The sequence below is a fragment of the Bradyrhizobium sp. USDA 10063 genome, assembly GCF_054063735.1.
Map to the genome: position 1 here is coordinate 5,680,166 of NZ_JBSSGP010000002.1, position 456,353 is coordinate 6,136,518.

The 456,353-nt window shown below is 64.1% G+C and carries 407 protein-coding genes, 4 tRNA genes, 12 pseudogenes and 1 riboswitch (2 of these 424 running past the window's edge); of the genes and pseudogenes, 209 read left to right on the forward strand and 214 right to left on the reverse strand.

All coding sequences use genetic code 11. The features are described 5' to 3' along the window. Positions 1-558, reverse strand: the 5' portion of a protein-coding gene (locus ACVJGD_RS29015; protein ID WP_456637441.1) for a Dph6-related ATP pyrophosphatase. It extends 111 nt beyond the left edge of the window; the window shows 558 of its 669 coding nt (coding positions 1-558); the start codon lies at positions 556-558; its stop codon lies beyond the left edge, outside the window. After that, positions 558-1,979 carry a flavin monoamine oxidase family protein gene (locus tag ACVJGD_RS29020; RefSeq protein WP_456637442.1) on the reverse strand — a complete coding sequence of 474 codons (1,422 nt, stop codon included), beginning with the start codon at positions 1,977-1,979 and terminating at the stop codon, positions 558-560. The genes ACVJGD_RS29015 and ACVJGD_RS29020 overlap by 1 nt, the downstream gene beginning before the upstream one ends. A 190-nt stretch (positions 1,980-2,169) precedes the next feature. Here ACVJGD_RS29020 and ACVJGD_RS29025 point away from each other — a divergent pair, with 190 nt between their 5' ends. Continuing rightward, positions 2,170-3,057 carry a YiiX/YebB-like N1pC/P60 family cysteine hydrolase gene (locus tag ACVJGD_RS29025; protein WP_456637443.1) on the forward strand — a complete coding sequence of 296 codons (888 nt, stop codon included), beginning with the start codon at positions 2,170-2,172 and terminating at the stop codon, positions 3,055-3,057. Between the two features lie 5 nt (positions 3,058-3,062). On the opposite strand, the gene ACVJGD_RS29030 is transcribed toward ACVJGD_RS29025, so the two are convergent. Further along, complete coding sequence (locus ACVJGD_RS29030) at positions 3,063-5,264, reverse strand: TonB-dependent receptor (protein ID WP_456637444.1); 2,202 nt, start codon at positions 5,262-5,264, stop codon at positions 3,063-3,065. A 144-nt stretch (positions 5,265-5,408) separates the two neighbouring features. Between ACVJGD_RS29030 and nikR the strand changes: the two genes are divergently transcribed. After that, positions 5,409-5,849, forward strand: a complete 441-nt coding sequence (gene nikR / locus ACVJGD_RS29035) for a nickel-responsive transcriptional regulator NikR (protein WP_456637445.1) — start codon at positions 5,409-5,411, stop codon at positions 5,847-5,849. Positions 5,850-5,927: 78 nt separating this feature from the next. After that, entirely contained in the window at positions 5,928-6,677 is a 750-nt protein-coding gene (locus ACVJGD_RS29040; RefSeq protein ID WP_456637446.1) for a sulfate transporter family protein, read from the forward strand. Between the two features lie 10 nt (positions 6,678-6,687). On the opposite strand, the gene ACVJGD_RS29045 is transcribed toward ACVJGD_RS29040, so the two are convergent. From ACVJGD_RS29045 to nth, 3 genes are all read right to left on the reverse strand, one after another. After that, positions 6,688-8,316 carry an MFS transporter gene (locus ACVJGD_RS29045; RefSeq protein ID WP_456637447.1) on the reverse strand — a complete coding sequence of 543 codons (1,629 nt, stop codon included), beginning with the start codon at positions 8,314-8,316 and terminating at the stop codon, positions 6,688-6,690. Next, the gene (locus ACVJGD_RS29050) at positions 8,303-9,466 is read right to left on the reverse strand and encodes an HlyD family secretion protein (RefSeq protein WP_456637448.1); all 1,164 of its coding nucleotides are present in this window, start codon (positions 9,464-9,466) and stop codon (positions 8,303-8,305) included. Before ACVJGD_RS29050 ends, ACVJGD_RS29045 begins: the two co-directional genes overlap by 14 nt. A gap of 72 nt (positions 9,467-9,538) precedes the next feature. Next, entirely contained in the window at positions 9,539-10,303 is a 765-nt protein-coding gene (gene nth, locus ACVJGD_RS29055) for an endonuclease III (RefSeq protein ID WP_456640407.1), read from the reverse strand. Between the two features lie 22 nt (positions 10,304-10,325). Between nth and ACVJGD_RS29060 the strand changes: the two genes are divergently transcribed. Both ACVJGD_RS29060 and ACVJGD_RS29065 read left to right on the forward strand, forming a co-directional pair. Next, the gene (locus tag ACVJGD_RS29060; protein WP_456637449.1) at positions 10,326-10,844 is read left to right on the forward strand and encodes a DUF2244 domain-containing protein; all 519 of its coding nucleotides are present in this window, start codon (positions 10,326-10,328) and stop codon (positions 10,842-10,844) included. Positions 10,845-10,898: 54 nt separating this feature from the next. Next, positions 10,899-11,795: a methylated-DNA--[protein]-cysteine S-methyltransferase gene (locus ACVJGD_RS29065; RefSeq protein WP_456637450.1), complete on the forward strand. Its 897-nt coding sequence runs from the start codon at positions 10,899-10,901 to the stop codon at positions 11,793-11,795. Positions 11,796-11,909: 114 nt separating this feature from the next. On the opposite strand, the gene ACVJGD_RS29070 is transcribed toward ACVJGD_RS29065, so the two are convergent. From ACVJGD_RS29070 to dnaK, 13 genes are all read right to left on the reverse strand, one after another. Beyond that, positions 11,910-12,533, reverse strand: coding sequence for a 2,3-bisphosphoglycerate-dependent phosphoglycerate mutase (locus tag ACVJGD_RS29070; RefSeq protein ID WP_456637451.1), 624 nt, complete (start codon positions 12,531-12,533; stop codon positions 11,910-11,912). A 68-nt stretch (positions 12,534-12,601) separates the two neighbouring features. Further along, entirely contained in the window at positions 12,602-13,417 is an 816-nt protein-coding gene (gene dapB, locus ACVJGD_RS29075; protein WP_456637452.1) for a 4-hydroxy-tetrahydrodipicolinate reductase, read from the reverse strand. A 149-nt stretch (positions 13,418-13,566) separates the two neighbouring features. After that, positions 13,567-14,580 carry a M23 family metallopeptidase gene (locus tag ACVJGD_RS29080; RefSeq protein ID WP_456637453.1) on the reverse strand — a complete coding sequence of 338 codons (1,014 nt, stop codon included), beginning with the start codon at positions 14,578-14,580 and terminating at the stop codon, positions 13,567-13,569. Between the two features lie 14 nt (positions 14,581-14,594). Beyond that, positions 14,595-15,809, reverse strand: a complete 1,215-nt coding sequence (locus ACVJGD_RS29085; protein ID WP_456637454.1) for a helix-turn-helix transcriptional regulator — start codon at positions 15,807-15,809, stop codon at positions 14,595-14,597. Between the two features lie 43 nt (positions 15,810-15,852). Beyond that, complete coding sequence (locus ACVJGD_RS29090) at positions 15,853-17,100, reverse strand: HlyD family type I secretion periplasmic adaptor subunit (protein WP_456637455.1); 1,248 nt, start codon at positions 17,098-17,100, stop codon at positions 15,853-15,855. A 113-nt stretch (positions 17,101-17,213) separates the two neighbouring features. After that, a complete protein-coding gene (locus ACVJGD_RS29095; protein ID WP_456637456.1) occupies positions 17,214-18,977 on the reverse strand; it encodes a type I secretion system permease/ATPase in 1,764 nt (587 codons plus the stop codon). A gap of 79 nt (positions 18,978-19,056) precedes the next feature. Continuing rightward, the gene (locus tag ACVJGD_RS29100) at positions 19,057-20,406 is read right to left on the reverse strand and encodes a calcium-binding protein (RefSeq protein ID WP_456637457.1); all 1,350 of its coding nucleotides are present in this window, start codon (positions 20,404-20,406) and stop codon (positions 19,057-19,059) included. Between the two features lie 340 nt (positions 20,407-20,746). Then, on the reverse strand, positions 20,747-21,043 hold the full coding sequence (locus ACVJGD_RS29105) for a DUF1330 domain-containing protein (protein ID WP_456637458.1): 297 nt from the start codon (positions 21,041-21,043) through the stop codon (positions 20,747-20,749). Between the two features lie 20 nt (positions 21,044-21,063). Further along, positions 21,064-21,774 (reverse strand): orotidine-5'-phosphate decarboxylase, encoded by a 711-nt coding sequence (gene pyrF / locus ACVJGD_RS29110; RefSeq protein WP_456637459.1) that lies wholly within the window; start codon positions 21,772-21,774, stop codon positions 21,064-21,066. 6 nt (positions 21,775-21,780) lie between these two features. Continuing rightward, positions 21,781-22,359 carry an NADPH-dependent FMN reductase gene (locus ACVJGD_RS29115; RefSeq protein ID WP_456637460.1) on the reverse strand — a complete coding sequence of 193 codons (579 nt, stop codon included), beginning with the start codon at positions 22,357-22,359 and terminating at the stop codon, positions 21,781-21,783. 130 nt (positions 22,360-22,489) lie between these two features. Beyond that, positions 22,490-23,092: a class I SAM-dependent methyltransferase gene (locus ACVJGD_RS29120; RefSeq protein ID WP_456637461.1), complete on the reverse strand. Its 603-nt coding sequence runs from the start codon at positions 23,090-23,092 to the stop codon at positions 22,490-22,492. A gap of 187 nt (positions 23,093-23,279) precedes the next feature. After that, the gene (gene dnaJ, locus ACVJGD_RS29125; protein WP_456637462.1) at positions 23,280-24,410 is read right to left on the reverse strand and encodes a molecular chaperone DnaJ; all 1,131 of its coding nucleotides are present in this window, start codon (positions 24,408-24,410) and stop codon (positions 23,280-23,282) included. Between the two features lie 142 nt (positions 24,411-24,552). Further along, a complete protein-coding gene (gene dnaK, locus ACVJGD_RS29130; protein WP_456637463.1) occupies positions 24,553-26,451 on the reverse strand; it encodes a molecular chaperone DnaK in 1,899 nt (632 codons plus the stop codon). Positions 26,452-26,874: 423 nt separating this feature from the next. On the opposite strand from dnaK, the gene ACVJGD_RS29135 reads away from it, so the two are divergent. Further along, positions 26,875-27,810 (forward strand): hypothetical protein, encoded by a 936-nt coding sequence (locus ACVJGD_RS29135; protein WP_456637464.1) that lies wholly within the window; start codon positions 26,875-26,877, stop codon positions 27,808-27,810. A gap of 70 nt (positions 27,811-27,880) precedes the next feature. Here ACVJGD_RS29135 and grpE read toward each other — a convergent pair whose 3' ends face one another. Both grpE and hrcA read right to left on the reverse strand, forming a co-directional pair. Continuing rightward, complete coding sequence (gene grpE, locus ACVJGD_RS29140; protein WP_456637465.1) at positions 27,881-28,489, reverse strand: nucleotide exchange factor GrpE; 609 nt, start codon at positions 28,487-28,489, stop codon at positions 27,881-27,883. A gap of 109 nt (positions 28,490-28,598) precedes the next feature. Continuing rightward, positions 28,599-29,687: a heat-inducible transcriptional repressor HrcA gene (hrcA, locus tag ACVJGD_RS29145; protein ID WP_456637466.1), complete on the reverse strand. Its 1,089-nt coding sequence runs from the start codon at positions 29,685-29,687 to the stop codon at positions 28,599-28,601. 155 nt (positions 29,688-29,842) lie between these two features. On the opposite strand from hrcA, the gene rph reads away from it, so the two are divergent. From rph to hemW, 3 genes are read left to right on the forward strand one after another with little or no spacing between them, the layout of a single operon-like run. Next, positions 29,843-30,556: a ribonuclease PH gene (gene rph / locus ACVJGD_RS29150; protein ID WP_225704027.1), complete on the forward strand. Its 714-nt coding sequence runs from the start codon at positions 29,843-29,845 to the stop codon at positions 30,554-30,556. Between the two features lie 10 nt (positions 30,557-30,566). Next, positions 30,567-31,196 (forward strand): RdgB/HAM1 family non-canonical purine NTP pyrophosphatase, encoded by a 630-nt coding sequence (gene rdgB, locus ACVJGD_RS29155; protein WP_456637467.1) that lies wholly within the window; start codon positions 30,567-30,569, stop codon positions 31,194-31,196. After that, on the forward strand, positions 31,192-32,346 hold the full coding sequence (hemW, locus tag ACVJGD_RS29160; RefSeq protein WP_456640408.1) for a radical SAM family heme chaperone HemW: 1,155 nt from the start codon (positions 31,192-31,194) through the stop codon (positions 32,344-32,346). Before rdgB ends, hemW begins: the two co-directional genes overlap by 5 nt. A 10-nt stretch (positions 32,347-32,356) precedes the next feature. On the opposite strand, the gene ACVJGD_RS29165 is transcribed toward hemW, so the two are convergent. Continuing rightward, a complete protein-coding gene (locus tag ACVJGD_RS29165; protein WP_456637468.1) occupies positions 32,357-33,574 on the reverse strand; it encodes a penicillin-binding protein activator in 1,218 nt (405 codons plus the stop codon). 293 nt (positions 33,575-33,867) lie between these two features. Here ACVJGD_RS29165 and rsmI point away from each other — a divergent pair, with 293 nt between their 5' ends. The 7 genes from rsmI (at position 33,868) to ACVJGD_RS29200 (ending at position 41,963) form a co-directional block, all read left to right on the forward strand. Then, entirely contained in the window at positions 33,868-34,803 is a 936-nt protein-coding gene (gene rsmI, locus ACVJGD_RS29170; protein WP_456637469.1) for a 16S rRNA (cytidine(1402)-2'-O)-methyltransferase, read from the forward strand. Next, on the forward strand, positions 34,803-35,213 hold the full coding sequence (locus tag ACVJGD_RS29175) for a YraN family protein (protein ID WP_456640409.1): 411 nt from the start codon (positions 34,803-34,805) through the stop codon (positions 35,211-35,213). Before rsmI ends, ACVJGD_RS29175 begins: the two co-directional genes overlap by 1 nt. 28 nt (positions 35,214-35,241) lie before the next feature. Continuing rightward, entirely contained in the window at positions 35,242-36,189 is a 948-nt protein-coding gene (gene gshB, locus ACVJGD_RS29180) for a glutathione synthase (protein WP_456637470.1), read from the forward strand. 154 nt (positions 36,190-36,343) lie between these two features. Further along, on the forward strand, positions 36,344-37,315 hold the full coding sequence (locus ACVJGD_RS29185) for an MBL fold metallo-hydrolase (protein ID WP_456637471.1): 972 nt from the start codon (positions 36,344-36,346) through the stop codon (positions 37,313-37,315). A gap of 113 nt (positions 37,316-37,428) precedes the next feature. Beyond that, complete coding sequence (locus tag ACVJGD_RS29190; protein ID WP_456637472.1) at positions 37,429-38,967, forward strand: YifB family Mg chelatase-like AAA ATPase; 1,539 nt, start codon at positions 37,429-37,431, stop codon at positions 38,965-38,967. Between the two features lie 130 nt (positions 38,968-39,097). Next, positions 39,098-39,565 (forward strand): hypothetical protein, encoded by a 468-nt coding sequence (locus ACVJGD_RS29195; protein WP_456637473.1) that lies wholly within the window; start codon positions 39,098-39,100, stop codon positions 39,563-39,565. A gap of 154 nt (positions 39,566-39,719) precedes the next feature. Continuing rightward, positions 39,720-41,963, forward strand: a complete 2,244-nt coding sequence (locus tag ACVJGD_RS29200) for a response regulator (RefSeq protein WP_456637474.1) — start codon at positions 39,720-39,722, stop codon at positions 41,961-41,963. Positions 41,964-42,095: 132 nt separating this feature from the next. Here the strand turns inward: ACVJGD_RS29200 and coaA are convergent, their stop codons facing one another. The 7 genes from coaA to hisB all read right to left on the reverse strand — a co-directional run bounded on the left by coaA (position 42,096) and on the right by hisB (position 46,772). Beyond that, the gene (gene coaA / locus ACVJGD_RS29205) at positions 42,096-43,052 is read right to left on the reverse strand and encodes a type I pantothenate kinase (RefSeq protein WP_456637475.1); all 957 of its coding nucleotides are present in this window, start codon (positions 43,050-43,052) and stop codon (positions 42,096-42,098) included. A gap of 9 nt (positions 43,053-43,061) precedes the next feature. Continuing rightward, entirely contained in the window at positions 43,062-43,385 is a 324-nt protein-coding gene (locus ACVJGD_RS29210; protein ID WP_456637476.1) for a phosphoribosyl-ATP diphosphatase, read from the reverse strand. Between the two features lie 73 nt (positions 43,386-43,458). After that, a complete protein-coding gene (gene hisF, locus ACVJGD_RS29215) occupies positions 43,459-44,235 on the reverse strand; it encodes an imidazole glycerol phosphate synthase subunit HisF (RefSeq protein ID WP_456637477.1) in 777 nt (258 codons plus the stop codon). An 8-nt stretch (positions 44,236-44,243) separates the two neighbouring features. Continuing rightward, positions 44,244-44,975, reverse strand: coding sequence for a 1-(5-phosphoribosyl)-5-[(5-phosphoribosylamino)methylideneamino]imidazole-4-carboxamide isomerase (hisA, locus tag ACVJGD_RS29220; protein WP_456637478.1), 732 nt, complete (start codon positions 44,973-44,975; stop codon positions 44,244-44,246). Beyond that, on the reverse strand, positions 44,972-45,622 hold the full coding sequence (gene hisH, locus ACVJGD_RS29225; protein WP_456637479.1) for an imidazole glycerol phosphate synthase subunit HisH: 651 nt from the start codon (positions 45,620-45,622) through the stop codon (positions 44,972-44,974). The genes hisA and hisH overlap by 4 nt, the downstream gene beginning before the upstream one ends. Then, positions 45,619-46,149: a DUF2628 domain-containing protein gene (locus ACVJGD_RS29230; RefSeq protein ID WP_456637480.1), complete on the reverse strand. Its 531-nt coding sequence runs from the start codon at positions 46,147-46,149 to the stop codon at positions 45,619-45,621. The genes hisH and ACVJGD_RS29230 overlap by 4 nt, the downstream gene beginning before the upstream one ends. 29 nt (positions 46,150-46,178) lie before the next feature. Then, on the reverse strand, positions 46,179-46,772 hold the full coding sequence (gene hisB / locus ACVJGD_RS29235; protein WP_456637481.1) for an imidazoleglycerol-phosphate dehydratase HisB: 594 nt from the start codon (positions 46,770-46,772) through the stop codon (positions 46,179-46,181). Between the two features lie 181 nt (positions 46,773-46,953). Here hisB and hslV point away from each other — a divergent pair, with 181 nt between their 5' ends. The 3 genes from hslV (at position 46,954) to hslU (ending at position 49,388) form a co-directional block, all read left to right on the forward strand. Continuing rightward, a complete protein-coding gene (hslV, locus tag ACVJGD_RS29240) occupies positions 46,954-47,511 on the forward strand; it encodes an ATP-dependent protease subunit HslV (RefSeq protein ID WP_454615860.1) in 558 nt (185 codons plus the stop codon). Positions 47,512-47,538: 27 nt separating this feature from the next. After that, a complete protein-coding gene (locus ACVJGD_RS29245; protein WP_456640410.1) occupies positions 47,539-47,997 on the forward strand; it encodes a GNAT family N-acetyltransferase in 459 nt (152 codons plus the stop codon). Positions 47,998-48,086: 89 nt separating this feature from the next. Then, complete coding sequence (gene hslU / locus ACVJGD_RS29250) at positions 48,087-49,388, forward strand: ATP-dependent protease ATPase subunit HslU (protein WP_456637482.1); 1,302 nt, start codon at positions 48,087-48,089, stop codon at positions 49,386-49,388. A gap of 85 nt (positions 49,389-49,473) precedes the next feature. Here the strand turns inward: hslU and ACVJGD_RS29255 are convergent, their stop codons facing one another. The 3 genes from ACVJGD_RS29255 to ACVJGD_RS29265 all read right to left on the reverse strand — a co-directional run bounded on the left by ACVJGD_RS29255 (position 49,474) and on the right by ACVJGD_RS29265 (position 52,245). Beyond that, entirely contained in the window at positions 49,474-50,058 is a 585-nt protein-coding gene (locus ACVJGD_RS29255; protein WP_456637483.1) for a Smr/MutS family protein, read from the reverse strand. Then, the gene (mltA, locus tag ACVJGD_RS29260; protein WP_456640411.1) at positions 50,055-51,392 is read right to left on the reverse strand and encodes a murein transglycosylase A; all 1,338 of its coding nucleotides are present in this window, start codon (positions 51,390-51,392) and stop codon (positions 50,055-50,057) included. Before mltA ends, ACVJGD_RS29255 begins: the two co-directional genes overlap by 4 nt. 154 nt (positions 51,393-51,546) lie before the next feature. After that, positions 51,547-52,245, reverse strand: coding sequence for a Tim44/TimA family putative adaptor protein (locus ACVJGD_RS29265; protein WP_456637484.1), 699 nt, complete (start codon positions 52,243-52,245; stop codon positions 51,547-51,549). Positions 52,246-52,664: 419 nt separating this feature from the next. On the opposite strand from ACVJGD_RS29265, the gene secB reads away from it, so the two are divergent. Beyond that, a complete protein-coding gene (gene secB / locus ACVJGD_RS29270) occupies positions 52,665-53,159 on the forward strand; it encodes a protein-export chaperone SecB (RefSeq protein ID WP_456637485.1) in 495 nt (164 codons plus the stop codon). 10 nt (positions 53,160-53,169) lie between these two features. On the opposite strand, the gene dnaQ is transcribed toward secB, so the two are convergent. From dnaQ to ACVJGD_RS29290, 4 genes are all read right to left on the reverse strand, one after another. Further along, positions 53,170-53,880: a DNA polymerase III subunit epsilon gene (dnaQ, locus tag ACVJGD_RS29275; RefSeq protein ID WP_456637486.1), complete on the reverse strand. Its 711-nt coding sequence runs from the start codon at positions 53,878-53,880 to the stop codon at positions 53,170-53,172. Between the two features lie 95 nt (positions 53,881-53,975). Continuing rightward, on the reverse strand, positions 53,976-54,575 hold the full coding sequence (gene coaE, locus ACVJGD_RS29280; protein WP_456637487.1) for a dephospho-CoA kinase: 600 nt from the start codon (positions 54,573-54,575) through the stop codon (positions 53,976-53,978). A 25-nt stretch (positions 54,576-54,600) separates the two neighbouring features. Then, entirely contained in the window at positions 54,601-55,209 is a 609-nt protein-coding gene (locus tag ACVJGD_RS29285; RefSeq protein WP_456637488.1) for a Maf family protein, read from the reverse strand. Between the two features lie 10 nt (positions 55,210-55,219). Then, positions 55,220-56,059, reverse strand: a complete 840-nt coding sequence (locus ACVJGD_RS29290; RefSeq protein WP_027581393.1) for a pyruvate, water dikinase regulatory protein — start codon at positions 56,057-56,059, stop codon at positions 55,220-55,222. Positions 56,060-56,506: 447 nt separating this feature from the next. Between ACVJGD_RS29290 and hemJ the strand changes: the two genes are divergently transcribed. The 7 genes from hemJ (at position 56,507) to ACVJGD_RS29325 (ending at position 64,936) form a co-directional block, all read left to right on the forward strand. After that, the gene (gene hemJ / locus ACVJGD_RS29295; protein WP_456637489.1) at positions 56,507-56,929 is read left to right on the forward strand and encodes a protoporphyrinogen oxidase HemJ; all 423 of its coding nucleotides are present in this window, start codon (positions 56,507-56,509) and stop codon (positions 56,927-56,929) included. Between the two features lie 260 nt (positions 56,930-57,189). Continuing rightward, on the forward strand, positions 57,190-58,455 hold the full coding sequence (gene rho, locus ACVJGD_RS29300; protein ID WP_027581395.1) for a transcription termination factor Rho: 1,266 nt from the start codon (positions 57,190-57,192) through the stop codon (positions 58,453-58,455). A 297-nt stretch (positions 58,456-58,752) separates the two neighbouring features. After that, a complete protein-coding gene (gene mnmE, locus ACVJGD_RS29305) occupies positions 58,753-60,084 on the forward strand; it encodes a tRNA uridine-5-carboxymethylaminomethyl(34) synthesis GTPase MnmE (protein ID WP_456637490.1) in 1,332 nt (443 codons plus the stop codon). Between the two features lie 194 nt (positions 60,085-60,278). Continuing rightward, on the forward strand, positions 60,279-62,162 hold the full coding sequence (mnmG, locus tag ACVJGD_RS29310; RefSeq protein WP_456637491.1) for a tRNA uridine-5-carboxymethylaminomethyl(34) synthesis enzyme MnmG: 1,884 nt from the start codon (positions 60,279-60,281) through the stop codon (positions 62,160-62,162). 205 nt (positions 62,163-62,367) lie between these two features. Next, positions 62,368-63,033, forward strand: coding sequence for a 16S rRNA (guanine(527)-N(7))-methyltransferase RsmG (gene rsmG, locus ACVJGD_RS29315; RefSeq protein WP_456637492.1), 666 nt, complete (start codon positions 62,368-62,370; stop codon positions 63,031-63,033). A gap of 31 nt (positions 63,034-63,064) precedes the next feature. Beyond that, positions 63,065-63,916 carry a ParA family protein gene (locus ACVJGD_RS29320; protein ID WP_456637493.1) on the forward strand — a complete coding sequence of 284 codons (852 nt, stop codon included), beginning with the start codon at positions 63,065-63,067 and terminating at the stop codon, positions 63,914-63,916. Between the two features lie 141 nt (positions 63,917-64,057). Next, the gene (locus ACVJGD_RS29325; protein ID WP_456637494.1) at positions 64,058-64,936 is read left to right on the forward strand and encodes a ParB/RepB/Spo0J family partition protein; all 879 of its coding nucleotides are present in this window, start codon (positions 64,058-64,060) and stop codon (positions 64,934-64,936) included. Between the two features lie 5 nt (positions 64,937-64,941). Here the strand turns inward: ACVJGD_RS29325 and holA are convergent, their stop codons facing one another. From holA to ACVJGD_RS29345, 4 genes are all read right to left on the reverse strand, one after another. Continuing rightward, on the reverse strand, positions 64,942-65,970 hold the full coding sequence (holA, locus tag ACVJGD_RS29330) for a DNA polymerase III subunit delta (protein WP_456637495.1): 1,029 nt from the start codon (positions 65,968-65,970) through the stop codon (positions 64,942-64,944). A gap of 6 nt (positions 65,971-65,976) precedes the next feature. Next, complete coding sequence (lptE, locus tag ACVJGD_RS29335) at positions 65,977-66,531, reverse strand: LPS assembly lipoprotein LptE (protein WP_456637496.1); 555 nt, start codon at positions 66,529-66,531, stop codon at positions 65,977-65,979. Then, the gene (gene leuS / locus ACVJGD_RS29340) at positions 66,518-69,142 is read right to left on the reverse strand and encodes a leucine--tRNA ligase (protein ID WP_456637497.1); all 2,625 of its coding nucleotides are present in this window, start codon (positions 69,140-69,142) and stop codon (positions 66,518-66,520) included. Before leuS ends, lptE begins: the two co-directional genes overlap by 14 nt. Positions 69,143-70,061: 919 nt before the next feature. After that, on the reverse strand, positions 70,062-71,759 hold the full coding sequence (locus ACVJGD_RS29345; protein ID WP_456637498.1) for a diguanylate cyclase domain-containing protein: 1,698 nt from the start codon (positions 71,757-71,759) through the stop codon (positions 70,062-70,064). Between the two features lie 110 nt (positions 71,760-71,869). Between ACVJGD_RS29345 and ACVJGD_RS29350 the strand changes: the two genes are divergently transcribed. Continuing rightward, on the forward strand, positions 71,870-72,559 hold the full coding sequence (locus ACVJGD_RS29350; protein ID WP_456637499.1) for a YggS family pyridoxal phosphate-dependent enzyme: 690 nt from the start codon (positions 71,870-71,872) through the stop codon (positions 72,557-72,559). Between the two features lie 62 nt (positions 72,560-72,621). Here ACVJGD_RS29350 and ACVJGD_RS29355 read toward each other — a convergent pair whose 3' ends face one another. Continuing rightward, positions 72,622-73,191: a L,D-transpeptidase family protein gene (locus ACVJGD_RS29355; RefSeq protein WP_456637500.1), complete on the reverse strand. Its 570-nt coding sequence runs from the start codon at positions 73,189-73,191 to the stop codon at positions 72,622-72,624. Between the two features lie 220 nt (positions 73,192-73,411). On the opposite strand from ACVJGD_RS29355, the gene ACVJGD_RS29360 reads away from it, so the two are divergent. Next, positions 73,412-74,098 carry a response regulator transcription factor gene (locus ACVJGD_RS29360; RefSeq protein ID WP_456637501.1) on the forward strand — a complete coding sequence of 229 codons (687 nt, stop codon included), beginning with the start codon at positions 73,412-73,414 and terminating at the stop codon, positions 74,096-74,098. A 41-nt stretch (positions 74,099-74,139) separates the two neighbouring features. Beyond that, a complete protein-coding gene (locus tag ACVJGD_RS29365) occupies positions 74,140-74,580 on the forward strand; it encodes a cyclic nucleotide-binding domain-containing protein (protein WP_456637502.1) in 441 nt (146 codons plus the stop codon). A gap of 327 nt (positions 74,581-74,907) precedes the next feature. Here the strand turns inward: ACVJGD_RS29365 and ACVJGD_RS29370 are convergent, their stop codons facing one another. The 6 genes from ACVJGD_RS29370 to ACVJGD_RS29395 all read right to left on the reverse strand — a co-directional run bounded on the left by ACVJGD_RS29370 (position 74,908) and on the right by ACVJGD_RS29395 (position 83,549). Continuing rightward, positions 74,908-76,245: an IS1182 family transposase gene (locus ACVJGD_RS29370; RefSeq protein ID WP_456633186.1), complete on the reverse strand. Its 1,338-nt coding sequence runs from the start codon at positions 76,243-76,245 to the stop codon at positions 74,908-74,910. Positions 76,246-76,394: 149 nt separating this feature from the next. Next, a complete protein-coding gene (locus ACVJGD_RS29375; RefSeq protein ID WP_456637503.1) occupies positions 76,395-77,210 on the reverse strand; it encodes an exodeoxyribonuclease III in 816 nt (271 codons plus the stop codon). A 470-nt stretch (positions 77,211-77,680) separates the two neighbouring features. Continuing rightward, positions 77,681-78,856: an IS110 family RNA-guided transposase gene (locus ACVJGD_RS29380; protein ID WP_456632918.1), complete on the reverse strand. Its 1,176-nt coding sequence runs from the start codon at positions 78,854-78,856 to the stop codon at positions 77,681-77,683. A gap of 81 nt (positions 78,857-78,937) precedes the next feature. Further along, positions 78,938-79,741: an outer membrane lipoprotein carrier protein LolA gene (locus ACVJGD_RS29385; RefSeq protein WP_456637504.1), complete on the reverse strand. Its 804-nt coding sequence runs from the start codon at positions 79,739-79,741 to the stop codon at positions 78,938-78,940. A 101-nt stretch (positions 79,742-79,842) separates the two neighbouring features. Further along, positions 79,843-82,302 carry a DNA translocase FtsK gene (locus tag ACVJGD_RS29390; protein ID WP_456637505.1) on the reverse strand — a complete coding sequence of 820 codons (2,460 nt, stop codon included), beginning with the start codon at positions 82,300-82,302 and terminating at the stop codon, positions 79,843-79,845. 20 nt (positions 82,303-82,322) lie between these two features. Beyond that, entirely contained in the window at positions 82,323-83,549 is a 1,227-nt protein-coding gene (locus ACVJGD_RS29395; RefSeq protein WP_456637506.1) for an aminotransferase class I/II-fold pyridoxal phosphate-dependent enzyme, read from the reverse strand. Between the two features lie 159 nt (positions 83,550-83,708). On the opposite strand from ACVJGD_RS29395, the gene ACVJGD_RS29400 reads away from it, so the two are divergent. Next, positions 83,709-83,939, forward strand: a complete 231-nt coding sequence (locus tag ACVJGD_RS29400) for an AbrB/MazE/SpoVT family DNA-binding domain-containing protein (protein ID WP_456637507.1) — start codon at positions 83,709-83,711, stop codon at positions 83,937-83,939. Between the two features lie 236 nt (positions 83,940-84,175). Here ACVJGD_RS29400 and ACVJGD_RS29405 read toward each other — a convergent pair whose 3' ends face one another. The 4 genes from ACVJGD_RS29405 to ACVJGD_RS29420 form a co-directional block, all read right to left on the reverse strand. Continuing rightward, on the reverse strand, positions 84,176-85,618 hold the full coding sequence (locus ACVJGD_RS29405) for an ammonium transporter (protein ID WP_456637508.1): 1,443 nt from the start codon (positions 85,616-85,618) through the stop codon (positions 84,176-84,178). Between the two features lie 38 nt (positions 85,619-85,656). Next, complete coding sequence (locus ACVJGD_RS29410) at positions 85,657-85,995, reverse strand: P-II family nitrogen regulator (RefSeq protein ID WP_028164751.1); 339 nt, start codon at positions 85,993-85,995, stop codon at positions 85,657-85,659. A gap of 307 nt (positions 85,996-86,302) precedes the next feature. Further along, on the reverse strand, positions 86,303-87,604 hold the full coding sequence (locus tag ACVJGD_RS29415) for an ammonium transporter (protein WP_456637509.1): 1,302 nt from the start codon (positions 87,602-87,604) through the stop codon (positions 86,303-86,305). Positions 87,605-87,673: 69 nt separating this feature from the next. Then, the gene (locus ACVJGD_RS29420; protein ID WP_028164749.1) at positions 87,674-88,012 is read right to left on the reverse strand and encodes a P-II family nitrogen regulator; all 339 of its coding nucleotides are present in this window, start codon (positions 88,010-88,012) and stop codon (positions 87,674-87,676) included. A 248-nt stretch (positions 88,013-88,260) separates the two neighbouring features. Between ACVJGD_RS29420 and ACVJGD_RS29425 the strand changes: the two genes are divergently transcribed. Then, positions 88,261-89,142: a DUF4339 domain-containing protein gene (locus tag ACVJGD_RS29425; protein WP_456637510.1), complete on the forward strand. Its 882-nt coding sequence runs from the start codon at positions 88,261-88,263 to the stop codon at positions 89,140-89,142. Between the two features lie 237 nt (positions 89,143-89,379). Here ACVJGD_RS29425 and tesB read toward each other — a convergent pair whose 3' ends face one another. After that, a complete protein-coding gene (gene tesB / locus ACVJGD_RS29430; RefSeq protein WP_456637511.1) occupies positions 89,380-90,240 on the reverse strand; it encodes an acyl-CoA thioesterase II in 861 nt (286 codons plus the stop codon). 209 nt (positions 90,241-90,449) lie between these two features. On the opposite strand from tesB, the gene ACVJGD_RS29435 reads away from it, so the two are divergent. After that, positions 90,450-91,670 carry a ubiquinone biosynthesis hydroxylase gene (locus ACVJGD_RS29435; RefSeq protein WP_456637512.1) on the forward strand — a complete coding sequence of 407 codons (1,221 nt, stop codon included), beginning with the start codon at positions 90,450-90,452 and terminating at the stop codon, positions 91,668-91,670. 84 nt (positions 91,671-91,754) lie between these two features. Here ACVJGD_RS29435 and ACVJGD_RS29440 read toward each other — a convergent pair whose 3' ends face one another. After that, the gene (locus ACVJGD_RS29440) at positions 91,755-91,952 is read right to left on the reverse strand and encodes a Trm112 family protein (RefSeq protein WP_454623761.1); all 198 of its coding nucleotides are present in this window, start codon (positions 91,950-91,952) and stop codon (positions 91,755-91,757) included. A gap of 41 nt (positions 91,953-91,993) precedes the next feature. Continuing rightward, positions 91,994-92,530, reverse strand: a complete 537-nt coding sequence (locus ACVJGD_RS29445; RefSeq protein ID WP_456637513.1) for a TetR/AcrR family transcriptional regulator — start codon at positions 92,528-92,530, stop codon at positions 91,994-91,996. Positions 92,531-92,608: 78 nt separating this feature from the next. Between ACVJGD_RS29445 and ACVJGD_RS29450 the strand changes: the two genes are divergently transcribed. Next, positions 92,609-92,959, forward strand: coding sequence for a hypothetical protein (locus tag ACVJGD_RS29450; RefSeq protein ID WP_456637514.1), 351 nt, complete (start codon positions 92,609-92,611; stop codon positions 92,957-92,959). A 153-nt stretch (positions 92,960-93,112) separates the two neighbouring features. Here ACVJGD_RS29450 and ACVJGD_RS29455 read toward each other — a convergent pair whose 3' ends face one another. Next, positions 93,113-93,787 carry an LON peptidase substrate-binding domain-containing protein gene (locus ACVJGD_RS29455; RefSeq protein WP_456637515.1) on the reverse strand — a complete coding sequence of 225 codons (675 nt, stop codon included), beginning with the start codon at positions 93,785-93,787 and terminating at the stop codon, positions 93,113-93,115. Positions 93,788-93,936: 149 nt separating this feature from the next. Then, positions 93,937-94,857 (reverse strand): thioredoxin, encoded by a 921-nt coding sequence (gene trxA, locus ACVJGD_RS29460; RefSeq protein ID WP_456637516.1) that lies wholly within the window; start codon positions 94,855-94,857, stop codon positions 93,937-93,939. Positions 94,858-95,276: 419 nt separating this feature from the next. On the opposite strand from trxA, the gene ACVJGD_RS29465 reads away from it, so the two are divergent. Then, a tRNA-Gly gene (locus ACVJGD_RS29465) sits at positions 95,277-95,351 on the forward strand. Between the two features lie 326 nt (positions 95,352-95,677). Here the strand turns inward: ACVJGD_RS29465 and ACVJGD_RS29470 are convergent. Continuing rightward, complete coding sequence (locus tag ACVJGD_RS29470; RefSeq protein ID WP_456637517.1) at positions 95,678-95,914, reverse strand: hypothetical protein; 237 nt, start codon at positions 95,912-95,914, stop codon at positions 95,678-95,680. A gap of 292 nt (positions 95,915-96,206) precedes the next feature. Between ACVJGD_RS29470 and ACVJGD_RS29475 the strand changes: the two are divergent. After that, positions 96,207-97,485, forward strand: a pseudogene (locus ACVJGD_RS29475) (PQQ-dependent sugar dehydrogenase). Positions 97,486-97,670: 185 nt separating this feature from the next. Continuing rightward, positions 97,671-98,261 (forward strand): c-type cytochrome, encoded by a 591-nt coding sequence (locus tag ACVJGD_RS29480; RefSeq protein WP_456637518.1) that lies wholly within the window; start codon positions 97,671-97,673, stop codon positions 98,259-98,261. 181 nt (positions 98,262-98,442) lie between these two features. On the opposite strand, the gene panE is transcribed toward ACVJGD_RS29480, so the two are convergent. The 3 genes from panE to ACVJGD_RS29495 form a co-directional block, all read right to left on the reverse strand. Continuing rightward, the gene (panE, locus tag ACVJGD_RS29485) at positions 98,443-99,366 is read right to left on the reverse strand and encodes a 2-dehydropantoate 2-reductase (RefSeq protein WP_456637519.1); all 924 of its coding nucleotides are present in this window, start codon (positions 99,364-99,366) and stop codon (positions 98,443-98,445) included. A 185-nt stretch (positions 99,367-99,551) separates the two neighbouring features. Then, entirely contained in the window at positions 99,552-100,901 is a 1,350-nt protein-coding gene (locus ACVJGD_RS29490) for an MATE family efflux transporter (protein ID WP_456637520.1), read from the reverse strand. A gap of 214 nt (positions 100,902-101,115) precedes the next feature. Then, positions 101,116-101,694, reverse strand: a complete 579-nt coding sequence (locus tag ACVJGD_RS29495; protein WP_456637521.1) for a DUF2239 family protein — start codon at positions 101,692-101,694, stop codon at positions 101,116-101,118. Positions 101,695-101,850: 156 nt separating this feature from the next. Between ACVJGD_RS29495 and ACVJGD_RS29500 the strand changes: the two genes are divergently transcribed. Beyond that, positions 101,851-102,516: a glutathione S-transferase gene (locus tag ACVJGD_RS29500; RefSeq protein WP_456637522.1), complete on the forward strand. Its 666-nt coding sequence runs from the start codon at positions 101,851-101,853 to the stop codon at positions 102,514-102,516. Positions 102,517-102,630: 114 nt separating this feature from the next. Here ACVJGD_RS29500 and ACVJGD_RS29505 read toward each other — a convergent pair whose 3' ends face one another. The 4 genes from ACVJGD_RS29505 to ggt form a co-directional block, all read right to left on the reverse strand. Then, on the reverse strand, positions 102,631-104,019 hold the full coding sequence (locus ACVJGD_RS29505; protein WP_456637523.1) for a serine hydrolase domain-containing protein: 1,389 nt from the start codon (positions 104,017-104,019) through the stop codon (positions 102,631-102,633). A 31-nt stretch (positions 104,020-104,050) separates the two neighbouring features. Beyond that, positions 104,051-104,947, reverse strand: coding sequence for an SDR family oxidoreductase (locus ACVJGD_RS29510; protein WP_456637524.1), 897 nt, complete (start codon positions 104,945-104,947; stop codon positions 104,051-104,053). A gap of 222 nt (positions 104,948-105,169) precedes the next feature. Then, positions 105,170-106,468: an MFS transporter gene (locus tag ACVJGD_RS29515; protein ID WP_456637525.1), complete on the reverse strand. Its 1,299-nt coding sequence runs from the start codon at positions 106,466-106,468 to the stop codon at positions 105,170-105,172. Between the two features lie 234 nt (positions 106,469-106,702). Further along, a complete protein-coding gene (gene ggt / locus ACVJGD_RS29520; RefSeq protein ID WP_456640412.1) occupies positions 106,703-108,385 on the reverse strand; it encodes a gamma-glutamyltransferase in 1,683 nt (560 codons plus the stop codon). 182 nt (positions 108,386-108,567) lie between these two features. Here ggt and ACVJGD_RS29525 point away from each other — a divergent pair, with 182 nt between their 5' ends. Then, the gene (locus ACVJGD_RS29525) at positions 108,568-109,953 is read left to right on the forward strand and encodes an MFS transporter (protein ID WP_456637526.1); all 1,386 of its coding nucleotides are present in this window, start codon (positions 108,568-108,570) and stop codon (positions 109,951-109,953) included. A 178-nt stretch (positions 109,954-110,131) separates the two neighbouring features. Here the strand turns inward: ACVJGD_RS29525 and purH are convergent, their stop codons facing one another. From purH to ACVJGD_RS29540, 3 genes are all read right to left on the reverse strand, one after another. Beyond that, positions 110,132-111,724, reverse strand: a complete 1,593-nt coding sequence (gene purH, locus ACVJGD_RS29530; RefSeq protein WP_456637527.1) for a bifunctional phosphoribosylaminoimidazolecarboxamide formyltransferase/IMP cyclohydrolase — start codon at positions 111,722-111,724, stop codon at positions 110,132-110,134. 23 nt (positions 111,725-111,747) lie between these two features. After that, positions 111,748-111,829: riboswitch (ZMP/ZTP riboswitch) on the reverse strand. 59 nt (positions 111,830-111,888) lie between these two features. Next, on the reverse strand, positions 111,889-113,643 hold the full coding sequence (locus ACVJGD_RS29535) for a heparinase II/III family protein (protein ID WP_456637528.1): 1,755 nt from the start codon (positions 113,641-113,643) through the stop codon (positions 111,889-111,891). 114 nt (positions 113,644-113,757) lie between these two features. Next, positions 113,758-115,104, reverse strand: coding sequence for an RsmB/NOP family class I SAM-dependent RNA methyltransferase (locus tag ACVJGD_RS29540; RefSeq protein ID WP_456637529.1), 1,347 nt, complete (start codon positions 115,102-115,104; stop codon positions 113,758-113,760). Positions 115,105-115,288: 184 nt separating this feature from the next. On the opposite strand from ACVJGD_RS29540, the gene ACVJGD_RS29545 reads away from it, so the two are divergent. Continuing rightward, complete coding sequence (locus tag ACVJGD_RS29545; protein ID WP_456637530.1) at positions 115,289-115,486, forward strand: DUF1674 domain-containing protein; 198 nt, start codon at positions 115,289-115,291, stop codon at positions 115,484-115,486. A gap of 176 nt (positions 115,487-115,662) precedes the next feature. Further along, on the forward strand, positions 115,663-116,172 hold the full coding sequence (locus ACVJGD_RS29550; protein WP_456640413.1) for a thermonuclease family protein: 510 nt from the start codon (positions 115,663-115,665) through the stop codon (positions 116,170-116,172). A gap of 213 nt (positions 116,173-116,385) precedes the next feature. On the opposite strand, the gene ACVJGD_RS29555 is transcribed toward ACVJGD_RS29550, so the two are convergent. The 3 genes from ACVJGD_RS29555 to acs form a co-directional block, all read right to left on the reverse strand. After that, positions 116,386-116,916, reverse strand: a complete 531-nt coding sequence (locus ACVJGD_RS29555) for a L,D-transpeptidase (protein WP_456637531.1) — start codon at positions 116,914-116,916, stop codon at positions 116,386-116,388. A gap of 287 nt (positions 116,917-117,203) precedes the next feature. Then, the gene (locus ACVJGD_RS29560; RefSeq protein ID WP_456637532.1) at positions 117,204-117,596 is read right to left on the reverse strand and encodes a Kazal-type serine protease inhibitor family protein; all 393 of its coding nucleotides are present in this window, start codon (positions 117,594-117,596) and stop codon (positions 117,204-117,206) included. 20 nt (positions 117,597-117,616) lie between these two features. Then, entirely contained in the window at positions 117,617-119,569 is a 1,953-nt protein-coding gene (gene acs, locus ACVJGD_RS29565) for an acetate--CoA ligase (RefSeq protein ID WP_456637533.1), read from the reverse strand. 362 nt (positions 119,570-119,931) lie between these two features. Between acs and ACVJGD_RS29570 the strand changes: the two genes are divergently transcribed. Beyond that, on the forward strand, positions 119,932-121,080 hold the full coding sequence (locus ACVJGD_RS29570; RefSeq protein ID WP_456637534.1) for a DNA topoisomerase IB: 1,149 nt from the start codon (positions 119,932-119,934) through the stop codon (positions 121,078-121,080). A gap of 420 nt (positions 121,081-121,500) precedes the next feature. Here ACVJGD_RS29570 and ACVJGD_RS29575 read toward each other — a convergent pair whose 3' ends face one another. From ACVJGD_RS29575 to tsaD, 4 genes are all read right to left on the reverse strand, one after another. After that, positions 121,501-122,676, reverse strand: coding sequence for an IS110 family RNA-guided transposase (locus ACVJGD_RS29575; protein ID WP_456632918.1), 1,176 nt, complete (start codon positions 122,674-122,676; stop codon positions 121,501-121,503). An 85-nt stretch (positions 122,677-122,761) separates the two neighbouring features. Beyond that, positions 122,762-123,175 carry an EVE domain-containing protein gene (locus tag ACVJGD_RS29580; RefSeq protein WP_456640414.1) on the reverse strand — a complete coding sequence of 138 codons (414 nt, stop codon included), beginning with the start codon at positions 123,173-123,175 and terminating at the stop codon, positions 122,762-122,764. Between the two features lie 2 nt (positions 123,176-123,177). Then, a complete protein-coding gene (locus ACVJGD_RS29585) occupies positions 123,178-124,158 on the reverse strand; it encodes an NAD(P)H-dependent glycerol-3-phosphate dehydrogenase (protein WP_456637535.1) in 981 nt (326 codons plus the stop codon). Between the two features lie 3 nt (positions 124,159-124,161). Then, the gene (tsaD, locus tag ACVJGD_RS29590) at positions 124,162-125,235 is read right to left on the reverse strand and encodes a tRNA (adenosine(37)-N6)-threonylcarbamoyltransferase complex transferase subunit TsaD (RefSeq protein ID WP_456640415.1); all 1,074 of its coding nucleotides are present in this window, start codon (positions 125,233-125,235) and stop codon (positions 124,162-124,164) included. A 127-nt stretch (positions 125,236-125,362) separates the two neighbouring features. Between tsaD and ACVJGD_RS29595 the strand changes: the two genes are divergently transcribed. The 4 genes from ACVJGD_RS29595 (at position 125,363) to ACVJGD_RS29610 (ending at position 129,495) form a co-directional block, all read left to right on the forward strand. Then, entirely contained in the window at positions 125,363-126,100 is a 738-nt protein-coding gene (locus tag ACVJGD_RS29595; protein WP_456637536.1) for a uroporphyrinogen-III synthase, read from the forward strand. A gap of 129 nt (positions 126,101-126,229) precedes the next feature. Beyond that, a complete protein-coding gene (locus ACVJGD_RS29600; RefSeq protein WP_456637537.1) occupies positions 126,230-127,486 on the forward strand; it encodes a COG4223 family protein in 1,257 nt (418 codons plus the stop codon). Positions 127,487-127,493: 7 nt separating this feature from the next. Next, positions 127,494-129,269, forward strand: a complete 1,776-nt coding sequence (locus tag ACVJGD_RS29605; protein WP_456637538.1) for a heme biosynthesis HemY N-terminal domain-containing protein — start codon at positions 127,494-127,496, stop codon at positions 129,267-129,269. Positions 129,270-129,419: 150 nt separating this feature from the next. After that, positions 129,420-129,495: transfer RNA gene (locus ACVJGD_RS29610), tRNA-Thr, on the forward strand. 200 nt (positions 129,496-129,695) lie between these two features. On the opposite strand, the gene ACVJGD_RS29615 is transcribed toward ACVJGD_RS29610, so the two are convergent. Further along, positions 129,696-130,739, reverse strand: a complete 1,044-nt coding sequence (locus tag ACVJGD_RS29615; protein ID WP_456637539.1) for a polysaccharide deacetylase family protein — start codon at positions 130,737-130,739, stop codon at positions 129,696-129,698. Positions 130,740-131,074: 335 nt separating this feature from the next. Here ACVJGD_RS29615 and ACVJGD_RS29620 point away from each other — a divergent pair, with 335 nt between their 5' ends. Then, entirely contained in the window at positions 131,075-131,287 is a 213-nt protein-coding gene (locus tag ACVJGD_RS29620; RefSeq protein ID WP_456637540.1) for a hypothetical protein, read from the forward strand. Between the two features lie 12 nt (positions 131,288-131,299). On the opposite strand, the gene ACVJGD_RS29625 is transcribed toward ACVJGD_RS29620, so the two are convergent. Then, entirely contained in the window at positions 131,300-132,991 is a 1,692-nt protein-coding gene (locus tag ACVJGD_RS29625) for an MFS transporter (RefSeq protein WP_456637541.1), read from the reverse strand. Positions 132,992-133,239: 248 nt separating this feature from the next. Between ACVJGD_RS29625 and ACVJGD_RS29630 the strand changes: the two genes are divergently transcribed. From ACVJGD_RS29630 to ACVJGD_RS29645, 4 genes are all read left to right on the forward strand, one after another. After that, positions 133,240-134,625: a cytochrome P450 gene (locus ACVJGD_RS29630; protein ID WP_456637542.1), complete on the forward strand. Its 1,386-nt coding sequence runs from the start codon at positions 133,240-133,242 to the stop codon at positions 134,623-134,625. Positions 134,626-134,671: 46 nt separating this feature from the next. Beyond that, on the forward strand, positions 134,672-136,081 hold the full coding sequence (locus tag ACVJGD_RS29635) for a DUF5939 domain-containing protein (protein ID WP_456637543.1): 1,410 nt from the start codon (positions 134,672-134,674) through the stop codon (positions 136,079-136,081). A 238-nt stretch (positions 136,082-136,319) separates the two neighbouring features. Then, entirely contained in the window at positions 136,320-136,823 is a 504-nt protein-coding gene (locus tag ACVJGD_RS29640; protein WP_456637544.1) for a tellurite resistance TerB family protein, read from the forward strand. A gap of 229 nt (positions 136,824-137,052) precedes the next feature. After that, positions 137,053-137,832, forward strand: coding sequence for an SDR family NAD(P)-dependent oxidoreductase (locus ACVJGD_RS29645; RefSeq protein WP_456637545.1), 780 nt, complete (start codon positions 137,053-137,055; stop codon positions 137,830-137,832). A gap of 229 nt (positions 137,833-138,061) precedes the next feature. Here the strand turns inward: ACVJGD_RS29645 and ACVJGD_RS29650 are convergent. Continuing rightward, positions 138,062-138,137 (reverse strand) — tRNA-Ala (locus ACVJGD_RS29650). Between the two features lie 180 nt (positions 138,138-138,317). On the opposite strand from ACVJGD_RS29650, the gene ACVJGD_RS29655 reads away from it, so the two are divergent. Genes ACVJGD_RS29655 through ACVJGD_RS29665 form a run of 3 tightly spaced genes read left to right on the forward strand, consistent with a single transcriptional unit; the run spans position 138,318 to position 139,840 of the window. Then, complete coding sequence (locus ACVJGD_RS29655; protein WP_456637546.1) at positions 138,318-138,608, forward strand: YggT family protein; 291 nt, start codon at positions 138,318-138,320, stop codon at positions 138,606-138,608. A gap of 25 nt (positions 138,609-138,633) precedes the next feature. After that, on the forward strand, positions 138,634-138,954 hold the full coding sequence (locus ACVJGD_RS29660; protein WP_456637547.1) for a DUF167 domain-containing protein: 321 nt from the start codon (positions 138,634-138,636) through the stop codon (positions 138,952-138,954). 1 nt (position 138,955) lies between these two features. Next, positions 138,956-139,840, forward strand: a complete 885-nt coding sequence (locus ACVJGD_RS29665; RefSeq protein ID WP_456637548.1) for a bifunctional methylenetetrahydrofolate dehydrogenase/methenyltetrahydrofolate cyclohydrolase — start codon at positions 138,956-138,958, stop codon at positions 139,838-139,840. Positions 139,841-139,997: 157 nt separating this feature from the next. Here the strand turns inward: ACVJGD_RS29665 and ACVJGD_RS29670 are convergent, their stop codons facing one another. From ACVJGD_RS29670 to ACVJGD_RS29680, 3 genes are all read right to left on the reverse strand, one after another. Next, positions 139,998-141,482 carry a M20 family peptidase gene (locus ACVJGD_RS29670; protein WP_456637549.1) on the reverse strand — a complete coding sequence of 495 codons (1,485 nt, stop codon included), beginning with the start codon at positions 141,480-141,482 and terminating at the stop codon, positions 139,998-140,000. 63 nt (positions 141,483-141,545) lie between these two features. Next, a complete protein-coding gene (gene ppa, locus ACVJGD_RS29675) occupies positions 141,546-142,073 on the reverse strand; it encodes an inorganic diphosphatase (protein ID WP_456637550.1) in 528 nt (175 codons plus the stop codon). Positions 142,074-142,241: 168 nt separating this feature from the next. Continuing rightward, positions 142,242-142,751, reverse strand: a complete 510-nt coding sequence (locus tag ACVJGD_RS29680) for an N-acetyltransferase family protein (protein ID WP_456637551.1) — start codon at positions 142,749-142,751, stop codon at positions 142,242-142,244. 289 nt (positions 142,752-143,040) lie between these two features. Between ACVJGD_RS29680 and ACVJGD_RS29685 the strand changes: the two genes are divergently transcribed. The 3 genes from ACVJGD_RS29685 to ACVJGD_RS29695 all read left to right on the forward strand — a co-directional run bounded on the left by ACVJGD_RS29685 (position 143,041) and on the right by ACVJGD_RS29695 (position 144,864). Next, the gene (locus ACVJGD_RS29685) at positions 143,041-143,925 is read left to right on the forward strand and encodes an alpha/beta hydrolase family protein (RefSeq protein ID WP_456637552.1); all 885 of its coding nucleotides are present in this window, start codon (positions 143,041-143,043) and stop codon (positions 143,923-143,925) included. Then, positions 143,922-144,389, forward strand: a complete 468-nt coding sequence (locus ACVJGD_RS29690; RefSeq protein ID WP_456637553.1) for a DUF2269 family protein — start codon at positions 143,922-143,924, stop codon at positions 144,387-144,389. Before ACVJGD_RS29685 ends, ACVJGD_RS29690 begins: the two co-directional genes overlap by 4 nt. Positions 144,390-144,456: 67 nt before the next feature. Continuing rightward, positions 144,457-144,864 carry a thiol-disulfide oxidoreductase DCC family protein gene (locus ACVJGD_RS29695; protein ID WP_456637554.1) on the forward strand — a complete coding sequence of 136 codons (408 nt, stop codon included), beginning with the start codon at positions 144,457-144,459 and terminating at the stop codon, positions 144,862-144,864. A gap of 99 nt (positions 144,865-144,963) precedes the next feature. Here the strand turns inward: ACVJGD_RS29695 and ACVJGD_RS29700 are convergent, their stop codons facing one another. From ACVJGD_RS29700 to ACVJGD_RS29710, 3 genes are all read right to left on the reverse strand, one after another. After that, positions 144,964-146,211: a flavin monoamine oxidase family protein gene (locus ACVJGD_RS29700; protein ID WP_456637555.1), complete on the reverse strand. Its 1,248-nt coding sequence runs from the start codon at positions 146,209-146,211 to the stop codon at positions 144,964-144,966. 166 nt (positions 146,212-146,377) lie between these two features. Then, on the reverse strand, positions 146,378-148,204 hold the full coding sequence (gene typA, locus ACVJGD_RS29705) for a translational GTPase TypA (protein WP_456637556.1): 1,827 nt from the start codon (positions 148,202-148,204) through the stop codon (positions 146,378-146,380). A 423-nt stretch (positions 148,205-148,627) separates the two neighbouring features. Next, on the reverse strand, positions 148,628-149,389 hold the full coding sequence (locus tag ACVJGD_RS29710; RefSeq protein WP_456637557.1) for a Crp/Fnr family transcriptional regulator: 762 nt from the start codon (positions 149,387-149,389) through the stop codon (positions 148,628-148,630). Positions 149,390-149,592: 203 nt separating this feature from the next. On the opposite strand from ACVJGD_RS29710, the gene ACVJGD_RS29715 reads away from it, so the two are divergent. Then, positions 149,593-149,961 (forward strand): response regulator, encoded by a 369-nt coding sequence (locus ACVJGD_RS29715; protein WP_456637558.1) that lies wholly within the window; start codon positions 149,593-149,595, stop codon positions 149,959-149,961. A gap of 152 nt (positions 149,962-150,113) precedes the next feature. On the opposite strand, the gene ACVJGD_RS29720 is transcribed toward ACVJGD_RS29715, so the two are convergent. Together ACVJGD_RS29720 and ACVJGD_RS29725 are read right to left on the reverse strand one after the other, a co-directional pair. After that, complete coding sequence (locus tag ACVJGD_RS29720; protein ID WP_456637559.1) at positions 150,114-151,661, reverse strand: alkaline phosphatase D family protein; 1,548 nt, start codon at positions 151,659-151,661, stop codon at positions 150,114-150,116. 526 nt (positions 151,662-152,187) lie between these two features. Next, positions 152,188-153,636 carry a TAXI family TRAP transporter solute-binding subunit gene (locus ACVJGD_RS29725; protein WP_456637560.1) on the reverse strand — a complete coding sequence of 483 codons (1,449 nt, stop codon included), beginning with the start codon at positions 153,634-153,636 and terminating at the stop codon, positions 152,188-152,190. Between the two features lie 173 nt (positions 153,637-153,809). On the opposite strand from ACVJGD_RS29725, the gene ACVJGD_RS29730 reads away from it, so the two are divergent. Both ACVJGD_RS29730 and ACVJGD_RS29735 read left to right on the forward strand, forming a co-directional pair. Next, a complete protein-coding gene (locus ACVJGD_RS29730; protein WP_456637561.1) occupies positions 153,810-154,109 on the forward strand; it encodes a 4a-hydroxytetrahydrobiopterin dehydratase in 300 nt (99 codons plus the stop codon). 99 nt (positions 154,110-154,208) lie between these two features. Next, entirely contained in the window at positions 154,209-154,598 is a 390-nt protein-coding gene (locus ACVJGD_RS29735; RefSeq protein WP_456637562.1) for a YkvA family protein, read from the forward strand. Here ACVJGD_RS29735 and ACVJGD_RS29740 read toward each other — a convergent pair. The 3 genes from ACVJGD_RS29740 to ACVJGD_RS29750 form a co-directional block, all read right to left on the reverse strand. Beyond that, positions 154,595-155,770 (reverse strand): TAXI family TRAP transporter solute-binding subunit, encoded by a 1,176-nt coding sequence (locus ACVJGD_RS29740; protein ID WP_456637563.1) that lies wholly within the window; start codon positions 155,768-155,770, stop codon positions 154,595-154,597. The genes ACVJGD_RS29735 and ACVJGD_RS29740 overlap by 4 nt on opposite strands. A gap of 18 nt (positions 155,771-155,788) precedes the next feature. Continuing rightward, on the reverse strand, positions 155,789-156,664 hold the full coding sequence (locus ACVJGD_RS29745; protein ID WP_456637564.1) for a hypothetical protein: 876 nt from the start codon (positions 156,662-156,664) through the stop codon (positions 155,789-155,791). A gap of 347 nt (positions 156,665-157,011) precedes the next feature. After that, on the reverse strand, positions 157,012-157,986 hold the full coding sequence (locus ACVJGD_RS29750) for an NADPH:quinone oxidoreductase family protein (RefSeq protein WP_456637565.1): 975 nt from the start codon (positions 157,984-157,986) through the stop codon (positions 157,012-157,014). Between the two features lie 89 nt (positions 157,987-158,075). Here ACVJGD_RS29750 and ACVJGD_RS29755 point away from each other — a divergent pair, with 89 nt between their 5' ends. From ACVJGD_RS29755 to ACVJGD_RS29790, 8 genes are all read left to right on the forward strand, one after another. After that, complete coding sequence (locus ACVJGD_RS29755) at positions 158,076-158,915, forward strand: SDR family oxidoreductase (RefSeq protein ID WP_456637566.1); 840 nt, start codon at positions 158,076-158,078, stop codon at positions 158,913-158,915. A 164-nt stretch (positions 158,916-159,079) separates the two neighbouring features. Next, entirely contained in the window at positions 159,080-159,661 is a 582-nt protein-coding gene (locus tag ACVJGD_RS29760) for an invasion associated locus B family protein (RefSeq protein WP_456640416.1), read from the forward strand. A 219-nt stretch (positions 159,662-159,880) separates the two neighbouring features. Further along, a complete protein-coding gene (rlmN, locus tag ACVJGD_RS29765; RefSeq protein WP_456637567.1) occupies positions 159,881-161,095 on the forward strand; it encodes a 23S rRNA (adenine(2503)-C(2))-methyltransferase RlmN in 1,215 nt (404 codons plus the stop codon). A gap of 121 nt (positions 161,096-161,216) precedes the next feature. After that, the gene (locus ACVJGD_RS29770) at positions 161,217-161,708 is read left to right on the forward strand and encodes a hypothetical protein (RefSeq protein WP_456637568.1); all 492 of its coding nucleotides are present in this window, start codon (positions 161,217-161,219) and stop codon (positions 161,706-161,708) included. A gap of 214 nt (positions 161,709-161,922) precedes the next feature. Then, positions 161,923-162,699, forward strand: coding sequence for a phosphatase PAP2 family protein (locus ACVJGD_RS29775; RefSeq protein WP_456637569.1), 777 nt, complete (start codon positions 161,923-161,925; stop codon positions 162,697-162,699). Positions 162,700-162,804: 105 nt separating this feature from the next. Further along, a complete protein-coding gene (gene argG / locus ACVJGD_RS29780; protein WP_456637570.1) occupies positions 162,805-164,142 on the forward strand; it encodes an argininosuccinate synthase in 1,338 nt (445 codons plus the stop codon). A 129-nt stretch (positions 164,143-164,271) separates the two neighbouring features. Beyond that, positions 164,272-164,583, forward strand: coding sequence for a hypothetical protein (locus ACVJGD_RS29785; RefSeq protein WP_456637571.1), 312 nt, complete (start codon positions 164,272-164,274; stop codon positions 164,581-164,583). 192 nt (positions 164,584-164,775) lie between these two features. After that, positions 164,776-165,711 (forward strand): homocysteine S-methyltransferase family protein, encoded by a 936-nt coding sequence (locus ACVJGD_RS29790; RefSeq protein ID WP_456637572.1) that lies wholly within the window; start codon positions 164,776-164,778, stop codon positions 165,709-165,711. A gap of 65 nt (positions 165,712-165,776) precedes the next feature. Here ACVJGD_RS29790 and ACVJGD_RS29795 read toward each other — a convergent pair whose 3' ends face one another. The 5 genes from ACVJGD_RS29795 to ACVJGD_RS29815 all read right to left on the reverse strand — a co-directional run bounded on the left by ACVJGD_RS29795 (position 165,777) and on the right by ACVJGD_RS29815 (position 172,069). Next, positions 165,777-167,852 (reverse strand): OmpA family protein, encoded by a 2,076-nt coding sequence (locus tag ACVJGD_RS29795; RefSeq protein WP_456637573.1) that lies wholly within the window; start codon positions 167,850-167,852, stop codon positions 165,777-165,779. Between the two features lie 151 nt (positions 167,853-168,003). Continuing rightward, complete coding sequence (locus tag ACVJGD_RS29800) at positions 168,004-168,285, reverse strand: hypothetical protein (RefSeq protein WP_456637574.1); 282 nt, start codon at positions 168,283-168,285, stop codon at positions 168,004-168,006. 130 nt (positions 168,286-168,415) lie between these two features. Next, positions 168,416-168,799, reverse strand: a complete 384-nt coding sequence (locus ACVJGD_RS29805) for a VOC family protein (protein ID WP_456637575.1) — start codon at positions 168,797-168,799, stop codon at positions 168,416-168,418. Beyond that, positions 168,799-169,752: a glutathione S-transferase family protein gene (locus ACVJGD_RS29810; protein WP_456637576.1), complete on the reverse strand. Its 954-nt coding sequence runs from the start codon at positions 169,750-169,752 to the stop codon at positions 168,799-168,801. The genes ACVJGD_RS29805 and ACVJGD_RS29810 overlap by 1 nt, the downstream gene beginning before the upstream one ends. Before the next feature lie 172 nt (positions 169,753-169,924). Next, positions 169,925-172,069, reverse strand: a complete 2,145-nt coding sequence (locus tag ACVJGD_RS29815) for a response regulator (protein WP_456637577.1) — start codon at positions 172,067-172,069, stop codon at positions 169,925-169,927. 228 nt (positions 172,070-172,297) lie between these two features. Between ACVJGD_RS29815 and ACVJGD_RS29820 the strand changes: the two genes are divergently transcribed. From ACVJGD_RS29820 to ACVJGD_RS29835, 4 genes are all read left to right on the forward strand, one after another. After that, positions 172,298-172,771: a nuclear transport factor 2 family protein gene (locus ACVJGD_RS29820; RefSeq protein WP_456637578.1), complete on the forward strand. Its 474-nt coding sequence runs from the start codon at positions 172,298-172,300 to the stop codon at positions 172,769-172,771. Positions 172,772-173,069: 298 nt separating this feature from the next. Beyond that, positions 173,070-173,348, forward strand: coding sequence for a hypothetical protein (locus tag ACVJGD_RS29825; protein WP_456637579.1), 279 nt, complete (start codon positions 173,070-173,072; stop codon positions 173,346-173,348). A 200-nt stretch (positions 173,349-173,548) separates the two neighbouring features. Beyond that, on the forward strand, positions 173,549-174,496 hold the full coding sequence (locus tag ACVJGD_RS29830; RefSeq protein ID WP_456637580.1) for a LysR family transcriptional regulator: 948 nt from the start codon (positions 173,549-173,551) through the stop codon (positions 174,494-174,496). A gap of 338 nt (positions 174,497-174,834) precedes the next feature. After that, positions 174,835-176,085 (forward strand): vanadium-dependent haloperoxidase, encoded by a 1,251-nt coding sequence (locus tag ACVJGD_RS29835; protein ID WP_456637581.1) that lies wholly within the window; start codon positions 174,835-174,837, stop codon positions 176,083-176,085. A gap of 50 nt (positions 176,086-176,135) precedes the next feature. On the opposite strand, the gene ACVJGD_RS29840 is transcribed toward ACVJGD_RS29835, so the two are convergent. From ACVJGD_RS29840 to ACVJGD_RS29860, 5 genes are all read right to left on the reverse strand, one after another. Next, complete coding sequence (locus tag ACVJGD_RS29840; RefSeq protein ID WP_456637582.1) at positions 176,136-176,918, reverse strand: succinate dehydrogenase iron-sulfur subunit; 783 nt, start codon at positions 176,916-176,918, stop codon at positions 176,136-176,138. Positions 176,919-176,939: 21 nt separating this feature from the next. Continuing rightward, the gene (sdhA, locus tag ACVJGD_RS29845; RefSeq protein WP_456637583.1) at positions 176,940-178,781 is read right to left on the reverse strand and encodes a succinate dehydrogenase flavoprotein subunit; all 1,842 of its coding nucleotides are present in this window, start codon (positions 178,779-178,781) and stop codon (positions 176,940-176,942) included. Between the two features lie 3 nt (positions 178,782-178,784). Then, positions 178,785-179,159, reverse strand: coding sequence for a succinate dehydrogenase, hydrophobic membrane anchor protein (sdhD, locus tag ACVJGD_RS29850; RefSeq protein WP_456640417.1), 375 nt, complete (start codon positions 179,157-179,159; stop codon positions 178,785-178,787). Positions 179,160-179,176: 17 nt separating this feature from the next. Next, positions 179,177-179,575 (reverse strand): succinate dehydrogenase, cytochrome b556 subunit, encoded by a 399-nt coding sequence (gene sdhC, locus ACVJGD_RS29855; protein ID WP_130581523.1) that lies wholly within the window; start codon positions 179,573-179,575, stop codon positions 179,177-179,179. Between the two features lie 209 nt (positions 179,576-179,784). Further along, positions 179,785-180,708 (reverse strand): LysR family transcriptional regulator, encoded by a 924-nt coding sequence (locus ACVJGD_RS29860; protein ID WP_456637584.1) that lies wholly within the window; start codon positions 180,706-180,708, stop codon positions 179,785-179,787. 112 nt (positions 180,709-180,820) lie between these two features. Between ACVJGD_RS29860 and ACVJGD_RS29865 the strand changes: the two genes are divergently transcribed. Continuing rightward, positions 180,821-181,681, forward strand: a complete 861-nt coding sequence (locus tag ACVJGD_RS29865) for a sulfite exporter TauE/SafE family protein (RefSeq protein ID WP_456640418.1) — start codon at positions 180,821-180,823, stop codon at positions 181,679-181,681. Between the two features lie 107 nt (positions 181,682-181,788). On the opposite strand, the gene ACVJGD_RS29870 is transcribed toward ACVJGD_RS29865, so the two are convergent. After that, positions 181,789-182,274: a DUF3658 domain-containing protein gene (locus ACVJGD_RS29870; RefSeq protein ID WP_456637585.1), complete on the reverse strand. Its 486-nt coding sequence runs from the start codon at positions 182,272-182,274 to the stop codon at positions 181,789-181,791. A 31-nt stretch (positions 182,275-182,305) separates the two neighbouring features. Beyond that, positions 182,306-183,835 carry a malonate--CoA ligase gene (locus ACVJGD_RS29875; protein ID WP_456637586.1) on the reverse strand — a complete coding sequence of 510 codons (1,530 nt, stop codon included), beginning with the start codon at positions 183,833-183,835 and terminating at the stop codon, positions 182,306-182,308. 89 nt (positions 183,836-183,924) lie between these two features. Between ACVJGD_RS29875 and ACVJGD_RS29880 the strand changes: the two genes are divergently transcribed. The 5 genes from ACVJGD_RS29880 (at position 183,925) to ACVJGD_RS29900 (ending at position 188,753) form a co-directional block, all read left to right on the forward strand. Next, on the forward strand, positions 183,925-184,686 hold the full coding sequence (locus ACVJGD_RS29880) for an SDR family oxidoreductase (RefSeq protein WP_456637587.1): 762 nt from the start codon (positions 183,925-183,927) through the stop codon (positions 184,684-184,686). Between the two features lie 86 nt (positions 184,687-184,772). Beyond that, entirely contained in the window at positions 184,773-185,948 is a 1,176-nt protein-coding gene (locus ACVJGD_RS29885; RefSeq protein WP_456632918.1) for an IS110 family RNA-guided transposase, read from the forward strand. A 644-nt stretch (positions 185,949-186,592) separates the two neighbouring features. Next, positions 186,593-187,147, forward strand: a complete 555-nt coding sequence (locus tag ACVJGD_RS29890) for a fasciclin domain-containing protein (RefSeq protein ID WP_456637588.1) — start codon at positions 186,593-186,595, stop codon at positions 187,145-187,147. 174 nt (positions 187,148-187,321) lie between these two features. Then, positions 187,322-187,951: a cytochrome b/b6 domain-containing protein gene (locus ACVJGD_RS29895; RefSeq protein ID WP_456637589.1), complete on the forward strand. Its 630-nt coding sequence runs from the start codon at positions 187,322-187,324 to the stop codon at positions 187,949-187,951. A gap of 16 nt (positions 187,952-187,967) precedes the next feature. Beyond that, on the forward strand, positions 187,968-188,753 hold the full coding sequence (locus ACVJGD_RS29900) for a molybdopterin-binding protein (RefSeq protein ID WP_456637590.1): 786 nt from the start codon (positions 187,968-187,970) through the stop codon (positions 188,751-188,753). An 887-nt stretch (positions 188,754-189,640) separates the two neighbouring features. Here the strand turns inward: ACVJGD_RS29900 and ACVJGD_RS29905 are convergent. Further along, positions 189,641-190,831, reverse strand: a complete 1,191-nt coding sequence (locus ACVJGD_RS29905) for a YbfB/YjiJ family MFS transporter (protein WP_456637591.1) — start codon at positions 190,829-190,831, stop codon at positions 189,641-189,643. A 136-nt stretch (positions 190,832-190,967) separates the two neighbouring features. Here ACVJGD_RS29905 and leuB point away from each other — a divergent pair, with 136 nt between their 5' ends. After that, positions 190,968-192,080, forward strand: coding sequence for a 3-isopropylmalate dehydrogenase (leuB, locus tag ACVJGD_RS29910; RefSeq protein ID WP_456637592.1), 1,113 nt, complete (start codon positions 190,968-190,970; stop codon positions 192,078-192,080). Between the two features lie 117 nt (positions 192,081-192,197). On the opposite strand, the gene ACVJGD_RS29915 is transcribed toward leuB, so the two are convergent. Next, on the reverse strand, positions 192,198-192,599 hold the full coding sequence (locus tag ACVJGD_RS29915) for a hypothetical protein (RefSeq protein WP_456637593.1): 402 nt from the start codon (positions 192,597-192,599) through the stop codon (positions 192,198-192,200). A gap of 363 nt (positions 192,600-192,962) precedes the next feature. Here ACVJGD_RS29915 and ACVJGD_RS29920 point away from each other — a divergent pair, with 363 nt between their 5' ends. Both ACVJGD_RS29920 and ACVJGD_RS29925 read left to right on the forward strand, forming a co-directional pair. Then, the gene (locus ACVJGD_RS29920) at positions 192,963-193,997 is read left to right on the forward strand and encodes an aspartate-semialdehyde dehydrogenase (RefSeq protein WP_456637594.1); all 1,035 of its coding nucleotides are present in this window, start codon (positions 192,963-192,965) and stop codon (positions 193,995-193,997) included. Between the two features lie 34 nt (positions 193,998-194,031). Next, complete coding sequence (locus ACVJGD_RS29925; protein WP_456637595.1) at positions 194,032-194,583, forward strand: TIGR00645 family protein; 552 nt, start codon at positions 194,032-194,034, stop codon at positions 194,581-194,583. Positions 194,584-194,624: 41 nt separating this feature from the next. On the opposite strand, the gene ACVJGD_RS29930 is transcribed toward ACVJGD_RS29925, so the two are convergent. After that, positions 194,625-195,287 (reverse strand): carbonic anhydrase, encoded by a 663-nt coding sequence (locus ACVJGD_RS29930; RefSeq protein ID WP_456637596.1) that lies wholly within the window; start codon positions 195,285-195,287, stop codon positions 194,625-194,627. A gap of 95 nt (positions 195,288-195,382) precedes the next feature. Here ACVJGD_RS29930 and ACVJGD_RS29935 point away from each other — a divergent pair, with 95 nt between their 5' ends. Continuing rightward, positions 195,383-196,261, forward strand: a complete 879-nt coding sequence (locus ACVJGD_RS29935; RefSeq protein ID WP_456637597.1) for an HpcH/HpaI aldolase/citrate lyase family protein — start codon at positions 195,383-195,385, stop codon at positions 196,259-196,261. A 130-nt stretch (positions 196,262-196,391) separates the two neighbouring features. On the opposite strand, the gene ACVJGD_RS29940 is transcribed toward ACVJGD_RS29935, so the two are convergent. The 3 genes from ACVJGD_RS29940 to ACVJGD_RS29950 form a co-directional block, all read right to left on the reverse strand. Continuing rightward, entirely contained in the window at positions 196,392-197,177 is a 786-nt protein-coding gene (locus ACVJGD_RS29940) for a hypothetical protein (RefSeq protein ID WP_456637598.1), read from the reverse strand. Positions 197,178-197,289: 112 nt separating this feature from the next. After that, on the reverse strand, positions 197,290-197,895 hold the full coding sequence (leuD, locus tag ACVJGD_RS29945; RefSeq protein ID WP_456637599.1) for a 3-isopropylmalate dehydratase small subunit: 606 nt from the start codon (positions 197,893-197,895) through the stop codon (positions 197,290-197,292). A gap of 81 nt (positions 197,896-197,976) precedes the next feature. After that, positions 197,977-198,375: a metallopeptidase family protein gene (locus ACVJGD_RS29950; RefSeq protein WP_456637600.1), complete on the reverse strand. Its 399-nt coding sequence runs from the start codon at positions 198,373-198,375 to the stop codon at positions 197,977-197,979. Positions 198,376-198,478: 103 nt separating this feature from the next. Between ACVJGD_RS29950 and ACVJGD_RS29955 the strand changes: the two genes are divergently transcribed. From ACVJGD_RS29955 to ACVJGD_RS29965, 3 genes are all read left to right on the forward strand, one after another. After that, complete coding sequence (locus ACVJGD_RS29955) at positions 198,479-198,805, forward strand: hypothetical protein (RefSeq protein WP_456637601.1); 327 nt, start codon at positions 198,479-198,481, stop codon at positions 198,803-198,805. Positions 198,806-198,970: 165 nt separating this feature from the next. Then, a complete protein-coding gene (locus tag ACVJGD_RS29960; RefSeq protein ID WP_456637602.1) occupies positions 198,971-199,237 on the forward strand; it encodes a hypothetical protein in 267 nt (88 codons plus the stop codon). A gap of 126 nt (positions 199,238-199,363) precedes the next feature. After that, positions 199,364-199,675: a hypothetical protein gene (locus tag ACVJGD_RS29965; protein WP_456637603.1), complete on the forward strand. Its 312-nt coding sequence runs from the start codon at positions 199,364-199,366 to the stop codon at positions 199,673-199,675. A gap of 217 nt (positions 199,676-199,892) precedes the next feature. Here the strand turns inward: ACVJGD_RS29965 and ACVJGD_RS29970 are convergent, their stop codons facing one another. The 7 genes and pseudogenes from ACVJGD_RS29970 to ffh form a co-directional block, all read right to left on the reverse strand. Beyond that, entirely contained in the window at positions 199,893-200,102 is a 210-nt protein-coding gene (locus ACVJGD_RS29970; protein WP_456637604.1) for a hypothetical protein, read from the reverse strand. 92 nt (positions 200,103-200,194) lie between these two features. Then, positions 200,195-201,601, reverse strand: coding sequence for a 3-isopropylmalate dehydratase large subunit (gene leuC / locus ACVJGD_RS29975; protein WP_456637605.1), 1,407 nt, complete (start codon positions 201,599-201,601; stop codon positions 200,195-200,197). A 484-nt stretch (positions 201,602-202,085) separates the two neighbouring features. Next, complete coding sequence (gene rplS / locus ACVJGD_RS29980; RefSeq protein ID WP_225118811.1) at positions 202,086-202,475, reverse strand: 50S ribosomal protein L19; 390 nt, start codon at positions 202,473-202,475, stop codon at positions 202,086-202,088. 107 nt (positions 202,476-202,582) lie between these two features. After that, positions 202,583-203,293: a tRNA (guanosine(37)-N1)-methyltransferase TrmD gene (trmD, locus tag ACVJGD_RS29985; protein ID WP_456637606.1), complete on the reverse strand. Its 711-nt coding sequence runs from the start codon at positions 203,291-203,293 to the stop codon at positions 202,583-202,585. A 72-nt stretch (positions 203,294-203,365) separates the two neighbouring features. After that, positions 203,366-203,893: a ribosome maturation factor RimM gene (gene rimM / locus ACVJGD_RS29990; RefSeq protein WP_456637607.1), complete on the reverse strand. Its 528-nt coding sequence runs from the start codon at positions 203,891-203,893 to the stop codon at positions 203,366-203,368. An 18-nt stretch (positions 203,894-203,911) separates the two neighbouring features. Beyond that, positions 203,912-204,244, reverse strand: a complete 333-nt coding sequence (gene rpsP, locus ACVJGD_RS29995) for a 30S ribosomal protein S16 (RefSeq protein WP_456637608.1) — start codon at positions 204,242-204,244, stop codon at positions 203,912-203,914. 176 nt (positions 204,245-204,420) lie between these two features. Further along, a pseudogene (gene ffh / locus ACVJGD_RS30000) lies at positions 204,421-205,969 on the reverse strand (signal recognition particle protein). A gap of 447 nt (positions 205,970-206,416) precedes the next feature. Between ffh and ACVJGD_RS30005 the strand changes: the two are divergent. Further along, positions 206,417-207,481, forward strand: a complete 1,065-nt coding sequence (locus ACVJGD_RS30005) for an MBL fold metallo-hydrolase (protein ID WP_456637609.1) — start codon at positions 206,417-206,419, stop codon at positions 207,479-207,481. Between the two features lie 176 nt (positions 207,482-207,657). Here the strand turns inward: ACVJGD_RS30005 and ACVJGD_RS30010 are convergent, their stop codons facing one another. Together ACVJGD_RS30010 and ACVJGD_RS30015 are read right to left on the reverse strand one after the other, a co-directional pair. Then, positions 207,658-208,368: an SIMPL domain-containing protein gene (locus ACVJGD_RS30010; RefSeq protein WP_456637610.1), complete on the reverse strand. Its 711-nt coding sequence runs from the start codon at positions 208,366-208,368 to the stop codon at positions 207,658-207,660. A 10-nt stretch (positions 208,369-208,378) separates the two neighbouring features. Continuing rightward, a complete protein-coding gene (locus ACVJGD_RS30015) occupies positions 208,379-209,092 on the reverse strand; it encodes a GyrI-like domain-containing protein (RefSeq protein WP_456637611.1) in 714 nt (237 codons plus the stop codon). Positions 209,093-209,397: 305 nt separating this feature from the next. On the opposite strand from ACVJGD_RS30015, the gene dapF reads away from it, so the two are divergent. Next, positions 209,398-210,270, forward strand: a complete 873-nt coding sequence (gene dapF, locus ACVJGD_RS30020) for a diaminopimelate epimerase (RefSeq protein ID WP_456637612.1) — start codon at positions 209,398-209,400, stop codon at positions 210,268-210,270. A 1-nt stretch (position 210,271) separates the two neighbouring features. Further along, positions 210,272-211,537, forward strand: coding sequence for a tRNA (N(6)-L-threonylcarbamoyladenosine(37)-C(2))-methylthiotransferase MtaB (gene mtaB, locus ACVJGD_RS30025; RefSeq protein WP_456637613.1), 1,266 nt, complete (start codon positions 210,272-210,274; stop codon positions 211,535-211,537). 127 nt (positions 211,538-211,664) lie between these two features. On the opposite strand, the gene ACVJGD_RS30030 is transcribed toward mtaB, so the two are convergent. After that, on the reverse strand, positions 211,665-212,366 hold the full coding sequence (locus ACVJGD_RS30030) for an RluA family pseudouridine synthase (protein ID WP_456637614.1): 702 nt from the start codon (positions 212,364-212,366) through the stop codon (positions 211,665-211,667). Positions 212,367-212,414: 48 nt separating this feature from the next. Here ACVJGD_RS30030 and ftsY point away from each other — a divergent pair, with 48 nt between their 5' ends. Continuing rightward, on the forward strand, positions 212,415-213,353 hold the full coding sequence (gene ftsY / locus ACVJGD_RS30035) for a signal recognition particle-docking protein FtsY (RefSeq protein ID WP_456637615.1): 939 nt from the start codon (positions 212,415-212,417) through the stop codon (positions 213,351-213,353). Then, the gene (locus ACVJGD_RS30040) at positions 213,353-213,955 is read left to right on the forward strand and encodes a septation protein A (RefSeq protein ID WP_456637616.1); all 603 of its coding nucleotides are present in this window, start codon (positions 213,353-213,355) and stop codon (positions 213,953-213,955) included. Before ftsY ends, ACVJGD_RS30040 begins: the two co-directional genes overlap by 1 nt. 127 nt (positions 213,956-214,082) lie before the next feature. Here ACVJGD_RS30040 and ACVJGD_RS30045 read toward each other — a convergent pair whose 3' ends face one another. The 5 genes from ACVJGD_RS30045 to ccmA all read right to left on the reverse strand — a co-directional run bounded on the left by ACVJGD_RS30045 (position 214,083) and on the right by ccmA (position 216,926). Further along, positions 214,083-214,676, reverse strand: a complete 594-nt coding sequence (locus ACVJGD_RS30045) for a DsbE family thiol:disulfide interchange protein (RefSeq protein ID WP_456637617.1) — start codon at positions 214,674-214,676, stop codon at positions 214,083-214,085. Continuing rightward, a complete protein-coding gene (gene ccmD / locus ACVJGD_RS30050; RefSeq protein WP_456637618.1) occupies positions 214,676-214,855 on the reverse strand; it encodes a heme exporter protein CcmD in 180 nt (59 codons plus the stop codon). Before ccmD ends, ACVJGD_RS30045 begins: the two co-directional genes overlap by 1 nt. Then, the gene (locus tag ACVJGD_RS30055) at positions 214,855-215,586 is read right to left on the reverse strand and encodes a heme ABC transporter permease (protein ID WP_456637619.1); all 732 of its coding nucleotides are present in this window, start codon (positions 215,584-215,586) and stop codon (positions 214,855-214,857) included. Before ACVJGD_RS30055 ends, ccmD begins: the two co-directional genes overlap by 1 nt. A gap of 72 nt (positions 215,587-215,658) precedes the next feature. Then, positions 215,659-216,327, reverse strand: coding sequence for a heme exporter protein CcmB (gene ccmB, locus ACVJGD_RS30060; protein ID WP_456637620.1), 669 nt, complete (start codon positions 216,325-216,327; stop codon positions 215,659-215,661). Continuing rightward, on the reverse strand, positions 216,324-216,926 hold the full coding sequence (ccmA, locus tag ACVJGD_RS30065; protein WP_456640419.1) for a heme ABC exporter ATP-binding protein CcmA: 603 nt from the start codon (positions 216,924-216,926) through the stop codon (positions 216,324-216,326). Before ccmA ends, ccmB begins: the two co-directional genes overlap by 4 nt. A gap of 293 nt (positions 216,927-217,219) precedes the next feature. On the opposite strand from ccmA, the gene acnA reads away from it, so the two are divergent. The 3 genes from acnA to ACVJGD_RS30080 all read left to right on the forward strand — a co-directional run bounded on the left by acnA (position 217,220) and on the right by ACVJGD_RS30080 (position 221,670). Continuing rightward, positions 217,220-219,940: an aconitate hydratase AcnA gene (gene acnA, locus ACVJGD_RS30070; RefSeq protein ID WP_456637621.1), complete on the forward strand. Its 2,721-nt coding sequence runs from the start codon at positions 217,220-217,222 to the stop codon at positions 219,938-219,940. Positions 219,941-220,104: 164 nt separating this feature from the next. Further along, positions 220,105-220,863, forward strand: coding sequence for a DUF1223 domain-containing protein (locus ACVJGD_RS30075; protein WP_456637622.1), 759 nt, complete (start codon positions 220,105-220,107; stop codon positions 220,861-220,863). Between the two features lie 435 nt (positions 220,864-221,298). Beyond that, positions 221,299-221,670 (forward strand): DUF2794 domain-containing protein, encoded by a 372-nt coding sequence (locus ACVJGD_RS30080; protein WP_456637623.1) that lies wholly within the window; start codon positions 221,299-221,301, stop codon positions 221,668-221,670. Positions 221,671-221,721: 51 nt separating this feature from the next. On the opposite strand, the gene ACVJGD_RS30085 is transcribed toward ACVJGD_RS30080, so the two are convergent. The 4 genes from ACVJGD_RS30085 to ACVJGD_RS30100 all read right to left on the reverse strand — a co-directional run bounded on the left by ACVJGD_RS30085 (position 221,722) and on the right by ACVJGD_RS30100 (position 226,791). After that, positions 221,722-222,267, reverse strand: a complete 546-nt coding sequence (locus ACVJGD_RS30085; protein WP_456637624.1) for an N-acetyltransferase family protein — start codon at positions 222,265-222,267, stop codon at positions 221,722-221,724. Positions 222,268-222,473: 206 nt separating this feature from the next. Then, positions 222,474-223,265 (reverse strand): Bax inhibitor-1/YccA family protein, encoded by a 792-nt coding sequence (locus ACVJGD_RS30090; protein WP_456637625.1) that lies wholly within the window; start codon positions 223,263-223,265, stop codon positions 222,474-222,476. 239 nt (positions 223,266-223,504) lie between these two features. After that, positions 223,505-226,075, reverse strand: coding sequence for an ABC transporter permease (locus tag ACVJGD_RS30095; RefSeq protein WP_456637626.1), 2,571 nt, complete (start codon positions 226,073-226,075; stop codon positions 223,505-223,507). Next, positions 226,072-226,791 carry an ABC transporter ATP-binding protein gene (locus ACVJGD_RS30100; RefSeq protein WP_456637627.1) on the reverse strand — a complete coding sequence of 240 codons (720 nt, stop codon included), beginning with the start codon at positions 226,789-226,791 and terminating at the stop codon, positions 226,072-226,074. The genes ACVJGD_RS30095 and ACVJGD_RS30100 overlap by 4 nt, the downstream gene beginning before the upstream one ends. A gap of 55 nt (positions 226,792-226,846) precedes the next feature. Here ACVJGD_RS30100 and ACVJGD_RS30105 point away from each other — a divergent pair, with 55 nt between their 5' ends. The 12 genes from ACVJGD_RS30105 to ACVJGD_RS30160 all read left to right on the forward strand — a co-directional run bounded on the left by ACVJGD_RS30105 (position 226,847) and on the right by ACVJGD_RS30160 (position 240,886). Then, entirely contained in the window at positions 226,847-227,494 is a 648-nt protein-coding gene (locus tag ACVJGD_RS30105; protein WP_456640420.1) for an arylesterase, read from the forward strand. A gap of 176 nt (positions 227,495-227,670) precedes the next feature. Continuing rightward, positions 227,671-228,207, forward strand: coding sequence for an RNA 2',3'-cyclic phosphodiesterase (thpR, locus tag ACVJGD_RS30110; RefSeq protein WP_456637628.1), 537 nt, complete (start codon positions 227,671-227,673; stop codon positions 228,205-228,207). Between the two features lie 142 nt (positions 228,208-228,349). Beyond that, complete coding sequence (gene zapE, locus ACVJGD_RS30115; RefSeq protein ID WP_456637629.1) at positions 228,350-229,537, forward strand: cell division protein ZapE; 1,188 nt, start codon at positions 228,350-228,352, stop codon at positions 229,535-229,537. Between the two features lie 200 nt (positions 229,538-229,737). Continuing rightward, on the forward strand, positions 229,738-230,706 hold the full coding sequence (mdh, locus tag ACVJGD_RS30120) for a malate dehydrogenase (protein WP_456637630.1): 969 nt from the start codon (positions 229,738-229,740) through the stop codon (positions 230,704-230,706). Between the two features lie 129 nt (positions 230,707-230,835). Beyond that, positions 230,836-232,032 (forward strand): ADP-forming succinate--CoA ligase subunit beta, encoded by a 1,197-nt coding sequence (sucC, locus tag ACVJGD_RS30125; protein ID WP_456637631.1) that lies wholly within the window; start codon positions 230,836-230,838, stop codon positions 232,030-232,032. 2 nt (positions 232,033-232,034) lie between these two features. Further along, the gene (locus ACVJGD_RS30130) at positions 232,035-232,514 is read left to right on the forward strand and encodes a DUF1579 family protein (protein WP_456637632.1); all 480 of its coding nucleotides are present in this window, start codon (positions 232,035-232,037) and stop codon (positions 232,512-232,514) included. Positions 232,515-232,607: 93 nt separating this feature from the next. After that, complete coding sequence (gene sucD, locus ACVJGD_RS30135) at positions 232,608-233,492, forward strand: succinate--CoA ligase subunit alpha (protein WP_225705289.1); 885 nt, start codon at positions 232,608-232,610, stop codon at positions 233,490-233,492. Positions 233,493-233,629: 137 nt separating this feature from the next. Further along, positions 233,630-236,587, forward strand: coding sequence for a 2-oxoglutarate dehydrogenase E1 component (locus tag ACVJGD_RS30140; protein ID WP_456637633.1), 2,958 nt, complete (start codon positions 233,630-233,632; stop codon positions 236,585-236,587). A gap of 174 nt (positions 236,588-236,761) precedes the next feature. Then, positions 236,762-238,027 carry a 2-oxoglutarate dehydrogenase complex dihydrolipoyllysine-residue succinyltransferase gene (gene odhB, locus ACVJGD_RS30145; protein ID WP_456637634.1) on the forward strand — a complete coding sequence of 422 codons (1,266 nt, stop codon included), beginning with the start codon at positions 236,762-236,764 and terminating at the stop codon, positions 238,025-238,027. A 71-nt stretch (positions 238,028-238,098) separates the two neighbouring features. Then, positions 238,099-238,845, forward strand: a complete 747-nt coding sequence (locus ACVJGD_RS30150) for an SDR family oxidoreductase (RefSeq protein WP_456637635.1) — start codon at positions 238,099-238,101, stop codon at positions 238,843-238,845. Positions 238,846-238,880: 35 nt separating this feature from the next. Continuing rightward, on the forward strand, positions 238,881-240,281 hold the full coding sequence (gene lpdA, locus ACVJGD_RS30155; RefSeq protein ID WP_456637636.1) for a dihydrolipoyl dehydrogenase: 1,401 nt from the start codon (positions 238,881-238,883) through the stop codon (positions 240,279-240,281). A 74-nt stretch (positions 240,282-240,355) separates the two neighbouring features. Beyond that, positions 240,356-240,886, forward strand: a complete 531-nt coding sequence (locus tag ACVJGD_RS30160) for a hypothetical protein (RefSeq protein ID WP_456637637.1) — start codon at positions 240,356-240,358, stop codon at positions 240,884-240,886. Positions 240,887-241,068: 182 nt separating this feature from the next. Here the strand turns inward: ACVJGD_RS30160 and ACVJGD_RS30165 are convergent, their stop codons facing one another. Beyond that, positions 241,069-241,659 carry a DUF4337 domain-containing protein gene (locus ACVJGD_RS30165; protein ID WP_456637638.1) on the reverse strand — a complete coding sequence of 197 codons (591 nt, stop codon included), beginning with the start codon at positions 241,657-241,659 and terminating at the stop codon, positions 241,069-241,071. 144 nt (positions 241,660-241,803) lie between these two features. Then, positions 241,804-242,775 (reverse strand): tyrosine recombinase XerC, encoded by a 972-nt coding sequence (locus ACVJGD_RS30170; RefSeq protein ID WP_456637639.1) that lies wholly within the window; start codon positions 242,773-242,775, stop codon positions 241,804-241,806. Between the two features lie 129 nt (positions 242,776-242,904). Here ACVJGD_RS30170 and ACVJGD_RS30175 point away from each other — a divergent pair, with 129 nt between their 5' ends. Continuing rightward, positions 242,905-245,112: a primosomal protein N' gene (locus tag ACVJGD_RS30175; RefSeq protein ID WP_456637640.1), complete on the forward strand. Its 2,208-nt coding sequence runs from the start codon at positions 242,905-242,907 to the stop codon at positions 245,110-245,112. 264 nt (positions 245,113-245,376) lie between these two features. Here the strand turns inward: ACVJGD_RS30175 and ACVJGD_RS30180 are convergent, their stop codons facing one another. Continuing rightward, positions 245,377-245,883 (reverse strand): septal ring lytic transglycosylase RlpA family protein, encoded by a 507-nt coding sequence (locus tag ACVJGD_RS30180; protein WP_456637641.1) that lies wholly within the window; start codon positions 245,881-245,883, stop codon positions 245,377-245,379. Between the two features lie 621 nt (positions 245,884-246,504). Between ACVJGD_RS30180 and ACVJGD_RS30185 the strand changes: the two genes are divergently transcribed. From ACVJGD_RS30185 to glgX, 7 genes are all read left to right on the forward strand, one after another. Continuing rightward, positions 246,505-247,065, forward strand: a complete 561-nt coding sequence (locus tag ACVJGD_RS30185; RefSeq protein ID WP_456637642.1) for a F0F1 ATP synthase subunit delta — start codon at positions 246,505-246,507, stop codon at positions 247,063-247,065. Beyond that, positions 247,065-248,594, forward strand: a complete 1,530-nt coding sequence (gene atpA, locus ACVJGD_RS30190; protein WP_456637643.1) for a F0F1 ATP synthase subunit alpha — start codon at positions 247,065-247,067, stop codon at positions 248,592-248,594. Before ACVJGD_RS30185 ends, atpA begins: the two co-directional genes overlap by 1 nt. A 150-nt stretch (positions 248,595-248,744) precedes the next feature. Beyond that, on the forward strand, positions 248,745-249,623 hold the full coding sequence (locus ACVJGD_RS30195) for a F0F1 ATP synthase subunit gamma (RefSeq protein ID WP_456637644.1): 879 nt from the start codon (positions 248,745-248,747) through the stop codon (positions 249,621-249,623). Positions 249,624-249,638: 15 nt separating this feature from the next. After that, the gene (locus tag ACVJGD_RS30200) at positions 249,639-250,040 is read left to right on the forward strand and encodes an organic hydroperoxide resistance protein (protein ID WP_456637645.1); all 402 of its coding nucleotides are present in this window, start codon (positions 249,639-249,641) and stop codon (positions 250,038-250,040) included. 26 nt (positions 250,041-250,066) lie between these two features. Continuing rightward, the gene (gene atpD, locus ACVJGD_RS30205) at positions 250,067-251,509 is read left to right on the forward strand and encodes a F0F1 ATP synthase subunit beta (protein ID WP_456637646.1); all 1,443 of its coding nucleotides are present in this window, start codon (positions 250,067-250,069) and stop codon (positions 251,507-251,509) included. 89 nt (positions 251,510-251,598) lie between these two features. After that, on the forward strand, positions 251,599-252,006 hold the full coding sequence (locus ACVJGD_RS30210) for a F0F1 ATP synthase subunit epsilon (RefSeq protein WP_456637647.1): 408 nt from the start codon (positions 251,599-251,601) through the stop codon (positions 252,004-252,006). Between the two features lie 449 nt (positions 252,007-252,455). Next, positions 252,456-254,690 carry a glycogen debranching protein GlgX gene (glgX, locus tag ACVJGD_RS30215; RefSeq protein ID WP_456637648.1) on the forward strand — a complete coding sequence of 745 codons (2,235 nt, stop codon included), beginning with the start codon at positions 252,456-252,458 and terminating at the stop codon, positions 254,688-254,690. Between the two features lie 51 nt (positions 254,691-254,741). Here the strand turns inward: glgX and ACVJGD_RS30220 are convergent, their stop codons facing one another. From ACVJGD_RS30220 to ACVJGD_RS30260, 9 genes and pseudogenes are all read right to left on the reverse strand, one after another. Next, positions 254,742-255,245: an RNA pyrophosphohydrolase gene (locus tag ACVJGD_RS30220; RefSeq protein ID WP_456637649.1), complete on the reverse strand. Its 504-nt coding sequence runs from the start codon at positions 255,243-255,245 to the stop codon at positions 254,742-254,744. Between the two features lie 2 nt (positions 255,246-255,247). Next, entirely contained in the window at positions 255,248-255,754 is a 507-nt protein-coding gene (locus tag ACVJGD_RS30225; protein WP_456637650.1) for an RNA pyrophosphohydrolase, read from the reverse strand. A 211-nt stretch (positions 255,755-255,965) separates the two neighbouring features. Further along, positions 255,966-257,163 (reverse strand): annotated as a pseudogene (locus tag ACVJGD_RS30230) (divergent polysaccharide deacetylase family protein). A gap of 197 nt (positions 257,164-257,360) precedes the next feature. Further along, positions 257,361-258,728 (reverse strand): S41 family peptidase, encoded by a 1,368-nt coding sequence (locus tag ACVJGD_RS30235; protein ID WP_456637651.1) that lies wholly within the window; start codon positions 258,726-258,728, stop codon positions 257,361-257,363. Beyond that, entirely contained in the window at positions 258,725-260,101 is a 1,377-nt protein-coding gene (locus tag ACVJGD_RS30240; RefSeq protein ID WP_456637652.1) for a murein hydrolase activator EnvC family protein, read from the reverse strand. Before ACVJGD_RS30240 ends, ACVJGD_RS30235 begins: the two co-directional genes overlap by 4 nt. A gap of 38 nt (positions 260,102-260,139) precedes the next feature. Next, positions 260,140-260,622 carry a 23S rRNA (pseudouridine(1915)-N(3))-methyltransferase RlmH gene (gene rlmH / locus ACVJGD_RS30245; RefSeq protein ID WP_456637653.1) on the reverse strand — a complete coding sequence of 161 codons (483 nt, stop codon included), beginning with the start codon at positions 260,620-260,622 and terminating at the stop codon, positions 260,140-260,142. A gap of 48 nt (positions 260,623-260,670) precedes the next feature. Continuing rightward, positions 260,671-261,021: a ribosome silencing factor gene (rsfS, locus tag ACVJGD_RS30250; RefSeq protein WP_028166267.1), complete on the reverse strand. Its 351-nt coding sequence runs from the start codon at positions 261,019-261,021 to the stop codon at positions 260,671-260,673. A gap of 225 nt (positions 261,022-261,246) precedes the next feature. Beyond that, on the reverse strand, positions 261,247-261,888 hold the full coding sequence (locus tag ACVJGD_RS30255) for a nicotinate-nucleotide adenylyltransferase (protein ID WP_456640421.1): 642 nt from the start codon (positions 261,886-261,888) through the stop codon (positions 261,247-261,249). Positions 261,889-261,907: 19 nt separating this feature from the next. Further along, a pseudogene (locus ACVJGD_RS30260) lies at positions 261,908-263,202 on the reverse strand (glutamate-5-semialdehyde dehydrogenase). 188 nt (positions 263,203-263,390) lie between these two features. On the opposite strand from ACVJGD_RS30260, the gene ACVJGD_RS30265 reads away from it, so the two are divergent. Then, entirely contained in the window at positions 263,391-263,669 is a 279-nt protein-coding gene (locus ACVJGD_RS30265) for a type II toxin-antitoxin system ParD family antitoxin (RefSeq protein WP_456637654.1), read from the forward strand. Continuing rightward, on the forward strand, positions 263,659-263,955 hold the full coding sequence (locus ACVJGD_RS30270; RefSeq protein WP_456637655.1) for a type II toxin-antitoxin system RelE/ParE family toxin: 297 nt from the start codon (positions 263,659-263,661) through the stop codon (positions 263,953-263,955). Before ACVJGD_RS30265 ends, ACVJGD_RS30270 begins: the two co-directional genes overlap by 11 nt. Before the next feature lie 3 nt (positions 263,956-263,958). Here ACVJGD_RS30270 and proB read toward each other — a convergent pair whose 3' ends face one another. From proB to ACVJGD_RS30285, 3 genes are all read right to left on the reverse strand, one after another. Continuing rightward, positions 263,959-265,101, reverse strand: coding sequence for a glutamate 5-kinase (gene proB / locus ACVJGD_RS30275; RefSeq protein WP_456637656.1), 1,143 nt, complete (start codon positions 265,099-265,101; stop codon positions 263,959-263,961). A 122-nt stretch (positions 265,102-265,223) separates the two neighbouring features. Further along, positions 265,224-266,279: a GTPase ObgE gene (obgE, locus tag ACVJGD_RS30280; RefSeq protein WP_456637657.1), complete on the reverse strand. Its 1,056-nt coding sequence runs from the start codon at positions 266,277-266,279 to the stop codon at positions 265,224-265,226. Between the two features lie 181 nt (positions 266,280-266,460). After that, complete coding sequence (locus tag ACVJGD_RS30285) at positions 266,461-269,265, reverse strand: [protein-PII] uridylyltransferase (protein ID WP_456637658.1); 2,805 nt, start codon at positions 269,263-269,265, stop codon at positions 266,461-266,463. 207 nt (positions 269,266-269,472) lie between these two features. Here ACVJGD_RS30285 and ACVJGD_RS30290 point away from each other — a divergent pair, with 207 nt between their 5' ends. From ACVJGD_RS30290 to ACVJGD_RS30315, 6 genes and pseudogenes are all read left to right on the forward strand, one after another. After that, positions 269,473-270,447, forward strand: a complete 975-nt coding sequence (locus ACVJGD_RS30290; RefSeq protein WP_456637659.1) for an aliphatic sulfonate ABC transporter substrate-binding protein — start codon at positions 269,473-269,475, stop codon at positions 270,445-270,447. A gap of 181 nt (positions 270,448-270,628) precedes the next feature. Then, positions 270,629-271,478 (forward strand): annotated as a pseudogene (locus ACVJGD_RS30295) (ABC transporter permease). After that, positions 271,478-272,263 carry an ABC transporter ATP-binding protein gene (locus ACVJGD_RS30300; protein ID WP_456637660.1) on the forward strand — a complete coding sequence of 262 codons (786 nt, stop codon included), beginning with the start codon at positions 271,478-271,480 and terminating at the stop codon, positions 272,261-272,263. Before ACVJGD_RS30295 ends, ACVJGD_RS30300 begins: the two are co-directional and overlap by 1 nt. A 54-nt stretch (positions 272,264-272,317) precedes the next feature. Next, positions 272,318-272,827, forward strand: a complete 510-nt coding sequence (locus ACVJGD_RS30305; RefSeq protein ID WP_456637661.1) for an OsmC family protein — start codon at positions 272,318-272,320, stop codon at positions 272,825-272,827. 555 nt (positions 272,828-273,382) lie between these two features. Next, positions 273,383-274,714 carry a group II intron reverse transcriptase/maturase gene (gene ltrA, locus ACVJGD_RS30310; protein ID WP_456637662.1) on the forward strand — a complete coding sequence of 444 codons (1,332 nt, stop codon included), beginning with the start codon at positions 273,383-273,385 and terminating at the stop codon, positions 274,712-274,714. A gap of 94 nt (positions 274,715-274,808) precedes the next feature. After that, complete coding sequence (locus ACVJGD_RS30315; RefSeq protein WP_456637663.1) at positions 274,809-275,606, forward strand: hypothetical protein; 798 nt, start codon at positions 274,809-274,811, stop codon at positions 275,604-275,606. 199 nt (positions 275,607-275,805) lie between these two features. Here ACVJGD_RS30315 and mutS read toward each other — a convergent pair whose 3' ends face one another. Continuing rightward, entirely contained in the window at positions 275,806-278,532 is a 2,727-nt protein-coding gene (gene mutS / locus ACVJGD_RS30320; protein WP_456637664.1) for a DNA mismatch repair protein MutS, read from the reverse strand. Between the two features lie 208 nt (positions 278,533-278,740). On the opposite strand from mutS, the gene pcaF reads away from it, so the two are divergent. The 3 genes from pcaF to pcaG all read left to right on the forward strand — a co-directional run bounded on the left by pcaF (position 278,741) and on the right by pcaG (position 281,465). Then, positions 278,741-279,949 (forward strand): 3-oxoadipyl-CoA thiolase, encoded by a 1,209-nt coding sequence (gene pcaF / locus ACVJGD_RS30325; protein WP_456637665.1) that lies wholly within the window; start codon positions 278,741-278,743, stop codon positions 279,947-279,949. Positions 279,950-280,158: 209 nt separating this feature from the next. Beyond that, a complete protein-coding gene (gene pcaH / locus ACVJGD_RS30330; protein WP_456637666.1) occupies positions 280,159-280,863 on the forward strand; it encodes a protocatechuate 3,4-dioxygenase subunit beta in 705 nt (234 codons plus the stop codon). Beyond that, complete coding sequence (gene pcaG, locus ACVJGD_RS30335; protein WP_456637667.1) at positions 280,860-281,465, forward strand: protocatechuate 3,4-dioxygenase subunit alpha; 606 nt, start codon at positions 280,860-280,862, stop codon at positions 281,463-281,465. Before pcaH ends, pcaG begins: the two co-directional genes overlap by 4 nt. A 301-nt stretch (positions 281,466-281,766) precedes the next feature. Here the strand turns inward: pcaG and ACVJGD_RS30340 are convergent, their stop codons facing one another. After that, a complete protein-coding gene (locus tag ACVJGD_RS30340; RefSeq protein WP_456637668.1) occupies positions 281,767-282,693 on the reverse strand; it encodes a LysR family transcriptional regulator in 927 nt (308 codons plus the stop codon). Positions 282,694-282,847: 154 nt separating this feature from the next. Here ACVJGD_RS30340 and ACVJGD_RS30345 point away from each other — a divergent pair, with 154 nt between their 5' ends. From ACVJGD_RS30345 to ACVJGD_RS30380, 8 genes and pseudogenes are all read left to right on the forward strand, one after another. Further along, on the forward strand, positions 282,848-283,885 hold the full coding sequence (locus ACVJGD_RS30345; RefSeq protein ID WP_456637669.1) for a class 1 fructose-bisphosphatase: 1,038 nt from the start codon (positions 282,848-282,850) through the stop codon (positions 283,883-283,885). Between the two features lie 11 nt (positions 283,886-283,896). Continuing rightward, complete coding sequence (locus tag ACVJGD_RS30350) at positions 283,897-284,772, forward strand: phosphoribulokinase (RefSeq protein WP_456637670.1); 876 nt, start codon at positions 283,897-283,899, stop codon at positions 284,770-284,772. Further along, positions 284,769-286,795 (forward strand): annotated as a pseudogene (gene tkt, locus ACVJGD_RS30355) (transketolase). The gene ACVJGD_RS30350 and the pseudogene tkt overlap by 4 nt, the downstream one beginning before the upstream one ends. A gap of 2 nt (positions 286,796-286,797) precedes the next feature. Then, positions 286,798-287,880, forward strand: a complete 1,083-nt coding sequence (fba, locus tag ACVJGD_RS30360) for a class II fructose-bisphosphate aldolase (RefSeq protein ID WP_456637671.1) — start codon at positions 286,798-286,800, stop codon at positions 287,878-287,880. Positions 287,881-287,912: 32 nt separating this feature from the next. Next, entirely contained in the window at positions 287,913-289,373 is a 1,461-nt protein-coding gene (locus ACVJGD_RS30365; RefSeq protein ID WP_456637672.1) for a form I ribulose bisphosphate carboxylase large subunit, read from the forward strand. 12 nt (positions 289,374-289,385) lie between these two features. Then, positions 289,386-289,811, forward strand: a complete 426-nt coding sequence (locus ACVJGD_RS30370; protein WP_456637673.1) for a ribulose bisphosphate carboxylase small subunit — start codon at positions 289,386-289,388, stop codon at positions 289,809-289,811. Positions 289,812-289,920: 109 nt separating this feature from the next. After that, on the forward strand, positions 289,921-290,844 hold the full coding sequence (cbbX, locus tag ACVJGD_RS30375) for a CbbX protein (protein ID WP_456637674.1): 924 nt from the start codon (positions 289,921-289,923) through the stop codon (positions 290,842-290,844). Further along, entirely contained in the window at positions 290,841-291,560 is a 720-nt protein-coding gene (locus ACVJGD_RS30380; protein ID WP_456637675.1) for an HAD family hydrolase, read from the forward strand. Before cbbX ends, ACVJGD_RS30380 begins: the two co-directional genes overlap by 4 nt. Positions 291,561-291,620: 60 nt before the next feature. Here the strand turns inward: ACVJGD_RS30380 and ACVJGD_RS30385 are convergent, their stop codons facing one another. The 4 genes from ACVJGD_RS30385 to ACVJGD_RS30400 form a co-directional block, all read right to left on the reverse strand. Next, positions 291,621-292,685, reverse strand: coding sequence for an SDR family oxidoreductase (locus ACVJGD_RS30385; protein ID WP_456637676.1), 1,065 nt, complete (start codon positions 292,683-292,685; stop codon positions 291,621-291,623). Positions 292,686-292,916: 231 nt separating this feature from the next. Continuing rightward, positions 292,917-294,482, reverse strand: a complete 1,566-nt coding sequence (locus ACVJGD_RS30390) for a DHA2 family efflux MFS transporter permease subunit (RefSeq protein ID WP_456637677.1) — start codon at positions 294,480-294,482, stop codon at positions 292,917-292,919. 225 nt (positions 294,483-294,707) lie between these two features. Continuing rightward, on the reverse strand, positions 294,708-295,868 hold the full coding sequence (locus tag ACVJGD_RS30395; RefSeq protein ID WP_456637678.1) for an HlyD family secretion protein: 1,161 nt from the start codon (positions 295,866-295,868) through the stop codon (positions 294,708-294,710). Next, a complete protein-coding gene (locus ACVJGD_RS30400; RefSeq protein WP_456637679.1) occupies positions 295,861-296,340 on the reverse strand; it encodes a MarR family winged helix-turn-helix transcriptional regulator in 480 nt (159 codons plus the stop codon). The genes ACVJGD_RS30395 and ACVJGD_RS30400 overlap by 8 nt, the downstream gene beginning before the upstream one ends. A gap of 152 nt (positions 296,341-296,492) precedes the next feature. Here ACVJGD_RS30400 and ACVJGD_RS30405 point away from each other — a divergent pair, with 152 nt between their 5' ends. Next, entirely contained in the window at positions 296,493-296,996 is a 504-nt protein-coding gene (locus tag ACVJGD_RS30405; protein WP_456640422.1) for a Fur family transcriptional regulator, read from the forward strand. 139 nt (positions 296,997-297,135) lie between these two features. Further along, entirely contained in the window at positions 297,136-298,011 is an 876-nt protein-coding gene (locus ACVJGD_RS30410; protein WP_456640423.1) for a DMT family transporter, read from the forward strand. A gap of 139 nt (positions 298,012-298,150) precedes the next feature. Here ACVJGD_RS30410 and ACVJGD_RS30415 read toward each other — a convergent pair whose 3' ends face one another. Beyond that, a complete protein-coding gene (locus ACVJGD_RS30415) occupies positions 298,151-299,026 on the reverse strand; it encodes a sulfurtransferase (protein ID WP_456637680.1) in 876 nt (291 codons plus the stop codon). Between the two features lie 267 nt (positions 299,027-299,293). Between ACVJGD_RS30415 and ispG the strand changes: the two genes are divergently transcribed. Together ispG and ACVJGD_RS30425 are read left to right on the forward strand one after the other, a co-directional pair. Continuing rightward, entirely contained in the window at positions 299,294-300,580 is a 1,287-nt protein-coding gene (gene ispG / locus ACVJGD_RS30420; RefSeq protein ID WP_456637681.1) for a flavodoxin-dependent (E)-4-hydroxy-3-methylbut-2-enyl-diphosphate synthase, read from the forward strand. A gap of 248 nt (positions 300,581-300,828) precedes the next feature. Continuing rightward, a complete protein-coding gene (locus ACVJGD_RS30425) occupies positions 300,829-301,725 on the forward strand; it encodes a TauD/TfdA dioxygenase family protein (RefSeq protein WP_456637682.1) in 897 nt (298 codons plus the stop codon). A 33-nt stretch (positions 301,726-301,758) separates the two neighbouring features. On the opposite strand, the gene ACVJGD_RS30430 is transcribed toward ACVJGD_RS30425, so the two are convergent. Continuing rightward, positions 301,759-302,034: a hypothetical protein gene (locus ACVJGD_RS30430; RefSeq protein WP_456637683.1), complete on the reverse strand. Its 276-nt coding sequence runs from the start codon at positions 302,032-302,034 to the stop codon at positions 301,759-301,761. A 181-nt stretch (positions 302,035-302,215) separates the two neighbouring features. On the opposite strand from ACVJGD_RS30430, the gene ACVJGD_RS30435 reads away from it, so the two are divergent. Both ACVJGD_RS30435 and ACVJGD_RS30440 read left to right on the forward strand, forming a co-directional pair. After that, a complete protein-coding gene (locus ACVJGD_RS30435) occupies positions 302,216-303,556 on the forward strand; it encodes a Rieske 2Fe-2S domain-containing protein (RefSeq protein ID WP_456637684.1) in 1,341 nt (446 codons plus the stop codon). 72 nt (positions 303,557-303,628) lie between these two features. Beyond that, positions 303,629-304,429, forward strand: coding sequence for an N-acetylmuramoyl-L-alanine amidase (locus tag ACVJGD_RS30440; RefSeq protein WP_456637685.1), 801 nt, complete (start codon positions 303,629-303,631; stop codon positions 304,427-304,429). 8 nt (positions 304,430-304,437) lie between these two features. Here ACVJGD_RS30440 and ACVJGD_RS30445 read toward each other — a convergent pair. Next, a pseudogene (locus tag ACVJGD_RS30445) lies at positions 304,438-306,047 on the reverse strand (Na+/H+ antiporter). Positions 306,048-306,153: 106 nt separating this feature from the next. Beyond that, a complete protein-coding gene (locus ACVJGD_RS30450; protein WP_454616073.1) occupies positions 306,154-306,528 on the reverse strand; it encodes a nuclear transport factor 2 family protein in 375 nt (124 codons plus the stop codon). Between the two features lie 270 nt (positions 306,529-306,798). Between ACVJGD_RS30450 and ACVJGD_RS30455 the strand changes: the two genes are divergently transcribed. Continuing rightward, positions 306,799-308,667 (forward strand): caspase family protein, encoded by a 1,869-nt coding sequence (locus tag ACVJGD_RS30455; RefSeq protein WP_456637686.1) that lies wholly within the window; start codon positions 306,799-306,801, stop codon positions 308,665-308,667. Here ACVJGD_RS30455 and ACVJGD_RS30460 read toward each other — a convergent pair. Next, positions 308,664-309,344 carry a DUF1345 domain-containing protein gene (locus ACVJGD_RS30460; protein ID WP_456637687.1) on the reverse strand — a complete coding sequence of 227 codons (681 nt, stop codon included), beginning with the start codon at positions 309,342-309,344 and terminating at the stop codon, positions 308,664-308,666. The two genes, ACVJGD_RS30455 and ACVJGD_RS30460, sit on opposite strands and share 4 nt — an antisense overlap. A gap of 346 nt (positions 309,345-309,690) precedes the next feature. After that, positions 309,691-310,611 carry a polyprenyl synthetase family protein gene (locus ACVJGD_RS30465; RefSeq protein ID WP_456637688.1) on the reverse strand — a complete coding sequence of 307 codons (921 nt, stop codon included), beginning with the start codon at positions 310,609-310,611 and terminating at the stop codon, positions 309,691-309,693. Between the two features lie 185 nt (positions 310,612-310,796). Here ACVJGD_RS30465 and mtgA point away from each other — a divergent pair, with 185 nt between their 5' ends. From mtgA to ACVJGD_RS30485, 4 genes are all read left to right on the forward strand, one after another. Next, on the forward strand, positions 310,797-311,468 hold the full coding sequence (mtgA, locus tag ACVJGD_RS30470) for a monofunctional biosynthetic peptidoglycan transglycosylase (protein ID WP_456637689.1): 672 nt from the start codon (positions 310,797-310,799) through the stop codon (positions 311,466-311,468). A 294-nt stretch (positions 311,469-311,762) separates the two neighbouring features. Beyond that, positions 311,763-312,281 (forward strand): hypothetical protein, encoded by a 519-nt coding sequence (locus ACVJGD_RS30475; RefSeq protein ID WP_456637690.1) that lies wholly within the window; start codon positions 311,763-311,765, stop codon positions 312,279-312,281. A 539-nt stretch (positions 312,282-312,820) separates the two neighbouring features. After that, on the forward strand, positions 312,821-313,003 hold the full coding sequence (rpmF, locus tag ACVJGD_RS30480) for a 50S ribosomal protein L32 (RefSeq protein WP_007598106.1): 183 nt from the start codon (positions 312,821-312,823) through the stop codon (positions 313,001-313,003). 170 nt (positions 313,004-313,173) lie between these two features. Beyond that, positions 313,174-313,809, forward strand: coding sequence for a hypothetical protein (locus ACVJGD_RS30485; RefSeq protein WP_456637691.1), 636 nt, complete (start codon positions 313,174-313,176; stop codon positions 313,807-313,809). A gap of 7 nt (positions 313,810-313,816) precedes the next feature. Here ACVJGD_RS30485 and ACVJGD_RS30490 read toward each other — a convergent pair whose 3' ends face one another. Then, positions 313,817-314,104, reverse strand: a complete 288-nt coding sequence (locus ACVJGD_RS30490) for a hypothetical protein (protein ID WP_456637692.1) — start codon at positions 314,102-314,104, stop codon at positions 313,817-313,819. A gap of 248 nt (positions 314,105-314,352) precedes the next feature. Here ACVJGD_RS30490 and ACVJGD_RS30495 point away from each other — a divergent pair, with 248 nt between their 5' ends. Beyond that, a complete protein-coding gene (locus tag ACVJGD_RS30495) occupies positions 314,353-316,041 on the forward strand; it encodes a putative bifunctional diguanylate cyclase/phosphodiesterase (protein WP_456637693.1) in 1,689 nt (562 codons plus the stop codon). Positions 316,042-316,279: 238 nt separating this feature from the next. Here the strand turns inward: ACVJGD_RS30495 and phaR are convergent, their stop codons facing one another. Beyond that, positions 316,280-316,888 (reverse strand): polyhydroxyalkanoate synthesis repressor PhaR, encoded by a 609-nt coding sequence (phaR, locus tag ACVJGD_RS30500; RefSeq protein ID WP_456637694.1) that lies wholly within the window; start codon positions 316,886-316,888, stop codon positions 316,280-316,282. Positions 316,889-317,223: 335 nt separating this feature from the next. Between phaR and ACVJGD_RS30505 the strand changes: the two genes are divergently transcribed. The 3 genes from ACVJGD_RS30505 to yddG all read left to right on the forward strand — a co-directional run bounded on the left by ACVJGD_RS30505 (position 317,224) and on the right by yddG (position 320,389). Next, positions 317,224-318,402 (forward strand): acetyl-CoA C-acetyltransferase, encoded by a 1,179-nt coding sequence (locus ACVJGD_RS30505; RefSeq protein ID WP_456637695.1) that lies wholly within the window; start codon positions 317,224-317,226, stop codon positions 318,400-318,402. Positions 318,403-318,595: 193 nt separating this feature from the next. Beyond that, entirely contained in the window at positions 318,596-319,321 is a 726-nt protein-coding gene (gene phbB / locus ACVJGD_RS30510; RefSeq protein WP_456637696.1) for an acetoacetyl-CoA reductase, read from the forward strand. A gap of 204 nt (positions 319,322-319,525) precedes the next feature. Beyond that, positions 319,526-320,389, forward strand: coding sequence for an aromatic amino acid exporter YddG (gene yddG, locus ACVJGD_RS30515; protein ID WP_456637697.1), 864 nt, complete (start codon positions 319,526-319,528; stop codon positions 320,387-320,389). 155 nt (positions 320,390-320,544) lie between these two features. Here yddG and ACVJGD_RS30520 read toward each other — a convergent pair whose 3' ends face one another. Together ACVJGD_RS30520 and gloB are read right to left on the reverse strand one after the other, a co-directional pair. Then, entirely contained in the window at positions 320,545-320,973 is a 429-nt protein-coding gene (locus tag ACVJGD_RS30520; protein ID WP_456637698.1) for a cupin domain-containing protein, read from the reverse strand. Continuing rightward, positions 320,973-321,740, reverse strand: a complete 768-nt coding sequence (gene gloB, locus ACVJGD_RS30525; RefSeq protein ID WP_456637699.1) for a hydroxyacylglutathione hydrolase — start codon at positions 321,738-321,740, stop codon at positions 320,973-320,975. Before gloB ends, ACVJGD_RS30520 begins: the two co-directional genes overlap by 1 nt. Positions 321,741-321,947: 207 nt before the next feature. Here gloB and ACVJGD_RS30530 point away from each other — a divergent pair, with 207 nt between their 5' ends. Continuing rightward, positions 321,948-322,676, forward strand: a complete 729-nt coding sequence (locus ACVJGD_RS30530) for a methyltransferase domain-containing protein (protein WP_454616085.1) — start codon at positions 321,948-321,950, stop codon at positions 322,674-322,676. Positions 322,677-322,882: 206 nt separating this feature from the next. On the opposite strand, the gene ACVJGD_RS30535 is transcribed toward ACVJGD_RS30530, so the two are convergent. The 5 genes from ACVJGD_RS30535 to ACVJGD_RS30555 all read right to left on the reverse strand — a co-directional run bounded on the left by ACVJGD_RS30535 (position 322,883) and on the right by ACVJGD_RS30555 (position 330,522). Next, positions 322,883-323,611, reverse strand: a complete 729-nt coding sequence (locus ACVJGD_RS30535) for a DUF4167 domain-containing protein (protein ID WP_456637700.1) — start codon at positions 323,609-323,611, stop codon at positions 322,883-322,885. Between the two features lie 460 nt (positions 323,612-324,071). Further along, positions 324,072-324,989 carry a peptide chain release factor N(5)-glutamine methyltransferase gene (gene prmC, locus ACVJGD_RS30540; RefSeq protein WP_456637701.1) on the reverse strand — a complete coding sequence of 306 codons (918 nt, stop codon included), beginning with the start codon at positions 324,987-324,989 and terminating at the stop codon, positions 324,072-324,074. Between the two features lie 133 nt (positions 324,990-325,122). Further along, entirely contained in the window at positions 325,123-326,202 is a 1,080-nt protein-coding gene (gene prfA, locus ACVJGD_RS30545) for a peptide chain release factor 1 (RefSeq protein ID WP_456637702.1), read from the reverse strand. Between the two features lie 54 nt (positions 326,203-326,256). Continuing rightward, on the reverse strand, positions 326,257-328,524 hold the full coding sequence (gene ptsP, locus ACVJGD_RS30550) for a phosphoenolpyruvate--protein phosphotransferase (protein ID WP_456637703.1): 2,268 nt from the start codon (positions 328,522-328,524) through the stop codon (positions 326,257-326,259). A gap of 744 nt (positions 328,525-329,268) precedes the next feature. Then, positions 329,269-330,522 carry an aspartate kinase gene (locus ACVJGD_RS30555; protein WP_456637704.1) on the reverse strand — a complete coding sequence of 418 codons (1,254 nt, stop codon included), beginning with the start codon at positions 330,520-330,522 and terminating at the stop codon, positions 329,269-329,271. A 170-nt stretch (positions 330,523-330,692) separates the two neighbouring features. On the opposite strand from ACVJGD_RS30555, the gene ACVJGD_RS30560 reads away from it, so the two are divergent. The 3 genes and pseudogenes from ACVJGD_RS30560 (at position 330,693) to ACVJGD_RS30570 (ending at position 333,048) form a co-directional block, all read left to right on the forward strand. Next, on the forward strand, positions 330,693-331,160 hold the full coding sequence (locus ACVJGD_RS30560) for a PH domain-containing protein (RefSeq protein ID WP_456637705.1): 468 nt from the start codon (positions 330,693-330,695) through the stop codon (positions 331,158-331,160). 13 nt (positions 331,161-331,173) lie between these two features. Continuing rightward, positions 331,174-331,923 (forward strand): bifunctional 2-polyprenyl-6-hydroxyphenol methylase/3-demethylubiquinol 3-O-methyltransferase UbiG, encoded by a 750-nt coding sequence (ubiG, locus tag ACVJGD_RS30565; RefSeq protein WP_456637706.1) that lies wholly within the window; start codon positions 331,174-331,176, stop codon positions 331,921-331,923. 224 nt (positions 331,924-332,147) lie between these two features. Next, positions 332,148-333,048 (forward strand): annotated as a pseudogene (locus ACVJGD_RS30570) (EamA family transporter). Between the two features lie 122 nt (positions 333,049-333,170). On the opposite strand, the gene ACVJGD_RS30575 reads toward ACVJGD_RS30570, so the two are convergent. Genes ACVJGD_RS30575 through ACVJGD_RS30590 form a run of 4 tightly spaced genes read right to left on the reverse strand, consistent with a single transcriptional unit; the run spans position 333,171 to position 335,633 of the window. Beyond that, positions 333,171-333,647, reverse strand: a complete 477-nt coding sequence (locus ACVJGD_RS30575) for a DUF1178 family protein (RefSeq protein ID WP_456637707.1) — start codon at positions 333,645-333,647, stop codon at positions 333,171-333,173. Beyond that, positions 333,644-334,522: a carbon-nitrogen hydrolase family protein gene (locus ACVJGD_RS30580; protein WP_456637708.1), complete on the reverse strand. Its 879-nt coding sequence runs from the start codon at positions 334,520-334,522 to the stop codon at positions 333,644-333,646. The genes ACVJGD_RS30575 and ACVJGD_RS30580 overlap by 4 nt, the downstream gene beginning before the upstream one ends. Continuing rightward, positions 334,522-334,794, reverse strand: a complete 273-nt coding sequence (grxC, locus tag ACVJGD_RS30585; RefSeq protein WP_456637709.1) for a glutaredoxin 3 — start codon at positions 334,792-334,794, stop codon at positions 334,522-334,524. The genes ACVJGD_RS30580 and grxC overlap by 1 nt, the downstream gene beginning before the upstream one ends. A gap of 29 nt (positions 334,795-334,823) precedes the next feature. Next, complete coding sequence (locus ACVJGD_RS30590) at positions 334,824-335,633, reverse strand: ComF family protein (protein ID WP_456637710.1); 810 nt, start codon at positions 335,631-335,633, stop codon at positions 334,824-334,826. Positions 335,634-335,710: 77 nt separating this feature from the next. On the opposite strand from ACVJGD_RS30590, the gene ACVJGD_RS30595 reads away from it, so the two are divergent. Beyond that, on the forward strand, positions 335,711-336,553 hold the full coding sequence (locus ACVJGD_RS30595; protein ID WP_456637711.1) for a methyltransferase domain-containing protein: 843 nt from the start codon (positions 335,711-335,713) through the stop codon (positions 336,551-336,553). Positions 336,554-336,660: 107 nt separating this feature from the next. Here the strand turns inward: ACVJGD_RS30595 and ACVJGD_RS30600 are convergent, their stop codons facing one another. From ACVJGD_RS30600 to ACVJGD_RS30610, 3 genes are all read right to left on the reverse strand, one after another. Next, positions 336,661-337,071 carry a (deoxy)nucleoside triphosphate pyrophosphohydrolase gene (locus ACVJGD_RS30600; RefSeq protein ID WP_456637712.1) on the reverse strand — a complete coding sequence of 137 codons (411 nt, stop codon included), beginning with the start codon at positions 337,069-337,071 and terminating at the stop codon, positions 336,661-336,663. Between the two features lie 237 nt (positions 337,072-337,308). Then, the gene (gene argJ, locus ACVJGD_RS30605; protein WP_456637713.1) at positions 337,309-338,568 is read right to left on the reverse strand and encodes a bifunctional glutamate N-acetyltransferase/amino-acid acetyltransferase ArgJ; all 1,260 of its coding nucleotides are present in this window, start codon (positions 338,566-338,568) and stop codon (positions 337,309-337,311) included. 233 nt (positions 338,569-338,801) lie between these two features. Then, positions 338,802-339,737 carry a peptidylprolyl isomerase gene (locus ACVJGD_RS30610; RefSeq protein WP_456637714.1) on the reverse strand — a complete coding sequence of 312 codons (936 nt, stop codon included), beginning with the start codon at positions 339,735-339,737 and terminating at the stop codon, positions 338,802-338,804. A 352-nt stretch (positions 339,738-340,089) separates the two neighbouring features. On the opposite strand from ACVJGD_RS30610, the gene secA reads away from it, so the two are divergent. Then, positions 340,090-342,927, forward strand: a complete 2,838-nt coding sequence (secA, locus tag ACVJGD_RS30615) for a preprotein translocase subunit SecA (RefSeq protein WP_456637715.1) — start codon at positions 340,090-340,092, stop codon at positions 342,925-342,927. 192 nt (positions 342,928-343,119) lie between these two features. Further along, the gene (locus ACVJGD_RS30620; protein WP_456637716.1) at positions 343,120-345,552 is read left to right on the forward strand and encodes a hypothetical protein; all 2,433 of its coding nucleotides are present in this window, start codon (positions 343,120-343,122) and stop codon (positions 345,550-345,552) included. A gap of 806 nt (positions 345,553-346,358) precedes the next feature. Here ACVJGD_RS30620 and ACVJGD_RS30625 read toward each other — a convergent pair. From ACVJGD_RS30625 to ACVJGD_RS30640, 4 genes are all read right to left on the reverse strand, one after another. Beyond that, entirely contained in the window at positions 346,359-347,864 is a 1,506-nt protein-coding gene (locus ACVJGD_RS30625; protein WP_456637717.1) for a L,D-transpeptidase family protein, read from the reverse strand. A 228-nt stretch (positions 347,865-348,092) separates the two neighbouring features. Continuing rightward, positions 348,093-349,055 carry an acetyl-CoA carboxylase carboxyltransferase subunit alpha gene (locus ACVJGD_RS30630; RefSeq protein WP_456637718.1) on the reverse strand — a complete coding sequence of 321 codons (963 nt, stop codon included), beginning with the start codon at positions 349,053-349,055 and terminating at the stop codon, positions 348,093-348,095. Between the two features lie 186 nt (positions 349,056-349,241). After that, positions 349,242-350,204, reverse strand: coding sequence for a site-specific tyrosine recombinase XerD (gene xerD, locus ACVJGD_RS30635; protein ID WP_456637719.1), 963 nt, complete (start codon positions 350,202-350,204; stop codon positions 349,242-349,244). 16 nt (positions 350,205-350,220) lie between these two features. Continuing rightward, the gene (locus tag ACVJGD_RS30640; protein WP_043160555.1) at positions 350,221-350,367 is read right to left on the reverse strand and encodes a hypothetical protein; all 147 of its coding nucleotides are present in this window, start codon (positions 350,365-350,367) and stop codon (positions 350,221-350,223) included. A 140-nt stretch (positions 350,368-350,507) separates the two neighbouring features. Here ACVJGD_RS30640 and ACVJGD_RS30645 point away from each other — a divergent pair, with 140 nt between their 5' ends. The 3 genes from ACVJGD_RS30645 to ACVJGD_RS30655 are packed head-to-tail and all read left to right on the forward strand — an operon-like array spanning position 350,508 to position 353,610. Beyond that, positions 350,508-351,137 (forward strand): shikimate kinase, encoded by a 630-nt coding sequence (locus tag ACVJGD_RS30645; RefSeq protein ID WP_456637720.1) that lies wholly within the window; start codon positions 350,508-350,510, stop codon positions 351,135-351,137. After that, complete coding sequence (gene aroB, locus ACVJGD_RS30650; protein ID WP_456637721.1) at positions 351,134-352,279, forward strand: 3-dehydroquinate synthase; 1,146 nt, start codon at positions 351,134-351,136, stop codon at positions 352,277-352,279. The genes ACVJGD_RS30645 and aroB overlap by 4 nt, the downstream gene beginning before the upstream one ends. Positions 352,280-352,302: 23 nt before the next feature. Further along, a complete protein-coding gene (locus tag ACVJGD_RS30655) occupies positions 352,303-353,610 on the forward strand; it encodes an HlyC/CorC family transporter (RefSeq protein ID WP_456637722.1) in 1,308 nt (435 codons plus the stop codon). Between the two features lie 56 nt (positions 353,611-353,666). Here ACVJGD_RS30655 and ACVJGD_RS30660 read toward each other — a convergent pair whose 3' ends face one another. Continuing rightward, complete coding sequence (locus ACVJGD_RS30660) at positions 353,667-354,113, reverse strand: hypothetical protein (protein ID WP_456637723.1); 447 nt, start codon at positions 354,111-354,113, stop codon at positions 353,667-353,669. 178 nt (positions 354,114-354,291) lie between these two features. Then, the gene (locus tag ACVJGD_RS30665; protein ID WP_456640424.1) at positions 354,292-354,567 is read right to left on the reverse strand and encodes a BolA family protein; all 276 of its coding nucleotides are present in this window, start codon (positions 354,565-354,567) and stop codon (positions 354,292-354,294) included. 109 nt (positions 354,568-354,676) lie between these two features. Between ACVJGD_RS30665 and ACVJGD_RS30670 the strand changes: the two genes are divergently transcribed. Further along, positions 354,677-355,327 (forward strand): J domain-containing protein, encoded by a 651-nt coding sequence (locus ACVJGD_RS30670; protein ID WP_456637724.1) that lies wholly within the window; start codon positions 354,677-354,679, stop codon positions 355,325-355,327. A 200-nt stretch (positions 355,328-355,527) separates the two neighbouring features. On the opposite strand, the gene ACVJGD_RS30675 is transcribed toward ACVJGD_RS30670, so the two are convergent. Both ACVJGD_RS30675 and ACVJGD_RS30680 read right to left on the reverse strand, forming a co-directional pair. Then, positions 355,528-356,568, reverse strand: coding sequence for a transposase (locus tag ACVJGD_RS30675; protein ID WP_456637725.1), 1,041 nt, complete (start codon positions 356,566-356,568; stop codon positions 355,528-355,530). Positions 356,569-356,834: 266 nt separating this feature from the next. Then, positions 356,835-357,929: a citrate synthase/methylcitrate synthase gene (locus ACVJGD_RS30680; protein WP_456637726.1), complete on the reverse strand. Its 1,095-nt coding sequence runs from the start codon at positions 357,927-357,929 to the stop codon at positions 356,835-356,837. Between the two features lie 72 nt (positions 357,930-358,001). On the opposite strand from ACVJGD_RS30680, the gene ACVJGD_RS30685 reads away from it, so the two are divergent. Next, a complete protein-coding gene (locus ACVJGD_RS30685) occupies positions 358,002-359,225 on the forward strand; it encodes a citrate synthase family protein (RefSeq protein ID WP_456637727.1) in 1,224 nt (407 codons plus the stop codon). Between the two features lie 2 nt (positions 359,226-359,227). On the opposite strand, the gene ACVJGD_RS30690 is transcribed toward ACVJGD_RS30685, so the two are convergent. After that, positions 359,228-359,893, reverse strand: coding sequence for a DedA family protein (locus ACVJGD_RS30690; protein ID WP_456637728.1), 666 nt, complete (start codon positions 359,891-359,893; stop codon positions 359,228-359,230). 293 nt (positions 359,894-360,186) lie between these two features. Between ACVJGD_RS30690 and cobS the strand changes: the two genes are divergently transcribed. From cobS to ACVJGD_RS30740, 10 genes are all read left to right on the forward strand, one after another. Further along, positions 360,187-361,185, forward strand: coding sequence for a cobaltochelatase subunit CobS (cobS, locus tag ACVJGD_RS30695; protein ID WP_130577697.1), 999 nt, complete (start codon positions 360,187-360,189; stop codon positions 361,183-361,185). A 182-nt stretch (positions 361,186-361,367) separates the two neighbouring features. Further along, the gene (gene cobT, locus ACVJGD_RS30700; protein WP_456637729.1) at positions 361,368-363,263 is read left to right on the forward strand and encodes a cobaltochelatase subunit CobT; all 1,896 of its coding nucleotides are present in this window, start codon (positions 361,368-361,370) and stop codon (positions 363,261-363,263) included. Between the two features lie 186 nt (positions 363,264-363,449). Then, positions 363,450-364,520, forward strand: coding sequence for an esterase-like activity of phytase family protein (locus ACVJGD_RS30705; protein WP_456637730.1), 1,071 nt, complete (start codon positions 363,450-363,452; stop codon positions 364,518-364,520). Between the two features lie 82 nt (positions 364,521-364,602). Then, positions 364,603-365,562 (forward strand): Bug family tripartite tricarboxylate transporter substrate binding protein, encoded by a 960-nt coding sequence (locus tag ACVJGD_RS30710; RefSeq protein WP_456637731.1) that lies wholly within the window; start codon positions 364,603-364,605, stop codon positions 365,560-365,562. Positions 365,563-365,632: 70 nt separating this feature from the next. Beyond that, the gene (locus ACVJGD_RS30715; protein WP_456637732.1) at positions 365,633-366,745 is read left to right on the forward strand and encodes an NADH:flavin oxidoreductase/NADH oxidase; all 1,113 of its coding nucleotides are present in this window, start codon (positions 365,633-365,635) and stop codon (positions 366,743-366,745) included. A gap of 148 nt (positions 366,746-366,893) precedes the next feature. Continuing rightward, positions 366,894-367,994, forward strand: a complete 1,101-nt coding sequence (locus tag ACVJGD_RS30720; protein WP_454616117.1) for an LLM class flavin-dependent oxidoreductase — start codon at positions 366,894-366,896, stop codon at positions 367,992-367,994. Positions 367,995-368,290: 296 nt separating this feature from the next. Continuing rightward, entirely contained in the window at positions 368,291-368,713 is a 423-nt protein-coding gene (locus ACVJGD_RS30725; protein WP_456637733.1) for a hypothetical protein, read from the forward strand. A gap of 197 nt (positions 368,714-368,910) precedes the next feature. After that, a complete protein-coding gene (locus tag ACVJGD_RS30730; protein WP_456637734.1) occupies positions 368,911-369,165 on the forward strand; it encodes a hypothetical protein in 255 nt (84 codons plus the stop codon). A gap of 295 nt (positions 369,166-369,460) precedes the next feature. After that, a complete protein-coding gene (locus tag ACVJGD_RS30735; protein WP_456637735.1) occupies positions 369,461-372,868 on the forward strand; it encodes an acyl-[ACP]--phospholipid O-acyltransferase in 3,408 nt (1,135 codons plus the stop codon). A gap of 54 nt (positions 372,869-372,922) precedes the next feature. Continuing rightward, positions 372,923-373,885 carry an alpha/beta hydrolase gene (locus tag ACVJGD_RS30740; RefSeq protein ID WP_456637736.1) on the forward strand — a complete coding sequence of 321 codons (963 nt, stop codon included), beginning with the start codon at positions 372,923-372,925 and terminating at the stop codon, positions 373,883-373,885. 2 nt (positions 373,886-373,887) lie between these two features. Here the strand turns inward: ACVJGD_RS30740 and ACVJGD_RS30745 are convergent, their stop codons facing one another. Next, positions 373,888-374,541, reverse strand: a complete 654-nt coding sequence (locus ACVJGD_RS30745; protein ID WP_456640425.1) for a winged helix-turn-helix transcriptional regulator — start codon at positions 374,539-374,541, stop codon at positions 373,888-373,890. Positions 374,542-374,799: 258 nt separating this feature from the next. On the opposite strand from ACVJGD_RS30745, the gene ACVJGD_RS30750 reads away from it, so the two are divergent. Both ACVJGD_RS30750 and ACVJGD_RS30755 read left to right on the forward strand, forming a co-directional pair. After that, positions 374,800-375,957, forward strand: coding sequence for an acyl-CoA dehydrogenase family protein (locus ACVJGD_RS30750; protein WP_456637737.1), 1,158 nt, complete (start codon positions 374,800-374,802; stop codon positions 375,955-375,957). Positions 375,958-377,858: 1,901 nt separating this feature from the next. Then, a complete protein-coding gene (locus ACVJGD_RS30755) occupies positions 377,859-378,827 on the forward strand; it encodes a helix-turn-helix domain-containing protein (protein WP_456637738.1) in 969 nt (322 codons plus the stop codon). A 287-nt stretch (positions 378,828-379,114) separates the two neighbouring features. On the opposite strand, the gene ACVJGD_RS30760 is transcribed toward ACVJGD_RS30755, so the two are convergent. The 5 genes from ACVJGD_RS30760 to rpmB all read right to left on the reverse strand — a co-directional run bounded on the left by ACVJGD_RS30760 (position 379,115) and on the right by rpmB (position 382,933). Next, positions 379,115-380,398 carry a DUF2235 domain-containing protein gene (locus ACVJGD_RS30760; RefSeq protein WP_456637739.1) on the reverse strand — a complete coding sequence of 428 codons (1,284 nt, stop codon included), beginning with the start codon at positions 380,396-380,398 and terminating at the stop codon, positions 379,115-379,117. 69 nt (positions 380,399-380,467) lie between these two features. Beyond that, entirely contained in the window at positions 380,468-380,794 is a 327-nt protein-coding gene (locus ACVJGD_RS30765; protein ID WP_456637740.1) for a transcriptional regulator, read from the reverse strand. Positions 380,795-380,830: 36 nt separating this feature from the next. Beyond that, positions 380,831-381,367, reverse strand: coding sequence for a hypothetical protein (locus ACVJGD_RS30770; protein ID WP_456637741.1), 537 nt, complete (start codon positions 381,365-381,367; stop codon positions 380,831-380,833). Positions 381,368-381,394: 27 nt separating this feature from the next. Then, a complete protein-coding gene (locus ACVJGD_RS30775; RefSeq protein WP_456637742.1) occupies positions 381,395-382,480 on the reverse strand; it encodes a Shedu immune nuclease family protein in 1,086 nt (361 codons plus the stop codon). A gap of 147 nt (positions 382,481-382,627) precedes the next feature. Next, positions 382,628-382,933 (reverse strand): 50S ribosomal protein L28, encoded by a 306-nt coding sequence (gene rpmB, locus ACVJGD_RS30780; protein WP_456637743.1) that lies wholly within the window; start codon positions 382,931-382,933, stop codon positions 382,628-382,630. 388 nt (positions 382,934-383,321) lie between these two features. On the opposite strand from rpmB, the gene ACVJGD_RS30785 reads away from it, so the two are divergent. The 5 genes from ACVJGD_RS30785 (at position 383,322) to ACVJGD_RS30805 (ending at position 389,928) form a co-directional block, all read left to right on the forward strand. Then, positions 383,322-384,143, forward strand: a complete 822-nt coding sequence (locus ACVJGD_RS30785; RefSeq protein WP_456640426.1) for a DUF3108 domain-containing protein — start codon at positions 383,322-383,324, stop codon at positions 384,141-384,143. A gap of 411 nt (positions 384,144-384,554) precedes the next feature. Beyond that, positions 384,555-387,971, forward strand: coding sequence for a helicase-related protein (locus ACVJGD_RS30790; protein WP_456637744.1), 3,417 nt, complete (start codon positions 384,555-384,557; stop codon positions 387,969-387,971). 6 nt (positions 387,972-387,977) lie between these two features. Next, positions 387,978-388,247 (forward strand): RNA-binding S4 domain-containing protein, encoded by a 270-nt coding sequence (locus ACVJGD_RS30795; protein WP_282530545.1) that lies wholly within the window; start codon positions 387,978-387,980, stop codon positions 388,245-388,247. Positions 388,248-388,398: 151 nt separating this feature from the next. Next, positions 388,399-388,737, forward strand: coding sequence for a ferredoxin FdxA (gene fdxA, locus ACVJGD_RS30800; RefSeq protein WP_456637745.1), 339 nt, complete (start codon positions 388,399-388,401; stop codon positions 388,735-388,737). A 405-nt stretch (positions 388,738-389,142) separates the two neighbouring features. Next, positions 389,143-389,928, forward strand: a complete 786-nt coding sequence (locus ACVJGD_RS30805) for a CarD family transcriptional regulator (protein WP_456637746.1) — start codon at positions 389,143-389,145, stop codon at positions 389,926-389,928. A 178-nt stretch (positions 389,929-390,106) separates the two neighbouring features. Here ACVJGD_RS30805 and ACVJGD_RS30810 read toward each other — a convergent pair whose 3' ends face one another. Further along, complete coding sequence (locus ACVJGD_RS30810; RefSeq protein ID WP_456637747.1) at positions 390,107-391,237, reverse strand: helix-turn-helix transcriptional regulator; 1,131 nt, start codon at positions 391,235-391,237, stop codon at positions 390,107-390,109. Between the two features lie 129 nt (positions 391,238-391,366). Between ACVJGD_RS30810 and ACVJGD_RS30815 the strand changes: the two genes are divergently transcribed. The 4 genes from ACVJGD_RS30815 to ACVJGD_RS30830 all read left to right on the forward strand — a co-directional run bounded on the left by ACVJGD_RS30815 (position 391,367) and on the right by ACVJGD_RS30830 (position 395,440). Further along, entirely contained in the window at positions 391,367-391,753 is a 387-nt protein-coding gene (locus tag ACVJGD_RS30815; protein WP_456637748.1) for a helix-turn-helix domain-containing protein, read from the forward strand. A gap of 224 nt (positions 391,754-391,977) precedes the next feature. Next, positions 391,978-392,625, forward strand: a complete 648-nt coding sequence (locus tag ACVJGD_RS30820; protein WP_456640427.1) for a hypothetical protein — start codon at positions 391,978-391,980, stop codon at positions 392,623-392,625. Positions 392,626-392,776: 151 nt separating this feature from the next. Further along, positions 392,777-394,204 carry a DUF1254 domain-containing protein gene (locus tag ACVJGD_RS30825; RefSeq protein WP_456637749.1) on the forward strand — a complete coding sequence of 476 codons (1,428 nt, stop codon included), beginning with the start codon at positions 392,777-392,779 and terminating at the stop codon, positions 394,202-394,204. Positions 394,205-394,438: 234 nt separating this feature from the next. Beyond that, a complete protein-coding gene (locus ACVJGD_RS30830; protein WP_456637750.1) occupies positions 394,439-395,440 on the forward strand; it encodes a SphA family protein in 1,002 nt (333 codons plus the stop codon). A gap of 373 nt (positions 395,441-395,813) precedes the next feature. Here the strand turns inward: ACVJGD_RS30830 and ACVJGD_RS30835 are convergent, their stop codons facing one another. Next, entirely contained in the window at positions 395,814-397,256 is a 1,443-nt protein-coding gene (locus tag ACVJGD_RS30835; RefSeq protein ID WP_456637751.1) for an FAD-binding oxidoreductase, read from the reverse strand. A 294-nt stretch (positions 397,257-397,550) separates the two neighbouring features. Between ACVJGD_RS30835 and ACVJGD_RS30840 the strand changes: the two are divergent. Continuing rightward, positions 397,551-397,733 (forward strand): annotated as a pseudogene (locus tag ACVJGD_RS30840) (GrpB family protein); the annotation flags it as partial. Between the two features lie 21 nt (positions 397,734-397,754). On the opposite strand, the gene ACVJGD_RS30845 reads toward ACVJGD_RS30840, so the two are convergent. Continuing rightward, a complete protein-coding gene (locus tag ACVJGD_RS30845) occupies positions 397,755-399,251 on the reverse strand; it encodes an FAD-dependent monooxygenase (protein WP_456637752.1) in 1,497 nt (498 codons plus the stop codon). Between the two features lie 272 nt (positions 399,252-399,523). On the opposite strand from ACVJGD_RS30845, the pseudogene ACVJGD_RS30850 reads away from it, so the two are divergent. Next, a pseudogene (locus ACVJGD_RS30850) lies at positions 399,524-399,703 on the forward strand (tripartite tricarboxylate transporter substrate binding protein); the annotation flags it as partial. 65 nt (positions 399,704-399,768) lie between these two features. On the opposite strand, the gene ACVJGD_RS30855 reads toward ACVJGD_RS30850, so the two are convergent. Then, complete coding sequence (locus ACVJGD_RS30855) at positions 399,769-401,994, reverse strand: alkaline phosphatase family protein (protein WP_456637753.1); 2,226 nt, start codon at positions 401,992-401,994, stop codon at positions 399,769-399,771. A 362-nt stretch (positions 401,995-402,356) separates the two neighbouring features. Here ACVJGD_RS30855 and ACVJGD_RS30860 point away from each other — a divergent pair, with 362 nt between their 5' ends. Further along, positions 402,357-402,875 (forward strand): RlpA-like double-psi beta-barrel domain-containing protein, encoded by a 519-nt coding sequence (locus tag ACVJGD_RS30860; RefSeq protein ID WP_456637754.1) that lies wholly within the window; start codon positions 402,357-402,359, stop codon positions 402,873-402,875. A 288-nt stretch (positions 402,876-403,163) separates the two neighbouring features. Here ACVJGD_RS30860 and ACVJGD_RS30865 read toward each other — a convergent pair whose 3' ends face one another. From ACVJGD_RS30865 to cyoA, 7 genes are read right to left on the reverse strand one after another with little or no spacing between them, the layout of a single operon-like run. Beyond that, positions 403,164-403,697 (reverse strand): response regulator transcription factor, encoded by a 534-nt coding sequence (locus ACVJGD_RS30865; protein WP_456637755.1) that lies wholly within the window; start codon positions 403,695-403,697, stop codon positions 403,164-403,166. Beyond that, the gene (locus ACVJGD_RS30870) at positions 403,687-405,039 is read right to left on the reverse strand and encodes an ATP-binding protein (RefSeq protein ID WP_456637756.1); all 1,353 of its coding nucleotides are present in this window, start codon (positions 405,037-405,039) and stop codon (positions 403,687-403,689) included. The genes ACVJGD_RS30865 and ACVJGD_RS30870 overlap by 11 nt, the downstream gene beginning before the upstream one ends. Positions 405,040-405,049: 10 nt before the next feature. Further along, positions 405,050-405,874 carry an SURF1 family protein gene (locus ACVJGD_RS30875; protein ID WP_456637757.1) on the reverse strand — a complete coding sequence of 275 codons (825 nt, stop codon included), beginning with the start codon at positions 405,872-405,874 and terminating at the stop codon, positions 405,050-405,052. Then, the gene (gene cyoD, locus ACVJGD_RS30880; RefSeq protein ID WP_456637758.1) at positions 405,871-406,254 is read right to left on the reverse strand and encodes a cytochrome o ubiquinol oxidase subunit IV; all 384 of its coding nucleotides are present in this window, start codon (positions 406,252-406,254) and stop codon (positions 405,871-405,873) included. Before cyoD ends, ACVJGD_RS30875 begins: the two co-directional genes overlap by 4 nt. Beyond that, on the reverse strand, positions 406,251-406,880 hold the full coding sequence (gene cyoC / locus ACVJGD_RS30885) for a cytochrome o ubiquinol oxidase subunit III (protein WP_456637759.1): 630 nt from the start codon (positions 406,878-406,880) through the stop codon (positions 406,251-406,253). Before cyoC ends, cyoD begins: the two co-directional genes overlap by 4 nt. Then, a complete protein-coding gene (gene cyoB, locus ACVJGD_RS30890; protein WP_456637760.1) occupies positions 406,877-408,886 on the reverse strand; it encodes a cytochrome o ubiquinol oxidase subunit I in 2,010 nt (669 codons plus the stop codon). The genes cyoC and cyoB overlap by 4 nt, the downstream gene beginning before the upstream one ends. A gap of 10 nt (positions 408,887-408,896) precedes the next feature. Then, positions 408,897-410,066: a ubiquinol oxidase subunit II gene (gene cyoA / locus ACVJGD_RS30895; protein ID WP_456637761.1), complete on the reverse strand. Its 1,170-nt coding sequence runs from the start codon at positions 410,064-410,066 to the stop codon at positions 408,897-408,899. A 183-nt stretch (positions 410,067-410,249) separates the two neighbouring features. Here cyoA and ACVJGD_RS30900 point away from each other — a divergent pair, with 183 nt between their 5' ends. Beyond that, positions 410,250-411,560, forward strand: coding sequence for an MFS transporter (locus ACVJGD_RS30900; protein ID WP_456640428.1), 1,311 nt, complete (start codon positions 410,250-410,252; stop codon positions 411,558-411,560). 227 nt (positions 411,561-411,787) lie between these two features. Here ACVJGD_RS30900 and ACVJGD_RS30905 read toward each other — a convergent pair whose 3' ends face one another. Further along, complete coding sequence (locus ACVJGD_RS30905) at positions 411,788-413,200, reverse strand: M48 family metalloprotease (RefSeq protein WP_456640429.1); 1,413 nt, start codon at positions 413,198-413,200, stop codon at positions 411,788-411,790. 253 nt (positions 413,201-413,453) lie between these two features. Then, positions 413,454-414,198 (reverse strand): annotated as a pseudogene (locus ACVJGD_RS30910) (thermonuclease family protein). A gap of 274 nt (positions 414,199-414,472) precedes the next feature. Here ACVJGD_RS30910 and ACVJGD_RS30915 point away from each other — a divergent pair. The 3 genes from ACVJGD_RS30915 to ACVJGD_RS30925 are packed head-to-tail and all read left to right on the forward strand — an operon-like array spanning position 414,473 to position 416,720. After that, on the forward strand, positions 414,473-414,991 hold the full coding sequence (locus ACVJGD_RS30915) for an Mpo1 family 2-hydroxy fatty acid dioxygenase (RefSeq protein ID WP_456637762.1): 519 nt from the start codon (positions 414,473-414,475) through the stop codon (positions 414,989-414,991). A 26-nt stretch (positions 414,992-415,017) separates the two neighbouring features. Next, positions 415,018-416,067 carry an NAD-dependent epimerase/dehydratase family protein gene (locus ACVJGD_RS30920; RefSeq protein ID WP_456637763.1) on the forward strand — a complete coding sequence of 350 codons (1,050 nt, stop codon included), beginning with the start codon at positions 415,018-415,020 and terminating at the stop codon, positions 416,065-416,067. 26 nt (positions 416,068-416,093) lie between these two features. Then, positions 416,094-416,720: a methyltransferase family protein gene (locus tag ACVJGD_RS30925; RefSeq protein WP_456637764.1), complete on the forward strand. Its 627-nt coding sequence runs from the start codon at positions 416,094-416,096 to the stop codon at positions 416,718-416,720. A gap of 19 nt (positions 416,721-416,739) precedes the next feature. On the opposite strand, the gene ACVJGD_RS30930 is transcribed toward ACVJGD_RS30925, so the two are convergent. Together ACVJGD_RS30930 and ACVJGD_RS30935 are read right to left on the reverse strand one after the other, a co-directional pair. Beyond that, positions 416,740-417,771 carry a LysM peptidoglycan-binding domain-containing protein gene (locus tag ACVJGD_RS30930; protein ID WP_456637765.1) on the reverse strand — a complete coding sequence of 344 codons (1,032 nt, stop codon included), beginning with the start codon at positions 417,769-417,771 and terminating at the stop codon, positions 416,740-416,742. Between the two features lie 144 nt (positions 417,772-417,915). Continuing rightward, positions 417,916-418,656: a hypothetical protein gene (locus tag ACVJGD_RS30935; RefSeq protein ID WP_456637766.1), complete on the reverse strand. Its 741-nt coding sequence runs from the start codon at positions 418,654-418,656 to the stop codon at positions 417,916-417,918. A 532-nt stretch (positions 418,657-419,188) separates the two neighbouring features. On the opposite strand from ACVJGD_RS30935, the gene ACVJGD_RS30940 reads away from it, so the two are divergent. The 3 genes from ACVJGD_RS30940 (at position 419,189) to ACVJGD_RS30950 (ending at position 422,091) form a co-directional block, all read left to right on the forward strand. Next, the gene (locus ACVJGD_RS30940; RefSeq protein WP_456637767.1) at positions 419,189-420,397 is read left to right on the forward strand and encodes an ABC transporter substrate-binding protein; all 1,209 of its coding nucleotides are present in this window, start codon (positions 419,189-419,191) and stop codon (positions 420,395-420,397) included. Positions 420,398-420,540: 143 nt separating this feature from the next. Further along, positions 420,541-421,335: an enoyl-CoA hydratase gene (locus tag ACVJGD_RS30945; protein WP_456637768.1), complete on the forward strand. Its 795-nt coding sequence runs from the start codon at positions 420,541-420,543 to the stop codon at positions 421,333-421,335. 3 nt (positions 421,336-421,338) lie between these two features. Then, positions 421,339-422,091 (forward strand): hypothetical protein, encoded by a 753-nt coding sequence (locus ACVJGD_RS30950; protein WP_456637769.1) that lies wholly within the window; start codon positions 421,339-421,341, stop codon positions 422,089-422,091. 94 nt (positions 422,092-422,185) lie between these two features. On the opposite strand, the gene ACVJGD_RS30955 is transcribed toward ACVJGD_RS30950, so the two are convergent. The 7 genes and pseudogenes from ACVJGD_RS30955 to ACVJGD_RS30985 form a co-directional block, all read right to left on the reverse strand. Then, positions 422,186-422,986 (reverse strand): enoyl-CoA hydratase/isomerase family protein, encoded by an 801-nt coding sequence (locus ACVJGD_RS30955; RefSeq protein ID WP_456637770.1) that lies wholly within the window; start codon positions 422,984-422,986, stop codon positions 422,186-422,188. 195 nt (positions 422,987-423,181) lie between these two features. Then, positions 423,182-424,343, reverse strand: a pseudogene (locus ACVJGD_RS30960) (acyl-CoA dehydrogenase family protein). Positions 424,344-424,359: 16 nt separating this feature from the next. Next, entirely contained in the window at positions 424,360-425,424 is a 1,065-nt protein-coding gene (locus ACVJGD_RS30965) for an acyl-CoA dehydrogenase family protein (RefSeq protein ID WP_456637771.1), read from the reverse strand. 249 nt (positions 425,425-425,673) lie between these two features. Further along, positions 425,674-426,591, reverse strand: a complete 918-nt coding sequence (locus ACVJGD_RS30970) for an IclR family transcriptional regulator (protein ID WP_456637772.1) — start codon at positions 426,589-426,591, stop codon at positions 425,674-425,676. Further along, positions 426,525-427,658 carry an NADH:flavin oxidoreductase/NADH oxidase gene (locus ACVJGD_RS30975; RefSeq protein WP_456637773.1) on the reverse strand — a complete coding sequence of 378 codons (1,134 nt, stop codon included), beginning with the start codon at positions 427,656-427,658 and terminating at the stop codon, positions 426,525-426,527. The genes ACVJGD_RS30970 and ACVJGD_RS30975 overlap by 67 nt, the downstream gene beginning before the upstream one ends. Before the next feature lie 51 nt (positions 427,659-427,709). Continuing rightward, positions 427,710-428,927, reverse strand: coding sequence for an ABC transporter substrate-binding protein (locus tag ACVJGD_RS30980; protein ID WP_456637774.1), 1,218 nt, complete (start codon positions 428,925-428,927; stop codon positions 427,710-427,712). A 22-nt stretch (positions 428,928-428,949) separates the two neighbouring features. Continuing rightward, complete coding sequence (locus ACVJGD_RS30985; protein ID WP_456637775.1) at positions 428,950-430,620, reverse strand: AMP-binding protein; 1,671 nt, start codon at positions 430,618-430,620, stop codon at positions 428,950-428,952. A 159-nt stretch (positions 430,621-430,779) separates the two neighbouring features. On the opposite strand from ACVJGD_RS30985, the gene ACVJGD_RS30990 reads away from it, so the two are divergent. Together ACVJGD_RS30990 and ACVJGD_RS30995 are read left to right on the forward strand one after the other, a co-directional pair. Further along, on the forward strand, positions 430,780-431,541 hold the full coding sequence (locus ACVJGD_RS30990) for an N-acyl homoserine lactonase family protein (protein WP_456637776.1): 762 nt from the start codon (positions 430,780-430,782) through the stop codon (positions 431,539-431,541). 92 nt (positions 431,542-431,633) lie between these two features. Next, on the forward strand, positions 431,634-432,416 hold the full coding sequence (locus tag ACVJGD_RS30995; RefSeq protein ID WP_456637777.1) for an SDR family NAD(P)-dependent oxidoreductase: 783 nt from the start codon (positions 431,634-431,636) through the stop codon (positions 432,414-432,416). Between the two features lie 130 nt (positions 432,417-432,546). Here ACVJGD_RS30995 and ACVJGD_RS31000 read toward each other — a convergent pair whose 3' ends face one another. Next, the gene (locus tag ACVJGD_RS31000; RefSeq protein WP_130583799.1) at positions 432,547-432,825 is read right to left on the reverse strand and encodes a GlsB/YeaQ/YmgE family stress response membrane protein; all 279 of its coding nucleotides are present in this window, start codon (positions 432,823-432,825) and stop codon (positions 432,547-432,549) included. A gap of 50 nt (positions 432,826-432,875) precedes the next feature. Next, positions 432,876-433,475 carry a YidB family protein gene (locus tag ACVJGD_RS31005; RefSeq protein WP_456637778.1) on the reverse strand — a complete coding sequence of 200 codons (600 nt, stop codon included), beginning with the start codon at positions 433,473-433,475 and terminating at the stop codon, positions 432,876-432,878. 144 nt (positions 433,476-433,619) lie between these two features. Between ACVJGD_RS31005 and ACVJGD_RS31010 the strand changes: the two genes are divergently transcribed. Genes ACVJGD_RS31010 through ACVJGD_RS31020 form a run of 3 tightly spaced genes read left to right on the forward strand, consistent with a single transcriptional unit; the run spans position 433,620 to position 435,348 of the window. Then, positions 433,620-434,624, forward strand: a complete 1,005-nt coding sequence (locus ACVJGD_RS31010) for a 2-dehydropantoate 2-reductase (RefSeq protein WP_456637779.1) — start codon at positions 433,620-433,622, stop codon at positions 434,622-434,624. Positions 434,625-434,684: 60 nt separating this feature from the next. Beyond that, positions 434,685-434,903 carry a hypothetical protein gene (locus ACVJGD_RS31015; protein WP_456637780.1) on the forward strand — a complete coding sequence of 73 codons (219 nt, stop codon included), beginning with the start codon at positions 434,685-434,687 and terminating at the stop codon, positions 434,901-434,903. Between the two features lie 25 nt (positions 434,904-434,928). After that, the gene (locus ACVJGD_RS31020) at positions 434,929-435,348 is read left to right on the forward strand and encodes a CAP domain-containing protein (RefSeq protein WP_456637781.1); all 420 of its coding nucleotides are present in this window, start codon (positions 434,929-434,931) and stop codon (positions 435,346-435,348) included. A gap of 33 nt (positions 435,349-435,381) precedes the next feature. On the opposite strand, the gene ACVJGD_RS31025 is transcribed toward ACVJGD_RS31020, so the two are convergent. From ACVJGD_RS31025 to ACVJGD_RS31035, 3 genes are all read right to left on the reverse strand, one after another. After that, on the reverse strand, positions 435,382-435,999 hold the full coding sequence (locus ACVJGD_RS31025) for a hypothetical protein (protein WP_456640430.1): 618 nt from the start codon (positions 435,997-435,999) through the stop codon (positions 435,382-435,384). 335 nt (positions 436,000-436,334) lie between these two features. Beyond that, entirely contained in the window at positions 436,335-438,089 is a 1,755-nt protein-coding gene (locus tag ACVJGD_RS31030) for a peroxidase family protein (protein WP_456637782.1), read from the reverse strand. Positions 438,090-438,338: 249 nt separating this feature from the next. Further along, the gene (locus ACVJGD_RS31035) at positions 438,339-439,688 is read right to left on the reverse strand and encodes a protoglobin domain-containing protein (RefSeq protein ID WP_456637783.1); all 1,350 of its coding nucleotides are present in this window, start codon (positions 439,686-439,688) and stop codon (positions 438,339-438,341) included. 309 nt (positions 439,689-439,997) lie between these two features. Here ACVJGD_RS31035 and ACVJGD_RS31040 point away from each other — a divergent pair. Then, positions 439,998-440,074, forward strand: a tRNA-Arg gene (locus tag ACVJGD_RS31040). A gap of 103 nt (positions 440,075-440,177) precedes the next feature. Here the strand turns inward: ACVJGD_RS31040 and ACVJGD_RS31045 are convergent. From ACVJGD_RS31045 to ACVJGD_RS31055, 3 genes are read right to left on the reverse strand one after another with little or no spacing between them, the layout of a single operon-like run. Then, the gene (locus tag ACVJGD_RS31045; RefSeq protein ID WP_456637784.1) at positions 440,178-440,501 is read right to left on the reverse strand and encodes a 2Fe-2S iron-sulfur cluster-binding protein; all 324 of its coding nucleotides are present in this window, start codon (positions 440,499-440,501) and stop codon (positions 440,178-440,180) included. An 11-nt stretch (positions 440,502-440,512) separates the two neighbouring features. Further along, entirely contained in the window at positions 440,513-441,727 is a 1,215-nt protein-coding gene (locus ACVJGD_RS31050; protein WP_456637785.1) for a cytochrome P450, read from the reverse strand. A gap of 27 nt (positions 441,728-441,754) precedes the next feature. Then, on the reverse strand, positions 441,755-442,903 hold the full coding sequence (locus ACVJGD_RS31055) for an ABC transporter substrate-binding protein (RefSeq protein ID WP_456637786.1): 1,149 nt from the start codon (positions 442,901-442,903) through the stop codon (positions 441,755-441,757). Positions 442,904-443,123: 220 nt separating this feature from the next. Here ACVJGD_RS31055 and ACVJGD_RS31060 point away from each other — a divergent pair, with 220 nt between their 5' ends. The 6 genes from ACVJGD_RS31060 to ACVJGD_RS31085 all read left to right on the forward strand — a co-directional run bounded on the left by ACVJGD_RS31060 (position 443,124) and on the right by ACVJGD_RS31085 (position 450,560). Then, positions 443,124-443,915, forward strand: a complete 792-nt coding sequence (locus tag ACVJGD_RS31060) for a helix-turn-helix transcriptional regulator (RefSeq protein WP_456637787.1) — start codon at positions 443,124-443,126, stop codon at positions 443,913-443,915. Between the two features lie 376 nt (positions 443,916-444,291). After that, entirely contained in the window at positions 444,292-445,458 is a 1,167-nt protein-coding gene (locus ACVJGD_RS31065) for a cytochrome P450 (protein ID WP_456637788.1), read from the forward strand. A gap of 254 nt (positions 445,459-445,712) precedes the next feature. Then, positions 445,713-445,925, forward strand: a complete 213-nt coding sequence (locus ACVJGD_RS31070; RefSeq protein ID WP_456637789.1) for a formate dehydrogenase — start codon at positions 445,713-445,715, stop codon at positions 445,923-445,925. An 11-nt stretch (positions 445,926-445,936) separates the two neighbouring features. Then, positions 445,937-448,891, forward strand: a complete 2,955-nt coding sequence (locus ACVJGD_RS31075) for a formate dehydrogenase subunit alpha (RefSeq protein WP_456637790.1) — start codon at positions 445,937-445,939, stop codon at positions 448,889-448,891. Positions 448,892-448,903: 12 nt separating this feature from the next. Further along, entirely contained in the window at positions 448,904-449,506 is a 603-nt protein-coding gene (fdh3B, locus tag ACVJGD_RS31080) for a formate dehydrogenase FDH3 subunit beta (RefSeq protein WP_456637791.1), read from the forward strand. Between the two features lie 55 nt (positions 449,507-449,561). Next, a complete protein-coding gene (locus ACVJGD_RS31085) occupies positions 449,562-450,560 on the forward strand; it encodes a formate dehydrogenase subunit gamma (protein ID WP_456637792.1) in 999 nt (332 codons plus the stop codon). Between the two features lie 13 nt (positions 450,561-450,573). On the opposite strand, the gene ACVJGD_RS31090 is transcribed toward ACVJGD_RS31085, so the two are convergent. After that, entirely contained in the window at positions 450,574-452,565 is a 1,992-nt protein-coding gene (locus tag ACVJGD_RS31090) for a 4Fe-4S binding protein (protein ID WP_456640431.1), read from the reverse strand. 171 nt (positions 452,566-452,736) lie between these two features. Here ACVJGD_RS31090 and ACVJGD_RS31095 point away from each other — a divergent pair, with 171 nt between their 5' ends. The 7 genes from ACVJGD_RS31095 to ACVJGD_RS31125 form a co-directional block, all read left to right on the forward strand. After that, positions 452,737-453,750 carry a DUF6352 family protein gene (locus ACVJGD_RS31095; RefSeq protein WP_456637793.1) on the forward strand — a complete coding sequence of 338 codons (1,014 nt, stop codon included), beginning with the start codon at positions 452,737-452,739 and terminating at the stop codon, positions 453,748-453,750. Then, positions 453,747-454,223: a DUF3305 domain-containing protein gene (locus tag ACVJGD_RS31100; protein ID WP_456637794.1), complete on the forward strand. Its 477-nt coding sequence runs from the start codon at positions 453,747-453,749 to the stop codon at positions 454,221-454,223. The genes ACVJGD_RS31095 and ACVJGD_RS31100 overlap by 4 nt, the downstream gene beginning before the upstream one ends. 20 nt (positions 454,224-454,243) lie before the next feature. After that, the gene (locus ACVJGD_RS31105; protein WP_456637795.1) at positions 454,244-454,888 is read left to right on the forward strand and encodes a DUF3306 domain-containing protein; all 645 of its coding nucleotides are present in this window, start codon (positions 454,244-454,246) and stop codon (positions 454,886-454,888) included. A 36-nt stretch (positions 454,889-454,924) separates the two neighbouring features. Continuing rightward, positions 454,925-455,536 carry a TorD/DmsD family molecular chaperone gene (locus ACVJGD_RS31110; RefSeq protein WP_456637796.1) on the forward strand — a complete coding sequence of 204 codons (612 nt, stop codon included), beginning with the start codon at positions 454,925-454,927 and terminating at the stop codon, positions 455,534-455,536. A 77-nt stretch (positions 455,537-455,613) separates the two neighbouring features. Then, a complete protein-coding gene (locus tag ACVJGD_RS31115; protein WP_282531786.1) occupies positions 455,614-455,739 on the forward strand; it encodes a hypothetical protein in 126 nt (41 codons plus the stop codon). 76 nt (positions 455,740-455,815) lie between these two features. Continuing rightward, the gene (locus tag ACVJGD_RS31120) at positions 455,816-455,947 is read left to right on the forward strand and encodes a hypothetical protein (protein WP_456637797.1); all 132 of its coding nucleotides are present in this window, start codon (positions 455,816-455,818) and stop codon (positions 455,945-455,947) included. Positions 455,948-455,989: 42 nt separating this feature from the next. Further along, a protein-coding gene (locus ACVJGD_RS31125) for a LysR family transcriptional regulator (RefSeq protein ID WP_456637798.1) crosses the window boundary here: on the forward strand, positions 455,990-456,353 show its beginning. 530 nt of this gene lie beyond the right edge of the window; the window shows 364 of its 894 coding nt (coding positions 1-364); its start codon is at positions 455,990-455,992; its stop codon lies off the right edge, out of view.

Here is a 456,353-nt window from a genome sequence, read left to right on the forward strand (position 1 = left end):
CTCGCCGTTCTCGCCGCATGGATCGACGCCATCAGGCAGATCCGCGAGAAGCTGCGCATCGAACCTGCGGCCGGCGAATTCCGCAGGCAACTTCTTCAGGTCAACGGCCGCAAGATAAGCCTCCAGCCCGCTCGCGATCATCGCGTTCGCCAACGTCGGCGTCGGCCGCTCCCACAGCGGGAAGATCGGGGTGATGCCGGTACCGGCCAGCTTCTGCTCGCGGTAGGCGCGGATATCGGTGAGGAAGAGATCGCCGAAGATCATGTGGGTGATGCCCTCAGCGACAGCCCGCGTGACCGCCTCACCCATACGCGCTTCATAGATTTCGTTGGGGCAGGGATATGGGATCGGCACGATCCGCTGTGGCAGCCCTGCTGCCTCGCATTGCGCGCGCAAAATCTGCTGCCGCACGCCGTGGACCGCGACGCGCTCGAAGGTCTCGCTGACCGTCGTCAGCGCGCCGACCACCTCGAACTCGCCTGCCTGCATCACTTCATGCAGTGCGAACGCGCTGTCCTTGCCGCTGGACCACGAAATCAACGCCTTCGGCCGTGGCATCAGTCGAACAGCCCTCGCGGCTGGGCCGATTGCGCCGGCGCCGTGCGCCTGCGCTGCTTCTGGGGTGGTGCCGCCGCCGGTGCAGCCGGCAACGCGCCGATCCGACGCAGCGCTCCTTCCGCGGCGCGCTCGCCGCTCTCCCAGGCGCCGTCGACCGTACCCCACAAGGTGTCGTGCGTGGCCTCGCCGGCGAAATACATGCAGCCGACCGGATCGATCAGCGCTCTCCGTGCGGCCTGCCCGCCGGGCGCCGCCACCGACATCGCCCCCAGTATATGGGGTGAAGCGTTCCAGCGCGTGGCGCTCGATTTCTTGATGCCGGCCACCGCATCGCTTCCGAACAGCTTCTTCAGCCATTCCACCGCGAATGCGACCATCGCCTGCTCACCCTCTGCCGACAGATCGCGACCGAACGAGCCCGCGACGTCGATCGTGCACAAGGATGAACCGGCGACATTGGCATAGAGCAGCGCGGTGCGCGTCGAATTGCTCTGCTCGATCAGGACATCGTCGCGCGCAAGGCCGAGCGGATTGCCGGGCAGCTCCAGCGCGATGCGGTCGTAGCTGCCGAGGCTGAGCTTTGCGACGGCATCGCCGATGCGCCTGGGAAGTTCGGAATCGAACTTGAGCTTGCCGGCCGCGAGCACATTGGTCGACACCGTGATGATGGCGGCGCGCGCCTGGATCTTGCCGGAGGGCGTATCCACGACGACGTCGCGGTTGCTCCAGGAGATGCGGTTGGCGGGCGTCGACAACGCCACCGGCAACTGCGCGCCGAGATTCGCGATCAGCGTGCCGAGCCCCTGCCGACAGGCGATCGCGCTGGTGCGGTCCTGCGCACGCGCCTTGTCGACGACCGAAACGTCCTTGAGGTCCTTGCCGGTGAAGCTGGCTCCGAGCACGAACTCCGTCGTGCCAGCCCAATCGCCAAGCTCTTTTGGCAGGACCGAGGCACAGGACACGTCGCTCCGGCGCGCGGCATCGTCGATCGCGCGATTGGCGCGCACCAGCGCGGCCAGGAATTCCTCGGTCTCGCCGGGACGGGCATTGCGGCGGCCGATCCGGATCTTCTCGCCCGATGGCGCCGGCATCAGTTCGAGCCCCGCGGTCCGCGCGAGCCGGACCATCGGATTGGTCTCGGGATTGTGCGCCCAGCGCGCGCCGCGGTCGAACGGCACTTCGAAGGTCGAACTGTCGGTCTGGCAACGGCCACCGACCTGGCTCGCCGCTTCCAGCACGATCACCTTGCGGCCCGCCGCCAATACTCGCCGCGCCGCAGCAATGCCGGCAGCGCCTGCGCCAATGACCACGACGTCGGCCTCGCGCGCCCGCACGGGGGCGGCCGCACCGCGACCGGCAAACAGCGGTACAGCGGCAATGCCTGCGGACGCCGACAGGAAATTGCGGCGGCTGATTGTCATGTCATGGTTTCCGCAGACTTGAAGCAAAAGGGAACGGTCCGCGAACCTTGCCGCAACTCATGCTGCGCAGCAACCATCATGGTGAATCAATCATGATTGATCGGCTGCGCCGATGAACCAAATTGCAACGGCTCACGACCATGATAAGGAACCAAAAAGCGGAAGGGCAAGCCGCGCGGGGGGAAGTTTCATGGGCGTCATGCTCGACACGGTCGGCAAGGTGATCGCGGGCTACCTGCAGAAGGAGATCCCGGGTTACGAGCCGTTCACTCCGAGCGATCCGGAACATCTGCGCGGCGTGGTCCAGCCTGGCGATGTCCTGCTGGTCGAAGGCAACAATCGCATTTCCGGCATCATCAAATACCTCACGCAGTCGACCTGGTCGCACGCCGCGCTCTATGTCGGACCGGTCGACGGCGCCTGCGAGGCGGATGGCGAGCCGCATGTGCTGATCGAGGCCAATATCGGCGAAGGCGTGACCTCTGCGCCGTTGTCGAAATATTTTCCCTATCATACCCGCCTCTGCCGCCCGGTCGGCCTGTCCCACGAGGACCGCGATACGGTGTGCCGCTACGCCATCAACCGGATCGGCTTTGGCTACGACACCAAGAACATCGTCGACCTCGCGCGCTACCTGTTCCCGCTGCCGGTGCCGCAGCGCTGGCGGCGGCGGATGATCGCTTTCGGCTCTGGCGATCCCACCAAGATCATCTGCTCGGCGCTGATCGCGCAGGCCTTCGATGCCGTGCGCTATCCGATCCTGCCCAAGATCACGCGCACCTCGAGCCGCAAGGCGCGGCGCGAGATCCTGCACATCCGGGATTCCTCGCTCTACATGCCGCGCGACTTCGACATCTCGCCCTATTTCGAAGTCGTCAAACCCACCATCGTGCACGGCTTCGACTACACCGCCCTGCACTGGGCCGACAAGCAGAAGCCGCTCGAGGAGGTGGCGGGCGAATTCAGTGTGTTTCAGGAAAAGTCGCCGCCGCTTGTTCCTGAAACGATTGACCAGGAAACGCCGCTTCCGGTGGCGCCTGAAGCTGCGGAAGTGAAGGCGCCGGAGCTCGCGGCTTAATTGCGCTAGAAGCGCGCCGCCAGTGTCAGGCGGACCGCGAGCGGTTCGGCCGGGTGGATGTGGCGGTCGGCGACGCCGTCGATCGGCTCGCCCGGCAGGCGCGACAGATAGTAGTACTCGATCTGGTTGGTGTTGGCATTGAAGAGATTGAGCACGTCAAGCTGCAGCCGCATGCCATTGTCGAACTGATAGCCGGCGCGGGCGTTGAAGATCAGCGAGGATTGCGAGCGCACGCTGTCATCCTCGATCAGCGGGCGCGGTCCAAAATAGCGCGCGGTCAGCGCGCCGAACCAGCCGGTCTCACGGCCGAATGTCACGGCGCTGCTAGCGATCCAGGCCGGCGCGCCCGGAATGAAATTGCCCGCGGGGTCGAAATCGGTGAAGCGGGCGCGGGTATAGGCGAGATCGAAATCGACCCGCATCCATGGCAAGGGCCTGTACTGGTTGGTCCACTCGACGCCGACGCGCCGGCTCGGACGGCTCGCCTCTGTGGTGCCGGCGTCGCCGACGAACAGGAGCTCGGAGTCGAAGTCGAGCACGAACACCGCAAGCGAGCTGGTCAGGCCTTCGATCGCCTTGGTGCGGATTCCGACCTCGGCGCCCTTGGAGCGGACCAGCAGCGGCACGCGATCGAGCGGCGTCACCTTGTCGGTGGGATCGACGGTGATCGTCGCGCCGCGGATGTCGTTCGAGTGCAGGCCATAGCCGGCATTGCCGTAGAACTCGGTCTTGTACCACGGGCCCAGCACGATGCCCGCTTTCGGGCTCGTCATCGCGGCCTGCGCATTGCCGGAGTTTTGCGGCGTGTCGCTGAAGACATGGCCGGCGAAGAAATCCTCGCGGATGCCGACCGTGGTGCGCAGCCAGTCGGTCCAGCGCGCGGTGGTGTCGGCCCACAGGCCGACATTGCCTTCCTGCACGCGGTCCTCGCGTACGGTCGATAGCTCCTGACGCTGGAAGGTCTTGAACAGGCCGACCTCGATGTCGTCGCCGCGGGTCTGCAGGCCGACACGGGTCTGCGTCTCGATCCCGGCAACGCGCGTGTCGAAGGCATGAGAGGCGTCGAAGCCATAGACGGTGCGGCGATCGAGCTGGCTGAACTGGTCGTTATTGACGGGATCGTCGAGGAAATAGGTGAAGTTGTTGAACAGCCGCAGCGACGAACGGATCACATAGGCATTCGCCCGGGTCTGGCCGTAGTCGCCGGATTGTGCCCAATTGCTGGAGAGGCTGAAGCGGCTGGAGACGCCGCCGTCGGTTGGGTCGAGCGAGCCGAAGCGATCGATCAGGCCCTGGTCGATCGCGCGTTGCGCCACCTGGTCGGTCGAGGTCCAGCCGTTGGAGTAGGCCATCGCCGACAACGTGAAGCCATCTGTCGCCGTACCCTGGCTGTAGCGCAGCACGCCGCTTACCTTGCGCACGTCGTCCGGCACGTCCCACGGGCCGTCATATTTGTTGGCCGCGATCGCGCCGAGCAGCGTGCCCTCGCCGACTGTCGTGGAGCCCGCCGCCAGCGCGCGCTGATAGCCGAAGCTGCCGAAGGTCACCTGCGCGAGGTTCTTCGGCAGCCGGTTGAGATAGTTGATGTCGACGCTGCCGGCAGAGGAGAAGTCGCCGGTGTCGGCGTAGTACGGACCTTTGCGGACGTTGATGGAGCTGATCAGTTCCGGGATCAGGAAGTTGATGTCGGCGTAGCCCTGGCCATGGCCATGGGTCGGCATGTTGACCGGCATGCCGTCGACTTTGATCGCAAGATCAGTGCCGTGGTCGAGATTGAAGCCACGCAGGAAATACTGGTTGGCTTTGCCCTCGCCGGAATGCTGGGTGACGATCAGGCCGGGCACCACTTCCAGGACCTCGCCGACACGCGATACTGGCAGCGCGTTGACCTCCTCGCCGCCGATGTGCACCTCGCTCGCGGCGGTCGGTAGAAGGTTGGCCACACCCACCTGCCCCGTACCCGGCGCGACGCCGTTCGCCGCCGATGCAGGCTGGTTCGACTGGGCTGCAGAAGTGCGGCGACCGCTTCGCGGGCGGTGAGCCTGCTCGGCCCGCTTGATCCGCTTAGGTGGCGCCGTTTCCGGCGACGGCACCGTGACCGGCGGAAGTTGATTGGTGGGCGCGACGGCGACAGTCTGCGCCTGTGCCGTAGATGTAACGATAGCAAGGGAGGCGGCAGGAAAAATCCACCAGACAAACTTACGCAACACCCCTGCTCCCGCATGGTAACCTGCTACAATCGACAGGCGACCGCACTAACTCGACTTCAACCCAGCGCGGGCCAGGCTACCAAACGAGTATGATGTTACAATAACAATATCATACTGGCGGGCACCGATCGGAAATTTCCAATGCAACGGATCACCATCACCATCGAGGACGATTTGCTCGGCGAGATCGATGCCGCGGCAGAAGCGCGCGGCTACCAGAACCGCTCGGAGATCATCCGAGATCTCGCCCGTGCGGGATTGCAGCAGAGCGCGGAGGACGCGGCGCCTTCGGGGCAATGCGTGGCCGCGCTGGTATATGTATACGACCATGCCGCGCGCGACCTTTCGAAGCGCCTGGTGCAGAACTTCCATGGCCACCACGACCTGTCGCTGGCGACGCTGCATGTCCATCTCGACGACGACAGTTGCATGGAGGTGACGGCGCTCAAGGGCGCCGCCGGCGAGGTCCGTCATCTCGCCGAGCACATCATCGCCGAGCGCGGCGTGCGCTATGGCCGGGTCGTGATGATCCCGACCGCACCGGACAAGAAGCCGCACAAGCATGGGCACCGGCACGGTTGAGGGGCGGCCGCCCGGCTCTTGCCGAAGCCACCGGCCATATCTAACTCTCGCAGGGGCTTTTTTGGAGCTAGACCCACCATGTTAGACGCCGCCGTCAAGGCGCTCACGCAAATCCTGTCGCCGCCGATGCGCTCGATCCTGTGGCGCTCGATCGGCGTGGCGCTGGTATTGGTGACTGTGCTTGCGATCGGATTGCAGCGGCTCTTGAGCTGGTTTGCCGACTATGGCGAGGTCTGGGCCGAGGGCCTGCTCGGCCCCAACTTCCACGCCACGCTCAACGTGCTCTCCTGGATCGTCTCGATCGCCGCGGGCCTCGGCGTGGTGCTCGGCGGCATTTTCCTGATGCCCGCGATCACCTCGCTGGTGGCGAGCCTCTTCGTCGACGAGGTCGCCGATCATGTCGAGCGTGAACATTATCCGGCCGAACAGCCCGGCGTTGCGCTGCCGTTCAACCTTGCCATGGCCGAGGGCGTCAAGACTGCGCTGCTGACGATCCTGGTCTACCTGATAGCGCTGCCGTTCGTGTTCCTCGCCGGTGCCGGCTTCCTGATTTTCTTCATCGCCACCGCCTGGCTGCTGGGCCGCGAATATTTCGAGCTCGCCGCGATGCGGTTCCGGCCGCCGGCGGAGGCCAAGGCGATACGCCGCGACAATGCCGCAACCGTGTTCACCGCCGGCCTGATCATCGCCGCCTTCGTGTCGATCCCGATCGTCAATCTGGCGACGCCGCTGTTCGGGATGGCCTTCATGGTCCACATGCACAAGCGCCTGTCGGGGCCGAGGCCCGAATTGCAGGAACCGCGACGGCAGGAAATGTCGATGCGCTAACAGTCGGCGGTCAGGCCACCGACATTCCGCACTTGCGCATCAGCATCTTGGCAAAGCCGAACGGTTCCGGCGTAAACGGTCCCGGCGGTGCGCGGGTGATCAGGGCGACGAAGAACAGCGCCGTCATCGCCAGCCAGAAGCACAGCCAGAAACCGTCGATATAAGCGAGCACATTGGCCTCGCGCTGCACCAACGCCGCCAACGTTCCCACCGCGCGCGCCTGGGCCAGACCGACACCATGGGCAGCGAATTGGTCGGCGAGTTGCTTGAGCATGCGCACGACATTGACGTCGCCATTGGCGACGTGTTGGCCGATATAGTTGGAATGGATCTGCTCGCGGACCCGCAGCCAGGTGCCCATCAGCGCCACGCCGATCTCGGCGCCGCCAAGTCGCATGATCTGGATATAGGCGGCAAACGCCGTGGCACGACTCGGGTCGGAATTGGACAACGCCATGATGATGATCGGCAGCAGCGTCAGCGACTGCCCGATCGCTTGCAGGAGGACGATGCCGGCAAAGTCCTCCCGCGCCCAGTCATGGGTCAATTGCGTGCCCCAGAGATTGGCGGCCGCAAACGCCGAGAATCCCAGGACGACCACGGTGCGCGGATCGAAATGCCTGAGCAGATAGATCGAGATCGGCACCAGCACGAACATCGGCAGCGCACCATAGGTCAAGAGCAGAACGCCGCTCTGCTCCGGCCGCATCAGCGCGATGGCGCCGAGGAAGTTCGGCACCAGCGATGAATTGGACAGGCTGGTGAGGGTGTAGAGCAGGATGACGACCAGCGAGAGCCCGATGTTGCGCGAGAACAGCACGTTCACATGCGCCCAAGGCTGCCGCACCATGGCCTCGTTGATCAGGAAGACGACGAACAGCGCGGCGCCGCCGAGCAGCAGCGCCATCACCGTGCCGGATTCGAGCCAGTCGAGCCGATTGCCCTGGTCGAGACCGGCATAGATCATCGAGACAGAGCTCCCGAGCAGGATCATGCCGCCCCAATCCGCATCGCGAAGCAGGTTCTTGTTGACGGATTCACTGGGCGTGCCGAGATAGACCATCAGGCCCATCAGGGGCGCGATGACGACTCCCTGCCAGTACAGCCATTGCCAGCCGAGATGGTCGACATAGAAGCCAGCCAGCGAGCTTGAGGTATCGAGCGCGAAGCCGACGCGGATCGAGTAGATCGATATCGCCGGAATCCACCAGCGGATCGGCAGATTCCGGAACACGATCATCAGCGTCGCCGGCACGAAGGTGCCGAGCAGCAGGCCATGCACGATGCTGAGCGCGATCAGCGTGGGGTAATGGTCGACGAATGGGATGATCAGCGACACCCCGGCATAGACGAGGCTCGGGATGCCCAACACGCGGCGCAGGCCGAACACCGTGGCGAGCCAGGCGACCGTTGGCGCGATGAAGATCTGCGAACCGATTCCCGCGGTCGAAAGCCAGGCGCCCTCGTCGAAACCGAGCGAGAAGGCGCCGCGCAGGTCCGGCAGGCCGACCGTGGTCAGGCGGCTGTCAACGTTGGAAAGGAACGAGCCGAGCAGCACCGCGGCCACCGCAAACAGCGGCTGCCGCGCGATGCCGCCCTGCGAGACCGGTCCATGGCCGGCGTCGTCATTTGCCGCCATTCGTCCCCGCATCTGAGGTGTTGATGCTGGTGACCACGGACATGCCGGGCAACAGGCGCGACAGCGACGGCTGGTTTTCGTCGAGCTGGATACGGACCGGGATACGCTGCACGACTTTGGTGAAATTGCCGGTGGCGTTATCCGGCGGCAATAGCGCGAATTGCGAGCCGCTTGCCGGCGCGATCCGCTCGACGCGGCCGCGCAGTTTCTCGCGCGGGAAACTGTCGACGGTGATCGCGACGGGTTGGCCCGGCCTCACCCGCGTGAGCTGGGTCTCCTTGTAGTTGGCGATCACATAGACGTTTGGCAGCGGCACCACATTGATCAGGTTGGTGCCGATATTGACGTAGTCGCCCGGCTGCACCTGCCGCTCACCGACAACGCCGTCGAACGGCGCCACGATCTTGGTGTAGCCGAGCTTGAGTTTCGCGGCGGCGAGCTGCGCCTTGGCGGCATCGAGATCGGCGGCGCGCTGCTTCTTGGTGCCCTGCAGCACTTCGAGCTGATGGCGCTGCGCAGCAACCACGGCGCGGCTCGCGCGCACATCGGCTTGCGCTTTTGCATATGCCGCAGTCGCCTGCTCGAGCCTCTGCCGCGTGCCCGCGTCGGTCTGCGACAGCGATTGCTGGCGCTCCTGCTCCTGACGCGCCTCGACCTCCAACGCGGCCGCAGATACTTGCGCGGCTTCGGCCTGCGCGATGGTCGCGTATTGCAATTCGACCTGGTTGTTCAGATTGTCGAGCGCGGCCTGCGCGGCGGCGACGCCGGCTTCAGCCTGCGCGACCTGAGCCTGGTAATCGGCGGGATCGATCTGCACCAGGAGATCGCCGGCCTTGACGTGCTGGAAATCCTTCACCGCCACGGTCAGCACTTCGCCGGCGACACGGCTGCTCAGCCGTGTCAGCTCGGCGCGGACATAGGCGTCGTTGGTGGTCTGGATCGTGGCGGCGCCGACCCATTCGTCCCAGCGCAGCGTCGCGAGCGCAATGAAGGCGAAGGCGGCGAGCACAGCAAATACCGGGATCGCGAGCCGCCCCCACGTGCTCGACGGCGCGGCCGATGGCTTGGGCGGCGGAGCCGTCGGGGCCGGAGCCGGTGACGGCGCAATCCTGTTCACGGGTGCCGGGGCGATTTGGTTCTGCTCACTCAAGTTACATTCCCCAGGTATTTCTTCTCACGCGACTGCCGAGACAGCGGCCGGGCCGACCGCCGCCATCCTCGCTCACACCGTCTTTTCCGGCCAGCGGCAAAGATCGTGGATCAGGCATACCTCGCAGCGCGGTTTCCGCGCGAGACAGGTGTAGCGGCCGTGCAGGATAAGCCAGTGATGTGCATGCAGCATGAACTCGGCCGGAATCACTTTCTGCAGTCCCAGCTCGACTTCGAGCGGCGTCTTGCCCGGCGCAAGCCCGGTGCGGTTGGCAACGCGGAACACATGGGTATCGACCGCCAGCGTATGTTCGCCATAGGCCATGTTGAGCACGACGTTCGCCGTCTTGCGGCCGGCGCCGGGCAGCGATTCGATTTCGGCGCGGGTGCGCGGCACCTGGCCGCCGAAATCCGCGATCAGCTTCTCCGATAGCGCGATGACGTTCTTGGCCTTGGTGCGATAGAGGCCAATCGTCCTGATGTAGTCGCGCAGCTTCTCCTCGCCGAGCGCGAGCATTTTCTGCGGCGTATCGGCGACGGCAAACAGCGCGCGCGTCGCCTTGTTGACGCCGGCATCGGTCGCCTGCGCCGAGAGCACGACGGCAACCAGCAGCGTATACGGGTTGAGATGCTCGAGCTCCCCCTTCGGCTCGGGATTGGCCTTGCGGAACCGATCGAATGCTTCGCGCACTTCGGCCGGGGTCCAGGGCTTCGGCGCTCTAAGGGATTTCTTTGCCGCGCGAGCGGGTGGCCGGGCCACCGGCTTCTTTGCCGGTTTTTTCGGCGCGGATCGAACGATGGGTTTCCTGGCGCGTTGAGCGCGGATGATTTTGGCCATGATCGGCATATACTGGTAGGCCATGACAGCAAGCAACGACTTTGACCCGACGCTTGAGCCGGAGCTGTTCGCGGCGCTGCTGACGCCGCACCGCTCGCTCAACCGCACCGGCTTCATCGTGCTGATGAGCATTGTGAGCGTGGTCAGCTTTGCGGCCGGCGCCGTATTCTTGTGGATGGGCGCCTGGCCGGTGTTCGGCTTCTTCGGCCTCGACGTGCTGGTCATCTACTGGGCCTTCCGCGTCAATTTCCGCACCGCCCTGGCCTGTGAAGAAATCACAGTGACGACGTCGGAATTGCGGGTGCGCCGGGTCAGCCATCGCGGCCATGTCGCCGAATGGGTGCTCAATCCGCTCTGGGTGCAGTTCGAGCAGCAGGTCGACGCTGAATTTGGCATCGAGCGGCTCTATTTGGTTTCCAGGGGACGCCGCGTCGACATCGGCAGTTTCTTGGGTCCGGACGAAAAAGCGAGCTTTGCCAAAGCCTTAGTTGCCGCACTGAATGCCGCCAAGCGTGGGCCGACCTATAATCCGATTCACTGAGCGTTATCGGAAAACGGGTGGTTGAACAGCCGCATGTGCCCTAAATCAGCCCCCATGATGACACTCGCCATCCATGACCAGCGCCTGGCCAGGCCGGGCCTGGAAAGCGCCGCGTTGCGTGACTACGATTCGGTACGGCGCGCGATCGCCTTCATCTCGGAGCGCTGGCGCGCGCAGCCGACTATCGAGGCGGTGGCGGATGCCGCCGGCGTGACGCCTGACGAACTGCACCACCTTTTCCGTCGCTGGGCAGGGCTCACGCCCAAGGCGTTCATGCAGGCGCTCACCCTCGACCATGCCAAGAGCCTGTTGCGCGATTCCGCAAGCGTGCTCGATGCCGCGCTCGATTCGGGGCTCTCGGGCCCCGGCCGGTTGCACGATCTCTTCGTCACCCATGAAGCGATGTCGCCGGGCGAATGGAAGAACGGCGGCGCCGGCATGACGCTGCACTACGGCTTCCACCCCTCGCCATTCGGAACCGCGATCGTGATCGCGACCGGCCGCGGTCTGGCCGGTCTCGCCTTCGCCGATACCGGAGACGAAGCGACGGCCTTTGCCGACCTGCGGCGGCGCTGGCCGAACGCGACCTATGTGGAGGACATCGAAGGCACGGCTCCGATTGCACAGCGCGTCTTCGATACGAAACTGTGGCGGCCGGACCAGCCGCTGCGCGTGGTCCTGATCGGCACCGATTTCGAGGTGCGGGTGTGGGAGACGCTGCTGAAGATCCCGATGGGGCGCGCGGTGTCCTATTCCGACATCGCCTGCAAGATCAACAGCCCGAAGGCCTCGCGTGCCGTCGGCGCCGCGGTCGGCCGCAACCCCGTGTCGTTCGTGGTGCCCTGCCATCGCGCGCTCGGCAAGAGCGGCGCGCTCACCGGCTATCACTGGGGCATCACCCGCAAACAGGCGATGCTCGGCTGGGAAGCCGGGCAGCTCGGATTGCAGTAGCGAGCGATTTCGTAGAGTGGGCAAAGCGCAGCGTGCCCACCATTCCGCGTAGAATCGTGGAAGCGTGGTGGGCACGCTGCGCTTTGCCCACCCTACAACTCTAAGATTCGCGGATCACGCCGCCAGGTCGAGTTTCGAGGCGACCGTGGAATCGGCGTTGAGGCGGTAGACGATCGGCGCGCCGGTCGCGAGCTCGCGCTTCAGGATCTGCTCGGGCGACAGTTTTTCCAGCACCATGATCAGCGCGCGCAGCGAATTGCCGTGGGCGGCGACCAGCGTGCGCTCGCCGCGCAGCACGCAGGGCAGGATCTCCTGCACGTAATAGGGCAGCGCGCGCGCCAGCGTATCCTTCAGGCTTTCGCCGCCGGGCGGCGACACGTCGTAGGAGCGGCGCCAGATAAGGACCTGTTCCTCGCCCCACTTCTTGCGCGCATCGTCCTTGTTGAGGCCGGAGAGATCGCCGTAGTCGCGTTCATTGAGCGCAAGGTTCTTGAGCGTCTTCAATCCGGTCTGGCCGATTTCCGCGAGCGCCAGGTCGAGCGTATGCTGCGCGCGCTTCAACACCGATGTGAAAGCGATGTCGAACGACAGTCCCTGCGCCTTCAACTTGCGGCCGGCTTCCTTCGCTTCGGCAATGCCCTGCTCGGTGAGATCGGGGTCTTTCCATCCGGTGAAGAGATTCTTCAGATTCCACTCACTCTGGCCATGGCGCACCAGCACAAGAAGACGATCGCTCATTCCAAATTCCGTTCTTGTTTGAGCATGATCATTTCGGAAAACCGGTTACGACTTTTCCGGGTCATGCATTAGAGATGGGAGAGCCCCAGCACATCCATCATGGAGTATAGCCCGGGCTTCTTGCCATGCGCCCATAGCGCCGCCTTGATCGCGCCATGCGCAAAGATCATGCGGTCCTCGGCCAGGTGCGACAGCGTGATGCGCTCATGCGGGCCAGCGAAGATCACGCTGTGGTCGCCGGGCACCGTGCCGCCGCGCAGCGACGCAAAGCCGATATCACCGGCGCGGCGCGCGCCGGTGTGGCCGTCACGGCCGCGTACCGAGTGCTTCTCGAGCGCAACGCCACGGCCGGCAGCCGCGGCTTCGCCGAGCAGGAGGGCGGTGCCGGAGGGCGCATCGACCTTTGCCTTGTGGTGCATCTCAACGATCTCGATGTCGAAGGAATCGTCGAGCGATTTCGCGACCTGTTTGACGACAGCCGCCAACAGATTGACGCCGAGGCTCATGTTTCCGGACTTCACCACGACGGCGCGGTTGGTGACGCTTCGGATCACTGCATCATCGGACGCCGACAGCCCGGTGGTGCCGATGACATGGATAAGGCCGCGCTCGACCGCGATCGCGACATTGGCGATCGTCGCCGCCGGCACGGTGAAATCCAGGATGCCGTCGGCATTGGCGGAGAGCGTCCAAAGATCAGCCGACAATTTGACGCCGTTGGCCGGCAGGCCCGCGAGCACGCCGGCGTCCTCCCCGAGGAGCTCGGAACCGGGCGCTTCCAGCGCGCCGGTCAGAACCGCGCCCGGCGTCTCCGAGATGGCGCGCGTCAAGGCGCGGCCCATCCGGCCGCCGGCCCCCGCAACGATTAAGCGCATATCGGCCATGGCTTATCCTCTCCACGCCCTATAGCGGGCGCAGGCCAATCCGGCAACCGAGTAGTGCCAAGTAAGTCCTGGCGAGACGCTCCGAAAGGCGCGCAACGGCCAGGGGCCCCATACCGAGGCGGGATCGCTCAAGCCGGCGGCCGGCGTGGCTACAGCCTCAGTTCCAACTGCTTTTGCAGGACGACCTGGCCGTCGCGTTCGACGGTATAGGTCGCCATGTAGGTGCCACGGTCCCAGCCGTTTGGCGGGCGCTTTCTGCCCGCAAACAGCATGTACTGCGCCTTGTTGCTCTGGAGGGGCACGGCTCGATTTTCGGCAAGGACTTGTCCTTGCGGGTCTTTGATGACCAGCCCTTGAGCGTCCCCCGCTTTCAGCCCGATGGCGCGGACGAAAGCGACAAGCGCGGGGGAATTTGCGGACACGGATTGCCCCTCCGCGCTCGCCTCCTCAATGAGTTCCATCGTCGGCGGACCACTCATGAAGCCGGCGTTCAGGACAGCTCGGTCCTGATAGGCAAGCTCTGCGCGGAGCGCGGTCTGCCAAAGAGACTCGCCGCCGCCACATGAGCCGGGAGCGGCACCATAGGCGAAGGGATCCACGATGGCTCCTTTGTACCGGACGGTGAAATGCAGATGAGGATATTCGGTCAGACCGGAGAGACCGATGCGGCCGAGCCGCTGCCCGCGGGCGACGTCATCGCCGGGCTTCACCGCCAGGCTGCCATTCGCCATATGGCAGTACTGGGTTTCCCAGCCGCTGGGATGTTCGATGACGACGCCGTTGCCGCATTCGACGTCGCGCACAGCCTCACGGGCTGGCTTGCCGGTAGCATCGGCCACGCCGTCGCGCATGCGAAGGACGCGGCCGCTTGCGGAAGCGAGCACGTCCACACCGGACTTTTGCGCCGCGAGTGAGGGTATACGGAAGTCCGTCCCGTTGTGCCCGTCGTATGTGAGCGTGCCGCATTTGTAATCGCGGCTCGACTGCGAAGGGTCGTCATCAACATAGTTCTGGATATAGCAGGACTGGCCAATCTCGCAGGCGACAGGCAGTCCCAGTTCGACGTTCTGCGCGCAAGTGGAGCCGGCAAAGCCGATCGCCGCCGCGATCGCTAAGACGAACCGTGGAAGGTTCCGGATTATGGTGAACGGCCCGGATATCATCTGACGGAAGCTTATCAGCTATCCAACGCGGGATCATTTCCTTTCGGCGGACATTCGGACAAAGCGTGGCTCGCCGTCTTCTCACGCTTACCCGCGCCGAAAGGAGATTGTGTAAGATGATAGAGCAAAAAGAACTCGGACTGTCGATTGATTCCCAATTTCAGCATGATGCGCTTGGTGTACGTTCTGACGGTTGCTTCGGTCAGACGCAGATCGGCGCCGATGTCGCGCGGACACTGAAATTGAAGGATCCGCGCGATAATTCGCTCTTCGGCCCAGTTCAATCCGAATGCGGCCGCGATGCGATGCGCGCCGAGCACTTCATCGAATTGCGGCACGATCACCAGAGCCTTCCGCGCGTCGCGATGCGTCGGCACGGCGCCGACCTTGGCAAAAGCAAACTGCTGGCGCTCGGTCGACAGAGGCACCGTTCGGTCGAACGAGACCTGCCCCGCGCGCGTCATCAATGCCTCGCGAACCGCGCGCCTCAAGCCGTCGGTTACCGAGCCGCTTGCGCCCACGAGCTTGCCGCCCTCCATCTTGAGAAGCTCGCCCTTCGCCAGCAGCGCGCGTCCGCCGCGATTGACCCCGCGAATATGCAAGCCCTCGTCGATGACGAGCGCAGGAAATGCCAGCTCTTCCAGCAGGACTTGAGCATCCACATCCGGGGTCAGCGATTGCCGCGCGCTCGAATTGACCGTTTCCCAGAGCGCCCGTACCGCACGCCCAAGGCAGGGAATTTCGGCTTGAACGAGCGCCGCCGATCGCCATCCCGCGACGAACACGACCGTGGTTCGCTCGCGAGAGGCGAACCGCCCGATCACCGAATGACTTTTCGATCCCGGCTCGGAGCCGATCAGTTTGCGCACGAATGCGGTGCGCGCATTGATCGGCTCGAGAAGCGCGCAATCCGCACCAGCACCTTTGCGCGCAATACGAGCCACTGTCGTCGTGCATGACGGATCGATCGTGGCATTTCCGACACGGACCTCTTCCAGTTGCGCCCCGGTCGAGGGAGACATGATTGCGACATAGCAACTGCCGCAATTAAGAAGTTCCGCGACAGCCTTGCCGAAATGTTCCATGATCCTGTGGTGAGGACTTGCCTCAAGAGGACTTGGCCCATGCAGTTCGATCGAAAGATCCTCGGCATCGAGAAGCGGTTGGGCTTCGGCGTGATCGGGGTGTCCTGTCTGCGTGAAAAGTGGTGCTTTGCTGATCTCATGCACGGGCGCCTCCCGCTATAGGTTTCAGCCGGCGCTACGCCAGCAACTAATTCTCCCTGAACGCGCGGCTGATACGCAGCGCCATTGGCTGCATTAGATACTCCGCAAAGGTTCTTTCTCCCGTCTCGACAAACACTTCGACGGGCATTCCAGGCAGCAAGGACGAAAGATAGGGAGCCGTCGGTGCATGAGCATCGAGCTCAACCTCGGCCAGATAGGTGTTGACGCCGGTCTTGGGATCCGTCAGGGCGTCCGCAGCAACCGCGATGACCTTGCCCTCGAGCATGGGTCTGCGCCGCATATTGAGGGCGTGAACCCTCACGCGCGCCGTCTGGCCGATATATACCTCTTCCCGGTCCGTTGGCTTCAATGTTGCCTCTATGACAAGGCGATCTTCCGTCGGGACAATTTCCAGCAGTATTTCACGAGGTCCAAGTACGGCATTGAGGTCTCTCGTGTTGAGACCGACGATTCTTCCGCTTTCCGGGGCACGCAATTCGGACCGTCTGTGTTGATCCCGCAACGCGGCGATTCGATGTCGAAGATCACCAATCTCCTCGCTGGTGGCATGCAACTGCTTTGCGACGTCCTGATCCTGATTGAACCCGAGTTGCCGGCGCTTATCCTCCAGTTCCGCAATCTTGCCCTGCATTTCCGCAATCGAAGCCAGGTTGCGGGCGATCTGGCCGGTGGTGTCGGCTTCGGCCCGCTTCAGGGCAAGGACACGAGGCTTTCGCGCAAGGCCCTTTGCCAACAGGTAGCTCGTATCCGCGATCTCCTCCTGCAGCAGCGAGAGTTGCTGCTCGAGACCTTTGGTGTTGCTTTGCAGGCCGCGAATGGAATCTGCCGATTGCGCGATCTGCTGCTCGATCACCTTGCGCTCGTTCTCGATCGCGGCCAGTCGCGCGGCAAATTCGCCGGCCTGGGTTTGCATGGCAATGCGCGCGGCGGCGCGGCTTGCGTTCTTTTGCAGCTCGTCCGGAAACTGGAGTGTGCGCGCACCGGCTTGCTCGGCCGTCAATCGTGCTTCCATCGCCAGATCAGCGAAGAGTTTTGTCTCCAGCGAACCGAGCGTTGCCTCGATCTGCGCGGTCTCGAGCCGGGCAATGACTTGCCCGGCTTCGACATGGTCATTCTCCCTGACGTAAATGGAATTGATGATCCCGCCCTCGAGATGCTGCACGGCTTTGCGCTTCGAATGAACCTTTATGAAACCGGGCGCCACGACGGCGCTGCGAAGCGGAACAGTCGTCGCCCATACGCCGAAGCCGCAGAACTGGAGCACGAGCAACACGCACCCCAATCCTATGATCCATCGGATACCGGACCGCGGTCGTTCTCTCGCGATCGGCGACCGAGCGCTGCTTGCCGTAGGCCGAATGGCGGCGGCCGTATGCCTGTCCTGGATCATCGCGCAGTCCCCCTTACTGGGAGCTTCTGGGGTGCCGCCTCGCGCCGGATCACGCGGCCCTCCGCGGCCGTCGTCGGCACGCGAAGGACATCGAACGGCGAGCCGAAGGCAAGTTGCTTGCCATCCCTCAACAGCAGAACTGCGTCCGCGATGGTGAGCAGGCGGGGCCGGTGCGTGACGATCACCAACGCCGCGCCGCGCGCTTTCGCCAGTTCGATCGCGGAGCACAGCGCTTGCTCGCCGTCCGGATCGAGGTTCGCATTTGGCTCGTCCAGCAGGATCAGCTTGCGATTGCCGAAGAATGCACGCGCAAGTCCGATGCGCTGGCGCTGGCCTCCGGAGAGCTTGTTGCCGTCGCGGCCGATCTCGGTCTGATAGCCGGCCGGGAGGGACAGGATCATGTCATGGGCTTGCGCGAGCAACGCCGCGGCGACGATGTCTTGATCGCGCGCATGCTCATCGAACCCGGCGATCGCTTCGGCGACCGTGCCACCCAGAAGCTGCACGTCCTGCGGAAGGTAGCCGATATATTGCCCGAGCTGATCGGGCTCCCAGTTGGGAAGGGCGGCGTGATCCAATCGGATCGTTCCGCCGCTCGGTCGCTCCAATCCCGCCATCAGGCGCAGCAATGTCGATTTCCCGGCCCCCGTCGGTCCGATCACGGCAACCATTTCTGAAGGGCGGCACTCGAATGTCACACCTGCCAGGACGGGCCGATCGGTCGCACCGATCCGGAACGTCACCCGCTCGACCTTGATCCTTCCGGACGGCGACGGAAGCAGGGTCTTTCTCGTTCGTGTGAGGACCGGAACCGCTGCCGCCTGGACCTGCTTCCATGCCTCATGGGCTGATGTCAGCGCACGCCATGCCGAGATCAACCCTTCCATCGGCTGCAGCGTCCGGGCGATCAGGATCGAACTCGCGATCAAGCTGCCGGAGAGCACCTCGTTATGAAGCACGAGCCACGCACCGGTGCCGATCGCGGTGATCTGCAAGATGGTTCTTACCATCCGGGCGGTTGCGGCAATGGTGTAGACGCGCTCGCTGGCGCGGACCACGGGCGACAGTGCCTCATCATTCAGATCCATGAACTCGTGGATGGCGCCGCGGGTCCAGCCCATGGCCCGCACCAGGTCGGAGTGCCGCACGATCCCGTCGAGGGCCGCCTGCGTCGCCAGTGCCGCTTGCGTCGCCTGCCCGATTTCCATCCGCGCAATCCGGTGGCTTGCGGCGCCCAGCACGAGCAGGATCGCGGTTCCGATCAGAGCTATCACGCCGTACCAGGGATGCAGGAAGAAGAGAATGAGGACGAAGCCTGGCAGGAACGGCGCATCGATCAGGGATCCGACCGGTCCGCCCGACAAGAAGCTTCGGAGCTCGCGAACCCTTACGAGCGCGTTCGTCCTGCCGTCGTTCTGCCCGGCGCCGCCCATGATCGTGCCTTCAAGGACGATCGGAGCGAGATGGCGTTCGAATTGAACGGCAAAGCGACTGAGCAGGCGGTTGCGGAGAGTCTCGAATGCGGCGCTGAAAATGAGTGCGGTGGCGGCAATGAGGCTGAGGCCAACCAGGGTCTCGACGCTGCCGCTGCTGAGCACCCGATCGAACACTTCGATCGAGTAAAAGGGCACAACAAGCAGCAGCATATTGATCGACACGCTGAAGGCGACGATCCAGACAAAAGTAGTCCGTCCCGGAATCGATCCGAGCAAAGATCGTTGGCCAGACGCTGGAATCTCACGATGGCAGCGCGAATACATGACCGGCCGAAATATCACTAAGAACTGCGTACTTCAGAATGTGACAGCGGGGCGGCTGGCCGCCCCGCTGAAACTAGCGTCATGTCACGGTGATAGCGTCGTATCCCGCGGCATCGTTGATGTCAGTGATCGATTCGAACGGCGTCGCTCCACCCGTGATACCGTCGAGCTGGATGGTGCCGAAGCCGAAGTCGAGCACGGTATTGGTTCCGTCGTCATCGACAACGATGGTCGTCGGATCGAAGTCGTCGGCCGCGTCGACATTGACGACATCACCGTCGCCGAAGCTCAGATCGGTGATTTCATCATCGCCGAAATCGGCACCCGTGCCGTCGCCGAAGTTGTGCGTATCGGTGCCGGCGCCGCCGGTCAGCAGATCATCGCCTTCGCCGCCGTCGAGGGTGTCGGCACCATTGCCGCCGTCCAGTTCGTCATCGCCTGCGGCGCCGTTCAGCGTATCGTTTCCGGCGCCACCAGCCAGCTCATCGGCACCGTCTCCGCCATCCAGCGTGTCGGCTGCATTGCCGCCATCGAGTATGTCATCGTCCTCATCGCCCGAAAGCGTGTCAGCGCCGTCGCCGCCGCTGAGTTCGTCGTCGCCGAGGCCACCGCTGACGTCGTCGATACCAGCGCCGCCGGCCAGGATGTCGTCGCCGTCGCCGCCGGACACTGTGTCGTCGCCATCACCGCCATCCGCGTTGTCGGCCCCGTCGCCGCCGTCGATTGTGTCGTTGCCCGCATCGCCGGCCAGCGTATCATTTCCGTCGCCGCCGTTGAGCTCGTCATCATCGTCGCCGCCACTCAGCGTATCGTCGCCGAGACCGCCGTTGAGCGTATCGGTTCCGGCGTCGCCGTTCAGCGTGTCATCGCCGAGGTTACCATTGAGCAGGTCGATGCCATCGCCACCGTTCAGGGTGTCGTCGCCGACGCCGCCACTCAGCGTATCGTCGCCGGCATCGCCGGAAAGCGTGTCGTCTCCCGCGGCGCCGGTGATCGTGTCATCGCCATCGCCACCCGCGACCGTGTCATTGCCGGCATTGCCGTTGAGGGTATCATTGCCCTCGCCGCCGTCGATGTCGTCGTCTCCCGCGCCGCCGCTTATGGTGTCGTCGCCAGCGTCTCCGGACAGCGTATCTAATCCTGCGCCGCCATTGATCTCGTCATTGCCTTCGCCACCCACGATGGTGTCGTCGCCGGCATTGCCGTTGAGGGTATCGTCGCCCTCGCCGCCGTCGATGTCGTCGTCTCCCGCGCCGCCGCTTACGGTGTCGTCCCCCTCCAATCCGGTGATCGTGTCGTTGCCTTGCAGACCGAAGATATCATCGGGGTCCGCTGTGCCGGGCAGTACATCGTCGTTTGGTGTTCCAATGATAAGCATGGTTTCCGCTCCTACACATAGACGCTTGCGGGTCGGCTTCCGGCCCGCCATGGACGTCTCGATTGCTGAGCCGGCTCACTGTCCATCACCGATCGATGTGGACGTCGACGTATGCAACCTTGGATGAAAGGAGGGCGGCGTCGCAATCCCCATTTGGATACAAAAGAAACGCAGGGTGCAGATGCGCACGTCGCATCATGACGTGCCAATTCGTCACGCTTGTTCCGGGCGGATGAAGACGAGGATGTGGTTACGCGTTAGCAGATGATCGCGTAAAACCTGTGAAACATGTCATTTGATATAGCGGCAGCTCAGACTTGCGATCACGGCTCAAGACATTCCTGTAACAATGCGGGAGCGCGTTCTCTCGCGAGAAATACCCGTTCAGAACTTATGGTGCGTCGTAGCCTTCGATGATGATGAGATCGGCGATCGAATGCGGCTGCCGAACCTTGATGTTGGCCTGATATTCCGGCGAGCGATAGCAGGCCAACGCCGTCTCATAATCGGGAAACTCGATCACGACGTTGCGGGAGCGGCTCTGGCCTTCGACTGCGGTGAACTTGCCCCCGCGCACGATGAACTTGCCGCCGAATTTCTGGAAGATGGCCGGGTTGGCCGCCATGTAGGGCTTGTAGGCCTCCTCGTTGTGAACGTCGACGCGTCCGATCCAATATCCCTTGGCCATCTCGCTTTCTCCTTTGTTAATTATCCCAGCGCCTGCGCGATCTCAGCCTGGATGGCCTCTGCGGCGGCCTTGGGGTCGGCAGCCTCCAGGATCGGCCGGCCCACCACCAGATAGTCCGCGCCGGCGGCGATCGCACGCGACGGCGTCATGATGCGCTTCTGATCGCCGCTTGCGGAACCGGCCGGGCGGATGCCGGGCGTCACCAGCTTCATCTGGTGCCCGACGATCTTGCGCAAGGAGGCCGCCTCCTCCGGCGAACTCACGAGCCCGTCGACGCCGAGCACCTGCGCCTGCTGCGCGCGCGCTTCGACGAGATCGGCAACGTTGAAGCGATAGCCTGCAGCGTGGAGATCGTTGTCGTCGTAGGAGGTCAGCACCGTGACTGCGAGGATCCTGAGGTTCGATCCCGCACGCGCTTGCACGGCGGCCTTCATGGTCTGCGGATAGGCGTGCACGGTGAGGAAGGTCGCGCCGAGCGTCGCGATGCTCTCGACGCCGCGCGCGACGGTGTTGCCGATGTCATGCAGCTTGAGATCGATGAAGACCTTCTTGCCGGCGCTTGCGAGCTCGCGCGCGAGTGGCATGCCGCCGGCATAGGCGAGCTGATAGCCGATCTTGTAGAAGTGCACGCTGTCGCCGAGCATTGCGATCATCGCTTCCGCCGCAGCGATGCTGGGCAAATCGAGCGCCACGATCAAGCGGTCATTCTGCGCGATATCGGCTGGCTGCATGTCACCTCACATCATGCGTTGAGAAAGGTCGATCAATTGCCGCACCATGGCCTGCATCGCCTCGATATCGCCGGGATGCTTCAAGTGATCCATATCGTCGTAGGCATGTTCGGCAAATGACAGCGCGAGCTGGTTCGGGATCACCGTGGCCTGGCAGGCGGACAGGATGAGGCGCAGCGCCGCCAGTGCGCGGCTGCCGCCGAGCCGGCCTCCGGAGGCGGCGGCGATGGCGAAGACACGATCGCGAAACACCTGGCCGCGAACCTCATGCGGATCCTGCACGCGGCTCACCCAGTCGATGGTGTTCTTGACCAGCGGCGGCACCGAGGAATTATATTCCGGCGTCACGATCAGGACGCCATGATGCGCGCCGATCATGCGCTTGAGATTGACCGCGTTCTTCGGCACGCCGGATTTCGCCTGCAGGTCGCCGTCATAGATCGGCAGCGGAAAATCGCCGAGCGAGATGCGGCTGACCTCGGCACCCGCCTGTGCGAACTCATGCGCCGCAACGGCCGCAAGCTTCGCGTTGAGCGAGCCTGATCGCAGCGACCCCGGGATCACAAGTATTTTCAGCGCAGACATTATTTTTGTATCGCGTTCGGCAGACCTGCCGCGCGATGCGCGGCGAGCATTTTCGTAGAAAATGCTCTTAGCCAATAAATCGCGCGTATTCTATGCGCAAAACCGGCGGCCACTTTTGCGGAATACGCGCCTATCGACCTTTGCGATACACCCAGACCCGGGCCGGCGGAAGGTTCATCCAGATCCGCTCGGAAGCTTCTGTGGATACGCCCGGCAGCGATTTCGGGATCGGCGGGACGACCGAATAGGTGAATTGGACGAAGGGAGCGCCCGGCGCCAGCGCCACGAAGGCGTCGCGGATCAGCCTCAAGCGGGTGATCATCGGTTTGGTGACCAGCGGCAAGCCGGAAACCATCGCAGCGGCCGGCGCGGTCAAGACGTCCCAGAGCGACTCGCGAAGCTTGTAGGCATCGCCATGCACGATCTTGGCCTGCGGGTAGCGCTCGCGCAGCAGCGCGCAGAAACCGGGATTGTATTCGACCAGCACGAGACGTTTCTGATCCACGCCATGCTCGATCAGCGCGTTGGTGATCGCGCCGGTCCCCGGGCCAAGTTCGACGACGGGACCTTCCGATCGGACATCGACATATTGCGCCATCGTGCGCGCCAGCAGTCGACTCGACGGCATCACCGCGCCAACGTGCAGCGGTTTTTCGATCCATGACCGGAGGAAGCGGACCTCGTCGTCGAGACGGGGCTTCTTCAACGGACGCACGGACGATTGCAAGGGCATGTCGCTACCAGGCGGGACCGCGCAAGCGGCTGTCAGAAAACGGTCATAAAGAGGTATAGGTCGAAACTGTCATGGTCAAGCAGATCGGCCGCGCGTCTGTTCCGCCAAACTGCAATGCGGCTCGGTGATAACACCATGCGCCGATTCGGATTTCAGCGCCGTCGCGCGCATCGCTTCTGCGGCCACGCTAGGTACCCGTCCGAGTGCCGAAGAAGTCCTTGACCTTGGAGAAGAACCCAACCGCCTCAGGTTGCGTCGCGCCGGAGGAGAGCTTTTCGAACTCCATCAGCAGTTCCTGCTGCTTCTTGGTCAGATTCTGGGGCGTTTCGACTACGACCTGGACATACATGTCGCCGGTCTGGCGCGAACGCAGCACGGGCATGCCCTTTGATGCAATGCGGAATCGACGGCCGGATTGCGTTCCCGCCGGTACCTTCACCTTGGTCTTACCCTTGTCGATGGTCGGCACCTCGAACTCGCCACCCAGGGCCGCTGTGACCATGGAGATCGGCACGCGGCAGTGCAGGTCAGCGCCATCGCGCTGGAAGAACGGATGCTGGGTCAGCGACAGGAAAATGTAGAGGTCGCCGGGCGGGCCGCCGCGGACGCCAGCTTCGCCCTCGCCCGCAAGGCGGATGCGGGTGCCGTCCTCGACGCCCTGGGGAATATTGACCGACAGCGTCCGGTCGCGCGTGACCCGGCCCGAGCCGGAGCAGGACGGACAGGCGTCTTCGATCATCTGACCGCGTCCCTGGCAGCCGGGACAGGTGCGCTCCAAGGTGAAGAAACCCTGGGCCTGGCGGATGCGGCCTGCGCCACCGCACATCGAGCAGGTCTTCGGCTTGGTGCCGGCCTTGGCGCCGGTGCCAGAGCAGGATTCGCAGGTGACGGAGACGGGAATCTCGATCTGCGCGGTCTTGCCGAGATACGCCTCCTCGAGCGTGATCTCCATGTTGTAGCGAAGATCGGCACCGCGCTCACGGCCACCGCCACGACGCTGCCCGGCCATGCCGAACAGGTCTTCGAAAATGTCGGAGAAGGAAGAGGCAAAGCCGGCGCCGAAGCCCGGACCGCCACCGCCCATGCCTTGCTCAAATGCGGCATGGCCGTAGCGATCATAGGCGGCGCGCTTGTCGTTGTCCTTCAGGACCTCGTAGGCTTCGTTGATTTCCTTGAACTTCACCTCGCTCGCGGCATCGCCGGGATTGCGGTCCGGATGCCATTTCATCGCGAGCTTGCGGAAAGCCGATTTCAGCTTGGTTTCGTCCGCGTTCCGCTCGACCTCGAGGGTCTCGTAATAGCAGCGCTTGGTAGACATCAGTCAGACCCGCCCGAATTCATCCTCATGCCGAACCATATGTTCGGCAAGATGCAGTGTTCGGCTTAACGAAAAATGACCCCCATCCATGGAGACGCTTGGCGCGCTCTTGGCATGGGGGTCATCATCCTACGCCCGTGTCTTAAGCAGACTTTTTGTTCTTGTCGTCGTCGACCTCGGTGAACTCCGCGTCGACGACATCATCCTTCGCAGCGTCCTTGGCGGCATCGCCTTCGGCCTGCTGCTTGTACATCGCTTCGCCGAGCTTCATCGAAGCCTGCGCGAGCGCGTTGGTCTTGGCCTTGATGGATTCGGCATCGTTGCCCTTCAGCGCTTCCTTCAGGTCGCTGACAGCGTCCTCGATGGAGCGGCGCTCGGTCTCGGCGATCTTCGAGCCATGCTCGGCGAGCGCCTTCTCGGTGGAATGCACCAGCGCGTCCGCATGGTTCTTGGCGTCGACCGCCTCACGCCGCTTCTTGTCCTCGGCCGCATTGGCTTCGGCGTCCTTGACCATCTTCTCGATGTCGGCTTCGGAGAGGCCGCCGGATGCCTGGATCCGGATCTGCTGCTCCTTGCCGGTCGCCTTGTCCTTGGCCGAGACGTTGACGATGCCGTTGGCGTCGATGTCGAAGGTCACCTCGATCTGCGGCATGCCGCGCGGGGCCGGCGGAATGCCCATCAGGTCGAACTGGCCGAGCATCTTGTTGTCGGCCGCCATTTCACGCTCGCCCTGGAAGACGCGGATGGTGACCGCGTTCTGGTTATCCTCGGCGGTCGAGAACACCTGGCTCTTCTTGGTCGGGATCGTGGTGTTGCGGTCGATGATGCGGGTGAACACGCCACCCAGCGTCTCAATGCCGAGCGACAGCGGGGTCACGTCGAGCAGCAGGACGTCCTTGACGTCGCCCTGCAGCACGCCGGCCTGGATCGCAGCACCGATGGCGACCACCTCGTCCGGGTTGACGCCCTTGTGCGGCTCCTTGCCGAAGAACTGTTTCACCACTTCCTGGATCTTGGGCATGCGGGTCATGCCGCCGACCAGCACCACTTCGCCGATCTCGCCGGCGGTCAGGCCGGCATCCTTCAGCGCCTTGCGGCAGGGCTCGATCGTCTTCTGCACGAGGTCGTCGACCAGCGCCTCGAACTTGGAGCGGGTCAGCTTCATCGTCAGATGCTTCGGCCCGGTCTGGTCGGCCGTGATGAAGGGCAGGTTGATCTCGGTCTGCGTCGTCGACGACAATTCGATCTTGGCCTTTTCGGCAGCCTCTTTCAGGCGCTGCAAGGCAAGCTTGTCGTTGCGCAGGTTGATGCCCTGCTCCTTCTGGAACTCGTCGGCCAGGTAATTCACCAGCCGCATGTCGAAGTCTTCACCGCCGAGGAAGGTGTCGCCGTTGGTCGACTTCACCTCGAACACGCCGTCGCCGATCTCGAGGATCGAGATATCGAAGGTGCCGCCGCCGAGGTCGTAGACCGCGATGGTGCCGGACTTCGTCTTGTCGAGACCGTAGGCGAGTGCGGCCGCGGTCGGCTCGTTGATGATGCGCAGCACTTCAAGGCCCGCAATCTTGCCGGCGTCCTTGGTGGCCTGGCGTTGCGCGTCGTTGAAGTAGGCGGGAACCGTGATGACGGCCTGATCGACCTTCTGGCCGAGATGGGCTTCCGCGGTCTCCTTCATCTTCTGCAGGATGAAGGCGGAGACCTGCGAGGGCGAATAGGTCTTGCCGTCGGCCTCGACCCAGGCGTCGCCGTTCGATGCCTTGACGATCTTGTAGGGGACAAGCTTCTTGTCCTTCTCGACCATCGGGTCGTCATAGCGGCGGCCGATCAGGCGCTTCACCGCAAAGAATGTCCGCTCAGGATTGGTCACCGCCTGGCGCTTGGCCGGCTGACCGACGAGGCGCTCGCCATCATCGGTGAAGGCGACGATCGACGGCGTCGTCCGCATGCCCTCGGAATTCTCGATGACCTTCGCGTTCTTGCCATCCATTACAGCAACGCACGAGTTCGTGGTGCCGAGGTCGATCCCTATGACCTTTCCCATGGTTCTGATTTCCTTCTGTCTAAGGCAGGTTGGCTGGGCCCTGGCGGCGCACCGAACCGAACCCCCACACGTTCAAATGCTCGCGATATTGCGACGATGAGCCTCATATAGGAGGGGGGGTTAGGCCTGCAAGGACTGGACGCAACCTTGAGGCCTGAAAAGACTGGCGTTTGAAAGATTGTGTCAGTCCGGGCAGGGACCGGCTTGGTCCCCCGGCTTGGTCCTGGGGTTCACATTAACGGATGGGCAAGAAAACTGCGACATTGCACCCCGCGCCATCAGGCGGCATGAAGCCGTCCGCCCCTGTCGCCGGGCCATCAAAACCGCTAAAAGCGGGCCGACTGAACGAGGCCCGACAGCTTGCGGCCCGCACGGGCCACGCCCATTGGACGGCTTCAATGCCAAACCCGGTAGATCCTTGACATGAACCCCTTTCGCCTCCTCGCCGCGGTCGCTCTATTCATTGCCGCCGCATCTCCCGCCTTTGCCGCGGACGTGGTCTTTCCGCCGGGCGCCAGGGTTGGGATGCAGCCGCTGGTGGGGCTCAATCGCGCAAAAGCTTTCACCGGCTTCGAGACCGAGGACCAGGGCGTCAAAGTGCTGGTGACCGACCTGCCGGCGGAGGCCTATGGCGAGGTCGCCAACGCCTTCAAGGCGAACCCGGGCGGCACCGGCGGGATCAAGCCGGAGAGCATCGAGACCACGGCCGGTCTTGCCTATTACACGGTCGAGAATGCCAAGGACGGCGCCAGCAATGTGCGGCGCTATTCGATGATCCTGCCCGGCCCGACGTTCTCCGGCTATATCGCCATGCAGGTCCCGGAGAATGCGGCCAGGATCTATACCGACGACGCCGTCCGCCAGATGTTCTCGACCGCCGCGATCCGGGACCAGGTTCCAGTCGACGAGCAGCTCGGGCTGATGCCGTTCAAGATAACCGAGCTGGCAAACTTCAAGAACATCCGAACACTGGCGCCCGGCGCTGCGTTGATCGTCGCCGATGGCGATGAGAAGAGCGGGTTCGAGGTGGCGCCCTTCATGATCATCGGCATCATCGGCTCGACCGCCGCCTCTCCCGATGACCGCGGTCGTTTTGCCCAGCAGATCGCGACCACGATCCCCGGTGTGCGCGATGGGCGGATCACGATGTCGGAGCCGATCCGCATCGATGGCCAGCCGGGCTACGAGACGCGGATCGATGCAGTCAGCGGCAAGGACAATACGCCGGTTACCATCGTGCAATGGCTGCGGTTCGGAGCGCAGACCTCGCTGCGCATCATCGGCTCCTCGCCGCGCAATCAATGGTCGACCGCATTCCCGCGCTTCCGCAGCGTGCGCGACGGGATTCAGCCGCGCTGACCTCAACCGATACCGGCCCTTGTCGGGGCCGGCATCAATCTCGTTCCGTCAGTCGATGCGTTGAGCGGTTTCAGTCTTGCTGTGCGGCCGAAGCTGGCGCAGCCTTTGCGCCGCCCTTGGAAACACCGACTAGCGCCGGACGCAGCACGCGATCGCCGATCGTGTAACCGGCCTGTACCACCTGCACCACCGTACCCGATGGCACGGAAGGATCGGGAACCTCGTACATCGCCTGCTGGAAGTTCGGATCGAACTTCTCGCCGGTGGGATCGAATTTCTTGACCCCATTCTTCTCCAGCGTGGCGTGCAGCGAACGCTCGGTCAGTTCGACGCCCTCGATCAGGGCCTTCAGACCGGGGTCGGCGGCCGCCTTGGCCTCGGCCGGGACGGCATCGAGGGCACGCTGCAGATTGTCGGCGATGTCGAGGATGTCGCGGGCAAAGCCGGTGATGCCATAGGCCCGCGCGTCCGCGATCTCGCGGCTGGTGCGCTTGCGCAGGTTTTCCATCTCGGCCAGCGTGCGCAACGTCCGGTCGCGCGCTTCGTTAAGCTCCTTGGTCAAGGCCTCCGCTGATCCCTGCTCGGGATCGTCGGGCATGACGTAGGGCTTCGAGACCACGGGCTCGCCGGTCTGCGCCGGGTTTTCGGCGTTGTCGTTCGGCCGGTTCGGATCGGTCATGGCTTGCCTTTTCGAAAAATCGCGTCTGGTCAACATTTAGGGATTGGCTGGCCGGGATATCGTGCTTTGGGCAACGAAAATCAAGCGCAACCAGCCCTGTTTCGGGGGTCTAGCCACCCAACATCCTGCTGACGAGGCGCGCGGCATAGTCCACAGTCGGGATCACCCGCGCATAATTCAGCCGGGTGGGCCCGATCACACCGAGTACGCCCACGATACGGCCCGCGCCGTCGCTATAGGGCGCAACGATGGTCGAGGAGCCCGACAGCGAGAACAGCTTGTTCTCCGACCCGATGAAGATCCGCACGCCATCGGCGCTTTCCGCGCGACCAAGAAGGTCGATCACGCCGCGTTTGGTCTCAAGATCGTCGAACAGCGACTTGATGCGCTCGAGATCCTCGAGCGCATGCAAATCCTCCAAGAGATTGGCGTGCCCGCGCACGATGAGCTGCCGGTCTTCATTGTCGCCACCCGACCAGCTCGCGAGCCCCGCCGAGATCACCTTCTGCGTCAGCAGATCGAGCTCGGCGCGACTTTGCGCCAGCGCGGTCTCGAGCTCGAGCCGCGCTTCGGCGAGCGTACGGCCGAGGATGCGCGCATTGAGGAAGTTGGTGGCCTCGATCAGTGCCGAGGATGGAACACCCGGCGGCAAGCTCAGCACCCGGTTCTCGACCTGGCCGTCTTCGCCGACCAGCACCACCAGCGCACGTTCCGGCTCCAGCCGCACGAACTCGATATGCTTCAGCCGCGTGTTGGATTTCGGCGTCAGCACCACGGCCGCTGCGCGGGTGAGGCCGGATAGCCGGATCAAGGCCTCGTCGAGCGCTGCCTCGACCGACTGCGCGCGACCGACAGTCGCCAGTTGGCTTTGGATCGATTGCCGTTCTGCCTCGGTGAGATGGCCGACCTGCATCAGCGCATCGACGAAAAAGCGCAGGCCCAGTTCGGTCGGCAACCGGCCGGCGGAAGTATGCGGCGCGTAGATCAGGCCGAGCTGTTCGAGATCGGACATCACATTGCGCACCGAGGCCGGCGACAGCGGCAGCGCAATCAAGCGCGAGATGTTGCGCGAGCCGACCGGCTCGCCGGTCGCCAGATAACTTTCGACGATTTGACGGAAAATGTCGCGCGACCGCTCGTTGAGCTGGGCAAGCCCGGCGTGCGGCGCGATCAAACCAACCGGTTCGTGTTGAACCACAATAACTCCCTCACAACTGCTTCTAATTTGACCATCCACATGCCCGGTGACAAGCGTGCATTACCACGCCGGAGGCGGCCAAAAGGCTTGCCGCTGCGCCTGCCCGCTCCTACAAGCACCGCCAGCCATATCGCTCGAATTCTCGGAGGATTCCCATGCGGCCAAGCCGCCGTGCACCGGACGAACTGCGCCCCGTTTCACTGGAACGCGGCGTGGTTAAATATGCCGAGGGTTCCTGCATGGTGAAATTCGGCGACACCCATGTACTGGTCACCGCGACCCTGGAAGACCGCCTGCCGCCGTGGCTGAAAGGCCAGGGCCGCGGCTGGGTCACCGCCGAATACGGCATGCTGCCCCGCGCCACGCTGGAACGGACCCGGCGCGAAGCCTCCGCTGGCAAGCAGGGCGGCCGCACGATCGAGATCCAGCGCCTGATCGGCCGTTCGCTCCGCGCCACCGTCGACCTGGAAGCGCTGGGCGAGCGCCAGATCACGGTCGATTGCGACGTGCTGCAGGCCGACGGCGGCACGCGCACCGCCTCGATCACCGGTGCCTGGGTCGCGCTTGCCGACTGCATCAACTGGATGAAGGCCCGCAACATGCTGAAAACCAACGTGTTGCGCGACCACGTCGCGGCCATCTCCTGCGGCATCTATAACGGCACGCCGGTGCTCGACCTCGACTATGCCGAGGATTCGGAAGCCGAGACCGACGCCAATTTCGTGATGACCGGCGACGGCCGCATCATCGAGGTGCAGGGCACCGCGGAAAAGACGCCGTTCTCGCAGGACGAGTTCCTGGCGCTGATGGCGCTGGCGCGCAAGGGCGTGGCGCGTCTGGTCGACTTGCAGAAAATGGCGGTGGCGTAGTCAATAGGCCATGCACCGCCGAATCACTGGAAAGCTCGTGATCGCGACCCACAATCCCGGCAAACTTGCCGAGATGCGCGAGTTGCTGGCACCGCACGGCGTGGAGGCGATCTCGGCGGGCGATCTCGGTCTTGGCGAGCCGGAGGAGACCGGCGACAATTTTCGCGCCAATGCCGCGATCAAGGCGATTGCGGCAGCCAAGGCCGCCGATCTACCGGCGTTTGCCGACGATTCCGGACTGGCGGTCGACGCGCTGGACGGCGCACCGGGCATCTATTCGGCGCGCTGGGCCGGCGACAACAAGGACTTCACCGCCGCCATGACGCGGATCGAACGCCTGTTGCAGGAACGCGGCGCGACCACGCCCGACCGCCGAGGAGCGCATTTCGTCTCCGCGCTTTGCGTCGCCTGGCCGGACGGCCATCTCGAAGAGGTCGAGGCGCGCGCCGATGGAACTTTGGTGTGGCCGCCGCGCGGCACCGCCGGTTTCGGTTATGATCCCATGTTCCTGCCGGATGGCTACGCCCGTACCTTCGGCGAGATGACGAGCGTCGAGAAGCACGGGCTGCCGCCGCTTGGGCTCGGCCTGTCGCACCGGGCCCGCGCCTTCGTCAAATTGGCGGAGATATGCCTTGATTGACCGGGAACAGGCAGCCTTCGGCGTCTACGTGCACTGGCCGTTCTGCCTGTCGAAATGCCCGTATTGCGATTTCAACAGCCATGTCAGGCATGCGCCGATCGATGAGGCGCGGTTTGCCCGCGCCTTTGCGCGCGAGATCGAGACGACCGCGGCGCGCATCCCCGGGCGTGAAGTGTCCTCGATCTTTCTCGGCGGAGGTACGCCGTCGTTGATGCAGCCGCAGACGGTCGGCGCGATCCTGGATGCGATCGGCAAACATTGGCGCGTCGCTTCCGATGTCGAGGTGACGCTGGAAGCCAATCCGACGAGCGTCGAAGCGACGCGCTTTCGCGGCTATCGCAGCGCCGGCGTCAACCGCGTATCGCTCGGCGTGCAGGCGCTCGACGATGCCTCGCTGAAGGCATTGGGGCGGCTGCACACCGCGCGCGAAGCACTCGATGCGGTCGCCGTCGCCCGCCAAGCGTTCGATCGCTATTCCTTCGACCTGATCTACGCCCGGCCGGATCAGACTCCTGCGATGTGGGCCGACGAGTTGAAGCATGCGATCGCGGAAGCAGCCGAGCATCTCTCGCTCTATCAGCTCACGATCGAGGAAGGCACGCCGTTCTTCGGCCTGCATGCCGCGGGCAAATTGCAGACGCCGGATGAGGCGGTCGCGCGCGCCCTTTACGACGTGACGCAGGAAGTCTGTGCGCGAGCAGGCTTGCCGGCCTACGAGATCTCCAATCACGCCCGCCCCGGCGCGGAGTGCCGGCACAACCTCGTCTATTGGCGCGGCGACGAATATGCCGGTATCGGCCCGGGCGCTCATGGCCGGCTCGACATCGACGGCCGGCGCCACGCCACCGCGACCGAGAAGCGGCCGGAAGCCTGGACGATGCGGGTCGAAACCAATGGCAGCGGCGTCGTGACCGACGACGTACTCAACAGCGAAGAGCGCGCCGACGAATTCCTGCTGATGGGACTTCGACTTGCCGAGGGCATCGACCCCAAGCGCTATGCGTCGCTCTCAGGCCGCGCACTCGACCCGCGCCGCATCGCGCTGCTGCGCGAGGAGGGCGCCATCATCGTCGACGCCGACGGACGGCTGCGCGTGACCAAGTCCGGTTTTCCGGTGCTCGATGCAGTGGTCGCGGACCTCGCGGCGTAGCCTGGACGAACTACGCCCCAAAACTCTTCGGTGATCCCGCGACCGCCTGGGCGCCGCCGGTGGCAACCTTCATCACCGCAAGTCCGCGCTCATTGGTGCCGTCGGCGCGGAAACGGAACAAGCCGTCAATGCCGGCAAAGCCGGAAGGATTGGTGAGTGTTTCCTGCGCGAAGCGCTGCGCGCCTTGCGTCCGCGCCAGCGCGGCCACCAGCGCGACGGCGTCATAGGCGAGCGTCGCGGTGCGCACGGGTTCAGAACCGTATTTGCTGCGGTAACGACCGGCGAAGGCGCGGAAGCCGGACGGGTCCGGCGCCGCAAACAGACCGCCCTGCAGCGCCTGGCTTGCGAACACGCGCGGATTGTCCCACAGGCCTGTCCCTAAGAGCTGGATGTTGCGCAGATTGGCGCCGGCCGCGGTCAGCGCGTCCGCCGTCGCCACCACCGACTCACCGTCATCTGCGAGCAACAGCGCGTCGGCCTGGCTGAGCGACTGCGCCACCGTACGCGCCGGCGTGGCGCGATCGGCGCCGTATTTTTCGAACGCGACGACGCGGCCCCTGCGGCCGGCCACCTGCTTGAACGCCGCCTCGACCACATTGCCATAGGCATTGTCCGGGACCAGCGCGGCGAAGGAGCGCTTTCCGATGCTCGCGGAATATTCGACAATCCGGTTGATATCGGACTCCGGCAGGAAGCTCAGGAGATAGACACCGCGTCCCGCGACGCTCGAATCGGTCGAGAAAGCGATCACCGAGATACCGCGACCCCGTGCGACCTGCGCGACCGCCGGCACCGATTGGGCGAACAGCGGGCCCAGGATGATCTCCGCACCATCGCTCACGGCCTGCTGCGCACCCTGGGAGGCACCCTGCGGACTGCCGCCATCGTCCTTGATCAGGAGCTGGATGTTCGGGTTCTGGAATTCCGCCAACGCGAGTTCAGCGGCGTTCTTCATCGACTGCCCGGCGAGGCCGGCATTGCCGGCGGCCGACAGCGGCAGGATCAGCCCTACTTTGACCTGCCCGTTGCCGATCGCCTGCGGCTGCTGTTGCGGACCGGCGGGTGCTTCCGGCTGCGACGAGCTCGAAAACTGGCTAAGGGTCTGCTGCACTCCCGAACAGGCGGCCAGCAAGGGCGCACCAAGCACCAGGCCAAGTGCTGTCCGGCGGGTCGCGGCGGAACCTTGCGAACCCGAGGATTGCGGTTTGCGACTATGCGGGCCCACCATCTCGTCTCTTTTCTTGACCGACCGCGCCCGGCCGGGTCTCCAACAGCCCAACAAATGGGGGATGGAATCAGGCATATTGTCGGCGAATAGTTAACCAAAACAAAGGGTTTATCGTCCCATGGCGCGTTGCTGCCTGTGGACCACGAACCCCTCACCGAGTGCGCAGCACAGTCGCCCCCGCTCTGCAAGACGCATGCATGCTGTGGCGCCGGCGCTGCTCTCCCCTTTCGTTTGAGCATGATCTTTCGGAAAACCGGTGTCCACTTTTCCGGATCATGCTCTAGATTGGCATTATGCGCGCAAAAGCCAGCTCAAGATACGGTGCAGACGCCGGGATAAGCGTCCCTAACAGGACATTTTCCGTCGCCGGCCATGTGCTGAACGCGCCAAGGCCGGTTCCCGGCCTCCATCTGGTCGCAACACCGATCGGAAATCTCGCCGACATCACCTTGCGCGCGCTGGAGACGCTCGCCGGGGTCGACCTGATCGCCTGCGAGGACACCCGCATCACCCGCCGTTTGACCGAACGCTATGTGATCGCCGCCGAGCTGGCCCCCTACCACGAGCACAATGCCGCCCAGGCGCGGCCAAAAATCCTGCAGCGGCTGGCCGAGGGTGCCGCGATCGCGCTGGTCTCGGACGCCGGTACGCCGCTGATTTCCGACCCTGGCTTCAAACTGGTGCGCGAGGCCTGCGCCGCCGGGCATCAGGTGATCGCAGTGCCCGGGGCATCGTCCGTGCTGACGGCGCTCTCGGTCGCGGCGCTGCCGACCGACCGCTTCTTCTTCGAAGGCTTCCTGCCTGCGAAGGAACAGGCCCGCCGCACGCGCCTCGTAGAGCTCGCCAGGATCGATTCGACGCTGGTGCTGTTCGAATCGGGCGGCCGCGTCCAGGAGACGCTTGCCGATCTTGCCGCAATTATGGGCGGACGCGATGCCGCGATCTGCCGCGAACTGACGAAACTGCACGAAGAGGTCAGGCGTGCCCCAATCGCTGAGCTGGCAGCGGCCAAGGATGCACTGGAGACGCGCGGCGAATTCGTGCTGGTGATCGGTCCGCCGCCGGCGGATGCGCAGGCGATGGGACAGGATCAGCTCGACGAGCTTTTGCGCACCTCGCTCCTGCGCGACAGCGTCAAGGATGCGGTTGCGCATGCGGTCGAGCTTTCCGGCCGGCCGCGCCGCGAGATCTATGCCCGCGCCCTCGAACTCGCGAAAGAAAGGCGATGATGGCGAAGAGTGATGGCTCGCCGCCGGAAGCGGTCGCAAAGCTGGCTTCGCCCGAGCGGGTCGCCGCGTTTCGCACCGGGCTGTCGGCCGAAGGCCGCGCCGCGGCGTACCTGATGGCCAAGGGTTATCGCATCCTCGCCAAGCGCTTCCGCACGCCCTATGGCGAGATCGACCTGGTGGTGCGCAAGCGCAACCTGCTCGCCTTCGTCGAGGTCAAGGCCCGCGCCAGCTTTGATGAGGCCGCCTATGCCGTCACGCCGCGCCAGCAGCAGCGCATCATTGCCGCGGCCCAGGCCTGGCTGATGGCGCATCCCGAACATGCGGAATTCGACATGCGTTTCGACGCCATGCTGATTGCGCCCAAGCGTTTGCCGCGCCATCTGTTGGCAGCATTCGACGCCAGCGCATGACTTCCTCGAGAGACCGGACTCAAAGACCATGAAATTGAACGTCGCCGTCCAGATGGATCCCATTGAGCGCATCAACATTCGCGGCGATTCGACCTTCGCGCTGCTGCTCGAAGCGCAGAAGCGTGGCCACGGCGTTTCCTATTACACGCCGGACAAGCTCTCGCTGCGCGGCGATGAGCTGGTGGCACCGGTGCAAATCCTCACCGTGCGCGACGAGGTCGGCGATCACTTCATCCTTGGCGAGCCCAAGCGCGAGCCGCTGACCAATTTCGACGTGATCCTGCTGCGGCAGGATCCGCCGTTCGATCTCGCCTATATCACCTCGACGCATTTTCTCGAACGCATCCACCCGAAGACCCTGGTCGTCAACGATCCCGCCAGCGTCCGCAATGCGCCGGAAAAGCTGTTCGTGATGAACTTTCCGCAGCTCATGCCGCCGACGTTGATCTCGCGCGACCTCGACGAGATCAACGCGTTCCGTGACGAGCACGGCGCCGTCGTCATGAAACCGTTGCACGGCCATGGCGGCGCCGCGGTGTTCCGCGTGATGCCCCAGGACATGAATTTCGGCTCGCTGTTCGACATGTTTTCGGTGACCTTCAAGGAGCCCTGGGTGATCCAGCGCTTCCTTCCCGAGGTCAAACATGGCGACAAGCGCATCATCCTGGTCGACGGCGAATTCGCCGGCGCCGTCAACCGCGTGCCGGCGGCGGACGACCTGCGCTCGAACATGGTGCGCGGCGGCGCGGCGCAGTCGACCGAGCTTTCCGACCGCGAGCGCGAGATCTGCACAACGCTCGGTCCGGCCTTGCGCGAGCACGGCCTGTTGTTCGTCGGCATCGACGTGATCGACGGCTACCTCACCGAGATCAACGTCACCTCGCCGACCGGCATCCGCGCGATTCAGCGGCTCGGTGGTCCGGACGTGGCGGCCAGAATCTGGGACGTCATCGAGGCGAAGCGCGCAAAATCTTAGAGCGCGTCTGCCTTCCTTCCGCTCTGAGACCTCTTGTCAGCTTGCGACTGCGGGCGCAGCATGGCTGTGCTCGCCCTCAGGTCGCGGGGCAAGACCTGCGCGGCGCGCGACGACTTACCAAAATACAAATCGAAAAAACCGTTGGAGGAAAAGCATGACAATCAACGTCTCGCGAAGGTCCCTGCTCGCGCTCGGCGCCGGCCTTGGAGCAAGCACGCTGCTGGGCGGCAGCGCGCTGGCACGCGCGCCGAAGCTCGGCACGCAAACGCCTTATTGGCACCGCTTCATTCTCGGCGATGCCGAAGTCACCGTCGTCTCCGACGGCCCGCTGCCGCTCGGCGATCCTTCCGGCACCTTCACTGGCGTGCCGAAGGAAGAAGTGAAAAAGATGCTGTCGGACAACTTCCTGTCACCCGACAATGTCGTGCTGGAGCAGAATTCGCCGATCGTGAACACCGGCGACAAGCTGATCCTGTTCGACACCGGCATGGGCACTTCGAAAGCGTTCGGCCCGACCACCGGCCGCCAGCAGAAGAGCATGGCGGAAGCCGGCATCAAGCCCGAGGACATCGACGCCGTTGTCTGCTCGCATGCGCATATCGACCATATCGGCGGCATCGTCGGCGCCACTGACAAGCCGCTGTTCCCGAACGCGCAGGTCTATATCGCCCAGAGCGACTTCGATTACTGGACCGACGAAGGCAAGATGGGCAGCCCGCTGAAGGACTTCGTCATTCACGCGCGCAAGAATCTGCTGCCGGTCAAGGATCGGCTGGTGTTCTTCAAGGACGGCCAGGAATTCCTGCCCGGCGTACAGGCGATCGCGGCGCCCGGCCACACCGTCGGCCACCACATCTTCATGGTGAGCTCGGCCGGCAAATCCTTCGCCTTCCTCGGCGATCTCTCGCACCACTCCGTGCTGCTGCTCGAGCGGCCGCGGATGGAATTCTCCTACGATACCGACCCGAAGCAGGCGGCAGCCTCGCGGGTGAAGCTGCTGGAGATGCTGGCGGCCAACAAGATCCCCGTGATGTCCTACCACTTCGCCTGGCCCGGCTACGGCCACGTCGCCAAGGTCGGCGACGGCTTCAAATATTATCCCGAGCCGATGCAGATGACGCTGTAAGCTTGCGTGGGCTCCGGGACGGCTGAGCGGCAGGTCCCCGGAGCCCTTGTTCCTGTAATGTTCTTGCGCTTGCCGTTGCCTTCAGCTACCCTCGGTTCCGGCAAGGGGGCAGCATGGTTCAACGCGTTTCCACCGTCGCTTTCGAGGGGATAGAGGCTCGCGCGGTCGACGTGCAGGTGCAGGTCGCACCGGGACTGCCGGCCTTTGCGATCGTGGGCCTGCCGGACAAGGCGGTGTCCGAGGCGCGCGAGCGGGTTCGCTCAGCGCTGATTGCCTCCGGCCTCGCTTTGCCGGCACGCCGGATCATCGTCAACCTGGCGCCGGCTGACCTGCCCAAGGAAGGCAGCCACTACGACCTGCCGATCGCGCTCGGGCTGATGGCGGCGATCGGGGCGATTCCTTCCGATGCGCTCAACGGCTTTACCGTGCTCGGCGAACTCGGGCTGGATGGCTCGATTGCACCGGTTGCGGGCGTATTGCCGGCGGCGATCGGCGCCAATTCGCGCGACGAGGGGCTGATCTGCCCCGCGGCCTGCGGCTCGGAAGCGGCATGGGCGAGCCCGGACATCCAGATCATCGCAGCACAGTCGCTGATCCAGATCGCCAATCATTTCAAGGGCACGCAGGTGCTGTCGCGCCCGCAGCCGAAAGTGCACGAGCAGAAGGAGACGCTGCTCGACCTCCGCGACATCAAGGGCCAGGAGAGCGCCAAACGGGCGCTGGAGATCGCGGCGGCCGGTGGGCATCATTTGTTGATGATGGGCTCGCCCGGCGCCGGCAAGTCGATGCTGGCGGCGCGGCTGCCCTCGATCCTGCCGCCACTGTCGCCGTCTGAACTTTTGGAAGTGTCGATGATTGCGTCGGTGGCAGGCGAAATCCGCGACGGCGCCTTGACCGCGCGGCGGCCGTTCCGCAGCCCGCATCATTCCGCCAGCATGGCCGCGCTCACCGGCGGCGGCATGCGCGCGAGGCCCGGCGAGATTTCGCTGGCGCATCAGGGCGTGCTCTTCCTCGACGAATTACCGGAATTCGATCCGCGCGTCTTGGATTCGCTGCGCCAGCCGCTGGAGACAGGCGAGGTTTCCATTTCGCGCGCCAACCACCGCGTCACCTATCCGGCGCGCTTCATGCTGGTCGCGGCAATGAACCCGTGCCGTTGCGGCCATGCCTACGAGCCCGGCTATGCCTGCAAGCGCGGACCCATCGACCGCTGCACCGCCGATTACCAGATGCGCATCTCCGGTCCGCTGATGGACCGCATCGATCTGCGGATCGAAGTGCCGGCAGTGACCGCCGCCGACCTGATCCTGCCGCCGCCTTCCGAAGGATCAGCGGAAGTGGCGTCGCGGGTCGCAGCGGCTCGCGACATCCAGCTTGCGCGCTATGCCGCCGCAGGCATGCCCAACGTCCGCACCAATGCCGAGGCGCCGGCATCGCTGCTCGAGACCATCGCGCAGCCGGACGCGCAGGGGCAGAAGCTGCTCCGCGACGCGGCCGAAACCATGCGGCTTACCGCGCGCGGCTATCATCGCGTGTTGCGCGTCGCGCGTACGCTCGCCGATCTCGACGGCGTGGAGAAGATCGGCCGGCTGCATCTCGCCGAAGCGCTGTCCTACCGCGCGCTCGCCGACGACATCAGGCGCGCGGCGTAGAGCGTTTTCGAGCGACGTGGATACCGGTTCGCGTGAAGAAAACGCGTCAACGCGAAAGTAACCAGTTCTCTTTACGCTCCGCCAACCATAAGCCCGCGCGTTTGCAGGCTTTGGTCGCGTGAGTGGTGTCATGTTGCGTTTGAAGATTCTGGCCTCGGTCGTGCCGCTGGCTGTGTTCGCACTCGTTGCCCGCGGTGAATTCCTGCCGGGGCCTCGCCCCTGCATCGAAGCGGGTGGCGCCACCGTGCAGATCGCATCGATCCCCTGGCTCGCCCAGCTCCATGTCAGCTTCACGGACGACCCGGCCGCTGCCACCGTGCGGGTCCAGATCTCCGACAGCGCGGAGGCCGCCGATTTCGCGGTCATCGATGATGTCGACGACGCCGAGCCCGGCGCCTGCGAGAGCAACGGCGTGCCGCAACTGGTCGCGATCTCGGCCAAATCAGCCGCAACCGATCCCGTGATCTATCTGTCGCAGGATGGTCCGGCCGATTATCGGATCTTCGTTCATTCGAAAAGCTTCTCAGTGCGCGATGCCGCGGCGCTGATCGTCGGGGCACATGGCGGACACCGTCGCCTGCAAGCTGCTTCGCTGTAGCGATACCCGTTAACGCTTCATCAACCCTGTTCGCATCGCGGGGCGGAACCCGACGCATTCTCAAGCACTTTGCAAGGTCGCCGACGCATCGTCGATCCAATATGCGAGGCGGCTCGAGCCGCCCGCCTTCAGGCAGGTGATCAGGGGATCGGCGATGACGTGGACCTATCGGCTGAAGCTCCGCCTGCTTCGGCTCGGGCGCCGTCACCCCTGGACCGTCTTCACCCTCCGCGCCTTCATCGTCTTCGCCGCGGTCTTCGGCAGCGGTTATGCATTCCTCGTTGGCGCTGTTCCGGACCGTGATCCGCGTGCCGTTGCTGTGGGCGTCAGCCTGCTGTTCGCACTCGCCTGCGTGGCGCTGGTCGTGCTGAGTGTACGGCTGCGGCTGATGCGCGGGAGGTTGCGCATGATCGCAGAGCACAACGAGGCGCTCGCCGACCGCAACTGGGAACTGCAGGAAGCCGAGCAACGCGCACGCAGCCTGTTCGAATCGCAAAGCGACCTGATCGTCCTGCGCGACAACGATGGCGTGATCACCTTCGTCAACGACGCCTATTGCGACCTCGCGGAAAAACCGCGCGGCGAACTGATCGGCAGCCATTTCGCATTCGAGGTGCTGGAACAGGGCAACACCGCGCTGGAGCCAAGCGGCACTCGAACGTACGACCAGAAGATCGCGAGGCCGTCCGGGCCGCGCTGGATTGCCTGGCGCGAGGGCCTCGTCCGGACCGATGCAGGACAGCCTGCGGAGATGCAAAGCGTCGGGCGCGACGTCACCGACCGCGCCGAGAGCGAGCGCGCCCTCGCCGAGGCGCGCGATCAGGCCGATGCCGCCAACCGCGCCAAGTCGCGCTTCCTCGCAATGGCAAGCCACGAGATCCGCACCCCGCTCAACGGCATCATCGGAATGAGCGGCCTCTTGATGGATACGCCATTGACGCCGGAGCAGATGACCTATGCCAAGGCGGTGAAGACCTCCGGCGAGGCGCTGCTGTCGCTGATCGAGGAGCTCCTGGATTATTCCAAGATCGAAGCCGGCAAGATCGATCTCGAGCCGCGCCCGTTCGCGCTCTCGAAACTGATCGAGGACATCACCGAGTTGCTGGCGCCACGAGCCGAAGCAAAAGGAATCGAGATCGCCGCCTATATCGATGAGCGGCTGCCGATGGAGGTGGTCGGAGGCGCGGCCCGGCTGCGCCAGGTGCTGCTCAACCTCGCCGGCAACGCGATCAAATTCACTGCAGCCGGCGGTGTCGCCCTGGTCGTCGAGCCCGGCATCCGGCCGAATGAAATCAGCTTCCTGGTCCGCGACACCGGCATCGGTATTGCGCCGGAAGCGCAGCAGCGCATCTTCCGCGAGTTCGAGCAGGCCGACGAGGGCATTGCGCGCAGCTATGGCGGCACCGGGCTTGGCCTCAGCATCAGCGACCGCATCATCAAGCGCATGGGCGGCCGCATCGCGCTTGCGAGCAGGCTTGGCGCGGGTTCGACCTTCGAAGTGTCGATCCCGCTCGCGGCTTCCGACAGCAACGGGCCACCGGTGTTCCGCCCGCCCGACCTTGCAGGCCAGTCCATCATGCTGGTCGCGCCGCAAGGCATCGAGGCCTCCCTGATCTCGCGCCGGCTGCAGCGCTGGGGCGCGCAGACCTGCATGGTGTCGGATGCCGCGGTGGCGGAGGCCTTGTTGCCCGAGCGTCCATGGCACGCCGTGCTGATCGACCATGCGCTGGGAGCGGCCGAGATCGGCCGCCTCGGCGAGGCGGCGCGGGAGCATGCGACGCAGCGGATCGTGATGTTCACGCCCGCGACCCGGCAGGAACTGCAGCCGTCGGCGGATTCGCCGTTCACCGGCTATCTGGTCAAGCCGCTGCGCGCCGTCTCGCTCGCCGCCCGTCTCACGGCCCCACCCGAAATCGTTTCGCCGAGCGTCGCCACAGATTCCGTCGTTGAGCAGATCGACGCCACTTCGACACTGGCCTCGCTCTCCGACAAGGAGCTATCGATCCTGGTCGCCGAAGACAACGAGATCAACGCGCTTCTGATGCGCTCGCTGCTGACGCGCCTCGGCCACCGCGTGGTGATCACCACCAATGGCGAAGAGGCGCTGGAATCCTGGCTATCGACGAAATCGATGGGGACGCCGTACGACCTCGTGCTGATGGACGTGCAGATGCCGCAGCTCAACGGCATCGAGACCACCAAACGCATCCGGCAATCCGAAGCCGGCCAGTCCGGACCGCGCACGCCGATCCTCGCGCTGACCGCCAACACCCTGGCGGAAGATCGCTCCGCCTGCTTCGAAGCGGGCATGGACGGCTTTCTGATCAAGCCGCTCGATCGCGAGAAACTGGAGGAGGCGCTGAAAGTGCTCGCGGCGTCGCGACATCTCGCAGCGTAGGACACACAGCTGTTGGCGCCGTCATTCCGGGGCGATGCGAAGCATCGAACCCGGAATCCATGTCTCCACCTGCGTATGCGGCCCGATGGATTCCGGGCTCGCGCTTTGCGCGCCCCGGAATGACGGGTGCAGCTATAATCGCCGCAGTGCGACTGTCTCCACCACGTGGTCCGCGCCCTTCTTCAGGATCAGCGTGGCGCGTGGGCGGGTCGGCAGGATGTTGTCCTCGAGATTGGCGCGGTTGGTGCGTTCCCAGATCGCGATCGCGGTGGCGGTCGCCTCTTCGTCCGACAGCACGGCGTAGCGGTGGAAATAGGAGCGGGGATCGTGGAACGCGGTATCGCGCAGCGCGAGGAAGCGCGTGACGTACCACTCGCGCAACACCGGCTCGTCCGCGTCGATATAGACAGAGAAATCGAAGAAGTCGGAGACGACGGGCACGGCCTTGCCGTCGCGCGGCAAGCGGCTGGTCTGCAGCACATTGACACCCTCGACGATCAGGATGTCGGGGCGGTCGATCTCGATGAACTGGTTGGGAACGATGTCGTAGGTTAAATGCGAATAAACAGGCGCGCGCACCGGACGCCGCCCGGCCTTGATGTCGCTCAGGAACGACAGCAGGAGCTGCTGGTCGTAGCTTTCCGGAAAGCCCTTCTTCTGCATCAATCCCAGGCGCTCGAGCACGGCATTGGGATAGAGGAAGCCGTCGGTGGTGACGAGGTCGACCTTGGGCCGTGGCGACCAGCGCGCCAGCAGCGCCTGCAGCACGCGCGCTGTGGTGGACTTGCCGACCGCGACCGAGCCCGCAACGCCGATGATGTAGGGCATCTTGCGGTCCTGGATGCCGAGGAACTGGCGCTGCGAGTAATACAGCCGCTGCGTGGCATCGACATAGATCGAGAGCAGCCGCGACAGCGGCAGATAAATGTCCTCGACTTCGTGAATGTCGAGCCGGTCGTGCATCGAGCGCAACCGCTCGAATTCGCCTGGTTCCAGTGTCATCGGTGTATCGTCGCGCAGCTTCGCCCATTGCTCGCGCGAAAAGATCCGATACGGATTATATTGCTGGTCGGGTGCCTGAATGTCCATGGCCGTGCCCTAATCGCGCTTGCGCGCCGCTTTCTCTTCCAATCCGGACATGGAGGTGCGCTGCGAAAGCGCCGCCTCGACGTCCTCGAGCTTCACGCCGCGGGCCTTGAGCAGCACCAGCAGGTGAAACACCAGATCGGCACTTTCGGCGATGAGATGATTGCGATTGTTCTCGACCGCGGCGATCACGGTCTCGACCGCTTCCTCGCCGAGCTTCTTGGCGCAATGCTCGGCGCCCTTGTCGAGCAGCTTCTTCGTATAGGACGCCTCTCCTCCCGACGCCGCGCGGGCATCGATGATGGCGGCCAGATCGTGGACCGTGAAACGCGACATACTCAAGCACCCAGACCGGCCTAAACCGGCAACACCCCCCGGGAGGGACTTAGCATTTTTGTGACAGGGAGTCCTAGGGATCAAGGCGCATCGGCAGGCCGGCACGCACCATGTGCTCCTTGGCTTGGCGGATGGTAAATTCGCCGAAATGGAATATCGACGCCGCCAGGACTGCGGTGGCGTGGCCCTTGCGGATGCCATCGACGAGATGGTCGAGATTGCCGACCCCGCCGGACGCGATGACCGGTACGGGGACACTGTCCGCGATCGCCTGCGTCAGCTCCAGGTCGAAGCCCTGCCTTGTGCCATCCCGATCCATCGACGTCAGCAGGATCTCGCCGGCGCCAAGCGAGACCACCTCCTGGGCATATTCGATCGCATCGATGCCGGTCGGCTTGCGTCCGCCATGGGTGAAGATTTCCCAGCGGTCGGAGCCGCCGGCACGAGTGACGCGCTTGGCGTCGATCGCGACCACGATGCACTGCTCGCCGAATTTTTCCGCGCCCTCCTTGACGAATTCACGGCGGCTGACCGCGGCGGAATTGATCGACACTTTATCAGCACCGGAACGCAGCAGCGTGCGGATGTCGTCGATGGTGCGGACGCCACCACCGACGGTGAGTGGCATGAAGCAGGCCTCGGCGGTCCGCCGTACCACGTCCAGCATGATGCCGCGGTTCTCATGGGTGGCCGTGATATCGAGGAAGCAAAGTTCGTCGGCGCCTGCGGCGTCATAGGCGATCGCTGCCTCCACGGGGTCGCCGGCGTCGCGCAGATCGACGAAATTGACGCCCTTGACGACGCGGCCGTCCTTGACGTCGAGACAGGGGATGACGCGGACCTTGAACATGTCGTCTCCTAAGCCGCGGCGCGGATCAGCTTCAGCGCGGCGGCGGGATCAAGCCGGCCGTCGTAGAGCGCGCGGCCGACGATGGCGCCGGCGAGCTTCCTGGCCCGTGGCTCGAGCAGCGCCTTGACATCGTCGATCGAGGCGAAGCCGCCGGATGCGATCACGGGAATCGAGATGCTTTCGGCGAGGGCGATCGTGGCATCGAGGTTGAGGCCCTTCAAGAGGCCATCGCGGGCGATATCGGTGAAGATGATCGCGGCAACGCCGGCGTCCTCGAACCGCTGCGCGATCTCGAGCGCCGTCACCTCCGACGTTTCGGCCCAGCCCTGAACCGCGACCTTGCCGTCACGCGCATCGAGGCCGACGGCAACGCGGCCGGGATACCTCTTTGCTGCTCCCTTGACGAGCTCGGGGTCACGCACCGCCGCGGTGCCGATGATGACGCGCGCGACGCCCTTCTCCAGCCAGGCTTCCACCGTCCTGAGATCGCGGATGCCGCCGCCAAGCTGCACCGGCATCGTGACCGCCTTCAGCATGGCTTCGACGGCCTGCGCATTCATCGGCTTGCCGGCGAAGGCGCCGTCGAGATCGACCACGTGGAGATATTCGAACCCCTGCGCCGCAAAGGCACGCGCCTGCGCCGCCGGATCGAGATTGAACACGGTGGCGCGCGCCATGTCGCCCTGCTCCAGGCGCACACACTGCCCGTTCTTCAGGTCAATGGCAGGAAAGAGGATCACGGCTTCCACTTCAGGAAATTCGAGATCAGCGCCAGCCCGAAGCGCTGGCTCTTCTCGGGGTGAAACTGCGTGCCGATCGCGGTGTCCTTGGCGACGACGGCTGTGACCGGCCCGCCGTAATCGGCGCGCGCCAGCACGTCCTGCTCATTGGCCGCGTTGAGGTGATAGGAATGCACGAAATAGGCATGGCGGCCGTCGGGCCCGAGCGGCAGGCGCTCCAGCACCGGGTGTTCGCGCAGCATTTCGAGCGTATTCCAGCCCATGTGCGGGATCTTCAGGTTCTCCTCGCGCGGCTGAATTTTCTCGACGTCACCCGCGACCCAGTTGAAGCCGTCGGTCGTGACGTGTTCCTTGCCGCGCGTCGCCATCAACTGCATGCCGACGCAGATGCCGAAGAACGGCCGCGCCTTGACCCGCACGGCTTCCGTCAACGCCTCGAGCATGCCGTCGAGCGCATCGACGCCCCTGCGGCAATCGGCGAAGGCGCCGACACCGGGCAGCACGATGCGGTCGGCGCGGAACACCGCGTCGGGATCGCGCGTCACCATGATCCTCTGCGGGTCTTCCATGCTGCGCGCGGCGCGCTCGAACGCTTTCGCCGCGGAGTGCAGATTGCCGGAGCCGTAATCGATGATGGCAACCGTCATCGCGATCCTCCCGGCTCTGGAAACAACCCGATAATGCCGCCCTGCGGCAGCGGCGGCGGCTTGGAGAATGGCTGGCCCGGAATGTTCCGCGTCGGCGGCGGACCGCCGCGGTCGACCGACCATTGGTCGTTGACGAGCCCACGATGCATTGCGGTCCAGCGATCGAAGAAGCGACGCTCGGCGGATTCCTCGTCATCGGCTACGACGATGTCGAGCTGGCGCCATCTGCGGCGCGACAATGTCCAGCGCTTCAGGCTTGCCGCCTCAAATCCCAAGAGCAGCGCCAGCACGACATTCACGGCGAGGATCGTGCCGCGGCTGATGCCGAGCTTGGCCAGGCCGTAATCAACCGCCGCGATCAGCACGATCCAGCCGATCAGCGCCAGCCACAGCCGGTGCCAGGCCAGCCAGATCACGCTCGCGACCGCCGCCCAGAAATGAAAGCCGTCGCGCACGAAGGTGAACCTGTCCGTCGCCGCAAGGTCGACATTGTTCCCTACCGGGGCGTGCACTGTGTAGACCGGCATCAAAACTCTCCGCCGCAAGAATGAAGAGCTCAGCCGCCGAGCTGGCCCTTCGTGGAGGGCACTTCGCCCGCGGCCTGCGGATCGATCGCGACAGCCGCGCGAAGCGCTCTCGCAAGACCCTTGAAACAGGATTCGGCGATATGATGGCTGTTCTCGCCATATAGGGTCTCGACGTGCAAAGTCACGCCGGCGTTCATCGCAAACGCATTGAACCATTCGCGCACCAGCTCGGTGTCGAACTCGCCGATCTTGTCGCGGGGAAAGGCGACCTTGAACACCAGCACCGGACGGCCCGAAATGTCGATCACCACACGCGACAGCGTTTCGTCCATCGGCATGTGGATCGAGGCATAGCGGGTGATGCCCGCCATGTTGCCGAGCGCCTGTTTCACGGCCTGTCCGAGCGCAATCCCGACGTCCTCGGTGGTGTGGTGGTGGTCGACATGGAGATCGCCCTCGGCCCTGACCGTGATATCGATGCGCGAATGCCGCGCCAGGAGGTCGAGCATATGGTCGAAGAAGCCGATCCCGGTCGAAACCTGGGACACGCCGGACCCGTCGAGGTTTACCGCCACCTCGACGTCGGTCTCCTTGGTCTTGCGCTTGATCGTCGCCGTGCGCATGAAAATTGAGCTTTCCCGTGCCGAAAACGGGCGTCTTTTAACAGGCCGATGACCCCTTCGCTACTGCGGGATGACGCCAAAAGCGGCCAAGTTGCGGCCATGGTGACCGAAAAGGGTTCAAATCATCCAATTGTAAGCCACTGGCCGACCGCCTAAATCTGGTCGGACGAAGAGGTACCCCATGCAAGCATCCCCAAACGAGCCGACCGTCTGGCACGGCACCACGATCGTAACCGTCCGCAAGGGCGGCAAGGTGGTGATCGGCGGCGACGGCCAGGTCTCGATCGGCCAGACCGTGATCAAAGCCAATGCCAAGAAAGTGCGCAGGATCGGCAAGGGCGACGTGATCGGCGGCTTTGCCGGCGCCACCGCCGATGCCTTCACACTGTTCGAGCGGCTGGAAAGCAAGCTCGAGCAATATCCGGGACAATTGACCCGGGCGGCCGTGGAGCTGGCCAAGGACTGGCGGACCGACCGCTATCTGCGGCGATTGGAGGCGATGATGATCGTCGCCGACAGGGACGTCTCCCTCGTCCTCACCGGAACCGGTGACGTGCTTGAGCCGGAGGCCGGCGTGATGGCGATCGGCTCGGGCGGCAACTACGCGCTGGCCGCGGCGCGCGCCCTGATCGACAGCGACAAGGATGCCGAGGCGATCGTGCGCCGCTCGCTCGATATCGCTGCCGACATCTGCGTCTACACCAACCGCAACGTGACGATCGAAACGCTGGGCGGCTGAACCTTGGAGCCCTATACCTTCCGCGAGATGGCGGTGGCCGACCTTGCGCTGATCAAGCGCTGGCTGACGCTGCCGCATGTCCGGGAATGGTGGGGCGATCCATCCGAGCAATACGCGCTGGTGAGTGGCGATCTCGACGAGCCGGCGATGGACCAGTTCATCGTGTCAGTCGATGGCAGCGATTTCGGCTACATCCAGTGTTACGAACTGACGGCCTGGAACGAAGGCTTCGGATCACATCCTGAAGGCACCCGCGGCATCGATCTCTTCATCGGCGAGCCCGACATGATCGGGCGCGGACATGGCTCGGCGTTGATCCGCCGCTTCATCATCGACCGGTTGGGGCAGGGCGCGCCACGCATCGTCACCGATCCCGATCCGAACAATGCCCGCGCCGTGCGCGCTTATGAGAAAGCGGGATTTGAGAAAGTCCGCATGATCGACACGCCCGACGGCCCCGCTCTGTTGATGGTCTGTGACGCATGACCGCAGGTTACGAACTCGACATGATTTCCGGCCTGCCGGCGATCCAACCTCAGCTTGCTCTCGCAGCCCTGAACCCCTAGCTAGGTGACATGACCGACTTCTCCCCCCGCGAAATCGTTTCCGAACTCGACCGTTTCATCGTCGGCCAGACCGACGCCAAGCGCGCGGTCTCCATCGCCTTGCGCAACCGCTGGCGGCGGCTGCAGCTTTCCGGTTCCCTGCGCGAGGAAGTGCTGCCGAAGAATATCCTGATGATCGGACCGACCGGCGTCGGCAAGACGGAAATCGCGCGGCGACTGGCAAAGCTTGCCGGCGCGCCGTTCCTCAAGGTCGAAGCCACCAAATTCACCGAGGTCGGCTATGTCGGCCGCGACGTCGAGCAGATCGTGCGCGATCTCGTCGAGGTTGCGATTGCGCTGATCCGCGAGCGCAAACGGAAAGACGTGCAGGCGCGTGCGCAGCTTGCCGCCGAGGAACGCGTGCTGGATGCCCTGGTCGGCCCGGCCTCGAGTCCGGCGACGCGCGAATCCTTCCGCAAGAAATTGCGTGCCGGAGAATTGAACGACAAGGAGATCGAGATCGAGACGCAGTCCTCCGGCGGCTTCCCGATGTTCGAGATCCCGGGCATGCCGGGCGCGCAGATGGGCGCCATTTCAATCGGCGACATCTTCGGCAAGATGGGTGGACGCACCAAGACCCGGCGCCTGACGGTCGCGGGCTCGCACGAAATCCTCGTCAACGAGGAATCCGACAAGCTGCTCGATACCGACCAGTTGGTGCAGGAAGCGATCAACGCGGTCGAGAACAACGGCATCGTGTTCCTCGACGAGATCGACAAGATCTGCGTGCGTGAGAATCGCGCCGGCGGCGACGTCTCGCGCGAAGGCGTGCAGCGCGACCTGTTGCCGCTGATCGAGGGCACGACGGTCTCGACCAAGCACGGCCCGGTGAAGACCGATCACATCCTGTTCATCGCCTCCGGCGCATTCCATATCGCAAAACCCTCCGACCTGTTGCCGGAATTGCAGGGCCGCCTGCCGATCCGCGTCGAACTGCAGGCGCTGACGCGGGACGACATGCGCCGCATCCTGACCGAGCCCGAGGCGTCCCTGATCAAGCAATATGTCGCGCTGATGCAAACCGAAGGCGTGAAACTGGATATCACCGACGCCGCCATCGACGAGCTCGCCGACGTCGCCGTTGCCGTCAACTCCACCGTCGAGAATATCGGCGCGCGGCGGCTGCAGACGGTGATGGAGCGGGTGCTGGACGAGATCTCCTTCACCGCCCCCGATCGCCACGGCGACACCATCACGGTCGATGCCGACTATGTACGCAAGCACGTCGGCGACCTCGCCAAGAATACCGATTTGAGCAGGTTCATTTTGTAAAGCGGCTCATTGTAGACCCTCATCCTGAGGAGCGCGGAACGCGCGGCTCGAAGGATGAGGGGAAGCACGGTCCATCGTGTCCGGACTAAATCCTCGCGCGCCGCACCCTCACGTAAAGTGCGCCCTCGCCGCCATGGCCGATATGGGCTTCCTCGAAACCGACGACGAGCGCGCGGAATTCCGGCAGGCTCAGCCATTGCGGCACCTGGCGGCGCAGCACGCCGCGTTCGGAATCGGCGCCGCCGGCTTTGCCCTTGCCGGTGATGACGAGCACGAAAGTCAGCCCGTCACTGTGCGCACGCTGCAGGAACGCAAACAGCATGCGATGCGCGCGCGTCTGCGTCATGCCATGCAGGTCCAGCCGGGCGTCGATCTCCTTCCTCCCACGCGACAGTTGTGCGCGCTCGCGGCGGCCGAGCGGCACCAGCGGTGGCGGCGTCTGCGGACGCGGCGCGGGGACGGATTTCACCGGGATCGGCTTTGCCGGCACAGCCGGTTTGGCGGCGGGCTTGGTCTCCGCCTCTGGCGCATGCGCTTTCGCAACGGGATGGCGTTTGCGCAGCGGCTTGACCTGCTTTGCGACGCTTTCCCACAGCGCCCGTTCCTCTTCGCTGAGCGCGCGCCGGCGCCGCGGCGGCACCGGATCTGCAATCGGAACGGGACGCTTCATCTGTAGGTGCGGTGATGGCGGTAATGCCGATGGCGCCGCGGCTCACTCTCCGCCTTGATGCCGGACCGCGGCTCCGGCAGCGGCACGGGCTTTGCGCTGGTCGCGGCGGACGTATCCGCAGGCTTTGCAGCGCTCTTGTCCTTTTGCGGATCAACTTGCGGAAACAGTTTCGCGATCTTTTCCGACGGCCGCTCGTCCGGCACCGGCATCTTGCGCCCGCGCGCGACGGGATCGAGGCTTCTCGGCACCAGCATCACGAAGCGCATATTGTGCCGCAGCCGGCCCGAAACCCTTCCGGCATCGACCCCGGCCCCGAAATAGAGATCTGCGCGGGCCGGGCCGACGATCGCCGAGCCGGTATCCTGCGCAATCATCAGGCGACGGAACGGCGTCTTCGATTGCTCTGACTCGATCGGCAATTCGCCCTCGATGAAGAACGGCGTGCCATAGACGTGAAGCGCCTTGTCGACGGCGATCGAGCGGCCCGGCGTCAGCGGCACGCCCTGCGCGCCGACCGCCTCGTCCTTGTCCGAGAGCTGCACCTCGCGGAAGAACACATAGGAGCGGTTCTGTCGCCGCAGTTCTTTTGCGCCATCAGGGTTCTGCGCCATCCACTCCCTGATCTTCTGCATCGACATCTGCTCTTTCGGAATGATGCCGCGGTCGATCAGGATGCGGCCGACCGGCGTGTAAGGGTAGCCATTGTGGGCATCATAGTTGATGCGCAATGTCGAGCCGTCCTCGAGGCGCACCCGCGCCGAGCCCTGGATCTGCGCGAACAATAGATCGGTCTGTTCCTTGAGCCAGCAGATTTCGAGACCGCGACCGGCGATCGCGCCGTCCTCGATCTCGGCACGATCATAGTAAGGCACCAGCTTGCGGCGGCCGATCTTGCGGAACACCTGGCCCTTGTTCGGCAGGCCGTTCGAGCTCTGCTTGGCGCCGCGGACGAACAGGTTCGAGGGCCGGCGGTAGACCGGCACGTTGTAAACATCGGTCTGGGTCCGCGACCCATCCAGCACCGGCTCGTAATAGCCGGTGACGAAACCCTCGCCCTCGCCGAGCCGCGAAATACGCAAGGGGAGGAAATGCTCCTCGAAGAACGCTTTCGCCTTGGCCTCGTCGGTCAGCTCCAGACCCTTGGCGAGGCGGCAGGGATCGCGCAACGAGGTGCCGAGTGCCTTCGATTCCGAAGGCAGCCCGCGCTCGGCGGCGATCGGCCGGCAGCTCGCGCGAAAGGCTTTGTAGGCCGCAAGGTGATCATCATCGCGCCAGCCCGGCATGTCGGTCCAGGCCAACGGTTCATACTGGCTGCCGCTGATCTGCAGCGGCAGCTCCAGGTGTGGATACGGGAGGTGGCGGATGTGCTGGACGGCCGAATGCCTGGTTGCCTTCGCGACATGCCTCGGGCGCGCTTCTAGCGCGGCGGTCGAGCATAGCAGAACGATCGCACAGCATGCGGCCGTGAGCTGCGCAAGGCGAAGCGGGTCAGTGGGCGCTTCCAGTACCAACCAGTTTCCAGTTCGGATCGCGCGACGCCGTATCGCGGGCGAATGTCCAGACATCGGTGATATCGGCGACCTTGTCCGGGTTGCCATCGACGATGGTACCGGACTTGTCGCGGGTGACGGAAATCATCTGCGACACGAACCGGACCGTGACCTGCGCCGAACGGTCGCGCGCTTCCGCGCCGACGATCTCGGCCTTGTCGATCGAGACGAAGCGGGTCTCGGTCTTCTGCTCGTGCCTCTCGCGATCCTTGATCGCGGCATCGAAGCTCTCATAGACCTCGCCCGACAACAGATCCCGCAGCGCACGGCGGTCGCCATTGGCAAAGGCCAGCACGATCATCTCATAGGCGCTCCGCGCACCCGAGATGAAATGGCGCGGATCGAAAGAGGAGTCCTGGGCGACAATGGCGTCCAGCCCCTGCGCCAGCGCCGTACCGGGTTCGGCAAGTCCCTTCCAGCGGTCGGAGGGCGGCGTCACGTCCTTGCTCGGCAGCGGAGGCGGCTGATCGATCACCGAGCCCGGCATCGGGACGACATTATTGTCCCGCTGCAGCACGTTCGGGGCCGCACGGTCATAGGGTGGCCGCTCGCTGCCGGTGCGCTGTCCGAGGACACTACGCAGGCGCAGGAAAATGAAGACGGCCAGCGCCAGGAAAATGATGGTGTAGATATCCACGTCGTGTTCGCTTTCTGATCTGCACCGGCAACGGTCCGCCCCCAGCGGGCGTTCCGCTCAGGGAACGGCGGAGATTACCTCGCCAATTTAGTCCGCAGCATGTAGGCACGAAATTCCGCTCGGCCAATGGCGCGTTTTGGCGCGGCTATTCTAGCGCGTTTTGGCGGCGAGGGGAAATCCGATGATGCCTGGAAATCACGCATCTTCAAATGTTTAGGGAGCAGATGGTGCCGCCTTTCAGCCGCGATTGACGATCTCGGCAGCAAATCGGCGAAGGTTTGGCCAATCAAGGGACTGTCGCCTTGTGGAGCGGTGTAGGGCTATGATAGCCACTCGCCCGGCACCAGCATTTCCAAAACCTTAACTGCGGCTTCGGACGTCAGACCGTCTCCGATCGCCAGTGCTCAGGAGAGCTTCCCATGACCAACGGCAACGGCGCACCCCCCGAGCAGGCCCCGCCCCAGCTCAACGTGCTGGCGCAATATACCAAGGACCTTTCGTTCGAGAACCCGAACGCGCCGGCCTCGCTCGGGCCGCAGCAGCAGCAACCGGCAATCAACATCCAGATCAATGTTTCGGCCAAGAACCTCTCCGAGAGCGAATATGAGGTGACTCTTTCGGTCGACGGCAAGGCCGAGAGTGCCGGCAAGGTGATGTTCAGCTTCGACCTGCAATATGCCGGCGTGTTCCGGATCCTGAACGTGCCGCAGGAGAATCTGCATCCGCTGGTGATGATCGAATGCCCGCGGCTGTTGTTCCCGTTCGCGCGCGAGATCATCGCCACCGCCGTGCGCGATGGCGGCTTCCCGCCCCTGATGCTGGATCCCGTCGATTTCGTCGGCCTGTACCGCCAGAACATGGAGCGGCAGGCGGCCGCACAAGGCGCCCCGGCGTCCGGCGCGAAACCAAGCTGAAGAAAATAATTTAGGCTGCGGCTTCGGCCGCCGTCGGCAGATATTCGTTCCAGATCGGCTTGTCGCCGAGCGTTGCGATGAAGGCGCGGTGCGCCTCGCGCTCCCCATCGGTCACCCGCGGCGCCAGCGGAATTTCGCGCTGCCGCCGCGGCATTTCGCCCTGGCCGACATGGGTGATCGCGACTTCCGAGGCCAGGATGAGCTGCGACTGCCGCGCCCCGATCAGGTCGATATAGACCTCCGCCAGGAGTTCGGCATCGAGCAGCGCGCCGTGCTTGGTGCGGCGGGAATTATCGATCGAATAACGCGAGCAGAGATCGTCGAGCCGGTTCGACACGCCCGGATGCTTCCGGCGTGCCAGCAGCAGGGTGTCGACCAGCCGGTCCTTGACGATCACCGGCCGCTTGATCCGTTCGAGTTCTGCATTGATGAAGCTGATGTCGAACGAGGCGTTGTGGATCACCAGTGGCGTATCGGCGATGAACGCCAGGAATTCGTCGACCACCTCGGAGAACAGCGGCTTGCCGGCCAAGAATTCGGTCGAGAGACCGTGAACCGCGAAAGCCTCCGCCGGCATGTCCCGCTCCGGGTTCATGTAGACGTGGTAGGTCTGGCCGGTCGGCATCCGGTTGAAGATCTCGATGCAGCCGATCTCGACCAGCCGGTCGCCGCGCAGCGGATCAAGGCCGGTGGTTTCGGTATCGAGAACGATTTCGCGCATGGACTTCCAAGACCAGAGAATACCAAATTTCTTTGTTTGAGCATGATCTTTTCGGAAAACCGGTTTCCACTTTTCCGGATCATGCTCAAGGCGAATCAGATTCGCCGCTTCGGCATCTTAACGACCTCAGCCAGAATGTCCTTGATTTGCGCGCGCACGGGATCAAGGCCGTGTGAGGTATCCACCACGAAATCCGCCCGCTTGCGTTTCTCGGCGTCGGGCACTTGTCGGGCCAGGATGGCATTGAATCTTTCGTCGTCCATCGTGCCTCGCGCCAGCACGCGCTCGCGCTGTATTTCCGGCGAGGTGGTCACAACGACGACCGCATCGACCCGCTTCTCGCCGCCCGTCTCGAACAAGAGCGGCACGTCGACGACCACAACGGGTGCGCCGGAGGCTTCCGCATCCTCGAAGAATTTCTGCCGGGAAGCGCCGAGCATCGGGTGAACGATCTGCTCCAACTGCTTCATGGCCGCGGGATCGTGCACCACGCGCGCGGAGAGTTTCGCACGATCGACCTTGCCGGCCACAGCGGTTCCGGGGAAGGCAGCTTCGATCGCCGGCGCTGCTTCGCCTTCGTAGAGCTTGTGCACGGTCGCGTCGGCGTCATAGACGGGGACGCCGGCTTCCGCGAACAGTTTCGCGGTGGTGGATTTCCCCATTCCGATCGAGCCCGTCAGTCCCAGGATCAGCATTTTTCAGTCATCACTCGGAAACGTGTCAGATTGCCAGCAGATTCTCGCGGCGCAGGAAGGCCAGCAACGACAATAGCGGCAGGCCGAGAATGGTGAAATGGTCGCCGTCGATGCGCTCGAACAGATGCACCCCGAGGCCCTCGAGCTGATAGGCACCAACGCTGGTGGTCACGGCCTCGCCGGCCTGGTCCAGATAGGCGTTGATTCCGTCCTCGCGAAGCGGGCGCATCGACATGCGCGCCACGCTGATGTCGGCGAACAGTATTTTGCCGTCCTGGGCGACGGCGACAGCAGAACACAATTCGTGCACCCGGCCCGCGAGCGCACGCAATTGTTCAGCCGCCTGGTCGCGCCCGGCGGGCTTGCTGAACAATCGATCGCCGAGCGCCAGGGTCTGGTCGGCGCCGACCACGAATCGTCCCGGCCGTTGCAAGGAAACAAACAAGGCCTTTTCGCGCGCCAGGAGTGAAGCGATATCCGCCGGTGCCGAAAGGCCTGAATTTTCCTGGATCACCCGTTCGTCGATTTCCGCCGGCATAGCCTCGAACTCGATCCCGGCATTGGCCAGCAGCATCTTTCGCGCACGGCTCTGGGAAGCGAGAATCAGCGGATTTTTTCCGCGCCAGATCGTCATAGCCAGCGAATCATTCGAGCGGCCGCTGCCGCTGGCGGTCGTTATAGAGCTTCATCACCGCTGCAGCGGTCTCCTCGATCGAGCGGCGCGTGACATCCAGCAGCGCCCAGTTGAATTTCGCGCTCAGGCGGCGCGCGAATGCAACTTCATCGGCGACCGCCTGCCTGTCGATATATTCGTCGTTGCCGGAAGCAGCGCCCATGCTCAAGAGCCGGTTTTGTCGGACCTGGATCAGGCGCTCCGGCGTTGCATGGAGGCTGACCACCAGCGGCTTCTTCAGGTGCTCCAGTTGATGCGGCAGCGGAATGCCAGGCACGAGGGGAACATTCGCGGTGCGGATGCCGCGATTGGCGAGATAGATCGACGTCGGCGTTTTCGAGGTGCGGGATACCCCGACCAGGACGACATCGGCCTCCTCGAGGCCTTCGACGTGCTGACCGTCGTCATGCATCATCGTGTAGTTCAGCGCATCGATGCGCTTGAAATATTCCGCGTTCAGCACGTGCTGCGCCCCGACCCGGCCCGAGGTGGACGCACCCAGATACGCCTCGAACAATTGCATCACCGGGCCAATGATCGACAGACTCGGAACATTGATCTCCCTGCATTTGGCTTCCAGCCGGCTGACGAGATCTTTCTCGAGCAGCGTGAACAGCACGATCCCGGGTGATTCCTCGATCTCATCGAGCACACGGTCGAGCTGTTTCTGGCTGCGCACCAGGGGATAGACGTGTTCGACCGGTGAGACATTGGCGTATTGCGCGGCCACCGCGCGCGCCACCGTGATCAGCGTCTCGCCGGTTGAGTCCGACACCAGATGCAGGTGAAAGTAATTGCCTGATGTGGGCACCAGAACCTCTGCCTATCCTGTGAATCCCTGTGGAGGTTGCCTACAACTATTCCGCCGAGATCGCCGCCTTAGGGATATCTAAACCTTTTCTTCACAGCGCCTCCTGCGAGGACAAGTCCGCCGTGCGGGTGGGATGATAGTGAGAATATGTGAATTTGTCTCTTGATAAGCTGGCCAAAGAAGGCCGCAAGCGCTTGAGGCGCTGAGCGATATCTCGTTGCGCGACGATCGGGGCGGAATTGTTGAGCGGTGTGAACAAGCGCTCGAGAACGGCGGGATCGCATTGCGTGAGTCAAATCCACGGTCACCTAGACTCAAACCTAAGATTCTAAAATTAATTGGTTTTAAGAGAGCGGTGCTTGCGGATATGTATCCGTAACCTCGCTGGCAGGCCTTCGTTGAGAACGGTGAGGCTGTCCGAGATGTTCCAGGAGCACAGCGAACGCGATGTATGAGTGGATCAAGGCGCTGCACATCATTGCGGTCATCTCCTGGATGGCCGGCATGCTCTATCTGCCGCGGCTGTTCGTCTATCATTGCGAGGCAGAGAAGGGCTCGAAGCAGTCCGAGACCTTCAAGGTAATGGAACGGCGCCTTCTCAGGGCGATCATCAATCCGGCCATGATCGTCACCTGGCTTGCCGGCCTTTATCTGGCCTGGGCTGGTCACTGGTTCAGCTCGGGCTGGCTGCACGGCAAGCTTCTGCTGGTGCTTGTGCTCTCCGGTGTCCACGGATTTTTTGCCCGTTGGATGAAGGATTTCGCCGCCGACCGGAATACCCGGAGCCAGAGATTCTATAGGATTATCAATGAGGTGCCGACCGTCTTGATGATCGGCATCGTGATTCTGGTGGTGGTCAAGCCGTTCTAGCCGGGCACTTTGCCCAGGAATCAGGCTTCAGTCCTTCTTGCGGAGCGCAAACCGATTTTCTATATTTGTCTCAATCCCACCCCACGCAGGCGGATGTGATCGCGTTCCGGTTCCCTCAACGGGCCGGCCGCCACATCAGGTTTGAAGCCTCACCGGCGCTTTCCTTGCTTAGACCTGCGGACCTTCATTTTTGCGTCCGCTTTTTCTCCAAGCCACCTCGCAAGACTCTTCTCAAAAAAATGCTCCACAGGACCACCCCCATGCGGGAAATCAAACTTCAAGACCTCAAGTCCAAGACGCCGGCCGAGCTTGTCTCGTTTGCCGAGGAAAATGGGGTCGAAAACGCCAGCACCATGCGCAAGCAGGAGCTGATGTTCGCCATCCTCAAACAGCTCGCGATCCAGGAAACCGACATTATCGGCGAAGGCGTCGTCGAGGTCTTGTCCGATGGTTTCGGCTTCCTCCGTTCGCCCGACGCCAATTATCTGCCGGGCCCTGACGACATCTACGTCTCGCCCTCGCAGATCCGCCGCTTCGGCTTGCGCACCGGCGATACGATCGAAGGCCACATCCGCAGCCCGAAAGAGGGCGAGCGCTATTTTGCGCTGCTGAAGGTCAATTCGCTCAATTTCGAGGACCCTGAGAAGTCCAAGCACAAGGTCAATTTCGACAACCTGACGCCGCTGTTTCCCAATCAGCGCTTTCGGATGGAAATCGACGACCCGACGCGAAAAGACCTTTCTGCAAGGGTGATCGACATCGTCGCGCCGATCGGCAAGGGCCAGCGCGCCTTGATCGTGGCGCCGCCGCGCACCGGCAAGACCGTGCTGATGCAGAACATCGCGCATTCGATCACGCATAATCATCCCGAATGCTATCTGATCGTGCTTCTGATCGACGAGCGTCCGGAAGAAGTCACCGACATGCAGCGCTCGGTGAAGGGTGAGGTGGTATCCTCGACCTTCGACGAGCCGGCCGTGCGTCACGTCCAGGTGGCCGAGATGGTGATCGAGAAGGCCAAGCGTCTGGTGGAGCATGGCCGCGACGTCGTGATCCTGCTCGACTCGATCACTCGCCTGGGCCGCGCCTACAACACCGTGGTTCCGTCATCCGGCAAGGTGCTGACCGGCGGTGTCGACGCCAACGCGCTGCAGCGGCCGAAGCGCTTCTTCGGTGCCGCCCGTAATATCGAGGAGGGCGGCTCGCTCACCATCATCGCCACCGCGCTCGTCGATACCGGCAGCCGCATGGACGAAGTGATCTTCGAAGAGTTCAAGGGTACCGGTAACTCGGAACTGATCCTTGACCGCAAGGTCTCGGACAAGCGGACCTTCCCGGCGATCGACATTTCCCGCTCCGGCACCCGCAAGGAAGAGCTGATCACCGATCCGCAGGTGCTGAAGAAGATGTACGTGCTGCGCCGGATCCTCAATCCGATGGGTACGATGGACGCCATCGACTTCCTGCTCGACAAGCTCCGAAACACCAAGAACAACTCCGAATTCTTCGATTCGATGAACACGTGAGCGGGGCCGAGAGGTCCGATGTTTATGTTGCGATGCAATATCGCCCATTTATGCTGCGGGAGAGCTGCAGCATGAATGGGCCCTTGTTCGTTCTGACGTGAACAGCTTAAGTATCTGATTGGTTGAGTATTTCCAGCGACGCGTGGATCCGGATGATGGGTTTTCGGCTGGATATCGCAGCAAATTGCTGCACGATTGCTGCGACAAAAGTCGGCGATGTTGCGGTGCAACATAGGTGCTGAGCGTTCGGTGCACTAATTCTGCATTGCCTTCCGGCCGGTTCGCTAACAAATAGCGATGCCGCGCGACCAGACCATCTTTGCGCTTTCCTCGGGGCGACCGCCGAGTGCGATCGCCATCGTCAGGATATCGGGGCCACAGGCCGGTTCGGCATTGGTGAGGTTGGCGGGCAAGATTCCGTTGGCGCGGATGGCGACCCGAGCATTGCTGCAGGATGTCGGCGGCCAGCCGATCGACGACGCGGTGGTGCTCTGGTTTCCCGCGCCCGCAAGTGCCACGGGCGAAGACGTCGCCGAATTTCATGTCCATGGTGGACGGGCGGTGCTTGGTGCGTTGTTCAACGCGCTGGCGGGAATTGACAACATTCGGCCCGCCGAGGCTGGCGAATTCACCCGCCGCGCTTTCGAGAACGGCAAGCTCGATCTGACCGAGGCCGAGGGCCTCGACGACCTCATTCACGCCGACACCGACCGGCAGCGCCGCCAGGCGCTGCGCCAGTTGAAGGGTCTGCTCGGCGATCGCGCCCGCAACTGGCGCGCGCAGATCATCGAGGCATCGGCGCTGATCGAGGCTGGTATCGATTTTTCTGACGAAGGCGATGTACCGGCGGAATTGATCGCGCCGGCGCTCAAGAAGGTTAGAGCGCTGCTGAGCGAAATTCAGCAAGTGCTGGCCGCCCAGGCGCAGAGCGAACGGCTCCGCGACGGCATCGTGGTCGCGATCGCAGGCCCCCCGAATGTCGGCAAGTCGACCCTGATCAACCAGCTTGCGCGGCGCGAGGTCGCGATTGTCTCACCACATGCCGGCACCACGCGCGACATCATCGAGGTACAGCTCGATCTCGACGGCTATCCCGTGACGGTGATCGACACCGCCGGCATCCGCGAGACCGACGATCCCGTCGAGCAGGAGGGAGTGCGCCGCGCCCGTGCGCGCGCCGATGAAGCCGATCTGGTATTGTGGCTCACCGACAGGATGAGCACGCCGATCCCACATGAGGGGTCGGCGTCGGTCTGGCTGGTGCGCAACAAGATTGATCTGGATGTTTCGACGCCGGAGCTATCGGGATCAGGATCGGCATCTGCCATCTTTAGGATCTCAGCTCGGAATGGGGATGGGATTCCGGAGCTGATCGCGTCCCTGGTCGACTTTGCCCATGATTATTTCGGATCCGGCGAGGGCGGTCTGATCACCCGGACACGTCAGCGCAAGCTGCTGGAGGAGACGGCCGGCTCGTTGCGGCGTGCGATCGATGTGGTCGGGACGGGCGAAGAGCTTGCCGCGGAGGAGCTGCGGGCGGCGGCCTATAGCCTTGGACGGCTTCTCGGTCGTGTGGATGTCGAGGACATTCTTGACGCGATCTTTCGAGAGTTCTGCATCGGAAAGTAGGCCGCTGGGTCAGTCGGCCTCTGAGTCAGTGAAAAGGCGGGTCGCTGTTTCACGTGAAACATCCGTCGCTGGTGTCTTCTGCGCGATGTGAAGCATCGGACAAGATCGCCACCTTGTTTCACGTGAAACAGCAGCGGATCAGATCGTCGAAACTTGTCTTTCGACTTTCATCGCTCCGCGCTAGAAGTTCGCGCATGTCTATCCAATCGCTTTCATTCGACGTCATCGTCATCGGAGGCGGCCATGCCGGCTGCGAGGCCGCCAGCGCGGCTGCCCGGATGGGCGCGAAGACGGCGCTGGTGACGCATCGTTTTTCGACCGTTGGCGCCATGTCGTGTAACCCCGCGATCGGAGGCCTAGGGAAGGGCCATCTGGTCCGCGAAGTTGACGCGCTGGACGGTCTGATGGGTCGGGTCGCCGACGCCGGCGGCATTCAGTTCCGGATGCTGAACCGCCGCAAAGGCCCTGCCGTCCGCGGGCCCCGCGCCCAGGCCGACCGTAAGCTCTACGCCGCTGCCATGCAGGCCGCGATCCTCGAGACGGCCAATCTGAGCGTGGTCGAGGGCGAGGCGGATGATCTCCTGACCAACAATGGGCGCATTAGTAGCGTCCGCCTGGGGGATGGACGGGTCCTGTCTGCCGGTGCTGTTGTGATCACGACCGGCACCTTCCTGCGCGGTTTGATCCATCTCGGCGAGAAAAACTGGCCGGCCGGCCGGGTCGGTGAGGCGCCGGCCATGGGGCTTTCAGCCTCGTTCGAGCGCCTGGGCTTTACCTTGGGCCGTTTGAAGACCGGGACGCCGCCACGCCTGGATGGCACCACGATCGACTGGCGGGCGGTCGAAATGCAGCCCGGAGATGATCCGCCTGAGCCGTTCTCTGCCATGACGGACCGGATCACGACGCCACAGATCCAGTGCGGGATCACCCGCACCACGCCCCAGACGCATGAGGTGATCCGGGCCAATGTACATCGTTCGCCGATGTATTCCGGTCAGATCAAGAGCACGGGGCCGCGCTATTGCCCGTCGATCGAGGACAAGATCGTCCGGTTCGGGGAGCGCGACGGCCACCAGATCTTTCTGGAGCCGGAAGGGCTCGACGACAACACCGTGTACCCCAACGGTATCTCGACCTCGCTCCCGGAGGAGGTCCAGCTTGCGATCCTCGCTTCCATTCCGGGCCTTGAGCGGGTCAAGATGGTCCGGCCGGGCTATGCGATCGAGTACGACCATGTCGATCCGCGCGAGCTCGAACCGACGCTCGAGACCAAACGTTTGCCGGGGTTGTTCCTGGCGGGCCAGATCAATGGCACAACCGGATATGAGGAAGCCGCAGGGCAGGGGATTGTCGCCGGCCTGAACGCGGCACTCTCTGCCGGTGGCGCCGATCCGATCGTTTTCGACCGCGCCGACGGCTATCTCGGCGTGATGATCGATGACCTCGTCACGCGTGGGATCACCGAGCCCTATCGGATGTTCACCTCGCGGGCTGAATACCGGCTCACGCTCCGGGCCGACAATGCCGATCAGCGACTCACGGACAAGGGAATTGCGTTGGGATGCGTCGGCGAAGCCCGCTCCAAGCGTCATGCCGCGAAGATGGCGGCGCTGAATGCCGCTAAGGCGCTGGCCAGGTCGCTTTCGATTACCCCCAACGAGGCAACGAGACACGGGCTTGCGCTGAACCGCGATGGCGTCCGCCGCTCGGCATTTGAGCTGCTGTCCTACCCCGAAGTGGAGTGGACGACGCTCCGCGGCATCTGGCCGGAGCTATCGGGCATTGACCCATCGATCGCCGTTCACCTGGAGATCGACGCAAAATACGACGTCTATCTCAAGCGTCAGATCGCCGACGTCGATGCTTTCCGCCGTGACGAGGGACTTATCTTGACCGGCGTGGACTACGACGACGTACCCGGCCTTTCCAACGAGGCGCGCGCCAAGCTGAGGGCTGCGCTGCCGCGGACCGTTGGTCAGGCAGGACGGATCGACGGGATGACTCCGGCGGCTCTAAGTATCCTGGCCGCCTATCTGCGCCGAGAGGCACGGAGGAAGACGGCGAGGGCGACCGCGTAAGCGTTTCACGTGAAACAAGCGAGGCCGCTGTCGGCGACGTAGGCAGAACCTTCCGCCATCGTCATTGCAAGCCGCCGGGTCGGCGGGTAGCGCCACCCGATGACAGGCTCCGCGGAGCATTCCATCTCTCCTCAGCGTGGGAGGCGCCATTGCTTCCCCGCGCTCGCGATGACAATTTGTTGCTCTCCGACTGGCATTCCGACTCATGGTCAAAGCATCGCTGAATAGGGCGTCGCTGGGCGCAGTTGCCGATAAGACGGCGGCGCTCGCACTCACCCCCGTTTCACGTGAAACGGAAGCCCGGCTCGACCGCTATGTCACGCTTCTCCTGGAATGGCAGGCCAAGACCAATCTCGTGGCGCCATCGACGCTTCCCGAACTCTGGACCCGCCACATCGCCGATTCGCTGCAACTGCTGACTCTCGCTCCAACAGCCAGAGTGTGGGTCGACCTCGGCTCCGGCGGCGGCTTCCCGGGAATCGTGCTCGCCTGCGCGCTCGCGGAAACGCCGGGCGCGACTGTCCATTTGGTTGAGAGGAACACCAAGAAGGCGGCCTTCCTTCGTGAGGCGGTGCGAGTGACCGGGGCGTCGGGAACGGTGCATCTGGCCGACATCGGGGATATTGTGGATAGAATCAGCGGACCCATCGATTGCGTGACCGCGCGGGCGCTGGCTCCGCTACATCAGCTCATCGGCTTTGCGGAACCGCTGATACGAAAGGGTGCAAAAGCGCTGTTTCTCAAGGGTCAAGATGTAGAGGCCGAATTGACCGAAGCCACTAAATATTGGACAATCAAGCCGCGACTCCATTCCAGCCGAACCGGCGGACACGGCTGGATTGTCGAGCTCGACACCATCGGGCGACGTTGAGCTTACCGCAGGGGATCAGCAGGGCAACGCTATGACCGTAATTGACGAGGTTTATCAAGAGGATAGGCCGCCAGCGCCGGCGGGCCATCCGCGCATCCTGTCGCTCGCCAACCAAAAAGGGGGTGTCGGCAAGACAACCACAGCGATCAATCTTGGGACGGCACTCGCGGCCATCGGCGAGCGGGTCCTGGTCGTCGATCTCGACCCGCAGGGCAACGCATCGACCGGGCTCGGCATCGACCGGCGCAACCGGAGCTGCTCGACCTATGATGTGCTGGTCGGCGAAGCGCCGCTGCGCGAGGCGGTCGTGGCGACCGCGGTGCCGCGGCTTCACATCGCCCCCTCCACCATGGATCTCTCCGGCCTCGAGCTCGAACTGGGGACCACGCCCGGCCGCGCCTTCCGCCTGCGCGACGCGATCGCCGGGCTCAACAACAACACTTCGCCGGACGCCGACTACACCTATGTGTTGATCGACTGCCCGCCGTCGCTCAACCTGCTGACCGTGAATGCGATGGCGGCGTCGGACGCGATCCTGGTGCCGCTGCAGTGCGAGTTCTTCGCGCTGGAAGGTTTGTCTCAGTTGCTGCAGACGGTGGAGCAGGTGCGCTCGACGCTCAATCCGAACCTGTCGATCCACGGCATCGTGCTGACCATGTTCGACTCCCGCAACAACCTGTCGAACCAGGTCGTCGCCGACGTCCGGCAGTTCATGGGAAGCAAGGTCTACAACACCATGATCCCGCGCAATGTGCGCATCTCCGAAGCGCCGTCCTACGGCAAGCCGGTGCTGGTCTACGATCTCAAATGCGTCGGCAGCGAAGCCTACTTGAAGCTCGCCACCGAAGTGATCCAGCGCGAACGCGAGTTGCGCGCGAATTGAGAATCGTAAGGTGGGCAAAGGCGTCTTCGCCGTGCCCACCATCTTCGAAGCCGCGTGGTGGGCACGCTTCGCTTTGCCCACCCTACGATCCACGATTTTGTTTCCGGAGTTTGCTACGTGAATCCAAGGGAGCTGGCGACAATGGCCGACGAAGCGCGTTCGCGACTGGGCCGCGGGCTTGCAAGTCTGATCGGAGACGTCGGCGGCGAGGCCGCGCATGTCGAGCGGCCGCGCACGCAGCGCAAGGTGCCGATCGAATTCCTCAAGGCCAATCCGCGTAATCCGCGCCGCAGCTTCGCCGACGCCGAGCTCGGTGAGCTTGCCGATTCGATCAAGCAGCGCGGCGTGATCCAGCCGATCGTGGTGCGGCCGGTCAAGGGCGCGCAGGATCGCTACGAGATCATCGCCGGCGAACGGCGCTGGCGCGCGTCCCAGCTCGCCGGCCTGCACGAGGTTCCGATCGTCCCGGTCGAGGTCAACGACAGCGACGCGCTCGAGATCATGATCATCGAGAACGTGCAGCGCGAAGACCTGAACCCGATGGAAGAGGCGCAGGGCTATCACGCGCTCGCCGACGAGTTCAAACGCAGCCAGGAAGAGATCGCCAAGATCGTCGGCAAGAGCCGCAGCCATGTCGCCAACATGATGCGGCTGACGAAGCTGCCCGCGGAGGTGCAGGCCTTTATCGCGAGCGGCGAACTGTCCGCAGGCCATGCGCGTGCCTTGATCGGCGTGCCCGATCCGCTCGGCGCCGCCAAGCGCATCGTCGCGGAAGGTCTCAACGTGCGCCAGGCCGAAGCGCTGGCGCATGACGAGGGCGTGCCGGTGCGCAAGCCGCAGAAGGCACGTGGCGGCGGCAGCAAGAAGGATCCTGACACGCTGGCGCTGGAGAAGCGCGTCTCCGATGCGCTGGGCCTCACCGTCAGCGTCAATCATCGCGACCCCGGCGGCACCGTGCAGATCAGCTACCGCAGTCTCGAGCAGCTCGACGAGGTGATGCGGCGGCTCGAGGGCGGTTAGCAAACTCAAGCGCGCCGCCTTGCATTCGCAGCGATCGAGAGCAGGGCGCGTTGCGCGATCACCGCAGCGAGTGAATTCTGCTTGCGCATGTCGAGGGCGGCGCTGCCGAGCTGCTCGATGATGCCGACCAGCCGTTGTGGGCTGAAATTGCGCAGCGCGATTTCGACCGCGCCTTTGCGCGAGAAATGCAGCCGCGGAAATCCGCCTTCCAGCACGGAGGAGACCGGCGCACCATCGGCAATCGCCAGCGCAGACTTATGCAGCCATGCGGCCTGCCGCTGTGCGGCCGAGATGATGACGCCGGGATAGGTGCCGGCCACCATCGCCTTGGCGAACTCGGTCTCCACCGCCGCGGCGTTGCCGGCAAACGCGCTGTCCACGATCGGATCGAGCTTCAGCTCGGATGCGTCGGAGACCACCGTCATCACATCCTCAAGCGTGACCTCGCCTCGGCCATGGGCGTAGAGCGTGAGCTTCCGCAACTCGTTGCGCGAGGCCTGGCGGTCGCCGCCGAGCAGTGACATCAGCACCGCGCGGGCATCTTGCGCGATGCGCAGGCCGGATGCCCGCAGTTCGTCGTCGATCAGCTTGGCGAGATCGCGCTCGGTATCGGGATAGCAGCCGATCGCCACCGCATTCTTGGCGCGCTCGCAGGCCTTGCGCAGCGGCGAGTCCGGCCTGATGTCGCCGGCCTCGATCACGATGCGGCAATCCTTCACCGGCGAATCCGCCAGCGTCTCGACGCCGCTGGCAAAATTGCGCGAGCCGGCGCGGACGCGGATCGCGCGCCGTCCGCCGAACAGCGGCACCGTCATCGCTTCATCCACCAATCGCGACGGCTCGGCGGCGAGGTCGTCGCCGTCGAGACGGACCAGCGAAAACGGATCGTTGGGGTCGTCGACCGCGGATGCCATCAGCGCATCGGCGCGCTCGCGCACCAGGCCGGCGTCGGGGCCGTACAGCAGGATGATCGGGCGGCCGGGATCGGGCCGGGCGAGGAAGGCGTCGATCTCTTTTCCGCGAAGCGCGACCAACGGCGATCAGGTCCCGGCGGTGAAGTACGACGCCAGCCGGGTATTGATGTTGTCCGCGATCTCCTGCGCGGCGCGGTCTTCGGCGTCGCGCAGGGCGCGCGTGCGGGTGAAGCGCTGGTAGGAGCCGGGCATGTCGTAGGACACGCGCGAGAAGGTCGATCCCGTCATTACCGACTTGTTGGAGGCGATCTCGACCAGATTATACTGCGCGTCGATGCCGAAATTCTCGCCGGTCGGCAGCGCGGTGGTCGGATCGACCATCAGCGAGGAGCGGCTGGTCGTGAAGCGGATCACCAATCGGTGGGTCGGCGGCATGCCGGTGGCGTTGCCATAGAGCTTGAACGCCAGCGCATTGCGGACCTCCACCCCGATGCGTGCCTCGCGGGATGCGTTCGGCTTGTCGGCGATCGGCGGGAGCTCGACGCCCATCAGCTTCTCGCGCAACGCCGGTGCGCCGTCGGTATGCTCGGCATACATCGGCTGGAAACAGCCGGCCGTCAGCGCGGCCAAGGCGGCCACCGCGACGAGCCGGAGCGCGATCCGGATCCTAGCCGACGACATTCACGATCCTCATGGGCACCACGATCACCTTGCGGACGGGCTTGCCACCCAAGGCGGCTTTTACCGCATCGAGCGCCAGAACGGCAGCCTCGATCTGAGGATTTTCGGCCGCCCGTGGCACGGTAACATCACCCCGTTTTTTGCCATTGACCTGCACGACCAGGGTCACGCTGTCTTCAACCAGCAAATCGCGTTCGATTTGCGGCCAGGACGCCTCCGAAATCAGCCCCTCCTGGCCCAAAACCTGCCAGCATTCCTCGGCCAGATGCGGCATCATGGGCGCGATCAGTTGAACCAGGATGACCGCGGCTTCCCTGATAGCCCAGGCGGCGTCGGGCGCGGGCTTGCCGCCCCTGGCCAGGGTCTCGGCCAGCGCGTTGGCGAATTCCCGGATGTGGGCAAGGCAGACATTGAAATGCAGCCGCTCGATCCCCGAGGACACCTTGTCCAGCGCGCCGTGGGCCGCCTTGCGCAAGGCAGTCGCCTCGGGCCCGAATGAGGCCGGCCGGGCCGCCGGCGCACCCTTTGCGACCGCAGCGGATTCATTCACCAGCCGCCACAGCCGCTGCACGAAGCGCGCCGCGCCCTGCACCCGCTCGTCGCTCCAGATCACGTCGCGGTCGGGCGGGGAGTCCGACAGCATGAACCAGCGCGCGACGTCGGCGCCATAGGTCGCGATGATGTCGTCGGGGTCGACGGTGTTCTTCTTCGACTTCGACATCTTCTCGATCGGGCCGATCGTGATCTCTTCGCCGGTGTCGATGGTCGTCGCGCGGCGGTCACTGCCGGTGACCTCGATCTTCACGTCCGCCGGCATCACATAGGTGCCGTCGGCCTTCTGGTAGGTCTCGTGCACCACCATGCCCTGCGTGAACATGCCGGCGAACGGCTCGTCCATCGCGATGTGGCCGGTTGCCTTCATCGCGCGGGTGAAGAAGCGGCTGTAGAGCAGATGCAGAATCGCGTGCTCGACGCCGCCGATATACTGGTCGACCGGCATCATCCGGTTGGCGACGGCAGGCGTCGTCGGCGATGTCTCGTTCCAGGGATCGGTGAAGCGCGCGAAGTACCAGGACGAATCCACGAAGGTGTCCATGGTGTCGGTTTCGCGTTGCGCCGGCCCGCCGCATTGCGGGCAGGTGACGTGCTTCCAGGTCGGATGATGGTCGAGCGCATTGCCCGGCTTGTCGAAGGTCGCATCGTCCGGCAGCGTCACCGGCAGCGCACTGTCCGGCACCGGCACCACGTCGCATTTCGGGCAGTGGATGATCGGGATCGGGCAGCCCCAATAGCGCTGGCGCGAAATGCCCCAGTCGCGCAGGCGAAAATTCACCTGGCGCTCGCCGACGGGCGCGTTGCCACGAAGTTCATTCTCCAAGCGCTTGGCGATCTCTTCCTTCGCCTGCTCGATGGTCATGCCGTCGAGGAAGCGCGAATTGATCATGCGGCCGTCACCGTCATAGGCGGTGTCCGTGATCACGAACGTCTTCGGATCCTGTCCTTCGGGACAGACAACAGGCGTGTTGCCGAGGCCGTATTTGTTGACGAAGTCGAGGTCGCGCTGGTCGTGCGCCGGGCAGCCGAAGATCGCGCCGGTGCCGTATTCCATCAGCACGAAATTCGCGACATAGACCGGCAATTTCCAGTTCGGATCGAACGGGTGAATCGCCTTGATGCCGGTGTCAAAGCCCTGCTTCTCGGCGGTGTCGATGATTTCCTGCGCGGTGCCGATCCGTTTCACTTCGGCGATGAACTCGGCAAGCTCCGGATTCTTCGCAGCCGCCGCCTGCGCGAGCGGATGGTCCGCCGAGATCGCCATGAACTTGGCGCCGAACAGGGTGTCCGGCCGCGTCGTGAAAATCTTCAATTCGCTTTCGCCGGCGGGCGTGGTCGCCGGATCCAGCGCGAAGCGGATCAAGAGGCCCTCGGAGCGGCCGATCCAGTTGCGCTGCATCAGCCGCACCTTGTCGGGCCAGCGATCCAGCCCGTCCAGTGCGTCCAGCAGCTCCTGCGCGTATTTCGTGATCTTGAAGACCCACTGGTTCATCTCGCGCTGTTCGACGACGGCGCCGGAGCGCCAGCCGCGGCCGTCGATCACCTGCTCGTTCGCGAGCACGGTCATGTCGACAGGGTCCCAGTTGACCTTGCGCTTCTCGCGCTCGACGAGGCCGGCGCGCAGGAAGTCCAGGAACATCTTCTGCTGATGCTTGTAGTAGCTGGGGTCGCAGGTCGCGAATTCTCTGCTCCAGTCGAGCGACAGGCCGATCGAGCGCAACTGCTTCTTCATCGCCGCGATGTTGTCGTAGGTCCAAGCTTTCGGCGCCACCTTGCGCTCGATCGCGGCATTCTCCGCTGGCAGGCCGAAGGCGTCCCAGCCCATCGGGTGCAGCACATTGAACCCCTTGGCGCGCATGTAGCGCGCCAGCACGTCGCCGAGCGTGTAGTTCCGGACATGGCCGATATGGATGCGCCCGGACGGATACGGGAACATCTCGAGCACATAGTATTTCGGCCGCGGATCGTCGTTTTTCGACGCAAAAATCGCCTTCTCGTCCCACTGGCGTTGCCAGCGCGGCTCGGATTCACGGGCGTTGTAACGTTCGGAGGTCATGGAGCAGGGCTCTTGGGGGCCTTTCGGCCGTTTAGAAGACGGCGGACTAGGCCATAGAATTGGCTGCGGGGTCAACGGGTTGAGGGCACGCCGCGCGGCAAGGGCAGATAGGTCATGTGCGCCGCTCTACACGTCATTCTCGGTGTCGTCCCGGGCTTGACCCGGGACCCATAGCCACAGGTGCTCGTGATACGAAAACTGGGGCCACTTGCTCGTGCCACAACTCAGATCGGTGGTTATGGGTCCCGGGTCAAGCCCGGGACGACGTGGGGAGAGGTTCGCATTCAAATGTCAAACAGCGGAGAGGATATGAGTCCGCATTCTCGCGGCGCAATGCGCCCGAGCTTTGCGTCACTTTCCACCCTCTCATTGAATAGAGGGCGCAGGGAAAGCCGGGTGCCGGTTGCACCCGTGGGCCCCGTGCAACAAAAAGCACGGGGGTAGGACCACAGGTCAACCGAAGCAACTCCGGCTTTCCCTGCGCAGTGGTTTACGGCTTACTTCGTGCTCTTCCCGGTGACCGGGCTTTCTTGCCACCGTCATCTCTTGCGTGAATTTGTTCACGCAAAAAACTTAGCGCCAGCGTCGGGGCGCCAGAACCACACGACTTCGCCGTCCACGGATAGCTGTGTTCGTCGTTCACAGCACCCGCGTCCACCGCATCTCACCGCAACGTTCGTGACGATCGCGACCCGCCCCTCATTCGCGCTGAGACGCGCGGAGTTAAATCACTGATTTGCCCGACGACGGAAGCGGAATGTTTTTTCCGCGAGGGCTGGACAGACTTTTGGTGATTTGCCCGTCGGGTTGTTATGTCGCACCCAAACTGGCCGCATCGTCATTGCGAGCGCAAGCGAAGCAATCCATAGCGCCGCGCGCAGAGGCGTGGATTGCTTCGCTTGCGCTCGCAATGACGAAACTAGCTCGCCATCGCCATTTCTGCCGCGCCCTTCGAGCCCTGCACCAGACCGTGCTCGACGACGGTGTTGCGGCCGAGATGTTTGGCGGCGTAGAGCGCCGCGTCGGCGGCTTCGATCAGGTCGCCGGGGCGGAGCGACGGGCTCGGCTTGGTGCAGGCGACACCGACGCTGGCGGTGACGATCTGGTGGCTTGAGGTCGCGTGCGGCAGGCGGAGATCCTGCACCGCGGCGCGCACGATCTCGCCGACCTCCTTTGCGCGCGCGGCACTGGTGTTCGGCAACAGCAGGCAGAATTCCTCGCCGCCGTAACGGCAGGCGAAGCCCAGCGTGTCGGCGGCGATGCCGGAGAGTGTCTCGCCGAGCCTGGTCAGGCAGGCGTCGCCTTCGGGATGGCCGTAGGTGTCGTTGTAGAGCTTGAAGTGATCGACATCGATCATCAGGAGCGACAGCTCGCCATCATATTGCTGCGCCTTCATCCACTCGAAATCGAGCCGGCTCTGAAAACCCCGGCGATTGGCGAGCCCCGAGAGCATGTCGATCGAGGCCATCACCGTCAGGCGGTCGTTGGTCGCAACGAGATCGCGTTCGCGCTGGCTGAGCTGCGCGGCCATCGCGTTGAACGCGCGGGCAAGCGGCACGAACTCCGCAGGCAGCTTGTTCTTCACGACGCGGGCGGACCAGTCGCCCTCGCCGAAGCGCTTGGCCATGCGGGTCATCACGTCGATCGGATGGATGATCAATTTCTCCGCGCCGACCAAGGCACCGAGCAGCACGAGCAGGCAGACGAAGCCGAGCTGCAGATAGGCGGTGCGGATATCGCCATCGATCGCCGCCGTCACCCTGGCCTCATCGATGCTGACGATCAGCCGCGAGCGCGTGCCGGGAATGCGCGCAAAGCTGATCGTGCGGTTGGTGCCATCCGCCGCGGTGAAGGAAATCGAGCCGGAGGACTCATCATAGCTGAGCGCCTTATCCGCGATCGCGGACATCAGCGGCACGGTGTCCAGGGCGCGGCCGATCATGCCTGCCTGGTCCTGGGGCGCCGCGAGAACCGTGCCGGTGCTGTCGACCAAGACAGAAGAAACGCCGGCTCGTCCGCCGAAATTGGTCATGATCTTGGACATCCAGTCCAGATTGATCGCGGCGAGAACCACGGAGTCGGTTTCACTGTTGATGGCGGCCACCGGGTAAGCGGCCATCACGACCGGCGTATTGGTGGGACGTGCCGCGATGAAATCGCTCAAGACAAATTCCCGGCGCGCCCTCGCTTCCGTCACATAGGGCCGGTCGCTGAGATCGATGCCGACATAGGCGTTGTTGGTCGAGCACTGGATATGGTCGTCGCTGCCGAGAAACATCAGGCTGCGGATCCAGGGCATGTTGGCAGGCACGCTGGCGCGCAGGATCTCGCAGCTCTTGCCGATGCCGCCGGCGGATGCGCGGATATAGGCGGCGGATTTCAGCACCGTCTCGACCGAGGAGATGACCTCGCGCTGGGCGTCGGCGCTGTGTGCTGCGAGGGCGGCGAATTCTTCCGCGGCATGCGCGAGCTGCTTGGCCCGCGAATCTTCCAGGGTGCGGACGCGGTCCAGCATCAGGGGCGCCACCAGCAACAGCGCAAGCAGCGCCAACCGCGCACGAATACCCAGAAGATTCTTGAGTTTGGCGCGTTGGCGGTTGAAATTAATTTTAGACATCAATCTCCCCTAGCCCCACTGGTGAAAGTAGAACGAAGGGTTCAAGAAGCCTTTCCCGGATTTGGTAAAATTCGAGGAAACCCCCGCAAGCCTACGCGTTGGTATATGACATGACACCGGAAAACCCAGCACCGCTAACCGCGCATTCACCAAACGGTCTCGCCGAGGTCGAGGAGGAAATCGCGCGCGCCTGCAAGGATGCACGTCGAGATCGTGCTTCGGTCACGTTGATTGCGGTCTCGAAAACATTCGGTGCGGACGCGATTTCGCCTGTCATCGCGGCCGGACAGCGCGTTTTCGGCGAGAATCGCGTGCAGGAGGCCAAGGCGAAGTGGCCTGCCTTGATGCAGGCCCATCCCGGCCTCGTGCTGCACCTGATCGGGCCGCTGCAATCCAACAAGGCGAAGGAGGCGGTGGCGCTGTTCGATGCCATCCATTCGGTGGACCGCCCCAGCATTTGCGAAGCGTTAGCCAAGGAAATCAAAAACCAGAACCGGCAGCCGCAATTGTTCGTCCAGATCAATACCGGCGAGGAGCCGCAGAAGGCGGGCATTTCCCCATCCGACGCCGATGCTTTCATCGCACGCTGCCGGGAGCACTACGGGCTGTCGATCTCAGGCCTGATGTGCATCCCGCCGGTCAACGACCCCCCTGCCCCGCACTTTGCGCTGACGGCCAAGATCGCCGCGCGCAATGGCCTGACAAATCTCTCGATGGGCATGAGCGCCGATTTCGTCACCGCGATCCAGATGGGCGCGACCCATGTGCGCGTGGGATCTGCGATTTTTGGGGCAAGGTGAGCTGCTAGACCCTCATCCTGAGACGCGCTGCGCGCTCCTCACCATGAGGGTTTGAGAATGTTCTACCCGATCACAATTCTCGTCTGCGGGCTCATCCGCCGCAGCAGCCGCAGCATCGCGGATTTGGTCATCGAGACGCAGCCGGCGGTCGGCGCGAAGTTTGGACGGGCGAGATGCAGGAACACCGCGCTGCCGCGGCCGGCGATGCGCGGGGTGGTGTTGTGGTCGATCTCGATGATGAAATCGTAGAGATGATCCTCGCGCGTCAGCCGGTCGCCGCTTTGCTCGCGGGTGAGCCGCACCGGCTGGTTGTAGTGACGGTCGCGCGGGTCCTCGCACCAGGCGTCCCCGGGCTGGATTGGCCGGGTGGGCAGGAGGCTGGTCGGCCGCGGGGAGCGGTCCGCTCGCCACCATAACTGCCGGGGGTGGAAGACGCCCCGGGGGGTTCCTCCGTCGCCCTCGCGCTTATTGGTGAGGATGCCGCCCCGGCCGAGCGCGACCGGCACCGCCCAGCCGTCGGCAGTCAGCCACCCCCGGCACGGGTTACCGGCGGCGGGCCGTATCAGGACCGAGCACAACGGCCGATCACGCGCGGTTGTCTCATAAGTGATTGAAAAACTGGAACTTCCCATGCGAATCGAAAACCGCTCGTCTTGCCTCCCCGGCCCCCATTGTTCTATCTCGCGGGATTACAGCACATTCATCCAATCGGCCGCTGATTTGGGATAGACTGTGATTGGCTTGTGAATCGGTAATGAACGACTACCTAAAAAGCGAGTCTCGCCATCAAGTCCCGGCCAAAGCGCTGTCCGCTTGTGTCCGCTGCTGCCTGCCTCCAAGAGGATCGTTCCTATGGCCAATGCCCGCAAGATTTTGATCGTGGATGATGACAACGACCTGCGCGACACGCTGGTCGAGCAACTTTCCCTTCACGAGGAATTCGAAGCCTCCGCAGTCGACACCGGCGCCAAGGGCGCCAGCGCCGCAAAAACCAATTCTCCCGATCTGGTTCTGATGGACGTGGGCCTTCCCGACACCGATGGCCGCGAGGTGGTGCGATCCTTGCGCAAGGGCGGCTTCAAGGCGCCGATCATCATGCTGACCGGGCATGACACCGATTCCGACACCATCCTGGGCCTCGAATCGGGCGCCAACGACTATGTGGCAAAGCCCTTCCGCTTCGCGGTGCTGCTGGCCCGGATCCGGGCCCAGCTCCGCCAGCACGAGGCCAGCGAGGACGCGGTATTCTCTGTCGGCCCCTACAGCTTCCGCCCCGGCTCGAAAATGCTGACCGCCGCCAATGCGCGGAAAGTGCGGCTGACCGAGAAGGAGACCGCGATCCTGCGTTTCCTCTACCGTGCCGGCCAGATGCCGGTGTCGCGCGAGACGCTGCTGCAGGAGGTCTGGGGCTACAATTCGGGCGTCACCACCCACACGCTGGAAACGCATATCTACCGGCTCCGGCAGAAGATCGAGAAAGACGCGGCCAATCCCGAGATCCTGGTGACGGAAGCCGGTGGCTACAAACTGGTGCCGTGATACGATTCGCGACCGAATCGTATCCCCGGTCACCTGGCTGAATGTCGATCGAAGATGATGTAGCGCTGCTCGAACGCGTCTCCACCTTGCGCCTGCTGGGGGACACTGCGCTGCGCATGCTCGCGATCGGCTCCGAACAGCGCAATTTCGAACGTGGCGATGTTCTCTTCCATGCCGGCGACGAGGCGGATGCGGGATATGTCGTCCAGCATGGCGCCTTCCGTGTCGAGGACGGCGGTGCCGAGATCATCGCCGGCCCCGGCGCACTGATCGGCGAGCTCGCGCTGATCGTGTCGATGAAGCGGCCGTCGACCGCGATCGCGCTGGAGCGCACCATCTGCATTCGAATTGCGCGCAGCCTGTTTCAGCGCGTGCTGGAAAGCGATCCTGCCGCGGCGCGGCGGCTGCGCGACGAATTCGCCACCCGCACCAGCCAGATCGCCAGCGATATTCTGGTGGCCGGTGGGAAGTTGAGCAAATAGCTCCTGTCGTCCCCCATGTAGCTGCTTCCCCCTCTTGGTGAGGAGGCGCGCAAGCGCCGTCTCGAGACGATGCTGCGCATCGCTCGGAGAACCATGAGGCCCCAGTGGCGCCCGTGGCCCATCCTTCGAGACGCGCGCAAGCGCGCGCTCCTCAGAGGGTGAGAATGATTCGCCTTGTCCGGAGAATTTTACATGTGATGGGCTGGAAGGCACAGACCGTAAAGCTTTTCGGTTGAGCCGGCGCCGAATGACCGCGATCTGACCTCCGGGCCGGTGCTGCGGCTGCTGCGGCGCTTTGTGGGCACCTGCTGGCGTGGACGCCTCTGTTCATGCCGCGACCTGCGCCTTGGCGTGCAAGGCGAGGAAGCGCATCATGTTGTGAGCGACGGCGAACCACAGCAGATGGAGGCGGGCCTTGATCTTGCCGCGCAGGGTTAGCTGGCGCAGTCCCATGCGGCGGGCATGGGCATTGATGCATTCGTGCTCGGCGCGCAGTCGGTAGAATGCCTTACCGTCCTTGCTCTGCATGCGTTCACGCCAATCCGCGACGCCAACACCGTCACCCTGCTTCGGCGCATAAGGGTCGGTGCCGTGCCTGGTTTGCCCCGCCGGGCACCACAGTTTGATATCTTTGGCGTGGGCCCACTCGATGTCGTCGTTCTTGGTGAAGCCGCCGTCGACCAGATAGTTGGAGGGGTCGTAGCCTTCAGCGTGCACCGTCTCGATCCCCGGTTGCGCCAGGCCGCGATCCGAGCCGCTGGTATCGATGTCGACCGCAACGATCACCTGGTGTTCCGGCGCCGAGATGATCTGCATGTTATAAGCCGGACGCCACCCACCATCGGCCATCTTCATCACCCGCGCGTCGGTATCGGTGGTCGAAGCGCGCGGCTCCTTCTGCTTGGCCACCTGGTTCTTGTTGGTCTTCTCGCGCCGCTCCCGCTCGACCTCCAGTTCCTTCATGCGCTGCTGCGCCGCCGCGATCCGCGCCTCGCGCTCGCGGGCGCCACGCGCCTTCGCCGCCCGCTGGCGACGATCGCCAGCCGCCGGATCCGTCTCGGCTTCAGCGCGCAGGCGCGCCACCCGCGTCTGCGCCGCGGTGAGCAGATCATCAAGCCGCGCGCGCCGGCGGAAGGAACTCGCCCCGGCACCCGCGCGCACCCGCAAGCCATCCTGCGCCAACGTGTCGAGCGACACCAGGCCAGCTTCCACCATGGATGCGACCCCCTGCGCCAGCAGCCGCTCCAGAACTGCCATATGCGCGATCCGGAAGTTCGACAGGCTGTGATAGTTCATCGACACCCCGCCGCATAACCAGCGATAGACCAGATGATCGCGGCACAGCCGATCCAGTTGGCGGGCGCTGCCCACCCCATCGACCGTGGCCCACAGCCAAAGCGCCAACATCAGTTCCGGTGCTGCTGGCGGATGTCCGGGCTGGCCCTCGCGCGCCTTGATCACCTCGTGCAACGCCGACAGATCCAGCCCCTCGACGAACGCCCAGACCGAGCGGACCGGATGATCCTCCGAGATCAGATCGTCCAATGCCGCCACCTGCATGCCGATCTGACTGCGTTCCGGCACCCGCAGCCGCAGCGCACCACGCCCTTCGGCCTGCGGTCTTTCCTGCTCAGGTAACCCCTCGAACAATTGCTCGTCAGCCATCGTCAGCCCCTGCCTCGCGCGCAATGCAAGCGAATCACAGCACCGCGGCTGTGGCAAATGCTCATTGCCTAAAGATTCTCACGCTCTCAGGATGAGGACGTCAGTTGTGGCTCCGCGTTATCCCTGAGTGCGTCCGGGACGACAGCCGGCTACACCTCCAGCGTGACCGTCACCGGCACGTGGTCCGATGGCCTCTCCCAGCTCCGGGCGTCGCGGGTGATGGTGAAATCCGTGACGCTGTCCTTCAGCGCGCGCGAGACCCAGATGTGGTCGAGCCGGCGGCCGCGGTCGCCGACGGTCCAGTCGGCGGCGCGATAGCTCCACCAGGTGTAGACCTTCTCCGACAATGGAATCCGCTCCCGCGCGACGTCGAACCATTCGCCATGCACCTGGGCTGCGAGCAGCTTCTCGGTTTCGATCGGTGTATGCGAGACGACCTTCAAGAGCTGCTTGTGCGACCAGACGTCATTCTCATGCGGGGCAACGTTGAGGTCGCCGACGAGGATGTGACGGTCCTCGCCGCGCGGATGCAAGGGCTCGCAGGCTTTCATCTCGTCGAGGAACTGCAGCTTGTGCTCGAATTTCGGATTGAGCGCGGGATCGGGAATATCGCCGCCGGCCGGCACATAGAAGTTATGCAGCACCAGCGGCCTTGAAAGCTGCGCCTTGTCGCCGAACTCGACCGAGATGTGGCGGGAATCGATCTTGTCGCAGAAGGTGCGAATGTCGGTTTTCTCGAACGGCACTTTCGAGATGATCGCGACGCCGTGATAGCCCTTCTGCCCGTTCAGCGCGACATGCTCATAGCCGAGCCGCTTGAACCGCTTCAGCGGAAAGGCGTCGTCGATGCATTTGGTCTCCTGCAGGCAGAGCACATCCGGCCGCGCCTGCTTGATGAACTTGGCGACGAGGTCGATGCGCAGGCGCACCGAGTTGATGTTCCAGGTTGTGAGGGAGAGACGCATGGGAACTGCGTCTTAGCATGGATTGCGGCTGGGGAATCGATTGTCCACAGGGGACGCGTAGGGTGGGCAAAGCGCAGCGTGCCCACCACTACCAACTCCGCTCGTGAGGGTGGGCACGCTGCGCTTTGCCCACCCTCATATGGGGCTTTGTGAGTCAAGGCTCTTGAACCGGTGCGGGTTGGGTTTTTGCAGTGAGAGGGCGGCGCGCGGAGCCATGCGTAGCGCAGCGCGACGACCGGGCCCCGGGCGAGGATTGGCTTCCGAAGATTTCTGCAGCTCACTGCATCACCTCATATCCGGTCGGATCGGCTGATCCGTACCCACATTCCGCATGCTTGCGGCGAGGAAGCCAAGAGGATGAGACCCATCTACAAAGCGGCCTGGTTGGGCCCCTGGGTGGCACGGTCATCATCCATCCTGTACGGGGCGCGCGGCGCGGAGCCGCCTCGCCCTGGTGGCGTGGTCCGGTGCTAGGCCTTCATCACGGCCTGCTCCGGAACAAGGCCGGTGGTGAGATAGCGCCACAGCGCCACGATCAGCTTGCGCGCCAGCGCGACGATGGCGATGCGCTTGGCGCGCTTGCCGGCGTTTTCGGTGCGGGTGCGGAACCAGCGGCTGAGCGCGCTGTCCGGCTGATGGCGCAGCCAGAGCCAGGCCAGTTCGATCGTCTTGTGGCGGGCGCGCCGGTTGCCGGCCTTGCTGATCCCCTGCTCGCGATCGATGCTGCCGCTTTGCCAGGGACTGGGCGCCAATCCGCAATAGCTGGCGACCTCGCGCCGGTTGCGGAAGTCCTTGTAGAACACCTCGTTCACCAGCGTCGCGGCAAACGCCGGGCCGAGCGCCTTGAGCTGCTGCAACTGATCCCGTCGCTTCGCCATCGGCGCCGGCGCCGCGGCGGCTTCCGCCGCGACTTCTGCCGCGACTTCTGTAGCGACTTGGGCCTGCTCCAGCGCCTTGAGCTGGTCGCGCACCAGCATCAGCCGGGCATGCTCGCGCTTCACTTCGGCCAGAAGCTGCGGCGGCAGCGGCTGCCCTTGCCAGTCCCGCTGCTGCTCCAGCCAGGCGAGCCAGGTCCGTCGTCGCAAGGTGCCGGCCGCCATGCCCAACAGGCGCAGCAGCGCCTTGATCCGGTTGGTGTGCCCCGTCTGCTCCTTCACCAGTCGTTCGCGTTCGCGGCTGGCGCGCCGGGCGTCCTCCTCGGCCACGCTCGGCACCCGGACGATCCGCACCACCCGCGGCTCGCCTCGCAAATGAGCCATCAAGGTGCGCAGCAGAAGCTCGCCATCGATCCGGTCTGTCTTCGCCCGCCGCGCCCGTTGCTCCACCGCGATGCTCGCCGGGTCGAAGATGAAGTTGGTGATCCCAGCCGCCGCGAGCAGCCGGTGCAGCCAGAAGCCGTCATAGCCAGCCTCGTAGCAGCTCACCACCCGCGGCGCCGCTCCAAGCTTCGCAGTCGCCCGGGCCTTGACCTGCTCGATCAGCGCCAGCAGCCCGGCGTGATCGCCGCCTTCCAGCTTGTGGCGCGATATCCGGTCCCGATCCGGACTGTGCAGCGTCACCAGCCACGTCTTCTGACTCAGTTCGATCGCAACGAAAATCGTGCCACAATGCCCGGCGGTGGGCGTGTTCTTGGTCAATGCTTGCATCAGACTCTCCGATGGTTCGAGTGTGGAAACCCAAACCTACCGGAAAGGGCGCGCTCACCGCCCCATGGAATCTACAGGCAACTATCCCGGCGGGGTCGCATAGTTGGTGAAATCGATCTTGAACAGGCCCGGATCGATCTTCTTGGTGGAATCGAGATTGTAGACCGCGACCGTGGTGTCGTAGCCCTGCGGGTCGGTGACGGTCCACTGCTTGAGCTGGCCGTCCTTGGCGCCGACCATCAGCATCAAGCGGCTGGTGCCGATCAGCGCCTGCTTCTCCTCGATCGTGATCGAGATGAAGACATCGTCGGCGGTGACGCTGACGACATTGGTGTCCTTCATCAAATCGATGCGGTCGGACAGGAGATAGCGCAGCGGCGTCTGCGACAGCGGATAGATATCCTGCGTCGCGAGCTTGCGATCGCGCACCGCGACCGAGGAGCCGTCGGCGACGATGTCGATCGGGCTGGGCGGCTCATATTCGAAGCGGACCTTGCCGGGCTTCTGGATGTAGAAATCGCCCTTGGTCTTGGAGCCGTCGGGACCGACCTGCACGAAGCTGCCGGAGAGCGTCTGCAGCGAGGAGAGATAGCTGCTGATCCTGGCGGCCTGCGCCTTCTGGTTGGCGTCGAACGTCGCGAATATGTTGGCGGGAACGTTGCGGCGCGGATCGGGGATCACAGGGGTCGGCGGCGTCTGCGTCGAACCTGTCGTCGTCGGGCCCTTCTGCTCCTGCGCGCTCATCTGCGTCCCGTCGCGGCCCTTCGGCGCGGGCTTCGGCACCGGCACGTTTTGCGCCGATGACGGCGCGGCGCCGGCGATCGACGTAGCGATCAGGATCGCCAATCCGGAATGGATGGCGCGATAAGCGTGGTATTTGGCCATTCGGTATTTCGGATTCTGATGCAACGCGTGTTCCGATGACTAGTTTATCGTGGGTAGTACCCTGCGGATATTGGCTTTTCCGTGAAATTATCGGGGCAGGATCACATGCTGCCCTCTTCCTCGATCAGGATCTCGCGCTTGCCGGCATGATTGGCCTGGCCGACAATGCCTTCGAGTTCCATCCGCTCCATCAGTGAGGCGGCACGGTTGTAGCCGATCTGCAGGCGGCGTTGAATATAGGACGTCGAGGCCTTGCGGTCGCGTTTGACGATCGCCACCGCCTGCGCATAGAGGTCGCCGCCGCCATCCCCACCCATGCCGGTGGCATCGAATACCGCGCCGTCCTCGTCGGTCGGCTCTTCGGCGGTAACGGCTTCCAGATATTCCGGCTGCCCCTGCGTCTTGAGATGGCGCACCACCTTCTCGACTTCCTCGTCGGAGGCGAACGGGCCGTGCACGCGGCTGATGCGGCCGCCGCCCGCCATGTAGAGCATGTCGCCCTGTCCCAGCAGTTGCTCGGCGCCCATCTCGCCCAGGATGGTGCGGCTGTCGATCTTCGAGGTGACCTGGAAGGCGATGCGGGTCGGGAAGTTGGCCTTGATGGTGCCGGTGATGACGTCGACCGACGGACGCTGGGTAGCGAGGATCACGTGCAGGCCCGCGGCGCGCGCCATCTGCGCAAGGCGCTGCACCGCGCCCTCGATGTCCTTGCCGGCGACCATCATCAGGTCGGCCATCTCGTCGACGATGATGACGATGTAGGGAAGCGGATCGAGATCGAGCTTCTCCTCCTCGTAGATCGCCTTGCCGGTCTCCTTGTCGAAGCCGGTGTGCACGGTGCGCGTCAGCTCTTCGCCCTTGCCCTTCGCTTCGACCAGACGCGCGTTGTAGCCGTCGATGTTGCGCACACCGAGCTTCGCCATCTTCTTGTAGCGCTCTTCCATCTCGCGCACGGCCCACTTGAGCGCGACCACCGCTTTCTTGGGATCGGTGACGACGGGCGTCAAAAGATGCGGGATGCCGTCATAGACGGAAAGTTCGAGCATCTTGGGATCGACCATGATCAGGCGGCACTGGTCGGGGCGCAGCCGATAGAGCAGGCTCAGGATCATGGTGTTGATCGCGACCGATTTGCCGGAGCCGGTGGTGCCGGCGATCAGCATGTGCGGCGTGCGCGCGAGGTCGATGATGACGGGATCGCCGCCGATGGTCTTGCCGAGACAGAGCGGCAGCTTTGCCACCGACTCCATCGCTTCCTTCGCGGTCAGGAGTTCGCGCAGGTAAACCTTTTCGCGATGCGCATTCGGCAATTCGACGCCGATGGCGTTGCGGCCGGCGACGACGGCGACGCGGGCCGACAGCGCGCTCATCGAGCGCGCGATGTCGTCGGCGAGGCCAATCACGCGCGACGACTTGATGCCAGGCGCGGGCTCGAGCTCGTACAGCGTCACCACCGGACCCGGATTGGCCTTGACGATCTCGCCGCGGACGCCGAAATCCTGCAGCACGCCTTCGAGCGCGCGCGAATTGGCTTCGAGCTCGGCCTTGCTGAGCGGCTGGCGATCGGCGGCCTTCGGCGCCGACAGCACGGAGACCGAGGGCAGCTCGAACTTGTCGGAGGACTTCTTCTTCGCGCGCGGCTCGGCCTTCTTGCGCGGCGCGCGAGCGACGGGCGCCTCGTCCTCTTCCTCCTCCGCGTCTTCCTCCTCTTCGACCTCCTCGTCGAATTCCTCGCTGGCCTCCGGGACCACGGACGGCGCGGCACGGCCGCCGAGACTGGGTTCCTGCCGTTCGAACGCGCCGGCGCCGCGCTGCGGCGCGCTCGAGACCAGCGAGCGATAGGCAGTGCCGAGCAGCCAGCCGAGCCGCGCCTTCGCGCTCATTACCGCGTGGAACAGCCAGCCGAGCGAGACCGAAGAGCGGTCTTCCTCGTCTTCCTCGACGAACGGCTCGTCATGATCCTCGATCGCCGTCAGCTCTTCTTCGCTCTCCTTCGCGCCCCAGCCGCTCGCGAACAAAAAGCTCGCGGTCATCGCGACGAACAGGATGCTGCCGAGCACCAGGCGATAGATCAGTCCGGCCGGACCGAACACCACCGCGGGCGCGCGCACCAGCGCATCGCCGACCACGCCGCCGAGCCCGGTCGGCAGCGGCCAGGCGCCATTATGTGGGAAACAACTCGCGAAACCCGCGGCGATCACGGTGGCGAGGATCCAGCATGCGAGCCGCAGCGCTTCGCGGTCGAAGGCGCGATGCGTCAGCATGCGCCAGCCCCACACCGCGATGGGCAGGATCAGCATGATGGCGCCAAGCCCCAGGATCTGCATCAACAGGTCGGCGCCGATCGCGCCGGAATAGCCGAGGATGTTGCGGATCGGGCGCGACGTGGCGTGGCTCAGGCTCGGGTCCTGCACCGACCACGTCATCAGCGCCGCGGCGGCAAAGCCGGCAAGCGTGATCAGGCACAGCCCGCCGAATTCTCGCACCCGCCGCTCCAAGGCTTCGCGGATCGGGACCGGCAGATGGCCGACCAGGGGAATGACACGTTCGATCGCTGGCATGCGCTTCCAAAGCCTTGCGATTAACTTAAGGTTTCGACCAGGCGGTGCAGCGCCTCGGCCGTTGATTCACTGTCGGAGACCAGCGCGAGCCGGATATAGCCCGCGCCGGGATTGGAGCCGTCGGCTTGCGGCCGCGCCAGATAGCTGCCCGGGATCACGCGCACGCCGGCATCGCGATAAAGTTTCACCGTTGCGGCCTCGTCGCCGCCTCGCTCGGAGACGTCGAGCCAGACGCAGAAGCCGCCAGCCGGACGCTGGTAGCCGTAGCGGCTGCCGAGGATCTGGTCGGCGAGATCGAACTTGATCCGGTAGAGTCTGCGGTTCTCCTCGACATGTGCCTCGTCGCTATAGGCGGCGACCGCGACATGCTGCAGCGGCACCGGCACCTGAGGTGCCGCGACATTGCGCAGTTCATGGAAGGCGGCGAGGAATTTCTTGTCGCCGGCGGCAAAGCCGACACGCATGCCCGGCAGGTTCGAGCGCTTCGAGAGCGACTGGAACACGATCACATTGCTGAAGTCCGCGCCGGCGCATTCCAGCGCGCTGCCCGGCGCTTCCCTGGTGTAGATCTCCGAATAGCATTCGTCGCTCAGGATGATGAACCCGAAACGGTCGGCGAGCGCTTTCAGTCGCATGAAATAATCGCGTGAAGCCACTGACCCTTGCGGGTTCGCGGGCGAGGCAATGTAGAACGCCACCGTGCGCGCCAGCAGCGCGTCATCGAGCGCGTCGAGATCGGGCAGGAATCCGTTGGCCGGCGTGGTCGGCAGATAGACTTGCTCGCAGCCTGAGGCACGGGCACCAGCGCCATAGGCCGGATAGAACGGGTTCGGCATCAATATCGCCGGCGTCCCATGGCGCGGGCCGACATAGCGGGCGGCGGCAATGGCGGCAAAGAACAGGCCCTCGCGGCTGCCGTTCAGCACCAGGACTTCGCTCTCGGGATCGACCGGCCGCGGCAGGTGGAACCGGCTTGACAGCCAGTTCGCCGCCGCGCGGCGGAACGGCTCGATGCCCCTGGCGAGCGGATAGCGGCCGAACTCGGGTGTGTGCTTAGCGAGTACCGGTCCGACAAAGGCCGGAACCGGGTGCTGCGGCTCCCCTAAGGACAGCGTAATCAATGGCTTGCCGGGCTGGTACGGCGCCAGCAGCTCGGCTGTGCGCGCAAACGGGGAACGTTCGGCCTGACCGGCCGGCATTACGCTGCCGGCGTCTTGCGCCACGCCGGAGGGAGCGGTCATTGCCATGTTCTAAACGCCAGCACTTTCAATGCGGTCGAGGGGAATCTAGCTCGACCGTAAACCGATCAAGCCACCATAGATACGGCGAGGTTAAGACGCGATTAACCATCGGTGTTCGTGGCGATTTTGCTATTCTCTGCCTGCGTGCAATTTTTCGAGGTCGCGATGTCTGACAAGGTTTCGGAAGATGGCCGGGTGACGGTTCCCAAATGGGTACGGGACCATTTGGGACTGGCCACCGGCACCGAGGTTGTGTTCCGTCCGGCTGACAATGGCAGCATCGTCATCGAGCGAGCCGACCAAACGCGGCCGCCCAATCGGTTTGCCAAAGTCATCGGAAGGGCAGGTCCGGGCCTGTCCACCGACGAACTTATGTCATTGCTTCGAGACGATTGATCGATGCGACGCTTGATGCGATCCGCTATCGCGTAGCCCTCACTGCGCCGGCAGTCGCTCGAAGGCCGGCATGCCCTCAGACACGTGACGGCTTGGCGCTTCTTCTTCGGTAGCCGCCCAAAAAGAAAGGGGCTCCAACTTGCGCTGGAGCCCCTCAACGGTCGGGGCATTGCCGGGTATGTGCCCGAACCGTAGTTCTGGGTGTGACCCCGGGAGAAGTCACACCCCGGGAGAACTCACATGTTGTAGGCGCGCTCCGTGTGCTCGGTGATGTCGAGGCCTTCACGCTCGGTCTCGACGTTGGCGCGCAGGCCGACGATCACGTCGACGACCTTGTAGATGATCGCCGAACCGACGCCCGACCACACCAGCGTGGTGCAGACGCCCCACACTTGCGCGGTCATCTGGGTGACGAAGTCGTAGTCGGCGATCTTGCCGGCGACGTAGTCCATGATGCCGGTTCCGCCGAGCGCCGGGTTCACCAGGATGCCGGTGCCGAGCGCGCCGACGATGCCGCCGATGCAGTGGACGCCGAACACGTCGAGCGAGTCGTCGTAACCCAGCGCATTCTTCACCACGGTGCAGAAGAACAGGCAGACCACGCCGACCACGAGGCCGAGCACGATCGCACCCATCGGACCGGAGAAGCCGCAAGCCGGCGTGACCGCAACGAGGCCCGCGACCGCGCCGGAGATGGCGCCGAGCACGGAGGGATGACCCTTGATGATCCATTCCGCAAACATCCAGGACAACGCCGCCGCCGCGGTCGCGACGAAGGAGTTGGTCATGGCGAGCGCGGCGCTACCGTTGGCCTCTAAGTTCGAACCGGCGTTGAAACCGAACCAGCCGACCCAGAGCAGCGAGGCGCCGACCATGGACATGGTCAGAGAGTGCGGAGCCATCAGCTCCTTGCCGTAGCCGGTGCGCTTGCCGATCAGCAGCGCGCCGACGAGACCGGCGATGCCGGCGTTGATGTGCACGACGGTGCCGCCGGCGAAGTCGATCGCGCCCTTCTTGAAGATCCAGCCGGCATCCGCGTTGATCTCGTCGAGCTTGGCCTGCGCTGCGGTTTTCGCCGCGCCGTCAGCCGCGGCCGCCAGCGCCTTCGCCGCATCGGTGATCGCGTCCGGGCCGGCCCAGTACCAGACCATGTGCGCGATCGGGAAGTAGATCAGCGTCACCCAGAGCGGGATGAACAGCGCAACCGCGGCGAACTTCATGCGCTCGGCAAAAGCGCCGACGATCAGCGCGGGCGTGATCGCCGCGAAGGTCATCTGGAAGCAGATATAGACCAGCTCCGAAATGTTGGCGTCGACGCTGAAGGTCGCGGCCTTGGAATCCGCGTTGATCCCCGCCAGGAAAGCCTTCGAGAACCCGCCGATGAAATCCGAACCGCCGGTGAAGGCGAGGCTGTAACCGTAGATCGCCCAGATCACGACGACGATGCAGACGCTGTAGAACACCTGCATCAGCACGGAGAGCATGTTCTTGGTGCGGACCAGGCCGCCATAGAACAGCGCCAGTCCCGGGATCGTCATCAACAGCACCAGCACCGTCGAGGTGAGCATCCAGGCGTTGTCGCCCTTGTTGACGGTCGGTTCGGCATAGGCAGCGGTCGCGGCGAACAGGCCGAATGCGAGTGCCGCCAATCCCGCGCCGTGGGGACGTTTGAACGTCATGTTATTCTACTCCTGAATTGTAAGGTTTGAGCGCGAAATCAGAGGGCCGCGGCGTCGGCCTCGCCGGTGCGGATGCGCACCGCGTGGTCGAGGTTGATGACGAAGATCTTGCCGTCGCCGATCTGCCCGGTCTTTGCCGCCGATGTGATGGCGTCGATGGTCTTGTCGACCTGGTCGGCCGCAACCGCGACCTCGATCTTGATCTTGGGCAGGAAGCTCACGGCGTACTCCGCGCCGCGATAGATCTCAGTGTGGCCCTTCTGACGCCCGTACCCCTTGACTTCCGTCACCGTGAGACCGTGAACGCCAATGGCGGTCAGGGCGTCGCGGACTTCTTCCAGCTTGAATGGCTTAATGATCGCCATAACAATTTTCATGTGTCCTATCCCCGCTTGGGCCCGGTGCAGACGAACCGGGTGTTTTTCGACTGAGATCCACCACGCGGAGAAAATTCACGACGCGGTCACAGCCGCCGGCGTTAGAATCAAATGCCGTGCCAGATCGACGGCGCTGCCTAACGGATTATGAATCCGCCCGTTTTCGCGCTTGACGCGAATTGGCCAGACCTGCGCTATTCCGCCGCGCTCAAAATGTAATCAATATCGCCTAATCCATAGGCATGCCAGAGTCTGGACATAATCCTGCCCAGCGGTGCGGCAGATCGGCGGTAATTAAGTAGCGGGGCTACTGCAATGCCTCGCCGTGCTGCGAGATATCCAGGCCCTCCAGCTCCGCCTGCAGCGACACGCGGAGCGGGACGAAGGCGCTGACCAGCTTCAGGAGCACGAAGGTCACGCCGCCGCACCAGATCAGGGTAACGGCGACGCCGGAGAGCTGGACCAGCAGCTGCTGTGGATGGCCCTCGATCAGGCCGGCGGTTCCGCCGATCGCGCTCACCGCGAAAACGCCGGCCAGCAGCGTCCCGGCCATGCCGCCGACGCCATGGACGCCGAACACGTCGAGCGAATCGTCATATTTGAAGCGGTGCTTCAGCCAGGTGCAGGCCCAGAAGCAGATGAGGCCCGCGATGATGCCGATGATGACCGCGTGCCACGGTTCGACGAAGCCCGAGGCCGGCGTGATCGTGCCCAACCCTGCGACCGCGCCCGAGATCATGCCGAGCACCGATGGCTTGCGGCGCGTCGCCCATTCGATCGCGCCCCAGGTCAGCGCGCCCGCGCAGGCCGAAAGATGCGTGGCGATGATCGCCATCACCGCGCGCGACCCCACCGTGAGAGCCGATCCGCCATTGAAGCCGAACCAGCCGACCCAGAGCAGCCCGGTGCCGATCACCGCGAGCGACAGGTCGAACGGCGACAGGTTCTCGCTGCCATAGCCATGGCGCCGCCCCATCACCTGTGCGGCGACAAGCCCGCTGATGCCGGCGGAAAGATGCACGACGAGCCCGCCCGCGAAGTCGAGCACGCCGACATTGGCGAGGAAGCCGCCGCCCCACACCCAATGTGCGAGCGGAACATAAGCAAAGATGAACCAGCCGATGGAGAAACAGAGATAGGCGGAGAAGCGCATGCGGTCGGCAACCGAGCCCGCCACCAGCGCCACGGTGATGATCGCAAAGGTCATCTGGTACAGCATGAACAGCGCTTCCGGGATCGTCTTCGCCGCCGGATTGACGCTGTCCATGGTCATCCCGGCGAGGAACCAGCGGTCGAGCGTGCCGATCCACGGTCCGTCGCCGACGAAGGCGAGCGAGTAGCCGAAAGTGGCCCAGAGGATCGAGACGATCGCGACGGCCGCGAGACTCTGCGCCATCGTCGCCAGCACGTTCTTCTTGCGCACCATGCCGGAATAGAACAGCGCAAGCCCCGGGATCGTCATCATCAGCACCAGCGCGGTGGCGACGATCATCCATGCGGTGTCGGCGGCGTTGATGGCTGGCGTCTCGGCACGCGCCGGCGTCGCCGACAACAGTATCGCAAGACCAAGTGGCGCGATCAGCCGCGCGGCACGAGATGATGCCCCCATGGTGTTCCCCAGCAGAAATCGTTTTGGTTGATACGACCAGCGCCGTTGTCGGTCGCGCTCGGAGAGAGCTTAGAGAGCGTCGCTGTCGGTCTCGCCGGTGCGGATCCGCAGTGCGTGATCGATCGGCGTGACGAAGATCTTGCCGTCGCCGATCTGGCCAGTGCGCGCCTTGGCGGTGATGACTTCGACCGCCTTGTCGGCGATGTCGGATGCGACTGCGATCTCTATGCGCAATTTGGGCAGGAAGTTCACGACATATTCCGCGCCGCGGTAGATCTCGGTGTGCCCCTTCTGCCGGCCATAGCCTTTCACCTCAGTCACGGTCATGCCGTGGACGCCGATCTCGGTCAGCGCCTGGCGCACCTCGTCCAGCTTGAAGGGTTTGATAATCGCGACGACAAGTTTCATGACTAGCGGCCCGCATTTTCTTAAGCGCGGCCGCCCTGTTCTCTGGGCGGCCTCCGATGCGGGCGCAATCTGGCATCTTTCTGAGCAAATGGCACAAAAAAGTTGCAGGTCTAGGGGGAAAACATTGGCAGCCCCGGCCCTCGTTCCCTGTACAGGGGACATGATCGTCCGTCACAATGCGGCTTTCCGGCTCCGCCAGCGTTCCCGCTGGCACGTCCTGCCAAAGATTGTGCTTCCAAGGAAACGCCATGGCCGATCGATCCTGGTTTTATGCATCCGAGGGCCAGCAAAGAGGCCCGTTTCCCGAGTCCCAGCTCCGCGATCTCATCGTCCGGGGCATCGTCGGGCCGGATACGCTGGTCTGGACCGAGGGAATGGCGGGCTGGCAGAAGGCGGGCGAGATTCCCGGGCTGATCTCGGATAGCTCCGGTCCGCCGGCGATGACGCCGGGCGGCGCGCCGGCAGTCAGCGCGGCCGGCTATACCGGCGGGGCGCTGTCGATCGATCCGCCGCTCTGGTCCTTCCTAGGTTGGATCCTGCTCTACGTGGTGGGCACGCTGCTCGTGATCCCGGCTCCCTGGGTCGCAACCAATTTCTATCGCTGGATCGTTCCCCGCATCCATGTGCCCGGACGGCCGAACCTCGCGTTCAACGGACAGGTCGGCGACATCTGGTACGTGTTCGTCGCGCTGGGGATCCTGAACTATGGCGGCGCCGTTGATGACTACCTTCAGCTCGCAGGCGCTCTGGCGCAGACATTCCTGTCATGGGTGGTCATACGCTGGGTCGTCAGCCATCTGAGCTCGAACGGTCAGCCGTTGCCGATCGCCTTCGATGGCAGCATCTGGGCCTTCGTCGGCTGGCAACTGCTGTTGTACATTTCGCTGTTCACCATCATCGGCTGGGCCTGGGTGAGCACCGCTTTCATGCGCTGGATCTGTCGCAATATCATCGGCACGCGTCGCGAGGTGATCTTCAAGGCGTCGGGATTGGAGCTGCTCTGGCGAACCATCGTGTTCGCGATCGGCTGCATCTTGCTGATTCCGATTCCCTGGGCCTTGCGCTGGTACACGCAATGGTACGTGTCGCAATTCGCGCTGATCGAGCGCAGCACGCTCGCGAATGCTTAGAGCAGCGATCCTGCTCTAGCTAGAGCACGATCCGATTGGGTTGAACTGCAGCCACGATGAAGCTGCGCCCCCTCTCCCCGCTTTGCGGGGGAGGGCCGGGGTGGGGGCTGTCTCCGCATTGGGATTCCCCAAGAGGAGAGAACCCTCACCCGGCGCTACGCGCCGACCTCTCCCGCAAGCGGGAGAGGTGAAGTCGCCTTCCGCGTGGACATGGCATCGCGCTCCAACCGTGCGCCGTTACTTTCTCTCGCGCACCGAACCTTCTTGTGCCACTGACGCCACCAGCGTGCCGTCGGGCTTGAAGATCAGGCCCCGCGTGAGGCCGCGGCCGCCTTGCGCGCTCGGGGAGTCCTGCGCGTAGAGCAGCCATTCGTCGGCGCGGAACGGGCGGTGAAACCACATCGCATGATCGAGGCTTGCCGGCATCATGCGCTTGTCGAACAGCGTGCGGCCGTAGCGCGCCATCACCGCATCGAGCAATGAGAAGTCGGATGCATAGGCGAGCGCGCACAGATGCAGCGCGGGGTCGTCGGGCAGCTTCGCCGCGGTGCGGATCCAGACATGGATGCGGCCCTCCTCGATCTTCTGGCCGAAATAGCGGCCGAGCTCGACCGGGCGCAGCTCGATCGGCCGATCGGATTCATAGTAGCGGCGGATGAACTCCGGCATCTCGCGGAACATCGGCTGCTTCGACACCTCCTCGGCGGTGAGCTTTTCCGGGGGCGGCACGTCCGGCATCTTCTCCTGGTGATCGAACGCGCCCTGCTCCTCGGCATGGAACGACACCATGATCGAGAAGATGGCGTTGCCGTGCTGGATCGCGGTGACGCGGCGGGTCGAATAGCTCTTGCCGTCGCGCAGCCGCTCGACCTGGTAGATGATCGGGACCTGCGGGTCGCCCGGCAGGATGAAATAGCAATGGATCGAATGCGGCAGGCGGCCCTCGACGGTGCGGCAGGCCGCGACCATGGCCTGGCCGATCACCTGCCCGCCGAACACCCGCTGCCAGCTCGTTTTCGGGCTGTTGCCGCGGAACAGATTCACCTCGAGCGGCTCGAGATCCAGGATGGAAAGCAGGTCAATCAGGCTTTTTGACATGAAAGCTTCCTCTTCCACCGTCATTCCGGGCGCGTCGCAGACGCGAACCCGGAATCTCGCGCCGAAAACCTCTGGATTTCCGGGTTCGCGCTGGCGCGCGCCCCGGAATGACGGTGCCATGTTAAGCACCTTGCTTGGTGCCACTGTTTCGCCCAGCCGTTATCAGGTAGCAAGCACAGTCTGAGGGCATGAGCGCGTAAGGGACTTGCATGTCGGCACAACGAGGCATTGTCATTTGCGGGGGCGCCTTTGCGGGTCTGGCGCTGGCCCTGGCGCTGCGCCAGGGGATGGGCGCCGAAATCCCCGTCATCGTGGCCGATCCGGCGCTCGGGCAGCGCCCGAGCCGCGATCCGCGGGCGACCGCGATCGTCGCGGCCTGCCGCCGGCTGTTCGAGGCGATCGGCATCTGGGGCGAGATTGCCGACACCACGCAGCCGATCCTCGACATGGTCGTCACCGATTCGCGGCTCGATGATGCCATCCGGCCAACGTTCCTGACCTTCGCCGGCGATGTCGAGCCCGGCGAGCCGTTTGCGCACATGGTCGAGAACCGGCTTCTGATCGACGCGCTGGTGGCGCACGCCGAAGCCGCAGGCATCGATTTGCGCGCGACGGCGGTCTCAAACTTCGAAGCCAATGCCGATCTCGTCAGCGTGACGCTCGCCGATGGCAGCGCGATCGAAGCGAGCCTGCTGGTGGCCGCCGATGGCGCGCGCTCGAAGCTGCGCGAACGCGCCGGCATCGTCACCCATGGCTGGGACTACGATCAGTCCGGCATCGTCGTCACGGTCGGTCACGAGCGCGATCACCAGGGCCGCGCCGAAGAGCATTTCCTGCCCGCGGGTCCGTTTGCGATCCTGCCGTTGAAGGGAAACCGCTCGTCGCTGGTGTGGACCGAGAACCGCAAGGAAGCGTCCCGCATCGTCGGCTTGAGCGAACAGGAATTCCATGACGAGCTGGAGCGGCGCTTCGGCCTGCATCTCGGCGAGGTCAAGGCGCTCGACAAGCCGCGCGCCTTCCCGCTCGGCTATTTCGTCGCGCGCTCCTTCATCGCCGAGCGGATGGCCCTGGTCGGCGACGCCGCGCATCTGATCCATCCCATCGCAGGGCAAGGGCTCAATATGGGCCTGAAGGATGTCGCGGCATTGGCGGAAGTGGTGGTCGATGCGGCGCGGCTCGGCATCGACCTTGGACAAGCAGACGTGCTCGAGCGCTATCAGCGCTGGCGCCGCTTCGACACCATGGCGATGGGGGTCGCGACCAATTCGCTGAACTTCCTGTTCTCCAACGAATCGACGCTGCTCAGGACCGTGCGCGACGTCGGGCTCGGCGTCGTCGACCGCCTGCCGCCGCTGAAGAGCATGTTCATCCGCCAGGCGGCGGGGTTGTCGGGGGAAGTGCCGCGGCTGTTGAAGGGCGAAGCGTTGTAGAGGGCGAATAGCGAATGGGGAGTGGCGAATGGGGAATTGAGAGCCTTCTATTCGCTATTCCCTACTCGCCACTCGCCTGCTCCATCACTCGATCTTGCGGGCCTCTTCCGGCAGCATGATCGGGATGCCGTCGCGGATCGGATAAGCGAGTTTTGCCGAGCGCGAGATCAGTTCCTGCCGTTCCGCATCGAATTCCAGCGGACCCTTGGTGATCGGACAGACCAGGATTTCCAGGAGCTTTGGATCGGCGGTGCTTTCGAGATGATCGGTCGGGGCGCTCATGACAGTCTTCCAGCTTGAGGACTATCCTCTATCACGTTCGACTAGCGCACCGCCATCCGCAAGAGTTCGGCGACGATCACCTGCTGCTTTGCCTTCGGTAGCGGCTGCTCGGTCAGCGCCTGGCCGAGGAACGCCCAATAGAGGATCTGGGCACGGGCGCGGGCCACCTCGTCGGTGAGACCCGCCCGTTTCAGGAGGCTCTCGACATAGCCGAGCCGCCGCTGGTCGATCGCCTGCACGGCGGCCCGTGCTGAAGCGTCGACGTTCGCCCAGCTTCGGACCGCGTTTTCCAGCGCCAGCTTTTCGGAAAACACCCGCCGCAGCAGTGCCGCCAGAGCGTCGGAACCTGCCGCCGTCGCTTCGACATCGACGATGATCCGCTCGGCGGCGATCTCGCGCCAATGTTTCAGGACGGCGGCGTGGTAGGCGGCGATATCGGCGAAGTGCCAGTAGAAGCTGCCGCGGGAGACGCCCATCTCCTTCGCCAGCGGCTCCGCCTTCAGCGCGGTGAAGCCGCGTTTTGCCAGTGCCTTCAGGCCCTGGTCGAGCCAGTCCTTTGCGGAGAGCTGATCGGTCATACTGGCTACCATACACCAGTGTATTGACAGCCGCCAATGCGCGGGCGATAACCATACACAACTGTATGGAGGTGAGCGATGCGCGATATCCTGCTGCAATGTTCCGGCCTCGCCGCGATCGCGGCGGCGCTGATCCACGGCTACCTCGGCGAGTTCAAGGTGTTTCCGAAAATGACGATCGAACCGGCGCGGCTTCGCACGCTGATCCGGCTGGTCTGGCAGGCCGGCACGGTGGCGTGGATCGGCGGCGGCGTGCTGTTGCTCGCCGCGCCCTGGATGGCCTCGGAGGCGGCGCGGCACTGGATCGTCGTCACGCTCGCCTGCGTGTTTGCGTTTGCCGCTTTCGCCAATGCGGTTGCGACGCGCGGCCGGCATTTCGGCTGGATGGCGCTGAGCGCCGTGGTGGCGATGGCGGTCGCGGGGTATTAACCAACCCCCAACGCTGTCATTCCGGGGCGCGCGCAGCGCGAGCCTGGAATCCATTTCTCCGCCAGCGCATGCGGCACGATGGATTCCGGGCTCAACGCTGCGCGTTGCCCCGGAATGACGGACGGGGAGAATGACGGGACGGGCGAGCGAGAATCACTGCAGCGGCGGATCGCCGCTGGTGCGCTTCTTGGCGAGATCCATCTCGGTCACCGCGATCAGGATTTCGGCGCGGGTCTTGAGGTCGGGCGCTTCCAGCATCGCCTGCTTTTCCGCCGGGCCATAGGGCGACATCATCGCGAGCGCGTTGACCAGCGCCTCGTTGGGCGCGGCTTCGATGCCGGCCCAGTCGACCTTGAGATTATTGGCCTTGAGGAAGTCTGTCAGCACAGCGAGCAGCGCTTCGCGGTCGACATCCTCCTCGCCCTTGCGTGCGACGAAATCTGCGGCGAAGGAGAAGAAATCGACCTTGCACTGGCGGTACGGGGTCAGCACGCTGAGCTCCTCGACCACCTTGAAGCGCGAGACCCCGGTGAGTTCGAGGATGTAGCGGCCGTCGCCGGATTCGGCGAGCTGGGTGATGCGGCCGACGCAGCCGACGCGAAACAGCACCGGCTTCTCCTCATTGTGCGAATGCGTCCCGTCGGGCTGGATCATGCCGATCAGCCGATGGCCGTCGCGGAAGGAGTCGTCGACCATCGCGAGATAGCGCGGCTCGAAGATGTTGAGCGGCATCTGGCCGCGCGGCAATAGCAGCGCGCCAGCAAGCGGAAAGACCGGGATCACCTCGGGAAGCTCGGCCGGGCCCCGATATTCGGCATTGATCGGCATCTGCGGCCCCGGTGTTATGCGCGCACTACTGGATTATGATCCGATTGAACGAAATCGGATCATAGCCCCATCTTTTTGTTTGAGCATGATCATTTCGGAAAACCGGTTTCCACTTTTCGCTACGCGGCCCTTCGGGTCCGGATCATGCTCTAGGAGAACAGGATCGTCGAGAGCCGCTTTCGTCCCTCGACGGTCGCTTCATCCGCCCCGCCCCACGCTTCGAAGAACTGGACGAGCTGCTTGCGTGCGCCGTCGTCGTTCCACTTGCGGTCGCGCCTGACGATCTCCAGGAGCTGGTTGGTCGCCTCGCCGCGCTCGCCCATCGCGTTCAGCGCGGTCGCAAGATCGAACCGCGCCTGATGATCGAGCGGGTTGGCGGCGACTTTCTGTTCCAATTCGGTGATCGGACCGACTGACTGCGCCTGTTCGGCGAGATCGATCGCGGCCTGCACCGCCTTCACGGCCGGGTCGTTGCGCTTGGACTCCGGCACCATGCCGAGCGTCTGCTTGGCCTGGTCGATCGCGCCGGTCGTGACGTAGCATTTGGCGAGACCGGCGAGCGCGGCGATATTAGTGGCGTCGATCCCGAGCACCTCGGCATAGATCTGCGCCGCGGCCGCGGCGTCGCCTTCGGCGAGCACGGCGTCGGCTTCCTTCAGGATATCGGCAATATTCGGCTCGCCCGCGGCCGGGACGCCCTTCGTCAGGCGCTCGATGAAGGCGTTGACCTGGCTCTCAGGGATCGCACCCATGAAGCCGTCGGCCGGCTGGCCGTTGACGAAGGCGATCACGGCCGGGATCGACTGGATGCCCATCTGACCGGGGATCGACGGATGCTCGTCGATGTTCATCTTGACCAGCTTGACCCGGCCCTTGGCGTTGCTCACCACCTTTTCCAGAATCGGGGTGAGCTGGCGGCAGGGTCCGCACCAGGGCGCCCAGAAATCGATCAGCACCGGTTGGCGCTTCGACTCCTCGATGACATCCTTGACGAACGTCTGGGTGGTCGTTTCCTTGATCAGATCGCCTGCCTGCGGCGCCGGACCGCCGCCCTGCTCAACTATCGTCACGATATCCTCGCCTGATGTCTCGAAAATTGGCGCCTGTTCTAGCACGGCCGGAACTGAACACCCGTCAGCTAAATGGCGGTTTGACGCCAAATTTCAATCGGCGAACGGCCTTCCCGTTCCGCCGCAGCGCCCGGCCCGCCTTCGGCAGCCGGCAAGTCGGGGTCGCGACGAAATGCGGCCGGAGTTTGCACAGGCCGCCCGAGCCGAATCGGCCCACGGCCTGGGGTCGGAAAAGCGGGTTCCGAGGCGAAAAACGCGCCGTGCCGCGAACAAATCGCCGCTGGCCGCGTCGCTTTTGGCCCTTTCCTCCCCATTTCCGATCAAATCAGGCGATTTCGCCACCTTCGGACCTGTTGCATTCACGGTCCGCTTTTGGCATAGCTCTGCCGTTGCCGGCGAGCGATCGCCGCCATCAGGACGCGGGTGTAGCTCAGTGGTAGAGCACGACCTTGCCAAGGTCGGGGTCGAGGGTTCGAGCCCCTTCGCCCGCTCCAAATTTTCCCGTCCCCGCCGAACTGACTTTCCATCGAAGACACCTCAGGTGCTTCGCGGCTCGTCCCGTGCGGCGTGATGGATGTGCAGGATTTCGATCGCCTGACCCGTATTTCGATAGAACACGCGGTAAGGATAGCGGATCAGGGGCACAGCCCGCACACCCGGCCGTCCCATGACTTCCTGAGCGCTATCGGGCCACGGGCGATGCGGGCAACGACCGACTGGAGCCTGCTCCGAAGACCGTCATAGGCTTGGGGATAGTGGGTGGCGGTGTACTCGAGAATTGCAGCAAGGTTTTCGCGGGCCTCGTTGGTGTAGACGACCTTCATGCCGGCTTGTGCTTATCGAACAATTCTTCGATCTGCTCGCTTGTGGCGAAGCGCCCTTCGCGCGCATCCTTGAGCCCACGGTCAATTCCCCGGAGCTCGGCCGGCGTGGCTGCGTAAGCGCGTCCGCTGATCTCCGCGTCGATTTCGCGGGCAATCTCGGCAAGCTCCGCCTGCGCGGTCTCGGGCCACTTCTCCGCGCGCTCTAAGATGTCCTGGAGGCTCTTCGTCGTCATCCCAAGAATATAGCATGCGACCTGCGCATCGGCGAGGGCCAGCGTCCACCCCGGTCGAATATAACGCGCTTGCAAGCGCTGCAGCGCAACGCGAGGCCGCCGGCAAGCTTCAATCAGCTTCTTTCAACTTGTCTTGACCTTGCGCGAATGCATGCGTTCATCGCCTGCACTTCTCTGGCGCAGGAGATGTGCTAACATTTTCCGGGTCTGGCCTATCTCTCGCAGGCCGCTACGATCGTCTCGTTAGAATCATAAAGAGCCAGCCGCCCGGCTGGATAAGGGGAGTAACGCGATGCAATCGGTTTTCAATCGTTCCATTCTTGCGCTTGCCGCCATCGCCCTCGTGGCGGGGACTGGCTTTGCCAATGCGCAACAGCAGCAGGACAAGGGCAGAGCGCTGAAGAAATATGAATCCGGCACCAAGGAATTCTGGACCCATCCACCGGATGACTGGTTCCTGGGCGACGAGACCGAAGCGCAAAAGGGCCTCGCGCCGCCATCGGGACCGCCGACCGGCGCATCCGACTCCGAGCTCGCGGCGCTGATCAAGAAGATCAAGCTGCCACAGGGCTTCAAGATCGAGGTCTATGCGTCGAACGTGCTCGCCGCGCGGCAGATGGCCTGGGGCGACAAGGGCACGCTGTTCGTCGGCTCGTTCGGGCTCGGCAATGTCTATGCGATCAAGGACAACAACGGCAAGAAAGAGGTGAAGACCATCCTCAAGGGGCTGAACATGCCCACCGGTCTCGCCTTCCGCGACGGCGCGCTCTACGTGATCGCTGTCGACAAGCTGATCCGCTACGACAATGCCGAAGCCAATCTCGACAATCTCGGCCAGGGCAAGGTGGTCTATGACGACATGCCCTCCTATGCCGCGCATGGCTGGAAATATATCGCTGTTGACAAGGACGGCTGGTTCTACATTCCGTTCGGACCGCCTTTCAACATCGGCATCCCCCCGACCAGCCTCTCGCAGATCCGCCGCGTCGATCCTAAGACCGGCAACGCTGAAATCTGGGCGCTCGGGTGTGCGCAACAGCGTCGGCGGCGATGTCGATCCGCGCACCGGCCGCTACTGGTTCACCGAGAACGCGCGCGACTGGGTCAGCGACGATCTGCCGAGCGACAAGCTCAACATGATCACCAAGATCGGCGAGCATTTCGGCTATCCCTATTGCCACCAGGGTGACATGCCCGATCCGAAATTCGCGATGGGGCACAAATGCTCGGAGTTCACGCCGCCCGTGCTCAACTTAGGGGCCCATGTCGCCCCGCTCGGCATGAAGTTCTACACCGGCAATCAATTCCCACCCGAGTACAAGAACAACATCCTGATCGCCGAGCATGGCTCGTGGAACAGGCACAAGTACCAGGGCGGGCGGATCGTGCGCGTGATCGTCGGTCCTGACGGCAAGAACGCCAAGCAGGAAGTGCTGGCGTCCGGCTGGATCGAAGGCGACCAGGGCTATCTCGGCCGCCCCGCCGACATCATCCTCGACAAGGACGGCTCGATCCTCGTCGCCGACGACTGGGCCGGTGCGATCTATCGCATCAGCTACAGCAAGAAGTGAGCCGATAACGAATGGAGGCTGCGGCAGCCTGACGGTGCCGCAGCCTCTTGTTTTTGAAATCTGTCGTTCCGGATTGCGCGCAGCGCAAGTCCGGAACCCATAACCACGGGCGGGGATTATGGATTCCGGGCTCGCGACGTCGTCGCGCCCCGGAATGACGACAGCGATGGAGTGGAGTCTGACTGATGCGCCGACTGTTCGTCTCGTACGTATTTGGTGGACTGGCACTCTTGACTGCGGCCGTCACTCCCGCCCGCGCGGCCGACGTCGCCGCCGGCAAGGAGAAGGCTGAGATGTGCGTCGCCTGCCATGGCGACAACGGCATTTCGCAGACCGAGAACATCCCCTCGCTTGCCGGCCAGCCGGATCAGTTCATCCAGTGGCAGCTCGTGTTCTTCCGCGCCGGCACCCGCAAGAACGAGCAGATGCAGCCGATCGTCGAGCAGCTCAACAATGACGACATCCGCAATCTCGGCGCCTATTTCTCCTCGCTGACGCCGCCGAAGGGCCCGAAGGACGACGATCCTGATCTGTCGGAGAAGGGCAAGCAGGCCGCCGCCGGCCGCCGCTGCGCGTCATGCCATACCGACAATTATGCCGGCACCAAGGCGGTGGCGCGCATCGCCGGCCAGCGCGAGGAATATCTCGTCAAGGCGCTGCACGACTACAAGTCCAGCGCGCGCTCCGGCGGCGGCATGGCCGCGATGGCCGATGTCGCCTATCCCCTGAGCGATGAAGAGATCACCGCCCTCGCGCACTATCTCGCGCATCTCTGATCTGCGCTCCGCTGTCGTCCGGGCTTGCGCGCCGCGGCGAAGCCTCTTGGCGAAGCCGGGACCCGGGACCATAACCACAGGCGCTGATGATGTGCTCCGCGGCAACAGCTTGCGCGCGCCACCACGCCTTCCTGTGTTTATGGGTCCCGTCTTTCGACGGGACGACGGCGAGGGGCGAGGTCTAGGTGCTAACCCGCTGCAATTCATACGCCTTGAGATGCGTATACGCCGTGCGCAGCTTCGGCACCGGAATCTTGGCGGCATCGGCGCGGGCGACGAGATCGCCGATCACATGATCGGCTTCGACCGGCAGGCCGGCCTTGATGTCGCGGAACATCGAGGCGGTCATCGGTGAACCTGCGGTGGTCAGCATGCCCTTGACGCGCTCGAAGTAGGGTCTACTCGGCGCATAGCCTTCGGCGGTTGCGACCTCGCTGCACTCGTCCAGCATACCAAGCAGGAAGTCCTTGCCGCCAGGCGCGGCCAGGATGTTGCCGACGGAGGTGCGCATCAGGCTGGTGGAAGCCGCGAGCGAGGCCAGGAAGAACCATTTCTCCCACATGTCCTGCATCACCTGGTCGCTGGCGGTTGCGCCATTGATGGCGGAAAACACCTCCGCGATCGCGCGCACGCGGTCCGACATCCTGCCGTCGCGCTCGCCGAAGGTCAGCGACTGCATCGGCTGAAGCTGCACCACCTCGCGCGCTTCATTCAGCGTCGCCGCAATGGCGCAGAGGCCGCCGAGCACGTGGCTAGCGCCGAATGTCTTGTCGAGCGCGCTCAGGTGCAGCATGCCGTTGAGCAGCGGGATGATGACGGTGTTCGGGCCGACCGCCGGCGCGAACGATTTGATGGCGTCCTCCAGGTCGAATGCCTTGCAGCTCAAGAGCACGACGTCGAATTTCTCGTTCAACCTGTCCGCCTGGACGGTCGGCGGGTTCTTCAGCGTCACGTCGCCGTTCGGGCTCTTGATCACGAGGCCTGCGGTCGCGAGTTCGGATGCGCGCCTGGGGCGGACCAGGAATGTAACATCGCGACCCGCCTGCAGCAGCCGGCCACCGAAATATCCGCCGATCGCACCGGCGCCGACGACGAGAACGCGCATGGGATGATTCCTTGTTGTTGCTTGAAAGTTGTTGCTTGAAAGCTGGACAGGCCAACGGTTTTGGCAAACAGGGAGGCGACCTCCCTGCCCTTCGGGTTTTCTCCTTGGCCCTATTGTGGCGCGATCCGCGCGGCGCGTCTACAATATGATGATCATCATCATACTGTGATGATCCGCCTTTCCAGTCAAATCAAACGCTGAACCGTCTGCTTCCGCCAGACCAGCATGTAATAGCCCATCTGCAGCAGGAACATGGTGCAGAAGGTGATCGGATAGGCGATCCATACCCCCTCGATGCCGATCAGGCGGCTGAGGATGACGGCGGACGGTATCTCGACCAGCGTGATCGCGAGGGCGGAGATCAGGAGCGGCATCCAGACCGTGCCGCCGGCGCGCATCGCCCCCGAAAACACCGTCGACATCCCGAACAGGACCGAGCTCCACAGCACGATGTGCAGCAGTCCCTGCGCGAGCTCGAGCACGGCGGGGTCGGTGATGAAAAATCCCATCAGCGTGCGGGAGAACAGATAACCGAGCGTGACCAGTCCGCCGGTCAGGATCACGTTCATCTTCAGTCCGGTGCCGACGATGGCGCCGACCTGGCCGGTATCGCCGCGGCCGATCGCCTGGGCGCCAAAGATCGAGACCGAGATCGCGATCGAGAGCGCGGGAAACTGCGTATAGCTCAAGATCTGGTTGACCGCGCCATAGGCCGCCGTGGCATTGGAGCCGAAGCCGTTCACCAGCCCGAGCAGCACGAGTTCGGCGAGCGACATCACCATCATGCCGAGCGCGGCGGGAATGCCAAGCCGCAACACGATCCGAAGCAGCGTGCCGTCCGGGCGCATCGCGCGCAGGAACGCGGCATCGAAAGCCAGCGCATGACGTCGCCGGCGGAGGTGGAGATTGAGCCACACCAGCGTCAGCAGGCTCGATACCGCCGAGGCCCAGGCGGCGCTGGCGACGCCGAGATGCGGCAGGCCGAGCCAGCCGCGGATCAGCGCCGGCGTGACCACGAGGCCGATGACGGTGGAAATCGCAAGCGCGACCAGCGGCGTGAGCGTGTCGCCGACGCCGCGTAGCATCGCCGTGGCCAGGATGAAGGCGAAGGTGAGCGGCATCGTGATCATCATGGTCCGCGCGTAGGACGTCGCGGCATCGAGGATATCCACTGGCGTGGCGAGCGCGACCAGGAGCTCACGCGTGAACAACAATCCGAACAGCGCGATTCCAAGCGACAGCAAGAGCGCGATCGTCAACGTCGTGCCAGCGACTGCCTTGACCTTGTCAGGTTCGCCGGCGCCAAAGGCCTGGCCGACCAGCACCGTCGCGCCCGAGCTCAGACCCATCGCGAAGGCGATCAGGAAGAACATCACCGGAAAGAACACCGAGACGGCGGCGAGCGCGTCGACCCCGATCATCTGTCCGAGATAGATGTTGTTGATGGTGCCGAACAGCGCCTGCAGGATGTTGCTCAGCATCATCGGCAGCAGGAAGGCGAGAAAGGTCCTCCAGAGCGGCGGCGGCTTGGACATGAGGCATTCCTGTTGAAGCGAATGGTAATTGTCTGAATCGGTCGAGCCGCGGCTTTCACGTCTCCCGCTTGCGGGGGAGGTCGGCGCGTAAGCGCCGGGTGGGGGCTCTCTCCACATAAAAGAACGATCCGACTCGCGGAGAAACCCCCACCCCGCCCTCCCCCGCAAGCGGGAGAGGGAGAGCACCTCCATCGTGGCTTAGCTCCACCACCCGCTAATCCGCGTGGTCGCTGTAGGCGAGCTTGACGACGTGGTCGCGAATGTCGGGCGGCCAGTCGGCGATCTCGCCGACAAAGCGGCGGCGGTCGTCGGCGAACAGCGCGCGCGAGGCCTCCTCGAATTTCGGCAGATTGCCTGCTATCGCCGACATGAAGTGATAGGCGGCATCGCGTGCGGCGCGCTGACGGTCGCGGTCGCCGCTTACGCGCCGGGCCTCGTCCACAAGCTTGCGCAGCGCGACCGAAGCGCCGCCTGGCTGCACGTTGAGCCATTCCCAATGGCGCGGCAGCAACGTCACTTCGCGCGCGACCACTCCGAGCTTGGGCCGGCCACGGCCGCGCGGCTCGCTCGGCAATTCCGGCGTTTCGCTTGGTGGTGCTGATGTCGGCAGCCTTGCCAGGATCTCATCGTCGCTGCCGCGAAGGTCGAGATCGACGGCGCGGCCGGTCCGGTCGCAGAAGATCGCGATCGGCTCGGCGGTTTGGCCAGCCCGCTTGACCGCCAGTGCGACCTCGGCCAGAGGTCCGGAGGCGAGGCGGTGTAAGCCTTCGAAGGCTGTAAATGTCTGATTCATTTGAGATATCCGACTGACTCGCGCCCGGATATTAATACCCGGGTATAATTCAGGTGTCAATATCACCCGGGTAAATAATTTGGCTCCTCGGCCTGATCGCGAATCCCGCGATTGCCTGATAGGGAACGCTTGGTTCTTTGCATTTCGGGGGACGCCGTGCTGACCGTTCATCACCTCAACAATTCGCGCTCGCAACGGGTCCTGTGGCTGCTGGAAGAGCTCGGCGTGCCCTATGAGATCGTGCGCTATCAGCGTGGGCCCGATATGCGCGCGCCGAAGGAGTTGCTGGCTGTGCATCCGCTCGGCAAGTCACCCGTCATCACCGACAACGGCAACACCATCGCCGAATCGGGCGCGATCGCCGAATACATCCTCGGCACTTACGGCAAGGGACGCCTGATCCCGCCGCCGGAGACGCCGGAGCGGCTGCGCTACACCTATTGGCTGCACTATGCCGAAGGCTCGGCGATGCCACCGCTGCTGCTGAAACTCCTGTTCACGATGATGCCGAAGCGCGCGCCCGCGCTGCTGCGGCCGCTGGTACGCAAGGTCTCCAACCAGGTGCTGACGGCGCTGGTCAATCCGCAGCTCAAGCAGCACATGGAATTCTGGGAAGCGGAGCTCGGCAAAAGCCAATGGTTCGCGGGCAACGAGTTCAGCGCGGCCGACATCCAGATGAGCTTTCCGCTGGAAGCCGCCTCCGCGCGCGCCGGGCTGGAGGAGGGCCACCCCAGATGCATGGCGTACCTCGAACGCATTCACGCCCGCCCCGCCTATGCCCGCGCGCTGGAGAGAGGCGGGCCGTATCAGGTGGGGCGGTAGGCGGCACGCCCACCACCGTCATTGCGAGCGAAGCGAAGCAATCCATGCTTCCACGCGCGGAGACATGGATTGCTTCGTCGCTTTCGCTCCTCGCAATGACGGGAATCGTGGCCGTCACCGCTCCACCGCCGCGATCACCTCTTTCACCAGCCGCGCCAATCCGCGCATGTCGCCGGTCGGATCGACGCTGTCGCCGAGGCGCACCACGACGAGATGCTGCGTCGGCATGATGACGATGCGCTGGCCGAGATCGCCCGAGGCAAAGAAGGCGTCGCGAGGAATCCCGAGCGCGATACGGGCCTTGGCATTTCGATGTTCGCTGCGGTTGGTCCAGAAGCCCGCACCATAATCGGTCGTCAGGGTCGCGGCGGCGGAAAAGTCCACCCAGTCTTCGTGCAACAGCCGCTTGCCGCCGACCACGCCGTCATTGAGATAGAGCAGCCCGAAACGCGCCCAGTCCCGCGCGCTCGCCAGCATGTAGGCGGTGCCCTGCAGTGTGCCGCTGCCGTCGAATTCCAGCGTGACGCTGCGCATGCCGAGCGGGTTGAACAATTCGCGCCAGGCGAAGGCGAGCGTCTGTTCGGGACCACCGACGGCATCGCGAATGATCCGCGCCAAGAGTTGCGTCGACGGGCTCGAATAGTGCCAGCGTGCGCCGGGCGGCGCGATCAGGGGAGCCTTCACCGCAAAGCCGGCCATGTCATCGCGCAGATAGACCATCTGGCTCGAGGGATCGAAGCCTGAATTGGTCTCGTCCAGCGCCAGCCCGCTGGTCATGCGCATGAGGTGCTCGACCTCGATCTCGCGACGCGGATCATTCCTGCCGCGCCATTCCGGAATCGGGGCCGGCATCGACGGCGTGACCAGGCCTTGTTGCGTCAGGATTCCGATCAACGCATTGATCACCGATTTGGTCATGGAAAAACCAACCAGCGGCGTGTCGACGCCGATGCCTTTTGCATAGCGCTCGGCGATCACCTTGCCGTTATGGACGATCACCACCGCCTTGGTGCGCCGGAACGGTGGCTCGGCCGGTTCCTCGAAGGCATGATCGAGTGCCGCTTGCAGCGCCGGGTCCGAGGGCTCGACAAGTTCGGGGCCTGCGATCTCTTCGAGCAATGGCGGCGCTTTTGTCACCTTCAGCGCGTCGATATCGCTCTTGAGCAGATAAGGCGCCTTCGGGCCGTGCAGCAGCACGCATCCGAACCCATCGTGAAAGGCGGCGCGGCTTGTCAGCCATCCCGCCGCCGACGCATCGACCGTCTTGCCCGTGCGATCGAGCGCAAAGCGGAGCACCGGACGCAGTCTGCGGATGCCGGCACGCTCGATCGTTTCCGAAAACACCGTTTCCGGATCGAGGCCGGAGACGAACACCTTGGAACAGACATTGTGTGCCACCAGACCGGTCGCGACACGGATGGCGCGGTCAGGCCGGAAATAGACGGCAACCGCCACCGCGGCGGCGAACGCAATTGCTGCCGCGATCCATTTCTGCCAGCCCACAAATTCCTCCGCGCTGAAGCTGCGGTGGTTTCTACCGTGACTTCTGCGCTCCGCCAACGGAGGGCAACGGCTGTACGGTGACGCCGGGCGGCGGCACGTCGTCGTCGGGGACGAAGAAATCCGACATCAGCGCGACCTTCGGGTCGACGCGGTAGCGCTCGAAATCGCGCACGCCGCTGTCATAGAGCACCCTGTCGTCGATGCAGAACTGCCCGGTGAATTCGCGCGCCGGCTTGGTCAGGATGACGTGGGCGGCATCGCCCATGATCTCGGGCGTGCGGCTCGCGCGCATCATGGCATCGCCGCCGAGGAGGTTGCCGACCGCGGCGGTGGCGATCGTCGTGCGCGGCCACAGCGCGTTGACGGCGACGCCGGCCGATCGCAATTCGCCTGACAGCCCCAGCACGCACATGCTCATCCCGTATTTCGCCATGGTGTAGGCGGTGGAGTGCTCGAACCATTTTGCCTTCATGTCTGGTGGCGGCGACAGCATCAGGATGTGCGGGTTTGCCGTCTTCCGCAGGTGCGGGATGCAATATTTCGACACCATGAAGGTGCCGCGCGTATTGATGCCCATCATGAGGTCGAACCGCTTCATGTCGGTGGCCTGCGAGTTGGTCAGGCTGATCGCGCTGGCATTGTTGACGCAGATGTCGATGCCGCCGAATTCGGCGACGGTCCTGTCGATCGCCTCGATCACCTGGGCTTCGTCCCTGATATCGCAGACAACAGGCAAAGCGTTGCCGCCGGCGGCGAGGATCTCGTCGGCGGCGGTGTAGATCGTGCCTTTCAGCTTCGGATGCGGCTCGGTGGTCTTGGCGGCGATTGCGACATTGGCGCCATCGCGTGCCGCCCGCAGTGCGATCGCAAGCCCGATGCCGCGGCTCGCACCCATGATGAACAGCGTCTTGCCCTTCAGCGACGTCATGGCAAACCTCCGGTCCTAGTGTGAGATACCATTTGGTTGGCTCGCTGTCGCCGCGAACTCAGTGCACCTCTCCCGCTTGCGGGGGAGGTCGGCGCGCAGCGCCAGGTGGGGCTCTCTCCACTTAGAGAGCGTCAATTGTGGAGATACCCCCACCTCAGCCCTCTCCCGCAAGCGGGAGAGGGAGCGCAGCTCCGTCGCGGCACAACTTGATCTCATCATGATTCAGCCATCTGCATGCAGCACACGTCCGCGCGTCTCCGGCAGCGCGTAGGCGGCCAGGAAGAATACAGCATAGGCGGCGACGGCGAAGATCGCGATCGCGTTGGCGAGCGAGGTCGTGGTCGAAAGCGCGCCGACGAGATACGGGAACAGCGCGCCGATGCCGCGGCCGAAATTATAGCAGAAACCCTGGCCGGAGCCGCGCAGCCGTGTCGGGTAGAGCTCGGTCAGGAACGCGCCCATGCCGGAGAAATAGCCCGACGCGAAGAAGCCGAGCGGAAAGCCCAGCACCCACAGCAACTCGTTGCTGATCTCCACTTGCGTATAGACCAGCACGACCGCGATGGCGCCGAGCGAGAAAGTCAGGAACAGGTTCCGACGGCCGATGCGATCGGCGAGCCAGGCGCCGACGAGATAACCGATGAAGGAGCCGATGATCAACGCGGCGAGATAGCCGGTCGAGGTGACGATCGAAAGGTGGCGCTCGGTGGTGAGGAAGCGAGGGACCCAGAAGGTGATGGCGTAGTAGCCGCCCTGGCAGCCTGTCGCCGCCAGCGACGCCAGGATGGTCGTCTTCAGGATCGGTCCGTGGAAGATCTCCCACAGCGACGGCCGGTCGCCCTCGGCCTGCTGCTTCACGCGCGTCGCCGCTGCGATCTCCGGCTCGGTGACATAGCGGCGCAGATAGAACACCAGGAGCGCCGGCAGCGCGCCGATCACGAACATCCAGCGCCACGCGATCTCAGCGGGCATGATCGAGAACAGCACCGCCTGCGCGAGCACTGCGAGACCCCAACCGACGGCCCAGCCCGATTGCACCGAGCCGACCGCGCGTCCGCGATATTGCGGCCGGATCGCTTCACCCATCAGCACTGCGCCCGCCGCCCATTCGCCGCCGAAGCCGAGGCCCAGAATTGCCCGCGCGATCAGGAGCTGGTCGAAGTTCTGCGCGATCGCGCAGATCAGCGAGAAGAACGAGAACCAGAGAATGGTGAGTTGCAGCGTCCTCACGCGACCGATGCGGTCGGCAAGGTAGCCGCCGAGCCAGCCACCGACGGCGGAAGAGAGCAGTGTCACCGTACCCGCAAGGCCCGCGGTGCCGGCATCAACCTTCCACAGCGTGATGATGGTGCCGATCACGAGCGGATAGATCATGAAATCCATGCCGTCGAGCGCCCAGCCCGAGGCGCAGGCCCAGAAGGTGCGCCGCTCCTGCAGATTCATGTCGCGATAGAAGGCGAGCAGGCTGGTGTCGTGGATTTCAGCGATTTCCATCGCCTTCGATGGATCCGATGTCGTCATGCGTGAGGTTCTCCGGGAGTTTCTTATTGGCCGCGCCTATCGCACGCGGCGGGTTCGCGGGAAAGGTAAATTTATCGCAATGGTTCCGCAAATGCGCGTCTATCGGGCTATACCGATCCTCCCGCTTTCCGCGTCATTGCGAGCGAAGCGAAGCAATCTATGCCGCCGCTTGTGGAGAGATGGATTGCTTCGCTTCGCTCGCAATGACGGGGAGAGAGCGTACGGCCCGGCTTGTCAATACCCCGCCGCCTCGGCGCCGCGGGTGCGGGGATCGGGGGCGCCGAGCGGACCGTTCGACGTCACCAGGATCGAGTTGGCGGAGGAATAGCCGAGCGGCTCGACGATCTTGTGGCCTTTGGCGCGGAGCTCGGCCAGCACGTCGTCGGAGAATCCCTTCTCGATCCGCACTTCATCCGGCAGCCATTGATGATGCACGCGCGGGGCGGCGACAGCGGCGGCGATGTTCATCTTGTAGTCGATGACATCGACGATCACCTGCGTCACGGCGGAGATGATGCGGCTGCCGCCGGGCGAGCCCGTCACCAGCACCGGCTTGCCGTTCCTCAGCACGATGGTCGGCGACATCGACGATAGCGGCCGTTTTCCCGGACCCGGCAGATTGGCCTCGAAGCCGACCAGGCCGAACGCGTTGGAAGCGCCGGGCGCAGCGGTGAAATCGTCGAGCTCGTTGTTGAGCAGCACGCCGGTGCCCTCGGCGACGAGGCCGACGCCATAGGGGAAGTTCAGCGTGTAGGTGTTGCTGACCGCATTGCCGCTCTCGTCGACCACGGAATAATGCGTGGTGTTGGAGCCTTCGCGCTGCGGCGGCATCGCGGCCGCCTCGGCCCACGGCGTGGCGCGCGTAAGGTCGATGGTGGCGCGCTGCCTGGCGGCATAATCCTTGGCGAGCAGGGCGACCGTCGGCGCGTTGATGAAGGCGGGATCGCCGAGATAGCGGGCGCGATCGGCATAGGCGCGCTTCATGGCTTCGATCATGACGTGGAGCGAAGCGGCAGAACCCTGCCTCATGTCGGACATCTGGAAACCCTCGAGGATGTTCAGGATCTCCAGCAGTACGATGCCGCCCGAGGACGGCAACGGCATCGAGATGATGTCATAGCCGCGATAGTTGCCGCGCACCGGCGTGCGGATCACGGGCTGATAGGATTTCAGATCATCCGGCGCCAGGATGCCGCCGGCGTCGCGCACGGCGTTGACCAGTTTTTCCGCGACCGGCCCCTCGTAGAAGCCGCGCGGGCCCTGTTCGGCGATCGCAGTGAGCGTGGTTGCGAGGTCGTTCTGGATCAGCGTGTCGCCTTCATGCAGCGGCGAACCATCCAAGCGGGAAAATGTCCTGGTCGAGTTCGGCCAGCGTGACATGCGGCGATACATATCCGGCAACGTGTCCGCGATGTCATCCGCAACGGGAAATCCGTCGCGCGCGAGATCGATCGCGGGTTTGATGATCTGCGCCAGTGTGAATTTCCCGGAGCCATATTTCTCGAGCGCCAGCGCGAGACCGGCGACGGTGCCAGGCACGCCGATGCCGAGCGCGGAATTGCGCGACTTGTCGGGATCGGGCTTGCCCTCGGCATTCAGGAAAATGTCGCGGGTAATGGCGCCAGGGGCGGTCTCGCGATAGTCGATCGCAATACCCTCAATGCGATCGGCCTGGTGGATCACCATGAAACCGCCGCCGCCAATATTACCGGCGCGCGGATAGGTGACCGCCATGGCAAAGCCGGTTGCGACCGCCGCATCCACGGCATTGCCGCCCTGTCGCAAGACGTCTGCGCCGACGCGGGCTGCGAGTTTTTCCTGCGCCACCACCATGCCATGTTCGGCGGCGACGCCGTGCACAGTGTCGGCGGCCGGTGGCGTGTAGAAGCGGCGCTGCTCCTGCGCGGCCGCCGGCATGATCGTGAAGACCACGAGCACGACGGCCGCGACAATTCTGCGCCAATCGTTTGGGGAAGCTGCCATCAATATTTCGCCGCGGTTGGAGCCGAAGTGAAGGGCTCGCGTAAGCGCCGCATGCTATAGGGATTTGAGGCCGACAGGCAAAGCGCCTGTTTGTGATTGGGCAGGACGATTTTCGCATGGACATGGCGATCAGCGGTGCAGGCAACGCGGAGTTGCCGAAGCAATATCCAAGTCGAGCCGCCGTCGTCAGTTGGATCTTTTTCGACTGGGCCGCGCAGCCCTATTTCACGCTGATCACGACCTTCGTCTTCGCGCCCTATTTTGCGGGCTTCGTCGCGCCCGATCCGGCGAGCGGCCAGGCGATGTGGGGCTTTGCCACCGCTGCCGCGGGGCTTGCGATCGCGCTGCTGTCGCCGGTGCTCGGCGCCATCGCGGACGCCAGCGGCCGCCGCAAGCCGTGGATCGCCGGTTTCGGCGCGCTGCTCGTGCTCGGTTCCTCGCTGATGTGGATCGGCCGGCCTGGCGACGCCAGCATCATCCTGCCGCTTCTGTTCGCTTATGCACTCGCCTCTGTCGGCGCGGAATTCGCCACCGTCTTCAACAATGCGATGATGCCGACCTTGGTGCCGCCGAACAGGATCGGGCGGCTCTCGGGAACGGGCTGGGCCACCGGCTATGTCGGCGGCGTGCTCAGCCTGTTCCTCGTGCTCGGCTTCCTCGCGGCGAGCCCCGATAGCGGGCGCACGCTGCTCGGTTTCAAGCCGCTGTTCGGGCTCGATCCCGCCTCGCATGCGGGCGACCGCATCACCGGACCGTTGACCGGCCTCTGGTTCATCCTGTTCGTGATGCCGCTGTTTCTGTTCACGCCGGACTATCCGGCAAAGCGGCCGGTGCGGCAGGCGCTGCGCGAGGGTTTGCGTGAGCTGAAGCAAACGCTCGGCGAACTGCCGAAGCGGAAATCGGTCGCGACCTTCCTGCTCGCCAACATGATCTATGCCGACGGCCTGGTGTCGCTGTTCGCGTTCGGCGGCATCTATGCTGCCGGCACCTTCGGCTGGCGCACGATCCAGATCGGCACGTTCGGCATCATCCTGGCGATTGCCGGCGTGTTCGGCGCCTGGCTCGGGGGCAAGCTCGACGATCTCCTGGGGCCGAAGCGCGTGATCGCCGGCAGCCTCGTGATCCTCCTGTTCGCGATCACGGCGATTCTTCTGGTCGACAAGGATTCGATTCTGTTCGTGCAGGTCGCGCCACCCGAGCCCGGCGGCGCGCTGTTTTCGGGCGCGGCCGAGCGCGCCTATCTCGTGCTCGGCTGTTTGATCGGCGCCGCCGGCGGGCCGCTGCAGGCAGCCTCGCGCACGCTGCTGATTCATCTCGCGCCGAAGGACCGCATCGCGCAGTATTTCGGATTGTTCGCGCTGACCGGCAAGGTGACGTCCTTCATCGGCCCGCTATTGATCGGCGCGATCACCGCGGCAACCGCGAGCCAGAAGGCCGGCATGGCGGTGCTGGTGCTGTTCTTCCTGGCGGGGCTGGCGCTGATCACGCGGGTGCGCGACTAAGCCCCGCTGTCGTCCCGGCCTTGAGCCGGGACCCATAACCACCGGCCTGAGTTGGTGAAGCGGCAACTGGCCTCAGCGCACAAAAGATACATCACGCGGTATGGGTCCCGGCTCAAGGCCGGGACGACAGTGTGTAGCGTGGATGGAGTGCAGCGTAATCCGGGCTACGCTTAACCGCTCAATGCCGGAAATGCCTGACGCCGGTGAACACCATGGCGATGCCGTGCTCGTCGGCGGCCTTGATCACTTCATCGTCGCGCACGGAGCCGCCGGGCTGGATCACCGCGGTGGCGCCGGCTTCGATGCAGGCGAGCATGCCGTCGGCGAAGGGGAAGAAGGCATCGGAGGCGACGACCGAACCCTTGGTCAGCGGCTCGGCGAGCTTCAACTCGGCGGCGGCGTCCTGCGCCTTGCGCGCGGCGATGCGGGCGGAATCGACCCGGCTCATCTGGCCGGCGCCGATGCCGACGGTGGCGAGATCCTTGGCGTAGATGATTGTGTTCGACTTCACGTGCTTTGCCACGCGGAAGGCGAATTTGAGATCGCGCAGCTCGGCATCCGACGGCGCGCGCCTGGTCACCACCTTCAGCGCCATGTCGTCGACCACGGCATTATCGCGGCTCTGCACCAACAGCCCGCCGGCGACGGTCTTGGCGGTGAGGCCAGCGGCCCGCGGATCGGGGAGGCCGCCGGCGAGCAGGAGACGGAGGTTCTTCTTCGCCGCGACGATCTTGATCGCTTCATCGGTCGCGTCGGGTGCGATGATGACTTCGGTGAAGATCTCGGTGATCGCGCGCGCAGCGTCCGCATCGAGCGTGCGGTTGACGGCGACGATACCGCCGAAGGCGGACGTCGAATCGCAGGCCAGCGCCTTGCGATAGGCGCTGACGAGATCGGCGCCTTCGGCGACGCCGCACGGATTGGCGTGCTTGACGATGACGCAGGCGGCGGTGCGCTTGGCGTCGAACTCGCCGATGCATTCATAGGCCGCGTCGGTGTCGTTGATGTTGTTGTAGGACAGTTCCTTGCCCTGTACCTGCCGCGCGGTGGCAACGCCGGGACGCTTCTCCGGCGTCGCGTAGAAGGCGGCGCTCTGGTGCGGGTTCTCGCCATAGCGCAGTTTCTGGATCAGCTTGCCGCCGAAGGCACGGAAGTCCGGCGCCTCGGTCTTCAGCTCCTTCGCGAACCAGTTCGAGATCGCCGCATCATAGGCCGCGGTGCGGGCATAGGCCTTCGCGGCGAGGCGACGGCGGAGCGCGAGCGTGGTCGCGCCCTTGTTGGCCGCGAGCTCGTCGAGCACCGCCTGATAATCCTGCGCCTCGACGATGACGGCGACGTCGTCGTGATTCTTCGCCGCGGCGCGGATCATCGCGGGGCCGCCGATGTCGATGTTCTCGATGCACTCCTCGAAGCCTGCGCCCTTCTCGACGGTCGCCTCGAATGGATAGAGATTGACCACGAGCAGGTCGATCGGCGCGATGCCGTGGGCCTGCATCGCCGCCGCGTGCTCCTTGTTGTCGCGGATCGCGAGCAGGCCGCCATGCACCTTGGGGTGTAGCGTCTTCACCCGGCCGTCCATCATTTCAGGGAAACCGGTCAGCTCGGAGACGTCTTTCACGTTCAGCCCGGCCGCAGCGATCGCCTTGGCAGTGCCGCCGGTGGAGACGAGCTCGACGCCATGGACGGCGAGCGCGCGGGCGAACTCGATCAGGCCGGTCTTGTCGGAAACGGAAAGGAGGGCGCGGGTGATGCGGCGGGTCGTGTCAGTCATGGGCAAGATCCTCTGTTAGGGAGTACCTATGCCCAGGCGCGCGGCAGATATATCCCGCGCTTCCCGATGGTGCTCCATCCAAGGTCGCCAGTCGCGCGAGCGAGTGGTCGTTAGCAGCTTTCGACGATCTTCACAACGGCCCAATAGATCTGAACAGCGCGCGTCTACAGCGGCAGTTCCGGCTCGCGGCGGGCGTTGCGGCGGGCAGTGGTCTGGGCTGCCGAGGTGGCTGAGCGGACGAAGCTCCAGCGGATGGTCGAGACCTGCCTTGCGTCCTGCCGGATCACGATCTGGGAGGTCCGGCGCGGGCCGTCATTGCCGGCGAGGAACACGCTGTCCTCGAGATCGACCTTGTCGTCGACGGCCTCGAAGGTCCAGACATCGCGGTTCGGCAGCACCAGCATCACGCCGCGGGCGTCGGAAAGCCGGCTCGCCTTCACCGAGGGGTGCAGGTGAAACCGCAAGGCATACTCGCTGTCGTGGCCCCGGATGCGGCCGCCGGGCGGTGGCGACAGCGTGTCCTCGCCGTCGAGCCTGGAGCCGTCATGGGCGGCCATCAGCACGCGGTGGTGGATGACGCCAAAGCGCGAGAGATAGCCGTCATGCGAGGTGGTCAGCACATCGCCATTGCTGACCGCCTCGCGATAGCTCTCGACATTGCTCGGACCGCTGGTGATCGGCGCGCCCTTGAGCAGGCGCTTCATCGCCGACATCTCGACGAACTGGCAGGACGAGGTGTCGTGATACGTCAATGTCGAATGCGCCGCCGTCGAGCGCGCGAACGGCCGCCAATTGTCGCGACCGGTGGTCGGCATGCCGCAATTGACCACGATCCGGCTCGGTCCGGATGAAAGCTCGAATGAGAGACATCCGGCATGGGCATCCTGGCTGACGCTGGGCGGTGGCGGCGGGCCGGTATCGACGATCACGGTCATGTTGCCGGCATCGAGCCGCTGATAGCCGGTATGCGGCATGCTCGCCATCGGCGAGCCGTGGGCGTCGTCATAGGCCAGCAGCGTCGCGACAAGGTCGGAGGGCGCGGTGCTCATGCCGTTGAACAGCGCGAAGCTGCCGTCGCCATGGCGGAAGAAGCGCAGCATCGGCATCATGCGGTCGATGGCGTTGAGCAGCGCCGGCGGCGGGGCGATGTTTCGGGCGGCGAAGGTCTGGCGCAGCGGCAGCATGTCGCTGAGCAATTCCACCAGTGCGCCGGGATTGCGCGAGATGTGGCCGCCATCGGGCAGGATCTGCCGCTGCAATTCGTCGGACAGCCGCCGCGTCGTCGTGCGGATGTAGCGGGCCTGGTTGGCGAGGCAGAGCGAGGCGTAGCACAGCGCGATCAGCACCTGCAGCCGCGGCACGCCATCGACGACATCGAACATGCCGTAGCGCAAATAGCGGATCTCGCGCCCCAGCCCGCGCAGATATTTCCGGTAGAATTTCCCGTCGGTATCGCTGAGCACCAGCGGCGCCTGCGACAACAGCGAGATGACGCGGCGCGCCCGCACGTCGGCGCGACGCTCCAGCGGCCGCCTGCGGGACGCGTTCGACATCCAGTCGTCGATCAGGGAACGCGCATTGGCCCGGGTCAGCGCGGTATCGGCGACGCGCAGATGGCGCAGCCAGCCGAAGCCGAGCAGGGCCGCTTCCCAATCGTCCGAGGGCGGTTCGAGATCGAAGATCGAGCGGCCGTGGCAGGTCACGATCTTGCCGGCAAACACAAAGCGGCCGGCATAGATTTCCGCGGCGCGGGTGGCGTCCGCCGTGCGCAGGTCGTGCGGGGCGATGATCAGGCGGTCGGTGCGGCCGGGCCACAATCGCGACAGCGCGACGGTTCCGCCGCTGGCGCGCGCGACCACGCTGCGCGCGAAGCGGCCAGCGATCAGCGTCGAGATGCGTCTGCGTTGGGCGACGGACACGCCTAACCTTTGAGGGGAGAAGGGATTCTGGCGAATCCTTTTAATCCGGAAACGCCGCCAAGACACCATCTTGAAACGGCGCGAATCAGGTGCGGGAACGAAAATCCAATGAAATCAGGATTTAACCAGCCGCGCGGCGTAGAATCCGTCCAATCCGCCCAGCCTGGCATCGGCATGGGGCAGATGGCAGGGCAGCGTGCGCAAGTCGCCGTCGGCAGTGACAAGCTCGGAGAGGCCGGCGACCTCGCTTGGGCTGATCGGCACGCGGCGCAGGCCTGATTCGCTACCCAGCAGCGCCGCGATGGGTTGCTCGCCCTCCTCCGGTTCCAGCGAGCAGGTGCAGTAGACCAGCGTTCCGCCTGACTTGAGCAGCGTGACCGCCTTTTGCAGCAGCCGCTTCTGCAGCGCGGCCAGCGTCGCGATCTCGGCCTCCTGCCGCAGCCAGGCCACATCCGGATGGCGGCGGATGGTGCCGGTCGAGGTGCAGGGCGCGTCGAGCAGGACGCCGTCGAAGCCGCCGCCATCACCCGGCCACTCCACGGCGTCGGCAACGATGCACTCGGCTTCGAGCCCAAGCCGCGCGAGGTTGTCGCGCAGCCGTGCCATCCGCGCCGGCGAGCGATCGACGGCGGTCACCTGCGCGCCGGCATAGGCGAGCTGCGCGGTCTTGCCGCCGGGCGCAGCGCAGAGATCGGCGATCCGCTTGCCCTTGATGTCACCGAACAGCCGCGCCGGAAGTGCCGCGGCGGCGTCTTGCACCCACCATTGCCCTTCGGGGAAGCCCGGCAGCATGGTCACCGAGCCGTGCAACAGCGTGCGCACGGTTCCCGTCGGCAATGTCTCGCCGTGCAGCCGGCTCGCCCATTGCGCGGGATCGGATTTCACCGTGAGGTCGAGCGAAGGCTCGTTGGCGATGGCAAGCGCCATTTCGCGCGCGGTGGCTTCGCCGTAATGGGCGGTCCAGCGCGCGAGCAGCCAATGCGGAAGATCCAGCGTCTGTGTCTTGACCTCGTCGACCAGCGCATGGCCCTCGCGCGCGCAGCGGCGCAGCACGGCATTGACGAGGCCCGCATATTTCGCGGCGCGCCGATCCGACTGCACGAGCCGCACCGACAGATCGACCGCGGCGTGATCGGGCACATCCATCCACAGGATCTGCGCGGCGCCGATCAGGAGCGCGCTCTGCGCGCGCGGCGCGTCGGTCGGGATGCCGCGGTCGAGCAGGCGCGACAAGAGATGGCCGAGGGTTCCGAGCCGGCGCAGGATCGTCGACACCAAGCGACGCATCAGCGCGCGATCGCGATCGGCAAGCGTCTTCAGGCCCGGATGAGCGCCGGTGCCGTCGAGCTGGTCGTCGAGCGTGCGATGCTTGTGCAGGACGCCGTCCAGAATATCGGCTGCGATCCGTCGCGCCGCGAGGCCGGGCACTTCGATCGACGCTGCAAATCTTGAAGGGGGCATGGAGCAGGAATATCTCAGTCGGGGAAAGCGGATAGCGCCTCGGCTCATGCCATCTTGGGGAAGGGAGGACAGCTCTGGCATGCGAATATGCCAAATGTAAGAATCGGTCTTCTAATTTCGTGATCGTGATGCCAAAGGTTTGCGGATGTCCGCGATATAAAATCTGTTGCAGGAAGGCCGTATCATGACCGAGCATGCGTCGCCGCCGGAACGCAAGCCGTTGACGCCGGCGGCGCAACGCGCGCTCGCCGAAGCCGAAGCGCGACGGAAGGCCGCGGAAGCAAGCGCCCGGCCGATGCAGAAGGAGGTTCAGGGACCGAAGGGACCGGAACCGACGCGCTACGGCGATTGGGAGAGCAAAGGCATCACGTCGGACTTCTGACTCGTCAATCTGTTGTCGGTTCATCCGACTCGATTTCGATTTGGAATGATCTCATTTCACTTTTCCGGATCATGCCCTAGCGTGGAGCAATGCTTTCCCGCGAGCGAATCACCCCATATCGGCCATCGTTTCGTCGCTCTCCATTTGGCCGTCGGTTTTCGGCTGCCTTGCCGTGGGTGTTCGTGGTCGGTATTGCGCTCGGCGCGATGCTGCCGATCCGGCAATGGGTGCCTTGGCAGCTCCCGCATTGGGTGAGTGGCCGCGTGCAGGATGTCGACGTGATCTGGCAGCGCGGCGGCACGCCAGATGTCCGCCGCACGGTCGACGTTATCAGGACGATCGACGGCGACACGTTCGAGGCGCGCGTGCATCTGGAGCAGGGACGCGATCTCATGACCCACGTCCGCTTGCGCGGCATCGATGCGCCGGAGTTGAAGGCCTCATGCCAGGAGGAATTGGAAAGGGCCGAGGCTGCGACCAATGCCTTGCGCAGCCTTCTCGGCCAGGGCGGCGTTGTGATCTACAATATCGGTCCGGACAAATATCAGGGACGCGTCGTCGCCGACGTCGCGACCAGGCGCACCGACAACGTGTCGGCGGCACTGCTGGCGGCAGGCCATGTGCGCAGCTACAATGGCGGCCACCGTTTTGGCTGGTGCGCGAGGAGCCGGCGCTTCTGGCAATGAAAAAAGCCGCGCAGCGGCGCGGCTCTTGTTTATTCGCGAGCTTCGATCAGCTTAGTGCAATCGCGATCAGGTTGACAGGCAGCCCCGGTGAAGCTGCGCTCCCTCTCCCGCAAGCGGGTGCCTCCGCATTGGGACTCCCCAAGTGGATAGAACCCTCACCCGGCGCTAAGCGCCGACCTCTCTCGCAAGCGGGAGAGGTGATCGAATCATGATCTAGTGCGTGACGACCACGGTGGCGCCGACGGGGACGCGGGAATAGAGGTCGGTGATGTCGTCGTTCAGCATGCGGATGCAGCCGTAGGAGACGAAGCCGCCGACCGAGCCCGGCACGTTGGTGCCGTGGATCGCGTATTCGCCGCCGGCGAGCGTCATCGCGGCAACGCCCATCGGATTCCTCGGCGAGCCACCGGGAATCACGTCGGGCATGGAAGGCTTGTCGCGCCTGACTTCGGCGGGCGGCGACCAGGCCGGGTAGCGGTACTTGCCGTCGATCTGCGTGGTGCCGGCCCATTGTTTGCCGGTCTTGCCGACGCCGACCGGGTAACGCATGGCGTGGCCCGAATCGAGAATGAGGTAGAGGCGCCGTTCGCCGGTCCTCACCACGATCGTGCCCGGAGAAAAATGGTCGCCGTGCATGTCCACGATCTCCGGCCGCGCCTCGGCGGTCGTCGGCATTAGTGCACTCACTCCAAATGCGCCCAGCCCAAAGGTGGCAGCCACGGCCACCGCGATCCTCATCGACATGAAGCTCTCCACTTCCAGCCCTTTGTCAGCGCCCCGAGATGTCAGGGCCCTCAGATATCGCGCCGCCGGTCAGGCACCGGCCTGCCGTTCGCACCCGGCATTGTTGACCGCGTGTGTTAACCGGCTGTCTTCTTATGTCTGTCGTGGGACGGCTTGCGTTGGGGGGAAGCGAAGAAAAACTGAAAATAAAGTAAATGACCTGCAAACAACGCTCGGCGGCAAACGTGTCGGCATCGCGGCAAAACGTCTGACGATCGCTTGAGAAGGTGTCGATCGCGGCCGCGCGGCTACTTGCTCGATTTTTTCTTCCTGGTCGCGGGCGGCTTCTCCGGCTTCGGCTCGGCGGCACCCGGCGCCTTCTTGCAAGGGCCGGTGTAATCGATCGCGACCTTGACGTGCCGCGCCTCGCACTCGTTCGGGTAGGTCTTGCCGTTGCACCCGCAGACCGGCCGGTGAATCCGGATGCAAAAGGCCGGGGCCTTCTCGCAAGTGCCCTTGGCCTCCTCGACGCCGCATTGTCCGACCTCCTTGCGGCAGAACAGCGCAGAGTTGCAGGTGATCTTCTCCGGCCCGCCGCAAGCTTCGTCGAGGTTCGCCGCGTGCAGGTCCGGCGCGCCGAGCATGAGGCCGGCCGCGGCGAGTAGCGCCGCGGCGGCCAGACGAACAAAGTGCAGCCCCATGAATTCCCCCTGCCGAAGTCTTAAACCGCAGCGCCCTTCTTGTTCTGCCGGTTCTTGACGAGATCATCGACCACGGCGGGATCGGCCAGCGTCGAGGTGTCGCCGAGGCTTGACGGCTCATCCTCGGCGATCTTGCGCAGGATGCGGCGCATGATCTTGCCGGAGCGGGTCTTGGGCAGGCCCGGCGCGAACTGGATCAGGTCGGGTGATGCGATCGGACCGATGTCCTTGCGGACCCAGGCGACCAATTCCTTGCGCAACTCCTCGGTCGGCTCCGTGCCCGCCATCAGCGTGACATAGGCGTAGATGCCCTGGCCCTTGATGTCATGGGGATAGCCCACCACGGCGGCTTCCGACACTGCCGCATGCGCCACCAGCGAGCTCTCGACCTCGGCGGTGCCCATGCGGTGGCCGGAGACGTTGATGACGTCGTCGACGCGACCGGTGATCCAGTAATAGCCGTCGGCATCGCGCCGGCAGCCGTCGCCGGTGAAATACTTGCCCTTGTAGGTCGAGAAATAGGTCTGCTCGAAACGGGCGTGGTCGCCATAGACGGTGCGCATCTGGCCGGGCCAGGACTTGATCAGGCAGAGGTTGCCGGTCGCCTCTCCCCCCAGCACCTTGCCGTCGGCATCTACGATCTCCGGCACCACGCCGAAGAATGGCCGCGTCGCCGAGCCCGGCTTGAGCTTGGTCGCGCCGGGCAGCGGAGTGATCAGGATGCCGCCGGTCTCGGTCTGCCACCAGGTGTCGACGATCGGGCAGCGGTTGTCGCCGACCACGCGGTAGTACCATTCCCAGGCTTCCGGATTGATGGGCTCGCCGACCGTGCCGAGCAGCCGCAGCGAGGCCCGCGAGGTCTTCTTCACCGGTTCGTCGCCGCCCTGCATCAGCGCGCGGATCGCGGTCGGCGCGGTGTAGAAGATGTTGACCTTGTGCTTGTCGATGACCTGCCAGAAGCGGGAATTGTCCGGATAGTTCGGCACGCCCTCGAACATCAGCGTGGTGGCGCCGTTGGCGAGCGGGCCGTAGAGGATGTAGGTGTGGCCGGTGACCCAGCCGACGTCGGCGGTGCACCAGTAGATGTCGCCGTCGTGATAGTCGAACACGTATTGATGCGTCATCGACGCGAACACGAGATAGCCGCCGGAGGTGTGCAGCACGCCCTTGGGCTGGCCGGTCGAGCCTGACGTATAGAGGATGAACAGCGGATCTTCCGCGTGCATCGGCTCGCACGGGCAGTCCGTCGTCACCATCTCGGCCGCCTCGTGGTACCAGAAGTCGCGGGTCGGGTTCATATCGACGGCAGCACCCGTGTGCTTGACCACGACGACCCAGTCGACGCCCTCAGTCTTGCCAAGGGCGACATCGACGTTGGCCTTCAGCGGCACCTTCCGGCCGCCGCGCAAACCTTCGTCGGCGGTGATGACCACCTTGGATTTGCAGTCGTTGATGCGCTGCGCGAGGCTGTCGGGCGAGAAGCCCGCGAACACCACTGAATGGATCGCACCGATCCGCGCGCAGGCCAGTATCGCATAGGCGGCCTCGGGGATCATCGGCAAATAGATGGTGACGCGGTCGCCCTTGCCGACGTTGCGGTTGCGCAGGATGTTGGCCATCCGGCAGACTTCGTCGTGCAGCTCGCGATAGGTGATGTGCCTGGACTTCGAGGGATCGTCGCCCTCCCAGATGATCGCGGTCTGGTCGCCGCGCGTCTCCAGATGGCGGTCGATGCAGTTCCAGGCGACGTTGAGCACGCCGTCCTCGAACCATTTGATCGAGATGTTGCCGGGCGCGAAGGAGACGTTCTCGACCTTGGTGTACGGCTTGATCCAGTCGATGCGCTTGCCGTGCTCGCCCCAGAAGCCGTTGGGGTCGGAAACCGAGCGCGCATACATCTCCCGGTACTTGGCGTCGTCGACATAGGCGCGTTTGGCCCAATCGGCTGAGACGTCATAAATCTTCTCGGACATTATATCCCCTCCACTCGACATCCGGCCCGCGTGATCCCGGTGTTGCGGGCCATCTTCATCGTTACGGCGATTATGCGTCGCCGGACAATACCCGGACAAGCGCCGGCGTCTTGGACCTTGGTCGGCTGCCTTGGCTCTACCTGACCGGAGCGATCAAAATCACGTTTTGGGCGAAGCCAAAATCAACGTTATCGCGCGAATGGCACCCATGAACGGTATTTAGAAACCGTCAATGACTGATTCGCGACTCGCAAAAAGCCAAGCAACCCCCTAAATGGCCTTCCCGGGGCTAAGGACCCTCCGGAACCAAGCCATAAAAATCGGCATTACCGACAAACAGTGGAGCCAAGGCGTCAACGGTCATGATGGATCAGCAGAATTTTGTGGCTACTCGGCCCGTTTCCGCCGATCCGACCCTGCCGCTGGCGAAAGCACTGGGCCAATGGCCGTCCAAGCTGCCGACCCCCAAGCAGAAGATCGTCGTCAAGACCTCGGTGAAGGAACTCGCCGAGGAGCTGGGCCTGAAGCTCGGCGACCAGGCTCTGCTTACCATCCGCCGTATCAAGCGCGGCAAGAGCTACTCCTTCGTTCGCGCCAACGGCTCGCACATCCGCGACGCACGCACCATCCGCCGCCTGCACGCGATGGCGGTGCCGCCGGCCTATCGCGAGGTGCGCTACTCCCACGATCCGAGTTCGCATTTGCAGGCGGTCGGCCGCGACGCCGCCGGACGGCTGCAGTACCGCTATCACGCCGACTGGGAGAAGGTGCGCGAGCATCGCAAGGCGCATCGGCTGGCAAAGCTGGTGGGGGCGCTGCCGAAGATCCGGCGCAACGTCTCGAAATTTCTGTCGGGCGACGAGCCGACGCGCGAATTCGCGCTGTCGGCGGTGATCGAATTGATCGCGCGCACGGCGATCCGCCCCGGCAACGAATCCTATGCGCGCCTCAACGGCACCCGCGGCGCCACCACGCTCTTGAAATCCAACGTCACGCTCGAGGACGACTGCCTGGTGCTGACCTTCAAGGCCAAGGGCGGCAAGGCCGTGCGCAAGGAATGCGACGCGGCCAAGCTGGTGCGTGCGATCGGCATCCTGCGTACCGTGCCGGGCAAGCGCATGTTCCAGTACCGCGACAGGTCCGGCATCGTACGCGCCGCGTCGACCACGGCGGTGAATGCGTTCCTGCGCGAGATCGCGGGCATCAAGATTTCGCTGAAGGATTTTCGCACGCTGATGGCCTCCGCCGTCGTGCTCGAATCGCTGTCGCGGATCACGCCGGCGTCGAGCGCCCGCGGCCGCAAGAAGCAGGTGCTGGAAGCGGTGCGCGCCGCGGCCGATGAACTCTCCAACACGCCGACGATCTGCCGCAAGAGCTATGTCCACGACACCATCGTCACGGCGTTCGAGGATGGCATCCTGGAGCGTTTTGCGGCGACGATGAAGGGCTATCGCACGCAAGCCAAACGCGAGCAGCTCTTGGCGCAGGTGGTGACCGCGGCGGCGGTTTAAAGATTCCGTAGGGTGGGCAAAGCGCAGCGTGCCCACCAGCACAAGCGGAGTACTTAATGGTGGGCACGCTTCGCTTTGCCCACCCTCATATGGGGCTTTGTGAGTCAAGGCTCTTGAACCGGTGCGGGTTGGGTTTTTGCAGTGAGAGGGCGGCGCGCGGAGCCATGCGTAGCGCAGCGCGACGACCGGGCCCCGGGCGAGGATTGGCTTCCGAAGATTTCTGCAGCTCACTGCATCACCTCATATCCGGTCGGATCGGCTGATCCGTACCCACATTCCGCATGCTTGCGGCGAGGAAGCCAAGAGGATGAGACCCATCTACAAAGCGGCCTGGTTGGGCCCCTGGGTGGCACGGTCATCATCCATCCTGTACGGGGCGCGCGGCGCGGAGCCGCCTCGCCCTGGTGGCGTGGTCCGGTGCTAGGCCTTCATCACGGCCTGCTCCGGAACAAGGCCGGTGGTGAGATAGCGCCACAGCGCCACGATCAGCTTGCGCGCCAGCGCGACGATGGCGATGCGCTTGGCGCGCTTGCCGGCGTTTTCGGTGCGGGTGCGGAACCAGCGGCTGAGCGCGCTGTCCGGCTGATGGCGCAGCCAGAGCCAGGCCAGTTCGATCGTCTTGTGGCGGGCGCGCCGGTTGCCGGCCTTGCTGATCCCCTGCTCGCGATCGATGCTGCCGCTTTGCCAGGGACTGGGCGCCAATCCGCAATAGCTGGCGACCTCGCGCCGGTTGCGGAAGTCCTTGTAGAACACCTCGTTCACCAGCGTCGCGGCAAACGCCGGGCCGAGCGCCTTGAGCTGCTGCAACTGATCCCGTCGCTTCGCCATCGGCGCCGGCGCCGCGGCGGCTTCCGCCGCGACTTCTGCCGCGACTTCTGTAGCGACTTGGGCCTGCTCCAGCGCCTTGAGCTGGTCGCGCACCAGCATCAGCCGGGCATGCTCGCGCTTCACTTCGGCCAGAAGCTGCGGCGGCAGCGGCTGCCCTTGCCAGTCCCGCTGCTGCTCCAGCCAGGCGAGCCAGGTCCGTCGTCGCAAGGTGCCGGCCGCCATGCCCAACAGGCGCAGCAGCGCCTTGATCCGGTTGGTGTGCCCCGTCTGCTCCTTCACCAGTCGTTCGCGTTCGCGGCTGGCGCGCCGGGCGTCCTCCTCGGCCACGCTCGGCACCCGGACGATCCGCACCACCCGCGGCTCGCCTCGCAAATGAGCCATCAAGGTGCGCAGCAGAAGCTCGCCATCGATCCGGTCTGTCTTCGCCCGCCGCGCCCGTTGCTCCACCGCGATGCTCGCCGGGTCGAAGATGAAGTTGGTGATCCCAGCCGCCGCGAGCAGCCGGTGCAGCCAGAAGCCGTCATAGCCAGCCTCGTAGCAGCTCACCACCCGCGGCGCCGCTCCAAGCTTCGCAGTCGCCCGGGCCTTGACCTGCTCGATCAGCGCCAGCAGCCCGGCGTGATCGCCGCCTTCCAGCTTGTGGCGCGATATCCGGTCCCGATCCGGACTGTGCAGCGTCACCAGCCACGTCTTCTGACTCAGTTCGATCGCAACGAAAATCGTGCCACAATGCCCGGCGGTGGGCGTGTTCTTGGTCAATGCTTGCATCAGACTCTCCGATGGTTCGAGTGTGGAAACCCAAACCTACCGGAAAGGGCGCGCTCACCGCCCCATGGAATCTACGCATTGCGGCTTACAGCCCGCCCATCTTGCAGACGATCTTCCACTCATCCGCGGTGACCGGCTGCACCGACAGGCGCGAATATTTCACCAGCGCCATGTCGGAGAGCTTTGGCTCAGCCTTGATCGCGGCGATCGTGACTGGCGTCTTGAGCGGCTTCTCCGCCTTGATGTCGACGCAGACGAATTTGCCGGTCTTGTCGGTCGGGTCGGGATAGGCCTCCTTGATGATCTCGGCGATGCCGACGATCTCCTTGCCCTCATTGGAGTGATAGAAGAAGGCCTTGTCGCCCTTCTTCATGTTTACGAGGTTCTGGCGCGCGGTGAAGTTGCGCACGCCGGTCCAGGCCTCGCCCTTGGCGCCCTTCGCCACCTGCTGGTCCCAGGACCAGCTCGACGGTTCGGATTTCACCAGCCAGTACGCCATCATCATCCCTCCGCCTTGAACGGCCGCGTCAAGAGGCCCTCGATCGCGGCATCGATCGTCAATTGCTTGCCAAGGATCGCTGCGACCGCATTTGATACCGGCATCTCGATATTTTGCGAAGCTGCAAGCTCGATCAGCACCGGCGCTGTGAATTCCCCTTCGGCAAGCTTGCCGGTCGCCGGCCGCTCGCCGCGGCCAAGCGCGATGCCGAGCGCGAAGTTGCGCGACTGCAGGCTGGAGCAGGACAGGATCAGGTCGCCGAGGCCGGACAGTCCCACCAATGTTTCGGCGCGGGCACCGCAGGCGCGACCGAGCCGCGCGAGCTCGCTGAAGCCGCGCGTGGTCAGTGCGGCAAGCGCCGACGCTCCGAGCTCGCGGCCAGCCACGATGCCGGCCGCGATCGCCAGCACGTTCTTGGCGGCGCCACCGATCTCGACGCCGCGAACATCCGTCGTATGGTAAGGCCGGAACGTTGGCGACCCCAGCGCCTGCACCAGCGAACCCGCAAGCGCTTCATCTTTCGTCGCCAGCGTCACCGCTGTTGGAAGCCCGCGCGCGACATCGTCGGCGAAGCTTGGTCCCGACAATATCGCCGGCGTCGCATCGGGCGCGGCTTCCGCTATTACGTCCGTCATGAACTTGTGGGTGCCGCGCTCGATGCCCTTGGCGCAGGCGATCACAGGCGTGGCCCGCGCAAGTTGCGGCGCCAGATGCATGACGGCTGCGCGCAGATGCTGTGCGGGCGTTGCGACCAGGATGAGGTCGGCGCGGGCAATCGCGGCGATGTCCGCGGTTACCTTGACGCTCGCATCCAGCAGCACGCCGGGAAGCCTTGGATTGGTGCGCGTCGCCTGGATCTGCGCAGCGTGCGCCGCGTCGCGCGCATAGAGCGTGACATCGCGACCGGCGCGCGCCGCGACAGCCGCGAGCGCCGTGCCCCACGCGCCCGCGCCGATCACGCCAACGGATTGATGCGCCGGCATCCGCTAAAATCCCGCGCGTGTGTTGGCGTAGCCCGCAGGCGCTTTCGCATTGGCGTCGAGCAGCCAGCGGGCGCGCGGCGGCGCGTCCATCGTGTCGGTGAGGCCGAGCGCCATCCGCTCGGCGCCGGCCCAGGCGATCATCGCGCCATTGTCGGTGCAGAGCGCGGGCGGCGGAATGATCAGCGTCGTCTGTGCATTGGCGGCGACGTCCTGCAGCGCGCCGCGGATCGCATGATTGGCGGCGACGCCGCCGGCCGCGACCAGCGCGCGCGGCGGACCGAACTGCTCCTGGAACAATTTCAGGCCGACGCTCAGCCGGTCCGCGGTCGATTCCAGCACCGCCGCCTGAAAACCGGCGCAGAGATCGCTGACATCCTGCGGCTCCAGCGGCGCCATTCGGCTCGCTTCGTTGCGCACGGCGGTCTTCAGACCCGAGAGCGAGAAATTGGCGTCGGGCCGACCGAGCATCGGCCGCGGAAACGCAAAGCGCGTGGCGTCGCCGCCTTCGGCCGCGCGCTCGACCTCCGGCCCGCCCGGATAGGGCAGCGACAGCATCTTTGCGACCTTGTCGAACGCCTCGCCCATGGCGTCATCGACGGTGGTGCCGAGCCGCACATATTGGCCGACGCCGACTACGGCGACGATCTGGGTATGGCCGCCGGAGGCCAGGAACAGGCAATAGGGAAACGCCAATGCACAAGTGAGCCGCGGCGTCAGCGCATGCGCTTCCAGATGGTTCACCGCGATCAGCGGCGTCTCGTGCACCATCGCAATCGCCTTTGCCGTGGTGAGGCCGACGATGACGCCGCCGATCAGGCCGGGGCCTGCGGCAGCGGCGACGGCGGACAATTGCGCATAGCCGACGTCAGCCTCTTTCATGGCGCGATCGACAATGCCGTCGAGCAGATCGACATGGGCGCGCGCGGCAATCTCCGGCACCACGCCGCCGAAGCGCGCGTGCTCTTCTGTCTGCGAGCGCACGATATTGGACAGGATCCGTCCGCTGCCGTCGCTCTGGCGCTCGACCACAGCGGCTGCGGTCTCATCGCAGGTGGTCTCTATACCCAACACCAGCATCGGCGTGTCGTTACTCAATCTCGGCCCTTGTGCTATCGCTACCTTCCGTCCGTCACTCGGTAGCATTGTGAGGTCACAGCGTGCAATCGTCGGTTCAGTCCCAAATGTCGCTCCTGAAAGCCTGAAGATGGCCGTTCTTGTCACGCGCCCGCAAGGAGATGGCGAGGCCACTGCCGACAGCCTGCGCAGCCGGGGGTTTGAGGTTTTGCTCGCGCCGATGCTGCGGTTCGAGGCGCTGCCGTTCCAGGAAGAAGATGCGGCGCGCTATGACGCCGTCATCGTCACCAGCGCCAATGCGCTGCGCGCCGTGGCGCCACAGCTCGCCGGCCATGCGCTGCTTCGCTTGCCGTTGTTTGCGGTCGGCGAGCATACCGCTGCCGCGGCGCGCGAGGCCGGATTTGGCGAGGTGGTCAGCGCCAACGGGGATGCCACCGCGCTCTACGAGCTCGTGCGGGCGCGCAGGAAGGCCAAGAAACTGAAAAAGTCCGCAACTCTGCTTTATTTCGCGGGCGCCGACCTTTCGCGCGATCTCGCCGGCGAACTGGGCGAAGCGGGCTTTATGGTCATCACCCGTACGACTTACCGGATGAGTCCGGTGGCAGGCCTGCCGCGGCCGGTGTGTGACGCTTTCATGGCCGGCGGTATTGAGGCTGTGCTGCATTATTCCCGCCGCAGCGCGCGGGCGTTTCTCGATGCCGCGCGGGCCGAAGGCCTCGAAATATCGGCCCTGGCGTCGCCGCACTGCTGCATTTCGGCCAGTGTTGCCGCTGTCCTGCGCGAGGCCGGAGCCACCCAGGTCGTCACCGCCGCCTCGCCGGACGAAAATGCCCTGTTCGAGGTCCTGACGCGTGCTTTACGGCCCTGATTGGCTTAAGAGAACCGGCTCTAGCTCGTTGTTCGAGCGTGATCTTTTCGGAAAACCGGTGCCCACTTTTCCGGAACACGCTCCAGTCTGCTAAATCTTGGCGTCCTAACTAGTTGAGGGAACCGCTGCATGGTCGATCAGAGGCCCGAAGACATCGAATCAGCGGCGGATTCCTCCGCCCGGCCGCGGCGTGCGCCGCCGACCATCGATCTCAAGGCAACCGAAGTGTCGAGCGAACCGCCCAAAACGGATTCCGCCGTAACGGATGACGAGCCGGCGCCCAGCGAGAATGCGAGCGTCGAAACCGCGGCCGCCGAGGCGGCGCCCGAGCCCGAGCCCGCGGTGGAGACGGCTGCAGCCGCGCCGGATCCGGAACCCGAGCCTGCTCCGTCCGAACCTCCGCCGCGCCCGATATCGCCCTGGGTGGTCGCACCTGTTTCGGGCGCTGTCGCAGCCGCATTGGTGATCGGCGTCGGCTGGTTGCTCGGCTGGCCCGCCGTGCAGCCGCCCGTGCCGCAGCTCAACGCCGGTGCCATCGACGAGCTCACGGGGCGCGTCGCAGGTCTGGAATCAAGGATAAGCAATCCGGCAGTGACCGCGCGGATCGATGAGGTGGAGAAATCCGTGAGCGCGCTGCGCGGCGAGCTCGCGGCGTCACGCGCACAATCGGACAAGCTGGCCGCCGCGATCGATCAGGCGAAGGCGATGCCACGTGATACGTCCGCGTCCGCGCCGGATCTTTCGGCGCTCAACGATCGCATCGCAAGGATCGAGAGCGCCGTGCGCATGCAAACGGCCGAGCTCGCCCAGCAAGGCAACAAGATCGCGGAAGTGGGCGCCGCCGACGCAAAGCTCGCCGACGATATGCCCCTGCGCCGCGTGGTTGCCGCAGCGCTGCTCGATGTCGCGCTCCGTCATGGCGATGCCTACGCGGCGCCGCTCGAGGCCGCCAAGCAGTTTGCGGAAAACCCCGACGCGCTCAAGCCGCTTGATGTGTTCGCGGCCTCCGGCGTCCCGAGCGCGGGCGCGCTCTGCCGCGAGCTGCTCGAGATCGTACCAAAGCTCGCGCCGCCTCCGCCTTCGGCCGCTGCCACCACCGGCGCCGGCATCGTCGATCGCCTGCAGGCCGGCGCGGCAAAGCTCGTGCGCATCGAGCGCACCGATGCGGCCGGTACCGATCGCGGCAGCGTGGTTGCGCGCATCACCCAGGCTGCACTGCGCAACGACCTTGGCGAGGCACAGCGTGAATTGATGACGCTGGCGCCCGCCGATCGCACGGCGGCGCAAGCGTGGCTCGAAAAAGTGCAGGCGCGCACTGCGGCGCTGGCGGCCTCGCGAACATTCGCAGACAATGCCATGGCTGGGCTCGCGAAGGCCGGACAGTAGGTTCTCCATGATCCGGATCATTCTGTTTCTGGTATTGATCGCGCTCGCCGCGGCGGGCGCGGCCTGGGTCGCCGACCAGACCGGCGACGTCGTGCTGTCCACTGGCGGCTGGCGCATCGCAACCACGCTGCCGGTATTCGCGCTGGCGCTCGGCATCATCATGGTCGCGGCCATCATCCTGTGGTCGATCCTGTTCGGGCTGTGGCGGATGCCGACGCGAATCCGGCGCGGCCGGCGCGAGCGCCGTCACGCCCGGGGCCGTCATGCGATCACCCAGGGGCTGCTCGCGATCGGCTATGGCGATTCCACGGCGGCGCGGGCGCATGCGGAAACCGCGCGGCGTCACGCCGGCAGCGATCCGCTTGCGCTTCTCCTCAACGCGCAATCGGCGCAGCTTGACGGCGATCGCGAGGGTGCACAGCGTGCGTTCCGCGCCATGGCCGAGCGCGAGGATACGCGGTTGCTCGGCCTGCGCGGCCTGTTCATCGAGGCGCAGCGTTCGGACGATGCGGTTGCCGCCGTCATGATCGCGGAAGAAGCGCTGAAGGTTTCGCCGTCCTCGCCATGGGCTTCGCAGGCCGTGCTCGGCTTCTGCTGCGCCAAGGGCGACTGGGCCGGTGCGCTTTCGATCCTCGACAACAACCAGACGTCCGGTCTGATCGACAAGGCGACCTATCGGCGGCAGCGCGGCGTGCTGCTCACGGCGCGGGCGCTCGAGCTCGAGACCGTCGACCGCGACCTGTCGCGCGAAAGCGTGATGGAGGCGATCAAGCTCGCGCCGACGCTGATCCCGGCCGCGGTGCTCGCCGCCAAATATGAGAGCGAGGCGCACCAGGTGCGGCGCGCGATGAAGATCGTGGAGACCGCGTGGCTGTCGCAGCCGCATCCCGATCTCGCCGATGCCTATGCGCATGTGAAGCTAGGGGACTCCGCGCGGCAGCGGCTGGTGCGGGTCGAGACGCTGGCGGCGAAGACATCAGGCCACATCGAAGGCGCGCTCGCGATCGCGCGCGCCGCGATCGACGCCGCCGAATTCGCCAAGGCGCGCGAGGCGCTTACACCCTTCATCGCCGCGCCGACGCAGCGCGTGGCGCTGCTGATGGCCGAGATCGAGCGCACCGAGCATGGCGACAGCGGCCGTGCCCGCGCCTGGACCTTGCGCGCGGTGCGCGCGCTGCACGATCTGGCCTGGACCGCGGACGGCTATGTCAGCGACCGCTGGCGGCCGGTTTCGCCGGTCACCGGCCGGCTCGATGCCTTCCAGTGGCAGACGCCGGTCGCGGCACTGCCGTCGGACAAGGGCCCGGCGATCGAATCCTCGCCGTTCGAGGAAGCCATGCTGGCGTCAAAGCGGATCGAGCTGCCGAAGGAAGCGCCGAGCGCGCCGCCGGCAAAACCGGTCGAGCCGGTGGCCGAGAAGCCGGTCGAGCCCATAAAACCGGTCGAAGCAGCACAGCCTGCTGCGCAGGACAATGCGCCGCCGGCTCCGGCCCCGGCGGAACCAGCCCCAGCGGCGCCGCCGGCGACGGCATCCGACCCGCCCGCGCCACAACCGTTACCTGCCGAATCATCGCCCGCGGCCGTCGCGCCGCTGTTCCGCGCCCGCCAGGACATCCCCAAAACGCCGCCGACGCCGATTCCGGCCGTCATTCCCATTGTTCGCGCCCCCGACGACCCCGGGATCGAGGAGGACGGCACCCGCGACGAATTTTCCGAACAAATCGGCCCCCCGAAGGCCCAGGCGGGCGGCTGGCGCGGGTTTCTGTCCCGGTGGGGGAGCTGAGACGCGGTCAAATGACCGCGTCAACCTTGCCAATCGGAGCCACGCCCGATATCAGTGCGCACGCGTGTGGAGCATGATCCGGAAAAGTGGAAACCGGTTTTCCGAAAAGATCATGCTTTAATATCAAGTGGCCAGTCGCCGAACGGGTCCGCCGCAATAGCTCAGTTGGTAGAGCACGTCATTCGTAATGACGGGGTCGGGGGTTCGAGTCCCTCTTGCGGCACCACCGCTCAAACCATTTTTCTTCAATAGGGTCAGCGCGAATCGTTCCGTACGGTGCTGATCTCATCCGTCATGCCCGGGCTCGTCCCGGGCATCCACGTCGTGGGTAAGACGAACCGTCGGTGACAATTCCGAACCCCTCAAAAACGTGGATGGCCGGGACAGGCCCGGCCATGACGACGAAAGGGAGCGTTCTTCGATCAGCTACTGCTGCGAAACGGTCTGCACGACGCTGGAGAGCGGGCGCGCGCTCACGGCCGGGACCTTCATGTCCTTGACCAAGAGGGCGTCGTATTCGGGCAGCGTTTCCAGCGGCTCCTTCGCCTTCATCTGAACCACCTTGTAGCCGCCGGCCTTCAGGCGGCGCAGCAGCGTCGGCAGTGCCTGAGCGGTGTGTTTCTGCAGGTCGTGCATCAGAATGATGCCCTTGCCCTGCTTGTCCAGCTTGGTCATGACGGTCTGGATGACCTGGTCGGGCGAGGTGGACTTGAAGTCGAGCGAATCGACGTCGACGGAGAACATCGCGATATTCCGGCTGGCCAGATGGGCGAGGGTCGCTTGCGTGTGGGCGAGCGCCGGGAAGCGGAAGAACGGCGAGGGCGCGGTGCCGATCGCCATCTTCACGGCGCTGAACCCCTTCTCGATCTCGTCCTTGGCCTGCTGCTCCGTCAGCTTCTTGCTGTCGAGATGCGCATGCGACCAGGTGTGCGAGCCGACCGTGTGGCCGGCGGCGGCAACCTGTTTCAGGATTTCCGGATGATAGGTGGTGTGCAGGCCGATCGGGAAGAACACCGCCTTGGTGCATTCGTCCGCAAGCGCCTTCAGCACCGCCGGCGTGGTCGGCCACGGGCCGTCGTCGAAGGTCAGCACGACCTCCTTGTCCGTCAGGAAGTCGAATTGCTTGTATTGCAGGAAGCCGAAGCCCGGTCCGCCCGTGGTGTCGATGACGACGGTGCGGCTGACGCCGAGTGCATCGGGATTGGCGCAGGTCGATTTTGCCTGCATCGGTGCGGGTGCGGGAGCAGGCGCCGGGGCGGCCGCCGCCTGTTTCGACACCGCGGCAGTGGTCTCGACATCGTCCTTGGCGGCCGATTTCGTGGCCGCTGCGGGCAGCGGATCCGCCGGCCGGGCGGCGACAGTTTGCGGAGGGGCCGCATCGGCCCGCGGCGAAGCAGTCCAGAACCACACTCCGGCGATCACGGCCGCCGAAACAACCACGGCCAGCATCAGGCCTATCGGATTACGCATCGCTACTCTCTTGAGGAAACTCGGGGCACACGCTCGTAACGAGCCATTAGTGCCAACGAGGTCTTAACGCGATCCCAACGCGCTTGCCTTTGGCGAAGAAAATTAGGCCGTTGTTCTGCGTGATGGTGGTCACAGTCGGCGCCCGCCCAAGCGCACGATCGCGAACGCAGCGGAGTTCGCGAGATGCTTGCGGCGATGCAGCGCAAGTGGTTTCGCTGGCTGCGACCTCCAGTCGGAACCAGGCTGCCCGCGCCGCCGTTTGAACCTTCTTCGGCGCGCGGAAACAACATAGAACGCCGTTGTCGCGCCCGTCGGTGGTATGAAGGTTTTCAGAAATGACCAGATTGCTGTTCGTCATTCCATTGGTTCTGGCGGCGTCCGCGGCCTCGGCGCAGCAGCAGGGGCGGGAAGCCTGTACACGTGACGCGTCGCGGTTCTGCCGGGCGTATCTCGACAAGGGCGATGATGCCGTGCTGGCCTGCCTGAAGGAGCACCGCGGCCGGCTCACCAGGACGTGCCAGCAGACGCTGACGACGCACGGGCAGTGACGGCAACAGAGACTACGTGCTGCTCCCGGCCGCCGTCGCGACGACAGGCAATACTTCGGTGGCTCCGGGGTCGGGCGTCTCGTCCTTCCAGCGCACCGAGCCGAAGGGACGCTCCAGCATGCGGCGCACCCGGATCGGTTCGGGGCCGAGATGGAAGGCTATCGCCTTCAGATGCAGTTCGCGCTCGGATTGGGTGGCGCGGTTGCGCTGGCGCAGGTAATCGAGCCAGGTCGGGCAGTGATAACGCTCGGTCCACAATTCGGGATCGGCGATGTCGCGCGCGATCGACCAGCCATAGGCGCCGTTGCGCTGCCGGCTGAGCTGCACCTCCAGCATCACATTGTGGAAGGCGCGGGCGTTCTCTTGCGCGACGCGGTACTCGATCTCGACCACCAGCGGGCCGCTGCGCGGGGTGAGCGACAGGCGGACCTCGGGATCGGCGAGCGCCTCGGTGGCGTCCTCGTTGCGGGCGCCGACCGGCGGCATCCTGAGCCATAGTCCGAGCAACGGCGACAACAGCATCAGGGTGGCGGAGACAAGGAGCGCGATCTCGACGCCGGCGCTATCGGTGAGGCGGCCCCAGCCCCAGCTTCCGATCGCGATCCCGCCGGCGATCGCGGCCTGGAACGCCGCCAGCGAGCGGCCGGCGACCCAGCGCGGCGCCGAGAGCTGCACGCCGATATTGAACAGCGCGATCGCCATCATCCAGACCGCGCCGGCGAGCACCAGCGCCGCCGCAGTCACCACCGGCTGCTTGCTGATTGCGACCGCAGCAATCGCCCCCGCCATCGAGATCGCGCAGACGCGTACCGCAGCCTCGCCGCTCATCCGTTTGCGCACCTCGCCGATATTCAGGGCGCCGAGCACCGCGCCCATGCCGAACGCTCCGAGCATGATGCCGTAGGTCTGCGCGCCGCCATGCAAGAGGTCGCGCGCCACCAGCGGCATCAGGGCGGAGACCGAGCCGCCGATGATGCCGGTGACCAGCGTGCGCGTCAGCACGATCTTGATCGACGGCGAATGGTTGATGTAGCGCACGCCGGAGACGATGGCGCGGTTGAGCCGCTCACGCGGCAGCCGCGACGGCTCACTGACGCGGTCCCAGAGGAACAGCACGATCAGGAGCGGCAGATAGAACAGGGCGTTGAGCGCAAAGGCGGCCACCGCGCCCGCGGTTGCGACCACGATGCCGCCGATCGCGGGCCCGAAGCTGCGGGCGATGTTGTAGCTGATGCCGTTGAGCGCCACCGCGGCCGGCAGCGTTTCGGGCGGCACCTGCTCGCTGACCGAGGACTGCCAGGCCGGGCCGAACAGCGCCATGCCGCTGCCGACGATGAAACAGAGCCCAAGCAGGATGTTCGGCGTCACCAGGTCGAGCCATGCCAGCGCCGTCAGCACGGTGGCGCCGACCAGCGCGATCACAAGCGACACCATCGCCACGATCCGGCGGTCGTGCATGTCGGCAATGGCGCCGGCCGGCATCGCGATCAGCATGATGGGCAGCATCAGGGCGGTCTGCACCAGCGCCACCTTGTCGGCCGAGGACGTCATCTGCGTCATGGCCCAGGCGGCGCCGACGCCCTGGATCAGGATTCCGAGGTTGGAAAGCAGGCTCGCCAGCCAGATACGCCGGAACACCGAATGCACAAGCGGCGCCATGATGCCGTCGGCGGCCAGGCTCGAGCGTCGCGGCGATGCTGTCATGGTGGTTCCGTAGTCCTCTGTTGGCTGTCTGATTCCGGCAGCGGAGTGATGCCCGTCAAACGCCTGAATTGTCCAGTCGTCATGCTGTCATTTCCCTACCGCAAAGACGCGGCTTGGCAGCTCGACGAGGGGGCAGCGAGGTAACAAATGAGCGTGTTCGGGCGAACTCTTCGGAAGGAAGCTGTTTTGCGCCTTCATCGCGCCCGGCGGGAAGCGTAGACTGCCGGATCGAGACTGGAGCAAGCACCATGAGCATAGCCGAAGTCTACGACCTGCCGGTCTCGCGGAAGCGGCTGGTCCCACCGGCTCCGCCGCGCGCGCCCGACGACATGTCCGCCTTCAGGCGCATGAGGGCTATCCGCGAAAGCCCGATCGCGAGCTGGGGCCAGCGCGCCTACGAGGAGGAGATCGTCCGCGGCCGCTTCTTCGGCCGCAGCAGCTTCATCCTCAATACATCAGATGCGATCAGACATGTGCTGGTCGACAATTGCGAGAATTATACGCGCACGCCGGCCGCCTTCCGGGTGTTGCGCCCGATGCTCGGCGAAGGTCTCCTGATCGCCGAAGGCCGCGCCTGGAAACACCAGCGCCGCACGCTCGCGCCGGCCTTCACGCCGCGTGCGATCACAACGCTGGTGCCGCACATGATCGCGGTGACCGACGAGACCATCGCAAAGCTCAAGGCCGCGAGCGACCGTCCGGTGGACCTTCGCCAGACCATGCAGCGGATGACGCTTGAGATCGCCGGCCGCACCATGTTCTCGTTCGGCATGGATCGCCATGGTGGCACTTTGCGCGATTTCGTCATGGACTATGGCGAGCGGCTGGCGCGGCCGCATTTCCTCGACATGCTGCTGCCGCTCGGCTGGCCGAGTCCGCAGGATTTCGCGCGCGCTCGCTTCCGCAAGCGCTGGACCGCGTTCGTGGCCATGCTGATGGCGGAGCGCCGCGCCGCCGGCAAGAAGAGCGATGCGCCGCCGCGCGATCTGTTCGACCTCATGGTCGCGGCGCGCGACCCCGAGACCGGACAGGCCTTCACCGACGCGCAGCTCGGCGACGAGATCGCGACCATGATCCTCGCCGGCCATGAGACGACGGCGACTGCCTTGTTCTGGGCGCTCTACCTGCTTTCGCTCGATCCTGCGACGCAGGAGGATCTTGCCGCTGAAGTGAAGGCGGTTGCCGCGGGCGGTGGGCTCGAGATCGAGCGGCTGAAGTTCACCCGCGCCGTCATCGAGGAGACCATGCGGCTCTATCCGCCGGCTTTCCTGATCGCGCGCGCCGCGGCGGGGGCGGATATGATCGCCGGCATGCCCGTGAGGAAGCGTGACGTGGTGCTGATCGCGCCGTGGCTGCTGCACCGGCATGAGAAGCTCTGGCACGATCCGGCGGCGTTCGTGCCGTCGCGTTTCATGACCGGCACGCCGCCCGATCGCTTTGCCTATCTGCCGTTCGGCGTCGGCGCGCGGGTCTGCATCGGCGCGCATTTCGCGCTGGTCGAGGCGACGCTGGCGCTGGGGAAACTGATCGGCGCCTTTCGCGTCTCGCTGGTCGACAAGCAGCCGGTGATGCCGGTCGGGGTGGTGACGACCCAGCCCGACCGCTCGCCGATGTTTGCGATCACGCCGCGGTAAACGGACCTTGCGTTTCGGCGCAGGTCGCCTCATCTAAGGTTTCGCCATGAGCGATACGCAGGCCCAGTTCGCAGTGTTGAAACAGACGGCCGATCCGGCCGTCGTCGATGAAATCGCGCGGCTGATTGCCGATGGCGATGATCGCGAACTCAACCGCATCAACGTGCTTGACTTCGCCGGGCGCACCGGGCTCGACCAGGAAAAGGTCATTTCCGGCTTCCTGCATGCCTCACGGCTCGGCCTGTTCGACATGAGCTGGAACGTGCTGTGTCCCGGATGCGGCGGGGTGCTCGATGCGCACTCGACGCTGAAATCGCTGCGTCACGACGATTATAATTGCGCGCTCTGCGCCGCCGGCTACGAGGCTTCCGTCGACGAAATGGTCGAGGTCGCCTTCACCGTCAGCCCGCGGGTCCGCCGCATCGGTGCCCACGATCCGAATTCGCTGCCGATCTGGGAGTACATGCGGCAGATGTTCTGGAGCTCGGGCATCGACCTCAACGAGGAATCGTTTTCGCGCCTGGTCAAGGAAACCACGCTCGAAGCGCTCGAAATGCCGGCCGGCGAGAAGGCGATCCTGTCGCTGAATCTGCCCAAGCAGTTCGTCATCGTGTTCGAGCCGGTGACGCATTCGGCGCACTTCCTCGACATTCAGGGCGAGCCGACCACCGATCGCCAGCAGCTTTCAATCGTCTACAACAAATTGCACGCGCCGACCGGCACGACGGTGCTGCGGCCAGGGCCGTTGCGGCTTGCGCTGGAAAATCAGGCCGGCGTCCGCGCATTGCCGTCGGTCTGGATTGCGGGCGACGCGCTGCACCAGATGCTGGGCAGGCGCAAGCCGATCCTTACGGCGAAGCGGATGCTGAGCAACCAGACGTTCCGCGACGTCTTCAAGGCCGACAATCTCAACGTCGACCAGCGATTGAAGATCACCTCGCTGACCTTCCTGTTCACGGATCTCAAGGGTTCGACCGCGCTTTACGAGCGGGTCGGCGATCTCGCCGCCTTCGATCTGGTGCGCGCGCATTTCCATGCGTTGCTCGATATCATCGCTTCCGAGCACGGCGCGGTCGTGAAGACCATCGGCGATGCCGTGATGGCGACCTTCATCAAGCCTGAACATGCGCTCGCGGCCGGCTTGCGCATGCGTGCGGCGATGAAGAAGCTCAACGACGAGCGCGGCAAGCAGGACCTGATCGTCAAGATCGGGATTCACGAAGGCCCTTGCCTCGCGGTGATGTTGAACGAGGGGCAGGATTATTTTGGCCAGACCGTCAATATCGCCGCACGTGTGCAGAGCCTGTCAACCCAGCAGGAAATCCACATCACCGCGCCGATCATCGATTCGCCGGAAGTGGTCTCCATCCTGGAGAAAGCGGAGATCCGGCCGATCCAGAAGGAAGCGGCGCTGCGCGGCATCGCCGACAAGATGGTGGTGTACGAGATACCTTGAGTCTTGTCGTCCCGGCCTTGAGCCGGGACCCATACCGCGGAATCTATCAGTAGAGCGATCTGCTCGACGCTTTCGCCAAGCAACCACTCCCTGTGGTTATGGGTCCCCGATTTCGCGGGGATGACAGTGGCGCCCAGATTGCCTAAACGTAATGCAGACCGCCGCACCGGCGCGATTGCGTGGACTGCACTTCCACGCCATATACGTCCCCATACACTGTCAATCGATAGAGGCGTTGATGCTCGACGGACTTCGCCAGTTCATTGCCGATATTGTGTCGCCCGATGCGCAAGCGGATCGTGCGTTCGATGACAATGATTATCGTCTTGCCGCCACCGCGCTGCTCGTGCACGTCGTCTCGATCGACGGCGAGCCCAGCGCGAACGAGAAGCGCAAACTGCACAGCCTGATCGAAAACCGCTTTGGTCTCGATCCCGGCACCGCGGACAAACTGATTGCTTCCGCCACGCGGATCGAAGGCGAGGCGGTCGATCTCTATCATTTCACCAGCGTCATCATGCGGCAGGTCAATGAGGACGGTCGCCTGCGCATCGTCGAGATGATGTGGGAACTGGTCTATGCCGACGGCCAGGTCAGCGAGTTCGAAGACAACGTGGTGTGGCGCGCGGCGGACCTCCTGGGTGTCTCCTCGCGCGACCGCATCGATCTCAAGCGCCGCGTGGCCGAGAAGCAGGCGAGCCTGCCGCGAGGGCCCTGGGGCGTTGCAGACGCGGCAATCTGACACGGCGTTCGCGGGCTGTTCGCTCCGCCGTGCAGATGACGAAACTTTAATGTATATCGTGCAGCCGGTCCGGTTTGCGCGATAAGCCACCAAAATGGTGCATTCCGGTCGCGAACGTGGCCGGCGCTGCATGCGGATATTCCCGCGGATGGCTTGCGTCCCACCACAAGCCTATGCTCTCGTCCGGCCGTTCGTAACAGGCCCCGTGGTTGATTAAGAGCATTCGATCGTGACCGAGCGTGTGACGCTGATTACTGGTGCATCGGCGGGTATAGGCACCGAGCTGGCGCGTGTTTTCGCATCCAACGGTCATCGTGTGGCGCTGGTGGCGCGCCGCGCCGATCGCCTCACCGCGCTCGCCAATGAAATCATCGCCAAGGGCGGCGCGGCGCCGATCGTGATTCCCTGCGATCTCGAGCAATCCGACGCCGGCGACAGGATCGCCGATGCGCTGGCCGCGGCCGGCGTCGAGGTCGAGTATATGGTCAACAATGCCGGCTTCGGCGTGTTCGGCTATGCGAACAAGCGCGACCGGGTCGACCAGCTCAACATCATCAACGTCAACATCCGCGCGCTGACCGACCTGTCGCTGCGATTTACCGATTCGGTGATCCGAAATCGCGGCGGCATCCTCAATGTCGGCTCGATCGCCGGCTTCCTGCCGGGGCCGGGCATGGCGGTCTATTACGCGTCCAAGGCCTATGTGCTGTCGTTCACGGAAGCGCTGCGCAAGGAGCTTGAGCCGCACGGCGTCCGTGTCACCCTGGTCTGCCCGGGGCCGGTGCCGACGGAATTCCAGGCCCGCGCCGGGTTCGCGCCGGGATTTGATTCCGCGATCCTCAACGTCTCGGCAGCGGAGGTCGCGCAGCAGGCCTATCGCGGCTTGATGGCAAACAAGCGCGCGGTGCTGCCCGGCGTCTTCATCAAAATGGTGCCGGTCCTGCTCCGGTTCTTCCCGCGTTCGTTCATCCTGGCGGCCGTTGGGGGCTTCCAGCTCCGGCGGCGATAGTCCGCTGTTAGCGCTGAGGCTGCGGCAGCTCTGAATCAGGTTCGGTGTGGTGAGACAGGCCCGCCTTCACCCTTCGGGCTCCGACGCGGCAGCCTTCGCCATGATAGGGCTTGCCGAGCCGTAGCTCGCGAGTTGAGGAAAGAGCCCGCCTTCACCCTTCGGGCTCCGACGCGGCAGCCTTCGCCACGATAGGGCTTGCCGAGCCGAAGCTAGCGAAGCCAGCGAAGGCTGGTGGAGCCAGGCGGGATCGAACCGCCGACCTCATCATTGCGAACGATGCGCTCTCCCAGCTGAGCTATGGCCCCGTCCAGACCGGTCCGTGCTGAGCAACTCGGCCGGCAATCGGCGCCATTTACCGTCCCGTCCGAGGGCAAGTCAAGAACAGTAAACGCCCGGTTTTTGGCGCGATCAGCCCGCAAGTTCCCTTGTTTGTGCAGGGGCGAACCGATATTTAGCTCCCTGTCCCACCCGCGAGCCCCCTTCACATGCGCGCCGTCCTCGACATCCTCATCATCGTCCTTGACCTCTATGTCTGGCTGTTGATCGCCGCCGCTATCCTGTCGTGGCTGGTCGCGTTCAATGTCGTAAACACGCGCAATCAGTTCGTCTCCGCAGTGGCCGAGTTCCTGTACCGGATCACGGAACCGGTGCTGGCGCCGATCCGGAACATCATGCCGAACCTGGGCGGGCTCGATATCTCGCCGATCATCGTGATCCTGCTGATCATGTTCATCGAGCGGGTGATCATGTACTACGTCTATCCCAACGTGATCTGAGCGCCCTTCGGCCGGTGACCGAACGGTGACCGAACCCTGGCGCACTTCCGCCGATGGCATCAGCGTTGCACTGCGCGTGACGCCCCGCGGCGGCCGCGACGACATCGACGGTATCGAGACGCTATCCGACGGCCGCAGCGTGCTGAAGGTCCGGGTCCGGGCCATCGCCGACGGCGGCGAGGCCAATCGGGCGGTAATGGGCCTGCTCGCCAAGGCGCTGGGCGTGCCCAAGAGGCGGGTGAAGATCCTCTCGGGCGCCACGTCGCGGCTGAAGCAGGTGGCGATCGAGGGCGATCCACGACAACTCGGCGAGACCTTGCGGCAGTTGACCAGAGCGAAGGATTGAGATGACGGCTCATATCATCGACGGAAAAGTCATTGCAGCCGACCTCCGCGCACGCGTTGCGGAGGAGGTTGCCCGCGTCAAGCGCGAGCGCGGACTTGTGCCGGGGCTGGCCGTGGTCCTGGTCGGCAATGATCCCGCGAGCGAAGTCTATGTCCGCAGCAAGCACACCCAGACGCAGGCCGCCGGCATGGCCTCGTTCGAGCACAAGCTGCCGGCCGACGTCGCAGAGGCCGATCTCTTGGCGCTGATCGGCAAGCTCAACCGCGACCCGGCGGTGCACGGCATCCTGGTGCAGCTGCCGCTGCCGAAATCCATTCACACCGAAACCATCATCAATGCCATTGATCCGGCCAAGGATGTCGACGGCCTGCATCCGAACAATGCCGGGCGGCTCGCCGGCGGCTTCACCGCGCTGTCGCCCTGCACGCCGCTCGGCTGCATCATCCTGACCAAGAGCGTCCATGCCTCGCTCGAAGGCATGAACGCGCTGGTGATCGGCCGCTCCAATCTGGTCGGCCGTCCGCTGGTGCAGTTGCTGTTGAACGAGAACGCGACGGTGACGATCGCGCATTCGCGCTCGCGCGACCTGCCGAAGCTCGCCCGAGGTGCCGACCTGCTCTATGCGGCGGTCGGCAGGCCCGAGATGGTGCGCGGCGACTGGATCAAGCCGGGCGCGACCGTGATCGATGTCGGCATCAACCGCATTCCGGTGCCCGGCGGCAAGCCGCGGCTGGTTGGCGACGTCGCCTATCAGGAGGCGCTCAACGTCGCCGGTGCGATCACGCCGGTGCCGGGCGGCGTCGGGCAGATGACGGTGGCGTGCCTGCTGGTGAACACGCTCCGCGCCGCCTGCGCGATCGCAAGGTTGCCGGCGCCGGGGGTTTAGGAACTCTCTGTCATTCCGGGGCGATGCCACCGGGTCCGCGCGAAGCGCGGCCCGATGACAGGCTCCGCATCGAGCCCGGAATCCATTTCACCCCTAGCGCTTGTGGCCCGATGGATTCCGGGCTCGCGCTGACGCGCGCCCCGGAATGACGGGTGCGTCATGACCCCGCGCTGTTCTCGATGAATCGCCGATAGAACCGGATCATGTCGGCATAGCCATCGATGCTGAGGCGTTCATTGGTGCCGTGGAAGCGCTTCAGGTCCTCGCTGTTGGCCCGCACCGGGGAGAAGCGGAAGATGTTGTCGGTGATCTCTGCATAATGCCGCGAATCGGTCGCGGCGATCATCAGGCCGGGCGCGACGATGACGTCGGGGTAGATCTCGCGAATGGTACGGTTGAGCGTCTGGTAGGACGCGCTGACTGTGCCGGTCACCGGTGGCGGATCGGTATTGCCGGGAAACGGTTTGATCGCGATGCGATCGTTGGCGACGGTGGAGCGGACGTGCTCGGTCACGCTCGCCTGGGTGTCGCCGGGAAGCAGGCGGAAGTTGACGGTGGCATCGGCATGGCCGGGCAGCACATTATCCTTGTCGCCGGCATTGAAGATGGTGAGCGCGGTAGTGGTGCGTACCATCGCTTCCGTCGGCCCGCTCTTCTCGAACTCGCGCAAGAGCAGCGGCTTGAACAGCCAGAGGTTCGACAGCACCACGCGGTTGAAGCCGCTCATCTCTGGGGCCAGCGTGTCGAACATCTCTGACACCGTGGCACGGATCTGCATCGGCAGGCGGTGATCCTCGAGCCTTGCGAGCGCCGCGCTCATCATGCCGATCGCGGTCTCGCGCGGCGGCATCGAGGAGTGGCCGGGCGTCGCCTGTGCCGAGAGCACCAGCGTGGCATAGCCTTTTTCTGCGACGCCGATCAGGGCAGCCGGCTTGGCAAGCCCTTTCATGATGCCGTCGGTGATCAACAGCCCCTCGTCGAGCACGAAGTCGAGCTTGATCCCGCGCGAGGCGAGCGTCGCGGCGATGACCTTGGCGCCGCGCGGGCCCGCGACCTCCTCATCGTGGCCGAAGGCGAAATAGATCGTCCGCTTCGGGTGGAAACCCGCTTTCGCCAGCGCGTCGGCGGCCTCCAGCATCGAATAGAGGTTGCCCTTGTCGTCCCAGGAGCCGCGGCCCCAGATGAAGCCGTCGGCGATCACGCCGTCATAGGGCGGCTGCTGCCAGTCCTTGTCGGTGCCGGGCGCGACCGGAACCACGTCCTGATGCGCGAGCAGGGCGATCGGCCGCGCCCGCGGATCGCTGCCTTCCCAGGTATAGAGCAGGCTCAGGCCGCCGATGATCTCGCGCTTGGCTGCGGCATGAAACGCCGGGAAGCTCTTCTCGATATGCGCCTGCATGCCGCGCAGCGCCTGGGCATGCTGCTCGGGCTTTTCAAAGCTCGAAATCGTCTTGAACCGGATCGCCTCGGCAAGCCGGGTGGCGGCGGCTTCGGCGTCAACGGCTGCGCGCGGGATGGCCTCGACCTGGAGCTGCCGCGAGCCGCGGCTGAAGACATTGAAGGCGACCGCGCCGGCAAGGACGACAGCCGCTGCAAGCAGGAGCAGCAGGGCCTTGCCGATGATCTTGATGAGCCGGCGCAATCGTCCCCCCTCGACACGCCGACGCCCCGGAAGCGCTGCGTCGCGCGTTCGGGGCGCGGCTATTTATTTCTTCGCGCGCGCGATCGCCTCGGTGATCAGCTTGCGCGCTTCATCGGCATCGCCCCAGCGCAGCACCTTCACCCATTTGTTTTTCTCGAGATCCTTGTAGTGCTCGAAGAAGTGCTGGATCTGGTCCAGCGTGATCTGGGGAAGGTCGCTGTAGTTCTTCACCTTGTCGTAGCGCTGGGTGAGCTTCGACGAGGGCACCGCGAGGATCTTCTCATCACCGCCGGCTTCATCCTCCATCAGCAGCACCCCGACCGGCCGCACGCTCATCACCGCGCCCGGCACGATGGCGCGGGTATTGACGATCAGCACGTCGCAGGGGTCGCCGTCGTCTGAAAGCGTATGCGGGATGAAGCCGTAATTGCCGGGATAGCGCATCGGCGTATAGAGGAAGCGGTCGACCACCAGCGTGCCGGCTTCCTTGTCCATTTCATACTTGATCGGCTCACCGCCGACCGGCACTTCGATGATGACGTTGACGTCATGCGGCGGATTCACTCCGATCGATACCGCATCAATACGCATAGAGAACTCCGTGATTGCCAGGGCAGGCGCGCCGGGCAGGAATAGTGATTGCTGCTGTCATACGCGGGCTGGGCCCGCCCATCCATCGAACTTTCGAGGAAAAATGATGGATTTTTGGGCTATTGGTTGACGCGCGCGCATAGCGCCGGCCCGAGGCCGCCCCCGACCTCAGTTGGTCCAGGCAAAAGCGACCTTGTCGAGCGATTTCGGCCCGAACCGCTCCGAAGAGCGCGCCACCATGCGGCCGCCAAGCGCGCGATAGAATTCCGTGGCCGGGTCGTTATCGGACAGCGCCCAGACCACCATGCTCTTCAGCCCGCTCTGCACGAGGTCGCGGCGGGCGGCATTGAACAGGCGGCGGCCGAAGCCGAGGCCCTGGAATTCCGGCCGCAGATAGAGCTCGTAGATCTCGCCTTCGAAGTGCAGGCTGCGGGCGCGGTTACGACCGTAATTGGCATAGCCCGCGATCTTGTCGCCGAACACCAGCACGCTGACGCGGCTGCCCTTGCGGATCGCACTGTCCCACCAGCAAGGACCGCGCCGGTTGATCAGCTTTTCCAGTTCGGCGCCGGGGATGATGCCCTGATAGGCCGAACGCCAGGCTTCGTCGTGCGTAGCCGCCACCGCGGCTGCATCCGCAACTTTGGCCGGCCGGACCTCTATCAGGGTTGTGCTCATGATCCAATCAAAGCAAGTCGGCGCGCCGCCTTCAAGCTCTATCGTTAATTATCGGTTAACCTGTGGACTTTTTGCATCAGTTTTTGAACGACTTGTATCGAAAGAGGACAATGCGATGCTTCGATCGGCCAGTTCGTGATGCTGGAGGCGGGCTGGCGTCACGCCGACGACATATGGTCAGCAAGCGTGTCGTGAAAAACTGCGCCGAGTGTTGATTCGCGCGATAGTCTTTCGGCGAATCCTGTTTGCCCAGCATGGTCGCGTCAGGCCGAGGATGCATTCACCTAAAGTGATTTTCGCGCTGCTTGTTGCCGCGGCGGTCGGCTCTGGGCCCGCGCTGGCGCAACCCATCTTGGGGCCGCGGGGCGAGGAGGGCGAGCCGGACCGGCGGCAGCAATGGCTGGTGCCGTCGCCCGATCCCGCGCGGCCGGCTCGCGCCTTGCTGTTTCGCCCGCCGGGCGCAGGGCCATTTCCGCTTGCCGTGATCGCGCACGCCACGACGCAGAATGTGCTGCGCCGGGCGCAGATGCCACAGCCCGAATACCGCGCGCTGGCGGCTTTTCTGGTCGCACGCGGCCTTGCCGTGCTGTTGCCGGAGCGGCTGGGCCACGGCGCGACAGGCGGAACATACCTGGAGGATCAGGGCGGCTGCGACGAGGCGGATTATTCACGCTCGGCTCGTGCCACCGCCGGGCAGATCGGGCTTGCGCTCGATTATCTGCACGACCAGCCGTTCATCCGGAAGGATCACGCCGTCGTCATCGGTCATTCCGCCGGCGGCTGGGGTGCGCTGGCGCTCGCCGCCGAGAAGCCGGAGGGCATTTCGGCGATCATCGCCTTTGCGCCCGGGCGCGGCGGCCGCGCCAATGACTTTCCGAATCAGGTCTGCGCGCCGCATACGCTCATGGCTTCCGCGGCAAAGTTCGGCCGAAGCGCGAAGGTGCCGGTGACTTGGCTCGTCGCCGCCAATGACAGCTATTTTCCGCCCGAGCTGTCGCGCCGGCTTGCCGATGCCTTTCGCAAAGCCGGCGGGCGGGCGGATTTTCATATCCTGCCGGCCTCTGGCGGAGAGGGTCATTGGCTGCCCGAAAGCGAGAATGGCGTTAAGCTTGCGGCGGCAGAACTCGATCGCGCGCTGAAAGCGCCGCGCGCCGCTGCGGCCAAAAAGCCATGACGCTCTATTTCTTTGTCAAGTATCTGCATGTGCTCGGCGCCATCGTCATCCTCGGCACCGGCACGGGCATCGCCTTCTTCATGCTGATGGCGCATCGCAGCGGCGACGCCGATTTCATCGCGCGCACGGCCGCGACCGTGGTGATCGCCGATGCGGTGTTCACGCTGACGGCGGTATTGCTGCAGCCGGCGACTGGCGGGCTGTTGATGCTGATGTCGTCGACCTCGCTTGCCGAAGGCTGGCTGCTCGCCTCGCTCGCGCTCTATGCCGTCGCGGGAGCCTTCTGGGTGCCCGTGATCTTCATGCAGATCGAGATGCGCGATCTCGCGAGGCTGGCCGCGGAGAAGGGCGAAAGGCTGCCGCCGCGCTATTTCGCGCTGTTCCGCGGCTGGTTTCTGTTCGGCATCCCCGGCTTCGGCTCGGTGATGCTGATTCTCTGGCTGATGATCGCAAAACCATCTTAGGGACCCTGGTGAAGACGGGAGCCGCGATCGTGCTGATGCTGGCGGTCTTGCTGATACTGGATAACCGATGACACCCTGGCCCGACGACGACGTGATCCTCTATGACGGCGTCTGCATCTTCTGCTCGCGCTGGGTGCGCTTTGTCATCGCGCGCGACGCGGACCGCCGCTTCCACTTCACGCCGATCCAATCGGACTATGGCACGCGGCTGGCCCATGCGTTCGGCATCGATCCCAATGACCCCGACACCAACGCCGTCGTGCACGGCGGCGTCGCGTATTTCAAATCCGACGCCGCGCTGACGGTGCTGAGCCGGTTACCCGGCTGGCGCTGGACGCGAGCGCTGTTCGCGGTGCCAAAGCCGCTGCGCGACGCCGTCTACAATCTCGTCGCCCGCAACCGCTATCGCATCTTCGGGAAGTACGAGACTTGCTTTGTGCCGGATGCGGATATGCGTTCGCGGGTGATGGAATGATGTTTCCCACCGTCATTGCGAGCGCAAGCGAAGCAATCCACGCCTCCGCAAGTGGTGAAATGGATTGCTTCGCTCCGCTCGCAATGACGAGTGAGCCCGCTATCGCTTCGCCAGCGATGCCAACACTTCCTCCGCCGCGCGCTCGCCTGAGTCGCGTGCGCCATGCGCGGTGGAGAAGAAGTTCGGCGAGGTCGCTTCGCCTGCGAAGAACAGCCGACCATCGACCGGCGCGGCGAGCACGGCGCGTTTGCCCGCACGTCCCGGGAGTGCGTGCGAATAGGCGCCGCGGGCGAACGGATCGTTCGCCCAGCGGGATTCTGTCAGCGGCTTCAGCTTGCGGCGGATGTCGTTGCCGAGGAAGCCCGCGATCTCGTCGATGCTGTGCGCGGCAAAGGCGCCGTCGCCGGCATCTTCCAGTTCTCTTGCAAACCGGCCGCCAAAAAAGCCTTCGATGCAGGGCTGGCCGAACGGGCGGATGTGATAGGTGCCCATTTCGGTGCGCATGGTGGCGCCGCGCAAATTGCCTTCCTTCGGAAAAGCTTCCGCATCGGCAAGCGCGAGCGTCACCTTGTCGTCGACGCCGAGCGGCAGTCCCCGCGCGGCGTCGACCTTTGCCGGCAGCGCCGGCGAGAAGCGGATCGCTTCATCCGCGATCAAATTGGTCGGCACTGTCACGATCACGCGATCGGCCGCAAGCGTGCCCAGCGACGTTTCGAGGCGCAGGCGTTTTCCGGAATGGTCGATCAGCGTGACATTGCAGTTGAGCGTGACGGGACATGAGGCACCGTACGCCGCGATCAGCGCGCCATAGCCGCGCCGCACGCGCCAATTGATGTTGGTGTCCTCGTAAGCCTCCATGTCCTGGATCGAGACCTGATCGAGCTCGCAGCCGTTCACATAGGTGGAGATCGCATCGATCATCGGGTTCCAGCGGTTGCCCGGCTCGAGATAGCGGTTGGCAGGCGCGTCCTCGCCGGTTTGCGCGGCTTCCCAGGCGCGCTCATAGAACTCGTCGAGCGAACGGATGAAATCATCGCGATCGGCTTGCGGGAACGCCTTGCCATAGGCGCGCTCGCGCCAGGGCGGCAAGGTCTTATCGATCTCGAAATTCAGTTGTCCCGCGATGGCAATGAAACTGTTCTTGTCCGCCGAATGCAGCCAGCCGCAGCCGACGTCGAACACCACATCGGGCGCGGCCTGGACCGTGTGCGCTCTTCCACCGAGGCGGTCGCGCGCTTCGAGCACGATCACCGACAGGCCGGACACCTTGAGCGCATTGGCAGCGCCAAGGCCGGCTGCGCCTGCGCCGATGATGGCGACGTCGACTGAGGAGGGGAGGGAACTCATGGCACGGCTCTAGCACGTTCCTGTGCATGCCTGAAGCCGCCCCGAGCATAGCCGTCATCACCCGCGTATGCGGGTGATCCAGTATTCCAGAGACATCAATGCTTAAGCCCAAAGGCCGCCGCGTACTGGATGCCCCGCATGCGCGGGGCATGACGAAAAGGTGAACTTAGGCCACCGCTTCCTTGGCCTTTTCGGCGCGCTTGCGGTCGTTCGGATCGAGGTGCTTCTTGCGCAGGCGGATCGACTTCGGCGTCACCTCGACCAGCTCGTCGTCCTCGATATAGGCCAGCGCCTTTTCCAGGGTCATGCGGATCGGCGGGGTCAGGCGCACCGCTTCATCTTTGGAGGTGGTGCGGATGTTGGTGAGCTGCTTGCCCTTCAGCACATTGATCTCGAGATCGTTGTCGCGGGTGTGCTCGCCGACGATCATGCCCTTGTAGACCTTCCAGCCCGGCTCGATCATCATCGGGCCGCGGTCTTCCAGCTTGAACATGGCGTAGGCGACGGCCTCGCCCTGGTCGTTTGAGATCAAGACGCCGTTACGACGGCCCTGGATCTCGCCCTTGTAGGGCGCATAGCCGTGGAACAGGCGGTTCATGATCGCAGTGCCGCGGGTATCGGTCAGCAGTTCGCCCTGATAGCCGATCAGGCCGCGGGTCGGCGCGTAGAACACGAGTCGCAAGCGGTTGCCGCCGGACGGGCGCATCTCGATCATCTCGGCCTTGCGCTCGCTCATCTTTTGCACGACGACGCCGGAATGCTCCTCGTCGACGTCGATCACGACCTCTTCGATCGGCTCAAGCGCTTGGCCGGTCGCCTCGTCCTTCTTGAACACGACGCGGGGACGCGACACTGAAAGCTCGAAGCCCTCGCGGCGCATGGTCTCGATCAGGATCGCGAGCTGCAGTTCGCCGCGGCCGGAGACTTCCATGGAATCCTTGTCGGATGCTTCGGTGACGCGGAGCGCCACATTGCCCTCCGCCTCGCGCAACAGGCGGTCGCGGATCATGCGGCTCGTCACCTTGTCGCCCTCGGTGCCGGCGAGCGGCGAGTTGTTGACGATGAAGGACATCGATACCGTCGGCGGATCGATCGGCTGCGCCGGCAGCGGCGTCTCGACGGTGGGATCGCAGAAGGTGTCGGCGACGGTGCCCTTGGTCAGGCCGGCAATGGCGACGATGTCGCCGGCTTCGGCCTCATCGAGCGGCGTGCGCTCAAGCCCGCGGAACGCCAGGATCTTTGTCACGCGCCCCTGCTCCACCAGCTTGCCTTCCGCGTTCAACACCTTCACCTGTTGGTTCGGCTTGAGGATGCCGGAAGAGATGCGTCCGGTGATGATGCGGCCGAGATAGGGGTTGGCCTCGAGGATGGTGCCGATCATGCGGAACGGGCCTTCCTCGACCTTGGGCGCCGCGACATGGCGCACGATCAGGTCGAACAGCGGCTGCATGCCCTGATCCTTCGGACCTTCCGGGCTCTCCGCCATCCAGCCCTGCTTGGCCGAGCCGTACAGGATCGGGAAATCGAGCTGCTCCTCGCTGGCATCGAGCGCCGCGAACAGATCGAACACCTCGTTGATCACTTCGGTGGGCCGCGCGTCGGGACGATCGACCTTGTTGATGACGACGATCGGCTTCAAGCCGACCTTGAGCGCCTTGGAAACCACGAACTTGGTCTGCGGCAGCGGGCCTTCGGCGGCGTCCACCAGCACCAGCGCGCCGTCAACCATGTTGAGGATGCGCTCGACCTCGCCACCGAAATCGGCGTGGCCGGGGGTGTCGACGATGTTGATGCGGATGTCTTTCCACTGCACCGAGGCGGCCTTGGCCAGGATGGTGATGCCGCGTTCGCGCTCGAGGTCGTTGGAGTCCATGGCGCGTTCGGCGACCTTCTGGTTCTCGCGGAACGTGCCGGATTGCTGCAGCAGGCGGTCCACCAGGGTGGTCTTGCCGTGGTCGACGTGGGCGATGATGGCGACGTTACGAAGATTCATGGCTCTGCTTTTCGGTCATGCACGGGTCTTGAGCGATCTCGCCGGAAAGCCGGGATCGATCCTTGGCAAATACGGCCCCTCCGGGTCCGGATCACACTCAAGCCTTTGAAATCTCGCGGGGCGCGGTTCGCCTCAAAAAGCAAGCCCGGCCGAAGGGGACCGGGCAAAGCTTGCGCGTTTGCGGCGCAATATAGTCAGAAACGGCCAAAAAACAATGCGTTGTTTGCCGGGTGCCGGCCGTTTTTGGGGCTTAGCAAGGCTCCCCTTCACCTCTCCCGCGTGCGGGGGAGGTCGGCGCGCAAGCGCCGGGTGGGGGCTCTCTCCGCGTACAAGAACAGTGCGATTCGCGGAGATACCCCCACCCCAGCCCTCCCCCGCAAGCGGGAGAGGGAGTGCAGTCTCCACCGCAGGTGCAGGTCAGGCCTATCCGGGCTCTTTTTCTTCGCTCGGATAGACCCCGCGGAGCACCTCCTCAAAGTGATCCTTGACGGCCTCGTTGCACAGGCAGGAGCGGAGGCGCAGGCCATCCAGGTTGCGGACCAGAATCGCGCCGCGGCGCGTCTCCAGGATGCTCTCGGCCTTGAAGGACTGGATCACGCGGCTGGCATAGCTGCGGCCCACCCCAAGCAGAGTGGCGAGCTGCTCATGCGTGAGCGGCACGGCGCAGTCGCCATTGGTACGCTCCATGGCCGAGATGATCCATTTGGCGGTGCGCTGCTCGATCGAGTGGATGGCATTGCAGGCGGTCGACTGGAAGATTTGCGCCAGCATGCAGTCGGCATAGCGCGCGAAGACGTTGCGGATCGAAGGCGATTTCAGCTTGGCCGCTTCCAGCCTGCCGACCGGCATCCGCACGAACGGTCCGCCGAATTTGACGACGATGCGGGTATAGGCGGGAAGAAATCCCTGGCTGACGATGCCGCCGACAGCGCCTTCGCGGCCGACCAGGATGGTCTCGACGTCGCGACCGTCCTCGTTGGTCACGAGGTAGGAGACGAGGCCCGGCCCGCACGGAAAATATACGGTCTCGACATCGTCGCCGGGGCTGTAAAGCAGGGCGTTGGCATCGGCCTCGGCGCGCGTGAGGTGCGGCGAGATCAGCCCATAATCGGCGTCGCTCAGACGGCGCAACAGGTTGTTGAAGGGCCGGTCGGCGCTGGCCGGTTGGCCGCGTTGTTGAAGCATCGGGTCTCCCCCTCTCCAACCGCGACGATAGTCAACCCGTTCCCGATTTTATGTTCACAAGTGAACAGACGCCGGAACCACAGTGTGATGCTTTCGACGTGGGAACCGCCGGTGCGCTTCACGTGAGGCGCCGGCAGCGTGCCGACTGCCGGCTCATGGCCGGCCCATCAGATCAATGCTTCAAGACAGGATATGGCGCGCACATGGAACCCGCCTTCAACGGCATGCCCTCCGACGTGTTGATCGTCGAGGATGACCCGATCATCGCCCTCGATTTCGAGGACACGATCCTCGGCCTCGGGGTGACGACGGTGCGGACAGCGACCAGCGTGGCGAAAGCGCTTCAGATCATCGCCCACCGCCAACCCGACTTCGCGCTGCTGGATGTCGTGCTGGCGCGCGAGAACACCTTTGCGCTCGCGGAAAAACTGGACTCGCTGCAAATCCCCTATGTCTTCGTCACCGGCTACGGCGCCGACGTGCAGCTTCCCGCCGCGCTGGCCGGCAAGCCGCGCCTGGTCAAGCCGTGCTCAAGCGAAGCGCTGGAAGCAGCGCTAAGAAAGCGGGTTTAAATGGCAGACCCTCATGGTGAGGAGCGCCGCTTGGCGCGTCTCCGGACGATGCTTCGCATCGCCGGGAGAACCATGAGGCCCGCGGCCCATCCCTCGAGACGCCGCTTCGCGGCTCCTCGGGATGAGGAGAGGCCGGCGGCCAGCGCTGCTGTTTACACCGGCTTCGGGTCGAGCATGGTCGACCACAGCGCGACGTCGGCGCGGTCGCGCAAGGTCACCGTCATCTGCCCGGTCGCGCCGTCGATCTTGACGTGGCCGAAGAACTGCATGCCTGCGGATGGCGGCAGGTTCTGCTTGTCGGCGCCGGGCGCCTTGATGAACTTCACCTCGGGTCCGAACGTGTTGTCGAGCTCGTTGGGGCCGAAAGTGCCGGCATGCAGCGGGCCGGAGACGAATTCCCAGAACGGGTCGAATTCCTGGAATTGGGCCTTGTTCGGATTGTAGTAATGCGCAGCGGCGTAATGCACGTCGGCCGTCAGCCACACGGTGTTGACGATGCCCGCGGTCTTGATGAAGCGCAGGATCTCGGCGATCTCGAGCTCGCGGCCGCGCGGCGGGCCGTCTCCTTGCGCGAACGCTTCGGAGCCCTTGCTGTTGGCCGCATCGTCATAGACGATGAGGCTGAGCGGCATGTCGGAGGCGATCACCTTCCAGGTCGCGCGCGAATTGAGCAGCGCGCGCTTCAGCCAGGCGAGCTGGTCCGGGCCGAGGAAATAGGCTTCTGGGCCGTAGCTGGTCTGCTGGTTGGCGCCGTTGGGGCCGCGATAGCTGCGCTCATCCAGCATGAACACGTCCAGATGGGGTCCGTAGCTGAGCGTGCGGTAGACGCGGCCCGGCTCATTGAGGCTTTCGCGCATCGGATACATCTCATGGAAGGCGCGCGCGGCACGGGCTGCGAGCACGTTGACGTCGCGCTCCTTGTAGGCGGCGGGAAGCTGTTTCGACAGCGACCAGTTGTTGGTGACCTCGTGGTCGTCCCACTGCACGAAGATCGGCACCTCCGCATTGAAGCCGCGCACATGCTCGTCGAGCATGTTGTACTTGTGCGCGGCGCGGTATTCGTCGAGCGTCTCGGCGACCTTGGCCTTTTCGGGAATGGTGACATTCTTCCACAGCTTGCCGTCGGCGAGCTTCACTTCGGACGGAATGACGCCATCGGCATAGATGGTGTCGCCGGAATGCAGCAGGAAATCCGGCTTGTATTTGCGCATGGTGGCGAAGGTGAACATGCCGCCATCGTCAGGATTGATGCCCCAGCCCTGGCCGGCGACGTCGCCGCCCCAGACAAAGCTGACATCGCGCCGGTCGGCGGGCGCGGTGCGGAAGCGGCCGACCACGGGCTCGCCGATGACGTTGACATGGGCGAGGTCGCGGAAGCGGACGCGATAGAAGATGTCCTGGCCGGAGGGCAGGTTTTCCAACAGCATCTTGGCGGTGAAATCGCTTTCGGGCAGCGCCGCAATCGGCGGCAGCGCGCGCGCGTCCTTGAAGGATTCGGCGGTGGCGACCTCGACCATCATCTGCGACGGCCGGTCGGCGCGCGCCCAGACCACGCCGCCGTCCAGGCCGACATCGCCGGACTGCACGCCATGGGTGACCGCCGGCCGGTCGGCGGCGCGGGAAAGATAGGGCATCGCGACGATGCCGGCGCCGGCCGCGGCTGAAGAGAGGAATTTTCGGCGGGAAATCCTGAACGTCATTTGCGAGCCTCCGTCGGTCCGGCGCCAGATGCGCCGAAATGTCGCAACAGACCTAGAAGGATTCTATGACGAAGCGATTACGCCGGCGATCATTGCAATCACAATCCCATCCGACGAATTGGATCATGCTTTCGATGTGATCTGGACGAATTGCATCCGCGGTGCACACTGCGCCCCCTCTCCCGCTTGCGGGCAGGGCTATCGCATATGAAATAGAACTTGGTGGGCGGTCCCTTCGCGGCCCATCCTCGAGACGCACGCTTGGGCGTGCTCCTCAGGATGAGGTCTGATTTCGCGGCGGGATCTTAGACCCTCATGGTGAGGAGCGCCGCTTGCGGCGCGTCTCGAACCATGAGGCCCGCCTCGTTCACAGCCACCAAACAGCCATATGCGATAGCCCTGCGCTTGCGGGGGAGGGTTGGGGTGGGGGTGTCTCCGCATTGGGATTCCCCAGGAGGAGAGAGAGCCCTCGCCCGCTGCGCCGGGGGCGCAGCGACCTCTCCCGCAAGCGGGAGAGGTGAAGTACTCAGGCTGTACCCGCCGCGCGGAATTGCGCGCTGGCGCGCTGCAGGTTTTGCGGCATGCTGATCAACAGCAGCTTGCGGTCGGTGACCGCGTTGTGGAATTGCTCGATCGCGATGTTGAAGGCGGTCAGCGTGCCATCCTCGATCGTGCCGTGCTCGTAGCATGCGAGCGCATCGCGCAGGATGTTGTCGGCTTCCGCCTGCATCTGGTCGAGCTCGTCCATCGAATCGCAATGGCGCGCGGCGGCGATCATGTCGAGCAGCCGGTCGCGTTGCGATGTGTTGACGCTGCGTTCGTCCTTCTTCAGGTAGCCGGCAAACCAGGCGCCGGCCGAGCCCATCGCGGACGCCAGCATCAGCGCCCACCAGATGTAATCGCTATAGCGGTCGAGGAAGGTCTTCTCGTCGCCATCGACGAAAGCCGCGGCGCCCGGATGCACGGGAATCGTGGCGTCCTTGTCGGTGTCCGGCGTCTCGATCCTGGCAGCCGGCGGGAAATCGTTCTTCAGCGACTGCCGGATCGAGAAAAGCTGCCGGGTGAAGAGGGCGATGGTGGATTCGGAAATGCCCCTGCGCGCCACGATATGGTGCGAGAAGCTGATGGTCTTGACCTCGTCCTCCGGCCGGTCGGCGGCACCGAGCGAGCCGGCGGGGATTTGTGAGGCCTCGTAGGCGGGATGGTTCTGCGCGATCGCTTCCGCCGCGTCGATGGCGAGGAAGGTCGGCGTGCCGCCGTCGCGGGTCGAGGCCGCGATCGCGTCGGTCGTGATCTTGCTGTTGACGGGGCCGGCGGCGAGATAGGCGTCCGCTTTCTGGCTCTTGATCGCCTCGGCCGTCTCGTTGGCGGGGAATTGGATGATCTCCACTTTGGCGGGGTCGACGCCATATTGCTGCAGGATCACCTTCAAGAGGTTGACGTTGGCAGGCGTGCGGCCGACGACGCCGACGCGGTGGCCGGCAAGCTGCGCGATCTTGGTGATTTTCGGCGCGGCCTTCTTGCCCCTCGCTCTGCCCTGCGGCGGCACCCAGATCGCCACGACATTCTTGCGTAGCGTCGCCACCGCTTGAGCATTCTTAGGGACGTCCAGATCACCGCGGATAATGGCAAGGTCGGCCTTGCCGTCGCCGAGCGCCTCGGCGCTGGCGACCGCGCCGTCGGTCTGCATCAGACGCAGCCGGATTTGGCCGTTGCCCTGGTTGAAGGCCTGGGTCAGCGCCTGGACGACCTTGAGGTCGTCGCTGTTGGCAGGGCCGACCGCGATCCTGAGATTCACCGGCCGCATCGCGAAGTAATAGCCGGCGGCCAGTGCGCCGATGATGGCAAGCACGCCGGCGATCATCACCAAGCTCAGCCGTCGTCGCGCCGAACGCGGCGGAGGCGAAGCTGGAGCGGCGACGAAGTCGGGCCCGGTCATCGATCGCGCAAACAACCCTTTGAGGTTCCGGTTCATCCTGCCGACGCGTTTAGCGTTCGCATTGTAACAAAATTTCGGCGGTGGCGAGGTTACAATCCCGTCATGGTTAGCAGCGGCGATAGGACGCGCTTTCAGATCCGAATTTCCGCCCGGATCCGGTTCGTGGGCGCCCGTGTTAGGGTAGGGGCGAGTGAGATGGGAGATTTGCCATGGCAGAGCGGTTGTCGGCAGACGCGCGGAAATCGGCGCTGAAGGAACTGTCCGGCTGGTCCGAGGTACCCGGACGCGAGGCGATCGCCAAGACCTTCACGTTCAGGGATTTCAACGAGGCCTTCGGCTTCATGACCCGTGTCGCGCTGGTCGCGGAGAAGCGCGACCATCACCCGGAATGGAAGAACGTCTACAAGACGGTCGAGGTGGTGCTTGCGACCCATGACGCCGGCGGCGTCACGACGCGCGACATCGAACTGGCCAAGGCGATGGAGAAGATCGCCAGGCAGGCTGGCTGAGAGACCCTTCGATCTTGCGGGCCGGGATTTGGGTCCCCAATTCCTGGTCGAGGGATCGCGGAGCCGCGCGGCGGCCGCGATCTGAGGGAGCTTCTTCCGATGGCATCATCCGAACACACTGTCGGTTTCGAGCCGGCCGATCGGCTGGCGCAGGACCGCGAAAGCGTGCGACGGCGTTTCTGGATCAAGCTGAAGCGGGTGATGGCGAAACTGCCTTTCGCCGAGGACCTGCTGGCGGCCTATTATTGCGCGTTCGACAAGGAGACGCCGCGCCATGTGCAGGCGTCGCTGCTTGGCGCCATCGCCTATTTCATCCTGCCGTTCGACTTTATGCCGGACGTGATGCCGATTCTCGGCTTCACCGATGATGCCGCGATTCTCGCGACTGCGATCCGCATGGTCGCAAGCCACATCACGCCGGAGCACCGCGAAGCCGCCCGCGCCGCGCTGAAGCGCGGCGCCGAGACGGCCGAGGAGGCGAAGAGCTAGCGCTTTTCGCCCGTGCGCACCTGCGCGCGGGCGTTGTTCTCTGCTTCCCATGCCTGGAACTGCTTGAACAGCGCTTCCTTGTCGGCGTCCGTCTGCAGCTTGGCTGCGGCCGGCGATTGCTTCAGGAACTCATCGAAGCGACTGCGCGTCACGGCTTCGACGCTGTGCTTCTCGAGCCATAGCTTGGCCGCCGGCAGCCGATTCCAGTCGGGTAGTGGCGCGGCCAGCGAGACCTCCTTCCATTTCGGATGAAACGGCGGCTTCTGGAAGGTCGGAAATTTCGTGAAGAACGCGTCCACGAACAGCGCCAGCTTGCGTGAGCGTTCCGTGTTCGGCGCCCAGTTATAGGCCGCGAGCACGGCGGGAACGGCGATGGTGTCGACGCGCTCCTGATCCGCAATCAGGTTCGGATAATCCTTCGAGGTCAGTGTCGCCGGCAGATAGTCGGTCTGCAGCGGCTTGGCATAGTCGACGGTGACGATGTGGAAGCGGCCGTCATTGTTGAAGGTGCTGACCGATTTGTAGGGCTTGCCCCCGGTCACGATCACGGCGTCGATTTCACCGGCCTTCAATTTCTCCATCGCGATGCGCTGCTCGATATAGACGAACTTCGCCTTCATGCCGAGCCGCTCGAACACCGTGAGTGCCGTTACGAAGGTGCCGCCGTTGGGCAGGTCGACGCTGATGATCCTGCCTTCGAGATCCTTCAGGCTCTTGATCGTCTTCGGCGCGACGACATGCATCTCTTCGTTGTAGAGCTTGGTCACATAGCTGAACTGCTTCTTGATGTCCTTCGCAAAGCCCTTCCTTTCGAGATAGTCGAGCGTGTCGGCGCGGACGATGCCGAGATCGACGCCTTGCAGGAACAGGATGTCGGCGACGCTCTGCACCGAACCGCGCCCGACGATCGGGAGTACGCGCAACTTGTTGCCGTCGTCGAGCACGGAAGCGAGGTCGGCGCCGAACTGGACGTAGGTGCCGCCGATCGTGCCCGAGATCAGCGTCACCGTATTGGCGTTCAGGCTCTGCTTGGTGGCGACCGAGCCGAACTGGAAAATGGCCCTGAGGCTGTCGCTGACCTTGGCCGGGTCATATTCGGTTTCCTCGGCCCGCGCTGCCGGGCCGCAGATTATCGTCAGGGCGAATAACGCCACTCCAAACAAGCGTCGCATGTGTTTCCTCGAACTGGTTCAGTCTTGCATTTGCGTGAGACGCTGCTGGGCGTGCTGCGAGCCAAGCTCGGCCGCCCGGCGGTACCAGATCCGCGCCTGAGCCGGATCGGGCGTGATCGCGCGCGCATCCTTCGTTCCCAACACCAGGGGATCGTAGGTCCGCGCCAGCAGCAGCGCCGCATCGGCCTCCTGCGCATCGGCGGCGCGCTCAAGCAGCAGCCGTGCGGCGGCGATATCGCCGATCGCAAGCAGGCCGTTGGCCCGCTTCATCAGGGCGCTGAGCTCGTCGGGACTGACCCGTCTTGCCTGCGGGACCGGCGCCGGCGGCGCAGCAGGCGGTGCCGCTTGTGCGGCCGACGGTGCGGGTGGAGCGGCAGTTGGCGCTGGTGGAGCGGCAGATGGCGGTGTTACCGGCCGGACTGCAACCTGGCCGACCTTGATCGCCTCCTGATAGGCGGCCGCGATTTGCTCGCGCGACGGAAGTTCCGCCTTGCTCGGCGGCGGCGTGGGCTCGCTGACGGGTTGCGGGAGGCCCGCCATCACCGTTCGGGCCTGCACCTGCGAGGTGCCGAGCAGCCACGTCTTGGCGGTCACCATGATGTCGCGTGTGACATCAAGGGAAACCACCATGACAGCCACCGCCGCAGCGGCAGCGATCAGAAGACCGCTCGTGAGCAACGAGCGGCCGAGGGAATGTTCAAGTGAACTTCGTCGGTACTTCGCACCGCTGTCCTCCTCGAGAGGATATGAAAGGAACAGCGGGGCGGGTTCGTCTCTGTCGATATCGGTCTCTGCTCGATACGACCGCTGGTAGCGATACTCCGCCAGTTCAGGGTCGTCGAAATCTTCGTCATGCGCCTCACTCGGCGTGACGCGTGCTGAAACATCCACCATCTTGACGCTTCCCGTTACACAATACGCAACGATTGGGCATCTCTGGTTGTCTGTTGTCTTTTTGTGCCCCAGTGCCCGTTACCGGGAACTTACGCACTGCGATTGAGCCTAAAAAACGGCCCCGATCAGCGCGAATTGGGATTTATTTTGGTTCGATTAGGGCAAAAATGCCCAATTCACTGGATTAAAATTGGACATTTTGGGAATAAGTTCCGCGTCCGGAACTGACTCGCTCAATTGATTCACATAGGTAAGCGAATCCGAGTCACTTAGGTAAATGCCGCGTCGCTCCGTAAGCGAAGCGTGGCACCTGCACGGCGCCACAACTCACGCGTGTGTTGCCTTTTTCACGGATGCAGGATCACCTTGCCCATCGCCTTGCGGCCGGCGAGCACCTTCAGCGCTTCCGCCGTTTGCGACAGCGGGAAGGTACGGTCGACATGCGAGGAGATCTTTCCTTCGGCGGTCCACTGCACGAGCTTCTGGAGGTTCTTGCGGTTCTTGTCGGGGTTGAGCCGCGTCCATGCGCCCCAGAACACGCCGCGGATGTCGCAGCCTTTGAGCAGCGCGAGGTTGAGCGGCATCTTCGGAATGTCGCCGGCGGCAAAGCCGATCACCAGGAAGCGGCCTTCCCACGCGATGGCGCGCAGCGCGGCCTCGGCATAAGTCCCGCCGACGGGATCAAAGATGATGTCGACACCCTTGCCACCGGTCAGCGCCTTCAGGCCTTCTTTCAGATCTTCCTTGGCGTAGTTGAGCGTCAGCTCGGCGCCATGCTGCTTGGCGAATTCAAGCTTCTCGTCCGACGAAGCGCAGGCGATCACCTTCAGGCCCATCAGCTTGCCGAGCTCGCAGGCCGCGAGCCCCGTGCCGCCGGCGGCGCCCAGCACGGCCAGCGTCTCGCCCGGTTTCGGGCTCGCGCGATCTTCCAGCGCGTGCAGCGCGGTGCCGTAGATGATGATGATCCCGGCGGCGCGATCGAAATCGAGATTGTCGGGAATCTTCACGATCGAATTCGCCGGCAGCGCGATCTTCTCGCGCGCGCCATTGTGGCCGCAGGAGGCAACCACGCGATCGCCGACCTTGAGATCGGTCACCCCTGCACCGACGCTCTCGATCACACCGGCGACTTCCGCTGCCGGCGAGAACGGGAACGGCGGCTTGATCTGGTACTTGCCCTGGATCATCAGGATGTCGAAGAAGTTCAAAGCCGCGGCCTTGATCGCGATCACTGCTTCGCCCGGTCCGGCCACGGGATCGGGCACATCCGCGAGCACGAGATCGTCGGGTTGGCAGTATTCCCTGCAGAGAATGGCTTTCATGGACACACCTGATTTTCGGACGCAGAAAGGTTGCTCGCTTCATGCCGGATTTGAAGCCGGGCGACAATACAATGCGGAGGGATCAAACAATGTTTGAAAAGAGCCTGCTGGCCCACAAGCGCATCCTCGTCACCGGCGGTGGTTCCGGGCTCGGCGCGGCGATGGGGCGACGCTTCGCCGAGCTCGGCGCCGACCTGATCATCTGTGGCCGCAGGACGGAATTACTGCAGCAGACGGCAGCGAGCTTGCGCAACGATCTCGGCGCCAGGGTCACGGCGATCACATGCGACATCCGCGACGGCACGGCGGTGGATGCGATGATGGACACGATCTGGCGCGAGGCGCCGATCGATGTGCTCGTCAACAACGCGGCGGCGACCTTCATCGCGCAGACCGAGCATCTCTCATTCCGCGCCGCGGACGCGATCCTGGCGCCGACGCTGCACGGCACGATGTATTGCACGCTGGCCGCCGGCAAGCGCTGGATCGAGGGCGGGCACAAGGGCGTCATCCTCTCGATCCTCTCGACCTCGACGATCACCGGGCGCGCCTTCACCGTGCCGTCGGCGATGGCGAAGTCGGCGGTGCTGGCGATGACCAAGAGCCTCGCGGTGGAATGGGGTCCGAAGGGCATCCGCACCGTCGCGATCGCGCCGGGCGCATTCCCGACGCCGGGCGCGACCGGCCAGCTCCGCCCCGAAGGACGCAAGGAGAGCTGGGCCCACCGCAACCCGCTGGGCCGTCCGGGCGAACACGGCGAGCTCGCCAACCTCGCGAGTTTCCTGATCTCCGACCAGGCCGGCTATATCAATGGCGAGATGGTGGTGCAGGACGGCGGCGCGCATTTGCGCAGTTCCGGGGCCGAGGACCTCCTGCAATGGAGCGACGCGCAGTGGGAACAGCAGCGCGCCTCCCGCGCCAAAGGTTGATGCGGCGGAACCGCGCGCCGTTCCTCTAACTACCTTCCCAAAAAGGCCTTTTCCGGCTATTGCATCGCGCCGGGACCGACGCGGGTTGGGCCATCTTCCAGTCACAATGATAGGGGAACCAGTTGTCCGTGCGGCAAATACTGACATCGCTGGTTGCAAGCGCCCTGCTTTGCGGGTCGACCTCTTTCGCCTTGGCGCAGGGGCAGGGTGGTTCCCCCAAGACGACCACGAAGGGCGCGGCGAAGCCTGCGGCCCCGGCCAAGCCGGAGGCCGCCGCTGCGGCTGCCGCCGGTGGCGCGGAGCCGACGTTGATCGGCCAGTACGGTACCTGGGGCGCCTACACGGCGACCCCGAACGGCAAGAAGGTCTGCTTTGCGCTGGCGAAGCCGTCGTCGTCGAAGACCAATCCGCCGAATCGCCCGCGCGATCCGGCCTACGCCTTTGTCTCGACCCGTCCTGCGGAAAAGGTCGTCAACGAAGTCTCGATCATGATCGGCTACACGCTGAAGCCGGGCTCGGAATCGACGCTCGAGGTCGGCGGCGGGTCGTATGCGATGTACACCCAGGGCGACGGGCTCTGGATCAAGAACGCCGCGGAAGAAGAGCGCATGGTCGACGCCATGCGCAAGGCCGCAGACCTGACCGTGAAAGGCGTCTCGGCCAAGGGCACCGAGACCACGGACACGTTTTCGCTGAAAGGCCTGTCGCAGGCACTCGACCGGCTGGCGCAGGACTGCAGGCGCTAGAGCGTCATGGCGCTTGGTTGAACGGCCGGTCCGCGAACTCATTCCACCTCTCCCGCTTGCGGGGGAGGTCGGCGCGAAGCGCCGGGTGGGGGCTCTCTCCACACGAAGAGTCTCGCGCGGAGACACCCCCCATCCCAGCCCTCCCCCGCAAGCGGGAGAGGGCGCGCACCGGCATTTCACGCCTTTCCAGCGCCTGCTGGAAAGCCTATTTGATGTTCCATGACCGATACCCGCACCAGCCAGAGCGATCGCGCAAGCACCGCGCTCGTGGAGAAAGTTCCGCTCGAGACCTATGTGCCGCCGGCCAAGCCGTCGCTGATCGGGCTGTCGCGCGCGGAGATCGCCGAGCGGCTTGGCGAGATCGGCGTCCCGGCCTCGCAACGCAAGATGCGCACCCAGCAGCTCTGGCATTGGATCTATTTCCGCGGCGCCGAGAGCTTTGCCGAGATGACCAATGTCTCGAAGGAGATGCGCAGCGAGCTGGAGAAGCATTTTACCGTCGACCGGCCCGAAGTGGTCGCCGAGCAGATCTCCAACGACGGTACCCGTAAGTGGCTGTTGCGGCTGCCGAGCGGCAACGCGCTGGAGAAGCCGCATGAAGTCGAATGCGTCTATATCCCCGAGACCGACCGCGGCACGCTCTGCGTCTCCTCGCAGGTCGGCTGTACGCTGAATTGCGCCTTCTGCCACACCGGCACGCAGCGCCTGGTGCGCAATCTTACCGCCGGCGAGATCGTCGGCCAGGTGATGGTGGCGCGCGATCGCTTGAATGATTGGGCCGACCGCGAGAACGGCAGCCGCCTCGTCACCAACGTCGTGATGATGGGCATGGGCGAGCCGCTCTACAATTTCGACGCGGTGCGCGATGCGCTGTTGATCGTCGCCGACAATGAAGGCATCGGCATTTCACGCCGCCGCATCACGCTGTCGACCTCGGGCGTGGTGCCGAACATCATCCGCACCGGCGAGGAGATCGGCGTCATGCTCGCGATCTCGCTGCATGCCGTGCGCGACGAGTTGCGCAATGAGTTGGTGCCGCTCAACCGCAAATATCCGATTGAGCAGTTGCTGCAGGCCTGCCGCGATTATCCCGGCGCGTCCAATGCGCGGCGCATCACCTTCGAATATGTGATGCTGAAGGGCGTCAACGATTCGCTCGACGACGCCAAGCTGCTCGTGAAGCTGCTCAAGGGCATTCCGGCCAAGATCAACCTGATCCCGTTCAATCCGTGGCCGGGTACGCGTTACGAATGTTCCGACTGGGAGCAGATCGAGAAATTCTCCGAATACATCTTCAATGCGGGCTATTCCTCGCCGGTGCGCACCCCGCGCGGCCGCGACATCCTTGCCGCCTGCGGCCAGTTGAAATCGGAGACGGAAAAACTCTCCGCCCGCGAGCGCCAGGCGCTGCGCGCGATGGCGATGACGGATTGAGTGGATGGCGCGGCGTACGATCTACCCGTCATTGCGAGCGAAAGCGAAGCAATCCATTCCTCCGCTTGCCGAGGCATGGATTGCTTCGTCGCTTCGCTCCTCGCAATGACGGTGCACTAGCATGGCGCTGATCGGCCGCGTCTTCCTGATCCTGTTCGCCTTCCTTGCCGCCTGCCTGGTGGCGGGAATGATCATCGTCGTGGCGGTGCTTTATCCCGAGCTCAGCGATATTGGCACGGGACAGATCGATCAGAACGCGATCAACATCGTGCTCGGCTTCGGCTTCATCTTCATTTCCGGATTCGCGCTGCTGCCGGCGCTGATCGTGGTGCTGATCACGGAAGCCTTCAATGTCCGGAGCGCGCTGACCTATGCGATCGGCGGCGCGATCGTCGGGGCCGCCTGCTATCTCGGCCTGGTGCCGTTCGACCCGGATACGTTCCAGTTCCAGGGCATCGTGCATCGGCATCTCGAGATCATGACCGGCGCCGGCATCGTCGCGGGTCTCGTGTACTGGCTGATCGCCGGCCGCAGCGCCGGCGCCTGGCGCGAGCCGCCGCGCAAATTGCCGCCGCCCCCGCCATTGCCGTCACAGTCCCGGCCGGAGCCGTGAGATCAGTCCCGTCATTCCAATGATGGGCTCAGACGATCCGTTGTCGTCCCCCGCGAAGGCGGGGACCCATAATCACAGGGAGTGGTTGCTTGGCGCAAGCGTCGAGCAGATCGCACAATCGATAGATTCCGCGGTATGGGTCCCGGGCTCAAGGCCGGGACGACGGTTGAATTTCGGGTTTCCACATCTCGCCGCCTCGGCTAAACCGCGCGCCATGAACCGGACCGGACTTTTCATCGCGCTGGGGCTTGCGGCCGTGATCGGGCTGTTGTTCGGGATCTTTCCCGAGCTCGACCTGAAGCTCGCCGCGCTGTTCTACGACGCCGCGCAAAAAACCTTTCCGCTGAAGCTGAACGCCGTCGCATCGTTTGCGCGCGATGCAGCGATGTGGATCGCATGGGGCTTCGCGCTGCCCGCGATCGGGGCCTTCATCGTCAAGCTGATCCGGCCCGACCGGCCGATGCTGATCTCCGGTCGCGCCGCGACGTTCCTCCTGGTGACGATGCTGCTCTCCGCGGGCATCCTCACCAACCTCACCTTCAAGACCTATTGGGGCCGGCCGCGGCCGGTGGTGGTGACCGAGTTCGCCGGCGACAAGGGCTTCGTCCCGTGGTGGGATCCACGCGGCACCTGCGTGCGCAACTGCTCGTTCTTCTCCGGCGAGGGCGCAACCGCGTTCTGGACCTACGCACCGGCGGCGCTGGCGCCGCCGCAATGGCGCGCCCTGGCATTCGGGGCGGCGACCGTGTTCGGCATCGCCACCAGCGCGCTGCGGATGGCCTTTGGCGGACACTTCTTCACCGATGTCGCCATTGCCGGCATCGTGACCTACCTGGTGATCTGGCTCGCCTATGCCTTGATCTACCGTTGGGCCGCGACCCGCCTGACGGATGCGCAGGTCGACGCGGCGCTAACGCGGCTGGCCTGGCCCGGCTACCAGCTGAGGCAGCGCTGGCGTGGTCGCGAAGTGGGTCCCGTGCCGTCGGCATGAGCGATTTCACAAAGGCGGGTCGCCATTAATCGCGTGCCCATCGGGGCGAAATTTGATATTCGCGCAACTTAACAGCAAACGACTTTACGACCGATTGGACGCGCCATGAGTACGATCTTGAAAAGCCTGCCCAAGGGGGAAAAAGTCGGGATCGCTTTCTCGGGCGGTCTCGACACCAGCGCAGCGCTGTTGTGGATGAAGCAGAAAGGCGCCCGCGTTTTTGCCTACACGGCCAATCTCGGCCAACCCGATGAGGCGGACTATAGCGAGATTCCGCGCAAGGCGATGGAGTTCGGCGCGGAGAAGGCCCGGCTCGTGGATTGCCGCACGCAACTGGTCCACGAAGGCATTGCCGCCATCCAATCGGGCGCTTTCCACATCTCGACCGGCGGCATCACATACTTCAACACAACGCCGCTTGGTCGCGCCGTGACCGGCACGATGCTGGTTTCGGCCATGAAGGAGGACGGCGTCAACATCTGGGGAGACGGCTCCACCTTCAAAGGCAACGATATCGAGCGGTTCTATCGCTACGGCCTGCTGACCAATCCGAACCTGAAGATCTACAAGCCCTGGCTCGACCAGCAGTTCATCGACGAGCTGGGCGGCCGCGCGGAAATGTCGGCGTTCATGGCCGCGCAAGGCTTCGCCTACAAGATGAGCGCCGAAAAGGCGTATTCGACCGACAGCAATCTCCTCGGCGCGACCCACGAGGCCAAGGATCTCGAGAGCCTGCAAAGCGGCATCAAGATCGTCAATCCGATCATGGGCGTGCCGTTCTGGCGCGACGACTGCATCGTCAAGCCAGAACAGGTCACCGTGCGTTTTGAGGAAGGCCAGCCCGTCGCGCTGAATGGCCAGACCTTCCCCGATCCCGTCGCGCTGTTCCTCGAGGCCAACGCCATCGGCGGCCGACATGGTCTTGGCATGAGCGACCAGATCGAGAACCGGATCATCGAGGCGAAGAGCCGCGGCATCTACGAGGCGCCCGGCATGGCGCTGCTGCACATCGCCTTTGAGCGCCTGGTCACCGGCATCCACAACGAAGATACCATCGAGCAATACCGGATCAACGGCCTGCGCCTTGGCCGGTTGCTCTATCAGGGGCGGTGGTTCGATTCCCAGGCCCTCATGCTGCGCGAAACCGCCCAGCGTTGGGTGGCGCGCGCAATCACCGGTGAGGTGACGCTCGAGCTGCGCCGTGGCAACGACTACTCGATCTTGAACACCGAGAGCCCGAACCTGACCTATCAGCCGGAGCGGCTGAGCATGGAGAAGGTGGAGGATGCGGCGTTCTCGCCGGCGGACCGCATCGGCCAGCTCACGATGCGCAACCTCGACATCGCCGATACCCGCACCAAGCTGGATCTCTACGCAGAGACAGGCTTGTTGTCGCTCGGCGAAGGCTCCGACATTCTCCGGCTCGACAGCGACAAGAGCTGAACGCGGGCAGCGCCCTCAACATCATGTAATGGAGGCGTCATTCGGCGCGGCTAGTCTTGTCACGGGCGCGTTCGTGGTCTTCGGAATTGCAGCCGTCCGGCGCGCCCGAACCATTGTAGGGCACAGATCATGATCAAGCCATTTGCCGGTGCCGCTCTCCTCGTCCTGTTGTCCGGATCGCCAACGCTCGCGCAAGTGATCTATCCGATCGACCGCGCCGACATCCTCGCCGGCGCCCATTTCGACTTCAAGGTCGAGTTTCCCGATCGCGTCGATCCGGCGAAGGTGAAAGTCACGATAAACGGCGCGGATCATACCGCAGTATTCGGCCAGCCCGGAAGCTTCGTAGAGCGCGAAGACGGCAAGGAGCAGTCGGCCCTGATCCTTCGCGACGTCGCATGGAGGAAGTCGCCTGGCAAACCTGGCGCGGCGAGCAACTGATCGAGGAGCGCTTTTTCTTTGATCCGCAGCAGATGAAGAGGTGAGGCAGGCGCCCGTTTGGAGGCTGCGCTCACGCTTCTGTGCACGCGAGGCGTCTGGGAGGTCGCGACAATATGAGGCACCAACCCTGCCCGACCAAAGCTAGCCTTGGCCGACCTACCGGTGACTGCCTTTTTGATCGCGGAGGCATCAATGGCCAAGTATCGACACGACTTGCCGCAGCGGCGGGGCGGCATGTTCCTGACCGACGGCGGCATGGAAACGACGTTGATCTTCCACCACGGTCTCGAGCTGCCACATTTTGCCGCCTTCGTTCTGCTCGACTCCGCGGATGGTCGTGAGCACCTCAAGCACTACTACGAATCCTATCTTGCGATCGCCCGCGAGAAGGGCACCGGTTTCGTGCTCGACAGCCCGACCTGGCGCGCCAATCCGGATTGGGGCGCCAAGCTCGGCTACGACGCGGACGCGCTGAAATCGATCAACGTCCGTTCGATCGAGCTTCTGAACGAGCTGCGGAACACCTGGGAGCGGCCGAACATGCCCTGCGTCATCGATGGCGCGATCGGCCCGCGTGGTGACGGCTACAAGGCCGGCAACATGGATGCATCGGAGGCGGAAGCCTATCACGCACCGCAGATTGCCGCCTTTGCGGAAGCCGGCGCCGATATGGTGACGGCGTTCACGCTGAACGGGATCGATGAAGCAATCGGGATCGTCCGCGCCGCCCAGGCGCAGCGCATTCCCGTGGCGATCTCCTTCACCGTCGAGACCGATGGTCGCCTCGTGAAAGGCGAAACGCTGCGCGAGGCGATCGAGACCGTCGATCGCGAAACGCAAAACGCGCCGGAATATTTCCTGATCAACTGCGCCCATCCGACCCATTTCGAAGGCGCATTGAATGCAGGCGAGACGTGGGTCAGGCGCATCCATGGCGTCCGGGCCAATGCATCGGCCAAGAGCCATCAGGAGCTCGACGAATCCGAGACCCTCGATGCCGGCGACGCGAGCGATCTCGGCCGCCGCTATGTCGACCTCCGGCGGTCGTTTCCCGGCATGCGGATTCTCGGCGGCTGCTGCGGCACCGACCATCGCCATGTCGCCGCGATCTGCGAAGCGTGCATATAGTTGAGCTGCTTGATGAACAAAAATGGCCGGGATCGCTCCCGGCCATTTGTTCGAAACGGTCCGCCTCAGCGCGGGGTGGCGGGCGGCGGCAGTGAGGCGGTGCCGCCGTTGAGCAGCGGGGTGATGCGGCGGATGGTGACGCGCCGGTTGACGCGGCTCGGCCCGTCCGTCTGCTCCTTCAGGTTCTGCTCGCCGTAACCCTGCGAGGTCAGGTTTTCCGCAGGGACCTGGAACTGCTGGGTTAGCAGCTCCGCCGTCGATTCGGCGCGGCGGTCCGAGAGCGAGAGATTGTCGACCTCGTTACCGACAGCGTCGGTGTGGCCCTCGATCAGGAACACCTCCTGCGGATTGCGCTGGAGTGCCCGGTTCAGGCCATCGGCGATCACCTGCAGCTTCGCCGCCTGGTCCGGGGAAATCTCCCACGATCCCGTGTCGAAGTTGATGGTGTTGACGTCGATGCTCGGCATCAGCATGCGCACGTTCGGGCTGTAGCGGATTTCGTCCAGCGAATAGCGACGTTCGATCCGGTCGACCGGCGGCGCCACCATGGTCTCGTAGATCACGTCCGGCGACGCCTCTTCGGCATCGACGATGTAGCGGTTGTAGGGGATGCGGACCACCGGCGGCGGCATGTCGACATAGAAACCACCGACCGCGCGCGGATCGCGATAGCTGTTGTCGATGATCACCATCTCGCGGCCGCCCGGGTCACGCCGGATCCGGCGCAGCAACTGCCCGTCGCGGCCCATCACCGTGACAATCTGCGAGCCGTCCGGACGAACCACGACCGTGCGCGTGTCGCCCCCGACCGTCTGGGTCTGGACGTCGCGCGCGCCGTAGCGGAAGCGATCGATCTCGCTGTGGCGGACATAGGCCTGACCGCTCGGGTCGCGGATGATCATCCGGCCCGGCTCGGTGATGACGGTGCGGCCGCCCTCCTGGATCTCGCGTCGCTCGGCGCGGAAGTCCTCGATGCGGCGCGGCCCAATCGCCACGCCCTCGCGGGAGAACTTGGTGCCGAAGTCGGCTGGAGGCGGTGGCAGCGGCGCAGTGACTGTCGGTGCGCGACGGAACGCCGGCGCAACCACAGGCGCCGCATTCTGTGCGCGGCCGGGCGGCGGCGCGGCAGCCGGCGCCGCGGGCGCTGCGGTGGGCGCCGCGGCGCCGGGTGTGCCGGGCGCAACACCGGGACGCGCCTGCGGGGCCACGGGGGCCGCAGGCGGCGTGCCTGCAGCGGGCGGCGCGCTCGCCGGCGCGCCGGCGGCAGGAGGTGTCGTGGTTGCTGCACCAGGCCGCGCCGGTGAAGGAGTCGGAGAGGGGCTTCCGGCAGCAGGAGGCGGCGCGGTTGCCGCGCCAGGCCGTGCCGGCGAAGGAGTCGGAGACGGACTTCCCGCGGCCGGCGGCGTTGCGGGTGTCGGCGTTGCCGCAGGCGCACGCTGAGCTGGTGTCGGCGCAGCGGTGGGTGCAGTCGCAGGCTGCTTGGCGCCGGCGGGCGGCGCTTCCTTGCGCGCACCGGGCGGCGGTGTCGGCGTGGCCGGCGCGGTGGGCGCAGCGGGTGGCGTTGCCGCGGATGGAGGCGCGGGCGGCTGCGTGCGCGCCGGCGGTGCTGCGGTTGGTGGCGCGGTGCGTGCCGGCGGAGCAGCAGTCGGGGGTGCAGGCTGTTGCGTGTGCGCAGGCGGAGCCGCCGCTGGCGGCGTCGGTGCGCGCGGTGCGGCTGCCGGAGGCGGCGTCGGACGCGCAGGCGGAGCAGCGGCCGGCGGCGGTGTTGGCCGTGCGGGAGCGGCGGCGGGGGGCGGCGCTGCTGGCCGCTCTGGCGCAGCAGCCGGAGGCTGTGGTGTTGGCCGTGCCGGCGCAGCAGCCGGGGGCGGTGGTGCTGGTCGCGCCGGAGCAGCGGCCGGCGGTGCAGAAGGATGGGCAGGCGGAGCAGCGCCAGGGTGCTGCGGAGGCCCGGGCTGTTTGGGCGCAGCGGCCGGCGGCGCCGCCTTCGGCGGCTGCTTCGGCCTTCCTTCCGGACCGCCTTCTTCCTTCTTCTCCGCCTGCGCCACGACGAGCGGCGCGGTTTGCGCATGCGATGCGGAGCTTATGAGCTGCGTCACCGTCAATGCAGTCGTGGCAAGCAGCACCAGGCGAAGGTTTGTCATGATGGCAGGTCCCGGAAAGTTCTTGGCAATGGTGGAGGGATGGCGGGGGCCGAATAGCTCGGCGGTTGGATGAACCGTTATTCGTTAGGCCCGCAATGTGGCGGGAGGGGCTTTTTATTTCAGCGCTGCAATGACTTGCAGGCGCGCTTGTTCATTGCTCATTCAGATGAGGGTTGCAAATCGCCGGTCTCACCATTGTTCCCTGGAGCGGTTCCGCGGCGTCGGTCGGATTCGGCGGACGCGGTCCGTCCGGCCCACGGATCGGCACTTCATCCGGCAGCTCGCCGGGCAGTTCGTCAGGCAGCGGCGGCTCGCCGGGCTCACGCGCAGGTGGCGGCACCTCAGGGCGCGGATTCCCTGGAGGGATTCCGGGCGGTGGTTCGCTCGGCGCGCCAGGCGTCGTCGGCGGAATCTCGGGCGGTTCGATCGGCACTAGCTCGCAACCGTGCCATTGTTTCCGATCGCAGCGCGCGGATTATCATGGGTCATCGCTCGCTCCGTTCCCTTACCGAAGAACGATAACGGGACGCAGGCGGTGATGTTCCGGCGATCCGGGATCGGAATTATGCCGGCGCGTGGCAGACCGCTTCGATGTTGTGCCCGTCGGGATCGAGCACGAACGCGCCGTAGTAGTTGGGATGGTAGTGCGCGCGGATACCGGGTGCGCCGTTGTCGCGTCCGCCGGCTGCGATCGCGGCCTTGTAGAAGGCATCCACGGTTGCGCGGTCCTTTGCCACGATCGCGACGTGCAGCGGCTTTTCAAGTCCGCCTTCGCCGCCGATCCAGAAATCCGGCTTGCCGCCGGCGCCGAAGCCGGCCGCCCGATCATCGCCGTTCTCCTGCGTGACTTCCATGATGAGCATGTAGTCGAGCGGCGCGAGCGCCTGCTGATAGAACGCCAGGGAACGCTGATAGTCGGAAACCGGAAAACCGACGTGATCGATCATCACGACTCTCCTTCGGCCTGTCCGCCGTGATCAAACACCAGAAAGCCGGCGCGCGGGAAGTGCACCACCACTTCGCCTGCGCGAGGATCGTGCCTGCGGATCGCGATATGCTGCGACGACAGCGAAACGATCTCGCCGCTCACTCTCACCTTGCCGTAGTCATCGGGCATCACCTCGACCCGGTCGCCGGGCTTGCGGCGGTTGGGATCGTAGGGGTCGGGCAGCACGGTGGTCCGCGGCGTCGCGGTGGCAGCGATTTCGAGCGCGGCGGCGGGCGAGATTTCCTTGCTTGGCTTGTGCTCGATGGCGCGAATGCGCGCCTCCCATGATCGCGTCGCGGGGAATTCGGAGAGCATCTTGTCGAGGTCGGGAAGGTTGGTGCGCACGTACCAGATATTCATGTAGGCATTGACATCGCACAGGCTGGCCTGGTCGCCGCTCATCCAGCTATGGCCGTTGCGAAGCTGGGCCTCGATCCATTGCAGGTTGGCGCGAAACTGGTCGCGCATCTGCGGGATCGCCTCCCGCATGGCGGCAACGTCGAACTTGGCGCCGCGCAGCTTTTCCCGGTCGTCAATGAACTCCTGCGGCACATTGTCGGCGACCGAGCCGAAGATCAGATTGACGGTGTTCTGGAAGAACGGCCGGTCGGTCCACATCGCGGTTGCGGCGGCGAGCCCATAATACCCGCTCGGGAACAGCGTCGGCTGCGGATAGCGCCGCTCCAGTTCGCGGACGATGCATTGGGTGTCGCAATAGATATCGGCGCCGATCTGCATCACCGGGGTCCGCCGGTAGCCCCCCGTCAGCGGCATCAGATCCGGTCGGGGCATGATCCGGGAAATCTGGACCGAAGTCCATGTGACGTTCTTCAGCGCCAGGATCAGGCGTATCTTCTCCGAGAACGGCGATTGAGGAAAATGATGGAGTATGACGGGATACTCGGGACTCATCGTTCCCTCCCAGTTTCATGATCCGATCAGTTGATCGGATTCATGATCTTATCTCTTTGTTTGAGCACGATCTTTCGGAAAACCGGCTTCCAGTTTTCCGGATCATGCTCCAGGTTGATGCTTGAGGGAAGGCTAACCCCGGCCCGGGCCGCTTACAATGGACCGGCGCGCGTCAGGACGACGCCGCCGTCGGCGTCCATGTTGCTTTCGGCCGCGAGACCTTGTGCAGCGCGTGCGAGAGCTGCTCGATCGAATAGGGCTTTTGCAGGAAGTCGAACCCATAGCTGCCCCGCTGCGCCAGCACCTGGCTGTAGCCGCTGGTCAGCACGATCGGCAGGTCGGGGTTGCGGCGGCGGATCTCCTGGGCGAGTTCGATGCCGCTCATGCCGGGCATCGCGACGTCGGTGAGCACCACGTCGAAGCGGGCGACGTCGCCGGCCAATGCTTCCAGCGCCTGCGCGGCGTTGTCGACCAGGGTCGCGGTGTAGCCGAGCTCGGCGAGCGCGTCGGCCGTAAACCTGCCGACCTCGATATTGTCCTCGACCACCAGCACCGACATGCCGCTGCCGTCAACCGGCGGCGCATCCGCGGTCGCGAATTGCAATGTCGGGCCGGTAGCCGCGGCGCGGCGCAGATAGAGCGTGAACGTAGAGCCCTTGCCGACTTCGCTGACGACGACAATCTCGCCGCCGGACTGCTTGGCGAATCCGAACACCTGCGACAGCCCGAGCCCGGTGCCGTGACCGATCTGCTTGGTGGTGAAGAACGGCTCGAAGATGCGCCCGAGCTGATCCTGCGGAATGCCGATGCCGGTGTCCCCGACCGCTACCGCGACATAGCCGTGCGGCGCTGGCGGATGGCCGTCGGGAACGGGTAGTTCGGCGGCGCGCCGCACCGCGATCGTCAGCCGGCCCGCGCTGTCCATGGCGTCGCGCGCATTGACGGCCATGTTGATGATCGCGGTCTCGAACTGGCCGGCATCGGCGTTGATGAAGCAGGATTCGTCGGGAAGCCTGGTGACGATTTCGATCCGCGGTCCCACCAACGTTCCGATCATCTCGCTCAGCACCTGCACGCTCTGGCTGACGTCGAACAGTTCGGGCTTCAGCGTCTGCCGTCGCGCGAAGGCGAGCAGTTGGCCGGTCAGCTTCGAGGCCCGGTTGACCGTCTCCGAAATCGCATCGATGTAGCGCAGTCGCCGCTGCTCCGGCAGGTTCGGCCGCCGCAGCATGTCGATGGAGGCGCGGATCACGGTAAGCAGGTTGTTGAAGTCGTGCGCGACGCCGCCGGTGAGCTGGCCCAGCGCCTCCAGCCGTTGCCCATGCTTCAGCGCTTCTTCGGCCTCCCTGCGTCTTTCGGCTTCCTCATGCAGGCGTCGTGTCCGCCGCAGCGCCAAGGCGAGCAGGAGAAATAGCAGCGCGGTGGCCGGCACGCCAAAAATCAGGTGCTGGCTGATGGTCGCGATCCAGCGCGCGCGGATCGCCGAGGTCTCGAGCCCCGCGCTGATATAGATCGGATACTCGGCGAGCCGCCGATAGCCGAGGCGGCGTTCGATGCCGTCCGCCGGCGATATGATGGTGACCAGGCCGCCGTCGGGGACCGCGGCGAGCTGCTGCGCAATCGGTCCGTTGGGGTCGAGGCGGAACTCGCTGTTAGCCTTGGGATAACCAGCCAGCATCGCGCCGTCGGTGCGGCCGAGCGCGAAGAAGCTGCCGGGTTCGCGGCCGATCCGCGCGTAGAAATTCTCGAAATATTCGGGGAGCACCGATGCCTGGATCACGCCGGCAAAGTCGCCTCCCTCGGTCGACCGCCGCCGGCTGACGCCGAAGAACGGTGCGCCGCGATAGGGCGGCCGCGGCGTCAGCACGTCGCCGATATGGGTGCCGACATCGCCCGCAATATGCGCCTTGAAGTACTCACGATCCGAGAAATCGATGTCGGGCGCCGGCGCCACCAGGCTGTTGACCAAGGCGTGGCCGCGGGCGTCGAAGACCCAGGTCGATTTCACGTGGGGCAGCGACGCGGTGAGCTGCTTCAGCCGCTGGTGCAGGCTCTCTTCGCGCGAACGAATGTCGGCATCGGGAAGGCTGCGGATGATTTCCGCGATCTCCGACAGGGCGCGGTCGATGGTCTCGAACACTTTCAGCGCGTGCTCATGCGCGACGTCGAGCGTGCGCTCGATCTCCCGGTCGGCGGCCTGGTTGATTGAATTCCAGGAGATCACTGAGGCAAAAACGAACAGCGCCAGCGGAAGGGCCAGGGAAGCGGCCATCATCCATTGCAACAACTTCAGCGAATGGCGTTGTGCGGTCTGCACGGGCACTCCGGTTCCACCGCAACCTTAACGCAAAATTCGCCCCCGGAGGAAGGGGAGCGGATGCGGCTTCCTGGCCGCCATGGCCGGCCAGTTCCGTCCCTCGCATCACAAGGTTTCGTGCATTATGGAAAGCTGCAGCATGCTTTGGGAAGATAAGAATGAGCCTCCCCGGGCACACTCGCGCCGCAAGCGGCAGGTCCGGGCCGGGATAGAGAATGGAGATCGTACATGGCTGAGAGCCGTCCCCCCTTTCCGCCTTTCACTCATGAGACTGCCGTGCAGAAAGTGCGAGGCGCGGAAGACGGCTGGAATTCCTGCAATCCGGAACGGGTCTCGCTCGCCTACAGCCCGGACAGCTATTGGCGTAACCGGTCGGAATTCATCAACGGCCGCGCCGAGATCGTCGCCTTCCTTACGCGGAAATGGGTGAAGGAGCTCGACTACCGCCTGATCAAGGAGCTTTGGGCGTTCACCGATAACCGCATCGCCGTACGTTTCGCCTATGAGTGGCACGACGATTCCGGAAACTGGTTTCGCTCCTACGGCAACGAGAACTGGGAGTTCGCCGCAAACGGGCTGATGCAAAAGCGGTTCGCCTGCATCAACGATCTCCCCATCAAGGAATCCGAACGGAAATACCATTGGGATCGTTCGGGACCTCGTCCCGCCGATCACCCGGGGCTTTCCGACCTCGGGCTTTGAACGTTTCTCCTCGGACGGAGGCTGCCTATCGAACGCAACGCACGAGCCATAGAGCGCCTCCATGATCCGTCGGTGCGCCGCGGCGCCCGTTGTTTAAGCATTGCAGGAACAGATCTTGAGATCGTGGAGGCGTTCGCCCGCAGTTCATCGCGGCCAGTTGGCCGGTTGCTTACAACCGCAACTGTTCTCCCGAACGATTGAAATCACGCTGTAGCAAGCCGCGACGATTCTGGCCGCTCCACATTGGAAGGAGGTCAGCCGATGACACCAACGGCAATCGAAGCTTGGGAGAGCAATCATGCGTGAGATGATCGGAACAGTGATCCTGGCGGCTTTACTTTCTGGCCGCGCAGCCACGGCCGAGACGGTGGGGCTGGCGAAGCCATCGCCATCAGCCGTTTCGTCAGGCATGTCCGATACTTCGTCACGGACGCTGGGCCTGCCGTGGCCCGCTCCGGTCGGCCATCGTCAGCCCCAGGCGAAGGACCTGCCGTCGCAGAGTCCGAACGAGCTCGAGCATATCAGCGAAGAGGATCGCGCTGTCGACCGCAAGCTCACGATCTGCCACGGCTGCTGAGCCTTCCGCGCCGCGTTTGTCGTCCCGTGCGTCCTGGCCGGTGTGGACGCACGGGACAACATTTCGAATGTAACTCATCTCCGATTCGCTGAAATGATCCTGTAGCCCGGCAACGTCATTGAACCCGGCAACCGCATCAATCCTCTCCGCCACGACGTGCTTCATCCCTCTGCCCGCAGATCGCGGATAAACCATATGACATGCGTGATTTCAGCCCGGCCAGCGCGACAAGTTCCGAACCCGGCGTGACAAAGGCGCGCCAAGTGGACCTCAACTCTCTTCAAACCTTTGTCGCTGTCGTGCGGGCTGGCGGATTTGCCGCTGCCGCACGTCAGACCAACACGCCGCGCTCATCCGTCAGTTTGCGCATCAGAACGTTGGAAAGAACACTCGGCGTGCGCCTCTTCAAGCGCTCGACCCGCGCTTTTTCCCTCACCACGGAAGGCGCTGAGCTGTACGGACGCTCTGCGGAGGCTCTGGCCTCTCTCGCCGGCGCGCTCGCCGGCGTAGGCAAGGCAGGCGCCGCCTATGCCGGTGGAATCCGGCTGACGGCGCCGGCAGACTTTCCGGTCGGAATCATCGCCGGCGCCGTTTCCGAATTCCGCGAAGCGCATCCCGTCGTGCGGTTCGAGGTGCTGCTCACGAACGACGTGCTCGACCTCATCTCCGAAAACATCGATGTCGCCCTTCGCATTGGCGCTTCCAATCCGCAGGACGCGCTCGTCAGGGGCGTTCTCGACATGGAGTTCGGCCTCTACGCCAGCGCCGAATATCTGCGCAGGAACGGCATACCGGCCAGCATACACGCGGTCAGCACCCTGATTGGACCCGAGCGGCCCGAGCTGCGCCGCCTTCTGTCCCGCGCTCTCAACAACGGGGTTGAATTCCCGCAATTTCAGGTCGCGGTGGACAATTTCGCCCTGGTGCGCGAATTCGTCCTGCTGCATCAAGGCGTCGGGCTGCTGCCGCAATCGCTATGCCGAGCCGAACTTGAATCGAAAGCCGTTGTGCCCGTGCTGCCGCACCTTTTTTCGGGATCGACCCGGCTCCATCTCTCCTTTCCCTCGCGCGCCGACCTCAATCCCAAGGTCAACGCGTTTGCGCAAGTCCTGGCGCGTCATCTGGAGGCGGCGGCGGCCGGACGGTGACCGCGATCCTGCACGAGATTCCCGATCCACGCGAGGAGCATATGGACCTCTTGCCCGGCATCGCCGCGCGCCACGATCAGGAGATCGTCGGGCCTCTGCCCTGAATTCTGCGTGCTCGGCATGCGCCCGTGCTCCGGCAGCATGCTGGCGGCGTGTGAAGGTGAACCGCTTCACAGGGATGTCCGGCGGAGCATGATATTCATCCCGGGTCGCACGACAATAAACGTCAACGACGCTTACGCGTCGTTGCGTTCATGCGGCTGCGACTTTCACTAGCAGATTTCCAGTGCCCATCTCGTGTTGCCGGCTCGTGCGGCAAATTTTTGAAGGAGCACGCCATGAAATCTTCCTCGGTCATTTCCCAAATTCTGTTGGCAAGTGCCGTGATTGCAGCGCTCGCCGAAGCGGCGCGAGCCGATGTGATCATGGACTGGAACGCAAAGGCTGATGCGATCGCGGTGGAAAAGCAAATCCTCCCCGCCGGTCAAAGTCGAGCGTTGTCGATGATGCACGTCGCGATGTTCGAGGCGGTGAACGCCATTGAACACAAGTATGCGCCCTACAAGCTCACGCTCAGCGCCGATCGCTCGACGTCGAAAGAAGCCGCCGCCGCGACGGCGGCGCATGATGTCCTGGTCTCGATCTACGCCGATCGGAAATCCGATCTTGATTCCGCGCTGTCGGCTTCGCTCTCGGCTGTTGCCGACACCGAGGCGAAATCGGCGGGCATCGAGCTCGGCAGGAAGGCGGCCGCCGCAATCGTCGCGCTCCGTGCAAAGGATGGAAGCACGGCACAAGAGGGTTACCGCCCCTACACCAGGCCCGGTGTCTACGTTCCGACTGCGGTACCCGTGTTCAGCACGATAGGCGCCACCACCCCGTGGGTCATGACGACGGGCTCGCAATTCCGGCCCGAGCCGCCGCCCGCGCTCGATTCCGAGACGTGGACCAGGGATCTCAATGAAATTCGCGAGGTCGGCGCACGGGGCAGCACCACGCGCACCGAAGAGCAGACGACGATCGGCCGCTTCTGGTTCACCGTTGGTGCGCGCACCTACAATCCAATCGTGAAGCAGGCCGCGATTGCGAAGGGCATGGACATTGTCGATTGCGCCCGGCTCTTCGCGCTCACCTCCATGGCGGGCAATGACGCGCTCGTCGCGGTCTTTGATGCCAAGTATCGCTACAATTTCTGGCGACCCGTCACGGCAATACGCAACGCTGACATGACCGGAAATTCGGAAACGCCACGCGATGGATCATGGTTGCCGCTCGGCGAAACTCCGATGCATCCGGAATATCCATGCGCGCACTGCATTACGTCCGCCGCGGTCGGAGCCGTTCTCCAAAGCGTCGTCGGAGATGAATTTGGGGAGTTCTCGCTCACCAGCCCGGCCGCCCCCGGCGTGACGCGCAAGTGGACGCGGATCCAGGATTACAGTGACGAGGTGGCCAACGCGCGCATCTATGCCGGTTTTCACTATCGGTTTTCTACCGAAGTTGGAAAGCAGATGGGCAGGAAGATCGGCGAATTGACCGTGGCCACCCAGCTTCGCGGCGTGGAAGCCACGGCAAATCCAAAGCCGTGACCACCTGACGTTCGGCGGCGGCCAGCTTCCAGGGCCGGCCGCCGAGCGGCTCACATCTGCCGCTCGACCAGCTTCAGCTTGAGCTCGGCGATCGCTTCCGAGGGGTTGAGGCCTTTCGGGCAGGCCTTGGCGCAGTTCATGATGGTGTGGCAGCGATAGAGCCGGAACGGGTCCTCGAGATTGTCGAGCCGTTCGCCGGTGGCTTCATCGCGGCTGTCGGTGACCCAGCGCGTGGCCTGCAGCAGCGCGGCGGGGCCGAGGAAGCGCTCGCTGTTCCACCAGTAGCTCGGGCACGAGGTCGAGCAGCAGGCACAGAGGATGCATTCATAGAGGCCGTCGAGCTTCTCGCGGTCCTCGTGGCTCTGCTTCCATTCCTTCTGCGGCGTCGGCGTGGTCGTCTGCAGCCACGGCTCGATGGAGGCATATTGCGCATAGAAATTGGTGAGGTCGGGGACGAGGTCCTTCACGACCGGCTGGTGCGGCAGCGGGTTGACCTTCACCGCGCCGTCTTTCACGTCATGCATCGACTTGGTGCAGGCGAGCGTGTTCTGGCCGTCGATGTTCATGGCGCAGGAGCCGCAGACGCCCTCGCGGCAGGAGCGGCGGAAGGTCAGCGTCGGGTCGATGTGGTTCTTGATCCAGATCAGGCCGTCCAGGACCATCGGCCCGCAATCGTTGGTGTCGACGTAATAGGTGTCGACGCTCGGGTTCTTGCCGTCGTCAGGATTCCAGCGATAGATCTTGAACTCGCGCGTCTCGGTCGCGCCGGCCGGCTTCGGCCAGGTCTTGCCGCCCGTGATCTTGGAGTTCTTCGGAAGCGCGAAGTCAGCCATGCTTGCAAGCCTTTGTCGTCATCAATACACACGCGCCTTGGGCGGAATGTACTGCACGTCGTTGGTCATCGTGTAATCGTGCACCGGGCGGAAATCGATCGTGGTGTTGCCGTTCGGATCGAGCCAGGCCAGCGTGTGCTTCATCCAGTTCTTGTCGTCACGGTCAGGGAAATCCTCGCGCGCATGGGCGCCGCGGCTTTCGGTGCGGTTGGCCGCCGAATCCATGGTGACGACAGCCTGCACGATCAGGTTGTCGAATTCCAGCGTCTCGATCAGGTCGGAATTCCACACCAGCGAACGGTCGGAGACGGCGATGTCGCCGATGCCGCCATGCACCTTGTGGATCAGGTTCTTGCCTTCCTGCAGCACCTCGCCGGTGCGGAACACCGCGCAATTGTTCTGCATCACGTGCTGCATGCTGTCGCGCAGCTTGGCGGTCGGCGTGCCGCCCGAGGCGTAGCGGAAATGGTCGAGCCGGCCGAGCGCCATCTCGGCGGAATCCTTCGGCAGTTCCGGCTGCTTGCCATTGGCGGTGAGTTTCTCGGCGCAGCGCAGCGCCGCGGCGCGGCCGAATACGACGAGGTCGATCAGCGAGTTGGAGCCGAGCCGGTTGGCGCCGTGCACGGAGACGCAGGCGGCTTCGCCGATCGCCATCAGGCCGGGTACCACCGCGTTGTCGTCGCCGTCCCGCTTGGTCAGCACTTCGGCGTGGAAGTTGGTCGGGATGCCGCCCATGTTGTAGTGCACCGTCGGCACGATCGGGATCGGCTCGCGGGTGACGTCGACATTGGCGAAGATCCGTGCCGACTCGGAGATGCCGGGCAGCCGCTCGGCCAGCACCTTCGGATCGAGATGATCGAGGTGCAAATAGATGTGGTCCTTCTTCTTGCCGACGCCGCGGCCTTCGCGGATCTCGATGGTCATCGCGCGCGAGACCACGTCGCGCGAGGCGAGGTCCTTGGCCGACGGCGCATAGCGCTCCATGAAGCGCTCGCCCTCGGAATTGACGAGATAGCCGCCTTCGCCGCGCGCGCCCTCGGTGACGAGGCAGCCCGCGCCGTAGATGCCGGTCGGGTGGAACTGCACGAACTCCATGTCCTGCAGCGGCAGGCCGGCGCGCAGCACCATGCCGCCGCCGTCGCCGGTGCAGGTATGCGCCGAGGTGCAGGAGGCGTAGGCGCGGCCGTAGCCGCCGGTGGCCAGGATCGTGGTCTGGGCGCGGAAGCGGTGCAGCGTGCCGTCGTCGAGCTTGATCGCGATCACGCCGCGGCAGACGCCCTGGTCGTCCATGATCAGGTCGATGGCGAAGAACTCGATGAAGAATTCCGCCGCGTGCCGCAGCGACTGGCCGTACATCGTGTGCAGCATGGCATGGCCGGTGCGGTCGGCGGCGGCGCAGGTGCGCTGCGCCTGGCCCTTGCCGAAGTCGATCGTCATGCCGCCGAACGGGCGCTGGTAGATCTTGCCGTCCTCGGTGCGCGAGAACGGCACGCCCCAATGCTCGAGCTCGTAGACCGCCTCCGGCGCGTTGCGCACCATGTATTCGATCGCGTCCTGGTCCCCTAACCAGTCCGACCCCTTGACGGTGTCGTACATGTGCCAGCGCCAGTCGTCCTGGTGCATGTTGCCGAGCGAGGCCGAGATGCCGCCCTGCGCCGCGACCGTGTGCGAGCGGGTCGGGAACACCTTGGTGATGCAGGCGGTGCGCAGGCCCGCTTCCGAGCAGCCGACCACCGCGCGCAGGCCGGCGCCGCCGGCGCCGACCACGACGACGTCGTAGGTGTGGTCTTCGATCGGATAGGCCTTGCCATTTGTGGCCGGGCCACTGCCATTGGTGGCCTTGCCGTTACCTTCAGCGGCCATTGGTCATACTCCCGAGGATAATTTAAGGAGTGCGTAGATCGAGGCCAAGGCCACCGCAACGCAGAAGAAATTGTTGGCCATGATGCTGGCGAGCTTCAGCTTCTCGTTATGCACATAGTCCTCGATCACGACCTGCATGCCGATCTTCATGTGCCAGATGCTGGCGACGATGAAGAGCAGAAGGATGATCGCGATCGGCAGCGAGCCGAGGATTTGCGCGGCGCCGGCATGGTTGCGGCCGACCAGTGTCAGGATCACGATCAGCACCGGCACGATCAGCACCGTCATCGCCACCGCGGTAAGGCGCTGGCGCCAGAAATCGGTGGTGCCGGAATGCGAGGCGCCGAGATTGCGGACGCGGCCGAGCGGCGTGCGCATCGAGGAACGGGAGTCGCTCATCGTCCGCCTCCGATCGCGTAAGCGATGATCCAGATCAGCACGGTGAGCACGATGCCGCCGATCAGCGCGGCCCAGGTCAGGGCCTCCCGCTCATTGGCCTTGAAGCCGTAGCCCAGGTCCCAGACGAAATGCCTGATGCCGCTGAGCAGATGGTGCATCAGCGCCCATGTGTAACCGAACACGATCAGCTTGCCGATGAAGCTGCCGGTGAAAGCCTGCAGGTTGGCGTAGGCCGAGGGGCCGGAAGCCGCCGCGATCAGCCACCAGGCGAGCAGCAGCGTGCCGACGTAAAGCGCTATTCCCGTGGCGCGATGGACGATGGAAAGCGCCATCGTCAGGGTCCAGCGATAGGTCTGTATATGGGGCGAGAGCGGTCGTTCGATCCTGGCGGTCATCAGCGGCTTTGAGTTTGGTGGGACCGCGGCGGGCCCAGCGGGGAACGCGGTAGATAAATTCTATTTACGGAGTCGAGTCTAACAGCGCAACGGCCAAATGCCTGCAAAACGAATGAGTATTCATTGCTACATCATTGATGACACAAGGCGATCAGAGGCTTGGTATACCAGGGTGGCCGATACAGGCCAAGAATCGAATTTTGATTCGGCTAAGATGCTGCGGCGGGATGCGTGCCGAACGGATCGGTGGCCTGCCATCGTTCAATGAGATAATCGACAAATGCCCGGGTCTTTGGCGAAGCAAGCCGCGACGGCTGAAACACCAGGTGCAACGGGGTCGCCGGCGCCTCGTAGTCGGCAAGGATCCGCCGCAAGCTGCCGGCCCTGATATCGGCGTCCACCTGCCACGACGGCACGCGGACAATGCCCGCGCCTTCCTTCGCCGCCGCGGCAAGCGCGTCGAGGCTATTCATCCAGAGCCGACCGGATATGCGGATTTTGCGGTCTGCCTTCGCGCTCTCCGCGAAGCGCCACTCAGCCGTGCCGGGCGCATCGGAGAACACAAGACAGTCGTGATCGGCGAGGTCGCGCGGCGCCTGCGGCACGCCGCGGCGCGCGAGATAGGTCGGCGATGCGCATACGATCATCCTGAGATCGGCGAGCTTGCGCGCGACCAATTGCGAATCCCGCAGGCGGCCGACGCGGATCGCAAGATGGATGTCTTCCTCCACCATGTCGACGGCGCGATCGACCAGCAGCAGATCGACCGACAGCAACGGGTAGCGCCGCAGGAATTCGCCGAGCAGCGGCGCGATCACGAGCCGCCCCATCAGGCTGGGGCAGCTCACGCGAATCCGTCCCGAGGGCTGGTGACGGTCGCGTGACAACGCGGCTTCGATTTCCCTGACCTCGCCGAGGATCGATTTCGCGCGCTCGTAGAAAATCCTGCCATCATCGGTCAGCGCGAGCTGCCGTGTGGTGCGGAGTAGCAGCCGCGTGCCGAAATGCTGCTCCAGCGCGGAGATCTGCCGGCTGACCGAGGTCAGTGAGCTCGGGAGCGAGCGGGCTGCCGCCGAGAGACTGCCCGTCTCCACCGCGCGGACAAAGGTCGCCATGGCCGAAAGCTGGTCCATCCGATCCTTCCGGAATTCGCAAGGCTGTTCGCCGAAGGGGCTAGATACTCCCACGTTCGACAAGGGTCTAGCCTTCCGGAGCGGCGGGGATTAAACGCCGATTCGCAGGGACATCATGGCTGGCCTCGATCTCATCGAACTCGTTGAACTCGCGTTGTTGCTGATCGCGGTTGGCGCCTTGTCCGGCTTTCTTGCCGGCCTGTTCGGCATCGGCGGCGGCGCGATCCTGGTGCCGGTGTTCTACGAATGCTTCCGCCTGGCGGGCGTGCCGCTGGAGGTGCGGATGCCGCTCTGCATCGGCACCTCGCTCGCCATCATCATCCCGACCTCGATCAGCTCGTTTCGCGCCCATTACCGGCGCGGCGCGGTCGACATGCAGGTGTTGAAGCGCTGGTGGCTTCCGATCGTGCTCGGCGTCCTCGCCGGCAGCGTCACCGCGCGGTTTGCGCCGGAGCGGCTGTTCAAGATCGTGTTCGTGATGGTGGCATGGTCGGCCGCGGCGCGGCTGCTATTGGCGCGCGAGGGTTGGAAGTTCGGGGACGAACTGCCGAAAGGCTTCTTGATGCGCGTCTACGGCTTCTTCGTCGGCCTGCTCTCGACCTTGATGGGCATCGGCGGCGGCTTGTTCGCCAATCTCCTGATGACCTTCTACGGCCGCCCGATCCATCAGGCGGTCGCGACCTCCTCGGCGCTGGCAGTCCTGATCTCGATTCCCGGCGCGCTCGGCTACGTCTACGCCGGCTGGCCGGCCGCGGCGCGCTTTCCCGATATCCTCGCCCTACAGATCCCGTTCGCGCTCGGCTACGTCTCGCTGATCGGCGCCATCCTGGTGATGCCGACCACGCTGGTCACGGCGCCGCTCGGAGTGAAGGTCGCGCATGCGCTGTCGAAACGCGCACTGGAAATGGCGTTCGGCGCCTACCTCTTCATCGTCGGCGGCCGGTTCGTGGTCAGCCTTGTGAGCGGGCAGTAGCCTCGTAGCCCGGGTGGAGCGGAACGGCGCAACCCGGGACGCCGCGTCAACGTCTACCGACGGTCCCGGGTTACGCTGGCGCTCCACCCGGGCTACGCAGCCCATCGTCAACTCAGCTTCTTCCTGACTTCGCTATGACGCCATCGGCGCAGATCGCCTTGGCTCTCAAGACGCTCTGCGTCAACCAGGGCCTGAATACGGGCCGCGAACATTTCGTCGGTAACCCCAAGAGCAAGCTCTTCACTTCGCTTCACTGCGTGCCAGATGACGAAGGCCATTTTTCGCCATTGCGGGGCGATCATGGAGAGAACGATCTCGTCGACCTGGGATTCGGATGCAGACGGCGGAAGTCGAACCTGATCCCACCGGAGCGAGCTGTTGATCTCGGGAAACTCCTCAAATGGAAGCAAATCGGAAAATCGGTCAAAAATCGCCTCTAGCAGCTCGGAGTTGAGCTTGATGATGAGAGCCCTGAGGGACGCAGCATCCTCGTCCTGATCTTCGACAACGCCGGCGGCTGCCTTCGCCTCGTCGAGCTCGTAGGCGGCCGCAAGCAAGTAATCAAGAATCTCTTCCGCCTGCTCTCGGTCCATGACCTCTTCCCCCGGGAGCGGCTGCGCGCCCCTACTTCTTCGTATAGATATCCTTATACGTATCCCGTAAAATATTCTTCTGCACCTTGCCCATGGTATTGCGCGGCAGTTCGTCGACGACGAACACGCGCTTCGGCATCTTGAACTTTGCCAATCGTCCTTCGAGGCCGTTCAGCACCGTCGCTTCGTCGATGGTGGCGCCGGGCTGGCGCACCAGGACGGCGGTGACGCCTTCGCCGAAATCGGCATGGGGCACGCCGATCACGGCGGATTCGACCACACCGGGCATGCCGTCGATCTCGGTCTCGATCTCCTTGGGATAGACGTTGAAGCCGCCGGAGATCACCAGGTCCTTGCCGCGGCCGAGGATGTGCACATAGCCCTTGGCGTCGATCTTGCCGAGATCGCCGGTGATGAAGAAGCCGTCGTCGCGGAATTCGGACTTGGTTTTTTCCGGCATCCGCCAATAGCCCTTGAACACGTTCGGGCCCTTGACCTCGATCACGCCGATGGTCTCTGGGGGCAACACCTTGCCCGTGTCAGGGTCGGTGACACGTGCGGAGACGCCGGGCAGTGGGAAGCCGACCGCGCCGGGCACGCGCGCGCCGTCATAGGGATTGGAGGTGTTCATGTTGGTCTCGGTCATGCCGTAGCGCTCGAGCACGGCATGACCCGTGCGGGCGGACCATTCGCGATGGGTGTCGGCGAGCAGCGGCGCCGAGCCCGAAACGAACAGCCGCATATGCCTGGTCGTCTCTTTGTTGAGCGCGGGATTCTGCAAGAGGCGCGTGTAGAAGGTCGGCACGCCCATCAGCACGGTGGCGCGCGCCATCAGCTTGATGATCAGGTCGGGATCGAACTTCGGCAGGAAGATCATCGCGGCGCGGGCGAACAGCGTCACGTTGCTGGCCACGAACAGGCCGTGGGTATGATAGATCGGCAGCGCGTGGATCAGCACGTCATCCCCAGTGAAGCGCCAGTAATCGACCAGCGACAGCGAGTTCGAGGCCAGATTGTCGTGGCTCAGCATCGCGCCCTTGGAGCGGCCGGTGGTGCCCGACGTATAGAGGATCGCGGCGAGATCATCATTGCCGCGCGCCACCGTCTTGAAGTCAGGGCTCGCTTTGTCGGCCGCCTCCGTCAGCGAACCCTTGCCGTCGGCGCCGAGCGTCTCGACCTTGGCGCCGACTTTCGCCGCGATCGTGCCGATGCCTTCAGCCTTGGAGGGATCACAGACCACCAGCGATGGTTCGGCGTCGGTGATGAAGTAGTCGAGCTCGTTGAGCGTATAGGCGGTGTTGAGCGGCAAATAGACGGCGCCGGCGCGCACGGTCGCCAGATACAGCACGAGGCCCTGCACCGACTTCTCGGTTTGTGCTGCAACGCGGTCGCCGACCTTGACGCCGCGCGAAACCAACACGTTCGCCATTTGCCCGGTGCGCGCGATCAGGTCCGCATAGCTGATCTTCGTGCCGTCAAGCTGTTCGATCGCAAGCCTGCTCGGATCGTCGAGACCGTCGAACAGGCGGGAAAACAGGTTGGCGTTGGCGGCGGTGTTCATGCAACATCCCCTGAAGGGCGGAAAGGCCGGGAAAATCCGGCCGCTGGCTTAGCAAAAACGCCCTTTGGAAAGCAACGGAGACAGTTTGCATGACAAATAATGGGAAACGCGTGGCCTGGGTGACGGGCGGCGGCACCGGGATCGGCGAGTCCGGGGCGGAATTCCTGGCGGCCGACGGCTGGACCGTGGTGGTCTCGGGCCGCCGCAAGGAAGAGCTGGACCGGGTGGTCGCCAGCATCGCCAAGAAGGGCGGCAAGGCCGAGGCCATTCCGCTCGACGTCAGCAGCAAGCAGGACGTCAACAAGGTCGCCGAGCAGATCCTCAGCCGTCACGGCCGCATCGACCTCCTGGTCAACAGCGCCGGCATCAACGTGCCGAAGCGGAGCTGGGCCGACATGGAGCTGGAGGGCTGGGACAGACTGGTCGAGATCAATCTCAACGGCGTGCTCTATTGCATCCATGCGGTGCTGCCGGCGATGCGCAAGCAGCAGGACGGCTGCATCATCAACGTCGCCTCCTGGGCCGGCCGCCATGTCTCGAAGATGCCCGGCCCGGCCTACACCACGACCAAGCATGCGGTGCTGGCGCTGACCCATTCCTTCAACATGGATGAATGCGTCAACGGCCTGCGCGCCTGCTGCCTGTCGCCCGGCGAGGTCGCAACCCCGATCCTGAAGCTGCGCCCCGTGGTGCCGAGCGAAGCCGAACAAGCAAAAATGCTGCAGCCGGAAGATCTCGGCCGCACCATCGCCTTCGTCGCCAGCCTGCCGCCGCGGGTCTGTGTCAACGAGATCCTGATCAGCCCGACCCACAACCGCGGCTTCATCCAGACGCCTGCGAACAGGGATTAGTTTTCCATCCTGTAGATTCCATGGGGCGGTGAGCGCGCCCTTTCCGGTAGGTTTGGGTTTCCACACTCGAACCATCGGAGAGTCTGATGCAAGCATTGACCAAGAACACGCCCACCGCCGGGCATTGTGGCACGATTTTCGTTGCGATCGAACTGAGTCAGAAGACGTGGCTGGTGACGCTGCACAGTCCGGATCGGGACCGGATATCGCGCCACAAGCTGGAAGGCGGCGATCACGCCGGGCTGCTGGCGCTGATCGAGCAGGTCAAGGCCCGGGCGACTGCGAAGCTTGGAGCGGCGCCGCGGGTGGTGAGCTGCTACGAGGCTGGCTATGACGGCTTCTGGCTGCACCGGCTGCTCGCGGCGGCTGGGATCACCAACTTCATCTTCGACCCGGCGAGCATCGCGGTGGAGCAACGGGCGCGGCGGGCGAAGACAGACCGGATCGATGGCGAGCTTCTGCTGCGCACCTTGATGGCTCATTTGCGAGGCGAGCCGCGGGTGGTGCGGATCGTCCGGGTGCCGAGCGTGGCCGAGGAGGACGCCCGGCGCGCCAGCCGCGAACGCGAACGACTGGTGAAGGAGCAGACGGGGCACACCAACCGGATCAAGGCGCTGCTGCGCCTGTTGGGCATGGCGGCCGGCACCTTGCGACGACGGACCTGGCTCGCCTGGCTGGAGCAGCAGCGGGACTGGCAAGGGCAGCCGCTGCCGCCGCAGCTTCTGGCCGAAGTGAAGCGCGAGCATGCCCGGCTGATGCTGGTGCGCGACCAGCTCAAGGCGCTGGAGCAGGCCCAAGTCGCTACAGAAGTCGCGGCAGAAGTCGCGGCGGAAGCCGCCGCGGCGCCGGCGCCGATGGCGAAGCGACGGGATCAGTTGCAGCAGCTCAAGGCGCTCGGCCCGGCGTTTGCCGCGACGCTGGTGAACGAGGTGTTCTACAAGGACTTCCGCAACCGGCGCGAGGTCGCCAGCTATTGCGGATTGGCGCCCAGTCCCTGGCAAAGCGGCAGCATCGATCGCGAGCAGGGGATCAGCAAGGCCGGCAACCGGCGCGCCCGCCACAAGACGATCGAACTGGCCTGGCTCTGGCTGCGCCATCAGCCGGACAGCGCGCTCAGCCGCTGGTTCCGCACCCGCACCGAAAACGCCGGCAAGCGCGCCAAGCGCATCGCCATCGTCGCGCTGGCGCGCAAGCTGATCGTGGCGCTGTGGCGCTATCTCACCACCGGCCTTGTTCCGGAGCAGGCCGTGATGAAGGCCTAGCACCGGACCACGCCACCAGGGCGAGGCGGCTCCGCGCCGCGCGCCCCGTACAGGATGGATGATGACCGTGCCACCCAGGGGCCCAACCAGGCCGCTTTGTAGATGGGTCTCATCCTCTTGGCTTCCTCGCCGCAAGCATGCGGAATGTGGGTACGGATCAGCCGATCCGACCGGATATGAGGTGATGCAGTGAGCTGCAGAAATCTTCGGAAGCCAATCCTCGCCCGGGGCCCGGTCGTCGCGCTGCGCTACGCATGGCTCCGCGCGCCGCCCTCTCACTGCAAAAACCCAACCCGCACCGGTTCAAGAGCCTTGACTCACAAAGCCCCATATGAGGGTGGGCAGAGCTAGCGTGCCCACCGTCAAGCACTCCGCTCGTGATGGTGGGCACGCTTCCGTCTCCGCCTGTGTTGACCACGGCGCGAGAAGTCGCTTTGCCCACCCTACGGCCCGCTACGCACGTCACCCCACGGCCTCGCCCGCAATTAGTTTCAGCCATCACGATAAATTATCCCGCGAAACCACGTCCCGAATCCTCCCGTAGCTGCGGCCAACGACGGCGCAATCGCATAGCCGCGCCGTCGTTGCCTTTCATCCCCGGCGGCAGTTCCGCCGGTCACCTTTAGCCAAACGGGAGATTGTCCATGTTGAAACGTACAGCACTTCTCGCCGCCGCAGCGTTCAGCGCGCTGGCGCTCACCGCGACCGTGATGGCGCCGGTTCGCGCCGAGGAAAAGACCGTGATGGTCGGCGGCGCCGCGATGTTCCCGTCCAGGAACATCATCCAGAACGCGGTCAATTCGAAGGACCACACCACCCTCGTCGCCGCGGTGAAGGCCGCGGGCCTGGTCGAGACGCTGCAAGGCAAGGGTCCGTTCACCGTGTTCGCGCCGACCAATACGGCGTTCGGTAAACTGCCGGCCGGCACCGTCGACACCCTGGTCAAGCCCGAGAACAAGCCGACGCTGACCAAGATCCTGACCTATCACGTCGTGGCCGGGAAATATGACGCTTCCAGCCTCTCCGACGGCAAGAAGCTCAGGACCGTCGAAGGCGAGGAACTGACCGTGAAGAAGCAGGACGGCAAGGTCTGGATCGGCGACGCCAAGGGCAACTGGTCGACGGTGACGATTTCCAACGTCAACCAGTCGAACGGCGTGATCCATGTGATCGACACCGTGTTGATGCCCGCCTCGTAACGCGCCTGTTTCAGCCCCGGACAGGAAGCGTTACAAGCGAGCCGGGGGTAACCCGGCTCGCTTTTTTGTGACCACGATGCGCTGTTCGTATCGAATTGATAGCCACGTGTCGCAGTAACAAGGCCCCCATCCGGGCGTATAAGTCCGTAACGAACCCCGAGCAGGGAAACAGCCATGTCGAGCCTTGCAGTCAGCAACGAGCATGCTCCCGCCAGCACCGCGAAGGCGATCCAGCCGGCCTGGGTGCGGATCGTGCACTGGATCAATGCGGTCGCGATGATCATGATGATCATGTCGGGCTGGCAGATCTACAACGCCTCGCCGCTGTTCAACTTCACGTTCTCCCGCAGCATCACGCTCGGCGGCTGGCTCGGCGGCGCGCTGCTCTGGCATTTCGCCGCGATGTGGCTGTTGATGGTCAATGGCCTGGTCTATCTCATCCTTGGCTTCGTCACCGGCCGCTTCCGCAGGAAGTTGCTGCCGATCACGCCGGCGGGCGTGATCTCGGATACCAAGGCGGCACTGACCTTCAAGCTCTCGCACGACGATCTCACCAAGTACAATTACGTGCAGAAGCTGTTGTATGCCGGCATCATCATCGTCGGTGTGCTCATCGTGCTGTCGGGCCTGTCGATCTGGAAGCCGGTGCAGTTGCAGTGGCTGACCGCGCTGTTCGGCGGCTACGATGCCGCGCGCTATGTCCACTTCTTCTGCATGGCGCTGATCGTCGCCTTCCTCGTTGTTCACGTCGCGCTCGCGATCCTGGTGCCGAGAAGCTTGCGCGCCATGATCATTGGCCGCTGAGTTCAAGGAGAGAGTCATGGGCCGTATGCGCAAGCTCCTGATCCCCGGCGTCGACAAGAAGCTCCTGGTCAAGGACGCCGTGAAGCTGATGCCTGATTTGACACGCCGGCGTTTCATCACGGGCGGTGCCAGCCTGGGGGCGCTGACGCTGCTCACCGGTTGCGACGTCGTCGACAGCTCCTCGGCGGAAACGATGCTGGCGCAGGTCTCGAAGTTCAACGATGCGGTGCAGGCCTGGATGTTCAATCCGAACACGCTGGCGCCGACCTTTCCGGAAAGCGCCATCACAAAGCCGTTTCCGTTCAACGGCTATTACGACCTCGACGAAGCGCCCGAGATCGACGGCAAGGACTGGAAGCTGGAGGTGCGCGGCCTGGTCGAGAACAAGAATCCGTGGACGCTGGAGGAGCTCTACAAGCTGCCGCAGGTCAAGCAGGTCACGCGCCATATCTGCGTCGAGGGCTGGAGCGCGATCGGGAGCTGGACCGGCACGCCGCTGCGCGATTTCCTGAAGCTTGTCGGCGCCGATACACGCGCGAAATATGTCTGGTTCCAGTGCGCCGACAAGGACGGCTACAACTCGCCGCTGGACATGCCGACCGCGCTGCATCCGCAGACCCAGATGACCTTCAAATTCGCCGACGAGATTTTGCCGCGCGCCTACGGCTATCCGATGAAGATCCGGGTGCCGACCAAGCTCGGCTTCAAGAACCCGAAATACGTGATCTCGATGGAAGTCACCAACGACTACAAGGGCGGCTACTGGGAAGACCAGGGCTACAATTCCTTTAGCGGAAGTTAGCTCCTCCGCCGTCATTCCGGGCCGCCACGAAGTCGCGAGCCCGGAATCCATCGGGCCGCAGTCGCAGGTGGCGACATGGGTTCCGGGCTCGTCCTTCGGACGCCCCGGAATGCCGAGTAGCGTTCGTGGAAATTTCCTCAATCCAATCAATGTGATTTTGCCCCGTCCAGTCTTGTCGCGAAAAACATTCCGCTTCCGTCGTCGGGCAAATCAGTGATTTAACTCCGCGCGTCTCACCCGAATGAGGGGCGGCTCGCGATCGTCACGAACGTTGCGGTGAGATGCGGCGGACGCGGGTGTTGCGAAAGACGAACGCAATGTCAGCGGACGGCGAAGTCGTGTGGTTCCGGCGCCCCGACGCTGGCGCTAAGTCTCGCGGAGATGATCCGTGAGGTGACGGTGGCAAGAAAGCCCGGTCACCGGGAAGAGCACGAAGTAAGCCGTAAACCATCGCGCAGGGAAAGCCGGTGTTGCTCCGGTGACCTGTGGTCCTACCCCCGTGCTTTTTGTTGCACGGGGCCCATGGGTGCAACCGGCACCCGGCTTTCCCTGCGCCCTCTGTTCGATGAGAGGGTGAAACGAACGCAAAGCTCGGGCGCACCGCGCCGCGAGAACGCGGGCACACATCCCGTCATCATACTCCACCGTCATGCCCGCGAAGGCGGGCATCCAGTAACCGGCGGCCTCTCTACTTAAACTCGGTCGCCGCTGGAATACTGGATCGTCCGGTCAAGCCGGACGATGACAGCGGAGAGCTGTTTGACATTTGAATCAGAACCTCTCCCCGCGTCATTGCGAGCGCAGCGAAGCAATCCATTTCGCCACTTGCGGAGGCATGGATTGCTTCGCTGCGCTCGCAATGACGACACCGGGACTGCTAGCCTTCTCTACGCCTTCACCGGCAACTTCCGCTGGAACGCCGACAGGATCGCGCCGAGCGCCAGCATCGCGGCTGATATGTTCAGCGCGAACGACAGGCTGCCGACCGCATCGGTGATCGCGCCGACGACAATCGGTCCGATGGTCTGGCCGATGCCGAATGAGATCGTCAGCGCGGCAATTGCCGTCGGCCAGGACGACGGCGGATAGTTGAAGCGCACGAAGGCGGTGGTCGATCCCACCACGGCGAAGAAGGCGACGCCAAACACCAGGGCGGAGACTGCGAGCAACAGCGGCGAGTGTCCGAAAATCGGCAGTCCGGCGCCGATCGCGTTGACGCCGAGGATGATCGTCGTGGCAAGCCCGCCGCGGTTGAGCCCAAGCACCCCTCGCCACACCCACGGCGTCACGAAAGCGCTCAGCCCGATCAGGCTCCAGAATGCGCTTTGCGCCAGCGCGCCGCCGCCGGCGTCGCGCACATAGGCGATCATGAAGGTCATGTAGGCGATATAGCCTGCGCCGAACAGGAAATAGCCGGTGAAGTAGATCGCAACTGGCGCGATCGCGAACTTCGCCGAGGCCTCCTGCCTGGTCATGGCATCGGAAGGGAAGGATGCGAGCCATAGCGGAATGGTCATGATGGCAGCGAGCAGCGTCATCGCCCACCATACGATCCACCACGAGCCGGGGCCGAACCATTGCAGCACGAATGGCGCCACCAGCCCCGACAGCAGGATGCCGCTGCCGGGTCCGGCATAGAACAGGCTGAGCAGGAAATTGGCGCGCTCGGGCCGCGTCTGCGCGATCATCGCCGCAAGCGCGCCGCCGCCGACGAAGCCGGCCGCGGCGCCGAGGCCGGCGAGCAGCCGCGCAACGCTCAGTACCACAAAGTTGCCGGTGACGGCGCAAAGCGCGAGCGATACCACGCAAGCCAGCGTGCCCCAGCGCACGGCCGCTACCAGCCCGAAGCGCCGGATCAGCCGCGCGGCGAACAGCGCGCCGATCAGATATCCGGCAGCGTTGATGGTGTTCATAAAGCCCGCCGCGGAATAGGACCACGCAAGCGAGTCACGCATGTCAGGCAGCACCAGCGAATAGGCGAAGCGCCCGATGCCGAGGCCTGCGGTCGGCGCCAGCGACAGGATGAGGATCAGCCGCGCGAGATGCGCGTAAGGCGAGGGCGAGTCGGGCGATTTCATGGGGACTCCGGCGGGGCCATATTGTGGCAGGCCTTGCCGCGTCTGCACAGGGCGTGCGCCGGGAATGGTGTCTTGCCAATCGCGCAACAGCGTTTTAGCACTCCGCCCGGATTTTTTTCTCTCAAGGCGAGCACCCATGGCGACCCAAAAACTCCTGCTCCTGCCCGGCGACGGCATCGGCCCCGAAGTGATGGCGGAGGTGAAGCGCCTGATCGGCTGGCTGAAGGCGGAAGGAATCGCGACATTCGAAACCGAAGAGGGGCTGGTCGGCGGCGCCGCCTATGACGCGCACAAGGTCTCGATCTCGGAAGGCGACATGGCCAAGGCGAAGGCTGCCGATGCCGTGATCTTCGGCGCGGTCGGCGGTCCGAAATGGGACAACGTTCCCTATGAGGTGCGGCCCGAAGCCGGCCTGTTGCGGCTGCGCAAGGATCTCGGCCTGTTCGCCAATCTGCGGCCCGCCGTGTGCTATCCGGCGCTCGCCGATGCCTCGAGCCTGAAGCGCGAGGCGGTCGAGGGGCTCGACATCATGATCGTGCGCGAGCTCACCGGCGGGGTCTATTTCGGCGAGCCGAAAACCATCACCGATCTCGGCAACGGCCAGAAGCGCGCCATCGACACTCAGGTCTACGACACCTACGAGATCGAGCGCATCGCCCGCGTCGCCTTCGACCTTGCGAAGAAGCGCCGCAACAAGGTGACCTCGATGGAAAAGCGCAACGTCATGAAATCGGGCGTGCTTTGGAACGAGGTGGTCACCCAAGTGCACAAGCGCGAATACCCTGACGTGACGCTGGAGCACCAGCTTGCGGATTCCGGCGGCATGATGCTGGTGAAATGGCCCAAGCAGTTCGACGTCATCGTCACCGACAATCTGTTCGGCGACATGCTGTCCGATATCGCGGCGATGCTGACCGGTTCGCTCGGCATGCTGCCGTCGGCCTCGCTCGGTGAGGTCGATGCCAAGAGCGGCAAGCGCAAGGCGCTGTACGAGCCGGTGCACGGCTCGGCGCCCGATATTGCCGGCAAAGGCCTCGCCAACCCGATCGCGATGCTCGCCTCGTTCGGCATGGCGCTGCGCTATTCCTTCGACATGGGCGCGCTCGCCGACAAGCTCGATGTAGCAATCGCTGCGGTGCTCGCAAGCGGCCTGCGTACCGCAGACATCAAGTCCGAAGGCACGACATCAGCCTCGACCACGCAGATGGGCGAAGCGATTCTGAAGGAATTGCAGAAGCTGCACGCGTAGGCGCAACACGCTCCGGATTGGTAGGGTGGGCAAAGCGAAGCGTGCCCACCATCACGAGCGGAGTGCGAAATGGTGGGCACGGCGCGATGCGCCTTTGCCCACCCTACAAGTTCGCAATCAATACAGCGGGAACCGGGTCGGCTCGCCGCCCAAATCCGACGCCGGATTAAGCGGCTGCCGGTCGATCGGCCGATTGAGGTTTTCGCGCGCGAAGGTTGGATACCCGTACGGCGACGGAAACGCGTAGTCCTGGAACTTGCGGTCGCCCGGCAGCACCTCGGTGCCGGCATCGAGCCAGGAGCGGGTGGTCACGAAGACGCGGGTGCGCGGCCCCTGCTGGTAGGAGCGGTTGGGGCCCTGCGCGCCGTAAGTGACCCGGCCGTCGCGGTCATACTGCAGCCGCTGCTGCTGCTGGCGCTTGGTCTGGGCATCAGCCGGGCTGGCGAGGAGACCGACCACCGCCGCGGCGGTAGCAAGAAATACCGCGAACCTGGTCGCAGCAGGAAATTTGGCAGTCATTTCATCCTCGTCACTGTGCCCGCGCGCGGGGCTGGCAGATCGCCCATCTGATTTGGTCACATTGTAGCCTTGGCGCAACTGCCGCCACTAGGTCAAATGCGCCACACTGGCGCGCAATAATGCCGCGGAAACCGCAAAAGTTTCATGAAAACCAGTGCCTTGCCGCGATGTCGCCATCATCGAAGGGGCGCCGCGGGCGGTGGCGAGCGGCGCCGGCGTGACTACATCATGTCGTCCGAACAGGCGGCCGGACCGGCAAGGCTTACGTCTAACGTTGTCTTAACGGCGTTTCTCGCATAGAAGCGCTGCGCTTCCTTATCCGCCGGATGCGGCAGGCGAGCATTTTTCCTCGGAGAGTGAACGATGGGTTACAAAGTCGCGGTGGTGGGTGCGACCGGTAATGTCGGGCGGGAAATGCTCGGCATCCTGGACGAGCGCAAATTCCCGGCGGACGAGGTGGTGGCGCTGGCTTCGCGCCGCAGCGTCGGCGTCGACGTCTCCTACGGCGACCGGACCCTGAAGGTCAAAGCGCTCGAGCATTACGACTTCTCCGACGTCGACATCTGCCTGATGTCGGCGGGCGGCGCGGTGTCGAAGGAATGGTCGCCGAAGATCGGCGCCGCCGGCGCGGTCGTGATCGACAATTCGTCGGCCTGGCGCATGGATCCGGACGTGCCGCTGATCGTGCCGGAGGTGAATGCGGACGCGGCCGCGGGCTTCACCAAGAAGAACATCATCGCCAACCCGAACTGCTCGACCGCGCAGCTCGTGGTGGCGCTGAAGCCCTTGCACGACAAGGCGACGATCAAGCGTGTCGTGGTCTCGACCTATCAGTCGGTCTCGGGCGCCGGCAAGGATGCGATGGACGAACTGTTCTCGCAGACCAAGGCCGTCTACACCAATGACGAATTGATCAACAAGAAATTCCCGAAGCGCATCGCCTTCAACGTCATCCCCCACATCGACGTCTTCATGGAGGACGGCTACACCAAGGAAGAGTGGAAGATGATGGCGGAGACCAAGAAGATCCTTGATCCGAAGATCAAGCTCTCCGCGACCTGCGTGCGCGTGCCGGTCTTCGTCGGCCATTCGGAAGCCGTCAATATCGAGTTCGAGAGCCCGATCACGCCGGATGAGGCGCGCGACATCCTGCGCAATGCGCCGGGCTGTCTCGTCATCGACAAGCAGGAGCCCGGTGGCTACGTCACCCCCTATGAGGCGGCGGGCGAGGACGCGACCTATATCAGCCGCATCCGCGAGGACGCGACGGTGGAGAACGGGCTCGTGCTGTGGTGCGTGTCGGACAATTTGCGCAAGGGCGCTGCGCTGAACGCGGTGCAGATCGCCGAATGCCTGATCAACCGCAAGCTGCTCACCGCCAAGAAGAAGGCGGCCTGAGAGGCGATTGGTGAATGACCGGGGAGCCGGATCGATGACCGACGAGCCGGCTCCTTATCGACCTGATCCCCGGCTGAAGCGCGTCGAGGATGGCTTCGAAAGCCTGATCTTCAACAGCCGCTGGCTGATGGCGCCGTTCTATTTCGGCCTCGTCGTCAGCCTGGCCGTACTGCTCTACAAGTTCGTCGCGCTGCTGTGGGAGTTCATCCTGCACGTGCCGTACGCCAAGGAATCCGACATCATTCTCGGCGTGCTCAGCCTCATCGACGTGTCGCTGACCGGCAATCTGATCCTGATCGTGGTGTTCTCGGGCTATGAGAACTTCGTGTCCCGGATCGATCCCGCCGGCCATCCGGACTGGCCGGAATGGATGACCAAGGTCGATTTCGGCGGCCTGAAGCAGAAGCTGCTCTCCTCGATCGTGGCGATCTCGGCGATCCAGGTGCTGAAAGCCTTCATGAACATCGATGCGATCTTCGATGCGCAGAAGATGGGATGGCTGGTCGGCGTCCACCTGGTGTTCGTGTTCTCGACCCTGATCCTGGCCTTGTCGGACCGCTGGGGCGCCGGCCACGGGGCGGATTGATTGGCGAATAGGGAGTAGCGAATAGCGAATAGCGAGTGGAATTATCCCGTTCGCTGCTCGCCACTCGCCATTCGCGCACTCACGAATTCCTTCGTCGCCCGGTCGAGCACGAACAGCGATCCTTCGGCGACGCCGAAATAGGCGCCGTGCAGGTTCGTCTCGCCGTTCTGCACCCGCTCGCGCACGAACGGGAACGTCATCAGGTTCTCGAGCGAGCGGAACACCGCGGCTTTCTCGATCCGGATGGTGAAATCCTGCATCGTCTCGTGCTCGCGCTGCTCGACCACCTCGCCGGGCTTGATGAACATCTGCATCCACTTGCCGATGAAGTCGCCGGGCGACAGCGGCTGGATCTTATCGATGAAGGCGCGGATGCCGCCGCATTGGGCATGGCCGAGCACGACGATGTGCTTCACCTTGAGCACGTTGACGGCATATTCCAGCGCCGCCGAGACGCCGTGGGTACCGCTGTCGGGCTGGTAGACGGGAACCAGGTTGGCAACGTTGCGCACCACGAACAATTCACCCGGTCCCGCGTCGAAGATCACTTCCGGCGAGACGCGGGAATCGCAGCAGCCGATCACCATCACCTCGGGCGACTGGCCGCGCTCGGACAATTCGCGGTAGCGCGACTGTTCCGTGGGCAGCCGCTGCGTGGCGAAAGCCCGGTAGCCGTCGAGCAGACGTTGCGGGAAAAGCTCCATGCCTTTGCCTAACCACAAGCCGATGACCGGAACAAGGCTTCCGGACCGATGGCCGAAATGATAGGCGAGAAGGCAACGACCGAAAGGAAACGACCATGACCCGTCCGCGCCGCAGCCTGTTGTTCATGCCCGGATCCAACGCGCGAGCGCTGGAGAAAGCGCGCAACCTGCCGGCCGACGGCATCATCCTCGACCTCGAGGATTCGGTGGCGCCTGATACCAAGGGCCTGGCGCGGGACCAGATCGCGGCTGCCGTGGCGGCCAAGGGCTTCGGCAAGCGCGAGGTGCTGATCCGGATCAATAGCCTCGATACGCCGTGGTGGGTCGACGACATCGGCATGGCCGGCAAGGCGCAGCCCGACGGCATCCTGGTTCCCAAGGTCTCCAGCGTCGCCGACCTCAATGCGATTGCCGACCGCCTGAGCGACATCAATGCCCATGCCTCGATCCGGGTCTGGGCCATGATCGAGACCGCGCGTGCGGTGCTGCATGCCGAGGAACTTGCTGCGGCCTCAAAGGATTCCGAAACCCGCCTTGCCGGTTTCGTATTCGGCCCGAACGACATTTCGCGGGAGACGCGGATCAAGATGCAGCCGGGCCGCGCGATCATGGTCCCCATGATCACGCATTGCATCCTGGCGACGCGTGCGCACGGATTGGAAATCCTCGACGGCCCCTATAGCGATTTCGCCAATGTCGACGGCTTTGCCGCCGAATGCGCACAAGCGCGCGATCTCGGCTTCGACGGCAAGACGCTGATCCATCCGGGCCAGATCGAAGCCTGCAATGCGATCTTCACCCCGCCGGCGGAAGAAGTCGCGGAGGCGCGCAAGATCATCGCTGCGTTCGACAAGCCGGAAAATGCCTCGCGCGGCGCGATCCAGATCGACGGCCGCATGGTGGAGCGGCTCCACGCCGAGATGGCGCGGCGCACGATCGCGATGGCGGATGCGATCGCGGCGATGAGGACTTGATCCCGTCGTCGCGGGCTTGACCCGGGACCCATAACCACAGGCTTTTGTAATGCGCTCTGCCGTAACCGCTTGCGCGCACCACAACAGCAGCCTGTGGCTATGGGTCTCGGCTTTTCGCCGGGACGACAGATTAGCCGAACTTCTCGGCCGCCCACGCATAGAGACTGCCAGGGATCGGCGCTTCGCGGCCGCGGCCCTTCGGCGAGATATGCAGCCCGATGACGTCGGGATTGCCGAGCAAATTCGAAAAGTCGCGGGGCTCGAAGAACAATTTTGGTTCGGCATGCACCGCATAGAACGACTGTTTCGGCAGGGCGTATTGCAACTCCCCGGCGCGACGGGCAAGCGCGGTGAGTGCCGGCGGGCCGTAGAGCGAGATCCGGATGTCCGAGAGGCGATGGGAAACGCCGCGCAGGCGCCGCAGCGCGAAGACGATGCGATGACGGAGCGCGAGCCACTCCGGCGTCAGCTCCTCCTGCTTCATCAACGCTTCGAAAGCGCGCACGATCGGATCGTCCGGCGGAAGATAGAGCACGGAGTTGCCGAGCTGGCGCGGCCGCTCCCAGGCGAAATAAGGCTTGGCCGGATCGATCTCGATCGGCTTCAGCAGCAGCACATCGGCATCGAGCCAAAGGCCGGCGCGTTCGGCCATCAGCCGCATCCGGAAGAAATCGCTGAATTGCAGCATGGTCCAGCCGTGCCAGCTCCCATCCGGCTCCGGCGGGCGCAGCTTCTCGGAGAACGCATGCGGCAGGATCGCCTCGGCCTCGGCATTGCCGACGCCGTCGGGCAGGCCGGGCAGCGGATCGAAACTGTAGACGGTGACCTTATGGCCGGCGGCGACCTGCGAGCGCAAGCAGGTCAGCCGCAGCCGGTCGAGCGGACCATGCCAGAAGGTGACGACGTCCGGACGCATGCGCCGTCCCTCTAGAGCATGATCCGGAAACGCGGAGACCGATTTTCCGAAAAGATCATGCTCAAACTAAAAGCGGAAGAGCGCCGACGCTCGTCGGGGCTGCCTTGAAAGATCAGGCCCAGGCGCGCTCGCGGCTGGCCTTGGCCTCGTAGTCGTCGATCGACGACTTCTTCTCCATCGTCAGCCCGATGTCGTCGAGGCCGTTGATCAGGCAGTGCTTGCGGAACGGGTCGATCTCGAACTTCACGGTGCCGCCGTCGGGCCCGCGGATCTCCTGGTTCGCCAAATCGATCGTCAGCGTCGCATTGGCGCCGCGCTCGGCATCGTCGAACAGCTTGTCGAGGTCTTCCTGGGCAACGCGGATCGGCAGGATGCCGTTCTTGAAGCAGTTGTTGTAGAAGATGTCGCCGAACGAGGTCGAGATCACGCAGCGGATGCCGAAGTCGAGCAGCGCCCACGGCGCGTGCTCGCGGCTCGAGCCACAGCCGAAATTGTCGCCGGCGACCAGGATCTTGGCGTTGCGATAGGCCGATTTGTTGAGCACGAAATCGGGGTTCTCGCTGCCGTCGTCGTTGTAGCGCTGCTCGGAGAAAAGCCCCTTGCCAAGGCCGGTGCGCTTGATGGTCTTCAGGTACTGCTTGGGGATGATCATGTCGGTGTCGACATTGATGATCTTCAATGGCGCCGCGACGCCTTCCAGCTTGGTGAACTTTTCCATCGATCGCACTTCCCGGTTGCGGTGGGATGGCCGCCTATTTATCCCGGAAAGCCCCCAGGAAAAAGGCCAATTTACGCAATCCTAGCCTGCGGCGGCCTCGATCGCCTCCATATCGGCGTCCGAGAGGCCGAAATGGTGGCCGATCTCATGGACCAGGACGTGGCGGACGATGTGGCCGAGCGTCTCCTCGTGCTCGGCCCAATAGTCGAGGATTGGCCGGCGGTAGAGCCAGATCATGTTGGGCAGGCGGGGGATGTCGCCATGGCTCTGGTGCGGAAGACCAACCCCCTGGAACAGGCCGAGCAGGTCGAATTCGCTTTCGCAGCCCATCTCATCCATGACCTCGTCGGTTGGAAAATCGTCGACGCGGATGATCACGCCTTCGCAGAGGCTGCGAAAACGTTTGGGCAGGCGCTCGAAAATGTCATGCGCCATGGCCTCCATTTCGGCGAGCGACGGCGCTTTGGCTGCGGTCCACATGTTGCCTGTTTAGCGCGAGTTTCGCACAGGGCGCCAGCGCTGTTGACCTTGGCGCAGCAATCGGAGACCGTGCGGCCCGCGAACAGGATTTTGGGTGGGCGTGATGAAGCGGATCGTGACGGGAGCGCTATTGGCAGCTTTGGCGGGAGTCTCGCTTCCGGTCGCGGCTGCGCAGGCACAAACAGCGTCACCGACACGGCCGACTGCGCAGGCGGCTCGGCCCACCATCTCGGATACCTCCGCGCAACGTCGCCGGCCGCTGCGGCGCATTCCGATCTACCGTCAGGATCATTGGGAACCGGATGTCATCCCGCGCTACGATCCGGGCCCGAACGCCGTGCGCGATTGCACAGCCACTTATGTGCAGGAGTACCGACCGAGCGGAACCGTGATCACGCCGCGCATGAACTGCTACTGGCGTCCAGGTTAGCGTCCGGCTTCTACGGACCGTCAGAAAACCTGACTTTGTCAGGGAACTGAAACGCGCAGCCTGCGTTCACGTTCGCGGCGCAGGCTTATTCCCTCCACATTCACGTCGTCCGCTTTCCGCTTGCGATCTGCGTCGCGGCAACCTGGCTTGATTCGATTCGAATCGATGGTTGCAGACGTGACATCCGAGGACGTTTGGGAGAACAAAAAAATGAAGGTGACAAAACTTCTGGGGCTGGTTGCCGCCGGTTCACTGCTTGCTCTTGCCGTGCCGGCTGAGCGCGCTCAGGCGCTCTCGCTGAACAGCCCCGGCGCCGCTGCGGCGGTGCAGGATGCTCCAAAGCAGATGTCGGGGACGACCGAAGTGCGCTGGCAGCCGCGTCGCCATCACCGTTGGCACCGCTGGCATCCTCGCCGCCACTGGCGCCGCTGACAAGCGCGCCTATCAACGCAGAGTGCAAAACAGGCTCGTGAACAGCGGGCCTGTTTTGATTTTGCCCGCGAAATCGGCATGATGGCTCCCCTTATCGCCCGCCCGATTGCTTGGAGGAGTCCTGTCATGAAAAGTTGGATCGGTGTAGCGCTTGTCGTAGGTGTAGTGGCATTGGCATCGACGCCACCACTGACGACGGCGGCCGCGCAGCAGCGGATCGTCACGGAAAAGGCCGACGCAGGCAAAACCACGGATTTCAGCGCGCGCCGCTACAGGTCATACTACCGAAACGTTGATCGGTCCTATATAGACTTCTATTACCGGCCCTATCCTCCTTACGTTCGCACTTACACGCAGCCTTACTACTTCCGACCATATCCATATGACAGGCCGGTCCCTTACGCATTCGGCTTCCGGCATGACCCGTGGTGGTGGTGAGGACGGAAAGCCTCCCAGGCAAAGTGCGATCGCGTCGCACGCTTCGCATCATGGGGCGTTCACTTCGCTATCTTGATGCGGTGACAGGAGCGACCCGCTCACGCGGCGCAATGATCGTTGCGCGCTTGACAGCGAACTGCAGGGACGTGGATGCCCGGGTCAAGCCCGGGCATGACCAGTCAGTCGTGATGTCGACGTCTCAAATCAGTGCGAAGCGTCAGTCCCAGTTCCTGAACTTCCAGGACTTCAGCTTCCAGGGCGTCAGGTTCTCTACCCGCCATTGAGCCCAGCGATCCGGCGGCCAGTGGCTGAGGCGCGAGGTCTCCTTTGCGGCGGGTGCGGGGTCAATCACGCGCGGCGTGGCTCGGCGCCGGTTCTGGCGCGTCGCCTCGCTGATCATATCGACATATTCGCGCTTGTCGGCCATGGCTGGCTCCTTGCGAAAGGGCATTCCGCCAGGAGCCAGTCTGCGCCTCGCTGCTTAACGAGGCGTTTCCGCGATCGATTGAGGTTGAGGGATTACCGCCAATCCCTCACATCGACGAAGTGCCCGGCGATTGCCGCGGCCGCCGCCATCGCCGGCGACACCAGGTGGGTGCGGCCCTTGAAGCCCTGGCGTCCCTCGAAGTTGCGGTTCGAGGTGGAGGCGCAGCGCTCTTCCGGCTTCAGCTTATCGGGGTTCATGGCCAGGCACATCGAGCAGCCCGGCTCGCGCCATTCAAAGCCGGCCCTGATGAAGATCTTGTCCAGACCTTCCGCCTCCGCCTGCTCCTTCACGATGCCGGACCCCGGTACGATCATCGCGTTGACATTGGCGTTGACGTGCTTGCCCTCGGCGATCTTGGCGGCGGCGCGCAGATCCTCGATGCGGCCGTTGGTGCAGGAGCCGATGAAGACGCGGTCGAGCTTGATGTCGGTGATCTTCGTGCCCGCCGTCAGGCCCATATATTTCAGCGCGCGATGCTTGGAGAGACGCTTGGCCTCGTCGTCGATCTTGTCGGGATCCGGCACGAAGCCTGTGACCGAGATGACGTCTTCGGGCGAGGTGCCCCAGGTCACGATCGGCGGCAGTTTTGCCGCGTCCAGCCGGAGTTCATGATCGAAATGCGCGCCGTCGTCGGAGCGCAGCGTCTCCCAGTAGCGCATCGCGGCATCCCAGGCCTCGGCTTTTGGCGCCTTGGGGCGGCCGCGCAGGAAGTCGAACGCCTTCTCGTCGGGCGCGACCAGGCCGGCACGCGCGCCGCCCTCGATCGACATGTTGCAGACGGTCATGCGGCCTTCCATCGACAGCGCGCGGATCGCCTCGCCGGCATATTCCAGCACGTAGCCGGTGCCGCCGGCAGTGCCGATCTCGCCGATGATGGCCAAAATAATATCCTTGCCGGTCACGCCTTCGGGCAATTTGCCGTCGACGGTGACGCGCATGTTCTTCGCCTTCTTCTGGATCAGCGTCTGCGTCGCCAGCACATGCTCGACCTCGGAGGTGCCGATGCCGTGCGCGAGCGCGCCGAACGCGCCATGCGTCGAGGTATGGCTGTCACCGCAGACGATCGTGGTGCCGGGCAGGGTGAAGCCTTGCTCGGGGCCGATGACGTGGACGATGCCCTGGCGCTTGTCGAACTCGTCGTAATATTCGATGCCGAATTCCTTGGCATTCTCGGCCAGCGCCTTGATCTGCTCGATGCTCTCAGGATCGGGGTTCGGCTTGGTGCGGTCGGTGGTCGGCACGTTGTGGTCGACGACGGCGAGCGTCTTCTGCGGCGCACGCACCTTGCGGCCGGTGGCGCGCAGGCCTTCGAACGCCTGCGGCGAGGTGACTTCATGCACCAGATGGCGGTCGATATAGAGCAGGCAGGTGCCGTCTTCGGCTTCGTGCACCAGATGGTCGTTCCAGATCTTGTCGTACAGGGTGGTCGGTTTCGACATGAGCGTGAGCTCCAGCAATGGTATGGTAGCGGATCGGCGCGGTTACGCGCCGGGGCAAACGAAAGGCCGGCGCAGGCATCAGGCTGCGCGCGTAAGCTCTGACGTCGCCGAGGTCGCAAAGCGCCCGAAGAACCGGCCAGGCAACCGCGAGCGATCGTCGATGACGATACGCTTGATGGGCTCGATGCTGGTCTGATCTGGAACCATTCTACAAATATATAGCAGGCCAATCCGGAATCGCGAGTGCTTTCAACGCGCCTCTGCATGCGCCACACGCGAGATGCATGACCCTCACCCTGAGGAGCGCGCCATCGGCGCGCGTCTCGAAGGGCGAGGCCACCGGCCGGGCCTTCATCCTTCGAGACGCGCGTTCCGCGCTCCTCAGGATGAGGGATGGACAGTTGTGTCCGCTGTGACAGCGGTAACAAAAAAGCGCGGGGAACGGCCCCGCGCTTTCAGTCACATCCGCGTTGGTCGGATGAGCTTACTCGTTGACGGCGGCAGCGCGATCCTGCTTGTCCTGCTTCTCGACGATGCGGGCCGACTTGCCGCGCAGGCCACGCAGATAATAGAGCTTGGCGCGACGGACCTTGCCGCGGCGCACCACCTTGATCGAGTCGATCATCGGCGACATCACCGGGAACACACGCTCCACGCCCTCGCCATAGGAAATCTTGCGCACCGTGAAGCTCTCGTTGAGGCCGGAGCCGGAACGGCCGATGCAGACGCCCTCATAGGCCTGTACACGGGTGCGTTCGCCTTCGACCACCTTGACGTTGACGATCACGGTGTCGCCGGGCGCGAATTCCGGAATCTGCTTGGTCGCGGCGAGCTTGTCATACTGCTCTTTTTCGAGCTGCTGGATGAGGTTCATTGAAATCTCCATCGGCGGCGCGCCCAGCACCGACGCGGGCTGCGCAAGAATTCCGTCTATCCTGATTGCGGATTTGGGCGCCCGTATAAGGCAAAGCGTGGGCTTTGTCACCCGTCTGTCGTGTTTTTTGTGCCGCGCCGCGCGGCCCACAAATCCGGCCGCCTGGCCCGGGTCAGGGCCTCGGACTGGGCCCGCCGCCAGGCGGCAACCTTGGCGTGATCGCCCGAAGTGAGGATTTCCGGGATCGGCCGGCCCTCGAAGTCCTGCGGGCGCGTGTATTGGGGGTATTCCAGTAGTCCTTCGGAGAAGCTCTCGTCCACTCCCGAGGCCTGCTTGCCCATGACCCCCGGCAATAGCCGCACGCAGGCGTCAATCAGGGCCATGGCGGCGATTTCCCCGCCAGAGAGCACGTAGTCCCCGATCGAGACCTCCTGGAGCCCGCGCGTCTCGATTACCCGCTCGTCCACCCCCTCAAATCGGCCGCAGACGATGAGGGGACCCGGACCAGACGCGAGTTCCATGACAACGGATTGGGTCAATGGTCGACCCCGCGGGCTCATCAGCAGCCGTGGCCGGTCCGGTGCGCTATCGGCGGCATCGATCGCGGCGGCCAGGATGTCGGCGCGAAGCACCATGCCGGGCCCGCCGCCGGCCGGGGTGTCGTCGACGCTGCGGTGCCTGTCGGTCGCGGAATCCCGGATGTCCCGCGTTTCCAGCGCCCACAGGCCGGAGGCGAGCGCCTTGCCAGCAAGGCTGACGCCCAGCGGTCCCGGGAACATCTCGGGGAATAGCGTGAGAACGGTGGCGCGCCAGATCATGTTCGAATTATCGCGAGAAAATCGGGACCGTCATACGCGGGCTTGCCCCGCGTATCCATCCTCTTTGAAGGATCACGGCTCCGGGTTGGTCTCGTCCTCGCCCTCGATTTCATCAGGCAATTCGACGATCACCCGTCCACCGGCGAGGTCAACGGTCGGCACGACCGCGTTGGTGAACGGCAGCATCATCGTCGGGCCTTGCGACGGCGCGATCTCGATGATGTCGCCGGCACCAAAATTATGGATCGCGATGACCTTGCCGAGCGGCTGCTCGGCGGTGGTGACAGCGGCAAGCCCGATCAGGTCGGCGTGGTAGTATTCGTCGTCGTCCGTTTCCGGCAGCCTTTCGCGCGGAACGTAGAGCTCGAGGCCGTTCAGTTGCTCGGCTTCGTCGCGCGTGGATACGCCTTTGAACGTCGCGACCAGATGGTCCTTGGCCTCGCGGACATGCGCCAGTTCGAACTGGCGCGCGCCGTCTTTGGTGAAGAGCGGGCCGTAATGCTTCACGGCCAGCGGGTCTTCGGTGAAGGTCCAAAGTTTGACGGCGCCGCGCACGCCATGCGCAGCGCCGACGCGGGCGACGCAAACCGGTGCGGACACCGTCGTGCGCCTAAAAGCTTACGCCTTCGCGGCGGCTTCGGCCTGGGCCTTGCGCTCCTTGCGCGGCACGGCTTTTTCCGGGTTGTTGCGTGGGGTCCGCTTGACGACGCCGGCTGCGTCGAGGAAGCGGGTGACGCGGTCCGACGGCTGCGCGCCCTTGGCGAGCCAGGCCTTCACCTTGTCCATGTCGAGCTTCAGCCGCGCCTCGCTGTCCTTCGGCAGCAGCGGATTGAAGTGGCCGAGCCGCTCGATGAAGCGGCCGTCGCGCGGAAAGCGCGAGTCGGCGACGACGACGTGATAGACCGGACGCTTCTTGGTGCCGGCGCGTGCGAGGCGGATAACGACTGACATTTGGTTCTCCTGATGACTGGTTTGATTTGGATGTTGATGAATTAGCCCGTCATTCCGGGGCACGAAGCGTGCCCGGAATCCATCGGGCCGCGGGCGCAAGCGGCGAAATGGATTCCGGATTCGACGCTGCGCATCGCTCCGGAATGACGAATGGAGAGAGGAGCAAGCTTCCTCATTTATTTCTTCTTCCCCGGCGGCGCCGCCGAGGCCCGGCAGTGTCGGCTTGCCGCTGAGGCCGGTGAGCCCCGGTAGATTCGGCAGGCCCTGGCGCAGGCCGACGGGGAGTTCCTTCGGCAGGTTCGGCAGGCCGCCACCGGGCGCGCCCTGCATCTTCTCAGCGAGCGCCTTCATCTCTTCCGGCGAGGGCGGCTTCATGCCGCCGCCAAAGCCCATCGCCTGCGCGATGCCGGCGAGCGGGCCACGCTTGCCCGAACCCATGGCCTTCATCATGTCGGACATGTTCCGGTGCATCTTCAAGAGCTTGTTGACCTGCTCGACGTTCTGGCCGGCGCCCGCGGCGATGCGCTTCTTGCGGCTGGCCTTGAGGATGTCCGGGTTCTTGCGCTCCTGCCGCGTCATCGAATCGATGATCGCGACCTGGCGCTTCAGGATCTTGTCATCGATCCCGGCGGCGGCGATCTGGTTCTTCATCTTGGCAATGCCCGGCATCATGCCCATCAGTCCGCTGATGCCGCCCATATTCGCCATCTGCGTGAGCTGCTCGCGCATGTCGTTGAGGTCGAACTGACCCTTGCGCATCCGCTCGGCGGTGCGCGCGGCCTTCTCGGCATCGATGTTGGCAGCGGCGCGCTCGACCAGCGACACCACGTCGCCCATGCCGAGGATGCGCCCGGCAATGCGGCTCGGATGGAAGTCTTCCAGCGCGTCGGTCTTTTCGCCGGTGCCGATCAGCTTGATCGGCTTGCCGGTGACTGCGCGCATCGACAGCGCGGCGCCGCCGCGGCCGTCACCGTCGACGCGAGTCAGCACGATGCCGGTCAGCCCGACGCGCTGATCGAACGAGCGCGCGAGGTTGACCGCGTCCTGGCCGGTCAGGGAGTCCGCGACCAAGAGCACTTCATGCGGATTGGCGACGGCTTTGATCTCGGCCGCTTCCGTCATCATCTCTTCGTCGAGCGTGGTGCGGCCGGCGGTGTCGAGCAGCACGACGTCGTAGCCGCCGAGCTTGCCGGCTTCCATCGCGCGCCGCGCGATCTGCGGCGGCTTCTGGCCGGCGACGATCGGCAGCGTCGGGATGTCGAGGTCGCGGCCGAGTACCGCCAATTGCTCCATCGCCGCCGGACGATAGACGTCGAGCGAAGCCATCAGCACCTTGCGCTTGTCGCGCTGGACCATGCGGCGGGCGAGTTTCGCGGTGGTGGTCGTCTTACCGGAACCCTGCAGGCCGACCATCATGATCGGAACCGGCGGCACCGCGTTGAGGTCGATGGTCTGGCCGTCGGAGCCGAGGGTCGCGACCAGTTCGTCATGGACGATCTTCACCACCATCTGGCCTGGCGTGACCGACTTGACGACGGTGGCGCCAACCGCCTGCTCACGCACGCGCTCGGTGAAACTCCTGACAACCTCGAGCGCGACGTCGGCCTCGAGCAGCGCGCGGCGCACCTCGCGCATCGCGGCGTCGACGTCCTTTTCGGTGAGGGCACCGCGCCCCGTCAGCCGATCAAGGATGCCACCAAGCCTTTCCGACAGATTGTCGAACAATGCCGTTGTCCTTTGTTGCGCCCGCAGGCACCTCAGTCACTGTCGTCATACCCCGCGAAGGCGGGGTATCCAGTACGCCGCGGCGTCTCGATTCAAGCCGAGCCACTCTGGGCTACTGGATCGCCCGCCTTCGCGGGTGATGACCACTTAGTAAATCTCGGCACCCTGCCAAGACGATCTTCCAAACACTTTCGCGCCCGAGGGCGCACAGCGCTGTCGGGCGTTGACCTCCGGTCTCACGGCCGGTCGGCGGGTCGAAAAGAACGATCTTTCCGAGAAAGTGGCGGCGTTAAACCCCTGCTGGGCCCGAAAGTCAAGGAAAAGTCGGGTGAGGTGATCCGAATTGAACCCGTAACGACATGAAAATACTTATGTTTCGATGATCGGTTCCGATTTTCGCGCCCGGTGCCATATAAATTCCAACGCCTCCAGTCGTGATACAGGCCCGTGCCCATCACGCGTCGCCGCATTTTTGGACTGCTCGCCGGTACTGCCGCCGTAGTGGGCGTGCCGTCGGCTTGGATTGACCGCATGAAGACCTATGACGGCCCCGTCTCCGATCATTTCGATGGCTTGCGCTTTTTCGATCCTCACGGCGCGCCGCCCAAGAAACTAGCTGAGGTGCTGCGCTGGCAGTTCGGCGGCGAACGGAAGCGCGTGGCTTGGCCAGACTGGGTGCCAAGTCCCCACACCGATACGCCGCCGCCGCGGGTCGAGGGTAACAAGGTGCGGCTGTCCTTTGTCGGCCATGTGAGCTGGCTGATCCAGACCGCTGGCCTCAACATCCTGGTCGACCCGGTGTGGTCGATGCGCGCCTCGCCGTTCTCCTGGGCGGGACCGAAGCGGCGCAACGATCCCGGCATCGCCTTCGAGGAATTACCTGAGATCGATGTCGTGCTGGTGTCGCACGGCCATTACGATCATCTCGACGCCGCTACGCTGTCGAAGCTTGCAGCGAAATTCTCGCCGCGCGTGATCACGCCGCTCGGCAACGACGTCACCATGCGCGAGGCGGACCGCGCGATCAAAGCCGAAGCGTTCGATTGGCAGGATCGTGTCGAACTTGGCAGCGGCCTCGCGGTGACGCTGGTGCCGACGCGGCACTGGTCGGCGCGCGGGCTGTTCGACCGCAACAAGGCGCTGTGGGCGAGTTTCGTGCTGGAGACGCCGGCCGGCAAACTCTACATCGTCTGCGATTCCGGCTATGGCGATGGCGGGCATTTTCGCCGTGTCGCCGAAGCGCACGGCCCGCTGCGGCTCGCGATCCTGCCGATCGGCGCCTATGAGCCGCGCTGGTTCATGCGCGACCAGCATATGAATCCGGACGATGCGGTGAAGGCATTCGCCGATTGCGGTGCCGCGCAGGCACTGGCGCATCACCACGGCACGTTCCAGCTCACCGATGAAGGCATCGACGCACCGGCAATCGCGCTTGGCGAGGCGCTGGACCAGGCGGAAGTGCCGCGGGACAAATTCGCGGTGCTGAAGCCGGGGCAGGTGTTTGAAATTTAAATGGTTGTCGAGATATAGGTCGTCGTCCCGGCCAACCGAAGCGCAGAGCCGGGACCCGTAACCACCGTTCTGGATTGTTGAGAAGGCTGGAAGCCACAGCCTAGTATAACCACGTAATCCTGTGGTTATGGGTCCCGGGTCAAGCCCGGGACGACAGCTTCATCGGTTTGGCTTTCTTACTGCTTCGGCTTGATCGCCCAGGACACGTTCACCGTGACCGACAGCGTCTCCTCGCCAGGTGCAACGGGAGCTGCTGCCGCCATTGGCGCTGCCACCTTGCCGCGGAAGAAGGGCGTCGGCGGTGGCCCGCCTTCAGAAATGCTGAGCGCTTCGCCGAGCGTTACGCCGGCCGCCTTGGCGTAGATTTCCGCCTTGCGGCGGGCGTCGGCGATGGCCTTTTCGCGTGCGTCGTCGAGCAGCTTTGAGGCTTGTGAGACGATGAAGCCGATACCGCCGATCTCATTGGCGCCGGCGCCGACCAGGACATCGATCAGTCCGGCGATCTTGGTGATGTCGCGCACCTTGATGATCACGCGGTTGTTGGCGCGATAGCCGGAAATCGTTGCCGGCCCGGTGCGGTTCGGGTTGGGCGGATATTGCGGCTGCAGCGACAATCGCGAGGTCTGGTAGTCCTTCTCTTCGATCCCTGCGTTTTTCAACGCGAGCAGCACCTTGCTCATCGCGGCATTGTTGATATCGGACGCTTCGCGCGCGGTTTTGGCTTCCGAAGTCACGCCGGCGTCGATTTCGGCCTGGTCGGGCACCGCCGAGATCGTGGCTTCACCATTCACGGAAATCGCAGGAGGCGGAACCGTCTGCGCCAGGGTCTGCGCAGAGGCAGGCGATGCCGCCAGCGCCAGCGCCGCGAGGGCAACGAGCTGTTTCATTCGCTTCACTTCACTTCAGAGGCACGTAGACGTTGATCACCAGCTTGTCTTCCGCGGTCTTCAGCGGATCGGTGGTGTATTCCTCGACAAAAGTGTCTTTTGCCTCGAGTTTCTTGTCATCGAGGTGATTGGTGATCGCCTCGTAGGTGTTGTCCATGTTGTCGTATGAGCCGCGGTGGACGAACTTCAGCGCCTTGCCGTCAGGCGAGTTGCCCATGCTCATATTCTTGCCGAGGTTCTTCACCTCCTGGTCGACCGGGATTTCGGCGATGAAGGTGAAGCCGGTGTCGTCGGTCGAGGTATAGACGATCATCGGATTGCCCGTCGGCTTGATGTTCTGCTTCTCAAGCAGCGCTGTCAGCGTCTTCAGCGACTCGATCAGGGCGTCGAAGGCCGAGTCCCAGTTGGCGTTCCCCTTCATCGTGACAACCTTCTTCGGCTCCAGCGTGAACTCCTCGCCGAAGGGATCGGCGGCCTGCACCGGCGCGGAGGTGGGGGGCGTCGGGCTCTGGGCGGCTGAAGGGGTGTCGGCCGGCGATTTGGTCTCGGCCGGCGGCGGGGCCGGAGAGGCGGCCGGTGCGGGCGGCACCGGTGAGGCCGAAGGCGCCGGTGAAGGCGAGGCGGCGGGGGCCGGCGCTTGCGCCAGCGCCGCGCTGCCGCAGAAAATCGCGACTGCCGGGACCAGCGCGATCAGGGCGCCGCGGAAAGTGTTGAACCGAATCATCTTGATATTCTCCATCCCCATCCCGAGCGGCCGCCTTTTTGTCCCGGCTGGCGTCCGCAAGGTGCGATAGTCCTAACACGCAAGTTCCGCTTTCGTCCCATGACACTTGCGCCATGGGCGGCCGCGGGTGCGGAATGAATAGCGCGTCTTTGAGACATCATTCCGCTGCATCTTTCTGTCTGAGCGGAATCTTTTCCGAAAGATCGCCGCCGCGTTGCACGGGGCGCGACCTTCCGGGTCCGGATCATGCTCTGGCCAATTCGGCTCCATTCGCCATATAAGGCAGGCATAAATTGGGAAATTCCATGAGCGCGCTCGCCAACCACGCATTCGCCAAGATGAACGGCATCGGCAACGAGATCGTCGTGGTCGACATGCGCGATTCGAAAGCGCCGGTGACGCCGGACGACGCCCGCGCGGTGGCGGCCCCGGCCGGCGTGCCCTACGACCAGCTCATGGTGCTGCAGCCGCCGCGGCTGCAGGGCACGGAAGCCCTCATCAAGATCTACAACAATGACGGCTCGGAGGCCGGCGCCTGCGGCAACGGTATGCGCTGCGTGGTGCGCCGCGTGTTCGAGAAGACCGGGCAGACCGCCGCCACCTTCGAGACCCGGGCCGGACTGCTCAATTGCTGGCAGGGCCCGACGCCCGATCTCTACACCGTCGACATGGGCGCGCCGAAATTCGGCTGGCAGGACATTCCGCTGGCGGAAGAGTTTCGCGACACCCGCTATATCGAATTGCAGATCGGACCGATCGATGCGCCGATCCTGCATTCGCCCTCGGTCGTCAGCATGGGCAATCCGCACGCGATCTTCTGGGTCGAGGACGTCAATGCCTATGACCTTTCCCGCTTCGGGCCGCTTCTGGAAAACCATCCGATCTTCCCGGAGCGGGCCAACATCACGCTCGCCCATATCGTCGATCCCGATCACATCACGATCCGGACCTGGGAGCGCGGAGCGGGCCTCACCAAGGCCTGCGGTTCGGCGGCCTGTGCGACCACGGTGGCGGCGGCGCGGCTGAAGCGCGCCGGTCGCACCGTCGAGATCGCGCTGCCCGGCGGCAAGCTCAATATCGAATGGCGCGAGCGCGACGATCACGTCTTGATGACGGGGACGGCGACCTTCGAATATGAAGGCCGCTTCGATCCGGCGCTGTTCGCCAGCGTCGCTTGAGATGTCTGTCGACGTCGTCACCTTCGGCTGCCGCCTGAATGCGTTCGAATCCGAGCTGATCCGGCACGAGGCGGAGAACGCCGGCCTTGCCGACACCATCGTCATCAATAGCTGCGCGGTCACCAACGAGGCGGTGGCGCAGGCGCGCCAGTCGATCCGCCGGCTGAAGCGTGAGCACCCCGAAGCGCGCATCGTCGTCACCGGCTGTGCGGCGCAGACGCAAGCCCAGATGTTCGCCGATATGGCCGAGGTCGATCGCGTCATCGGCAATGATGAGAAGACGCAAAGCGCAGCCTGGCGCGATGCGCGCGCCGCGTTCGATATAGGCCTTGGTGTCGCGGCGAGCGAGAAGATCGCGGTCGCCGACATCATGGCGGTCAGGGAGATGGCGCCGCATCTGCTCGAAGGTTTTCAGAAGAGCCTGCCGCGGGTGTTCGTGCAGGTGCAGAACGGCTGCGATCATCGCTGCACCTTCTGCATCATCCCGTTCGGCCGCGGCAATTCGCGTTCAGTGCCGATGGGCGCGGTAGTCGACCAGGTCCGCGCGCTGGTCGAGCGCGGCCATGTCGAGATCGTGCTGACCGGCGTCGACCTCACAAGTTATGGCGCCGACCTGCCGGGCTCGCCCAAGCTCGGCACATTGACCCGGCAGATCCTGAAGCACGTGCCGGAGTTGAAGCGCTTGCGCATTTCCTCGATCGATTCCATCGAGGCTGATCGCGACCTGCTCGATGTCATTGCGGACGATTCTCGGTTGATGCCGCATCTGCATCTGTCATTGCAGTCCGGCGACGATTTGATCCTGAAGCGGATGAAGCGGCGGCATTCGCGGCAGGACGCGATCGAATTCTGCGCCCAGGTGCGGCGGCTGCGGCCGGACATCGTGTTCGGCGCCGACATCATCGCGGGCTTTCCGACCGAGACGGAGGAGATGTTCTTGCGCTCGCTAGCTCTGGTGGAGGCGTGCGATCTCACCTTCTTGCATGTGTTTCCCTATTCCCAACGTCCGGGTACGCCGGCGGCGCGGATGCCGCAGGTGGCGGGTGGCGAGATCAAGGAGCGCGCACGACGACTGCGCATGGCGGGTGAGGCGGCGTTGCGCAAGCGGCTCGCGGCGGAAGTCGGCGCGACGCGTCAGGTCTTGATCGAGAGCGACAAACAGGGCCGCACCGAGCACTTCCTGCCGGTTGTGGTCAGCGGTGAGACTCCGGGCACGATCCGCACGCTTGCGATTGCCGGTCATGATGGGACGCGGCTGACCGTTTGATCCCCGCTGTCATCGCCCGGCTTGACCGGGCGATCCAGTACGCGGCGGCCTCTCGACTTATGCGCGACCGTCTCTGGAATGCTGGATCATCCGCCTTCGCGGATGATGACGGCGGCGTGTGGGGTGGCTACTCCCCATTCCACCCGCATGCCCGCAGCCGCTCATGCATGTGCTCGGGCGCAGGCGCCGTCACGCGCACTGGATCCTTGTTCTTCGAGATCGGAATCACCAGCTCGCGCGAGTGCAGGTGCAGGCGTGGTTCGCCGAAGCGCGGGCCGTTGCCGTAGATGTTGTCGCCGACGATCGGCCAGCCCATGGCGGAAGCGTGCACGCGCAATTGATGGGTGCGGCCGGTGACCGGTTCCATCGCAAGCCAGGCGAGACCATCACCGCGGCCGAGCACCTTCCAGTTCGTCACGGCTTTTTGACCGTCCGGGTCCGGCTTCTGCCACCAGCCGCGCTCGGCGTTCTTGCGGCCGAGCGAAAGCTCGATCGTTCCTTGCTCTTCGGCAGGTCCGCCCTCGACCACGGCCCAATATGTCTTTGATATCTTGCCGTGCTTGAACAACAGGCCGAGTGAGGCGGTCGCCTTGCGATGTCGCCCAAGGACGAGGCAGCCCGATGTGTCGCGGTCCAGCCGATGGGCGAGCACCGGCGGCCGCGGCAGGCCGAAACGCAGCGCGTCGAACGAGGCTTCCAGGTTGGGGCCGCCTTTGGGGCCGCGATGCACAGGAATCCCCGCCGGTTTGTCGATCACCAGCATCAGGCCGTCGCGATGGAGCACGCGGGCCTCAATTTCCGCCGGCGTCAATTGTGGAACATCGTTCACGCGTCGAGACTTTCGTTTGCGGGGCGAAACGGCTAACACACCCTTGCCATGAACGATACCACTGCACCCAAACTGAGCTGGTGGAAGCGGCTCTCCAACGGGCTGAAGCGGACCTCGAGTTCGATCGGCGCCGCCGTTGCCGGCCTCGTCACCAAGCGCAAGCTCGACCGCGCCATGCTCGATGATATCGAGGATGTGCTGCTGCGCGCCGATCTCGGTACCGACGTTGCAGTACGCATCGCGGATGCCGTCGGCGCCGGACGCTACGACAAGGAGATCTCGGCCGACGAGGTCAAGGCCGTGGTCGCAACCGAGGTCGAGAAAGTGCTGGCGCCTGTCGCCAGGCCGCTCGAGATCGATGCGGCGAAAAAGCCATTTGTCATCCTCGTGGTCGGGGTCAACGGCTCCGGCAAGACCACGACCATCGGCAAGCTCGCGGCGAAGTTTTCCGCCGAAGGCCGCAAGGTGATGCTGGCCGCCGGCGACACCTTCCGTGCCGCTGCGATCGAGCAGCTCAAGATCTGGGGCGAACGGACGAAATCGCCAGTCATCGCGGGCGCGCAGGGTTCGGATTCCGCAAGTCTCGCCTTCAATGCGCTGAGCGCGGCCAAGGAGCAAAAGCTCGACGTGCTGCTGATCGATACCGCCGGCCGGCTGCAGAACAAGGCCGAACTGATGAACGAGCTCGAGAAGGTCGTGCGCGTGATCCGGAAGGTCGATGCCACCGCGCCGCATGCGGTACTCCTGGTCCTTGATGCCACGGTGGGACAAAATGCGCTGTCGCAGGTCGAGGCCTTTCACCGTACTGCTGGCGTCACCGGCCTCGTGATGACGAAGCTCGACGGCACCGCGCGGGGCGGCATTCTGGTGGCGCTATCGGAGAAGCACAAATTGCCGGTGCATTTCATCGGCGTCGGTGAAGGTGTCGATGATCTCGCCCCATTCACCGCGCGCGATTTTGCCAGGGCAATCGCAGGGATCGAGTAATGGACAAGAAAGTACCGCATCCTCTGTTCAAGCTTGCCACCGAGCTTGGCCCGCTGCTCGTCTTCTTCTTCGTCAATGCCAAGTCTAACCTGTTCGTCGCCACCGGCGTATTCATGGTGGCCGTGGTGGTCGCGATCATTGCGGCTTACGTGGTGACGCGGCATGTGCCCCTGATGGCGATCGTTACGGCGGTGGTCGTCGTCGTGTTCGGCACGCTGACGCTGATCCTGCATGATGAGACCTTCATCAAGATGAAGCCGACCATCGTCTACACGCTGTTCGCCGCGATTCTCGGCGGCGGCCTCTTGTTCGGCCGTTCCTTTATCGCGATCATGTTCGATCAGATGTTCAACCTCACCCCGCACGGCTGGCGCATTCTCACCTTTCGTTGGGCGTTGTGGTTCCTGGCGATGGCCGTGGTGAACGAGATCATCTGGCGCACCCAGAGCACCGACTTCTGGGTTATCTTCAAGGTATTCGGCATGGTGCCGCTGACGATGCTGTTTGCCGTCACACAGATGCCGCTGATCAAGCGCTATCAGCTCGAGCCGGTTTCGCTGGAGCGGAGCGAGGCGGAAGCGGGGGACGTGAGCAAGGGGTGAACTCCTTCTCGTTCTCGTCATTCCGGGGCGTGCGGAGCACGAGCCCGGAATCCATCGGGCCGCGAGCGCAAGTGGTAGAATGGATTCCGGGCTCACGCTACGCGTGCCCCGGAATGACTGAGGGAAACTACGTTCCGGCTTTCAGCGCCTTCTCGATCTCGACCTTGAGCACGCTGTCGAGATTCTGCGGCGTCACCGGTCCGACCAGCTTGTAGACGATGGTGCCCTCGCGGCCGACGATGAAGGTCTCGGGCACGCCATAGACACCCCACTCGATCGAGGCACGGCCGTTGGCGTCGACGCCGACGATGCCGAAGGGATTGCCGTAGCGGCCAAGGAAGCGGCGGGCGTTGTCGGGCGCATCCTTGTAGTTGATGCCGACGAGCTGCAGCCGGTTGTCCTTGGCGAGCTCGGTCAGGAGTGGCGCTTCGTCATGGCATGGCACGCACCACGACGCCCAGACATTGACGATACTGACCTTGCCCTTGAAGGCGGCGGGATCGAGCCCGGGCACCTGGGTGCCATCCCTGACCAGCCCTTCGAGCGCGGGCAGCGCGGTCTGCGGCGCCGGCCGGCCGATCAGCGCCGATGGAATCTTCGAGGGATCGCCGCCATAGAGCCGCAGCAGGAACAGTGCCGCGAGGGCAGCAAAGACCACCAGCGGCAGCGCCACCAGCCAGCGCCGGCTTCTCGGCGGGGTTTCGGCAATCGGTTCGCTCATCAGATTTCCGCCGCGCCGCGCCCGGAGCGCCTGACGATGCCGCTGGCCTCGAGCTCGCGCAGCCGCGCCGTCTGTTGGCGATAGTCGAGCATGATCCAGACGATCAGCAGCACCACCACGGCTGCCACCAGCCCGTAGGATGTCACAATAAAAGAGCTGTAGGGGCCGAGCGCTTCCATCACGCCGCCTTTTGATTGGCCTGCATCATCTGCAGGCTGCGCACCCTGCGGCGCAGGATTTCGTTCCGCATCGCCGCTAAGTGCAGCGTGATGAACAGCAGCGAGAATGCGATCGCCATCACCAGGAGCGGAATCAGGAAAGCTTTATCCAGCGTCGGTCCGCCCATCCGGATCACGGATGCGGGCTGGTGCAGCGTGTTCCACCAGTCGACCGAGAATTTGATGATCGGAATGTTGATCGCGCCGACCAGCGTCAGCACGGCGGCCGCGCGCGCCGCGCGCGAGGGATCCTCCACCGCGCGCCACAACGCGATCAGGCCGAGATACATCAAGAACAGGATCAGCACGGACGTGAGCCGCGCGTCCCATTCCCAATAGGTGCCCCACATCGGCCGGCCCCAGAGCGAGCCGGTGACGAGGGCAAGGAACGTGAAGGCGGCGCCGATGGGCGCGGCCGACTTGGCCGCGACGTCGGCGAGCGGATGTCGCCATACCAACGTGCCGAGTGAGGCGATGCTCATGATGCCCCAGACGAACATCGACAGCCACGCATTCGGCACGTGGATGAACATGATCTTCACCGTCGCGCCCTGCTGGTAGTCGTCCGGTGCCATGGCGGACTGGTAGAGCCCGATCAGGAGCAGGATCGCGGTCGCGCCGGCAAGCCACGGCAGCACGCGCGCGGTCAGCGCGAGGAATCTCGTGGGGTTGGCGAGGTCGATCAGGCTCATGGCTTTCTCTGATAGTCGCGGCCGGCGTCGCAGGCAATTGGCCCAAAACCTCTCGTGAAGAGTTGATTGACCTCAATCCAGTCCATGCCGCAGGCTGGCGGCTGCGGCAAAAGGCCCGACCACGAAACTCACCAGCGACAGCGCGCACAAGATCGAGAACGGGGTTCCGAACGATAGCGGGCCCACAATCGCGGCTTGCGAGGCCGCGACGCCGAAAATAAGCACCGGAATCGACAGCGGCAGCACCAGTACGGCCAGGAGAAGGCCGCCGCGGTGCAGCGCGACGGCAAGCGCAGCCCCGATCATGCCGGTAAAGGTGAGCGCCGGTGTTCCCGCCAACAGCGTCAGTGCCACCGCCAAGGTTGCCGTGCCATCCAGATTGAGCAACAGCCCAAGCACCGGCGTCGCCACGATCAGCGGCAGTCCGGCGGCAAGCCAATGCGCCAGCGCCTTCGCCGCGCAGGCGAGTTCCAGCGGCGTCCGGCTCATGACGATGAGATCGAGCGAGCCGTCCTCATGGTCAGCCATGAACAGCCGGTCGAGGGTCAGAAGGCTCGCGAGCAGCGCGCCGAGCCAGAGGATCGCGGGTCCCAGCCGCGCAAGCAGCGCCAGATCCGGCCCGACCGCGAACGGCATCAGCACGGTGACGGTGAGGAAGAACAGCACGCCGATCAGCGCGCCGCCGCCGACGCGGAGCGCGATCTTGATGTCGCGTCGAATCAGCGCAGCAAGCGCGGTCATGAGGTGGCCCCCATCCGCATTTCCCTGACGTCGATGCCGAGCGGGGCGTGGGTGGCGGCGATCACGATGCCGCCGCGCGCCAGATGACCGCGCATCAAGCCCACGAAAAGCTCCTGGCCCTTGCTGTCGAGCGCCGAGGTCGGCTCATCCAGAAGCCAGACCGGACGTCGTACAACCAAAAGCCGCGCGATCGACAGCCGTCGGCGCTGGCCGGCGGAGAGATAGGCGGCGGGCAGATGCGTTGCGTGGTCGAGACCGACCGAGGCGAGGCATTGGCCGGCGTTGTCCGCTTCGCCGCCGAGAAAATCCCGCCAGAAGGAAAGATTTTCGAGCACGCTCAAGGCCGGCTTCAGCGCGTCGCGATGGCCGAGATAGTGGGCCTGCTCGGCAACCGTGAGCTCGGCTTCGCCGCCCTCGAGCGTGATCGATCCGTCCGACGGCACCAGCAGGCCGGCGATCACGCGCAACAGCGACGTCTTGCCCGATCCGTTAGGGCCGGTGACGGCGAGGGTCTCTCCGGAGGACGCCGCAAAGCCTAATCCGGCAAACACTTCGCGGCCGCCCCGCACGCATCGCAAGTCTTTTCCCGAGAGCCGCATCATGCCCCGTCAACGCCCTCCAGATCTGTTCGAGCATGATCTCCGCGCAAACGCTCCGCGTTGTCGCGGCAAAAACCTTTCCGGATCATGCTCAAAAAAATCTTTCGCTAGCCGTTGAGAATTTTTGGGTGGCGCAACGCTGTCGCGTGCTTGTCGGTGTGGCGGCGCTTCTAGAAAGATTCTATAAGCCCCGGAACTTGATGCAGCACACCATCGGCCCCCGCAAGCCGGTCGCCGCTGCCGGTATAAAAATACCCTTGCCGGGTATAACGGAATAAGTGGGATTTCCTCGCATGACCTCGCTCGACAGCTTCAAATGCCGCAAGACCCTGAAGGTCGGTGGCAAGACCTACGTCTATTACAGCCTGCCCACGGCAGAGAAGAACGGTCTGAAGGGCATTTCGAAGCTGCCATACTCGATGAAGGTGCTGCTTGAAAACCTCCTGCGCAACGAGGACGGCCGCACCGTCAAGAAGGACGACATCGTCGCGGTCAGCAAATGGCTGAGGAAGCGCAAGCTCGAGCATGAAATCGCGTTCCGCCCCGCGCGCGTGCTGATGCAGGATTTCACCGGCGTTCCCGCCGTGGTCGATCTCGCGGCGATGCGCAACGCGATGCAGAATCTCGGCGGCGATGCGGAGAAGATCAACCCGCTGGTGCCGGTCGACCTCGTCATCGACCACTCCGTGATCGTCAACTTCTTCGGCGACAACAAGGCCTTCGCCAAGAACGTGGTCGAGGAATACAAGCAGAATCAGGAGCGCTACGAGTTCCTGAAATGGGGGCAGAAGGCCTTCTCCAATTTCTCCGTGGTGCCGCCCGGCACCGGCATCTGCCACCAGGTCAATCTCGAATATCTGGCCCAGACGGTGTGGACCAGGAAGGAGAAGATGACGGTCGGCAAGAAGACCGGCACCTTCGAGGTCGCCTATCCCGATTCGCTGGTCGGCACTGATTCGCACACCACCATGGTCAACGGCCTTGCCGTGCTCGGCTGGGGCGTCGGCGGCATCGAGGCGGAAGCCTGCATGCTCGGCCAGCCCTTGTCGATGCTGCTGCCCGAAGTGGTCGGCTTCAAACTGAAGGGCCAGCTCAAGGAGGGCGTCACCGCAACCGATCTGGTGCTGACCGTGACGCAGATGCTGCGCAAGCAGGGCGTGGTCGGTAAGTTCGTCGAGTTTTTCGGCCCCGGCCTCGACTATCTCTCGGTCGCGGACAAGGCGACGATCGGCAACATGGCGCCGGAATATGGCGCGACCTGTGGCTTCTTCCCGGTGGATGCCGCGACCATCGATTACCTCAAGACGTCCGGCCGCAAGGCGGACCGCGTCGCCCTCGTCGCTTCCTACGCCAAGGCGCAGGGCCTGTTCCGCACGGCGAAATCGACTGATCCGGTTTTCACGGAAACGTTGACGCTCGATCTCAAGGACGTCGTGCCGTCGATGGCCGGACCGAAGCGTCCCGAAGGCCGCGTTGCGTTGCCGACGGTCGCGACCGGTTTCGCGACCGCGCTGACCAGCGAATACAAGAAGGCGGACGATGCGGCGAAGCGCTATCCGGTCGATGGCCGCAATTTCGATCTCGGCCATGGCGACGTCGTGATCGCGGCGATCACCTCCTGCACCAACACCTCAAACCCGAGCGTGCTGATCGGCGCCGGCCTGCTGGCGCGCAATGCGGTTGCCAAGGGCCTCAAGGCGAAGCCCTGGGTGAAGACCTCGCTCGCGCCGGGCAGCCAGGTGGTGGCGGAATATCTCGCGAATTCCGGCCTGCAGGCCGATCTCGACAAGGTCGGTTTCAACCTGGTCGGCTTCGGCTGCACCACCTGCATCGGCAATTCCGGCCCGCTGCCGGAAGAGATTTCGAAGTCGATCAACGACAACGGCATCGTCGCCGCCGCCGTACTGTCGGGCAACCGCAACTTCGAAGGCCGCGTCAGCCCCGACGTGCAGGCGAACTATCTCGCCTCGCCGCCGCTGGTCGTGGCGCATGCGCTGGCGGGCACCGTGACCAAGGATCTGGCGGTCGAGCCGATCGGCGAGGGCAAGGACGGCAAGCCGGTCTACCTGAAGGACATCTGGCCGACCGCGAAGGAAATCAACGCCTTCATGAAGAAGTTCGTGACCGCGTCGATCTTCAAGAAGAAATACGCTGACGTGTTCAAGGGCGACACCAACTGGCGCAAGATCAAGACGGTCGAGAGCGAAACCTATCGCTGGAACATGAGCTCGACCTATGTGCAGAACCCGCCCTATTTCGAGGGCATGAAGAAGGAGCCCGAGCCGATCACCGACATCGTCGAGGCGCGGATCCTCGCCATGTTCGGCGACAAGATCACGACCGACCACATCTCGCCGGCCGGCTCGATCAAGCTGACTTCGCCCGCCGGCAAGTTCCTGAGCGAGCATCAGGTGCGGCCGGCCGACTTCAACCAGTACGGCACGCGGCGCGGCAACCATGAAGTCATGATGCGCGGCACCTTTGCCAACATCCGCATCAAGAACTTCATGCTCAAGGGCGCCGACGGCAACATTCCGGAGGGCGGAAACACCAAGCACTGGCCCGACGGCGAGCAGATGTCGATCTACGATGCCGCGATGAAGTACCAGGCGGAAGGCGTGCCGCTGGTGGTGTTTGCCGGCGCCGAGTACGGCAACGGCTCCTCGCGCGACTGGGCCGCCAAGGGCACCCGACTGCTCGGGGTTCGCGCGGTGATCTGCCAGAGCTTCGAGCGCATCCATCGCTCCAACCTGGTGGGCATGGGTGTGCTTCCACTCACCTTCGAGCCGGGCACGTCCTGGCAGTCGCTCGGCATCAAGGGCGACGAGAAGGTCACGATTCGTGGCTTGCAGGGCGATTTGAAGCCGCGGCAGATGCTGACGGCGGACGTCACGTCCAGCGATGGTTCAGTGCAGCATGTCCCGCTGCTTTGCCGGATCGATACGCTCGATGAGCTCGATTACTATCGCAACGGCGGCATCCTGCACTACGTGCTGCGCAAACTCGCGGCGTAACGCGGATTTGTGATCAGTGCCTCACTGCTACGTGAATGGCTAGAGAAATGCGGGCGGCCTATGAAAAAGGCCGCTTTCGCACGTCAGGGGCATGCATACTCTCCAGGATCGTCTCTCATGCCCCGTACAAGTACGGATGGAAATCATCACGATCGGTTCTCACTATGTCAGCGATGATGGCCTATAATCGTCTTTCGCTTTGGTCCGGTGCGCTCAGTGTTTGCGCCATTATCGCGATCATCCGACCCGCTCACGCCGATCCGCGTGCGGTGGTCGAGCTCTTCACCTCGCAAGGTTGTTCGTCCTGCCCGCCCGCCGACAAGATCATCGGCGAGCTCGCCAAGGACCCGAATGTCATCGCGCTCAGCATGCCGATCGATTACTGGGATTATCTCGGCTGGAAGGACACGCTGGCCGATTCGCGCTTCAGCGCGCGCCAGAAGGCCTATTCGCATGTGCGCGGCGACCGCGACGTCTATACGCCGCAAGTCATCGTCAATGGATCGGCAAAGGTGATCGGCAGCGACCGCGTCGGCATCGAGACGGCGATCAAGGATACCGCGACCGAGGGCGTGATGTCGGTGCCGGTGACGATGTCGCTGTCCGGCAAGCAGATCAATGTCTCGGTGGCGGCGAGCAGCGCGCCGCGCGTCCGCCATGGCGAAGTCTGGATCTGCTCGATCTCCAAGGCGGTGCCGATCTCGATCGGGCGCGGCGAGAATCGCGGCCGCGAAATCACCTACCACAACGTGGTGCGTAATCTCCTGAAGGTCGGCGACTGGAATGGCAGCGCGGGAAGCTGGACCGTGCCGATCGAGAACATCTCGCGCGAGGGCGTCGATGCCGCCGTTGTCTATGTTCAGGACGGCAATCGCGACAAGCCGGGCCCGATGCTCGGCGCAGCCATGACGCCGCTGCACTAAAGCTCGAGCCCAAATCCACTTTCGTCATCGCGGGGCACGACCTCGCGAATCGCGCTCCATCACCTCTAATCGGATTCACGCTGAGCGCGCGATGCGCCGGCCGGCTTGGAGAGATGGAACCCCAAAAAAGAAAAGGACCAACTCTCGTTGGCCCAGTCAAAAGGGAGTTAACTCCCCTGCGAACAGGCCCGATCCCGACGGCCCCGGGGGGCTGGGGGCTGAGGAATCCGGAACCGAAAGGACCGGGCCAACGCAGGATTTCCTTCTCGCAGGGCAGCGGGGCGGGCGATGGGCGGAAGTGGGGCAGCAATAAGATTCTTTCTAACGATCCTGTGACTCTGGAAAATCTTCCCATACGTCGCGTGGCAAGCCATGAACCCTTGCGGCGCTGGCCGGTTAGCGCAATCATGTCAGGTGGATGACAGGAGGCGCTTGATGATATCGATATCGGAGGACACCGATCCAAGCGGGCTTCGCGCGGCGGCGCGGCCCGCCGTTACCAGCCCGCTACAGAACCGCGTCACGTTCAATCGTCTCGAACTCAATCGCATCCTCAATCTCTATGGCCGCATGGTCGCCGATGGCGAATGGCGTGACTACGCCATCGACTTCCTGAAGGAGCGCGCCGTGTTCTCGGTGTTTCGCCGCTCCTCCGAAGTCCCGATCTATCGCATCGAGAAGGACCCGCGGCTTGCCCGCAAGCAGGGCATGTACAGCGTGATCTCGGCGACCGGCCTGATCCTGCGCCGCGGCCATGAACTGGAGCGCGTGCTGCTCGTGATCGACCGCAAGCTGGCAGTGGTGTAGCGCCGGCATCTTCGTGGTCCGGATTGCGCTGCGCTCTATCCGGCTACGGATCTAACGCCGTCCCGGATCTTCGGTCGGCACCGTGGTCGCGCCGTCGCCGAGCGCGCGCTGCATCATCACCGTGTCGAGCCAGCGGCCGAACTTGAGCCCGACGCTGGGGTGGGTTCCGATCAGCGTGAAACCGGTTTTGACGTGAACGCCGATCGAGCCGGCATTAGCGGAATCGCCGATCACCGCAATCATCTGACGGTAGCCGCGCGCCTCGCATTCGGCGATCAGCTGCTGCATCAGTTGCAGGCCGATGCCGCGGCGGTGGATCGAGGGATCCAGATAGATCGAATTCTCCACCGTGAAGCGATAGGCCGGACGCGGGCGGTAGGCGCCGGCGTAGGCGTAGCCTACCACACGACCCTCGAGGACGCCGACGAGATAGGGGAAACCGCCGTCCGTCAGCACCCTGTATCGTCGTGTCATCTCCGCAAGATCGGGCGGAATGAGCTCGAACGTCGCCGTGCCGAAGCGCACGGCCTGCTCGTAGATCGCGGTGACGGCGGGAAGGTCGGCCTCGGTGGCGGGCCTGATCTCTGTGGCGGACATGTGGCGAGGATAACAGCAGGTTTAACGGGAGCAACGCTCTCATTGTCCGTCATGGCCGGGCTTGACCCGGCCATCCACGCCTTTCTCGCCAATGGTTACAAAGCACGTGGATGCCCGGGACGAGCCCGCGCATGACGGAGGAGGGGCACAAACGAAAAGCCCCGGCGGTAAGGCCGGGGCTTTTATCTTGGTTCTACCGGAGGCGCTTAGTCGCGCTGTCCGAGGAGCTGCAGGAGCAGCGTGAACAGGTTGATGAAGTTCAGGTAGAGCGAGAGTGCGCCGGTGATCGCCGCACGCTCGGCTATCGCGCCACCCTGCGAGGCGTAGCCGTAGATGTAGTCGTTCTTCAGCCGCTGGGTGTCCCAGGCGGTGAGGCCCGCGAACACCAGCACGCCGACCACCGAAACGATGAACTGCAGCGCCGAGCTCGCCAGGAACAGGTTGACCAGGCTCGCGATGATGATGCCGATCAGGCCCATGAACAGGAACGAGCCCATGCCGCTCATGTCACGCTTGGTGGTGTAGCCGTAGAGGCTGAGCGCACCGAAGGTCGCCGCGGTGATGAAGAACACCCGCACAATCGAGGTATGCGTGTACACCAGGAAGATCGACGACAGCGACAGGCCCATCAGCGCCGAGAATACCCAGAACAGGAGCTGGGCAGTCGCGGGCTGCAGCCGGTTGATGCCGGCCGAGATTACGAACACCATCACCAGCGGCGCGAGGATGAACAGCCACTTCAGCGGGCTGACAAACATCGCATAGCCGAACTGCGTCAGATAGGCGCTGCCAAACTTCGCGACGGCTGCGGACGGATCTCCCGTCACCGCCGCCATATAGACGCCAAGCGCTGCGAGGCCCGTGATCGCCAGGCCGATGGTCATGTAGTTGTAGATGCGCAGCATGTAGGCGCGCAGACCGGCGTCGACCGTCGCAGTGTCAATGCGACCGGCTACCCGGCCGAAGGGAGAAGCATAGTTACGGTCTAGGTCCGACATTGTCGAATTCCCGTGGTTGTTCCGGTCGCAAGGGATTTGCGGCGCCGGGTGTAAATCTATCTCAGATAGCGCGGCCTGCGGACATTAAAATCCGTGTCATCAAACCGTCCATCCGACCCAAGCTGTATGTGGGAAACTAACACAACCGCCGCAACCTTCCACGCGCGGCTGAATGTCGCTCTGGCCCTTGTTTCAAGGCAAAACCGGCATTAACCGGGCTCGTTCCCCGCTTCAAATTGTCACAAATTCCGCAACACTGCGGCAGGCTTCTGGTTCAAGGCGAGCAGCGTGCCGGCCAGCCCGAGCCCGACCGTGACGATCAGGGCCGCGACCACCACCGCCGCGGCGCTGCCGGCTTGCCAGACGAAACTCAGCGTCATCAGGCGGGTGACGATCAGCCAGGCGGCGATCGAACCGGCAAACACGCCGAACAGCGCGGTGGCAAAGCCGATCATCAGGTATTCGAGCGCATAGGCGCCCAAGAGGCGGGCACGGGTGGCGCCGAGCGTCTTCAGGATCACCGCATCGTAAACGCGGTGGCGGTGGCCGGCGGCGAGCGCGCCGCCCAACACCAGGATGGCCGAGATCAGCGTCACCGCGCTGGCGCCGCGGATCGCCAGCACGAGATTGGTGACGACACCGCCGATGGTCTCCAGCGCCTCGCGGACCCGGACGCTGGTCACCATCGGGAAAGCGTCGGCGACTTGCCTGATGATGCGGGCGTCGTCGGAAGGGGACGGATGCGCCTCCATCAAGGTCGCGACATGGCTGTGCGGGGCGCCCTTGAAGGCGTTCGGTGAAAACACCAGCACGAAATTGATCCCGAGCCCCTGCCAGTCGATGTTGCGGAGATTGGCGATCTTCGCCGCAATGTCGCGGCCGAGCACGTTGACAACGATCTCATCGCCGATTTTGAGTTTCAGCCCGTCGGCGATCTTCTTTTCCATCGAGACCAGCGGCGGGCCATGATAGTCGGCGCCCCACCATTCGCCCTCGACGATCTTCGAGCCTTTGGGAACTTCCCCGGTGTAAGTCAGGCCGCGGTCGCTCTGCAGCACCCATTCGGCGTCGAGCGATGGCTTCAGCTCGTCCGCCTTGACGCCGCGGGCGGCGACGATGCGTCCGCGCAGCATCGGCACATCCTCGACCGTGCCGTCCGGCGTGGTCTGCTTGAGAAAGGCGCTGAACCGGTCGGCCTCGGTGGAAGGGATATCAATGAAGAAGAACGAGGGGGCGCGGTCGGGCAAGGCTGCGAGGAACTGTTGGCGCAGATTGCCGTCGATCTGGGTGATGGTGACGAGCACCGCCAGTCCAAGGCCGAGTGAAAGCACCACCGATGGCGTCAGCGCGCCGGGCCGGTGGATGTTGGCGACCGCCAGCCGCACCATGGTGATGCGACTACGCGGCAGACGCCGCGCCAGCGCCATCAAGCCAGCAGCGATCAAGCGCAACAGCACGAAGACTGCGATGGAGGAGGCGACGAAGACGGCGGCGATGCGCTTGTCGTAGGAAAGTCCGATCGCAACCGCGATCAGCAGCGCGATCACCGCGGCCATCAGCGCAAGATAGCTCCAGCGCGGCCGGTGCCATTCGCTCGCCACGGTATCGCGGAACAGCGCCGCCACCGGCACGTCGTGCACCCGGCCGAGCGGCCACAGGCCGAACGCCAGCGCGGTCAGGAGACCGTAGACGAACGACAATGCGAGTTCATCGGGATGCAGCGCCGGGATCACCGGCAGCGGCAGCAGCTTCCCGAACACGCCGACGATGACGAATGGCAGCGCCGCGCCGAGCGCAAGCCCGATCACCGAGCCGATGGTGGCGAGCACGATCACCTGGGTCAGATAGATCGTGAAGACGTCGCGGCCGGTGGCGCCGAGCGCCTTAAAGGAAGCAATGACGTCGCGCCGGCGGTCGATGTGGCTCTTGACGGCGTTGGCGACGCCGACACCGCCGACCAGGAGCGCGGCGAGGCCGACCAGGGTCAGGAACTGGGTGAAGCGGTTGATGTTGCGTTCGAGCTGCGGCGAGGCATTGTCGCGGCTGCGGATCTCCCAGCCGGCTTCGGGCAGCGCATCGCGCGTGCCATCGATGAACGTGGTGGTCGCGCGGTCGTCATTGGCATTGGCCGGCAGCTTCACGCGGTAGATCCAGCGCACCAGGCTGCCGGGCTGCAGCAACCCGGTTGCACGCAGGCCCGCCTCGCTGACGAGGAAGCGGGGGCCAAGGCCGACGCCGCCAACGAGCTTGTCGGGCTCGGCCTCGATCACGCTGCGGATCTGGAACGTCGCGCCGCCGATGGTGACGTCGTCGCCGAGCTTCAGGTCAAGCCGCGCCAGCAAGGTCGAATCGACGCCGGCGCCGAACACGCCATTGCGCTCGGCGAGGAGGTCGGGGACCGGCATCTTCGGATTGAGCGTCAGTTCGCCGAGCAGGGGATAAGACCCGTCGACGGCCTTGATCTCGACCAGGGCCAGCGCGCCCGCCGGATTGCGCGCCATTGCGCGCAGCGTTGCCGCGACTGAGACGTCGCCATGCGTGCGCAGGAACGCGATTTCGGCCGGCTTGGCCTCGCGCTGCATCAGGGAAAAGCTGACGTCGCCGCCAAGCAGCGTCCGGCCCTCGCGCGTCAGCCCTTCGCTCAGGCTCGCCGCCACCGAACCGACGCCGGCGATGGCCATCACGCCGAGTGCGATGCAGGCGATGAAGACATAGAAACCGCGCAGGCCGCCGCGCAACTCGCGCAGCGCATAGCGCAGTGCGAGCGACGGTGCGCGGCTTGTCGTGGCAGCCTCGACAGCGATGCTCATGTTGGGGACCGTCCGTCGATTCGTCCCGATCGCAGCCGCACCACGCGGTCGCAGCGCTGCGCCAGCGAACTGTCGTGGGTGACCAGCACCAGCGTCATGCCGCGCTCGGCATGCTTGGTGAACAAGAGGTCGACGATCTGCTTTCCCGTTGCCTCATCGAGATTGCCGGTCGGCTCGTCCGCGACCAGGATCGCGGGGTCCGGCGCCAGCGCCCGCGCGAGCGCCACGCGCTGCTGTTCGCCGCCGGAGAGCTGAGTCGGATAGTGGTGCAGCCGATGGCCGAGACCGACCGAGGTCAGTTCCGCAGCGGCGCGTTCGGCGGCGTTGGGATTGCCGGCGAGTTCGAGCGGCACCGCGACATTTTCCAGCGCCGTCATGGTGGGGATCAGGTGGAAGGACTGAAAGACGATGCCAACCTGGCGGCCGCGGAAACGCGCCAGCGCGTCCTCATCCAGCGTATTGAACGGCGTGCCGTTGACCACCACCTCACCGCTGTCAGGACGTTCCAATCCCGCCATCACCATCAACAGTGTCGACTTGCCTGAGCCTGACGGCCCGATCAGTCCGATCGCTTCGCCCGATGCCACACGAAGGCTGATATCTTTCAGGATATGAACGCGGGCCGCACCGCTGCCGAGCGAGAGGTTGACGTTGGAAATGGAAATGGTGTCCGGCGTGACGCCGGAAAGCGAAGAGGGTTCGATGAGACTGTCCATGGCTCGGTCATATGGCACTTCCGCCGCGCGGGTCGAGGGCCGGATTGCGACCTTCGTGCACTTAACTGTGTTGATTGTGGCCTTGATGACGGCGGCTTCGGCGTACGCCCAGGGACAATCGGCAGGGGCGGTCAAACCGGTCAAGATGGTGGTGCTGGGTGACTCCTTGAGCGCCGGGCTTGGCCTTCCGGCCAATGCCGCGTTCCCCGCGAAGCTACAAAAGGCCTTGGAAACCAAGGGGATAAAGGTCGATATGATCAATGCCGGGGTGTCCGGCGACACCGCCTCCGGCGGCCGCGAGCGGCTCGACTGGTCGGTGCCCGAGGGAACCGAGGCCGTCATCCTCGAGCTCGGCGCCAACGATGCGCTGCGCGGTACCGATCCCGCGGTGACCCGCGCCGCTCTCTCCGACATTCTGTCGCGGCTGAAGGCGCGCGGAGTAGCGGTGCTCATCTGCGGCATGGTTGCGCCGCCCAACTACGGCAGCGACTATGCGGCGCGCTTCAATGCGATCTATCCGGAGCTTTCGAAATCCTTCGGCGTGCCGCTCTACCCGTTCTTTCTTGAAGGCGTCGCAGCCGACGCCAAGCTCAACCAGGCCGACGGCATGCATCCGACCGCCGACGGCATCGACATCATCGTAAAAAATATCCTGCCCACGGTGGAGGCATTTGTTGGCACGATCCCTGGGCAGCGGAGTTGAAAAACAGGCAGCGGACAAGCCTGGCTTGTGGTTTCCCCGTAGGTTTACGAGCTGTTAATGTCGCGCGCTTCGCAGAGTCATATAAGTCCGCTAGAAATAATCACCGGTGATTCGCTGCCGGGCTTGCTCTCAGCGAGGGCTCTTCGAGCTCAAGCTACCGCATCGAGGATCTTGCGATGCCGCGTCTGTTCACTGGACTGGAAATCCCGGCCGAGATCGGCCAGACCCTCTCCAGCTTGCGTGGCGGCCTTCCTGGCGCCCGCTGGATCGATCCCGAAAACTACCACGTCACCTTGCGCTTCATCGGCGATATCGACGGCGTCTCGGCCAACGAGATCGCGTCGATGCTGCTGCGGATCAACCGCAAGCCGTTCGAGGTCAAGCTGCAGGGGCTATCGAGTTTCGGCGGACGCAAGCCGCGTGCGGTGGTTGCCTCCGTCGAGCCGAGCAAGCCGTTGATCGAGCTTCAGGCGGAGCTTGAGCGGCTGATGCAGCGGATCGGGCTCGATCCGGAAGGCCGCAAATTCACGCCGCATGTCACGCTGGCGCGGCTGCATGATGCCTCCAGTCAGGACGTGGCCGACTATCTGTCGGTGCGCGGCTACTTCCCCAGCCGTACCTTCCTGGCGTCGCGCTTCGTGCTGTTCTCCTCGCGCGCCTCCACCGGCGGTGGACCCTATGTGATCGAGGATTCCTACGCGCTGAGCGCGTGAACGCCTCCCGCTTCCGGCCAGAGCGCGAATGGCGAGATAGGATGTGGGCCAATCGCCGGGGCATGACCGCCGTTAGAATTTGTCATAGCCCCAGCCCGATTCACGGCTTGCAATTTTCCGTCCCATAGGGCCGTAAGGAGGCATGCTCTCCACTTCGCCGAGTTCCTTCCGCACGCATTATCAGGCTCTCGTTGACTCCGGGGCGATCGAGGCCGATCCGGAACAGGCCCGTGCCGCTGACGCCTTTGGTGTGCTCGATGACCGCCTTGCCAGCTACAAGCCCTCGCGCAAGCAGGGCTTGCTCGGTCGGCTGTTCGGCGGCGACAAGAACGAACCGCCGCGCGGGCTGTACGTCCATGGCGAGGTCGGCCGCGGCAAGACCATGCTGATGGACCTGTTCTTCCAGCAGTGTCCGATCGAGCACAAGCGCCGCGCCCATTTTCACGAGTTCATGGCCGAAGCGCATGAGCGAATCTACGGCTATCGGCAACAGATCGCGCGCGGCGAGATCGCCGATACCGACGTGATCGCGCTCACCGCGCAGGCGATCTTCGATGAAGCCTGGCTGCTCTGCTTCGACGAATTCCATGTCACCGACATCGCGGATGCGATGATCCTGGGGCGGCTGTTCGCGAAACTGTTCGAGCTCGGCACCGTCGTGGTCGCGACCTCCAACGTCGCGCCGGAAGATCTCTACAAAGGCGGCCTCAACCGCGCGCTGTTTTTGCCCTTCATCGCGCAGATCTCCGAGCACATGGACGTGCTGCGGCTCGATGCGCGCACTGATTTCCGTCTGGAAAAACTTGCCGGCGCGAAGATGTGGCTGGTGCCTGTCGATGAGGAGGCGGAGGCTGCGCTGAATACGGCCTGGGCCAGGATGACCGGCAAGGCGCCCTGCAAGCCGCGCGATATTCCGATCAAGGGACGCATCCTGCACGTGCCCTGCTCGTCGCATGGCGTCGCGCGTTTCAGTTTTGCCGAGATTTGCGAGAAGCCGCTGGCGGCCTCCGATTATCTGAGGCTCGCGCACGATTATCACACCATTCTGATCGATCGGATCCCGATCATGGATCTGGCCGATCGGAACGCCGCGAAGCGTTTCATCTCGCTGATTGATACGCTCTATGACAATGCCGTGAAGCTGATGGCGTCCGCCGAAGCCAACCCGGTGTCGCTTTACCTTGCGACCGAAGGCGTCGAGGCCAACGAGTTCAAGCGCACGTCCTCGCGCCTGATCGAAATGAGCTCCGCTTCCTATCTCGCGCTTCCGCACGGGAAGCGGAAGGATTCCGCGGCCAGCGGCTCGAGCACGGGGCTGGTGGAAACTTAAGGCCAACGACGTCTTCGTCGCTCCGGGATTCGCGCTGACGCGCGCCCCGGAATGACGGGCAGCGCTGGTATGCCTGTGATCGGGATGCGGAGCCGGCCCGACAATTGGGCATGGCCGCGACTTGAACGGATCATTCGAAAGGGATAACCAGCGATCCAGTCTGCTATCCCTCCACTTTGTGCTCAAAGGACAGATTTCCCATGGCGCGCGACAAGATTGCTTTGATTGGCTCCGGCCAGATCGGCGGAACGCTGGCTCACCTGATCGGCCTGAAAGAGCTTGGTGACGTCGTGCTGTTCGACATCGCCGAGGGCGTGCCACAGGGCAAGGCGCTCGACATCGCGCAGTCCTCGCCGGTCGACGGCTTCGATTCCAGTCTGGTCGGCGCCAATTCCTACGAGGCGCTCGATGGCGCCAAGGTCTGCATCGTCACCGCCGGCGTGCCGCGCAAGCCTGGCATGAGCCGCGATGATCTCTTGAGCATCAATCTGAAAGTGATGGAGCAGGTCGGCGCGGGCATCAAGAAGTATGCCCCCGATGCCTTCGTCATCTGCATCACCAACCCGCTCGACGCCATGGTCTGGGCGCTGCAGAAGGCCTCGAACCTGCCGAGCAAGAAGGTGGTCGGCATGGCCGGCGTGCTCGACTCCGCGCGCTTCCGCTATTTCCTCGCCGACGAGTTCAACGTCAGTGTTGAGGACGTCACCGCCTTCGTGCTTGGCGGCCATGGCGACACCATGGTGCCACTGGTGCGCTACTCCACCGTCGCCGGCATCCCGCTGCCGGATCTCGTCAAGATGGGTTGGACCTCGCAGGCGCGCATCGACGAGATCGTCGACCGCACCCGCAACGGCGGCGCCGAGATCGTCAACCTCCTCAAGACCGGCTCGGCGTTCTACGCGCCTGCGGCTTCCGCGATCGCGATGGCCGAGAGCTATCTGAAGGACAAGAAGCGCGTGCTGCCTTGCGCCGCCTATCTCAACGGCGAATACGGCGTGAAGGACATGTATGTCGGCGTGCCCGTGGTGATCGGCTCCAAGGGCGTCGAGCGCGTGGTCGAGATCGAGCTGGCCGGGAAGGACCGCGAGGCCTTCGACAAGTCGGTCGGCGCGGTGCAGGGTCTGGTTGACGCCTGCAAGAAGATCGCGCCCGATCTGCTCGGTCATTGATTTCGTTCAGTTTTCGGCCCCGATTGGGGCCGAAAGCGTTTCTGGGTTGCAGTTCTATTGGTATATGGTATGCCAACTACCAAGGTGAACTGGTCAAACTCGCCGTAGAGGGTTTTGGGGAGCGTCCCGATGAATATCCATGAGTATCAGGCCAAGGCATTGCTGCACGAATTTGGCGTGCCGATCTCGCGCGGCGTGCCCGTGCTGAAGCCTGAGGATGCCGAGGTAGCGGCCAAGACGCTTCCCGGCCCGATCTGGGTGGTGAAAAGCCAGATCCACGCCGGCGGCCGCGGCAAGGGGAAGTTCAAGGAGGCCTCCGCCGGCGACAAAGGCGGCGTGCGGATCGCCAAGTCGGTGGCTGAGGTTGCCGCGTTCGCCAAGCAGATGCTCGGCGCGACCTTGGTGACGGTTCAGACCGGCTCGCATGGCAAGCAGGTCAACCGCCTCTACATCGAGGAAGGCTCCGACATCGACAAGGAGTTCTATCTCTCGATCCTGGTCAACCGCGAGACCTCTGAAGTCTCGTTCGTGGTCTCGACCGAAGGCGGCGTCAACATCGAGGACGTCGCGCACTCCACGCCGGAAAAAATCGTCACCTTCTCGGTCGATCCGGCCACCGGCATCATGCCGCATCACGGTCGCACCGTCGCGAAGGCGCTGAATCTTTCCGGCGATCTCGCCAAGCAGGCGGAGAAGCTCGTGAGCCAGCTTTATGCTGCGTTCACCGCCAAGGACATGGCGATGCTCGAGATCAATCCGCTCGTCGTCACCAAGCAGGGACAACTGCGCGTGCTCGACGCCAAGGTGGCGTTCGACGACAATGCCCTTTTCCGCCATCCCGAGGTCGCGGCGCTGCGCGACGAGACCGAGGAGGATGCCAAGGAGATCGAGGCATCCAAACACGACCTCAACTATGTCGCGCTCGACGGCACCATCGGCTGCATGGTCAACGGCGCCGGGCTTGCCATGGCGACCATGGACATCATCAAGCTCTACGGCATGGAGCCCGCGAACTTCCTCGACGTCGGCGGCGGCGCCAGCGTCGAAAAAGTCGCCGCGGCGTTCAAGATCATCACCGCCGACCCCAATGTGAAGGGTATCCTGGTCAACATCTTCGGCGGTATCATGAAATGCGACGTGATCGCCACGGGCGTTGTCGCCGCGGTCAAGCAGGTCGGACTGAAGGTGCCGCTGGTGGTGCGGCTCGAGGGCACCAATGTCGAGCAGGGCAAGAAGATCATCAACGACAGTGGTCTCAATGTCGTGCCCGGCGATAATCTCGACGACGCCGCGCAGAAGATCGTGAAAGCCGTCAAGGGAGGCTAGCAATGGCCCAGGACCATCTTGCCGCACCGTCACCGCTTCCGGAGCACAAGAAGCTCGGGGTATTTGCGGGCGAATGGGCCGGCGAGGAGGTGGTCTATCCGTCGCGCTGGACCGCTGGTGGTCCTGCCACCTCGCACGTGGTGGCGCGCATCGGTCTCAACGGCTTCTACCTGATCCAGGACTCGCGTCAGACGCGCGACGGCCAGGAGATTTTCGCCACCCATGCCCTGTTCACCTATGACCGCGACGACCGGCTTTACAAATTGTTCTGGCACGATTCGCTCGGCTACTATCCTCCGTCGCCGGCGTCCGGCAGTTGGGTGGGCAAGACGCTGACGCTCGTGCGCGGCTCGCTGCGCGGCAATGCGCGCCACCTCTACGAAGTCGTCGACGACAACAGCTACACCATGAAGATCCAGTTCTCGCCCGACGCGGAAGGATGGGCCGACGTGCTCACCGGCGTGTATCGGCGTGTCCACTGAGCATGATCCGGAAAAGTGGGTACCAGTTTTCCGAGAAGGTCATGCTCAAACAAGTAAACCTGTCACCGGCGTTTCGCGAAAGCATCTGAAGACATGTCCATCCTGATCGACAAGAACACCAAGGTCATCTGCCAGGGTTTCACCGGCAAGAACGGCACCTTTCATTCGGAAGCGGCGATCGCTTACGGGACCAAGATGGTCGGCGGCACCTCGCCCGGCAAAGGCGGCTCGACCCATCTCGGCCTGCCGGTGTTCGACACGGTGCGCGAGGCGCGCGAGAAGACCGGCGCCGATGCGTCGGTGATCTATGTGCCGCCGCCGGGCGCGGCGGACGCGATCTGCGAGGCGATCGATGCGGAGATCCCGCTGATCGTTTGCATCACCGAAGGCATCCCGGTGCTGGACATGGTGCGTGTCAAGCGCTCGCTGTCGGGATCGAAGTCGCGGCTGATCGGGCCGAACTGCCCGGGCGTCATGACCGCCGGCGAATGCAAGATCGGCATCATGCCGGCCAACATCTTCCGGCCCGGCAGCGTCGGGATCGTTTCGCGCTCGGGCACGTTGACCTATGAGGCCGTGTTCCAGACCTCGCAGGAGGGGCTCGGCCAGACCACGGCCGTCGGCATCGGCGGCGACCCGGTCAAGGGCACCGAGTTCATCGATGTACTGGAAATGTTCCTGAAGGACGAGGCGACCAAGTCGATCATCATGATCGGCGAGATCGGCGGCTCGGCCGAGGAGGACGCCGCCCAGTTCATCAAGGACGAGGCCAAGCGGGGCCGCAAGAAGCCGATGGTCGGCTTTATCGCCGGCGTCACCGCCCCTCCCGGCCGCCGGATGGGCCATGCGGGCGCGATCATCTCCGGCGGCAAGGGTGACGCCGGTTCCAAGACCGCGGCCATGGAATCGGCCGGAATTACCGTTTCTCCGTCGCCTGCGCGGCTCGGGCACACCCTAGCCGAAAAATTGAAATCTTAATTCAGTCCTTGGTTCTTTTCGGCGCGAAGTTTAGGATTAAATAGGGTAAACCATCCTATCTCAGCCGGCCGGCCTTCCAGGCCGGCTGCCTGCGCCGTCACTTGCGCGCGCGAACCGAAAATCACCAGGACGCCATCATGTCTCGCCAGGACGCGAACGCCGCTTTTGCCCTTTCCTCCTTCTTGCAGGGCACCAACGCCACCTACATCGACGACCTCTACGCCCGTTACGAGCAGGACCCGGCATCGGTCGACACCGACTGGCAGGAATTCTTCAAGAGCCTGAAGGACACCCCCGCGGACGTCCAGAAGAACGCCGAAGGGCCGTCCTGGAGCCGTCCCAACTGGCCGGCGACGCCGCGCGACGAGCTGACCTCGGCGCTGGACGGCAACTGGGCGCAGGTCGAAAAGGCCGTCGGCAGCAAGATCGCCGCCAAGGCGCAGGCCAAGGGCGTCGACCTCTCGGTCGCCGACGTCAACCAGGCGACGCGGGATTCGGTCCGTGCGCTGATGCTGATCCGCGCCTACCGCATGCGCGGCCATTTCCACGCCAAGCTCGACCCGCTCGGCATCGAGGCGCCGCGCGACCGCGAAGAGCTCGATCCGCGCACCTACGGGTTCACGGAAGCCGATTTCGACCGCAAGATCTTCCTCGACCACGTGCTCAGCCTCGAATACGGCACGCTGCGCGAGATCGTCGCGATCTGCGAACGCACCTACTGCCAGACGCTCGGCGTCGAGTTCATGCATATCTCCAATGCCGCTCAGAAGGCGTGGATCCAGGAGCGCATCGAAGGTCCGGACAAGGAGATCAGCTTCACCCCTGAGGGTCGCCGTGCCATCCTCAACAAGCTGATCGAGGCCGAGGGCTTCGAGAAATTCTGTGACGTCAAGTTCACCGGCACCAAGCGCTTCGGCCTCGACGGTGGCGAGTCGCTGATCCCGGCGCTGGAGCAGATCATCAAGCGCGGCGGCAATCTCGGCGTGAAGGAGATCGTGGTCGGCATGCCGCATCGCGGCCGCCTCAACGTGCTGACCCAGGTGATGGCCAAGCCGCACCGCGCGCTGTTCCACGAATTCAAGGGCGGTTCGGCCAATCCGGACGCCGTCGAAGGTTCCGGCGACGTCAAGTATCATTTGGGCGCATCATCTGACCGCGAGTTCGACGGCAACAGCATCCATCTGTCACTGACCGCAAACCCTTCGCATCTCGAGATCGTCGACCCAGTGGTGCTCGGCAAGGTGCGCGCCAAGCAGGACCAGCATGGCGACCCGCCCGACATGCGCATCTCGGTGCTGCCACTGCTGATGCACGGCGACGCGGCGTTTGCCGGACAGGGCGTGGTGGCGGAATGCTTCAGCCTGTCCGACCTGAAGGGTTATCGGACCGGCGGCTCGCTGCACTTCATCGTCAACAACCAGATCGGCTTCACCACCTATCCGCGCTACTCGCGCTCCTCGCCCTACCCGTCCGACGTGGCGAAGATGATCGACGCACCGATCTTCCATGTGAACGGCGATGATCCGGAAGCGGTGGTGTTCGCGGCCAAGGTCGCGATCGAGTTCCGGCAGAAATTCCACAAGCCCGTGGTCATCGACATGTTCTGCTACCGCAGGCATGGCCATAACGAGGGCGACGAGCCGGCTTTCACCCAGCCGGTGATGTACAAGAAGATCGCGTCGCATCCGTCTACGCTGGAGATCTATGCCAAGCGGCTGATCGCCGAAGGCGTCATCACCGAAGGCGAGGTCGAGAAGGCCAAGGCCGACTGGCGCGCCCGGCTCGATGCCGAGTTCGAGGCCGGCGCCAGCTACAAGCCGAACAAGGCCGACTGGCTCGACGGCAAATGGGCCGGCTTCAAGATCGCCGACCAGGAAGAGGATGCGCGACGCGGTGTCACCGGCGTCGACGTCGCCGTGCTCAAGGACATCGGCCGCAAGATCACCAAGGTGCCGGATGGCTTCCGCGTGCACCGGACCATCCAGCGCTTCCTCGACAACCGCGCGAAAGCAATCGACAGCGGTGTCGGCATCGACTGGGCGACCGGCGAGGCGCTGGCGTTCTGCTCGCTGCTGGAGGAAGGCCACCACGTCCGCCTGTCCGGCCAGGATTCCGAGCGCGGCACCTTCTCGCAGCGCCACTCGGTGCTGATCGACCAGGAGGACGAGAGCCGCTACACGCCGTTCAATCATCTCGGCGTCGACCAGGGACATTACGAGGTCATCAACTCGCTATTGTCGGAAGAAGCGGTGCTCGGCTTCGAATACGGCTATTCGCTCGCCGAGCCGAATGCGCTGGCGATCTGGGAAGCGCAGTTCGGCGATTTCGCCAACGGCGCCCAAGTGGTGTTCGACCAGTTCATCTCGTCGGGTGAGCGCAAGTGGCTGCGCATGTCCGGCCTCGTCTGCATGCTGCCGCACGGCTATGAAGGCCAGGGACCCGAGCATTCCTCGGCCCGTCTCGAGCGCTATCTGCAGATGTGCGCCGAGGACAACATGCAGGTGGTCTATCCGACCACGCCGGCCAACTATTTCCACGTGCTGCGGCGGCAGCTACACCGCGAGATCCGCAAGCCGTTGATCATGATGACGCCGAAGTCGCTGCTGCGGCACAAGCGCGCCGTCTCGCGGCTCGAGGAACTGGCCAAGGGTACGACCTTCCATCGCATCCTCTACGATGACGCCCAGATGCAGGCCGACGAGAAGATCAAGCTGCAGCCGGACGCCAAGATCCGCCGCGTCATCCTGTGCTCGGGCAAGGTCTATTACGACCTCTACGAGGAGCGCGAGAAGCGTGGCATCGACGACATCTATCTGCTGCGCATCGAGCAGCTCTACCCGGTGCCGCTGAAGGCCTTGGTGCAGGAGCTTGGCCGCTTCAAGGGCGCCGAGGTGGTGTGGTGCCAGGAAGAGCCGCGCAACATGGGCGCGTGGCACTTCATCGAGCCCTATCTCGAGTGGGTGCTTAACCAGATCCACGCGCCGAACCGGCGTCCGCGTTACGCCGGCCGTGCGGCGGCAGCGGCGACCGCCACCGGGCTGATGTCGAAGCATCTCGCTCAGCTCAAGGCGCTGCTGGACGATGCGTTGAACTAACATTCAATTCGTCATGCCCCGCCTTCGCGGGGCATCCAGTAACCCGCGCCGCCGGTGCTTGATTGCAGCGGCCATGGGGTACTGGATCCTCCGTCCCCGTGCGCAATTGCGCACAAGGCAGAGGATGACAGCCAGAATTCATGACCGCACAGGTTGTTTTAAGGAAACGAGACCATGACTGAAATCCGCGTTCCGACGCTAGGCGAATCCGTGACCGAGGCCACCATCGGCCGCTGGTTCAAGAAGGCCGGCGACGCCGTTGCCGTTGACGAGCCCTTGGTCGAGCTCGAGACCGACAAGGTCACGATCGAGGTGCCCGCGCCTTCCGCCGGCACGCTCGGCGAGATCATCGCCAAGGACGGAGAGACTGTCGCGGTCGGCGCGCTGCTCGGCCAGATCAATGATGGCGCCGCTGGCGCTGCCGCCAAGCCGGCCGCCGCCCCGGCGCCAGCCAAGCCCGCGGCTGCACCGCCGCCGCCTCCCCCGGCTGCCGCCGCGCCGGCACCTGCGCCGTCAGCGCCGAAGGCACCGCCTTCCGATACCCCGCTGGCCCCGTCGGTGCGAAAGCTCTCGGCTGAAAGCGGGATCGATGCCTCCACCGTGCCGGGCTCCGGCAAGGATGGCCGTGTGACCAAGGGCGACATGCTGGCCGCGATCGAGCGGGCGGCCTCCGCGCCGACGCCGGTCTTTCAGCCCGCAGCTTCCGTGCAGGTACGCGCACCGTCGCCGGCGGATGACGCCGCGCGCGAAGAGCGCGTGAAGATGACGCGGCTGCGCCAGACCATCGCGCGGCGTCTGAAGGATGTGCAGAACACGGCGGCGATGCTGACGACCTTCAACGAGGTCGACATGAGCCACATCATGGCGCTGCGTTCCCAGTACAAGGACGTGTTCGAGAAGAAGCATGGCATCAAGCTCGGCTTCATGGGCTTCTTCACCAAGGCCTGCGTGCAGGCGTTGAAAGAGATTCCGGCGGCGAACGCCGAAATCGACGGCACCGACCTGATCTACAAGAACTACTACCACGTCGGCATCGCCGTCGGCACCGACAAGGGCCTGGTCGTGCCGGTGGTGCGCGATTGCGACTATAAGTCGATCGCGGAGATCGAAAAGTCGATCGCCGATTACGGTCGCCGAGCGCGCGATGGCCAGCTCAAGATCGAGGAGATGCAGGGCGGCACCTTCACCATCACCAATGGCGGCATCTATGGCTCGCTGATGTCGACGCCGATCCTGAACGCGCCGCAGTCCGGCATCCTCGGCATGCACAAGATCCAGGAGCGGCCGGTGGTGGTCGGCGGCAAGATCGAGATTCGCCCGATGATGTATCTGGCGTTGTCCTACGATCACCGCGTGATCGACGGCAAGGAAGCGGTGACCTTCCTCGTCCGCGTCAAGGAAAGCCTGGAAGACCCGGCGCGGCTGGTGCTGGATCTGTGAGCTTGCTTTCGCACGGCGGCTGAACTTGTTCGGCCGCCGAGACCGTGTTGCGTGAACTTTTAGGGGCGGATGTGACGGATAAGGTCGTTGTCATCACCGGCGGTAGCCGCGGCATCGGCCGCGCTACCGCTATCGCGGCCGCGGCGCGCGGCTTTCGTGTGGTCGTCGGCTACGCCAGCAACCAGGCGGCGGCCAACGAAGTCGTCTCCGCGATCGAAGCCAGCAATGGCAAGGCGATCGCGGTGAAATGCGACGTCGGCAACGAGGCCGACATCCTCGCGCTGTTCAAGGCCGCCGATGAATTCGGGACGCTGGGCGCGCTGGTCAACAATGCCGGCATTGTCGGGCCCTCGATGCGGGTCGAAGACATGTCGGCCGAGCGCATCCAGCGCATGATGGCGGTCAACGTCACCGGCAGCATCCTGTGCGCGCGCGAGGCGGTGAAGCGGATGTCGACACGCAACGGCGGCAAGGGCGGCGTCATCGTCAACCTGTCGTCGGTCGCGGCCAAGCTCGGCTCGCCCAATACCTATGTCGACTACGCCGCGTCGAAAGGCGCCGTGGATTCCTTCACCATCGGCCTTGGCTATGAAGTCGCGGCCGAAGGCATTCGTGTCGCCGCGATCAGGCCGGGCCTGATCGATACCGACATCCACGCCTCTGGCGGCGAACCCGATCGCGCCCATCGTCTCGCTCACATGGTGCCGATGAAGCGCGTCGGCACATCGGAAGAAATCGCCAACGCCATCGTCTGGCTGATGTCGGACGATGCTTCATATGTGACAAGCGCCATTCTTGATGTCTCGGGCGGCCGCTAATACCTGTCACGAAATTCAGCTACAGGATTTTGAACATGGCTTCTTATGATCTCGTCATCATCGGCACCGGGCCCGGTGGATATGTCTGCGCGGTGCGCGCGGCACAACTTGGCATGAAGGTCGCGGTGGTCGAGAAGAACCCGACGCTCGGCGGCACCTGTCTCAACGTCGGCTGCATGCCGTCGAAGGCGCTGTTGCATGCGTCCGAGATGTTCGAGGAAGCCGCGCATTCTTTCGCCAAGATGGGCGTCAGCGTATCGGCGCCGAAACTCGATCTGCCCTCGATGATGAACTTCAAGCAGCAGGGTATCGATGGCAATGTCCGGGGCGTCGACTTCCTGATGAAGAAAAACAAGATCGACGTGCTGAAGGGTGCCGGGAAGATCCTCGGTGCAGGCAAGGTCGAGGTTTCCGCCGACGGCAAGGCGCAGACGGTCGAAACCAAGAACATCGTCATTGCCACCGGCTCCGACATCGCGCGGCTGAAGGGTATCGACATCGACGAGAAGCGCATTGTGTCGTCGACCGGCGCGCTCTCGCTGGAAAAGGTGCCGGAAAGGCTTTTGATCATCGGAGCGGGCGTGATCGGACTCGAACTCGGCTCGGTGTGGAAGCGCCTCGGCGCGGAAGTGATGGTGGTCGAATTCCTCGACCGCATCCTGCCCGGCATGGACGGCGAGATCGCCAAGCAATTCCAGCGCATGCTCGAAAAGCAGGGCTTTGCGTTCAAGCTCGGCACCAAGGTGACTGCCGTGGATACCTCCGGCAAGACGCTGCTCGCCAAGGTCGAGCCCGCCGCGGGCGGGGCTTCGGAAACGATCGAAGCCGACGTGGTGCTGGTCTCGATCGGCCGCGTGCCCTACACCGATGGCCTCGGCCTGAAGGAAGCGGGCGTCGCGCTCGACAATCGCGGCCGCGTCCAGATCGACCCGCATTTCGCGACCAGCGTGAAGGGCATCTATGCGATCGGCGACGTCGTTGCCGGGCCGATGCTGGCGCACAAGGCCGAAGATGAGGGCGTGGCGGTCGCGGAGATCATCGCGGGCCAGGCCGGCCATGTGAATTACGACGTTATCCCAGCCGTCGTTTATACCACGCCGGAAGTCTCTTCGGTCGGCAAGACCGAGGAAGAGCTCAAGCAGGCTGGTGTTGCCTATACAGTCGGTAAATTTCCATTCACCGCCAACGGCCGCTCCAAGGTCAACCAGACCACGGAAGGATTCGTCAAGATTCTCGCGGATGCGAAGACCGATCGGGTGCTTGGCGTCCACATTGTCGGCCGTGAAGCCGGCGAAATGATCCATGAGGCCTGCGTTCTCATGGAATTCGGCGGTTCCGCCGAGGATCTGGCGCGCACCTGCCACGCGCATCCGACCCGCTCCGAAGCGATCAAGGAAGCCGCGCTTGCGGTCGGCAAGCGGGCCATCCATATGTGATCGACACCCGGCCTGAGCAGGATTCGTAAAGGATTAGGCTCGAAGGTAAAGTCTGGCCGGGGTTGAGACAACAGATGTTGCGCCGCCTGCTTCAGCCTTTCTGGGTCCTGCTCGCGATCGTCTTCCTGATCGAGGCGTGGCTTTGGGATCATCTCGAGCCGATCGTGGCGCGCGTGGTGGCGATGATTCCGCTGCGCGCGTTCAAGCAGTGGCTTGCCGCTCGGGTTGACTCGTTGTCGCCGGCGATGACGCTGATCGTGTTCATCGTGCCGGTGATCCCGCTGTTTCCGCTGAAGCTGGTCGGCCTTTGGCTGCTCGCCCACGAACATTGGTTCAGCGCGATCGGCACCATCGTGTTCGCGAAGTTTCTCGGCGTCGGCGTCACCGCTTTCATCTTCGACGTGACCCGGCCGAAGCTTCTGGAGATGCGCTGGTTCGAGGCGCTCTATGATTTCGTGCTGAGGATGCGCGCGAAAGCGGCCGCGCTGGTCGATCCGATCAAGCGGCGTATCCTCGAGATCCTCCGCGGCGACGGCAGCGGCTGGTCGGCGCGAACGCTGCGGCTGATCGCGCGCTTCCGCCGGAGCGTTCAGCAAGCGCGTTAACGGTCATCGCCGCATACCGTCTAACTGCGGGCTCGCTTCACCTCTCCCACAGGGAGAGGTCGAATTGCGCAGCAATTCGGGTGAGGGGTTTCGCTCCATCGAGAGACCGTAACCCCTCACCCGCGCCTTCGGCGCGACCTCTCCCTTCGGGAGAGGTGAAGAAGGGTCCGGCAATCAGTGACTCAATGCAGATGCAGCAGATGCGGCGAGTACAGCCCGAGCGCAGTAATGACGATTCCCGCCAGCGTCAGCAGGCCTGAAATCCAGGCGAGCGCGAGGATGCCGGTGATGATGGTCGCCGACGCCAGCACGATCGCGATCTGGAAGGCGGCGGAGGCGATCTCGAAGTGGTGGTATTTTGCTGCCGCCTCGTCGCGCTCATGCTCGGCATGTTTGGCGCGCTCGGCGAGTTGCTCAGTGCCTTCGCCGGTCTCGGGCTCGGAGCGGTAGCGCGCCGCGGTCTTCTGCCAGTCCTCGATCTGCTTCTGAATGGCCGCCCTGGCGGCGTCGTCGGTGATGGTGGCAAGGCTGAGCTTGGTCTGCTCGGCGGCCGTCTGCACCGCGGTGCGGCGGATACTCTTGGCCTGGAAGAACGCCCATAGATTCGACGCCTCGACATTCTTGCTGATCGCTTCGGTCTGTGCGCCCTTGCCGAGCGTCTCCGACAGCGCCAGGAACAGCGCGATCACGGCAATCAACAGCGCGATCTTCCTGTTCTCGCCGGAAGCATGCTCAGCGTGTTCCGCATGCTCCATACTTTCATGTGCGCTCATGATTCCCCTCCGATAGGACCCGCCGCCACGATTGCCGAAACGACATCGTTTACGCAAGTGCCAAGCGGATGTGACGCGAGCGTGTCAGGATGAACACAGCATCGCGCCTCCCATGAGGAAAACGCGTCAAGAAAGAAGCCGGAATTAGCCGCGCGGATGCGCGGAGCGATAGACTTCCAGCAGCCGCTCCGAATCGATGCCGGTATAGACTTGCGTGGTCGAGAGCGAGACGTGGCCGAGCAATTCCTGGATCGCGCGCAGATCGCCGCCGCGGCTGAGCAGATGGGTTGCGAACGAATGCCGCAACGCATGCGGGGTGGCGCTGTCAGGCAGGCCTAGCGCGCCGCGCAGCCGCTCCATGGCGAGCTGGATGATGCGCGGGCTCAAGGGGCCGCCGCGCGCGCCGACGAACATCGGGCCGGTGGGCGGAAGCGGATGCGGGCAGACCGCCACGTAATCGGCAATGAGCTGCAACACGTTTTGCAGCACCGGAACCATGCGGGTCTTGTTGCCCTTGCCGGTCACGACCAGCACGTCGCCTTCGCCGGGCTTCGGCACGTCGCGACGTTTCAAGCCGAGCGCCTCGGAGATGCGCAGGCCCGAGCCATAAAGCAGTGCCATCACGGCGGCGTCGCGCACCAGGATCCAGGTCTCCCGATCCTCGCCGGCGCGCTCGTCGGCATCGGCGAAGCGTTTTGCCGCCGCCATGTGGATCGGCTTCGGCAGGCTCTTTGCAACCTTGGGTGCGCGTATAGCCGAGAGCGCGCCGACCTTGCCCTTGCCTTCGCGTTCGAGGAAGCGGCCGAACGAGCGCAGGCCCGCCAAGGCCCGCATCAGCGAGCGTCCGGCGATGTCGTCGGCGCGCCGCATCGCCATGAACGCCCTGATGTCGCTGGCCTCCAGTGCTGCAAAACCCTGCAGCGTTACCTGTGTGCCCCAGTGGCGAGCGAGAAAGGCGAGGCATTGGCGGACGTCGCGGGCGTAGGCCTCCAGCGTCTTCGGCGACAGCCGCCGCTCCGCGCGCAGGTGGGATAGCCAGTGCGCCATCTCCCGCGCCACGGTTTCGTCGGCGCAGTCGAGTTCGATCAAGGGAACGGTGGGAGGCGGTTTGGCCATGGACCTGTCTTGATGGACTAGTCTTGGAGGCAATGGTTTAAGTCATTATATCGCATCGCTTTCGTTTACCGTTCGCTAACTTGCGCCAGCGGCGCTAGCCTCTTCCCATCGGAACCCTCGACTCGCTGAATGGACACTGCGCGCAGCCACGCTTCCTCTGTCACGCCGACATCCATGGTCGATGTGCTGGTCCCGGTCGCGCTCGACCAGACCTATTCCTATCGTGTGCCGCGCGGCATGCAGCTCAAGGCCGGCGATGTCGTCGCCGTGCCGCTCGGTTCGCGCGAGGTGATGGCGGTGGTGTGGGCGGAAAACACAAAGCCCGATCCGCGGCTGCACAACCGGCTGAAGGATGTCAGCGAGAAGCTCGACCTGCCGCCGCTGAAACCGGAGCTGCGCGCGCTTGTCGATTGGGTTGCCAATTACACGCTATCCGCCCGCGGCATGGTGCTGCGGATGACGCTGCGCATGGGCGAAAATCTCGGCCCCGAGCGGATGCGTCTGGGCGTGCGGCTGGTCGGCGAGCCGCCGCGGCGCATGACGCCGGCGCGGCGGCGGGTGATCGAAATCCTCTCAGACCGCCTGTTGCATGGCAAGTCGGAAGCGGCGAGGGAAGCCGGCGTGAGCAGTGGCGTGATCGACGGCCTCGTCGATGAGGGCACGCTGACGGTGGAGCAGATGCCGCCGCCGGCAGCGCCGCCGGCGCCCGATCCGGATTACGCCCAGCCGGAATTCTCGCGCCAGCAGCGCGCCGCCGCCGATGCGATGCGGACGCTGGCTGCCAGCGGCAGTTTCCATGTGGCCCTGCTCGACGGTGTCACCGGATCCGGCAAGACCGAGGTCTATTTCGAGGCGATCGCGGAAAATGTCCGCCGCGGCCGGCAGTCCTTGATCCTGATGCCGGAAATCGCGCTGACCGGCCAGTTCCTCGATCGCTTCGCGCAGCGCTTTGGCGTGCGTCCGCTGGAATGGCATTCCGAACTTTCGCCCCGCACGCGCGCCCGCAATTGGGCGGCGATCTCGGGCGGCGAGGCGCCGGTCGTGATCGGCGCGCGCTCGGCGCTGTTCCTGCCCTATGCCGATCTCGGGCTCATCATCGTCGATGAGGAGCACGACCAAGCCTACAAGCAGGACGACGGCGCGCATTACCATGCCCGCGACATGGCGGTGGTGCGCGCGCATATCGCCAAAATCCCGATCGTGCTGGCTTCCGCCACGCCGTCGATCGAGAGCGAAGTCAATGCGCGCAAGGGGCGCTATCAGCGCATCGCGCTGCCCTCGCGCTTCGGCGGCCAGCACATGCCGCAGATCGAGGCCATCGACCTGCGCCGCGAGCCGCCAGCCCGCGGCCGCTTCATCTCGCCGCGGCTTGCCGAGCAGATCCGTTATGCGGTGGAACGGCGCGAGCAGGCGCTGTTGTTCCTCAATCGCCGCGGCTATGCGCCGCTGACGCTGTGCCGCGCCTGCGGACATCGCTTTGCCTGCACGATCTGCGACGCTTGGCTGGTCGACCACCGTTTCCGCCAGCGCCTGGTCTGCCACCACTGCGGCTTCTCGATGCCGCGCCCGATCATCTGCCCGCACTGCGCGGCGGAGGAATCGCTGGTCGCGGTCGGACCCGGCGTCGAGCGGCTGCAGGAAGAGGCTGCGGCGCTTTTCCCCGGCGCGCGCACCATGGTGCTCTCCAGCGACCTCATCACCTCGATCGAGACCATGCGCAGCGAGCTCAACGAGATCGCGGAAGGCCGGGTCGACATCATCATCGGCACGCAGCTCGTGGCGAAGGGCCACAACTTCCCGCGCCTCAACCTGGTCGGCGTCGTCGATGCCGATCTGGGCCTCGGCAATGGCGATCCGCGCGCCGCCGAGCGGACGTTCCAGCTCCTCAATCAGGTGATCGGGCGCGCTGGCCGCGACCAGGGCCGCGGCGTCGGCTATCTGCAGACCCATCAGCCCGAACATCCCGTGATGAAGGCGCTGGTCGCCAATGACCGCGAGGCGTTCTACGCCAGCGAGATCGAACAGCGCGAGCGCACCGGTTATCCGCCGTTCGGGCGATTGGCGAGCCTGATCATCTCCGCGGGCGACCGGCCCACCGCGGAGGGTTTTGCGCGCAAGCTGGCCTCGGTCGCGCCGCTCGATGAGCGCATCCAGGTGCTCGGCCCGGCGGAGGCCCCGCTTGCCGTTATCAAGGGCCGCTACCGCTTCCGCCTGCTGGTGAAGTCGCTGCGCTCGGTCGACCTGTCACAGTACTTGCGTGAATGGCTGGCGGCCGGGCCGAAGACCACGGGCAACCTCAAGCTCGAGGTCGACGTCGATCCGCAGAGTTTTTTGTAATCCTCTCGCCGTCATTCCGGGGCGCGACGAAGTCGCGAGCTATGATGTGCCAGTGCACATCAGAGAATCCATCGGACCGCGCGCGCCGGTGGCGCAATGGATTCCGGGCTCACGCTGCGCGTGCCCCGGAATGACGGCTGTGAACTCATGAAAAAGCCTGCCGCCATTTCTGACAGCAGGCTCATCGGTGCGTGGATAGTTCCGCAACCGTACTCTACGCAACGCTTACCGAAACCGGTCGGAAACGGCGCCTGAAGGACGCCTTTAAGAGACGACCTCGGCGGTGACGCGGCCGACACCGGCACCCGTCAGGCCGATGGCACGGGCGGCGCCCGTGGAGAGATCAAGCACGCGGCCACGGATGAACGGACCACGATCGTTGATGGTGACGATGACGCTGCGACCGCCATGGGTCACGCGCAGCTTGGTGCCAAACGGCAGGCTGCGGTGGGCGGCAGTCATGGCGTTCTGATTGAAACGCTGACCGGACGCGGTGCGGCTGCCGGACTCGTTACCGTAAAAGGACGCCATGCCCGAGAAGCTGCGCCCGCCGGTGCTGGGCATAAACGCCGCATTGGCATCGCGCGAGGACGCACCGTCGGTTGCGGCACGGGCATGGTGATGATGGTGGTGATGGCGATGATGGTGGTGCCGGGATTTAGCCGACGCTTCAGTGATGCCGCCAACCAGGAACGTCGCGGCGACGACAGCCAGCGCCGCGCGCGACGATCGGGTTGCGTTGCCCCGATTCGACTTCTTGTATTTCAGCATTCAAGACCCTCAAGCAGTACTGCCACATGGGTGGCAAGTGGAACCCCCGTCCCTCCGTTGACGAGGCCGTGTGATTTCGCAATGAGGCATGAATTGGGCAGTAAATTCGAAATGTATCAGGCTGAAATATCTTGTTACTGCCGGTGAGCTATCTGCCGGCTTTCGCTAGTCTTTGGCTTTAACCATTATTTAACCGAATGAATACTTGCGATTACTGCTGATTTACGCCTCGGTAAGGTTTACGCAAGTAATCACGAAATGGAGAGGACGAAGCCGTTTTGTTCCGTGCCAGGAACTCCAGGTGGGCATGCGATTGCCGATGGGAACGATGAGCGGACTTCCTGCCTGCCAGTCAAATTCCTGCGCGCAGAATTTTGCTCGGTGAGGCTCCGAAAGCGCTTCGCCGGGGCAGTGCGACAAGGCATCACCTACATGTGACGTCATGTTGCACCTGCGCTTCCGCCATGCTAGCAAAGCCGCGATTTTAACGATCCCGGCACTCTCTCGTGCCGGTCGAAAATCGAAGTCCCGCTTGAATTCCAAGGGCTTGGATCGCTAGGCGCCGCAACCTGCGGCGACGGTTTTTCCCTTGCGAATTTGACAGCAAAAAAGAGCGCGTCTGTGGCTGCTGAAGATCCGTCCGTCTCGGGAGTTGCCGGTCGTTATGCGACCGCGTTGTTTGAACTGGCTCGCGACGAAAAGTCCGTCGATGCCGTCAAGGCCGATCTCGACAAGTTCGATGCCTTGCTGAATGAGAGCGCGGATCTGAAGCGCCTCGTCCGCAGTCCGGTGTTTTCCGCCGAGGTTCAGCTCAAGGCGCTTTCCGCGGTGCTCGACCAGGCCGGCATATCCGGCACGTCGGCAAAGTTCCTGAAGGTGCTCACCGCCAATCGCCGGCTGTTTGCGGTAACGGACGTGATCCGCGCCTACCGCGCGCTGGTGGCGAAGTTCAAAGGCGAGGCGAGTGCCGAGGTCACCGTCGCCGAACAGCTCAACGACAAGAATCTCGACGCGCTGAAGACCGCACTGAAATCGGTGACCGGCAAGGACGTCGCGCTCAACGTGAAGATCGATCCCTCCATCATCGGCGGCCTCGTGGTCAAGCTCGGCAGCCGCATGGTGGATAGTTCGCTTCGCACCAAACTCAATTCGATCAAGCACGCGATGAAAGAGGCAGGCTGATGGACATCCGCGCCGCGGAAATTTCCGCGATCCTCAAGGACCAGATCAAGAATTTCGGCCAGGAGGCCGAGGTCACCGAAGTCGGGCAGGTGCTGTCGGTCGGTGACGGTATCGCCCGCGTCTACGGGCTGGACAACGTCCAGGCCGGTGAAATGGTCGAGTTCGAGAACGGCACCCGCGGCATGGCGCTGAACCTCGAAAACGACAACGTCGGCATCGTGATCTTCGGCGCCGACCGCGAGATCAAGGAAGGCCAGACGGTGAAGCGTACCCGCGCCATCGTCGACACGCCCGTCGGTAAGGGTCTGCTTGGCCGCGTCGTCGACGCGCTCGGCAACCCGATCGATGGCAAGGGGCCGATCCAGGCTGATAAGCGTATGCGCGTCGACGTGAAAGCGCCGGGCATCATTCCGCGCAAGTCGGTGAACGAGCCGATGGCGACCGGCCTGAAGGCGATTGACGCGCTGATCCCGATCGGCCGCGGCCAGCGCGAACTGATCATCGGCGACCGCCAGACCGGCAAGACCGCGATCGCGCTCGATACCATCCTCAATCAGAAGCCGCTCAACGCCCAGCCGGACGAGAGCATCAAGCTGTATTGCGTCTACGTCGCGGTCGGCCAGAAGCGCTCCACCGTCGCGCAGTTCGTGAAGGTGCTCGAAGAGCAGGGCGCGCTGGAATATTCCATCGTCGTCGCCGCCACCGCATCGGACCCGGCGCCGATGCAGTACATCGCGCCGTTCACGGGCTGCACGATGGGTGAATATTTCCGCGACAACGGCATGCACGCGGTCATCATCTATGACGACCTCTCGAAGCAGGCCGTCGCCTACCGCCAGATGTCGCTGCTGCTGCGCCGCCCGCCGGGCCGCGAAGCCTATCCGGGCGACGTGTTCTACCTGCACTCGCGCCTGCTCGAGCGCGCCGCCAAGCTCAACAAGGAGCACGGCTTGGGCTCGCTGACCGCGCTGCCGGTGATCGAAACCCAGGCCAACGACGTGTCGGCCTACATCCCGACCAACGTGATCTCGATTACCGACGGCCAGATCTTCCTGGAAACCGACCTGTTCTTCCAGGGCATCCGCCCCGCGGTGAACGTCGGTCTGTCGGTGTCGCGCGTCGGATCGTCGGCGCAGACCAAGGCGATGAAGAAGGTCGCCGGCAAGATCAAGGGCGAGCTGGCGCAGTACCGTGAAATGGCCGCGTTCGCGCAGTTCGGCTCCGACCTCGACGCCTCGACCCAGCGCCTGCTCAACCGTGGCTCGCGCCTGACCGAATTGTTGAAGCAGCCGCAGTTCTCGCCCTTGAAGATGGAAGAGCAGGTCTGCGTGATCTGGGCCGGCACTAACGGCTATCTCGACCCGCTGCCGCTCAACAAGGTGCGTGCGTTCGAGGACGGCCTGCTGTCACTCCTGCGCGGCAAGAACGCCGACATCCTCGACTCGATCCGCGAAAGCCGCGACCTCAACGACGACGTTGCCGCCAAGCTGAAGAGCGTGGTCGAAGGTTTCGCCAAGACGTTTGCCTAAACGTCGTCGTGGCCGGACAAGGTGCGGAGCGGGTCTTCGCGCTGCGGCTTCCGGCCGCCGAGATGCGGATGCCCGGCGCAGGCGCCGGGCAGAACAATGGGATAGGCTAGCGGTCGGATCGCCTGATCGGATCGCCGGGGTGGACGAAGAATGGCGTCACTGAAAGACATGCGGGTCCGCATCGCCTCGACCAAGGCGACGCAGAAGATCACCAAGGCCATGCAGATGGTCGCGGCCTCAAAGCTACGCCGCGCGCAGACCGCTGCCGAAGGCGCCCGGCCCTATGCGGACAAGATGGGCGCGGTGATCGCCAACATCGCCAGCGCCGCCGCAGGCTCGCCCGGCGCGCCGGCGCTGCTCGCCGGCACCGGCAGGGACCAGGTGCATATGCTCCTGGTCTGCACCGGCGAACGCGGCCTTTGCGGCGCGTTCAACTCCGCGATCGTGCGGCTGGCGCGCGAGCACGCGCTATCGCTGCTCGGTCAGGGCAAGGAAGTCAAATTCTTCTGCGTCGGCCGCAAGGGCTATGAGCAGCTTCGCCGCCAGTTCGAACGGCAGATTGTCGAGCATATCGACCTGCGCGCGGTGCGCCAGCTCGGCTTCGTCAATGCCGAGGACATCGCCAAGAAAGTGCTGGCGCGCTTCGAAGCTGAAGAATTTGATGTCTGCACGCTGTTCTATTCGCAATTCAAATCGGTGATAGCGCAGGTCCCGACCGCGCAGCAGGTCATTCCGCTGGTGGTGGAGACGCCGGCCGGAAATGGCGGCGCGTCGACCGCTTACGAATACGAGCCGGAAGAGGACGAAATCCTCACCCGCCTGTTGCCGCGCAACCTGGCGGTACAGGTCTTCCGTGCGCTCCTGGAAAACAACGCCTCGTTCTACGGCGCGCAGATGAGCGCGATGGACAACGCGACCCGCAACGCCGGCGAAATGATCCGCAAGCAGACGCTGATCTACAACCGAACCCGTCAGGCGATGATCACCAAGGAACTGATCGAAATCATTTCCGGCGCCGAGGCAGTCTAACCAAGGGAGCGCGAAATGGCTTACGTCACATCGGCTACCACCAGAGGCGGACGTAACGGCCGCTCCATGCTCGACAATGGCGGGCTGGCGCTTGCGATGGCGCTGCCGAAGGAATTGGGCGGCGCCGGCGACGGCCACAATCCCGAGCAGCTTTTTGCGCTGGGCTATTCGGCCTGCTTTGGCCAGGCGATCCTCGTGGTTGCCAAGAACCATGGTGTCGACGGCCAGGCGGCCAAGGTCACCGCTGACGTGACGCTCAAGACCGATGGCGGCTTTTCGCTCGCCGTCGAACTCAAGGTATCAATCCCAGGCGCGGACAAGGCCAAGGTCCAGGCGCTGGTCGAGGAAGCTCACACGGTGTGCCCGTATTCGAAGGCCACCAAAGGCAATATCCCGGTCAAGCTGACCGTGGTCTGAAATTCGGATCGAAGGAGATAGAGTAAATGGCTACAGCAGCCAACCAGATCGGTCGCGTCACCCAGGTTATGGGCGCCGTCGTCGACGTCCAGTTCGAGGGCCACCTGCCGGCGATTCTCAATTCGCTGGAGACCAAGAACGGCGGCAGCCGTCTCGTGCTCGAGGTGGCGCAGCATCTCGGCGAATCCACCGTGCGGACCATCGCGATGGATACCACCGAGGGTCTGGTGCGCGGCCAGGAAGTCACCGATACCGGCGAGCCGATCAGGGTGCCGGTCGGCGTCGGCACGCTCGGCCGCATCATCAATGTCATCGGCGAGCCGATCGACGAAGCCGGTCCGGTCAAGGCCGAAGGCCTGCGCGCGATCCACCAGGAAGCGCCGACCTATACCGACCAGTCAACCGAGGCGGAAATTCTCGTCACCGGCATCAAGGTCGTCGATTTGCTCGCGCCCTACGCCAAGGGCGGCAAGATCGGCCTGTTCGGCGGCGCCGGCGTCGGCAAGACCGTGCTGATTCAGGAGCTGATCAATAACGTTGCGAAAGCGCACGGCGGTTACTCGGTGTTCGCCGGCGTCGGCGAGCGCACCCGCGAAGGCAACGATCTCTATCACGAATTCATCGAGTCCAAGGTCAACGCGGACCCGCGCAACCCCGATCCGAGTGTGCAGTCGAAATGCGCGCTGGTGTTCGGCCAGATGAACGAACCGCCAGGCGCACGCGCGCGCGTCGGCCTCACCGGCCTCACCGTGGCCGAGCACTTCCGCGACCAGGGTCAGGACGTGCTGTTCTTCGTCGACAACATCTTCCGCTTCACGCAGGCCGGCTCCGAAGTGTCGGCGCTGCTCGGCCGCATCCCGTCGGCGGTGGGTTACCAGCCGACGCTTGCGACCGACATGGGCGCGCTGCAGGAGCGCATCACCACCACCCAGAAGGGCTCGATCACGTCGGTGCAGGCGATCTACGTGCCGGCCGACGACTTGACCGATCCGGCGCCGGCGACGTCCTTCGCGCATCTTGACGCTACCACCGTGCTGTCGCGCGCGATCTCGGAAAAGGGCATCTATCCGGCGGTGGACCCGCTCGACTCGACCTCGCGCATGCTGTCGCCGCTCGTGGTCGGCGAGGAGCACTACTCGACCGCGCGCATGGTGCAGCAGGTGTTGCAGCGCTATAAGTCGCTGCAGGACATCATCGCCATCCTCGGCATGGACGAACTCTCCGAAGAGGACAAGCTGACGGTGGCCCGCGCCCGCAAGATCGAGCGCTTCCTGTCGCAGCCCTTCCACGTCGCCGAAGTCTTCACCGGTTCGCCCGGCAAGTTCGTCGAGCTCGCCGACACCATCAAGGGCTTCCGCGGCCTGTGCGAAGGCAAGTACGACCACCTGCCGGAGGCGGCCTTCTACATGGTCGGCACCATCGAAGAGGCGGTCGAGAAGGGCAAGAAGCTGGCTGCCGAGGCAGCCTAAGGGGCGAACGGCGAAATAGGGAGTAGCGAATAGCGCTGCTCCCTGACTTCGCCACTCGCTATTCGCTATTCGCTATTCCAAGGTACACCATGGCCACCTTCCATTTCGATCTCGTTTCCCCCGAAAAGCTCGCTTTCTCCGGTGAGGTCGATCAGGTGGATATTCCCGGCCTGGAAGGTGATTTCGGCGTGCTCGCCGGTCACGCGCCGGTGGTGGCGGCGGTCCGTCCGGGCATCCTGACCATCACGACCGGTGGTACGCATCAGAAGATGGTGGTGCTTGGCGGTTTGGCCGAGGTCTCCGATAATCGCCTGACCGTGCTCGCTGATGTCGCGACCTCGATCGAGGAGGTCGATCGCGCTCAGTTCAGCGAGACCATCGCCGAGATGGAAGAGAATCTGAAAGAGAAGGAAGGCTCGGAACTCGACCGCGAGATCGAGCGGCTCGATCACTTCAAGAGCATTGAGCACAGCCTCAACGCGACGGCTATGCACTAGGCCCCGGTGCATCGCGCCGGGGCGGAACAAAAATCCGGGTGAATGCAGCGTCCGTCGCGGACTGGCGACGCACGGACGTGTTGATGGCTGCTTCAGGCAATTCGATCACGCAGTAGATCACGATCCAATCAGACGGTGTTCTCCCGGCCGTGGCCTTTCCCTCGCGGTCTCGGGCATGATGATACTGTCGACAGGCTTTTCCTCGTCATCGCTGGGTACAGATGCCCCTCAACTGAGCGGCGACATCGTAAGACTCGGGCCGGAACTGGCTCCGAGCGAGGTCGAACGCGGAACGCGGAGTTCCGATTCAATAGGTTGAAGACGAAAATTTTCCGCCACAATGCAGGGCAGCTCGGATGCGGGTAGAATTCACCTGAGGCGCGGCGTCCGACCTCAGGGAACGATGCCGATGTGCAAGTGTTCTTCTTACCGAAGGGCGGGCCTTTCCGATGGATCGATCAGCCGCAGGTAGTGAGCTCGCGCTGGCAGCGCAGTTGCTGCGACGCTCGGCTGTTCGCGAAGGCAGGCCATTTCCCTTAGGCGCCACCTGGGACGGGCTTGGCGTCAACTTCGCGCTGTTTTCAGCGCACGCAACCAAGGTGGAGCTGTGCCTGTTCGATGACGCAGGCCAAACCGAGGTCGAGCGGATCGAGCTTCCCGAATATACCGACGAAGTCTGGCATGGCTATCTGCCGACCGCGCGTCCGGGATTGGTCTATGCCTATCGCGTCCACGGTCCCTATGAACCGGACGCCGGCCATCGCTTCAATCCGAACAAGCTGGTGATCGACCCCTACGCCCGGCAACTGGTCGGGCAATTGCAATGGGGACCCGAGCTGTTCGGCTACAGGATCGGTGATCCCGACAAGGACAAATCGTTTGACGACCGCGACAATGTCCATCTCGTGCAGAAATGCCGGGTGATCGATCCCGCATTCACCTGGGGGCGTGACCGCAAGCCCGCGACACCGTGGGAGCGCACCATCGTCTACGAGATGCATGTGAAGGGCTTCACCAAGCTGCATCCATTGGTGCCGGAGGCCGATCGTGGCACGTTCGCGGGCCTCGCCTGCCCGAACGTATCAGCGTATCTGCGCTCGCTCGGCGTCACCAGCGCCGAGCTGTTGCCGATCCATGCTTTCCTCGACGACAGCTATCTGGTCGACAAAGGCCTGCGCAATTATTGGGGCTACAACTCGCTCGCCTTCTTCGCACCGGATCCGCGCTATCTGCGGACCCGCTTGGCAACCGAGTTCAAGGAGATGGTGAACCAGTTCCATGCCCACGGCATCGAGGTGATCCTCGACGTGGTCTATAACCACACGGCCGAAGGCAACGAACTCGGACCGACGCTGTCCTTCAAGGGTATCGATAACGCCAGCTACTATCGGCTGCTGCCCGATCAGAAGCGCTATTACATCAACGACACCGGTACCGGAAACACCGTCAATCTGTCGCACCAGCGCGTGCTGCAGATGGTCGCCGACTCCTTGCGTTACTGGGCAACGGAGACGCGCGTCGACGGCTTCCGTTTCGATCTTGCCACCATCCTCGCGCGCGAACCCTACGGCTTCGATGAGGGCGGCAGCTTCCTCGATGCCTGTCGTCAGGATCCGGTGCTCTCCAACGTCAAGCTGATCGCGGAGCCGTGGGATATCGGCCCCGGCGGCTACCAGGTCGGCCAGTTCGCGCCAGGTTGGGCGGAATGGAACGACAAATTCCGCGATACCGTGCGAAGCTTCTGGAAAGGGGATGCCGGGCAGGTCGCCGATTTCGTCAAGCGCATTACCGGGTCGGGAGACCTGTTCAACAAGCGCGGCCGCAAACCGTGGGCGAGTGTCAACTTCGTCACCGCCCATGACGGCTTCACCCTCAACGATCTCGTCTCCTACAACGACAAGCACAACGAGGCCAATGGCGAGAACAACCGCGACGGCCATTCCAACAATCACTCGTGGAATCACGGCGCAGAAGGCCCAACGCAGGATGCGAAGATTGTCGCGTTACGCGAGCGGCAGAAGCGCAATTTTCTCGCCACGATGATCTTGTCGCACGGTACGCCGATGCTGCTCGCCGGCGACGAATTCGGTCACAGCCAGAAGGGCAACAACAACGCCTATGCGCAGGACAACGAGACCACCTGGCTCGACTGGATGAAGATATCGCCTGAAGGTCGCGCCTTGCGCGAGTTCACGCGGAAGCTGATCGCGATGCGCAAGGCGTTTCCGATCCTCTATCGCAGCCGCTTCCTGGTCGGCACTCACAATGAGGAGCTTGATGTCAAGGACGTGACATGGCTCGCCCCGTCGGGCGAGGAAATGGTCACCGAGCAGTGGCAGGATGGCAATGTGCGCTGCTTTGGGATGCTGCTTGATGGTCGTGCCCAGGAGACCGGTATCAAACGCCGCGGGTCGGACGCGACCCTGCTGTTGATCTACAATGCCCATTTTGACGTGGTGAACTTCACGCTGCCGCAGGTTCCGGAAGGACAGCATTGGCAGGGACTGATCGACACCAACCAGCCGGAAGGGCAATTGCCGACGTTTCCGTTCGGCCACGTCTATGCCGTGACCGGACGCTCGATGCTGGCGTTCGGCCTCGCAAGCGAAGACAGCGCCATGCGCCGCTTGCGGCATGGCATCGGCAGCATCCTTGATGTCGCCGAGCTCCCGCTATCCGAGTAGCGCATTTACTCTGACGAGGCGGGATGACTTTGCCGGTCTGAAATCCCGGACTCAGTGTGCTTGCGCAAAGGAGGCGAAGCTACGGGCGACATGCCGGTACACTTCGCGCCGGAACGGAACGACGAGGTCGGCGACGCGGTCGAGCCGCTCCCAGCGCCAGGTATCGAATTCGGCCGGCTGTCCGTTGCGCGGGGTTAGCGGATCGATCTCCTCGTCGCGCCCGGTAAATCGTAGCGCGAACCATTTCTGCCGTTGTCCGTGGAATTTGCCGAGACGATGCGGCGGTCCGTCGTAAGGCGGGAATTCGTAACTGATCCAGTCGGTCTCGCCGAGATAGTCGGCGGAGACTGCACCCGTCTCCTCCCAGAGTTCGCGCATGACCGCCTGGCGCGGTTCTTCGCCCGGATCGATGCCGCCCTGTGGCATCTGCCATTCGAGCCCGGGAAGGATGATTTCCGGACCATCGTCCCTGAAGCGATGGCCGATCAGCACGCGGCCGGACGTGTCGAACAGCGCGATCCCAACATTGGGGCGATACAGCTTTTCCTCGGACATTCCTATCGGCCCGCGAGCCCAGAAAATTCCTGCACCACGCGTTCGTAGACCGGCCGCTTGAACGGCACAATCAATTCGGGGAGATTCTTCATCGGCTCCCAGCGCCAGTTCGAGAACTCCGCCTTGTGGCCTCCGCCGCCGGGATGTTCCACGTCAATCTCATTGTCCTTGCCGGTGAAGCGCATCGCGAACCATTTCTGGCGCTGGCCGCGATAACGGCCCTTCCAGGCGCGCCCGGCGACCGTGCGCGGAATATCGTAGATCAGCCAGTCATCGACTTCGCCGAGTTTCTCGACCGAGCGCACGCTGGTCTCCTCGTAGAGCTCGCGCCTGGCGGCTTGCCAGACGTCTTCACCGGGGTCCACGCCGCCTTGCGGCATCTGCCAGACATGGGTGTCGTCGACATGCTCGATGCCGCCGGCGCGGCGTCCGATAAAGACCAGCCCGTCTCGGTTGAGCAGCATCACGCCGACGCAGGTCCGGTAAGGCAGCTCCTCGTAACGCGTCATTCGATCAGGACTCCCAGGGCGTGATCCGGAAACAGTGGGAATCGGTTCTCCGAGATCACGCTCCAACAAAAAGACGAGACCATGGCCCGATTCAGCGGATCATGATCTGGAAGACGGGCGGGGGTCCGGAAGTCCGAAGTCGCGCCATCAGGATTCTTGTTTTGACGCGCTTTCTTCACGCGAACCGGGGTCCACTTCGCTCGAAAACGCTCTAGCCCGATTTTGATTTCAGCATCGCGGTTGTCAATGGCACAAGCAGAATACCGCGCGGCTCCAGCGTCTTGGTCCAGGCCGCGATGCGCTCGATCGAGATCGGCAGCGCCGAGGCCACGCCGACCGCGACGCCGCGTTCCTTGGCGAGCGTCTCGAGCTTGACCAGCACGCGGTCGATCTCCACCGAGGTCGGAACCGCATCGATGGTCAAATCGGCCTTGGCAAAAGGCAGCGCCTGGCCCGCGGCGAGCGAGGCCGCGACGCTGCGCGGTGTGGCGCCATCGTCGAAATAGCTGAGGCCCCGCTTGGCCGCTTCCCGCATGATCGGCTGCATCACCGGGTCGGTCGCCACAAAACGGGCGCCCATGAAATTGGCGATGCCGGCATAGCCCTGGAAGCGGCTGAAATGCCAATAAAGCCGGTCGAGATTCTGTTCCGCGTTCAGGGTCGTGAGCAGGGTCTGGGGGCCCGGATCATTATCCGGGTAATCGAACGGCTCCATCGGGACCTGCAGCAGGATCTCGTGGCGCTGCGCCCGCGCCCGCTCGGCAAGCCTTGTCGGATCGGCGCCATAGGGCGTGAAGGCCAGCGTCACCGCCGGCGGTAGTTTCATGATGGCGTCGGTGGTCTTGGCGGCGCCGACGCCGAGCCCGCCGATCACGATCGCCACCACGGGCATCTTTGCCGCCTTGGCGCGGTCGGCATCGGCCGCATAGACCGTGAACGGCTTCAAGCCGTCGGCAGCCACCGGGATCATGCCATAGCGCGATTTTTCCAGAAGGCGCTGGTCAATGCCGGCCATCGGCCCCGGCGCGGCCTCGGACTCGGCCTTGTCGGCGGCATCACCGCCGATCACTACGTCATGCCGCGCCCCACTCGAGCCGTCGATGATGGTGACCGTCTTGCTCTCGGCGGTCGCCTGCCTGGGCGGCGATTTCGCGGCAGGTCCGGCGGCGTGGCCGGCCGCCGCGGGTTTTTTCCTCGGCGACCGGCGTCTTGCGCAAGGCGATATGGGCGATCGGCTCGCCGCCGAGCGGATCGTCGTTGAACAAGGCGATGCCGGCGAAGGCGACCAGGATCCCGCCGAGCACCACCACCAGCGCCTGCATCGCCGTGAACGGCGCCTGGAACCGGCGCTTTTTGGCCACGGTTTCCTGTCCGAGCGGCGTGCTCAGTTCGTCGGCCGCCTCTGCCATGAACCCCCCGAATCAGCCGCGCCGACAATAGCACAGCCGCTCGACCCGTAGCCCGCGGCGCGCAGCGCAACCCGGGGCGCTCTTAGTGTGGATGCAGGGGTCCCGGGTTACGCCGGCGCTTCACCCGGGTTACGGGGCGTCACAAACGAAAAGGGCGGCCGAAAGGGCCGCCCTTTGTCCGAACTCGCGGTGGCTGATCAGTTCGCGGCCTTGCTGCCCGGCTTGTTGTCGACCGCAGCCTTGTCGCCGCTCGCGGGCGGCGGCGCCGAACTGGCGGTGGACTTGATGCCATGCAGGAGGTCGTCGGCCAGTTTGAGCGCCTTGTCGTCCTTGGCGTCCGGCGGCACGTAGGACTGCGAGCCGGTCTTCTCGTCGCCATCGGATTTCAGATGGCCGCGCAGCGAGGCCTCACCCTTGGTGTCGGTACGGGCCTTCAGTTCGTCCGGCACGTCCTGCAGCACCTCGATATCGGGCACGATGCCCTTGGCCTGGATCGATTTGCCTGATGGCGTGTAGTAGCGCGCCGTGGTCAGCCGCAGCGCGCCATTGCCGCTGCCGAGCGGGATGATGGTCTGCACCGAACCCTTGCCGAAGGAGCGGGTGCCGACCAGCGTCGCCCGCTTGTGGTCCTGCAATGCGCCGGCAACGATCTCGGAAGCCGAGGCCGAGCCGCCGTTGATCAGCACGATCACCGGCTTGCCCTTGGTCAGGTCGCCCGCATGGGCGGCGCGGCGCTGGGTTTCCTCGGCATTGCGGCCGCGGGTCGAGACGATCTCGCCACGCTCCAGGAAGGAATCGGAGACCGTCACGGCTTCCTCCAGGAGGCCGCCGGGATTGTTGCGGAGATCGATGATGTAGCCCTTCAGCTTGTCGCCGATCTGGCTCGAGAGATTGGCGATCTCCTTCTTCAGGCCTTCGGTGGTCTGCTCGTTGAAGGTGGTGATGCGGATATAGGCGATGTCGTCGGCCTCGACGCGGGCGCGCACCGAGCGGACGCGGATGTTGTCGCGCACCAGCGTGACGTCGATCGGATTGTCCTGGCCCTTGCGGATGATCTTCAGCCGGATCTTGGTGTTCACCGGACCGCGCATCTTCTCGACGGCCTGGTTGAGGGTCAGGCCCTGCACCGCCTCGTCATCCAGCGTGGTGATGATGTCGTTGGCCATGATGCCGGCCTTCGACGCCGGGGTATCGTCGATCGGCGAGACGACCTTGATCAGCCCGTCTTCCATCGTGACCTCGATGCCGAGCCCGCCGAACTCGCCGCGGGTCTGCACCTGCATATCGCGGAAGCTCTTGGCGTCCATGTAGCTCGAGTGCGGATCGAGCCCGGCCAGCATGCCGCTGATCGCGGATTCCACCAGCTTGCTGTCATCCGGTTTCTCGACATAGTCGCTGCGCACGCGCTCGAACACGTCGCCGAACAGATTGAGCTGGCGGTAGGTGTCCGAGGTCGCGGCGCGCGCGCTTGATCCCATCAGCACGGCGCGCGGTTGGGTTACGAACAGCGTCAATGCTGCACCGCATGCGGCGCTGAGGAGAATTACAGAAGTCTTGCGCATCATCCGCGAACCTTTTCGCCTTCATTTGCGGCCCACCATGGGCCTGGATCGATTGGAGTGCCGTCCTTGCGGAACTCGACATAGAGCACGGGTTGGCTCGCGTTTGTCGCGAAAATGGACGCAACCTGGGATGTTGACCCCATGGTCGCGACCGGCTCCCCCGTAAGTACAAACTGGCCGATGTTAACCGAAATACGCTCCATCCCGGCGATCAAAACATGATACCCGCCCCCGGCGTTGAGGATCAAGAGTTGACCGTAGCTTCGGAATGGTCCGGCATAGACGACCCAGCCGTCACACGGGGTTGTGACCTGGGCGCCGGGCCGGGCTGCCAAAGAAATGCCTTTTTGCACGCCGCCAGCGCCGTCCGACCCGCCAAAATCGCGAATCTTGGCGCCGTTGACGGGGTAGGCGAAGAGGCCCTTGGCCGAGGCAAAGGCGATCGCCGGGCTCAGGCGCGCCGAGTCCTTTAAACCGCCCAGGTCGGGCTTGCCGCTCGGGGCGGCGGGCGTTCCTTGCAGATTGGCGGTGGCGGCAGCTTTCGCGGCGCTCTTCAGATCCTGCTCCATCTTGGCGATCAGGCCCTGCAGGCTGTCGACCTGCTTGGACAGCGCGATGGCGCGCGCGCCTTCTGCTTCCATGTCCTTCTCGATCGCGCTCTGCTGGCGTTGCCGCTCCTCGACCAGCGCGGCCAGCCGGACTTGGTCTTCCTTAAGCTTGTCGCGGTCGCGCGCCATTGCATCGCGCTCGCTCGCAATGGTCTTGCGCAATGCAACCAGCTCGCCGAGGTCGGCGGTCAGCTTTTCCGCACGCCCCCTCAATTCAGGTACGACCGCACCGAGCAGCATCGCGGTCCGCAGCGATTGCAGTGCGTCTTCTGGCCGCACCAGGAGCGCCGGCGGCGTGCGCCGGCCGGCACGCTGCAGCGCCGCCAGCACCTCGATGATCTCGGCGCGGCGTGAATCGAGCGAGCCGCGGATCTCCTGCTCGCGGCTGTCGAGCGGACGCAGCCGCGCCTCCGCATCGGCAATCCGGGCTTCGACCCCGCGCACCTGGCCTGCAATGTCGATGATCTGCTGGTTGAGCTTGCTGCGGTCCTGGCCGATCGCGGCAATGTCGGCCTTCAATTTCTCCTGCAGCTCGGTCGCTTTTCGCTGCTGCTCACGGGCGGCTTCAAGTTCCTGCTCCCGCTGCTTGATGATATCGGGCGAAGGCGCGGTTGCTGCCGTCTGCTGCGGTTGCGCCGGCGTTTGCGCGATCGCGACTGTGGCAAGGCTTGCCGATAGCAATACGGCCGTCAGGGGGAGCGAGGATGCCGGATACCGGCCGCGGCGCGCGGTGCCGGAATAACGGTTAAAGTCGCGCGGCGACGGCATCGGATTGTTCAGCGCTCTCTCTTGTCGGTCTTGTCGGTTCACGCGCGATGATAGGGGTGGCCGGCCAAAATGGTCGCCGCCCGATAAATCTGTTCCAGAAGCATGACTCGGACCATCTGGTGCGGCCAAGTTGCCGCGCCGAATGCGACGCGCAGCTTGGCCTTGCGCTGCAAATCAGGCGAAAGTCCGTCCGCGCCGCCGATAGCGAAAATAGTGTTGGCGACCGATTGGTCCCGCCAGCGCCCGAGATACCCGGCAAATGCCGCGCTGTCGACGTTGTCGCCGCGCTCGTCCAGCGCCACGAGCAGATGCTTCTCCGGGATCAGTGCCGAGATCGCCGCCGCTTCCTCCGCCATCCTTGTTGCGGCGTCGCGCGCGCGGCTTTCCGGAATTTCATGAACATCCAGGCCGCGAAAGCCGAGCTTGCGACCGACGTCGTCGAAGCGCTCGCGATAGCGCTCCGCCAGTTCCCGCTCCGGGCCCTGCTTCAATCGGCCGATTGCGATGACGAGTAATCGCATTAACGCATGTTAGCATGCGCATCGGCCGATTTGCATCGGCTCAGAGAGCTAGACCGCCGCGACCGGGCTTTGCGTCCACAACCGCTCGAGATTGTAGAACTCGCGTACCTCGGGCCTGAACACGTGCACGATCACATCGCCGGAATCGATCAGCACCCAGTCGCAATTGGGCAAGCCTTCGACATGGATTTTGCTGATGCCGTTTTCCTTCAGGGCTTTCGTGACGTTCTCCGCGATCGCACCGACGTGCCGATTGGCCCGGCCCGAGGTGATGACCATGTAGTCGGAGTACGCTGATTTGCCGCGAAGATCGATGGTGACCGTTTCTTCCGCCTTCATATCGTCGAGGCGGGAGAGGATCATATTCAGGGTCTTGTCGGCGTCGCCTTGCGCCTTCAAGGCCGCAGTTTGGGTCGATGTTTTACGCGCAGGTTTCGCTGCCTTGTTGGCTACCTTGGGTAAAACAGACTTGGACAATACAGATGTGGCCAGGGACCATTCCTTTCACTGTATCGCGAACGCCGAATCCCGACGCCCGCCGCCTATACTACGCATGTGGGGTTAAGGGTTTCAATATTCCAGTAACCCCACTTCACTTGGCACATGATCCACGCGGGTCATGCGCTAGACCGTCCTCCAGCTTCCGTCAGGGTTCCGAAGGCCGGTCGAAGACAGATTGGATTTCATGCCGGTGAGAAACACCCAGGCCGGCGCCTGCTGATCCGCCAGGCGGGGCGCCTGATTCTCGGGCAGGCGGTAGCGGGCGAGCGCCTGTGCGGCGGGCGCGGCGAGCGCGCGGAAACTTTGTGGCGGACGATCGATCACGGCAATCGGCACATCGGAGGCGATGCGCCGCCAGTCTTTCCAACGATGGAACTGCGCGAGATTATCGGCGCCCATGATCCAGACAAAATGCACGCCGGAAACGCGGCGCCGCAAATGGATGATCGTGTCGACAGTGTAGCGCGTGCCGATGACAGCTTCGAGACAGCTCACATCGATGCGGGGATCGTCGGCCACTTTCAATGCGGCTGCGGCGCGCTCGGCGAGCGCACGCAGGCCGTCGTGGTTCTTGAGCGGGTTGCCGGGCGTAAGCAGCCACCAGACGCGGTCGAGTTGCAACCGCTTCAGCGCGAACTGGCTGATGGCGCGATGCGCGGCATGCGGCGGGTTGAAGGAGCCGCCGAGCAGGCCGATGCGCATCCCGTTGGTGTAGAACGGAAGCGCCTGCGCGGCAGATGGCAACGCGATCTGGGCCGGCTTCAACGGGATCACAAGGTTGGCTTCACGGCCGCGTCTGTCCGGTGCCGTGGATGCGATACTTGAAGCTTGTCAGTTGCTCGGCGCCGACCGGGCCGCGGGCGTGGAATTTGCCGGTGGCGATCCCGATCTCTGCGCCAAAGCCGAACTCGCCGCCGTCGGCGAACTGGGTCGAGGCGTTGTGCAGCACGATCGCAGAGTCGACCTCGTTGAGGAATTTCTCCGCAACAGCCTTATCCTCCGTCACGACGGCATCGGTATGCCGCGAGCCGTGATGCTGGATATGCGCGATCGCCTCATCGACGCCCTCGACGACGCGGGCCGCGATGATCGCGTCCTCATATTCGGTGTCCCAGTCTTCCACTGTCGCCGGCTTCACGCGGGCATCGACGCGCTGCACCGCCTCGTCGCCGCGCACCTCGCAGCCGGCATCGATCAGCATCTCGACCAGCGGCTTCAAGCTGATGGAGGCGCCGGCGCGGTCGACCAGAAGCGTCTCGGCCGCGCCGCAGACGCCGGGACGTCGCATCTTGGCGTTCAGCACGATCGACTTCGCCATCTCTCGAGATTGGCGGAGCGGTCGACATAGACGTGATTGACGCCCTCGAGATGGGCGAAGACCGGCACGCGCGCTTCCGCTTCCACCCGCGCGACCAGGCTCTTGCCGCCGCGTGGTACGATCACATCGACGCCGCCGTTCAACCCGGTGAGCAATAGCCCGACTGCGGCGCGGTCGCGGGTCGGCACCAGCGTGATCGCGGCTTCCGGCAGGCCGGCCTCGCGCAGGCCCTGCGCCAGGCAGTCATGGATCGCGCGGCAGGAACGGAAACTGTCGGAGCCGCCGCGCAGGATCACCGCGTTGCCGGATTTCAGGCACAGCACGCCGGCATCGGCCGCGACATTGGGGCGGCTCTCGAAGATCACGGCGATGACGCCGAGTGGCACGCGGACGCGTTCGATGGTCATGCCGTTCGGCCGCTGCCAGCTCTCGGTGACGGCGCCGACCGGATCCGGAATGTTGCGCACGGTGGCGACGCCATCGGCCATCGCATCGACGCGCGCCTGCGTCAGCGTCAGGCGGTCGACGAAGGCTGAGGTTGCGCCGCTCGCACGCGCCTCGGCGACATCCTCGGCATTGGCGGCCAGGATCGCCGGCGCATTCTCGCGGATCGCACGCTCGATTGCTGCAAGCGCGCGATTCTTCTGCTCGGGCGGCGCAAGCGCCAGCACGCGCGCAGCCGCACGCGCTTGCGTCGCGAGTTCATTCATCAGGGTCGGCAGATCGGCGCTACCGTCGATCGCCTTCAGCGGCGCAGTCATGGGATGCGTCCCGGTTATCAGTTAAGGTCATGGTCTAGCACGGAAATCGGGGCCTTGGCGAGGCGAGGAACCAGCATGGCAGGCGGGCGACGTCTGCCATCGGTCAATGGCCGAGCTTGGTGGCAAGTACCCTTGCCTCTATCGCGGATATCATTAAATATCACATATTGATATCCGCGGATACGACCATGGCCACCAGCTACAGCATCGGCAAGCATTTTGAGGACATGATCCAGGGCCTGATCGAGAGCGGCCGCTATTCGACGGCGAGTGAGGTCTTGCGCGATGGCCTGCGCCTGATCGAAGAGCGCGAAGAGCGCCGCAAGGCCAAGCTCGAAGCGTTGCGCGCCGAGATCCAGAAGGGTTTTGACAGCGGCCCCGCGGAGGAAGTCGATATCCACGAAATGATGGAATCTATAAAGGCGCGGGGACGGCAACGATTGGCCGCGCTGAAACGTGGCGAATAGATTCCGCAAGCTTCCCCAAGCCGACCACGACCTCGATTCGATTTGGACTTTCATCGCGGGCGATTCCGTCAGCGCCGCCAATAGGCAGATCGATCGTATTGGTGAGATATTTGAAATGCTTGTAGAGAATCCGTTGGCCGGCCGCGCGCGTCCGGAATTGCGGCGGAATCTGCGCAGCTTTCCTGTCGGGAGCTATGTTGTTTTTTACGTCCCGCTGCCCGACGGCATCGAGGTTGTTCGCGTGATGAGCGCCCGGCGAGATATCGACCCGGACGACATGCTTTAGCGCTCAGACCGGATCAGAGTTTCTCGGTCCACCTACCACCAAATCGTCCCGGTGGATCATCTCCGCCCGGCCGCTGATGCCGAGGATGGCCATCACGTCGGGCGAGGAGCGACCTTTGATCTTCTCGGCATCCTCGGCGTCGTAGGCGATGAGGCCGCGGCCGATCTCATGGGTATCGGGGCCGCGGACGATCACCGCGTCGCCACGGGCGAACTGGCCGTCGATCCGGATCACCCCGGCCGGCAACAGGCTCTTTCCGGCCCGCAGCGCGGCTACCGCGCCGGCGTCGATGGTCAGCGTGCCCCTCGGTTCCAGCGAGCCCGCGATCCAGCGCTTGCGCGCGGTGATCGGGTTGGCCGGCGTCAGGAACCAGGTGCAGCGGCCGCCGTCGGCGACCGCCTGCAGCGGATGCTCGATCTTGCCGGAGGCGATCAGCATGTGGGTGCCTCCGGTGGTCGCGATCTTCGCCGCCTCGATCTTGGTGCGCATACCGCCACGCGACAGTTCAGACCCGGCCTCGCCCGCCATCGCCTCGATTTCCGCGGTGATGCTCTCGACCACGGGGATCAGCTTTGCGTCCGGGTTGTTTGTCGGCGGCGCGTCATAGAGGCCGTCGATGTCGGACAGCAGGACCAGGAGGTCCGCGCTCGCCATGGTGGCGACGCGGGCGGCGAGGCGGTCGTTGTCGCCGTAGCGGATCTCGTTGGTAGCAACCGTGTCGTTCTCGTTGATCACGGGCACCGCGCGCCAGTCCAGGAGCTTTGCGATGGTCGAGCGCGCATTCAGATAGCGGCGGCGCTCCTCGGTGTCCTGCAGTGTGACCAGGATCTGCCCGGCACGAATCCCGTGATTATCAAGCACCTCCGACCAGATCCGCGCCAGCGCGATCTGGCCCACGGCTGCCGCGCCCTGGCTTTCCTCGAGCTTCAGCGGTCCGCGCGGCAGCTTCAATCGGCTACGCCCGAGCGCGATCGAGCCGGAGGAGACGATCAGGACCTCGCGGCCTTCCCGATGCAGCTTGGCGATATCAGCGGCAAGCGCCGACAGCCATGATGCCTTGACCTCACCCGCCTCGGAATCGATCAGGAGGGATGAGCCGACCTTGACGACGATGCGGCGAAAACGATTGAGTGCGGGGCGTTTCATGGGTTCGCTAGGGACAGAGCAGCAGTTGCGAAGCAATACGCGCCACCGCCTTACTTTGGAAGCGGCGCACGGGAAAGAGTCTTAAGGGAACATCAACCCTGCGGGCCGAACAGGCCTTGGAATCAGCCCTGCGGCGTCGGCTGCGCCCATGGTTCGGCGTCAGCGCCGCTCTTGGCCTTGGCCGACACCGGCGCTTCGCCGATCACCTCGACCAGCGCCTTCAACGCTTCCGGGACACCCTCGCCGGTAGCGGCGGAAACGAGCAGCGGGGTCTTCTTCGCAGCCCGCTTCAGCCGGTCCTTCTGCTTCTTCAATTCGTCAGATGTGACCGCGTCGATCTTGTTCAGCGCGACGATCTCGATCTTTTCGGCAAGATGGCCCTCGTAGGCCTCCAGTTCGGTACGTACCGTCTTGTAGGCCTTGCCCGCGTGCTCGCAGGTGGCGTCGATCAGGTGCAACAGCACGCGGCAACGCTCGACATGGCCCAAAAAGCGGTCGCCGAGCCCGGCGCCCTCATGTGCGCCCTCGATCAGTCCGGGGATGTCGGCGAGCACGAATTCGCGGCCCTGCGCGCTCACGACGCCGAGCTGCGGGTGCAGCGTGGTGAAGGGATAGTCCGCGATCTTCGGTTTCGCCGCACTGACGACCGAGAGGAACGTCGACTTGCCGGCGTTCGGCAGTCCGACCACGCCCGCATCGGCGATCAGCTTCAGGCGGAGCCAGATCCAGCGTTCTTCGCCCGGCAGGCCGGGGTTGGCGTTGCGCGGGGCGCGGTTGGTGGACGACTTGAAATGCGCGTTGCCGAAACCACCATTGCCGCCCTCGGCCAGCACGAATTTCTCGCCGAGCCTGGTGAAATCGTGGATCAGCGTCTCGCGGTCCTCGTCGAACACCTGGGTTCCCACCGGCACCTTCAGCACGATCGGCTTGCCGTTGGCGCCATGGCGGTCCTTGCCCATGCCATTGGTGCCCTTCTGCGCCTTGAAATGCTGCTGGTAACGGTAGTCGATCAGCGTGTTCAGCCCGTCGACCGCCTCGATGATGACGTCGCCGCCCCGACCGCCATTGCCGCCGGAGGGGCCGCCGAACTCGATGAACTTCTCGCGCCGGAACGCAACGCAGCCGTTGCCGCCGTCGCCGGAACGAATATAGACCTTTGCTTCATCGAGGAATTTCATGGCTCACTGGGAATATGACTCGATCAGATCGAGTTGGGTGCACTCTCCCGCTTGCGGGGGAGGGCTGGGATGGGGGCGGCCCGAATAGATGATATCATCTATTACGTAAGGCAGGGGCGCAGATGCGGCAACCCTTGGCTCAGTGGAAATACGAAGGAAGCCTTAATTCCCGGCAGTGGAACTAGGCTGCCGGCTGGGCGGCTGCGGTTTCATCGGCAAGCAGGTGCAGCAATGCGCTCTTGATCGCGGCCTGCCGGGTCGGCGCATTGATCTGCGCGCCCAGGAGGTCGGTGACGTAGAACACGTCGCGGGCGCGCTCGCCGAAGGTCGCGACATGGGCGGAGGCGATGTTGAGGTTGAGCTTCGAGATCGCGGTGGTGAGCTGGTAGAGCAGGCCGGGCCGATCGAGGCCGGACACCTCGATCACGGTGTAGCGGTCCGACCACTGGTTGTTGATCGTGACCTCGGGCTCCACAGTGAACGCCTTGACCTTGCTGCCGCTGCTGCGATGGACGGCGCGGCGCGCCATCGCCTCGGGCAGGCGCAATTTGCCTTCGAGTACATCCTCGATCATCTCGCCGATCCGGGTGGCGCGCCGGCCTTCATCCTCGTCGCGGTCATATTCGCGGGAAATCGCTATGGTATCGAGCGCGCGCCCGTCGGTCGTGGTGTAGATCTGGGCGTCGACGATATTGGCGCCCGCCGAAGCGCAGGCGCCGGCGATGATCGAGAGCAGCCAGGGATGGTCGGTCGCCCAGATCGTCAGTTCGGTGACGCCGCGCGCTTCGTCGAATCCGACATTGATCGCGAGCTTGTGGCCGGCCTGCTCGCTGGCGCGGATGAAGCGCGCCTGGCGGATCTTGCGCGGCAGTTCGACCTTGAGCCAGTACGCCGGATAATGCCGCTCGATATAGGCGTTGAGCTCCGCCTCCGGCCACTCGGTGAACGCGGTGCGGAATTCGGCCTGCGCCATCGCGATGCGGCGGGCGCGGTTCACTTCCGAGAAGCCGCCGGTCAGGACCGGCTCGGTCTCGTAATAGAGCGTGCGCAAGAGCTGCGCCTTCCAGCCGTTCCAGACGCCGGGGCCGACGCCGCGGATGTCGGCCGTGGTGAGGATCGTCAGCAGTTTCATCTGCTCGACCGATTGCACGACGGCGGCGAAATTCTCGATGGTCTTGCGGTCGGAGAGGTCGCGTGACTGCGCGACCGTCGACATCGTCAGATGATCCTCGATCAGCCATGCGACGAGTTCGGTGTCGGCGTTGCTGAAACCGAGCCGCGGGCATAGCCGCCGCGCCACCTTCGCGCCGGCGATCGAATGATCCTCGGGCCGGCCCTTGGCGATGTCGTGCAAAAGGGTCGCGATATAGAGCACCGGACGATGCTCGGGGCGGATCTTGCGGAACAGATCGCTGGCGACGATGAACTCGTCATTGCCGCCGCGCTCGATCTCCTGCAGGAAGCCGATGCAGCGGATCAGATGCTCGTCCACCGTATAGTGGTGATACATGTTGAACTGCATCATCGACACGATCTTGCCGAAGGCGCGGATGAAGTGACCGAGCACGCCGGTCTCGTTCATTCGCCGCAGCACGATCTCGGCATTGTCCGAGGTCAGGATCTCCATGAACAGCCGGTTGGCTTCCGCATCTTCGCGAAGCTGCGTGTTCACGAGCTTCAGCGAGCGCGTCACCGTGCGCATCGCATCGGGATGGAAGGCGAGGTTGTTCTTCTGCGCCAGGCGGAAGATGCGGATCAGGTTGACCGGATCGTGCTTGAAGACGTCGGACGCGGCCAGGTTAATGCGGTTGTTGTCGACGATGAAGTCGTCGCTCTCGGGCACGCGCCGCTTGGTGCCGCCCGGCCGCAAGCGCGCCACCACGCGGCTCAGCACCGGCGCCGGCTTCTTCTGTTCCTCTTCCAGCTTGGCGCACAGGATCGCGGTGAGGTCGCCGACGTCTTTGGCGATCAGGAAGTAGTGCTTCATGAAGCGCTCGACGTCCTGCATGCCGGGATGCGAGGTGTAGCCGAGCCTGATCGCGATCTCGCGCTGGACGTCGAAGGACAGCCGCTCCTCGGCGCGGCCGGCGAAGAAATGGATATTGCAGCGCACCGACCACAGGAAATCGGCGCAGCGGCGGAAGGTGCGGTATTCCTGCGCATCGAACACGCCGCGCTCCAGCAGCTCGTCGGTTTCGCGCACGCGGTAGACGTATTTTGCGATCCAGAACAGCGTGTGCAGGTCGCGCAGGCCGCCCTTGCCGTCTTTGACGTTGGGTTCGACCAGATAGCGGGACTGTCCGGCGCGGCGGTGCCGCTCCTCGCGTTCGGCGAGCTTTGCGGTGACGAATTCGGCCGCGGTGCCCTGCACGACGTCCTTGTCGAAACGGTCGACCAGTTCGTCGTAGAGTGGCCGGTCGCCGGTCAGGAACCGCGTTTCCAGGATCGCGGTGCGGATCGTCATGTCGCCACGCGCCTGGCGGATCGATTCATCAACCGAGCGCGTGGCGTGGCCGACCTTCAGTCCCATGTCCCACAGGCAGTAAAGGATCGCTTCGGCGACCTGTTCGCCCCAGGCGGTCTGCTTGTAGGGCAGGATGAACAACAGATCGATGTCGGACTCCGGCGCCATCAGGCCGCGGCCGTAACCGCCGGTGGCGACGACCGCCATGCGCTCCTCGCCGGAGGGGATCGGCGAGTGATAGAGATGCTTGGTTGCCGCCGCATAGAGGATGCGGATGATCTCGTCCTGCACGAAGCAGAGCCGCTCCGCGCAGCGCCTGCCGTGGCGGTCCCTGAGCAGCACGGCCTGCGCCGTGGCGCGTGCCGCGATCAGTTCCGCCTTGAGCAGTTGCGCCATGGCCGAGCGGAATTGGTCCTCGCGCCCCGCGTGCTTCTCGGCGAGTGCATCGACCGCGGCGGTGATCCGCGCGGTATCGAAACGCTCATCCACTTCCGGGCGGGGTGTGGCCACGACACTATCCATGGTCTATCCCGATAAAGGACGGCGCCTGCGCTGTCACGGGACATTGTGGACCCGCGATCACTCTGTGCTGAATTCCACTTGATTTGGGCAAAGTCATTCTCGCGTTGCCGCCTTCAGGGTGCGGATTTTCTCATTGACCTTCTGGCCTAACTCATTGAGATAAAATGACGTTTTCCCAAGATTTTTCCCAAGACCTGGAGGCTGAGGATGGTCCGGATTTCACGGCGCGCTGTGGCTGCAATGATTGCAGGTTTAGTGCTCGCGCCCGCGGCAAGTTTCGCGGCGGAGCCGCTCAAGGAGATACGTATCGATTGGGCGACCTACAATCCGGTCTCGCTGGTCCTGAAGCAGAAGGGGCTCCTGGAAAAAGAGTTCGCCAAGGACGGCATCAGCATCGTCTGGGTGCAATCCGCCGGCTCCAACAAGGCGCTCGAATTCCTCAATGCGGGCTCGATCGATTTCGGCTCGACGGCGGGGTCTGCCGCGCTGGTCGCCAAGATCAACGGCAACCCGATCAAGTCGATCTATGTCTATTCGCGTCCCGAATGGACCGCGCTGGTCACGGGCAAGGATTCCAAGATCGCCTCGGTCGCCGACCTCAAGGGCAAGCGCGTCGCGGTGACCCGCGGCACCGACCCGCACATCTTCCTGGTGCGCGCGCTGCTCGATGCCGGCCTCACGGAGAAGGACATCACGCCGGTGCTGCTCCAGCACGCCGACGGCAAGACCGCGCTGATCCGCGGCGATGTCGACGCGTGGGCCGGCCTCGACCCGATGATGGCGCAGGCGGAAGTCGAGGACGGCGCAAAACTGTTCTTCCGCAAGCCGGATGCCAACACCTGGGGCATCCTCAATGTGCGTGAGCAATTTTTGAAGGACTATCCGGACGTGGTCCGCCGCGTGCTCGCCGTTTATGAAGAGGCCCGCAAATATTCGCTGGCGAATTACGACGACCTGAAGAAGACCTTCATTGCCGTGACCAAGCTGCCGGAGGCCGTGGTCGACAAGCAGCTCAAGGAGCGCACCGAGCTGACCCACAGCCGGATCGGCGCCCCGCAGCGCGATTCGATCCTCGCCGCAGGGCTCGCGCTGCAGCAGGCCGGCGTGGTCGACGCCAAGGTCGACGTGAAGGCCGTGCTGAATTCGCTGATCGACGACCAGGTCCCGCTGCCGACGAACTAGCCAAGCTGTCGTCCCGGGCAAGCGAAGCGCGACCCGGGATCCATAACCACGACTGTTCGATGGGGCGCGAGCTGGGGCCCCGGCCCGGCCTCACAACGGGCCCTGTGGCTATGGGTCCCGGGCCGGGACGACGAAGCTCCCACCTTGCAATTCGGCGCGGGAAAGGGTTCTTGCCGTGGCCATGACTATTGACGCGCCAGTGCTGGAACAACCCGACGCCGCCGTCGCGCGCCCCGCGGCATCGGCGCGGCTATCGCGTTTTGCCCGGCCCGCGCTTGGCCTGTTGCTGCCGGTCGCCCTCGCGCTCGGGTGGGAGCTCGCGGTCCGGCTCGGCTATTCCAACGGCCGGCTGGTGCCGCCGCCGACGAAGGTCTTCGCCACGATTGTGGAACTGGCGAAAAGCGGCGAGCTGTCGCGGCACATCGCTACGACGCTCTCCCGCGTTGCCGCGGGATTTGCCCTTGGGGTCGTGGCAGGCACGCTGCTCGGCGCGGTCTCCGGCTATTGGGGCCTGGCGCGGCGGCTGCTCGATCCGACCGTGCAGGCGCTGCGCGCGATCCCCTCGATTGCATGGGTGCCGCTGTTCATCCTTTGGCTCGGCATTTTCGAAACCTCGAAGGTGGCGCTGATTGCGGTCGGCGTGTTCTTTCCGGTCTATCTCGGTGTGATGGGCGCGATCCTCTCGGTCGACCGCAAGATCGTCGAGGTCGGCCGCATCTTCCGCCTCTCGGGCCCGGCGATGATCCGCCGCATCCTGCTGCCGGCGGTCTTGCCGGCCTATGTGGTGGCGCTCCGCGTCGGCCTTGGTCTGGGCTGGATGTTCGTGGTCGCCGCCGAGTTCATGGGCGCCTCCGAGGGGCTCGGCTATCTCCTGATCGACGGCCAGCAGCTCGGCAAGCCGGCACAGATCGTCGCCGCGATCGTGATCTTCGCGATCCTCGGCAAGACCACCGACTGGCTGATCGAACTTGCCACTGCGCCGCTCCTGCGCTGGCAGGGACGCCTTCGGCCGCGAGCGCGGAGCGGCCTGATGCTCGCACTCGACAAGGTCGGCAAGACCTATCCCAACGGGGTCCATGCGCTTTCGCGCTTCTCCGCTGAGATCATGCCGGGCGAGATCGTCGCGATCATCGGCGGTTCCGGTTGCGGCAAGTCGACGCTGCTGCGCGCCATTGCCGGGCTCGATCGCGCTACGTCAGGCGCGGTGACACTCGATGGCGCCACTATCACCGCGCCGCATGCCAAGATCGGCATCATCTTCCAGGAGCCGCGGCTGCTGCCTTGGCTTAGCGTCGCCGACAATATCGGCTTCGGCCTCTCGGACCTGCCAGCCGATGCGCGACGTGAAAAGGTGGCGCGCGCGCTGGCGCGCGTCGGCCTCGCTGATAAGGCCAATGCCTGGCCGCGCGAGCTTTCCGGCGGGCAGGCGCAGCGGGTGGCGATCGCGCGTGCGCTGGTGCCGCAGCCGGAGGTGCTGCTGCTCGACGAGCCGTTCTCCGCGCTCGACGCCTTCACCCGGCGCGACCTGCAGGATCATCTGCTCGACCTCTGGGCCGACACAAGACCGACGCTGATCCTGGTGACGCACGATGTCGACGAGGCCGTGGTGCTGGCGGACCGCGTGCTGGTGATGCGGCCGCGGCCGGGCCGGCTGTTTGAGGAGATCGCGATCAATTTGGCGCGGCCGCGCGACCGCAACTCACCGCATTTCGATAATTTCAAGCGCCGCGTGCTCACCGCGCTCGACCGCTCGCTCGATCGCAACGTGCCAGACAGCGAGGCCGCCGCGAATGCCGGCGAGGCGATGTGGTGGTGACAGCAAGGCGATAAGGCAGTACACCGGAAGCCAGAAAATCCCGGGAGAACAACAATGGACGCCACCGAGCTCCGCGCGCTGCAAGCCCCGATCAAGGAACGCTACAAGGCTGATCCCGCCGCCGCCGTCATCACGCTGAAAGCCAAGGGCTCGATCGAGAATGAAGGCATCGCCTGCAAGGTCGAAACCGGCCGCGCGCTAGCGGTTGCCGGCCTGCATCCGGCAACCGGTGGCTCCGGGCTGGAACTCTGCTCCGGCGACATGCTGCTCGAAGCGCTGGTCGCTTGCGCCGGTGTGACGCTCAAGTCGGTGGCGACCGCGATCGAAGTGCCGCTCCGGCACGGCAATGTCTTCGCCGAAGGCGATCTCGATTTCCGCGGCACGCTCGGCGTCGACAAGGAGACCCCGGTCGGCTTCGCCGAGATCCGTCTCCGCTTTGAGGTCGACACCGACGCACCGCAGGACAAGCTCGATCTCCTGCTGAAGCTGACCGAGCGCTATTGCGTGGTCTACCAGACCATCAGGCACGGCCCGCAGGTCGCCGTCTCGATGAAGCGGGTGTGATGTGTCGTCGTCCCGGCCTTGAGCCGGGACCCATACCCCGCGCTGCTTCTGCTTAGCACACCGCTGTTCGAAGGCCTTCGCGCCACACGAAGGCCTGTGGTTATGGGTCCCGTCTTTCGACGGGACGAGCGCGTCCGTGAGGACGCTTTGACTGAACGGTGTAAGTCCGTTCCGGAGTTGGTCGCAACTCTGTAATCGAAGGAGACTGCGTCGCCGTGAGGCGGGGTGGAGAGCATCCGGAGGTGAACCGACAGTCCGTAGGATGACGAACCTGATACGGCGTAGGGCTGTGGCGAGCCTGCTCGTTCGAGGTGAAGCCTGGAACAACCCTCGGCGCTGAGGCGACTGACAAAGCGACCGCGGGACAGCCAACGTGGGTGAGGTCGGAATGTCGGGAAGGCAAGGCGGAGTAAGCGGAGAGACCTGCCGCTCGGGGTGAGAGCGACAGGAGTCAGAGCCTTCATAATACCGCAGTCCGTTTTGACGGCGAGAGGGACGGGAAGCAAAACCGTTCCGAGGGAAGGGAGGCAGGAAGCTGGATGCACGAGGTTCGGCATGAAGCAAGATAACCCCGACAGTGCCGGCAAGGCTAAGCAAGGGGGAGACGCCGCCGGCGGACAACCGCGGACTTGGTGGTGGGCGGAAGCTTCGATCTGGACGGAGCGCATGGTGTCGGCGCTGGGTAACGGCGTCAAAGGAGGCAAGTGGTTCAGTCTGGTGGACAAGGCCATCCGGCCTGCGACCCTGCAAGCCGCATGGCGGAAGGTCGAGCGGAACAAGGGGGCGGCAGGCGTGGATGGTCAAGGCATCGCGCGGTTTGCGGCGGGTGCGGAGCGATATCTGACGGAGCTTCATGAAGATCTGAAGCACGGCAGCTATCGGCCGAGCCCGGTCAAGCGGGTCGAGATTCCCAAAGGCGGCGGACAAACCCGTCCGCTCGGGATACCGACCGTCAAGGACCGCATCGTGCAGACGGCTCTGAAGATGACCATCGAGCCGATCTTTGAAGTCCAGTTCCGGCCGGGAAGCTACGGCTTCCGGCCGGGACGAAGCTGCAAGGACGCGTTGCGGGAGGTCGATCGGCTGCTGAAGGAAGGCTTCACCCATGTCGTGGATGCCGACCTGAAGAGCTACTTCGATACGATCCCGCACGATAGGCTGATGGCACGGGTGGGCGAGAGTATCAGCGACGGGCGTGTCCTGACGCTGATCGACGGCTTTCTCCGGCAAGAGATCATGACGGACATGGCGTGCTGGCTCCCGACGACGGGAACGCCCCAAGGGGCGGTCCTCTCGCCGTTGCTGGCCAACATCTATCTGCATCCGCTCGACCTGCTGATGGAGCAGAACGGGCGGCGGATGGTGCGTTACGCCGACGACTTCGTGGTTCTCTGCCGGACGGAAGCCGAGGCGAGGGCCGCGCTGCGTGAAGTCACGACGTGGACGGCGGCCAACGGCCTGACGCTGCACCCGGACAAGACGCGGATCGTCGACAGCCGACAACCGGGACAGGGATTCGATTTCCTCGGCTACCGGTTCGAGGCGGGTCGCCGGCTCGTGCGGAAGAAGAGCCTGACAGCGATCAAGGACAAGGTGAGGGCCAAAACGATACGCAGCAGAGGGGACAGCCTCATGCGGATCATCGCGGACCTCAACCCGGCGCTGCGGGGATGGTTCGGCTACTTCAAGCACGCCGCGCCATTCCAGCTTCGCAGCCTTGATGGCTTCGTTCGGCGGCGGTTGCGCGCCGTCCTGCGCAAGCAGGACGAGCGGCCCGGGGCCGGACGATGCAAAGCCGACCATCAGCGATGGCCTAATGCTTTCTTCGCGGCTCAAGGACTGTTCACCCTCGCAACAGCACTCGAGCACGCGAGACATTCACGATGAGGAAACCAGCGACTGGAGAGCCGTATGCGGGAAAACCGCCCGTACGGTTCGGAGGGAGGGGAGGCTAACTGCCTTCCCTACCCCTATCAACTAGATGCCCCCCGAATTCATCTTCCTGCTGACGCTGGTCTTGCGCATGGCGATCACGGCGGCCTTTGTCGTGACCGCCTCCATCATCACCGAGCGTTCAGGGCCGGTGATCGGCGCCCTGGTGGCGACGCTGCCGATCTCAGCGGGGCCATCCTACGTCTTCCTTGCGCTCGACCATGATGCGTCCTTCATCGCCGAGGGCGCGCTCGCAAGCCTGCCGATCAATGCGGCCACGATCTATCTCGGATTGACCTATGTCGTGCTGGCGCAGCGGCACAATGCATTGCTCAGCACAGCCGCAGCGGTCGCGGTATGGATCGCGCTCGCATCGATCTTCCGCCAGTTCCAGTGGACGCTTGCCGCCGGGCTGATCGTGAACGTCGTCACCTTTGCGATCTGCGTGCCGCTCTTACAGCGCTATCGCCATGTGAAGAAGATGCCGCTGATCACCCGCCGCTGGTACGACATCCCGCTACGCGCCTCGCTCGTCGCCACATTGGTGGCGATCGTGGTGACGTCCTCGGGCTGGGTCGGCCCGCAGGTCAGCGGGATCATTGCACTGTTTCCGGTGGTGTTCACCTCGATGATGCTGATCCTGCATCCACGCATCGGCGGCCCGCCGACCGCTGCCGTGATCGCCAACGGCGCCTGGGGCCTGATGGGATTCGGGCTTGCGATCGCCGTGCTGCACCTCGCCGCGCTGCAGTTTGGCTCGGTAGTCGGCTTGAGTCTTGCGCTCGCCACCTGCGTGATCTGGAATCTCGGCCTGTGGTGGAATGGGCGGAGGAAGCTCGCGCATTAAGCGCCGTCATTGCGAGGAGCGAAGCGACGAAGCAATCCATTTCTCCACAAGCGGCGGCATGGATTGCTTCGCTTCGCTCGCAATGACGGTGAGATCGTAGGACGCGTAGGGTGGGCAAAGGCGCACTTGCGCCGTGCCCACCATCCACGTTTTGCTCGCGATGGTGGGCACGCTGCGCTTTGCCCACCTACGGCAGCGTCTACTGCTTCGGCAGTTTGGCCTTCAACGCGTAGAGTGCGTCCAGCGCCTCGCGTGGCGACATCTCGTCGGGATGCAGCGCCTTCACTGCTTCCACCAGAAGCTCCACTTCGCTCGGCGGCGCGGCTTCCGCGGCGGCGCGGGAGGGGACAGCGAACAGCGGGAGGTCATCGACCAGGGCGCGGGCGGTCTGGCCGCGGTCCTGGGCCTCCAGCTTCGCCAGCACGGACTTTGCCCGGCTGATCACCGCCGGCGGCAGGCCTGCGAGCTTTGCCACCTGGATGCCGTAGGAACGGTCCGCCGAACCCGGCAGCACCTCGTGCAGGAACACGACGTTGCCCTGCCATTCCTTCACTCGCACCGTGGCGTTGAACAGCCGCGGCAATTTTGCCGATAGCGCGGTGAGCTCGTGATAATGCGTCGCGAACAGCGTGCGGCAGCGGTTGTTCTCGTGCAGATGCTCGATCGCGGCCCAGGCGATCGACAGGCCGTCGAAGGTCGCGGTGCCGCGGCCGATCTCGTCGAGGATCACCAGCGAGCGCTCGCTTGCCTGGTTGAGAATGGCGGCGGTCTCGACCATCTCGACCATGAAGGTCGAGCGTCCCCGCGCCAGATCGTCAGCCGCGCCGACGCGAGAGAACAGGCGATCGATGATCCCGATCCGCGCCCGCGCTGCCGGCACATAGCTTCCGATCTGCGCCAGCAGCGCGATCAGCGCATTCTGGCGCAGGAAGGTCGATTTGCCGGCCATGTTGGGGCCGGTGAGGAGCCAGAGCTGTCCGGATTTCTGCGCCGGTCCCGGCGAGAGGTCGCAGGCATTGGCGATGAACGACTGGCCGTCGCGCTTCAAGGCCTGCTCGACGACCGGATGGCGGCCGCCTTCGATCGCAAAGCCCAATGAATGATCGACCTCGGGCCGCACGTAGTTCTCGTCGACCGCGAGCCTTGCCAGCGCGGTCGCGACATCGAGCAGCGCGAAGGCGTGTGCGGCGGCGCGCAGATCGTCGCTTGCGGCAAGCGCCATGGCAGAGAGCCGGTCGAAGATCTCGAGCTCGAGATTGAGCGAGCGGTCGCCGGCATTGGCGATCTTGGCTTCGATCTCGCCGAGTTCTGATGTGGTGAAGCGGACCTGGCCGGCGAGCGTCTGGCGATGGATGAAGGTCGCATTCAGCGGCGGGGACATCAATTTGTCGCCGTGCTGCGCGGTCACCTCGACGAAATAGCCGAGCACATTGTTGTGCCGGATCTTGAGCGCCTTGACGCCGGTGTCCTCGGCGTAGCGCGCCTGCATCGAAGCAACGACGAGGCGTGAGGCGTCGCGCAGGTTCCGGCTTTCATCCAGCGCAGCCTCATAGCCTTCGCGGACGAAGCCGCCGTCGCGCTTGATGAGCGGCAATTGCTCGGCGAGCGCGCGCTCGAATTCGCCTGCCAAATCCCGCGACGGACGGCGCAACGCCTCCATCACAGCCACGATTTCCGCCGGCGGCTGATCGAGCTGCGCCAGCCGCACCAGCGCCTGATCGGCGGCCAGGATGCCGTCGCGGAGTGCTGCGAGATCGCGCGGGCCGCCGCGACCGACCGACAGCCGCGCCAATGCGCGCGACATATCGGGTGCCGCACGCAGCACGCTGCGGATATCCTCGCGTGCGGCACTATCCGCGACGAAAGCTGCGACGGCATCGAGCCGCCGCGTGATCGCAGCGCTGTCGGTGAGCGGCGCTGCGAGCCGCTGCGCCAGCAGGCGCGAGCCGGCGGCGGTCACCGTGCAATCGATCGCATCGAGCAGCGAGCCGCGGCGTTCGCCGGCCAAGGTGCGTGTCAATTCGAGATTGGCGCGCGTCGCCGGGTCGATCGCCATGGTGGTACCGACCGCCTCGCGCGAGGGCGGCGACAGCGGCGGGCGTTTGCCCACCTGCGTGCGGTCGATATAGGTGACGGCAGCCGCGGCGGCGGTTGCTTCCAGCCGCGACATCGCGGCGAGGCCGTCCATGGTCGCGACCGCGAAATAGTCGCATAGGCGCCGCTCGGCGGTGGCGCCGTCGAAGACATCACGGGTGAGCGGCGTCACTGCCGGCAGTTCGCGTAATAGCGCCCCGAACTCGACGTCATTGTAGAGCGCGTCGGTGACGATGGCTTCATTCGGATTGATCCGCGCCAGCGTCGCCGGAAGCTCCGCGACCGAGCATTCCGTCACGATGAATTCTGAGGTCGAAATATCGATCCATGCAAGCCCGATGCGGTCGCCACCGGACGAGCCGCGGGCGCGCGCAATCGCCAAGAGGTAATTGTTGGTGCGGGCATCGAGCAGCGTGTCTTCGGTCAGCGTGCCCGGCGTCACCAGCCGCACCACGTCGCGCTTCACCACGCTCTTGTTGCCGCGGGCGCGCGCGGTCGCCGGATCCTCGCTCTGCTCGCACACCGCGACGCGATGGCCGGCCGCGATCAGCCGGTGCAGATAGTCCTCGGCGCGTTCCACCGGCACGCCGCACATCGGGATATCCATCCCCTGGTGCTTGCCGCGCTTGGTCAGCACGATGCCAAGCGCCTTCGAGGCGATCTCGGCATCCTCGAAGAACAATTCGTAGAAATCGCCCATCCGGTAGAACAGCAGCAGGCCCTGATTGGCGGCCTTGATCTCGAGATACTGTTCCATCATCGGCGTGACGCGCGCGGGAGCTTCCGTGCTCGGGGCCTCGGATGGAACGGGAATTGGCTGCTGGACGGTCATGAGGGGGCGGAAACTACAAAATTTCGCAAGCCCGTCCTATCGCTTTGCCCGCCGATCACGGGTTTTCCACCCTCTCCACGCCGCCGACCTCATACCAACGCGGCCGAGGGGCGCGTTCCCCTCGATTGACCTCCTGCCGGCCCGCTCCTAAAACTCGCCCCAATCCAAGCCTCTAGCGCCGAACCGGCGGCAATCAGGGAGAGAATCGATGCGTGATGTCTATATTTGCGATGCCGTCCGGACTCCGATCGGCCGTTTCGGCGGCTCCCTCGCCAAGGTACGCGCTGACGATCTCGCCGCCACCCCGATCAAGGCGCTGATGGCCAAGCATCCGAATCTGGACTGGTCGCAGGTGGATGAGGTGTTTTTCGGCTGCGCCAACCAGGCCGGCGAGGACAACCGCAATGTTGCGCGCATGGCGCTCCTGCTCGCGGGCATGCCGGAATCGGTTCCCGGCCAGACGCTGAACCGGCTTTGCGCCTCCGGTCTCGACGCGGTCGGCGCCGCGGGCCGCGCCATCCGCGCCGGCGAGATCGATTTCGCGATTGCTGGCGGTGTCGAATCGATGACGCGAGCGCCATTCGTGATGGGCAAGGCGGCGGAAGCGTTCTCGCGCTCGGCCGAAATCTTCGACACCACGATCGGCTGGCGCTTCATCAATCCCTTGCTGAAGGCGCAATACGGCGTCGATGCCATGCCGGAGACCGGCGAGAATGTCGCCGAGGAATTTCAGGTCTCGCGCGCCGACCAGGATGCGTTCGCGATCCGCTCGCAGCAGCGCGCGGGTGCGGCGATCGCGTCTGGCTATTTCGCCGAGGAGATTACGCCGGTCTCCGCGCCGGGCGGCAAGGCGGGTCCCATTACCGTTGACAAGGACGAGCATCCGCGTCCGGAGACGACGCTGGAAGGCCTCGCCAAGCTGAAGCCGATAGTGCGCAATCCCGGCACGGTGACGGCCGGCAACGCCTCCGGCGTCAATGATGGCGCCGCCGCCATGATCCTTGCCTCAGAGGCCGCCGTGAAGAGGCACGGATTGACGCCGCGGGCGCGCATCCTCGGGCTCGCCTCCGCCGCGGTGCCGCCGCGCATCATGGGCATCGGCCCGGTGCCGGCGACGCGCAAATTGATGGAGCGGCTCGGCCTCAAGATCTCCGATTTCGATTTGATCGAACTCAATGAGGCCTTCGCCTCGCAGGGCATAGCCTGCCTGCGCCAGCTCGGGGTCAAGGAGGATGCCGATTTCGTGAACCCGCATGGTGGCGCGATCGCGCTCGGCCATCCGCTTGGCATGAGTGGCGCGCGGCTTGCCTTGACGGCCGTGCATGGCATGGAGAAGCGAGGCGGGAAGCTTGCCTTGGCAACCATGTGCGTCGGTGTCGGTCAGGGCGTTGCCGCCGCGATCGAGAAGCTGAGCTAAGTGCTTGACCCTCATGGTGAGGAGGCGCGCAAGCGCCGTCTCGAACCATGAGGCCACCAGTCGGGTCTCATCCTTCGAGACGCCGCGCAAGCGCGGCTCCTCAGGATGAGGGGATAGAAGAGCGAAAACAGCGCTTTTCCGGGTTAGTTATATCCTATAATGATCTGGCGGCAGGCTCGCCGGCAAGGAGCGCCAGGGAGGAAATCGTCATGACCTTGCTCTATCCGCTGCAATCGCTCGCGGCGCATCCGCCGCGGCTGTCGCCTGGCTATCGCTCGACTGTCAAGCGCTCGCCGCAGAAGCCGCTGATCCCGATCCGGCAAACGCTCTCCGAATTGACTGGCCCGGTGTATGGCCACGAGACCGTGCGCGAGAACGACAACGACCTCACGATCCAGCACAAGGGCGAGCCGCTCGGCGAGCGCATCATCGTGCATGGCCATGTGCTCGACGAGGATGGCCGCGGCGTGCCCAACACGCTGGTCGAGTTGTGGCAGGCTAATGCCTGCGGCCGCTATGTCCATGTCGTCGACCAGCATCCGGCGCCGCTCGATCCGAACTTCACCGGCGCCGGCCGCGCGCAGAGCGATGCGAGCGGTTATTACCGGTTCATCACGATCAAGCCCGGCGCCTATCCCTGGGGCAATCACCACAACGCCTGGCGTCCGGCCCACATCCATTTCTCGGTGTTCGGCCATTCCTTCATCTCGCGCCTGGTGACGCAGATGTATTTCCCGGGCGATCCCTTGTTTCCGTTCGACCCGATCTTCAACTCGGTGACGGATGAGAAGGCGCGCGCGCGGATGATCTCGTCGTTCGATCTCGAGAACACCCAGCCGGAATGGGCGCTGTGCTACCGCTTCAACATTGTCCTGCGCGGCAGGAACGCGACGCCGATGGAGAATAGATCGTGAGCGAACAGCGGCCGGAGGGCATCACGCCATCGCAGACCGTCGGTCCGTATTTCAAATACGGCCTGACGCCGAATGGCGAGTACGCGTGGAATGACGCCTTCACCAACAACCTGATCACGCCTGACGTTTCCGGCGAGCGCATCCGCGTCGAAGGGACGGTGTTCGACGGCGATGGCGTGGCGGTGCCGGACTGCATGCTTGAGATCTGGCAGGCCGACGCGCAGGGCCGCTTCTGCGATCCGCAGGATGCCCGCGCGTTGCCGAACAGTTCGTTCAAGGGCTTTGGCCGCGTCGGCACCGATGCCAAGGGCGGCTATTCCTTCGACACCATCAAGCCGGGGCCGGTGCCCGATCCCGACGGCAAGCCGCAGGCGCCGCACATTTTGCTGGCCGTGTACGCACGCGGCATGCTGCTGCATCTCTACACCCGGATCTATTTCGAGAATGAGGCGGCCAATGCCAGCGATCCCGTGCTCGCGCTGGTGCCGGCCGATCGCCGCGCGACCCTGATCGCCAGGCGCAAGGCAGGCGCGGCCAATCCGGCCTACGTGCTCGACATCCACCTGCAGGGCGACAAAGAGACCGTGTTCTTCGACGTGTGAGGTTGCGCGGCCCCGTTCTCTCTCGTCATGGCCGGGCCTGACCCGGCCATCCATCCTCCAAGAGCTTCTTGCGAAGATCGATGGATACGCGGGTCAAGCCCGCGTATGACAGCCGCGGTTGCGCCGCCGCAGCGTCGCCGAGGCTCGTCATTCCGGGGCACCGCATGGAAGCGAACCCCGAATCTCGAGGTTGCGCAACACTCTCAGCCGTCATTGCGAGCGTAGCGAAGCAATCCATCTCTCCCCAAGTGGCGGCATGGATTGCTTCGCTGCGCTCGCAATGACGGAACTCCGACCACTCTCACCGCACATTCGGCAAATACCGCGACCCCTCTTTTCCCAGGAAGTCCAGCATCGCCTGCGCCGGCGGCAGCAGGATCTTGTCGGCGCGGCGGATCGCGTGCCACTGGCGCATCACCGGCAGGCCTGCGACCCTGAGCACCACCAGCCGTCCTTCCTCCAGTTCGTGGAACACGGTGTGCTGGGAGATGAAGGCGATGCCGAGCCCGGCCATCACGGCCTGCTTGATGGTCTCGTTGCTGTCCATGGCCATGCCGACCTTCGGCTCGATCCGGTGCTTTTGAAAGAACTGCTCCATCAGCATCCGCGTGCCGGAACCGTGCTCGCGGGTGATGAAGGTCTCGCCGGCGAGATCGGCCGCGGCGACGCGCTTCTTTCCATTGAGCCGGTGATCGGCGGCGGCGATGATGACATGCGGATGCCTGCCGAGCGGGCGCATCTCGACCTCGACGTCCGCTGGCGGCTGTCCCATCACGGCGATATCGAGATCGTAGCCGCGCAGAGCGTCGCGGATGTCCTCGCGGTTGCCGATCCTGAGCGTCACGTCGATCTTCGGGAACCGCTGCGAGAACGCCGCGATCGCGAACGGCACGAAATATTTCGCGGTGCTGACCGCGCCCATGGCGACGCGCCCGCCGCTCTTGCCTGCGATCATGTCGAGCGACTGCTCGCAGTCGGCGAGCGCCGATTCGATGCGCTCGACCAGCGCCAGAACGGTGCGGCCGGCGTCGGTCAACGCCATGCCTTCGCCGGTGCGCTGGATCAGCGGCAGGCCGGCGAGCTCCTGCAGGTTGCGAAGCTGCAGGGTGACCGCCGGCTGGGTGAGGTTGAGCCGGTTCGCCGCGCCCGTGATCGAGCCCGCCGCATGCACGGCGGTCAAGGCGCGGAGCTGACGAAGGGTGAGGTCGCGCGAGAAATGTCCCGGCATGAGCACCTCCATAAAAAATACTTTGGCCATACTTAAGATATTAAAATTTCACTAATCCGGCAATTCGCGCGTTGATAGTGGCAACAGCGACTCCACCCCGGAGCCGCTTCAAGCGAAGCCCCGTCGAGAGGGCACGATGAATGGGAGAGCGGCCGTGGATCATCTTCCTGCATTGCATGCCTATCTCGACGAGCCCGCGCGTCAGGACACCGTCCGCGCCGCGGCGGTGGTGGCGGTCGAGGCGCTCGCCGCAGCCGCCGTCGAACTCGCTGGTGTCATCGCCTCGGGCCCGCTGGTCGGCATCACCGGCCGGGACGGCGCAGTCAATCCCGACGGCGACACCCAAAAGGACATCGATGTTGTCGCAGATCGGCTGATGCGCGACGCGCTACGGACTGCGCCGGTGGCCGCCGTGCTCTCGGAGGAAGTGGAACTGCCCGAGACGCTCGACGCCGAGGCGCCGCTCTGTGTCGCGATCGATCCGCTCGACGGTTCGGCCAATCTTGCGAACAACATCTCGATCGGCACCATCTTCTCGATCCGCCCCAAAGCGCGCGACATCCTCTCGACCTTCTTCGAGCCCGGCACCGCGCAGGTCGCCGCGGGCTTTTTCATCTACGGCCCGCAGACCGTGCTGGTGCTGGCGCTCGACCAGCGCGTCGATGTCTTCACCCTGTATCCCCCGAGGCGCGAATTCGTGCTGACCGGGCGTGGCGTCCGGATTCCGCCCGATACGCCTGAGTTCGCCATCAACGCCTCCAACCGCCGGCACTGGAGCGGCGCGGTGCGCACCTATATCGACGAATGCCTCGCCGGCGCCAACGGCGAGCGAGGCCGCGATTTCAACATGCGCTGGATCGGATCGCTGGTGGCGGAAGCCTACCGCATCCTGGTTCGCGGCGGCGTCTTCCTCTATCCGGCCGATGCACGCCCGGGCTACCGCGAAGGCCGCTTGCGCCTGCTCTACGAGGCCCATCCGATGGCGCTGATCATGGAGTGGGCCGACGGCGCCGCCTCCAGCGGGCGCGCGCGCATTCTCGAGCTTTCGGCACGGACGCCGCACCAGCGGGTGCCCTTGATCATGGGATCGCCGCGCACGGTGCGCGACATCGAAGTGATGCACGAAGGTATCGAGCCGCTGTTCGAGAACGCCGACGCGCCATTGTTCGCGCGCCGCGGACTGTTTCGCTGAAGGAGGAGGGCATGTCGCGCCGTCATCCCATCATATCGGTGACCGGCTCCTCCGGCGCCGGAACGACGTCGGTCAGGAAGACCTTCGAGAACATCTTCCGCCGCGAGAATGTCAGCGCCGCCTATGTCGAAGGCGACGCGTTCCACCGCTATGACCGCGCCGAAATGCGCAGCAAGATGGTCGAGGAGGCCGAACGAGGCAACAAGCATTTCAGCCATTTCAGTCCCGAGACCAATCTGTTCGAGGAGCTCGAAAAGCTGTTCCGCGACTACAGCGAGTCCGGCACGGGCACGACGCGGCACTACGTCCACGATGACGACGAGGCGCGGCTCTACGGCAGCGATCCCGGCACTTTCACAAAATGGGAGCCGTTGCCGGAGAATTCCGATCTCCTGTTCTACGAGGGCCTCCATGGCGCCGTCGTTACCGACAAGGTGAACGTCGCCAAATATGCCGACCTCAAGATCGGCGTCGTCCCGGTCATCAATCTCGAATGGATCCAGAAGCTGCATCGCGATCGCAGCCACCGCGGCTATTCCACGGAGGCGGTGACCGACACCATCCTGCGGCGCATGCCTGATTATGTGAACTACATCTGTCCGCAGTTCACCGAGACCGACATCAACTTCCAGCGCGTGCCGACGGTCGACACGTCGAATCCGTTCATCGCGCGCTGGATCCCGACGCCGGACGAATCGATGGTCGTGATCAGGCTGAAGAATCCGCGCGGCATCGATTTTCCCTATCTGCTCTCGATGATCCCGCACAGCTTCATGTCGCGCGCCAATTCGATCGTGATCCATGGCGCCAAGCTCGACCTGGCGATGCAGCTCATCCTCACCCCGCTGATCCTGCAATTGATGGAACGAAAGAGGCGAACGATATGACCGCACTTGCGTCCGTGGCCAGCCGCGCCGAAGTCAGCCATGCCGAGATGGCGAACGCCATCCGCTTCCTGGCCATCGATGCCGTGGAGAAGGCGAAGTCCGGGCACCCGGGCATGCCGATGGGCATGGCCGATGTCGCGACCGTGCTGTTCTCGCGCTTCCTCAAGTTCGATCCTGATGATCCGGCCTGGCCCGACCGCGACCGCTTCGTGCTCTCGGCCGGCCACGGCTCGATGCTGCTCTACGCGCTGCTGCATTTGACCGGCTATGAGGGCGTTACGATCGATCAGCTCAAGGCCTTCCGCCAGTGGGGATCGACGACGCCGGGGCACCCCGAATATGGCCACACGCCCGGCGTGGAGACGACCACCGGTCCGCTCGGGCAGGGCATTGCGACCGCCGTCGGCATGGCGCTCGCCGAGCGATTGATGAATGCGCGGTTCGGCGACGATCTCGTCAACCACTTCACCTATGTGATCGCCGGCGACGGCTGCTTGATGGAGGGCATCAGCCACGAGGCGATCTCGCTCGCCGGGCATTTGCGCTTGAACCGGTTGATCGTGCTGTTCGACGACAACCGGATCTCGATCGATGGCGCGACCTCGCTGTCCTGTTCGGACCATCAGCTCGCGCGCTTCAGGGCCTCCGGCTGGTCGGCCTGCCGGATCGACGGCCATGATCCGCAAGCGATTGCGAGGGCGATCGATGAAGCCAGGAGGAGTCACCTGCCGTCGCTGATCGCCTGCCAGACCGTGATCGGCTTCGGCGCGCCGAACCGGCAAGGCAGCGAGAAGGTTCATGGTGCACCGCTCGGATCGGAGGAGGTCGCCAAGACGCGCGCCGCGCTTGATTGGCGCTACGAGCCTTTTGAGATTCCGTCAGCGGTGCTTGCGGAATGGCGCGAGATCGGCGCGCGTGGCCGCGCGGCGCGACGTGCCTGGATCGAGCGTTCGCGGCGCGCCTGCAACGGCGGCGGCAGGTCGCCGTTCCACGATGCGCTGAACAAGAAATTGCCTGGCGCCTATGCCGAGGCGATGGCGAAGCTGAAGGAGCGTTTCGAGCTCGAGCGTCCGAAGCTCGCGACACGGCAGGCATCGCAACAGGTGATCGAGGTGATCGCCGAGGTGCTGCCGAACCTGCTCGGCGGCTCGGCCGACCTGACGCACTCCAATCTCACGCTGGCGAAGACCCAGGTGCCGGTTCGCGCGGGCTGGCTGCACGGCAGCTATATCCATTATGGCATCCGCGAGCATGCCATGGCGGCGGCGATGAACGGCATCGCGCTGCACGGTGGGTTCGTCCCCTACGGCGGAACATTCCTTGCGTTCGCCGACTACAGCCGCCCCGCGATCCGCCTCGCGGCGCTGATGGGCATCCGCGTCATCCATGTCATGACGCATGATTCGATCGGGCTGGGCGAGGATGGCCCCACGCACCAGCCGGTCGAGCATCTCGCCGCGTTGCGGGCGATTCCCAATCTCCTGGTATTTCGTCCGGCCGATCCGATCGAGACCGCGGAAGCCTGGGACTGCGCGCTGAACGCCGAGACGTCGCCATCGATCCTGTGCCTGTCGCGGCAGGCGCTGCCGGCCTTCCGCGACGCGACCGATACCAACCACGTCGCGCTCGGCGCTTATGCGGTGATCGAGCCGGACGGAGGCCGTGACGTCACGTGCTGATCGCGACCGGCTCGGAAGTGTCGATCGCGCTCGAGGCGGCGAAGCTGCTCGGAAGCGAGAACATTCGCGCCGCCGTCGTCTCGGCGCCGTGCTTCGATCTGTTCCGGAAACAGCCGCGCGACTACCAGGCCGAGGTGCTCGGCAATGCGCCGCGCGTCGGTGTCGAGGCCGCCGTCGAGGGCGATTGGGCGCGCTGGCTCGGCGACGACGGTGAGTTCGTCGGCATGAACGGTTTCGGTGCGTCGGCGCCGGCCGATGTGCTCTACCGCGAGTTTGGCATCACGCCGGCGGCCGTCGCTGCCGCGGCCAAGCGCGTGATCCAGCGGGACAACGAAAGGAGATAAGCATGGCGCGTATCACCCTGAGGCAATTATTGGATCATGCCGCCGAGCGCGGCTATGGCGTGCCGGCTTTCAACATCAACAATATGGAGCAGGGCCTTGCGATCATGGCGGCGGCGTCCACCTGCGATGCACCCGTCATCATCCAGGCCTCGCGCGGCGCGCGCGCCTATACGGGCGACATCATGCTGTCGAAGATGATCGATGCGCTCGAAGAAATGTATCCGGACGTGCCGCTCTGCCTGCATCTCGATCATGGCAATGAGGAATCCACCTGCACCACCGCGATCCGCTACGGCTTCACCTCGGTGATGATGGACGGCTCGCTGAAGGCCGACGCCAAGACCGCGGCCGATTATGACTACAATGTCGACATTACCCGCCGCGTCGTCGAGATCGCGCACTGGGTCGGCGCGTCCGTCGAGGGCGAGCTCGGTGTGCTCGGCTCGCTGGAGCATGGCGGTGGCGAGCAGGAGGATGGCCATGGCGCCGAAGGCAAGCTCAGCCACGACCAGCTTTTGACCGATCCGGGCCAGGCGGTCGATTTCGTCCGCGCCACCAAGGTCGATGCGCTCGCGATCGCGATGGGCACCTCGCATGGCGCCTACAAGTTCACGCGGCGGCCCGATGGCGAGATCCTCGCGATGCGCGTGGTGGAAGAGATCCACCAGCGGCTGCCGAATACGCATCTGGTGATGCACGGCTCGTCCTCGGTGTCGCAGCCGTTGCAGGACATGTTCAACCAGTTCGGCGGCGAGATGCCGCAGACCTGGGGCGTCCCGGTCGAGGAGATCGTCCGCGGCATCAAGCATGGCGTGCGCAAGGTCAACATCGATACCGACTGTCGCCTCGCGATGGCGGCCGCCTTCCGCAAGGTCGCGACCCAATCCAAGAGCGAGTTCGATCCGCGCAAATTCCTAAAGCCGGCGATGGATGCGCTGCGCGACCTTTGCCGCGATCGGTTCGAGCAGTTCGGCACCGCGGGCAATGCTGCAAAGATCAAGGTGATCCCGCTGTCCGAGATGGCCAGGCGCTACCGCGCCGGCGCGCTCGATCCGCAGATTGGGGCGATGACCGAAGCAGCCTGAGGGGCAGGTTAGAAAAATTTCAGGAGGACCATATGAACATGCAGTCGATGACCCTGCGCGGCAAGGATCGCTACAAGTCCGGCGTGATGGAATACAAGCGCATGGGCTATTGGGAGCCCGACTACGAGCCCAAGGACACCGACGTCATCGCGCTGTTCCGCGTCACGCCGCAGGACGGCGTCGATCCCACCGAAGCCTGCGCGGCGGTGGCCGGCGAGTCCTCCACCGCGACCTGGACGGTGGTGTGGACCGATCGCCTGACGGCGGCGGAAAAATATCGCGCGAAATGCTACCGCGTCGAGGAGGTGCCGAATTCGCCCGGCAGCTATTTCGCCTACATCGCCTACGACCTCGATTTGTTCGAGCCGGGCTCGATCGCCAACCTGACTGCGTCGATCATCGGCAACGTCTTCGGCTTCAAGCCGCTGAAGGCGCTGCGGCTCGAGGACATGCGGCTGCCGATTGCCTACGTGAAGACATTCCAGGGGCCGGCGACCGGCATCGTGGTCGAGCGCGAGCGGCTCGACAAGTTCGGGCGTCCCTTGCTCGGCGCCACCGTCAAGCCGAAGCTCGGGCTTTCCGGCCGCAACTATGGCCGCGTCGTCTATGAGGCGCTGAAGGGCGGGCTCGATTTCACCAAGGATGACGAGAACATCAACTCGCAGCCCTTCATGCATTGGCGCGAGCGCTTCCTTTACTGCATGGAAGCGGTCAACCGCGCGCAGGCGGCGACCGGCGAGATCAAGGGCAGCTATCTCAACGTCACCGCGGCGACGATGGAGGACATGTATGAGCGCGCCGACTTTGCCCGCGAGCTCGGCTCCGTCGTCATCATGATCGATCTCGTGATCGGCTACACCGCGATCCAGTCGATGGCGAAATGGGCGCGCAAGAACGACATGATCCTGCATCTGCACCGCGCCGGCCATTCCACCTACACCCGGCAACGCAGCCACGGTGTCTCGTTCCGCGTCATCGCGAAGTGGATGCGGCTGGCGGGCGTGGATCACATTCATGCCGGCACTGTCGTCGGCAAGCTCGAGGGCGATCCGAACACGACGCGCGGCTACTATGACATCTGCCGCGAAGACTTCAATCCGATGCAGCTCGAGCACGGCGTGTTCTTCGACCAGCCTTGGGCAAGCCTGAACAAGCTGATGCCTGTGGCCTCAGGGGGCATCCATGCCGGCCAGATGCATCAGTTGCTCGACCTCTTGGGCGAGGACGTCGTGCTGCAGTTCGGCGGCGGCACCATCGGCCATCCCCGCGGTATCCAGGCCGGCGCCACCGCCAATCGGGTCGCGCTGGAGGCGATGATCCTCGCCCGCAACGAGGGGCGCGACTACGTCCATGAGGGGCCAGAGATCCTGGCCAAGGCCGCGCAAAGCTGCACGCCGCTGCGCGAAGCGCTGGAGGTCTGGAAGGACGTCACCTTCAACTATGAATCAACCGATGCTCCGGATTTCGTTCCGACGCCGAGCGTCGCGGTCTGAGAGGAGTACATCATGCGCATAACCCAGGGCTGCTTCTCCTTCCTGCCCGATCTCACCGACGAGCAGATCACCGCGCAGGTCCAATATTGTCTGGACAAGGGCTGGGCTGTGAACATCGAGTTCACCGACGATCCGCATCCCCGCAACACCTATTGGGAGATGTGGGGACTGCCGATGTTCGATCTGCCCGACGCCGCCGGCATCATGCGGGAGCTGGCCGAATGCCGCCGCGTGTATGGCGACCGCTACATCCGCATCTCAGGCTTCGATTCGAGCCACGGATGGGAGTCCGTGCGCATCTCCTTCATCGTCAACCGGCCGAAGAACGAGCCCGGCTTCCGGCTCGACCGGCAGGAATCCGCCGGCCGCAACCTCCGCTACTCCACGCGCGCTTACGCGGCGGAACGGCCTGAGGGCGAGCGCTACGGCCAACCTTAATGGCGTCCGGTTCAAGCCAGGCGGATGGCTCCCTCGGCCGACCTGGTCCGGATGCACTTCTCCGTCGCCGCCAGGTGCGGCGACGGGGCTTTTTCGACACGAGAGCAGGATGACGCAACCACAGCCACAGACTGACGAAGCTCCGCTGCAGGCCGTCGATCTCAGGCGCGAATTCGCCGACCTTGGCATCGGCGCCGTGCTCGACCAACTCGATTCCGAACTCATCGGCCTGGCGCCAGTGAAGACGCGCATCCGCGAGATCGCGTCGCTGCTGCTGGTCGAGCGCATCAGGCAGAAGATGGCGCTCGCCACCACCTTTCCGACCCTGCATATGTCCTTCACCGGCAATCCCGGCACCGGCAAGACCACCGTAGCGCTGCGGATGGCCAGCATCCTGCACCGGCTCGGCTTCGTGCGCCGCGGCCATGTCATCAGCGTCACCCGCGACGATCTGGTTGGGCAATATATCGGGCACACCGCGCCAAAGACCAAAGAGATCCTGAAGAAGGCGATGGGCGGCGTGCTGTTCATCGACGAGGCCTATTATCTCTACCGGCCCGACAACGAGCGCGACTATGGCCAGGAGGCGATCGAGATCCTCTTGCAGATCATGGAGCAGCAGCGCGAGGATCTGGTCGTGATCCTCGCCGGCTATGGCGAGCGGATGGAAAAATTCTTCCAGAGCAATCCGGGTTTTCGTTCCCGCATCGCCCATCACATCGACTTTCCCGATTATTCGGATACCGAGTTGCTGGCGATCGCCGAATTGATGCTGCAGCAGCAGAACTACCACTTCTCATCAGCGGCGCGCGATGCCTTCATCCGCTACATCGCCGTGCGCAAGACGCAGCCGCTATTCTCCAACGCGCGCTCGATCCGCAATGCCCTGGATCGCATCCGGCTCCGCCAGGCCAACCGTATCGTCTCGCGACTCGACCGGGTGCTCACGGCGGACGCCGTGATGTCGATCGAGGCCGGCGACGTGCTGGCAAGCCGGGTATTTTCGAAGGGCGCGGCGGACAAGGAGACATGAGCGAGACGCTGACAGTCGTGCGCGCGGCGGGCTTCAGGGACGTCATCGCCCGCGCCCATGCACTGATCTTTGATGTCGATGGTACGCTGGCCGAGACGGAGGAGGTGCACCGTCGCGCCTTCAACGACGCGTTCTCTCGCGCGGGCCTCAACTGGTACTGGGACCAGCCGACCTACGGAGGGTTGCTGCGTGTCGCCGGAGGCAAGGAGCGGATCCGCGCATTTGCCATGCGCAAGCGAACCATGCCCTTGCTGTCGAATCGCGAGATCGCAGAGCTGCACCGGATCAAGACCGCGCGCTATTCCGAACTGATCGCAACAGGCGGCTGCCCGCTGCGGCCTGGTGTGGAAGCCTTGCTCCGAAACGCGCGAAGGCGCAGCCAGCGCCTCGCGATCGCGACGACGACCTCGCGCGCCAATATCGATGCGCTGCTGTCGGTCGCGCTGGGCGACGATTGGGCCGAGTGGTTCGAGGCGATCGTCGCGGGCGATGATGTGCCCGAGAAGAAGCCGGCGCCCGACGTCTATCTCATGATGCTGGCGCGACTATCGCTGCCCGCCTCACGCTGCATCGCCATCGAGGACTCGCGCAACGGATTGCTCGCGGCCGCGCGCGCCGGCATCCCCGTGCTGTTCACCCGCAGCGCCTATTTCCGCAACGATGATTGCTCGGAAGCGCTGCTCGCCGTCGATGAACTGACCGAGATCGAATGCTGACGGCGCGGCCACGGGTCTGCCGATGCTGGACAATCACGTCGAGACCATTTTGCGCCCGACTTACGGAATGATGCGCTCGTCGCGCAGTCGGGTGAACAGATCGAAGAAACTGTCGTCGGTCGCCTGGTAATCCAGGAAGCCGAGCTTGCGGCTCTTGCTCATATCGGTGACGACCTCGATCGGGCGGCCGAGGTCGGCATCGGTGTGCCAGGCCGAAGCGAGCACGCCGAGATCGGGCTCGGCCAGCCGATATTTGCGCGCGATGTCGGACCAGATCGGACCCGCGTCGGCCAATTGCTGCTCCAGCGGAATCCCTTCGCCCGGAAACGGCGCTGGCTTCAGTCCGAACCAGTCGGCCAGCCGCTGCCACATCCAGCTCCAGCGAAACACATCGCCATTGACGACGTTGAACGCTTGATTGCGGGCGGCCGGCGTTGTCGCCGCCCATTTCAGATGGCGTGCGAGCAGGCGCGCGTCCGTCATATCGGTAAGACCATTCCACTGCATCGCGGAGCCCGGAAACAGGAATGGCCGCCCGATCTCCCGGCAAATGGTGGCGTAGACCGCCAGCGTCACGCCCATGTTCATCGCGTTGCCCACGGCATAGCCGATGATGGTGTGCGGCCGATGGATGCTCCAGCCAAAACCGTCGCGACCAGCCGCGGCGAACACTTCGTCTTCCTGGGCATAGTAGAAATTTTCGATATCGAGCCGTGGCTGGTCTTCCCGAAACGGCGTAGCGGGCAGCTTGCCCTTGCCGTAGTTTTCGAACGGACCAAGATAGTGCTTGAGCCCGGTCACGAGCGCGACGTGCTTGACCGAGCCTGCAGGCGACAACGCGTCGAGCAGGTTGCGCACCATCGCGGAGTTGACCCTGATATTCTCGGCCTCTGTGTTCTGCCGCAACCACGTGCTGAGGAACACGTCCGTCGGTCTCAAATCCTGCAGCGCCTTGCGAAGCGATGCGGGATCCAGCAGGTCCGCCGCCACGGGCCGCGCGCCGTCGATGTTGGCCGGCGGTCGACGCGCCAACGCGAAAACCTGCCAGCCTTGCTGGCGAAGGTGCCGGACGAGATTATTGCCGACGATGCCGCTCGCACCAACCACCAGTGCTGAACCCGCCATGTTCCAATCTCCAGGGATCTCGATCAGGAGATAGGAGTGGCCCGTGCATCAACCAGGGCGGCCGCGCCGGAAATAACTCGTTCGTGAGTGCCGTAGCCCGGGTGGAGCGCCAGCGTAAGCCCCGGAGCCCGCCACGTCGTCATTGCGAGCAAAGCGAAGCAATCCACGCCGCCGCAAGCCGAGAGATGGATTGCTTCGCTCCGCTCGCAATGACGGAAAGAAGCTCAAGCCTTACTCCATCACCGCCGCATGGTCCGATGATGCCTGCGACTGCGACCGCAGCGTCGCCTTGGTCGAGCCGATCATGATCGCAAGCGGGATCGAGGCCAGGATGAACACCATCACGAGCTGGTAGTCGTGGGCGAACGCGATGATTTGCGCCTGGGCCGCGACGATCTTGTCCGCCATCGCGCGGCCGGCATCGGTGTTGAGGTTGATCATGCCGCTGACATTGGGCATCTGCAGCGCGTGGTTGAACGGGTTGATGTGCTCGGACAGCGTCGCATAAATGCGCCGGGAGCCTTCCGTGAGCTGCGCGACTACGATGGAGATGCCGATCGAGCTCGCGACGTTGCGCAGCAGCGTCAGCATCGAGGTGCCGTCAGTGCGCAAATGGTTGGGCAGGGTCAGGAACGCCACGGTCGAAAGCGGCACGAACACCAGTCCGAAGCCAAAACCCTGGACGATGCTCACGACCACGATCTCGGTTGCGCCGGTCTGGTCGGTCCAGCCGGTCATCACGAACAGCGACGCCGCGGTCAGCGCCAAACCTGAGATGATCAGCGAGCGCGCCTCGAAGAAGCGCATCATGCGTCCGACCAGCATCATCGCAACGAAGGTGCCGCAGCCGCGGCTCGCCAGCAGTATGCCGGCGGTGATGATGGGATAGCCGATCACGTTCTGCAGGTAAGGGGAGGACAGCGCCATGGTCGAGTAGAGCACGAGCCCCATCACGGTCATGAACACGCAGCCGCCGACGAAATTCCTGTCCTTGAACAGCTCGAACTGGATGAACGGCTTCGATGTCGTGAACGAATGGGCGAAGAAGTAATAGAAGCCGATGCCGGAGATGATGAATTCGGCGATGATTTCGTTGGATTCGAGCCAGCCGAGCTGCTCGCCGCGGTCGAGTGCAAGCTGCAGCGAGCCGATCGCGACCGCGAGCGCAGTGAAGCCGAACCAGTCGAAGCGCAGGTTCAGATCCTGCTTGGTTTCGTCCATGAAGATGATGAGGCCGAGCACGGTAATGGCGCCGAACGGCAGGTTGACGAAGAACACCCAGTGCCAGGAATAGGTCTCGGTCAGCCAGGCGCCGAGCGACGGACCCATGATCGGGCCCATCATCACGCCCATGCCCCAGATCGACATCGCCTTTGCCCGCTCATGCAGCGCGTAGGAATCGAGCATCACGGCCTGCGACAGCGGCACCAGCGCTGCGCCGAACACACCCTGCACCAGGCGGAACAGCACCATCTGGCTGATGTCCTGCGCCAGGCCGCACAGCACGGAAGCAACGGTGAAGCCTGCGGAGCAGAGGATGAAGATGCGCTTGCGGCCGAACCGGTTGGCGATCCAGCCCACCGGCGCAGTCATGATCGCGGCGGCCACGATATAGGATGTCAGCACCCAGTTGATCTGGTCCTGCGACGCCGACAGCGTGCCCTGCATATAGGGCAGCGCGACGTTGGCGATGGTGGTGTCCAGCGCCTGCATGACGGTCGCCGTCATGGCGCAGACCGTCACCATGTTCCTGCGCAGGCCGGGCACCATGCTGGGCGAGGGTGCTGGAGTCGACATCTGTGATCTATCGCCGAGTGCTAGTTGGTTGAATCGGTCGGGCCGCGCACACCACCTCTCCCCATCGGGGAGAGGTCGCGCCGAAGGCGCGGGTGAGGGGGATCAGGTCCACGTGAGAGCTGAGCCCCTCACCCGGACCGCATCTCGCGATGCGGTCCGACCTCTCCCAATGGGAGAGGTGGGGAGTCCCGATGCCGCACCAGCTCGATCTGGTCTCATCGGGCTCTAGTCCTGTTCGTGGCTTGCGGCGGCCGAGGACAGGCCGAGCAGGCCGGACAGCGTGCGGCGATGGTTGGTGTCGATGGTCGCGTAGACGCTCATGCCCGCCTTCAATTTGCGCACCATCCTGTCGTTCTTGTCGAAATAGATCCTGACCGGCACGCGCTGCACGACCTTGACGAAGTTGCCGGTCGCGTTCTGCGGCGGCAGTATCGCGAACTGCGCGCCGGTGCCGGGTGAGAGCGAGCCGACCGTGCCCTTGAACAAATGGTTCGGGAACGCGTCGACCTCGAGGTCGACAGGCTGGCCGACCGCGACATAGGTGAAATCGGATTCCTTCGGGTTGGCGTCGACCCAGGGATTCGCCACATCGATGATGGAAAACACCGGCGTGCCGGCGGCGACGAAGCGGCCGAGCTGGATCTGCTCGACCTGGGTTGCGACGCCCGCCATCGGCGCGCGCATCACGGTATGGTCGAGGTTGCGCTGGGCTTCATCGAGCTTGGCCTTCGCCTGCGCGTAGGGCGGGAATTGCTCCAGCGGCAGGTCGGGATTGCCGAGCAGTTGCGCCTTGGAACTGGAGATCTGCTGCTTGATGAACTCGGCCTGCGCGCTCGCGGTGACCAGCGAGGTCGCGGCATTGTCGAGGTCGAGCTGCGAGCCGAAATTGCTCTTGACCAGCGTCTGCTTGCGATCGACATCGCGTTGTTTCAGGTCGACGCCGCGCTGCGCGAGGTCGAGCATCTGCCCGTAGATTTTGATATTGGCGACCAGATTGTCGTAATTCGTGCGCGCCTGGTCGAGCGCGCCCTTGGCCTGGTCCACCGCAAGGCGGAACGGCACCGGGTCGATCTCGAACAGCACGTCGCCTTGCTTGACCTGCTGGCCTTCCTTGACCACGACCTTCTCGATCTTGCCGGAGATGTCGGGCGTGATCAGCACTTTCTGAGCGCCGACATAGGCGTCGTCGGTGGACACGTAGCGGCCGCCATTGAGATAGAAGGCGACGCCGCCAACCAGCGCCGCCAGCGGCAGCACGACCAGAAGGAGGACGCGGCGATAGCGCCGCAAGCCCGCTATCAAGCTGCGGCGCGGCTGATCCGTCTTCGGCGACGCCGCCGGATTGTCCCTCTGCTCGGGCGCGAGTTTCAGCACGGGATCAGCCATAGCGCTGCTCTTTTCTGGGAGGTTCGCCGGCCGGGGTTTGGATGGCATTGCGGACGTTTTCCTTGATCGATTCGAGTTGGGCGAGCAGGCGATGGGCATCGGCGGGATTGATGCCTTCCAGCGCGGTCGCGGTGAGTTCGGAGCGAAGGCCGGCAAGCTTGGCGAGCAGCGGGCGCGCCGCCTTGCGCAGATAGAGCCGGTTGACGCGACGGTCGTTCTCGTCGCCGCGGCGTTCGATCCAGCCATTGTCGCAGAGCTTGTCGATCAGCCGCGTCAGCGTGATCGGCTGCACCTCCATCTGCTCGGCAAGCTCCGTCTGCTTCATTCCCTCGTTGCGCTCGACCTTGGCCAGCACCGCCCATTGCGCGCGGGTAATTCCGTAGCGCGCGGCCTCCTTGTCCGCGTAGATGCGGATCAGCCGAAACAATTCGCCAAGCGTGAACATGAAATTCAAATCAACGGAACCGGGCATGACCACCCTCCATAAGCTTGGAATATAATAAGCTAGCTTATGAATTCTGCATGCCTGGTTAACGGAAGGCAGCTCCGCTTCCAGAACATGGCTGGGAACGCCGACGGCGCCGGGGCTTTGGGATCGTCCATCGAACTGCTAAAATGGCCCAAATGACGTTGGCAAAACCCACATTTCCCGCACCCGACCACGATCACGGCCGCTGCACTGCGGAAGGAATCGCCCATGCTGAGGACGTCTGCGCGCGGCGGTCGCAGAAGTTCACGCAGATCCGGCGCCAGGTGCTCGAAGCGCTATTGTCCAGCCACCGGCCGCTTGGCGCCTATGAGGTGATCGACGAGCTTGCCAAGTCGATGCCACGCCCGGCACCGATCACCGTCTACCGGGCGCTCGATTTCCTGATGGAAAACGGCCTCGTCCACCGCATCGAAAGCCGGAACGCGTTTCTGGCCTGCGCCCATGACCACGACGAGACCTCGATGGTGGCGTTCCTGATCTGCGATCGCTGCGGCGCGGTCGGCGAAATCCCGGCGGCGCCGGTGGCACAGAGCCTGAAGACCGCGGCGCGGGCGGCGGGCTTTGCGCCAAAGCTGTCGGTGGTCGAGATCGCCGGCACCTGCGCGCATTGCCAGAAAGAAGCCAGGGCAGTTCTCTGATTGAATTGAAGAACCCGGAAGCCCCTGTTCCGGAACGATAACACGGCGCCAAGCCGGAGGCTGAGGAAACATGTCAACGCAAACCATCTCCAGCGTCGCCGCAGCCGGGCGCGCGCTCACCCCGGGCGCGGTCGCGATCATGCTGATGCTGTGCGTGAGTTGGGGGTTCAACCAGATCGCGGTCAAGCTCGCGCTGCCGGACATTCCGCCGATGCTGCAGGCGATGTTCCGCTCGGCCGGCGCCTTGCCGGTGATGCTGATCGTGGGCTGGCTGCGGGGCGTGAAATTCTTCGAGCGCGACGGCACGCTTCTGGCCGGCCTGGTGGCGGGGTTGATGTTCGGCATCGAGTTCGTGCTGATCTTCAGCGGGCTGGTGTTCACGTCTGCCTCGCGCGCGGCGGTATTCCTCTACACGGCACCGTTCTTCGTCGCGCTCGGCTCCTATCAGTTCCTCGGCGAGCGCCTCTCCGCTTTGCAATGGAGCGGGCTCGCCTTGAGCTTTGCCGGCGTCGCGCTTGCGATCGGCGTGCCGCAGCCCGATGTCGATGCGAAAGTATTGCTCGGTGATCTCATGGTGGTCGGCGGCGGCGCGCTATGGGCGGCCACCACGCTGGTCGCCAAGGGAACGGCGCTGCGCAAGGCCGCGCCGGAAAAGGCGCTCGGCTATCAGGTTGCCTTGTCGATTCCGATCCTGGGTATCGCCTCGTGGCTTGCGGGTGAAACCATCACCCATTTTCCCAGCCCGCTGTCGCTCGCCTTGATGACCTATCAGGCGGTCTGGGTGGTGGGCTGCACGTTCGTGATCTGGTTTGCGATGGTGAAGATCTATTCCGCCAGCAAGCTGTCGGCCTTCACTTTCATCACGCCGCTGTTCGGCGTCGTCGCCGCCTACATCATCAAGCACGATACGCTGACGCCGGTGTTCGGCGTCGCGGCGCTGCTCGTGATCGTCGGCCTCTATCTCGTCAACAAGCCCGATCCCAAGGTGACCCCGGATCCCAACGTGCCGGCTTAAAGGCGGAAACCGCGCTCACCGACCTCATCCCGAGGAGCCGCGCGAGCGGCGTCTCGAGGGATGGGCCACGGGCCTCATGGTTCGAGACGCGCCTGCGGCGCTCCTCACCATGAGGGGCTGACACCGCATGAGCCGAGCCCTACCCCCGCTCGATCGGCAGCGTCTCGTCCTTGGCCCATTCGCCCATCGAGGCATCATAGAGGGTGAGGTTGTCGTAGCCGAGCCGATGGAGCTGGAACAAATCGACGGTGGCGGAAATGCCGCCGCCGCAATAGGCGATCACGCGCTTGTCCTTGTTGACGCCTTGGCTCGCAAATATTGGTTGCGCCTCCGTCGGCGCAACGAACGTCTTCGTTGCCGGATCGAGCAATGTCGCCGCCGGCACATTGACGCTGCCGGGGATGCGTCCCGGCCGGCCATAGCGGCTGGGCTCCAGCCCTTGATGGAATTGCGGACCCAGCGCATTGACGGTGATGGTGCGCTGGTCCCCGCGCGCGGCAAGCACGTCGTCCTTGCCGACGAAGAAGCCCGTTCGCGGTTTCGCGGCAAACGTCGCCGGCGGATAGCCCTTGGCGCGGCCGGTCTCGAGCGGACGGCCTTCCGCCTTCCACTTGTCCAAGCCGCCGTCGAGCACGGAGGCCCCGTCGAAGCCCAGCGATTTCAGCATCCACCAGAAGCGCGTCGCCCACATCGGGGTGCCGATCGAATACAGCACCACCCGGCTACCCAGACCGATGCCGTGGCGGCCGAACGCGGCTTCGAGCTGGGCGACCCGAGGCATCATGAAGTGCAGTTCCGTGTTTGAGTCAGAGAATTCGCCCTGCAGGTCGAGAAAATCGGCGCCCGCGATGTGGCCGGCTTCGAACGTCGCTTTCCCGGGCACCGCAATGTAGGGAACGCCGCTGCCCTCGGGCGCAGGCTCCAGATAGGTCGTACAGTCGAACAGGCGAAGATCCCGCCGATGCAGGATATCGGCAAGTTCCGCTGTGGTGATAAGCCCATCCTGCGTCGCCATCTACACCTCCCGCACGTTGTGTTCACCTCAAGCTATGGCGCGCGCCGGGCGATGAAAAGCCACCCTCCGGTGGCGGCGCGCCCTTTAATCCCTCGAAACCGCGCCGATATACCGGTCAGCCGGTTGAGCGGCCGCCGGTTTCACGCTCGAGCCCACTTCGGGCGCAACTTGTTGAATCTCCGTTAGAAAATATGTGATCCAATAAAGCGCCCGCCCGCTTTTGTGCCCCCTTGGTGAATGTCACCAAAACCTGATATTCGAGACGCCATGAACAAGCCCGAACTATTGAGCGATGTCGCCGGTCCCAGGCCCCGGCATCAGACAACCCAGGTCATGGTCGGCCAGGTCGCCGTCGGCGGGGGTGCCCCGATCGTCGTGCAGTCGATGACCAACACCGACACCGCCGATGTCGACAGCACGGTGGCGCAGGTCGCGGCCCTCTCGCGCGCCGGCTCGGAGATGGTGCGCATCACGGTCGACCGCGAGGAAGCCGCCGCCGCCGTCCCGCATATTCGCGATGCCTTGCGCAAGCGCGGCATCAACACGCCCCTGATCGGCGACTTCCACTATATCGGCCACAAGCTGCTCGCCGAGTATCCGGCCTGCGCCGAGGCGCTCGACAAGTACCGTATCAATCCCGGCAATGTCGGCTTCAAGAACAAGCGCGATTCGCAGTTCGCCGACATCATCGAGATCGCCAACAAGAACAACAAGCCGGTCCGCATCGGCGCGAACTGGGGCTCGCTCGACCAGGAACTGCTGACCAAGCTGATGGACGAGAACACGGCCTCGCCGAACCCGCGTGATGCCCGTGCGGTGACGCGCGAAGCCATGGTGCAGTCGGCGCTGCTCTCAGCCGCGCGCGCCATCGAGCTCGGCATGCCCAAGAACCGCATCATCCTGTCGGCCAAAGTCTCAGCCGTGCAGGATCTGATCGCGGTCTACCAGGAGCTGGCGCGCCGCTCGGATTACGCGATCCATCTCGGCCTCACCGAGGCCGGCATGGGATCGAAGGGCATCGTCGCCTCTTCCGCCGCGCTCGGCATCCTGCTGCAGGACGGGATCGGCGACACCATCCGCATCTCACTGACGCCTGAACCCGGCGGCGACCGCACGCTGGAAGTCCAGGTCGCGCAGGAACTGTTGCAGACCATGGGTTTCCGTACCTTCGTGCCGCTGGTTGCGGCGTGCCCGGGTTGCGGCCGCACCACCTCGACTACATTCCAGGAACTGGCGCGCTCGATCCAGGATTTCATCCGCGACGAGATGCCGAGCTGGAAGACGAAATATCCCGGCGTCGAGCAGCTCAACGTCGCGGTGATGGGCTGCATCGTCAACGGCCCCGGCGAATCCAAGCACGCCAATATCGGTATCTCGCTGCCCGGCACCGGCGAAGCGCCGGCCGCGCCGGTCTTCGTTGACGGCAAGAAGTTCCGCACGCTGCGCGGCCCCACGATCGCCGCCGACTTCAAGGCGCTGGTGATCGACTACATCGATCAGCGCTACGGCACCGGCAGCACCGTACCCGCGAGCACGGTGACTGCGGCGGAGTAATTTCTCTCCGCCGAACGCCCCCTCTCCGCTGTCGTCCCCGCGGAAAGCGGGGACCCATAACCGCAGGATTTTGTGGTTAAGCAGGCTGTCACTCCGAGTCGTCGCAAAACACAATCCTGTGGTTATGGGTCCCGGATCGCGCTCGTTACGCTCGCTTGCCCGGAACGACAGATAAGCTTGCGCCGGCGATTGCGCTTCGCTCTATCCGGGCTACGATGCTCCCAACAACAACGATTGGGAGCACACCCATGAGCTCGCTGTCCGGCAAGCAAGGTCCCCGCTACAAGCATCTCGCCGACGAAAGCGAGCCCTACGAGACCATCAATGTCGAAAAGCTGACGCCGATCATCGGCGCGGAGGTTTCCGGCGTCGACATCGCCAAGCTCGTCTCCGGCGACTCACGCTCCAATCGCCAGATGGACGAGATCCATCGCGCGCTCGCCGAGAACCTCGTGATCTTCTTCCGCGACCAGCGCATCACGCCGAAGGATCATCTCGCCTTCGGCCGCAAGTTCGGCGAATTGCACATCCATCCCGCGGCGCCGCATGAGGGCGAGGATCCCGCGCTGATGAAGATCTACGCCGATAAGGATTCACCGCGCGCCAATGGCGAAGGCTGGCATTCGGACGTGTCCTGCGATCTCGAGCCGCCGATGGGCTCGATCCTCTACATCAGGCAGTGCCCGCCGCACGGCGGCGACACGCTGTTCGCCAACATGTATGCGGCCTATGACGCGCTGTCGGACCGGATGAAGGCCTATCTCGACGGGCTCACGGCGCTGCATGACGGCGAGCCGATCTATCGCGGGCTGTACGCCAATTACGGTGTCGCCGACAGGCCGAGCTATCCCCATGCCGAGCATCCGGTGGTGCGCACGCATCCGGTGACGGGAAAGAAGGCGCTCTATGTCAATCGCGGCTTCACCCGCCACATATCAGGCATTCCCCGCGACGAGAGCGACGCCGTCCTCGCCTATCTCTATCAGCACGCCGAAAACCCGCTGTTCCAGTGTCGCTTCCGCTGGACCGAGAACGCGATCGCCTTCTGGGACAATCGCTGCACCCAGCACCGCGCGATGTGGGACTATTGGCCCCACACCCGCGCCGGTACGCGCGTCACGGTAAAGGGCGAGCGGCCGGTGTGACCGTGAACGCGGCAGAGCGCTTCCCTCAACCCGTCACGTGCAGAACATCTCGAAGTCGATGCGGATGTCGGCGAGACTCATCTCATCCTCATCGATCTGGCTCTGCAGTGACGCGATCGCCTGCTTGAGCTGCTCGATCAGGGCCGGATCGGGAGTTGGTTGAGTCTCTGCCTTCTTCAGGCTGGCTTCGAGGACGGCGAGCCTTCGCCGCTCGTCTCGGATCCTGATCTCGAGATTTGCGATCATTCGCTTGAAGAGAGCGCATCCACCACGAACGGCGGTTTGGACCTCTGCTTCCGACGTCGCCATGTGACTATCCTTCCCTGAACGGTGGCATGGGCAGTGCGATCGTCGGTATCATTTTCACCTGAAATTGCGTGTGATAGAGATCACAATCTACACATGTGACATGTTGATGCAGCGCGCGTTGACCGGTGCGTGCCGTTACGCCAAGCTTCCTCGCAACCAAAACAAAATCGGAGGACGCCCTATGCTCCGCGCGGAAGACAACAAGTTCCTGACCGAAAGCGGGCCGGGGACGGGAATGGGCGAGTTGTTGCGCCGTTTCTGGCTGCCTGTGCTGTTGTCGGAAGAGCTGCCGGAGCCGGACAGCGAGCCGAAGAAGATCACAGTCCTCGGCGAGGAACTGCTCGCCTTTCGCGACTCACGCGGCGTCGTCGGCGTCATCGACCAATATTGCCCGCATCGCGGCGCCAATCTCTGGCTCGGCCGCAACGAGGAGTGCGGCATCCGCTGCGTCTATCACGGCTGGAAGTTCGACACCGACGGCCGCTGCGTCGACATGCCGACCTCCTATCCCGATCTCAACGCCAAGGATCATATCCGCATCAAGTCCTATCCCGTGCGCGAATGGGGCGACATGATCTGGGCCTATATGGGCCCGGCCGATGCAGTGCCGGAATTGCCGGCGCTGGAGATGGCGCTGGTGCCGCCGTCACATCGCTACGTCAGCAAGAAGTGGCAGGACTGCAACTGGGTGCAGGCGCTGGAAGGCTCGATCGACACCGCGCATTTCACCTTCGCCCATCTGTCGTTCGAGAAGGAAGAGAACGAGATCCTCGACATCAAGAAGCATTTCGTGAATCCGCTGGTGCGCGTGGCGACCGAGCACATGCGCTGGATCGCCGAAGACCCGCGGCCGGTGATCAAGATCAATCCGCATGACGCGGGGCTGACGATCGCCGGCGGGCGCCTCACCGGCACCGACAACATTTATTGGCGCATCGCCCAGTTCCTGATGCCGGTTCACGCCTACGCGCCGAGCGCGATGCCGGGCGAGAACATCTTCGGCCAGAGCTTCGTGCCGGTCACCGACACCAACTGCTGGATCTACACCTATGCCTGGAATCCACAGCGGCCGATCACGCAAGCCGAGCGTGACGCCTATGACCGCGGCAACGGGGTGATCGCCGAAGTCGACGAGAACTATGTGCCGCTGCGCAACAAGTCGAACGACTATTTGATCGACCGACAACTGCAGAAGACCAAGAGCTACACCGGCATCAAGGGCGTCTCCGAGCAGGACGCCGCGGTGCAGGACAGCCAGGGCCCGATCGCCGACCGCACCCGCGAGCATCTCGGGCCGACCGACCTCGGCATCATGCATTTCCGCAAGCTGCTGATGGAGGCGGCCCGCGCGCTGCAGCAGGGCGAGGCACCGCCGCATGTTGCGCATCAGGATCGTTACACCGTCCGTTCCGGCGCCTGCGTCACCAGCAAAGCCAAGGATCTGGCGGCGGTCATGACCGAGCGCTTCGGCGACCCCGCAGGTTTCGTCGGCGGTCCCGGTCAGAACGCGGCGGCGGAGTAGGTCGCAGCCCCGGGGTGAAGTGACCAGCCGACAGACCGATCCCGGATTGCGCTTCGCTGCATCCGGGCTACGATGCCTGGTGTGTGGCGCCACCATCCGATCATCATGACTTCGATCGTCGTATTGTCGCTCGACACGGGATTTGCCGCATGGTCGCGTGGGACTGTCCGGGCTGCATCAAAGATCGTGCCTTCGAAATGCGACCGGTCCAAATTCAAGGTCATCCTGGATGTCGGCCACACCGCCGAAGCGCGCGGCGCGAGGAGTGCCCGTAACGTTCCGGAATTCGATTTCAATCTGCGACTCGCAAATCGCATCGAGGACAAATTGAAATCGGAAGGCTTTGCGCAGACCAGCCTCCTGGTGACGGAAGGCCCGGCACGGCCGAGCCTGTTCAAGCGCGCCACTACGATCAACAATTCAAGAGCCGATCTGGTGCTGTCGATCCACCATGACTCGGTGCCTGATTCCTTTCTCGAAGACTGGGAGTTCGAGGGAACGAAGAACCATTTCAGCGACCGGTTCAGCGGCTATTCGCTGTTCGTTTCCCACGACAATCCGAAATTCTGGACCAGCTTGAGGTTCGCCCGGTTGCTCGGCAAGCAAATGAAAGCGAAGGGCCTGCAATATGCCCGCCAATACGCGCAGGCGGTGATGGGTCGATACCGGCGAAAGCTGCTGGACAAGAAGGTCGGGGTCTATCGGTATGACCAGCTCATCGTGCTCGCGCAGACCCGCGTGCCCGCCGTCCTGTTCGAGGCCGGCTCGATCATCAACCGGGATGAAGAGCTGGCGATGGAGTCCACGGAGCGTCAGGACATGATCGGCGTCGCCGTGGTCGGTGCGGTGAAGGAATTCTGCGCGTCGCGGTAGCGTGCCCGCTACAGCGGCATCTTCCGATATTCGCGGTTCGCCAGGCTCGCCTCTTCCAGGTCGAGATCGCGCTCGATCCGGCGCCGCGTCTCGTCGGTGATCTTGCCGTCGCGGAGCAGGGCGTGGATGAACTTGCGCTCGGTTGCGATCAGTTCCCGCGTCAGCTCGGTGCCGTTGGCGGAGACGTCGTGCCTGTCGGGGTCGAGCGCGGCCGGCAACTGGCTGGTGCGGATATCGTGCCGCGCCCGGAGCAGCTTCACGACCTCGTCGGAGAGCTCGCGTTCGTCGGTGATGGCATCGAGCGATGCGAGGGCGGCGGCCAGGGCCTCGCGCCTGGCTGCAATTTCGGCCTCATGTTCGGCGATGCTCTCGGCGCGGCCGTCCTTTGCGATGTTGAGCCATCCCACGACGGTGGGCAGGGTCGAGCCAAATCCCACCAGCGTGATGAAGATGACGCCGAAGGAAACGAACAGGATCATGTCGCGATAGGGAAAGGGATCGCCGCTCGCGAGCGAAAGCGGCAGCGCCAGTGCGGCGGCCAGCGACACCGCGCCGCGGACGCCGACGAAGGCGATCGTGAATACCCATTGCCAGCGCGGCTGCGGATCGCGCCGGCGCACGCGCTCGCTCAGGATCCGCGGCAAATAGGTTGCGGCAAACACCCAGGCAAAGCGTGCGATGATGATGACCGCCACCACCAGCGCGGTGGTGGAGAGGATGTCGTCGAGCGGAAATGCCTTCGACTTCTCATAGAGCGAGCGTATCTGGAAACCGGTGAGCAGGAACAGGATCCCTTCGATCAGGTAGATCAGCAAGTCCCAGAAGAAGATGCCTTGCAGGCGGGTGGCGGAAGGAATCAAAAGCGGCCCGTTCCAGCTCACATAGAGGCCGCAGGCGACGGTGGCGATCACGCCGGAGCCGCCAAAATGCTCCGGCAGCCAATAGGCCACATAGGGCGTGATCAGCGAGAGCGTGATCTCGACCTGCGGGTCACGCGCACGCTCGCGGGCGCGCAGGCTCTCAACCATCCGACCACGATGCCGAATGCGACCTCGCTGACGATAATGGCGGCGAACTCGCCGATGGCGATCGGCAACGAAAATGTACCGGTGACGATTGCCGCGATGGCGAAACGATAGAGGATCAGCGCCGTGGCATCGTTCGCCAGCCCCTCGCCTTCGAGTATGACGAGGATGCGACGGGGGAGGCGGAGCCGCCGCGCGATCGCAAGCGGCGCGACCACGTCGGGCGGCGCCACGATCGCGCCGAGCAGGAAGCCGACATTCCATGGCAGACCGATCAGGTAGTGGGTGGCGGTCGCCACCGCCGCCGCCGTGAAGATCACGCAGCCGACGGCGAGCAGGACGATCGGGCGGAGGCTGTTCTTGAACTCGCGCCAGCTCATGGCCACCGCCGCCATGTAAATCAGGGGCGGCAGCACCAGGAGCAGCACCAGTTCCGGCGGCAATTCGATGCTGGGCATGCCCGGCACGAAGGCCAGCGCAATGCCGGCCAGCATCAAGAGGATGGCGGGCGCGACATTGAGGCGCCGCGCCAACAGCGCCGTGCCTGCCAGCACGGCAAGCAGGATCAGGAAGATCTGGAATCTGGCTTCCATGGCCGTCCCAATTGGCCCCGAAGCGCAGGCGAGGTCAATGCGCGATGGACGGCCGACCGTGCGAGATCGAAAAAGCGGCCGTCCGATCCGCCGGGTCCGAGCCTGCCTACTCGCGCAGGTCGTAGCGATAGGATTTGGAGACGATCTGCCAGCCGTCCTTCAGCTTCATCGCCACCAGATAGTCGGTGAAATAGCGTGGCGGCAATTGGCAGCGGACCTTGATGAAGGCGGTGGCGTCGTCGGAGCGGTCGATGGTGACGATGAAATCCTCGCGCGGCTTGCCCTCCGCCTTCGCCGACGGCCGCTTGCGCACCCGGTCGAGCCAATCAGGCACTGTCAGCACCTGCAGCTCGCCCTTTTCCAGCCAGCGCAGGTCGGCGGAGGGGTGAAAGATCGCGCCGAGCTTGTCGGCGTCGCCCTCATAGAGGCCGTCGAAATAGTTCTGCACGACGGCTTCGACGGTTGATCGGTCTTGGCTCATGGTTTGTTCCTCCCACGGATCATTTGTTGGTAGCCCGGGCGGAGCGGAACGCGCAACCGGGACACCTTGATCGACGGTTACGAGCGGTCCCGGGTTACGCTGGCGTTTCACCGGGCTACGGCCTTGGTGGGCCGAACCATCATTGGTCCCACGGTACTAAAGCTTATCGGATGGTGCGGTCTCCTTCGTGACCTGGCTCACCAAACCCCGCCTCGGCTTCTGATAGGTTCTGCTATCATGCGGAACAGGCTTTTTTTTGAAGGTGCGGTAATGAAATCGATTGGATTTCCAGGATTGCATCGCCTGGTTCTGGCGCTGTTCCTCCTTTTGATGTGCCAGCCGGCCTTCGCCGAGAAGCGCGTTGCGCTGGTGCTCAGCAATTCCGCCTATCAGAACGTCGCACCGCTCCCCAACCCCATCAATGACGGCGCGCTGATCGCAGCGACGCTGAAGGACGCCGGTTTCGACGTGGTGGATTTCCGCCGCAATCTTCCGGCGGTCGCGACCCGCCGCGTGCTGCGCGACTTTGCCGATCGTACCCGCGATGCCGACATCGCCGTGGTCTACTACGCCGGCCATGGCATCGAGGTCGACGGCGGCAACTACCTCATTCCGGTCGATGCCAGGCTGGAACGCGACACCGACGTTTACGACGAAGCGTTTTCGCTCGACCGTGTTCTGATCGCGATCGAGCCGGCCAAGAAACTGCGGCTCGTCATCCTCGACGCCTGCCGCGACAATCCCTTTGCCAAGACCATGAAGCGCACGGTGGCGTCCCGCGCGATCGGGCAGGGCCTCGCCAAGGTCGAGCCGACCAGCCCGAACGTGCTGATCGCCTATTCCGCCAAGGCCGGCTCCACCGCCGCCGACGGCGACGGCAACAACAGCCCCTTCACGTCGGCGCTCTCGAAACACCTGACGACGCCCGGGCTCGATGTGCGGCGCGCATTCGGCTACGTCCGCGACGACGTGCTGAAGTCGACCAATAACCGCCAGGAGCCGTTCGTCTACGGCTCGCTCGGCGGCGAGGACGTGCCGCTGGTGCCGGCGCCGGCCAAGGTGGCGGCTCCTGCCGCGCCCGCACCGAGCCCGCAGGCCGACATCCGCCGCGACTACGAGCTGGCGCTGCAGGTGGGCAACAAGAGCGCGCTCAACGCCTTCCTGGCGCAATACCCTGATGGCTTCTATGCGAGCCTCGCCAAGCTCCAGCTCGAGAAGATCGCCGCCGAGGAAGCCCGCGTCGCCGCCACGGAGAAGGCGCGGGCGGCGGAGCAGGAGCGGGCTCGGCTTGCCGCCGAAGGTGCCCAGAAGGCGCAGCAGGCCAAGGCGGCCGCCGACGCCAAAGCAGCCGAACAGGCGCGCATCGCCGCTGAAAAGGCCAAGCAGGTCGCGCAGGAGCAGGCGGCGGTCGCCGAACAGAAGCGGCTCGCTGCCGAAAAGGCACTGGCCGACAAGGTCGCCTCCGACAAGGTCGCCGCCGATAAGGCCGCAGCCGACAAGCGTGCCGCGGATCAGACGGCCGCTGCGCCCGCGGCAGCGCCTGGCGATAAGGATAAAGCGGTGAATGTCGCCGCGCTGAGTGCCGGCTCACCGCAAGTTGACGTTACCAAATCTGTGCAGACGGAGCTGCGCCGGGTCGGCTGCCTTGCCGGTGCCGCCGATGGCGAGTGGAACGCCGCCTCGCGGCGCTCGCTGACGCTGTTCAATCGCTATGCCGGAACCAGGCTCGACACCAAGGTGGCCAATGTCGATACGCTTGATGCCATCAAGCTGAAATCCTCGCGCGTCTGCCCGCTCGTCTGCGAGCACGGCTATAAGGTCGATGGCGACCACTGCACCCGGATCGTCTGCGGCGAAGGCTCGTTCCTCAACGACCATAATGAGTGCGAGAAGCGGCGCGAGAAGAAGCCGGTCGCCAAGCGCGATTCCGACGATCGGCCGGCGCGGCGCGAGGGCGCCGAGCGGCCAACGCGCGAACGGCGGCCGCTCGCCTCTTCGGGCGGCGGTGGCGGAGGCCAAGTGGTCTGCGATCGCGGCGGCTGCCGCCCGGTCGCGCGCGGCTGCCACCTCGAATTCCGCACCACCGCGCAAGGAGGCCCATACGAGGGCGGCGGCGGCAACGTTCAGGTTTGCAACTAGATCGCGCTCGCCGCGATATTGACCATCAACGCCAACAGTGCCGTGTTGAACACGAAGGAGACGATGCCGTGCACGGTTGCGGTGCGGCGGATGATCCTGTCGGTGATGCCGACATCGGAGACCTGCGCGGTCATGCCGATCACGAACGAGAAGTAGACAAAATCCCAATAGTCGGCCTCGACATGTTCCTTGCCGCTGGGAAACTGCAGGCCGCCGGGTTCCTTGCCGCGATAATATTCGTGCGCATAGTGTAGCGAAAACGCGGTGTGAACCAGCGCCCAGGACAACGCGATCGTGACGATCGCGAGCGTCAGCGCCTCCGGGCTGCTCTTGGAGGCGCCGAGCTCGAAGACAATGGCGGCGAGGCTCGCGAAGGCGCCGAGCGCGGTCACAAGCAGGATCAGGAACCGGCCGTCGTCCTGCAGGATCGCGTTTCGCCTGATGTAAGCGATGCTGCATTGGAGCATCATCATGAAGGCGAGGGCGAGATACAGCGCGACGAAGATGTCCCAGCCGATCAGGAGCCGCGTCACCGGGCGCAGTGCCTGAGGCAAGAGGAAGAACGCGGCGATGCCGACCGCGATCGCGATGAAGATGCGCGGCCGCGAATACACCACGCGGACGGCCTTCGGCAGTTTCCGGAAGCGAACAAGGCGTTCCTCGAATTCCTTGCTCATTCGTCCGGCCCACTTCGGTCTATTTGATTGTAACGGTCAGGCCGCGAACTCGTTCACCTCCCCCGCAAGCGCAGGGTTATCGCATATGAAATAGCACTTGGTGGGCGATCCCTTCGCGGCCCATCCTTCGAGACGCCCGCCTTTGGCGGGCTCCTCAGGATGAGGTCTGATTCGCGGCGGGATCGATCTTAGACCCTCATGGTGAGGAGCGCCGCTTGCGGCGCGTCTCGAACCATGAGGCCCGCCTCGTTCACAGCCACCAACAGCTATATGCAATAGCCCTGCCCGCAAGCGGGAGAGGGAGCGCAGCGTCGTCTCGGCCAGCCGATCCAATCTGATTGGCACCCTAATTCCTGCGCTCCGCGACGAACCGCGCCGCCGCGCGCAGCACCTCGCCCTTCGGTCCGAACACCGACAAAGCGGAATCGGCGCGGGCCAGGAGATCACGGACGCGCTGCTTGGCGCCCTCGATGCCGAGCTGGGTGACGAAAGTGGTCTTGCCGAGCGCCGCGTCCTGGCCGGTCTGCTTGCCGAGCGCGGCAGCATCGCCCTCGACGTCGAGCAGGTCGTCGGCGATCTGGAAGGCTTCGCCGAGCGCGCGGCCGAAATCGTCGAGCGCCTGATATTCTTTCTCGGAGGACTGGCCGAGGATGGCGCCGGCGATGCAGCCGAAGCGGAGCAGCGCACCGGTCTTCATCTGCTGCAGCCGCGCCACGTCCACTGGCTCGCGGTCGCCGAACCGGCCTTCGCCGGCAAGGTCGAGCATCTGTCCGCCCGCCATGCCGCCGACCCCGGAGGCGCGCGCCAGCGCCCGGGTCAGTGCCAGCCTGACGCCGGCATCGCGATGGATTTCGTCGCGCGTGATGATGTCGAAGGCGATCGTCAGCAGCGCGTCGCCGGCAAGGATCGCGGTCGCATCGTCATAGGCCTTGTGGAGGGTGGGGCGGCCGCGGCGCAGATCGCTGTTGTCCATCGCCGGCAGGTCGTCATGGATCAGGGAGTAGCAGTGGATGCATTCGAGCGCGGCGCCTGCCATCAGGGCGGCGGCGCGCGGCACGCCGAATACGGCGGCACTCTCAACCACCAAAAACGGCCGCAGGCGCTTGCCGCCGCCAAGGCTCGAATAGCGCATGGCCTCGATCAGCCGTTTCGGGCGGACGATCTCGTCCTGCTCCACGGTGTCGGCCAAGAGTTTCGCCAGCAGGGCCTCGGTATCGTCAGCGGTCTGGTCCAGCCGCTTGGCGAATTCTGCAGTACCGGTCGTCATTAAGAATTGCTCCAGGTCGTATTCCGGGGGCGGACAATCGTTGATGGCACCGGCTTCGTCAATTCCGCCGGGCGCCCGGAAGTGCCTTAAAAGCGCTGGAAAAACCGCCAATTGTCGCGAAATCTCACCCGAAACCGGCCAATTTTGCCGGCCGCGCCGACCCGCTCTCAGCCGGAACCTCCAATTTGCGCATCGTCCGGATCCTTTTGCTGCTGCTGGTGGCCGTGCTGCTCGTGCCCTACGTGCTGATGCCGCTTTACCGGTCCGGCCATCCGGTCTCGACGCTGATGGCCTGGCGCACCCTGAAGGGCGCGCCAGTCACCCGGCAATGGGTCGATTTCAACGCGATCTCGCCCTATCTCGCCCGCTCAGTGGTGGGATCGGAGGATTCGAGATTCTGCAGTCATCGCGGCATCGACTGGGACGCGCTGCAGGATGCGATCGATGACGCGGAGGACGGCGAGCCGAGCCGGGGCGGCTCGACCATCACCCAGCAGGTCGCCAAGAACCTGTTCCTGTGGCCGGGCCGCAGCGTGATCCGCAAGGCGCTGGAACTGCCGCTGGCCATGTGGATCGATTTCGTGCTGCCGAAGCAGCGAATCCTGGAAATCTATCTCAACATCGCCGAGCTCGGCCCGTCCGGCCAATTCGGGGCCGAGGCGGGGTCGCAATATGCCTTCGGCCATTCGGCGGCGACCCTGTCGCCGCGCGAGGCGGGGCTGCTGGCGGCGATCCTGCCCAACCCTGTCAGGCGCAGCGCCCGCAATCCTGGTCCCGGCGTCCGCCGCCTCAGCGCCACCTACATGGCCCGTGCCAGCGCTGTTCAGCGCTGCTGGAGCGAAAATCGCGGGTTCTGAATCTGCTGCATTGGCCAGTCTCACTTCCTGCCGGCGCCGTCCTCGCTTCCCTGCTGCCCCTGCGTGCGGAACCACTAGCTGATGATCATGGTTTGTTCCTAAGCTCATTGGAGCTTAAATATCAGCTCATACATTGGGCATTGAGGATTGGGATATTTTGTTGCCGGAATGTTCCGATTGTTCGACCTATATTCAGTTTTTCCCCGCAAAAGCGCTTTTGATGGGTGAATGGGTCTTGGTGAATCAACGGAACTCATCTATAGCTCACTCAGAGATTCACTTGGACTCAGAGCAATGGACCCCCGCAAACTTGCGGCTGAGATGAAGGCCAAAGCCCTCGCCGATCTTAAGGCGGCCGAGGAGATGGAGCGCGCCGCCGAGAAGCTGGTGAGCATGGCGGCAGAGCAGGGCTGGCAAATTGACATCAAACCCGCCAATCTCGCGGCCGGGTCGCCAGTGATTGGCGCGCCTTGGCTTACGGTGAATCCCCAACAGCCGGCTCCTGATTCCCCCAAGCGAGGCGGCAAGGCCGCCGATCCGAACAGCACCACCTCGCGGTCGAAGACCGAATCGATAAGGCTCATTCGCGAGAAGCGTCGTCCCATACCGTTGGGAGAGCTAATTAAGCTGCTTGCTGAGGTGGGAGTCGTGCTTGGCGGAAAGAACCCGAATCAGGCTCTGAGCGCGAATCTTGGCCATTGCCCCGAGTTGGAATCCACCAAGCGTGGATGGTGGCTTGCAGGCGAACCGTTACCCGCTGAAGACACGTCTCCCGTCATCGGTCGGGACATCAACTTGCCGGGGCTGAATTAAACGACAACGGCGGCCAAGGGCCGCCGTCTGGAATACCGCCTGCATCAGGCCGCGACACTGGCGCAGGGGGTGAAGCCGAGGGTGAGGAGCCCGAAGCTACGCGGCGAGGCCCGGGGCGGTCGCGGTAAGCCCCGGTATCCTAGGAGGTTGCCATGCAACCACCATAAAGTAGCCGTGGCGTGGTGCCGGTCTGACCACCGGTGCCGCGTCACGGCCCTCTGTATAGCTAAATCATTGGAAATGTGCAAGGATTCCGTGAGATAATTATTTCAAGGACTTACTTGAAACGCCCACAGGATAAGTCAAGACAAGACGGCTCACATTCGGAGCGCGAGACCAAGCGGCGCTTTGTGGAGGCACTAGAGGCTGGCCTGAAAACGGCCACCCAAACCTTTAAAGAGAACCAATCTGACCGCGTCAGGCCCTAGCTTTACGCCATCGCTTCCTCTATAAGCGCGGCCTTATCGGCATCGCAGCTCGCTTTTGACGCGCGTCCTTCATTTCGGACGATGCCTCCGCAACACCCCTAGAGGACCGTTATGGCTGTTCCCAGAAGAAAAACCTCGCCGTCGCGCCGTGGCATGCGCCGCTCGGCGGATGCGATCAAGAAACCGACCTATGTCGAGGACAAGGATTCCGGCGAACTGCGTCGCCCGCACCACCTCGACCTCAAGACCGGCATGTACAAGGGCCGGCAGGTTCTGAAGAAGAAAGAATCCTGATCCCGAAGACAGTTGGATTCCGGCTCTGCAACCTGCACGGCCGGGATCACAATTGATTGGGCCCCGCCTGACATCGGCCAATGAGTGCGATAAGACGGTTCGCGTCGGCGCGTAGAGAGTGATCCCGAAGGCGTTTCGCTCCTGGTTTCCATCGCTAAGGCCTCGCTCGCATGGTCGGTTTTCCGCTGCTGCTGATTCCGCTCGCGGTCTACAACATCGTCGTCTTCCTGATGCCCGGCGTTTCCTTCGCCGATCCGCTGCTGACGCTGATGCTGATGTCGGGGGCGGAATGGCCGATAACGCTGAGCGACATCCTGCTGGCGCTGGGCATCCTGCTGCTGCTGCTCGAGGTCATCAAGGGCGCGCGTCCGGGCGCCAAATTCCTGATGGATCACTTGCTGTCGCTGATCGTGTTCGGTGCGGCAGCCGCCGAATTCATCCTGTGGCCGAAATTCGGCACCTCGACCTATGGCCTGCTGACGCTGCTGGCACTGGCGGATTTCATCTCCGGGATTGCGCTCCGCACCCGCCGCACGGCGGTCGCTTCCGCAAGTAGGGTGCGGCAAATCGAACCGGAGCCCGCTCCCCCGCCACAACCCGCGCCAGCAGCCCCGGCCCCGCCGCCGGCTCCCTCGCCGGCGCCACCCGTTGCCTCAACAGCGCCCGCGAGCACGGTGCCGGCGGCGGCCTCGGTCGCGGAATCGGTATTGCAGGATCATTCAAAGCCGACGCAGTCACAACCCGCGGTCGCTTCCCCCGACCTGCAGCCGGACCGCAATCCGCCCGCTGAACCCGAACAGCGTTGATCGAGAATCAGATGATCTGGCGCGTGCGGCGGGCGACGCCGCGCCGCTCCTGCGGGCGGGCGGAATAAGCGGACTGTGCGTCCGCAGGCGTCCCCTGTCGCAACGGACGGGTCTGCGGCGCCAGCGCGGCGGTCGCGATCAGTTGGGTCACAAAGCCCGCGTCAGGCCGTGGCAGCGGCCGTTTGGACACGTAGTCCAGGGTCTTGGTCACCGGGACGAGTTCAACCGAGGTGGCCGTGGCGCCAGTCAAAACCTCGCCCTCCCGCACCTGCCTTGATCCGCCGGCTTCCGGCATCGCCAATCCCGCTCGATTGTCACGTTTCGGGACGCTAGCATCCCCTTGGACCTGAACTCGCAAGGACCATGCCGGCGCACGGGCTTTTGTTCCCGGTGGCGGCAAAACGTGGTTTCCAGATTATTTATGAACTTTACCTAAGGTCTGATCGGAAACAGAGGCACACTCCGGGCTTGGAATCACTTACCCACTGTCACGTGCGTCCAGTTGTATCCACTTGGCCGTGTCCTGAAACGAGGCGACAGCAGATGCCCTCCATCCCGCCAGCCGCCGACATCCTGGCTTCGCTCGGCCAGGTGACCTTCGTCTGGGACATTGCCTCCGATGCGCTCGTCTGGAGCGACAATGTGGCCTCGGTTTTTCCCGATCTCCCGCCGGAAGCGCTTGCAAGCGGCGCAGCATTTTCAAGGCTGATCGAGCCATCGCGTGCGATCCGGTCCGATGCGCTCGGCCAACCCGCGGCGCTGCGCAGCGGCGAAGGCACGCCCTATCGAATAGAGTACGGCGTGCGGGCAAGCACCTCGGTGCCCGTGATCTGGATCGAGGAAACCGGCCGCTGGTTTGCCGGACCAGATGGCCGGCCGGTGCGCGCCCACGGTGTGATCAGGATCGACAATGAGCGCCATGCCCGCGACGAGCAGCTCGTGAAGCTGTCGCGGCACGACCCGCTCACCGGCGAACTTAACCGCACCCACCTGATCGCCTCGCTGGCCGAGGCGGTCGAGGAGGCGACGCGCTTCCGCTCGTCCTGCGCCTTCATGCTGATCGGCATCGATCATCTGGCGCGCGTCAACGACGCCTTCGGCTTCGACGTCGCCGACGCCGTGATCGCGGAAATCGGCAAGCGCATCCGTGCCCGCCTGCGCGGTGGCGACGTGCTCGGGCGATTCTCCGGCAACAAGTTCGGGCTGATTCTGCGCAACTGCACCGTCGACGATGCCAATGTCGCCGCCGAGCGTTTTCTGGCGGCCGTCCGCGAGGAGATCGTGCCGACCAGGTCAGGCCCCGTCTCGGTGACGGCGTCGATCGGCGCGGTGAGCGTGCCGCGACATGCCCGCAACGCAGACGAGGCGATCAACCGTGCCCAGGAGATGCTGGATACCGCCAAGAGCCGCCGCGCCGGCTCGTTCCTGCTTTGGAAGCCGAATGTCGAGCGCGATGCCCAGCGCCGCGTCAACATCCGCGTCACCGACGAGATCGTTACGGCGCTGAACGAACGGCGTATCGTCGTGGCGTTCGAGCCGGTGGTCGATGTGCAGTCGCGGCAGCCGGCTTTCTATGAGTGCCTGGTGCGCATGCAGCAGGAGGATGGCCGGGCGTTGTCGGCGCCCGACATCGTGCCCGTTGCCGAGCGTCTCGGCCTGATCCGGCTGGTCGATCACCGTGTGCTCGAACTTGCGGTGGCCGAGCTCGCCGCGTCGCCAAAAGTTCAGCTCAGCCTCAACATCTCGCCGGACACCACGATGGATCCGGACTGGCTCTCCGGAATCGAATCGCTGATGGCCGCGCATCCCGGCGTCGGCGAGCGGCTGATCGTCGAGATCACGGAGACGGTGGCGATCCACAATCTCGACGAGGTGCGCGGCTTCGTCGCGCGGTTGAAGAATTTCGGCAGCCGGATCGCAATCGATGATTTTGGCGCCGGCTACACCTCGTTCCGCAACCTGCGCAAGCTCGGCGTCGACATAGTGAAGATCGATGGCGCCTTCGTGCAGAATATCGCGCATTCCGCCGACGACCGCGCCTTCGTGCAGACGCTGCTCGACCTCGCACGCCGGCTCGGCATCAAGACGGTGGCGGAATGGGTGCAGGATGAAGCGTCCGCGGCGATGCTGCGGGACTGGGGCTGCGACTACATCCAGGGCCGCCTGATCGGATTGGCCTCACCGAAGCGGCCATGGGACGCGGCGGACAAGGCGATCCCGGCGGCGGGTTAGTTCGTCGTCCCCGCGGAAAGCGGGGACCCATCAACCACAGGGCGCAGTTGTTGCGACTAACCTGCCGCTCCTTCACGCCACAAAATCAGGTCCTGTGGTTGGGGTCCCGGGTCAAGCCCGGGACGACAGCGAGGTGGACGACGCCCGGACAATGCACACGACTGTCGTCCCCGCGCAGTGCTGGCGACCCACCAACAATTGGGGTGATGGTCCCGGCTCGAGGCCGGGACCACACAGATCACTCTTCTTTCTTCGTCGTTGTCGTCTCGCGCGACATCCGCTCGAGGCGCTCCTGCATCTCCTTCATCTGGCGGCGCAGGTCGTCGATATTGTCGTCATCCGGCGATGGTTCCGGCACTTTCTCGGGCTCGGGCGTTGCGGTTCCCGTGCGCGGCGGCACGAATGGCTTGAACATGGAGAAGGTCTGCTGGAACAGCTCCATGTTGCGCCGAACCTGTTCCTCGAGCGGCGCGAAGGGAGTTCCGCTCAGCGTGCTTGCGATCTGCTTGCGGAATTTCTCCTGCTCTTTGGTCAGCGTCTCGATCGACTGCTCGAGATATTTCGGCACCACCATCTGCATGCTGTCGCCGTAGAAGCGGATCAACTGTCGAAGGAAAGTGGTCGGCAACAGGTTCTGGCCGGCCTTGTTCTCCTGCTCGAAGATGATCTGCGCCAACACCGATCGGGTGATGTCGTCGCCGGTCTTGGCGTCGTAGACGAGGAAATCCTCGCCTTCCTTCACCATCGCGGCGAGATCCTCGAGCGTCACATAAGTGCTGGTTCCCGTATTATAGAGCCGCCGGTTGGCGTACTTCTTGATCGTGGTCGGGTGTTCTGATTTTGCCATGGGGGCTCACACATCAACACCAGGAGGGAATCCCTGCAGCATTGCTGCAAGGCTGATGCACACGCATCGCAGCAAAGGTAAGCATTTTCAAAGCCGCTCGGCAACGATTTGTGCGGCACGGTTAATTCCAAAGCATAGTTATTGCTCAGGAAAGCTCCAACGGGGTCAATTTAAGTGCGCCGCGGCAGGATTCGCCCGTCTGGCCGATTGACATGCCTCAAGGAGGTTAACAGGATAAGACGGAAAGATAGGCCCGCGTCCGGCCGCCCGCCCGTCGCCAAGCTACCCAAGGCCACAACCTCAAGCTCCAAAACCTCAAGCTCTAGGAGATGCCCATGTCAGACGATGTCGTCATCGTCAGCGCCGCCCGCACCCCGGTCGGCAGTTTCAACGGTGCGTTCGCCAGCACCCCCGCCCACGACCTCGGCGCCATCGCCATCAAGGCGGCGCTGGAGCGTGCGGGCGTCGAGCCGGGCCGCGTGTCCGAGGTGATCATGGGTCAGATCCTGACCGCCGCGCAGGGCCAGAACCCGGCTCGCCAGGCCTCGATCGCCGCCGGCATCCCGGTGGAAAGCCCGGCCTGGGGCGTCAACCAGCTCTGCGGCTCGGGCCTGCGCTCGGTCGCGCTCGGCTACCAGGCGCTGGTCAATGGCGACTCCGAGATCGTGGTCGCCGGCGGCCAGGAATCCATGAGCATGGCCCCGCACGCGCAGCACTTGCGCGGCGGCGTCAAGATGGGCGGCCTGGAGCTCGTCGACACCATGATCAAGGACGGCCTGTGGGACGCCTTCAACGGCTACCACATGGGCAACACCGCGGAGAACGTGGCGCGGCAATATCAGATCACCCGCGCCCAGCAGGACGAATTCGCCGTCTCCTCGCAGCAGAAGGCGGAAGCCGCGCAGAAGTCCGGCCGGTTCAAGGAAGAGATCGTCCCCGTCACCATCAAGACCCGCAAGGGCGACGTCGTGGTCGACGCCGACGAATATCCGCGCCACGGCGCCACGCTCGACGCAATGGCCAAGCTCAAGCCCGCGTTCGAGAAGGACGGCACGGTGACCGCCGGCAGCGCGTCCGGCATCAATGACGGCGCCGCCGCCGTGGTGCTGATGACCGCCAAGCAGGCGGCCAAGGAAGGCAGGAAGCCGCTCGCGCGCATCGTCTCCTGGGGCCAGGCCGGTGTCGACCCGAAGATCATGGGTACCGGGCCGATTCCCGCGTCTCGCAGTGCGCTGAAGAAGGCCGGCTGGAGCATCGGCGATCTCGATCTGATCGAGGCCAACGAGGCGTTCGCGGCGCAGGCCTGCGCCGTCAACAAGGACCTCGGCTGGGATACGTCCAGGGTCAACGTCAACGGTGGCGCGATCGCGATCGGTCACCCGATCGGCGCGTCCGGCGCTCGCGTCCTTGTGACGCTGCTGCACGAGATGCAGAAGCGCGACGCCAAGAAGGGCCTCGCCACGCTGTGCATCGGCGGCGGCATGGGCATCGCGATGTGCGTCGCACGCGACTGAACAAGAGGCAACATGCCGGGTTGAATGATGAAAAGATCGTCTGTCAACCGCAGTGCAAGCTGATAAGAAAAATGCCCGGTCTCGTGCCGGGCATTTTGCATTTTGGAGCATGACTTGAATTTCAAGCATGACTTGAATTTCAAAAGACCGGCACAATGTCGGCTTACAAAAGGCGGCCAAGGAGGAGACGGACATGGCACGTGTTGCATTGGTAACGGGAGGCACGCGAGGCATCGGCGCTGCGATCAGCAAGGCGTTGAAGGCGGCCGGTTACAAAGTCGCGGCGACCTATGGCGGCAATGATGCCGCGGCGGAGAAGTTCAAGGCGGAGACCGGCATTCCCGTTTACAAATGGGACGTCGCCTCGTTCGACGCCTGCGCTGCCGGGGTCAAGCAGGTCGAGGCCGACGTCGGCCCGATCGACGTGCTCGTCAACAATGCCGGCATCACCCGCGACACCGCGTTCCACAAGATGACGCTGCAGCAGTGGAACGAGGTGATCAACACCAATCTCGGCTCGCTCTTCAACATGACGCGCCAGGTGATCGAGGGCATGCGCGCCCGCAAGTTCGGCCGCATCGTCAACATCTCCTCGATCAACGGCCAGAAGGGCCAGTTCGGCCAGGTCAATTATTCTGCGGCCAAGGCCGGCGACATCGGCTTCACCAAGGCCTTGGCACTTGAGAACGCCAAGGGCGGCATCACCGTGAACGTGATCGCGCCCGGCTACATCAACACCGAGATGGTGCAGGCGGTGCCGAAGGATGTTTTGGAAAAGAACGTGATCCCGCAGATCCCGGTCAACCGCCTCGGTGAGCCCGAGGAGATCGCGCGCGCGGTGGTGTTCTTGGCGGCCGACGACGCCGGCTTCATCACCGGCTCGACGCTCACTGTGAACGGCGGACAATATCACGTGTGAGCGAAGCGCTCGCCTCGGCGGCAAATCCCGGTGAGTCGTCATGCCCGGGCTTGTCCCGGGCATCCACGTCCTTATAACGCACGCCAGCAATGAAGACGTGGATGGCCGGGACCCGGCTACGCTGAGGCTTCGCCGGGCACTCTAGTGTCAGTCCGGCGAAGCGATAGCGAAGACGGGCAAGCCGGCCGTGACGGAAACCTTTCGATGACTCCCCGTACCGCCACCCTGATCGGCCTGACCGCGATCATCATGTGGTCGCTGCTCGCCGTGCTCACGGTCGCGACCGGCAAAATCCCCGCCTTCCAGCTCGCGGCGATGACGTTCGCGATCGGCGCGCTGGTTGCTTTCGCGACCTTCATCTTTCGCCCCGAAGCATTCGCTGCGCTGAAGCAGCCGCTGGCGGCTTGGGTCGTCGGCGTCGGTGGCCTGTTCGGCTATCACGCGCTGTATTTCCTGGCGCTGCGTTTTGCGCCGCCCGCGGAAGCTGGATTGTTGAGCTATCTCTGGCCGCTTCTAATCGTGCTGTTTTCTTCGTTCCTGCCAGGCGAACGGCTCGCGCCGCATCACATCATCGGCGCCATCCTGGGGCTCGTGGGGACGGTGCTGCTGTTCGGCGGCGACACCGGCGGATTCGCGCCCGGCCAGATTCCCGGCCTTGCCGCGGCGTTCGTCGCGGCCTTTGTCTGGGCGAGCTATTCGGTGATGTCGCGCTGGCTTAAATCGGTGCCGACGGATGCGGTGGCCGGCTTCTGCCTTGTCACCGCGCTGCTCGCTGCGATCGTACACAGGATGGTCGAGACCACGGTGTGGCCCGAGACCTCTGGGCAATGGCTTGCGATCGCAGCGCTTGGCGTCGGTCCGGTCGGCGCCGCCTTCTTCACCTGGGACATCGGTATGAAGCGTGGCGATATCCGTGTGCTCGGTGCGGCCTCCTACGCAACGCCGCTGCTGTCCACTGCGTTCCTGATTCTCGCTGGCTTCGCGGAGCCGACTGCCGCGATCGCCATCGCCGCCATCCTGATCGCCGGCGGCGGCCTCTTCGCCGCGAAGGATATGTGGAAGAAGTAAGTAGCTTCGTCGTCCCCGCGAAAGCGGGGACCCATAACCACAGGGCGTTGTCGTGTGCTTCGCTGCAACCGCTTGCTCGCGCCACAACATCTCCCTGTGGTTATGGGTCCCGGGTCAAGCCCGGGACGACAGGAGGAGAGGTCGACGCAAGGAAACTACTCCGGCTCCCAGCCCTTCGGCGCCAGTTCGAACTTCGCAAATTCGAACGCCGGCGCGACGGTGCATCCGACCAGGGTCCAGTCGCCGCTGCACTCCGCCGCCTGCCATGCATGCGCCGGCACGATCGCCTGCGGCACTTCGCCGGCTGCGAAATCGGGGCCGAGACGGATAGTCCGCTGTCCGCTCGCATCGGCGATCCGCAAGGTCAGCGCATCGCCTGAATAGTAGTGCCAGATCTCCACCGCATCGACGCGATGCCAATGCGATCGCTCGCCACGCGCGAGCAGGAAATAGATCGCGGTCGAGCGTGACCGTCCGTCCGCATCTGCTGCGCCATCGCGAAACGTCTCGCGATAATGGCCGCCTTCCGGATGCGGCTTCAGCTCAAGCTGCGCGATGATCTCGGCGGCCGTCGGCTTTGGCATCACGACTTGTTCTTGCGCTCGCGCAACTCGCCGAACACCTGGGCCCCGTCGGCGCCCTTCATATGCAGCTTGGCGGCCACCGCCGGCTCGTCGGCGCGCAGGAACACGTTGGCCTTCTTCTCCTCGCCAAGCAGCGTCGGGACCGTCGGCTTGTTCGCCGCGCGCAGCCGCGTCACTTCCTCGGCGCGGGCTTTCAGCGCGGGATTGTCCGATTCCACCGTCAGCGCGAACTTGACGTTGGAGGCGGTGTATTCGTGGCCGCAATAGAGGCGGAAATCGTCGGGCAGCGCGCGCAGCTTCAACAGCGAATCCCACATCATGGGATAGTTGCCCTCGAACACCCGGCCGCAGCCGATCGAGAACAACGTGTCGGCGGCAAACACCGCCTTCTCGCCGTCGAACACATAGGAGATGTGGTCGAGCGTATGGCCCGGCGTCTCCAGCACCCGCGCCAGCAGGCTGCCGACCTTGATCACGTCTCCATTGGCGGCGCGCAGGTCGACATTGGCGATCGCCGTGGTCTTGTCGTGCGGCGCGACGACGCGGCAACCATATTTCTGTTTCAGTTCGGCAACCCCGCCGACATGGTCATGATGATGATGGGTGATCAGGATATCGGTCAGATTCCAGCCCTCGCGCTCCAGCGCCGCGATGATGGGGCCGGCTTCCGGCGCATCGATCGAGGCGGTGGCCTTGGTGGCGGGATCATGGACCAGATAGCCGAAATTGTCGGTCAGGCAGGTGAAGAGACGGATTTCCGCAGACATGATATCTCCCGCGAGCGGCCTGGGCGTTACCGTTTGAGCATGATCTCCGCGCAAACGCTTTGCGTTTGTCGCGAGGGATAGCCGGTGCCACTTTTCCGGATCATGCTCTAGCACGCCCCATATGCGCGGGAAATATGGCGTTAAGGCTCGCGCAACAATGCAATTTTCGGGAACACGGGCGTGAGGGCGGCGTGTTAGGTTGGGTGCATGGACGTCATTGATCTTCGCGATTTCTATTCGCAGCGCCTGGGCATCGTGGCGCGCCAATTGATCAATCGCGGCATTCGCGAGCGATGGCCGGGGGCCGAGGGCCAGCGCGTGCTCGGGCTCGGCTACCCCACCCCCTATCTCGGCCTGTTCCGCGAGGGTTGCGAGCGCTGCATCGCGTTCATGCCGGCATCACAAGGGGTTCTGAAATGGCCGACCGGACGGCCGGCGCTGGCGACCCTGGTCGACGAATTCTCGATGCCGCTCGCGGACGCCGCGGTCGATCGCGTGCTGCTCGTGCACGCGCTGGAGATGTCTGACGATCCGGAGCGGCTGCTCCGCGAAGTGTGGCGGGTGCTGGCGCCGTCCGGCCGGCTGATCGCGGTGATCCCCAATCGCCGCGGCGTATGGACGCGCACCGACAACACGCCGTTCGGCCACGGCCGGCCCTATTCGCGGGCGCAGATCACGCAGCTCCTGCGGCAGACCTGGTTCACGCCGACGGCCTGGGGTGAGGCGCTGTTCATGCCGCCGGTCGCGGGCAGTTGGTTCCTGCGCTGGGCGATGGCGTGGGAGCGCCTCGGTGCGGCGCTGTCATTGCCGTTCGCGGGCGTCCACATCGTGGAAGCGACCAAGCAGGTCTATCGCGCGATCCCCGCGAACCGCGAACGCGCGCGGCTTATCCCGTCGCTGCAGCCCGTGCTCGTGCCGTCGTCGTCGCGCGGGTGATATTTGACCGGCTTCTCCTCCCGTCGTCCCGGGCTTGCGCGCCGCGGCGAAGCCCCTTGGCGTAGCCGGGACCCGGGACCCATAACCACAGGCGCTTGTGGTGTGCTCCGCTGCAACCGCTTGCTCGCGCCACAATAGCTGCCTGTGGTTATGGGTCCCTGCTTTCGCGGGACGACGAAGATGAGGGACGAAGGAGAATTGTCGTCCTACTCATTCCCCGGATTGAAGTCTTCGCTCGGCTGGGGTTGCGCGGCGACGTCGGGGCGCGGACCATGCGGCCGGCGCCGCCGGCGCGGGAAGCGCTCGCTACGCTCGCTGCGTTCGTTGCGTTCTCCGCCGCCATTGCCTTCATAACTGCCATTGACCTGCGGCTGCGCGCCTCCCGTGATGAAGGACGGCAGGCGGTCGACGCCGCCATTGTCCGCGATCACCGGCTGCGGCTGGTTCTGCGGCGGCGCTTGATATTGCGGCTGCGGACGATGCTCGCGCTCGCGATGCTCTCGCGGTTGCTGCTGGTCGCGCTGATAGGGCTGCTGATGGTTTTCGCGCGCATAGGGCGGCTGCGGCACGAAGCCGGGCTCCTGCCCGAAGCTTGAATAGCTGTCGTCATCGTCGCCCTCGTCGGTCGCCGGATCGTTGTCGACACGGGGCGGCTGCTGTTGATTCTGCCGAAGCTGTTCCTGGGCCGCGGCGATGATGCGGAAGTAATGCTCGGCGTGCTGATAATAGTTCTCGGCGGCGACCGGATCGCCGGACGAGCGTGCGTCGCGCGCCAACTGAACGTATTTTTCCGCAACGTGGGAAGCGGTGCCGCGGATCTTGATGTCGGGTCCGTTCGATTCGAACACCCGCGTCAACGGGTTCTGACCACGCCGGTTGTTGTTGTTATTGTTATTCCGGTTACGCATCCGCTTGTTGTTTTGACCGTTTCTCATGTCTCGCCTTTTATTCCAGCCCTAAGTTACCAGCGTTGAAATTGCCGTCGCGGTGGAAGTTGCCCGTCCAACCGGCGCACGCGTTCGCGCGCACCGAATCACGATGCCATTCGGATCAATGCCAAAGTTCGCCAACCATCGCGTTGAGCAAAGACGCGTTCCCCAACCGCCGGCCGGTCGGCCTGCGGATCAATTATTCAGCTTGCCGAGGCAAGCCCAGTTCTCTGACGTAAGTCTTCAAGCGCAATACAGGCTTTCGTTCGCTTGGCGGTCGAGAGCAGCACAGCCCCGGCTATTGCGCTCTAACAGACCTGCGTTTTGGAACCTTTGATCGGCGGGCTCTCGGCGAGAACCCTGGTCTTCACCCGTTAACGGATACGGGGCCAAACCGATGTCATGACCGGAACGTAGTCGTTCCCGGGGGATATTCCAAGAGGTTTTTTTGCGTTCCAATAGGACTTTATCGCGGCAATTTGCGGCCCGCTACCGCCCGTGGGATGCCTGCCAGATCGGCCCTCGGCGGTCCGGCCGGCACGAGCCCTGCCGCCGTCATCAAAGCTTCAACTGCCTCGCTCTGCCTGATGCCTGATTCGACAACCAGCGCGGCGCCAGGGGCCAGCAGATCGGCTGCCTGTGGGATCAGCGCGCGATAGGCATCCAGCCCATCGTCGCCGCCATCGAGCGCGGCAAGCGGGTCGTGCTCGCGCACTTCGACCGCAAGCTCAGCTATATCCGCGGAGCGGATATAGGGCGGATTCGACACGATCAGGTCGAAGCGGCCGGAAAGGCCCGATGCATAGTCGCAGGCGATGAAGGTCGCGCGATTCCCAAGGCCCAACGCCAGCGCGTTGTCATGCGCCGTGCTAAGCGCTTCCGTGCTGATGTCGGTGCCGGTGCCGGTCGCCGCGGGAAGCTCGGAGAGCAGCGCCAGCAGGATCGCGCCCGTGCCGGTGCCGAGATCGGCGATCCGCAACGGCTTTTCCAAAGCGCCGTCTGTGCGGAGAATCTCCAGCGCGAGCTCGACCACGGTCTCGGTGTCGGGTCGCGGCACCAATGTCGCGGCGGAGAGTTTTAGCGGCAGGCCCCAGAATTCCTTTTGCCCGAGGATGCGCGCGACCGGTTCGCCGGCAAGACGACGGCGCGTGAACGCTTCGAGCTTAATCGCTTCGTTCTCCGTGAGCGTTCGGCCCGCCGCCGTGATCAAGCCGGTGAGGTCGAGACGGAGCACCGCGCCGAGTAGCATCCGCGCATCGAGCTCGGCCGAATCGATCGCCGCCGATTTGAGGCGCGCGGCGAGTTGTCGCCGCGCCGCATCGACATTGAGACCGACAAAAGCGCCCACAGCCTCACCGTCGTCCCTGCGAAAGCAGGGACCCATAACCGCCGGCTTTCATTATCGCGTGAGCCATCGGTTGCGTTGTCGCGAGTAATCCGGGTGGAATGTTGAGGACATTACTCTGCCCTGTGGTTATGGGTCCCTGCTTTCGCATGCTTTCGCAGGGACGACAGAATTAGGCAGCCGCGCCTTGCGCGGCGAGCTGAGCGGCCTGATGCTCTGTTGTCAGCGCGTCGATCAATTCGCCGAGCGCTTCGCCCGAGATCACCTGGGGCAATTTGTAGAGCGTCAGGTTGATGCGGTGATCGGTGACGCGCCCTTGCGGGAAATTATACGTGCGGATGCGCTCGCTGCGGTCGCCCGAGCCGACCTTCTCCTTGCGGTCGGCCGAGCGCGCCGCCTCCGCGCGCTGGCGTTCGGCATCGTAGATGCGCGAGCGCAGGATGTTCATCGCCGACGCCCGGTTCTTGTGCTGCGAGCGGCTGTCCTGCATCATCACCACGATACCGGTCGGGATATGGGTGATGCGGATCGCCGATTCCGTCTTGTTGACGTGCTGGCCGCCGGCGCCCTGCGCCCGCATGGTCTCGATCCGTAAGTCTTCGTTCTTGATGTCGACGTCGACGTCCTCGACCTCCGGCAGCACGGCCACCGTGGCGGCGGAGGTGTGGATGCGCCCCTGCGTCTCGGTATCGGGCACGCGCTGCACCCGATGCACGCCGGATTCGAATTTCAGTTTGGCGAACGCGCCGCGGCCCTGCACCTCGGCGATGATTTCCTTGTAGCCGCCGACCGTGCCTTCGCTCGCCGAGATCACCTCGACCTTCCAGCCCTGCAGGGCGGCGAAGCGCTCATACATGCGGAACAGGTCGCCCGCGAACAGCGAAGCCTCGTCGCCGCCGGTGCCGGCGCGGATTTCCAGCACCACGTTGCGGTCGTCCATGGCGTCCTTCGGCAACAGCGCGATGCGGATCTGTTGCTCGAGCTCGGCAAGCTGTGCATGCAGCGTCTCGAGCTCGGTTTCCGCCATGCCGCGCATGTCTGCTTCGGTTGCAGGATCGGCGATCAGGCTCTGGGTGTCGGCGAGCTCCGTGCGCGCGGCGCGATAGGCCTTCACCGCCTCGATCAGCGGATTGAGCTCGGCAAGCTCGCGGGTGATCTGGACATAGCGTTCCGAGTTCACCTGGCCGAGCAGTTCGGCCTCGAGCGAGGCATGATGGGCGAGCAGGACATCGAGTTTGGCTTCGGGCAGCATGGATCGTTCTCAAATTACGGAAAGGGCAGGGCGGCGTCATTGAGGCGAGCGTCGCTACAATGTGAGCCCTTCGGCTTCCGCAAATTCCGTCAGCTTCTCGCGGATGGACACGCTGCCGGTCGGCGCGTCCAGAAGCGGGTTGATCATCGCTTCCGCCTTTTTCGCGTCGAGATCGAGGATCATCGCCTTCACCGGACCATGCGCGGTCGCCGACAGCGACAGCGAGCGGTAGCCGATCGCGATCAGCGCCAGCGCGCCGATTGGCTTCGATGCCATCTCGCCGCACAGCGAGGCGACCTTCTTACAGGCCTGTGCCTTGCGCACGATGTCGCGCAGCGCGCGCAGGATCGGCGCGGACAGGATATCGAACCGTTCCGAGACCTTGGCGTTGCCGCGGTCGACCGCGAACAGGAACTGGAACAGGTCATTCGATCCGACCGAGAGGAAATCGACCCGCTTGAGCAGCTCGTCGAGCTGGTACAGCAGCGCCGGAACCTCGACCATGGTGCCGACATCGACGCGCTCCGGCAGCGAATGGCCGTGCTGGCGCAGATAGGTCAGTTCCCGCTCGACAATAGCCTTGGCTTGATCGAACTCGGTAACGTCTGATATCATCGGAAACATGATCTTCAGCGCGCGGCCGCCGGCAGCGCGCAGAAGCGCACGGATCTGGCCGCGCAACAGTCCCGGGCGATCGAGGCCCAGCCGGATCGCGCGCCAGCCGAGCGCCGGATTCTCCTCGACGACCGTCTCCATATAGGGCAGCGCCTTGTCGCCGCCAATGTCGAGCGTGCGGAAGGTGACGGGCTTCGGCCCGGCCGCATCCAGCACGGTACGATAGAGCGCGAGCTGGTCGCTGGAGCGCGGCAGGTTCGGGCTTACCATGAACTGCAGCTCGGTACGGAACAGGCCGATGCCGGCGCTGCCAGTGTCGTCGATATGCGGCAGATCGATGGTCAGGCCGGCGTTGATCAGGAGTTCGATCGGCTGGCCGTCCTTGGTCACGCAGGGCTTGTCGCGCAGCGCCGAATATTGCGCCTGCCGCCGCGCCCGAAACCGGACCCGCTCGGCATAGGCGGATTCGATCTCGGACGATGGGCGGACGTAGATCTCGCCCGAGATGCCGTCGACGATGATGGCGTCGCCGGGATCGGCGATGCCGGGCGCGTTCGGCACCTCGCCGACCGCGGGAATGCCGAGCGCGCGTGCCACGATGGAAACGTGCGAATTGGCGGTGCCTTCCTCCAGCACCAGGCCGCGCAATCGCTTACGGTCATAGTCGAGCAGCGCCGCCGGGCCCATCGCGCGGGCGATCAGGATCGCGTTGTCGGGCAATTGCTCTCGTGATGGTGCGTGGTCCTGGCCGACCAGTTGCCGCATCAGGCGATGGCCGAGATCCTCGAGGTCGTGCAACCGGTCGCGCAAGTATGGATCGGTCGAGCGCAGCATGCGCGCGCGGGTGTCGGACTGCACGCGTTCGACCGCGGCTTCGGCGGTGAGGCCGGTGGCAACCGCCTCATGCAGCTTGTGCGACCAGCCCTGGTCGTTGGCGAACATGCGATAGGCTTCCAGCACGTCGCGATGCTCGCCGCCGTCGGCGACGTCGCCGCGCTCCAGGAGCCGGTCGAGATCGGCGCGCAGCTTGGTCAGCGCCGCATCCAGCCGCTTGATCTCCTTCGGCAGGTCCTCGGCGATATAGTTGGTGATGACGACGCGCGGCTCGTGCAGCACGACATGGCCGAGCGCGATGCCCTCGGACAGGATGGCGCCGGTCTTGTGCATCGAATGCCGCGCCGCCGGCTCGGCGCCCGGCTGCGCCAGCGCCGCCAATTCGCCGGAGGCGATCATCTCCGCCAGCACCATGGCGGTGGTCTGCAGCGCCTCGACCTCTTCCTCGACGTAAGTGCGCTTGGCGCGGTTCTGCACCACCAGCACGCCGAGCGTGTTGCCGGCGCGCAGGATCGGCACGCCGAGGAAGGAGTGGTAGATTTCTTCGCCGGTCTCGGGGCGGTAGGAGAAGGCCGGGTGGCTCTGCGCGTCGCTCAGGTTGAGCGGCGTGGCCTCGCTGGAAACGAGGCCGACCAGGCCTTCATGGGCGCTCAGCACCGTCCTGTGGACAGCGTCGCGATTCAAACCTTCGGTGGCGTAGAGTTCGAGGGTGTTATCGACGCGCAGCACATAGACCGAGCAGACCTCGGCCACCATGTTGGCCGCGATCAGGACCACGATCTTGTCCAGCCGCTCCTGGGCCGAGACCTGCTCCGCCATGGTTTCGCGGAGCCGTCTCAACAGGACGCGGGGACCTCCCGAAGCGCTCCGCATAGGTTGAAACCCTCCCCCACATGGCCAGCAGGCCGTGTAGCCGGTAGCCGGCGAGAAACTCGACTAATCCAACAATTTTATCCATCGGCGCCGCCGCAAGCTCGCAACCCTGCCGAATCGGATTCGCCAAGACTGTGACACAGTTTACGGCACCCTCCGATCAGGCCGTATAGCCAATCGAGCCTTGTTTTGCCAAGCAAAACGCCTGCCAAAAGGTATAACGTCTCTGTCAGCCCAATGCTGCGGTAGCTAAGAGAAATTCTTACTCGCAACCGCGAGAAATGTGAGCTCGAGCTGTTCCACCTCTCCCATAGGAGAGGCCCGTTCACCCTCCCCTGAAAGGCAGGGCTATCGCATATGAAATAGAACTTGGTGGGCGGTCCCTTCGCGGCCCATCCTTCGAGACGCACGCTTGGGCGTGCTCCTCAGGATGAGGTCTGATTTCGCGGCGGGATCTTAGACCCTCATGGTGAGGAGCGCCGCTTGCGGCGCGTCTCGAACCATGAGGCCCGCCTCGTTCACAGCCACCAAACAGCCATATGCGATAGCCCTGCCCTGAAAGGGGAGGGGCGGGTCGCATGCAGCGTAGCGGAATGCGAACCGGGGAGGGGTCAGCTCTCTCTACTCGGCACCGTCTCAATGGAGAGACTGTGACCCCTCCCCCCGCCGCTCATTTCATTCGCGTCGACCCTCCCCTTTCAGGGGAGGGTAAGGAACTTGTCCGCATTTCGGGAGAGGTGAAGATCACGTCTGGTCGAGACCGTACAGCGTGTGCAGTGTACGCACCGCAAGCTCGGTATAGGCGGCATCGATCAGCACCGAGAACTTGATCTCGGAGGTGGTGATGGCGCGAATGTTGATGTTGCGCGCGGCGAGCGCGGCAAAGGCCTTGGCCGCGACGCCGGCATGGCTGCGCATACCGCTGCCGATGACAGATACTTTCGAGACGTCGGTGGCGCTGTCGAAGCGCTGGTAGCCGATCTTGCTCTTGGCCGCGGTGATGGTGTCGCGGGCGCGGGTGTAGTCGCTCGCGGGAACGGTGAAGGTCAGATCGGTGGTCTTGCCGTCCTCGGAGACGTTCTGCACGATCATGTCGACATTGATGTTGGCATCCGCGAGCGGGCCGAAGATCGCAGCCGCCACCCCCGGCTTGTCTTCGATCTGGCGCACGGAAATCTGGGCTTCGTCCCTGGAGAAGGCGATGCCGGTGACGACGTGCATTTCCATGATTTCCTCCTCGCTGCAGATCAGCGTGCCCGGCGGCATGCCGTGCGGGTCGATATCTTCGGGCTTGTCGAAGCTGGAACGGACGAAGATCGGCATGTTGTGCACCATGCCGAGTTCCACCGAGCGCACCTGCAGGACCTTCGCGCCCTGGGAGGCCAATTCCAGCATGTCCTCGAACGCGATTTTCTCGAGCCGCCGCGCCTTCGGCACCACGCGCGGATCGGTGGTGTAGACGCCGTCGACGTCGGTATAGATGTCGCAGCGGTCGGCCTTGACCGCCGCTGCAATGGCCACCGCCGAGGTATCGGAACCGCCGCGGCCGAGCGTGGTGATGCGGCCGGTCTCGGGATTGATGCCCTGGAAGCCGGCGATGACGGCGACCTCCTTCCGCTCCTTGAAGCGGTTCATGATCTCGGTGCCGTCGATACCGAGGATGCGTGCCGAGGCGTGCGCGTCGGAGGTCTTGATCGGGATCTGCCAGCCCTGCCAGGAGCGCGCCTGGATACCCATGCTCTGCAGCGCGATCGCGAGCAAACCGGAGGTGACCTGCTCGCCGGAGGCCACGATGGCGTCATATTCGCGCGCGTCGTGCATCGGGGAGGCCTCGCTGCACCAAGCCACCAGCTCGTTGGTCTTGCCGGCCATGGCGGAGACCACCACGGCGACGTCGTGCCCGGCATCGACCTCGCGTTTGACATGGCGTGCGACGTTGCGGATTCGGTCGATATTGGCGACGGAGGTGCCGCCGAACTTCATCACGAGGCGGCCCATGACGACGCGTGCATTCCCTGTGAGGATCGGTAGAGTGCCCGCGCTTTAAACCAAGCGCGGGGGCTGAAACGCGCGTATACATAGCGAAGCGGCCGGGGGCAAGCGGGTTCCTGGCGCCGTCCGCGGCGGGGGCACGGGCTGGCTGGAGCAGCGGTAACTGAGGCGTTTGTATGGGGCGTTATATCGACGAGATCCTGCAGCCCGGCGAGAGGGTGCTGTATTCGACGAATGCGCACTGGATTTTCTTCCTGCCGGCGATGGCCCTCTGGGTCGTGGCGATCGTGTTCCTGGTTTTGTCCTATATGGTCCCAACCGGTGCGCCGGCGGTGCTGTGCCTGGTGATGGCTGCTCTTGCGGCAATCGTGGCGCTCTACAAGACGGTGATGGCGGGGATCAACCATTGGACCACCGAAACCGACGTCACCAATCTGCGCGTCGTGCACAAAACCGGCTTTATAAGGCGGAAGACCATCGAGATGAGCTTGGACAAGATCGCCAGTGTCAACGTGGAACAATCCATTCTGGGACGTATCCTCAACTACGGCGATGTAACGATTTCCAGCGTTGGTGAGGCAGAGGAGGAGATTCCAACCATCGCCTCGCCGCTGGCATTCCGCAATTCGATCACGGCGCGATAGGGGCGCGCGCAACATGGCCATGCAATCTGACTTTTCCGGCACCACGGTCGATCCGGCCGAGGTCGCAAAATTCTCGAAACTCTCGGCGGAGTGGTGGGACCCGCGCGGCAAGATGGCGCCGCTGCACAAGATCAATCCGCTGCGGCTCGGCTATATCCGCGATGCCGCCTGCCGCAAGTTCGATCGCAACGCCAGGAGCCTGAGCTGCCTGTCCGGTTTGCGCATCCTCGATATCGGCTGCGGCGCCGGGCTATTGTGCGAGCCGCTGGCCCGGCTCGGCGCGCAGGTGATCGGGATCGATCCCTCCGCCACCAACATCGCCGCCGCGAAACTGCATGCCGACAAGGGGCATCTGCCGATCGATTACCGCTGCACCACGGTGGAGGAGATGGATGCGCGCGAGCGCTTCGACATCGTGCTGGCGATGGAGGTGGTCGAGCACGTCACCGATGTCGGCGTGTTCCTGAAGCGCTGCGCGGCGATGCTCAAGCCCGGCGGCTTGATGGTGCTCTCGACCCTGAACCGCAACTGGAAGAGCTTTGCGCTCGCGATCGTCGGCGCCGAATATGTGCTGCGCTGGCTGCCGCGCGGCACCCATCAATGGAGCAAGTTCGTCACCCCCGACGAACTCGCGCACTACCTGCAAGAGAACCGCCTCACCATCACCGACCAGGCCGGCGTCGTCTACAACCCGCTCGCCGACAAATGGGGCATCTCGTCGGATATGGACGTGAACTACATGGTGGTCGCGGAGGAGGGGTAGGGGCTGGCGCAGGGACCCATTTCCGTCATTGCGAGGAGCGATAGCGACGAAGCAATCCATGTTTCCGCAAGTGGCACCATGGATTGCTTCGCTGCGCTCGCAATGACGGCGATGGGAATTCGTAGTCCGAGCGCAATCCTGTCATGCACCGTCCATGTTGACCGCGGGCGTGACGCCCGCCACGGTGCCGTCGTTTTCCCAGCCCGCCCGCGATTCTCCCGCACATGCTCACGATTGCCTCGCTCTGGATTCCCTTCACCATCGTCGCTGCGCTCGGGCAGGTCGCGCGCAATGCGATGCAGCGGTCGCTGACCGGGCCGCTCGGGACCTGGGGCGCGACCAATATCCGCTTCCTGTTCGGTTTTCCGTTCTCGGTCCTGTTCTTTGCGCTGGTCATAGTGGCGACCGGCGATTCCGTTCGGTGGCCGCCAGCGGTGTTCTGGCCGTGGCTCCTGCTCGGCGCGCTCAGCCAGATCGTCGCCACCGGCTTGATGCTGCTGGCGATGAACGAGCGCTCCTTCGTGGTGACCACGGCGTATCTGAAGACCGAGGCGATCCAGACCGCGATCTTCGGCTTCGTCTTCCTCGGCGATCACCTGACATGGCTCAAGGTGATCGCCATCCTGATCGCGACCATCGGCGTCGTCATCACAGCGCTCCGGCCCGGCGGCGAGAAGGGGTTTGCGGAAGTGAAGCCGACCATCATCGGCCTGGTCGCGGCGGCCGCCTTTGCGCTGTCGGCGATCGGCTTTCGCGGCGCGATCATCACGGTGCCCGGCGTCTCCTTCGTCACCGCGTCGACCTACACGCTGGTGTTCGGCCTGTTCGTGCAGACGCTGGTGCTGTCGATCTATCTGCTCTTGCGCGCGCCCGGCGTGCTCAAGGCGATCCTCGGATTGTGGCGGCCTTCGATGCTGGCGGGCTTCATGGGCGCGTTCGCCTCGCAGTTCTGGTTCCTGGCCTTCGCGCTGACGGCGGCGGCGAACGTGCGAACGCTGGCGCTGATCGAAGTATTGTTCGCGCAAGGGCGTGGCGTACTACTCGTTCAAGCAGCCGATCTCGCCGCGCGAACTTTCCGGCATCATCCTGATCGTGATCGGTGTGGCGCTGTTGATCGCGGCGTGATCCTCGCCTTGTCATTCCGGGGCGCGCGGTAGCGCGAGCCCGGAATCCATCGGGCGGCAGGCGCAAGTGGAGAAATGGATTCCGGGTTCATGCTGCGCATGCCCCGGAATGACGAGGGCGTATCAGTTGCGGTCGTCCGGGAGCACCGGCAGCGGCGAGACCTCGACGCCTTCGTCGATCAGCGAGCGCGCCTCCTCCGGCGAGGCTTCGCCGTAGATCGGGCGGTGCTCGATATCGCCGTAATGCATCTTGCGCGCTTCGGTGGGGAAGCGGTCGCCGACATTGTCGGCGTTCTTGACGATGTGGTCGCGCAATTCCTTCAGCTTGGCGCGCAGCTCGCGCTCCTGCGCCATCATCAGCGGCGTCGATTCGCTTGCTGCCGGCTCCGCGGCCGTAGCCGGCGCTGGCTCGGGAGCGGCTTTGTCCCGGCCTTTCTTGCCGATGATCTGCGGCGCCATGATCGCCTTCTCGACCTTCGATGTGCCGCAGGTCGGGCAGGCCACGAGCTTGCGGCGGACCTGCTGGTCATAGGCCGACGAACTCTGGAACCAGCTTTCGAAGGCGTGGCCCCGTTCGCAGCGCAGGTTGTACCGGATCATGCCGAGCCCCGGACGAGATGCAGATGCTCCGGACCTGCCTTGGGGTCGGCGACGGTGAAGCGGCGCCCATGCTGCAGCGAGGGGATCGCCCTGCGCGCGGTCTCGACCTTGGCCGGATCGATCTTCGCCAGGAACACGCCCGGCTCGACGCCGCCTTCGGCGAGGATCTCGCCCCAGGGGTCAATGATCAGCGAATGGCCATAGGTCTCGCGCTTGTTCTCGTGCAGGCCGGCTTGCGCGGCGGCAAACACGAAGCAGCCGGTTTCGATCGCGCGGGAGCGGAGCAGAACATGCCAATGCGCCTCTCCGGTCTTGCGGGTGAAGGCGGAGGGCACGGTGAGGAACGACGCGCCGCTTTCGGCAAGCGCGCGATAGAGCGCCGGGAAGCGCAAATCATAGCAGATCGTCAAACCGATCCGGCCCCAGGGCAGATCGGAGATCACTGCGGTCTCGCCCGGCTGGTAATTGGCCGATTCGCGATAGCTCTCGCCGCCGGGCAGATCGATATCGAACATGTGGATCTTGTCGTAGCTGGCGAGCAGATTGCCGTCGGGGCCGATCAGGAAGGAGCGGTTGACAGCCTTCTCCGGCGAGAAGCGCAGCGCCAGCGAGCCGACATGGAGATGGATCTTCAGTTCGGATGCGAGCGCGCGATAGGCCTTCAGCGACTTGTCGTCCTCTTCCGAAGCCAGATGCTCGAACAGCGCCTTGCGGTTCAATTGCATCATGTTGCTCACTTCGGGCGTGAGCACATAGTCCGCGCCTTGCGCCGCCGCCTCGCGCACCAGTTTCATGCCCTGTTCGAGACTCGGCTCCGGCAGAAGCGAGGTGCGCATCTGCACCATGGCGGCGGTGAAGGTGCCATCGGCGCTCATCAGGCCACGCCTTCGCTGTCGAGCAGACCATCGAGCTTGCCCTCGCGGTCGAGCGCATAGAGCTCGTCGCAGCCGCCGACATGGGTGTCGCCGATGAAGATCTGCGGAAAGGTCGAACCGGCGCCGGCCCGCTCATACATCTCGTCGCGATAGGCCGGGTCGGTCTCGACGTTGAATTCGGTGAAGGCCGCCTTCTTGCGGGTCAGAAGCGACTTGGCCGCGCTGCAGTAGCCGCAGCCCGGGCGGGTATAGATTTCAATCGCAGCGGTCATGGCGCGCTCGGTTGTGATTTTGTTCGGGATTATATGGGAGCTTTGTGGGTATCGACAACCCGGGCGAACACCAGCACGTCGACCTGCGCGGCTTTGGCCCGCAGCAGCGCCCGCGCGCAGGCGTCAACCGTCGCGCCCGAGGTCAGGACGTCATCGATCAGGATCACGCGGCGACCCTGGACTTCGGCGGCACGGTCCGGCGCCACCTTGAAGGCACCCTGCACATTGGTTGCCCGCTGCGCCCGCGACAATCCGACCTGCTGCTCGGTCCGCCGCACCCGGCGCAGCGCATCGGAGGCGAGCGCAACGCCGCTCTGGCGCGAAATGACGCGGGCGAGCGTGCCGGATTGGTTGTAGCGGCGGCTCCAGCCGCGCCGCCAATGCAGGGGAACTGGTACCAAAACATCGGCGTCGCAGAGCAATTCCTTCCCCGCCCGCGCCATCCAGCGGCCCATTGCCGGCGCCAGATCGGTGCGGTCCTGGTATTTCAATGCGTGCACCAGCGTGCGCGCGACGTCGTCATAGCGCACCGCGGCGCGGGCGCGCTGGTAGGCCGGTGGATTGGCGATCGCCTCCATCGATAGCAGCTCCGGACCGGGATCGTAGACGAAGGGGATGCCGAGCCGCGGGCAGAAGGGTGGTGCAATGAACGACAATTTGGCCCAGCAGGCGGCGCAGACACCCTCGCCATCGACCGGTTCGCGGCAGGAAACGCACAGCGTCGGCAGCGCGATGTCGAGCACCAGCCGTGCCGCATGCGTCCATGCTCCCTGCGCAACGCTCAGCGCGCCGCGCAGATGGCTTGCAATGGAGCGGGATGGTGATGCCTCGGCGCCCATGGAACGAGGGTAACTTCACGAACGTGTCAGCTCAAGCATTGCGTTGCCAGCGACGGGGGCAAGGCGTACCAACCGGCATGGCCGCAAACTCGACCACACCTGTATTGTTTGACCGCGCGCTGCTCGCGGCGCGGCTGAAGCGCGCGCGGCGCGATGCGCCGGTCACCTTCCTGCTTGAGCGCGTTGCCGAGGACATGAGGGAGCGATTGCAGGCGGTTACACGCGAGTTTGTTGATGCCGCCGACATCTGGACGCCGGGCAACGCGCTCCATGATCTCTTGCGCGAGCGATGCAAGTCCGTCCGCGAGGTTGCGTTCGAGGCGTCCGAAGTGCTTCCGCTGCAGCCGCAGTCGCTCGATCTCGCAGTCTCTGCGCTCGCCTTCCAGTTCGTCAACGATCTTCCCGGCGTGCTCGCGCAGATCCGTCGCGCGCTGAGGCCTGACGGGCTGTTGCTGGCGGCGATGATCGGCGGCGATACGCTGACCGAGCTCAGGCAATCCTTTGCCGCGGCCGAAGCCGAATGCGAGGGCGGCGTCTCGCCGCGCGTCGCGCCATTCGCCGATCTGCGCGACATCGGCTCGCTGCTGCAGCGTGCAGGCCTCGCGCTGCCGGTGACCGATGTCGACCGCATCGTGGTGCGCTACGACAACGCGTTCGCGCTGATGCAGGAACTGCGGCGCATGGGCGCGACCAACATCCTGGTCGAGCGGCGCCACGCTCCGACCCGCCGCGCCACGCTATTGCGGATGGCGCAGATCTATACTGAGCGCTTCGCCGATCCTGACGGCCGCATCCGCGCCACCTTCGACGTGATCTGGCTCTCCGGCTGGGCACCGCATGAAAGCCAGCCCAAACCGCTGCGGCCGGGTTCGGCGAAAGCGAGTCTGGAAGAAGCGGTGCGGAGAGCGGGGAAAGCCTAAGCCAAGCGTTCCGTCATGCCGGCCTTGTGCCGGGCATCCACGTCCTTTCTTGCACGTTCCAAGACGTGGATGGCCGGGACAAAGCCCGGCCATGACGAGTCCAGGGCTTACAACAACAAATCAATCAGATGCGGGATCAGCGGAACGTCCGCCGCTGGCATCGCGTAGTCGCGCAGCTTGTTAGCGCGGACCCAGGCGAGGTTCTGTCCTTCGCGCGCAATCACCATGCCGTCCCAGCGCCGGCAGATGTAGAGCGGCATCAATAGATGAAACGTCTCGTAGGCGTGGCTCGCAAAGGTCAGCGGCGCCAGGCAGGGCTCGGCGACGGTGATGCCGAGTTCTTCGTGCAATTCGCGGATCAGCGTCGCCTCCGGCCGCTCGCCCGCCTCGACCTTGCCGCCCGGGAATTCCCACAGCCCCGCCATCGGCTTGCCCACCGGCCGCTGCGCCAGCAGCACGCGCTTGTCGGCGTCGACAAGCGCGCAGGCAACCACGAGGGTGAGTTTGATATCGGTCATGCACCACACGCTCGCTGAATCGTAGCTAAATCGTAGGGTGGCAAAGCGAAGCGTGCCCACCACCAACACTCTGCTCGCAATGGTGGGCACGCTTCGCTTTGCCCACCCTACAACGTCTATCCCCTCACCCTGAGGAGCCTGCGAAGCAGGCGTCTCGAAAGGCGAGGCCACCGGCGGGGCCTCATCCTTCGAGACGCGCGAAGACGCGCTCCTCAGGATGAGGGGCTGGCACTGTCGTCATGACCGGTAATCGCCGTTGATCGCGACATATTCCTTGGTGAGATCGCAGGTCAGCACGCGGTCGCGGCCCTTGCCGAGGCCGAGATTGACCTTGATCTGGATCTTCGGCTGCTTCATCGCCCGCGATACTTCGGCCTCGTTGTAGGAGGGATCGCGCGCGCCGCTCTTGGCGACGCGGATGCCGTTGAAGGCGATCGAGAGCTTGTCGCGGTTGGCGGGCTCGCCGGCCTTGCCGACCGCCATCACCACCCGGCCCCAATTGGCGTCCTCGCCCGCGATCGCGGTCTTCACCAGCGGCGAATTCGCCACCGACATTGCAATCTTTCGTGCGGAAGCTTTGGTCGTCGCGCCGTCGACGATGATCTCGACCAGTTTTCGCGCGCCCTCGCCGTCACGCGCCACCTGCTCGGCAAGATCGGCGAGCACATCGCGGAACGCCTTGGCGAACGCTTTCAAGCGCGGATCGCTGGCGCGGCTGATCTTCGGCGCGCCATCAGCAGCAGCGGTGCCGGTCGCGAATGCCAGCAGCGTGTCCGATGTCGAGGTGTCGCCATCGATGGTGACGGCGTTGAAGGTGTCCTCGACCCCGCTCTTCAAGAGCTGTTGCAGCGCGGCTGATGACAGCGGCGCGTCGGTGAAGACGAAGGAGAGCATCGTCGCCATGTCGGGCGCGATCATGCCGGCGCCCTTGGCCATGCCGTTGATCGTCACCTTGGCCTTGCCGAGCTTCACGGTCGCGGTCGCGACCTTCGGGAAGGTGTCGGTGGTCATGATCGCCTTCGCCGCGCCCATCCAGTCGGCGGGCGCAGCTCGCTCGGCCAGCGTCGCCAGCACGCCATCGAACTTGGTCGCATCCAATGGCTCGCCGATCACGCCGGTGGAGGCCAAAAACACCTCGTTGACGCCGCAGCCGACCGCCTTGGCGGCGATCTGCGCGGTCAGCGCGGTCGCCTGCTTGCCGGTCTTGCCGGTGAAGGCATTGGCATTGCCGGAATTGACCACGAGTGCGCGAGCAAATCCTCCCTTGGAAGATCCGCCTTTGCCGAGCTTGGCGCGGCACCATTCCACCGGGGCCGACGGGCACTTGGACTTGGTGAAGACGCCGGCAACCGTGGTGCCCTTGTCCATCACCGCGAGCAGCACATCGGTGCGCCCCTTATAGCGGATGCCGGCTGCCGCCGTCGCAAGCCTGACGCCCGCGATCGCGGGCATGTCGGGAACGTTGGTCGGGGCGAGAGGAGAGACGGCGGTGGACATGGAGAGCTTCCAGCTTCGAGGAGGGAAGCGCTCTGTATCATTCCTGTTGCCCAAACGGGAGAGGGCGCGCGACACAGGTGACACGGTAACGGTGTCGTCCCGGCCTTGCGCCGGGACCCATACCGCGTGATCTATCTGTCTTGCGAGGAGGCTGGTTGCGCCTCACCAACTTAGGCTCGTGGTTATGGGTCCCGGGTCAAGCCCGGGACGACCACCTAACTACTTCTTCCGAACTACTTCTTCGCCGGCGGCGCCATCTTGGAGTCGGACGGCTTGGCGGGGGCCGTCGTATCAGGCTTGGTGTCGCTCTTGGCGGTCTCTTCCGGCTTGTCCATGCGCTCGATCTTGGCGGCCTCGCGCAGCTTGGCGACATAGTCGGCCTGTGCCTTGCGGGTCACATAGGTCTCGATCTGGCTCTTGACCTGGTCGAACGGAGGCGCGGTGCGGTTGCGCTTCTCCTCGACCTTGATGATGTGCCAGCCGAACTGCGACTTCACGGGGTCGGAAATCTTGCCCGGCTCGAGCGAGAAGGCGACGGCGGAGAATTCCGGCACCATCTGCTCCTTGGTGAAGAAGCCGAGATCGCCGCCATCGGAAGCGCCTGGATCCTTCGACTTCTTCTTGGCGAGCTCGGCGAAATCGGCGCCCTTTGCGAGCTCGGCCTTGATCGCCTTGGCCTCGTCCTCGGTCTCGACCAGGATGTGGCGGGCATGCACTTCCTGCTCGCCGGTGATCTGCTTGGACGCCTCCTCATAGACCTTCTTCATGGCGTCGTCGGTGGTCGCGGCCTTGCCCTCGCTGGCGAGCAGGCTGTCCATCAGGAGCCGGTTGCGGGTGAAGGCGAGGCGCTTCTTGAACTCGTCAGTATTGTCGACCTTCTTGTCCTCGGCGGCCTTGGCGACGATCTTCATGTCGATCAGGAAGGCCAGCAGGTTATCCTTCCGCGTCGCGGGGTCCATCTGCTGCAGGCTCGGCCCGAGTTCCTCTTCGGCGATCGCCACGTCGCTCTGGCGGATCTCCTGCCCGTTGACCTTGGCGAGCACCGGGTTGGAATCCTGGGCGCGGACCGGCAGGCCGAAGGCGAGAACCGCAGCGAACGCGCCGGTCACGGCCAGGGACGCGAGGCCGACACGCAAGCCGGGCTTCATTTCGGCGAACGAGGTGGTCATGCAAAATCCTTAACTTGTCTCGAACAGGGGGACGTTCTTTTGAGCGGGGCGGACACTCGCCCAATCAAGGCGGCTTGGCAACGCGAAAAGTCTGTCAAAATGATGAATTCCTTGACATCTTGCCGAGCGTTGACAACCCCCGGGGCGGGCCATATCTCTGCGCCATCGTGTCAATGGCGACAGCGCTCATATTGCTTACGTTTTTGGCCGTTGAACCTTGGATTGCTTGCTTCCCACTCAATTGGCGGATCTGGCCCCAGGTTGGGGCCTTTGCCGGGGCGCGTCACGGTGAGTTGATAGACAATCGGCTGCACCACGCTCCGGTTGCAACGCAGAAGAACAGGAACTACGCATGATCGGCGCGCTCGCCCGCAAATTGTTCGGCTCCGCCAACGACCGGCGGGTGAAGGGATATCAGGCCCGCGTCAACGCCATCAACGCATTGGAGCCCGAGCTCGCCAAGCTTTCGGACGAGGCGCTGAAGGCCCGCACCGCCGAATTCCGGCAGGAGCTGGCGAACGGCAAGACGCTCGACGACCTCCTGGTTCCGGCCTTCGCCACCGTCCGCGAGGCCGCCAAGCGCACTCTCGGCCAGCGCCACTTCGATGTGCAGTTGATCGGCGGCATGGTGCTGCACGAGGGCGACATCGCCGAGATGAAGACCGGCGAAGGCAAGACGCTGGTGGCGACGCTGGCGGTCTATCTCAACGCGCTCGCCGGCCGCGGCGTCCATGTCGTCACCGTCAACGATTACCTCGCCCGCCGCGACGCCGGCTGGATGGGCCAGATCTATTCCTTCCTCGGGATGAGCACCGGCGTCATCGTCCACGGGCTCGACGATGCCGAGCGCAAGACCGCCTATGGCTGCGATATCACCTACGGCACCAACAACGAATACGGCTTCGACTACCTCCGCGACAACATGAAGTACCGCCTGGAGGACATGGTCCAGCGCGGGCACTATTATGCCATCGTCGACGAAGTCGACTCGATCCTGATCGACGAGGCGCGGACGCCGCTCATCATCTCCGGTCCGCTCGACGATCGTTCGGATTTCTACAACACCATCGACACGTTCTTTCCCCAGCTCGACAAGAAGGACTACGAGGTCGACGAGAAGCAGCGCACGGTGACGCTGACCGAAGGCGGCATGGAAAAGCTCGAGACGCTGCTGCGCGACGCCGGCCAGCTCAAGGGCGATTCCCTCTATGACGTCGAGAACGTCTCGGTCGTCCACCACGTCAACCAGGCGCTGCGCGCCCATACGCTGTTCACCCGCGACAAGGATTACATCGTCCGCGACGGCGAAGTCGTCATCATCGACGAGTTCACCGGACGCATGATGCCGGGCCGCCGTTACTCGGAAGGCCTGCACCAGGCGCTGGAAGCGAAAGAGCACGTGCAGGTCCAGCCGGAGAACCAGACGCTCGCTTCGATCACCTTCCAGAACTATTTCCGGATGTATGAGAAGCTTGCGGGCATGACCGGCACGGCCGCGACCGAGGCCGACGAATTGTTTGACATCTACAAGCTCGAGGTGGTCGAGATCCCGACCAACCTGCCGGTGGCGCGCCTCGACGAGGACGACGAGGTCTATCGCACGCAGACCGAAAAATATGCCGCGATCCTTTCCGAGATCGAGCGCGCCAACAAGCGCCTGCAGCCGGTCCTGGTCGGCACCGCTTCGATCGAGAAGTCGGAAGTGCTGGCCGAGTATCTGCGCAAGCACGGCTACAAGCAGATCGATTTCGGCAATCACGGCGCGCTGGACAAGCTCTATGCCGCGGCCCGTGCCGGCAAGCCGGCCAAGCTGTTCGCGGTGCTCAACGCGCGTTTCCACGAGCAGGAAGCCTATATCGTCGCCGAAGCCGGCGTGCCCGGCGCGATCACGATCGCGACCAACATGGCCGGCCGCGGTACCGACATCAAGCTCGGCGGCTCGCTCGAGATGCGGATCCAGCAGGAGACCGCCGCCATCACCGATGAGGCCGAGAAGGCGAAGAAGATCGAGCAGATCAAGGCCGACATCGAGCGCTTCCGCGAGATCGTCTTGAAGGCGGAGGAGGCCGTCGAGGTCGAACCGGCGAAAGGCAGCAAGCCGGCGAAGACGGTGACCAAGCCCGGCGGCCTCTACATCATCGGCTCCGAGCGGCATGAATCCCGCCGTATCGACAACCAGCTCCGCGGCCGTTCCGGCCGTCAGGGCGACCCCGGCCGCTCGAAATTCTTCCTGTCGCTGGAAGACGATTTGATGCGCATCTTCGGGTCCGACCGGCTCGACAGCATGCTGACCCGGCTCGGCCTGAAAGAGGGCGAGGCGATCATCCATCCCTGGATCAACAAGGCGCTGGAAAAGGCGCAGCAGAAGGTCGAGGCGCGCAACTTCGACATCCGCAAGAACCTGCTCAAGTTCGACAACGTCCAGAACGACCAGCGCAAGGTGATCTTCGACCAGCGCGTCGAATTGATGAAGGACGAGAGTGTCGCCGAGACCGTCACAGACATGCGCCACGCCTTCATCGAGGATCTGGTGGCCAAGCACATCCCCGAGCATGCCTATGCCGAGCAGTGGGATACGGCGGGGCTGAAGGACGAATTGAAGCGCGTGCTCGATGTCGACCTGCCGGTCGACGAATGGGCCAAGGAAGAGGGCATCGCCGACGAGGAATTGCTGGCGCGGATCGAGAAGAACGTCGATGAGCGCATGGCGGCCAAGGTTGCGCAATGGGGCCCCGAGGTGATGCGCTACGTCGAGAAGACGATCCTGTTGCAGACGCTCGACCATCTCTGGCGCGAGCACCTGATCATGCTCGACCATCTGCGCCAGGTGATCGGCCTGCGCGGCTACGGCCAGCGCGATCCGCTGCAGGAGTACAAGACCGAAGCCTTCAACCTCTTCCAGGAGATGAGCTCGCATCTGCGCGAAGCGGTCACCGCGCAGTTGATGCGGGTCGAGATCATCCCGCCGGAGGAGCAGCAGCCGGTGCTGCCGGCAATGGAAGCGCACAAGTTCGATCCGAACACCGGCGAGGACGAGATGTCCTTCGCCAACGCCTCCCTGGTGCCGAAGACCGCTCCCTCCGACCGCGATCCCAACAATCCCACCACCTGGGGCAAGGTCGGCCGCAACGAGGATTGCCCCTGCGGCAGCGGCAAGAAGTACAAGCACTGCCACGGCCGGTATGCGTGAGCCGTTTCGGGATGCCTTGCATTTTCACGCCGATGTTAACCCGGCGATGATCTTTGCGGGACTCGGTGCCCACGTGAGGCGGACGTCGCCGAGCGGCTCAATCGATTGTTAGGGAGTTGCAGCTAACAAGGCCGGCGCGCAGTGCGCGAACGGTTTAACGCGCGTCCAAACCAGCTCGATCGGAGGCGCGCCTTGCAGGTTCCCACGAAGGTCCGGCGTCGTCATTATCTGGCGATCTTCGCCCTCGCCCTCGCAACCCTGTCCTATCAAATCCTGATCACGCGCTTCTTCAGCGTGATGCTGTACTACCACTTCGCATTCGCCGCGATTTCGCTCGCCATGCTCGGCCTGACACGCGGTGCGATGATGGTCTACGGAGACGGCGAACGTTACGCGCCCGGGCGGGTCGGCATCGAGTTCGCCAGCCACGCATCGTGGTTCGCCATTGCCAGCGTCGGCGTCATGGTCGCCTTCCTGTATGCACCGCTCGTGATCCCCTCAGACCACGTGCTGCTGGCGCTGGCGATCGTGGCCGTGGCCTTCGTGGTCCCATTTACCGAGGGCGGGGTCTGCATCACGCTGCTGCTGACGCGCCTCCCCGATGGGGTGGGGTGGTTGTATGCGGCCGATCTCGTCGGCGCTGCAGTCGGATGTCTCGGTGTCATCTTCATATTGCTCGTCATCGATCCCGTGAGTGCCACCGTGTGGATCGGCGCGCTGGCCGCGGCGGCGGGCTGGATGATGGTCCGTGATGGTGACGATGCGCGCAGCCTACGCCTGAGCCGCACCACCGCGTTGACCCTGGCCGCCATCGCCACCGTGCATACGGGTCTTGCCGCGAGCGGCCGCGGCCATCTTGGAGTGATCTGGGCCAAGGGCGCGCAGCAGACCGGCACGCTGTTCGAGCGCTGGAACACCTATTCGCGGATCCGGGTACGCGACATGGGAGAAACGACTCCGTTCGGCTGGGGGTTCGTCCGCACGCCTGACGTCAAGATCGGTCAGCATTATCTCGACATCGATGCGGATGCTGCGACCCCTATCACCCGCTATTCGGGCGATATCGGTGCGGTGTCATATCTGAAAGACGACGTGATCAACGCCGCGTATCTGGTTCAGCAGCCGGCCGACGTCGCCGTCGTCGGTGTAGGCGGGGGGCGCGACATCCTCTCTGCAGTCTATTTCGGCGCCAAGCGTGTCCGCGGCATCGAGATCAATCCGGCGATCTTCGAGGTGCTCACTGACAAGTTCGCCGATTTCTCCGGCCATCTCGACCGCCAACCCGGCGTCACGCTGGTCAATGCCGAAGCGCGGAGCTACATCAATCATTCGTCCGACCGCTACGATCTGATTCAGATTTCGCTGATCGACACCTGGGCGGCTACGGCTGCCGGAGGTCTGACGCTCACGGAAAATCGGTTGTACACGGTGGAGGCGTGGGACGATTTCTATCGCGCGCTCAATGCGGGCGGTATGCTCTCCGTTTCGCGCTGGTACGATCCCGCCGTGCACCGCGGCGAGTTCTATCGCCTCGTGGCGATCGCGGCGGCCGCGCTGCAGCGCAAGGGCGTGCCGGCGAGCGAATTGGCGCAGCACGTTATTGCGGTGAACGTCCACAATATCGTGACTGTCATGACGCGCCCCGACGCGTTCACCGCCGCGCAATGGCAGGCCGCGCGCGATCGCCTTGCTGCGCAGGGCTTCACGATCTTGCTGGGGCCCGATGTTGCCTTCGATGCGGTTACGTCGGCCTTGATGTCAGGCCACGCCGATCAGGCATTCCTGGATGCGCTCCCGGAAAACATTGCCGCATCGACTGACGACAACCCGTTCTTCTTCTACACCGCGCGCCTCGCAGACCTCTTCACCAGTCTCTCGCCCACTTCGCTGAGGACCAACACCGCCATCAGCGTGACCCGGTGGCTCACCGTCGTCGCCCTGTTGGCGGCCGTCTACTACGTCGTGATCCCCTTTATCCGTCTCAGGCGAACAATGCCGCTGGCAGCGCTCGCGCCACCCGTGGCCTATTTCGCCGCGATCGGGATGGGCTTCATGCTGGTCGAGATCTCACAGATGCAGCGCCTGATGGTGTTCCTCGGTCATCCGGTCTATGGATTGAGTGTCGTTCTCTTCACCATCCTGCTCTTCAGCGGGATCGGCAGCACCACGGTTCGCGGCCAGCCAGGATCGGCGTCGCTCATCGTCAGAGTCATCGTCCTTCTCACCGCGCTTATAGCCGCGGGGTTCCTGACCCCACTCGTCACCACCTGGGCACGGTCCGAGCCGACCGAAATACGCATCCTGATATCCGTGCTGTTGCTGGCGCCCCCGGCATTCTGCATGGGCATGATGTTCCCCCTTGGGCTCGGCATCTGGCGTCGCCATGACAGACTGCTGCCGTTCTTCTGGAGCACCAACGGGATCACGTCGATGCTGGCCTCGGTTCTCGGCATGGCTCTGTCGATCGAGTTCGGCATCGCCAAGACGTTCACACTCGGCATTTGCTGCTATGTCCTGTGCGCCGCCGTGATCGTTGGCACCCGCCTGCGGCAGCAGGTGGTGAGGTCCGAGACGAGGTCGCTGCGGCGCCCCCAGTTTGTGCATCAGGACGGAGCGGTGCTGTAAGAAGGTGCATGCAACGGCAGCGCTTTCCGCAAAGCGGCTCGCGATATGAGGCTAACGCCATTTGCGCGACGAGACGAATTATTGCAACGATTCCAACGTGATTTGGGTAGTCCAGTCCTCGCGCAAAAAACATTCCGCTTCCGTCGTCGGGCAAATCAGTGATTTAACTCCGCGCGTCTCACCCGAATGAGGGGCGGCTCGCGATCGTCACGAACGTTACGGTGGGATGCGGTGGACGAGATGGGTGTGACTGACGAGCACGCGCATCGCGGACGGCGAAGTCGTGTGGTTCTGGCGCCCCGACGCTGGCGCTAAGCCCTGAGGGATGGAAACATCCCCTGGGGTGACGGTGGCAAGAAAGCCCGGTCACCGGGAAGAGCACGAAGTAAGCCGTAAACCACTGCGCAGGGAAAGCCGGAGTTGCTTCGGTTGACCTGTGGTCCTACCCCCGTGCTTTTTGTTGCACGGGGCCCACGGGTGCAACCGGCACCCGGCTTTCCCTGCGCCCTCTATTCAATGAGAGGGCGAGACGAGCGCAAACCTCGGGCGAACAACGCCGCGAGAATGCGAACTCACATTCCCTCCGCTGTTTGACATTCAAATCAGAACTCACCGCTGGTCGTCCCGGGCTTGCGCGCCGCGGCGAAGCCCCTTGGCGTAGCCGGGACCCGGGACCCAACCACAAGCGCTTGTGGTGTGCTCCGCTGCAACCGCTTGCTCGCGCCACAACACCTCCCTGTGGTTATGGGTCCCGTCTTTCGACGGGACGACACCGGTGCGAGGCGTGAGAGAGTCCGCCGCGAGCGTTACTTCATCGCTCCGAAGCGGCTGTCGAAGGAGTTTGAGTGCACGATCGGCTGTGAGCCGGCGAGCTGCGCATCCTTGGCTGCCGGCGCGGCTGCGGCGGTCGAGGCGGCCGGCGCGTCGGTGACGGTCGGCTTGAGCGCCGGCTTGGCGGCGGCGAGCTTGGTCTCGGGCTTCGGCGCGACGCGAACGACCGACGGCGGCTTGGTCTCGGCAGTCTTGCTCTCAGCAGCTTTGGGCTTCGCGGCCGCGGCTGGTGCAGACGGCGGCACGCTGGTCGCAGAGGCGTTGGCGTCGGCCGTGGCGCCAATCCCGACCTTGCGGGCGAGGCTGGAGAAGAAGCCCTCCGACTGCTGGTCCGACTTGGTCGCGGGCGTGGCGGAAGCGACCCGGGTCGATGACGTCGACGAGGTCGTCGACACCGCCACCACCGGTTCCTCGGGCTGCGCCAGATTCGGCTTCGGCGGATTGACGGTGGACGGGATCGTGCCGGGCGCGCGCGCCAGCGACAGCGATTGCAGGCTCTGGCTGTCGCCACCCTCGGAGAGGCCGGTGCTGCCTTCCGGCAGCTTGGACGCGAAGATCTTGTTCATGCCGCCGTCGATGCCGGTGTTCATCCGCGCCACCGGCGTGCCTTTGGAGATCAGCTTGGCGACCTCAGTCGCCTCTCCCTGCTGCTTCTCGCGCACGGCACTCGCGATCTCGTCCGGGATCACATAGGCCGGGCATTTGGCGGACGCATCGAACACCGGATCGCGGGTGGCGCCCGGCGGCTTGGTGGCGTCGAAGACGTATTTCTTCTCGCAGAAATCGACCTTCGGCTCCTGCTTCGTCACCTCGAAATGATCATAGCCTTCCTTGATCATCTTCCAGAAAGGCATGTTCGGGTTGTTGCGGTGCTTGGCCATGTTCACCGGCGTCATCCGGAACGGATAGGCCTGCAACTGGAACGCCTTCTGGCCGCCGAAGAAGGATTCGCGGCCGAGCGAATAGATCTCGGCGATCTGCTCGTCGGTCATCGCGTAGCAGCCGCGCGAGGAGCAGTCGCCATGCACCATGAGCTGCGAACCGGTGCGGCCGAGCGCCTTGTCGAAGGCGTTGGGGTAGCCGGTGTTGAAGGAGAGATAGTAGGCCGATTGCGGGTTCATCTGGCCCGGCGAGATCGTATAAAAGCCCTCCGGCGCCTGGCGGTCGCCCTCGCGGATCTTCGGGCCCAGATCGCCCGACCAGCGGCAGATCGGATAGGTCTTCAGCAGGGCAAATTTGCCGGAGCGGTCCTGCTTCCAGACTTCGAGCTCGGCTTCCTGCTTGAACAGACGGACCAGGATCGGCGACTGCAGATCCATGTCCTTTTCGGCGATTGCCGCGACCAGCTTCGGCGGCACCGGCTGGTTGGCCTTGGCATTCGATGCGAGTGAGATGTCGTCGCTATTGCAACCGGCGAGCAATACACTGGCCGCAAGGGCAGCCGAAGCCAGAAGCGCGCGAACCAGCGTGCGGTGATTCAAGTCCAAGCTCCACACCCACCAGGCATTTCGGGCAAACCCCAATTCAACCCTTATGCCTTGAAGCGATTGTTAAAATACTAACCTTTGGACTCCCGACCCGCAACCTGAACGGAGTACGCCGGCCGGAACCATGACTGGCATGGTCAAGCAGAGGTTAAAGACCGGCCTCGGGGCCGAATTGCGGCCAAACTAGGCGAACTGGAGCAAAATGCCGCGCTTTCGGGGCGGCTAGCCGAGCTTGCGGCCGATATCCAGAAACTTCTGGCGCCGCTGCTTGCGGATCGCGTCCGCATCAAGATTTCGTAGGTCGTCGAACGCCTGGGCGATGGCGTCGCCGGTGGACGCGATCATGGCGGCGGGATCGCGGTGGGCGCCGCCCGGCGGCTCCTTCAGGATCTGGTCGATCACGCCGAATCGCAGCATGTCCTGCGCGGTGATCTTCATGCTGTTGGCGGCTTCCTGCGCCTTGGTGCCGTCCCGCCACAGGATCGAGGATGCCGCCTCCGGCGAGATCACGCTGTAGATCGCGTGCTCCATCATCAGGACGCGGTTGGCGGTGGTGATCGCGATCGCACCGCCCGACATGCCCTCGCCGGTGATGATCGCGACATTGGGCACGCCCAGCGACAGGCAGGCGTCGGTCGAGCGCGCGATCGCCTCGGCCTGTCCGCGCTCCTCCGCGCCGATGCCGGGATAGGCGCCGGCCGAATCGACGAGGGAGAGTACCGGGATGCCGAAACGGTCGGCCATCTCCATCAGCCGGACCGCCTTGCGGTAGCCTTCGGGGCGCGCCATGCCGAAATTGTGCTTGATGCGCCCCTCGGTGGAGGCACCCTTTTCCTGGCCGATCACGCAGATGCTCTCGCCGCGGAAGCGGCCGAAGCCGCCGAGCAGGGCTTCGTCGTCGGCGAATTTGCGGTCGCCGGCCAGCGGCGTGAATTCGGTGATGAGCGCGCTGACGAAATCGGTGAAATGCGGCCGTTGCGGGTGCCGCGCCACCAGCGTCTTCTGCCAGGGCGTCAGGTTGGCGTAGAGGTCGGTGAGCGCCTGGCCGGCCTTCTCCTCGATCCGCGCGATCTCGTCGCCGATGTCGCTGCCGGACGCCGCCAGCGTGCGCAATTCGTCGATCTTGGATTCAAGCTCGGCGACGGGTTTTTCGAAGTCGAGGTAACTGCGCATCTGATCCGGCATTACGGCAATATAGGAAGGAACCTGGCGGGCGGCGAAGCGGGTCTGGGTCTGGAAGAGAAATCTTGTATCTTCAACAAGTTAACACGCAGCCTAAGCCGAGGCGCGTGGGCTGACCGCAAGCGGTGACGCTCTTTCCTGTGAGAAGCCGCCGAAGTCAAGGCGGATCGACGAGATCCGAAGGTGGGCCTAAGGCTTCTCCGCCAGCGGATGCAGGTCGCGCACCAGGCTCTTCAGCCGCTCCTCGACCACATGGGTATAGATCTGGGTGGTCGAGATGTCGGTGTGGCCGAGCAGCGTCTGAACGATGCGCAGGTCTGCGCCATTGTGCAGCAAATGGCTGGCAAAGGCATGCCGCAGCACGTGCGGGGAGACCAGCCGCGGCGCCAGGCCGGAGGCGGCCGCCAATTCCTTCAGGTCGCGGGCAAAGTGCTGCCGGGTCAAATGGCCGCTCTCGCCGAAGGAGGGAAACAGCCATTTCGACGGCGCCGCCTTCTTCTCCGGCTTCATGACCTGCATCGCCGCGAGATAATCGGCCATCGCCTGCCGCGAGGCTTCGTTCAGCGGCACCAGCCGCTCCTTGTTGCCCTTGCCGCGCACCACGATCATCCGCGCATCGCGCCGCGCCGCCGACAGCGGCAGCGAGACCAGTTCGGAGACACGCAAACCGGTGGCGTACAGCACCTCCAAGAGGCAATGCAGCCGCAGCGCGCGCAGCCGCTGCGCCGGCGTGGTGTCGGCTTGCGTGAGTTCCTTTGCCCGCGTCAGCATGCGGTCGACATCGGCGATCGACAGCACCTTGGGCAGGCCGCGGCCGCGCTTTGGCCCTGAGAGGATCGCGGCGGGATCGTCGCCGCGGATCCGCTCGTTGAGCAGGAAGCGAAACAGGTGCCGCATCGACGACAGCCGCCGCGCCACGCTGGATGATTTGAACCCGCGGGTGTCGAGGTCGGCGAGGTAGTCGCGCAGCGTCTGGGTGTCCGCGTCGGCAAAGCCCTTGCCGGCACGGGTGAGGAATTCGGAGAGATCGGTGAGGTCGCGGCGGTAGGCGTCAAGCGTGTTCTCGCCCGCGCCCTGTTCGGCCGCGAGCATGTCGAGGAACAGGCTGATCAGCCCGGCATCTGAGGTCTTGGAAAGTGCCTTGGAACGCATCCCCTGACCATAGCGGCTATTTCTTGAGGAACTTATCCGGCGGGATCGTCACCGTCATTTCCCGCGGTTTCGGGGTCACGAAATTGGCCAGCGCGAAAATGATCCCGTAGCCGATACCGCCGATCACGGCGAGGACCGTCAGGAAGCGGAACAGGCTCGGCATATCGAAGGCTCGGGCGGCGAATTAACCATCGCCATCATCCATCATGTTCCCTCAGCCGTTGCAAGACTCTGGCAACGGTATCGGCGGGGGTAGTATAGGTGACCGGAACGACCCGAATTCGCCGCGAGCCCGAGCTTTAGATGCCAGACAGCGCCGCACCGCTACCTGCGCTCCCGTCCCTGGAGGCCGACATTATGGCCGCGCTGGGGTCGCGATCGATCGTGCTGGTAGGCATGATGGGCGCCGGCAAATCGACCATAGGCCGGCGACTGGCCGCGCGGCTCAGGCTGCCCTTCACCGATGCCGACACCGAGATCGAGGCGGCGGCAGGCATGTCGATCCCGGAGATTTTCGAGACCCATGGCGAGGCCTATTTCAGGGATGGCGAGGCGCGGGTGATCGCCCGCCTGCTTGCTCACGGGCCCGCGGTGCTCGCGACCGGCGGCGGCGCCTTCATGCGCGAGGAAACCCGCAACTGCATCCGTGCCAGGGCGATCTCGGTCTGGCTCCGTGCGGAAGCCGATGTCATCATGCGCCGGGTGCGGCGCCGCGCCGACCGCCCGCTGCTGCAGACCGCGGATCCCGAGGGCACGGTCAACCGTTTGCTCGGCGAGCGCGAGCCGGTCTACCAGAGCGCCGACCTGACGATCTCGTCGCGCGACGTGCCGCATGACCGGATCGTCGAGGAATGCCTGGAGGCGCTGCGCAGCCATCTCTGTGGCGGCGGCACGGCACAACCGGCCACGAACGGAATTAGCGTCCCATCATGACTGCGCCATTGAAACACTCGGACCCCATCACCGTCGATGTCGCGCTCGGCGAGCGCGCCTATGACATCGTGATCGGGCGCGAGGTGCTGCCGTCGCTCGGGCCGCGCATCGCGGCGCTTCGTCCGGGTGCGCGCACCGCCATCGTCACCGACCGCACGGTGGCTAAGCATTGGCTGGAACAGGCCGAGGCGTCGCTTGCGGCGGCGGGTATCCCCACTTCGCGCATCATCGTCGAGGAAGGCGAGGGCTCGAAGAGCTATGCCGGCCTGACAGAGGTGAGCGAAGCGCTGATCGCGGCCAGGATCGAGCGCAACGATCTCGTCATCGCGCTCGGCGGCGGCGTGGTCGGCGATCTCGCCGGCTTTGCGGCTTCGATCCTGCGCCGCGGCGTCGATTTCGTGCAGGTTCCGACCTCATTGCTGGCGCAGGTCGATTCCTCAGTCGGCGGCAAGACCGGGATCAACTCGCCGCAGGGCAAGAACCTGATCGGCGCCTTCCACCAGCCGGTGCTGGTCGTCGCCGACACGGCCGTGCTCGACACGCTGTCGCCGCGCCAGTTCCGCGCCGGCTACGCGGAGGTCGCCAAATATGGCGTGCTCGGCGACGAGGCCTTCTTCACCTGGCTGGAAGCCAATCACGCTGATATCTTCTCTGGCGGCGCGGCGCGCGAGCACGCGATCGCAACCTCATGCCGCGCCAAGGCTGCGATCGTGTCGCGCGACGAGCGCGAGACCGGCGAGCGCGCGCTGCTCAATCTCGGCCATACGTTCGGCCACGCGCTGGAAGCTGCGACCGGTTTTTCGGACCGGTTGTTCCACGGCGAAGGCGTCGCAATCGGCATGGCGCTGGCGGCGGAATTTTCCGCTTCGCTGGGGATGATCGCGCAAGCGGATGCGGCGCGCGTGAAACGTCACCTCGCCGCGGTTGGGTTGCCGACCCGGCTGCAGGATATCGGCGGCTTCGCCCAGGAAGGACTGGCCGATGCCGACGCACTGATGGCACTGATGGCGCAGGATAAGAAGGTCAAGCGCGGCAAGCTGACTTTCATTCTGCTGGAAGCCGTCGGCCGCGCGGTGATCGCGCGCGACGTCGAGCCCGCGCCGGTGCGCGAGTTCCTGAAGGCAAAACTGGCCGAAAACTAAAAACGCTCCTCGGGTGACGTAGCTTGACCTGGGCTTTGTTCTCAATCGTCATCGTCTGCCTGTTGGTCTCCGCCTTTTTCGCGGCGAGCGAGACCGCGCTGACCGGCGCCTCGCGCGCCAGCATGCTGAGGCTATCCAAACAGGGCAATCGCGACGCCGGCGTTGTCTCCAGTCTGTTCAACATGCGCGAGCGGCTGATTGGCGCGCTGCTGCTCGGCAACAACATCGCCAATATCGGCGCCTCGGCGCTCGCAACCGGCATCCTCACTGCCTGGTTCGGCGACGTCGGCGTGCTCTATGCGACCGCCGTGATGACGGTGATGGTCGTGATCTTCGCCGAGGTGCTGCCGAAGACCATCGCGATCAACGCGCCCGACCGGGTATCGCTGCTGGTGGCGCGGCCGATGAAGGTCACGGTGTATCTGCTCGGACCGTTCCTGACGGTGATCGAGTTCATCGTGCTCGCCCTGATGAAACTCTTCGGCATCAGGGTCGGCGCCCATCAGGCAATCCTGTCGCCAACCGAGCGACTGCGCGGTGCCGTCGACCTGTTGCATCACGAGGGCAAGGTCGAGAAGCAGGACCGCGACATGTTCGGCGGGCTGTTGGACCTGCGCGAATTGCAGGTGTCCGACGTGATGGTCCATCGCACCGAAATGACCATGATCAACGCCGACCTGCCGCCGGAGGAACTGGTGCGCGAGGTGCTCGCCACCGAGTACACCCGCATTCCGCTATGGCGCGACAAGCCGGAGAACATCATCGGGGTGCTGCACGCCAAGGATCTATTGCGCGCGATCCGCGCCGCCGACGGCGACACGTCGAGTATCGATGTCTCCACCATCGCGCTGCCGCCCTGGTTCGTGCCGGAGATGCGGCCCGTCTCAGACCAGCTCAAGGCGTTCCGCCGCCGCAAGACGCACTTCGCCCTCGTCGTTGACGAATATGGCGAAGTCGAAGGCATGGTGACGCTGGAAGACATTCTCGAGGAGATCGTCGGCGACATCTCCGACGAGCACGACGTGGTGGTCGCGGGCGTGCGCGCGCAGCCCGACGGTTCGGTGGTGGTCGACGGCTCGGTGCCGATCCGCGATCTCAACCGTGCCATGGACTGGCACCTGCCGGACGAGGAAGCCACGACCGTGGCGGGTCTCGTGATCCATGAAGCGCGCTCGATCCCCGAACGCGGCCAGAGCTTCACCTTCCACGGCTTCCGCTTCCGTGTCCTGCGCCGCGAGCGCAACCGCATCACGGCACTGCGCATCACCGCGCTGCCACGCGGAGCCGAGGCGGAGGAGCCCAGGCCGAAGCGCGCCGGGACGGCGTTTTAGGCAGAGCGATGGACGCTGCACTCCTTCTCTCGCAAGCGGGAGAGGTGAACGGGCGCCTACTCGATATCGATGGTGACGCCGGAAAGCTTCCAGGTGCCGTCGATGGGGATGAAGGCGAGCTGATACTTCACCTGCTTCGGCGCGGTCTCGAAATGGCCCTTCAGGCGCAGCACGCCCTTGTCGTCGATCTTTGCCTCCTCGTCGGCGACAACAGGCTTTGCCACCACGGCGTCGAACACCGCGTGCTTGTCGACGAGGTCCTTGAAGACGGCCTGCAGCTTCTCCGGCGGAAACTGGTCGGCGAACGGCTTTGAGATCTTGGCGTGCAGGACCGTGAAGTCATTGGCGGCGACGGCATCGCTCAGCGTCACCAGAATGCTTTTTATCAGGACTTCCTGGACGAGCGGGCTCGGTACGCCCTGTGCCGCGGCAGGTAGGGGCGCCCAGGGCGCCAGCGTTGCCATCACGGCTGTGGCTAATCGCAGATGCGCCCAGTGAACCATCTGACAGCCCCTCCTAACAGGAGGCGATGGTGCAATGAGCCTGCCCAATTCCAATGGAACTGGTCCATCGCCCAGGCAGCTATCTCTGATAACGGAAAACGGCCGCGGCGTCTTGCGCAACGTTGATCAAAACGGTCGTGGGGCCGTGTTCTTCAGCTAAATTTTCAGGCAGCGCCCCTCAGCGCGGTCTTTCCCCCGGAGCCTGCGCGTGGATCGCGAGTGCATGCACGGTATCCGCGAGTTCCTGGGCCAGCGCCACATTAATCATGCGGTGGCGCTCGATCCGGCTCTTCCCTTCGAACGCTTGAGATACAATATAAACGCGGAAATGCGTCTCGCCGCCCGGCCGATGCCCGGCGTGGCCCTCATGCAGATGTGATTCATCCTGGACCTTGAGGCTTTCGGGCATGAAAGCTTCATTCAACTTCTTTATAATAGCGTCCCTTGTGCTCATGGCGGCGGCAATAGTTCGAAGGCTGCATTTCGTCAATGGCACATCCGAAGAAGAGGTATTCGCAATGTCAAGACTTGAAGCATTTTGCGTTGCGTAGTCAAAGTCAGTCATGGCGATCGATTCATCAAAATTCTTCGACTCCATTCGCATCAAACCTACCAAGGTGAGCGCGAAGCGGCAGGCGCAGGCCGGCCAGGAAGCCATGACCTGCGAATGGGCGGGCTGCCAGAACAAGGGCTCGCACCGCGCGCCGAAAGGCCGCGAGAACTCGCGCGAGTATTGGCATTTCTGCCTCGACCATGTTCGCGAGTACAACCAGTCCTACAATTTCTTCCAGGGCATGAATGCCGAGGCGGTGGCGCGCTACCAGAAGGATGCGCTGACCGGCCATCGCCCGACCTGGAAGATGGGCGCCAACACCAGCGCCAAGCGCGGCAAGGGCAATGTCGAGGACGATCTCGGCGGCGCTGCCGATCCCTTCAATGTGTTCGCCGAACTCAATGGCCGCGCCGGCTCGCGGCCCGGCCCGGGCGCGCAGGCCAAGACCGAGACGCGTACGGTGATGAATGCCGAGCGCAAGGCGCTGCAGGTCATGGGCCTCACCGCCGAGGCGACGCTGGAAGACGTCAAAGCGAAGTACAAGGCGCTGGTGAAGCAGCACCACCCCGACGCCAATGGCGGCGACCGCTCCACCGAGGACCGCCTGATCGAGATCATCAAGGCGTATAACTATCTGAAGACGGTGGTCCGCGAGGCTTGACGTCGTCCCGGGCTTGAACCCATAGGCGCTAAGTTAGTTGATCATAAGTTGGTAGTGTCGCTTGCGTCTGGGCGGCTCGCGAAGATGTCGTCGGAGCAGGCGTGCGGTTTGGCGAAGGCGGGCGATGGTAGGCTGGGGGATGATCGCCTGCAGCAGGGAGGCGACGAGTTGTCGGAGCAATCGCCAGGCGCCTGGGCGGGTCAGGCGGCGCTCGCCCAGCGGGGAGAGTCCTCGAGTTCGTCGACGAACGGCTCGAGCAGAAGAATAGCCAGCAAATGGGCGAGGATATGCGGCCTGGCGGACCGCTCGCTGGCTGCTGGCGGTCCCTTCAGGCCGATCAGGCTCTTCAGCCGCTTGAAGCCGAGTTCGATGCGCCATCGCAGCCGATAGAGTGCCAGCACATCGGCGGTCGCAAAGTCGTCCGCCTGAAGCGAGGTCACCAGGATCACCCAGTCGGCTGCATCGAGCGTTTGCTTGGAGAGTTTGTGACCTCCGCGTCGTGCCGCTTGATGCGCCTTGCGCCGTGCGGCAGCGGCTGCCTCAGGCGACTTCTTGATGGCCACCAGACGAACCGCAAGCGGTGGGCGGCGCTTGAGCTTGATCCAGATCGGGCGGTCGATTTGATCGCCGGATGCCCTTCGCAGTTCAGCCACCAGATCGATCGGACGGCCTTCAGCATCCAGCCAACGGGCACCCTTCCAGCCTGCCCGGATCACAAAGTCCGCACCAGCGTCCTTCAGCACCGCCATCCGGTTCGGTTGCAGATACGCGCGATCGCCGATGCGGATCTCACCTTCGACCACGGGGATACGGTCAAGCGTCTCGCCGCCCTGCTGATCGGTCAGTTCGAAGTGGCCGAAGCGCTCGCGCGGAAGATCGAATGCGCTGTGGATGCGCCACACCCCCGTCTTCGCACCGCCTCCCTTCTTGGGCACGGTGGTGGCATCGACAAGGCGGATCAGCCGGCCTTGGCTTGCCTTCGGCGCGGCGCCGGCAAGTGCCTGTCCCACCAGCAACGCAAGCCAATCCCCGCATTGCCGCAGCCGATACAACAGAGCCACATTGGATATATCGGCAAGGCCGACCGACGTCGCCCACGCCGCCGTCAACCGGAGCCCCCGCTCGCCAAGGCAATAAGCCAGGATCAGGCGCAGCAAATCCACCGCATTGCTGATCTCGCGCGGACGCACAAAGGCCCTTGTCTCGCGCGCCGTGGCGTTAAGCCTCGCTGTCCCGCCCAACTGCGAGACAACCGTCTCCCAGTCTCCGTTCAAAAGTGATTCGTCCATCATTCCATGCTGGAATCACAAACGAAACTTCATCGCAATCCTATTTTAGCGCCTATGGGGCTTGAACCGGGACCCATAACCACAGGATCCCGTGGTTATGGAAAAATGTTGGCCCAGTCTTCATTACAATTCAGGTCAGGGGCTATGGGTCCCGGCTCAAGGCCGGGACAACGGCGGAGTTTGTGTCTGCCGTCAGACCGTCGACGCGCCGAATTGGGCTACACTTTCGGCATCGGCCCGACATAGGACGAGCTTGGCCGGATCAGCCGGCCGGTGCGCTGCTGTTCGCGCGCATGCGCGGTCCATCCCGCCGAACGCGCCACCGCGAAGATCGGCGTGAATGCCTGCCGCGGGATCGAAAGCGCATCGAGCAGGATCGCGGTGAAGAACTCGACATTCGTTTCCAGCGGCCGGTTCGGATTCTTCCGCCGCAACGCCTGGCGGATGTAGGCCTCGACCTCGCCGGCGAACGGCAGGTCGGCGCCTTCGGCAGCTAACCGCTCGATCGCATCCTTCAGCACATCCGCGCGCGGATCGCGCACGCGATAGACACGATGGCCAAATCCCATCAGCCGCTCGCCCCGCGCCAGCGCCGCATCGACCCAGGGCTTGATGCGCTCGCGGGTGCCGATCGCGTCCAGCATCTCCAGCACCGGCTCCGGCGCGCCGCCATGGAGCGGCCCGGTCAGCGCGCAATAGCCGGCGGTGACGGCCGCGAACAGGTCGGCTTGCGTCGAGGCCACCACGCGCGTCGTGAAGGTGGAGGCGTTCATGCCGTGATCGCAGACCGTGACGAGATAGGCATCCAGCGCCGCGACCTCGCGCGGTTCGGGCCTGCGGCCCAGCAGCATCGTCAGCGTATCCGCGGTGTGGCTGACGTTCGGATCGGGTGCGACCGGATCGTTGCCCTTGGCCCGCTGCACCAGCGCGCCCGCGATCACCGGAAATGCGCCGACGATCGTCGCTTCGTGCTCGAGCCCGTTTTCGGCGCGGAGGCCGGCGACCGCGGCGCGGACGCCGTCCACGATCGACATGCCGCGGGTTGCCGGCAGCAATTCCGGCAAGCGCGCGAAGGCGCGCTCGCGCGCGGCACCCAGCTTGGCGCGCACATTGGCCTCGCTGAGCGCGCTTCCGGTCGCGGCGTTCCACAGCCGTGCCGTGACGCCCTCGAAGCTCGATGTCGACGCCAGCACGCTGACATGCTCACCCGCAATGATGAGTTCGCCGCGCTCGCCGTCGACATGGCTGAGCACGGTTTCGGCGGCGGGAATGCCGTCCAGCCCGATCGGGCTCTTGGTCATCTGCATATTCATGGCGGATCTCCTTTCGTGATGGGAAAGTCGATCCTCTCGACAGATTGATCAATCTTGATTAGCTTAATCAATATGAAAAAATCTGATGGCCTTTATCTCTCAGCCCGCGAGGCGGCGGCCGAGCTCGCGATTTCCCCCGCCACGCTCTACGCCTATGTCAGCCGCGGCCTGATCCGCTCCGAGCCGTCGGCGGATTCCCGCAGCCACCGCTACCGGGCCGAGGATGTGCGCGGACTGAAGGAGCGTCGCACTCCGTCGCCGGAGCCGCGGGGCCTGCGCAGCTTCGATGCCGACCTGCCGGTGATGGATTCGGCGATCGCGACCATCACCGAGGACGGCCCGATCTACCGCGGTGTGAACTGTGTCGATCTCGCCGAGAAGGATACGCTCGAGCATGCGGCGACGCTGTTGTGGGACGTGACCGGCGTCGATCCCTTCGCGGCGGACAATTGCCCGTTTGTCTCCGGGGAGATGCGCGCCATCGCGGAGGCCGCGCACCGCGCCATGCCGATCGACCGTGCCATTGCCGTGCTGGCGCTTGCCGCAAGCGCCGATCCCCGCGCCTTCACCCGCGCGCCGGATGGCCGCGCCATGGTCGGCGGGCGTATCGTCCGGCTGCTGGTTGCGACCATGCTGAACCGCGAGCCGTCGTCCGAATCGCTGCATGTGCAGATCGCCGGCGCCTGGGCGGGCGACAACAAGCATGCCGCCGACCTGATCCGCCGCACGCTGGTGCTGCTCGCCGATCACGAATTGAACGCCTCGACCTTCACGGTGCGCTGCGCCGCTTCGACCGAGCTCAATCTCTACGACGCCGTCATCGCCGGCCTCGCCGCGCTGAAGGGCCCGAAGCACGGTGGCGCCGGCGTGCTGGCGTCGCGGCTGGTGAAGACCCTGGTCGACCAGGACGTCGAGCCGGTGATCCGAGAGCGTGTCGCGCTCGGCGAGCGCTTCGCCGGTTTCGGCCATGGCGTCTACCGGCGCGGCGATCCCCGCGCGCAATCGCTGCTGGATGCGCTGGCGCGCGCCGGCGCCGCGCGCAAGTTTACGAGGGAGGTTCCGGAGCGGATTGCGGAAGCGACCGGCGAGTTCGTCAATATCGACTATGCGCTGGCCGTGCTGGTGCATAGCCTGCGGCTCCCCCTCGGCAGCGAGCTTGCGCTGTTCGCGATGGCGCGCAGCGTCGGCTGGATCGCGCATGCCAGCGAGCAATTGCAGCACGGCCGGCTGATCCGCCCGCGCGCGCGATATGTCGGGCCGGCGCCGGGACGCAGCGCGGCTGCCAAGACCATCTGAGGTTACGTGCGCGGCTTCGCGGCCGGCTCGATCATGGTGTTTGCGCGACGGCGGCGGATAACCCAGAGCACCAGCGTCAGGATCAGGGCGCCGCCGATCACCGCCAGGATCCAGATATGTTTGCCGACATGATGGTGGTACGGCAGCCCCGCATACTCATGCAATGCCGAGATCGCGAGCGCGCCCGGCAGCACATGCGCGGGCGCCCAGAGCAAGACCGCCGGGATATTCACGCTGTAGAAGCGCACCGGGGGCATATCCAGCGCGCCGGCGGTGAGCGGCACGAAGGCACGGAACGGCGCTACAAAGCGCGCAAAGAATACCGCGAGCGTGCCCCAACGATGGAAGAACGCCTCGCTCTGCTCGACCACGCGCGGATAGCTGGACAGCGGCCATGCAGCCAGGATCTCGCGCTGGCGGCGATGGCCGATCCAGTAGGCGGAGCCGTCGCCGAGCAGGGCGCCTGCGGCGGCCGCCGCCAGCACCGGCCAGAGCTTCAACTCGCCGCCGGGAATCAGCGCGCCCATAGCCAGGATGATGGTCGAGCCGGGCACCAGCGACCCCGCCACCGGAACCGCTTCCAGAAAAGCCGCCAGGAACAGCGTAAGGTAGGCAAGCCACGCGTGGGCCGAAACGAAGGTGATCAGGGGGTCGAGGAATGTGGTCACAAACTTCCCGTCGCTCACGGTCTTGCTTTGACTTTCAGAGCTAACAACTCGTCCCCGGCCTGGAAAGGGATTGCCGCGAGGCGGTCGCAGCCCTCGCCGCAAAGTGCGGCGTGATTCGCAGGGCAGCCCTCCAAAAACCGCGTCCGGTACCTATCTTTATGAAAGAACAACGGAACTTTGATCGCACCGCAGGCTTCTGCCGGCGGTTGCACTCTGCTAGGCTTGTGCATAGCACCCAATCCGCAGCCAAACGAATAATCTGGTTTCGGGATTCCCGGGACCTCGGAGGACGAATGACGACCGCCGCCCAGACCACATTGGAAGACACCGTCGGCTTGCCCGACATGAAAGTATCGGTCCGGCAGGTGTTCGGCATCGATAGCGACCTGGAGGTGCCGGCCTATGCGGAAGTCGACCCGCACGTGCCGGAGGTCGATGCGGACTACCGCTTCGATCGCGCCACCACGCTCGCGATCCTCGCCGGCTTCGCCAGGAACCGCCGCGTGATGGTCACGGGCTATCACGGCACCGGCAAGTCCACCCATATCGAGCAGGTTGCAGCGAGGCTCAACTGGCCCTGCGTGCGCGTCAACCTCGACAGCCACATCAGCCGTATCGACCTGGTCGGCAAGGACTCCATCGTGGTCCGCGACGGCAAGCAGGTCACTGAATTCCGCGACGGCATCCTGCCTTGGGCGCTGCAGCATAACGTCGCGCTGGTGTTCGACGAGTATGACGCCGGCCGGCCCGACGTGATGTTCGTGATCCAGCGCGTGCTGGAGGTCTCCGGCCGGCTGACGCTGCTCGACCAGAACAAGGTGATCAAGCCGCATCCGGCGTTCCGCCTGTTCGCGACGGCCAACACGATCGGCCTTGGCGACACGTCGGGCCTCTATCACGGTACCCAGCAGATCAACCAGGGCCAGATGGACCGCTGGTCGATCGTCACCACGCTGAACTACCTCGCCCATGACGAGGAAGTTGAGATCGTGCTCGCCAAGGCGAAGCATTACCGCAGCCAGGAGGGGCGTGACATCGTCAACAAGATGGTGCGGCTCGCCGATCTCACCCGCAACGCCTTCGCCAATGGCGATCTGTCGACGGTGATGAGCCCACGCACGGTGATCACCTGGGCGGAAAATTCCGAGATCTTCGGCGATATCGGCTTTGCCTTCCGCGTCACCTTCCTCAACAAGTGCGACGAGCTCGAGCGGCCGCTGGTGGCTGAATTCTACCAGCGCTGCTTCAACGCGGAGCTGCCGGAATCCGCCGTCAACGTAGCATTGAGCTAAGAACGATCGATGTCGTCCCGGACAAGCGAAGCGCGATCCGGGACCCTCCGAGCGAGCGCTTGCGCTCGTCGCGATAACCACAGGGCGTGGTTGTTGCGAAGACCTGGGCCGCCTACACGCTCAACAATTTCTTCCTGTGGTTATGGGTCCCCGCTTTCGCGGGGACGACGGTGGGATAGACAATGACCGCGTCGAACTCCAAATTCCGCAATACGAAGGAAGCGCCGACCGAGCCGTTCAAGCGCGCGGTGACGTCGTGCCTGAAGGCGATCGCGAAGGCGCCGGAGCTCGAAGTCTCTTTCGCCGCCGAACGCCCGGGGCTTGCGCCCGGCAAGGCGCGGCTGCCGGAGCCTGCGCGCAAGCTGACCAAGCGCGACGCCGCGATCGTGCGGGGGCATGCGGACTCGATTGCGCTGAAGCTCGCCTGTCACGATCCCAAGGTGCATCGCAAGCTGATCCCGGGCAATCCGCAGGCGCGCGGCGTGTTCGAGGCGGTCGAGCAGGCGCGCGTCGAGGCGATCGGCTCGCGGCGGATGGCGGGTGTTGCAAAAAACCTCACCGCGATGCTCGACGATCATTTCCACCGCGGCAAGTATGACGAGATCACCGACCGCGCCGATGCGCCGCTTGCCGATGCGCTGGCGATGCTGGTGCGCGAGCGGCTGACTGGCCTCGCGCCGCCTCAGGCTGCACGCAAGATGGTCGACCTTTGGCGCCCGCTATTGGAAGACAAGATCGGCACGCGGCTCGATAAACTGGCGCGCTTTACCGAGGACCAGGCCAGGTTCGGCGATCTCGTGCATGATCTGTTGTCTGCGCTCGACCTCGGCGACGACCGCGATATGGACGCCGACGAGGACGACAACCAGGACGAAAATCCGGACGGCGAGAGCGATCAGTCCGGCGCCGAAGGTTCGCCCGACTCCGATGCCGCGCAGGAGATGAGCGCCGACCAGGCGCAGACCACCTCGGAAGAGATGTCCGAGAGCGCGATGGAAAGCGCGCAGGCATCCACCAGCGACACCTTCGATGATGGCGAGCTCGGCGACGACGAAACGCCGGGCGAGGCGACGCGGCCGAACGCGCGCGGCGGCAACGAGCCGCGCGGTCCCGAATATCACGCCTTCGCACCGAAATTCGACGAGATCGTCGCCGCCGAAGATCTCTGCGACCATGACGAATTGGAGCGGCTGCGTTCCTACCTCGACAAGCAGCTCGCGCATCTGCAGGGCATCGTCGCGCGACTGGCCAATCGGTTGCAGCGCCGCCTGATGGCGCAGCAGAACCGCGCCTGGGAGTTCGACCTCGAAGAGGGGATTCTCGATCCCGCGCGGCTGTCGCGTGTGGTCACCGATCCCTATCACCCGCTGTCGTTCATGCGCGAGAAGGAGGCGACCTTCCGCGACACCGTGGTAACGCTGCTGCTCGACAATTCCGGCTCGATGCGCGGTCGTCCGATCACGGTGGCCGCCACCTGCGCCGACATCCTGGCGCGCACGCTGGAGCGCTGCGGCGTCAAGGTCGAGATCCTCGGCTTCACGACGCGTGCGTGGAAGGGCGGGCAGTCCCGCGAAGCCTGGCTCGCCGCTGGCAAGCCGCCGAATCCCGGCCGGCTCAACGATCTCCGCCATATCATCTATAAGTCAGCCGACGCGCCGTGGCGGCGCGCGCGGAAAAATCTCGGCCTGATGATGCGCGAAGGCCTGCTGAAAGAGAACATCGACGGCGAGGCGCTGGACTGGGCGCACAAGCGCCTGCTGGGGCGGTCCGAGCAGCGCAAGATCCTGATGATGATCTCCGACGGCGCGCCGGTCGACGATTCCACGCTATCGGTCAATCCCGGCAACTACCTCGAGCGGCATCTACGCCACATCATCGAGGAGATCGAGACCCGCTCGCCGGTCGAGCTGATCGCGATCGGCATCGGCCACGACGTCACGCGCTACTATCGCCGCGCCGTCACCATCGTCGATGCCGAAGAACTCGGCGGCGCCATCACCGAGAAGCTCGCCGAGCTCTTCAGCGAGACCCACGGTCCGGTGCCCGCCGAACGCCGGCCCAGGCGCTTGCACTCTTGAGTGTTTCTCCCGACGGTGCCGCGAGCTCAGATGCACCTCTCCCGCAGGGAGAGGTCGGCGCGAAGCGCCGGGTGAGGGGTTACGGTCTACGGTGGGGGCACAACCCCTCACCCGGATCGCAAGAGCGATCCGACCTCTCCCTATGGGAGAGGTGGGCCACCGGCGCCTGCTACTAGATCGGTGTCTATGTTTCAGACGCTCTCCCGCCGCCGGTTCCTGGGCTTTGCTGCGGCGGGGCTTTCTGCGGCGGCGCTGCCATACGCGGCGCAGGCGCAAACTGTTCTCGAACCGCCGACGAAGCCGATCCTGCCGAGCGAGTCCACGGTGGCGGCGCCGGTCTCGATCGAAGTCAATGCGCGGCCGCTGTCTTCCTTCGACATCCGCGACCGCTCGCATGTCCGGTTCGGTGCGCTGGAGTTTCGCAGCGGATTGGTGCTGACTTCTCCCTTTCGCGGCTTCGGCGGCCTGTCGGCGTTGCGGCTCGACGCAAAGGGCGAACGCTTCATCGCCGTCAGCGACCATGGTCGCTGGTTCACGGGCCGCATCGTCTATAAAGGCCGCGAGATGACGGGGCTTGCCGATGTCGAGGCGGCGCCGCTGCTTGGCCCGGACGGCAGGCCGATCGCCGCGCGCGGCTGGTACGATTCAGAGTCGATGGCGCTCGACGGCTCGCTCGTCTATGTCGGGCTCGAGCGCGTCAACCAGGTGCTGCGGTTCGATTTCGCCAAGGGATTCACGGGCGCGCGGGGCGAGGTGGTGCCGTTGCCGGCGGCCGCAAGACGGCTCCCGAACAACAAGGGGTTGGAGGCGCTGGTGATTGTACCGAAGGGCCTGCCGCTGGCGGGAACGCTGATCGCGATCTCCGAACGCGGCCTCGATGCACAGGGCAACATCATTGGCTTCCTGGTCGGCGGCAAGACGCCTGGACAATTTTCCGTTCGCCGTACCGACAATTTCGACATCAGCGACGCGGTGCTGCTGCCCTCCGGCGACCTGCTGCTGCTCGAACGCAAATTCTCCTGGGTTGGCGGCGTCGGCATCCGCATCCGCCGCATCGAGCTTGCGTCCGTGATGCCGGGCGCCGTCCTCGACGGTCCCTCGGTCTTCAACGCCGATCTCGGCAATGAGATCGACAATATGGAAGGCATCGACGCCCACACCACGGCCGAAGGCGACACCGTAATCACCATGGTCTCCGACGACAATTTCTCGCTGATCCAGCGCACGCTGCTGCTGCAGTTCACACTGGTGGAATAGAGGATTGACCTCGGGGTTTCCGCACTCAGTGACTGGCGGAACGGTTCTTGCAACGCTCGACCATCCATCGAAACCGAGAGCCATGATGCGCAAGTTGTTCCCCATTCTCATCGCCGCGAGTTTGTTTGCCACCGTTGCACAGGCCGAGATCTGGCCCTCGCGCCTGATCAAGGCGACGATCCCGTTCGGCGCCGGCAGCGCCACCGACGTGGTGCCGCGCCTGGTGTTCGATCGGCTGTCGGCCGAGCTCGGCCAGCCCTTCGTGATCGAGAACCGCGCCGGCGCCGGCGGCACGCTTGGCACCGGCATCGTCGCCAAGTCGGAGCCCGACGGCTACAATGTGCTCGCGCATTCCTCCGCACTGACCATTGCGCCGGCAATCTTCCCGAATCTTCCTTTCGATGCGACCAAAGACCTTTCATCCGTGCTGATGATCGGCTCCAGCGCCAATGTCATGATCGTGCCAAAAGAGCGGCCCTGGAAAACCATCCAGGATTTCATTGCCGACGCCAAGGCGAAGCCTGGTTCGATCTCCTTTGGTTCGGTCGGTGTCGGCAGCGCCGTGCATATCAGCGCGGAAAAATTCCGTCTCGCCGCCGGCATCGAGGCCACGCACGTGCCCTATCGCGGTGGTCCCGAAGTGATCGCCGATATCCTGGGCGGCCGCATCGATCTCTATTTCTGTCCGCTCGCGACCGCGCTGCCGCTAATTCGCGACGGCCAGGTGAAGGCGTTGTTGGTGTCGACGCCGAAGCGTGTCGCCGATTTGCCCGATGTGCCGACGCCGGCGGAGATCGGTTTGAAGGGTGCCGACAGCGTGAGCTGGTTCGGCATATTCGTCCCCGCGAAAACGCCGCGCGACATCGTCGAGAAATTTCATGCGGCGGGGATGAAGGTGCTGAATGATCCGGCGACGCAAGCGAGCCTGAAGAAGCTCGGAGTCGAGCCGATGCCGATGACGCCTGTCCAGATGGACGATTTCATCAAGAGCGAGACCGCCGCTAACCTGGAGTTGATCAAGGCGGCCGGGATCAATCAGTAGCCGGCAGGTTGAGGCGGGGCCACGGCATCGCTAGATAGGAGGGCAATTTCCCTCCTATCCGGATCCCCACATGAGCGCCCTGTTTTCCCCGATCGAACTGCGCGGCCTGAAATTGCCCAACCGCATCATGGTGTCGCCGATGTGCCAATATTCGGCAGAGAACGGCGAGGCCAACGACTGGCATTTCACGCATATCAACATGCTGGCGCTATCGGGCGCGGCAATGTTCTGCATCGAAGCCACGCATGTGGAGGCCCTTGGGCGCATCACGCCGGGCTGCCTTGGCCTCTACAACGATGCCACCGAAGCCGCGTTGAAGCCGATCCTCGCATCGGTGCGAAAACATTCGAAAGCGGCGGTCGCAATGCAGCTTGCGCATGCTGGCCGCAAGGGATCGAGCCACCGGCCCTGGGAGGGCGGGCAGTTGATCCCGCTGTCCGAAGGCGGCTGGCAGACGGTGGCGCCATCGGCCGTGCCGCACAAGGAAGGCGAAGCGGCGCCACTGGCGCTGGACGAGGCCGGGCTCAAGCGCATCCGCGACGCTTTCGTGACAGCCGCCAAGCGCGCCGATCGTCTTGGCATCGACGCGCTCGAGCTGCATGGCGCGCACGGCTACCTGATGCATCAGTTCTTGTCGCCGATATCGAACAAGCGCACCGACCAGTATGGCGGTTCGCTCGAAAACCGCATGCGCTATCCGCTGGAGATATTCGATGCCGTGCGTGCCGTATTCCCGGATCGCAAGCCAGTCGGCGTCAGGGTGTCTGCGACCGACTGGGTCGATGGCGGCTGGGACATTGCGCAAACGATCGAATTCGCCAAGGAATTGAAGAAGCGTGGTGTCGACTGGATTGATGTTTCCTCCGGCGGCGTGTCGCCGCGGCAAAAGATTCCGTTGGGCCCGGGTTATCAGGTGCCGCTGGCGCAGGCCGTGAAGGAAGCAACTGATGTCACCACCATGGCAGTCGGGCTGATCACGGAAGCAAAGCACGCCGAGGAGATCGTTGCCTCCGGCAAGGCTGATATGATCGCGCTTGCCCGCGGGATGCTCTACGATCCCCGCTGGGGCTGGCACGCTGCTGCCGAACTCGGCGGACAGGTTGACGCACCGCCGCAGTATTGGCGTTCGCAACCGTCGACGCAGAAAGCATTGTTCGGCGCGACCACGTTCGGGTCGCGGTAAATCATCACCGTTATTGCGAGCGAAAGTGAAACGGCTATTCCGCTCTGCAATGACGAAAGCCACTATTCCGCCGTAACCGGGGTAGGTACTCTCGCTTGCGCATGAGATGCGACAGTAAAGTCGCGCAACACAAGCGAGAGGAAAGTCCATGGAACTAGGATATTTCGCGATGCCCTCGCATCCGCCGGAGTGCGGGTTGAAGGAGGGCCACGACTGGGACCTGCAGGTGCTCAGGTGGCTGGATGAACTCGGCTATCAGGAAGCGTGGATCGGTGAGCACCACACCGCGCCCTGGGAGCCGCATCCGTCGCCGGATCTGTTGGTCGCGCAGGCACTGCTGCAGACCAAGAACATCCGCATCGGTCCCGGCGGCTTCCTGCTGCCCTATCACCATCCGGCTGAACTCGCCAATCGCGTCGCGATGCTCGATCATCTCTCCGATGGCCGGCTTAATTTCGGCGTCGCGGCAAGCGGCCTGCCGAGCGACTGGGCCATGTTCAATGTCGACGGCATGTCGGGCCAGAATCGCGACATGACGCGCGAAGCGCTCGAAATCATCCTGAAGCTTTGGAGCGACGATGCTCCGTGGACATACAAGGGCAAATACTGGACGGTGACGAAGCCGGACACGATGTTCGATTTCCTCAAACCCCACCTCAAGCCGAAGCAGGCACCGCATCCGCCGATCGGCGTCGCCGGTCTCTCCAAGAACTCCGATACGCTGAAGCTCGCGGGCGAACGCGGCTTCATCCCGATGAGCCTCAACCTCAACCCGGCCTATGTCGGCAGCCATTGGGATTCGGTGGAGGCGGGCGCAGCGAAAACCGGCCGCAAGCCGAGCCGGCAGGATTGGCGGCTGGTGCGCGAAGTCTTTGTCGCCGACACTGACGAAGAAGCCTGGCGTCTGTCGACCGGCGACATGATGGGGCGGATGATGAGCGAGTATTTCCTGCCGCTGCTCGGTCACTTCGGCTTCAAGGACTATCTCAAAGCCACGCCTGACGTGCCGGACAGCGACGTCAACGTCGAATATTGCGCTCGCCACAACTGGATCGTCGGCTCGCCCGCGACTGTCACCGAGAAGATCGAGAAGATCTATCAGGAGGTCGGCGGCTTCGGCGTGCTGCTCGTGTTCGGCTTCGACTACAAGCACAAGCCGGAAGCATGGCACCACTCGCTGCAACTGCTGAAGCAGGAAGTGCTGCCGCGGCTGAAACACCTCGGCAGCGAGTTCGGCCGCGCCGCGTAGGCTGCGCAACGTAGGGTAGGCAAAGCGACGACGTCGACCGCAGCTCACCACAAGTGACAGCGGAAGCGTGCCCACCATTACGAGCGGAATGCTCGATGGTGGGCACGGCGCGAAGAGGCCCGCCTTTGCCTACCCAAGGCTGCAAAAAATCGATAGTCGCGGTGACTAATCACCGCTGTGCGCGCAATTTGCGGTGAACACAGGTTCGCCGGCATGTGCAGCGCCACATGCGAACGGTATCTTTCACGCTATCCGAAAGAGGCGTAGCCTGATCATCATCATGGGGGATCGGTACGATGCGGTCCCGCGTACGAAAATTCGCCCACGTTTTCGAGCGCCTTGGCCTTGCCATGGCGGGAGCGGCGAGCGGCCTGTTCGTCGCGGCCCTTGTCGGGTCGAGCATCTCCGCCTTCACGTCGCAGGGATTTCTCCTGCTCATGATGATCTGCGGCGCGGTCGGCTTCTATCTCGGCATCGATACGCCGCCATTGCCATTCCAGCCGCCGAGCGACGAATCCTCGCGCGGAAATATTGATGCTGCGGAATTCCTCAGCGCGGTCGGGACGTTTCTTGCGGCACTGGTCGCCTTCGTGTCGGTCCTCGCCATTGTGCTTCGCGTCGAGCCGCATGTCGCCTGGACAGTTGCGATCATGGTCGGATGGGTGTTCGGCGTCGCTATGCAGATCGTCGCCGGCACAATCGCGCGCATGCGGGGCTAAGCTCCTCCAGTTCGGTGAAGCAGCCGGGGCTCCGCTACATCAATATTCAATAATATCAATTGCTTAAGTGCTATCCCAGCGTCTGCCCGTCGACCTCGGACGCGAGTTTTCGATCTCCAGCCAGAATTTTCTTGAGCGTCGCTCATTTTTAGCGTATATGCGTGAGCATTGCTCAAGCTCATCCGGAGGCCGCTCACATGCAAACGATTGTCCTGCAATTGACCCGGCAACTGACCACGACCTTCTTCGACGATGTCCTCAAGTTCATCCTCGGATTTGGCAGGTCGATCGCCCGCGCCGCCATCGCGCCGATCAACCGCATTGCCAATGCTTGCGACGTTGCCGGCGTGCTGGAGCGCCGCCGGTTCGCAGCCGAGGTGCGGCGGCGCGCGCGACAAGTGCAACGTCCTCGCGGGCGCGGGCTGTTCGGTTCGCTCAGCGAACTCACCTGAGCCGGAGGAACGGCGCAATTCGCCTCGATTGCGCAGCCGATCCCTAACCAACGAATCACCATGCTCCGCACTTGCGCTGGCTGACATGCCGCGCCGCAGTCAGGCACAAGATCTCGTACATCTTTGCCGTGCACGGTCAGCCGGCGCCGCGACCCGGCGGCGTCGAACCGCGAGGCAATCAAGAACACTAATAGCAACGGCATCACGGCTCATTTTTCGCTCATTCCAATCCCGATAACCGAAACCGAATTTTGCAAGGCCAAGGATTTTCGGCCGAACTGCCCAGGAACTGGTCATGATTAAACAGTTGATGTCGTCCCGCCGTTTCGCGCCGCTGTTCTGGGCGCAGTTCTGTTCGGCGCTCAATGACAACGTCCTGAAGAACGCACTGGTCATCATCCTGCTCTATGGCGCGACCGTCGGCGAGAATGCATCGCTGGTGACGCTTGCTGGCGCCGTTTTCATCTTTCCCTTCTTCGTGTTGTCGGCGCTCGGCGGCGAGCTCGCTGACAAGTATGTGAAGTCGGTCGTGGCGCGGCGGCTGAAATTCGTCGAGATCTTCGCCGCCTGCTTTGCGGCGGCCGGCTTCTTCCTGCATTCGGTGCCGCTTCTGTTCATCGCGCTGGCGCTGTTCGGCACGGTCGCGGCGCTGTTCGGTCCGGTGAAATATGCTGTTCTGCCCGACCAGCTTTCGGTCGGCGAGCTCGCCACCGGCAACGCGCTGGTCGAGGGCGCAACATTTCTGGCGATCCTGATCGGTACCATCGCCGGCGGCATGTTCGTCGCCGGCGCGAGCCATATGGGCTGGATCTCGCTTGCCGTGGTCGGCCTGTCCGTTCTGTCCTGGGCATTCGCCGCGCGCATTCCGGCCACCGCGCCGTCCGCGCCCGATCTCGGCATCACCGCCAATCCCTTCGCCTCCACGGTGCGGCTGCTCAAGTCGCTCTATGCCGAGCCGCGACTGTGGGACGGCATGGTGATCGTGTCCTGGTTCTGGCTCGCCGGCGCGGTCGTGCTGTCGCTGCTGCCCGCGCTGATCAAGGAAGGTGTGGGAGGCACCGAAGGCGTCGTCACGCTGTGCCTTGCGATCTTCGCGATCGGCATCGCGACCGGCTCGCTGATAGCGGCCCAGCTCAGCCATGTCAGACCCAATCTCGCGCTGGTGCCGATCGGCGCCATCATCATGGGCGTGGTCGGTCTCGATCTTGCCGCGGTGATTGGCGCTACCGTTCCAGGCAGCGGCGTGACCGCGGCAGCGTTCGCGACCTCGCTGGGCGGGCTGCACATGCTGGTCGGCTTCTTCCTGTTCGCCATCGGCGGCGGCCTGTTCGTGGTGCCGTCGTTCGCCGCCGTGCAGGCCTGGACCGCGCCGTCGGAGCGCGCCCGCATCATCGCGGCCGGCAATATATTGCAGGCCGGCTTCATGGTGGTGGGATCGCTGTTCGTTGCGCTCCTGCAATTTGCCGGCCTTTCGATCGCCTGGATCTTCTTCGGCCTTGCCGTCGCAAGCTTCGGTTCGGTGTGGTTCGTGCTGAGCAAGTGGGGCAAGGAGGGCGTGCGCGACTTCGGTGCGCTGCTGTTCCGTGCGCTGTTCCGCGTCGAGGTTCGCGGCATCGAGAACCTGCCGCCCCCGGGCACGCGCATGCTGATCGCGCCCAACCATGTCAGCCTGGTCGACGGCCCGCTGCTGCACGCAACGCTGCCGATCGATGCCAGCTTTGCGGTCGATACCGGTATAGCGAAAGCGTGGTGGGCAAAGCCGTTTCTGACGATGGTCCGTCACATCACCGTCGATCCGACCAAGCCGCTCGGCGCGCGTGATCTGATCAAGCTGGTCGCTTCTGCCGAACCCGTTGTGATCTTCCCCGAGGGCCGCCTGACCGTGCATGGCTCGCTGATGAAGGTCTATGACGGCACCGCGATGATCGCCGACAAGGCCGATGCTGTGGTCGTGCCCGTTCGCATTGAAGGCGCGCAGCGCTCGCATCTGAGCTACCTCAAGAACGGCGAGATCAAGCGTTCCTGGTTTCCGAAGGTGACCATCTCGATCCTGCCGCCGGTTAAATTGCCGGTCGACCAGTCGCTGAAGGGCAAGGCCCGCCGTAACGCCGCGGGCGCCGCGCTGCAGGACGTCATGATCGAGGCGATGGTGAAGAATGCCATGCTCGACCACACGCTGTTCGAGGCGCTCGCCCATGCCCATCGCGACCGCGACACCGGCAAGGTGGTTGTTGAGGACGCGCTGGGAACGAAACTCACCTATCGCAAGCTGATCCTCGGCGCGCAGGTGCTGAGCCGCAAGCTCGAGCAGGGCAGCACCATTGGCGAGAACATCGGCGTGCTCTTGCCGAACTCGGCCGGCGTCGCCGTCGTCTTCATGGCGCTGCAGACCATCGGCCGCGTGCCGGCGATGCTCAACTTCTCCGCCGGCCCCGTGAACGTGCTCTCGGCGATGAAGGCGGGAGAGGTCAAGACCGTGCTCACCTCCCGCGCCTTCATCGAGAAGGGCAAGCTCGACAAGCTGATTGCGGCGATCGCTCCCGAAGCGCGCATCGTCTATCTCGAAGACATCCGCGCGACCGTCAATACGCTCGACAAGATCCGCGGCCTCTTGGCCGGCACCGCGCCGCGTGTCGCGCGCAGCGCCGATGATCCCGCCGTGATCCTGTTCACCTCGGGCTCGGAAGGCACGCCCAAGGGCGTCGTGCTCTCCCACCGCAATATCCTCGCCAATGCGGCGCAGGCGCTGGCGCGGGTCGATGCCAATGGCAACGACAAGGTGTTCAACGTGCTGCCGGTGTTCCACTCGTTCGGTCTTACCGGCGGGATGATGATGCCGCTGCTCGCGGGGATTCCGATTTTCATGTATCCGTCACCGCTGCATTACCGCATCGTGCCGGAACTGATCTACCAGACCGGCGCCACCATCCTGTTCGGCACCGACACCTTTCTCACCGGCTACGCCCGCTCGGCGCATGCTTACGACTTCCGCACGCTGCGCTTGGTGCTCGCGGGCGCGGAAGCGGTGAAGGATCGCACCCGGCAGGTCTATATGGAGCGCTACGGCATCCGCATCCTCGAAGGCTATGGCGTCACCGAAACCGCGCCGGTGCTCGCCATGAACACGCCGATGGCGAACCGCCCCGGCACCGTCGGCCGGCTGTCGCCTCTGATGGAGTATCGCCTCGATCCGGTCCCGGGCATCGAGGAAGGCGGCCGGCTCTCGGTGCGCGGGCCGAACGTGATGCTCGGCTACTTGCGCGCGGAAAATCCCGGCGTGCTGGAAAAGCTCGCCGATGGCTGGCACGACACCGGCGACATCGTCACCATCGACGCCGCGGGCTTCATCGCCATCAAGGGCCGCGCCAAGCGGTTTGCGAAGATCGCAGGCGAGATGGTGTCGCTGTCGGCGGTGGAAGCGATGGCGTCCGCGCTGTGGCCACAGGCGATTTCGGTTGCGGTTTCCATTCCCGATGCACGCAAGGGCGAACGCATCGTGCTCCTGACCACGCAGCGCGATGCCGAGCGGCCTGCGATGCAGCGCCAGGCCAGGGCGACCGGCGCCTCCGAGCTCGCCGTGCCGGCCGACATCAGCGTCGTCGACAAGGTGCCGCTGCTCGGCTCCGGCAAGACCGACTATGTCGCCGCGACCGCGCTCGCCAGGGAACTCGCCGCCGCAGCGCCGATGGCCGAGGTGGCGTAAACGGGCTACGATTTCGGGACAACCAATAACAATCCGGAACTTCGGAGGAACTCGATGCCTCTCCCGCTTGATCCCGTGATCGAGAAGATCATCCCGCTGCTGCCGCTGCGCGATCCAAAGGTCATGACGCCGCAGAGCGCGCGGCAGCAACTGCGCGATCTCGCCGCAGCGCGCGCCGCGGTCCCGCCGCCGCCGGTCGAGCACGTCAAGGATATCAACGTCGCCGGCGGCGCCGGACCGCGGCCGGCGCGGGTCTATCGCAACGGCAGCGGGACCGCGGCGACGGTCGTGTTCTTCCACGGCGGCGGCTGGGTCGCGGGCGATCTGGAGACCCACGACCGGCAGGCGCGCAATCTTGCGATCGACATCGGCGCGGTGGTCGTCTCCGTCGACTATCGCCGGCCGCCCGAGACGCGCTTCCCCGGCGCCTTCGAGGACGCCTTTGCCGCGGTGCGCGACGTGGTCGGCCGCATCAGGGAATTCGGCGGCGACGTGGCCCGCGTCGGCGTCGCCGGTGACAGCGCCGGCGGCAATCTCGCAGCAACCAGCGCGCTGGCCTGCCGCGATGCCGGGATCAGGCTCGCCGGCCAATTGCTGGTCTATCCCGTCACCGACGCCCTCGGCAATTTCGCTGACCAAGCAGAGAATGCGCGGTTTCCGTCGCGGGATGAGAATGCGGAAGGATACTTCCTGTCGCGCGCGGTGATGGAGTGGTTCTGCGGGCATTATCTCGAAGAGCGCGCGCATGGTGCGGACTGGAGGGTCTCGCCGCTGCGGGCGAAGGAGTTGAAGGGCGTTGCGCCCGCCGTGGTCACCACCGCCTGGTTCGATCCGCTGCGCGATGAGGGCACAGCTTACGCCAACGCGCTGCGCGAGGCCGGCGTGCCGACCTGGCACCATGACGGGCAGGGCCTGATCCACGGCTATTTCGGCCTTGGCGACGCTTCCGAGACCGCGCGCGCCGAGGCGCAGCGGGCGCAGGCCGACTTCAAGGCGCTGCTCGACAAGGGCGCGTAGCATCAGCCGACGGCGCGCACGCCCTTGGCGAATGGGCTCAGGCCGAGCCATTGCTGCATCGAGCGGGCGATCGCCTTGTCGCCGGTGAGCTCGATGCCGCCGCTCGCCACCTCGCGGTCGAGCGTCGCGATCCCCATCCACACCGCGGTCATCGTGCGCAGCGGGCTCGTCACATAGAGATCGACCTCGTAGCCGGGATCGGTCAGGCAGAGATCGACGCTGTCATTGTCGATGACGAGCCACCAGGATTTGCGGTCGCCCGACAGCTCCGGATAGATGAAGTTGATGGTGCAGCGGCGCGGCGGCAGCGGCTCGGGGCGCAGGTTTCGCCGCATGTCCCACATCAACAGCGACGGATCGAGGTTCTTCAGCGACAGCGAGGACTCCACCCAGCGCTGGGCCCAGAAGCCGAGCGACATGATCACCTCGCGCAGATCCTCGCCGGCCTGCGTCGGCCGATAATCCATCACGCCCGGCTGGCCCGATGGCGTCACGCTGATCAGCCCGGCCACCTCCAGTTCCTTCAGCCGCTTCGACAACAGCGAGGGCGACATCCGCGGCACGCCGCGCCGGAGGTCGTTGAAGCGCGTGGTGCCGCACAACAATTCGCGCAGCACCAGCACGGTCCAGCGGTTGCAGACGATCTCGGCTGCCATCGCGACCGGGCAAAACTGCCCATAGCTTCCGCGCTCGGTCCTGTCAGGCAATCGGCTCCTCCGGAAATGCGGCAGTACAGATATGATAGCGCGCGACCCGGCACGAGGCCGGAGAGCTTGCGGAAAATGTAAGCATTCCAGACGCTGCGAAGACCGAATCGATGGTCACGGCGTCGCAGTACAGTTCCTGAACTGGAGCGCTCTTTGCGGCGGAATTAGGCTCTCTCACGGTGGATATTCTCGCTTAAGGAGAGTGTCATGAGCAGCAACGCAGCACACAGTCTCGATGCGTCAAAATCGCGCAGCGCGGTCGAGCTCGCAGAGGAGCTGGGCCCGATCTTCGCGCGGCGCGCCGAGCAAGAGACGAACGAGGACAAGTTCGTCGCCGAGAATTTCGCGGACCTGAAGGCCGCGGGCCTGATCGAAGCCGGCGTGCCGGCCGAGCTTGGCGGCGGCGACGCCGATGTCGACGAGCTCGCCGAGATGCTGCGCACGCTTGCCCACTATTGCGGCTCCACCGCGCTCGCCTTCTCCATGCACACCCACCAGGTCGCAATTCCCGCCTGGCGCTGGAAGGTGCAGAAGGCGGCCCCCGTCGAGCCGCTGCTCCGGCGCATCGCCAATGAGCGCATCATCCTGCTGTCCAGCGGCGGCTCGGACTGGATCGGCGGCTCCGGCCGCGCCGAGAAGGTCGATGGCGGCTATCGCATCACCGCGCGCAAAGTGTTCTCGTCGAGCTCGCCCGCCGGCGACCTGATGATGACGAGTGCGGTGCTGGAGAGCGAGGGCGAGCCGGCAACGGTGCTGCATTTCGGCGTGCCCGTGACCTCGCCGCACGTGAAGGTGCTCAACAATTGGCGCGCGCTCGGCATGCGCGGCACCGGGTCCAACGATGTCATGATCGACGGCCATGTCGTGCCGGAGGCGGCGGTCGCAGCGCGGCGCAAGGCCGGCGAATGGCATCCGCTGTTCCAGATCATCGCGACCATCGCGTTCCCGCTGGTTTATTCGGTCTATCTCGGCGTCGCCGAGAGCGCCCGCGACATCGCGATCGGGGTAGCAAAACGCAAGACGCCGGACCAGCATGCGATCCAGCTCGCCGGCCGCATGGACACCGAGCTTGCGGCGGCGCGGCTCGCGCGTGAATGGATGCTGGCTGCTGTCAGGCTCAACGCGCCGTCGGCTGCGACCGTCAACCAGGTGATGATGGGTCGTCAGCTCGTTGCGCGGCATGCCATATCAGCGGTCGAGTATGCGATGGAGCTTGCGGGCGGCGCCGGCTTCTATCGTGCCACGGGCCTCGAACGGCGTTTCCGCGACATCCAGGCGGCCCGCTACCATCCGCTGCAATCGGGCCCGCAGGCGCAATATGCGGGGTCGATGGCGCTCGGGCTGCCGGTCGACCGGGTGTATTGAGCACGCCGTTGACCAGGACAGCTCGCGGTCGCGCCGCGTTCGTTGTCGCAAGCGAGGCGATCCATCTGATAGCAGCGGGCCTCGAATGGATCGCCGCCTCGCTCGTGCAATACATGATGACGACGGCCTATGGCGGCGCGACGTTTTCACATCTGATGTCAAAGAGCCTGACGTCGAAGAGCCAGATGTCGAAGAGTCGGAGGGATGCGCGGCGGCGTTCTCGCGGCGGGAAACGCCCGAGGCTTGCGGCCGCTTCACCCTCTTGAGCCGGCGGCCTGATTGTCCGCCGTCTCCGTTCGTCATTGCGAGCCAACGGGTCGCGCGAACGCGCGCCCGATGACAGGCTCCGCGAAGCAATCCATTTCGCCACTCGTGGAAGCGTGGATTGCTTCGCTTACGCTCGCAATGACGGGATGGGTTTTGATTTGAATTTCAAACAGCGAAGGGGATGTGAGTACGCATTCTCGCGGCGCCTTGCGTCCGAGGTTTGCGTTCGTTTCACCCTCCTCGAAGACAGAGGGCGCAGGGAATGCTGGGTGCCGGTCGCACCCGTGGGCCCCGTGCAACAAAAAGCACGGGGGTAGGACCACAGGTACAGCCGGAGCATTCCAGCATTCCCTGCGCGATGGTGTTACGGCTTATTTCGTGCTCTCCCCGGTGACCGGGCTTTCTTGCCACCGTCACCCCTGAGGATGTTTCCACCCCCCAGGACTTAGCGCCAGCGTCGGGGCGCCAGGACCACACGACTTCGCCGTCCGCTGACGTTGCGTTCGTCTTTTCGCAACAACAGCGTCCACCGCATCCCACCGCAACGTTCGTGACGATCGCGACCCGCCCCTCATTTCGGGTGAGACGCGCGGAGTCATAATGCTGATTTGCCCGACGGCGAAAGCGGAATATTTTTCGCGTGAGGGGTGGACAGACTTTTGGGTGATTTGCCCGTCGGGCTACTTTGTCGCGTGCGCAGCACGCATTTGTGCTTGCAAGCACAGCGAAGCAGTTCGTAGCGAGTTGTAGGGTGGGCAAAGCGCAGCGTGCCCACCGCCACGAGCCGCGTGCGGATGGTGGGCACGCTTACGCTTTGCCCACCCTACGCTCCTCATCGTCACTGCGAGTCGACGAGACGGCCGATGCGGTTACGAGACCCGGCTATCGGACGGCCGGGGCTTCTTTCGTGGCGGGGCGGTCGTCCCCATCGCCAATCCGATCGCCAGGGCCGGCAGAATCGCCGGAGTCCCAATTTGTTTCCCGGATTTCGTCGCTCGCAACCGGGATCAGAAGCTGCTGTCGCATTTCGGCGAGGCGGGCGCGGCAATATTCGCGGTAAAGCAGGTCTAATATGGCGGACATGGTCGAACCCTCACTTGATCATCACCGTCGACATCCCACGCACTTTGCCCACGGCCGAAATTGACCTGTGCCGGGGGAGTTGGTCTCCGACGAGATCCGATGACGATTTTCGCGCCGCGAAAGCACGAAACGAAATCGGGGTCAGAGAACTTCCATGTGCTGCAGATCGATCTGCACCGCGGATCGTTGAGTTCGATCAATCGCGAGCAACGTGGTAAAGCTTGACCCGCGCTTGCAGGCGCCGGCGATTCCTGAAAACCGACGTGATGGCGGCAACGAGAAATAGAGTTATCACGGCTATCTCTCCTTAAAGGAGATTTTGACGTCGACTTTCGCAATAATATTATGGGTCTAATTTTCTGGTCGCCAAGTGAGCCAATTCACATCCGCATCGATCACGGGTGAGTGAGACTAGCAAACGGACGTTGTGGTTTCTTGGACTGCTGCGCATCGCGTAACGGAAGGTTGGTGCGCGAATTGCAAACTACAGATGCCGGCATCGTTGTTGGAGCACTTTATCCGAATGTTTTATCAACGCTGGGAGAGTGGCCATGTCTACCGGCGCAACCGATTTCCTATCGTATCGATTCTCGACGCGCGAGCTTCCCGAGCGGATGCGCATCCCGACATGGCGCGAGGAGTTTGGGCGCACCATAGTCCACGCTGACATCGAGCCTTCGGACGTTCCGTTTCAGGCTGAAGCGAGACTACACGCGCTTCAGGGGTTGCGCATGCTTTCCTTGAAGGGTTCAGCAATGCGCTTCAAGCGGTCGCAAACGAACATTGTTGATGGTGATGACTCGATCGGTCTCATCGTCAGTCTGCCCGGCAGGAGTCAGCTATCGCAGCGCGGCCAGGAGATCGAGCTCCGTGGCGGCGATGCAATGGCGATTTTGCATTCGGAACCCGTCAGCGTCGCCTATCTGGAAGGATTGCAATTTGGGCTGGCCCTGCCGCGCGACGCGCTTGCGTCGCGCGTGACCGATGTCGACGACCTCACCATGCGGCCGATCTATCGCCGAACCGAAGCGCTCCGACTTCTCATGACTTATGTGAAGTCGGCGTTGAAGGAGGGCGCTCTGGCTGCCCCCAAGCTACGTGATACGGTCGTTGGTCACATCCACGATCTCGCGGCGCTCGCAATCAGCGAGCACGCTCCCTTGGGCGAGAGCAACGCGAGCGCAGTCGTGGCTGCGCGCCACAGCGCCGCCCTCGAGCATATCGCGGCGCACTTTCAGGACCCGGAGCTCACCCTGGAGGTCGTCGCCGATAAGCAGGGCATCTGTCCTCGCTATCTGCAGCGCCTGATGGCGTCATCCGGAACGTCGTTCACGGGGTGCGTGAATGAGTTACGGCTCCGAAGGGCGTTCATGCTGCTGACCGATCCCCACGACCGCGCGCGGCGAATTTCCGACATCGCGCTGGAAGTCGGCTTTTCGGATATCTCGCATTTCAACCGACTATTCCGCGCCCGCTTCGGCGATTCGCCACGCCGCGTGCGCAGCGGGCCGAAGGGGTAATGGTGAGTACGGATGGTGGGCACGCTTCCGCTTTGCCCACCTTCTGGTTTAACCGTCAGGCGGTCACACTCCGCTGTCGCTGTGACCGAGGCGGGCCTCATGGTTCGAGACGCGCCGCAAGCGGCGCTCCTCGCCATGAGGGTCTAAGATTCCGCCGCGAAATCAGACCTCATCCTGAGGAGCGCGGGACGCGCGTCTCGAAGGATGGGCCGCGAAGGGACTGCCCACCAAGTTCTATTTCATATGCAATAGCCCTAGGGACGACGGGGAGGAGAGATAGCCGCACCTCACGCCGCTTCGTGCGGCGCCTGCTCCGTCGGCGCTTCCGGCATCGGGAAGGTCTTGTACTGCTTCGGCAGGTTGATCGGCCGATAGTCTTTCACCGCCTCCATGCGCTTGACCACTGACGCGTGGATCACGGCATCATCGGGAATCAGCCGCGGCTCGCAGTCGGGGATGTAGAAGCCGAAATGCGATTTGCGCTCCGGCCATTCCTTGTAGGTGGCCTTCTTCGGCAGATATTCGAGCAGGCGCCAGCCCCACGTCATCGGGTCGTGCATCTCGCCCGCGACGTCGGGCTTCACGTAGGTGAACGGGCTGCCCTTGCGCGGCACGCCCCAGGCGAGCTGCTTCACCATCTGCGGGTTCACCGTGAGGCCGAACTTCGTGGCTTCCTCCAACATCCAGAGCAGCGGATATTTCGACAGCGCGCTCTGCACTTCCGGATAGCCGCCGCCGATGTCGCCATGCGCGCCGGCGAACCACACCTGCAAAATGTCCTGAGCTTCGGCCTTCTCATCGGGGATGAAGCGGTTGCTGAAGAAGAGCTGCGGCTCGTCATACTTCTTCAGGCGGAACATGCAGCGCCGCTCGTCGATCGAGATCGCCTGGCGGAAGGTGCGGATGCTCGGGTTGTGCAGCGTGAAGGCGAGCTCTTCCAGGCTCGGCCAATAGAGCCGGTCCGGCCGCGGCACGAAGATGCTGGCGACCGTATCCCAGACGCCGACGAAGCGGATGGTCGGCCAGCGCACCGAGAGGATGCGCGCGAACTGCGCCGCGTTGTCGTAGCGGTTCCTCGGCATCGGGCCGAGTTCGTCGCTCTCTTGCGGCACCGCCTGCAGGCTCGCGCCGTCGCGCGCCGTGCCGTCATCCGAGAACTGCTTGTAGGCAGTGAGCCCGCTGCCGGCGAGATTGACCTGCTCCGGCGAGATCAGCCCGATCTTGTGGATCAGCCCGGCCAGCACGCGCACGGTATAGGCGCCGCGCGAGAAGCCGAACAGATAGATCGCATCGCCGTCCTGGTAGTGGTGGACCAGGAATTCATAGGCCGCGAGCACGTTGTCATCGAGCCCATAGCCGGTGGTGAGCCCGAGGATCGCAGTGAAATCCTGCTTCAGCTTCCGCCACGGATCCGGCCGCGCCAGCGTGCCGACCCCGGGATCGTAATAGACGAACTGCCGCGGCTGCGTCTTCTCCGTCTTGCGCAGGCAGCGATAGAGCTTCAGGACGTTGGAAATATTCTCGTTAATCTCGTTTCCCGTCCCATCGCAGCAAATCACGATGTTCCGCATGGCGTCCCCTCCCTGCTACCTCAGCGAGTATAGCAGAAGGTCTGGGAAATTTGGGTGACGGAATGCCTGTCAGGCGGCCTCGGTGACGGCACGAATCTTCAGGTGCACGCCGGTCTTCGCTTGCAATGCGCTGATGACGCCGAGCAGGTTCTCGGCGGTCGGGTTGCCGTCGGGGCCAAACATGCGCATCAGGCTCTTCGGCGAACGTCCGAGCACCTCGCCGAGCCGGTCGAAGCCGATCGTCGCATTGATATAGGCACGCAGTGCAGCGCGGCCATCGTCAGTCTCGCCTTGCAGCAAGGCCTGCACGGCTTCCTGGAACAGCGCCCTGCGAAAGGCCGGCTCGCGCTCCGCCCGCGCCCGCACCGTGTCGCGAAAACTTCGGGTCAATGGCATCTGTTAGCCTTTACCGCGTTGCTCATAGCGATGACATTAGTCGGGCGGAGCAAGCTCAGATAAGAGTTCTTCCCGAGAGAACGAGATCGGAAATTTAGCAAGACGGAAGGTCAGTGCCATCAGCGCAGTGTTAAACGCCATAATCTCAGTTGCCAGTTCGTTGATTTCGTCAACAGAGATTGACACACTTTCGTAGGGCAATTCGCCAATAGGCGGCGATTTGCGACGCAGCATTATATAAAGGGCGTTTTCGTCTGGAGTTCTTCCTATTGGATTGTGAGCAATCCTATTTCTGCGGCCCGCCAAGTCCTCGTAGAGCTTCATCAGGCGCCCTAACGCATGCAAATTTTCGTCGGTGACATTCAGCGGGGAAACCTTTGCTAGCTGCTTGAGGACTTCCGATTGTGTCCGAACATTCCTGAAAAAACTGAACACCGTGACAGCGCTAGTGATGTCCATCTTTGACAAAACGGAAAAGAGAAGCGCTAGCTGATATTCCGCGTGCGACCAGTCGTTCGAACATCTTCCGATGGCGGCAGCGAGGTCGATATTTTCATCAACGGGACCAGGCATCGTTTGATTTGTCCAATCAAAGTAAGATCAATATTCGGCTCTACTGGTTTCAGTGCTGATGTTCTCCACTATGCAAGCCGCTCTGTAGAATAATTCGTCGAAAGTCAGAATCTCAGGCGCGCGGATATTTTTCCGGTATAGCTCAAAACAAGTAGTCTTGTCGTCGTTTCCTTCCAGTTGAGCGAGATTGCCGACAACGAGAAAGCTTTTGGGTTCGATAGCGTAAGCAATGTTGCCCGTGCTATTACCGATTGCGTCCTTCAGGTCATCTCGGAAATGATCGCGCGCAAACTCAAACGCAGTCTTCTGCGTCTGCGTGACTGCATCGGACAATTCCTCCGAGACACTCCAACATCCGGGTCGATAGGTCGTCTGTTGCAGCAGCTCTGTACTATTCCTCTTGATCTCTACCAGTACATACTGGCTAACCTTGGCTCGCGTACGCATTAGGCCGTCAGCACGCTTGCCGGGCCGATGGAAGGTGCCACCGGTGGTTCGAGCTTCAAGCTTGGCTCCAACTTTGTCGAGAAAGACGTAATTCAATCCGTGTCCGAATATCCACGGATTGCGCTCGAAGAAGGCCTGCCACGTCGGTTCGGAAACTTCGCTATGGGTAAGGTTGGTCTCGAATTCAGCCAATGCGGCACGTTTTGCCGCTACTGCGTAGACATCATGGTGAAGCTCGGGGCTTGCGGCAAGCTGGCGGATTATTTCGGGTCCCTTTGTGCTGCTCAGAAGCGCACCGAGAGCGCCAACATGGATATTGTCGAGCGAAACTCTTGTCTTTTGAGCATCGCTAAGGTCGAGTGCTGAGAGAATGGAAAGAAATTCCCGCATTTGAGCTAGCTGAAATTGGTTTACGTGAACATGTTCCTTCTCCCGCCAGCCGTACCGAGCATGAAACTGCAACTTTGTAATCTTGAAAGTGCCGAAGTCACGGTGGTCATCTACATAAAAGGCTGAGATTGCGATCTTGGATCGTGCGGTGACGTCAATCTCCCCAAGGATCTCCTCGCTTTCACCAGCGATCGTCGCGTAAGCTCCGTTTTTTCCAGGATGAACGTAGAGGTGATTGCTCTTGTATCTCGCTAAGTATTCAGCGTCCTCTGACATGGTGAACTCGCAGAGATTAGTGATTGCCTAGCATTCTATTCTGAAATTTCGTGAGTCGTCGCTTCGGACCCTGCGTTAAAACAAAACGGCCGGGTCTTTCGACCCGGCCGCTCAAACTCTCAAACCGCTACTCTGATACAGCGAGCCTCAGCTCGCCTGCTTCTCCGCGGCCGCCGTCCGCTTCTTCTCGATCTGGCGCTTCAAATCCAGCGCGCGGGGCGAGAGGTGCGCGGCATTCGCCTTCAGCAGGAACGCGTCGAGGCCGCCATTGTGGTCGACGCTCTTCACCGCGTTCGAGGAGACGCGCAGGCGGATGTTGCGGCCGAGCGCTTCCGACTGGAAGGTGATGTTGCAGAGGTTCGGCAGGAAACGCCGCTTGGTCTTGATGTTGGAGTGGCTGACCTTGTGGCCCACTTGCGGGCCTTTGGCCGTCAGTTCACAGCGCCGGGACATTGTTCAAATCCTCTTCCATCCCCGCTAAACCAACAGCGCGCGCCGCGCGCGGCGGGGGTTCAATTTCACGTCCATTTTCCAGGAACCGCGGACGTATAGGGGGTGAGGCGCAAAGCGTCAAGGTTTTTGGCCTCGTTCCGAGGCCCTGAAACCCTCAATTCGACGCGGCTTTTTCACGACAACCGGTAAAACCCTACTGAGCCCAAAACCAGCGCGTTCACAAGGCCGTTCAGCGGTTTAACCTTCCATATAAAGGGCGTATTCAGCCCCGTAAGGTGGTTCCGTATTCGCCCGCGTTGCTTGCCGGTCATTCCTTCCTAAATGATCTTTCGGCGCCGACGACAGGATCGTTAAGTTTGTGAGCATTTTCAGCAGTTTTCTGCCCTCGATGAGGGAATCCTGGCTGCTCGGCGCCGGCGCGCTGTTTCTGCTGTTGCCGGAGGGCGCGCTCGCGCAGGGCCGGCTGGAGGCGCAGTACGAGGCCTCGCTGGCCGGTATCGCCGTCGGCAAGGGAAGCTGGACCATCGAGATCGGCGAGGACACCTTTTCCGCGATCGCGCAGGGCGGCACCGCCGGGCTGGTGAAGGCCTTTGCCGGCGCCGGCGGGGTGGGCGGGTCCCAGGGCCGCGTGGTCAATGGCGCGCTGGTGGCATCGGGCTATACCGTCAACTACAACAGCTACAAGAAATCCGAGGTCATCCGGATGGCGCTCGGCGGCGGCAACATCAGGGAAACCGTGATCGAGCCGGAGCCGCCGGTCGATCCCAACCGCATCCCGGTCACCGAGGCGCACAAGAAGAACGTGTTCGATCCGATGACCGGCTCGCTGTTGCGGGTGCCCGGCAATGGCGAACTGATGAGCCCGGATAGCTGCCGCACCAGCGCGGGCATTTTCGACGGCCGGCTGCGCTACGATCTGAAGCTCGATTTCAAGCGCGTGGAGATGGTCAAGGCGGAGAAGGGCTATCAGGGCCCGGCGCTGGTCTGCGCGATCTATTTCACGCCGATCGCGGGCTATATCCCGGACCGGCCCGTGATCAAATATCTCTCCGAGGCGCGCAACATGGAGATCGCCTTCGTGCCGATCGCGGGCACGCGCATCCTGATCCCGTTCCGCGTCAAGATCCCGACGCCGTTCGGACTCGCCATGCTGGAGGCGACGTCGTTCGTGACGTCGGCCACGCCGCCGCGGGTGGCGAAGACGCAGTGAGGCTAGGCACCGTCATTCCGGGGCATCGCGAAGCGATGAGCCCGGAATCCATGTCTCCTCCGGCGCATGCGGCCCGATGGATTCCGGGCTCGTCCTGCGGACGCCCCGGAATGACAGAGAGGGCACGAATCCTGTTGACTCTTGGCCGCTTCTGATTCGACTCCGGCTTTAACGATTTCGCCGTCATCGTGATCGCTGCTAAACCCGATTTGGTGCTGGAACTGAAATGCCGACACGAGATGTTGCGGTGAACGGAGGAGAACACAGGTGGAGTCAGCGATTCGGCCGCGATTCGTTCTAGACTCGTTCCGAAGCTTAAGCCGCGGCATCCGCCGTGTCGCAATGTGAGACGATTTTCCTAGCCGCGCTCTCTGTCATCTCCAAGAAACGCATCAAAAAGCACCTGGAATCATGGCTCTTTCCTCTCCTCCCTTCGCCCATGAGCGCGCGCCTGGCGCCGGCGTCACCGCCGTGCTCGGGCCGACCAATACCGGCAAGACGCATCTGGCCATCGAGCGGATGCTCGGGCATTCGTCCGGGCTGATCGGCCTGCCGCTGCGGCTCCTGGCGCGCGAGGTCTACAACAAGATCGCCGATCGCGCGGGAAGCGAGAGCGTCGCGCTGATCACCGGCGAGGAGAAGATCAAGCCGAAGTCGCCGCGCTTCTGGGTCTCGACTGTGGAGGCGATGCCGCGCGATCTCGACGTCTCGTTCCTTGCGGTCGACGAGATCCAGATCGCGGCCGATCTCGAGCGCGGGCATGTCTTCACCGACCGCATCCTCAATCGGCGCGGCCGCGACGAGACGCTGCTGCTCGGGGCTGCGACGATGCGCCCCATCGTCGAGCGGCTGCTGCCCGGCGCCTCGATCGTGACGCGGCCGCGGCTCTCGACGCTCGAATTCGCCGGCGACCGCAAGATCACGCGGCAGCCGCGGCGCACCGCGATCGTCGCGTTCTCGGCCGACGAGGTCTATGCGATCGCCGAATTGATCCGCCGCCAGCATGGCGGCGCCGCGGTCGTGCTCGGCTCGCTCTCGCCGCGCACACGCAATGCGCAGGTCGCGATGTTCCAGAACGGCGATGTCGATTATCTCGTCGCCACCGACGCCGTCGGCATGGGGCTGAACCTCGACGTCGATCACGTCGCCTTTGCCTCCGACCGCAAATACGACGGCTATCAGTTCCGCCGCCTGACGCCGGCCGAGTTTGCGCAGATCGCCGGGCGTGCCGGGCGCGCGACGCGCAATGGCACCTTCGGCACCACCGGCCGCTGCGCGCCGTTCGAGCCGGAACTGGTGAACGCGCTGCAGAACCACACCTTCGACAGCGTGAAAATGCTGCAGTGGCGCAATTCGAAGCTGGATTTCTCCTCGCTCGGCAGCCTGCAGGTTTCACTCGCGCTGCCGCCGTCGCATGAGGTGCTGACGCGGGCGCCGATCGCCGAGGACATGCGCGTGCTCGACCATGCGGCGCGCGACGCCGAGGTGCGCGATCGGGCGCATGGCGCTGCCGCGGTCGAGCGGCTATGGGACACCTGCCAGATACCCGATTACCGAAAGCTGTCGCCGGCCGCGCATGCCGAGCTTGTGACCACGGTTTACGGCTTCCTGATGCAAAAGGGGCGCATTCCCGATGCATGGTTTGCCGCCCAGGTCGATCAGGCCGACCGCGTCGACGGCGATATCGACACGCTGTCGGGCCGGATCGCTCAGGTGCGCACCTGGACCTTTGTGGCGAACCGGCCGGACTGGCTGTCCGATCCCGAACATTGGCAGGGGATCACGCGCGAGCTCGAAAATAAATTATCCGATGCGCTGCATGAACGGCTCACGGAGCGTTTCGTTGATCGTCGTACCAGTGTATTGATGCGCCGCCTGCGGGAGAACTCTGTTTTGAATACTGAAATCGGCAAGACCGGCGAAGTCATCGTCGAGGGGCACGTGATCGGCCGGCTCGACGGATTCACCTTTGCGCCCGACGCGGCGGAAGCGGGCTCAGATGCCAAGGCTCTGCAGGCCGCGGCGCAACAGGTGCTGGCGCGCGAGATCGACACGCGGGCGGAGAAACTCTCGGCGGCGCCGGACGACACCTTCGTGCTGACCTCCGACGGCACGATTCGCTGGACCGGCGATGCCGTGGCGAAACTCGTCGCGGCCGACGACGCGCTGCATCCGCGCTTGCGCATCATCTCCGACGAACGGCTGACCGGCGCGCCGCGCGAGGCCGTGCAGAACCGGCTCGATCTCTGGCTCAAGACGCACATTACGAAATTGCTCGGGCCGCTGTTCGACCTGTCGAAGGCCGAGGACCTGCAGGGGATTGCACGCGGCATCGCGTTCCAGCTCGTGGAAGCGCTCGGCGTCCTGGAGCGTGCCAAGATTTCGGCCGAGATGAAGGATCTCGACCAGCCCTCGCGCGCGACGCTGCGCAAGTATGGTGTCCGCTTCGGCGCCTATCATATCTACTTCCCGCAGCTCCTGAAGCCGGCGGCGCGGGCGCTGGCCTCGCTGCTGTGGGCCGAGAAGCAGGACAATGTCGATCTGTCGGCGCTGTCGAACGTGCAGCATCTGGCCTCGAGCGGACGCACCTCGTTCCCGATCGACAAGGCTCTGCCGCGCGATGCCTATCGCGTGCTCGGCTACAAGCAGTGCGGCGAGCGCGCGGTGCGCGTCGACATCCTGGAACGGCTGGCGGATTTGATCCGCCCGGCGCTGGCCTGGCGCGAAGGCGCAGCCGGAGAGAAGCCCGCGGGCGCGTTCGACGGCCGCGGCTTCGTGGTAACGCAGGCGATGACCTCGCTCACCGGCTCGGCCGGCGAGGATTTCGCCTCCGTCCTGCGTGCGCTCGGCTACCGCATGGAGCGCCGCCCGGCCCCGCCGCCGAAGCCCGTGGAAGTGGTCGAGACGGTCGCCGCAGAAACGCCGCCGGTCGAAGCGACCGCCGAAGCTGCGGCGGAAACGCCGGCGGAGGAGGTGGCTGCCGAGTTGCCCGGGTCCGGCGAACCCAGCCCATCCGCGGCGCTGCTGCCCGAAGTCACCCTGGCGCCAGCACCGAGCGAGGAGCCTGCTCCTGCCGCGGCGGAGCCGGAGCCCGTGGCTGAAGCGCAGGCTGAACCCGAGGCAATCGAGGTGCAGGCCGAACCCGTCGCCGAGGTGCAGGCGGAGCCCGCCATTCCCGCAGAAGTCCCGGCCGATGCGCCAGCGGAGCCGACGCCGATGGAGCCGACAGCGGAAGCTGCGGCCACCAGCACCGAGGAGGCCGCGCCTGCTGAAGCCGTTGCCGCGGCCGAGACGCCGGCAGAGCCGCAACTGGTCGAAGTCTGGCGCCCCGGCGGCCGCTCCGAGGAGCGTCGCCCGCGCCATGACCGCAACCGCCACCGCCATCAGCCGCGCGACGGTGCGCAGGCGGCGGCAGCGGGCGAAGGTGGCGAAGGCGCGCCGCGCGACCAGCAGCGCCGTGGCCGCCGCCACCACGAATTCCGCAAGCCCCGCGAGGATGCGCCCGTGGACGCCGCAGCCGCCGGCAATGGCGCCCCGCGCGAGGACAAAGGCGGTCGCCGCGAGCGCTTCGAGGGCAAGGGCCGCGACCGCGACAACGATCGCCGCCGCGATAAATTCGCGGGCGATCGCAAGGATCGCGATCGTGGTGATCGTGGCCGCGATTTCCGCGGCAAGGGCGACCGCGACAAGGGGCGCGAGAGCGGCCCCGCGCTCCGCCAATATGCGAGCTCGGCGCCGCGCGAACGCGAGCGCGCGATCGATCCGAATTCGCCGTTCGCAAAGCTCGCGGCATTGAAGGAACAGCTCGCCGGCAACCGCAAGGAATGAGGCCGATTGGAGCGCCAGCGTCTCGATAAATGGCTGTGGCATGCGCGGGTGGTGAAGGCGCGCACCAGCGCCGCCGCGCTGGTCGAGGCCGGCCATGTCCGCATCAACGGCGTCCGCGAAAGCGCGCCAGGACACGCGGTCAAGCCGGGCGACGTCTTGACCATCGCGCTCGATCGCAGCGTGCGCGTGTTGAAGGTGATCGGCTTCTCCGAGCGGCGGGGCGATGCGACCGCCGCGCGCGTGCTGTATGAGGATTTGCAGAGCCGCGCGGAATGATTATGTCGGGCTTGCAGTCCGTTGCCCGAAAACACGGCGCCGAAGCCCTCTGCTTATCTTGCAGCAGCGGTGCTCCTGCGCTACGCAATTTTTGAAGCGCAACCCCTTCAAAGAATGAATCCGTTTCGGAGTCTTTGGTTCGGAGTCCTGGATGACCTACGTCGTCACTGAAAACTGCATCAAGTGCAAATATACTGATTGCGTCGAGGTCTGCCCCGTCGATTGCTTCTACGAGGGCGAGAACATGCTGGTCATCCACCCCGAGGAATGCATCGATTGCGGCGTCTGCGAGCCGGAATGCCCGGCGGATGCGATCAAGCCGGATACCGAGCCGGGCCTGGAGAAGTGGCTCGAGGTCAACAGCGAGTACGCCAAGAGCTGGCCCAACATCACCCAGAAGAAGGACTCGCCCCCGGACGCCAAGGAGTTCGACGGCCAGGAGGGCAAGTTCGAGAAATTTTTCTCTGCCAACCCCGGAACCGGCGACTGATTCGCGCGCTGTTCCTTTGGCCAAGCGATACCGTTTTCGACCTCAGAAACGCGCCGTCGTTTAACCCTAATGACAGAGTTATGACCGCCAGTGCCCGCAAGCGGCAGGATTCGGCCCTAAATCATTGATTTTTGCGGAAAATGTGCTATATTAGGCACATTGCCAGAGCCGAACCCGGCCATCCCGATGCTTGGCCCCGTTCGTTTCCGCAAAAACATCGAACAGGGGCGTGGCAGTTTCCGCGCGCAGGCTGTGTCACAGAAAACGCGTAAAAAGAGTGCTTCCAAAACGTCAAAGAAAGCCGCTGCAGTTGCCCGCAGCGCAGTCAAAGGTCGTGCCGGGGCGTCCGTGAAGGAAACCCGTAAGGCTGCGGCTACAAAGTCCTCGAAGAACAAAAGAAGCGTGATGCCAGAAAAGACTGCCAAAACTGCCGCGAAAGCGACAGCCTCGAAGACCGTTGCCTCGAAAGTCGCCGCCAAGACCGCCCCCAAGGCCGCAGCGCCTGCGCCGAAGGCGGCCGTCAAGCCGGCCGCGAAGCCGGTTGCCGCCGCCCCGCGCGTCGAGGAGCCGAAGAAGGTCGTGACCCAGCGCCAGGGGTTCAAGGCCAACGAATTCGTGGTCTATCCGGCTCATGGTGTCGGCCAGATCCTCGCGATCGAGGAGCAGGAGATCGCGGGCGCCAAGCTGGAACTGTTCGTCATCAGCTTCATGAAGGACAAGATGACGCTTCGCGTGCCCACCGCGAAGGTCGCCAATGTCGGCATGCGCAAGCTGTCCGAGCCGGCGCTGGTCAAGAAGGCGCTGGAGACGCTGAAGGGCCGTGCCCGCGTCAAGCGCACGATGTGGTCGCGCCGGGCGCAGGAATATGAAGCCAAGATCAATTCGGGCGATATCGTCGCGATCGCGGAAGTGGTGCGCGACCTCTATCGTTCGGAATCGCAGCCCGAGCAGTCCTACTCCGAACGCCAGCTCTATGAAGCCGCGCTCGACCGGCTGTCGCGCGAGATCGCGGTGGTCCAGCACTCGACCGAGACCGAAGCGATCAAGGAGATCGAGGCCCAGCTTGCCAAGAGCCCGCGCCGCGGCGCTGCCAAGGCCGAAGCCGGCGGCGAGGAGGGCGACGGTGAAGGCGATTCCGACGATCTCGATGGCGACAGCGACGACGCCACCGTCGCCGACGAGGCGGCGTAAGCGGCTAGCTACAGATTTGCAGCGAAGAGCCCGGCCAAGCGGCTGGGCTTTTTGTTTGGGTGCACGAAATTGAGGCCAGAGGTCCCGGGCCCGTGTCCTCAACAGCAAGGCCGGACCCGACCTTGGTCGACAAGAAATGTCTAAATTAGCCCGGAGCCTGGTGTCGCGACAAATTGAGCTAGTCTCGTGTCTGGGCAGCAGCCGTACGACCGAGCTCACTTGTCCCGTTTCTCCACCTCTCGCGAAATTCTCGCGGGGTGCATCCGGAGATTCGACGGAAAGCGCGGGTGAAGTGCGCGGGGTCCGCATAGCCTGATGAGAACGCCACGTCGATGATCTTGTTCTCCATATCGCTCAGGAGCTTCATCGCGTTGTTGAAGCGGACCTGCTCGAGCAGGCCCGAGTATGTGAGCCCCACCAGCGAGAGCTTCCTCTGCAGGCTCCTGACGCTCAGTCCAACCATCTCGGCTGCCTGATCTATCGCAGGGCCTCCCTCATCGAGATATGAAGGCAAAGTCAACTTCAGAACGCTGACGATATCGTTGCCGAAAGGCTTCCGTTCCGCCTCAGGTGAATTCGACGGGACCACGTCTGCCCGATTGGGACAGCTCAGAAAGCTCCGCGGTACTTCGATCCATGAGGCCTTCTGACGCGACTGGAAGCGCGTATTCGGCCAGAGCAATTGGACTTCAAGGCTTGGCGCATAGTCTGCTTCAAACGCGATCACTCTCGGAGTCCAATTGGCTCCAGCGAACTGACGGACGATGTGCATCACGAATATGTTCTGAAGCCATTGGGACATCTCAAGACGGGGAATGCCTTTTGTTCCAGCGAGCCTGCTGCAGACTTTGATGCTCTCGCCGCTCGGCTCCAACCATAGATTGAGGTTTGTATCTTCGATTGAGGCCCACTTGCACATCTGGTGAAGAGCAGCCAACAAGGTCGGTGAATGGCGAATTCGAATCCGCATGGCTTCACTCAAATGGTCGAATGAGAGTCGCTGGGCTGCTCGAAAGGCAATCTCCGACAAGCCTTGCTTCTCCTGCGCGGACGTCGCGAAGCGGACTGCCGGCAGCAGCGGCACGTAGCGATCCGCTTTTTCCTCCAGCGAAGTAGGCAGTTGGAATTTGGCGAGAAGAGCCGCGGTAGGTCCGCCTATCTCGGAATGAATCTCGGCGAATGGGATGAGGAACTGACAACGGGTCAACGGAATAACGGTCATTGCTACCTGCCCAACACGTTTGCCGCGCTGGCAGCCTAGCAGGCCGTTGATATTCTTGCCTTGCCTTTGTCGCGCAATGGCTGGCATTGCCGGAGAAGCGCGTCCGGCCAATTCCGTTCAACGGCAATTCTGGCGGCAAATGGCCAGACTGGCCACCGAAATCCCTGTAGCCTAAAAACATTGAGGGGGCATGGGCTTTACGGTTCGCATTGACCGATGAGAGCAGTCCGTTTGCCATCACGCCCGGTGGTCCGCGCGGTGATCGTCGCGTCGCTGCGACATGGTGACGCAACCCTCGATAGTACGGCTCGCACACTCAAGATCAGCGCTCGCACGTTGCAGCGTTATCTGGGTCGCATGGGCACTAGTCACAGCGAGATGCTCGCAGAAATTCGCTTAGACATCGCCTGCGGCTTGCTCGCGGACTCAAGCAAGCGCCTATCGGATATCGCGAACTCCCTCGGGTATACCAACGCAAGCAGCTTCAGCCGCGCTTTCGTGCGTACGATGAGAGTTCAGCCTGTCGTTTACAGGCGTCAGCAATTGGCTCGCAAGCATCGGCACGCGCGCAATCGTAAAGGACCGTGCGCGATCGACCGCTGATCTATTCTCGACGATTGGCGCGAAATGGCAAGACGCGCGATCTGAATTGGCGCGAAATGTATAGCGAAACAGCCTGCTGAGTTTACTCAGCTCCTAAGGAAATCGCTTTTTTCTTGAAGGCGGAAAGGATGCCCGCGCCGGGAAAGCCACGCAAGCCGGCCGAAACAACGACACGCTGCTTTTCTTTAAGGGAGAGAACAACCATGACATTTCGTGCTGCTCTGATGGCACTTTGCGCTGGCGGATTACTAGCCTGTCCCCAAGTTCTCTTTGCCCAATCGGTATCCGAGAACAAGTCTCACACGCCGCTTGAAAAGGCGATAGGCCAAGCAAAGCCGGAAGTTGTGCCCTCGCTCTTCGTTCTCAATTCGCGTGGTGCCAGCCTGAAGGACGGGAAGCTTGTGCTGACGGGAATCTCGCCGAATGCCATTGTGTTTGCCGATCGCCCTGTTCGGGCGGCCGGTCACGATCTCACGGCGCGGATTGTCGAGGATTGGGGCAACGGCAGCGACAATTTCGCCAAAGATCCTCCAAACGCGACGGTTTCCGGGTTCAGGAAAGATGGATCCTCGGTGGCAGACGCCGTTGTTGTATTGAAATCGCCCAGACTTGATGGCGACAAGCTGACTTTCGACGTTGACGTGCTCGAAGGAGACCTTGCGGGAGCTGATGGACCGGCGTCGGTCTTCATCGACATCATTGGCCGGCCATTCACGCCGCTGTCCTTCGCCGGCGTAGCCCGCCGCACGGCTTGGCGGGGTGCCTACTACCGCGGCGCCGCCTTCGCGGGAGCGGCTGCCCTGGGAGCCGCGGCAGCTTATCCGTACTACGCACCCCGATGCGGATACTATCCCTATCCGCCTTGCTATTGAGCCGCGCAGACTGGCGGCATCCCAGCCGCCGCAGCACTGCGCAGTTCATCCCGACCACCCGTCGTTGAAGCAATTGCTGTCAGGAGGGCATGAGAGCCGCATCTGAAATCATCAGCCGTCGTCTGTATTTGTTTCAGGAAGGAGATAAACGATGAACATCACCCGTCGATCCCTTGCGTTTGGTGGAATGGGGCTGCTGGCAGGAGCGGCAGCAACACGATCGGCTCTCGCCCAGGATTCTTTCCTCGGTGTCGGTCAAGGCCTGGAGGATTTCTGGCTCGCGAGCGACGCTTACATATTCGGCTATCCGTTGGTGACGATGGAGATGACCCGCCGGGTGCTCACCAACGTCGCCGAACCCGTGGGAACGAAGGCGCCGATGGGGCAGATCATCAAGCTGCGCCAGTATCCGAACGCTTCGTTCAGGGATGTCACGGCGCCGAACGCGGATACTCTCTACACGACTTCCTTTCTCGATGTCGGCAAGGAACCGTGGGTCCTCAGCATCCCGGACATGAAGGGGCGCTATTTCCTGATGCCGATGCTGGATGGCTGGACGACGGTGTTCCAGGTGCCGGGCAAGCGCACCACTGGCACCGGCGCACAGACCTACGCGATCACCGGGCCTCGGTGGAAAGGCACGCTGCCGGATGGTGTGAAGGAATACAAGTCGCCCACCAACATTGTCTGGTTGCTCGGCCGCATCTATTGCACAGGCACACCGGAGGACTACGCGGCCGTTCACAAGCTGCAGGACGAGTGCAAGCTCGTTCCGCTTAGTGCTTACGGCAAGCCGTACACGCCACCTGCGGGAAAAGTCGATCCGTCGATCGACATGAAGACGGCTGTCCGCGAACAGGTCAATCGCATGGACGCGGCATCGTATTTCAAGCTGCTGTGCGAACTCATGAAAGCCAATCCGCCATACGCAGCAGACGCGCCCCAGCTTGCCAAATTCGCCCGCATCGGCATCGTCCCCGGGCAGGATTTTGACGAGAGCAAGCTCAAGGCGGACTTCCTGAAGCGCTTGCCCGAGGTGTCGTTCGACAGGATCATGCTTCAGTTCAAGATCAACAAGGCCATCAAGGACGAGAATGGCTTTGCCTTCACGACGAAGACCGGCATCTATGGCACCGACTATCTGATGCGGGCCCTGGTAACCGCGATCGGGCTCGGCGCCAATCGTCCGCAGGATGCGGTCTACCCGACCTCGCAAAAGGATGCGGATGGCCAGAAGTACAATGGTGCAAACAAGTATGTCATGCGGTTTCCCAAAGGCCACCTGCCTCCCGTAGAGGGATTTTGGTCGCTCACGATGTACGACAGCAGCTACTTCTTTGTGAACAATCCGCTGAACCGCTACTCGATCAGCCCTCGTCAAGACCTGAAGGAAAATCCGGACGGCTCAACCGATCTCTATATTCAGAAGGACTCCCCGGGCAAGGACAAGGAATCAAACTGGCTTCCAGCGCCTGACGGAGATTTCATACTCATGCTGCGCATGTACTGGCCGCAGGAAACGGACCCGTCGATTATCAACGGCACATGGACGGTTCCTGCCGCCAGGAAGATCGCTTGACCAGGAAGGTCGCTTGAAATGTTGAACTCATGCCGGCCGGCGAGGTCGGCGTGAGTCAAGCTTCTTCGGGGTCGCCTGCGCAGCGAAGACAACGATCACGCGGCCGGCACAAATCATCTCGCAATCCGCTTAATACTCGGGGGTATGATGCGCCTTGTTGATCTTCGCAGAGACAGACAGCCCAACAGGCGCGGTACAACATTCGGAGCCTCGGTCATCGCTGTGGCGCTGGCGATGACGTCATTCTCGTCGGCGACCGTCTACGCCGACGAAGGTGGAGTTTCATATTGGCTCCCCGGCCGCTTCAGCAGCCTTGCGGCGACCCCTCAGGTCCCCGGCTGGTCGATGGCGGAAGTTTACTATCACACCAGCGTCAGTGCCTTCGGCAATACGGCGGCCGCCAGGGAAATCCAGGTCAGCAGACTCCCCGCCACGGTGAATGTCGACTTGAACCTCAGTCTGAATGCGCAGGCGGATCTCGTGCTGCTCAACCCCACCTACACGTTTGCAACGCCGGTGCTGGGCGGACAACTCGCCGTCGGCGTGATCGGACTGTTCGGGCGGTCGAGCGCAAATCTTTCGGGCACGCTGACGGCGGCCGCCGGCCCGCTGGCGATAACGCGCGCGGGCGGTTTCGGCGATGCCATCACCTCGGTCGGCGATCTGTATCCGCAGGCGACGCTCAAGTGGAACGCCGGCGTGCACAATTTCATGACCTATTTGACGGGAGATATTCCCGTTGGGGCTTACAGTCCGACCCGCCTCGCCAATCTCGGCATCGGTCACGCCGCCATCGACGCCGGCGGCGGCTACACCTACTTCAATCCGCAGGCGGGGCATGAATTTTCTGTGGTCGCGGGATTCACCTACAATTTCAAGAATCAGGATACGCAGTACCAGAACGGTATCGACTTCCACGTGGATTGGGGTGCCTCCCAGTTTCTATCCAAGCAGCTTTTCGTCGGCCTGGTGGGTTATGCCTATCAGCAGGTCACCGATGACTTTGGTCAGCACCCTATCCTGGGGGGCTTTCGGTCCCGGGTATTGGGGGTGGGTCCGCAGATTGGCTTTCTGTTTCCGGTAGGCGACATGCAGGGCTATGTGAACCTGAAGGGATATGGTGAGTTTGCCGCCGAGAATCGCCCGGCCGGCTGGAATACCTGGCTGACGTTCTCGCTCTCGCCATTGGCGCCCACCAGCACCGCGACGCCAGCCCGACCGATCGTGACGAAATAGCAGGCCGCACGCGGGCTTCGAATGAGGGATCGCAGGGTATTGCGTAGGCCTCGCCACCGTGCCGGCGAGGCGACGTAAGCAACTCGCAAAATTGGCAGCGAAAAGCCCGGCCAAGCGGCCGGGCTTTTCGTTTGATGCCGCGGATTGAGGCCCGCGGTCCGAGCCAACCTGAAGCGCGATGAGATGAGGATGAATCATCATCGCGCTCTAGGTTATTGTTTGAGCATGATCTCCGCGCAAACGCTTCGCGTTTGTCGCGAGGGAAAACCGCTTCACACTTTTCCGGATCATGTTCTATAGGCTGCGCAGCCACTCCGACGCCCAACTTTGTCTTGCAGCCCGCTCAATTGCGGGTCCAGTCATCCGCACCTGGTCAGGCGGCCGGCCGCTGCGCGGCGGACGGAAGAACATTCTGATTCAGCCTGAACACGTTGCCGGGATCGTACTGGGCCTTGAGCGCCGCGAGACGGGCATAGTTCGGGCCGTACGCGCCGGACACGCGATCGCTCTCATCCTCCGGCATGAAGTTGACGTAGACGCCGCCGGTTGCGTACGGCGCAGTCTCGGTGAAGAGCTTGCGCGCCCAGGCGATCGAGCGTTGCTCGTCGCCGGGGTCACGCCACCGCGTATGGACGTTCATGACAAATCTCGCATCGCGGTGCGGGAACGCCGTCGCGTCGACAGCCGCGCGGCCGATGGCGCCGCCGAGCTGACCAACGAAAATCTCGCACTCTCCGGTCGGCAGGCCCATCGTATGACTTACGAGAATATCGAGGAGGCCGTCGCCGAGCTCGACGAAATTGTGCGACTTCCAGTAATTGCAGGCTCCCGGCGTGAGCAGCGGGTCGAACGCGGTCTGCCAGGCCGCGAAGGGCTGCATGCCGATGACGTCGGCGATCGGCTGCCCGAGCGCGCGCAACGGTTCAAGGGCGCGGTTACCCTCGCTCTCGCCACCCGTGTAGCAGACGGCGAACACGACGATCTCCTTGCCGTGCATCTCGGCAGGCAGGAACGGCAGCGGCGGCGCCTGTCGGAGTACCGTCCAGACCGTGAGTTCGTCCGGCGCTTTGGCGGCGACGTCGCGATAACCCGCAAGAAGCTCCTTCGCCCGCGCAAAGGGATGGACGATGAGTCCAGCCAACACCATTGGGCCGACCGGATGCAGGCGGAACTCGAACGAGGCCACCACGCCGAAATTGGCACCACCTCCGCGCAGCGCCCAGAACAGGTCGGCATTCTCGGCCTCGCTCGCCCGCACGAGTTGGCCTTCGGCCGTCACCACGTCGGCCGAGATGAGGTTATCCGCGGCAAGTCCAAACTTGCGGCTCAGCCAGCCGAAGCCGCCGCCCAGCGTCAATCCCGCGACGCCCGTCGTCGAATTGATGCCGAGGGGGGTGGCAAGGCCGAAAGCCTGCGCCTCCTTGTCGAATTCGCCGAGCGTTGCGCCCGGCTCTACGCGCGCCGTGCGATTGAGCGGATCGATCCGGACCGATCGCATCGGCGAAAGATCGATCAGCAGTCCGCCTTCACAAACAGCATTGCCCGCGATGTTGTGGCCGCCGCCACGCACGGCGAGCAAGAGCCCGTGATCGCGCGCAAACCGCACGGCCCGCATGATATCTGCAGCTCCTCTGCAGCGTGCAACCGCGCCCGGGTGGCGGTCGATCATCGCATTCCAGATTGTGCGTGCCTCCTCATAGCCTGGTTCCTTGGGCAGGCAGACATCGCCCCGCAATGTTTGCCGAAAACCATCTATCGTATCGCTTCCAAGCGTAATCGCCCCGCCCTGCAGCGAGGCCAGCCGGAACTCCGTCATGGCATCTCCTCCGTAACTAGCGGTGACTGTTTTGGGGCCAGCTCGCATGTTCTGGCCGAAATCAATGAGGCGGGGGCCGCTGACAACAATTGTCATTCGCAGCCGAAATAGCGCAGAAACGTCTGTCGCCTGCCGTTCGACACAGCGAACGGAAAATTTCCGCCTGGACGTTAGTCCGCCCCGGCCGAAGAATGGTTCAACGGCAGAATGCTTCGTCCGGACGAGGTACGGCGGGCTTTCCGGTCATTGACCGAAGCCCGAACGCACAGCGGCCGGAAGGATTGAGACAGCCAAATGCCGCCGCCGATCAAAGTCGAATTGCGACCCCACGACCCAGACTGGTCGCATTTGGCCAACGCTGAGGCGCAGTTACTTACGGGAGCCCTTGGGCCGAACCTGCGGATCGTTCACCACATTGGCTCGACCGCAATTCCCAGCATCCGGGCAAAGCCCATTTTGGATCTTATGCCCGTGATCAGCAACTTGGCCGGCTCGAGATCAGCGACAGGCTGCAGGCAAACCCGTGCCCTGCGCCGCCGCAGGCGGTCCGAACCAAGTGGTCAGCGCGTCGGCGAGGCCTTGGTCGGTTTTATCTCCCACCCACGCCACGTATCCATCCGGCCGGATCAGGACGGCAGCGGGGGCCGTGACCGTGCCGATTGCGGGAAGCTCCCACACGCCAGGATATTTGGCATCGACGAGGCGGACCCGATCAGCCCATGGCGTGATATCGAGGTGGCCGGGCTCACTGAAGTTGAGCAGCGCTGGCCGGGCATCGTGGAGCAGCGTGAACGTTCGCACCGCGCCTTTGGAAGTGACCAGGTCCAGATCGGGCATGCGGCGGCCCAGCAGCGGGTGTCCCTCGCCGAGGTCGTAGTGAATGTCGAGGCCCGACATCATTGCGGCGAAGCGTCTGCGCGGTTCGTCCGTGCTGAGGAGTTCGGACACGATGTCGCGCAGCGCGTTGGCGCGGGCATCGGGGCGGAGCAGCGCGACCTGCGCCATCGTATTGCGCAGCACACGGGCAGCAACGGGGTGGCGCTCGGCATGGTAGGTATCCAAGAGGCTTTCCGGTGATGTCTGCTTGACCACCTGAGCCAGCTTCCATCCCAGGTTCACCGCATCCTGCACGCCCGTGTTGAGGCCCTGTCCGCCCACCGGGTAATGCACGTGTGCGGCATCGCCGGCCAGCAGCACCCGTCCCCTGCGGTAGGACGCCGCCTGCCGCGTCATATCGGTGAACCTGGAGATCGAGGTCGGACTGTGGATGCCGAAATCGCTCCCGTAGTGGGCGATGAGCGCCTCGCTGAGATCGCGCAGCGTAGGTTCGCCGGCGGATGCAGGCTGCTGCTCGGTCACCAGGACCCGCACCGTTCCTTCATCCTCCAACCGGCTGAGGGAATGGATGCCAATAGCATCGTGGCGGATGCCCCATTCCGGCTCATCGACGATCTCGACCTCGGCGATCAGGTTGCTGATTGTCGGATCCCACCCCGGGAACTCGATGCCGGCTGCTTTGCGGATCAGGCTGCGTCCCCCGTCGCACCCGACAAGATATTCCGCCTGCAGCGACTGGCCGTCGGCCAACTCGACATCGACGCCGGTGTCGTTCTGCGTGAAAGCCGTCGCTTCCTGTCCGCGATAGATCGGCACCGCCAGCTCGTCGACCCAGCCGGCGAGTATGCGCTCGATATGCTTCTGCCACAGCCCGAGGCCGTAGTTGTGGCGCGTGGGGAAGTCGCTGATGTCCAAAGCAGTTCCAGCGAACCTCGCGACCTGGGCCACGCGTCCCTGCGAGAGAAACCGATCGGCGATTCCGCGCTGATCGAGGACCTCGATGGTGCGCGAGTGCAGGCCGCCTGCGCGCGAACCGGTGAGGTTTTGGTCGAAACGCCGCTCGACAATGGCAACGTCGACGCCCGCCAACGCCAATTCGCCTGCCAGCATCAGTCCTGTCGGACCAGCTCCGACGATCACCACCGCATGCTTGGTCATCGGCGCACTCCGGCCGTCGCCGCGCCGGCAACCAACTCAGCCGCGCGCAACCCGCACGGCGACAACACCACACGCATCTCGTAGCTCCGTAGGCTCTGACTTCGGTCGGCGTTCTACGGGATGACCCGGGTCTTGAAGCAAGCCCCTTGCGCGCCACATATTAAAGTGGGGAGAGGGGTGTGCGCCTTTCCGGAAGTTGTGGCTGGGCCAATCGTCAAAACGGACGGGTGTCGAACCGCGACACTTGCTTTGGCGTCCGCTGCCAAGTGTAGCCGATCGTCGATCGGCTGGCGGAACTGTGCGTGGCAGCCAATAGCGATCCGAAGGTCAAGGAAGTTCTCAGCACGTTCGTGCTCGAACCGCCGCTCGGCTTCAGGGACAGCAATGCTTTGTATCAGCGCGAATTGCCGGTCTGGATGGAGAGCGCGCAAGCGCTCGGCCTGCAACCATCCTGGATGATGATCCGACGGGCGCCGGCCCGCGCCCATCGGATGCGTTTGCGGATCGCGCGCGGGCTTTAGCGCAGGATCTCGTGCAGCACCTCGCCGTCGACCTTGTGGGGCGTGACGCCCAGGATCTGCATGATGGTCGGCGCCACGTCGGTGTTGTGCATGCGGCGGACCGTGGCGTCCTTTCGGATCTGCGGGCCGGCGGCGATGAAGGTCGCGCTCATCACCGGCAGCTCGGGATCGTGGCCATGGGCACCATAGAAGTTCGGCATCGACAGCATGGTCGTCGCCGCATTGAACGAGGGATCGCCGAGGCGCGCGACGCCGGGGTTCTGGATGCCGTCGAAGTTGTAGCCCGGGGCCATCAACGCGAACACATCGCCGAAATCCTGGCCGATGGTCTTGCTGGTGCACTCGCCGGTCCCCTCTTCGCACTGCAGCGGCCGGGTCTCGACCACGGTGAAGATCCGCCCGTCCTTGAGCGAGAAGTTGAACTTCGGGTTGGAATCGACCGCGCTCTTCACGGCGTCGGTGATCTGCGTGACCAGCGCTTTGTAGGTCGCCAGATCGACGGTGCCGCCCAACTCGCGGTTCTGCAGGTTGACGTAGATGTTGGCCGCCGGACCGGAGGTGCGGATCGCCACCTTGCTGGTGTCGATGCCGGCATTGCGCAGGATGTTGGTCAGGCTGACCGAGGTGTGAAACGGCGCGAAGCCGTGGTCCGACACCACGATGACGTTGCTGTCACGCCCCGCCGCATCGGCGATCTGCTTCACCGCCTTGTCGGCGGTCTGATAGGCGAAGCGGATGTAGGACGCGTAGCGCGCGACCTTGGCCCGGTCCTGGCCCGCGCCGATCGAGTTCGGGTCGGTCGGGTTGGTGCCCTGGCGGTGGTCGGTGAGCAGGAACTGATGCTCGGAACCGTCGGGCTGCTCGATGTAGATCATCACGAGGTCGGCGTCGGGATGGTTCCGGATCGCGCGCTCGCCGATATCAGCTTGGTAGCGCACGAAGGTCTTCACCATGTCCTCATACATCGTCTCGATCTCGATGTCGGGGAAGTTGGTGAAGCCCGGGCTTAAGCGCTCCGGAATGCGGAAATCGGCCTGCGGACGCCAGAAGCCGATGTTGTTGTTGATGTCGTCGACGTCGGCCAGCACCGCCGCGTTGCGCGGGATGTAGTTGGCGCCGTAGCGGGCGAAGCGCACCACCGAAAGATCTGATGCCAGCGCCGAGACGAAATAGGCGGCGCCGACCTTGGCGCCGCTGCCTTCGAAGAAGAACGGCGCATTCTCGCCGCCGAGCTTGACATAGGCCGGTCCGGTCGACGGCGCGCGGAACGGCCCTGCCGTGATGCCGCGCGTCGTGTCGAAGAACACCAGCGTGTCGTAGTTCACCTTGCGGTCATTGGTGGTGTCGAGCGCCGCCACCCGGATCGCGTATTTGACGTCGAGCGCCGCTGCATTGGTGCAGGTCGCTGATGGCGCCGAGGAGCACGAGAACGTCTCGATCGGCGCCGAGGTCGCCAGCACCGGGCTGAACGAAAAGCGGCCGGCCGCCTGGAGCGCCGCAACGATCGCCGGATCGGACGTGAAGTCCGCCCGGGACAGCGAGAAGCCCTGGGCTCCGATGCCGCCGAAGGCGCCGAACGGCACGGTATAGTCGGTGACGCGGGTCGGCTGGGCCGGCTGCACAACCGTGTTGTTGATGGAGATGTCGGCGCCGTCGCCGCCGGGCCACGTTGCGGTGACCACCTTCTTGCCTTGTTGGCGTAGCTGCACCCACAGCGGCGCCGCTGTCGGCCGCGGCGAAGGCCCGAGCGGGCTTTCGCGATAGCCGCCGATCGGCGCCGCGAAGCCGCTGAGGCTCGACGAGATCGGCCCGACGATCGCCTGGAAGGTGTTCGACGGGATGTCGTTGTGGACCGCCGTCGAGCCGGTTGCGATTTCGATGTGCGACACCGCGGTGAGCGAGGGCGAGGCCGTCACGTTCTGTTCCGCCACCGCGCCGCGGCGGCTCAGCCGCGCCAGGCCGCCGTCATGCGGCAGCACGCCCTCGTCGATGAATTTCTGGATGAAATCGGGTTTGGCACCGTCGAGCGAGATCACCACCACCCGCGGCGATTTGCGGCCATGATGGCCGCCGCCTTGATCATGATCGTGCTCGTGGTCATCGCCGTAGCCACGATCGCGATTATCGCCGTCGTGATCCGCACGCGCCGGCGTTGCAATGCCGGCCAGCGATGCAGCGAGCGACATTGCCGATATCAAGGAGAGAAAACTCTTCAAGTTCATGTGGACGCCCCATTTTCGCTGCGCAACCTGCGCGAGCTTGGTCGAGAACGAGGCGGCGATTATCTGATCAGGCTGACGACGCGCATGTGACGCTTCGGCGACACGTGTAGTGTCGCAGCGACGATGCCGCGAGGATGTCGGACGCAACGCCGGATTCTGACCGTGAGCGGACATCAGTCAGTGCCTGCTCCTACTTACGTCCTATCCAAGAGGCTCCTGTTCAGCCATGCTGCTGACGCAATCTCTGTCTTAGTCGGTGTGAACTAAAACACCGTGCGAGGGCCGCCCTGGTTCCCGCAACGGTTCCGTCGCCAGTTTGCGGCGTCGGGAACCGAACAATCGAAAAAATCAATCAAGGAGTTATGATGGCGTTTCGTTCGAGCGCCGCGATTTGCGGCGCCGTAGTTGTGCTTGCCATTTCTGTTACCGCTGCTCGAAGTGAAATCGACGCGATTCATTCAAGCGCCATCGTCAATGCCGCTGCTGGGGATGCGATCGTTGGCGCAGCATCCATGTACAATCCGTTCCGGCCCGGATGGCGGGAGGGCGGCCCGAACACAGCCTCCGGCGAGCGCTATGATCCCTCTGTCTGGGCGGCTGCCATCAAGACAAGTTTGCGTCAGAAATTCGGTGGGGTCCAATACGGCGCGAGGCCGAAATATGCCCTCGTTGAGGCCGTAGGCAAGCAGGTCATCGTCAAGATAAATGACGTGGGGCCACTAACGCCTGGCCGCATCATTGACCTGAATGAGCGGACGATGCGCCATTTCGATCCAAGCCTGCAGCTCGGAGTAATTAATGACGTAAGAGTTACGCCGCTTTCAGGGGACTATTGGGTTCCCGGACCGATCCTCGATGGCGTCCTGGCCGCTGATTCTTGAGGCGATGCCACCTCTAGCGGCAAGGCGCAGGCTGACGGAATTGGCGTTGCCATCAGTTCTGAAATGGAGAGGAGAGCCTGGCCGAATGTCCCCTGGCCCATAGCAGGCCGGCGCAGCCCTGAAAGGAGCTGGACCGATAACTGGCCGGCGGCTACATGGAGAACTGTGGTTGAGCCTCACGACTGCGCCGGACCCGCAGTCCATGATGTGACGATGTTTGGCTCACTAAGTCGTCCCGGCGAACCGCGCACGCCGCTTATCGACTTGCTTCGCTCGAAAACGCTCTCATCACTTCACCTGACGCTTTTCCAGCTTTCGGGCGAGGGTCCGGCGGTGCATGCCGAGCCGGCGTGCGGCTTCCGAGATGTTGAAGTCGGTCTCGATCAGGGTCTGGTGAATGCGCTCCCATTCCAGGGTCTTGATCGAGGTGGGACGCGCGGCCACCTCGATATCGGCGTTGCCTTCCGCCTTGCGGAAGGCGGCTTCGATGTCGTCGGTGTTCGACGGCTTGGCGAGATAATGACAGGCGCCAAGCTTGATGGCTTCCACCGCAGTGGCGATGCTGGCAAACCCGGTCAGCACAACGATCAGCATCTCCGGGTCGTGCGCATGCAGCGCTTCAACGCAGGCCAGTCCCGAGGCGCCGCCGAGCTTGAGATCCACCACGGCATAGCCGGGCGTTTTCTCGTCGAGCACACCCCGGGCCTCGTCGAGCGAGGCCGCCACGACGACCTGATAGTCGCGCCGCTCGAACGAACGTTTGAGCGTGCGGGCAAAGCCCTCATCGTCTTCCACGATCAAAAGCAGCCGTTCATCCGCCAAGGCCGCCTCCGATCGCAAGCGTTGCCAGCGGCAGTTCGAGGCTGATGGTTGCGCCTCCTTCTGCGTTGTTTCGCGCCGTGACGACGCCGCCGAGCTTGCGCACGACGTTCACGACCAGGAACAGGCCGAGGCCGCTTCCCGGGCGTCCCTTGCTCGATTGATAGGGCTTGCCCAACTGCGCCAGCATTTCCGGCGCAAAACCCGGTCCGCGATCGGTGACCGACAGCACGAGCTTGTCGCCGGCGCGCTCGGCCGCGAGCTCGATCCAGTCGCGCGATACTTCGGCGGAATTGTCGAGCACGTTGAAGATCGCCTGCTTGAGCGCGACCTCTGAGACAACAGGCAGGTCGGTGCCGAACTCGTTCCGGAAGTACAGCGTGGCCGACGGGCGCGTGCTGCGCCACTCCTCGACCAGCGCCGCGAGAAAAGCCGTCACCGTGGTCGGCGACGATTCTTCGCCGCGCGCCTCGCCGGCGGAGACGAGAATGCCCGTCACGATCGACTTGCACCGCTGCAGCGACGTCTCCATCTCGGCGAGGTCGTCTGACAATTCCGGATTCGATGTGAGCGCGGGCATGCGACGCCAGTCGCTCAGGATCACCGACAGCGACGCCAGCGGGGTGCCGAGCTCGTGCGCCGCCCCGGACGCAAGCAGGCCCATCCGGACGATGTGATCCTGCTCGGCGGCGTGCTGGCGCAGCGCGGCCAAATTCGCATCGCGTTCCCTCAAGTTGCGGTTGATGCGTGTCACGAACACCACGAGCAGGACGGCATTGAGCGCGAAGCCGATGAACATGCCGGCAACATGGAGGCTGAACGGATCGGTGAAGCCGTGCTGCGGCAGCCCGAGCGGGCGATGGGCGATCGTTAGCCCGGCGAAGCTCAAGCAGGCAAGCGCGACCAGCGACCAGGTCGAGCGCGCATCGAGCAGGACCGCGCCGAGCGTCACCTGCAGCAGATAGAGCGACGTGAACGGATTGGTGGCCCCGCCGCTCAAATAGAGCTGGCCGGTCAATGCAGCGACGTCGAGCATCAGCGCCAGCAGGAGTTCGCGGTTGTTGATCTCCGCCCGGTAGCGGACCCAGACCAGGCTCAGCAGGTTGAGCGCCACGAGGGCTGCGATCACGCCGGCCATCGGCAGGAGCGGCAGCGCAATGCCGAGCCATTGGTCGACGAGTGCGATCGTCACGATCTGGCCGACCACCGCGATCCAGCGGAGCTGGATCAGCAGCGCCATGTTCTTGCGGTTGGTCGTGTCGTCCGTCGATTTGGGCGCATCCAGCGCGATCGGGGCCGTGCCGGCGCCGGCCCTGGCCGACAGCGTCATAGGCTCGCCCGTCATTTTCTCGTGGTCATGCTGATCCGATATGCGCTCGAGCATCTGGGCCCGTCTTGCGAGACAAATTGCGTGCGGCGGCCACCAGGCTCCGCACGGCATCGCGCCGCGCATCGAAGTCGCGGACATGGTCCCTGACGCGCAAAGCGCGCAGGAGTGCGGCCGCCAGCATAAAGGCCATGGCGAACCATGTCAGCGCGTAAATCAGATGGTTGTTCGGGAACCGGACGACCGTCAGCCCGCCGATCGGGTAGCCGCCGCCGTTGGGGGCCGCGTCGGCATCGATGAAGAAGGGCGCGACCTGCGACAGTCCACGCGCCGCGGCGATTGCGGCGACGTCGCGCGAGTACCAGCGGTTTGCCGCCGGGTTGTTTGCGTGCAGGAAGGCGCCCTTTGGCTCGGTGATCCGCAGCAGGCCGGTGACGCTCACCACTCGGGCCGGATTCCCCTCCCGCCGCGTCCAAGGATCCCGCCGCTCCGGGGGGACAAAGCCGCGATTGACCAGGACCGTGGCCCCGTCCGTCGTCTGCAGCGGCGTCAGGACCCAGAAGCCGCGGCCGTAGTCCGTCACCGCCGCCACCAGCGTCTCGCGCTCATGCAGGAAATGGCCGGTGACGGTCACGCGCCGGTATTCGTCGCTTGACGCGGTGATCGCGTGCCATGCCGCGGGCGCGGGCAGTGGCTGCGGGGCCGCATGCTGGCGCTGCTCGACCCGGTCGATCAGCGCCAGCTTCCACGTCCTGCGCTCGAGCTGCCACACGCCGAGCGCGGTCAGCACAACGACACCCAGCGCCGCGAGGGCGATCAGCAGCAGCGAGAGCGCAGAGGGTCGCGCCGTCACGGCATGGTGCTCATATCGTGCCCCGGCATCATGTTGACGTTGAGGTGGTGCATGACCCACAGCGATCCGGTCAGCCCGATCACCACCATGATGATGGTGAAGATCAGCGCCAGCATGGTCCAGCCGCCCTCGGAGCGGGTGTTCATGTGCAGGAAGTACACCATGTGAACCACGATCTGGACCGCCGCCAGCAGCGTGATGGCAAGCCCGGTGAGCTGCTTGTCGAGCACCCCGGCCATCACCAGCCAGAACGGGATCGCGGTCAGGATGACGGAGAGGCCGAAGCCGATCAGGTAGCTTTCCCGTGAGCCGTGGGCATGGTGCTCGCCATGGCCATGCGCGTCGGATGTGGGTTGCAGGGCGTGAGTCTCGGCTTTCATCGGAGCATTCCCATCAGGTAGACAAAGGTGAAGACGCCGATCCAGACCACGTCGAGGAAGTGCCAGAACATGGAAAGGCACATCAACCGCCTGCGGTTGGCCTCGATCAGGCCAAAGCGGGCGACCTGCACCATCAGCGTCACCAGCCATACCAGGCCGAAGGTGACGTGCAGGCCGTGGGTGCCGACCAGCGTGAAGAAGGACGACAGGAAGGCGCTGCGCTGTGGCGTCGCGCCCTCGTGAATCATGTGGGCGAATTCGGACAGCTCAATGCCGATGAACGCGAGGCCGAACAGCCCGGTCACCACGAGCCAGGCCTGCATCGCGCGGACGCGCGACTTCTCCATCGCCAGCATCGCGAAACCATAGGTGATCGACGACAGCAGCAGCATCGAGGTATTGACCGCGACCAGCGGCAGATCGAACAGGTCCTTTGGCGCCGGGCCTGCCGCGTAGTTGCCGCCGAGCACGCCAAAAGTGGCGAACAGCATCGCGAAGATGAGACAGTCGCTCATCAGGTAGATCCAGAAGCCGAGCATGGTGCTCGCGCCTTCGGGATGCTCGTGCTCGTCGACGACGTAGAAGACCGGTTCGGAATTCTGTGGAGGGACGACTGCGAGTGTCATGACTTGGCTCCAGCGGCAAGCAGTTGCGTGCGCGCATCTTCCACCCGAACCACCTCGTTGGCCGGGATGTGATAGTCGCGGTGATAGTTGAAGGTGTGGCCGATCGCGACCGCGAGCAGGGCGATGAAGCTCACGGCAGCCAGCCACCAGATGTACCAGATCAGGCCGAACGCCATCGCGGTAGCCAGCGCGGCGAGGATGACCCCCGTGCCGGTGTTGCTCGGCATGTGGATCGGCTTGAACCCGGTGAGTGGACGCCGATAGCCGCGGCGCTTCATGTCCCACCAGGCGTCATTGTCGTGGACGACGGGGGTGAAAGCGAAATTGTAATCTGGCGGCGGCGACGAGGTCGCCCATTCCAGCGTTCGTGCATTCCAGGGGTCGCCGGTCCCATCCTTGAGCGCCTCGCGCTTGAGAATGCTCACCGCGATTTGCACCAGCATCGAAAGGATGCCGAGGAAGATCAGGAATGCGCCGATCCCGGCGATGACGAACCAGATCTGCAGGCTCGGGTCGTCGAACACCCGCAGGCGGCGGGTGACGCCCATCAGACCGAGCACGTAGAGCGGCATGAAGGCGAAATAGAAGCCCACCACCCAGAACCAGAACGACAGCTTGCCCCAGAACGGATCGAGTCTGAAGCCGAACGCCTTCGGAAACCAGTAGGTGATGCCGGCAAACGCGCCGAACACCACGCCGCCGATGATCACGTTGTGGAAATGCGCGACCAGGAACAGGCTGTTATGCAGGACGAAGTCGGCCGGCGGCACCGCCAGCAGCACGCCCGTCATGCCGCCGATCACGAAGGTGAGCATGAATGCGATCGTCCACATCATCGGCAATTCGAAGCGGATGCGGCCGCGATACATCGTGAACAGCCAGTTGAACATCTTCGCCCCCGTCGGGATCGAGATGATCATGGTGGTGATGCCGAAGAAGGAATTCACGCTGGCGCCCGAGCCCATCGTGAAGAAGTGATGCAGCCAGACCAGATAGGACAGGATCGTGATGACGACGGTGGCGTAGACCATCGAGGTGTAGCCGAACAGCCGCTTGCCCGAGAACGTCGAGGTTACCTCGGAGAAAATGCCGAACGCCGGCAGCACCAGGATGTAGACCTCCGGGTGGCCCCAGATCCAGATCAGGTTCACGTACATCATCGGGCTGCCGCCGAAGTCGTTCGTGAAGAAGTTGGTGCCGACGTAGCGATCGAGCGACAGCAGCGCCAGGACCGCCGTCAGCACCGGGAAGGAGGCGACGATGAGGACGTTGGTGCACAGCGAGGTCCAGGTGAAGACCGGCATCCTCATCATCGTCATGCCGGGCGCGCGCAGCTTGACGATGGTACAGATCAGGTTGATGCCTGATAGCGTCGTGCCGACGCCGGCCACCTGCAGCCCCCAGATGTAGTAGTCGACGCCGACATCGGGACTGTAGCCGATATTCGACAGTGGCGGATAAGCGAGCCAGCCGGTGCGGGCGAACTCGCCGATGAACAGCGACAGCATCACCAGCACCGCGCCGCCCACGGTCATCCAGAAGCTGAAATTGTTGAGGAAGGGGAACGAGACGTCGCGCGCGCCGATCTGCAGCGGCACCACATAGTTCATCAGTCCGGTGACCAGCGGCATGGCGACGAAGAAGATCATGATCACGCCATGCGCGGTGAAGATCTGATCGTAGTGGTGGGCGTTGAGATAGCCTTCGGATCCGCCAAAGGCGATCGCCTGCTGCAGGCGCATCATGAGGGCGTCGGCAAAGCCGCGCAGCAGCATCACGATGCCGAGGATCATGTACATGATGCCGATGCGCTTGTGGTCGACGGTGGTGAACCACTCGCGCCACAGATAGACCCACAGCCGGAAATAGGTGACCGCGCCGAGCAGGGCGATGCCGCCGAGTGCGACCACGATGAAGGTGCCGACGACGATCGGTTCATGCAGCGGCAGCGATTCCAGTGTCAGGCGGCCGAAAATCGCTTTGGCGAGGGAGGAAGTGTCGAACATGCGGCGCTCTTTAGGAGTCTGATTTCGGACGCGGTCCGAGGAGAAGGGATGTCGAGGACGGATTGGCGGGCGAGAACGGCGGACGCTTGAGGCCGGCCCCGCGCAGCGGCGTCGCGTCGAACGGGACGAGGGCGCTCTCCTGCGACGATTGCCCCTTCAATTCGTCGACCGAGCAGATGCCCGCCACATAGGTCGGCTCGGGCCCGAACACGGCGCCGCGGCGGGCATATTTGTCGTAAGCAAGCGGCAGCGTGTTGTTCAGCCCTTCGCGACCGAGCCCGCCCTTGGCGTCGATCGCCATCATCTCGCTTGCGCACATCTTGCCGGGCTCGACGCACATGTTGACGATCGCCTTGAACAGGTCGTGATCGACGGTGCCGTAGCGGCGGACCGGCTCGTTGGCGCTCGGACGTTCGAGCACGAGGTAGTCGCTGCGGCCGAGCATGCTGCCACTCGCCTTCACGCCGGCGATCCATTTGTCGAAGTCGGCAGCCGACAGGCTATGGAATGCAAAGTGCATCCCGGAGAAGCCGGCGCCGCTGTAATTGGCGGAGAAGCCCTTGTAGACGCCGGGCTTGTTGGTCACGGCGTGCAGCTTCGTCTCCATGCCCGGCATGGCATAGACCTGGCCGGCCAGCGCCGGGATGTAGAAGGAGTTCATCACGGAGGAAGCCGTGATGCTGAAACGAATCGGGCGATCGATCGGAGCTGCGAGCTCGTTGACGGTCGCGACGCCGTATTCCGGATAGATGAAGAGCCATTTCCAGTCGAGCGCGACCACCTCGACATTGAGCGGCTTGTCCTGCGCCTCGATCGGGCGGTCGGCGGCAATGCGGCCGAGTGCGCGGTAGGGATCGAGCAAATGGGTGCCCATCCAGGTCAACGCGCCCAGGCACACGATGATCAGGAGCGGCGCCGACCAGATGACGAGCTCGAGCTGGGTGGAATGGTCCCACTCGGGCTCATAGCGGGCCGATGTGTTCGACTGCCGGTAGCGCCAGGCGAACAGCGCGGTCAGCGCCATTACCGGCAGGACGATCAAAAGCATCAGAACGGTGGAGATCACGACCAGGTCGCGCTGTTGCACGGCCACGTCGCCGGCCGGGGCCAGCACGACGAAATCGCAACCTGAAAGAGCGGCTGCGAGCGGCAGCAATGCCAGAATCCTCAAGACACGCACGGTGGAACCTTGTTGGAATTTTCCTATGTGGAACAAGGGGTAGCTGCGATGCAACAAGGAGGACATTGGACAATTTGTCCAATGTTGCAGTGCGCAATAGCGGCTCAAACAGCGGTTTTTCGGCCGCCAGGGCAAGACCGCCCCGCGGCCGGCGCAATCAAGGACGGCATAGGCACGATGGCGATGACACAGGCCCCTGCAATGGCTCACGGCCACCCGGTGACGAAAGGTCACGAACCGGCGCACCCCGGGGAGATCGCCATCGGCGTCATCATCGGCCGCACGTCCGAATTCTTCGATTTCTTCGTCTATGCGATCGCGTCAGTGATCGTGTTTCCGCGCCTGGTGTTCCCCTTCACGAACGAGTTGACGGGGACACTTTATTCTTTCGCCATCTTCGCGCTTGCCTTCGTGGCGCGTCCGCTCGGCACCGTCATCTTCATGACGATCGACCGCCACTACGGCAAGAGCGCCAAGCTGATCATCGCGCTGTTCCTCTTGGGGACTGCGACGGTCGCACTCGCCTTCCTGCCCGGCTATGAGACGATCGGCGTGTTCGCGATCTGGCTGCTGGCGCTGGCGCGCGCCATCCAGGGCCTGGCCTGGGGCGGGGCCTGGGACGGCCTTGCCTCGCTGCTCGCGCTCAATGCGCCGCGGCATCATCGCGGCTGGTATGCAATGGTGCCGCAGCTCGGCGCGCCGCTCGGACTGATCGTGGCAAGCGCGCTGTTCGCTTACTTTGCCGGCAACCTGTCCGCGGAAGATTTCTTCGACTGGGGCTGGCGCTACCCGTTCTTCGTCGCGTTCGCGATCAACGTGGTCGCCCTGTTCGCGCGGCTGCGCATGGTGGCGACGCCGGAATATGATTCGCTGTTCGAGACCCGCGAATTGCAGCCGGCCCGCATCACGGACACGGTTCGCAGCGAGGGGCGCAACATTCTGCTCGGCGCTTTCGCGCCGCTGGCGAGCTTTGCGCTGTTCCATATGGTCACGGTGTTTCCGCTGTCCTGGATCTTCCTGTTCACCCGCGAGAGCCCGGTGCGGTTTCTCGTCATCGAAATGGTCGGCGCCGCTTTTGGCGTCGTCGCGATCGTGGCTTCGGGATTGATCGCCGATCGCGTCGGACGAAAGTCACTGCTGATCGGCTCGGCGATCGCGATCGCGGTCTATAGCGGCTTCGCTCCGCAACTGCTCGATGCCGGTCCTGTTGGTGAAACCATCTACATGGTGCTGGGCTTCATCCTGCTGGGACTGTCGTTCGGCCAGTCTTCGGGCGCGATCGCCTCCAGCTTCGCGCCGATGTACCGCTACACCGCTTCCGCGCTGACCTCGGACCTCGCCTGGCTGTTCGGCGCGGGGTTTGCGCCGCTGGCTGCGCTGCTGCTCGCGACCCATTTCGGCCTGATGTCCGCTGGCGCTTATCTCCTGTCCGGCGCGGTGTGGACGCTGCTGGCACTTTGGCTCAGCGGATTGCGCGAAAACATCATCGAGTAAGGGCGAACTGCATCCGCGAGGAATGCTGCGCTCCCTCTCCCGCTTGCGGGGGAGACGAGCATAGCTCGCTCCGGGAGGGCCGGGGTGGGGGTGTCTCCACATTGGGAATCCCCAAGAAGGGAAAGCCCTCACCCGGATCGCATCTGACGATGCGATCCGACCTCTCCCGCAAGCGGGAGAGGTGAAGATCACGCGGGCCGGTATCCACTTCGCTCGAAAACGCTACGCTACTCCACCACGATCTTCACGCGGTCGCGCGGCTTGACCTGGGCGTGGGCGTCGAGCCCGTTGAGGACGCGGAAGCGGTCGGCGGGATGGTCGACGCCGCCCATGCGGTGCGAGAGCGATTCCACGGTGTCGCCGGGTTGCACGGTGATGACCTTGATGCGCAGCGGGCGCGCGGCCTGGATTTCCTCAAGCGTCAGGCGCCGGAACGAATTGACCGTCTCCCGCGCATTACGCTCGCTCTCGGTCGTCTTCTGCTTGGCCGCGAAGATGAAGCGATAGACGTCGCTGCCGAAGCGCAGCGCGTAGACCTTGAACTGCCACTGGTCGCCACGCGCGGTGGCGGACGCCGCCGGGAAGCCGTTGACGGTGATGTCTTCCGTCGAAGCCTTGTCGACGCCTTCCATCCAGCCCGAGTTGAGGTAGTCGCCGAGCGACTGCTCCGCCGGCACCCGCACCACGTCGAAGCGCATCGCCTGCGTGCCGCCTTCGCGCACGCCGATCACCGCCTGCGCGGTGTTGTCGAGCGTGAAGTTCTCAGGCGCCTGGAAGGTGAAGCCGAGCTTGGGATGCAGGAAGCGGCGGCCGCGAACGAAACCTTCGCTCGGGTCTTCGCCATAGACGATGTTGTCGATCGCGGCGAGATAGGTCTCGCGGTCGCGCTCGGAACCTTCGGGTGCCGTATATTGCCGCGCCGCGGCCTGCGCATTGGAGATGCGCTCAGGCGTTGCCGGATGCGAGGACAGGAAATCCTGCGCGCGCGGATCGAACGAGGACTTGCCGACCTTCAGCGCCGCATTGCGCTCCATCGCGGTGAGGAAGCGCGATGCGCCGTAGGGATCGAAATGGGCGCGCGCGGCGATGCCGACGCCGATGCCGTCGGCCTCGAATTCCTGCTGACGCGAGAAGCTCGCCATCGTGAGCTTGGTCTTGGCGAGGGCGAGCGCGGTGAGTTCGGGATCGTTGCCCATGTCGGTGACGACGCGCGTCACCACCGCCGCCTGCCGCGCCTGGTCTTCGCGGATGGAGGCGTGCTTGGCCAGCACATGCGCCATCTCGTGGCTCAGCACGGAAGACAACTCCGAGGTGTCGCTGGCGAGGGCGATCAAGCCGCGCGTGACATAGAGCTGGCCGGTCGGCAGCGCGAAAGCGTTAACCGCGCCGGAATTAAGGATTGTGACCTTGTAGCCCTGGTCGGGACGGTCGGACGCGGCGACCAGCCGATCGACCGTCTTGCTGATCAGGGCTTCCAGCTTCGGGTCGTCATAGGCACCGCCATAGGTGGCAAGGATCCGCTCATGTTCGCGTTCGCTCGCCGGCGTCTGCGCTACCGTGGGCTTCGGCCTCGGTTGGGGCGTCGCGACCGGAGCCGCGGTTTCGATCCGGCCGATGCCGAGATTGCCGCAGGCGGACAACAGGGCGGCCGCGCACAGCAGCGCCGGCGCAGCCGAAAGGCCACGGCCCGTCCTGTCCCGCCGTCGTACACCCTCAATCACACCAGCTACTCTCAAGCTGCCGCAAGATATCACGGTCCGGCCGGCCGGATCATGACCCCATCCCTGTTTGCGCATGATTCGTGGAAGAACGAGCTTTCCGCGTCCGGATCATGCTCTCATCTGCCTGTTTGAGCACGACCTTTTCGGAGAATCGTTTCCCCTTGTTCATGCCCTAATTCCCGCCGAGCACTTCCAACTGCCCCATCCGCAGCAGTTCAATTCGTGGCCCGTTGCGTGCTTCGACCCAGCCGCGGACACGAATCCTTCGATTTTCGAGGGACTTAGGCGCAAGCCCGGCCGCCTCGAGCGCCGGGATCATGCGCCTTGGAATAGTCACAGCAAAGTCCCGTGTCCAGTTCCGGCCGAAGTTGAGGTAGGTGGTTGCCCCCGCCTGGCGGACGGACAAGACCTTCCCCTCGACCACCGCAAAGCGCCCGATCCCCGCCAAAATATCGCCCGGACTTTCCGCGTTTTTTATGGCCGACGCGTCGGCCCAGGTTCCGCGTTTGGCCTGCCTTGCCTCGGCCTCGGCGGCAAGCAGCAGCGTGGCGCAATCCCGGTTCGACACCTCGGGCGACACCATCGCCAGGCCCTGCCTCAATAGCTCGCTCTGCACGGGAGTGTCAGAACCCGAGACAAAGGCGAAAGCTGGCTGTCGTCCGTAAACGGTCCGGCGTGTCGTCCTCGCCCTGCAGCGAGATGTCGCGTCCCACGATCAGCGCCGACAGGGCCGCGGCTCCTTTCTGCCGGTCCGCAATCTCGATGCCGGCGAGGCGGACCTCGCGACCGTCCTCGAGGCGAAAGCTGCGCGCATCAGTCACGGAAGCGACGCGGCCCTCGCCCTGGGCTTCGAAAGCGCATCCCGACGCTCGAGCGGAATCGGTTACCACCGCGAGGATGAGGCAGAACGGCAACATTTGTGCACAAAATTTCGCGTGATGCGCTGTCACTTTGCGGACCCGTGTCATGACGCCGCTGCTAGTCGACTGAATTAGGACATGATTTTCCGCAACGACGTCGATCCGCGTCCGATCTGCGGGACATACCATCCCGGGGGTATTTTGACTTGAGGCTGATTGCGAGCATAAGTAGCACCCTGTCGGCGGGGGCAAGCAATGAAGCCGGAGCGCTGGGGTTCGCGCAAGCCAGTCTTGCCGCGCGTCCCGGCACAACAGGAAAGATAAGTGCTGCATGAACTCGTATTTTCGGCGGCAGTTGACCGATTACGTCGAATATCATCGTGATCCCTGGAATTGCGCGATGCATGTATTCGGCATCGTGTTCCTGTTCCTGGCGGCCGTTCTCCCGCTCAGCCTGTGGTCCTTCACCCTGTTCGGAGTTGAGGTCAACGCGGCCGTCGTCGCCGTCCTGCCGGTCCTGTTCTATTGGTTTCTGCTCGATCTCGCGCTTGGCGCTGGAATCTTTTGCGGGGCCGTCGCCCTGCTGTCGGCGGCCTCCTGGATCGTCGATCACGTGACCACCACGAGCATGTGGTCGCTTACTGCGGTCCTCCTTGTCGTCGGAGTCGCATCGCAGATCATCGGGCACCAGGTGTTCGAACGCAGGAAACCCTCGATGGCCGACCACCCCACCCATCTGCTGCTCGGACCGATGTTCGTGATGGCGAAACTGTTCATCGCACTGGGCTTTCGGCACGATCTCGCGAGCATTATCCAGCCTCCGCAAGATTCCCTGTCGTATTCCCAGTAGTTGCAGCCTGTACTGCTTCCCACCGCATGACACGAATCCTGGTTACGGGCGGTAACGGCTTCATTGGCAAGCACCTCGTTTCGGCGCTTGTCGCGAAGGGTTGCGATGTGCGCGTGCTTGATCTGCAGCCGCCGTCCCGGGCGATGCCGAAGGTCGAGTATGTCAAGGGATCAGTGCTTGACCGCGACCTCGTGCACAGCGCCGTCGACGGTGTCGACGAGGTCTATCACCTTGCCGGCCTGCCCGGGATGTGGCTGCCGCGGAAGGCCGATTTTCACGACGTCAATTGCGGCGGCACCGAGGTCGTGATCGGGACTGCGCGCAAGCGCGGCGTGAAGCGGCTCCTGCACTGCTCCACCGAATCGATCCTGTTCCGTGCGTCGCGATCGGACGATCGCCTGGCCGACGATGCATTGCTGCCCGATGACATGCCGGGGCCCTATACGCGCTCGAAAATGCTCGCCGAACGCTATGCGATGCAGGAGGCGGCATCCGGATATCCCGTCGTCATCGGCTGTCCCACGATGCCGATCGGAACCCACGACCACAATTTCACGCCGCCGACGGAGATGCTCCGGCTGTTCCTGAAGCAGCGCGTGCAACTGTACCTGGATTTTGTCGTGAACCTGGTCGACGTGCGCGATGTCGCGGCGGGGCTGATCCTTGCCATGGAACGTGGGCGGTTCGGACATCGCTACATTCTCGGCGGCGAAAGCATCGCGCTAAGGCAGGTGCTGCGAATCATGGCGCATGTCAGCGGGCGGCGCACGCCGCGCCTTGCGATGAATGGCCGTTTTGCCGAGATCACCGCCGGCATCCTGGAGTTCGTTGCCGATCACGTGACCCGCCGGCCGCCGTCCGGCACGGCCGAAGGGGTGCGGATCGCGCGGCGGGCGGAGGCGCTGTCGATCGAAAAGGCGCAGCGTGAACTTGGCTATGCGCCCGGCCCCGTCGAGCCCGTGCTGCGCGAAACCATTGCACATCTGCTTGGCTCCGGTCACAATCAGGCGGAATGGGAACCGGTGTCGAGCCCGAGCGCCCAATCGTTCAATACCACGCGCCGGTTTGGCGTCTGATCCAACCCGCCTGATACGGTCGCAATATGTCGCAAGATTCTGGTCAATGGTTCGCGTTTGTCTTGAGCGGGTGGACCTCCACCTGGCCCACGCAGTTGCTCGCCATCATCTGGATTCTATGGGTCATTAGCTGGGTCGTGGCCTCGGTCTGGTCCGGCCAGACCAAGAAGCACGTCATGACTGCGGACTCGCTGAGGTATCGCATCCCCATTCTCTTAGGTGCGATCCTGTTCCTGCCATGGACCGGAAAGGTGCTGGGGGAGCAGCCGCTGTGGCAGTTCGGCAGCTTCGGCATCTACGTGATGGCGCTTTTGACGCTCGCCGGAATCTCCTTCACCTGGTGGGCGCGAATCCATCTTGGACGGTTCTGGTCGAACGCGATCACGCACAAGGAAGGGCACCACGTCATTGACACCGGGCCATATGGCCTCGTGCGCCACCCGATCTACACCGGCCTGATCGCGGGAATGCTGGTCACCGGCATTGCGATCGGGACGGTGACGGCGATCCTGGGGGCGGTGCTGATCTCGCTCGGCATGGCGCAGAAGGCCCGCATGGAGGAGGTGTTCCTCAGCGCCGAACTCGGCGCGGAGGAATATGGATCCTATCGCCGGCGCGTTCCGATGCTGATCCCGTTCCTGCCGGCCGGTTAGCGCCGGGCGCAGATATCTCTCACCGTGCTCGGGGTGACGACTTCTCGCCCGAAGCTTCTCCACGCGAAGAGCGAGGAGAGGGAGTTGCCGGTCGCTGCTTTGCCGCGTCCGCCGCCGTGGTGGCGGGCTGCTGTGTGACCGGCATGAGATGACGCGGAACGACAATGCGCTGGCCGGCCGTCAGTGGGGCGTTATCCGATAGCTGATTGGCCTGGGTGAGCGACCACAGCGGGACGTGGTTCGCGGTCGCAAGGCTCTGCAAGGTGTCGCCTGCGCGGGCGACTTGCGGAATGCCGCTGTCCCATAGCTCGAGCGGCGCATCCGGCGGAACGACGTAGCGCAACGGCGCTGTCTCGCCCTTGACCTGCATCGGCGTCGTCCCGAGTTGCACGATCGCGTTCACCAACTGGTCGTGGATGGTATCCATCTTGTCGATGTTGATGTGGGTGACTTCCTTGTGGTCCTTCAGGTCGAAGCTTGCGTAGTGGCCCTGATAGCCCGGCTCGGCGACGACATCGCCGCCGCCCAGCACGCTGTCGGAGAGGAAGATATTGATGAAGCGCTCGACATTGAGCGGCACGTTCCCGGTCGCGTGCGCCGGATCGATGGCGACGATCAGGCTGACCGGGATGTTTTCCTCACGCAGCACATCCGCGAATATTATGGAGCAAAGCCCGCCCATCGAATGCCCGATCAGGACGATCGGAAGCGGATCCTCCTTATATTCGCGGATGGCCCTGGCGGCGATGAGCCGGCAGATGGTGAACTCGTTGACGTCGGCCTGGACACCGACTTCCTGGAGCCGGCTGGTCAGTCGATCCATTCCGCGTGAAAAGATCGGGCCCATGGCGCCGCGGAAGAGATAGGCGCGCACCCGTGGCGTCGGCGCGGGCTGCTCCGGAGCGGGCGGCGGCGGTGCGGCGACCGCGGCAGCGGCATTGGGCTGTTTTGCGGCCGGAGCGGCGAGTGTGAAATTGCAACCAGCCGACCAGACGCAGGCGACAAGCATCGCCCGGAACACAGTGGCCATAACCGGTTTCGGATTGATCATGCGCCTTCCGCCTGTGATTTCGGCGCGCAGATACGCCGGCTCTTGATTGCCGGCAGGCCACTTGCCCGCGTTCAAGGTGAACTATCGCGCAGGAATTGGCAGAATTGCGGCGCAACCTGCGCGCCGCAATCCGATAGCCCTTGATCAGTTACGAACTGCAGCCGTGCTGGCGGCCGCCCGTGGTACGGCGGCGCTTGCCTCGCTCGGCTGCCGCCGCCTCGTCGGGGATGCCGGACTCGGCCGGCCGAAGACCACGGCATCAATCTCGCCGATCACCTTCTGCTGCATGATCTGGCTCTTTTCGATCGTCAGATGCCCGACGCCCGGCACGCTCTGCACATTGACGTTCTCCAGCGTGCCCTGGAATCCCCTGGTCCGCTCGACCGGTGTGCCGGCGCCGTTGGCGACGTAGAAATTGATGTATTTCCCGACGCGTCCGGAGAGGCTGGTGTGGAACACCGAGTCGAGCCCGATTGCGAGCCGCACGGGAACGCCGAGCTGGTCCAGCCTCGCGACCATATCTGGCAGGGCGGTCGCGCCCGAGGAGTGGCCGACCAGGATGACGGTCTTGATCTTGCCGCTGCGGTATTCGGCCGCGGCCTCGTTGGCGAGCGATGACCAGAAGACGTAATTGGTGATCGTCACTCGCATGCCCTGCGCCTCGAGTTTCGCGGCGATTTCGTCCAGTCCCAGCGAGAAGATGTTCAGGACGCCACGGAGCAGATAGACGTGGGCGGTGGAGGCGCGAGCGGCCGCCGATTCCGGCGCAGCCTGCGCCGGGCTTGCGACGACCGGAAGCACTAGCAACAGCGCGGTCGCGATCGCGCGCAGCCGCGGAAACAAATGCCGGCCGACCAGTCCGGTGTGGCCGCGATAGGCGTTCATGGCTCCTCCTCGAAGGGCTACCGAATATTGCCGATGACCGTACCCCCAGCGCGCTCGCAACCGCAACAAAAGCGGTACGCGCAGCGTGGCTTTACTCATGCGGCGTGTCTCGGGAGCAACACGGATTGCGGGATTCGTCAGTGTTTGTCGTGAGCTAGGGGAATGGGCGGGAACTTGGCGAGAAAATGGCGACCAGCCGGAGGCAATCGAAGTCTGCGCCCGGCGCACGCGCTCTTGATTGCGGCTTGTTCGGGTGCGCCCGCGGGCTTGATTGCAAGCCGCTGCCGAGCGGGCGGTGGTCCGCGGTCATAGCTCTGCCGGTCTGGCGGCCGCGATCCGCAACGCTACCAAACTTCGATGGACATCGAGGTATTGCATGCGGGCGGACAATGCCGAAGATCATTCCGCTTAGCGGAAAAACCAAAGACGGATTCATGCGTTACCGCGCTTGCTGCCATCAATCCCATGCGGCATGATCGCACCGCAAAATGGTAGACCGCAGTCAATGTGGCTGATGAATCGGGAGGGCTTCATGAAACGAATTCTGGCGGGCGCGTTGGCCTGCATGCTGGCGGTCTCGGCCACCGCGGCGCTGGCGCAGAGCAAACCGCCGCCGCTCAAGATCGGCGGCATCCTCGACATGTCGAGCCTCTACGCGGACATCACCGGCTCCGGCAGCGAAACCGCCGCCAAGATGGCGGTGGAGGATTTCGGCGGCGAGGTGCTCGGCCGCAAGGTCGAGGTCGTGGTCGGCGACCACCTCAACAAGGCAGACCTTGCCGCCAACATCGCGCGCGACATGATCGACAATCAGGGCGTCGAGATGATCTTCGACGTCGCGGCTTCCGCCACTGCGCTCGCCGCAGGCGAGATCGCCAAGGCGCGGGGCAAGATCATCATGTTCAACGGCCCCGGCTCGATTCGCCTCACCAACGAGGCCTGCGGGCCCTATACGGTGCACTATGTGTTCGACACCTTCGCGCAGGCCAATGTGACGGGGCTGGCGGCGGTGAAGTCCGGCCTCGACACCTGGTTCTTCCTGACCGCCGACTACGCCTTCGGGCAGGATCTCGAGAAGGATACGGCGAATGTCGTGGCCAAGACCGGCGGCAAGGTGCTGGGCAGTGTGCGTCACCCGATCAATACCTCGGACTTCTCGTCCTTCCTGCTGCAGGCCCAGGCCTCGAAGGCCAAGGTGATCGGGCTTGCCAATGCCGGCGGCGACACCATCAACGCGATCAAGCAGGCGGCAGAATTCGGCCTGACCAAGAGCGGACAAAAACTGTCTCCGCTGCTCGCCTTCGTGACCGACATCGACAGCGTCGGACTCGAAACCGCGCAGGGGCTGCTGCTCGCCGAAGCCTTCTACTGGGATTTGAACGACGGCACCCGCGCGTTCACCAAGCGCTTCATGGAACGCACCAAGCGCGTGCCGACCTCGGCGCAGGCAGGAGTCTATTCGTCCGTGACGCATTACCTCAAAGCGGTGAAAGCCGCGGGCACCACGGATCCGGCGGCCGTGATGAAGCTGATGAAGGAGACCCCGATCAACGACATGTTCGCCAAGAACGGCAGGATCCGCGAGGACGGCCGCATGGTGCACGACATGTATCTGTTCGAGGTGAAGAAGCCATCCGAGTCGAAGGGACGCTGGGACGACTACAAGCTGCTCGCGACCGTTCCGGGCAACGAGGCGTTCCAGCCGCTGGAGAACTCGCGCTGCCCGCTGGTGAAGAAGTGATGGGAAGCGTGGCCCTCATTGCGAGGAGCGTAGCGACGAAGCAATCCATTTATCAGCTTGCGGAAGCATGGATTGCTTCGCTTCGCTCGCAATGACGGTGCGGGCAGGTTTAATTTCAACCAACAACCAAGAAAGTAACCCAAATGACTGAAAACAGCATCGTCCTGCAAAGCCTCGACAACGGCCTGCTCACCATCACCATGAACCGCCCGGAGCGGCGCAACGCGCTGAACCCGGACATGACGCGCGGCCTGGTCGAGGCGGCGCGGCGGGCGGCCGAGGATCACGAGGTGCGCGCGGTGCTGATCAAGGGGGCCGGCGGCACCTTCTGCGTCGGCGGCGACGTGAAGTCGATGGCGGAGGGCCGGGCGCCGCTGCCGTTCGAGGCCAAGCTTGCCAATCTGCGCCGCGGCATGGAGGTCTCGCGCATCCTGCATCAGATGCCGAAGCCCGTGGTGGCGCAGCTCGATGGCGCCGCGGCCGGCGCCGGGCTTTCGATCGCGCTGTCCTGCGACCTGCGCGTGGCGAGCGAGTCCTGCAAGATCACGACCGCCTTCGCCAAGGTCGGCTTCTCCGGCGACTATGGCGGGACCTACTTCCTGACCCAGCTCCTCGGCAGCGCGAAGGCACGCGAACTCTATCTGACTTCGCCGGTCCTCACTGCGAAAGAGGCGCATGCGCTCGGCGTCGTGACCAAGGTGGTGCCGGATGCGGAGATCGAGGCGTCGGCGCGCGAACTCGCGCTGTCGCTGGCGCAGGGGCCGTCGATCGCGCTCGGCTTCATCAAGCGCAACATCAACAATGCCGAGCATCTGTCGCTCGAGGACTGCTTCGATGGCGAGGCCATCCATCACACCCGCTGCAGCGAGACCGCCGACCACAAGGAAGCGGCCAAGGCGTTTGTCGAGAAGCGCAAGCCCGTCTTCAAGGGCCAGTAAAGGATGGCCGGCTGTCTCAGGCTGCGCCAGATCTGCCTGGTGGCACCACGGCTCGAGCCCGTGATTTCTGACATCGCCGATGTCATGGGCCTGAGCGTCTGCTATCGCGACGACAATGTCGCGAAATACGGGCTCGAGAACGCGCTGCTGCCGGTCGACACCATCCTTCTCGAAGTGGTGGCGCCGTTCAAGCCGGGCACGGCGGCGGGCCGCTTCATCGAGAAGACCGGCGGCCGCGGCGGCTATATGGCGATCTTCTGCTGCGACGATCCCGACGCGCGCGGCGCGCATGCCAATGCCATCGGCGTGCGCACCGCGAACGTGATCACGCACGCGCCCTATCACGGCGTGCAGCTCCACCCGCGCGACTGCCGCGCCGCGTTCATCGAGTTCAATCACACCGATGGCAGCGACGATGTTCTGGGGCCCTATCCCCCGGCCGGGCCGGAGTGGCAGACGCACATCCGAAAAGATGTGACGGAGAAGCTGACGGAAATCGAAATGCGGAGCCCGGAGCCCCACGCGCTGGCGGCGCATTGGGGGCGGATTCTCGATTGGCCGGTGAGCGGCGAGGCGGAGCTGCGTCTGCCGAACTGCAGCTTCCGCTTCGTCAACGGCGAAAGCGAGATCATGAGCGCGCTGACGTTCAAGGTGGCCGATGTCGCGAAAGTCCGCGATGCGGCGACGAAGAAGGGGCTGACCGTGGCCAGCAATGAATTCTCGCTTGGTGGCGTCACGTTTCGCCTGACGCACTGACGCGTAGGGTGGGCAAAGCGAAGCGTGCCCACCCTTCACGAGTCGAATGCTTGATGGTGGGCACGCTACGCTTTGCCCACCCTACGGCAACGTGTCACCGCCCCTTGAAATTGGCGACGCGGCGCTCGGCGGTGGCTTTGACGCCTTCCTTGAAATCTTCGGTGGCGCGCAGCTTGGTCTGCTCGATCAGTTCATGGTTGGTGGCGGCGAGCACGCGGTCGGCGAGGTCGCCGCGCATGGTGGCGCGGGTCGAGACGAGGCCGAGCGGGGAGCATTCGGCGATCTCCTGCGCGAGCTTCAGCGCCTCAGCGCGCACCTGATCCTGCGGCACCAGCACGTTGGCGAGCCCCCAGCGATAGGCCTCCTCGCCGGTGACGCGGCGGCTGGTATAGAACATCAATTCCGCGTTGTTCTTGCCGATCAGTTCGGGCAGCGTGAACGTCAATCCGAAGCCGGGATGGAAGCCGAGCTTGGTGAAGTTCGCCGAGAAGCGTGCCTCGGGGCAGGTGACGCGGAAATCGGCGGAGACCGCAAGTCCGAGTCCGCCGCCGATGGCCGCGCCGTGGACGGCGGCGACGATCGGCTTCTTGTTGCGGAAGATGCGCACCGCCTGCACATAGAGATGGTTGATCGGCAGATTGGCGGCCGGATCGGATTCGGCGCGCGCTTCCTGCTCCTGCCGCGCCGGATCGCTGAAATTGGCGCCGGCGCAGAACGCCTTGCCTTGCGCGGCGAGCACGCTGCTACGGATCTCGATGTCGGCGTCGAATTCTTCCAGCGCATCAGCGATCTGGTTGATCAGCGTGACATCGAAGAAATTCAGCGGCGGGCGGCGGATTTCGATCAGCCCGACATGGCCGTGCTTCTCGACGCCGATTTCGGTGTATTTGCTCATCTCTGTCTCCAATAGAACTCAATATCTCAGCGGCGGCAGCTTACCTCTCCCATAGGGAGAGGTCGGCGCGGAGCGCCGGGTGAGGGGTTCAGGTCCCTCGAGAGAGCACAACCCCTCACCCGATTTGCTGGCGCAAATCTCACTATGGGAGAGGTGAACTGTGCGCTTGGCTCGATCGTCGGACTCACAACCAAGCTACCGCAAGCCAAGCCCGCGCGCGATGATGCCGCGGAGCACTTCGGTGGTGCCGCCCTGGACCGTCAGTTTCGGCGCGGTCCTGATTGCGAACTCGAGCTGCTTCTCCAGCGTCTCGCGATTGGAGGCGGTCTCCTCGACGAAGGCGGCGAGGTCGCGCACGCGGTGCGGCAATTGCTGCTCCCACACTGTGCCGATGTCCTTGACGATGGAGGCTTCCACCACCGGCTCCTTGCCGGCCTGCAGCATGCCGGCGACCGAGACCGACATGCGGCGCATGGTGTGAAGCTGCGCCACCAGGCGGCCGATGCCTTCGGCGCTGCGGGTGTCCGGCTTGTCGCCGACGGCGCGCACGAGCTCGGTCAGCACGTAATAGGTCTCCAGGAAACGCTCGGGGCCCGAACGTTCATAGGCGAGCTCGCTGGTTGCCTGCTTCCAGGCGCCATCGATCTCGCCGAGCACGTGATCGTCGGGCACGAAATAGTCGGTGAAGACGACTTCGTTGAATTCGAATTGCCCGGTGATCTGGCCGATCGGGTTCACCTCGATGCCCGGCTGCTTCATCTTCACCAGGAACTGGGTCAGGCCGTGGCGGCGATTCTCTTTCGTCGGCGGCGAGGTGCGGAAGATCGCGATCATGTAGTCGGCGATATGCGCCGAGGAGGTCCAGATCTTGCTGCCGTTGATGAGATAGCCGCCGTCGGTCTTGGTCGCGCGCGTCTTCGCCGCGAACAGGTCGGAGCCGGAGTTCGGCTCGCTCATGCCAGATCGCAAAGCACAGCTCGCCGCGGCAGATGCGCGGCAGGATGTCCATCTTGATATGCTCGGGCGCATATTTCAGCAGGACCGGCCCGCTCTGGCGGTCGGCGACGAAGAAGCGACGCGTCGGCGCGTTGGCGACCCGCATCTCTTCGGTCACCACATAGCGCTCCAGGAACGAGCGCTCCTGGCCGCCATATTTTTTCGGCCAGGTCATGCCGAGCCAACCCTTGGCGCCGACACGACGCGAGAATTCCGGCGCATCGGTGTCTTCGCGGTTGGGCTTGTTCGGATCGAAAGTGCCGGCGGCGATCTCTTCGGCAAGGAAGGCGCGCACTTCCTTGCGCAATTGCTCGCATTCAGCCGGCAGGCGGATCGGATCGAAACGAAGGGCTGCGGTCATGGCTCTTTCCCTGATGTCAGCGCGAGGCCACCAGCGGCCACAATTCGTCGGCGCCTCGGGCGGCGACGCGCTTGCCGAGCTCGACCGCCCAATGGCTTTCCGAGCCGAAGTCGTCACGCCAGGCCAGCGCGCGCAGCGAATAGCGATGCAGGATGTGCTCCATGGTGAAGCCGATCGCGCCATGCACCTGGTGCGCGATGGCGCCACCTTTCTCGGCTGCTTCCGCGCAGCGGATCTTCGCGGACGCTGCTTCGAGGTATACCGCGTCGTCGAAGGAGGTCGCATTCGCGACCGCGTCGGCTGCGGAGGTTGCGGCCGCAAGCGCGGCGGCGGACTCGCCGGCAAGGCGGGCGAGGTTGTGCTGCACCGCCTGGAATTTCGAAATCTTCTTCTCGAAGGCGACGCGTTCGTTGGAATAGCGCACGGAAATGTCGAGCATCGATTCCAGCGCGCCGGCGATCTGCAGGCTGCGGACCACCCCGCCCATCAGCATCAGCGTGGTCTGCTCGAACCCCTTCGGCGCCGGCTTGATCGTAACGGGCTCGACCTTGTCCAGTGTCACGGTATCGGAGTTGTCGTAGCCGACATTTATACCGGCCTCGATCCGGCCTTTGGCGGCGTCGACCAGCGCGATCGAGATGCCGCCACTGCCATGCGCCAGCACCGCAAAATGCTTTGCTGATTTGGCAAACGCCACGCCGCGGGCGCGGCCGGACAGGCTGCCATCGGCGTTGAGTGTGATGCGATCCTTCGGGCTCGCGGGCACCACGGTCATCTCGCCGTCGGGGGAGGTGATCTTCGCCTGCGCCAGCAGCCAGCCCGCCAGCATGGTCTCGGCGAGCGGGACCGCGATCGCAAACCGGCCGGCGGCGTTGAGCACGCCAAAGCCTTCGGCGAGGCTCGCGCCGGAGCCGCCGAGATCGTCCGGCACCCAGGCGAGCGGCAGGCCGGCCTCGCTCAGCGCCTGCCACAGCGGCGCTTTCCAGCTTCCCGTCTTGTCACTGTTGATGGTTTGGGCGTCGGCGAGATCGGCAAAGATTTTCTCTGCAGTCTCGACGACGATATTCTCACTCTCCGCCACGGCGTTCCTCAAAATATGGAATTTGGCACGTCCTGGGCGCGCCAAACTGTCGCGCCAAGTGCATTGCGTTCTTGCGCTTTATGATGAGGAAAAGCCATAGCCATGACAAGCGCTGTCCGCAGGGCCGCCTGCGGCGGCGGCATGGGGTCCCCGCAGGCCCACCAGAGGGAGCATGAATTTCCGCGCAACGGATTTTGGAGCCGCCGTCCGTCTCTGTGAAATCGTGGATCGGTTCGCAACATCATCGGTTCAATCGGTCAGATGAAAGCTGATCGCCTTCGCCATCAGTTCTGCGAGTTCGGTTTCCTGGGCAATGAGTGCATCGGTCAGCCCGGCCACGCAGAGCACCAGCGGCTCTTTCGACTCGGCGATCGGAGGCAGGTTCATGGCCACAACGCCGGCTCCGGGCGTCACAAGGTTGACCGAAAAGGCATGGCCCTGGCTCCGCACCTTTCTCAGCTCCAGCAACAGTGCCTTGATGTCGACTTGCCGGTCCGGCGTTTCGGTTGCGTTGATCAGACGAACCAGGCGACGGACCTCGCGATCCGGGTAGGTCGACAGCAGGGCGTAGCCTGAGCCTGATCTTGCCAATGGCCGCAGCGTTCCGGCCTTGACGTGCAGGCGCATGGGGAGCTTCGCCTGGATGACATGAATATATTGTGCGCTAAGGCCGTTGCGCACCGCGGCCATGATGGTTTCCCCCGTCCTGGCCGAGAGGTCCTCCATCAGATTGATCAACCGACCCCTGGTGAACAGGGCCGGACTTAGCCAGTGCCCCAGCATCGAGACCCGCGGCGTCGGGATATAGGTTCGGCGGCTGGAGTCGTAATGGAGGTAGCCGAAAGCCGTCATCGTCCGCATCAAGGCCGAGGTGCTCGACTGCGGGAATTTGAGCGCGCTTGCGACCTCGATGGCCGATGCGGCCCGCTGATGTTCCTCGAAGAACTCCAGCACGTCGAACACGCGCTTCGCCGACTTGACCGAATTCTCCATCTTCGGAAGGTCGCGCGATGTATCGCCGGGGCCGTCCGAGCTGCTGACCGAGCGCAAACCGGCCGTTGCGCCCACCTTCGCCAGATCTTGCTTCGCCGCCGGCATCGCTATCTTCCTTGCTGCGCCACCCGCCGCTTCAGCCACCAACCATACTGCTCCGGCCAGTGCGACCACTCGGCATCGCATCCGAGCGCAAGCGCCGTCTGGGCGGGCCAGTTCGGATTCCACAACAGCTCGCGGCCAAGCGCAATAAGCGTGGCCTTATCGTCCCTCAGAATGCTTTCCGCATATTCGGCTTCGCGGATAAGCCCGACTGCGACGGTTGGCACACCGGCCTCCCTTTGAATGCGTTCGGCGAAGGGGACCTGGAAGCCCGGGATCCGCGATACCAGCGAGTTGCCACGCGGGAGTTTCATGCCGCCCGACGAACAGTCGACGACGTCGACGCCGATCGCCCTGAGTTCGGTCGCAAACGCGATCGAATCCTCGATCGACCAGCCAATATCGACGCCGTCGACCGACGAGATGCGGACGAACACCGGCAGATGGTCAGGCCACTCCTCGCGCATGATCGCGGCCACCCGGAGCGGCAAACGCATCCGGTTCTCCCGTGAACCGCCATATTCGTCGTTGCGGTTGTTCGCCAGTGGCGAAAGGAAGGAATGCATGAGATAGCCGTGGGCGCAGTGCAATTCGACGACGTCGTAGCCGGCTGCCCTGGCGCGACGAAAGGCGTGGCGGAAATCTTCCGCGACGACATCGATCTCCGCGGCCGTCAGCATGTGGGGCATGGGCCAGCCGGTGTCGAACGAAATGCTGCTGGACGCTGCGATCTCCCACGGTCCTTCTGCGCGGGCATCGATATCGGCTTGGCCGAGCGGACCGCCGCCTTCCCATGGACGTTGGGAAGAACCCTTTCTGCCGCTATGCGCGATCTGGATGGCGGCCTTGGCATTGAATTGGTGGATCAGCGCGGCGAGTCCGGCATGGCCCTCGATCTGGTCATCGCTCCAGATGCCCAGACACCCATGGGTGATGCGTCCCTGGACGCTCACCGAACTCTGCTCGACGAACACCAGTCCGGCGCCGCCAGCCGCGAGCTTGCCGATATGGGCGGTATGCCAATCGGTCGCGAACCCCTCGCGCGCCGAGTAGGTGGCCATCGGCGAGACCACGATCCTGTTCTTCAATTCGAGATCGCGAAGTTGAAGCGGGGTGAAGAGCAGCGGCAGTTCAGTCATTCGATGTCCAGCCTTACGCAGGGTTTGCGGATCCATTGGAACAATCGGCAGTCATCTCTTGAGGAGCGGGCACGCACTTTCCTCAGGCATAGCGAAGGCTTCCTTGCCCGGAATGACCTGAACGAGCTTCTCATAATCCCAGGCCCCCTTGGACTCCGCAGGGGACTTGACCTGCACGAGATACATATCGTGGATGAGCTGACCGTCTTCGCGCAAATAAGCGTTGCGCGCAAAGAAGTCGTCGATCGGCATGTCCTTCATCTGGGCAATCACCTTGGGACCGTCGTCGGTCCCCGACTTTTCGACGGCCCTGAGATAGTTCGTCACCGCCGAATAAAGACCGGCCTGGACCATCGTCGGCCGTTTCTTGGTCTTGGCAAAGAACCGCTGCGCAAAATCACGCGTCTTGTCATCGAGATCCCAATAGAAGGCGGTCGTGAGTTGCAGTCCCTGGGCCGTCGAGAGGCCGATCGCGTGGATATCGCTGGTTTGCATCAGGAAGGCCGCGAGCTTGTGCTTGCTCGCCAGCCCGAATTCCTGTGCCTGCCGGATCGAGTTGGCGAGATCGCCGCCAGTATTTGCGAACGCCACGACGTCGGCATTCGAGCCCAGGGCCTGAAGCAGATAGGACGAGAAATCCATGCTGTTGAGGGGATGGCGCACTTCCCCGACGATGGCGCCACCGAGCTTTTCGACGGTCTTGGCTGCATCGTTACGAAGCGCGTGACCGAACGCGTAGTCGACCGTGACGAAGTACCAGCGCTTGCCGCCTTCCTTGACCAGGGCGCGCGCGGTGCTGTTGGCGAGAGCATAGGTGTTGTAGGTCCACTGCACCGAATTCGGCGAGCAGCCCTTGCCGGTCAGATCCGAGGAGCCGGCCGACGAGACCAGCATCGCCTTGTTCTTCTGCTTGGTGAGCTCGAGCACGGCGAACGCCACCGCCGAATTGGCAAAGTCGACGATAACGTCGACGTTATCCTGCTCGTACCAGCGCCGGGCGATGGTTGCGCCGACGTCCGCCTTGTTCTGATGATCGGCATCGACCATCGCAATGGGCTTTCCCGCAACTTTTCCGCCGAAATCCGCGATCGCCATGCGCACGGCTTCGACCGATCCGGGCCCGGTCGCGTCGGCGTAGAGCCCGGTTTGATCGGTCAGGACGCCGATCTTCACCGCATCGTCGGAGATTTGCGCGCGGGAAGGCGTTGCTGCGAACGCGGCCGTCAACGTTGCCGCACACGCAGCGATCCATCCAAGGGTCGATCTCATGGTTTCCTCGTTCTCCTTATTGTTAGTTGGCCTGCCTAATGGCGTTGGCTTTGTCTTGCCGCAGGTCGATGATTCCCGGATATGACTGCGGGTCTCCGTCTGCTCCCAGAAGCGAATGCTTTTGAATCTTGTTGGTCGAGGTCAGCGGCAATTCGGACACGAAGGCGATCCACGCCGGCAGCTTGAACGGCGCCAGGCGCTCGGCGCAAAAGCGAAATATCGTCTTTGCAAGGTCGTGCGATGCATTGGCGCGGTCGCCGGATATGATGAAGGCCACGACCTCTTCCTCGCGGATCGGGTCGCGCGCCGCAACGACCGCCGCTTGCTCGACCAAAGGAGACGTCGTCAGCACGCCCTCGATCTCGGCCGCCGAAATGTTCTCGCCGGCCCGCCGGATCAGATGCTTCAGCCGGTCGACGAACACGAACGCGCCGTCTTCGTGTTGCCAAGCGCTATCGCCGGTGTGAAACCAGCCGCCGCGCCAGGCGTGCTCGGTGGCTTCGGGGTCTTTGAGATAGCCGGTGAAGAAGCCCTTTCGCGGTGTTGCGGCGGAATGGCGAACGCAGAGTTCGCCGACGGAGCCCGCAGGCACTGCCTTGTCGTCGGCATCCTTGACGATCATCTCGAAGCCCGGTTCGCTGCGGCCGATCGTGTTGGTCTCCAGGTGACGCGGCTCGACCGTGTTGAAGGGGCTGCGTCCCGTTTCCGTCATGCCCCAGCCCTCGACGAAGGGGATGCCGAAGCGTTCACGGGCCTTCGTTCGTTGCTCCGGATTGGCGCCGACGCCCATCGAAAAGCGCAGCGAGTGACTCTTCTCGTCCGGCGACTCGGGCTGCGCAAGCAATGCCGCGACGATCACGCCGAGATAGTGCAGAACGTTGGCCCGGCAGGAGACGATGTCGCGCCACGCAAATTTTGCGTTGAACCGCTCGGGCAGGATCAGGCAGCCGCCGGTAAGCATCATCGCCATGGTCGTCAGCGTGAGGCCGGCCATGTGAAACAGCGGCAGCGGACTGAAGAGACGGTCCGTCCCGACATGAAAAGCCGCCTCGCCGCCGCGGCTCGCATACCAGCGGCCGGCCGTGACCACATACTCGTTCGTCAGAATGCATCCCTTCGGACGCGCTGTTGTGCCCGAGGTGTAGAGCAGCGCGGCTTCGGTATCGCTTCCCGGATTTCCTGCGAGCGGCGGCGGACGTCTGGCGAGCGGAATTCGCGACGCGCTCGCTGCCAGATTGTCGCCGGATACCGCGAGCAGAGGGACAGCTTCTGTCAGCGCCTTCCGCAATTCCTTCTGATCGTGCAGCGTGACGACGAGGTCGGGTTCGGCGTGAGAAATCACATACTCGATTTCCGCCGCGCGATAGGCCGGATTGATCGGAACGATCGAGACGCCGATCGAATTGAGCGCCAGCCAGTGAACGATGAAATCGGGCCGGTTTTCCAACAAGAGGAGGGCGCGATGCCCATGCCCGAAACCCGATGCAAGGTATCGATCGCGCAATGTGACGATCTGCCGGACCATCTGTCCATAGGACAGCTCGATGCCATCAGGGAAATAGGCGCGACCACGACGTTCGGGAATGCACAGAAATGGCTTGAACGATGCAGCGTCAGCGGTCGCCGCAAACATGCTGAACACGGTGTACATCTTGGTCGAAGCTTCCCCAGACTGGTCGCTGGCCGATGTCAACGATGCCGATCCGCCGGAAGTGCTTCGTTGAGCGCGTTGCTGCGCGATGGCCCGCAAGTTATTGCGCGGAAGCTACAAGCCGCGCTAATGCGGTGTCAAATCCATTATGAGTTTTGTAAAAACTCATATGTAGTTTGAGGTGAAAAGGAGGATCGAAAGATGAAAATGCACGTGCTGTCGGGTGGGCGCCTGCGAATGAACAAGCGCACCTACTACCCTGATGCGGAGCGGGGCGAGATGTTCGAGCTTCCGGTGTCGTGCATTCTGCTGCGGCACGCGCAAGGCAATGTGCTGTTCGACACCGGATGTCATCCTGATGTCGCGACTAATCCTGAAGCGCGGCTGGGGACGCTGGCAAAATACATGAATCCGATCATGCCGGCGGGCGACCATGTGCTGACGAGCCTGAAGGCGGTCGGTCTTGATGCTGACGATATCGACGTGGTGGTTTGTTCGCACCTGCATACGGATCATTGCGGCTGCAATGAATTCTTCAAGAAGGCGACGATCTTCGTTCACGCCCTGGAGATCGAGGCCGCGAATGCGTCCAATGCCTTCGACCGCGGATACATCAGGGCGGACTGGGACCATCCGGCGTCGTTGCAGATTGTCGACCGGCAGACGGATGTGTTCGGCGACGGAAGGCTGACGTTGATCCCGCTGCCGGGACATTCGAAAGGAACGACCGGAGCTCTCGTCAAGCTGGACCGGAGCGGTGAATTCCTGCTCGCCTCCGACGCGTTGAGCGTTCGCGCGAATCTCGATCAGCGCACGGTCCCCAAGAACACCCTGGACGCCGAACTGTTCCTGAAATCTCTGGATGAGATCGCGAAACTGGAAGCGGCCGGCGTGCAGATCATTTGCGGCCATGACGACGCACAATGGGCCAGCCTGCAAAAAGGTCAGAACGCCTACACGTGAAGCCTGGCGCGTTCGCGATTGCAGGTATTTTTCTGCGCGATATGGTATCGCCATCGCAAGAAAAGGTTCGCAAGACAAAAGAGGGAATGCGGATGTCGAAGGATGGTTTGTATGCAATCGTGACGGGCTCGGCGTCCGGCCTCGGGGCCGCGACCGCGCAGATCCTGGCCAGGGGCGGCGGGCGCGTCGTCGTCAACTATTCCAACAGCAAGAAGGAAGCGGAAGAGACCGCCGATCTGTGCCGCAGCGCCGGCGCCGAGGTCGTGGTGGTGCAGGGCGACGTGTCGCGCGACGAGGACTGCCGCAAGATTGCTGCTGCGGCGGCGTCGTGGGACAGGCTGGATGCGCTGATCAACAATGCCGGCACCACCAAGCATGTGGCGCACGACAATCTCGACGGGCTCGCGGCGGAAGATTTCCAGCGCATCTACGCGGTGAACACGATCGGGCCATTCCAGATGGTGCGTGCGACCCGCCCGCTGCTTGAAGCCGCGGCGAACGCGTCGGGGCGCGCCTCGGCGGTGGTGAATGTCTCGTCGGTCGCGGGCATCTCCGGCGTCGGCTCCTCGATCGCCTATGCCGCGAGCAAGGGCGCGCTCAACACCATGACGCTGTCGCTGTCACGTGCGCTCGCGCCGCTCATTCGCGTCAACACGGTATGTCCCGGCTATATCGATACGCCCTGGTTCACCAAGGGCCGCGGGGAAGCCGGCGCCAAGCAGGTGCGCGATGCTGTCGTGGCGAGGGTGCCGCTGAAAGTCGCCTCAACGGCGGACGATATCGCGCAGCTCGTCTGCTTCCTGGCGACGCCGGCCTCCGGCAATATGACCGGCGAGTGCGTGCGCATGGATGCGGGCATGCATCTGATTTCGTGAATCGTCGATCGCGAGAGCACCGCGTAGTGTGGGCAAAGCGCAGCGTGCCCACCCTTCTTGCACCGACCGTGGATGGTGGGCACGCTGCGCTTTGCCCACCCTACGTGCGCTCGCTCAAAGCGGCGAACGACTACCGTCTGCCGGGATCGGGAATGACGCCGCTCGCCACCAGCCGGTTCCAGATGAACAGCACCACCAGCGCGCCGATCGTGGCGGTGATGAAGCCGGCGCCCTGGTCGGGGCTGTAATGGCCGATCGCCTGACCTATCCAGGTTGCGAGGAACGCGCCGGCGATCCCGAGTACAGTGGTCAGGATGAACCCGCTCGGGTTGTTCGGTCCCGGCGAGAGGAAGCGCGCGATGATACCGGCGACAAAGCCGACGATGATGATCCACAAGATGCCGCTCATGGCGGTCGTCCTTTCCTGAAACGAGAGAGCAGCTTTGTTCGCGGCCGCAATCAGACTCGCCGCGACATTTCATCATCGCTCGGCAGTCGGCCGTCGGGCGTCAGGTGGTTGATCGCGTCGGGCAAATACTGGCTCAGGCCGCGGAGCAAGTCGTCGCGCGACAGGCCGCTTTGCGAGGAGATCTGGTCGATCTGGTCGGCACCCAGCGCATTGGCGAGATCGCCCGGCGCGACCTGCTTGTTCGGGCCGTTGCTGACCCAGGAATCGGCCTGGTCGCCGAGCCCGTTGTCCTGGAGTTGCTTGAGAAGATCGCCGAGCCCGCCGCTGAGGACCGTGCCGGCAGCACCGCCCGCGAGCAGTCCGCCAAGGCCGCCCTTGAGCAGATCGCTCAGTCCGCCGCCGGCCGGACCGCCAGGCAGACCTGCGGTGACAACATTGCCGGGCGGGGGAGCGGGTGTCGGGGTTGGAGCCGGCGCCTGCCGTGGGGCCTCGCCGGGCTGATTGGTGAAATGCTTGACCGCCTTCCAGGCCAGCAGTGCCAGGATGGCCATGGTCATTGGCGACATGCCGCCCTTGTCGGATTCGGCGCTCGGCGTGCTCGGGCCGCGCGGGCCATTCTGCATGCCGTTGAGTACGTCGAGTAAACCCATCGTTTTCTCCCGCGTATCTGCCCCGCGCCGAAAACATAACGGGGGCCCATGACGGTTACAAGGCACGGCCGCAGTCTGGCTTCGGTTCGGTAGGCACAAAATGCCAACTCTGCTATCGATTATGGTCGCGGGGTTGAACGGCGGATGAATGCTTTGGATCGACCGATCGGGATCGCCGGAGCCGGCAGCATCGGCTGCTTTGTCGGTGGCATGCTGGCAGCCAGCGGCCGCAAGGTGGCGCTGCTGGCACGGCCGCGCGTGGTCGATGAGATCAGGGGTAACGGGCTGCGGCTGACTGGCTTCGAAGGGTCGGAGCAAAGGCTCGCCGCGAACGCGATCACGCTGTCGGACGATCCCTCGATTTTTAACGACGCCGGCGTGGTGCTGGTCACGGTCAAGAGCGCGGATACCGCAGACATGGCCGACATCATCCTGACATACGCGCCTGCAGATGCGATCGTTGTCAGCCTGCAGAACGGCGTCGGCAATGTCGCCGTGTTGCGCCAGCGCTTGCCGGGACGGCAGGTCTTGGGGGGCATGGTGCCGTTCAACGTGGTCTCGCTTGGCGAAGGCAGATTCCATCGCTCGACCTCGGGCGCGATCGTCGTCGAACAGGATGCGGCGGGCACCGCGCAACGATTGTCGGTGCAGGGCCTTGCGATGCGCGCCACCGACAATATCGACGGCGTGCAGTGGGGCAAGCTGATCGTCAATCTCAACAACGCGCTGAATGCGCTGTCCGACATCCCGCTGCGCCGGCAGCTCGCGCAGCGAAGCTGGCGAATGCTGTTCGCCGACCAGATGGCGGAGGGGCTCGCCGCGATCAAGGCGGAAGGCATCAGGCCGGTGTCGCCGACGCCGATCTCTGCCGGCCTGATGCCGCCGCTGTTGCGGCTGCCCGATGTGATCTTCGAGGCGCTGCTCGGGCGCACCATGAAGATCGATCCGGAGGCGCGCTCCTCGATGTGGGAGGATCTTGCGCGCGGGCGCCGCACCGAGATCGATTATCTGCAAGGCGTCATCACAGAGATCGCCGACCGGCGCGGGCTGGAGGCGCCGCTGTCGCGGCGCATCGTCGAGCTGGTCAAGCAGGCCGAGGTGGCGGGCAAAGGCTCGCCCGGGCTGACGCCGGAGCAGATTCGCGGCTGATGCCTTGAAAAGGCGCCGATCCCGCGCGAACTACAGTGCGGACACAATGGGGAAGGATCGATGAAACGCATCTCCGCGGTACCGTGGTCGGTTGCGGCCCTGGCTTTAGGTGTGGTCGCGCCCTCGCATGCAGCGCTGCCGACGGTCGTCCCCTCGCCGGGCTATGACGCGCGATTGCAGGAGAGCCGCGCGGCATCGTCGGCGCCGGCCTTCGAGCCGTCTACGCCCGTCCCCAAGCCCGTCCTGCCGCGCCGCCCCAGGCGAACCCATCCGCGCTAGCCCCCTGATGCCGATGCGGTTCTTCATGAGGTTTTTCCTCGCGCTGTGCCTGTGTCTCGGTGCAGCCGTGGGCGCGGAGGCCGCCGATTACGCCGGCGCGATCTCCGCCTATCGTCGCACGCACGGCTTGGCGGCGGTGAAGCTGGACGCAAAGCTGAGCGCGATGGCGTTGAGGCAGGCGCAAGCCATGGCGGCGACCGGTGCGGTCAGCCATTCCGCCGGCGGCAGCTTCTTCACCCGCGTGCGGCCGTTGCGGAAATCGCGCGCGGCGGAAAATATCGGCGCCGGATATCTGACCTTTGCCGAAATGCTCAAGCAATGGGAGCAATCGGCCGGCCATCGCGAGAACCTGCTGATGCAAGGCGCCCGTCGCGTCGGCGTTGCCGCGGTCGACAATCCGAAATCGCCTTACCGGAAATTCTGGGCGATGGTGATCACGGATTAGATTCGCTGATCGCAGCCTCGTAGCGCGAGAGCATCAGCTACGCTGTTTCGCCTTGGTGGACGGCGCCGGCGGCTGCGCGTTGAAAATCTTCTTGAACTCGTTCCAGCTCTCGGAAAGCCGCGGCCACTCGCAAGAGAACGCGTTCTTGGCGCATTTGGCGGCTCTGATGCGTTCGGCCTGCTTGACCGGGCTTGCCACCGGCACCGGCACCCGCGTCGTCTCGGTCCGCAACGTTACCTTCTGGATGCTCGGCGGCGCGGGCAGTTGCATTGGCGGCTGCGCCTGCGCTTCCGCTTCCTGCTGCTGCCTTAGGGCCAGCGCCGCGGTCATATTCTCGCGACGCTGCTTTTCCAGATAGCGTGCATATTCCTGGTCGATCTTCTTCTGCTCTTCCGGCGTGGGGTTTGGGCCGGAGATGTCGAATGAGCGATCCTGCAGGAAGTCGTAATAAGTGTAGCCGCCACCCGCCTTGCGGCGGCCGGCGAATTTCGCGTTGCATTCGGCGAGCTGCGACGTCTTTTCCTGCTTCGTCTTCGCCTTCTCGGCGACATCAGCGCATTCCTCGAAATCCCTTGGGGTGCCGCGCCACCACTGCGCGTCGACGCGCGCAGGTGCAAGCACGGCTGCACCGGCGACGGCAACACTGAGCATCAACAAACGCGAGGCGATCACAGAGGCATTCCCGGCCAGATTCGAACCAGCGAGAGAGTTGGGCGGATTGTCGTCATTTTGATGGCGCTTGTCACGGCGGAACCGCGAGTCCACAGGGTATCTGCGGCGCTCAGTGACGTACGGTCATGTCCCGCTTCGACTAAAATTTTCAAGAAATTTCAAGGCGAAGGGACAACATACACGCCCGACTGCCCCCGGCGGGGGCGGCGACAGCGCCGGGCCGTCGCCGCCGTTCACGCTGGTGGAGTGGAAAAGTTCCTTCAGCCGGCGCGTGTGCACCGACCTCCCCCGCAAGCGAGGGAGGTCGAGAGTTCCTATTCCATGACGCTTGCAAAGCGCATCCACTTTGCAATCGAATCGATCGGCGTGTTGCCGCTCATCCGCAGTGGGCTCTGGTTCGGATGGAACCCGCGCGACAGCGCGGAATCGGGATCCGCCAGGAGGACGCCGATGAAGGTCGAGGCGACCAGGAAGCTGCCGACCTCGCCCAGCCGGTTGCCGCCGCCGGCTTCCGCCTCGGCCAAGGTGTAGAACCACAGCGGCGTCCGCTCCGCGAATTTCGACTGCGAATTCTTGAGGAAGTCGCGCAGTGTCGGCTTGGCGCTGAAAATGGCCGATACGTCGGTAATCGGGGCCGATTGAACAGCGCCAGTCTGCTTGAGGTGACTGTGAAGGGCCTGGCCGGTCGGAAGCCTGAGATTGTATCCGCGGCGAAGGTTACGGCGTGCGAGACTCTTGAACAGCGCCTTCAGTTGCGGATTGGTCTCGTCGTTGCCTTCCTTGACCATCTCGTTCAGCGGCGGAGCCAGCGCGGTGTCGATCTTGCGGGCGACGCGCGGCGGTGCAGAAGCATCGACAAAGCGCGTCCAGTCGATGACCCAGATCTTCGGGAGGCGTTTGCTGGTGTCGATGGCGCCACCGCCGCCGGTGAACTGGAACAGTTGGTCAAGGGTCGCTCTTGGAGCGAATCCTGCTTCAAGCCCGAAGTTCTTGTTGAAGTCGTAGGCGCCGCGAACCATCGAATGGCCGAAGCGGTAAGCGGCCACGGAGAATTCGAGCGGCAGCGCGTTGCCGAGCCTGGTGTTCTGCCGCCGCGAATCGAACTCGGCCCTGAACTTGAAGAAATGCGAAGCCCGGTCCTGGATGACGCGGTTCACCACAGCCGGATCGCAAACGCCCTTCAGGTAGCCTTCGACGGCCAGCCACTGGTAGTGCAGCCGCGTCAACGTCTGGGCCGATGCAAAATCCGGTATCCAGCCGGTGTCATGGCTTTCGAGGAAGTCGATGGCCCTGTTGTGAAACCGGAGGAAGCTCAGGTGAAACTGCGCGACGACGAGGTTTTCGTCGTTGCGCGTGTCTCCGATCAGCGCACGCTGTGGCAACGTGTCCGAGAACTTTGCGAATTCCGACGGCGACAGCGACGCCTGGGCAACGCGCAAGGCTGCATTGCGGACCGCAGGCTGAACCTGGACGTATCGGGGCAGGTCGCGATGCTGGTCCAATCCGTCCGGCAGTGGAGCCGGATCGACCGACGTTCCAACGCGCATCTTGTTGCGAAGCGTCGGATGGCGCAGGCCCGATATGACGGTCGCGACGTCCGCGGTGATGTCGGGACCGACCGGCGAACCGCCATAGACGCTGTCGAGATCGAACCGCGGCGTGCGCGCGTTTCTCAAGCTGCTTTCGACGGTCGAAGACGGCACCGGTGGATGCGCATTCTGGACACTGCTGATCGCCGTCTCGCGATCGGTGCGTGCGGTCAGTTCATGGTCGAGGAACTGGCCCCAATAGGTCAGCACCGGCGGCATGTTTGAATCGGCACCGCCGGGTCCGGCCGCCTCGATCATGAGATTGCCGAGCCCGTCGAGCTCGTTCACCGTCGTCTGCGATTCAGGCAGGTAATTTTCCGGCGCATCGAGCGGCGGCACGAAATAGCCGAAGTCGGCCTGCTCATCGACCGCGATATCCGGCACCGCTGGTGGTGCGGCACGTGCGATCGCACGTGCTGTAAGGGGGCTCGGACCTTTGGCTTTTTCGCGGCCGCTGTGGGATTGGAACAGGATCGTCATCGCAAATCCTCCAGATGATCCACCCGGGGCGCGATCTTTTTGTCTCGGTTGCTATATTGTCAACGAACAATCTTAGGTCATTATGCCTCAGCGGAGTGTGGTGCAGTTCATAGAAATTCTCCGGAAACTGTTTTCCATCGTTCGTGCAACCGATGATCAGGGGAGCAGCGTTGCGATGAATGGCGGTGCCTCGCGGCACAGAACGCACTATTGACGACTTGATGCGTACGAGTGCGCAGCTAAGTGACCTCAGGCGGCCCTCACGGTTGCGAGGAATTTTGACACTTCATTCCGCAACAGCTCCGACTGCCGCGACAATTCGCCCGCCGCATCGAGCACGTTCGATGCGCTACCGCCGCTCTCCTCGGCGGCATGCATGACGTCCTCGATATTCCTCGACACGTCCTTGGTGCCGACGGCCGCCTGCTGGATGTTTCGCGAGATCTCGCTGGTGGCGGCGCCCTGCTGCTCGACGGCGGAGGCGATCGCGGTCGACACTTCGCCCATCGAGCGGATCACGCCGACGATATCGCCGATGGCGTTTGCCGACTCTGTGGTCGATTGCTGCATGTCGCCGATTTGCGCGGCGATGTCGGCGGTCGCCTTGGCGGTCTGCTCGGCGAGCGACTTGACCTCCTGCGCGACCACGGCAAAGCCGCGTCCGGCGTCGCCGGCGCGCGCCGCCTCGATGGTGGCGTTGAGCGCGAGCAGGTTGGTCTGGCCGGCAATGTCGGTGATGAGACCGACGATGGTGCCGATCTGCTGCGCGGCGGCCGAGAGCTTTTGCATCTTGTCGCCGGCGGCATTGATTGCCGCGGTCGCCTCGGTCGCGATACGGGCCGAATCGGTGACGCGCTCGCCGATCTCGCGGATCGAACCGGTAAGTTGCTCGACCGCCGCGGCGACCGCGTTGACATTCGTGGTCGCCTCGCGCGAGGCGGCCGTGACCAGGCCCGATTTCGCGGAGGTGCGGTCGGTCGCGCCCTGCAGCGATTGCGCCGCCGCCTGCAGCTCGGTGGAGGCGGAGGCGACGATGTCGACCACGCCGCCGATCGCGGTCTCGAAATTCGTCGCCAGCCGGTCCAGCGTCTGCCGCCGGTCGCGGCGGTCGGCATCGGTATAGACCGCAATCGCAATATCCATGTCGAGCAGCGCGGCATTGATGATCGCACGCTGCATCGCGGCCTGCTTCGCCGCCGAGCCGCGGCTCAGCATGCGCACCGGCATGCGGATCGCGACCTCGCTGACGAGATCCGACAGCAGCGCATTGTAGCCGCCGATATACCAGCTCGGTTCGAGGCCGAGTTTATTGTGTATCTCGCCGATCCGCGTCACGGATGCTTCATAGTCGGCGTCAAAGCGCCCCTCCAGGATGATGGACCAATGCTTCATCTGCATCTGCTTGGCATGCATCATGTGCTCGCGGCTGCGGAAGAAGCGCGCGGTCTCTGCGAAGCGGCCGACGTGATCGTAGAAGCGGTCAAGGATTCCAGGCAGCGCGTCGATGACGAGGCTGCGCGCCTCGCGCAACAAGGCAGTGGTCTGATGGTCGATGCGATGGAAGGCGAGACGGGTGGCAAAGCTGCCGGCGCTATTCACAGAGTGCTCCGGGTAGAGGAGGGCGAGGGAAAGGGGTGATATGCGGCCAGAAGCGGCCACAAATCATTGTCGCCTGATTCGACGTCATCGACCTTGATCTGGCTCAAGCAAGCCTCGTTGGCCGGTTAACTTGTTGTTCACATCTGGTGCACGCCTGGTCTTGGAGCGGCCTTCGACCAGGTGCGGACAGTGGGCGCCGGAACCCTTGTCTCAAGCGGGTCATCCGCGAGCGGCGCCGACCGCCGCGGAGTCTGGCGATCGGGCTTTCAGTCTGCTATGAGGTGCCGAAACTCCGAGAGAGGGGTTCGCGGTCCCGTAGCTCAGCCGGATAGAGCGGCGGTTTCCTAAACCGTAGGTCGGAAGTTCGAGTCTTCCCGGGATCGCCATTCTTGCCGATGCAGGAAACCCGACAAGGACGCCATTCCTCGAAACACGCGCCCGGTTCGGCGGCGGGAAAGTTGGATTGCGGCCCCTCTCCGGTCGAATCACTCAGACCTGCCGTTCCGGCAGACGCAGTACCAGCCCATCGAGTTCGGGCGTCATCCTGATCTGGCAGGATAGGCGGCTGCTCGGCAGACGGTCGCAAGCCGTACCGTCGAGCAGGGCGTCTTCCTCGTCGCCCATCGAGGGGAGGCGCGCAAGCCAGCCATCGTCGACATAGACATGGCAAGTGGCGCACATGGCGTTGCCGCCGCATTCGGCCAGAATGCCATCCAGTCCGTGACGGGTCGCGGCCTGCATGGCGCTCTCGCCGTCGCTGGTCTCGATCCGATCGCTTCGGCCATTGGGATGAATGAAGATGATTGCCGTCATCGCCTCTCTCGTCATGCCGGAGTGATCGTGACGGGTAGGCTGTCGAGCCCGCGCAGCGTGTTGTTGAAGCGGCGCTTCGGCTCGCCCGTGATCTCGATTGTCGCGACGCGGCGCGCCAAGGCCGACAGCATCACCTCGCCTTCGAGGCGCGCAACGAGCTGGCCGACGCACATGTGGATGCCGGAGCCGAAGCCGACATGGCTGCTGGTGCGCCGATTGATGTCGTAGCTGTCAGGCTTGTCCCAACGCCTTGGATCGCGATTGGCCGCGCCGAGGAACATCAGCACCTTCTCGCCTTCGCCGACCACAGCTCCGCCGAGTTCGACCTCTCTCGTCGTGGTGCGGAAGAAGGTCTGAACCGGACTTTCGAAACGCACCGCCTCCTCGAAGGCGTTGCGCGCCAGCGTCCGATTGTCGCGCAAGAGCTGCCATTGATCCGGAAAGCGGGCCAGGCAATAGATCGCCGCACCGAGGCCGTTGACGGTGGTATCGAGACCGGCGGACAGCAGCGAGCGCACCAGGAGCGGCGCCTCCGCGGCGGTGATCTCGCCTTCATCGACGCGCGCGTGGATGCAGGCGCCGAAGCCGCCAGGGGCGAGGTTTTCGCGCTGGCATTGCTCGGCGATGTAGGTCTGGTGCGGCGCCGAACGTTCGATCGCCTCCTGACGCAGTTGGTTCGGCGGACCGAACGCATTGAACACCAGGCTGGCATAGGGCAGCAGATGCTCGCGGCCCTCGGCCTTCAGCCCAAGCGCATCCGGGAACACCGAGAGCGGATAGGCTTCCGCAAGATCCTCGATCGCATCGAAACTGCGCTTGTCCAACAGCGTGTCGACCCTTGCTTCGGCGGCCGCGGTGAAGCGGTCGCGTACCTGCTTCATGACGCTCGGGGACAGCACGCGGCTGAGCACGGCCCGCGTGCGGGTATGGGCGGGCGGATCGGCTTCGAGAATCAGGCTCGGCGGCCGCCACGGCTTTTCCTTCTTGAAATCGCTCAAGCCCACGCCGCGGCTGGAGCAGAAGGTCAGGGGATCGTTCAGCACCGCATGGACTTCGGCGTAGCGTGCAACGCCGTAGACGTTCCACTTGTCCAGATACACGACCGGGCCGGTTTCCCGCAGGACCTCATGGGTCGGGAATGGGTCGGCGAAGAACTCGATCGCAAAAGGGTCAACGTCCAGATGCGGAACGGCGCTGGTCGTGGAAGAGGGGCCGAGTGCACTCATTCAAGTCCTCCTTCATCTTGCCTGCCCCTATCGCATCAGCCGGAATTTTCCACCTTCTACCTTTATGAGAAAGGCGGACCGCTCATCGTAGCCGTTGTGGTCGGTCGGTGACATGGTGGACAGGCCGTTGTTCAAATAGACGTCCTTGCCGCGCTCGAGCTCATCGCGCAGCGCAGCCCGGAATTCCGGCGTACCCGGCTTGGCGGTCTTCAAGGCGTTTGCCGCCGCCCTCTTGAACAGTGCGACAGCATCCCACAAATGCGCGGCGAAGATGTTCGGCTTCTGTCCGTTGGCCTTTTCGTAGGCAGCGACAAACTCGTCTCGCGCCAGGCGGAACGGATCGTTCGCCGGCAGATCCTCGGCGATCGTGAACGCTTCCCCCGTAAACACAGCGCCTTCGACATTGGCGCCACCGAGCTTGATGAATTCTTCCGTCGCGACGCCGTGGGTCTGGAAGATCTTGCCGGCATAGCCGCGCTCGCGAAGCGCTTGCTGGGGCAATACGGCCGGCGTGCCTGCGGATGCGACGAACACCGCCTCCGGACTGGTCGCCATCACTTTCAAGGCCTGGCCCGTCACGCTGGTGTCGGCGCGCGCGTAAACTTCATGCGTCGTCACCGTCAGGCCAAGCGTCGGAGCGAGCCGGCTGACTTCCTTGTAATAGCCCTCGCCATATCCATCGGAGACCCCGATATAGCCGAGCGTCTTGATCCCCGACTTCGCGATATATTTGAGGATGGCCGCCGCCATCAGGTCATCGTTCGGCACCACCTTGAACGCCCATTTGCGGCGGTCGTCCACCGGCTGGACGATGGCGGTCGCCGCCGCCAGCGAAATGATCGGGGTCTTCGATTCCATGGCGATGTCGAGCATCGGCATCGTCACGGGCGTCAGCGACGATCCGATCAGGATATCGACGCCGTCCTGGATCACCAGGCGCCGGGCGTTCTGGACGCCCTTGGTGGGATCAGATTCATCGTCGAGCGGGATGTAGACGACTTTTTCGCCGCCGATCTCCTTCGGCAGCGCGGCGACCGTTCGCATCTGCGGTTGCCCGAGCGCCGAACCCGGTCCGGACGCGGAGACAACGATCCCGACCTTGATGTCCGCATTCGCGTCCGAGGCGCAGAGAACCGCGGTCACGACGATCCAAAGCCCGGCAAGGCCCAGCCTCATTGTAGTCCCTCCCGCAAGAATTCTTTCTTCAATGCGCGCGGGAATACGCCGAGGACATCAGCGATGCCTGCGCTTCATAATTATTGCCTGCCGAGCGGTGTGCGTCTGTCCCCCTGATTGGTGACAGATGCCGGCTCAAAGGGGTGGCGAGACACCGTACGAGACCGCTTCAAACCTTTGGATGTTGCTGATAGGTTTAAAGAAAAATTCGGAGGAAGCGATGGGGTCGGCAGCGATGGAACCGGGAGATTCGTCAAGCGTCCTTGCACCGATGGTGCTTGCCATCGGTCGAACGTCGTTCTCGCATGTGCTGATGGATACGGTTCGAGCCGTGGCCGGTGTCGGCCATTGCATGGTGTTTGCCTTCGAGACGGAACGAACGGCGCGCTGCGCACTGGGAATCGGAAATATTGGCATCGGGCCGGACCTCGGCGTGGCGTATTCCGAGGACTTTCATCTGGCCGATCCGAACCGGGAGACGATCCTGCATCAGCGATCAGCGCCGAGCCCGATCGTCCTGCCCAGCTTCTCCCGTCGCATGTACAGCGACAGCTATCGGAAGATATTTTTCGAGGACGCGGAGATCGTCGACAAGATCGCCGCCGCGATCTGGGTCGACAGCGCCTGCTTCTACGTGAACTTCTACCGGACCGCCGAGCAGGGCCGGTTTACCCGCAACCAAGCCGCGCGTCTCTGCAACATCGCGCCAGCCATCACCGCGATCGTGGCGCGTCATTGCCAGGAGGAGATTGTCGCAGAGGCGCCGACAAAACTGCAGACGCTGTTTTCGACCCGCGAGCCGTTCCTCAAACTGACCGGCCGGGAGAAGGACGTCTGCCTGCGGATCCTGTCGGGCTATGGATCCGAGGCGATCGCGGCGGATCTCGGCATCAGCCTGCACTCGACCTTCACCTATCGCAAGCGAGCCTATGAGAAGCTCGGCATCTCCTCGCAAAACGAACTGTTCAGCATCGCATTGCACCTGATGGCGCTGCCCCGCTCCGCGCATTAGCGCGCGATGTCATGTTCACCTCTCCCTACGCAGGGCTATCGCATATGGCGATTTGGTGGCTGCGAACGAGGCGAGCCTCATGGTTCTCCGAGCGATGCGGAGCATCGTCCGGAGACGCGCCGCAAGCGGCGCTCCTCACCATGAGGGTCTAAGATCGATCCCGCCGCGAAATCAGACCTCATCCTGAGGAGCCGCGCAGCGGCGTCTCGAAGGATGGGCCCCGAAGGCACCGCCCACCAAGTTCTATTTCATATGCGATAGCCCTGCGTAGGGAGAGGTGAAGAGAGAGGCTGCGCCACTTCCTGTCCCCAACCAGCGGGACAGACGTCGCGCCGACCTCCGGGTACTCTTCGGGGAATACCCGGAGGGCCGAACCTTGAGCACTGCGCCTCGTATCGATATCGACGTCGCGGCATTCTGGAGCGATCCTTATCCGATGCTCGCGAAGCTGCGTCGGGACGCGCCGATCGCATTCGTGCCGCAGCTCGGCAGCACGCTGCTATGCAGTCGCGACGATATCTTCATCTCCGAAAAGCAGATCGACGTCTTCTCATCGCACCAGCCTGCAGGCCTGATGAACAGGCTGATGGGCCACAACATGATGCGCAAGGACGGCGACGCTCACCTGTCGGAGCGCAAGTCGATCTTTCCCGCGGTGTCTCCGAAGACCGTCAGATCGCACTGGACGGCGCAATTCCAGGCGCATGCCGACCGCATCATCGCTGCGCTCGAGCCAAAGGGCGCATGCGATTTCGTGCGCGACTTCGCGCTGCCGTTTTCGGCGGAATGTCTGAAATCGATCACCGGGCTGACCAACATGCGCTTTCAGGACATGAACGCGTGGTCGCAGGGCATGATCGACGGCATCGCCAATTACATTGGAGACCCCGCCGTCGAGGCGCGCTGTCACGCCGCGACGTCCGGCATCGATGCTGCGATCGACGATATGCTGCCGGTGCTCGCGAAGAAGCCGGATCAAAGCCTGCTCGGCGTGATGCTCGCGTCCGGCATGCCGATGGACAGCGTGCGCGCTAACATCAAGCTCTCGATCAGCGGTGGTCAAAACGAGCCGCGCGATGCGATCGCCGGCACCGCATGGGCGCTGCTGACGCACCCCGATCAATTGAAATCGGTCATGGATGGCAAGATTCCGTGGATGCAGGCCTTCGAGGAATATGCCCGCTGGATCTCGCCGATCGGCATGTCGCCGCGCCGCATCGCCAAGCCGTGGAAGATTCGTGACGTCGCCTTCGAGCCCGAGGATCGGGTGTTCCTGATGTTCGGCTCCGCAAACCGCGACGAAAAGCATTTCGATAATGCTGACAAGTTCGAGCTTGGCCGCGATACCAGCAAAAGCATCGCGTTTGGGGCCGGCCCGCATTTCTGCGCCGGCGCCTGGGCTTCGCGCGCCATGGTCGCCGACGTTGCGCTTCCGGCCGCCTTTGCCAGGCTGAAGAACCTCCGCATCGTCGAGCGTGAACCTGTGCGGATCGGCGGCTGGGCGTTTCGGGGACTGCTCAATTTACCCGTTGGGTGGGGTTAGGCGTCTCAAGAAATTCGCGTTCACCGGTTATCTTCAGAGAGCAGCACGTCCAGGTTTTCCCGATGGGCTGCGGCGGGCTGTCGCGGCGCTAGGTGCGAATGTGATCGTGCGAATTTGAAAAGCGGCTTCTGGTAAACTGCACCCGAAATCCGGTAACGGTTGCTGCAGTGCGTGATCGGTTCGCAATTGAAGTCCGGCATCGCGCGGAGTACGCTAACGAATATAGCGAACCTGGTTTAGGAGCGCGCCGCGATATGAAGGAAAATCCCAAGCGAAAAATTCCTCGGCGTGATCTGCTTCGCCTGACCATCGCGGGCAGCGGCGCGGTCGCTGTCGGCGCATTGCTGCCGGGGCCGGCACCCGCGCAATCGGTCGATATGAAGGACAAGCGCAGGGCGCGCTATCAGGCCAATTCCGCTGAGGTTCGGGATTTCTACCGCGTCAACAGCTACCCCGGCGCCCGCTAGAGGAGGCGTTCGTGCTGATCAGGAAGTCGGATCGTCGTCGAGGAAGTGCAAAGCCTGTTCTCGCTGAAGCGGACAGGTCGGGTGGCGGATGGGATCGCCGCACCTTTCTGAAGCGTTCGGGCATCGCTGCCGGCACGCTCGCGGCGCTCGGCGAGCTCACGCTGAATGGCGTGCGCAAGGTGGAGGCTGGCCCACCGCCGTCTCCGGGCGCGCCCGTCGCGACCCGCAAGAACATCTGCACCCACTGTTCGGTCGGCTGCTCGGTGATCGCTAACGTTTCGAATGGCGTCTGGATCGGGCAGGAGCCAGACTATGACAGCCCGATCAATCGCGGCTCGCATTGCTGCAAGGGCGCCGCGGTCCGCGACGACGTCCTGAGCGAGCGCCGCCTGCGTTATCCCGTCAAGCTCGTCAACGGCCAGTGGACGCGGGTTTCCTGGGAGACCGCGATCAACGAGATCGGCGACAAGCTTCTGGAGATCCGCCAGAAATCAGGCCCCGATTCCGTCTACTGGCTCGGCTCGGCCAAGTTCACCAACGAGGCCGCCTATCTCAACCGCAAGCTGGCGGCGTTCTGGGGCACCAACAATTCAGACCACCAGGCCCGCATCTGCCACTCCACGACCGTCACCGGCGTCGCCAATACCTGGGGCTACGGTGCGATGACCAACAGCTACAACGACATCCGCAACGCCAGGACCATCCTGTTGATGGGCGGCAATCCGGCCGAGGCGCATCCGGTCTCGCTGCAGCACATCCTCGAGGGCAAGGAGCTCAACCGCGCCAACATGATCGTGGTCGATCCGCGGATGACGCGGACGGCGGCGCATGCGACGGAATATGTCCGGGTCCGTCCGGGCACCCACATCGCCACCGTCTACGGCATGCTGTGGCACATTTTCGAGAATGGCTGGGAGGACAAGGAATACCTCAGCCAGCGCGTCTACGGCGTTGACGAGATCCGCAAGGCGGCCGCGAAGTGGAATCCGAAGGAAGTCGAGCGCGTCACCGGCCTGCCGGAGGCGCAGGTCAAGCATATCGCCGAACTGTTCGCCAAGCAGAAGCCGGCGACGCTGATCTGGGCGATGGGACAGACCCAGTTCGCCACCGGCACCGCCAATGTCCGCGCCAGTTGCCTGTTGCTGCTGGCTACCGGCAATGTCGGCATGCCCGGCGCCGGCGCCAACATCTTCCGCGGCCACACCAACGTCCAGGGCGCAACCGATCTCGGCCTCGATGTCACGACGCTGCCGCTCTATTACGGCCTTGCCGAGGGCGCCTGGCAGCATTGGTGCCGGGTGTGGGAAGTCGATTACGACTGGATGAAGGCGCGCTTCCCGAGCAAGCAGTTGATGGAAACGCCGGGCATTCCGAGCACGCGCTGGTTCGACGCGACCTTGCTGCCGAAGGACCAGATCAGTCAGCCCAATCCGGTGCAGGCCATGTTCGTCATGGGGCATGGCGTCAACACCATCACCCGGATGCCGGAAGCGGTGCGTGGCATCGAGAAGCTCGAGCTCCTGGTGGTGTGCGATCCCTATCCGACCGCGTGGTCGGTGGTCTCCGAGCGCAAGAACGGCACCTATCTGCTGCCGGCCTGCACGAGCTTCGAAATGGACGGCTCGCGTACCGCCTCCAACCGCTCGCTGCAATGGGGCGAGAAAATCGTCGAGCCGGTCTTCGAATCGAAGAACGACTACGACACGATGTATATGCTCGCCAAGAAGCTCGGCTTTGCCGACCTGATGTTCAAGAACATCAAGGTCGAGAACGGCGTGGTCTCGGCCGAGGACATCCTGCGCGAGATCAACCGCGGCGGCTGGTCGACCGGCTATTGCGGCCAGTCGCCGGAGCGGCTCAAGGCCCATATGAAGAACCAGGCCAAGTTCGACCTGGTGACGCTGCGGGCGCCGAAGGACGATCCGGAGGTCGGCGGCGACTATTACGGCCTGCCATGGCCGTGCTGGGGCACGCCGGAGTTCAGGCATCCGGGCTCGCCGATCCTCTACAACACCAATCTTCCGGTGAAGGACGGCGGCGGCACCTTCCGCGCGCGGTTCGGCGTCGAGCGCGTCGTCAAGCGCAAGGTGATTGAGAACGGGCAGGAGGTCGAGCGGGAGGATCATGTCAATCTTCTCGCCGAGGGCTCCTATTCGGCCGGCTCCGACATCAAGGACGGCTATCCCGAATTCACGCTGGGCGTGCTGAAGAAGCTCGGCTGGGACAAGGAGCTGACGCCGCAGGAAATGGAGATCATCCAGCGCGTCAATTCGGCCAACCCCGACGCGGTGTCCTGGTCGCTCGATCTCTCGGGCGGCATCCAGCGGGTCGCGATCGAGCACGGCTGCTCGCCTTACGGCAACGGCAAGGCGCGCATGATCGCCTGGAATCTGCCCGATCCGATTCCCGTCTACCGCGAGCCGATCTATACGCCGCGTCCGGACCTGGTCGCCGATTATCCGACCTTGCCCGACGCTAAGCAGTTCCGCATGCCGAATATCGGCTTCTCGGTGCAGAAGGCCGCCGTCGACCGCGCCATCTCAAAGCAGTTCCCGCTGATCCTGAGCTCGGGCCGGCTGGTGGAATATGAAGGCGGCGGCGAAGAGACGCGCTCCAACAAGTGGCTCGCCGAACTGAAGCAGTTCATGTACGTCGAGATCAACCCGGCCGACGCCGCCGAGCGCGGGATCAAGGACGGTGGCTGGGTGTGGGTGACCGGCGCCGAGAACAACTCGCGGACCCGTGTCAAGGCGATGGTCACCGAGCGGGTCGGCAAGGGCGTCGCCTGGATGCCCTTCCATTTCGCCGGCTTTTTCCAGGGCGCCGATCTCCGCGCCAAATATCCGAAAGGCGCCGATCCGATCGTGCTCGGCGAAAGCGTCAATACGCTGACGACCTATGGCTACGACCCCGCGACCGGCATGCAGGAGCCGAAGGCGACGCTTTGCCAGATCAGGGTCGCGTGAGAGGAACAGACGATGGCACGCATGAAATTCCTGTGTGACGCGGACCGCTGCATCGACTGCAACGCCTGCGTCACCGCGTGCAAGAACGAGAACGAGGTGCCGTGGGGCATCAACCGCCGCCGCGTCGTCACCATCAATGACGGCAAGCCCGGCGAGCGTTCGGTCTCGATGGCCTGCATGCATTGCACGGATCCGCCCTGCGCGGCGGTCTGTCCGGTGAACTGCATCTTCCCGACCGAGGATGGCGTCGTCCTGCACAACAAGGACCAGTGCATCGGTTGCGGCTATTGCTTCTACGCCTGCCCGTTCGGCGCGCCGCAATATCCGCAGGTCGGCAATTTCGGCTCGCGCGGCAAGATGGACAAATGCACCTATTGCGCCGGCGGCGGCGGACCGGAGGCGCCGGGCAGTGCGGCGGAATTCGCCAAATACGGCTCGAACCGGTTCGGCGAGGGCAAACTGCCGATGTGCGCGGAGATGTGCTCGACCAAGTCGCTGCTGGCCGGCGATGGCGACATCATCGCGCAGATCTATGGTGAGCGGGTGCGTAAGCGGGGCTATGGTTCCGGTGCCTGGGGCTGGACCACGGCCTATCACGAAGACGTTGTAGTCTGAGCGGACAGGCTCATGCGGCCCGGGATGGGCGCGGGATGAGAACAGGGTAATGGTCATGACGTTTCTCGCACGCTTTCGTCTGGCGACCTTCGTCCTGGCGCTGCTCGCGGTCGCCGTGGCGGTGCCTGCGTTCGCGCAGAAGCTCGGTCCCGATGGCGCGCCAAACCCGACCGAAAGCGTCACCAGCCAGCGCGAGCTGCTGCAGCAGGTGCCGCGTATCGCTGGCCGCGTCGACATTCCCGACACCAGGTCCAGCGTGCTGATCCAGCCGGCGGGACGGACCTGGGACTATTTCCACCAGGTTCTGCTGCGCTGGGGTGGCGCGATCCTGATCCTCGGCACGGTCGTGCTGCTGGCGATCGCTTATCTGATCCTCGGAAAGCTTCCGATCTCGGCCGGGCGCTCGGGGCAGAAAGTGGTTCGCTTCGAGGCTTTCGAACGTTTCGCGCACTGGCTGACGGCCGCGTCCTTCGTCATCCTCGGATTGACCGGGCTGAACATCACCTTCGGCAAGGCCTTGCTGCTGCCGCTCGTCGGGCCGGATATGTTCGCCGCCATCTCGCAGGTCGCGAAATACGTCCACAACTTCACCAGCTTCGCCTTCGTGGCGGGTCTCGTCCTGATCATGGTGATCTTCTTCAAGGACAATCTTTTGGAGAAGGTGGACATCGAGTGGCTCAAGCAGGGCGGCGGCTTCATCAAGAACAGGCATGCGCCGGCGAGCCGCTTCAATTTCGGTGAGAAATTGGTGTTCTGGCTGTCGATCGCGGCCGGCATCGCCGTATCAGCTTCGGGGTTCCTGCTGCTGTTTCCGTTCTACGGCACCGATATCCTCGGCATGCAGCTCGCGCAGGTGGTGCACGCGGTGGTGGCCATCCTGTTCATCGCCCTGATCCTCGCCCACATCTATATCGGCACACTCGGGATGGAGGGCGCGTTCGAGGCCATGGGCACCGGCGAGGTCGACCTCAACTGGGCCAAGGAACATCACGACCAATGGCTCGCCAAGAAGCTCGCCGGCGAGAACCGGCCTTCAGCGACGGCGGCGGAATGAAGATGCCGGCCGCTTAGTGGCGATCGCGGTCAGTGCGGCTTTGCTGCGCCTCGCGCTCCCGCAGATAGTCATCGGTGGTGCGGACGGTCGGGCTCGACACGCCGTAGGATTCGAATCCCTGCTCGGCGACGAAGTTGACGCGGCAATCGTCGCACATCTTGATGACGTCGAGCTTGCTCGGCGCGCCCTTGTACATCCAGTGCTTGCCTTCGAGCTTGGCGACCACGCGGTCGATCGTGCTCTTGACGCCGAACGGCTTGCCGCAGCGGATGCACGAGAACGGCTCTTCCTCTTTCAGGATGCGGGCCGGGGCCTTGACGGCGCCAAAATCGAGCCGCGGCACCAGCGTGATCACCTGCTCCGGACAGGTCGACTTGCACAGGCCGCACTGGACGCAGGCATCCTCGACGAACCGCAGCACCGGCCGCTCGGGATCGTCGCGCAAGGCGCTGGTCGGGCATGCCGACACGCAGGACAGGCACAGGGTGCAGCCAGACGCATCGACCTCCACTGCGCCGAACGGCGCCCCCACAGGCAGCGCGATGACATCGGCAGGCGCGGGTGCGGCGCGGTGCAATTCGCCCAGCGCAAAACGCAGCACGTCGCGTTTCTTCCCCGTGGCCCGGAAACTTGCCGGCCGCGGCGCCGGCGGCAATGACGGGATCACGCGCAGCGTCTCGAGCAGCGCGTCCGGATCGTCGGTCTCGATGGTGGCGATCCGCGCGGTGCCGAAGCCGAGCCCGGCCAGGATCGGATCGGCGATCGCCATCGTCCGCGTCAGGCCCGCGACGTCGTGACGCGGTTTCGCCCGCAGCAGGAGGCGCATCGCGGAGGCGCCATAGGCGAAGGCGGCGGCGATGCTCTCGAGCCCGATCTGCGTGACCTCGTTGACCGCGAATGGCAACACGTTGGCCGGCAGCCCATCGCCGAACCGCGCCAACGCGTCGATCAGCGGTGCGCCATGCGCCTCGTCATGCACCAGCACGATCGCCTGTTCGCCGCCGGCTTCGCGATAGGCGATCAGCATAATGCGCAGCTTGCGCATCAGTGCGTCTTCCGGCGGCAGCGCGTAGGACGCGGCGCCGGTCGGGCAGGCCGCCGCGCATTGGCCGCAGCCGGCGCAGATGTTCGGATCGATCGCGACATGATCGCCGGCCGGCGTGATCGCGCCCGTGGGACAGAGATCGAGACAGCGGGTGCAGCCGATGCGCCCCGAGCGCGAATGCGCGCACAGCTTGGCGTCGAACGTGACGTAGCGCGGCTTCTCAAAGGTGCCGACGAGATCGCGCGCCTTGAGCACGGCCTGCAGCATCGCCGCGGGATGATCCGGATCGGCGCGCAGATAGCCGTCGCGCAAATCCGCAGCCGGGAACAATGGCGCTCCGCCGGTCAGGTCGAGGATGATGTCGCAGTTCGATCGCGCATTGTTGCGCGAAGGGCCGAACAGTAGCGTGCTGCGCGAGGAAGGCGCGGCTTCGGCGAAATCGTCGACCGTGACCTCGAAGGCGCCGAGATGGCCGCGTGCCGCGGTCACCTTTCCCTTCGCCACCGGGAATTCGTCACGGCGCGGCGGCGCAATGGCAGCCGGCGGCGCGATCAGAACGGTGACGTCGAGATGGTCCTTGAGCAGATTGCCGGCCTCGATCGCGGCCTCATCGCGGCCGTAGATCAGGATGACGCCGCCGCTTTCGAGCTCAACGGATGGCGCTGGTGGCGCAGTCTCGGCTGCGGCTGCGAGCAGCGCCGCCATCTTCGGTCCCGCGCGATCGGCGTCATTGGACCAGCCGGCGGCCTCGCGGATGTTGGCGAATTGCATGGATTGTGTGCGGCCGCTTTCTTCAGCCACGTCAGAGAACAACCGCGCTTCCTGGGTGCAGGCGATCGTGAGCGGGCCGTCTTCGGCGGCAACGGCCCGGAAACGATCGAGTTCGGCGCGGCAGAGCTGCGTTGCGGTCGCCATTTCGTGACGACAGCCGCGGCTGATGGCATCGCCGTCGAGCGGCATCGTGCCTTCGCACGAACAGATGAAAACGCGCCTTGCGGTCTCAGACATCCGGTCACGAACTCGTGTAGCTATGCAGTGCGGCCGGCGAAACTGGCCGGGAATTTGTAGAAAGTATATACTGTCTCTCCGGCAAAATACGATGGTGGAATAGCGACTTGCAGGGAGCATCGGATGAGGGCGCGGCGTGATTTCTGGTTCGCTTGCGGCCATCATCTGCTCGACCGCGACGGGGACGGCCGGCTGCTCGTCACCGACGACTTCCTGAAGGCCTATCTGGCGCGGCCTGAGCTGGTGCCGCCACCGGACGCCTGCGCGGCGGAGCAGGAACTGCACCGCGCGCTGTTGCGCGATCCGCGGCGGCCTGTCGCGGCCGGGCAGACCGAGGCGATCGCCGACGCCGATGCGCGCGAGAACTGGCAGATGATGATCGCCTGGCGCGACCATCTCGTGAAGCATCGGACCCTCGAGGCCGCCTATCTCGCGATTGTCAGGCGCAACATCGCCTTTCCCCAGCTCTTCATTGGCCAACTCGTGCAACTGATCCTGCGCAACGCGCTGGATGATTGCGGCGATGCTTTCATGCTGCGCGCTGCCGAGCTGTTTTTCCGCCCCCAGAAGCTGATGATCGAAGGGGCATCGGTTCTCGCCATCGACGAGGAACGGGGCTCGGTTACCGGCCGGCATTCGGCGTCGCCGCTGATGGCGCTGCTCGGCTTGCCTGACGTCACCGAGGTCGATGTGCTGAACGAATCCACGGCAGGCGGCTATTGGGAGCGCAGCGACCGGTTCGACATGGCGCTCGACCTGGCTGCCGGCGGGCGCGGCCTGGCGGCACTTGGCGATGTCGTTGCCCGCTGGCTTGCGCATCTATTGGCGATCGAGGTCGAGGTCGAGCCTGTGGCGGACCTGCGCGAGGTTTCATGGAACTGGTACGTCGGACTGAGCACCGACGCCACACGCATTGGTGACGCGATCTGGCATGGCGATGATCTCGATGACGCGGCACGCGCCCAGTTGATCGGCCTGTACCGGCTGACGTTCCGCGATCCCACCTATATGATTGAAAGGGTCAGGGGCGAGCCGGTCTATCTGCTGCTCGCCATGACCGCCGACGAGGTGTTGCGGCTGAAGCCGCAAAATCTCATCACCGGCTTGCCGATTGCGAACGCGGAGGCAGTGAATTGATATCGACCGCGCTGGAGCGCATTTCCGTGGGCGTCGTGGTGGAGCGGCGCAAGGGCAGGAGTGCCTGGGCCGGCTTGCTGTGGCGGCCGGTTTCGGTGCTCGTCGGAAGCCCGGCGGCGGCGCCATGGACGCCGCTCGATGCGGAAGGAGAGGTGACATTGTTCTATGCCGGCGAGGCGATGATCGAACTGCACCGCACCGAGACCACGAACTATCGGGACAATCTCGCATCCGGCTCGCCCGCGCTCTGGGTCAACCTGCGGCCGACCGGCGCCGAGCCGCCTTACGAACTGCTCGCGGTCACCGCGGATCCGGCCGAGGGCGAGGCGTTCACCGATGCCGGCAGCAATCTGGTCGACGCGGTGCCGATGCCCGCCGGCATTGCCGAGATCGTCGAGCGATTTGTAGCCGAGCATCATGTCGAGCGTCCCTTCATCAAGCGACAGCGCGATCGGCAGGGACCTCGGGCGTAGGACACGAGAAAGAACGGACCGTGGCTGAAGAGCACAATGTTTTCCTTCGCTGGGCGCGGCTGAAGCAGGCCTCGAAAGAGGGCCGCGATGCGGTGGCCGCTCCGGCAGACCGTGAGGAGGCGGCCGCGCCGCCTGCGACCGAGGCGGCGAGCGATGAGCCGTTCGACCTCGCCAGCCTGCCGTCAATCGAATCGATTGCCGCCAATACGGACATTGCCGCGTTCCTGCGCGCCGGCGTTCCAGCCGAATTGACCCGCGCGGCCTTACGCCGGGCCTGGACCAGCGATCCCGTCATTCGCGACTTCATCGGCATTGCGGAGAACCAGTGGGATTTCAACGATCCAAGCGCAATTCCGGGGTTCGGTCCGCTCGATCCTATGGAAAAGGCCGCCGATCTTCTCGCAGAGGTCTCAAAGCGGCTGCAGCAGCTTCCGGATGCGCTTGCGGAGGTGACGTCGCCGGTCGATCCGGTTCGGCCAGGGGCGGCCGATGCCGCGGAGCCCGTCCTGGATCAGCCGCCTGCGACAGACAGGCCGTCCCTTGCTGCTGCCGCTGCAGAGCCGAACGAAATGCAGGACATGGCCGCGCAGCGCGAGCAAGTGCCTGTCGAGGAATCACATGATCCTCCCCGAAAGCGGCGTCATGGCAGCGCATTGCCGCGATAGCGATGGCCAAAGCCACATGTCTTTCCGGATCGAACGATGACGGATTCAATTTCAAAGGGCTCTGCAGCGCGCCTTGTCGATGAGATCGACCGCGCCCGGGCGCAGGAATATGCGCTGCTCGCGACCTTGCTGACCCGCAGCCCGGATGCGCAGCTCCTGTCCCGTCTCGCCGGCCTGCGCGGCGATGCCAGCCCGATCGGCATGGCCCATATCGCGCTGGCCGAAGCGGCCCGCCGGACCGATCAAGCGCGCGTAGCGCGCGAGTTCTTTGCGCTGTTTGCCGGCCTGGGAGAGGGCGCGCTGCTGCCCTATGCGTCGCACTATCTCGCCGAGACATTGTATGGGCGTCCGCTCGTTCGGGTGCGGGAAACGCTCGATGGCCTCGGCATCGAAAAGACGCCGGAGCTGACGGAGCCGGAGGACCACGCCGGATTCCTCTGTGAGATCATGGCGGGCCTGGCCGGTGGCGCCATCGCCGCGCCCGATGGCGCCGACCGCGAGTTCTTCGAGCGGCATCTTTCGCCCTGGATCAGGCGCTTCTTCGTCGATCTGGAACGGGCAAAATCGGCTGATTTCTATGCATCGGTTGGCGCGCTCGGACGGACCTTCATCGACATCGAAGCGGAGGCGTTCGCGCTTTCCGGCTGAACACCGCTTTTTGTCCGCGGCTGGAACTCGTCCGCTGCGGAACTGTGCTACAAGATGACGTGAAGAGGAGAAACACGATGCGCGCGTTCGTCCTGGCCTGCCTGTTCGCCGTCGTTGTCGCGGTTGGAGCGGCGGTGATTCTCGACAATTTCGTGCAGGAATCGGCGACGACGGCGTTTGCCTTGCCGAGCGCCAGAGTTTAGCGACGATGACCCGCAATCGGCCCGGGTCTCGAACCCCAAGCTGAAAGCGCGGCCTCATTTGGTGCAACTGCACGCGATGGCCGGTGTCGAGAAATTGCCTGTCCAGGACATCGACGATCAATCGCTGATCTATCCGACACCGACGAAACAGGCCGATGCGATCGTCCGGCCTTGGACGGTCGGTTTGAGAAACGGGATCGGCCCATGATAGGGCTAGGCGGAGAATCTCTCCGTCCATCGCCGGCCTGCCATGCGCCCCCGAACCATCGATCTCAATCTGCTCGTCATGCTCGAGGCTCTTGTGGCCGAGCGTAGCGTCTCCAAGGCCGCGCGGCGCATGGGATTGACGCAGTCAGCGGTGAGCCACGCGCTGCGGCGGCTTCGCGACACCTTCAATGATGAGCTGTTTGTCCGCTCTCCCGACGGGATGGAGCCGACGCTGCGCGCGCTCGAACTCGCGAGCGCGACGCATGCGGCGCTGGAACAGATCGAGCGCACCATCGACAGATCCGCAAGCTTCGACCCCGCGACCGCGGAGCGGACCTTCACGTTGCGGATCTCGGAATACGTGTCGGGCCACCTGCTGCAGCGATTGTGTCCCATCCTGCGCAAGG

Bases quoted from the DNA above. Each gene is read 5' to 3' on its own strand.
- ACVJGD_RS29655 (WP_456637546.1), top strand. From the start codon at position 138,318: ATGCGCGCCGTCCTCGACATCCTCATCATCGTCCTTGACCTCTATGTC.
- acs (WP_456637533.1), bottom strand. From the start codon at position 119,569: ATGTCCGAGAAGATTTATGACGTCTCAGCCGATTGGGCCAAACGCGCC.
- ACVJGD_RS30750 (WP_456637737.1), top strand. From the start codon at position 374,800: ATGAGCAGCAACGCAGCACACAGTCTCGATGCGTCAAAATCGCGCAGC.
- ACVJGD_RS31045 (WP_456637784.1), bottom strand. From the start codon at position 440,501: ATGACGGCAATCATCTTCATTCATCCCAATGGCCGAAGCGATCGGATC.
- ACVJGD_RS30090 (WP_456637625.1), bottom strand. From the start codon at position 223,265: ATGTCGGACCTAGACCGTAACTATGCTTCTCCCTTCGGCCGGGTAGCC.
- mdh (WP_456637630.1), top strand. From the start codon at position 229,738: ATGGCGCGCGACAAGATTGCTTTGATTGGCTCCGGCCAGATCGGCGGA.
- ACVJGD_RS29060 (WP_456637449.1), top strand. From the start codon at position 10,326: ATGACAGCAAGCAACGACTTTGACCCGACGCTTGAGCCGGAGCTGTTC.
- tsaD (WP_456640415.1), bottom strand. From the start codon at position 125,235: ATGCTGGTGTTGGGTATAGAGACCACCTGCGATGAGACCGCAGCCGCT.
- ACVJGD_RS29515 (WP_456637525.1), bottom strand. From the start codon at position 106,468: ATGACGACATCGGATCCATCGAAGGCGATGGAAATCGCTGAAATCCAC.
- ACVJGD_RS29405 (WP_456637508.1), bottom strand. From the start codon at position 85,618: ATGACGTTCAAACGTCCCCACGGCGCGGGATTGGCGGCACTCGCATTC.
- ACVJGD_RS30235 (WP_456637651.1), bottom strand. From the start codon at position 258,728: ATGATGCGCAAGACTTCTGTAATTCTCCTCAGCGCCGCATGCGGTGCA.
- ACVJGD_RS29830 (WP_456637580.1), top strand. From the start codon at position 173,549: ATGCGTGATTTCAGCCCGGCCAGCGCGACAAGTTCCGAACCCGGCGTG.
- ACVJGD_RS30040 (WP_456637616.1), top strand. From the start codon at position 213,353: ATGGACAAGAAAGTACCGCATCCTCTGTTCAAGCTTGCCACCGAGCTT.
- ACVJGD_RS30730 (WP_456637734.1), top strand. From the start codon at position 368,911: ATGCAAACGATTGTCCTGCAATTGACCCGGCAACTGACCACGACCTTC.
- ACVJGD_RS30735 (WP_456637735.1), top strand. From the start codon at position 369,461: ATGATTAAACAGTTGATGTCGTCCCGCCGTTTCGCGCCGCTGTTCTGG.
- ptsP (WP_456637703.1), bottom strand. From the start codon at position 328,524: ATGCGGAGCGCTTCGGGAGGTCCCCGCGTCCTGTTGAGACGGCTCCGC.
- ACVJGD_RS29380 (WP_456632918.1), bottom strand. From the start codon at position 78,856: ATGCAAGCATTGACCAAGAACACGCCCACCGCCGGGCATTGTGGCACG.
- cyoC (WP_456637759.1), bottom strand. From the start codon at position 406,880: ATGACACTCGCAGTCGTCCCTCCACAGAATTCCGAACCGGTCTTCTAC.
- ppa (WP_456637550.1), bottom strand. From the start codon at position 142,073: ATGCGTATTGATGCGGTATCGATCGGAGTGAATCCGCCGCATGACGTC.
- ACVJGD_RS31055 (WP_456637786.1), bottom strand. From the start codon at position 442,903: ATGAGGCTGGGCCTTGCCGGGCTTTGGATCGTCGTGACCGCGGTTCTC.
- ACVJGD_RS29175 (WP_456640409.1), top strand. From the start codon at position 34,803: ATGGCGAAGAGTGATGGCTCGCCGCCGGAAGCGGTCGCAAAGCTGGCT.
- ACVJGD_RS30575 (WP_456637707.1), bottom strand. From the start codon at position 333,647: ATGATCCGGTACAACCTGCGCTGCGAACGGGGCCACGCCTTCGAAAGC.
- trmD (WP_456637606.1), bottom strand. From the start codon at position 203,293: ATGATCTGGCGCGCCACCGTTCTCACGCTATTCCCCGAGATGTTCCCG.
- ACVJGD_RS30225 (WP_456637650.1), bottom strand. From the start codon at position 255,754: ATGACGCGTTACGAGGAGCTGCCTTACCGGACCTGCGTCGGCGTGATG.
- cyoD (WP_456637758.1), bottom strand. From the start codon at position 406,254: ATGAAAGCCGAGACTCACGCCCTGCAACCCACATCCGACGCGCATGGC.
- ACVJGD_RS29835 (WP_456637581.1), top strand. From the start codon at position 174,835: ATGAAATCTTCCTCGGTCATTTCCCAAATTCTGTTGGCAAGTGCCGTG.
- xerD (WP_456637719.1), bottom strand. From the start codon at position 350,204: ATGCGTTCCAAGGCACTTTCCAAGACCTCAGATGCCGGGCTGATCAGC.
- ACVJGD_RS29165 (WP_456637468.1), bottom strand. From the start codon at position 33,574: ATGGTGGGCCCGCATAGTCGCAAACCGCAATCCTCGGGTTCGCAAGGT.
- ACVJGD_RS30265 (WP_456637654.1), top strand. From the start codon at position 263,391: ATGGCCACCAGCTACAGCATCGGCAAGCATTTTGAGGACATGATCCAG.
- ACVJGD_RS30580 (WP_456637708.1), bottom strand. From the start codon at position 334,522: ATGAGCGCCGATGGCACCTTCACCGCCGCCATGGTGCAGATGCGCACC.
- leuC (WP_456637605.1), bottom strand. From the start codon at position 201,601: ATGTCGAAACCGACCACCCTGTACGACAAGATCTGGAACGACCATCTG.
- ACVJGD_RS29920 (WP_456637594.1), top strand. From the start codon at position 192,963: ATGGGTTACAAAGTCGCGGTGGTGGGTGCGACCGGTAATGTCGGGCGG.
- ACVJGD_RS30660 (WP_456637723.1), bottom strand. From the start codon at position 354,113: ATGGTTCACTGGGCGCATCTGCGATTAGCCACAGCCGTGATGGCAACG.
- rsmG (WP_456637492.1), top strand. From the start codon at position 62,368: ATGGTCAAAGCATCGCTGAATAGGGCGTCGCTGGGCGCAGTTGCCGAT.
- ACVJGD_RS30130 (WP_456637632.1), top strand. From the start codon at position 232,035: ATGGCCCAGGACCATCTTGCCGCACCGTCACCGCTTCCGGAGCACAAG.
- ACVJGD_RS30940 (WP_456637767.1), top strand. From the start codon at position 419,189: ATGAAACGAATTCTGGCGGGCGCGTTGGCCTGCATGCTGGCGGTCTCG.
- rpmF (WP_007598106.1), top strand. From the start codon at position 312,821: ATGGCTGTTCCCAGAAGAAAAACCTCGCCGTCGCGCCGTGGCATGCGC.
- atpD (WP_456637646.1), top strand. From the start codon at position 250,067: ATGGCTACAGCAGCCAACCAGATCGGTCGCGTCACCCAGGTTATGGGC.
- ACVJGD_RS29635 (WP_456637543.1), top strand. From the start codon at position 134,672: ATGAGCGATACGCAGGCCCAGTTCGCAGTGTTGAAACAGACGGCCGAT.
- ACVJGD_RS29665 (WP_456637548.1), top strand. From the start codon at position 138,956: ATGACGGCTCATATCATCGACGGAAAAGTCATTGCAGCCGACCTCCGC.
- ACVJGD_RS29620 (WP_456637540.1), top strand. From the start codon at position 131,075: ATGACCAGATTGCTGTTCGTCATTCCATTGGTTCTGGCGGCGTCCGCG.
- rdgB (WP_456637467.1), top strand. From the start codon at position 30,567: ATGCACCGCCGAATCACTGGAAAGCTCGTGATCGCGACCCACAATCCC.
- ACVJGD_RS29360 (WP_456637501.1), top strand. From the start codon at position 73,412: ATGGCCAATGCCCGCAAGATTTTGATCGTGGATGATGACAACGACCTG.
- ACVJGD_RS29965 (WP_456637603.1), top strand. From the start codon at position 199,364: ATGAAAAGTTGGATCGGTGTAGCGCTTGTCGTAGGTGTAGTGGCATTG.
- ACVJGD_RS30835 (WP_456637751.1), bottom strand. From the start codon at position 397,256: ATGACGGAGTTCCGGCTGGCCTCGCTGCAGGGCGGGGCGATTACGCTT.
- gshB (WP_456637470.1), top strand. From the start codon at position 35,242: ATGAAATTGAACGTCGCCGTCCAGATGGATCCCATTGAGCGCATCAAC.
- argJ (WP_456637713.1), bottom strand. From the start codon at position 338,568: ATGTCCACCGCCGTCTCTCCTCTCGCCCCGACCAACGTTCCCGACATG.
- odhB (WP_456637634.1), top strand. From the start codon at position 236,762: ATGACTGAAATCCGCGTTCCGACGCTAGGCGAATCCGTGACCGAGGCC.
- ACVJGD_RS30805 (WP_456637746.1), top strand. From the start codon at position 389,143: ATGCCAGAAAAGACTGCCAAAACTGCCGCGAAAGCGACAGCCTCGAAG.
- ACVJGD_RS29860 (WP_456637584.1), bottom strand. From the start codon at position 180,708: ATGGACCAGCTTTCGGCCATGGCGACCTTTGTCCGCGCGGTGGAGACG.
- ccmD (WP_456637618.1), bottom strand. From the start codon at position 214,855: ATGGAAGCGCTCGGCCCCTACAGCTCTTTTATTGTGACATCCTACGGG.
- rplS (WP_225118811.1), bottom strand. From the start codon at position 202,475: ATGAACCTCATCCAGCAGCTCGAAAAAGAGCAGTATGACAAGCTCGCC.
- nikR (WP_456637445.1), top strand. From the start codon at position 5,409: ATGCAACGGATCACCATCACCATCGAGGACGATTTGCTCGGCGAGATC.
- mutS (WP_456637664.1), bottom strand. From the start codon at position 278,532: ATGACCGTCCAGCAGCCAATTCCCGTTCCATCCGAGGCCCCGAGCACG.
- ACVJGD_RS29880 (WP_456637587.1), top strand. From the start codon at position 183,925: ATGACAAATAATGGGAAACGCGTGGCCTGGGTGACGGGCGGCGGCACC.
- ACVJGD_RS30385 (WP_456637676.1), bottom strand. From the start codon at position 292,685: ATGGCGGGTTCAGCACTGGTGGTTGGTGCGAGCGGCATCGTCGGCAAT.
- ACVJGD_RS30610 (WP_456637714.1), bottom strand. From the start codon at position 339,737: ATGACCACCTCGTTCGCCGAAATGAAGCCCGGCTTGCGTGTCGGCCTC.
- rsmI (WP_456637469.1), top strand. From the start codon at position 33,868: ATGCGCGCAAAAGCCAGCTCAAGATACGGTGCAGACGCCGGGATAAGC.
- ACVJGD_RS29715 (WP_456637558.1), top strand. From the start codon at position 149,593: ATGGAACCCGCCTTCAACGGCATGCCCTCCGACGTGTTGATCGTCGAG.
- mnmG (WP_456637491.1), top strand. From the start codon at position 60,279: ATGTCTATCCAATCGCTTTCATTCGACGTCATCGTCATCGGAGGCGGC.
- ACVJGD_RS29600 (WP_456637537.1), top strand. From the start codon at position 126,230: ATGGTCGATCAGAGGCCCGAAGACATCGAATCAGCGGCGGATTCCTCC.
- ACVJGD_RS30160 (WP_456637637.1), top strand. From the start codon at position 240,356: ATGTTGCGCCGCCTGCTTCAGCCTTTCTGGGTCCTGCTCGCGATCGTC.
- ACVJGD_RS29375 (WP_456637503.1), bottom strand. From the start codon at position 77,210: ATGCGTCTCTCCCTCACAACCTGGAACATCAACTCGGTGCGCCTGCGC.
- ACVJGD_RS30535 (WP_456637700.1), bottom strand. From the start codon at position 323,611: ATGAGAAACGGTCAAAACAACAAGCGGATGCGTAACCGGAATAACAAT.
- ACVJGD_RS30600 (WP_456637712.1), bottom strand. From the start codon at position 337,071: ATGACCGATATCAAACTCACCCTCGTGGTTGCCTGCGCGCTTGTCGAC.
- hisF (WP_456637477.1), bottom strand. From the start codon at position 44,235: ATGTTCAAGGTCCGCGTCATCCCCTGTCTCGACGTCAAGGACGGCCGC.
- ACVJGD_RS30760 (WP_456637739.1), bottom strand. From the start codon at position 380,398: ATGCGGAACATCGTGATTTGCTGCGATGGGACGGGAAACGAGATTAAC.
- tesB (WP_456637511.1), bottom strand. From the start codon at position 90,240: ATGTCAAAAAGCCTGATTGACCTGCTTTCCATCCTGGATCTCGAGCCG.
- ACVJGD_RS29070 (WP_456637451.1), bottom strand. From the start codon at position 12,533: ATGAGCGATCGTCTTCTTGTGCTGGTGCGCCATGGCCAGAGTGAGTGG.
- ACVJGD_RS29695 (WP_456637554.1), top strand. From the start codon at position 144,457: ATGACACCCTGGCCCGACGACGACGTGATCCTCTATGACGGCGTCTGC.
- ACVJGD_RS31050 (WP_456637785.1), bottom strand. From the start codon at position 441,727: ATGAGTGCACTCGGCCCCTCTTCCACGACCAGCGCCGTTCCGCATCTG.
- ACVJGD_RS29350 (WP_456637499.1), top strand. From the start codon at position 71,870: ATGACACCGGAAAACCCAGCACCGCTAACCGCGCATTCACCAAACGGT.
- ACVJGD_RS29595 (WP_456637536.1), top strand. From the start codon at position 125,363: ATGGCCGTTCTTGTCACGCGCCCGCAAGGAGATGGCGAGGCCACTGCC.
- ACVJGD_RS30435 (WP_456637684.1), top strand. From the start codon at position 302,216: ATGCTCCGCGCGGAAGACAACAAGTTCCTGACCGAAAGCGGGCCGGGG.
- fdxA (WP_456637745.1), top strand. From the start codon at position 388,399: ATGACCTACGTCGTCACTGAAAACTGCATCAAGTGCAAATATACTGAT.
- hisB (WP_456637481.1), bottom strand. From the start codon at position 46,772: ATGCGCACGGCGACGATCAAGCGCAAGACCAAGGAGACCGACGTCGAG.
- ACVJGD_RS29365 (WP_456637502.1), top strand. From the start codon at position 74,140: ATGTCGATCGAAGATGATGTAGCGCTGCTCGAACGCGTCTCCACCTTG.
- obgE (WP_456637657.1), bottom strand. From the start codon at position 266,279: ATGAAATTCCTCGATGAAGCAAAGGTCTATATTCGTTCCGGCGACGGC.
- ACVJGD_RS29325 (WP_456637494.1), top strand. From the start codon at position 64,058: ATGGCCGACGAAGCGCGTTCGCGACTGGGCCGCGGGCTTGCAAGTCTG.
- ACVJGD_RS29400 (WP_456637507.1), top strand. From the start codon at position 83,709: ATGTCTGACAAGGTTTCGGAAGATGGCCGGGTGACGGTTCCCAAATGG.
- ACVJGD_RS30075 (WP_456637622.1), top strand. From the start codon at position 220,105: ATGTCAGCGATGATGGCCTATAATCGTCTTTCGCTTTGGTCCGGTGCG.
- ACVJGD_RS30725 (WP_456637733.1), top strand. From the start codon at position 368,291: ATGCGGTCCCGCGTACGAAAATTCGCCCACGTTTTCGAGCGCCTTGGC.
- ACVJGD_RS30770 (WP_456637741.1), bottom strand. From the start codon at position 381,367: ATGCCTGGTCCCGTTGATGAAAATATCGACCTCGCTGCCGCCATCGGA.
- ggt (WP_456640412.1), bottom strand. From the start codon at position 108,385: ATGCCGGCGGCCGCGCAGGAGCAGCGCCGCTTCTACACGCCACCGGCC.
- ACVJGD_RS29415 (WP_456637509.1), bottom strand. From the start codon at position 87,604: ATGGGGGCATCATCTCGTGCCGCGCGGCTGATCGCGCCACTTGGTCTT.
- ACVJGD_RS29080 (WP_456637453.1), bottom strand. From the start codon at position 14,580: ATGATATCCGGGCCGTTCACCATAATCCGGAACCTTCCACGGTTCGTC.
- ACVJGD_RS29255 (WP_456637483.1), bottom strand. From the start codon at position 50,058: ATGAAGCGTCCCGTTCCGATTGCAGATCCGGTGCCGCCGCGGCGCCGG.
- dnaK (WP_456637463.1), bottom strand. From the start codon at position 26,451: ATGGGAAAGGTCATAGGGATCGACCTCGGCACCACGAACTCGTGCGTT.
- prmC (WP_456637701.1), bottom strand. From the start codon at position 324,989: ATGGGTCCCTGCTTTCGCAGGGACGACGGTGAGGCTGTGGGCGCTTTT.
- ACVJGD_RS29895 (WP_456637589.1), top strand. From the start codon at position 187,322: ATGTCGAGCCTTGCAGTCAGCAACGAGCATGCTCCCGCCAGCACCGCG.
- ACVJGD_RS30530 (WP_454616085.1), top strand. From the start codon at position 321,948: ATGGACGTCATTGATCTTCGCGATTTCTATTCGCAGCGCCTGGGCATC.
- proB (WP_456637656.1), bottom strand. From the start codon at position 265,101: ATGAAACGCCCCGCACTCAATCGTTTTCGCCGCATCGTCGTCAAGGTC.
- mnmE (WP_456637490.1), top strand. From the start codon at position 58,753: ATGCCGCGCGACCAGACCATCTTTGCGCTTTCCTCGGGGCGACCGCCG.
- ACVJGD_RS29575 (WP_456632918.1), bottom strand. From the start codon at position 122,676: ATGCAAGCATTGACCAAGAACACGCCCACCGCCGGGCATTGTGGCACG.
- ACVJGD_RS29450 (WP_456637514.1), top strand. From the start codon at position 92,609: ATGCGCGATATCCTGCTGCAATGTTCCGGCCTCGCCGCGATCGCGGCG.
- aroB (WP_456637721.1), top strand. From the start codon at position 351,134: ATGACTGCGCCATTGAAACACTCGGACCCCATCACCGTCGATGTCGCG.
- ACVJGD_RS30920 (WP_456637763.1), top strand. From the start codon at position 415,018: ATGACACGAATCCTGGTTACGGGCGGTAACGGCTTCATTGGCAAGCAC.
- cyoB (WP_456637760.1), bottom strand. From the start codon at position 408,886: ATGTTCGACACTTCCTCCCTCGCCAAAGCGATTTTCGGCCGCCTGACA.
- ACVJGD_RS29120 (WP_456637461.1), bottom strand. From the start codon at position 23,092: ATGCCCTTGCAATCGTCCGTGCGTCCGTTGAAGAAGCCCCGTCTCGAC.
- ACVJGD_RS30410 (WP_456640423.1), top strand. From the start codon at position 297,136: ATGCTGATGCTGTGCGTGAGTTGGGGGTTCAACCAGATCGCGGTCAAG.
- ACVJGD_RS29770 (WP_456637568.1), top strand. From the start codon at position 161,217: ATGGCGCTGATCGGCCGCGTCTTCCTGATCCTGTTCGCCTTCCTTGCC.
- lptE (WP_456637496.1), bottom strand. From the start codon at position 66,531: ATGTCGTCGGCTAGGATCCGGATCGCGCTCCGGCTCGTCGCGGTGGCC.
- ACVJGD_RS30045 (WP_456637617.1), bottom strand. From the start codon at position 214,676: ATGAGCGAACCGATTGCCGAAACCCCGCCGAGAAGCCGGCGCTGGCTG.
- ACVJGD_RS30975 (WP_456637773.1), bottom strand. From the start codon at position 427,658: ATGACTGAACTGCCGCTGCTCTTCACCCCGCTTCAACTTCGCGATCTC.
- ACVJGD_RS29200 (WP_456637474.1), top strand. From the start codon at position 39,720: ATGACGTGGACCTATCGGCTGAAGCTCCGCCTGCTTCGGCTCGGGCGC.
- ACVJGD_RS30415 (WP_456637680.1), bottom strand. From the start codon at position 299,026: ATGGCGACGCAGGATGGGCTTATCACCACAGCGGAACTTGCCGATATC.
- ACVJGD_RS31010 (WP_456637779.1), top strand. From the start codon at position 433,620: ATGAATGCTTTGGATCGACCGATCGGGATCGCCGGAGCCGGCAGCATC.
- ACVJGD_RS30015 (WP_456637611.1), bottom strand. From the start codon at position 209,092: ATGATTCGGTTCAACACTTTCCGCGGCGCCCTGATCGCGCTGGTCCCG.
- pcaH (WP_456637666.1), top strand. From the start codon at position 280,159: ATGACCTTGCTCTATCCGCTGCAATCGCTCGCGGCGCATCCGCCGCGG.
- ACVJGD_RS29435 (WP_456637512.1), top strand. From the start codon at position 90,450: ATGTCGGCACAACGAGGCATTGTCATTTGCGGGGGCGCCTTTGCGGGT.
- ACVJGD_RS30085 (WP_456637624.1), bottom strand. From the start codon at position 222,267: ATGTCCGCCACAGAGATCAGGCCCGCCACCGAGGCCGACCTTCCCGCC.
- ACVJGD_RS30315 (WP_456637663.1), top strand. From the start codon at position 274,809: ATGCCCCCCGAATTCATCTTCCTGCTGACGCTGGTCTTGCGCATGGCG.
- grpE (WP_456637465.1), bottom strand. From the start codon at position 28,489: ATGACCGATCCGAACCGGCCGAACGACAACGCCGAAAACCCGGCGCAG.
- ACVJGD_RS30175 (WP_456637640.1), top strand. From the start codon at position 242,905: ATGGACACTGCGCGCAGCCACGCTTCCTCTGTCACGCCGACATCCATG.
- ACVJGD_RS29795 (WP_456637573.1), bottom strand. From the start codon at position 167,852: ATGACAAACCTTCGCCTGGTGCTGCTTGCCACGACTGCATTGACGGTG.
- ACVJGD_RS30520 (WP_456637698.1), bottom strand. From the start codon at position 320,973: ATGCCAAAGCCGACGGCCGCCGAGATCATCGCGCAGCTTGAGCTGAAG.
- ACVJGD_RS30665 (WP_456640424.1), bottom strand. From the start codon at position 354,567: ATGAGCACAAGGGACGCTATTATAAAGAAGTTGAATGAAGCTTTCATG.
- ACVJGD_RS29525 (WP_456637526.1), top strand. From the start codon at position 108,568: ATGGACATGGCGATCAGCGGTGCAGGCAACGCGGAGTTGCCGAAGCAA.
- sucC (WP_456637631.1), top strand. From the start codon at position 230,836: ATGAATATCCATGAGTATCAGGCCAAGGCATTGCTGCACGAATTTGGC.
- rpmB (WP_456637743.1), bottom strand. From the start codon at position 382,933: ATGTCCCGGCGCTGTGAACTGACGGCCAAAGGCCCGCAAGTGGGCCAC.
- lpdA (WP_456637636.1), top strand. From the start codon at position 238,881: ATGGCTTCTTATGATCTCGTCATCATCGGCACCGGGCCCGGTGGATAT.
- ACVJGD_RS29100 (WP_456637457.1), bottom strand. From the start codon at position 20,406: ATGGCGGGCCGGAAGCCGACCCGCAAGCGTCTATGTGTAGGAGCGGAA.
- ACVJGD_RS30685 (WP_456637727.1), top strand. From the start codon at position 358,002: ATGAAAAAATCTGATGGCCTTTATCTCTCAGCCCGCGAGGCGGCGGCC.
- acnA (WP_456637621.1), top strand. From the start codon at position 217,220: ATGACCTCGCTCGACAGCTTCAAATGCCGCAAGACCCTGAAGGTCGGT.
- ACVJGD_RS30055 (WP_456637619.1), bottom strand. From the start codon at position 215,586: ATGAGCCTGATCGACCTCGCCAACCCCACGAGATTCCTCGCGCTGACC.
- ACVJGD_RS31070 (WP_456637789.1), top strand. From the start codon at position 445,713: ATGAAGGAAAATCCCAAGCGAAAAATTCCTCGGCGTGATCTGCTTCGC.
- ACVJGD_RS31115 (WP_282531786.1), top strand. From the start codon at position 455,614: ATGCGCGCGTTCGTCCTGGCCTGCCTGTTCGCCGTCGTTGTCGCGGTT.
- ACVJGD_RS29115 (WP_456637460.1), bottom strand. From the start codon at position 22,359: ATGTCTGCGCTGAAAATACTTGTGATCCCGGGGTCGCTGCGATCAGGC.
- ACVJGD_RS30365 (WP_456637672.1), top strand. From the start codon at position 287,913: ATGAACATGCAGTCGATGACCCTGCGCGGCAAGGATCGCTACAAGTCC.
- leuB (WP_456637592.1), top strand. From the start codon at position 190,968: ATGGCGACCCAAAAACTCCTGCTCCTGCCCGGCGACGGCATCGGCCCC.
- ACVJGD_RS30350 (WP_456637670.1), top strand. From the start codon at position 283,897: ATGTCGCGCCGTCATCCCATCATATCGGTGACCGGCTCCTCCGGCGCC.
- phaR (WP_456637694.1), bottom strand. From the start codon at position 316,888: ATGGCAAAATCAGAACACCCGACCACGATCAAGAAGTACGCCAACCGG.
- sdhA (WP_456637583.1), bottom strand. From the start codon at position 178,781: ATGGCCGCTGAAGGTAACGGCAAGGCCACCAATGGCAGTGGCCCGGCC.
- ACVJGD_RS30210 (WP_456637647.1), top strand. From the start codon at position 251,599: ATGGCCACCTTCCATTTCGATCTCGTTTCCCCCGAAAAGCTCGCTTTC.
- ACVJGD_RS29580 (WP_456640414.1), bottom strand. From the start codon at position 123,175: ATGGCGTACTGGCTGGTGAAATCCGAACCGTCGAGCTGGTCCTGGGAC.
- ACVJGD_RS30395 (WP_456637678.1), bottom strand. From the start codon at position 295,868: ATGGCTGATCCCGTGCTGAAACTCGCGCCCGAGCAGAGGGACAATCCG.
- ACVJGD_RS30830 (WP_456637750.1), top strand. From the start codon at position 394,439: ATGACGTCATTCTCGTCGGCGACCGTCTACGCCGACGAAGGTGGAGTT.
- ACVJGD_RS30495 (WP_456637693.1), top strand. From the start codon at position 314,353: ATGCCCTCCATCCCGCCAGCCGCCGACATCCTGGCTTCGCTCGGCCAG.
- ACVJGD_RS29750 (WP_456637565.1), bottom strand. From the start codon at position 157,986: ATGAAAGCCATTCTCTGCAGGGAATACTGCCAACCCGACGATCTCGTG.
- ACVJGD_RS29320 (WP_456637493.1), top strand. From the start codon at position 63,065: ATGACCGTAATTGACGAGGTTTATCAAGAGGATAGGCCGCCAGCGCCG.
- ACVJGD_RS29785 (WP_456637571.1), top strand. From the start codon at position 164,272: ATGATCAAGCCATTTGCCGGTGCCGCTCTCCTCGTCCTGTTGTCCGGA.
- rlmN (WP_456637567.1), top strand. From the start codon at position 159,881: ATGACCGATACCCGCACCAGCCAGAGCGATCGCGCAAGCACCGCGCTC.
- ACVJGD_RS29905 (WP_456637591.1), bottom strand. From the start codon at position 190,831: ATGAAATCGCCCGACTCGCCCTCGCCTTACGCGCATCTCGCGCGGCTG.
- ACVJGD_RS29925 (WP_456637595.1), top strand. From the start codon at position 194,032: ATGACCGACGAGCCGGCTCCTTATCGACCTGATCCCCGGCTGAAGCGC.
- yddG (WP_456637697.1), top strand. From the start codon at position 319,526: ATGACTCCCCGTACCGCCACCCTGATCGGCCTGACCGCGATCATCATG.
- ACVJGD_RS29710 (WP_456637557.1), bottom strand. From the start codon at position 149,389: ATGCTTCAACAACGCGGCCAACCGGCCAGCGCCGACCGGCCCTTCAAC.
- ACVJGD_RS30300 (WP_456637660.1), top strand. From the start codon at position 271,478: ATGCTCGCACTCGACAAGGTCGGCAAGACCTATCCCAACGGGGTCCAT.
- ACVJGD_RS30080 (WP_456637623.1), top strand. From the start codon at position 221,299: ATGATATCGATATCGGAGGACACCGATCCAAGCGGGCTTCGCGCGGCG.
- ACVJGD_RS29955 (WP_456637601.1), top strand. From the start codon at position 198,479: ATGAAGCGGATCGTGACGGGAGCGCTATTGGCAGCTTTGGCGGGAGTC.
- ACVJGD_RS30950 (WP_456637769.1), top strand. From the start codon at position 421,339: ATGGCCGGCTGTCTCAGGCTGCGCCAGATCTGCCTGGTGGCACCACGG.
- hisH (WP_456637479.1), bottom strand. From the start codon at position 45,622: ATGACGGTTGCCATCATCGATTACGGCTCCGGCAATCTGCACTCCGCG.
- ACVJGD_RS29195 (WP_456637473.1), top strand. From the start codon at position 39,098: ATGTTGCGTTTGAAGATTCTGGCCTCGGTCGTGCCGCTGGCTGTGTTC.
- ACVJGD_RS29840 (WP_456637582.1), bottom strand. From the start codon at position 176,918: ATGGCTGACTTCGCGCTTCCGAAGAACTCCAAGATCACGGGCGGCAAG.
- ACVJGD_RS29740 (WP_456637563.1), bottom strand. From the start codon at position 155,770: ATGCGACGCTTGTTTGGAGTGGCGTTATTCGCCCTGACGATAATCTGC.
- argG (WP_456637570.1), top strand. From the start codon at position 162,805: ATGAGTACGATCTTGAAAAGCCTGCCCAAGGGGGAAAAAGTCGGGATC.
- ACVJGD_RS30745 (WP_456640425.1), bottom strand. From the start codon at position 374,541: ATGGCAGCCGAGATCGTCTGCAACCGCTGGACCGTGCTGGTGCTGCGC.
- ACVJGD_RS30810 (WP_456637747.1), bottom strand. From the start codon at position 391,237: ATGCCAGCCATTGCGCGACAAAGGCAAGGCAAGAATATCAACGGCCTG.
- rlmH (WP_456637653.1), bottom strand. From the start codon at position 260,622: ATGCGATTACTCGTCATCGCAATCGGCCGATTGAAGCAGGGCCCGGAG.
- ACVJGD_RS29135 (WP_456637464.1), top strand. From the start codon at position 26,875: ATGAACCCCTTTCGCCTCCTCGCCGCGGTCGCTCTATTCATTGCCGCC.
- ACVJGD_RS29720 (WP_456637559.1), bottom strand. From the start codon at position 151,661: ATGACGTTCAGGATTTCCCGCCGAAAATTCCTCTCTTCAGCCGCGGCC.
- leuS (WP_456637497.1), bottom strand. From the start codon at position 69,142: ATGACCTCCGAACGTTACAACGCCCGTGAATCCGAGCCGCGCTGGCAA.
- ACVJGD_RS29370 (WP_456633186.1), bottom strand. From the start codon at position 76,245: ATGGCTGACGAGCAATTGTTCGAGGGGTTACCTGAGCAGGAAAGACCG.
- ACVJGD_RS29045 (WP_456637447.1), bottom strand. From the start codon at position 8,316: ATGGCGGCAAATGACGACGCCGGCCATGGACCGGTCTCGCAGGGCGGC.
- ccmB (WP_456637620.1), bottom strand. From the start codon at position 216,327: ATGACCGCGCTTGCTGCGCTGATTCGACGCGACATCAAGATCGCGCTC.
- ACVJGD_RS30935 (WP_456637766.1), bottom strand. From the start codon at position 418,656: ATGAACGCCTATCGCGGCCACACCGGACTGGTCGGCCGGCATTTGTTT.
- ACVJGD_RS30930 (WP_456637765.1), bottom strand. From the start codon at position 417,771: ATGATCAATCCGAAACCGGTTATGGCCACTGTGTTCCGGGCGATGCTT.
- ACVJGD_RS29385 (WP_456637504.1), bottom strand. From the start codon at position 79,741: ATGGCCAAATACCACGCTTATCGCGCCATCCATTCCGGATTGGCGATC.
- ACVJGD_RS30170 (WP_456637639.1), bottom strand. From the start codon at position 242,775: ATGGCCAAACCGCCTCCCACCGTTCCCTTGATCGAACTCGACTGCGCC.
- ACVJGD_RS29825 (WP_456637579.1), top strand. From the start codon at position 173,070: ATGCGTGAGATGATCGGAACAGTGATCCTGGCGGCTTTACTTTCTGGC.
- ACVJGD_RS30400 (WP_456637679.1), bottom strand. From the start codon at position 296,340: ATGCCCGGTTCCGTTGATTTGAATTTCATGTTCACGCTTGGCGAATTG.
- grxC (WP_456637709.1), bottom strand. From the start codon at position 334,794: ATGACCGCTGCGATTGAAATCTATACCCGCCCGGGCTGCGGCTACTGC.
- ACVJGD_RS30595 (WP_456637711.1), top strand. From the start codon at position 335,711: ATGGCCGCAAACTCGACCACACCTGTATTGTTTGACCGCGCGCTGCTC.
- purH (WP_456637527.1), bottom strand. From the start codon at position 111,724: ATGACTGACACGACCCGCCGCATCACCCGCGCCCTCCTTTCCGTTTCC.
- ACVJGD_RS30095 (WP_456637626.1), bottom strand. From the start codon at position 226,075: ATGAGCATCGCTGTCGAGGCTGCCACGACAAGCCGCGCACCGTCGCTC.
- ACVJGD_RS30240 (WP_456637652.1), bottom strand. From the start codon at position 260,101: ATGCCGTCGCCGCGCGACTTTAACCGTTATTCCGGCACCGCGCGCCGC.
- ACVJGD_RS29355 (WP_456637500.1), bottom strand. From the start codon at position 73,191: ATGGGAAGTTCCAGTTTTTCAATCACTTATGAGACAACCGCGCGTGAT.
- ACVJGD_RS29900 (WP_456637590.1), top strand. From the start codon at position 187,968: ATGGGCCGTATGCGCAAGCTCCTGATCCCCGGCGTCGACAAGAAGCTC.
- ACVJGD_RS29395 (WP_456637506.1), bottom strand. From the start codon at position 83,549: ATGGCAATGACCGCTCCCTCCGGCGTGGCGCAAGACGCCGGCAGCGTA.
- ACVJGD_RS30845 (WP_456637752.1), bottom strand. From the start codon at position 399,251: ATGACCAAGCATGCGGTGGTGATCGTCGGAGCTGGTCCGACAGGACTG.
- ACVJGD_RS31005 (WP_456637778.1), bottom strand. From the start codon at position 433,475: ATGGGTTTACTCGACGTACTCAACGGCATGCAGAATGGCCCGCGCGGC.
- ACVJGD_RS30465 (WP_456637688.1), bottom strand. From the start codon at position 310,611: ATGACGACCGGTACTGCAGAATTCGCCAAGCGGCTGGACCAGACCGCT.
- ACVJGD_RS30010 (WP_456637610.1), bottom strand. From the start codon at position 208,368: ATGAAACAGCTCGTTGCCCTCGCGGCGCTGGCGCTGGCGGCATCGCCT.
- ACVJGD_RS31095 (WP_456637793.1), top strand. From the start codon at position 452,737: ATGAGGGCGCGGCGTGATTTCTGGTTCGCTTGCGGCCATCATCTGCTC.
- pyrF (WP_456637459.1), bottom strand. From the start codon at position 21,774: ATGCAGCCAGCCGATATCGCGCAGAATGACCGCTTGATCGTGGCGCTC.
- ACVJGD_RS29700 (WP_456637555.1), bottom strand. From the start codon at position 146,211: ATGAGTTCCCTCCCCTCCTCAGTCGACGTCGCCATCATCGGCGCAGGC.
- ltrA (WP_456637662.1), top strand. From the start codon at position 273,383: ATGAAGCAAGATAACCCCGACAGTGCCGGCAAGGCTAAGCAAGGGGGA.
- ACVJGD_RS29345 (WP_456637498.1), bottom strand. From the start codon at position 71,759: ATGTCTAAAATTAATTTCAACCGCCAACGCGCCAAACTCAAGAATCTT.
- ACVJGD_RS29630 (WP_456637542.1), top strand. From the start codon at position 133,240: ATGAGCATAGCCGAAGTCTACGACCTGCCGGTCTCGCGGAAGCGGCTG.
- ACVJGD_RS30900 (WP_456640428.1), top strand. From the start codon at position 410,250: ATGACACAGGCCCCTGCAATGGCTCACGGCCACCCGGTGACGAAAGGT.
- ACVJGD_RS29890 (WP_456637588.1), top strand. From the start codon at position 186,593: ATGTTGAAACGTACAGCACTTCTCGCCGCCGCAGCGTTCAGCGCGCTG.
- ACVJGD_RS30715 (WP_456637732.1), top strand. From the start codon at position 365,633: ATGAGCGCCCTGTTTTCCCCGATCGAACTGCGCGGCCTGAAATTGCCC.
- ACVJGD_RS30490 (WP_456637692.1), bottom strand. From the start codon at position 314,104: ATGCCGGAAGCCGGCGGATCAAGGCAGGTGCGGGAGGGCGAGGTTTTG.
- ACVJGD_RS29615 (WP_456637539.1), bottom strand. From the start codon at position 130,739: ATGCGTAATCCGATAGGCCTGATGCTGGCCGTGGTTGTTTCGGCGGCC.
- ACVJGD_RS29585 (WP_456637535.1), bottom strand. From the start codon at position 124,158: ATGCCGGCGCATCAATCCGTTGGCGTGATCGGCGCGGGCGCGTGGGGC.
- ACVJGD_RS29230 (WP_456637480.1), bottom strand. From the start codon at position 46,149: ATGCCGGTCTACACAGTGCACGCCCCGGTAGGGAACAATGTCGACCTT.
- phbB (WP_456637696.1), top strand. From the start codon at position 318,596: ATGGCACGTGTTGCATTGGTAACGGGAGGCACGCGAGGCATCGGCGCT.
- ACVJGD_RS30740 (WP_456637736.1), top strand. From the start codon at position 372,923: ATGCCTCTCCCGCTTGATCCCGTGATCGAGAAGATCATCCCGCTGCTG.
- ACVJGD_RS29560 (WP_456637532.1), bottom strand. From the start codon at position 117,596: ATGGGGCTGCACTTTGTTCGTCTGGCCGCCGCGGCGCTACTCGCCGCG.
- ccmA (WP_456640419.1), bottom strand. From the start codon at position 216,926: ATGCGGCTCTCGGGAAAAGACTTGCGATGCGTGCGGGGCGGCCGCGAA.
- ACVJGD_RS29495 (WP_456637521.1), bottom strand. From the start codon at position 101,694: ATGAATCAGACATTTACAGCCTTCGAAGGCTTACACCGCCTCGCCTCC.
- ACVJGD_RS29950 (WP_456637600.1), bottom strand. From the start codon at position 198,375: ATGTGGACCGCAGCCAAAGCGCCGTCGCTCGCCGAAATGGAGGCCATG.
- coaA (WP_456637475.1), bottom strand. From the start codon at position 43,052: ATGGACATTCAGGCACCCGACCAGCAATATAATCCGTATCGGATCTTT.
- ACVJGD_RS29775 (WP_456637569.1), top strand. From the start codon at position 161,923: ATGAACCGGACCGGACTTTTCATCGCGCTGGGGCTTGCGGCCGTGATC.
- ACVJGD_RS30670 (WP_456637724.1), top strand. From the start codon at position 354,677: ATGGCGATCGATTCATCAAAATTCTTCGACTCCATTCGCATCAAACCT.
- ACVJGD_RS30285 (WP_456637658.1), bottom strand. From the start codon at position 269,265: ATGGATAGTGTCGTGGCCACACCCCGCCCGGAAGTGGATGAGCGTTTC.
- ACVJGD_RS30200 (WP_456637645.1), top strand. From the start codon at position 249,639: ATGGCTTACGTCACATCGGCTACCACCAGAGGCGGACGTAACGGCCGC.
- ACVJGD_RS29545 (WP_456637530.1), top strand. From the start codon at position 115,289: ATGACCGAGCATGCGTCGCCGCCGGAACGCAAGCCGTTGACGCCGGCG.
- ACVJGD_RS29640 (WP_456637544.1), top strand. From the start codon at position 136,320: ATGCTCGACGGACTTCGCCAGTTCATTGCCGATATTGTGTCGCCCGAT.
- ACVJGD_RS31000 (WP_130583799.1), bottom strand. From the start codon at position 432,825: ATGAGCGGCATCTTGTGGATCATCATCGTCGGCTTTGTCGCCGGTATC.
- ACVJGD_RS29420 (WP_028164749.1), bottom strand. From the start codon at position 88,012: ATGAAACTTGTCGTCGCGATTATCAAACCCTTCAAGCTGGACGAGGTG.
- ACVJGD_RS30455 (WP_456637686.1), top strand. From the start codon at position 306,799: ATGAAATCGATTGGATTTCCAGGATTGCATCGCCTGGTTCTGGCGCTG.
- ACVJGD_RS30870 (WP_456637756.1), bottom strand. From the start codon at position 405,039: ATGACGGGCGAGCCTATGACGCTGTCGGCCAGGGCCGGCGCCGGCACG.
- ACVJGD_RS29605 (WP_456637538.1), top strand. From the start codon at position 127,494: ATGATCCGGATCATTCTGTTTCTGGTATTGATCGCGCTCGCCGCGGCG.
- ACVJGD_RS30925 (WP_456637764.1), top strand. From the start codon at position 416,094: ATGTCGCAAGATTCTGGTCAATGGTTCGCGTTTGTCTTGAGCGGGTGG.
- ACVJGD_RS30645 (WP_456637720.1), top strand. From the start codon at position 350,508: ATGCCAGACAGCGCCGCACCGCTACCTGCGCTCCCGTCCCTGGAGGCC.
- ACVJGD_RS30710 (WP_456637731.1), top strand. From the start codon at position 364,603: ATGATGCGCAAGTTGTTCCCCATTCTCATCGCCGCGAGTTTGTTTGCC.
- mtaB (WP_456637613.1), top strand. From the start codon at position 210,272: ATGTCTGTCGACGTCGTCACCTTCGGCTGCCGCCTGAATGCGTTCGAA.
- ACVJGD_RS29040 (WP_456637446.1), top strand. From the start codon at position 5,928: ATGTTAGACGCCGCCGTCAAGGCGCTCACGCAAATCCTGTCGCCGCCG.
- ACVJGD_RS30340 (WP_456637668.1), bottom strand. From the start codon at position 282,693: ATGCCGGGACATTTCTCGCGCGACCTCACCCTTCGTCAGCTCCGCGCC.
- rpsP (WP_456637608.1), bottom strand. From the start codon at position 204,244: ATGTCAGTCGTTATCCGCCTCGCACGCGCCGGCACCAAGAAGCGTCCG.
- ACVJGD_RS30290 (WP_456637659.1), top strand. From the start codon at position 269,473: ATGGTCCGGATTTCACGGCGCGCTGTGGCTGCAATGATTGCAGGTTTA.
- dnaQ (WP_456637486.1), bottom strand. From the start codon at position 53,880: ATGCGCGAAATCGTTCTCGATACCGAAACCACCGGCCTTGATCCGCTG.
- ACVJGD_RS31060 (WP_456637787.1), top strand. From the start codon at position 443,124: ATGGGGTCGGCAGCGATGGAACCGGGAGATTCGTCAAGCGTCCTTGCA.
- leuD (WP_456637599.1), bottom strand. From the start codon at position 197,895: ATGGAAAAGTTCACCAAGCTGGAAGGCGTCGCGGCGCCATTGAAGATC.
- ACVJGD_RS29105 (WP_456637458.1), bottom strand. From the start codon at position 21,043: ATGGCCAAGGGATATTGGATCGGACGCGTCGACGTTCACAACGAGGAG.
- ACVJGD_RS29510 (WP_456637524.1), bottom strand. From the start codon at position 104,947: ATGACGTCGCTGAAGGGCAAGACGCTGTTCATCATGGGTGCGAGCCGC.
- dnaJ (WP_456637462.1), bottom strand. From the start codon at position 24,410: ATGTCTACCAAGCGCTGCTATTACGAGACCCTCGAGGTCGAGCGGAAC.
- ACVJGD_RS29570 (WP_456637534.1), top strand. From the start codon at position 119,932: ATGATGGATCAGCAGAATTTTGTGGCTACTCGGCCCGTTTCCGCCGAT.
- zapE (WP_456637629.1), top strand. From the start codon at position 228,350: ATGCTCTCCACTTCGCCGAGTTCCTTCCGCACGCATTATCAGGCTCTC.
- panE (WP_456637519.1), bottom strand. From the start codon at position 99,366: ATGCGCGTTCTCGTCGTCGGCGCCGGTGCGATCGGCGGATATTTCGGT.
- ACVJGD_RS29020 (WP_456637442.1), bottom strand. From the start codon at position 1,979: ATGACAATCAGCCGCCGCAATTTCCTGTCGGCGTCCGCAGGCATTGCC.
- ACVJGD_RS29410 (WP_028164751.1), bottom strand. From the start codon at position 85,995: ATGAAAATTGTTATGGCGATCATTAAGCCATTCAAGCTGGAAGAAGTC.
- ACVJGD_RS29445 (WP_456637513.1), bottom strand. From the start codon at position 92,530: ATGACCGATCAGCTCTCCGCAAAGGACTGGCTCGACCAGGGCCTGAAG.
- prfA (WP_456637702.1), bottom strand. From the start codon at position 326,202: ATGCTGCCCGAAGCCAAACTCGATGTCCTGCTCGCCCATCATGCCTCG.
- ACVJGD_RS30195 (WP_456637644.1), top strand. From the start codon at position 248,745: ATGGCGTCACTGAAAGACATGCGGGTCCGCATCGCCTCGACCAAGGCG.
- ACVJGD_RS30785 (WP_456640426.1), top strand. From the start codon at position 383,322: ATGAGGGAATCCTGGCTGCTCGGCGCCGGCGCGCTGTTTCTGCTGTTG.
- hslU (WP_456637482.1), top strand. From the start codon at position 48,087: ATGACCGACTTCTCCCCCCGCGAAATCGTTTCCGAACTCGACCGTTTC.
- ACVJGD_RS29065 (WP_456637450.1), top strand. From the start codon at position 10,899: ATGATGACACTCGCCATCCATGACCAGCGCCTGGCCAGGCCGGGCCTG.
- ACVJGD_RS30405 (WP_456640422.1), top strand. From the start codon at position 296,493: ATGACGTTGGCAAAACCCACATTTCCCGCACCCGACCACGATCACGGC.
- ACVJGD_RS30815 (WP_456637748.1), top strand. From the start codon at position 391,367: ATGAGAGCAGTCCGTTTGCCATCACGCCCGGTGGTCCGCGCGGTGATC.
- ACVJGD_RS29095 (WP_456637456.1), bottom strand. From the start codon at position 18,977: ATGTATTCGCGCTGCCATCGTGAGATTCCAGCGTCTGGCCAACGATCT.
- ACVJGD_RS30995 (WP_456637777.1), top strand. From the start codon at position 431,634: ATGTCGAAGGATGGTTTGTATGCAATCGTGACGGGCTCGGCGTCCGGC.
- fba (WP_456637671.1), top strand. From the start codon at position 286,798: ATGGCGCGTATCACCCTGAGGCAATTATTGGATCATGCCGCCGAGCGC.
- ACVJGD_RS29805 (WP_456637575.1), bottom strand. From the start codon at position 168,799: ATGATCGATCACGTCGGTTTTCCGGTTTCCGACTATCAGCGTTCCCTG.
- glgX (WP_456637648.1), top strand. From the start codon at position 252,456: ATGGATCGATCAGCCGCAGGTAGTGAGCTCGCGCTGGCAGCGCAGTTG.
- ftsY (WP_456637615.1), top strand. From the start codon at position 212,415: ATGAACGATACCACTGCACCCAAACTGAGCTGGTGGAAGCGGCTCTCC.
- ACVJGD_RS30165 (WP_456637638.1), bottom strand. From the start codon at position 241,659: ATGAGCGCACATGAAAGTATGGAGCATGCGGAACACGCTGAGCATGCT.
- ACVJGD_RS31090 (WP_456640431.1), bottom strand. From the start codon at position 452,565: ATGCCGCTCGACGGCGATGCCATCAGCCGCGGCTGTCGTCACGAAATG.
- ACVJGD_RS30945 (WP_456637768.1), top strand. From the start codon at position 420,541: ATGACTGAAAACAGCATCGTCCTGCAAAGCCTCGACAACGGCCTGCTC.
- ACVJGD_RS29490 (WP_456637520.1), bottom strand. From the start codon at position 100,901: ATGTCCAAGCCGCCGCCGCTCTGGAGGACCTTTCTCGCCTTCCTGCTG.
- sdhD (WP_456640417.1), bottom strand. From the start codon at position 179,159: ATGCGCACGCCGCTCGGCCGCGTCCGCAATCTCGGCGCCTCGCATTCC.
- ACVJGD_RS30955 (WP_456637770.1), bottom strand. From the start codon at position 422,986: ATGAGCAAATACACCGAAATCGGCGTCGAGAAGCACGGCCATGTCGGG.
- dapB (WP_456637452.1), bottom strand. From the start codon at position 13,417: ATGGCCGATATGCGCTTAATCGTTGCGGGGGCCGGCGGCCGGATGGGC.
- ACVJGD_RS30680 (WP_456637726.1), bottom strand. From the start codon at position 357,929: ATGAATATGCAGATGACCAAGAGCCCGATCGGGCTGGACGGCATTCCC.
- ACVJGD_RS31120 (WP_456637797.1), top strand. From the start codon at position 455,816: ATGGCCGGTGTCGAGAAATTGCCTGTCCAGGACATCGACGATCAATCG.
- ACVJGD_RS30820 (WP_456640427.1), top strand. From the start codon at position 391,978: ATGGCACTTTGCGCTGGCGGATTACTAGCCTGTCCCCAAGTTCTCTTT.
- ACVJGD_RS30560 (WP_456637705.1), top strand. From the start codon at position 330,693: ATGGGGCGTTATATCGACGAGATCCTGCAGCCCGGCGAGAGGGTGCTG.
- coaE (WP_456637487.1), bottom strand. From the start codon at position 54,575: ATGCTGATCCTGGGACTGACGGGCTCGATCGGAATGGGGAAATCCACC.
- ubiG (WP_456637706.1), top strand. From the start codon at position 331,174: ATGGCCATGCAATCTGACTTTTCCGGCACCACGGTCGATCCGGCCGAG.
- ACVJGD_RS29190 (WP_456637472.1), top strand. From the start codon at position 37,429: ATGGTTCAACGCGTTTCCACCGTCGCTTTCGAGGGGATAGAGGCTCGC.
- ACVJGD_RS29885 (WP_456632918.1), top strand. From the start codon at position 184,773: ATGCAAGCATTGACCAAGAACACGCCCACCGCCGGGCATTGTGGCACG.
- ACVJGD_RS29790 (WP_456637572.1), top strand. From the start codon at position 164,776: ATGGCCAAGTATCGACACGACTTGCCGCAGCGGCGGGGCGGCATGTTC.
- rho (WP_027581395.1), top strand. From the start codon at position 57,190: ATGCGGGAAATCAAACTTCAAGACCTCAAGTCCAAGACGCCGGCCGAG.
- ACVJGD_RS29735 (WP_456637562.1), top strand. From the start codon at position 154,209: ATGGCATCATCCGAACACACTGTCGGTTTCGAGCCGGCCGATCGGCTG.
- ACVJGD_RS31085 (WP_456637792.1), top strand. From the start codon at position 449,562: ATGACGTTTCTCGCACGCTTTCGTCTGGCGACCTTCGTCCTGGCGCTG.
- nth (WP_456640407.1), bottom strand. From the start codon at position 10,303: ATGGCCAAAATCATCCGCGCTCAACGCGCCAGGAAACCCATCGTTCGA.
- ACVJGD_RS30475 (WP_456637690.1), top strand. From the start codon at position 311,763: ATGGACCCCCGCAAACTTGCGGCTGAGATGAAGGCCAAAGCCCTCGCC.
- hslV (WP_454615860.1), top strand. From the start codon at position 46,954: ATGCAAGCATCCCCAAACGAGCCGACCGTCTGGCACGGCACCACGATC.
- ACVJGD_RS30305 (WP_456637661.1), top strand. From the start codon at position 272,318: ATGGACGCCACCGAGCTCCGCGCGCTGCAAGCCCCGATCAAGGAACGC.
- ACVJGD_RS29425 (WP_456637510.1), top strand. From the start codon at position 88,261: ATGGCCGATCGATCCTGGTTTTATGCATCCGAGGGCCAGCAAAGAGGC.
- ACVJGD_RS29480 (WP_456637518.1), top strand. From the start codon at position 97,671: ATGCGCCGACTGTTCGTCTCGTACGTATTTGGTGGACTGGCACTCTTG.
- ACVJGD_RS29755 (WP_456637566.1), top strand. From the start codon at position 158,076: ATGTTTGAAAAGAGCCTGCTGGCCCACAAGCGCATCCTCGTCACCGGC.
- ACVJGD_RS30720 (WP_454616117.1), top strand. From the start codon at position 366,894: ATGGAACTAGGATATTTCGCGATGCCCTCGCATCCGCCGGAGTGCGGG.
- ACVJGD_RS30430 (WP_456637683.1), bottom strand. From the start codon at position 302,034: ATGGCGACGTCGGAAGCAGAGGTCCAAACCGCCGTTCGTGGTGGATGC.
- cbbX (WP_456637674.1), top strand. From the start codon at position 289,921: ATGACGCAACCACAGCCACAGACTGACGAAGCTCCGCTGCAGGCCGTC.
- dapF (WP_456637612.1), top strand. From the start codon at position 209,398: ATGAGCGCGCTCGCCAACCACGCATTCGCCAAGATGAACGGCATCGGC.
- ACVJGD_RS30180 (WP_456637641.1), bottom strand. From the start codon at position 245,883: ATGCTGAAATACAAGAAGTCGAATCGGGGCAACGCAACCCGATCGTCG.
- ACVJGD_RS29680 (WP_456637551.1), bottom strand. From the start codon at position 142,751: ATGAGCACAACCCTGATAGAGGTCCGGCCGGCCAAAGTTGCGGATGCA.
- ACVJGD_RS29625 (WP_456637541.1), bottom strand. From the start codon at position 132,991: ATGACAGCATCGCCGCGACGCTCGAGCCTGGCCGCCGACGGCATCATG.
- ACVJGD_RS29915 (WP_456637593.1), bottom strand. From the start codon at position 192,599: ATGACTGCCAAATTTCCTGCTGCGACCAGGTTCGCGGTATTTCTTGCT.
- ACVJGD_RS31025 (WP_456640430.1), bottom strand. From the start codon at position 435,999: ATGCTCAGTGTTGCCGTCGCCGGTGCAGCCGTGCTTGCACCTGCGCGC.
- ACVJGD_RS30825 (WP_456637749.1), top strand. From the start codon at position 392,777: ATGAACATCACCCGTCGATCCCTTGCGTTTGGTGGAATGGGGCTGCTG.
- ACVJGD_RS29745 (WP_456637564.1), bottom strand. From the start codon at position 156,664: ATGGTGGATGTTTCAGCACGCGTCACGCCGAGTGAGGCGCATGACGAA.
- ACVJGD_RS30990 (WP_456637776.1), top strand. From the start codon at position 430,780: ATGAAAATGCACGTGCTGTCGGGTGGGCGCCTGCGAATGAACAAGCGC.
- ACVJGD_RS29455 (WP_456637515.1), bottom strand. From the start codon at position 93,787: ATGCCGATCAATGCCGAATATCGGGGCCCGGCCGAGCTTCCCGAGGTG.
- ACVJGD_RS30590 (WP_456637710.1), bottom strand. From the start codon at position 335,633: ATGGGCGCCGAGGCATCACCATCCCGCTCCATTGCAAGCCATCTGCGC.
- ACVJGD_RS30485 (WP_456637691.1), top strand. From the start codon at position 313,174: ATGGTCGGTTTTCCGCTGCTGCTGATTCCGCTCGCGGTCTACAACATC.
- ACVJGD_RS29730 (WP_456637561.1), top strand. From the start codon at position 153,810: ATGGCAGAGCGGTTGTCGGCAGACGCGCGGAAATCGGCGCTGAAGGAA.
- ACVJGD_RS29940 (WP_456637598.1), bottom strand. From the start codon at position 197,177: ATGCGTCCGGACGTCGTCACCTTCTGGCATGGTCCGCTCGACCGGCTG.
- ACVJGD_RS29390 (WP_456637505.1), bottom strand. From the start codon at position 82,302: ATGCCAGCGATCGAACGTGTCATTCCCCTGGTCGGCCATCTGCCGGTC.
- ACVJGD_RS30425 (WP_456637682.1), top strand. From the start codon at position 300,829: ATGAGCTCGCTGTCCGGCAAGCAAGGTCCCCGCTACAAGCATCTCGCC.
- ACVJGD_RS30390 (WP_456637677.1), bottom strand. From the start codon at position 294,482: ATGTCGACTCCAGCACCCTCGCCCAGCATGGTGCCCGGCCTGCGCAGG.
- ACVJGD_RS29470 (WP_456637517.1), bottom strand. From the start codon at position 95,914: ATGACGACGAAGAGCCTCCAGGACATCTTAGAGCGCGCGGAGAAGTGG.
- ACVJGD_RS29540 (WP_456637529.1), bottom strand. From the start codon at position 115,104: ATGCCCCCTTCAAGATTTGCAGCGTCGATCGAAGTGCCCGGCCTCGCG.
- thpR (WP_456637628.1), top strand. From the start codon at position 227,671: ATGCCGCGTCTGTTCACTGGACTGGAAATCCCGGCCGAGATCGGCCAG.
- ACVJGD_RS29440 (WP_454623761.1), bottom strand. From the start codon at position 91,952: ATGAGCGCCCCGACCGATCATCTCGAAAGCACCGCCGATCCAAAGCTC.
- ACVJGD_RS30640 (WP_043160555.1), bottom strand. From the start codon at position 350,367: ATGCCGAGCCTGTTCCGCTTCCTGACGGTCCTCGCCGTGATCGGCGGT.
- sucD (WP_225705289.1), top strand. From the start codon at position 232,608: ATGTCCATCCTGATCGACAAGAACACCAAGGTCATCTGCCAGGGTTTC.
- ACVJGD_RS31020 (WP_456637781.1), top strand. From the start codon at position 434,929: ATGAGGTTTTTCCTCGCGCTGTGCCTGTGTCTCGGTGCAGCCGTGGGC.
- ACVJGD_RS30705 (WP_456637730.1), top strand. From the start codon at position 363,450: ATGTTTCAGACGCTCTCCCGCCGCCGGTTCCTGGGCTTTGCTGCGGCG.
- ACVJGD_RS29210 (WP_456637476.1), bottom strand. From the start codon at position 43,385: ATGTCGCGTTTCACGGTCCACGATCTGGCCGCCATCATCGATGCCCGC.
- ACVJGD_RS29820 (WP_456637578.1), top strand. From the start codon at position 172,298: ATGGCTGAGAGCCGTCCCCCCTTTCCGCCTTTCACTCATGAGACTGCC.
- typA (WP_456637556.1), bottom strand. From the start codon at position 148,204: ATGAATCTTCGTAACGTCGCCATCATCGCCCACGTCGACCACGGCAAG.
- ACVJGD_RS30980 (WP_456637774.1), bottom strand. From the start codon at position 428,927: ATGAGATCGACCCTTGGATGGATCGCTGCGTGTGCGGCAACGTTGACG.
- ACVJGD_RS29690 (WP_456637553.1), top strand. From the start codon at position 143,922: ATGACGCTCTATTTCTTTGTCAAGTATCTGCATGTGCTCGGCGCCATC.
- ACVJGD_RS30555 (WP_456637704.1), bottom strand. From the start codon at position 330,522: ATGGGCCGCCTCGTGATGAAGTTCGGCGGCACCTCCGTCGCCAATATC.
- cobT (WP_456637729.1), top strand. From the start codon at position 361,368: ATGACCGCGTCGAACTCCAAATTCCGCAATACGAAGGAAGCGCCGACC.
- ACVJGD_RS30755 (WP_456637738.1), top strand. From the start codon at position 377,859: ATGTCTACCGGCGCAACCGATTTCCTATCGTATCGATTCTCGACGCGC.
- ACVJGD_RS29285 (WP_456637488.1), bottom strand. From the start codon at position 55,209: ATGACGATCTGGCGCGGAAAAAATCCGCTGATTCTCGCTTCCCAGAGC.
- secA (WP_456637715.1), top strand. From the start codon at position 340,090: ATGATCGGCGCGCTCGCCCGCAAATTGTTCGGCTCCGCCAACGACCGG.
- ACVJGD_RS29725 (WP_456637560.1), bottom strand. From the start codon at position 153,636: ATGAACCGGAACCTCAAAGGGTTGTTTGCGCGATCGATGACCGGGCCC.
- sdhC (WP_130581523.1), bottom strand. From the start codon at position 179,575: ATGACCGCCAGGATCGAACGACCGCTCTCGCCCCATATACAGACCTAT.
- ACVJGD_RS30220 (WP_456637649.1), bottom strand. From the start codon at position 255,245: ATGTCCGAGGAAAAGCTGTATCGCCCCAATGTTGGGATCGCGCTGTTC.
- ACVJGD_RS30630 (WP_456637718.1), bottom strand. From the start codon at position 349,055: ATGCCGGATCAGATGCGCAGTTACCTCGACTTCGAAAAACCCGTCGCC.
- rph (WP_225704027.1), top strand. From the start codon at position 29,843: ATGCGGCCAAGCCGCCGTGCACCGGACGAACTGCGCCCCGTTTCACTG.
- ACVJGD_RS31015 (WP_456637780.1), top strand. From the start codon at position 434,685: ATGAAACGCATCTCCGCGGTACCGTGGTCGGTTGCGGCCCTGGCTTTA.
- ACVJGD_RS29875 (WP_456637586.1), bottom strand. From the start codon at position 183,835: ATGAACACCGCCGCCAACGCCAACCTGTTTTCCCGCCTGTTCGACGGT.
- ACVJGD_RS29970 (WP_456637604.1), bottom strand. From the start codon at position 200,102: ATGGCCGACAAGCGCGAATATGTCGATATGATCAGCGAGGCGACGCGC.
- ACVJGD_RS30440 (WP_456637685.1), top strand. From the start codon at position 303,629: ATGCCTGGTGTGTGGCGCCACCATCCGATCATCATGACTTCGATCGTC.
- cobS (WP_130577697.1), top strand. From the start codon at position 360,187: ATGACGACCGCCGCCCAGACCACATTGGAAGACACCGTCGGCTTGCCC.
- ACVJGD_RS30505 (WP_456637695.1), top strand. From the start codon at position 317,224: ATGTCAGACGATGTCGTCATCGTCAGCGCCGCCCGCACCCCGGTCGGC.
- ACVJGD_RS30915 (WP_456637762.1), top strand. From the start codon at position 414,473: ATGAACTCGTATTTTCGGCGGCAGTTGACCGATTACGTCGAATATCAT.
- pcaF (WP_456637665.1), top strand. From the start codon at position 278,741: ATGCGTGATGTCTATATTTGCGATGCCGTCCGGACTCCGATCGGCCGT.
- ACVJGD_RS30765 (WP_456637740.1), bottom strand. From the start codon at position 380,794: ATGCCATTGACCCGAAGTTTTCGCGACACGGTGCGGGCGCGGGCGGAG.
- gloB (WP_456637699.1), bottom strand. From the start codon at position 321,740: ATGTCTGCGGAAATCCGTCTCTTCACCTGCCTGACCGACAATTTCGGC.
- ACVJGD_RS31030 (WP_456637782.1), bottom strand. From the start codon at position 438,089: ATGACGATCCTGTTCCAATCCCACAGCGGCCGCGAAAAAGCCAAAGGT.
- ACVJGD_RS29810 (WP_456637576.1), bottom strand. From the start codon at position 169,752: ATGAGTCCCGAGTATCCCGTCATACTCCATCATTTTCCTCAATCGCCG.
- fdh3B (WP_456637791.1), top strand. From the start codon at position 448,904: ATGGCACGCATGAAATTCCTGTGTGACGCGGACCGCTGCATCGACTGC.
- ACVJGD_RS30100 (WP_456637627.1), bottom strand. From the start codon at position 226,791: ATGGACAGTCTCATCGAACCCTCTTCGCTTTCCGGCGTCACGCCGGAC.
- ACVJGD_RS30370 (WP_456637673.1), top strand. From the start codon at position 289,386: ATGCGCATAACCCAGGGCTGCTTCTCCTTCCTGCCCGATCTCACCGAC.
- atpA (WP_456637643.1), top strand. From the start codon at position 247,065: ATGGACATCCGCGCCGCGGAAATTTCCGCGATCCTCAAGGACCAGATC.
- ACVJGD_RS30790 (WP_456637744.1), top strand. From the start codon at position 384,555: ATGGCTCTTTCCTCTCCTCCCTTCGCCCATGAGCGCGCGCCTGGCGCC.
- ACVJGD_RS29960 (WP_456637602.1), top strand. From the start codon at position 198,971: ATGGTTGCAGACGTGACATCCGAGGACGTTTGGGAGAACAAAAAAATG.
- ACVJGD_RS29935 (WP_456637597.1), top strand. From the start codon at position 195,383: ATGACCCGTCCGCGCCGCAGCCTGTTGTTCATGCCCGGATCCAACGCG.
- ACVJGD_RS29245 (WP_456640410.1), top strand. From the start codon at position 47,539: ATGGCGGTGGCCGACCTTGCGCTGATCAAGCGCTGGCTGACGCTGCCG.
- ACVJGD_RS29555 (WP_456637531.1), bottom strand. From the start codon at position 116,916: ATGTCGATGAGGATCGCGGTGGCCGTGGCTGCCACCTTTGGGCTGGGC.
- secB (WP_456637485.1), top strand. From the start codon at position 52,665: ATGACCAACGGCAACGGCGCACCCCCCGAGCAGGCCCCGCCCCAGCTC.
- ACVJGD_RS30140 (WP_456637633.1), top strand. From the start codon at position 233,630: ATGTCTCGCCAGGACGCGAACGCCGCTTTTGCCCTTTCCTCCTTCTTG.
- ACVJGD_RS30450 (WP_454616073.1), bottom strand. From the start codon at position 306,528: ATGAGCCAAGACCGATCAACCGTCGAAGCCGTCGTGCAGAACTATTTC.
- ACVJGD_RS29930 (WP_456637596.1), bottom strand. From the start codon at position 195,287: ATGGAGCTTTTCCCGCAACGTCTGCTCGACGGCTACCGGGCTTTCGCC.
- ACVJGD_RS29025 (WP_456637443.1), top strand. From the start codon at position 2,170: ATGGGCGTCATGCTCGACACGGTCGGCAAGGTGATCGCGGGCTACCTG.
- hemJ (WP_456637489.1), top strand. From the start codon at position 56,507: ATGTATGAGTGGATCAAGGCGCTGCACATCATTGCGGTCATCTCCTGG.
- ACVJGD_RS30860 (WP_456637754.1), top strand. From the start codon at position 402,357: ATGATGGCGTTTCGTTCGAGCGCCGCGATTTGCGGCGCCGTAGTTGTG.
- ACVJGD_RS30775 (WP_456637742.1), bottom strand. From the start codon at position 382,480: ATGTCAGAGGACGCTGAATACTTAGCGAGATACAAGAGCAATCACCTC.
- ACVJGD_RS30460 (WP_456637687.1), bottom strand. From the start codon at position 309,344: ATGAGCAAGGAATTCGAGGAACGCCTTGTTCGCTTCCGGAAACTGCCG.
- ACVJGD_RS29870 (WP_456637585.1), bottom strand. From the start codon at position 182,274: ATGGACCGAGAGCAGGCGGAAGAGATTCTTGATTACTTGCTTGCGGCC.
- ispG (WP_456637681.1), top strand. From the start codon at position 299,294: ATGAACAAGCCCGAACTATTGAGCGATGTCGCCGGTCCCAGGCCCCGG.
- ACVJGD_RS30380 (WP_456637675.1), top strand. From the start codon at position 290,841: ATGAGCGAGACGCTGACAGTCGTGCGCGCGGCGGGCTTCAGGGACGTC.
- ACVJGD_RS31110 (WP_456637796.1), top strand. From the start codon at position 454,925: ATGACGGATTCAATTTCAAAGGGCTCTGCAGCGCGCCTTGTCGATGAG.
- ACVJGD_RS30855 (WP_456637753.1), bottom strand. From the start codon at position 401,994: ATGAACTTGAAGAGTTTTCTCTCCTTGATATCGGCAATGTCGCTCGCT.
- ACVJGD_RS29185 (WP_456637471.1), top strand. From the start codon at position 36,344: ATGACAATCAACGTCTCGCGAAGGTCCCTGCTCGCGCTCGGCGCCGGC.